This is a genomic window from Bacillus sp. 3G2 (assembly GCF_044324725.1).
GTDB lineage: Bacteria > Bacillota > Bacilli > Bacillales > Bacillaceae_G > Bacillus_A > Bacillus_A mobilis.
In genome coordinates this window covers 1,466,378-1,927,750 of sequence record NZ_CP172246.1, presented here as the reverse complement: position 1 = coordinate 1,927,750, position 461,373 = coordinate 1,466,378, and the positions used below count along the sequence as shown (strand labels likewise).

Below are 461,373 nucleotides of genomic sequence, written 5' to 3'. Positions count from 1 at the left end.
CGCTAAAACCTTTAACACTAGCATTTTAGCAAGCGGTGCGACTCCTAAAACACCGACACCATTTTCAGTCGCTGCAATTGTCCCCGCTACATGAGTACCGTGTCCGTTATTATCAAGGTACATATTCGGATCCCCTTCGTAATCTTTCGTGAAATTTCTTCCACCGATAATGCGATCCTTTAAATCTATATGATTCACATCACAACCTGTATCTAATACGGCAACAACAATATCTTTTCCTTTCGCACTCTTCTCCCATACTTGTGGAGCATGAATGAGTTGTACACCTGGTGGAATTTCATTTACTTGTTCAACCACCTTATCTACTGTAAAAGGAATCAATTGTATACCTTTTTGTTTATTCGCTGTACTACTATTCATCGTAATCCCTCCTGAAAATATATTATTTTCATTTCAGACCACTTTTGAAAAGGTTTAAATGTAACATTCGTTTTATTCGTTTCATTTTCCTTCCTTAAAAATGTTTCTCAATATAGCTTACTAATTTTATACTACTCTTTTATTAATCTCGTAATTTTTAGGCACCAAACATCCGATTGGTACAACCAATAACAAAAATAAAAGGACCCTTTTAATGGCCCTTTTATAGTTTTTAAAGAATGATATGAAATTTTAAAAATAAAATAAATTAAGACTAAGCTTCACTCTTATTTAAAAACTTCTCTATTTCTTTTATTAAATGTTTCGCTCCATCTATACTAACAGTAATGTTTCCATTTGCTAATGATATGTTTTGATCTGAAACATCACCTGTTATTTGACAAGCATTGTAAGGTTGATATTTTTGTAAAATGATTTTTTCTTCTTCTACGAAAATTTCAAGTGGTGATTTGATTTGGATTCCTAATACTTCTCGTAACTCTTTAGGAATAACAATTCGTCCTAATTCGTCTACTTTTCGAATAATTCCTGTTGCTTTCATATTACTCCCCCCTTACTTTCTATTATTTTTTCCACCTCGCTCTTTCCATTTTATCACTTTTTGGTAATACTTGTCTCTTTTTAGAAAATTTTGTACTCAAGTTAAAATAACACAATTAACGAATACGTAATCTCTCTTTCAATTGTTTTAAATAACGAGATCGTATTAGTAAGAAATATACAACTTGGATTCCTACGAAAATACTTAATACAATCGCATTTTCTTTAAATAATGAGTACTCAAACATCTGTCCCAGTGCCGTTAACGCTACTGCCCCATGTAATGTTGCAACACCTATTGGAACGAAGAATAAAAGTGCCAATCTGATTGTAACTACTTTCGATAATTCCCCGCTCGTTAAGCCTACTTTTCGAATCATTTCAAACAAACGAGTATCATCCTCCAAATCAGAAAACAAACGGAAGTAAAGGAAACTTCCTGCACATACGAAAAATACTATACCAATGAAGAAGCCTACAAATAAAATTGGTCCTGCGATTTGTAAACTTTGGTTTTGTTCGTACTCTTCTGCACTAAACGTTGCATGTTCTTCATAAGTCTTCATCTGATGCGTAAGTTCTTTACCAACTTCAATTTCATCTTTCGTTCCTTCTGTTTTGTACACATAATCTTTTTCCTCTTTAAAGCCATCTTGTAATGTATCATACTGATTTTTAGAGATTACATACACGTTACCTCGTAGTATTTTACTTAACGAAGAATTATTAACTTTTTTTACTTTTAAAGCTTCATTCGTGTTTGGTAACGTAATTTCTTTTCTTTCTTTCATCGGTGGTCCTGGTATATCGACTGATAAAAATAAAACTTCTTTATTTGCTACAGTTTGAAATGGTTCTCCTGTTAACTTCGCATATTTCTCATAATCTAATTCTTTTATGAAAATGGCACTTCTTAACGACTGCTCCTCCGTCTTTTTCGTTGAAATGTTTGTTTTAGAAGCTGCTATATTATGTTTCTTTAATCCTTCATCAATTATCTTCAAATGCTGTGATTCGTTACTATTACCTTGCTTAGAATGGTAATGAAACGCAATTGGTCTCTCCATTATCCCTTTCGTCATGGATGCGAAGCCAACTAATGTCCCTATTGCGGAAAATGCTACAGTAGAAATAATGGTTACAATAAAGAACATTCTTGCGTTATCTCTCATGCGATACGCTAAATCTGATAACGTAATAATATTAGTCTGTGTCCAATAGAAACGTTTACTTTTTTTACATAATCGAATAATAAAGACACTCAGCTGCTTGTACAACAAATACGTCCCAATAATAACTACCGTTGTAACAGGAATCATCATAATAAACACCATTGCTCCATGTGATAGAAGAGCTCCCACATAGCCAGCACTAAGCAATACTACTGCTAATATTGAAGAAATGATTGATGCTTTCGGTTCCGGTTTCGCCTCTGCTGATCCTCTAAACAATTTCATAATTTTATTTTTTCGAATCATTCCTGCACTAAACAATGAAATGATCATAAATAATATGAAAAACATAATACTCGTTACAACAATGGCTTTCATTGGTATGTAATAGACTAAGGAAATATCTAATTTTAATATCATGGGGGCTACAAATAATAATATTCCGGAAAATAACATTCCTGCTAGAATTCCAAAAATAATTGCCCCTATCCCAATCATAATATTTTCAAAAAAGATAAGACGCTTTAATTGATATTTTGTCATACCTAACATCATTAAAATTCCTAATTCACGCTTTCTCGTTTTTAAAAACATTCCCATCGAATATAAAATAAAGAAAAACGTAAATAAGTAAATAATGGACTGTGCAAAAGACATACTTACGAATACGTACCGGCCTAATTTTCCAGCACTTAATGCCGGATGAAACGCGAAAAATGAATACACAAAAAAGGCCATAATTGCAAATGCACTACTTAAAAAATATGCTGAGTATGTTCGTCTATTTCGCGTTACATTCCGGTATGCGAGTTCTCTAATGTTCATATTACTTCTCCGCCCTTCTACTAACTATGTTCTTATATTAGTAAAGTACAGAAATACCTTCCATCGATTCAAATGACAAAAACCTTACATTTTTGAAAGGTTTAAAAAATTGCTTATACGTAGTACTTTATTTATAATGACTACATTCATATTCATACACACATCCTATTGTATATTCGTTAGTTTTGCGAAATAATAAAGGATAGAAGTATGTACCAATATACATATAAACTTAATTACCGCTTTAATATGAATAGGAGGAAACATAATGACATTACAAGAACAGATTATGAAAGCACTACATGTTCAGCCTGTAATTGATCCGAAAGCAGAAATCCGTAAACGTGTAGATTTCTTAAAAGATTATGTAAAAAAAACAGGTGCAAAAGGATTTGTACTTGGCATTAGTGGCGGACAAGACTCTACATTAGCTGGACGTTTAGCTCAGCTTGCAGTGGAGGAAATTCGTAATGAAGGTGGTAACGCAACGTTTATCGCCGTGCGCCTTCCTTATAAAGTGCAAAAGGACGAAGATGATGCACAATTAGCATTACAATTTATTCAATCTGACCAATCTGTTGCATTTGATATTGCTTCAACAGTTGATGCTTTCTCAAATCAATATGAAAACGTATTAGGTGAATCATTAACAGATTTCAATAAAGGTAACGTGAAAGCACGTATCCGTATGGTTACGCAGTACGCAATCGGTGGTCAACAAGGATTACTTGTAATTGGAACTGATCACGCGGCAGAAGCTGTTACAGGATTCTTTACAAAATTCGGAGATGGTGGTGCAGACCTATTACCATTAACAGGATTAACAAAACGCCAAGGACGCGCTCTATTACAAGAATTAGGTGCAGACGAACGACTTTACTTAAAAATGCCAACAGCTGATTTATTAGATGAAAAACCAGGTCAAGCTGATGAAACAGAGTTAGGTATTACATATGATCAACTAGATGATTATTTAGAAGGTAAAGCCGTTTCAGCTGACGTAGCAGAAAAAATTGAAAAACGTTACGCAGTAAGCGAACATAAAAGACAAGTTCCAGCATCAATGTTTGATGATTGGTGGAAATAAAACATAAAAAAGAAGCTAATCTCATTAGCTTCTTTTTTATGTTAACGATACACCCCTACTCTTTTCTCTAGTAAGTCCTGTAAACAATCCTCATGTTGTTGATTAAACAATGGTGGCATTTTATTTAGCGGGAAAAATTTTAATTCCAACGTTTCATCACCGTCTACTTTTTGCTCTCCTCCGGCAATTGAGCATGAAAAGAATATTAAAATGGACTGGGCTTTGTCTCCATTTGGATACGCTTGAAAATATTTTGTATACACCCCGAGGAGTTCATTTATTTCTACATCATAGCCTGTTTCTTCTTTTATTTCTCGAATCGCAGTTTCTGCGGCAGATTCTCCGATTTCCATTGCACCGCCAGGAAATCCCCAAGCATTAAAATCACCTCTTTTTTGCAGTAAAACTTCTCCATATTCATTCCACACACAACCACCCGCAAAGTTTATGAGAACACAATCGTGTCCTACTTTTTCACGTAATTCTTTTATATAATTAGCCATCATCTTCCCCTTTTCATACCTCTTCTATCATTATTTCTTATCTTTTTCAAGCAATTCAATAATTCGCTCTAGCTTCTTATTCATATGAATTATATGTTGTTTTTTTGCAGCGCTGTTTTGCAATAACCTTCTAACAAACAAAGTAAATGATAGGAAAAACAAAACGATAAGTCCGATTACTAAACAAGTATATATCAATGTGAAAATATTACTTTCGAACAAATTCATTCAGATTCCACATCCTTCCTTTTATATTTTATCACACAATTCTGTTTTTTAAAGTGATGCATAATAAAAAGAGCACCTTTTACAGATGCTCTTTTCATCGCTTAATAGGTAAATGTAATTATCGCTAATGAATAATCTGCCATCGCACTATAAGGTGCTACTTGATAAGATACACGCTTTGCACCTTTTGGCCAATTGGTTTCATTTAACACTTTCTTTATATCTTGCATTGTTCCATCCATAGATTGCTTATATCGTACTTCTACCTTTTCTGGCTTAGAAGCGAATTGTTGCTGTAATTTTTGCTTAAATTCACTGTAATTGTCTGCCCCGTATTGTGCAGATAAGTATTTTAAGTTTGTTTCTTTTAACATTTGTTCATATGCAGCAGTCTTTGAGCTACCCGCTTTTATTTTGTTTGTTAATTCACCAAAGTAACTTGTAGTTGCTGCTGGATATTTACTACGATCCCATTCATGATCTTTACTTAATTGTTCATCAGACATATTAAAATATGAATATGTTACGCGCCCAGCTTTATCCGGTACTGGATCATCGAATGTTGTATCAAGATGATACCATTTGTTTTCAATGTTCACTATATTCCATGCGTGAGCTTGTCCATTCCCTGTACCTGTTACAATATGGTTTTGAATACCCGCTTCTTCTAGCAATTCATATGTTAATAACGTATATCCTTGGCAAACGGCCGAACGATTCGCTAATGCTTCATATGCTGTATACGCTTTATAAGACGTATCATAAGATACATGTTTTACAACGTAATCATGAATCGCTTTTACTTTCTCATGCTCATCCATTCCAGGTTTTACAATTGAACCGATAATTGCTTTTGCCTGCGATTTTACATATTGGGTTTGCTCTTTTGATTCACGATATTTCACTTGCAGTGTAAACGTATAGTTTCCTGGTAACCCTTTAATAGAATATTTAGTAGAGGCTACATTATATTTTACATACTCATCTGCATCTACAATTTTATTAAACTCGCCATACAATTGGTCCATAACATTTCTAGCATTTCTATCTTTCGTTTTATATGTGATTGTAATATTTTCTTCTCGATTATCAACCTGTTTTTTTAATTGTTTTCTGAAATCATTTAATAGCTTTGCATCTGATTGTGTTGTCGCTACAGTCGGATTCGTAGCTGCATAAGATACCGTTGACGCGTGTAAGCCTCCCATTACTATAGTTGAACAAAGCAGGGTAGCTGTCACATACTTACTTGTCTTTCCCATCTCATCACTCCTTACATTCTATAACTATACGAAAAAAGTATCGTATAGTTTCAGAGTATACAATACTTTTTCGTATAGGTCATATGAGATTATGCATATTTAACATTGTAAAAAGGCTGTTCTCTTTACAAGAACAACCTCCTTCATTAACAAGTTTGTAATACACAACATGTATTTTCAAAACGTCGATTTTTCAAGTCTTCATTTCCAATACAGAAATAAAGCATCCCTAAATCTCCCCACATCATATTACAATTTTTAGTATCTGAATCAATTTGGAGTAAAAGCGTCATTTGCTGCGGGTTTATGTCCATATATTGTCCAGTCTCGTGCAATACCTCATCTTGTACAGAGAATGGCTCACCAAACATTTGATGGTTATCGTAGTTGTCTGGAATTAGTTCTTCAAGCAATTGTAAGAATCGATCTGAATCAGCCTCATCTTCAATGAACAGCTCTGGCAATTTATATGTCAGTTCAAAAGTAGTTGCACACTGGCTATAATTCGTTTGGAATCCATCTGCTCTTTGTAATTGCTCTACAGGAACATCATAATAAAGTACACGTCCCGCTTCAGTTGGGTTCACATCTTCTTCAAAGTAATTTTCAATGCTAAAGAAATATAACATCCCCGTCTTAGGAAGATTATGATCCATACCAACATTTTGTAAATCATTTAAATTAAATTGAGCGATAAATTGTAATGGATTTCCTTTGTGCACTGGGTATTCAAATGAATCTGGTAAATCAGGAACGCCGCCCATTTTCGAACTACCTATCGCTACTGTTTCCGCCTGCTTTGGCACAATTTTCACACAAGGAAATACAGTATGAATAAGTTCCTCTTTCAAATGTGTCAGCCCATATTTATCAATTAATACTTCAATTTTATTTTTCATAAATTCTCCTTACATTTACATACTTATTTGTATCATCGCACAAAGATTATACTCCATTCTTTGTAAAAACGACAAGCCTTCAAAAAAACGGGCTCTTCCATCATACGCGAACAAGTTTAAAAAAGCATAGTATACATTGTTCCTACAAACACGATAGTTCATTATTTCTTCCAGTACATTTTCCCCTCGTTCATTTTTATTTTTAATTTAAGGAGGAATTCCACATGGGTTACGGATATAGTTGCGGCGGTTACGGTTACGGCGGTAGTTGTGGTGGATGTGGTTATGGAGGTTTCGCTTTATTAATCGTTTTATTTATCCTTCTAATCATCATCGGAGCTAGCTGTTGGGGCGGCTTTGTAGGCTGCTAGTAAATTTAAAAACTATTGTAAAAAAGCACGTACAATACGTGCTTTTTTGCCATTTCCAAATCTTTTATTCGAAAGGAAGTATGTTTAATGAAAATTGATGGTGTTTTTGAAGGAGGCGGTGTACGCGGAATTGCGCATGTAGGGGCAATTTGCGCGTTAGCTGAAAAAGGCTATGAATGGGAGCGTGTAGCTGGAACATCAGCTGGTTCCATTATCGCAGCGCTCCTAGCAGCAGGGTATTCTTGTTCAGAGTTAAAAACAATTATAACTGATATTGATTATAATAAATTTACGAAAAAAACCTTTATTGACAGAATCCCGTTTATCGGCAAAGGATTAAGTGCATGGACTACTCTTGGTATTTACTCTAATGTTTTTATAGAAGAATGGATTGAAGAATTACTTCGAAAAAAAGGAGTTCACTTATTTACTGATTTACCTGATTTAAATAAGCTTAAAATTATCGCTTCTGATATAAGTAATGGTAAAATGGTTGTCTTCCCCGATGATTTGCCAAACTACGGATTTTTAAATTATCGCTTCTCTATTGCTAAAGCTGTAAGAATGAGTAGTACAATCCCCTTCTTCTTTGAACCGGTAAAATGGAGAACCCCAAAATGGAAACAACCTTGTTATATGGTTGATGGAGGGATTTTAAGTAATTATCCTATTTGGATTTTCGACTCACCTACCTCTCCTCGCTGGCCGACTTTTGGGTTTCATTTCGTAAAAGATGAAATTCAAGCTGATCCAGCCCACTATAACGAGCCTATCTCGATGTTCAAAGGACTATTTAAAACTATGATGCAAGCCCATGATTTACGTCATTTAGATAAGGAATCAAAAGCAAGAACGATTACAATTCCGACTGGGTCCATTACAAGTACAAACTTCGATTTATCAAAGGAAGAAAAAGAGTGGCTTTACAATTCTGGCTATAACGCCGCAAATAAGTTTTTACAATCTTGGAACTTCAGACAATATATTGATGCATATAGAAATGGAAATCAGGACCGAACAACAAAACGGTATTTCCGTCAACTTGACTCATAATACTATTATTTTTCATATGAGAACACATAACACTTTCAAAAAAAATAAGCCTAGTAATATCATAGATTACTAGGCTTATTTACTTCCTACATAATTATTATACATTGCTTAAGGATACGTTAACCCTTCCGCTTCCTCCGCAGTAATAACAGTGTATCGATTTCCTGTTCGCAATCCTAACAATTCTGCTTTTTCAATTGCATCCTGCATCGTTTCTGCATAAGCAGCTAAATATTTTTCTCCATTAATAATTTGGCAAATTACATATTGTTTCATTACTTTCTCCTCTTACTTTTTCATTAATTTTGCAAGTTTTTTTATACCTATTTCAATTTCTTCTAACGTTGCGTATGAATAGGATAGACGCAAAAATTGGTTTGCACTTCTATCATACAAAGTACCTGGATTTAATAAAATCTTTTCTTTCAATGCTTTGTCAAATAAGCTACGGTTCAAAACGGATACATTCATATGTAACCAAATATAAAAACCACCTGACGGTTCATACCAAGTTGCTATATCATGACAATATTTCTTTAACATTTGTATCATAAAATCTCTGCGCTTTTTCAACTTAGTTCTTACAAACTGTAATTGTTCATCATATAACCCATCTGTAAACCATTCCGCTGCAATTTGTTGGGATATAGAACTTGAACCATAATCTGTTTGCATCTTTATGTCTGCCAATCTTTGAATGACTGGCTCTGATCCAACAATCCATCCAATTCTTAATCCTGGACTAATGACTTTAGACATACTCCCAATATGTAGTACAATCCCATTTTTATCATATGCTTTTAAAGGTTTTGAAACAGGCCCATCAAACCATAAGTCTTGATACACCGCGTCTTCTATAATAGGCAATCCAATTTCGTTACATATTTCCATCACTTCTATTCGTTTCTTTTCATTCATACTAAAGTTCGTCGGATTATGAAAAGACGGGATTGTATATAAAATAGATGCATTAAATTGCTTCTTATATTTCGTAATATATGATGCATGTAAACCATTCTCATCCATCGGTATACCAATTAAGCGCATTCCTGCTGATTGAAAAACATTAAGCGAATATAAATAAGATGGTTTTTCTAATAAGATAGATGCCCCTTTTGGAAGAAGTCCCATAGAAATAAGTTGCAAAGCTTGAATTGCTCCTGAAACAATTAATATAGAATCAGGAGTTACATATACACCATGTCCTTTTAAATAGTCCGCAATTTTCTTCCTTAAATAGAAATTACCTTTCGGTTCTTCATACCCAAGTATCATGCTCGACTTTAAAAGCTTATTCATAATATCTTTCATCTTTTTTTCAGGTAAAAGACTTGGCGCGAGCTCACCTGTTCCTAAACGAATTACATGAGGATAAAATTCAGCTTGATTAATCTCTTGAATAGCAGGAAGGTTCGGATAATGAAGCCCTGTTTCTACGTAAGACTGCCAATTAGGTGGCGGGGCGTAAGCTAAGGTATTCACATTATTATTTACAACAATTGTTCCTTTCCTGCCATTCCCTTCAATGTATCCCTTTGCCACTAGCTCATCAAAAGCCATTACAATTGTACTCCGGTTCACACCAAATGTATGTGCCAAATCTCTTTGTGAAGGTAATTTCGTTCCAACAGTCCATTCTCCATTAACGATTCTTTCTTTTATATACGTTTCTATTTGTTTATACAGAGGTGTCGCTATAGATATATTCGGTTTCCAAACGAATCTTTCCATCATATCACCTTATATTCTTTTTGGTTGGTAACCTCCCCAACCATATGGATGGATACAAATTTTCATTTCTTCTATACAATATACACTATCATAATAAATTTAAATAGGAGGTAATATGATGAGTGAAGCAATTATTCATGGTATCATTCTTGCATTTGGCCTTATCATTCCATTAGGTGTCCAAAATGTTTTCGTCTTTAACCAAGGTGCGAGCCAACCAAACATTTGGAGAGTAGCTCCTGTAGTATTAACTGCCTCTATATGTGATACGTTACTCATATTAATTGCGGTGCAGGGTGTCTCCCTTGTACTCCTTACTTTTTCTTGGCTAACTAACACGTTATATATAATTGGATTTTTCTTTCTCCTTTATATGGGCTTTGTTATTTGGAAAAGTAACCCTTCCAACGATATAAAACAAGAAAACAACATGCCATTAAAAAAGCAAATCCTTTTCGCTGCATCGGTTTCGTTATTAAATCCACATGCAATTTTAGATACAATCGGTGTAATTGGAACAAATTCTATTCAATACATAGGAAGTGAGAAATGGGCTTTCACACTGGCAACTATTATCGTTTCTTGGATTTGGTTTATAAGCTTAGCTTTAGCGGGGAAATTTCTAAAAAGAATAGACTCAACTGGAAAGACAATCGTATTATTAAATAAGTTTTCGGGTCTCATCATATGGGGTGTCGCACTTTATATGTTAACACAAGTGATTTATTCTTAATGAACGAAAGAGAATTGCATGATCTATAAAACATCGTGCAATTCCCTTACAAATTATGAAGTAGGTTCCGGTTTTTGTTTTACGTTCTTTGCATCTTTTGCTGGTTTAATCCAAATGATCGCTATAACAGCACCAATACCAGCGAATATACTTGTTAAATAAAACACTTCATGGTCAGCACCTTTCATGAAAAAAGAGTATAGAGGTGGTCCAGCTGCTACACCGATAAATCGCATGGAACTATAAAATGACGTAACTGTCCCCCTTTGCTCCTTTTCAATCCCTTGTGTAATTAAAGCATCTAAACATGGGAGTGCCATACCAATTCCGATTCCCATAACAACGAGACAAAGAAGTAATAAATAGATTCCTTTTATAAATAAAGGAATAATGACTGAAGCAGAAGCCATTAAAAATCCAATATAAATACACTTCTTCATCACATTTTGATTATCTCCAATTTTTTTACCGGCCATATATGAACTAAGTGAGAGTACAAGTAACGGAATAGCGAGTACACACCCTTTCCATATACCATGAATGTCATACTTTGATTCCAGTATAGTCGACAAATAAAAGAGAATTCCGAATAAAATAAGCATAATAATTGCACCTAATACAAAAATGGCAATCAACCATCTTCCCTTTTCTCGAAACGTAGAGAGAATAGATTTTATAAACTCTTTAAGTGGTGGTACTTCTCCTTCTTGTTTCTTTGCCTTTACTAGAACAAGTAATAAAACAATTGCTACTACACATAAAACTGGAATCGCCCAAAATGGTAAGAACCATACAATGGCAGCAAGAGCAGATCCTAAAATAGGGCTCAACACTTTTCCAAATGTATTGGATGTTTCAATGATTCCTAAACCTGTACTAACTTGTTTTTCATCTTTGTATAAATCACCAACACACGGTATAACAACTGGCATTGCACCAGCAGCACCAATACCTTGAATCGCTCTACCGATCAATATCCAAGTGTAGGGATTATCAACTTTCCAAGATACCCAACCAGTTATCGCTCCTCCTATAGCCGCAATTAGCAAACTCGGAACCATTACCATCTTTCGTCCCCATCTATCTGATAAATAACCAGCAATCGGTATAAGTAAAATGGCTACAATAGAATAAATTGTAATAATCATGGATACTTGAAACGATGAAATATGTAATTTCTTTTCGATAGTCGGTAGGATTGGAATGAGCATTGAATTTCCTAATGTCATAACAAGTGGAACTGATGCAAGCGCAATCAAACAACAGTTTTCTTTTTTTAACATGTTGGCTTCGGAACCCTTTCATCGTATATTTCTTACCATATAATAGCCCTGCTGGAACGCAATGTTTCATTCCACCAGGGCTATTACATCTTTACTACTTCCCATTTACAACAAAAGAAATTGGGGAAAATATAGTATTATTTCTATTCTTTGAATCCAATCCGCAATATATCCATACCAATTAATTGAAAAAAAAAGAAAGGAAGAATCCTTCCTTTCTCCTATAACCTTCTACAATTAGCGAGTATATCCGCCACCAAGTTGTTGTTCTGCCATCGCTACTAGACGTTTTGTAATTTCACCGCCTACAGAACCGTTTGCACGTGAAGAAGTGTCAGCTCCAAGTTGTACACCAAACTCTTGTGCAATTTCATATTTCATTTGATCTAAAGCTGCTTGTGCTCCATGTGATGCTAATTGATTAGAATTACGATTTCTAGCCATTACCAATCACCTCCTTATTTATATATAAATTGTGTTAAATTTTAATTTAAATACATGGTAATTTTTGGTTATTTATATTTTTAAAAAAAGAGTCTCTACAATGAGAGACTCTTACATCATTTTATATTAAGAAGTTACTACTTCTAAATTTCTATTTATTAATACTTTCATTTCTTCTTTTAATATATCTTTCGCATTATGCCCAAACCATTCGAGTGAAGCGAAATGGTCAGTATCTCTCACTTCCTGAATAATCTCATCATAATTTACGACACCTTCAAATAATGGAACCATACCAATTCGACTTCCCGCTGCTGCATATACATTATTAGGTTCAAACACATGTAAATAATCTGCTGACGATATATTCTTAAAATGGTAATGTTGTATCCACGGCTTTAGTCGATGGAAGCTGTCTATTGGATTTGCTCCCGACTCCCATATATGAAGAAAATCCAGGTTTATTTTCAGATTCGGATGATCTACTTCACCTAATAATTCCAAAGTAGAAGGCAACGTATCCGTTAACGTATTTGGATGTGTTTCTAAAAGTACATATATATTATGCTGAGCAAATACTTCACAAATGATGCGAATACGATTCACATATTCTTTTCTCTCCTGCTCTGAGAAAGCTCTGCTACCTTTTTGTCCAGCAAACGTACGAATTTTGTTCGTTTTAAACCAATCAGCTAGTATTGCAAGTTGTTCACATTTCTCTATCATTTTTTCAAAATCTGCCGATAATGATATGTCTAAGTAATCACTTATCATTGTAATTTCCAAGTTTTTATTCTTTAAACAATTCAATTCTCGTTCTGTCGTTTCATACTCTTGCATATACAAATTTCGTGCATGAGTCCCCCACAATTCAATTCCTTCAAAACCGTTGTCATACGCAAATTGAACAATATCAGTAAATGAAATTAATTGATGACGAAAGGAAATAGTACATAATGAATATTTCATAGGTTCTCACTCCCCTATCTTAAATTCAGTTAGATTTTTTTAATGCTAAGACAGACTCGTTTATTTTCATTTCTTTCCATAATAAAAACTGTCTCTCTAATTCAGCCTTTATTTGCAATTCAATTGTATTCATTTCATCAAGCTTTTCAACAATTGCTAATAACATACCCTTATTATTCATCATTGCCATTTTAATTGCACGATACTGTACATTTGTAAATCCTTGTACAATATCTTCTACCCGATCACACCAATAATCAAACTCTTGCTCCGAATATTGCAACGTTTCACGGAAGTACGCAAAGGCATGTTCATAACTATATTTACGAATTGCAAGTACTGGTATTTGTTTGACTGCCGCTACAAGACTAGAAAGCGAATACCCTTCTTCTTCATTTGCCATTTTTATAATTAAATTTTTCAGCTCCATAGTCAATTCATTATCGTTTCTTTTGAAAGTTTCTATGAAATAACTCGCTACCATTTCTTCTGTTGGCTCCTGAATTTCTTCTATATCAATGAAATACCCTCCGCCAAATGGGTTATCTCGAACAGAGTGAAGTACTTTTTCTCTTTCCATATTCCCTTCCCAGCGAAAATCAGGATCTAGCATGAACCATTCTTCTTCTTTCTCTGTCTTCGATATCATTAAATAATGCGGAAACGGTTTTTGATGGAATTTATTTTCCCTCTCAGGTAATAGAGACATATCAACCATTACAATGACATAGCGATTTTCTGGCTTGTTTTCTACTAATTGTAAAAACGTTTCTACATTGCTATCCTTATCTTTTGCATGATCATACCATTCGTTCACTTTTATGCCATACAACTTTTCATACCATAATAAATAATTATCGTGGTTAATATTTTCGGAGTGATACGATATAATGCCGCCTTCTGTTATATCAAAATCGCCGTCCCATAGTCCGAAATAAAAGGGACGAAAATCAATATCGCTACGCCTTTTTATAATTTCGCAAAAACAACTCACTAAACAGTGAACTTTAATTGAAGTCATATTCTCATCCACTTTCCTAAAGGTTAATTATTCACATTTACTTCTTATACCGGTTGTAACTCCTCCATAAAATCAAGCAAAGATCCTACAGTAAGAAACGCTTTTGGATCTACCTCATCCTCTGGAACGCATAGCTTTACATCCATTTCTATGTAAACTATGAGTTGTAATATCATTACCGAATCTATATATAAATCTTGGTTTAAACGCATCGTTTCTTCTAAATGCGTTACATTTTTTAGTTCCATTTTTTCTTTCATAATTTTCAACACTTCATTTTTTAATATTTCACGTCTCATGCTGTAACCTCTCCCATCTCTAGTAACTTTCTACTCACTTTTCCAGTTTTATTTTTCGGAATTTCAGTTACACTTTCAATCTCATGCGGAACTTTATAAGCTGGTAAATGCTGCATACACCATTCTCTTATTCGAACTGGATCAATATGAGAGATTACTTTCGCTTTAACTATTTCGCCCATCACAGGATGTTTCCCCCGATATACAATTGCCTCTTGAACCCCTGCTAGTCGAAGCATCGTTTCTTCTACCTCTATAGGAAAGACTTTTAATCCTGAAACGTTAATCACATCATCCATGCGCCCCATAAAATGAAGGCCTCGCTCCGTCTTATACCCCAAATCTTTCGTGAAAATTTCCTTATCGTTCATTTTCACTACGATTTCTTCAGGCATATTTTCATCTGAACCGATGCTTATACTCGCATGAGGTAGTGGCTTCCCTAAATCTAAATGGCTTTTCATATCATGACATATACTAATACAACCTGCTTCAGAACAACCATATTGCTGCATCATATATGTTGTCGTTTCTTTTAGTTTATAAAATAATGCTTCTGGCAAAGGTGCTCCAGATGTCATAATTTTATGAAACTGATACGTTCCTTGCGGGAAACTCCCCATAATATGTAACATAAGTGGTACTGCATATATGATATGTTTTTCTGTATGGCGAACGATATTTAATGCGAATTTAGGGTTTTTATTCGTAATGATGATAGGTTTGCTTCCCCGTGTAATTGCAGATAACGTACCACATATGAGTCCGTATGAATGCGAAACAGGAGCCATAACGATTGGTACTTCATCTACTTCACAGTTTAAAGTTTCATTATAAGCAGCAATTTCTGTATCCACTTCCGTCCATACTCTACGAATCAGTTTTGGCTCTCCCGTAGTTCCAGAACTATATTGCAATAAAGAAGCCTCTTCTACTAAAGAGTTCGCTACTTCTAATTTCGTAAAACCGCTATATTCTCCATATAAAATTCCAATACAATTTGCACGCTTTGCCATTTCAATAGCCGTTTCTTTTGGCGTATCTTCATGTATAAGTAATACTGAGGCTTTCTTTTCTTTTAAGAAAAACACAAGCGTAATAATATCGAATGGAGCTTTCAGACAAAGCGCAAATCTCTTTCCTTCTGCTTCTTGAAATTGCTCTATTTCCTCATAAACTTGTAACCTCAAATCAAAATCACTTTTGCTATACTCTTCTTTATTAACGATTAGCATAATTTCCCCCTGTAACAACTGAATTTTGTTTGTTTAATTGTCTTGCTCTATACAATGGATTTGGAACTTCATGAACGAGCGATTCCACATCCATATATAATCGACGCTTCGTTAATTGCTCAGCATAGAATGTAGGAGTGTATAGCTGAATACTTTCAAATCTATCTTTCAAGTGTAGATATTTCCTAAAATGATTTTCAATTTCTTCGACAACTATCTTCCAAAAACTTTCTTCTTTCCAAGAATATTCATCCGCAAGTACGAAAGCTAATTCTCCTGCATTAAATAAGAACAGTGCATCTAATACCATCTCTTGTAAACATTCAATACGACCCATTTCAAAGAAATCATTCATTTTTCCATTTGCATACGTTTTATGCATTTTAGTAAAGTCCGGACATTTAGTAACTTCTTTTAAGAATGGACGATAAAACTCAAGTCCTTCATGGAAATCCTTTAATGCAATACGGACAGGTAGCCCTTCTTTATGAACTAAAATCATATTTTGTCCGTGTGATTCTAATGCCACCCCATGCTCTACAACAAGATGTATAACTGGAATAATCGCTTTTTGAATCAGTAATCGTAGCCAATTTTCTATCCCATATTTGCTTAACCATGTATCAATAACTGGTGTGTCGCCTTTCTCTTTTGCATATAAACCGTTAAAAGGAACCGCATCCTCTTGCTCATCTAAATATTTATGTACGCTTTCACGCCAAATGCATCCTAATGAACCATATGTGGCTTTCTTATTCGTATCATACGTTACACTCGAAAATTCTTTTAACAAAATAATGCGCGATTCATCCCTTAAATAAGAATCCCGACATACGATATCACTTAACCAATTCGATATAACTGGTGCACTCACAACTGAATATGGTTTCAGCGTACGGAGTGTTGAAGTGTTAAGTATGTTCAGCGATAACTTTACATATGGCCTCTTTGGATACGTAACATTTCTTAACGTCCTCATCGATTGTTGCGCACAATAATCATCCGCTGATTGTCCTAAATAAATAATATTTTTATCCTGTATATGATCAACATAATTCGGAATAATAAAGTTTTCCCACTGCCACGGATGCACTGGAATGAATACATACTGTTCCGGATTACATCCTAAACTTCGAATATAATTCATATATTCTTCTATTTTCTGCTCACCAATTTCTACTTTTAAAGTATCACCGTATATCACTTCATTTTCATAACCTACAGCCGCATATTTCTTATGCGCTGCAATCCATATGAGTTTTATTGGCCTCATAAATTCATATCCATATTGAAAATTGTCACGATATTGAAATCCAATGCGTGCTTTATAGCTAGGATGATATGGATGACCGTCTATTAAATGGCTTTCAAAGTCATCGTACGATTTTTGAGTATATTCCACCTTATTATGTCTTTCATATTGTGCAATCGTATCTTTAAATATCGTTTGCTCTAATTCATGAATGAAAGAATCTAATTTCGTTTGTTCCACGTTAACAACTCGAAAAACTTCTTCCAAAAATTGCGAGACTGATTGTATTTCTTGTTGTTCCTCTTGAACTCTTACAATTAATGACTCTATAGAGATACGTCCAAATGTCATTCGTTCTCTTCCGTAACATTTATACGTGACACTTTTGTTGTCTTCATCAAGTCCTTGTATAAGAAAAAGAATTTGTTCTTCGTTTTCAATGCGAACTGGCGTAATGATCCCCTCATAAATTAACGACTCTACTAATTGACGTAACACCCTTCTTCGCACTGAAATGTAATCTTCTGATTGGAGCGCCTTCAAAATTTTCGTATGATACATGTCCACCGTTATTCCCCCCTCCACCTTACGAGAAATACCATTATTTGTATTACGTGAAATTTTAACGCTATTTATGAACGAACAGCCACTTCTCTAACGAGCGGATTCTGTACCTGTACGTAAATTGCTTGTTCTAATGGATTACTTAACTCATCGACATCAAAAAATCTCGTTAATAAATTTGCTTTACATGCCAACTTATCCTCTTCCAACAATTCTCTTAAAAAGGTAGAAGGTTCACGGTTATAAGGAAGGAACGATTCAAGTACAGATCTTAATTCAGAGAGAAGAATTTCCTCCTTAATTAATCCTGCTGTGCCAAAACCGTTAATGAGGCCAAACATATGATTGAAAATTAAATAGTAACGAAATCTTTCATCTACAATATAATCGTCATATAGATTTCCAGTACGTTCTCCAATACCAGTTAACTCCTTATTAAGCACTTCTTTCATTGAATTGCAGAAATAAAAACCTTGATTATCACGGAAATAATATTTGACCGGATAACCGTCCTTTAGCTGAACAACACTATTTTGCTGATGAGCTTCTAATGCAACACCATACCGTAAGTACATCCATACCATCGGCTTTAAAGAAATATTCATATATCGTCTGAACCACTCTAAACTGACTTCTTCGCAGCTTCTACTTTCTACATCTGCTAGTCGATGAATAATATTTGATAAACGAGTACGTTCTCCAGGTATAGCATCTTGAACTAGTCCAGCTATTAAAGTAACGTCATCTGCATGTTCGCTATAAAAAGGATTCTCTCGTATAATTACTTCAAATCCAGATTCTTCTGCCCCGTAATTTAATGTAATAAATGCTGGATCACAAATAAAATCAAAACCCGGAAATTTTTCTATCACTTCACCAATCCCTGTATTTAGCATTTCCTTTCCTTCCAGACCACTTTCTAGTTCCTTCAATTTATTAATGCGCATTGAATTTGTTACTTTTACTGGAAATGAAAACTTAAGCATATATTTTGAGTGGGGATGATATAACGTCCTAAGTGATGATGTTGCCATATAATACTTACCGGCCGGACCGATATATTCAAGTACTCCTTGATTTAACCAATCCTGTACGTAAGATTGGTGTAATAGCCATTCTGCCTGAAGCGGATGAATTGGAAGTAATGAATATTCATCTTCCTTACAATATTTCGATATAAATTCCTGACTCACCATCTCATCATTACATAACTCTTCTTTTAGAATTACTGTTGTAGAATCAAATAATAATGATTTTTCCTTTACTATACTTTTATGTGCCCTAAAATAATGAAGCTGACATTCTCCTTTTAATTCTGGAGAATACATTGCGCTTTTCCATTCCAAAATACCTTGTCTACTCTTTGGGGTTGGATGAGTTAAATGTCCAAATAATAATGATTGCTCCGCCTCTATAAAGGATGTATGGAAACCATATAATTTTGATGTTTCTTCTATCCGTTCCTTTAAAAAAACTTCAATATTTTGACAACTTTGAATGACACGGACCATAAGTTCAGCGGGATTTGTACCATCCCCATAATTCATAGACATTTCTTTTATTAAAAACGTAATAACAGTAACGTAATCTGCTTTTATAACATTCTTATTTTCTCCCATTTGATAATAAAATTGTTCTCCAAACAAATGGCGATCTGTTGCTGATTTATATATAACTTCTCCATACAAAGTAACGTTCTGCGCCGATAGCCGACAATATAAATATGTGGGGACTATATCTCTATTCAACGTATTACTGAAGATACTTTTCATTTTTTCATCCTCTGTAATCCATTCTCCACTCCCTGTTTCCCTTAAATAACAGTTTAAAAAACTTTGTAATGTTGCATGTTCTGCGATTTGTTTCGCATGCTGCATATTGGTCCTCCTCTTTATATTAAAGCTATCGAAATTTTATATAATAAACAACAATTGAATATCGTTATCAATTATGATTCTAATTGATAATGATATTCAATTCAATAGTATATTTCAGAATTTTTTTATCTAATTTAATTTTTCTTGTTTTCTCTCTTTTCTTTAATCTAGTTAAAAATACACGAAAAAAATACTCAATTTCAAACTACATACTTACTTTTTTCATTAGTAATCCCCTTCAAAATAGTTAAACAAAAGAGGTATACCTTAATTGGTATACCTCTTTCAAACAATAAGTTTACATAATAATATTATTTATATTTCTCCAACAATACGCTGTTTCTTCTATATTTAGTCTCTCTAAAAATTTCGTATCAATTTTTTCCGGATTATATTTTTCATAAAACTTTTTAGAAGGATTATTCGTAACAACCCATACTAAAAGTGATTGCATATCATTGTTTATACATTCCGATAAAAAACCTTGAAATAACTTTTGGCCTATTTTCATTCCTTGATACTCTTGTAAAAGGTAGATCGCATATAATTCCCCATCACAATTATATGCACCACTTCTTTCCACTCCTCCGTCAATGAACCCAATTATTGTTCTATCTAATGTCTCTGCTACAAATCTATATTGGTATTTATCTTCTTGCTGAAAAATGTTTTCCCATTGTTTTTCTCTTTGCTCATATGTTATATTTTCTAAAATTTCGTCAGCAAATATCCCTTTATACGTTGTTTTCCAGCTATCAACATGCACCTTTGCTATACCTGGTATATCATCTTTTATTGCTCTTCTAATATGTATTTCCATCATTTCTCCCCCTTGTTTACTCATCATTATATCAATTTATTCCCTTAAAAATCCAAATAAAAAAAGAGTGAATACACTTCACTCTTTTTTCACAATTATCTACTTTCCACTTCAACTGAGACTACTCGATCGATCTCTTTTAGGGAACTATATAACTCTGTTGTATATAAATCTTCTGGAGCTAAAATAACCATCTCCAGTTGCTGAAATGCTCCACTATCTATATCTTTAATTTTCACTCGTTTCACATGCATACCTAAATTTTTGATTTGCTTAAATATACCATCTAACTCATGATGCTCTTTTACAGTAATTTTTATAGATAAATCCTTTTGTCTTAATGAATACGGACCTGCGATTTTCACAAGTTGTGGAAGTACGTTAATTGCTAAAATAATTAAAATCATAGCAACCGTCGCTTGTAAATAAAATCCCGCCCCAATTGCTATACCTAAAGCTGAAGCAGCCCACACCATAGAAGCTGTCGTTAATCCGGAAATAACATCATTACTTCTTCGTAAAATAACACCTGCGCCAAGAAAACCAATACCACTCACAATTTGAGCAGCTAGACGCATTGGATCCATATTTGTATGCCCTGGAACAGAATATACATGTACGGCTTCAATTGAAACCATCGTAATTAAACAGCTTGCTACAGAAATAACCATACTTGTTTTCACACCAAGCGGTTTATTCTTTAGCTGCCTATCTATCCCGATGAATAATCCTAAAAAGAGTGCTAAACCTAATTTGAGTAAAAATTCATATGACATATTTCCATTCTCCTTACTTTACAATGTTTCCCTTGGAATAATTCACTATAACTCTTTTATGATATCAATTCCAGCCTTTTCTATTCATTTAACGTAAAAAGCCGAAAAAACATTTGTAACGATGTTTCTCCGGCTTTTTATTATGCTTAAGATTCTTCTTTATTTCTGATCTTTAATCTTAATCTCTGCATCTTTGTAGAATGCTAATTTACTGTCATTATACTCTTTTGTAAAATTGTTAAATTGCTCTTTTGATTTTTGTGCTTCCACAGTTGATTCATTAACAGCTTTAACTTTTTCACCAATCTCTTTTAATTTCGTTTCTTTTACTTTTAATTTTTCATACAGTTCTTTTTCAGTCGCTAACGCCTTCGTATAATTTTCATTCATCTTTTGGAATGCATCATAACGGTTTTTATACGACTCTTCTACTGCTTTCGCTTGTTTTTGTAACTTCTTATCTTCAAGCTTTTCTATATTTCCCTGCACAGATTTCGTTTCTTTCTGAGCTTTTTCTAGCATTTCTTTCTCAGTTTTTAATACTTTTTCACGGTCATCTACATTTGCAGTAGCTTGCTCTATCTTCTTCATAACAGCGTCATTATGATCTTTACCTTCTTGTAAAATTTGAGAATATAGCTCTTGACCTTCCTTCTCTAACTTCTCTAACTTCTTCGCTTCATCAACTAATGATTTTTCTTGTGTTGCCGCTGTTTCAAAAGCTGTATAAAGATTTTCTTCTGGTTTTTCACCGAAACAACCTGTCAATAATCCTACTGATAGTGCTCCAACTACTGCTACTTTTCCATACTTCAACGTTCATTCCTCCATTACATACGGTTATCATGCCAGAAATTCACTGGGAAGTGACTTTCTTCATGATAAGCTTCAAACTCATAACCCTTTTCTTTTAAGCCTTTTAAAATTGCTGGCACAGCAGCAACTGATTGTGGGTGAATGTCATGCATTAAAATAACTTCCTGTGGTTTTGTTGCATGTGTAATTACGTTTTGAGCAATTTGTGCTGCCGCTGCATCAACTTGCATTTTATTATATTTCCAATCTAATGAATCAATTGTCCAATCCCATACTTTAAAACCGCCCTCTACCACTTTATTTCGAAGACCTTCATTTAATCCAGGCATCGAACCGTATGGTGGACGTGTTAATTTAGGTGATTTTCCAATAATATTTGCGATTAAGCTTTGATCTTCTTTCATTTCATTTACATACTCGCCATTTTTATATAGCTTTGCAAAATTATGTGTCATACTATGCATACCTACATAATGACCTTCTGCATCTTCACGTTTCACTAAATCCGGAAATTCTTTTACATTCGCTCCAATTAAAAAGAACGTCGCCTTCGCATCATGCTGTTTTAACATATTTAACAATTCAGCCGTATATTTCCCTGGGCCATCATCAAATGTAAGATAAGCAACTTTTCTTTCTTTCCCATTAAAACGACTTGGTGCCGTTTTAATCATTTCTACTTTCGGTTGTTCACTTGCAAGCTGTACTACATTTTCTTGTTTTGCAACAGCCTTTGCTGGTGAAGTAATGGATTGAAACATGAAATACCCAATAGCTACTGCTGCAATCGCTATTAAAACGACTACTACTCGTTTAATTTTAAAAGCTTTTTCCATTCTATCTAATTCCTCTCCCTATTAATCTTATATATAAATCACCCAATATAATTATACATCTATTTATTTTATTACACTATATAAACAGACCTATACATATGTATTATAATGGGAGTTTTATCAAAATGGTTGTTCCTACTCCCTCTTTACTTATAAAACTAAGTGTACCTCCATGAAGCTCTACCATTTTTTTTACGATAGCTAAACCAAGACCAGCACCTGTAACATGGTTATTAATCTGGTAAAATGACTGTTCTATATATGGTAAATGCTCTTTAGCAATTCCAATCCCTTCGTCTTTCACCTTGATTACTGCTTGTCCTTCATTTTTAGTCGCTTCAATGTAAATTGTACCTTTTTCATGTGAATATTTAATAGCATTTTGAACAATATTCAAGAAAATTTGCTTTAGCCTATTTCGATCTCCCATCAATTCAATTCTTTCTATCGTATTCATAAATTGAATTTGTTTCTCTTCAGCGTTAGGAGTTAATTGCCAAATCGTCTCCTCTAGTATATCGTATATTTGCACCTTTTGTTTATATAAATTGAAATGATTTGATTGTAATCTTGAAAAATCTAGCAATTCTTCTACTAAATGAATCAATCGGTCTGTCTCACCTGATATAATTCCCATACCTTGCTTTATCTCTTCTTCGGTTAGATGATCTACCGTTTTTAACGTCTCACTCCAGCCTTTAATTCCAGTTAAAGGCGTTCGTATTTCATGAGAAATCGAAGCAATGAATTCATTTTTCATCTGTTCCGCTTTTTCTATTTTATTAGACATATGATTTAAACTATGTGCCAACTCACCTAATTCACCAGGATAATCCTCTTTAATTTTTTTCTTTAATGTACCTTCTGCAATTTGTGAAGAAGCATGAATAATAGATTCAATTGGTTTAACAAACGAATTCGCTAATCGTCTACTGATTAAGAATACAATTCCTGAAATAACAATACCTACAGAAATAGTAAACATAATGATTTCGATAATCTTTGCATTTACATTCGTTAAAACAGTCGTATATTTCAAAACACCGATCGTTTGTCCTTGATGAATAAGTGGACTAATCACTTCTAATTGTTTCACATTTTCTTTCGTAGTAGTCACTTGATGGTACATTTCTCCTTCTAGTAACGAATACGGAATAACTACTTTACCTTCTACCTTTTGTCCACTTGACGACTGTATAATCGTACCATGTCGATCAATTAATTGTAATTCAGTTCCTTCTAACTGAAAGCTCTCAATTATATCCCCGCTGTATTCTTGCAAACGAATAAAGTATAGTGAATTGTATTCAGAGAAAAATCGTGTACTTGTCTTCGCATGAGATTCTATATATTGCACAATACCATTATAATAATATCGATAAATGGAGACTGAAAATACGACTTCAAATAATACAAGCATAAGTATAATGACCGTCATAAAATATAAAGTCACTTTTCTTTTCATCTTATACTTTCCTTCCACACATATCCTTTTCCCCACACAGTAAGAATAAATTCAGGTTCTGATGGATTACATTCTATCTTTTGACGTAACCGCCTCATATTTACATCTACTACTTTCGTCTCACCTACATAATTCGTTCCCCAAATCATATTTAAAATCTCATCACGTGAAACCGGCTTTGAAGCCTGATTCATTAAATACTGTAATATCATATACTCTGTAGGGGTTAAATCAACTAATTGTCCACTTTTATATAATCTTTCTTCTATAACATTTAAAGAAAACGGGCCAGATATGATTGTATTTGCTTTTTCATCATGTACTTCTATTCTTCTTAATAACGATTGTATACGTGCAGTTAATTCCACTGGACTAAACGGCTTTGCGATATAATCATCTGCACCAATCCCTAATCCTTGTACCTTATCTTCATTTTGTACACGTGCGGTTAACAGAATAATACCGATTTTTTTATTTTCTTCTCGGATCGCTTTACAAACTTGAAAACCATCCATTCCTGGTAACATTACATCAAGCAATGCTACATCAACAGTATGTTCACATAAAATCTGTAACGCCTCTTCTCCCGTACTAGCTTCTAATACATAAAATCCAGCACGTTTCAAATTTAAGACGATAAAACTACGAATAGGCATTTCATCTTCTAAAACTAAAATTGTTGGCATAATTTCCACCTCCCTACTCTTGTTGATAATCCGCTAGCGGCTTTACATATGCTTTCACTTTTTCAAAATGTGGTTGTTTCGGTACGGCGTATACGTGAGAAGCCGTTTTCACTGCTGCCTCGTATCCCTTTATTTTCAACCATTCTCTCCGCTTAAATATATGGACTTCAAGCCATAGTTCATTTGTCGTTGTATCTATAAATTTTTGAACTTCTGATGCTTCTTGCTGGACTGGAACAGTTATTTTTCCAATTAATGCTTGCGGGATTTTGACAAAATAACCTTTCTCTATATTTACATATCTTTCTTCTATCGATTTAATTCCATCTTCACTCCACTGAATATAACGTTCAAACATCGTACTCTCTCCGTATGATGCCTCTTCCCAACCTTTTGGACGCACTGTACGAACAAATTCAATAATGCCGTCTTCATTTATATCTTTGCTTTCAACTACATAATCATTGAATAAATCTTCTTTTCCATCTATAGGTAGTGGATCATAATGACCCTTATCAAATTTTGCTACATATGTTATCCCTGAATGAGCGCCAACACCTGCATCAATTACAACTGCCTTTAGTGATTTAGAAATGCGGCCCATTTGTATTCTTTGGATGCTATTTATAAATGGATCGAATGACGCTTCAGATACAGTCTTAAATTGTTCCATGAACTCAACTGTCAATTTCTCATCCTTTTCATACGTAACAAGGCTTATATCTTTCAGTCCATTTTTATTTAGATCTTCTATGAATAACTTCGTATAACTTCGATTATATATTTCCTTCATATCTTCATTTTCTTCCGAAAAAACATACATAACATGTTCTAACGATTCACGACTTACAGAAATTCCGATTAGTAACTCCCGCTTCCCGTTTCCTGTAAAATCACCGACTTCAACGACATCTACATCTCCACCATCAAATCTATGTGTGGACTTTACTTTCCACCCATTTCCGGCTTCTTCATATACGGCTAAATATACGCTATGATCTTCATTCGGCAATTTATAAAATAAAATGGCTTCTTTTTTATTATCTTGTTTAAAATCCATTGACCAAATCATCTGTTTATCTTTATTAGACATTGGAGTAAGCAATCGATAATTAACAGGCAAATCTTTATCTACTTGCTCTTTTAGTTCATTAATCCATTTTTCATTGGCAGGAGCACCCATTAAACTTGTTGGGGCTTCAGTCATTTTACATCCAGTCAACATAAAAATGATTCCCATCATGCCTATCCATTTCTGCATATGATATCTTTCCTTATTACAGATTTTCATTATTTCTCTTTACTTTTTGCTTCTCCAATATTCTCATACATATGAGTATAATTTTTCTAAAATAAAAAATCGTTACAGAAAAGTTACAAAACCATTCCGATAAAAAAAGATTGGCGAAAGCCAATCTTTTTTTATTATTCGTTTCGAACTGGTTTTGGTGTTACACCTAAATGATCATTTAATTTTCTCGAAATATCTTTCACATTTTTTTCATTTGGAATGTAATAATAAATACCTCCGATACGTTTATCCGTACCTTCTACTTGCATTTTTTCCATTTCCAAATTAGACCCTGCCATATTTTTTGTAATCGCAAGCATATCATCGAAAGTTAAGTTCGTTTTCATATTTTTATCAACCGCATCAAGTAAAGAGCCCATTTTGCTAATAGATTGGACAGACATTGCTTTTTTTGCAATTGCTTCTATTACAAGTTGTTGTCTTTGGCCACGCATGGCATCACTGTCAATTTTACGTGTTCTTGCAAGTGCAAGTGCTTGTTCCCCATTTAAATGTTGGTAACCTTTCTCTAAATGAATCATACCCGCTTGGTCTTTACTATCTTGCTCTGTGAAAGTAACAGGTACATCAATATCAATACCACCAAGTGAATCGACAATTTGTACGAATGATTCAAAGTTAAACTTCACATAATAATCAACAGGAACATTTAAAAATCTTTCCACTGTATCTCGTGTACTTTCAACACCACCAAATACGTGTGCGTGTGTAATTTTATCTAATTTCTTTCTAGATGGAATATATACACGTGAATCACGCGGAATACTTACTAATTTTACTGATTTATCATCTTTATTAATTGTTGCTAATAAAAGTGCATCTGTTCGAACTGCTTCTCCGTATTGACTTTTTCGCATTTCACTACCATCTACACCCATAATTAAAATAGAGATGTTATCCTTTAAAGGCTCAACTTCTTTATCACGTTTTGATGATTTATCAATTTGTGCATACGCATCACTTACAACAGCTTTTGCTTTATTATATATTAATGATCCATATCCTACTCCTCCAAAAATAAGTAGGAAAAATGGAATTAAAATGAACCATTTTATTGACTTTCTTTTAGAACGTTTTTTATTGCTTCTCGTATTTTGTTCTAATTCAGAGCTCATCTTCATTCGCCTCTCTTTCTCTTTCCCTAGTATAATGTATGTCTAGCAATCTTCATATTGAATTTCCTTTCAAACACCTTACATTTTTGTAAGGTTACATGATAAATCCAATATGTATTCCATTTCACATTATACTCTCGTGCTTATTTTTGGCAAGTCACTATTTTTCAACTTCAAAAATTTGACGCTTCGTAACATCCGAAATTAAAGATTTATAAATTTATTCGTTTTGAACCCTTCAATTTTCACCTGAAAAATTAGTAATGCAACAATACATTTCATATTATCCCTCAAGCGGTGTATACATTGTTTTCTTCCCATGATTATAAATAACAGCGGATTTTGCTTTTAGTTTCGCCTTATCTATTTCTACCTCTTCATTTGAGAAATTCACAATAACTTTAATATCTTTTCCATATGAGGCAGATTGGACTAATTTATCTTCTGACAAATATGCAAAGTTCGTCATTTCTTCTTTTACTGCCTTTTCATGAACTTCATTCCAGACTTTCAGATGCTGCGTAATTTCTTGTTTATGCTTATTCCACTCTACTTCATCTAAATGGTATAACGGAGGAACATTATACAATAACTCATATAACATACGGTTTCCTACCTCATCTTTTACTTTCAAACTTCCCCATTCCCAGTGATGCGTTGTAATTACAGAATCGTTGTATACTAATTTATATAACGGTACCGAATATACTGGATTTAAATATACTTGTTTATATTCTTCTTTTAACGGTACTTGTTTTGCATATTTTTCTGGAACATTTTGATTCGGTGACCAATATCCGCCCACATAATACGGACTAGTTTTATTTTTCCTCATATCTTCATCGTCCCATTTAATAACCGGTGTTTCAATACCGTGAGCAAATGCAATCGTGCTACTTGCGAAGTCATTTCCACCTTCTGAACCAACTACCATACCTTTTTCTTGCGCAATATAATCCATTCGTTGCAACCTTGCTTTTAAATCTTGTTCTTGTGTTGTTATATGTTTGGCCGAATAGTCATCATAAATTTCACCTGTTGCATCACAATCAATAAACCATGAATTATATTTAGGTCCATTTTGTAATATATCGTTCATTCGCTCTTTTACACTAGGAAGAGATAAAGTTGGATTTAATTTTCGCCCTCTCCCTAAAAACCCTTGCACTTTTTCTCCATTTTTCTTCGTCACAGTTGCCTCTTCATATAACGATGGATCATGAAAAGAAGCTGTATTCCAATTTTTATCAGCCTTTTCGTGAATAGAATGGTACGAATCATACGGACCAACTAAATATCCCATTTTCTTAGCTTCTGTCACGAAATCAGGCTGCATATACCCTTGTTCCCAGTTCGGTAACCCAATCCACGCATTGTCTATTCCTGCTGCTTTCATTTCCTTTATAATATCCGTTCCATCTGCCTTACCCCATTTACTAACTTCTTCAACCGCATCGCCGAGCGCCGACTTTAATACATGCTTATTTAAGTTATATAACTCCATCTTCGATAACTGATCTACACCTTTGTTTAATAACTCACTAGCCTTCTGATCAACTTTTGGGAAAATATCCTCTTTATACAATTCCTTCATTGATAATACTTCATTTACATAACGCAAAATAACATTTTTTTGGTACTGATCAATGAAATTTTGTTTACTTACTTGCTCAAATACATTCAATTCGCCAGGCTCCGAACTATTCTTTTGAATAAGCTCTTTTATATGGCTAAACACTGGGCTATTTATTTGCTCTCTTATCTTTGGCCAATTTACGTTACTGTCAGACAAACCATTTTGATTCCAAAAATAAAAATGAGCCGCACCATAAAGTTTTTCAATCTCTTTATTTTTTCTAGCCTTTTCTTGTAATGTTTTAAATTCACCTTTTCCAGCAATATTATCCTTATACAGTTTAGCAATACTCACTGCATCATTATTTGTCACATATAATTGAAATCCATATGTTTTATTTTTATTTATGCTCGGGAATTCATGTATAAAATCAAATCCTATTTTCGGATCCGAATGAAATTTCAATTCATTATTAAACATATTGTTCGCAATATATACAATGGAATATTTCGAACCATTTAACGCAAAAAACTTCATAGAAAATGATTCAGCAAATGAATATGCATCATCCTTTAAAAACTTCTTCCAATTTTCATCATTACTCGGAATTTGCTTTCCTTCCCATAACGGAAGTGTATAATTTTCAGCTTGTACTTTCGGCCATGTGAAGCTTTCTGCACCAATTGATTCCACTTCAATATTTAAGTGATCTTTTTTCTTTTCTACATTCACTTTTACTTTTTGATCTGGGTATTCCCATGATGTGCGCCCGTTATCTTTTTTCACATTCGACACCTTCATTTTCGGTAACGGCTGTGACGCCTGTTCCTTTACACCATCATGTTCTACAGTTAACGTGAAAGTTTCTGGATTTACATCGTAAGTAAATTCTTTATACGTCGCTTTCTTTATTTTAGACTCTTGTACAGCATTATTACCTTTTACATCACACCCAACTAAAGTCGAAAATGACATAGTTGTAAGAAGACATATCGCTATCATTTTTTTCATCTTCTGCACCTCCACCACTGAATATACAGGGGCTTTGTTACAGGAATGTGGCAAAAAAATAGAACTAGCATAACGCTAGCTCTATTTTGAGTATTAAAAATAAGTGTGTATGGACAACAATAATTTGTTTAAAGTATATGTAGTACAATCCTCACTACTTATAAAAGCAAATAATTCATAGCTTTAACGTGCATTTCTTAACTAAAAAAATAAGTGTATATAATATAGCCTAAAACTAGCACTACAATTACTAGCGCTGTACCTTTCCAATTCATACCACCTGTCATATCAACTGGACTACCTGATTCAGCTCTGTTTAATCCATCCTTTAAAGAACCGGTAGGATTATTTTTCAATTCACTTTGCCTTATACGTTCTCTCTTTTCTTCTGGTGACTCTTTCTTCATACGATCACCTCCAAATGAATACACGCTTTACTAAATTATACATTATTACTTTTCTTTTATATGCCAACTGAAAAGATATTTACAACAAAAAAAGCTAGCAATGCTAGCTTTTTTATAGCCCTATATGTTCTTCTTTATTTACAGTAATTCCTCTATGATCGATTTCTAGCTCGCACACATTCATAGACGTAAATACTCTCGCTAATTGCTCACCAATTTCTTGTCGTTTATCATATGGCGTTAATATAAAAATGGATGGGCCTGCACCACTAAGCGCTGTGCCGTATGCTCCAAATTCTTTTGCACATTTACGAATAGATGGTAATAACGGGACCAGTTCTAAACGAAATGGCTCGTGAAAATGATCTCTTTCCATCATTTCTCCTACAACTTCCCACTTCTTTTGACAAAACGCAGCTACTAATACGTTGCTGATTGCACTAGCCTTAACTGCTTCATGAAACGGAAACACATCTGGTAATACAGATCGGCTTTCCTCCGTATTTAACTCTTCATTTGGAATAAGAGAGATTACACCTAATTCCTTACTTTCAATTCTTACAACCGAAACATTCTTTCCATCCAGTGCTCCGATTACAGTTCCTCCTAATATAGAAGCAGCAACATTATCAGGATGTCCTTCAAAATTTGTAGCAATTTGAACTTTTTGATCAGTTGTTAAGTTCAAATTGCCAAGTTGATTCGCAAGCTCTATCCCTGCTACAATGGCTGACGCACTACTTCCTAGCCCTCTTGTTAGTGGGATATTACTAGTAACTTCTATTATATGGGGTAATAAAGAAGGACTCACTTTACATGCCGTGCTAACGATTAAATTTTTATCGTCTGTCGGAATTGATTCTTCAAAGGAATGAATTACTTCCCATTTATCAGCTTTCTCTTTTACTACTACATCTAAATATAATGACAAAGCTATTCCTACTGAATCAAATCCAGGTCCAACATTCGCTGTACTAGCAGGAACACGAATACTTAATGGTATCACGACATAATCACCCCTTTTATATGCTCTTTAATTTGTCCTATATCATTTGAAACACTTGCAATATCTAATGTATTAGAAGAGATTGCGATATCAGGATCTTTCAACCCATTTCCAGTTAAAACCGCAACAACTGTCTCTCCTTTTTTGATTTTTCCAGATTGAACATGTTTAATAACGCCGGCTAATGAAGCATTTGATCCTGGCTCAGCGAAAACCCCTTCCGTTTTTGCTAATAATCTATACGCATGTAATATTTCTTCATCTGATACCATATCTATTTCACCGTGAGATTGCTTAGCAGCCTCTACTGCATATGACCAACTCGCTGGGTTACCGATGCGAATCGCTGTTGCAATTGTTTCAGGTTCTTCAATGACATGTCCTTTTACAATAGCAGCTGCTCCTTCCGCTTCAAACCCGTGAATTCTTGGCTTCTTATAGCCTTTTTCTTTCTCATATTCACAGAAACCTTTCCAGTACGCTGTAATATTTCCAGCATTTCCAACAGGAATCGCTAAAACATCTGGTGCACCTTGCAACTGGTCACAAATTTCAAATGCTGCTGTTTTTTGCCCTTCAATTCGATAAGGATTCACTGAGTTTACTAATGTAATCGGCTCTTCAGCAGCAATATTTCTTACAGCCTTAAGTGCATCATCAAAATTTCCTTCTATTGAAATAATTTCAGCTCCATAGGCGACTGCTTGCGCTAATTTTCCATGTGCAATCTTTCCTTCAGGGATTACGATTATACATTTCATTCCAAGGCGTGCCGCGTATGCTGCGGCCGATGCCGAAGTATTACCTGTTGATGCACAAATAATTGCCTCCGAACCTTCTTCTTTCGCCTTCGCAACAGCCATTACCATACCACGATCTTTAAAAGAACCTGTCGGATTCGCTCCTTCATACTTACCGTATAACTGAATTCCTAATTGTTTTGATATATTTAATAACGGAATAAGCGGTGTATTCCCTTCCATTAAGCTCACATCAGGTGTATTTTCATTCACCGGTAAATAAGAAGCATACTGTTTTAATAATCCTTTATACATATTGTTTTTCCTCCTCAATAATGTAATAACTGTTTATTTCACTTGCGACATCTTCTATCGCCCCTAGCACTCGTTCGAATTGATACTTTGAAGTTTGATGTGTCACAACAACGACTTCTGCAAGTTCACGATTTAAAGGTAATTGAATAACTTCTTTTAAACTTACAGAATAATTAACGAAACATTCTGTTATTTTTTGCAACATCCCAGGTTCATCTCGTAATGAAATACGTAAGAAATATTTCGAAACGACTTCTTCATCTCCTTGTAATTCATACGGTTCTGGTTCTTTTAACGCACTTTTATTTTTCGGAACTTGATTCATACTTTTTACGATTGAAATAATATCACTTACTACAGCAGAACCAGTCGGTAACTTCCCAGCTCCCGGGCCGTAAAACATTACTTCTCCTACCGCTTGACCGTGAACATATACTGCATTAAATTCATTATTTACATTCGATAATGGATGATGTCTTGGTAAAAGTGTCGGTTCTACACTTAAATGAATGGCTGATCCTTGTTTCTCTGCTTTCCCAATTAATTTCATAGTAAATCCTAACTTTTCAGCCATTTGTAAATCTTCTTTTTCGACCTTTCGAATCCCTCTTACTTGCACATCATCTAAAGAAACATTCATCGAAAAACCTAAGTTTGCAAGAATGGCTACCTTTCTCGCTGCATCTAGCCCATCTACATCCGCTGTTGGATCTGATTCTGCGAAACCTAATTTTTGTGCTTCTTGTAATGCCTCTTCATACGACCATCCATTTTGACTCATCTTTGTTAACATGTAATTTGTTGTGCCATTTACAATTCCCATTATTTTTTCAATTTGATCTGAAGCTAAACCGTCTGTTAAGCCTCTTAACACCGGAATACCGCCCGCTACACTTGCTTCATAACATAAATCACAATCATTATCGTTCGCCAGTTGAAGAAGCTCTGCACCGTATACAGCCATTAAATCTTTATTTGCTGTTACGACATGCTTCTTATTTCGTAAAGCCTTAACAATGTGCTGCTTCGCTTCTTCAATTCCGCCCATTACCTCTACTACAATATCAATATTTGAATCATTTAGAACTTCATCGACATGACTTGTTACTACGATTCCATCAATACAAACATCACGTTCTTTTTCTAAGTCACGTACAACGACTGTCTTTACCTTCACTTCATACCCTGTATCAAGTGCAATTTTTTTATAATGTTCTTTCAAAATATGGACAACACCACTTCCGACCGTACCTAAGCCTAACACCCCAACATTAATAACGTTATTCATCTTCTAATCTCCTCCTACAATTTTATTTTTTATCTTTATCAATCACCTTGCTCTGCTTTTTAATCATGCAGGTGGTGGTTATTTCCGTACGTACAAATCGTTTCATGTTACAGCACCTCCTTTCAAAGTAATAAAAAAACACACTCATCCCTAGGAAAGGGACGAATGTGTTTTCGTGGTTCCACCCTTGTTCCAATCCAGACGTATTTCCTTCTAGATTGCTCAAGTTCAGATAACGGCTGATTCCGTCAATAATTACTAGATTACTCGTTCACTATTGAAGTTCAAAGGTGGTAAAACCATTTCTCGTGTTAGGAAGCTCACACCCTTGGCTTCCCTCTCTGTAAACCGTAAAAATGATTTCATGTCCTTATCGTTACTTTTTCGTTCATGTTTATTTGTTAATTCATTATACTCGTATAAACAACAAAATCAATACCGTTTTTTAATTATTTTTAATTTTCAATCTTCATATCCATAAAAAAACACACTCATCCCTAGGAAAGGGACGAATGTGTTTTCGTGGTTCCACCCTTGTTCCAATCTAGACGTATTTCCTTCTAGATTGCTCAAGTTCAGATAACGGCTGATTCCGTCAATAATTACTAGATTACTCGTTCACTATTGAAGTTCAAAGGTGGTAAAATCATTTCTCGTGTTAGGAAGCTCACACCCTTGACTTCCCTCTCTGTAAACCGTAAAAATAATTTCGTGTCCTTATCGTTACTTTTTCGTTCATGTCTATTTGTTAACTTATTATAGTTATCAACTTTTCAAAAAGCAAGCCTATTTTTACTAACAATTTTCAAAATCATTTTTTATTGTATTTCAAAATAGCATTATGCAACTACCACTTGATTTACCTATTTAGTTATTTATCCAGTTTGTAAATCAACGATTCCTATATGAATATCCCATTCTAAAATGTGTACATATTCACCTTACAAAACTATATCTATAAAGTTTTTTCAATACAATCTTTTCGTATAACTTTCTTCTAAAGAACGTGCAACATCTTCTTCAGAAGTATTTACTTTCGCATGCTCCAGCAACATTTTTGCTGCTGAAGGTAACTCTTTTTTATGTAACCAAGATTCTGGATCCCACATCTTAGATCGGATAAAAGCTTTTGCGCAATGAATATAACACTCTTCTATTTCAACGACAATTCCAAGTAACGGATTGCGTCCATTCGCCTGCATTTCTTGCAATATCTCTTCATCGTTTGTAATATACGCTCGGCCGTTTATTCGGAGCGTCTCCCCAAGTCCAGGAATAAAAAATAGTAACCCTACGTATGGATTTGAAATAATGTTCAAAATGGAATCTATACGACGGTTACCTGGTCTTTCTGGAATGATAATTTTATTATTATTTAATACGTATACAAATCCAGGTGCGTCTCCTCTCGGTGAAGCATCACACTCTCCTAATTTATTTGCAGTAGATAATACTAGAAAAGGAGATTTAGACAGGAAATCTACGCAATGGTGGTCTAATGATGAAATAACTTTCTTTAACGCTCGCTCACTTGGTTGCCCCAATATTTTCCGTAATTCTTCCTCTGTTGAAATAATCGATTTTATTTCCGTACGCTCTATCCCCACTATTAACCACTCCTTTTTTCTTTATCTTCCCAAAATTCAATACAAATATTGTATAATAAAATTTGCAGAAAGGGGAATTAAAATGACAGAGTGGTTAACAATATTTGATCCTGAAAGAAATACACTTGGGAAGAAATTGCGTGATGAAGTGCATCGTGACGGTGATTGGCACGAAACATTTCATTGTTGGTTTGTAGAAAAAGATGCTGAAGATATGTTCTTATATTTCCAATTACGCTCTAAAAATAAAAAAGAAGCTCCATGTATATGGGATATTACTTCAGCCGGACATATTATGCACGATGAAGATGTACAAATTGGTGGTCTTCGTGAAATTGAAGAAGAATTGGGGCTTTCATTTCAAACGACTGATTTAGCATACAAAGGCATCTTTAAAATAGATTATGAAATTTCAAATCTTACAGATCGCGAGTTTTGTCATATGTATTTCCACAATGTCATCAATCCACTTCCATTTGCACCAGGGGAAGAAGTGGACGATGTGATGAAAGTACATGCAACCTCTTTTTTACAACTATTAAAAAAAGAGATTGCAACTTTAACGACTATTTCTGTTTTAAGCAATAAACCGATAACGATAACATTTGAAGATATTTATCCATATGATCTTGCATACTATGAATTTGTTATAGAGCAAGGAAAAGACTTACTAGAAAATAATAATTTATAAATAAGATAGGACTCCCATTTTAAAGTACTTAGGAGTCCTATTCTTAATAATGGATGATTGACAATACCCGACTAATTTAAACTCCACTTTATTTTCTCTCTTTCGATGTTTGGAACATACTTGGCAGCGTTACAAAACGTGCCCCTTTCGTTTTTAACTGCGGAATGATTTTGTCTAGTGCCTCTACAGATCCTTGTAAATGCCCGCCTGGCGTTGAATGCTGAAGTATGACACTGCCAGGAAATGAATTCCCTAACACATTATTTGTAATCGTATCAGCGCTTACTCCTTTCCAATCAACTGTATCAACACTCCACTGTACAATCATAAAATTTTGCTCTGTCGCCCACTTCAATTGATTTTCAAGTATTTCACCGTACGGCGGACGAATAAACTTCGGTGCATAACCAGCTAAACCATTTAATATTTCTTCTGTTTTTATAATTTGATTACGGTACTCAGCATTATTTACTTTCGCTAAATTTGGATGGCTATACGTATGATTACCAATTACATGCCCTTCATTCGCAATACGTTTTACTACATTCGGATACTTCTCTGCATTTTCACCAAGCAAGAAAAAAGTCGCTTTTACATTATGTTGTTTTAACTTATCTAAAATTTTTGGCGTAAATTCTAAATCTGGTCCATCATCAAATGTAAGAGCGACTTCCGCTTTATTGTATGGTCCGGAAAATGCGTACGCATATTTTTCGACCCACGAAAATGGTGTCCACGATCCACGATCATATGCTTTCATTTGCACTTCATAGTTTTGAGGGATATATGCGTATGGCAATGAGCTTATATAGTCTCCATAATAAAATGAGTGATATGGCATATAGGCGTACGAAACATCTCGTTCTAGTCCCCATTGATATGGAGCAAATATTTCTGGTGAATAAAAATAATACATCATAAAAACCTCCCTGAAATTTCATATGTAATTCATCTGCACTTTGTTAGGGAAATTCCTATTCATGAACAAAAATAAGACTGTCCGTAATTAGGACAGTCTTATTGCTTTATATTATTAATAAATCGATGTACTATCTTTCGGCAAAGCTTTCACATGTTTTAAATAGCTTGTCACTCTGTCATCATCACCTTGCGGGTATTGATATCCATATGTGTTAGCAATTTCGTTCGCCACTTCCCTAAATAATTTCCCCATGACAAAGAATGACTCCCATATGTTTTCATATTCAGCATCCGAATAGGTCAGTTTAAAATACTGCCAAATATCTTTTTCAATATATTGCTCGAAATGCTTCCCAAACTTTCCTGTATTAACTGTAAAGTCTGTTTTCATACCAATATGCCATTCTAGCAGTACGATGAACATATCTCGTACTGGACCATCAAGCATCCCTTTCGCATAAGAAAGTTCTTCTCTCCATAGTCCTTTCCCTACATTCGTACTACACCACCAAAATTCATTACAGCAATCTAAAAATTCTTTTTCTGTAGGCTTTTTTATTAAGTAGTCTTTATCGCTTGCTGGTGGAAATTCAACAATACAATTATCTTTATCGAGAAGCGGCTTACTTAAACTATCTTGTCCAACGAACTTATTTATCAAATCAAATGGAACGAGCGTTAAATCAATTCGATTTCCATCCATAAACTGCATTAAATACGGAAATTTCCCGTCTTCGTCTGCTGGAATTAATGACATTTCTTCTGGCATTTGTACAATCATTATTTCTCCAAATCTATGAATCCAATTATGATTAGACGTAAAAGATTGTATATCATGTACAACATACATAATATCGTAGTCTTGAAAACAATCTCTCTTCACATTTGAATTTACACGTGATCCATTCATGATAACTGCTCGGATTCTTTCATCCTCTTTTGCTGTATTTATAATTAAGTCTAACATTTCTTTTTCAGTTCTCATCTATTCCTAACCTCCAATTTTTATATAAACTTATATTTCCAAGTATATTGGAGGTCCACGAGGTAGCTGCGTTGTACAAGATACATGTTATAATTTTTGAAATTTCTTTTTCATCCCATTTACCTCCTCACATCACTCTTTTACGACTGCCATGACAAACCCATCGTATCCTTTACTTCCGACAGTTTGAAGCGCAGTAGTACTTACACGTGGCTCTGCAGCTATTAATTCATAGAAGCGACGTATCCCTTGTACGCGAGGATCGCTGCTAGTATTATTAATAATTTCTCCTTCACGTACTACGTTATCTCCAATAATTACAGTACCCGGGCGTGATAGTTTTAGTGCCCACTCAAAATAGGTAGGGTTATTTTGTTTATCAGCGTCTATGAAAATAAAATCAAATGGTTCATAATTTTCATTTTCGATTTGCCGTAAAGAATCTAAAGCTAATCCTAATCGTACTTCAATTTTATCATTCAAATTGGCACGTTCAATATTGTTACGTGCAATTTCTGCATGTTTTTCATTTGCTTCCAATGTAACAACTCGGCCTTCAGATGGCAAGCCCCTTGCAAGCCATATCGTGCTATATCCGCCTAGAGTACCAATTTCCAAAATGTTTCGAGCTCCTTGAATTTGTACTAATAGTTGCAAAAACTTCCCTTGCGTTGGCGATACATCATGTGCTGGTAAATTAGCTGCAGCGTTTGCTTGAAGAACTTCTTCTAATGTAGAATCTTTCGGTATTAATACATCACTCACATATTGATCAACAGCCGTCCATTTCTCAATCGTACTCATGTAAATACCATCCCTTTCGATACTTTTTTACTATTCAAATTTGATTATACCGAAAATTCTGTCTAATGAACAAAAATAAAGAAGGGACATCTACTCCATTACAGAATAAATATCCCTTCTTTTGTTTATACATTTATCCCTTACGGATTAGTAGACCAAAGTCCTGCTGATTTAATAAATGTACGTTTATTTAATTTCAGCTGCGCTACGATAAACTCTGCAATATCTTCTGCTTGCATTACTTTATCTGGGTTTCCGTCAGTTAATCCTAAATCTACAGCCATATCCGTTGCTACTGTACTTGGAGTTAAAGCTGTTACACGAATGTTATGTTTGCGAACTTCCATCGCTAACGATTCTGTTAAGCCAAGAACACCAAATTTAGAAGCACTATATGCACTTGTTACAGGTGCACCTTTTTGTCCTGCTGTAGATGAAATGTTAATGATATCACCGGATTGTTGTTCAATCATGCTTGGTAAAGCTGCACGAGTTGCATAGTATACACCCATTAAGTTTACTTGAATGATTTTTTCCCAATCAGCAACGTCTAATTCTAAAAACTTACCGAACTTAGAAATACCAGCGTTATTAATTAAAATATCGATAGATCCTAAACCGTTTTTTAACGTCTCAATCGCAGTAGTCACTTCTTCGTATGAAGAAACATCAGCAGTCGCAATAACAGCTTTTACGCCTTCTGCTTCTACTTCTTTCGCTACAGCTTTTAAGTTTTCTTCTGAACGAGCTAAAAGACCGACATTTACGCCCTCTTTCGCTAATGCGATCGCTACAGCACGACCAATCCCTCTACCTGCTCCTGTAATTAAAGCATTTTTGCCTTGTAATAATTCTGCCAAGTATAACACTCCTTAATCATCTCAGTTATGTATTATATTAAAATTGTATCTATGTTTATGTAAAAAGGCAATGATGCACTTTCATGTGCGTAGGTTACTTGTAGGTAACTATAGAAATTTTTCATTTATAATTCTCATGTTTTCCCATAATTCACGTAAAATAGAAATAAATCCCATATAGGAGGGTGTATGTGTATGAAAAGAAAAAAGTGGTTCTTGTCACTAACTGCAGTCGGACTATGCATCATACTTTTGGCTATGTACTTTATATTTGGTAATCCACTACATTATAAAGTAATAGAAAAAGATACTAACGAATATCTCCATACTATAAAAGGATATAAGCAAAAAGAAATACAAAGCATAACCGGAAAATATACTCCTCTTTATAATATCGGCTATTATGCAAAAGTCGTATATAAAGACGAACCTTATTTTACATACTCTTATACATACGATAATAATAAAAAAATAATACAAGACAATGGCATTCTAGGAAGACATACTGAGTCATTTGAAAATCTTCATTTAAACTGGTCATTGTTCGACCAATTAGTGGAAGGTATTCATACAAACTTGCAAAAAAGGGGATTAAGTGAAAATAAGGATTATTCTATACGATCCGTTCAATTCATTGATATAGATGATGATAAAAGTGGTGCAGAAGCGTACGTTGACTTCAAGAAAGATAAAGCATCAGATTACTCATACCGTATGAATAGCGAAGGGAGAGCTTATCAATATAGTTGCAGTAATGGGAAATGTATTTTTAAAGAGAAATAGTGTTAGAAGATTTTCCTCCTAACACTACTTTTCTTCATATTTAGGAATACAAACAATAAATTCTGTTCCATGCCCCTCTTCACTCTCGACTTTTATTTCTCCTTGATGAAGGTCGAGTACTTTTTTTACGATAGCCAAACCCAAGCCACTTCCTCCGTAAGCACGATTTCGTGAAGAATCTGCTTTATAAAAACGTTCAAAAATATGTTGTTTCTGTTTTTCAGATATACCAATTCCCGAATCGCGAATACGTACTTCCACTACTTTCTCATGTTCTTGTAACTGGATTGTAATTTTGCCACCACTTGAAGTAAATTTAATACTATTATGAATTAAATTAATCCAAACTTGACTCATACTTTCTTGGTCAGCGGTAATGTGTACTTTCTCTAAATTAAGTTCTAGCTCAATTTCTTTTTCAGCCCAGAGCGGTTCACTATTTAATACAATTTGCTTTAACTGTTGATCTAATCGATAAGTCACTCTTTCTGGTGTATACTCTTCCGACTCTAAAAGAGTTAGTTTCAGTAAATTTTGACTTAGTTTAGATAATCTCGTCGTTTCCGTTTCAATAATGGTAAGATAATGTTTTCTTTTTTCCTCGGAAAGATTATCGTCTTGTAGCGCTCTAGCGAATCCTTTTATAGAAGTTAATGGTGACTGGATTTCATGTGAAACATTCGATACAAATTCTTGACGCATTTTCTCCATCGCATTTAGTTCATCTGTCATATCATTTATACTTTTTACGAGTACACCAATTTCTCCATCATACTTTTCTTCATTTCGTATTTTTACAGAGAAGTCTCCTTTTGCAATTTTTTGTATCGGTTCAATAATAGTCCAAATCATCGCCTGTCGTTTTGGCCTCATTAATATCCCAAACAATGTCCAAATAAGAACAATAAATACAAAACCGACCATATCACTAATTAAAAAGGCAACAAACGAGGATACATGTATTTCAAGAGCATTCAATATACTAGTTGCTACATAAAATGCGATAGACCAAATTATAGTAAGAAAAGAAAAGAGTGCTATTATCGCTCCCGTTACTTTCAACATCTTCAACTTACTCATTTCTTTTCTTTTTCTCATTTACTTACCTCTAAGCGATACCCTAAGCCTCTTATCGTTTTAATACTAAACTTCGACTTCTCTTCTTGAAACTTCTCACGTAGCCGATTAATATGAACGTCTAGTGTACGTTCATTCCCTTCAAAATCATATCCCCATACATCTTCAATTAATTGCTCTCTCGAACAAGTTCTTCCTGCTTTAGAACCTAAAGTAAAGAGCAATTCGAATTCTTTTAGCGGTAATGTAACTGTTTGTTCTCCAACTGAAACTTCAAATGTTTTACGATTTAACAGTACATTTCCAACTTGAATCGATTGCGACACTGTAATTTGGTAACGTTTCAGTAGTGCCTTAACTCTCACTACTAGTTCTATCGGATCAAATGGTTTTACAAGATAATCATCCGTGCCAAGGTGAAATCCTTTTACTTTTTGAGATGTTTCCCCTTTCGCAGTTAGCATCAAAATCGGAATATCATAGTACTTCCTTAATTCAAAACACACATCAAATCCATCCATATTCGGCATCATGATATCAAGAATAACCATATCAACTTTTACTTCATCTATTTTCTGAAGTGCATCTAGTCCATCAATTGCCTCATATGTTTGAAAACCTTCTCGTTCTAAAAATACAGAAACAAGTTCTCTAATATGTGGATCATCATCCACTATTAAAATGTTAGGTATCAAAGAAACCATTTCCTTTCTAATTAGCATCCTTTATAAAGCGTTTAAAAATGAATAATCAGCGGAGTACATACCCCACTGATTATTCATTTTATAATGCACCTTCTTTAATTTTCAATTGTTGCGTTGCAAATTCGCGATACATATCATGTGAGTGTAATAATTCATCATGTGTACCGCTTCCTGTAAGATTCCCTTTTTCTATAAAAATAATTTTATCTGCATCCACAACAGTAGAAAGTCTATGTGCAATAACTAACGTTGTTCTGCCTTTCATTAAGTTATTTAATGCCTTTTGAACGACAGACTCAGATTTACTATCTAGACTGGAAGTTGCTTCATCTAACATAAGTATTTGTGGATTTCGAAGTAATGCTCGGGCAATGGCAATTCTTTGTCTTTGTCCTCCAGAAAGCTTCACACCACGTTCTCCAACTTCTGTTGCGTATCCGTTTGGCAAATCATGAATAAATGCATCAACATATGCCATTGCTGCTACTTTTTCAATTTCTTCATCTGTCACTTCGCCCTCAACACCGTAACAAATATTATCACGAATCGTTCCATCAATTAACGGACTATCTTGTGAAACGTAACCAATTTGACGTCGCCATGACTGTAGTGAATAATTCTTAATTGAGTCTTTTCCTAATTTAATAGCACCACTAGTTGGCTCGTAAAAACGTTCTAATAGTGAGAATAACGTCGTTTTTCCGCTACCACTTGGTCCTACGATTGCTGTTACTTTTCCTGATTCAATTGTGAAATCAATATTCTTTAAAACTTGCTCGTCTTCGTTATACTCGAAATGTACATTTTCAAGAACGATTGGCTGCTTAGCATTTGTAACCTTCACACCAGTTTCATGATCTTCTACTTCATATTCTAAAATTGTATTAATTCTTTCCGTTGCACCAATTGCCTTTTGGAATTGTGTAAAGAACATGGATAATTGACTCATCGGCATTATAATTTGAACTAAATATAAAATAAACGCTACTAGTTCTCCTGTTGTTAATGCACCACTAGAAACTCGCATTCCACCATATCCTACGATAATAACAAGCAATGCCATTAAAACAAACGACATAACTGGTGAAATTAACGCTTGCACTTTTCCCTCTTTCAAACCAAATTGCAATAGCTTTTCAATACCTTTATTTCCAGTTTCATATTCCTTTTTTTCTGTGTTCGAAGATTTCACTAAACGAATTTCTGATAACACTTGCGTTAATACACTAGTAAAAGAAGCCGTTTCATCTTGAAGTGCTTTTGAAATCTTATACATTTTTCGTCCCAGTGGAACTAAAATGAGTACTGATAATGGAATAACTGTTAAAAGTAAAAGCGTCATTTTCCAATCTAAAACAAATAATACAATTAATGATCCGACAATTGAAATACCACCTGTTAATAAGTTTGACAAGTGCTCAGAAATTAATGTTTTCACAACTCCTGTATCATTTGTCATACGGCTAATTGTATCGCCTGTTCTATTTTGATCATAATAAGTTACTGGTAATATAAGCACCTTTTTCCACAAGCGTTCTCTCAATCCAGCTACAATCTTCTGTCCAATATAATTTAATAAATATATAGATAATCCTGCGGCTATAGTTTGCATAATAAAGAATGCAACTAGCCCAACAATTTGTCCTGTACTTATTGACGAAAGTGAAAAATTATCTACTAACCCTTTCGTTAACATCGGTATAAATAAACTCGCTCCTGTAGAAAGCAAACTCATTAATAACGCAAAAGCAAGAATCCCTTTCGGAGGATTTGTATCTTGAATAAGGCGTAAAAACTGCCTCCAGCTCCCTTTTTTCTTCATCTCATTTCTAACTTCCATTCCTGTTCATCTCCTCGTGTTAAACCAAACTGTTCTTTCTAAAAATAGAATACAATACAAATGTAAACTGAATGTAAACACATTTTTTCTGTTTTTACAAAATATACATACAAACTCATCTTTACAACAAGTATAAACATCTGATATTATTACCAGGTACTTAATATTATTCTATGCGAATTATAGATAACCAATTTACAATACTATATAAATCTCCCGTTATTGAAAGGAGTATCCTTTTTGCAAACAAATATACATTCTGAAAAGGAAACAATCATTTTTATTCATGGCTTAGTCGGCAATCGTCGTGCCTTTAAAAAAGAGCATAAACGATTTTCAGCCACCTATAACATTATAACTTACGACTTATTAGGTCATGGCGATGATAAAGGTGCAGATATCGAATTTTCATTACAGCGCCTCGTAGATCAATTATTGAATTTATATGAAAAAGAAGGCGTTCAAAAAGCTCATATTTGCGCTCTAAGTTACGGCTGTTATATCTCTACAATTTTTGCACAAATGCATCCAGAAAAAGTATTGAGCATTTGTCACATTGGTGGACATTATAATAATCCATCCCTTTTATATAACGTATTTCAAAAATTTTGGGAGAAGCGAGGAGACGATTACTCTAAATGGCTCTCTCAATACGCAAATACCATTTTTCCAAGTGGCATACTAAAGGCAAATCCGTTCGCAGTCATTTCAAGAAATATTTATTACCGTTTCGGATTGCAATTACATTCATCAATTATTGCCCAATCATTACGGCATCGTTTAGAATTCGATTTAAAATCCAAATTAAAATCACTTCCCCACCCTATTCTATGGGTAATGGGTGAACATGATCATCTCTATAAATCTTGTCTTTTTGATTTGAAATCCATTCTTCCTAACGTTTTATATAAAGAAATACCGCTTGCAGGACATGCAGCAAACTTATTTCGTCCGAACTATTTCCATGACCTATACGCTCGATTTTTAAATGGGAAGTTACAATAAAAACTACTACATTCCCAGTCTATTCAACTATAAAAAGGCTTCCCAAGTTTCCCTGGAAAGCCTTTTCTCTATACAAAAAGTATATAAACTACTTTTTCTTAGTATGCTTTTGTGTAACCTAATAGGTGCTTGCTCCAGTAAGAGTTACTTACAGAACTAATACGTACACCAGTTGCATCTGTTTCTGCACTAATGAACTGACCGTTTCCTAAGTAAACGCCCATATGAGAAGGACCTGATTTATAAGTATTTTGGAAGTATACTAAATCACCTGGTTGTGGATTGCTAGTTTTTGTTTTAGAGCTCCAGTATCCAGCAACTGTTTGACGAGCGCCTTTATGACCAGTTTGATTTAATACGTAGTGAATGAATCCACTGCAATCAAAACCAGCAGGTGTTGTACCAGCAGTTCTGTATGGTGAACCATTTAAAGATCTAGCGAATCCAGCGATTGAAGATGTATCTCCACCTGTTGTTGGTTTTTGTACGTCTTTACCTGGTTGTTGAACGTTATTTGTAACGTTATTGTTATTGTTATTTGTAACGTTGTTTACTCCGCCTTTTACAAACTTAACGAAGTCTGCACTTACATAACCTGTGCGGCCGTTATGGTTAATTTTGTACCAACCATTTTCAGCGCCAGTAACGTTTAATACTTTACCTTGTGTTACGCCACCGATTACAGCGTTGTATGTAGCTGGGCCCGTACGTACTTTTAATGCACCAGTGTTAACAACATAAGAACCACCAGTTTGAACTGTAGTAGTATTGTTGTTTGTAGTTGGTTGTTTTGTTTCGTTAGATACAGCAGAACCACCTTTTGTTACGAAGTCTTTGCTTACGTATCCAGTTCCACCATTGAAATTGATTTTAAACCAATCTTGTACTTCTCCAACAACTTGTACTGTTTTACCTTTATTTACAGAGCCTAATACTGTATGAGATGCACTTGGGCCTGTACGTACGTTTAGTGAAGAAACGTTTACTGTGTAAGTACCAGTTCCTTGTTGAACAGTAGTTCCTGTTTTACCACCAGTCGTTACGAAGTCACCACTTACATAACCAGTTTGACCGTTTACAGTTACTTTGAACCAACCGTTTTCTTGTCCAATTACTTGTAGTACTTGACCTGATTTCACTTTAGAAATCACGTTATGTCCTGTACCAGCACCTGAACGAACATTTAATACATCAGCAGTTACTGTGTATTTTAAGTCAGATTTTGTTTCTACAGTTTTTGTTTCAGTTACAGTCGTTTGATTTTGAGTTTGATTTTGTCCATTAATTTCTTTTAGCGCCTCGTTTGAAACTTGTGCCTGAGCAGAATCCATACCTGGAACTGCAACACCCACTACTGAAGCTGCTGCTAAACCTGCAATTACTTTTTTCATAAGTTGTCTTTACTTCCTTTCCCTACTATCCTCTTAAAAAAACTTATAAACTTAATACATTACAATATTATCAAAGTAAAATATTCATTAAGTTCCATTTTTTAACAAGAGTTTTATTTTTCACACAGAGTTCATTTTAAACGAATGAAGTGAATTCTGTGTGAACTTCATGTGAACTTTATCATTAAACTTACTGTTTTTGCAATGCTTTTTTCAAATTCCATATGTATTTCATTGAAAATTCGACATTTCATTCATTATCTTAATATATTTTTCCTATCCACTCCGAAAAACTCTATTAATCTAATACAATGCAAAGAATGTATTCCTAGTAAAGTTCTTTCCATGAAGCATACTCTTATCATGACAAAAAATACTTTTTTTATCAATAGTATAATATTTTCAGAAAACTTTTTTTGATACTGTCTATCACTTTTAAAAGATTTGACGATTTGTAAGATTTAACTTCAAAAATTCTGTTCTAATTTGACGAAAATGTACATTCCACTCACTATTTTCCGCTACATATGGAATTTTCAGGATATTTATATTATCATATATATAGTGGCGTCTTAATCTATACATGTATTATCCACCCTATCCGGAAACCAATCGAACTTTTGCGGGTCGGTATTCTCCACGTATCATTGAATTTTGATATGGAAGTCTTATTATTAAAAAAGGAGGTATATTTATGAAAAACATAATAGATGATCCTACAAATAAAAATATAGAACTGTACTATGCTTTTTTTCAATTCGTTTCAATTATTACGTTACAAAAAATATCAACTATTGAAACACGTAAAAACGAATTAAAAAATCAGATGAAAAATTCCTATCAAAAAAATCCTTACTACTTATAAAAAGGTGAACAGATTATATTTCTGTTCACCTTTTATCGTTCCTACATTATTTATAAATTTTCACACGATTTTCTAAAGGTTGGTATTCTTTTTCACCTGCAGTTACCACCGGTTTACCAAACGGCATTTGCGCAGTAAGTTTCCAGTTTCCTGGAACTTCCCATTCTTTTCTCACTTCTTCATCAATTAATGGATTGTAATGCTGTAATGTAGCACCAAATCCTTCAATTTCTAAAGCCGTCCAAATTGCAAATTGTAACATTCCTGAGGATTGTTGAGACCAAACCGGAAAATTCTCTTTATATAAGGCAAAGTTTTCTTGCAGTTGTTCCACTACTTGACTATCTTCGAAGTATAGGACCGTTCCATAACCACTTTTAAATGCATTCATTTTTTCTTCAGTAGATGCAAAGTTATTTTCAGGTACAATTTTCCGTAACGTTTCTTTCGTAATATCCCATAACTTATCATGTTGTTCTCCAAGCAAGACGACAACGCGAGCACTCTGAGAGTTAAAAGCTGAAGGTGTATGTTTTACAGCATGATAAATCACTTCTTGAATTTTCTCATCAGAAACTACTTGCTCTTTACTAATCGCGTAAATAGATCTTCTGTCTTCAATTGCTGAGTAAAAATCTTTTGCCATCATAATTCCCTCCATTTTTCATTTGAGGCTTTTTCATATGTACACATCATATTCTGCCTCTTAAAACTTATCATTAATAAGTTTCTAACTTTAGACTATCAACAAACAATAATAAACTCAAATAATAACACTCACATTTTTCACCTTTTTATTTCCTAATTATAAAAATAAAAAGGCAATTTATGGTTACCTATAATAAGTAACAACAAATTACCTTTCTTAAATGTTGATCTAAGTCAATATTTTACTTAATTAACTAAGCCAAATGCATAAGACATTAGCTTATTCGTCTCTGTAAAACGCTTCGTTTTACCTTTCGTTCCCATTACAACTGTAATAATACGAGTATCGCCTTGTTTTGCTGTACCCGTAAAACAATACCCTGCGCTATCTGTAAACCCTGTTTTTAATCCGTCTATTCCTTCTATATATAAAGCTTTATTATTTTTGTTTAACATATCATTTGTACTTGTAACATTAATATTATTAAATGCTAACTGACTTTGACGTAAATGAGTCACTTCTAATATTTCTGGATAATCTTTTATAAGATGATACGCCAAGTTTGCTACATCAGCAGCTGTCATCTTCGTCTCACTTCCATCAGGTTCTTGTAGTCCTGACGCATTTGCAAATTTAGCATACTCCGACATTTTTAACTGCTTTGCTTTTTCATTCATAAGCTGAACGAAATCTTTCTCTGTTTTTGCCATATGTTCTGCTAAAGCTACAGCCGAATTATTTGCTGATTCAATCATTAATGCATGGTACAAATCTTTAACAGTTAATGTATCATTAACTTGGACTGGGATTCTCGCACCCTCTGTTTGTGCCGCTTTCGCACTCATTTTCACCGGATCTTCCCAGCGAACTTTCCCCTTATGTACATTTTCTAATAGTAGGTACGCTGTCATCATCTTAGACATACTTGCTGGCGCAAAAGCTTCATTTTCATTATGTTGATAAATAATATCTCCATTACTCGCATCGATAATCATAGCTGCTTTTGCATCAATTTCCGGTGGTATGTACTTTGGTGGCACTACTTTTTCAGTTAATCCTGTTTTAGGTAATTCTGCCACCTGTAAAGGTTGTCCTTCTACATTTGTTGCACTCTTTTGAGTTCCTTGGAATAAGAACCAACATATCCCTAAAATAATGACTACTAGGATCGTCAGCCTTCCCCATTTTAACCGCTTCATTTCAAAACTCCTTTAGCAAACCTTTTATACACTCACGTTTAACCATAACAATAATTACTTTATATCGTCAAGGTAAAAAGCATATTTATTCATCTCATACATTTATGTTATAATTAAATTACCGAAATATAAGAATATTAAATGTTATATTATCGTAATTTAACTATTTAATAGAAAGGATTCTTACGATGCTACTTCCAAAAACATTAAAATACGGTGACACAATCGGTATTTATTCGCCCTCTTCACCTGCAACCTATACTTCTCCAAAAAGATTTGAACGAGCGAAATCCTACTTACAACAGAAAGGATTTCACATATTAGAAGGTTCACTAACAGGTCGATATGATTATTATCGTTCTGGCAGTATACAAGAGCGTGCCGAGGAACTCAATGCTTTAATAAGAAATCCTAATGTATCTTGTATTATGTCAACAATTGGCGGTATGAATTCTAATTCCTTATTACCTTATATTGATTATAATACTTTTCAAAATAATCCAAAAATAATGATTGGCTATTCAGATGCAACAGCTTTATTGCTAGGCATTTATGCCAAAACAGGAATCCCTACATTTTACGGTCCTGCACTCATTCCCTCCTTTGGAGAATTTGAGCCCTTTGTAGATTATACATACAACTATTTTGCAGAAACATTACTACATGATCAAGTGCTTCCTTACAACATAAAACAGCCTTTATTTTGGTCAGATGAATTTATTAATTGGGAAATGAAGACGGAAGAAAAAGAACGTAGACATAATAGTTGGATTTCTGTAACGAATGGACAAGCTACTGGACGTATTATTGGTGGGAATTTAAATACAATAGAAGGTATTTGGGGTAGCCCTTATATGCCAAGCATTCAAGACGGCGATATTTTATTTATTGAGGATAGCTCCAAAAATGCAGCTACTATTGAAAGAAGCTTTTCATTCCTTAAAATTAACGGTGTATTTGATAAAGTTTCAGGTATACTTCTTGGAAAACACGAGCAATTTGATGATTGTGGTACAAATCGCAAACCGTACGAAATATTATTAGAAGTACTGCAAAACCAAAGCATTCCTTTACTTGCTGACTTTGATTGTTGTCATACCCATCCGATGATCACTATGCCGATAGGTCTTCAAGTGAACATGGATGCAACCAATAAAACAATACATATTTTAGAAAAATGGAAGATATAAAGGACGCTTATATTATAGGAAGAACATATTATAAACTTTTCCATTAGAAAACATAAAAAAGAATCCGTTCATCACGGATCCTTTTTTATTATTGTCCTAAATTTTGAACCTTGTCTTTCAATTCACGAACTTGATCTATCGTCTGCATAAGCTCAGAGTTTCTAAATTGCTCTACATCCACTTTGCCTTCTTCTACCTTTGTCATCGCCGTATCAATTAATGTATTTAACTTTTCGTTATATCCGACGATTTGCTGATGAAGATCTTTCGCTACATCCGGTGGGGTTAATTCATTAAATGCGGGTATATCTTGTTTAATTTCATTAAGCTTCGTTTCTAATTCTTTTCGAGCTTCGCTATCATTAACGGCCTTTTCAGCTAATGCTGGCGCATCACTTGCAAATGCACTTATTTCATTTACATAGTCTGTCGCTTTTTGAGCATAATCTATGGAGTTCTTTCCTTGCTCTACTAGTGAACATCCCATTAAACCAATTGATACTATACATACTAATAAAATTGATTTGATTTTCATTTTAGACTCCCTTCGTCATTATCCTTGTCTATAATCTTCTTTATCATAACTTCTAGCTAAATCACCTACAACCTTTTTCAAATAGCTATTTAACCGCTCACATGCCCTATTATCGTTACAACATCTATTTCTATATGTACACTAATAATATCTTCAATTATATCCATATATCCTTGTCCTATAGCTGCTCCATAGTGTAATGTAAGCCCCTTCTTTTCATACACTGACTTTGGCACTGAAAAAATAAATCTCCTCAAGTTTCTTTCATCAGCAGGCTCCATAATTAAAACAATTCCATCCTCTTCAAACATATACACTCGCCCTCCAACTTTACATTCACTATGGCTCAGTATTGCCTTTGTCAGCTAAATTTAAAACCAAAAAATAAGTTGCACATCGCTCTATAATTAAAATAAGAAGCATTAATTCTTTTTTTAAGGTTTAATGCTTCTTCAAAACTTTGATTTAACTGTCCATAATATCTATTATGCGAATTATTTCAATTCCCCTCAATTCTTCATTTCCGAACAATATAGAGTACATCAGTTTCAGATAAACCAAATTTCCTAGCACTTCTCATTCCTTGTTTTTCAGCTATGTTATACAATTCAACCTTAAATCCTACATTCATTAATCGTTGTATAAATCCTGATTGATTATAAATTCTTACATGTTCTTCATGACCAAAAGCTATTTTTCTCAATTTTGGCGTTAAAATTAATTCATTCTCTATAATAATATCTACATTCATTACGATTGGAGCTTGAATAATTCCCCATCCATTTGTTTTTAATACTCTATATAACTCTCTCATCGCTTTTTCATCATCTTGAACGTACTGTAATACATGACCACATAAAATCACATCAAATGTATCATTTTCATATGGAATTCTAGTAACATCAATTTCCTGCATTAATGGATCCTTTGGTTCAATATCTCCACATACATATGTAATATTTTTATACTGAGCAAACCAACTTCTTAACTTCGCTTCTGGTGCAATATGAAGCATAGTATCATTTCCACTTAATAAATTCGTTTCCATTTCAATATAAACACGATATAGTCTTTCACGGTCCATCGAATCACATACCGGACAAATCCCCGTATCTTTATTCCACATCTCAAATTTATATTTTGGAAAAGCATAATGTTCTGGCCAAGGAGAAAATTTTTCAAATTGTTGATTGCAAAATTGACAATAGCAGACTTCTTTCTCAAATATACGATTAACTAACTTATTTAGTTCCTTCTCTATCTTTTCATTATCAATTTGATTTAATTGACTATCTTTTACCACATCCTTAACTATTAACACCGCATTTTCCAAACAATGAGTTAAACATTCTTTATAATCTTGCTCACAATTTAAAAAACCACTATTATATGCATCTAGTATTAATTCAATCCATTCTTCAATTGTCTTTAATCTAAATTGCATTTGTTTTTGATTTTCCCCACTATGTTGTCTAAAATAACTAAGGGGTTCTTCTATATAAACTACTTTCCCTTTCCTCATCATATCTAGCCATGTTGCAATGTCATGAATAGCAGAGTAACCTTTCCCCTTAAAGCACCCAAAATCCCCTCCAAAAAATTTTCGATTAAACAGAACTGTTGTAGGCTCACCAACTACATTTTTTAAGTTTTTTAACATATAATCCCCTAATTCTTTCCCTTCAAAAAGTGTAGTTTCTTTGGCGATTTTCATATTCAATGTTGATGGTGATAATACTTTTCCATTCTCATCAATTAATTCACGATATGACGTCACAAACGAAATGTTTTCTAGACTAAAAAAATAGTTCATCATTCTTTTAATCTTTTCAGGATGAAATAAGTCTTCCTCTAATAAAAAGTTTATATAATCTCCATTTGCAAGTTCTATACACTTATTAAAGTTTTCTGCTTCTAATCGAGGTTTATTTTTAACATATGTAATACATTTATATTGATTTAAATATGGTTGGATCATCGCTTGAACTTCACCGTTTGTACTATCGTCAGAAATTATTATTTCAATATTTTCATATGTTTGATTCAAAGCACTTTTGAGAGCTAATTCCAAGTAATGAGGTTTATTATAGGCATGAATAAGTATACTAACTTTCGGTAAATGAGAGTTGTTATTCCGATACTGTTTTTTCTTTTCTATATTTATCCCCTTCCACTTAATCTGTCGGTAGTAGTCTAATGTATATAATATTGATGATGGAACTAATTTTTTTGCATAGTCTAGAAAATTAGTTATCGCTTTATATAACTCTTTTTCAGTAGATAAAAAACCATATTTTTCTCCAACTATAATACTATGTGAAAAATCCTCTACTCCATCCATAAGTTTATTAGATTCATTCAACTGTTGACCTGAATGTAATCGGAAGTAACTAAGTGTCTCTGCAATATATACTGCTTTTCCTTTACTTAATAAAGATAACCATGAGGCTATATCTACATTACATAGATACTTTCTCTTATCAAAAACCCCATACGGTTCTTGTAAATCATTTTTACGAAATAAAACTGTTGTCGGTTCTCCAATATAATTTTTTTGATCCACAATTACCCTATTTCCTAATTCTGTTCCCTCTATAATCGTATCCTCTTCAAATAAACGGACAGTTGAATAAATATGTCGTAGTTCTTTCCCTTTATCATCAATTACTTGACGATGAGATGTTACAAGCTTGATTTCATTATCTAAATCATAAAAAAAATACTTCATCATTTTTTCAATTTTATTCATATGAAATATATCATCATCCATTAAAAAATTTATATACTCACCTTTCGCTTCATTAAATAACATTAGCGCATTTTCAAATTGTCCGAGAGTTGACCTGTTTTTTATATAAATAATATTTGAATGATCACATAAGTATTTTTGTAAAACATTTTCTGTTTCGTCATTCGTGCTATCATCTCCAACAATAATTTCTATATTAGAATATGTCTGTTGTAATACACTACATAATGCTTTTTCAAAGTAGCCAGGACGATTATAAGTAGGAATTAATACACTTACTAACGGAATTCGCTCTATCGCCTCTTCACTTTTTTCAAAACGATTCCCCATCTTTTCCCTCCACCTTTTTGCATATTATTTATATACGCGACATACTATCACATTACTTAAACCGTATGAAACCTTTATACTTTTATGCAAGCCCATAACAAAATATCCTACTTTTCACTCGTAAATATACATATTCAATGATATAAGTATTTGATTAGCTGCTTTTGATTTCTATCTTAAGGCAAATAAAAAGAAACCTTAATTAGAGTGGGCTTCTCCATCCCTTCTAATTATCTCCCTCACCAACCTGATTTTTACGTACAGTTACTCTCCCGCCTAACTTCCTCACATCAGCCGGATCTTAAGATAGGAGTCTTACTTCCTGCAAATAGCGGGATAAATCTATACCTTCAAAAGAATATATATTTCTTAACAAAAAATAGCTGCACCATTAGGCGTAGCTATTTTACAATTATTACTTATTCAAACTATATTCCTTTATCTAACTCATAAAGCATACGATACTTCTCGTTTTCTCTCAGAAGTTGTTCATGACTACCTTGCATCACAATTTGACCACGATCAAGGAATATAACTTCATCTACATGTTCAATTCCTACAAGATGGTGTGTAATCCAAATTACTGTCTTTTCTTCCGTTGCAGAAAACATTGTTTCAATTAAAGATAGTTCTGTCTTTGGATCTAAGCCGATCGTAGGTTCATCAAGTACAATAATTGGAGCCTCTTGCATGAGCGTTCTAGCAAAAGCAACCCGTTGTCTTTCACCGCCAGAAAACCTTTTTCCCATTTCATGCATTTTTGTTTGCAATCCGTCCGGAAGAGAAGCTATATGCGAAGCTAATTGTGCTTTCTCTAAAGCTGTCCATATCTCTTCATCCGTAGCCTCTGGTTTACCAATTCGCACATTATTTCCAATTGTCGTATCGAATAAATGCGGTTTTTGATTCAATACAGAAATATATTTTGATAAAAGATTCGTATGAGCAGGTTCACTATTCAATAAAACTTCACCACGTAATGGGTTTAGCGCACCTGTTAACAATTTTAACAAAGTAGATTTTCCTGTTCCGCTTCTTCCTAAAATGGCTATTTTCTTTCCTGCCTTTATTTGCAGTGATACTTCTTTCAATACAAATTCATTACTATCTGGGTAACTATACGATACATTATTTAATTCAATGTCTATATGTTTTGATGCAACATAACCTTTATCCCCGCGTAATTCCTCTTCTTCCTGTATAACAGCATTATCTTCTATTTGATTTAGACGATGAGCAGATTCTACATATGATGGAATTCGATCGATAGCATCTGAAAGAGGAATAAGCGCGTTTGTAACTGATAACGTCATTAAGACGAAAGCCGCAATAACGGTAGGTGCAATCTGTTCACTTACCGCCTCATTTCCAGTCCATATGATCATTGAAATAACTACAATCCCCACTACTACTTGAATGATACTGTCCCGAATATGATTCCATCGTTTCATTCTTTTTTCCGTTTTTAACAACTGAGCATTTTGCTCTACATACTTATCAATGAATTCATCTTTTCTACCACTTGCTTGCCAATCAGATAATCCAAAAACAGCGTCTGTTAATTGTTGATACAAACGGCTTCTTCCTTGTTTTAAAGTAACATGATGTTGCTTCATTAACAGTAATGATACAAATGGAAGCAGAAAGACGATAATCGCTAGCATACATGCTGCAATAAGTGCAAACACTACGTCAAATGCTCCGATAACAAGTACGAATATGCTATATACAACTAATGCTAATATACTAGGAAATATTGTACGTAAATATAGGTTTTGTAAATGCTCTATATCTTCGGATAACACACCTAACATATCGCCCGTTTGAAATCGCGAACGGAAAAATAACGCCTGCGGTTCTACTATTCTATATAGTTTCGTTCTCATCTTTTCTAATATGCGCAGTACAACATCATGTCCAACTAAACGCTCTAAATAATGAAATACCGCTTGTCCTATACTAAACGCACGTGTTGCAACGATAGGAACATATACAACCATTACATTCTCTGGTCTAAGAGCAGATTTAGAGATTAAATAACCTGAAATAAAAAGTAACATCGCACCTGAACTAACTCCAAGAAGACCAAGGAATATAGTTAAAGTCATTCTACCTTTATTTTGCTGTATATAAGGTTTAATCCAGTTACTCATCTCTATCCCCTCTCTTTCCTGTGAAAATGTAATGCCTCATTCTTTAAAAGCTCTTCATATGTTCCACTTTCAATCATTTCCCCTTTATTTAAAATAAGAATATGATCCATCTGTTTCATCCAATGAAGACGATGTGTTGCAAGAAATACTAACTTACCTTCAAACAGACGTAACATCGCTTGTTTTATTTCAAATTCAGTTTCAATATCAAGATGTGCTGTAGGTTCGTCTAATAAAATAATTGGCTTTTTGCTTAAAAGTGCACGCGCCATAGCGACACGTTGTTCTTGTCCACCACTAAGCATACGTCCACCTTCTCCAATTCTTTCGTACATCCCGTTCGGAAGCGATGTTACGAGTGAACGAAGACCAACTTCATTAATAATTCTTTCCACTTCTTCATCAGTTGTATTTGTTTCATAAAAACAAATGTTATCTTTTAATGAAAGTGGGAAAATATAAGGTTGCTGCGGAATATAAGCAATATTCTTTTGCCACTCTTCACGAGTAGTCCCGTCAATTTCCACACCATTTACAATCATCTTTCCACCTGAAGGAGTTAAAAATCCTGCTAATACGTCGATTAATGTTGATTTTCCTGCTCCACTTTCACCAATTACACCTATAGCACCGGTGCCTTTCCAAGTAAAATCAATTCCCTCTAATATAGCTTTTTCAGATTCATCACTCTTTACTTTTACATCTTGTAATTTCAAGCTACTAGAGGAATTCCATATTAAATCTACATTTGATTCTTTCTTTCCTATTTCTTTTTGCTGCTGTAAAATCTCTTCTATTTGCTCCATTGCAAGTTGTCCATCTAACGTAGCATGATAATTCGCTCCAACTTGTTTAATCGGTAGAAAATATTCCGGAGCTAAAATTAAAATCGTAAGGGCTGGCAATAGTACAATTGTCCCATCTATTAAACGTATCCCTAATCCAACTGCCACAAATGCGATGGATAAACTCGTAAAGAAATCTAATGCAAAAGAAGAAAGAAAAGCAACTCGCAAAGTACGCATCGTTGCTTTTCTATACCTTTTACTTACTTTTTCAATCTTTCCTTCGTGCTGTTTACTTTTACCTAAATACTTTAATGTTTCTAACCCTTTTAACGTATCTACAAAATGATTAGAAAGTACTCGATATGACTCATATTGGCTATCCGCCATTTTCTGTGCTGCTAATCCTAGTAGGATCATAAATATAATTACGATAGGAATCGTTACAACTAAAATGATTCCAGACTCAATGTCTAACGTAAAAACATATAGTACAATGAGTCCCGGTACGATACTACTTCTAATCATTTTAGGAATTGTTAATTCAATATATGTTTTAAATTTCTCAATACCTTCAATCGATAAGGTAACCAGATGACCTGTTCCAGCAGTTTGAACATACCGTGGACCTAATGTGAAATACGCCTCTATTAATTGTTTTCGCAGTAACGATCCTGCTTTTTCAGCGAAACGTTCCACTAAGATTTGCGATATTCGCACTAGCATGTGACGTACTGCAAACATGATTCCAAAATAAACAGTTTCATTTAACACAGATTGCACTGTTTCTCCTTGAAATAAAAACGTAATAGCCCGCGCTAAAAACACTGTTTGCGCAATAATACTTATAGCTTCTAAAATGCTAATAATCGTTAACACTACATATAAAACTCGGCTACCAGGATACGACGGAAGTCCTCTTTTTCTTTTCATTAGTACTCCAAATCTTTATCTGACTTAACAGGTTGTCTAAACACATAGAAGCTCCATATTTGACTTCCCATAACAAATGGCAATATAGCAATTGAAAAATACGTCATCAGTTTTAGTGCATAATCACCTGATGCTGCATTATAAATTGTTAAATCGTATATTGACCCTAACGAGCTAATTAAGACACGTGGGAACATGCCGGCAAACACACTCGCACTTAGTAAAATGATTGTTAAACTCGTCATAACGAAAGCCCAACCATCTCTTCTTCTTTTATTTAATAATGTTGACACACATAATGCTACAAAAGCTCCGATTGGAACCATAATCCACTCTGTACCATGACCAGTGAATATATCTGTTTTCCATAACCCTACACCGGCAAAAATAAGAAGTGCTATAATTGCAAGCGGTGCAATTTTCAACGCAGCGATACGTGCACGTTCTCTTAACTTACCAGTTGTACGTATAGTAAGAAATTGCAATCCGTGAACAATACATAGCAGAAGGAACATAACTCCTCCAAGTAATGCAAATGGATGAAGTAATGGTAAGAAGCCACCTACAGCATTTTTCGTCTCATCAATTGGAATACCTACCATAAAGTTAGCAATGGCAACACCCCAAAGAATAGGCGGTAGCAAACTTCCTAAAAACATACCCCAATCCCAAAAACCTTTCCATTTATGATTATCTATTTTCGCACGGAATTTAAAGGAAACACCCCTAATAATTAAAGCAAGAAGCATAAATACAAACGGAATGTAAAACCCGCTAAATAAAGTTGCATACCAGTGCGGGAATGCCGCGAACATAGCTCCACCTGCACAAACAAGCCATACTTCATTCGCGTGCCAAAATGGACCAATTGTATTTAAGTAAATTCTTTTCTCTAAATCGTTTTCTCCTAAAAACCTTGAAACTATACCTACACCGAAATCGAAACCTTCAAGTACAAAGAAGCCTACAAATAAAACTGCAATAATGATAAACCATAACTCATTAAGAGATAACATACTCTTCCTCCTTATCAAATGGATCATGGCTTTGAGAATCCTGTTTCGTTTTCTTATTCTCATGTCCCTTAATGACACGAATGAATAAGTAAACAGTAATTCCACCTATAATTAAATATAGTGATGTGAAAGAAACTAAAGAGAATAATACTTCTCCGAACGTAACATTTGGAGATACAGCATCTTCCGTTTTCATAACACCGAAAACTACCCAAGGCTGACGTCCCATTTCAGTCATAATCCATCCTACTGTATTACCGATAAACGGTAGTGCAATTGCATACACCATTAATTTTAAATACCAAGTTTTTTCAGCTAATCGATCTTTTCTTGATAAGAACCATCCGTACGCTCCTAGAAGAAGCATAAATGTTCCACTCATTACCATCGCTCTAAAACTCCAGAACATAGTGTGTACTGGCGGTATATAATCTCCAGGCCCATATTTTTCTTCATATTGCTTTTGAATTTGATTCATCCCTTCTACTTGACCGCTAAATTTATCAAATGATAATAGACTTAGCATATAAGGGATTTGAATTTCAAACGAATTTTCTTGCTTCTCTGCATCAATTTTCGCAAATACTGTAAATGGCGCTGGATCCTCACTCGTATTCCATAACGCTTCAGCTGCTGCCATTTTCATTGGATGTGTCTTAATTAATTGTTGTGCTTGCGCATGACCGAAGAATAATACTAGCGCAGTTGTAAGTGTTCCAACAATGATAGAAATGCGGAACGATTTTTTAAACACTTCAGTTTCTTGAGCTTTCGTTATTTTCCATGCACTCACACCTGCAATAAAGAATGCACCAGTTGCAATCGCCGCTGTAATTGTATGCGGGAATTGTACCCATAATTGCGGGTTTTGAATAATCGCTAAGAAATCATTCATTTGTGCACGTCCATCTGCTGCCATTTCATACCCTACTGGCGATTGCATAAATGCACTTGCAGTTAAAATCCAAAATGCTGATAACATTGTTCCAATTGAAAGAAGCCAAATACATAAAAGGTGAATGCGCTTCGGTAATTTGTCCTCACCGAATACCCATAAACCTAAGAATGTAGACTCAATGAAAAATGCTAATAAACCTTCAATCGCAAGTGATGGACCAAACACATCACCTACGAAGCGTGAATATGTTGACCAGTTCATACCAAACTGGAATTCTTGTAGAATACCAGTTACTACACCTACCGCAAAGTTTACAAGGAATATTTGTGTCCAAAACTTCGTCATCTTCTTATAAATTTCTTGTCCCTTTACCACATATAACGTTTGCATTAATGCAATGATAAAAGCTAAACCAATAGACAGCGGAACAAAAAAGTAATGAAAAATCGTTGTTGATGCGAATTGTATTCGTGCCAATTCGAGCGTTTCCATACTACAATCACTTCCTTCATAATTTTTTATATCGTAATTTCGATTGAGTTGTATGAATGAAACAACTCAAATCTTAGAAATATAGAAAGATAAATTTGTATATGTACTTTTAGAAAATAGAAATTTTCAGTTTTCAAGATAATTACAAAAGAACTTTCTCATAAAATTTACCTTTTCACTATTTCAGTAGTGTTTTATCCGTTAATCGAATTGTATAATATACCTGCATAGTAAATTCAGCTGATTTTTGACGTATTATTGACATCATTTTGTCTGAAATATGTCTTTTGTAATTTTTTTGAATTAAATTTTTCTCATTACTAAAATGTATTTTTTTAATATAAGACTTACTTTCACATCAATAAAATAATCATTTCTCTCTTCATACGCTTGACTTTTCCGCAAAAAAATGTCCTCTGAACCAACAGATAAATCAGTTAGTTTTTTGTCAAGAGAAAAATGTATTTTTAAAATTCAAACACAAAATATTGTTATTCAAAAATAGGAAATACATTCCCTCTTTCTAGACTAAAAATTCATTTTTTTCATTTTTCCAAACTAAATTCATACATAAAAAAATACCGAGAATCGATTAGACTCTCGGTATTTTTTAAATTATTTTGCTGTATGTTTTCTAACAGCCGGTAAAATTTCAGTAGCAATTAATTCAATATTTTTCTCAATTTTATTAAGTGGTACACCACCAAAATCAATTTGTGCCATAAAACGTTGTTGACCAAACAATTCATATTGGTAAAGCATTTTTTCAATAATTTGTTGCGGGCTCCCAACCATTAATGCGTCACGGTAATCTACTGCATTTGTAAATTGTTGCTTCGGATACCCACCACCGCGCAGTGTAAGCATACCAGCATTAATATGAGGATAGTATTCATTAAATGCATCTTGTGAATTTTTTGCTGTATAAAATAAACTTGTTGTTGCAACTGGCAAACTTGCTGGATTAAATCCACTTTGCTCAGCTGCCTCACGGTAAGCATCTACTGATCCCTTAAAGTTAATAGCTGGACCACCTAGTGTTGTTATCATCATTGGTACACCCGCACGTCCTGCTTTAATCGCACTAGCTGGTGGGCCACCAACTGCACGCCAAATTGGTAAGTTATTATTTTTAGCCCTTGGAATAACCGATGCATGTGCAAGCGGCGCTCTGAACTGTCCGTTCCATGTTACATGTTCCTCTTTATTAATTTTTAATAAAAGATCCATTTTCTCTTCAAATAACTCTTCATAATTATTCACATCATAACCAAGTAAACTATATCCCCCAATACGAGATCCACGACCAGCTACGATTTCTGCACGTCCATTAGAAATTAAGTCAATTGTAGCAAAGTCCTCATATACTCGTACCGGATCAGATGTACTTATTATCGTTGCTGAACTTGCAATTTTTATATTTTTCGTAGCTTGTGCAATAGCTCCTAAAATAACTGTATGAGCTTGCGTTGTAAAATGCGTTTGATGACTTTCACCGACAGCAAATACATCAAGGCCAGCTTCATCCGCTAACTTAGCCGTTTCAATTAATTCATGAATTCTTTGTTCTGCACTAATTTTCTCTCCGTTATGAGGATTTAATACATGATCCCCAATTGAATATAATCCAAACTCCATTCCTTTACTTGTATCCATACGGTATTTTTCCATAATTGCTCTCTCCTTTAATGAAGTGTTTATTCGTTTCTCTTTTTAAAACGATTGTAAGTCACGTGTATATCCCTATTACCTACACCATCACTTGATTAGTCAATTGATGGTGTAAAAAAAATTACTCATGTGGTAATTCTTTTTTCTCACTATGCTTATGAACTTTCGTCATTAGCTCGTATAATATTTTTTGCTCTTCTTCATTTAATACATCATCAAAAAACGATGATTGAAATGCAAGTTGCTCTGGCAATGCTCTCTCTAAAGCTGCTTCCCCTTGCTCTGTAAGGCTAATTGTTTTCGTTTTCCAATCTTGTTTTCTTACAATATATCCTTCTTTTTCAAGACGAGTTAACATTCGAGAAATACCACCTTGTGTAACAGTTACCTTTTCAGCTAATTCCATTTGTGTTAGTGGTTGATACGTACGTATTTGCAAAAGTACATCAAATTGAGCTGTCGTTAAATCAAAACGTTTTAAAAACTCATTTGACATCTGATTACTTTGGTTCGTAAATCGTATTAAACGTAACCATATTAATGATCCTATCGTATTATCACGCATATTTGATCACTTCCTATCGTGAATCTCACTATCACTTTACTACGCAAGTGATAAAAAAGCAAGAGAAAAAGTGAAAAATATCTCATTAGAAAATAACGATAAGAAAGAATTCATATTCAAATGAATTCTTTCTTATCGTTATTCTTAACTTTCCATTTCATTCATTGCTATATTTAAAGCTGCCACCGCTTTTGGCCAGCCAACATAAAAAGCCATATGTGTTATTAATGCAATCATTTCATTTTCCATAATTCCATTTTGCTTTGCCAGGCGCAAATGAAATGGTAATTTTTCTGTCTGATTAAGACTAATTAATGCCGCCACTGTACATAAACTTCTTTCTCGTAATGTTAAAGTGTCATCCCGCCACACCTCTCCGAACAATATCTCTTCACTATAATGAGCAAATGCAGGTGCCTTTTCTCTCATTTTCTCTTGAATACAATATTCAATGGATTCATTCATCATTTCACTCCCCCTTCACTTTTACCAATTGTGCCAATCCTTGACCAAATGACCAATTTTCAGCAGATGTCTCATTTAGTGTAATAAAAATATCTGCACTTTTTATAACAGAACATTCAGAAACCTTCGAGGATATCGACTGATATAGATTCCTTTTCTGCTTTATCGTTCTTCCCGGTCCACATGTAATAGAAACATAAGTCATATTCTCTGTTCTCTTTTCTCCTCTTTCTAATAAATAATATGGATTATATAAAAAGTGATTTTGTTGATAAGGTAAAAACACTTGAAAAAAATCATTTTCAGGGATGTTAAAATGTGCAATTAATGAAAGATGAATACATTCACCTATCTTTTTCAACTCTTCTTCATTTAATATATTTTCATGATAATAACCGTTCACAAAAGGCATACATTTTCATTCCTTTTTCTTATTTTGGCATGTAACAAAACTCCATCATGAAATGTGTAAAATCTCATATATAGTTACATTATCCATTACATCTATTTCAGGCTTTTCATTATAAAAACTGAATTGACTATATCCCCATTTATCTGGATTATAAATGATTACATTTCCTAAACACTTTTCTATGTTTTGTACATTTTCATTCATAGTGCTTAATTGAGTCCCTCTCAGTGAATTACTTTGAGAAATACTCCCTGTATACTCAACAGCATATCTACTTTTTTTAAAATCATTACTTAGATTAACAACTAATGGAACACCTATATTTATTTGTTTCCATCCAAAAGATTGTAAAATATTATCGTAATACCCTTCAAATATAAATTTGTTCATTCCTTCATGGCCATTCCAAACATATAAAGGTGCATAACAGTTATAGAAATTCCCGTCCTTATCCGCCTCAGTAATTAAATAAGCTTTAAATTTTAGGTCTTGAAAACCATCCGTTTTATACCCATTATCCTTTACCCTTTTCTTAATAATCTCCATGTCATAATCTTTCGGCAAAATGACCTTATATTGCATTCCAATCATGTGTATCACTCACTTTCTATCTTATATACACAATGATAAACCGATGATTGACTAGCGTAAAATAGGTATAAATTATGTTTGATATCATTTATAATGATACCCTATAAGGGGCTGTGATAAATGGAAATAAATGATCTTATTATATTCAAAACTGTAGCTAGCGAAGGTTCTATTAGTAAAGCTGCGAAAGAGTTAGGTTATGTTCAACCGAACGTAACTGAGCGAATCAAAAAATTAGAACAAGAGTTAGAAACACCTTTACTACATAGAGATAACAAAGGCGTTTCCTTATTACCTTCTGGTGACATTTTATTAGACTACACGAATCAAATATTAACTCTAGTAGAAGAAGCGAAAGATAAAATTAAAACGAGTGGTTCTTCTTATATAATTGCGACGTCACAATCTATTTTGACTAATTATTTAAGTAAGCGCATTAAAGAAAATTTCAGGAATTATCAAATATATGTAGAAAATAGTAGTCATTTGCAAAAATTACTGCAGCAACAAAAAGTTGATATGGTCATCACTTATGAAGAGGATCCCGGTGCAGCTTTTAAAAAAGTATTTACTACTTCAATTTCTGTAGGCTTATTAAAAGCGAAAGAAACGCCTACCATTAACTATTCAAAAGAACTCTTCTTTGTTAGTAATGACAAAAGGTGCCCTTTTAGAAATAAGACAATACAATTTTTAAAAGAAAATAATTTATCTCAGCGTCAACTTCAACAATTAGATTCTTATTCGCTTATTGAAGAGTTTATTCATGACGGAAAAGGAATAGCCTTTTTACCGATTAAAAATGATACCTTGGTACCAATTGAAGATGTTCCAATTGAAAAATTAGCTGTTTATTTGTTTACAAATCAAAATTCTTTAAAACAAATCCCTGATGAACTATTTAATTAATAGAATTACTATGTTTACAGACTAACTAATTACATACGCCAATAAAAATCCCTCCTTTACGAATCTAAAAGAGGGATTTTCATATTCTATACAATTGATTTTTCACAGATTTTGCTCCACTTCTGCACTTTTCTCCTTCTTATTCCGTTTCATATTCTTCAAACTCTTTACCGTTCCAACTAATCCTTTCGGGAAAACTAGCAATACGATAATGTACAATAAACCAAGAATAATCGTCCATCGTTCAAAAATCGGATACGCTGTAGCTAGTTCTGATAAATAGTATTTCAGTGATTCAATAATGCCAGCTCCAGCAATTGCTCCAATTAACGTTCCAACGCCTCCAATCATCGTCATCAATAATGCATTTAATGTCATTTCAATTGAAAATACAGTTGTATTTACAAAGCGTAGTGTGATAACAAATAAACCACCACTAATCGCAGCTACTACTCCTGCCACAATACTAGCAATAATTTTATAATGAAGAACTTTATACCCTAGCGCTTCAACACGTTGCTCATTTTGTGAAATTGCCTTTAATACTTTTCCAATAGAAGATTTTGTGAAAAGACGTAACAGAATAAAAATGACAATTAAACATATAAGCGTTACATAATAAAACGTAAAACGGTCACGGAATAAATCTGGTACACCAAATGTAAAACCATCTCCTCCATGAGTAAGCCCACGCCATTTTTCAGCAAGTACGAAAAACAACTGTGAAATAGCAAGTGTTAACATTGCATAAAAATGACTTTTCAGCCGCAAAGAAAGCAAGCCGATTATATAACTAACAATTGCTGAAATGATAATTGCAACTACTAGCCCTATAAAAAAGTTCGTTATAGATACTCCTTGCCGATCAAATAAAAGCGCTACACCATATGCTCCTATCCCAAAGAACATACAATGACCGAACGATACAATTCCTGTATATCCAAGCAATACATCAAAACTCATTGCAAAAATAGCAAAGATGAAGATTTGAGTGAACAAAATTAACAAACTTCGTGAATCATTTACGAATGGAAATACACTTAAACAAATGAGCATAAATACTCCGAAGTATACTTTAATTCGATTTGATGTGTTGTTCACCATTTCACCCCTTTTCACCAACAAGTCCGTTTGGCTTTACTATTAAGAAAAATAGTAACATTAACATATTAATTGCAAGTGATAAATCCGGTATAAAATACGCTGTAAAAGCACCAGCTAATCCGACAATTAAAGAAGCGATTGCCGAACCTTGTACGCTTCCTAGCCCTCCAATAATTACTACTATAAAAGCTAAAATCGCATACTGCATACCCATCTCGGCAAAAATAACGCCTGAATAAGGTGCTAGTAGAAATCCTCCCAACGCTGCCATCCCTGCTCCTAATAAAAAGACGAAAGAAAATATCGCTTTTACGTTAATACCGAGCGCTTGAACCATCTCTTTATCCATTACACCTGCACGTATCATAAGACCTATCTTTGTTTTTTTGAGCAATAATAGTAAGGCAATGTAAATGATGATCCCAATTAAAATAACGAATAGACGATATTTAATTAATATAACGCCGTCAAATGTAAAGCTTCCTTGTAACCACAACGGTAATTTCGCACCAATTGGATTCGGTCCCCAAAATACTTTAATACATTCACTAAGTACAAGCATTCCTCCAAGCGTCACAAGAAGCTGGCGAACATGATTTCCATATACCGGTCTGATAAGGAACCTTTCTAAAATGAATCCAAGAAACATACCCATTGCAATTGCTCCAATTAACGCTAATACATAACTACCTGTCATATTAAATAGCCAAACTCCTGTAAATGCTCCCCACGCAAATAAACCACCATGTGCGAAGTTTAGAACGCTCATTAAACCGAAAATAAGTGAAAGACCTGATGCTAATAAAAAAATGAGCATCCCAGTTGAAATCCCATTTACAAATAAATTGATTAACACATCCATCCTTTTCACCCCGGATTCATGTTAAGAGATTCCTAAATATTTGTGACACATTTCCTTATCCTCTTTTAGTTCATGCATAAAACCGTTATGAACAATTTTTCCGTTATCCATAATATAAAAATAATCACCAATTTGACTAGCCATCATAAAATTTTGTTCAACGAGTAAAACTGTTGTTTTCTTCTTCATTTTCAAAATGGCTATCATTAATTTTTCTATCATAATGGGGGACAAGCCTTTACTCGGCTCATCAATAAGTAATAAACCATCACTATTTATAAATGCCCTTGAAATTGCTAGCATTTGCTTTTGCCCTCCGCTTAAGAGCCCACTTTTTTTGTGCCAAAACTGCTTTAAATCTGGAAATAATTCAAGCATCCACTCGATTTTCTCTTCTGCTTCTTCTCCCTTCCCTCTAGCAAGAGCGAATGTTTCTTCTACTGTCAGGTCGTGAAAAATGCCTTGATTTTCTGGTACATACCCTATTCCTTTCCTTGAAATTAAATGTGTAGATAATCCATTTACTTGTGTACTATCATAATAAATTTCACCATGTGCGATATGGTGAAAACCCATAACCGAACGTAATGTCGTAGTCTTCCCTGCCCCATTTCTTCCAAACAGTACAGTAATCGTTCCTTTCTCAACAGCAAGAGATACCCCTTGCAAAATATGAAACTGATCTAAGTACGTCTCTATATTATTCACTTGTAATAGTGCCACTATATAATCCCCCTAAATAAGCACTTTGTACACGCTCATCTTTCATAATTTCTTCGGGTAAACCTTCAGCCAATAACTCTCCATGGAACAAAACGATAAGATGGTCTGACAAACCTAGTACCATATCCATTTTGTGTTCAATCAGTACAATTGTACTCTCTGGATGTTTCTTAATATTTTCAATCACTTGTAAAATTGCCGGTACCTCCTCGACTGATATACCTGCCGTCGGCTCATCAAGTAGTAACACATCCGTTTTTAAAGCTAATAACATCGCAAGCTCTAACTTTCGTTTTTCTCCATGCGCTAAATCTTTCGCTAATACATGTTCTTTTTCCTGGAGTAATACCGTTTTTAAGAACCGTCTCGCCTCTCCTACTTGTTGTTTAAATTTTGCCGAACTCGGAAAAAAACTATAGTAATCTTGAACAAATGATTGAACACTTAAACGAACATTTTCAAGTACCGTTAACTCTGGGAATATATTTGTAAGCTGAAAGGAACGGCCAATTCCTAATCGAGTTCGATCTGAAATTGATAATTTTGTAATCTCTTGTCCTTTAAAATATACTTCACCCTTCGTTGGAGAAATTTGTCCACTTAGTAAATTAAATAACGTTGTCTTTCCTGCACCGTTTGGTCCAATAATGGAAATGAGCTTTCCTTTTTGTACTGTCAAATTCACATCCTTAATAACATGATGCTCGCCAAAAGATACACTAAGATTTTTCGTTTCAAGCAAATGTGTCACGAAATCCCTCCCTTTATAGCTTTAAGTATGAAAGAAATACGTATAAAGAGGGTATTCCCTCTTTATACAAAAACAACAGAAAATTCAGTCTATTTATTTTGAACTGGTGGTTCTGTCTCTTTCATCGTTAATTCTCGCTCTAATACTGGCACCGGATAGTCAACACCATCTTGCTTTTTCAATGTGATAGAATACAGTGTCTGCATCGCTTGGTGATCCTTTTCTCTAAACTTCATCTTTCCTTTCGGTGTCTCAAATTCCATTCCTTCCATTTTCTTAATCAGTGTATCTACATCTGTATCACCTTTTGTTTTCTTTAAAGCTTCTACAATAGAAATTGCCGCTGACATTCCACCTGCTGTAAATAAATCTGGCACCGCACCATTAAATCGTTTTTTATGTTCTTCCACTAACCAATCATTCACCTTATTTTTCGGGAGTGTATGATAATAAACAGAAAAACCTTGCATTCCTACTAACGCATCCATCGTTTTTAATGCCGGTATATCTGGTGCACCGGTAGAAATTTTAATACCTTGCGCTTCCACATTCATATCTTTCAACTGTTTCCAAGGTGAATTTGCACCTGCCCAAACGATAAATAAATAATCTGGTTTTGAGCTAATGATATTTTGAATATTAGCAGTGAAGTCAGTCGAATTTGTATCAGCATATTGCTCGTTTACAATATTTGCACCTAACTTCTTCGCTCCAACTTTAAATGCCGCAATTCCTTCACGGCCGTAAGCATTATCTTGTGCTAACGTTGCTATTTTTACATCTTTTTTAGCAATTGCTGCAGCACCAGCGACTGCATCTTGAGATGAATTTCTTCCTGTTCTAAAAATATATTTATTCCAGTTCTTACCGGTAATACTATCAGCTACCGCCGGTTCTACAACCATTATTTTTTCATATTCTTCAGCTAATGGTAAAACCGCTAATGTATCACTCGAACTAGACGATCCGACTAAAAAATCAACTTTCTCTTCTTCTAATAATTTCGTAGCTTTCTTCACCGCTACATCTGCTTTCGTTTCCGTATCTTCTACAACAAACTTAATCTTCTTCCCTTCCACTTTCCCAGTTCCACCCGTTGCATAGTCTAACCCTAATTCAAATCCGTTCATTGTTTGTTTTCCATACGATTCTAATGGACCTGTTAATGATGCAAGAACCCCTACCTTAATCGTCTTTTCATCCTCTGTACTTGTTTTCTTTCCTGAACAAGCGGCCGTTATTAATAACGAACCTAAAACACAACCAGTAGCCATCATTCTTAGCCATTTACGTTTTTTCATCGACATTGTGATCCTCCCCATACTTTTCTTTCTGATAGAGTCAAACACGCCAAAGTTATCCATCCGTAATTATGACTTTTTCTTTGAATCATACAAACAAATCTGTTAAAAAATTTAATGAAGTACCTTTACATTCGCCACCTCTTTCCAAATACCTCCATTTAACATATATTCATCTAGTATTTTTCACCACCTAATTACAGTCGCTGCCCACGTATACCCAGTCCCCGCACTAACTACTACTGCAATATCTCCAGGCTGTAATTTTCCCTGTTCATTTGCAAAGTGAAGACCAATGCAAGGATCAAGCGCTGACATATGTCCATAATGATCTAAATATACAACTTGTTCTTCTTCTAGCCCTAGTCCCTGTATCAATTCTATTAACATAGAACGTTTTGTATGCAGTGGTAACAATACTTTAATATCTTTAGGAGTAAATCCACTTTTTCTTAAAGCCTCCCTAATAACCTTGTCAAAATTAGGGATTGAAACCCGGTCTAGACGTTCTTTCATACTATTAGGATCTATTACATCAATATAATGTTGTCGATTCTCAACTGTATCATAGCTCGCAACCTGCTTTGATCCACCTGCTGGAATACGTACATCTTCATGAAATGAACCATCTGTTATAATCGCACTTCCTAATATTTCACCATTGCTAGCATCTTTTTTCACTAAGGCTGCGCTTCCACCATCAGCGAAATTAAACATAAAACGTGAGCGTGGATTATCATAATCTACAATTTGAGATTCTTTACATCCACCTACTAATAATATATTTTCAATTGAGTTATCGGAGTAAAGCATATCTTTTGCGACTTTGAGAGCAATAGGAAAGCAAGAACTAACATTCATAATTTCAAAAGCATAAGCATTTTTCAATCCAAGTTCATGCTGAATTTTTGGGGCACTTGACCATACGTGGTAATCTTTATGTGGACTGCCAAAATAAATGATCACATCAATAGATTGAGGATCTACTTGTAATAATATTGGCTTTGCAGCAGCAATAGCTAAATCTGATGCATGCATCATTTCATCTGCGACATGTTTTTCATATAAACCAAACTTTTCTATAATAATTTTCTCAGGGATACCTGTTTTCTTAGATAGATCTGCAGCCGTCTCTACGCCTTTTGGGAAGAAAACACCAGTCGTTTCAACCCCAATATTCATTAGACTACTCCCCCTTCTTTTGGCACCATCATAGTCGCTACACCTGTCAATACTAAATCTCCTTTTTGATTATGACATTCAGTTATCAATTTCAAAACTCTCTTTTCTTTCATAAATTCTTGCACTGTAGCCGTAGCTGTAATTGTATCTCCTATAAAAACTGGTGCTGTAAATTTAATAGTTTGTTCCATATAAACAGATCCTTTTCCAGGTAAATGAATCCCAAGCAACTGCGATAATAAACTAGAAGTTAGTAAACCATGTGCTATTCTTTGATTAAATCTAGTTTGTTTCGCATACTCATGATCAATATGAATCGGGTTAAAATCCCCACTCAAACCTGCAAATAATACAAAATCCGCTTCTGTAATTGTTTTACTACATGACGCCTGTTGACCAGTGCTATACAGTGTCATCTCTTCACCAACTTTTCAATTGATTTGCTAACTGTGCTTTTTGAATTTTACCAGTTGCATTTTTAGGCAATTCTGTCAGAAAAACAATTTCTTTCGGTATTTTATATTTTGCTAGAAATAAACGACAATGTTCAATGACTTCTTTTTCAGTTAATTCACTGCTACTCTTTTTCACAATAAAGGCGATTGGAATCTCTCCCCACTTTATATGTTGCCTCCCAACGACTGCTACCTCATAAACCTCCGAAATTTTATTAATGACCTGCTCTACTTCAAGTGGATAAATATTTTCACCACCGGAAATTATCATTTCTTTTTTTCTACCGACAATGTATACAAAACCATCTTCATCAACTTTAGCTAAATCTCCCGTATATAACCAACCATCTTGAATCGTTTCTTTTGTTGCATCTGGCTGATTCCAATACTCTTTCATTACATTCGGCCCTCTTATAAGTAACTCTCCCACTTCACCAATTTCAACCTTATTTTTATTTTCATCCATAAGTACATAATCACAAAACAAAACAGGTTTTCCAATTGAACCTACTTTACGTCTTGCATCTTCTTCTGAAAGCATAAATACGGTTGGTGATGTTTCAGTCATGCCAAAACCTTGACCAAATAAAAATCCTCTATCTATAAATTCTCTCATCAACTCTTCTGGACATGGAGCACCACCGTTATAAAACCAGCGAACTGATTGTAAATTTGTAGTTTCAAACTTTGGGCAATTCATTAATGCTTGATGAATTGTAGGTACTCCCATCACTACAGTCACTTTATGTTTTTCTATCATCGAAAGAGCTGTGGTTGGTTCAAATTTTCTTGGAATAATGATTACGCCACCTGCAAATAAAGTTGGAAATGCGAATAAACCAATCCCACCAATATGAAATAAAGGTAATAATACAATGGAGCGGTCATGAATAGTTAAGTCAATCGCAAATGTATTGTTAAGCGCATTCCAAAACATATTTTCTTGTGTAAGTACGGCTCCTTTCGGTTTTCCTGTCGTACCTGATGTATAACATATAATAAAGGATGCGCTTTCATTTATCTCTTCAAAGTTGTCACTTTTTCTATCTTCTATTTCTTTTAAACTTTTAATCGAAAGAACTCTTTGTACGTACGATACCTTATGCATTGACAGTGCCATATTTTGAAATGTTTCCTCTACAAATAAAACTGAAGTTCCACTATCTTTTAACTGAAATATAAGTTCATTTTCTGTTAACCGTATATTAAGTGGAACAGCAATACATTCTACTTTTGCTATAGCAAACAAAAGTACAATATATTCCAAGCTGTTCTGTGATAAAATAGCTATCCTTTCTCCTTTTTGCACATTTACCTCGTAAATTAAATATGCTGCTACTTTACTTACATACTCATGTAACTGTTTATATGTCATTTCCTCCTCTTCTGTAATAATGGCAATGCGATCTGGATGTATATAGGACCGTTTTTCAATCCAATAAGCAATGCCTTGCATATTTCCCCACTCCTTTATCTCTGTCTCAATCCTTCAAATATTAATGACATCGCTGCTTCAAATACATCTTCTGGAACATCTTTCTCTTCCCAATAACCCCATCGCATTCCTAGAAATTGCCCAATTGACATAAGACAATACGCAATTGTTTCTTTATCAAGTTGTTTAAACTCTCCCGCTTCCATACCAGCCGATAAACTTTTTAAAAACCCATTTGCGAGCTTTGCATAGTACCATCTATATAAGTTATCATCAACAACTACTGCCTGTTGTACAATGTTATATAGATTAGGTCGATCCTTCACCCACCGAAAAAAAGCCTGAAAACCTCTTCTTTGTGCCTCTTCATAACTTGATATTCCCTTCATTTCTTCTTTAATAATTAAGCGTAACTCACGGTTCAATCTGCGAATCAATTCATCAAATATATCTTTTTTAGATGGAAAGTAATTATAGAAAGTTCCGTGCGCTACCTTTGCTTCTTGTGTAATATTCACGATAGAAGCCTCGTAATATCCTTTATTACCAAACACCTCTTCTGCAGCACACAATAATTTCTCTCTCGTTTCTAATCCTTTTGTTGTTAAGTTTTTTACATCCATTATTATTTTTTCTGACACCTGAATCACCTCTTAGATTTGATTATAAATAAATTTCTGAATTTTACAATTATTATTGTTAGACAAAATCTGCAAGTGTTTTTCTACACACAAAAAGGCCTAACTTAAAAATAAGTTAGACCTTTAATCTTAATTAGAATTATTTTCTACTTTCTCTAACCCTTCAGCCAATTGTTTCTTATCTAGCCCTTCCCCTATTACTACCAAGTTCGTCGGAAAACCGAAGTCTTGTTCCAGTAAAGTCGGTACCCCGAACGAATACTGGAATAGGTGCGGGTATTTATCTCCATGGAATTTCACAAATCCTTTTACACGATAAATACTATCTGGTAAATTCGAAAGCCATTCATATAATTTGTCTTGATCAATCGATTTCGTAAACTGATACGTCATCGTTTGTATATGTAAATGCTGTTTGACATGTAGTGTCTCATGTTCCCCGTCATTCGTAAATTCAGCCTCTTCTATGTCTTCTAAAGATATATTACAATATTTTGTTTCAAACAATTTCGCATGATTATTTATCGCTTTCACTTCTTCAATTACTTTGTTCTTATCCGCATCTGTTAGTAAGTCTGATTTATTAATTAAAATGTGGCTACCAAACTTCAGTTGCTCATGTAATAATTGCTGAACGTTTGCACTTAATACACTTCGATTTAACCACCTTACTGCATCTAAAACGACTACAATTGATTTCACGTCTAAGAAAGGTGCTAAAATTGGTGATACACATGCATCTAACACTTCAATTGGATGCGCAACACCTGTCGTTTCTATATAAATGACATCTGGTCTTTCTTGCTGATATAACGAATGCAATTGTATTTCAAGCTCTTCTTTTAGCGTACAACAAATACATCCTTTCAGAAGCTCTCTTAAAACATTCTCTTTTCCAATAATATCGGTATCTACCGAGTATTCACCAATTTCATTCATTAATACTGCAACTTTTCTATTCTTCTTTTTCTCAGCTAACAATAAATTTTGTAATAATGTTGATTTTCCACTACCTAAAAAGCCAGCTAATATATGAATTTCTACTTTATTCATTTGATCGACCATCCATTTCTTTACTTCAAACGTATTCAAAGCGTAATAATTACGATTTATATTTATCATTTTATTAAAAGAATGACCATTTGTAAACATAACAGATTCATTGTTCGTTTACTTCATGTGCAACCCTAACTCCAGACTCTATTGCTCCTTGCATCCATCCATGCGTTAATGTCGTATGCTCTCCTGCAAAGTGTACTTTGCCAGCTTGCGGCGTAATATACGGAAATAACTCGAGCTCTTGACCTGGTTCGAAAGCCGTAAATGCGCCGCAAGAATACGGATTTTTACTCCAGCTAAAAGATGTTCCAGTAACAAATTCACTATAGACGATGTCACCGTATATTTCTGCTAAATTTTTTAATGCGTAACGAATACGATCTCTTTGAGGGAGACTATCCCACGTTAACGCCTCATCTGCCCACGTATAACTCGCTAAAACGATGGCTGCCCCTGGTGTATGAATGCCATAACTCGGATAATATGTAAATCGAATCGGTAAATCTGTAATAGATTTACCGCCGTATTGTCCCGCTTTCTCCCAAAATCTACTTTTAAACTCTATCGCAATTTTAGTTGCAGCAATATAATTTAACTCACGAATTGCTCGTCTTTTATAATAAGAGAATAAATGATATGGCTGAACTTCTACAAACCGTAACGCTGAAAATGGAATTGTAATAATAGCACTGTCGCCTGTTACGATAAATGGATGTAACGTTTGCTCATGACTTCCTTGCATCATTACTTTATTATCTTCCTGTATAATTTTTTCTACTTTATACGACATAAAAATAGTATCTTTTAACGCCGGTAAAAATGAATTCGGTAATGCATCCATTCCGCCCGTTATCTCGTAATATTTTGTCGTAGAGGTAAAAAATATCATTTCACGTAATACTTCAATTAAAGACATTCCCATATATGCTTCCATATCAAGAAGTACACCGATCATATCTATTGCTCCGTCTGAATAATACTCAATTAAAAATGAGCCTAGCGAATATGCTTTATACTTTTTTTCAACGATAATCCAATTTTTATTAGGATCTTTTTTTATAAAATTTAGTATTGGTTCTAATACTACTAACATTAACTCTTCTGCCGTTTTTCCTTTTTCGTTCTCTACAATTGGATATCCCAGTATACTTGGATTTTTTTCGAATATGCTCAATCTCGTTTTAATATTATTCGTATAAATAATATCTGAAGTGGTTTTATTTATAAACAAATTTAACGGTAATTTAAACTTACGAATGTAAGCTAAAGTTAACTCATGTGTTTCAGGAATCCGCATCGGCCCTGCATTAAAATATAAACCAGAGCTAAATGGTTCACGAATCGTATATATTCTTCCGCCTATTCGGTTATTCGCTTCTAGAATTGTTATATTATGACCTGCTTCTTTCAATAACGATGCTGCAACTAAGCCCGAAATCCCTGCACCAGCAATAATAATCTGCTTTGGATTCTTCGTTTTAACGAGCCCCACATTAATAATATGAAGCATTTTTTCCATCGTTAATGGCTGCATCATACCCTTTTCTCCTTCAATAAAGGATTTTATTGCAGTATATTCGGTTCACTTACGTACTATGTTTCATGCAAGAAATTGCACGGATACATTTTCAAATACTTGAATATCTTTTATAAAATGTAATAAACTAGATATGACTCTATAGAAGTAAGACGTATTATCTTACATAATAAAATCAATGAAATTGCGAGGAATTTTGAAATGAAAAAAGGTATTAACCGTGTTGTATTAGTAGGAACAGGAGCAGTTGGATGTAGTTACGCTTACTGCATGATTAACCAAGCTGTAGCTGAAGAATTTGTTTTAGTTGATGTAAACGAGGCAAAAGCTGAAGGAGAGGCAATGGATTTAAGTCATGCTGTTCCTTTTGCACCAGCTCCAACTAGAGTATGGAAAGGCAGCTACGAAGATTGTAAAGATGCTGATCTTGTAGTTATTACGGCTGGATTACCACAAAAACCAGGCGAAACACGTTTAGATTTAGTTGAGAAAAACGCGAAAATCTTTAAACAAATCGTTCGTAGTATTATGGATAGCGGATTTGATGGTATCTTCTTAATCGCAACTAACCCTGTCGATATTTTAACTTATGTAACTTGGAAAGAATCTGGTTTACCAAAAGAACGTGTAATCGGTTCTGGTACAACTCTTGATTCTGCTCGTTTCCGCTATATGTTAGGTGAGTATTTCGATATTGGTCCTCACAACATTCATGCTTATATTATCGGAGAACATGGTGATACGGAACTTCCTGTTTGGAGTCACGTATCCATTGGTATTCAAAAACTACAAACACTTCTTGATAAAGACAACACATACACGCAAGAAGATTTAGACAAAATCTTCATAAATGTTCGTGATGCAGCTTACCATATTATTGAGCGAAAAGGTGCAACTTACTATGGTATTGGTATGTCACTTTTACGTGTTACTAAGGCGATTTTAAACGACGAAAATAGTGTATTAACAGTATCAGCTTACTTAGAAGGTCAATACGGTCAAAAAGATGTTTATATCGGTGTACCTGCTGTTTTAAATCGCGGCGGTGTTCGTGAAATTTTAGAAGTGGAATTAAGTGAAGATGAAGAATTAAAATTCGATCACTCTGTTCAAGTATTGAAAGAAACAATGGCCCCTGTTCTTTAATCGTGTATTCAAAAAAGCAATCCAATTTATTTTGGATTGCTTTTTCATTGCTCGCTCATAGAAAACATCAGTTATTTTCTATTTTTTAATCGATTCCTCATTATTTACATTCAGTACATCTAATAAGAAGATGAAGATTGGTATACCAATAATAAGCCCCCATATTCCAAGGAAATGCTCTGAAAAGATGAGAATCATAAATGTATAAAAGATTGGTAAATTCGTTTTCGCAGACATGAACTTCGGGTTTAAAAAATAACTTTCAAGAGCATGGATTATTGTAATGAACACAAGTATGTATACAACGTACATAACTCCGCCTACGTTATAAGCAATAATACATAGCGGGAACAAGGAAATGATTACACCGGCAACAGGAATTAATCCTAGTAAGAAAATCATGACAGCTAATACGAGAAGCTGCGGAAATCCTAAAACGATTAATGCAATGACAGTAAGAATACAATTGACAATTGCAATTAAAAACTGCGCTTCAATTACTTTACCGAACGATCTTGCAAACCTTTCACCAAAATATGCAATCTCCTCATAAAAAACCTTCAAACTACTATCTTTAAATTTCGAAGTAAATGATATGATGCGTTCTTTTTCTAACAAGAAAAATAAACTTAAAATAAGAGAGAGTAGTATTTGCAAACTGACTTTTCCTATATTTGCAATCGATTGATATATGACATCTACACCTTGTTCTATATATTTTGATACTTCCATCCCATTAATTGTTGAAAGTGCATATTTAATGATCTCATTATCAGGTGGATTTTGAAAAAACAACCTAAACTGATAAATCAATTGGGAAATTTGTATCGTTAGCACAGGTAAGTATTTATATAATGTTGTGCCGATAAAAGTAACTAATATGATATACAAACATGCGATAACAATTTTCCGATTCACTTTCAATTTCTTTGAAATAAAACGTTGAAACCGATCCATTAAAAATGTCAGTATAAACGTAATTAATATTAAATTGATCATACTTTTTAATCCATATAATACAAGCGCTACTATTATTAAAACGAGAAACCGTTGGAACCCTCTACTTCGAAAGAAATTTTTCACTTCATTCATTAAGATTTAACCTCCCCCTTCAATGGATGGAAATTGAATATATTACATTTTATGAACTTCTATAGACAATCTTTCTTACTAATTGAGAAGAATCCTTTTTTTCTTTTAATAATGTTAGATTCTTTTTATATTAGCCGACCAACATAATTTAGTGGCGCTCTTTTTTCGGTTATCCTTTTACAATTTTGGTGATTTTCTATTTTTAGACTGTTTTTCATACGCATATCCAATATTGAACAGATCCTTTTCACCGAATTGCTTCCCGACAAACACTGCACCTACTGGCTCGCCATTGTTATCATATCCTGCTGGTACCGCTAATTCTGGATAGCCAGCTACAGCTGATAGAAGAATTTCTTCGTTGTTAATCATAACTAAAGCATCCAAACCTTTTTCTACTAAATACCTATCTAGCTCTTTTCTTGCATTTTCTTGACTCGTTTGCACTACTTTTTGAAACTCATCTTTCGTTATAGCAGATTTTTCAGATCCCTCAATTAATGTTTGTCCATATTTTATTCGTCTATTACTATCTTTTTTATTAAACGTTATAATCTCTTCTAGCGATTTTACCGGTACATTTTTTTGCTTTGAAAGATAATCGTTAACATTATGTTTGAACTCATATTCTAATGTTTGTAGATTATCTACACCCCCATCGTTTAACTGAATATCATCAGTCAAGATCGCACCTGCATCTTGAAGGTCTTTTCTAATCTTTTCTGCTACTTTTTTTCTATTCTCATCTTGTCTATCTATTGAAAATAGTACGCCTACTTTTTTCCCTTTCAATCCGTCTATTGATAAGTCCTTCGTATAATCGATTCTTTCTTTATCTTTCATTTTTTCTGTCATAGCATCTTTTTCATCATAACTTACCATTACGTTAAATAACGTTGCTGCATCCTTTACCGTCCTTGCCATCGGTCCTGCTGTATCAAGTGTTTCAGCTAATGGAATAATGCCTGATCTACTCACCATACCTAGTGATGGACGTAATCCAACTACTGATTGCTGCGTCGCTGGTGCTACAATTGATCCAGTCGTTTCCGTCCCGATTGCAAGTGGTACAAAATCTGCGGCAACTACTGTAGCAGATCCAGAACTTGATCCCGATGTATCAAACGTAATCGGACCGTACGGATTCAAATTTTGTCCTTTTTTCCCGCTATATCCGCTAGGCATTGTAAAGGATAAATAATTTGCCCACTCAGACATATTCGCTTTTCCTAAAACGAAAGCACCTTCTTCTTTCAACTTCTTCACGATCGTCGCATCTTCATCTGCAATCCAATCTTTTAACACATACGTGCCCGCACTTGTCGGCATCACCTTTTCCGTTTGTATATTATCTTTTACGATAACTGGCATGCCGTATAAGTTCGACTTCTTATTGAAAGATCTTTCTTTATCTAACTTTCGCGCTTCGTCCATTGCATTTGGGTTAATCTCTGTAACAGCATTTAATGATATTCCATTTTGGTCATGTTGCTGTATTCTAAAAAGGTACATACTCGTTAATTCTTCATATGATAATTTCCCATCATCAATCATTTTTTGAAGCTCATCTACAGTCGCATTTACGACTTCTTTTTCTTTTATCTTTATATTTTCTATGTTAATGCCTTTCAACTGATTATGTATCGGTTTTAACACTCTATCTTTATCATATACGATACGCTTCGGTTCCTTTGGAAAATAATTTTTATACATGTAATACCCTCCGGCACATGCCAACAGGACAATACCTCCAGCAATCGACAACGTTATCTTTACCCACTTTTTCATGTTGTTACCTCCACTCTAAAAGTTGCTAAATTGTATTGAAAAAGAGAGTTATCCTTATAACTCTCTCTAATTGAAATGCTACATGAAAAAATGAAGAATTTCAATTTCAATACTTCTTTTTTTGCATTTGCTTCGCTAATAATTCTTTCACCTGATTATATGTTAATCCTGAATTCTTATTTAAACGTTTTACTTCCTCAACATCAGTACCTACTACTGTATATTGTTTCTCATCATTCATTTTTCCACTTCCCTTTCTATTGCATTATTTCTAATATTTTTCCCCTAAACTCATATAAATTAATACAAATAAGGAAACTATACGAAATTCGATAGCTAAAGGAAATTCAGTTACATAAGAGGAAAAGATAAAAAAATGTCGAATGTATATATTTGTTGAATTTAAGGGTTTGGAGGGTACATTTTGAAAACATATGAGTTTAAACATAACATTCCAACATTGGAAGCGTATAAATATTTATGTGATTCTGTTGGATGGACTAATTATATGAATTTTGAAGTGGCGGAAACTTCACTGAAAAATTCTATTCACTGCATCACAGTAAATGATAACGAAAAAATTATCGGCATGGGTAGAATTGTCGGTGATGGATCTATCTATTTCTATATTCAAGATATAGTAGTTCATCCCGATTATCAGAAACATGGTATCGGGAAAGAAATCATGCATCGTTTAGTTACATACTTACATGAAAATGCCCCTGATAAAGCGTTTGTCGGTTTGTTTGCATCAGAAGGTAAAAAATCGTTCTATGAGAAATTTGATTTTAAAGATTACTCACCAAATATGACGGGAATGTTTACTGTCATTTCAAAAACATAAACATAATAGATTTTTAATTGTAAGGAAACACTTCGGTTCATATGAAGGAATTTGTTCTTGCAGTATGTGTTTATCTTTAACATTACATACGAAAGGAGAGTACATATATGGCTCATATGTACTCTCCTTTTATTTCACTCTTTACATATTAAATTTCTTAATAAAATTTCACTACATCTTCAGTAGGTAAAAATGTTCTTTCTCCTGGTTGTTCATTTGGCTCACCAAATGGCATTTGTCCTACTAAGCTCCACTCAGCTGGAATGTTCCAAGTTTCTTTCACTTCAGCATCTACAATTGGATTGTAGTGTTGCAGGGATGCGCCAATTCCTTCAGCTGCTAATAACATCCATACAGTATGTTGTAACATTGCATTTCCTTGATGAGACCAGAATGGGAACTGATCTTTATATAATGGTGCATTTTCTTGCATTTTTTCTACTGTTGCTTGATCTTCAAAGAATAACACAGTCCCAACACCTGTATGGAAACCTTTTAATCTTTCTACAGTCGCTTCAAAGTTTTCTGCTGGTACGCGGGCTCTTAGTGTTTCTTTAACAATATCCCAAAACTTTTCATGCTCTCCATCCATTAATACAACCATACGGCCACTTTGCATATTGAAAGATGTTGGTGCGTGTAAAGCTGTTTTTAAAACTTCTTCAATTCTTTCTTTCGTAATTGCATCGTTTTTTGTTACTTTACGAATAGAACGACGGTTCACGATTGCTTCTTTTAAGTTTGTTGTAGTTGCTGACATGTTAATTCCTCCAAATATTTGTTTTATAATTTATTTTGTTATTTCATAACAAGCGATTTAGCAATATCCATCTGTATTACACTGCATTCCTTCAAATGAATTTGTTTTTTCCTTTTCAATTTCTTTATCAATTACTCTTTGTAGCGTTTCTTTACTAGCAAGCCCTTGAATGACTTCATCTCCAATCATGACTGTTGGAACAGCCATAATATTCGCTTCATCATATGCGTGCTGAATCGCTTCTTGATGCTTTTTTTTATATTTTCGATTTACTAAAGCATCTTTAAATTCAGCTTCAGGAAGACCTACTTCTACCGCTAATTTTGTTAAAACATCAATATCTTCAATATTTTGCTCTTCTTGGAAAAATGCTGTGAATACACGGTGATGATACTCATTTCCAAGTCCACGTTCTTTCGCAAATTGACATCCTTCAAAAGCTAAATGTGTATATGGATGCGGAGAAACACGCGGCAAACGCATATCGATTCCTAACTTTTTCGCGGTTGGAAGAATGAAAGCGTCCCATGAACCTAATTTTTCCGGCTCATTCCATGGATCTATTTTTGAATATGGACTTGGACGTAATTCAAATGGCATCCATTCAATCTCTACATCATTCTCTTTCGCTACCTCATCTAATGGACCTTTTGCTAAAAAACAAAATGGACATATAAAATCTGAGTATACTTTCATTTTTACAGTCATAATTTTTACACCTTACCTTTATAGTTGTAATCGAATCAGTTACATTAATAACAAAAAAATATAAATATGATTTAAGCATTCATTTTCTCTTGCAAAGTTTCAAACAACTGCCCCATCGTAATATTTCTTAAAACTTCTTCCATCGCAGATTGCGCTTGTATTAATATAACTTCTAATACAGCTTGAATATTCGCTCCAATTGGACAATCTGGATTTGGTTTCTCGTGAATATGAAATAGCTTGTCTTCTTCGACTACATTTACTGCATGATACACATCCAACAATGTGATTTCATGTAAATTCTTTAATAATCCCGCACCACCTGGGCCGCGATTTACATATACAAATCCAGCTTGCTTCAAGTACGACATCATTTTACGAATGACTACTGGATTCGTATTTACACTTTCAGCCATATAGTCTGAAGTACAAAGTGAAGATGGATTGTTTTTCAAAATAGATAAAATATGAACAGCTATAGAAAAGCGGCTACTAATTTTCATCGTGATCACCACCTCGATGTAATCATTATAGTTACAACAAAAAGATAAGTCAATCCTTTTCATAAATTTTTTATAAGCAAATTAAAAAATGTCCCATTAAGATATATGGGACACCTCTTTTCATTCTCCAAATAGAACTTGAAATTCCTCAATAAATAGCTGCACAGCGATTGAAGAGTCCTTTAATGAAGGAACAGCTAAAGCAATTTCTCTCCATACTTGCGGCTCCAATTCTCTCGTTTGCACATTCTGTGGTAAATTCGTTAAAGATAATTCAGCTAATATTGCAATACCTAGCCCTTCTTGAATCATATTTAAAGCTGTAGTAACGGTCGATATTACATACTCAGCCCGAAGTGGTACATTGGCTTGTTTAAACATATCAATAATGGGTGGTTCGTATCCGCCCTTACATAATATGATCGGTTCATTCTCTAAATCACTAATTGTAATAGAGTCCTTCTTACAAAGAGGATGATCCTCTCTTAATATAGCAACCATTTTTCCCTTCGTTAACGGGACAATCTCCATCTCTTTATTAGGCAAAATAACAATTCCTATATCAACAATCCTTGATATTAACCAATCTTCAACTTCTTTAATTGTTCCTTCACAAAGAACGACCTCTAAGTTCGGATACTTCTCCTTAAAATGGTTTATCATTTTCGGTAAGAAATGTGCCGAAGCACTCGGAAAACTCCCAATTCGAATCGTCCCCACTTCGTGTCCTTTCTCCATCGCAACTTCTTGTTCAATCTTCTCTACACCGTTCAAAATCTCTCTAATATGTACAAGAATTCTGTTTCCTACATCCGTAACGATTAATCCTTTTCGTTTATCACGTATAAGAATCGTAACTCCTAACTCTGACTCAATACTTGAAATGGCATGACTTACAGCTGGCTGCGTCATATTTAACACCCGAGCAGCCTTCGTAAAACTACCTAACTCAACAGTTTTTATTAATACTTGCAGTTGTGTAATGGTCATAACTAATCACTTATACTCCTTATAAAAAAGATTCATTTTATTTATTACAGTCGATATCATATCATAGTGAAATGAATAACAACAAGGAGGTCTTACCGTGACACAGCTTTCTCGAACTAAGACGGCCATAATCCTTACCTTTCTCGTTTTCATGTGGGGAATCAATTGGCCTTTATCTAAGTTTGCTCTGCATTATACACCACCCGTTTTATTTGCAGGCGTTCGAACTTTAATTGGAGGATTCATTTTACTCCTTTTCGCATTACCGAAATACAAAGAGTTACACTTAAAAGAAACTTGGCATTTATACGTTATTTCTTCTTTACTTAACATCATTATATTTTACGGATTACAAACTGTTGGCCTTCAATATATGCCTGCTGGTTTATTTTCCGCCATTGTATTTCTACAACCTGTTTTACTCGGCATTTTCTCATGGATTTGGCTTGAAGAATCTATGTACGGCTTAAAAATTTTCGGCCTTGTTCTTGGATTTATTGGCGTAGGTGTTATTAGCTCTAGTAGTTTAACTGGACATATTTCTATTGTCGGAATCCTTCTCGCGTTAGGATGTGCGATTGGCTGGGCACTAGGTACAGTATTTATTAAGAAAACTGGTCACCGTGTGAATGCTATTTGGATGGTAACACTACAGCTTCTTATTGGCGGTTTTTGCTTAATTGGATTTGGATCAGAGTTTGAAAGCTGGTCTAGTATCGCTTGGAGTATACCGTTTGTTAGCGTACTACTCTTTATTTCATTCTTTGTTATTGCAATGGGCTGGCTTGCATACTTCACACTCGTTGGAGCTGGTGAAGCAAGTAAAGTTGGGGCTTATACATTCCTCATTCCACTAATCGCTATTATTGTAAGTTCAATTTTCTTACATGAGGCCATTACTATTAGCTTATTCATCGGACTATTATTTATTGTGGTGAGTATTTGTTTCGTAAACATAAAGCCGAAAACACTTGCTGTAAGACAGCAGGTTGAAGTGAAATAAATATGAGAAAGAGCCTACTGGTTGTAGGCTCTTTTTTATATCTTATTTTTTACGACGTACTACAAAAACACACGCACCTACTGACGATACAATCGCTAAAATAGATAAGACAATTGCTATTACTTGCATATTACTAGTACCTTCATTCTTTTCTACATTAGACACTTCACCATGTTCTCCTGTTAATGACGTACCTTTTGCAATTGTAGTAAGTGAATGTGGTTTTTCAGCTTTCTCATCGCCTGTCCATTCAACAATTTCACCGTCTTTATATTGTTGATATGCATCCCAAGCTATTTTTTGTTCTTTATCCGGATTTTTAGCGACGAAAGTAAATCGCTGGAACTGGCCGGGTAAAATCCCTTCTCCCGTTGCTTCCCACACTACAGTTTTAACTTTTCCAGCATTATCTTTCTGCTCTTCCACTTTCCATCCTGGCACGGGTTCGTACTGTTGAAACTCCACTCCAGACGGTATTTTCAGTGTAACTTTTGTCGTTGCTACATTCTTTTCAACCGGTACTTTTATCGTGTAAGTCTCCCAAGAATTAACGTCCGAAATCGCTGGTTTCACAGTGACGTGCGCACTAACCGGTAACGAAAAAATGCCCATCGCAATAATTGTTGCGATCATTGTTGTGCCAAATTTTTTTATACGTTTCATTTTCAATTTACTCCTTTTATTTATACCTTCTCTTTATCTGCCGCCTACTATAAATTTATAATCCGCATCAAAGCTATCAAGAGATTTTGTTAATCCGTGCACTTGTATATTCCAGTTTCCTGTCATGTTAATATACATACCTTCCGCTTCATATTCTCCTGGTGAAACGGCCGAAACTTTAAATGAGCCTTTTCCCATGTTCATATCCAATGATTGCGTAGTTAAAATAATTTGCTCCATATCGGTAACAGGTTGTCCGTTCTCATCCTTTAAAGTAATATGGAATGTATTTTGTCCTACTTTATTAGGACTTACATGTAAAGTAAGTTCATATCCATTATCTAATTGTTTACTCTCTGTAAAAGGTCCAGTAGGTGGCATCGGCGGTGTTTGTACGTTTGTCATAAAAGCTACGATTACGAAAATAATAATTCCTATGATAAACTCTACTTTCAGCGTAGCGCCTAATCCTTGCTTCGCTCTCATTTTCCCTTTCACATAATGAGCAATTCCCAATATCCCCATGAAAATGAATAAAAGTATTTTTGCTAATAAAGCTAATCCATACTTCGTATCAAATAACGAGTGGATTGTTGGAATAAAAAATGTACTGTTAAAAAGACCTGTTATTAAAATCACGATGACAGCACCTGTTGCCCACGGTGAAAAACGCTTAATCATATCCCAATACATACTCCACTTGTCATCCTCTTTACGTAAAAGAAGAATAATGGTTGATAGACCGCCAATCCATAATGAAGCTGCGAATAAATGTAGAAAGTCCATAACGACAGCAATTTCTTTAAACTTTAAACCATATGCGTGACTATTAAAGGCTTTCATAACCAGTATCCCAATAAACAATACTATCGGAATGCTCCATACTTTAAACGACGATAGCTTTTCACACTTCATCGCAAAATACGTAACGATTATAAGCAAACTAATAAGAGCCATTTGAGTGAGCCATACGTAACTAAAAACAGAGAGCTGTAATGTTTCTTTTAATAGTAAAGGATCGAATGCTTCTATCCATGAAACATCAGCATTTATTTTCGCTTGCAATGGTAGATTGAATAGTAAACTAATGAATATGCCAATTAATGAGATCCATATTATTTTTTTACTTCTTGATTGAACCGAGATTGCATTCCCTTTGTACATAATAAGATTAAAGAATAGCACTCCTATAAATAGTGAGAAACTTGTATATAGAACGCCACGTTCCATAATCATATCTATTTGCGGGACATATCCCATCTCTTCTACTTGTATATCGTCTGCTCCCGCTTCTGCTGATCCAATTCGGAATGGAATCACTCCTTGAATAGGATGACCGTCAGCTGAAATCACTTTCCACTGAATAGAGTAGAGTCCGTTTTTCAAATTTTCTTTTAACCCTGCTTCTAATAATTTTTTATTTTTCTTATCGATATGAGCATCTTTTAAATCTACTCTTGTACCTGATGTATCTCTTACAAACAATGTATTAAAATGCGAAACTTGTATATCCTCATCGAATTCAATCTTCACAACAGCTGGTGCTTTCTTCAACGTTTCATTTTCAGCAGGGTTGGATTTCACAATGTACGCATGAGCAGATGCACTTTTTGGTATCGATATAATAAGCACACATATAATGAATAGCCATGCCCCTAACCTTTTCATTACTTTCACAATCATTTCACTTCTTTCTTACTAATCGCTATACTTCCATTTCTTAAACTTCCCAAGTTCAATTCCCCAGCGAAATATTAACCTGATTAAATATAAATTGCTATATAGTATAACTCCTTATTTCTCTCTCACCTCTAAACTTCCAATAAAATAGTAACTACCTTCATAGATACAACTTACATTTTTAAAGTCGATTGTAATTATATCATAAAATATATTTATGTAAGTTCCTGAAGAAGAAAAGTTATCGTGAATCATTTGTGAAGAAAGTGTGAAATACATAAAGTGAAACTTTTATCAGTGGTTGTTTTTGTTCCCCCCTAATTATTAGCCCACGCCAGTCAGACCTTTATGGACGGGAAGCTCCCACCTAACTCTCTCATATTCGCAGACTTTTGAGGTGGTAGTCTTATCGCTCGCAAATAGCCGAAGAAACAAAAAAGGCATTACGTTATTACGCAACACCTTTTCTTAATACAATTCTTTTACTTCTCTTCCAGATAATCACCATAATCAATGCTCATTTCTTTTGTATCTGCTGGGTTAAGATAAAATAACCTTCTATCATGCTTATTAATGGGGAGTGTATGCTCTAATGCTCTAATACCTTGTTCTTTAAACATTTTATGTTTCTGCATATCCTATCCCTATTTTAAAATTTAGCTTTCTTTTTTAGGATTAACGCTAATTATTTCCAATAAATCTTTTACCCTTTTATCATATGTATGTTCGATTAGTGTTCTTCTAAATCCTTCCATCGCAATTTTATTTCTTTGTGCTGGATTTTCCAAATACCTTTCTGCTTTCTCTATAAAATCAACCGATGAAGTAAATGTCTCAATTTGCACCCCCGGAATATAGCACTTTTCCAAATCTGAACGAATATCCGTCATTTGAAAAGCACCTGTACTAGCTATTTCGAATGTACGATTATTAATGGAACAAGCATTTATTTTCACTCTATTTATATTAAATGTTACATCCTCTATCGATCGATGTATGTTCATGTTAATTTTACTTTTTTTATAATATTCCATACTATTTTTATAAACCAAAAATGGTAAAAGTATAATCTTATCCTTCAATAATTCATAGTTTTTTAGTCTATCCCAATTACATCCTATAATTAAGGTGTTTTTAGTCACTAAATACTCTGCAATTGAATCAATAAACGCTAGCCGATTATCAAAAGCAGTCCCTATGAAACTAATATCAAATAAATAATCCTCTTCCGTACGTATCGGCGTATATGCAGGAGGTTCTGCCGCTAAAGGCAAGTAATAAACATTATCGCAGCCTAAATCTTTATAAAAATCAATACATCCTGTATCTTGTGTAAAAACATAATCATAATCAAGCACTAAATTTTTTGTCACATCTGTAAAGTAAGGATCATCTGTAAGCCAGAGTGCAGTCGTAAAATTATATTGTTTTAACTCTTGAATTCCCTTACTTATTCCTTCTTCAAAACCATGGAATACAATAATGAGTGAGGGCTGTATCTTTAAAGCTGTTTTCACCAAATTTTTGTATGTTACCATCGTTACATTACCAATTGCTTTTTTCAAACTATTAAATATAGATTCCTCTAACACCGGAAAATATACAGAAGCACCAGATTTAACAAATAATACGTTAAAATTTTCAGCACTATATGAAATCGTCACAAATAGCCACGCTCCAATACCTGTAATTAACTTTTTATATTATATTACCTAAAAATATATAGTTGGCTACAAATTAGTCTCCCCTGTAACATATTGCCGCGGAAGAGGAGCATAATCAGCTCATTCTACATCTTTATATAAGATATGACTTTCTTATAAAATGTATAACTTTTTTGTCACCTCTCACAAATACATAAATAAAAAGGAGTTACATTATAATGTAACTCCTTTGCTTAAGATTGAACTTTATTTCTCTTCCGGATAATCACAATACTCAATGATTGTTCCCTCTGTATCCGCTGGGTTAAGATATATTAATCTTCTACCATGCTTATTAATTCGAAGTGTATGCTCTAACGTTCGAATACCTTGTTCTTTTAACTCTTCTAGAGCCACATCTAAATCATCGACACGATATGCAACGTGATGAACACCTTTACCTTTTTGCTTTATAAATCGAGCAATTGGTGAAGTCGTATTATTCGTCGGTGCAAGTAATTCAATTCTATCCCCATCCACTTCAAGAATGGCTACTTCGCTTTCCACACCAGGAGCTTCACTTACGTAACGATCTATTAAAGTTCCTAACAATACCTTTTCATAAAAACGTATCGTGCTATCTATATCTCGAACTGCGATGCCAATATGATCAATTGTTTTTTTCATTTTATTTCCCCTACTACTTTATTTTCTTTCATTATTAATAGTAACAAAAAAAGTTATAGAAACAAGTTCTATAACTTTTTTATTTAACCTATTTTCTTATTCGCACTAGCTGTTGGTTGAACTTCATTTTTTACTTTCACAATGCTAATGCCGTATCCGATTAGTCCACCAATAAGTGCTGGTAAAATCCAACCTAGCCCAACTTCGTGCATTGGAAGTAACTTAGTAAGAATCTCGTTCACTACTGCTAATTTCATACCAGCTGCATTTAATCCATCAAACATACTTACAATAAATGTTATTAACAAGCTACCTTGATACACTTCTGCTCGTCCTTTAAATAATGGATGAAGGAGTGTTAGGAAAATTAATACGATTGCTAATGGATAAATTGCGATTAATACTGGAACAGAAATTGCGATTAATTGTGTTAAACCTACATTCGCAACAACTGCACTGAACACTGATAATACAATTGCAATCTTTTTATATGAAACGCTTGGGAATAACTTATGGAAAAATGAAGAACAAGCTGAGACTAGTCCAACACTAGTAGTTAAACATGCCGCTATAACCATAATCCCTAATATAATTCCGCCGTATGACCCGAAATAATAGTTTGAAACTTTTGCTAATACTGCACCACCGTTATCTAAGTGGCCAAGTTTTGCAACACTTGAAGCTCCCATAAATGAAAGTGCTGAATAGATTATTGCTAAAATAGATGCAGCAATAAGTGTTGCTTTTGCACAAACAATCATAATATCTTTTTTCGTTTTTGCGCCCTTTTCTTTAATCGCATTTATGATGATGATACCAAATACGAATGATGCTAACGTATCCATTGTTAAGTAACCTTCTTGGAACCCTTTAAAGAACGCATGTGATTTATACGCCTCTGCAGGTGCTTGCATTTCTCCCATTGGATGAATAAAAGCAAATGCTACTAAAATTCCAATGAACGTTAATTTAATTGGCGTTAAGATTTTGCCTACAATATCGACAATTTTCGCGGGATTTAGCGAAAAAAAACAAGTAATGCTAAAGAATACAATTGTAAAAAGAATAAGTGCTGTAGAACTGAAACCTTCTGTCACGAATGGCTTAATACCAATTTCATAAGAAACGCTGCCTGTTCTCGGAATAGCGAATAACGGACCAATTGCTAAATATAAAACTGTCGTAAATACAATTCCGAATACTGGATGCACGCGGCTTGCTAACGATTGTAAATCCTCTTTGCCTGAAATACCAAATGCTAATACTCCTAGTAATGGTAACCCAACACCAGTTACTAAAAATCCAGCGTTAGCAATCCATACATTCTCTCCTGCCGATTGACCAAGCATTGCCGGGAATATTAAATTTCCTGCTCCAAAAAATAGTGCGAATAACATTAAACCAATAACTACTATGAACGAAAACGGTACTTTGTTCGTCATAATATAACCTCCATTCCAATCCTTTTATCTCATTTCCATTTTTAACTAATTGAATTTTCTGAATATTTAACTTAAGTATCAACTATTCTTGACCTCATTATAGTTTGAAATATAATATTTTGCAATACTATTTTCAAACTTTTCTTTTATTTTATAAATATACATTTTTTAACATAGAAATAGACTAAAAAACCAACATGGTCATCCATGTTGGTTTTTACATTTACTATCAATTAAAATTTCGCCGCTACTTTTTTAACGTTCTCTAAACCTTCTTCAACAATTTGTTGTGAACGATCTGGATATTGATTGTGTCCTTCAATTACAACCGTCTCTGGATTTGTAATTCCCCAGAACCCAAGTACATTCGTTACATAATTGACTGCCATTTCCATAGGAGCCATTTGTTCTGAAGAGTAATCTGAACCACGCGCACCTAACACAACGACTTTCTTATCACCAGCTAAACCTACTGGGCCATTTGCCGTATATTTAAATGTTTTTCCAGCTTGAGATAAATATGAAATATACGTAATTAATGGCGCTGGAACTGTGAAGTTCCATAGCGGGAACGCAAATACAACTTTATCAGCTTCTAAAAACTGATTTAAATACTGATCTACCGTTGCTACAGCCTTCTCTTCTTCTGCCGTTAACTCCATTCCTTGACTACGTTTATATCCACCTGAAATAGCGATATTTCCGTAATACGGAAGATCTAATGCAAATAAATCTAACTCCGTAATTTCTGTATTTGGGTTCGCTTCTTTATAAGCACTTACAAATGTTTCATACATTCTTGAACTAACTGCTTGCTCCGCTGGACGATCGTTTGCTTTTACAAATAATACTTTTGACATTGTTTTATTCCCCTCTACTTTTGTATTTTCTTCTTTTTTACCAAATAATGAGCTAAATAATCCCATTTTCTTCACCTAAGCTTTCTTGTCATATTCATTATTCATCATCATAAAAATTCTTATTCTAATAAAAAGTTCCAATTGATACCTTAAGTAAAAACACCTAAAACTTTTTGTTATTTAATTACCTTATGTAAGTGATTGTAATACACACTACTTACTTTAGTCAAGTAACTTTAAATAAAAAATAATATCTTGAATTAAAAATAAAAACCCACATACAATTTAAACACCATTGTAACTTCATTGTTTGTATAATGAATGTAGAGAGGGCAATTCATATTTAGAAAGGATTTATTCATGAGCACTATAGAAAAGATTCAAACTTTTATTATTCTTTTTGCTGTTACATGCGGCATCGTACTCGGACAATTTAATTTGATACATATGTATGCAGAGCACTTTATTGTCCCATTCTTATTTTTCATGCTGTATGGATTATTCCTCAGCATTCCATTGAAAGAAATAAAAAATGGATTCCGGAATTTAAAATTCGCTGGAACGAGCCTCACCATTAATTTTTTATGGACACCTTTACTAGCTTGGGGATTAGGAGCTCTATTTCTTTCAGATCATCCGGCACTTTGGGTTGGATTTATTATGTTAATGGTTACTCCATGTACAGATTGGTACTTAATCTTTACTGAAATAGCGAAAGGAAATGTAGCACTTTCTACTGCAATTTTGCCTGTAAATTTAATATTGCAAGTACTACTCCTTCCCATTTATTTATTTTTATTTGCTGGTGTCATGAAGACTGTAGCGGTTTCTGTTTTAGTAGAAAGTATAGTTATCGTCATCATCTTACCATTTGTACTTGCACACGCTACAAAGTTCATTATGAATAAACTGAAAAAAACTGAAACACTTGAGAATACACTCATTCCGTTTTTCAGCTCTGCTCAAATTATATTTTTAAGCTTAGCAATCGTAGCGATGTTTGCATCACAAGGTAAATATTTACTACAAAATATGAATGTCGTTTTACTATTACTCATTCCGGTTCTATTGTTCTTCATCATTAATTTTGTCCTAGGACAATTTATTGGGCGCATAATGCGTTTATCTTATAAAGATACAGTAAGTCTAAACTTAACAACATTAGCAAGAAACTCACCTGTTGCACTCGCTATCGCTGTAACAGCTTTTCCAGACGAACCTCTTATTGCACTTGCACTCGTTATTGGACCGTTAATTGAACTGCCAGTACTTGCTTGTGTTTCACAAATATTGTTGCTTATTAAGAAAAAAAAGCAATACACATAATAAAAAAGCGTCCTACTTTAGGACGTTTTTTTATTGCCGAGAAATTATAGAAGTAACGATAATTATCGGCTCTAAGGATTTTATACGTTTTAGACACGCTATATTAACAAAGCCTTTCTAATTAAACATTATAGGAAAAGTAAATATGACGAAAGCTGCCCAAAGTCCGTAGATTGGCAAATACTTCGTAACGGCGTCTTGAATAGCTGTCGGTCCTGATTTGTTTTGCAAGAAACGCATATAGGAAAACATAATCCAAATGAGATTTGCCCAAATCAGTATGTTTACGCCTAAAACAGCAAGTCTATTAGGTGTAATCCCGTAAGAAGAAAGTCTGAATACGATGGCTGACAATGCGACAGTGTCAATAATAAGCGCCAGAACAATTAAGGCAAAATTTATATAATCTGAAATGCTCTTTTTCTCATCTGAGTCACTCTCAACGATAGAAAATATGGTAACAGCCAATACACCAAGAAGTATTCCATTGAAGGCCATTAGGAAATTGCGGTCCAAGAATGGATTTTTCCCACTCCATATAACCGTTATAAGATAGATCAACAATGTAATCAGTACAAGTGGACTAAAAATTTTAGCTATATATGGTGTAATATTTTTAGCAAGTTTAAGGTTCATTGATACTAAATATGCAGCCACTACAGCTAGAGCGGCTGCTCCAAATAATACAACATTACTAAAATAGAATTCTCCTATATCCAAGTCAACGAAGCTAAATAACTTCATAGTGAATACTGCTAGTATCATTCCGCATACAGCCATGCTCGCGTAGAGAAGACCATATTCTAAATTAAATTTAATATACGCTAATCTTGTACTACCTTTTGAATATTCATTTCCCGTAAACGCAAGTCCCAATAAGACCCATAACAATATAGGAAGATGTAAATAAGCAAGAATACTGCTGTCTTTATAATTTAATGGCAACATATTAAGATACAATCCGGAAATTAGGAACAACGCCGCAAGGAAATAAATAATACTTTTTTTCGGAGTATTATTGTAAATAAAATAAGCAACAATAAAAGGAATTACACCAAAAGCTAGGTTAATTGGAGCAATTGCTCCCTGCTCGACAAAGTGGAAAATGATTCTGGTGCTTAACCCAGCTAAAATAGCTAACATACCCATGAATAAGAAACCTTTTTGAAACAGCGATATTTTTTCTGCATTTTCCGTTTCCTTGAAATGCATCCTTTCATACCAAGTAGCTAGAACCTGAGAATCAGGATTTTCATCCCATGCTTGTGAGAATGACTTTTTAAAAGCTTTTGGGTCTTTTCTATACATTCTCTCTAACTCATGAGGATTATCCATATTTTCAATAATCAAATTGTTAGTGTCCATACTTATACCTCCTCTAATTAAAAAAATATAGTTGTTACCTTTTCTATAAAAAGTACCACAATTATTTATTCTGTTTTTGATTTTAATATATTTTTTATCGTTTTACAATAAATATTTATTATTTAAGATGATATTTTTATTGCATATTTCCACAAACATCTGTATAAACTACTCTCAGTTTCTCTTAATTATTTTTTCCTCTTATATAAAGTAAATGGTAAAGATAATATAAACGCCCTATTTAAATACTATCTTTCAAATATTTTTTATCGTTAGCATATAAAATAAAAAAGCATGACATAAAATTGTCATGCTTTTTAAAACTTAACCTTTTATTAGTTAAAACCACTTAATTCTCAAACACAAAATTAATTTTATTATCTTTCCATTCTAACTTCGCATCAAATGTTTTCTCGCCCTTTGTAAAACCTTTAATTAAATCGGTCTTTTCACCTTTTAGGAGCTTTGTCATATTTTTTTGCGAAATTGTTTTACTTAATATCTTCTTTGAGATGGTAAAATCACATTGTGTCGTGTTGTAGTTAGAACAACCGTAAAACGTTGACTTATCAATCACATCGCCATCACACTTTTTGCAGCTACCTACCTTTTTACCTGTTGTAAATTTCGATCCTTTTCGCTCAATCGACTCAACATGTAATCCAGTGAAATCCCATTTCTCCGACATTTCCACTGCATCTTCAATAATTTTAGCTGATAGCTTTTTCGTTTGCTCCATAAATGTAGCTGGTGATGCTGTGCCTTCCCCGATTTCCGCAAGACGCTGCTCCCATTTCGCTGTCATTTCTGGTGAAGCTAGTATTTTGTCTCCGATTGCGGTAATTAATACTTTCCCTTTATCGGTTGCATACACTTGGTTCTTCTTCACATCTATATATTTACGGTCTTTCAGCATCGTAATAATTCCAGCGCGAGTTGCCTCCGTACCTAAACCCTCTGTTTTCTTTAACACTTTCTCAAGCTCTTCGTTCTCTAAATACTTACCTGCCGTTTTCATTAACGTAATAAGTTGTCCTTCTGTATAACGCTTCGGTGGCTGTGTTTTTCCTTCTTTCACTTTCACCTTTACAACTTTCCCTTGTTCACCTTCTGCGACAATTGGAAGAATTGTTTCGTCATCTTTATCATCTTGGAAAATAACTTTACGCCAACCTTCTTGAATTTGCTGTTTTCCTTTTGAAATGAATTCAGCACGTTCATCTACAAGAGTTGTAATCGTTGTGTAGTCAAAGATTGCTACTTCATAATGCGCCGCAATCAGTCTTCTTACGATCATATCGTAAATTTTCTTTTCATCACCTGATAGTTTGCTTGGGTTTGTAACTTGCTCTGTCGGAATAATAGCGTAGTGATCTGTAACTTTTTTTTCATTCACATAACGCTTATTATTCATAATCGATTCAATTGGTGCTGGCAATAACCCTTTATATTCATCAAACTGACTTAACTTCTGTAAAATATCAGGGAACGTCGCTGCTTCTCCTTGTGTAACATAGTTAGAATCCGAACGCGGATAAGAAACTATCCCTTTTTGATATAGTGCTTGTGTTATATCAAGCGTCTTTTTCGGTGAAAATTTAAAAGCTTTATTAGCTGTCGCTTGCAGTGCGGATAAATTAAATAAAAACGGCGGCTGAAACTCTTTACGCTCCGTTTTCATTTCTTTTACTACAGCCGGTTTCCCTTGGCAAAATGCCGCAATTTTATTTGCCATATCAGGGTCTTGTAAGCGGGACTCACTATCCTTCTCCCATTTCCCCTCATACTTCTTTCCTTCTATATTAAAGGTTGCAAACACTTCCCAAAATGGCTCAGACTTAAAGTTTTCTATTTCTTTTTCACGCTTTACAATTAATGCGAGTGTCGGTGTCTGTACACGTCCAGCGGAAAATACATCGTTCATTCCTTTTTTCTTTAGCAAAATACTAAAGACACGTGAAGCATTCATACCAACAACCCAGTCCGCACATGACCTTGTATACGCCTCATAGTACGTATTAATTGTATCTGCTTCATCTAGTAAATTTTTAAATCCCTGGTATATAGCTTGTTTCGTTAAAGATGAAATCCAAAGACGCTTCATCGGCTTTTGGACGTTGCAAAGGTTAATAATATTTCGTACAATCAATTCCCCTTCACGCCCGGCATCGCCCGCGTGAATAATTTCTGTTACCTGTGGATTATGTAACAGCTGTTTCACAACATTAAATTGCTTATACTTTGATTTTGTTACTTCAAATTGAAAACGCTCTGGAATCATCGGTAACGTATTAAGTGACCATTTTTTCCACTCTGCGTGATAATGCTCTGGATTACATAACTGCGTCAAATGACCAATTGCCCATGTACAGTACGCTCCATTTGGAAATAACTCATTCGCTTCTACTTCTAAATATCCATCTTTCCGGCGATATTTAAACTGTGAAACAAGAGCCAAACCTTGATCTGGTTTCTCGGCAATAATTAATTTCATTTTATAACTCCCTATCTGTATTCCAGTGTTACTTTCATTGTCTATCTGTTTAGAGACGATGATAAAACATCAATCTTATTTATCATTCGCCGGTTATCCCGGGTAATGGGATAACTATAATATTATACGCTTATTCTTTGTAGGTTCACAATAGAAACTCATTATATAAAAATTTCTTTCTCATGCTTATAGACCTCAAATACCGAGAGCCCTTTCCTTCATTACTGCTTACTTTTATTTTAAATCGTGCAGATAATTTGCAGATATAAATAAGCATAAGTACTCTCCATATGAACATATGATGAAATGAATGATAGAACAGGGAGGTATCATAATGTTCGCTTACACATTAGCCGCCTTAACACTTTGTTGTATCTCGATTCTTATTACATCATACATTTCTAAACGTAAGGGTACCCTAATGGAGTATATGGTATTTATTATGTCTTTTAGTATGAGTACGGGTTTAAGTATCGGTTTTTATTTAGGTATTCTTTTTAAAGGTGATTTACTACATTCTACTTTGCTTGCAATTTTGATTAGTGGTTGTATCGGTTTTTTAGTCGGTCTACGTTTTCACCTATATACCGCTTTAGAAGGAATGTTCTCTGGATTAATGGCAAGTATGATGGGAGCAATGATTACAGAAATGTTAAATGCTCAACAAGCCCATAGTATACTATTCATTAGCCTATTACTTACGATAACAATAACTATGTCATGTATGATTCAACTTTTATCAGAAACCTTTTCTACTTTTATCCAAAAGCGTTTTTTATTATTACTTTCAATTAGTGTAGTAATTATCGTTGCCGTATTCGTGACATTCCCAGATCATACTCCCCCACCTTCATCCGGGCATGATCAACATATACATTAACACTTGCAACGAAAATGAATAAGCAGCTATCCATAGGATAACTGCTTCATATTATTCTGGCTTATTAGGAATGTTTGGGTTGGGAACATAGTCAGATTTATAATCTGTATATTTCACTTCTGTTACCATCCCCGCTGAAGCATGGTGTAAATCATGACAGTGGAACATCCAATCACCCGGATTATCTGCTACAAAGGCTACTTCATATTCTTCATCTGGTTTTAGGTTCAACGTATCTTTCACAATTGGAGAACCTTCAATCGGTTTTCCATCTTTACTCAACACTTGGAAGAAGTGACCATGTAAATGCATTGGATGATCGTCCATTTTAGAACGATTTATCAATTTTACTTTTACTAAATCACCCTTTTTTACTGAAATCGGATCAATATCCGGAAATACCTTTCCGTTAATTGTATATACCATTTCATTTCCATTCATTTGCGTATTTAAGTCCATATTATATGTGGCAGTATACTGCTGATTTAACGTGAAACTACCTAATTTTTTAGCACCGTATTTCGTTATATCTAATTTCGGTAATTTTTCTTTTTCGTTTGCTTTTTCTTTCGTCCCTGTACTACCTTCATATTCAATAACTGCTTTCATTCCTTTTGCACCTTTATTTTCTGAATGGTCTTCAACATACCATTTCCCAGTATTGTTAGCAGTAAATTCAACATCATAACGTTCACCCGGTGCGATTGAAATGACTTGATCCTTTATAACTTTTGGATCGTTTATTGGTTGACCATCTGTCGCAATTACTTTTATATCATGACCGTGAACGTGTATATCATGTGATAGATAACCAGCATTAACGAGTCGAAAACGAACTTTATCTCCCTTATTCACTTTTAATGGTTCTACTAAATCCCCACTTTTACCATTGACTGTGAATAAATCATACATACTCATATCATGAACTTCCATCTTCATATTTCCATGGTCCATTCCTGCCATATTACTAGAGTCTTTTTTATCACTGCCCATGTCCATACCGGAATGATCCATAGCGTTCTTATCATCATTCTTTTTCTTATTTTCATTTTCCTTAAATTTATTATCTTTTTGCCCTTTTGTCATTTCTTTTAACTGTTTATTAATTTCTTCTTTATCTGTTATCCATTCATCTAGCATTAATGTGTAATCTTTATCATATTTTTCCTTTGTATCTTCTACAATGAGCGCTCCATATAAACCTCTATCTAATTGATTTACAGAATCTTGATGTGAATGATACCAATACGTTCCTGGTACGTTCGCCTCAAATTCATAGGTGAAACTTTTTCCTGATTCAACCGCATCTTGCGTCACGCCTGGAATTCCATCCATATTATTTGGGACAGGATATCCATGCCAATGAATAGATACTGGTGCAGATAATTCATTTTTTAATGTCACTTTAACCTTTTCACCTTTTTTCACCCTGATTTCTGGACCAGGAGATGAACCATTAAATGTCCAGACTGGAACAATAACACCGCTACTTAGCTTTTGTTTTTCTTCTTTCGCTACTAAAGTAACTTCTGGCCCTTCTACAACTTCCAGTGGTTTTGTAGCCGTTTCAGTCTGTGTTGTTTTTTTATCGTTCATATTTTTATGATCATTTGTTGTATTTGTGGTCGCAGAACATGCAGCAATTAAAGATATGACAGAGACTGTAACTGCTATTAACAAAAATCTCTTCATGGAAAATTCCTCCTTTTTCTTTTTCAAGATTATTATAGAAGACAATTTTCAAGAAAATATGGAGATATAAAATGTGCAAAATAAAAAGACGCCCAAAATTGAGCGCCTCTACTAATGATTATTTCGTAACAACTTCATCTTCTTTTACATATACATTATTTTCTCTCATAAACGCTTCAATCTCTTCAACTTCTCTAATAATATCTTTTGACAAGTTTTCATGTCCGTCTTTCGTTACAAGAATGTCATCTTCAATACGAATTCCAATTGATTCTTCTTCAATATAAAGACCAGGTTCAATTGTTATAACCATACCTTCTTCTAACACTCTCTCTTTATATGTTCCTACATCATGCGTATCTAAACCAAGGAAATGGCTGACACCGTGATAATAGTATTTTGATAACTCTTCGTCTTCCTGAATTAAACCAATTGCTTTACACTCTTCTGCTAGTACCTTTTTTGTATGCTCATTTAATGCAGCAAACTTTACTCCTGGCTTAATGAGTTTCGTTGTTTCTTTCAATGCTTTTAATACAATATTATACATTTGTTTTTGGCGACTAGAGAATGTTCCATTTGCCGGGAAAGTATAACTAATATCAGCATTATAGTAGTCTTTTTGAGCACCTAAATCTAGCAGTACTAAATCACCATTTTGAATTTGTGCATCATTATCTTCATAATGAAGAACTGTAGCATTTTTTCCACTTGCCAAAATTGTATTGAACGCATGATGCTTAATGCCAGATGATTTCAGTGTGAAATCAAACTGAGCTTCTAACTCATACTCCATCATGTCAGCTTTTGCATGCTTAAGTACGTTGTAAATACCCTCTTTCGTTACAGCAATCGCTTCTTTAATGATTTCAACTTCTTCTTCTGTTTTAAACACTCGTAATTCACAAATATTCGGATATACATTACCAATTAAAACGTGTGGATACTGTTCTCTTACATGTTTAGAAAATGCTAGCGTTTTTGTCTCCGTACCATTCCACTCACGACGCTCTAAATCTAAATATAGATGCTTCACATTTTCTGTAAAAAGTATATTTGACATTGTCTTTTCAAAGCTATCTAAATATACAACTTTCTTTATACCTGAAATTTTCTCTGCTTCTTCGTTAGAAACTGTTTTACCGACCCATTTTTCCATTACTGGATCTGATTTTTCAATGAAAAGTGTTTCTTCTACACTATTTCCAAACTTCTTCAACATGAAAATAACATTTGGTTCATCGATTCCTGTTACATAGTAAAAATTTCGATTCGGCACAAATTTATAATGTGCATCCGCTGACATATGAGGTGCTTGTCCCGCAAATAAAATAGTAATAGATTCGTCTGGTAATGTGTTTACTAATCGTTCTCTATTTTGAGCAAAAAATGTTGATTTCATAATAATCCCCCTAGCGTTCTATGTATGATTAAAAAACTAATTATCTAATCAATTTATTTTATTATTGTTACAATTTTTCGTCAATTAATAGTACTCATAGAAAAAGGAAAATCCCCCCTTACTAGTACCCCTCTAATCTACATTATGCATACAACTCCACAATTTCTTGACATTTATTCCATATACTTAAAATCTCATATATAGGAAAGGAGCCACAACTTTGAAACATTATGTAGCAACTGGGTTAGCAATTACTTCCTTATTCATAATTACTGGATGTTCTAGCAACACCGAAACAGCACCCGTGAAGAAAGAAACGGTGCAATCTGAGTCAAAAAATATAGAAACAGCAAATACGAGTCCGCAAGACTTCTATAAAGAAATTACATCTGGAAAAATCGAGCACATTCACGGAATTGGCTATGCAGGAAATATGCCTGGGGTTTCTATCGCCACTCATAGCGGGATAAAAGTTTATCATAATGGAAAATGGCTTGAAACTAAGACTGGATTACATGATTATATGGGATTTCAAGCAACGAAGAACGGATTCTTTTCCAGCGGTCATCCTGAACCAGGAGCAAATTTAAAAAACCCTTTAGGATTAATGAAAAGTTCTGATGGCGGTAATACCCTTGAAAAGCTAGCTTTTTACGGAGAATCTGATTTTCATAACCTTGCTGTCGGATATAATACGGAAGCAATTTATTTATACAATGAGCGTCCAAATTCTAAATTACAACAAGGTTTTTATTTTAGTACGAACAACGGACAAGATTGGAAAAATAGTAAGTTAAAAGGTCTTTCAAGTACGATTCATTCCTTTTCAGTACATCCGGATCAATCTAGTGTAGTCGCTGTAAGTGCTAAAGACGGTGTATATTTATCTACGGATTATGGAAATACGTTTGAATTATTCTCTAAATCACTTGAATCGACCGCAGTTACATTAAGTAATGAAGATGTTATTTACGCCCCTATCAATAAGCAAATCGTAATGAAGAAATCAATTGCAACAAATGAAGAGACAAACATACAAATTCCACTTTTAGATTCTAAAGATGCAATTATGTATATTTCACAAAACCCTCAAAATTCAGCTGAAATCGTATTTGCTACAATGAAAGCAAATGTGTTCCTTTCTACCGATGAGGGTAAAACGTGGAAACAGATTACTAAAGAGGGAACATTACAATTTAATTAGAAAGGTGAATATAACGTGTTTTCAATAATTAGTGAATGGAGCTATCAACTCATGTCTCCTTTAATAGGTGTCGCGAATGCTACGAAATCAGTACCTCTTTTATTTGCGTTTTTATTAGGCATTGTAGGTACACTTGCTCCTTGCCAATTAACAGGAAACATTAGCGCTATTACACTTTATGGCAATCAATCTTTACAAAAGAGATATGCATGGAAACATATACTGTTATTCATTTTAGGAAAAATAATAGCTTTTACGACACTTGGACTATTAGTATGGTTCTTAGGAAAAGAGATTCAGCAAATATTAACTTTGTATTTCCCATGGTTACGAAAAATGATCGGACCTTTATTAATTTTAATGGGGTTAATGTTAACAGGTATTATAAAAGGAAAAAATCTCTTCTCAATCAAATTTATAAAAAAACAAAATGAAGTTGGCTCATTTTTACTTGGATTCTTCTTTTCCTTAGCTTTCTGCCCAACTATGTTCGTTCTATTTTTTGGAACGTTAATCCCTCTATCTTTCTCATATAATTATGGTTACTTGTTTCCGACATTCTTTTCGGTAGGAACAGCTCTCCCTATCGTTATATTAATGTTCATCATCTCCTACCTTGGATTAAATGGGGCACTACTTAAAAAGAGCCGAAAAATAGGAAAAAACATTCAACGTATAGCCGGTGTCCTACTCATTTTAATCGGACTTTATGATACTGCTCTATATTGGTAATACATCCAAAAGGTAAGCTTCAGTAAAATGAGCTTACCTTTTAGATCATTTTATTTATTCATTTTTTCTTTTGTTGTAGTTGGCTTAGCAAATTCATAACAAACGCCAGAAACAGTGGATCATTCTCTTTTTTAGGTGACCACTGCATAATAAGTTGTCGTGGAATTCTAATTTCTATCGGTTGCACAATGAAATCATTAATAATTTGCTTATGTAGTCCTGATACTGGAACAATTGTTATACCGTTAACCTGTAAAGCAAGTGCTAATGCTGAACTAATGGTCTCTGATTCCATCACTTTATTAACTACTATTTCATTTTTCGTCAAATATGGTTCAAGTACTTCTTTACAACCAGAAAGCGGCATAATAAAAGGATAATTTTTCAACTCTTTAATAGTAAGATTAGGTGGAACAAACTTTGAAGAAACCATAACATACGGATCTTCACCAATGACATCATAATGAAATCCTTGTATTAAATTTTCTTTTATAGAAATAGAAAAATCTGCACTTCCAGAAGACAACCAATCTAAAACTTCCTGATAGCTTCCCTCTCGAACTGCAAGCACATACTGACTGTGATCAAAATTACCTAATTTGATACACTCAGCCAAACAATATACAGTAACTGAAGGATAAGTAGCTAATACAATCTTATACAAGTTATTATTCTTCAATTTTAAAGCTGTTTCTTCAAGATTTTCATACTCGATTAGAAGTCGATCTACACAAATTAAAAATTCTTTTCCATTTTCAGTTAAAACAGTTCCTTGTCTAGAGCGATCAAATAATGTGATAGCATATCGTTTTTCTAATTTGTTTATGATATGAGTTATAGCCGGCTGTGTCATATGTAATTCCTTAGCAGCTAAACTAATGCTGTTCAAACGAGCCACGTATTTAAAAACTTTAAAATCAAAAACGTTCATTCTGTTCTCCTTATATAAAAAATATTTATATCATCTATAAATAAGCTTCATTATATTTATCAACTCACTTCATATACACTAATTATACATCATCAATATTACGAAAAAATAAACATATAAACATTAGAGGAGTGTTGATTAAATGAGTACTTACGTTTTAGTACATGGGGCATGGCAAGGTGAATGGGCATGGGAATTAGTAAAACCTCAACTAGAGGCTTTAGGTCACACTGTTATTACACTAGACTTACCTGGAAACGGGAAAGATATGACTCCCTCCCAAAATATAACGTTGGATTCTTATGTTAATGCAGTAACAGCTACTATAAATCAACAAAATGAAAAAGTTATTCTTGTTGGACATAGTATGGGTGGAATTGTGACCACTCAAACCGCTGAACTTATACCAAATAAAATCGATAAATTAGTATATCTTTGTGCATTCTTACCACAAAATGGAGAAAGTCTTGGTAGTAAATTAAATGGAGAAACCGGACCACAATTCTCTATAAATGAGAATGAATTAACTGCAGAACTTATACCAGAGTTGATTGAACAAACATTTTTAAATGCTACAGAAGACGGTTCTATTAAAGAAGCATCTTTTAATCAAATGCGTCCTCAACCACTAGGACCGTTCCAACAAGAGCTAAAAATATCAGAAGAGAACTTTGGAACTGTAAATCGTATTTATATCGAAACAACTCTAGATAGAGCGATTCCGATTGATTTTCAGCGCCGAATGAATACAGAGACCCCTTGCACGAAAATAATTACTTTGGAAGCTGATCATTCACCATTCTTTTCTAAAGCGACAGAACTTGTTAATTGTTTAAATGAGTTAAGCTAAACTTCATTTAATGAAAATAGACACCCGCAGGTGTCTATTTTTTATGCTAACTAAGGATTGTATTTCCTTCTCTACATTTGCATACCCTTTTGCTTCATCTCCCACTTTTTATACAGTAGTACTGCACCAAATAAAAATACTCCCGCAACAAATGAAGCTACTGGTAACATCTTTATCATTTCATCTGGAAATACGAGCGGCAATAGTGGAAATGCATACGCTGCTGGAATACGTACTCCAACGATTTTTAATAAAATAAGCATTAATATCATATTTAATAAAGTGACTACAATCCATGAATCAATCGTAAAGTACAATAACGTTCCAACAGTTGCAGATGCAGTTAATACTAATATTTGTTTAAAAGCCATTTTTTCATTGTACATCGGCTTTTGAAGTGATTCATACACAACAACTAATATTGGTGGAATAACTGCTAATTGTTCATAACCAGTTATCCAACATAAACTGATCCATACGAAATTTAGTATTAGAAATACAATCATATATTTATACTGTATTTGCACTTTTCGCTCAATACCGTTGTTCAATTTAAATATAAGAACACCTATCATTAAAATAAATGTTAAAGCAAATACCGCGATAACAAATGACCATTCCGTCGCATTTGTTACTAATGGTAATAAACCTGTCGCAATTGATGGTGCTAAATTGGATTGAATTACACGTAAAAACAGCATCATGAATACAAGCGTTAAGCTTACTTTCCCTAAATAGGCTATATCCATTTGATTCACCATAAAACCTATCACAGCCGTTATTGACGGTGCAATAAAAATTTTATCAGGTTGTCTTAGCCACCCTGGCTCACGATATGCCCATAAAGCAACTGCCATCGCAGCTATTTCTGGCAAAATGACTTCCGGATCATTTAATAACACACCAGCTGTTACCATAGCTAAAATATATAAAATAGCAATCGTATATGAGATGATTGTTTCTTTCTTTGAAATTACTGCATTCATTATTACATACTCCTTTTTGCTTATTACTCTCATAAAGTAAAACAATACTTTATATACCCTACTAGGGTATTGTATATTAACATCTTTTCTATTTCAAGTATTTGTAGTTTTTTCATTATTTATCACCCCATACACTTACAAAACAAGGAATGTTTATAGGCATTGACACTTATTAAAAGATAGGTTACAATAACTATACATTAGTAAGTAACTAATGTAATTAAATCTAACTAGAGGTGAATCAAATGAAAAACATTTTATTCCGTATTAACGAATTATCAAAAAAAGAAAAAGCATCTGGATTAACAGTTGATGAAAAACAAGAACAACAAATATTGCGTCAAAACTATACAAAAACATTTCGTGGAAGCTTAGATTCCATTTTATTAAACACAAAAATTGTTGATCAACATGGTCTTAACGTTACACCAGCTGCATTACAAGATGCTCAAATACGTTTAAAATTAAGCAAATGAAATTAAAGCGAGAAAAACAATCGTATAAAACATAAAAAGAGCCGGAATTCCTATTTAGAAATTCCAGCTCTTTTTATTGTCTTTTCTAATTTAGCATATGAACGATACATCGCAATTCTCCACGATACAATCATCGCAAATGCGAGTAAGAAAAACATTCCGCTTAACTGTGCTAAATCAATTGATTGACTTAAATATGATTTTAACGCTACTCGTACAGCCAATAATCCGACTAAAATAAATATGAATGCTTTTGACGGTTTCATAAATATATGTTCGGCCCTTATTTCGAGCTTAGTTGTTTTAATTAGAAATATAGAGAAAATAAGTCCTACACTAATTGCCTCTACTATTTCTAACGATGTTAATCGAAACTCTGGTAAGAAGTACATCATTGCACCAGTACTCATAAAAATTGGCGGTAATATAATTTTCTTTTTCGTTACCGGTTTTTTCGCTGCTTTAAAGCGCAGAAACATGACACCAACGGCCATACAAACCGCTAAAATACTTGATAAAAGTGCTATCATACTCTCCCCACTCCTATCTATTTAACAGACTTTTTGAGCAAAATCATAAACCAAACGAGCCCGATACTTATAATAACATGACCTAATCCAGCCATATGGCTTAAACCGTTAAAGTCAGTTCCATTTACTTGTAGAAGACCTCTCCATAGCATTGTAGCAATAGTAAAAATCAATCCGACATTATAAACAACAAACCATGCACGAAAGCTCTTTGTCTCTTGTACATGAAACACTTTACATAAAGCTAAAGCAATTAAACAGAATACGAAACCGAGCACTAATACATGTGTATGCACTAATTGCAACATTGTGGATCCTTTAATTCCTTGTGCTTTCGTATACTCTCTTGCAAATACTCCTGATAATAAACCAATAATTAAGTAAATGAATGCCGCATTATATAATCTCTTCATTCTATTCCTCCTGTTGTAAACTTTCTATATTCGCTGCAATTATTTTAAGCAAAGTTTATGAACGGAATATGAACAAAATATTACATTCAATTTTTGAAAATAAAAAAACCATCCCACAATTCATAATTGCGGAATGGCTTTTCAACTTATTTTAAATCTTCTATCGAGAAAGCGCCTGGAAGTAATTGCTCAACAGTCACTTCTTTTTCGTCGCCTTTTACATTCGTTAGTAAAACTGGCATTTTCGGTTCACAGAATTCAGCTATCACTTGTCTACAAGCACCACATGGTGAAATCGGTCCATCCGTTTCGCCTGTAATAACTAAGTAACTAAAATCGCGCTCTCCTTCTGATACTGCTTTAAAGATCGCTGTTCTTTCTGCACAGTTACATAAACCGTAAGAAGCATTTTCTATATTACAACCAGTATAGATTTTACCTTCTTTCGTAACTAACGCTGCACCAACAGGAAATTTTGAATACGGAATATATGCTTTTGCTAACATCTTATTTGCTTCTTCAATATATTTTTTCTTATCCATATTATTTCCTCCTCAAAGTAAATGTGGTTATGATTAGTCAGTAATCACTGTGTGCACTAATTTAGGAGCCACTGCTGTTTCAGCGATAGAAATGTTCTCATAAATTTTTGCTTTTACATCTTCTACATTTTCACGATTTGCATAGATCGTTACGAATGGCTCGCCTTCTTTTACTGCATCGCCAACTTTTTTACGTAACATTAATCCTACTGCTAAATCGATTTCATCTTCTTTTGTCGCACGGCCAGCACCTAGTAACATAGCTGCAATACCAATCTCATCTGCAACAATGTTAGAAATAACACCTGAAGTTTTAGCAGGCACATCAATTACATACTTCGCCTGTGGCATTTTTTCTGGATTGTCTACAATTGAGCTATCTCCGCCTTGATTGCTTAAGAATTCTTTAAACTTCTCAGTTGCTTTTCCGTTTTTCATAACTTCAATTAGCATTTCACGAGCTTCTTCTAATGTATTTGCTTTTTTCGCAAGTACGACCATTTGACTTCCTAATACAAGTACTAATTCTGTTAAATCTTCTGGACCTTCACCTTTTAACGTATCAATCGCTTCTTTCACTTCTAGAGCATTACCAATCGCAAATCCAAGAGGTTGTGACATATCTGAAATAACAGCCATAGTTTGACGTCCTACATTATTTCCGATACGTACCATTGCATGTGCTAATTCTTTTGCATCTTCTTCTGTTTTCATAAATGCGCCAGCACCTGTTTTTACATCAAGTACGATCGCGTCAGCACCAGCTGCAATTTTTTTACTCATAATTGAACTTGCGATTAAAGGAATTGAGTTTACTGTTCCTGTTACATCGCGTAATGCATAAATCTTTTTATCGGCTGGTGTTAAGTTTCCTGTTTGTCCAATAACAGCAACTTTGTCACGGTTTACAATATCAATGAACTGCTCTTTCGTAATTTCAACGTGGAATCCTTCTACCGCTTCTAATTTATCAATCGTTCCGCCTGTATGTCCTAAACCACGACCAGACATTTTTGCTACCGGTACATCTAAAGCAGCTACTAATGGCCCTAGTACTAATGTTGTTGTATCACCAACACCGCCAGTTGAATGTTTGTCTACTTTAATTCCTTCAATTGCTGATAAGTCGATTGTTTCTCCAGACTCCACCATTGCCATCGTTAAATCTGCACGTTCACGATCTGTCATATCTTTAAAGAAGATTGCCATTGCAAGTGCACTCACTTGATAATCAGGAATACTTCCATCTGTATATCCATTAATAAAGAACTTGATTTCTTCAGTCGTTAATTCTTTGCCGTCACGTTTTTTTGCAATAATATCTACCATTCTCATTACAATCACCATTCCTTTTTATATGATATAAATCTATTAAAATAATAAGCCAACGATTGTTGCTGATAAGAAACTTACTAATGTTGCACCGAAAAGTAATTTCAAGCCGAATCTTGCGACTACATTCCCTTGCTTTTCATTTAGGCTCTTAACTGCCCCTGCAATAATTCCAATTGAAGAGAAGTTTGCAAATGAAACTAAGAATACCGATATAATCGCTGTCGTTCTGTCTGAGAAATTAAAGTTCCCTTGTGCTAAATCTGTCATAGCGACAAATTCATTTGATACTAATTTTGTTGCCATAATATTTCCGGCATTAACTGCTTCATGCCAAGGTACACCCATAATAAATGCAAATGGCGCAAATACATAACCAAGTATTTCTTGGAATGAGATACCGATTACACCTTTAAATACGGCATTAATGAATGCGATAAGAGCTACGAAACCAACTAGCATAGCTGCTACTGTAATCGCAACTTTAAATCCATCTATAATGTATTCCCCTAATACTTCAAAGAAAGTCTTTTTCTCTTCTTCTTGTACTTCTAACATATCTTCTTCTTCAGTAACTTCATACGGGTTAATGATAGAAGCGATAATAAAACCACCGAATAAGTTAAGAACTAAAGCGGTTACAACATATTGCGGTTTTAATAACACCATATATGATCCGACGATAGACATTGAAACGGTAGACATTGCAGATGCACATAATGTATACATTCTTTTCTCTGGCAATAACCCTAATTGTTTCTTAACTGAAATAAACACTTCAGATTGTCCTAAAATCGCAGATGCAACTGCATTATATGATTCTAGTTTCCCCATTCCATTTACTTTACTTAATGCTAGACCGATAGATTTCACAATAATAGGTAATACTTTAATGTGTTGCAAAATACCTATTAAAGCTGAGATAAATACGATTGGCATTAATACACTTAAAAAGAACGAGAACTCTTTTTGATTTACTAATCCACCAAATACGAAATTCACACCATCAGCGGCATATTTTAATAACTCTCCAAAACCATCTGCTATTCCGCTAATTAATATATTCCCTACACTTGTATTTAATAATAAAAACCCCAAAATAAATTGTAATATAACCATCGTTATGATTGGACGATATTTGACTTTCTTTCTATTATTACTAGCAAGCCAAGCGATACCTAAAATCAATACGAGGCCAAAAATACCAATTAAGTATTTCATAAGCCGTCTCCTCCCATTCGTATCCGCTTACATTTTTTTCAATTGTTAAAGCAATAGATACACTTTACTTTGTGTATCTATTGCTTTTGACTTCATTAATGATTAGTAGTTATCTGTAGCACCTTTTGCATCATTTAATACGATTGCAACACTAGCACTTGCTCCAACGCGAGAAGCTCCAGCAGCTACCATTTTGTCTGCATCTTCACGTGTACGAACGCCACCAGATGCTTTTACACCAACGTTTGGTCCTACTGTTTTACGCATTAATGCGATATCTTCAGCAGTTGCTCCGCCAGTTGAGAATCCAGTTGAAGTTTTTACGAAGTCAGCACCAGCTTTTACTGATAATTCACAAGCTCGTACTTTCTCTTCATCTGTTAATAGGCAAGTTTCAATGATTACTTTTACAAGAGCTTTTCCTTTTGCTGCTTGTACTACTTCATAAATATCTTTTTCAACGAACTCGTTATCGCCATCTTTTAAAGCACCTACGTTGATTACCATATCTACTTCAGTTGCACCTTTTGCGATAGCATCTTTTGTTTCGAAAGCTTTTGTTTCAGTAGTGCTTGCTCCTAATGGGAAACCGATTACAGTACAAACATCTACATCATGTCCAGCTAATTCTTCAGCAGCTAGCTTCACCCATGTAGGATTAATACAAACAGAAGCGAATTTATATTCCTTTGCTTCTTCGATTACTTTCATAACATCTTCTTTTGTAGTATTAGCTTTTAAAATTGTATGGTCAATTAACTTTGCAATATTCATTATCTTCACTCCTCATATCTTTTAACAACTTCATTCTAACTCTTAGCTGAACAAATGTAAATACACTTTTGAAATTTTGTTCATTCTTTTCCGAGAAGGAATTTATTAAGATAAATTGAAAATAGTGTAAAATTGTAATTAAAAGGATGTGATCCCCTTGTTAAAATCAAAATTCTTTATATTCACATTGCTAGTATGCACCTTACTATCCATATTTATTTTTCAAAAAAGGGATGTTATTTTCCAAGAAGGTAATCCCATTCCATTTGCTTTAGCTATGTCTAAACTGGCTATTCAAAATAAAGAGATGGTAGAAGTAAGTTCGATAGATGATCAATCGCCATACTTAGTAAAACGCGGAAAAATGGAACCTTTTATCAAAATGATGGAGCAAGATGGATGGAGTTTTGTAGACAGAGATGTTATGGCTAACTCTATAACCTTTGAAAAGGGAGATCAAATGAAGAGCGTTTCTTACAAATACTTTACAAGATACTACACCTTGATTTACTCATAGTAAAAATAAAAGGCTTTCTCAAAATTAACATCTTGAGAAAGCCTTTTATTTCTAATCTTTTTGATAATGTAACAATTCCTTCGCCGTATGCTGATCAATAATTAATACATTTGCATACCCGCCACGTAACGCACCATCAATTGATTTTATTTTTCTATTACCACCGGCAACTAAAATAGAGCGTTTCTTCAATTTTAATTCTTCTAACTCAATCCCAATTGTACGTTGATTAATTTCTTCACTACTAATATTTCCGTCTCCATCAAAGAAACGTGAACAAATGTCACCGACCGATTGTTTTTTGAGTAAACTTGTTTCATCCTTATCGAAATAGCCTAATCGGAATAATAGCGCTTCGTCTCGCACTGTCCCTACAGTGAAAATTGCAATATTCGCTTGTTTCCCCATTTCAATAATGTGATGAATATGTCGATCCTGCTCTACTAATTCCTTTGTCACTGCATTATCAAATATTACTGGTAGTGGTAAATTTCTTGGCGTCGTTTGAAAAGCATCTGCAAATAAAGCAATGGTCTCATTCGCATATGTGTTTACACTTGAATGACTAATACCACCTTTTAATTGGACAACCTCTACACCTTTTACATGTTGTGGTACGATTTTTCTAGCGATTTCATACATCGTCATTCCCCAGCTTACACCAACGATATCACCGTTTTTAACCGTCTTTTCCATATACTCAGCTGCATATTTACTAATATACTCTGTAATCGTTGCATATTCTGGCACTGGTGAAAATACGACATGTGCCTCTAGCAAGTTGTACTTTTCTTTCAGTAAATTTCCAACGTTATCTAAATCAGCAAATGGATCGGCTATACTAATTTGAACAAACCCTTTTTCTTTCGCGTACTTTAATAATCTAGAGATAGTCGGTCTTGAAATATTTAATTTGTTAGCAATTTCTTGCTGACTATAATCTGATTGATAATATAATCTTGCAACTTCAACACTTAATTGTTGTTTATCTTTATCCATAGTAACTCATTACATATCCTTTCCTGTATTTCCTTTTCGTTACAAGCATTATACAGCTTTATGCAAGAAATTTCGACTAATGAATTTTATCTCACTGCACTTCTACTACACTTAGTATTTAAAATGAAACTTTAATCAATGTTTTTTTATCCATCCCCTACTGGTTATCAGCCCGCCCGCATAATGTAAGATTTTTTCTTATAAAGCAAACCGGTCAAGTTATTGAGGAAGTCAGTTTTAAAGTTCAAATTAGATATATAAAATCAATATGAAGGTGTGAAATCAATTGTAAAATAGTAGTTTTGGAATAAATAAAAGAAATAATCAATAGTGATTATTTCTCTTTTCATATATATATTTATTTTTGGAAAAACAATCTAACTCCAAATACTAATAATACCGCGCCTGTAATACCCTCTATTGTACGGTTCACTCTTTCTTTTCTTAAAAAAGTTCTTAATTGACGTATGAGTGAGATATAAAGTAAATACCATATTGCTGTCAAAGTCGTAAATGTGACTCCTAATAAAAGAAATTGTAGGAAATGATTTTGATTACTTACAATAAATTGAGGTAAAAAACTAAGGAAAAATACAGCAGTTTTTGGGTTTAAAATTGCCGTAGTAAATCCTTGTCTAAAGCTTTTAATTGCCCCAATATCCTTAGATTCCATTTCTACTGAACCTGATATATCTTCTTTTTTATGTAAGGCACTTTTAATTGACTTTACAGCTAAGTAAATTAAATAAACTGCCCCAGCATATTTTATAAATGTAAATAACATAGCAAATTTCATTAAGATAGCAGAAAGTCCTAACGTAGCCATTATTGTATGAATCATCATTCCAGATATCGTTCCTAAAACAGTCTTTATCCCACCATTTTTACCATGCGAGATAGTATTTTTTGTAACTAGTGCAAAACCAGGACCAGGCATCATTATGATTAACATTGCTGTAAGGATAAATAATAGATAATTTTCCATGTTCTAGTATTTCCTTTCCAAATTTTAGTTTTGCTTACAGTATAGCCTTTTTCATTAAAACATTAAATACAAAAAGCTTAATCAGAAATTTATCTATCAAATTACAAGGCCAACTCTCACAAAAACAGGATAAAAAAATAAACAGCGGAACTAGTCCACTGTTTACTTCGCCACACCTTCATGTAATTTTTCTGTATAATCTTTTACATCTTTCCAGCTATCTTTCGCTGTATGTAAATCTTCTTTTATGAAGGTAAATTCTTCAGGGCTGATTCCTTTTACGTTTTGTAGTAAATTATTATATTTTGCCCCTACTGTATACCATTGATTTGATATATTTTGCAGTGCTGTAATTGCTGCATCAATTGTTTCAGTCATATTTGTTGTTTTATTTTTTACATCTGTCAATATTGCTACTTCTGCTTGTGCTCCAGAAATTCTATCCTTTAAATTGGTGATTTCTCGTTCTGCATTGGCGATATCTTTTTTCGCAATAGCAATCATCGGTCCGCCAGCAAGACATGTTATTAACGCTACGCAAAGTACGCCACCAGCAATGACCATATCATTACTCTTTTTGATTGAATCGTTATATGTATTAATTTGTTGTTCTAAAGCTGGAATACCAGCATTCGTACTTGCCAAAATCGAAGTTAGTTGATTTGTATCCTCTTTAAAGCTATTTGTGTCTTTCGCCATTCTATCGCGAAAGGCTTTCAAATCTTCTAATAATACATCTACCTCATTTTGATTCTTTACAATATCAGCATACAACTTTTCTAAATCCGCTTTTAACTTTACGCTATCCTTTTGATCAATCGCTATTAGCATGCTATTATAATACGTTTGAAAAGTATTATTGTAATTTATAATATTTTGATCTGTTTTCATAATTTGCGGCTTCATATAATTTAACCAATACGCCGCGTTAATTTTTGCATCTCTTTGATGCTGAACCATACTTCCTCTAAACTCACTATTAATAGAATTTATTTTACTTAAATCAGTCTCTTGCTGATTTTGAATTAATTTTGCATATGAATCCATTGCAAATATGCTCGATGTCGTTTGCGCCATTACATCTTGGAATCCAGCTGGTCCGAGAGAATAATTTTTCGCATTTTCTTGCAATGTTTTTACATTTGGTTCTGCTGCAAAAGGATGTAAAGGAAATGCGTTACTCGTTGCCACCCCAGCAATCATTAACGCTAAAAGACATTTTTTATAAAATCGTTTCTGCATTCTTTTCACCTATTTTCATTATAAGGGTATGAAAAACTCCTGCTCACAACTGAACAGGAGCTTCAAATCGTTCATCAATACGTAACGCTCTAACGATTCGTAATTGATTAAGCTTTTTTCGTATCTACTACTTTAATGTCTTCAGCATAAATCTTTTCTGCATAGTCTTTAATGTTTTTCCAGCTATCTTTCGCAATGTTTAAATCTTCTTTAATGAAAACAAGGTCGTTTGGACTAATTGAATCTACATTTTGAAGTAAAGAATTGTATTTTGATCCCATTGTGTACCATTGGTTTGAAATGTTTTGCAACGCTGTAATTGCAGTATCAATTGTATTTGTTAAATACTCCGTTTGTGTTTTAATGTTCGTTAAACCAGCTACTTCTAATTGAGCAGTTGTAACTTGTCCTGTTATTTTTTGAATTTCAGCTTGTGCATTATCAAGCTCTTTCTTCGCTAATACGATTCCAGCTGTACCACCGCCTACTGCTGCTGCACCACCTGCAATTAACGCGACTCCTAGCGGCGTTCCTGCACCTGTAGCAATGACTACTGCACCACCAATAATGGCAATTGGCCCTAGAGCTGTCGCAACTGATGAACCAATAATAATTGCATTATACTTACTAATCGCTTCATTATACGTTGTAATTTGATTTTGCAGAAGCGGGATTCCTGCATCTTGACTAGCTAAAATAGATGTAATTTGATTTGCGTCTCCCTTGAAGTTTTGCGTATCGGACGTCATTTTATTTCGGAATTTCTTCAAGTCATCTACTAACTGATCTACTTGCGCTTTATTTTCATTAATACTACTTGATAATCTAGTTAAACCTTTCGTAAGAGTCGCTTTATCTTTTGCATCTACCGCAGTAACTAAAGTATCGTAATAGTTTTGGAATTTCGTATTGTAATTAATGATATTTTGATTCGTTGAAATAAGCTGTGGTTTTAATACATCTAACCATTGCTTCGCATTTCCTCTAGCTGTATCTTGGTGCTGAATTACTTTCCCTTTTAAAGCCGCATCAACAGACGATACATTACCAAAGTTAACATTACCTTGTTTAATAATTGTTAAAGCGTACAGATCCATTACTAAAGCATTTGAACCTGTTCTTTCCATTGCATCTTTTAAGCCTTCTGGTCCTAATGAGTATTCTTCATAGTCATTATAAGCTTTTGCTACCGCATGAACTGGAGCTTGTTTCACTGTACTTTCAGCTGCATACGTATGGGCTGGCATCATGTTCCCTGCTGCAAATACTGCCATAAGTGCTGATAGAGCCATTACTTTATAAGGTTTTTTTGTCATTTTTCTTCTCTCCCTATATCGCTAATTATTTTTCTGCTTAATGTACTTCAACGTTTGTCACGTAATCTTCAAATTGATTCGTTTGTTTATTCATTTCATCACTTACTTTTTTTATTTGATTGAAATGTTTTTGAAGTAAACTACTATCTGTATATGTGCCTTCTTCGACATTTTTTTGAATTTGGATCATATTATTGTTTAGAACTTTCCAATCTGTTAATAACGTTTCTAAAGTTGTAATTTGACGATCGATTAGTTCTGTAAAGCTACTTACTTGATCTTCAACAAATGTAATTTGTGTTGCTTCTGCTTCAGTTTGTGATAACTTTTGAATAAGTGGTAGTAGCTCTTTTTGCTTTTGCTGAATGCGAAGAGCCGCTTCCCTCGTTTGACTATCTGCAGCATTTACAATTTCATTACTTAAAGTACCGATAGAAACGAAATCAATTGTTTTCGTTTGCGCAGTTTGATTTGTAATTGTAAATACTTGTTTACCGATATTAATAGAACCTTTAATAATTTCTTGAGGTCTATTCAAAATAGTAGTTAGTTCAGCTTGAATTTCCCCTTGAATTCTTTTAATATCTTCTCTTAACTTCACAATATCTCCACTTGATCCTTGTAGTGTTTTTATTGCTTCATCAGCTTTAATTGATAAGTTGCTACTATCTTTGTCTAATACCGTTTTAAATCGATTTAACTCTAATAAATCTTGCTCCATACTCTCTTGAATGCTTTGTACTTGCAGTTGTAATTTTCCATATGCATTTGTAAAATCTGCTTTGGCCTGCTCATCTTCATTTACGTTTCCTGCGAGTTCATAGAGCTTACTATAATAGCTATTAAATCTAGTACTATATCTCATCATCTCTTGATTTAAGTCGATTAGCTTCGGATTATATTCATCAATCCACTCTCTTACATTCGCCTTTGCAAACTTTTGATGATTCGTCAAACTACTCATCGCATTCACCTTAATGTCTGGCTGTTGTAAAATAACTAATCCATATGCTTGTATAAGCGGTGACTGTGATCCTAACATTCTAATTGAATTGGATAATGTATTTGGAGCAATTACATTTTGTGCATATACTGCTTTCACCTCTGTTTGCCCCTCCTTAGCGTAAGCGCTTACAGTAATGAAGCAACTCGTAGATACTGCTGTAACCAATAACCCTGTAATTAAAGTCTTTTTCACTTTAACTCCTCCTATGTATTAGCAACTATTACTATCGCATTTTATTATTCTATTTTCTTGCACATAATTTGAGATGGTTAAAATAGAGAACGTTCTCACCGCGATCCATGTATGAACCACCTCTCTCAACTTTTATTGCTACAGTACTTACTTATTGTTATAAAACATTTCATATGTGATTAGTTCGAATAACATTGTATAAAATTTCTATTTTATAGCCATTTCCACATTCACACAGTGAATATATTACATGAAAATATTATTCATTTTAAACTAAATAACGTACGTAAATATGAAATTTCGTTTTGTTTTCATATAAGTTTTGTACTGTAAGGTCATTTAAACACAGCTACTTATATAACGTAAAGAAGTATTTTCATCCCCTTTATTTTCAAGCTTTCATGTCCTTATTTCAAAATATAATCCTCTTCACTATTTCAATTGAAATATCCATATATCACAACAAAAAATCCTGCTTATCCATAGATATAAAAATTATATCAATATATCTTTTAGGCTCATATGCAATTATGCATAGCATATACACAAAAAGGATAGCTTCACTTTCATGAAGCTATCCTTAAAAAATCTTCTTACTTTTTCAAATGATATGGAACTGTCGTAATAACAACATTTCTTTTATAGAGTAAATACGCACGAATGAGTAAACTAGATTGATTATGAAGAATGTTATGCCAACCTTTTTTCGGAATGAACTGTGGTATAACGACAGTAACTCGGTAATTTGATTCACTCGCTTTATATTGCACTGTATCAATAAACTTTGTTAGCGGTTGAATAATACTTCTATAATGAGAATGCAAGGTAACAAGCCTAACTTCCGGTTGCCACTTCTTCCATTTCTCTTCGAATTTCTTCTCCTCTTCTCTGTCAAAAGCAACATATACAGCGATAACTTGATCGGCAGAAAGAGCCTTAGCATAATTCAATGAATTTTCTACTACATGAGTCATACCAGCTACCGGAACGACAATTACATTTCCCTTAATCGGAACAAGTGGCTCACAAGTTTTTAAACTTAGTTGGTCTCCCACTGCATCATAATGCTTCTTAATTCGGTGGAACAAGAAGATAATGACAGGTAAGAAAATAAGGATTGACCAAACTTGTGCGAATTTAGTTAAAAAGAACATACTCATTACGATAAAACTAATGACTGCTCCAATTAAATTGACCGTTAATCTCAAAGCCCATCCTTCAGGCTTTTCACGAAGCCATTTTAATACCATACCAGTTTGAGAAAGTGTAAATGGAATAAATACACCTACTGCATATAACGGAATTAAATGTTCTGTTTGCCCTTGGAAAGCTACAATTAAAATAATCGATGCGATTCCAAGTATAATAATACCGTTTGAATAACCTAGGCGATCTCCTCTAATCGTAAACATTCTCGGTATGAATTTGTCTTTTGCAAGATTAACTGCTAATAACGGAAATGCAGAATACCCTGTGTTAGCAGCAAGAATTAATATTAAAGCAGTTGTACCCTGTATGAAATAGTACATGAAATTACGCCCAAAAGTTTGTTCAGCAATTTGTGAAACAACTGTTACTTCTTTACTTGGAGAAATTCCGTAATAATAAGCTAAGAAAACAATTCCTGAAAATAAAACGGCAAGTAATGCACCCATTGCAAGCAATGTTTTCGCCGCATTGTTTGGTGCGGGATCTTTAAAGTTTGGAATTGCGTTTGAAATTGCTTCAACACCTGTTAAAGCAGAACTACCTGATGCAAATGCTCGTAACAGTAAGAATAAACTAACTCCCGCAACTGGTGTTCCAATTGGCGTGTGTAAAGTCGGTGACACGTGACCAGTTAAAATATTATAAATCCCCACCCCAATTAATATGAATAGTGCTAAAACGAATAAATAAACTGGATATGCTAAAACGGAAGCTGATTCCGTTACACCTCTTAAATTTAATATCGTAATCAATATAACAAATATAACTGCAATAATTACTTTATGTGCATGTAAGCTCGGAAAAGCAGACGTAATCGCATCTGTACCCGCAGATACACTTACTGCAACAGTTAAAATATAATCGACTAATAAAGATCCTCCAGCTATTAACCCTGGATTCATCCCTAAATTTTCTTTTGATACAACATACGCTCCTCCGCCGTGCGGGTAGGCGAAAATAATTTGTCGATAAGATAAAATAAGAGCAGTTAATAATACTAATACCCCAACAGCTATCGGAATGGAATACCAATAAGCTATTGCCCCTAGACCTGTTAATGCGATTAATATTTGCTCTGGTCCGTATGCGACCGATGACAATGCGTCAGAAGATAAAATGGCTAGTGCCTTCGTTTTATTAAGCTTTTGCTCTCCTAACTCAGTTGATTTTAACGGCCTTCCAATTAAAAACCTTTTGATTGATGAAACCACTGCTGTCCACTCTCCAATAATTTTGTACGAACTTTTCTGTTAGTTACAGCGAATAAACGATTTCTTCAGAAAACAAAAAATGTCTACAAGCCATAACGAAATAAACTTGTAGACATTATTTTTTTTGTCGCACAAGCTCCACCTTCCTTCTCAATATAACGCTTACGAGGTTAGCTGTCGGATTCGGGCCTATGAGTAGCCCTACCTTTTTCAAGGATTCACCCCATTGGATTACGTACTAATCCATAAGAACGGGTCCCCCGTACCATGCGGTTTCAGCGATTTAGAAAATTGAAACTGTGGATTATAATACTCCTTTATTTTCAAAATGTAAACAAAAATTTTTAAAAAGAAAAAATTTAAATGATTGCGCATAATCCGCCGGTAAATATACATAATGAATACTACAAAATCGATAAAGGAGACCCACATGTCTAAAGAAAAGAAGCCTATTTTTTCCGATTCCTATTTAGATGCGTTAGCAAATGAAATTAATCAATTATACAGTAAACGTGAACAGGAAATAAATTTGACAGATAGAACGAAAAGAAATAAATAAATTGTCATAAAAAAGAAAGCAATACACTTATATATTGCTTTCTTTTTTATTTTTTCATACATCCAATTGTATTGCTGATTTGTTAAAGGTCATTTCTTCATACACCTTTAAGTTTTGATATACCACACTCAATAATGGTGCTTCTATAGGAAATTGTTCTGCTGCACCTAGTAAGTATCCTTGTAAGTGCTTCCCTTCAATAGACGAACCTTTTTCCATATCCCGCTGCATTGATGACTTCATATCATACGAAATTTTATCAATTGTTTTCATATGTTCCTGGGCAATACCTTCCTTAACTGGTGCCCCTATATATTTCATAATTTGCACACATTCTTCAAATAAGTTTTGGATAAAATCGCGGCCACCTTCGCTTTCACGAATCGGGCCTATCGGTGCACGCATTAATGTTGTCACACCTGACATTACAGTGATGAATAAATATTTATGCCACATATCTTGTGTAATATTTTCACTCAAAACAAAACTAGATTTCGTACCTGCAAATGCTCTAGCGATATGCTGTATTCTCTCTGAATCTTGAGACTTCATTTCTCCAAACACAAGTCTATTGGCAGCGCTAGTTTGTACAATTTCTCCTTGATCGTTTAGCGTCGTCTCGATAAAGCATAAACCGCCAATCACTTTTTCCACGCCAAATTCTTTTTGTAATAGTGATACATGAGCAATGCCATTTAACAATGGAATAATCATAGTATTTTCACCTACAAACGGCTTCAAATCTTGAATTGCCTCGTTTAAGTGATACGCTTTTGTTGAGAATAAAATAACATCAAACGGAGAAGTTCGATCTTCTTTCGTTATTAATTTCGGTTGAAAGGAAAAATCCCCGTTCACACTACGAATAACAAGTCCCGTTCCCTCTAATTGCTGTTTTCTTTTACTGCGAACAAGAAACGTAACATCTTCCCCTTTTTCGACTAATCGGCCGCCAAAAAATCCTCCGACGCCACCCGCTCCTAATACTAAAATACGCATACAACATCCCCCTTTTCAAAATACAATTTTATAACATTTCGTATACATAACATTATACATGTCCCTCACTAAATAAGCAGAATTTTCATTCTTAATCAAGTATAAAACAGTGGTTATTTTCAAATGAATTTGGGCATGTTGTTTTTATAGCATATATGAAAGGAAACAAAGTAAATGGAGGCAATACAAACAATCGAGGAAAAAGATGTAACAACAGCTATATTTCAATTTATATTCCCGTTTTCTTTTAAAACTGGATATGAACAAAATATGTTCCCTTTCTTACAGAAAAATGATTTTCGACCTTTTCGACTTGATCATCTTGAAAATGAAAATACATACTACGGAAAGTTTCAAGTTTCACATCAAAATATGGAAGCATACTATCTTTCATTTACAAATAAAATACTCTTTCCTCACTCAGAGCATCAAAAAGGATTGCAGCGCTATTCTAAAGACCTTAACTTAACTGGACATTTAACAACAAATTTGATTTCCGTTCCATTCAAGATTCATTCTATTGACGTAACACTTTGCCCCTATGAGCTTGGCTTCTTAACAATTCGGACAGAAGTAGAAACCGCTCCAAACATGACATTATCAGAAGCAATTGAATTTGCCGCCCGCTTCCGTGTACTTGAAACTCAAAATGATACAAATGAAACTATCTGTATTGAATATAATGGCAAACAATATTCACAAGTAGAGAAGCTCATATTCGGCGATTTATTCCATGGCTTAACAGACTTCTTTGAGAAAAAGAGATTGCGGAGCTCTTACTTTCAAACATTCCCATTCTTTGAAGATCAACGAATGTATGTACAAACTTTATTATCCATAAATAAAGAGTCGGACCTTCATGTAGTTGATGTATACCGAGCTTCCAGTCTTTCCGGATTAACAGACGATGGTAAGCCCTATATTAGCGCAAATAATGTTCCTTATATTCAAGATTATTTAACAAAACATTCTTATCAAAGATGGGCTCCTAATCGATACTTTATTATGGAAGAACATATTTTCACATGTATAACAAACGAGGGTGAACACGAATTCTCTAAACTTGCTAGCCAGATGTACGGGGAGTTTTATTACGCCTTGTTATTGAATCTATTTCATAAAGTTGTTTTATTAAAAATGGCAAACGCTTATGCTGAACTAAATATTGAACAAGATACAAATGAAATAGAAAAATTAATTTATTCAATCAATTCATTCACAGCGAATTACTTTTCTTTAGAGCTAGTATCCCAATCACAGAGTGAAGATATTTTCTTCCGCTTAAGAAACCTATTTAACATTGAAGTACTATACTCAAATGCAAAACAAAATCTTGATAGTTTGTTTAAATATCAAGAAAACGTCGCCTCTAAAAAAGATAGCCTTTTACTATTAATTTTAACGCTCTACTCTGTAGTAGGCCAAATGTTAGGATTTACTATGATCGACCTTTTAAGAAACACCGACTCAAACAAAATATCGTCGCCACTTGAATTCTTCGCACTTTTAATAGCAATTAGCGGCATCGTCATTTCACTTATTTTAGGTGCGCAAAGTTTATACCAATGGAGTCAACAACATAAACGAAGAAAAGCATGGGTAAAACAAACTGTACTTTCTGCTGTGAAAGAGAAAAATGATAAGAAGTAAAGAAGGTTATTTTCAAATTACAAATACGTGGCAGGATTCAGTAAATGAAATTATTACCAGCGATTTTTAAGATATATCGGCGCAACTCGAAATATATCAGCGATTTTTATAATATATCGACTTACCGACAAAAACTGACAAAAGAAAAACTACATAGTAAAAAAGTACTCCAAACTAAAACTTGGAGTACTTTTTTATTACACTAATTCAGCTTACTTCCCTGCTTCGATTTTCTCTAATGCAGCAGCTACTTGCTCTTCCGTTAATTCATGTTGTATTACGTAGCGGTTACGTGGGCTTACACGACATTCATGAGAACATGCACGTAAATATTTCGCTTCGTTTTCTTCAGAACATAAAATTTTCTTATTACATTCTGGATTTGAACAGTTTACATAGCGCTCACAAGGTTCACCTGAGAAGTGGTCTTTACCAACGATAACATGTTCTTTTTGGTTTACTGGTACAGCGATACGCTCATCGAATACGTAACATTGTCCATCCCAAAGCTCGCCTTGTACTTCTGGGTCTTTACCGTACGTTACAATACCGCCGTGAAGTTGGCTTACATCTTCGTAACCTTCACGAACTAACCAACCAGAGAACTTCTCACAACGAATTCCGCCTGTACAATACGTTAAAATCTTTTTGCCTTCAAGTACTTCTTTATTTTCGCGAATCCAATCTGGTAATTCACGGAATGATTCAATATCAGGTTTGATTGCACCTTTGAAGTGACCTAGATCAAATTCATAATCATTTCGTGCATCAATGATAACTGTATCTTCTTGTTTCATTGCTTCATAAAAATCTTTTGGCTCTAAATACTTACCAGTAACTTCATGTGGGTTAATGTCGTCTTCTAGACGAAGTGTCACTAATTCTGGACGAGGACGTACGTGCATTTTCTTGAATGCATGCCCTTCTTCTTCATCTATTTTAAATACGATACCGTCAAAACGTGGATCGTTGTTCATTGCTTCCATGTATTTCTCAGTTTGCTCTACAGTACCAGAACAAGTTCCGTTAATTCCTTCTTTTGCTACAAGAATTCTACCTTTTAATTCAAGTGAATTACAAAATGCTAAATGCTCTGCCGCGAATTCTTCTGGGTTTTCAATTGTTGTGTACATGTAATATAGTAATACTCTATATGGTTTTGTAGTTGCCAATGTGTTTCTACCACCTATCTAATTTTTAAAATCATGTATAAGTTAACGTTCATATCAAAACATATATAATAAGAAAATGAATCCATTTTCTTCTCTTTATACTATTTTCTATCAGTTAACAAAAATAAAAAACAAGATTACACACCCAAACCCTGTGGTTATGTTGTAATCCCAATATATTATATATCATACAAATGCAATTCCATCAATTAATATGCTGTATTATCGGCTTTTTGTTCACATAAATTTCAAAAATAGCCCTTTAATTCATTATGTTTCCCCACGTCATCACACCATAAACTCCCAATTTTTCATTACACGACACCATCCATTGCAGCAAGGCATATAATTTGCACTAAGGAAACATTTATGTTCAAATAAAAATATCATCTAATACATCTAAATGTATTGAAATAAACAATAAGAATACTTACAATAATTTCATCAAGTTAACATTTCAAAGGGGAAAACTACTATGAATAAAGATATATCAAAAGATGAACAAGTCCCTTCTCAAAGTACAACTGTTCAATCAGCACACTTAGCTTTAAGTGGCGAAACGAAAGGCTGGAAAAGACTGTTACCGTTTTTAGGGCCCGCTTTTATCGCATCTGTAGCTTATATTGACCCTGGTAACTTTGCTACAAATATCGCAGCTGGTTCACAATATGGATATTTACTATTATGGGTTATATTCGCGTCTAACTTAATGGCAGTATTAATTCAAACTTTATCAGCTAAGTTAGGAATTGCTACGGGAAATAATTTACCTGAAATAGCTCGCGAGCACTTTCCAAAACCGGTGTCTATCGGTTTATGGATACAAGGTGAACTCGTTATTATGGCTACAGATTTAGCTGAATTTATCGGGGCTGCACTCGGATTGTATTTATTATTTGGAATTCCTATGTTACCAGCTGCTTTAATTACAGCAGTCGGATCATTTATTATTCTTGAGTTTCAACGCAGAGGATTTCGCCCACTAGAAGCTATTATTACAGGGATGATTTTTATTGTAGTAATAGCATTTGGGATTCAAGTTTTTTATGCAAAACCAGAATTAAGTCCCCTTCTTTCAGGACTATTGATTCCGAAATTCCAAGGTGTAGACAGTATATTACTTGCAGCAGGGATATTAGGCGCGACAGTTATGCCACATGCAATCTATTTACATTCTGCATTGACACAACGCCGCGTGGTTGGAACAACTGATGAACAAAAGAAAAAGATTTTCCGTTTCGAATTTATTGATATCATTATTGCAATGGTTATCGCTGGAGCAATTAATGCGAGTATGTTAATTGTTGCTGCTGCACTATTCTTTAAAAATGGCTTGCATGTTGAAGATCTTGATGTTGCTTTTAACCAGTTTAGTACGTTAGTCGGTCCTGTATCAGCTGCTTTATTTGGAATTGGGCTCTTATCAGCAGGACTATCTAGCTCTTCTGTCGGTACAATGTCAGGTGATATTATTATGCAAGGTTTCATTCGAATGCATATTCCGTTATATTTACGACGTTTTATTACAATGATTCCCCCATTAATAATTATCGCTTTAGGTGTAAATCCAACTTACGCTCTAGTCATGAGCCAAGTCGTCTTATCATTCGGTATTGCTTTTGCACTAGTACCACTTATTATGTTTACAAGCAATAAAAAAATTATGGGTGCGCTCGTTAATCACTGCATTACAACTTTTATCGCTTGGATCATTGCTGCACTTGTTATCATTTTAAATATTTTCTTGCTGTATCAAACATTTGTAGGGTAATGAAAAAAGGTATTCTAATAAAACTGGAATACCTTTTTTATTGCCACTTATGTATGTACCTCTTTTTGGCATTATCGCACCTTTCTCAGTTCGAAAGTAAAGTGGTAATCCTTCCGAAAAAAACATGCTCACCTTGGTTGGATCCTGCCTTTGATGATGAATATGTAAATGCGGCTCACTTGAACTTCCGGAGTTACCGACTTGGGCAAGAACCTCTCCTTCATTTACATGTTGTCCTTCCCTCACTTTAATTGATCCTTTTTTTAAATGGGCAAGAATTAAAAATGTCCCTGATTCATCTAGTCGTAAATAAATATGATTCCCCGCCATTGACTGAAAATCATCCTCTCCTGGAACTACATCTTTTTCATCATTATTGATAGATACAACTGTTCCAGAAGCTGGTGCCATTACTTTCGCTCCATATATTCCATAATCCCCTAAATTACTACTTTTCACTTCAGCAGGCGGAATAAGAATATCATATGCCCATCGTTCATTTGGTTTTATAACATGATAGTTCGTTTCTAATCGATCACCGCCCCAGCCCACTAATGCTCGTTCATTCAAAGGAAAGCGAACGACTGCTTTAGGACTCATAGATTGTACATCTGCTGGGTAAGCAAGTCCCCCTATATTAGCAAACCACCCTAAAGGCCAAGCTCCAATTATAGAGAAAAGAACGATGAAGATTAGTGCTCTATCTATTCGCTTTCTAAAAATGCCTTTCCACAAAAATAGTAATACTGATCCTATCAAAATAAAGATTGATACTAAGCTAAAGGCTTGTAACCCCCACCAAACAATGACTGATATAACACCATGGGATAAATAAACTACACTCCAACTTGTAATTAAAAACGCAACTAAAATTACTAATACATATTTCTTCCACATGTTGTATCCCCACCCTCATATCTTTGTTCTACATGATACGAAGTGAAAATTACGACATATAAAAGAAATACTTACGACTTTCTTACAATTCTTGATAATGCGGTAAAACGATGGTGAAAACAGTTTCTTTCTCGTTACTGCACACAGTGATATCCCCTTTATGAAGCTCTGCTATACTTCTCGCAATTGCAAGTCCCATTCCTTTTCCACCCGTATGAGAGCTACGTGATTTTTCACCACGATAAAACTTCTCAAAAACGTAAGGAAGGTTCTCATTCGGAATACATTGTCCAAAATTTTTAATTTCAATTTCAACATTCATGTCTCTTTTACAAATTTGAATCAAAATCTGTTTTCCGTCTTTCCCGTACATAATACTATTACTAATTACATTTTCGAACAGCCTCACCATAAGCGCTACATCCATTTCCACATGTAACTCCTTATCACCATTAATACAAAAGCTCATATCGGCATCATCTAGTTGTGGCACAAAACCAATCATGATTTGTTCAATGAACGCTTTCATATTTACTGCACTTTTATGTAATTCAATCTCCCTATAATTTATTTGACAATATTCTAATAAATCATCTACTTGATTTTTTAACTCATAACTTTTTCGCTTTAATATACTTACATACTGTTCACATTCTTCTCTATTTGAATGAAGCTGGTTTCCTAACAGGTCCGCGTAACCGATTAGAGATGTTACAGGTGTTCGTAAGTCATGGGAAATATTACTAATCATTTCACTTTTCATTTCCTGCGATTTTTTTTCATTTTCGATAGACTCTTTTAAACTTTTAGCCATTCTATTAACATTCGCTGCTAATTCACCAATCTCGTCATTTTTTGAAATAGGTATATGTATTTCCAAATTACCACTACTTATTTGCTTCACACTCTTGTTAATTTCAGATAATCTTTTCATCATTGTTTTTGTCATGAATGCAAAGTATATTGTAGTAAAAGTTAAAAAAGCTATTAAATATAAAAATGAATATTTTTTCTCTAATTCGGTAACTTGACCATATATATTTCCAATTAATATTTGAAACGTTATTATACTTACAGTGGCTAATAAGATGCTACATATGAATGCGATAAAAAACTTAGCTCTAATGCCTTGTAATGATTTAATCTTCAATTTTATATCCTACTCCCCAAACATTTTGAATAAACTTCGGCTCTTTTGGATTCTCTTCAATTTTATTTCTTAATCTTGCAATATGAACCATTACTGTATTATTACTTTCATAGGCCCTTTCTTTCCAAACGCTCTCATATATTTCTTCAATAGTAAATACACGATTTTTTGCAGCGGCCATTAAGTACAAAATATCATATTCAGTTCTCGTAAGATTGATTGTTTCTCTATATAACATTACTGTTCTAGACACTTCATCTATTTCTAAACCTCTAATATTTATTTTCTTTTCTATTTCTTGGACAGCATTTTGATTGAAATATGTATACCTTCTTAATTGAGCTTTCACTCTCGCTATAAATTCAATTGTACTAAACGGCTTCACAATATAATCATCTGCTCCAGTACTAAATCCTATTACCTTATCTACGTCCGATGATTTTGCGCTTAAAAACATAATTGGTAAACTATGTTTCTCTCTAATCCTTCTACACAATTCTATTCCATCCATTTGTGGCATCATAATATCCAAAATAGCAAGTTGAATTTTGTTATTATTTATTATTTCTAAAGCCTCTTCTCCATTATAAGCACTAAAAACTTTAAAACCTTCTTGCATTAAATTCACGTTCACAAATCGAACAATATCTTGATCATCATCTACAATTAAAATTGAATTTTTCTCCATATACAAACCTCTTTTTGAAATATATTCCACAATCAATTTTATCATAAATCAAAACCACACTTCCCTCTTGAATAATCTTTATTTTCAGATTACATTATATAATAACAACACATTCTAGTTTCAGAAGAAATGGAGTGAAAGCATGTTTCCTATATTGAAAACCGACCGACTCATTTTACGAGAACTTACCGAAGAAGATGCACCGGGTATTCTACAATGCTTTTCTAATACTGACGTACTGCGCTATTATGGCCAAAAACCATTACAGGATGTTGCTCAAGTGAAACAAGTCATTCATAACTTTAAGCTCAGTTATAATGCAAGAAGCGGAATAAAATGGGGAATTGAATTAAAGGACAAGAAAGAGCTCGTTGGAACCATTGGGTTTCATGATTGGTCTTCTGAACATAAACGAGCCAATATAAGTTATGCCTTTCTCCCTGAACACTGGGGAAAAGGATATGCGACGGAAGCTGTTTCTGAAGTTATATCATACGGTTTCCACACACTTCATTTAAAACGAATCGGAGCAATTGTCTTTCTTGAAAATGAAGCTTCCAATAAAGTGCTATTAAAATTAGGATTTGAAAAAGAAGGCGTTCTAAAAAATTATATGTATCAAGATGATATCCCATATGATACGAATTTTTATTCTTTATTAAAATCGGTTTAATAGAATGCATGCGTAAAAAACCTTACTTTTAAAAAGTAAGGTTTTTTGTATTTATTTATTTAGGATATAAGCATTCTTATAAGTATAAACACCACCAAATTGATGCTTCTCAATTCCTTTTACATAATCCTTTTGTACGTAAGCTGATCCCATTTGATAAAGTGGTGCGACCGCAGCATCCTCTAATAAAGTACGCTCGGCCTCTTGCAATGCTTCCCATCTTTTCTTCTGATCTAGTACTAGATCGCTTTTCGCTTTCTTTATTAATTCATCGTAGTGTCGATTAGAATAATTCATTTTGTTATTCTGATTATCCGTCGTAAAGAGTTCTAAATAACTAATTGGGTCTTTATAATCTGGTCCCCAATTTGCCATAGATATATCATAATCTCCTGTTTGTTCTAACTGTAATTTTTGCTTAAATGGCTGTTGTTTAATTTGTATCGTTAATCCTTGCAAATGCTTTTCTAAGTCACCTTTTATATATTCTGCCATACGTTTTGCATTATCTTGTTCATATGTTAAAAATTCGAGGTTTACTTCGTCTACTCCCAGTTCTTTTTTCGCTTCTGTCCAAATCTTTTTCGCATTTTGCAAATCATATGGAGAAAGATCTCCGTTTTCTTTTCTAAAATCTTTACCAGTCTCTTCATTTATATGACCAGCCGGTACAAGTCCGCTTGCAGACTTTGCCCCGTTATTAATAAAGTGAGTAACGAAATCTTCTTTATTTAACGCTAATGAAATAGATTGACGCACCTTTTTATTTGCTAACGCATTATTTTTCTCATTAAAACGTAGCATAGCCATTCCAGGTTCGCTCGACATATGTAATTCCTTATTCCCTTTATACTTATCTACAAATTGAGAATTAATAGGCACCCGGTCTAAATTACCAGCTTCGTATAAATTAACAGCTGTCATTGTATCCTTTACAATCTGAAAGTTTATCTCGTCTAATTTCACTTTCTTTTCATCCCAATATGTAGCATTCTTCTTTAATTGAAACTCTTGTTCATGCTTCCATTTCTCTAATACAAATGGCCCGTTATATATGAGATTACTAGGTTCCAATGCATAATTCTTTCCTTGCTCTTTCAAAAATGATTCATGCTGTGGTAAGTAAATAGGTAGTGCTAACAACTGTAAAAAATACGGAATTGGCTGTTCGAGTTCCACTTCTAACTTATAATCATTTATTGCTTTAACTCCAAGGTTATCAAGAGCCATTGTTCCTTTATTAATTTCTTTCGCATTTTTCACATGAAAGAGCATGTACGCATATTGAGACGCTGTTTCAGGGTTAATTGCACGTTTCCATGCAAACATAAAATCATTTGCTGTCACACTGTCTCCATTTGACCATTTTGCATCTTTACGCAAATCAAATGTATATTTTTTACCATCTTCACTTCTTTTAAACGATTTTGCTACTGCTGGAATAGGCTGATCTTGATCATCTAATACATACAAACCTTCAAATATGTTTTGCATAACATGTGCTGATGTACCATCCATCGTTTTCGCAGTATCAAGAGAAGGAATTTCTTCTGATACTGTTACATTTAATACTTGTTTTTTTGCCTCTGCGTCACTTTTATTCGCTTTATTATTACAAGCTGTTAATAATAAAGATGTAACAAGTGCCATTACCATTAAATGGCTCTTTTTTCGCTTCATGAGTTGTTCTCCTTAAGTATAAAATATTATAAAGCGTTATATATTATAGCAGAAATATGCACAGAAGGATGCGACATTCTTTTGAATATTTATTCGTACAAGAAAAAAGCTATCCTTTTAAAAAAGGATAGCTTTTCCTAAATAAAATTAAAACTAATTGTGGCCTCGATTTTATGAAGGAAATGTTCTTTCGGAACTAACTCTTCAACAGAAACTAATACACATTCGTCACAATGATTTTTAAAGCCCCCCTAAGAAATCTCTCCTTATTCTCTTTTTATCAGTGTTGACACATAAAAAGAAGTTCAGATAGAAAGTGGTATTTGACAAACCTTATACACTTAAGGTTTTTGTAAGGATCAAGTAAGAAAAACGAGAGCTTTGTTTCGTATAGTCAAAATATGAAGTGAAGGAAGAAAGAGAGATTAAGAGTTACCAGAGTTATTAAGACAAAATCAGTACGGTTGGTTTTAGATGAACATATCAATGGATTAGGCCTTTTTGCACCAGAACCATAATTACCATGCCTGTTTTTACCATCACATATTGGAGGTTAAAATATGAATAAAAAAAAGAAAATACAAAAAACAGTACTTTCCTTTACCCTGCTCTTTTCTTTTGGCATTTCATCTTTCCCGCTTACAACAGCTATTCACGCAAATACACATGCGAAACAATCTACAGAAAAGGAACGAGTCTCTTTAACAGAGCGTACATCGTTATTTTTTGAATATCTCCAGCAAGGTAAGTATGCAGAAGCACTTCAGTTGACGTCTGCTGCTTTTCAATCTAAGTTTACAGCAAACACATTACAAAATTGGTGGAAACAAAGTGACTGGAGCGGGATAAAAAGTATGGGAACCCCCGGGATAAAAGAACGAAACTTGGTCCATCAAACGGTGGAAATTCCAGGAACCACCCAAGGAGCTACCATACCGTTACTCCTTAAATTCACACCTGGTGGGAAAGTAGATGAAGTTGGGGTAAGGACGCCTCCAGAATCTTATATTATCCCACAGCCTAGCTACGATCAACCTGCTTCCTATAGAGAACGTGAAATCGTCATTGGAAGTTCTACCTATCCGTTACCTGCCACATTAACGGTTCCGAAACATAAACCTGGTGAAAAGGTACCCGTAGTTGTTCTTGTTCATGGTGCTGGCATCCATGATCGCGATAGTACATATCTGGGAACAAAAATCTTACGAGACATTGCGGTGGGCCTTTCGTCCAACGGAATTGCGGTGTTACGCTATGAAAAACGCACCTTTGAACACGCATTAAAGATGAGTGCAGAACCCGTTACGTTAGACCGTGATACTACAGATGATGCCATATATGCAGCAAAATCAGCAGCGCAGCAGGAAGGCATTGATCCAAATAATATTTTCATTCTCGGACATAGCCAAGGAGCTGGCACAATGCCGCGAATACTGAGCAAAGCGCCTTCCTCACTTGTTCGAGGAAGTATCTTACTCGCACCACCTGCACGCCCTTTGACTGACACTGCCATTGATGTGAGTCAATACCTTGGGGCGCCAAAGGAAGTAATCGATGAACTAAAAAGACAGTTCGCTTTTATCCTGGATCCTACTTTCGATCCTGACCATCCGCCAGCTGGCTACAATTTTCCATTTCCGTCTCCTCATTTTATGTATGATGTTACTAGGTGGCGTCCAGTTGAGGAGGCAAAATCACGAAAAGAGCCTTTGCTGATTCTGCAAGGGGCACGCGATTATCAAGTAACAGTAAAAGAAGATTATACAAAATGGCAGGAAGGACTTTCAAACCGCGGGAATGTTCAGTTCAAAGAATATCCGAAACTGAATCATTTCTTCACGGAGGGTGACGGGGAATTGAGTCTTCCAAGTGAGTACGAAATCCCTGCAAATGTTCCCGAGTACGTCATCCAGGACATTATTACATGGGTCAATGAGACAAAAAAATAAGAAAACATCAAAAGCTTTCTTGCAATCATTATTGCGTGAAGGCTTTTTTGAAACTAGTGATTTTATCTAAACCATTCTCTTCTGTTTTATTAATCAACACTCATAAAAAATTTCTCCTTTCCCTCTTTTTATCAGTGTTGACACATAGCACAGGGAAAGGTACAAAAACAGGCTGTGGAGAAAACCTTCTCCACAGCCTAAAAATATCTATCTTTGTAAACCTCGTTTATAACGACTTGCTTCAAATATAATACGCTCTTCATCTAACGTTTTACATTCGCCATTCCAAACGACACGTTTTCCGTTAATAATTACATCGCTTATATCTTTTCCACTAGCAGCATATACAAGGTGCGATAATACTTCATCTGCTGGTTGTAAATGCGGCTTATTAGATGGGTCAATCGTAATAAAATCAGCACATTTTCCAATCTCAAGTGATCCTGTTTGTTTCATGCCGATTACTTCAGCAGCTCCTTTAGTCGCAAGTGTAAGAGCAGTTCCAACCGGTAACGCTGTTGCATCTTGATGAATACCTTTTTGTAATAATGTTGCGATGCGCATTTCTTCAAACATATCTAAATTATTGTTAGATGCCACACTATCTGTTGCAATTCCTACCTTCATTCCTGCTTCTAGCATCGCTTTTACATTTGCTATACCAGAACCTAGTTTTAAATTACTATTCGGGTTATGTGCTACTCGAACATCATGTTCTGCTAAAAATGCACGCTCATTTTCATTTAATACTACACCATGCGCAATAACTGTTGGACGTTTAAACAACCCGCAACTTGCTGCATATTCTACTGGACGTTTTCCGTACTGTGCTTCAATATCACGTACTTCACGCTCTGTTTCCGAAAGGTGAATATGAACCATCGTTTGATTTTCTACTGCAATACGTGCGCATTCTTCTAATAGTTCTGTGGAACATGTATATGGACTATGCGGTGCAACCATCGTAGTTAACATACCACTTTCATTATAGTAACGCTTCACATATTTTTCAGCTTCTTCAACGGCTTTCTTTTCATCATCTTTCGTTCCGAAGCTAAATAAAGTTCTTGAAACAGCAGCTCGCATTCCACTCCTTGATACCGTTTCCATAATTGCATCTTGATCTACTCCAATTGGATTAAACATGTCAGAGAATGATGTTGTACCACTTTTCACCATTTCAAGTAATCCTAATTCCGTACTAGCAACCGCAAGTTCTGGCGTAAACTGACTTTCAAGTGGCCAAATTCTCGTCTCAAGCCATGGTTGTAATAACATATCATCGCCAATACCTCTTAAGAGACTCATTACAACGTGTGTATGTGTATTTACAAGCCCTGGTAATACCCACTTTCCTTTCATGTCAATTACTTCATCTACTGCAAAATCATTAGCGAATTCTCCGCTCTTTACATCTATAATTTGATCATTTTCTACAATGATATATCCATTTTCTATCACTTCGTTTTGTTCATTCATCGTTACGATTGTAGCGTTTACATAAGTTGTTTTCAAAAGTATTTCCCCTTTCAACTCTATGAAGTTCCCTTTAATAAGTTACCACCATTATAGTAACTTATTAAAGATTAAGAGTCAAAAGATAATTTCAATTCTTTTATTATCTTTTCCTTCAAAATGCTATATTGTTTTTCATTTGTATCTGCAAATGCTTCTTCCTGGTTTGATTCCACATCCAAATAGTTCAGGTTTTCATTGAATTGAGCCTCTGTAAAATCAAACCTATGTCGATCTATACAGTTATAAAAGTGCCACTCCTCTCCAACTTTTGTCTTTTTGATTTTCCCTCCGTATATATCTTGAACAACTAAAGCCGTTACACCACACTGTCCCTTTACTGGATTTTCACTTGTCCACTTTGAACTTGTTTCAATCGACCAAGATTTCATTAGTGCTTCATATATTCTTTTTGCCTTTACATTATTCATTTTCAGCTTCTCCTACTATTAATTGTTTTACACATCATATTTCAAAAGAGGCAGTAATCGATCCTCAAAAACCGTTGATGGTGTCTCTCCTATTAACTTCGCCCCCATCTTCAAGTAAAACCCTTTTGCATTCGGATCACTATCAATTGTAAAACTTTTTATTCCTAGTTCCTTTGCTTGCTCTATTACAAACTTCCACATTATCTTCCCATACCCCTTTCCTTTGTAACGAGGATGAATGTATAAGAAATCGAGAGCTTTATCGTTACGTAAAAATGAAAAAAAACCAATCTTCGTATTATCGTTTTCTAAAACATATACAAAATTATTTTTTATGTACTCATCGGTAATTGTTAAATCTTCCTTACAAGCAAGTATGAATGCTTCGCTATAGTTCCACGTTGCTTTTGAGTGTAGTGCGAGTTCACTTAATGCATTTGCTTCACTTACTAACGCTTTTCTTATCTTCATGATTCTTTTTCCTCACCTTCAATATGTAACCTATTAAAATGATTCGAAAAAACAATTAAAAAAACCTCTTATTTCCGTAAATAAGAGGTTACTTTTATAATTCTTCAGAATAGGTAACAAGGTATTAAAAGAAAAAGAACGCCATTCCTGAAAATTGGCGTTCTTTTTCTTTTAACCTTTATAGCATATTATTTTAAGAATCATTTTTACACTTCTAAACAGTTTCTACTACCTCTTCAAGCATTGTTCCATTTTTAGCATAATTCGTATGCCAAGAAAAAGCTTTTTCTAAAACATGAGGAGTTTGTCCACCTCTTGTTTGTGCTTCTTCGTAATAAGCTCTTAGCTGGTCACGATACATTGGATGTACGCAATTCTCAATAATTAGTTCCACTCTTTCTCTTGGCGCTAATCCTCTTAGGTCAGCATAGCCTTGTTCAGTGACAATAACATCTACATCATGTTCCGTATGATCTACATGAGAAACGAAAGGAACGATACTTGAAATGTTACCATCTTTTGCAATCGATTTCGTAACAAATATAGCTAGACGTGCATTTCTCGCAAAATCACCAGAACCACCAATACCATTCATCATCTTTGTACCTAAAACGTGAGTAGAGTTAACATTTCCGTATATATCTAATTCTAAAGCAGTATTAATTGAGATTAATCCAAGGCGGCGAATGATTTCAGGGTGATTAGAAATCTCTTGCGGGCGCATCATTAATTTGTCACGATATTTTTCAAAGTTAGAAAATACTTGTTGCATTTTCTCTTCAGAAAGCGTGATCGAGCAGCAGGAAGCAAAATTAACTTTCCCAGCGTCCATTAGATCAAAGACCGCATCTTGTAAAACTTCAGAATACACTTCTAAATCTTCAAACTCCGAATCTAGCATGCCGTGCAATACTGCATTAGCAACTGAACCAATTCCCGATTGTAACGGTGCTAAACTCTTTGTTAATCGGCCTACTTTAACTTCTTCTCGAAGGAACTCTATTAAATGTTGTGCCATAATGACAGTTTCTTCATCTGGAGGAACAATTGTCGATGGTGAATCCAGTTGATTCGTAAACACAATCCCCTTCACTTTTTCTGCATCAATCGGGATACCAATTGTTCCAATTCGATCATCCGTTTTTACGAGCGGAATTGGAAGTCTTTCCCCTTGTTTACCTGGTTCATATAAATCATGCAGCCCCTCTAGTTGTGTAGATTGAGCCATATTCATTTCAATAATAATGGACTTAGCATGTAAGGAAAAAGCTAAGGAATTTCCAATTGAAGTGGTTGGAATAATCATACCATCTTCAGTAATCGCAACCGCTTCCAAAATAGCGACATCTATATCCATAACGTCAGCACGGAGTAGCTCTGCTGTATGAGATAAGTGCTGATCCACAAATAAAAAATCTCCGTTATTAATTCCTTTTCGCATAGTCGCATCGGCTTGGAAAGGCAATCTTTTCCCTAAAATTCCTGCCTCAGCAAATAATTTATCTACATCCGAACCTAAAGAAGCCCCTGTATAAACATTTACTTTAAAAGATTTATCATTCTTCACTCGGTTCACCAGCGCAAACGGGACTGCTTTTACATCCCCAGCACGTGTAAATCCACTTAAACCTAAAGTCATTCCACTTTCAATCCATGATGCTGCCTCTTCAGGTGTAACTACTCGATCTTTGAAACGTTGATCCCTAATTCTATCTAAATTATTCTCCATATGTAATCCCTCTCTCAATGAATATTCATAATTATTTTACACATTAACACTATCAAAACAGGGTTTTTTGTACACAATGCCGAAAATTCAGATAAAACAGCAAATCTAGGTTCTAAAGCAGAAAAATTTAGAATCCTAGAAGCTTACGAAAATAGCTAGCGTATGACTGACTCACTGGTACCCTCTCTCCGTTATCCATAGAAAGTACAAAAGTAGAATGCGTATCAGGGTAAATCGCTTTAATATGATTAACATTTACAATAAAGGAACGGTGGCATCTAATAAAGGAATCTTTCGGCAACAAGTATTCGAATTCTTGTAGCGAGTACTTATGTGTTCCTGTTAACTCTTCTGAATTCACATACGTCTTTTTATCTTTAGCTTCTAAATACATGACCTTTGAGAAAGGAACCGGAACCCATCCGTCTGTTGTTTTTAAAGTAACGACTGACTTTCCATCCGTTAAAGCGGGATAAATTGCCGTCACGCACCCTTCAATCTTCCCATTATTTGAAAACGGTACGGCCATTCCATGATAAGGAATACCGAAAACGTCCCGGTTAATAAACTCAGAGGCTTTTTGCTTCGTTACCATTGCTTTATGAGCGATGGTCCCTTCCTTAATAGGATCCCCGGCGCTAATCTTTAAATCAATTCGTTTACTTGGCCGATAGTAAATATATTCTTTCGTATTCGAAACGGCAATTGATATTTCATCTGAAAATAATTCCCCAACTACATCTAGTAGTATACCTAACGTTTTATCTTCCATAGTATGAACACCTCATTTACTATTATACTACTATTATGAACGGGCAGCTGTTGCTTTTACATGTAGTGCAAGTTCACTTAATTCACTAGCTTTAATTACTATCAATTTTCTTACTTCCATAATTGTTTCTCTGCACCTTCAAAATATGAACTACAAAAGTATTGCCCCAAGCAATAAAAAACTCTTTATTTTTATAAACTTTAAATCAACTTGCTTCTTATATTACTTGCATTATAAAATAAAAAAGTATTCTAAAAAACATTTCATCTAGGAGGGATTGCCTATGCCGTTGGATTCCATTTCAGGTAACGAATATTCCAACATTTAAAGGAGTGCCTGAAATTTGTTAAACTCATATATCAATTCATTTTTATATAAAAATACAGAAAACTTCAATGGGACAATTTTAATAGCTCATAAAGAAGAGACTCTTTATAATCAGTCATTTGGAAAAGCTAATTATAATTGGGACATACCTAATACATCTACAACGAAGTTTCGTATTGGATCAATAACTAAAATCTTCACAGCAGTTTCAATTTTTATGCTTGTGGAAGAGGAAAAATTACAGCTACATGATACTTTAGATCAATTCATTCCCGATTTCCCAAAAGGAAATCAAATTATGATAAAGCATTTACTAAATCATACTGCTGGAGTCGGTAATATTACGGCTCAACATGACTTTTTATTGCAAGCTTGTCAACCTCGAACACCAGATGAACTAATACAATGGGTTATCGCATGTCCCTTTGAATCTAGCCCTGGTGAAAAATTCAATTATTCGAATTCAGGTTATATTATATTAGGAAAAATTATTGAAGTTATAAGCGGAATGTCTTATGAGGAATTTCTTAAAAAGAGAATTTTCTATCCACTCTCTATAATAAACACAGGCGTTGATTTGAATCATATGATTCAAAAACATAAAGCAACTGGTTATGAGTTACATCCAAACCATGGCCTACAGAACGCATCATTTATTCATATGTCTAATTCATATTCAGCCGGTGGATTAGTTTCTACAGCCGAAGATTTATATAGATTTGATAAGGCGCTAAAAGAAAATCGCTTATTATCAAGTAGAATGACATCTCGTATGCTTACTGCAGAATCTTACGGATATGGTTACGGTTGGAATATTGCTATGACTGAGAAAAATAATAAACTTATATTTCATCACGGAGGAATTAACGGCTTTACGTCCTCCTATTTACGATTAATTGACAAAGAGGCTACAATCATCATTTTAAGCAATGTATCCACACTATTAACATCGACTCTTGCTAACGAAATAGCTTCTTATATAGAAAATAATTTTTAAATCTATTATGATTTGAAAAACCGTTCAGCATTTTGAACGGTTTTTCAAACAATTTAGTTCACCTTAGCCCCATAACATCTTGCTACTGCAACTGCCTGCGCTACATCTAATTTTACATTTTTTAAATTAAAACTTGTAAAGTCAATTCTATCAACTATCGCTCCTTTTAAATTTGCACCGCTAAGTTTCGCCTTACCTAATTGTGCACCCGTTAAATCCGCTTCACGTAAATCTGCTTTTTCTAAATTACATTCATATAGGTCAGCTTCAATTAAACGTATACCTTTTAACATTTGTTTACTTAAGTTCGCAAACCTTAAATTCGTATATGACCAATCACCCGATATGATAGTTATTCCGTCTAAATTTGCTTCTTCAAAATCAGAGCCAGTCATTTTACATTCTTCAAACTTCGATACGAATAAATTCGCACCAACAAACTTACAATTCGCAAATGTAGTTCCTTTATGGATAGAAGCGTTAAAAAGAGCACCGGTAAAATCACATTCTATGAAATTACAATTTTTTGTAGAAACTTCCGATGCATCTATCCCTCTAAAACGGCATTTTATGAACGTACAATTTTTCAATTCCTCTTCTTTAATCAAAACATCTTGAAAATCTATTTCTACATATTCTTTATTTACAAATTCACTCATAACTACTCCTCCATCTCCTTAAAGAAACCTCACTTCAAAAAAGTGAGGTTTCTTCTCATACAATATGCTTATCTAACCAAGAAATCAAATCTTGAAATACTTCATCTTTATTTACTTCATGGAACATTTCATGTCTGCCATTTTCATATAAACGCAGCGTTACATCTTTCACTTCACATTTTTTATAGTTTTCATATACTTCTTTTACACCTTTCCCCATATCCCCAACAGGATCACGATCTCCTGAAAAAATATGTATTGGAAGGTTTTTCGGTGTTTTCTTGAACTCTTCTAGTTTATTTACTTCTAGTACACCAGAAAATAATTCTCGATAAAAACTCGTCGTACAAATGAATCCACATAACGGATCCGCAATATATTTATCAACTTGATTATTATCTGAAGATAACCAATCAAATTTTGTACGATTTGGTTTAAAATGTGTATTGAAGTTTCCGAAAGATAAAAAGTTTAACATCGGACTTTTCGTTTTTTCCCCGCGTAATTTCATCTCAATTGTCGCTACTTTATGACCGATACTTCCTAATAGCCCTGGATTTCCACCAGTTCCTGAAATAAGGAATCCATCATATAATTCACCTTTCAGTTGTACAGCACGTCTTGATAAAAAAGAACCCATACTATGGCCAAGTAAAAATAACGGGCATGTTTGCTCTTTTCTTATCGTTTCTGATACAAAAATGACATCAGACACAGCCTCATTCCAACCTACATTTGGTTTAAAATGACCATAATCTTCTTCTCTTTTCACAGTTTTCCCATGACCTTTATGATCATGTGCATAAACACCATACCCTGCTTTTAATAACGCAGCAATAAAGTCTGTATAAACACCTGCATGTTCTGTCATACCATGTGCAATTTGAATAATCCCTCGCGGATCTCTTTCTGGTAGCCACTTACGTAAATAAATTTCCGATCCATCCAATGCCGTAACGAAACTTTCCTGTACGTTCATTTCGTCAGCCCCCAACTCTATTATGTATATCAAAAAATGAATATCTATTCATTATTCTTATTATGTATTATATGCAATTGCCTTCATTATGACAAATGACTCACTTTTCCAATTAGCTCTTAAACTAATATATTGACGAACGAAAAATAAAATTATATAGTTACTTACATAAAGTAATTATTATATTTTGGGGAGGTTTCTATTATGATGCCATCATTATTTTTAGCACATGGATCACCGATGCTTGCTATTCAAGATACAGACTATACAAGTTTTTTAAAAACACTTGGAGAAACATATAAACCAAAAGCAATTGTTATTTTCACTGCTCACTGGGAAAGTGAAGTATTAACGATTTCTTCATCAGATAACGAATATGAAACAATTTATGATTTTGGAGGTTTTCCTCCTGAGTTATACGAAATCAAATATCGTGCGAAAGGTTCTTCTAACATTGCATCTATGTTAGAAACAAAATTTAAAAACAAAGGTATTCCAGTCCATCATAATATGACGAGAGGTTTAGATCATGGCTCATGGACACTCTTGCACCGCATGTATCCAGAAGCAAATATTCCTGTCGTCCAAATTTCAGTCAATCCATTCCTTCCTGCAAAAGAGCAATTTAAGATTGGAGAAGCGCTTAAAGGACTTGGACAAGAAGATGTTTTAATAATCGGTAGCGGTGTTACCGTTCATAACTTACGAGCTTTGAAATGGAATCAAACGACACCCGAACAATGGGCAATTGAATTTGATGATTGGATTATTAAACATATGCAGACTACTGATAAAGATGCATTATTTAATTGGGAGAACAACGCCCCTCATGCACAATTAGCAGTACCAAGAGCAGAGCATTTTGTTCCTCTATTTATCGCTATGGGAAGCGGTGAAAATAACGGTGAAATCATTCACCGCAGTTACGAGCTTGGTACCTTAAGCTATCTTTGTCTTCAATTTTAAAGAAAAGGATGAAGCAATCGTTGCTTCATCCTTTTCCTTTTTCATTCACTTAGTTAACTAACTTCCAAATGTCGTTTCTCTGATACCTCTTCGTTCTTATTATGAAAATAAACCCAAATGCACGCAATAAATAGTAATGATGAAGTAGAGAAGAAAACATATTGGAAGCCCGCATGTGCTGCAATTTGTCCACCAAGTACTGGTCCAATCATATTCCCTAGAAACTGAAACGATTGATTATATCCAAATATTCGTCCCGTTACATGGGTTGGTGTATGTTGTTTTAGTAGAGTTTGTACGGAAGGTAATAATCCTGCTTGTGCGATACCTAATAAAAATCGAAGAATTAATAGTTGCCAAGCTGAGGTTACAAATGCTTGCGGGATAAAAATAATTCCTGCACCAAACAACGCTACAACTAACGTTTTTTGAGGACCGATTTGATCTGATAATCTTCCTAGTCTTGGTGCTGCCAAAATAACCGCTAACCCTGTCGCTGACATAACTGCGCCTGCAATCATTTCAATATGAGCTGTTCCTGGGCCTTCTAAATTCTTTACATACAATGTAATAATAGGTTGAATTGACATGTTTGCAAGTTGAATAATAAATGTTGTTACAAACAAACTAATAATTAAATGCTTCGCTGGAACCATCGTCCATACTTTTTTCGTTTGTACTTTTTTTGCTTGAGCGGAGTGATTCTCTTCATGTAGGAAGAAAAAAACGATGAGAAAAGAAAGGAATAAAAAAGCTCCTGTAACAAGAAAAACATGGCGCATTCCAATTAACTCTGACAAATAACCACCAAGTAATGGGCCAAGTAAAGAACCGCTCACGCCACCTGTTGAAATTGTGGAGATTGCCCAACCTGAATGTTCTTTCGGAGTTTCTGCCGCAATAAATGTCATCGCCGTTGAAAGGAAACCAGATACTGCTCCCATCAAAAATCTTAGTGCGACTAGTTGATACACATCCGTTACAAATCCCATAAGCGTCATAATAATCGCCATACCAAGGCTCGCACGAATCAGCATCAATTTCCGTCCATGTATATCACCAAGTTTTCCCCATATTGGTGATACGATCGCACCCATTAAAAATGTTATACCAAATGCAAGTCCCGACCACTGTGCAATACTTGAAGTGCCAGTTACTCCTAATTCCTCAATATAAAAAGATAAAAAAGGAATTACTAAACTCATACCGGCTGCAGTGGTAAAACAACCTAGCCAACAAATCATCAAATTTCGTTTCCAGCTGGCCATTTTCACACCTTCTTTCTTTAGATACCCATTCTACACCCTTTCTTGTAAAAAGTTTAGTAATTTGCTTTATTTGTAATATCTACTACAAAACCCGCTATTTTCTAGTAAAAATCACTACATCTCTACATCTTTTTCATAAAAAAACCAACTCCCTATATGAAGTTGGTTACTTATTCTCTATCGGTATTAAACGAGCATTACAATTTCGCTCATAAAATTCAATCGGACCTGATTGTCCAATAATGGCATATTCATATCCATCTTGCTTCATACTATGTAAACAACGATGTAACAATTGCCTCCCTACACCTTTCACACGATTTTGCTTTGCTGTCCCCATTGGACCAAACAATCCTTTCTTTCCTCTCACTACATCATAACAAGCGAAACCTACTATCACTTCTTCTCTTTCTGCTATATAAATAGGTAAATTTTCTTTATATGTACGAAATCCATATTCTATTGAACGTAACCAACGTTCACCAAATTCCTCATTAACAAAACTTGCTAATTTTTCAAAATCAGAAAGGTTAGCCTTTCTAACAGTACAAGGTATATCTTCATAAGTAGGAACAAAACATTTTAGATCGACCGCTAAATCTCTTGGCTCAGCTATAATACGTAATATATCTTTTTGTATTTGTAGATTTTCAATAAACGTATCCGTGCGAAATAGTGCATACATCACATGCCCTTCATTTATTATTACTTGCTGAAAACGCTCCATACGTTTCTTCGCTATTTGTAAAATTTCTAGCACCTTATAAGATACCTTATATTGTCCTATTTTTTCATACTCTTGACCCGTCAAATCATCTTGTTTTCGTAATGAAAGTTTTTCTAAAAAATCCGTACCCACGTTACGAAACAAATACATTTACAACTCACTGCATACTCCCGTACTTTCTTTACACATACCGATAAACAGATGAACTGGTTGAATAATATTACTTTCTGCCTCTTCGGCAGCAATATTCAATATGTTATGAATGCGTTTTGTAAATTGAAATTCCTCCATATGTACCTTCATCTCCTATTACTTTACTATTAAACCGTAACCGTAAATAAGTGAAACAATTATACCAACTACCAATATACCTGGCAGTAAATTTGCCACCTTAATTTTAATAATACCTAGTAAATTTAATCCAATAGCGGCTATCATAATACCACCTGTAGCAGTCATTTCCACTATAAATTGATTCATTAATGTTTTCGGGACTAAACTATTAATTTGTGTTGCAAAAACCGCAATACCGCCTTCGTATAAAATAACTGGAATTGCTGAAAACACTACACCAATTCCTAAAGTTGTCGTTAATATAATAGAAATAAATCCATCGATAATCGCCTTTGTAAATAAAATATCATGATTTCCGCGAATCCCGCTGTCGAGTGCACCAAGTATCCCCATCGCACCAATGGCAAAAATTAAAGTAGCTGTTACAAAACCTTCTGATATGCTCCCTTTCCCTTTCGATCCAACTTTATTTTCTAGCCAATCTCCTAACTGTTTTAACTTTTCCTCTAATTGTAGCCATTCCCCGATGACGGTACCAATTACAAGACTTAGTATGACAACAAGAAAATTTTCACTTTTCAATGCCATTTGAAGTCCAAGCACAGTAACCGCTAAACCGATTGCATGCATAATTGTTCCCTTCATACTTTCTGGAATTCTACTAAATAATTTACCTAGTAAAGTACCAAATATAATACAAACCCCATTTACAACTGCTCCTAATATAACCATTTCTCATTCTTCACCCTTCGAATTCTTTATTTCTATATTTTGGTTTATTCATTGATTTACAGGTTATCTATATGTTAACTTAATATTGAGAATATTAACAAATGTTTTTCACTACATAAACCGCAACTTTTTGTAGTTATACAGTGAAACTTTAACTAGTGCGAGTTTTACTGCCTACAAATTGCGGTATAAACTCAAAAGGGAAGGTATTTATGAAAACTTTACTAAAACGATTTCTGTTAATAGCCTTTTGCATTACACCAATTGTTTTATTAGTTAACTACTCTTTTACTTCAAAAGCGAAAGACAAATCCGATTTGCAAAACAAATCTAGTAAAACCGTTTCAACAAGTGAAAAGAAAATAGAAGATCCGGAAATCACACTCACCTTCTCTGGTGATACAATGTTCGATTGGCAATTACGTCCTGTAATCGAAAAAAACGGGGCTGATTATCCATTCCAACATGTAAAAGAAGAAATAACAAAGGCTGATATTTCTTTCGTTAATTTAGAGTCAGCATTTACAACGAGAGAAAAGAAAGCTCCTGGACAACTTTTTTGGATTAAAAGTGATCCATCCACACTACAAGCGATAAAAAACACTGGATATGACATCGTAAATATCGGAAATAACCATACACTTGATTATGGGCAAGATGGATTATTAGACACGATTTCTCACGTAGAAAAATTAAAGTTCCCTTACATTGGAGCCGGAAAAAATGCAAAAGATGCATATACAGCACGTGAAATGACCGTAAAAGGGAAAAAGTTCAAATTTCTTTCCTTCGTTCGATTTATGCCTGATACGAATTGGGTAGCTGGTGACAATAAATCTGGTGTTGCGAACGGATATGATTTAAATCTCGTAACAAAAACAATTAAAGAACAAAAGCAAGATGCAGACTATTTAATCGTCTATATGCACTGGGGCGTTGAAAAATCAAATCGTCCGGTAGAATACCAAAAACAATATGTTCCTAAAATGGTTGAAGCAGGAGCTGACGCGATTGTCGGAAGTCACCCACATTGGCTTCAAGGATTTGAGTATTATAATAAAGTTCCTATCGCTTACTCATTAGGAAACTTTTTATTCCCAAGCTATGTGAGCGGGAAAAGCGCCGAAACTGGCGTATTAACTTTAACTTTTAAAGGAAAGGATGTCCAAATGTCATTCAATCCTTACATCATTCGCAACAACCAGATCTCCCCTGTAAATGAGGACGAAAAGAAAAAAGCTCTACAATATTTACAAACAATTTCAACTGACGTAGAAATTGATGATACAGGGAACATAAAAAACAAACGAAACTAGACACCGCAAGATTTATTTCTCTGTAACATACTTTACAGAATAGGTGATGAACATGCTGAAAGACTTATTAGAAAATGTAAGTTTGTTAGAGAATATTTATAAAATATCTATAGCCGTTCTACTTTTATGTTCATTTTTTTCTGTTAGACTTCTAAAAAAAATAAAACGTGAACGAAAGCTTACTACCTTTGAATTTACTATGTATGTAATCATTCGTATTGCGATATTCTTTTGGTTAACTAGCTTTATCCTTCTTGAATATGGAAAATATGTAGTTTAACTATAAAAAGATAGATACAAGTAGCTGTTCTGCTACTTGTATCTATCTTTTTTATTTCAATTACAACTGTATGCTAACCCTTTCCTTCTATTAAATAAGCAAATCAAACAAAACAGGATTTTTATTAAGCTCCATAAATTGAATATTATTTTCTTTAAAACGAGTAATTAATTGCTCATAATCCTCTTTATGTTTTAATTCTACGCCGACTAATGCTGGACCATTTTCTTTATTATGTTTCTTAATGTATTCAAAGCGAGTAATATCATCTTCTGGCCCTAATCCTTTATCCAGAAATTCTCTTAGCGCACCAGAACGCTGCGGGAATTCAATGATGAAGTAATGTTTTAGTCCTTCATAAATGAGCGAACGTTCTTTCATTTCTTGCATTCTATCAATATCATTATTTCCACCACTTAGCGTACATACAACTGTTTTACCTTTTATTTCATCTCTATATAAGTCAAGCGCTGCAATAGATAGTGCACCAGCAGGCTCAGCTACAATTGCATTTTTCTTATACAGTTCTAAAATCGTCGTACAAACTTTTCCCTCTGGTACTAAAACAATGTCATCAATTACATCTTTACAAGTTTCAAATGTTAACTTTCCTACCTTTTTAACAGCTGCCCCATCAACAAAACTATCTATTTTCTCTAATGCGACATTTTCATTTTGAAGAAAAGCCTCTTTCATAGATGCAGCTCCCATTGGCTCTACACCAATGACCTTTGTAGCAGGACTAACACCTTTAACATATGTACCAACACCTGATGCTAATCCACCACCGCCGATTGCTGTAAAAATAAAGTCAACCGATTTCTCCATATCATGCATAATTTCAACTGCCACTGTTCCTTGACCAGCAATAACATACGGATCATCAAACGGATGAACAAACGTCATTCTATTTTCCTCACAATAGCGCTGTGCTTCTTGGAACGAGCTATCAAATGTATCACCAACTAATACAATTTCCGCAAAATCACCACCGAAAAATTGTACTTGCGATACTTTTTGTTTAGGTGTCGTTGTTGGCATGAAGATTTTTGACGGAATCTTCAATAAATTACACGTATAAGCAACTCCTTGTGCATGATTGCCAGCACTTGCACAAACAACGCCGTTTTGTAATTGTTCTGCCGATAAACTTTGAATCAAATTGTACGCACCACGAATTTTGAAAGAGCGAATCAATTGTAAGTCTTCTCTTTTTACATAAACGTCACAATCATATTTCTCAGATAAAACTGTATCACGTTGTAACGGTGTTTTAATAACGATATCTTTCATGCAATTATGAGCCATTAAGATATCTTCAATTTTCACTCTCTCCTTTACCTTCTGCACCATTTCATATCATCCTTATCTCTTTTAAATTGGCTCAATCGAAATTCGGGATTTTTAGGACTGCACCTGTATTCGCCGATGTTACCATTTGTGCATAACGTCCAAGCCAGCCAGTTTTCACTTTCGGTTCTGGTCGTTTCCATTCTTTTTTACGCTGATCTAATTCTTCATCACTAACTCTTACTTCTAACAATCTCTCCTCAACATCGATACAAACGATATCCCCTTGTTTAAGAAGTGCAATCGTTCCGCCTGCAGCTGCTTCTGGTGAAATATGCCCTACCGAAATACCACGTGAAGCACCCGAGAAACGTCCATCCGTTAATAGCGCAACATCTGCACCTAATCCCATACCGGCAATGGCTGACGTTGGTGCCAACATTTCCGGCATACCAGGGCCGCCTCTTGGTCCTTCATAGCGAATAACAACTACATCTCCTTTCTTAACTTTTCCAAGCATAATGCCCGCCAGCGCCTCATCTTGTGAATTAAAAATAACACAAGGTCCTTCAAATCGTTTTACTTCGGTCGCTCCGCTTTTAATAACTGCCCCATCTTTCGCAAGGTTTCCTTTTAATATACGTAATCCCCCTTCTTCACTATGAGGGTTTTCGAGAGAATGAATCACTTCCTTATCTTTAATCTCTGCATGAGCAATATTTTCTCTTAACGTTTGCCCAGTAGCAGTAATACGATCTAAATGAAGCACACCTTCTTTTCGGCTCATCTCTTTCAAAATGGCACTAATCCCGCCCGCTCGATCAATATCTTCCATATGCCAATTGGAAGCAGGGCTTACTTTACATAAATGTGGTACACGTCTTGAAACGGCATCAATACGGTTCATATCATAATCTAATCCAGCCTCTTGCGCGAGCGCCAATGTGTGCAACACTGTATTTGTTGAACCGCCCATCGCCATATCAAGCGCGAACGCATCATCAATTGCTTCTTCCGTTACGATGTCTCTTGGTTTAATATCTTTTTCAATTAAAATCTTTAATTTCTCTGCTGCTTGTTTAATTAATTCTTCGCGTCTTGGGTCGATGGCTAAAATACTTCCGTTACCAGGCAGAGCTAAACCTAACACTTCACATAAACAGTTCATAGAGTTCGCTGTAAACATACCGGAACAAGAACCACAAGATGGACAGCCATGATCTTCAATATCCTTTAATTCTTCTTCTGAAATTTTACCAGATTGATAAGCTCCTACCCCTTCGAAAACAGAACTTAAATCAACAACGTCTCCTTTAGATGTTTTTCCAGCCGCCATCGGACCACCTGAAACAAATACAGTTGGAATGTTAATACGAAGTGCGGCCATCATCATACCAGGTGTGATTTTGTCACAGTTTGGAATACAAATCATGCCATCAAACCAATGTGCATTTACAACCGTTTCTACTGAATCTGCAATGATTTCACGACTCGGAAGCGAATAACGCATACCGATATGCCCCATCGCAATACCGTCATCTACTCCAATTGTATTAAATTCAAATGGAACCATACCTGCTGCACGCACCGCTTCTTTAACAAGTTTCCCAAACTCATTTAAGTGCTTATGACCTGGAATAATTTCAATAAAAGAATTACAGATAGCTATAAACGGTTTATCAAAATCTTCATCTTTCAAACCAGTTGCTTTTAATAAACTACGGTGCGGCGCTTTATCAAAACCTTTTTTAATCATGTCGCTTCTCATCTTGTCAAATCCCCTCTTACGTATTTTTCACTTACAATCACTTACTCTATTTCTTTACTAATTCTTTCGGTGCATGAATCCAGCTCATCATTTCACGAAGCTCTGCCCCTACTTTTTCTAACTGATGATTTTGCTCTGCTTTTTTCATCGCATTATATGTTGGACGCCCAGCTTGGTTTTCTAAAATCCATTTCTTCGCGAATTCACCTTGCTGAATTTCTGTAAGTACTCGTTTCATTTCTTTCTTCGTTTCATCTGTAACAATTCTCGATCCTGTTACATAATCTCCAAACTCAGCCGTATCTGAAATAGAATGGCGCATGTTCGTTAAACCACCTTCGTACATTAAATCAACAATTAACTTTAATTCATGTAAACATTCAAAGTATGCAATTTCAGGACGATATCCGCCTTCTGTCAATGTTTCAAAACCAGCTTTCACAAGTGCAGTTATCCCGCCGCAAAGCACTGCTTGCTCTCCAAATAAGTCTGTCTCCGTTTCTTCTTGGAATGTCGTTTCAATTACACCTGCACGTGTACAACCTACCCCTTTTGCATACGCAAGCGCTACACGTAATGCCGTGCCCGTAGCATCTTGATGTACTGCGACTAATGCCGGAACACCATTTCCTTCTTGGAATACACGGCGAACGAGATGACCTGGACTTTTTGGTGCGACCATCGCTACATCTACGTAACTTGGCGGTTTAATTTGTCCGAAGTGAATATTAAATCCATGTGAGAAAAGTAACATTTGCTCTTCACGGAGATTCTCTTCTACTTCTGCTTTATACACATGTGCTTGCTGTTCATCTGGCAATAACATTTGTACAACTTGCGCGGTTCGAACCGCTTCTGAAACAGACATTACTTCAAACCCATCTGCTTTTGCTACTTCAAAAGACTTACCATGGCGAACACCAACTACAACTTCCACACCAGAATCACGTAAATTTTGTGCCTGCGCATGACCTTGAGATCCATAGCCAATTACCGCAACTGTTTTCCCTTGTAATAACTCTAAATTTGCATCTTTCTCATAATACGTTTTCATATTCCATACACTCCTTATAATTTATCCCGCTTTAATGTGCAGTAAGACCCCCACCTCAAAATTCAGCGAAAGCAAAGAAGTTAGGTGGGGATCAACTGCCCATAAAAGTCCGATTGGTTCAACTAATAATCATTGGGGGAGTAAGAAAACCCCCAATGATTAAAGTTTCATTTTATTTACTTGCAGTACATCAATTAATTTTTTCAACTGACCAACAAGTAATGTCGCTTCATTTTCAGTACAAACTGCTGTGAGTTTCATTTCAGAAACGCCACTAGTATCTCTTTCGTTTAAATGTAAAGAAGAAATATAATAACCACGCCGAGCAAAAATTCCACTTATACGTAATAAAACGCTTGGCTCGTTATGAATAACGAGTGAAAAAGTATAACTCATTCTTCCCACCTCTTCATAATCATTTCGTTATTCCCTTTGTTTGGCGGAACCATCGGAAATACGTTTTCACCTTCTTCTACACAAAAATCAACTACGACAGGACCTTCATGAGCAATTGCTTCTAACATCACTTGTTTCGCCTCGGTTGAATTCGTCGCTCTTAATCCCTTCACTCCATAAGCTTCTGCCACTTTCACAAAATCTGGCGATCCGATTTTTGACTCTGATAAACGATTTTCATAAAACATTTCTTGCCATTGCCTGACCATCCCTAAAAATTTGTTATTTATAATAAATACTTTTACAGGAATATTATTTTCAGCAATTGTTTGTAGTTCTTGAATGTTCATTTGAAAAGAAGCATCGCCTGCAATACAAATGACGAGTTCTTCTTCTTTTGCAAGCTGGGCACCAATTGCTGCCGGGAAACCAAACCCCATCGTTCCTAGTCCGCCAGATGTTAGAAAAGTCCGTGGATTTTTCGCTTTATAAAAATGCGCAGCCCACATTTGATGCTGTCCTACTTCTGTCGTAACAATCGCTTCACCATTCGTTACTTCACTTACTAGGCTAATAACATGTTGTGGTTTTAACTCTCTCTCTTTTTGATTGTAGGAAAGAGGGTATTCAGCTTTCCATCCCTCGATTTTCGTAAGCCATTCTTTTGTTTGTGTACAAATTTTCATATGTAACAGCTTGTGTAACGCTTTTTTCACATCACCGACAACCGGATATTCCACAGTTACATTTTTATGAAACTCTGAAGAATCTATATCAATATGTACCTTTTTCGAATGCGGAGAAAAGAGTTCTAATTTTCCTGTTACACGATCATCAAAGCGAACACCTAAAGCAAGTAGTAGATCACATTCTGTTACTGCCATGTTTGCAGCATACGTTCCATGCATGCCGAGCATTCCTAAAAATAATGAATCTCCCGGCGGATATGCACCAAGTCCCATTAAAGTGGAAACGACAGGAATACGATTCTCCCTCGCAAATTTGATGAGTTCATCAGATCCACCCGAATGAATGACACCTCCTCCAATATAAAGAAGTGGGCGTTTAGCTTTTGAAATTTCTTTAGCCACCTCTCTAAGCTTTATACTGTCTGGCATAGGCTCTATTTTGTATCCTGGAATCTCAATTACTTCATTATAAAAATTTGTTACCTTTTCATTTTGAACATCTTTTGGAATATCAATTAATACTGGTCCTGGTCGCCCGCTTTCGGCTATGTAAAAAGCTTCTTGTACAATACGTGATAAATGATTCACATCACGAACTTGATAATTATGCTTCGTAACAGGTACTGTAATCCCGACAACATCCGCTTCTTGAAATCCGTCTTTTCCGATGAGAGGTGTTGCAACTTGCCCTGTAATGACAACTAAAGGAATCGAATCCATATAAGCATCCGCTAAGCCTGTAACTAAATTTGTCGCCCCTGGGCCAGAGGTAGCAAAGACTACCCCGACCTTTCCAGAAGCTCTCGCATATCCTTCTGCCGCATGAATGGCAGCTTGTTCATGACGAGTTAAAACGTGCTTCAAACCACTTCCGTATAACGCATCATACACTGGCAAAATCGCTCCGCCTGGATAACCGAAAACAGTCGTTACACCTAAATTCTTCAAGCATTGAATAACGTGTCCAGCTCCTGTCACTTCTTCACAATGCAATTTCTCACATGTTGTATACTGTTGCTCCATTTCAATTAACTCCTCTCCCTACCTACAGTAAGCTTTCCGCTAATCCTGGAACACGTACTCCTCTTTCTCTCGTTAACTTTTTAAATTCCTCTGTCAATTGTTTCGTTACACTTCCTGGCTTCCCATCTCCAATTTCTCTTGAATCAACTTTTACAACTGGAATTAATTCTGCTGCCGTTCCCGTTAAAAATACTTCATCTGCTACATATACGTCATGGCGAGTAAACGGTCTTTCCTCACACCGAATATTAAGTCGCTCACATAGCTCAATCACACTATTTCTCGTAATACCTTCTAGCGCTCCTAAATAAGAAGGAGGTGTTAACACTTTTCCATCTTTCACAACGAAAACATTATCTCCAGATCCTTCACAAACATATCCTTGTTGATTTAACATAAGTGCTTCTAGCACTCCAGCTTGTGCCGCTTCAATTTTTACAAGTACGTTATTTAAATAGTTCATTGACTTAATACGTGGGTCTAATGCATCTGGCGTATTACGTCTTGATGCAACAGATACAACGCTTAATCCATTATCGTAAAATTCCTGTGGGAATAACTTTAATTGTTCTGCAATGATAATAACGCTCGGTTTCACACAACTTCTCGGATCGAGCCCTAAGTCACCTTTTCCTCTTGAAACAATTAACCGAATGTAAGCATCTGCATACTCATTTTTTTGCAATGTTTGTAAAACTGCTTCTTCCATTTCTTCAACCGTCAGCGGGATTGTAAGTAAAATAGATTTTGCCGATTCATATAATCGTTTTACATGTTCTTTTAAACAAAATACATTTCCACCGTAACTACGAATCCCTTCAAATACACCGTCTCCGTATAAAAAACCGTGATCATATACTGAAACAACTGCCTTTTCTTTTTCTACAAATTCCCCATTCATATAAATGTACTGGTTTCCCATCTCACATCGCTCCTCTTTTTTTCTCTCTATTTTTGCAACCTATTTCTATATCGATTGCTGAGATGAGTATTTTTAACAGAATATTCAGTATATAAATCTTAAAAATATACTCGTCTCAACAATCGATTACATACATACTTGTAGCAATCCATTGCTGAGACGAGGGAATCGTGGTACCACTCAGCTTCCTTACACTTCTCACGAAATATAAGCTCTGCAAGTCCAATTAGACTTTTTGTTTTTCTATCGGAAACAACTCCGCTACTTTTTACTAGTTTTCAAAAGTAGTGCTCCGTGGTGATCTTCAATGATGAAATTGTTACTACCCTCACAGCTTGTAGGCAGCTCTCTGAAACAATTTTTATCATTTACTCTCCGCTTCTACGCATTCTCTTATTTTATTTTTAAAATAAAAACTCTCGCCTCAGCAATCAACTACTACAATTTAGTAGCTTTGATTGCTGAGGCGAGAGTTTCGCGGTACCACTCAGCTTCCTTATATTTCTCACGAAATATAAGCTTTGCAGGTCCAATTAGACCCCCGTCCTTTTACCGGAGACGATGCCGTCGCCCTCTACTCAGTTTCCCTTTCGCAAGCGATGCTCCGAGGTGATCTTCAATGATTCGATTGTTACTACTCTCACAGCCTAGGAGCAGCTCTCTGAAACGATCATAACCATCTACTTTCCTCTTCTTTGCATATGCAACATATGAAGTTAGAAAATTCTTAATTCACTTTTATTTGTTAAACGTATTATAGGACGTTGTTCTTTTCATTGTCAACATATTTTCAGAAAATATTTTTAATAATACATATATTTTCGAATCTTTTTTATTGCGCAATAAAACTTTTTGTATAATACTACATAAAACATATATATTTAGGAGGATTACAGCAATGTCCGAAAAAACATACGAACTCGCAACCTTTGCAGGCGGTTGCTTTTGGTGCATGGTAAAGCCATTTGATGAACTTCCTGGTATTCATAAAGTACTTTCTGGCTATGCAGGTGGTCATGTAGAAAACCCAACATATGAACAAGTAAAAGCTGGTACATCTGGTCATTTAGAAGTTGTACAAATTACATTCGACCCTTCTATTTTTCCATATGAAAAATTACTAGATTTATATTGGCCACAAATCGATCCAACTGATGATGGCGGACAATTCTTTGACCGTGGTCCATCTTATCGCACTGCTATTTTTTATCATACTGAAACGCAAAAAGAGCTTGCTGAAAAATCAAAACAAGCTCTTGCAGAAAGCGGTATGTTTAAAGACCCAATCGTAACTGAAATTCGCGCGGCTGCACCTTTTTATGAGGCTGAAGAATACCATCAACATTTCTATAAAAAGAACCCAGAGAAATATGCTATTGAGCAAAAGGAATCTGGGCGTGAAGACTTTATAAAAGAAAATTGGAAAAAATAATAATAAAAATGCATCGTACCTTTTAAGTACGATGCATTTTTATCTTTGAAAAAAGTACCATGCAATGATGAGAACAACCGCTGTTAATGTCCAAAGTGCTATCTCGTTTTTCACTCTACTCTTTTTCTTAGTCATTTCATCTCCCCCTAATAGCAATACAACATATTCAAGATTTCCTCTGTTGAATTGTCCACCTTATATACGTGAATACATCCTTACAAATTCTTATAACAAGACCACCAATAATTCCGATTGCAATTGAAATTACTAACATCTGTCCAAAACTAAGAGTAGTTGTGTATGTTAAGTAGATAACAATGCATACAAGTAAAGCATCCGGTAAAGAAAGCAAAAATTTTTTAAGCATTTCTTCAGCTCTCCTATGCTTTATTTATAAATTATATCTTCTACTTTGCTTTAAAAAGTTCCATTTTGACACTCATTTTACGAAAAAAATAAGAACCTCTTTTTAAAAGGGACTCTTATCTACATATCCTATTCCATAATTACTCCTTAAATAGAATTATATTACTAATGATTTATTGTAAATTAACTATTTGCCAGGCAATCGGATGTTACACCAGCTACTTACGTCGCATTGATCATATGTATTATCACCTACTGCTACCACCGTGCCGTCTGATTTCAGGCCGACCGTATGTGCACAACCCGCCGCTATCGCTACAATATCGTTCCAATCGCTTACATTACATTGGCCATACCCATTCGAACCTACTGCCGCCACAGTACCATCTGGTTTAAGAGCAATGGTATGCTTACTCCCTGCCGCTATTGCCACAATATCTTTCCAGCTGCTTACATCACATTGACCATGTTTATTATTCCCCACGGCCATCACTATGCCATCCGATTTCAAACCAACAGTATGAAGATAACCAGCTGCCAACGCCCCAATACCACTCCATTCGCTTACATTACATTGACCATATCGATTATTACCTACTGCCGTCACCGTTCCATCCAATTTAAGACCAACTGTATGCCAGTCACCCGCCGTAACCGCCACAATATCTCTCCAGCTGCTTATATTGCATTCTCCTTCTTTATTTCGCCCGGCCGCTATTACCGTGCCGTCTAGTTTAAGACCAATAGTACGACGCCATCCTGCCGCAACCGATACAATATTATGCCAGTCGTTCACATCACACTGATCATGCTTATTCCATCCCACCGCTTCCACAGTATTATCACATTTCAGAGCGATTGTATGAGCGTTACCGGTGTTCGTCGCCATATGAACATTGCCCGCAGCGACTGCTTCAATCTCATACCAGCCGCTTACTTTGCATTCTCCTTCTTTATTTCGCCCTACTGCTACTACCGTGCCATCTGATTTAAGAGCAACTGTATGCCCCCGACCTGCCGCTATCGTATCTTTAGGCCACCGTTTCACTTTTAACATCTCTTCTTTCAGTGAAATGTAATTCATGTTTTACCTCCTTGCATATAAGCAACTATGTCCAAATTGATATTTTTATCAAATTTCATTATAAATGGCATGAATTTTTTTATAAAATTACAGCTACAAAAGAAGCTTATTATTACTTCTTCAAAAAATAAAAACCTCCAGTTTAAATACTAGAGGTTCCTTTTTTATTTCTTCAATCGTTCAATAAAATCGTTCAATTTATCAAGTGATTTCATATTCTGATTACAAGCTACACCATCTTTGCAAATATAGTTTCCCTTTTTAACGAAAGTTCCTTGTACATCACCTTTAATTTCAACTAAAAACATTCCTACTTCTTCATGCCCATGACATAATGAACAAATGCTTTTTTTATTTAAACTTTGGAACGTACCTTGCAGACCAACAAACTTATTTTTATCATTTTTCGCTATAATAAACTTCCTGCTTGATCCTTTATCAATCCAGCTTAAATAAGATATTTCTTTCATATCTATTTCTTCCATATCAGGAAGTTTTAACTTTTTCGCTTTAGGAAATAGTTTTTTTAATGTTTGCGCTGTAACTTCCTGAAACGGAATGACATACGGATTTATTTTCATTAAAAACGATTCTGCATCTTCTCTATTTTGAACTGTTAATACCGTATCGATTAACTCTTTCTGCTCATCCGTTAAATTCTCAAATACATGTATTATCTTTTCAATCGCTAATGATTTTAACGCTTGAATGACACCTCTATCATTTGCCGTTGCGTGCCCATTTGCTAAAATATAAGCTTGTGATTTTATAAAATTGTATTGATCACTTCTAATAAAAGCTTCCATCTTTATCACTCCATACAAATTGTTTATCTAGTTTTATTGTATACAATGATTACGTTTTTTGATATGTAAAAAATAACTTAGAAACAAACATTACATACATCACTTATTCTCTACTGCTGGATTTCCTGACAAAAGAAGCCATCATCTGTTTTCCATTCCGCATATAACACGTCTTCAAATTTAGTAATTCCTTTTTGCTTTATTTGTTTATAAAGCCACCCTTCATCAAATCCCGCTTCCCTCAAATTATCTTTCACTACTTTCCCGTCACTGATTAATGAAATTGGTAAGTATACAGGCTTATGTTTTAAACTTAAATCATTTATAGTGGGAGATTCGTATTTACTTTTTTTCAGAACGCTTATGTTTCCGTTAGGTTCCAAAATCATATATTCAACTTCTCGGATTGAAAATATATCTTTTTGTTGCCTAAGCATTTGTTGCAGTTGATTAATATCCAAATGATTTGAACTTAATTGTTCCCGATCAATCTTTCCATTACGGATAATGATAGAAGGGGAGCCTTCAAAAAAACTTCTCGTCCCTCTAAATTTTTGTGTTATCACTTCTATTGAATAGATTAACACTACCCATACAAGTACTGCATATAAAATAGACCATACTTTTATTTCCGGATCATATATAGTATTTCCGACTAATTCTCCGAGAACAATGGCAGAAATAAAATCAAATGGCGTTAACTGAGATATTTGTGTTTTCCCTAATATTTTAGTAGCAATCAATAGCACAAAAAAACCAAAAAATAGTTCTATCGTTATTTGTCCTAAATGATTCATATATGCTCACCTTTCTGCTTTTACTCAAATGCTCTATATTCTAGTAAAAAAACGGCACATTTTTTCTATTATCTTGTCCATTTATACACAATATATCCCATACATACAAAGCAAAAAGAGTCTAGTTCAAAATAATATTTGAACTAGACTCTTTTATCTTCATTTAGAATACACTATCTTTTTAATCGTTTCTCCGGAAAGAAAATACTCTTCTGCAAGTTGATGAATAGCAATTCCACTTTTAAACGCTTCTTTAATGGCTTTGTTTCTTTCATCTAACTGTTTTCTTCCTCCAGATCGTGTCCCCCATTTATAATGTTTCGTTTCTTGTTTTGGAATGTAAATTGTTTCACCTTGTATATACTTTTGAATTTCAGTAATTAAACTCTCTGGTAAAACCGTCGCAGCTTTAACGTATTTCATTTCTGCTCGCCCCTTATTTTTTATGGTTCATTTCAATAAGGTGCAAAGCCAAATATAAAAATGATTCAAGCTCATTTAGGCGATTGTATATTACTTGTCTACCTCACGCAAAGTATCGCCATTTCCATACTTGGCTTTGCATGAGACGCTGCAGTGTCCGGCAATTGAATTATAATCGCCATGTAAACACCTCCTAATATACCTTTTTCATTACATTATATGATAAATTCCTTCTCCTTGCATCCACATCCTTTTTAAAGCATGAAATTACTTAGTTTGATATAATACTTTTTAGTCCAATCAAAAACTATAGTGAGGTTGCGTTATGAAGAAGAAAAAAATCATTACAATCGTTACAATATTCATTATTACTGTAGCTTTATTCGGAACATACAAATTGATGAATGCAAGAAGCTTTCAATTATTTGGAGACTTAACAAATCGAGTAGAAACAAATGAAAAGGTGATTGCTTTAACTTTTGATGATGGCCCTACTAACAATGTAAAACAAATATTACCGCTACTAGATACATACAATGCAAAAGCTACTTTCTTTTTAATCGGAAATGAATTAGAGAAAAACCTATCGTTAGGAGAAGATATCGTACAATCTGGACACCAAATTGGAAACCATACATATTCTCATAACAGAATGGTTTTTAAAACACCTTCTTTTATTAAAGAAGAAATAGAAAAAACGAATTCATTAATCCGCCAAACAGGATTTACAGGCGCAATCGATTTTAGACCACCTAACGGAAAAAAGCTAATTGGGCTGCCCTATTATTTAAATAAAAACAATATCGAAACAATTACATGGGACCTTGAACCTGATACCTTTTATAAGTCTGCTGCTGATAAAATTGAATATGTTACTAAAAACGTAAAACCAGGTTCTATCATTTTACTGCACTCTATGTATGATGAATCTAATGAAAATTTACAGACCATTGAAGGTATTTTAGATTCATTATCTAAGAAGGGCTATCAGTTCGTAACAGTAAACGAACTACAAAAAAGAACAAAGTAAGAAAGGTAGCGTATCATACAATGATACGCTACCTTTTTGTTTAAATAATGCCAAGTACATTTAAGAATACGATAATAATCGCAATTGGTGCGATGAAGCGAAGTAAGAATAACCATAATACGAATAATTTATAGCCTTTATTTTTACTTACACCAAGCTCTTTCATTAATACATCTTTCTTCATTTTTAAAGGAACAAAGATAGAAACTAATAAAACACCAAGTGGCATTAATACGTTACTAACTGCATAATCAGCTAAATCAAAGACTGTCTTTCCGAAAATCTTCAGATCACTTAATATACCGAATGATAGTGCTGATGGTACTCCAACAACGAAGATTAATAATCCAACGATTAATGCCATTTTTTCACGTTTCCCTTTACCTTTTGCAGTTAAAGATGCAACGCTAATTTCTAACATCGAAATTGCTGAAGTAATAGTCGCAAAGAAGAATAGTAATAAGAAAACGATGAAGAATAATTTTCCGAATGCCATTTTACTGAAAATAGCTGGCAGTACGATAAATAATAGTCCCGGCCCTTGAGATGGTTCCATTCCAAATGCGAACACAACTGGGAAAATCGCTAGTCCTGCAAGTAATGTAATAACTAATGTTAAAGCCACGATAGAAAATGCTGAACGCGGTAAACTTTCTTCTTTCGGTAAGTATGAGCTATATGTTACCATAACGGCTACACCGACAGATAGCGAGAAGAACGATTGCCCCATTGCATATAATATGACTTCTGATGTTACATGTGAGAAATCAGGTTGTAAGAAGAAACGAACTCCTTCTCCAGCACCATCTAACGTAAGTGCACGAACGATTAAAACAAAGAATAAAACGAATAGTGCTGGCATGAAATATTTATTTACTTTTTCAACACCATTTTGTACACCTTTACTTACGATAAAAATAGTAATAAGGATGAATAATAGCTGTGATCCAACTGCTAAATACGGATTGGAAATGATTTCACCAAACGTAGCTTCGTATGCTCCATTTCCTTCCCATAGTCTACCTGTAATTGCATTCCATAAGTATAATAAAATCCATCCGCCTACAACACTGTAGAAAGAAAGTAGTATGAAACAAGTTACAATTCCTAATTTCCCTAACCATGGCCATAGTGTTTTTGGTGCGATTTCTCTATACGCATCAACAGCCTCTTTTTGTGTACTTCTTCCAATTACGAATTCAGCTAATAATAGCGGTAAACCAATTAATAATGTGAAACCAATGAAAATAAGGAAGAACGCGCCGCCCCCTCCAATTCCGGCCATATACGGGAACTTCCAAATCGCTCCTAGACCAATCGCTGAACCTGCTGCAGCTAATACGAAACCTAATTTCGATGTCCATTGCTGTGAATTCATTTATTAATCTCCTCTCTATCTCTTTTTCTTTGTTACAATTCGGTATTTATATTGTTCTATCCATACTCTTTTCTAATACGTTCACTTCCTCCCTACTAATAAAAAACGCCCCTACGTAAATACGTAGGGACGACAAAAATATCGCGGTACCACCCTAGTTATGAAGATACAACAAAGTTAGGACCTAAATAAAAAAAGCCCCTACGCAAATACGTAGGGACGATAAATTATCGCGGTACCACCCTAGTTATGAAGCCACAACAAAGTTAGGACCTAAATAAAAAACGTCCCTACGTAAATACGTAGGGACGATAAATATCGCGGTACCACCCTAGTTGTGAAACAATCTTCACCACTTTATTTGATAACGGTATAAACTACCGTCTTTCATTTCCTCATAATGTGAGATTTATGAAAGATGCTCCAGGACGAACTTCATGAATAATCTATATACTGATTCACACCAACCATCAGCTCTCTGAAATAGGGAGATATTCACTACTATACCCTTTCATTGCCCAAATATTATTTTCCGAATTGATTACTATCATTTTTATCACACATTAAAAATAGTGTCAACTTATATTTTGAATTTTTATGAGTACTTTCTTTTATAAAATTCGAAATATGACTTTTAAATGAATAGTATTAGAACATTTATGGTTTATACTGTATTAACTTCGCTAACGGGTTTATAGTAGTATACGATGAATGCAAGACAGCACGAGTAGGAGGAAAGAATTTTGTCTACTTCAAAAGTTTTAAAAGGTACTGCTTTATTAAGTGGTGCAACAATGATTTCACGTATATTAGGTTTTATATATTTCTTCCCATTTCAACTATTAGTCGGAACACAAGGTGTCGCTTTATATGGATATGCATACTCTTGGTACGGTATTTTATTAAGCTTCTCAACAGCTGGTATTCCTATTGCCGTTTCCAAATTTGTTGCAAAGCATAATGCGCTTGGTGATTATAGTACAAGCAAAAAATTATACAACTCTAGCGTAAAATTAATGTTGTTTATGGGCTTTTTAGGATTTTTAACTTTATTTATCGGAGCACCGTACATATCGCAATTTATTATTCGCTCAAAAACGCCAGATCCACAATTTATCGCTGACGTAACACTTACGATGCGAGCATTAAGTTTCGCACTTATTATCGTACCAGCTATGAGTGTTACACGTGGTTATTTCCAAGGTTTTCAACATATGAAACCAAGTGCAGTTTCTCAAGTCGTAGAACAAATTGCGCGCGTTGTTTTCATTTTAGTTGGTAGTTTTATCGTCTCAAAACTATTAGGAGGTTCAGTCGCCTCTTCTGTTGCAGTTGCTACGTTTGGTGCTGTTATCGGGGCACTTGCCAGCGTTTCGATTTTAATGTTGTACTGGAAAAAATATAATAGATTAAAGCCTCCCGAAGGAGAATTAAAGTCCAGGGCATCGAATATCCCATTAAAAAATATTTATATAGAATTACTTCGATATGCAATCCCAATTGTATTTGTCGGCATTGCAATTCCGCTCTATACGTTAGTAGATCAATATACTGTAGCTGATGTCCTTAGAGCGATGGGAGAACCGTTAGAAACAGCGAATGCAGTGTTCGCTTATATAACGAACTATGCCCAAAAGTTAATTATGATTCCAGCTTCACTTGCAACTGGATTCTCATTAACGATTATTCCGGCAATAACGAAATCTTATACAAGCGGGAAACTAGAAGAATTACAAGAACAAATTGCAAAGATATTTCAAGTCTTGTTATTCTTCACTATCCCAGCTGCATTCGGTCTTGCTAGCATCGCTTACGATGCATTCCGTATGGTTTATGTAAATCCTGAAATTGCACTTGGTGGATCACAATATTTAATTTCATTTGCACCTTCAGCTATATTAAGTGCGATTTTCACAGTTTCAGCAGCTATTTTACAAGGAATCGATTATCAAAAAAAAACGATGATTGCTTTCTCAGTCGGTATTCTCGTTAAAGTTTTAGTAAATACACCGCTCTTACATTTATTTGGTGGACACGGTGCTGTAATTGGAACAATTCTTGGATACCTCGTTTCCAATGTTATTATGTTGTACTGCATCATTAAGTTTGCGAAATTTAAAATTGGCGAAACAGCAAAAACAGTACTCCTTATTACGATTTACTCCGCAGCAATGTCTGCTGTTGTAATTGCTTTAAAAGCTATTTTAAAATGGATTATCCCTGGACAATCTTATACCGAATCACTTCTCATTGTTGTTATATGTGGCGCTGCAGGAGGACTTGTTTACCTTTTATTCGTATTAACGAGCGGTCTTGCTTCACATATTCTCGGTGATAGGATTCAGCGATTACCCGTACTAGGTAAATTAGTCAAATAAAAAGAAGGGATGTAACGCATTGTTACGTCCCTTCTTTTTCACTTCGCATATTGAATATGTTTTTGTTGTTCCGCAATATGTAATTCTGGAGCATGTTGCTCTACTAAATGTAATAGCTCTGCGATTAACACTTCTAACTCCTGTACACTATACTCCGGTTTCCCTATTAACGTATTCGCCATACGCTCATATAAGTTTTCAGGCTTAATGCTCATTCGTTCCACATTATTCGGCATCCATTTAAACGCCGGGTGATGCACATACATTCTGTTTAAACCAAATAAGACTCCAAATATATTTCTTTGTACTTCACAAATAACATCATATAACATAAGCCAGTCTTTTCGTTTTAAAAGTGCCTCTCGATTATGCCAGCGATTGCTTAACCAAAGATTTTCTGAAATCATCTGTTCCGCAAGTTCTTCTGGATATGATACCACTCTATCTTTTAGTTCATTCACTTTCTCTTCTCCATACAAACTAACACCGTCATGAACGGATGATACGATACATTGTTTTTCATAACTTATATCATATTGATCCACCACATCCGAAATAACTTTCTCTACTGTTTCCGTTAAAAAGTTACTAATTTCTAATTTAATTCCCCCTTTTGTCAAATATGTTTCCGACCATTCTTCTTCCTCGTAAGGATGATATGACAAAATTGTTCCACCAATATGATGAATAGGCCCTTTACGATCCCCATCCTCTGGTGGTGCTGACCATAAAATATGTAATTCTATATCTGAATGTTCATCTTCTAACTTTCTAGCTACCGAACCCGCTAAAATAATAGCTTCGACCTTCGGATTTCTCCTATAAATCTCCGACATTTCTATTGCTCTCTCTTTTAATCCCACTTCATTTCCCCCTATAATTGCAGTACACAATTATCTTTTCATTTATCTATTTCGATATTATGCACTGCATTCCCTTTTCAATGCTCCACTAAATCATATTTCTACCCAATAACGCTGAATAATTTCCCCAGTGTGAGAAGAAACCACTTCATTTTCTAACACTCCGCCAACCTTTTGAATCGTTTTAGCCGAAGCAATATTAGCTTTATCGCAAGTTATTAACACTTTCTGCAACCCTAACTTTTGTGCTTCATCTAATGCGAGTTTCAATTGTTTTGTCGCGTAACCTTGGCGACGTTTATTAGGATGAACACTATATCCAATATGACCACTTTCCCGCAATAATTCTTGGTTTAATCGTTTTCTAATATTCACAAAACCTATAAGTTCCCCTTGTTCAACACTTAAAAATTGACTAGAAGGTACTCGATTACTTTGTAAGTTTTCTCCCAGTTCCTGTTTACTCACTTTTTCAAACCATTCATCAAGTGAATCAAAATTTTGTAAAGAACTACTACCATGTGGTTGTTCATCCGTATGTAAAAATACCTCTCGATACTCCATAATTTGTTCGCTATATTCATTTGTCGGTTTTAATAGTTTCATTGCGTTTCTCCTCTCTTAATAACCTATAACAACCCCCTTAATAGCGCCGTTTCACCATTAAGGGGGTTCTATCATTTTTATTCAAATAATCCCATACTCAAATAACGCTCACCTGTATCAGGTGCAATACATAAAACCTTTTTACCAGCGCCTAATCGTTTTGCTATCATAATCGCTGCGTAAACAGAAGCTCCAGAAGATGGTCCAACTAATAACCCCTCTTGTCTTGCTAAGTTTCTCATTGTCGTTAAAGCCTCTTCGTCTGCAATTTGAATAATTTCGTTATACACTTCTGTATTTAAATTTTTCGGGATAAATCCTGGACTTGTTCCTACTAACTTATGAGGACCTGGAACACCGCCTGATAAAACGGGAGATCCTTTCGGTTCTACTACTGCAATATATAAGTTTGGTAGTTTTTCTTTTAACGTTTCCCCAGTCCCTGTAATCGTCCCACCAGTTCCAGCTGTTGCTACAAATGCATCAAGCTCACCATCCATTTGTTCATAAATTTCAAGGGCCGTCGTATAACGATGAATATTTGGGTTAGCTGGATTTTCAAATTGTTGCGGAATAAAACTATTTGGTATTTGCTTTTGCAGTTCTAACGCCTTCGCAATTGCTCCTGGCATTCTTTGTTCTGCCGGTGTTAAAACTACTTCTGCTCCGTATGCTTTCAATAAATTTATACGCTCTTTTGACATATTGTCTGGCATAATTAAAATCGCTTTATACCCTTTCGCAGCTGCATTCATTGCTAAGCCTATTCCTGTATTTCCACTTGTCGGTTCAATAATTGTATCTCCTGGTTTGATAAGACCATTCTCTTCTGCAACATGCAATAAATTATAGGCAGCACGGTCTTTCACACTGCGTGACGGATTAAACATTTCTAGTTTTACATACACATCTGCTGCGTCTTCTGGAATAAATTTAGATAATCGGACGACAGGTGTATCTCCTATTAATTCTGTAACATTTTCACATAATTTCATAGTGCATCCCCTATTCTATCGTTTTCTTATCACTTGGTAATAACCAAGAAGTAAGTCCAATTAATGGTAGACAACTACATAGTAACATAATGAATTGTAGACTATATATGTCCGCCAATTTCCCAAGGACTACAGAACCTAAAGCGCCGAGTCCAAACGCAAGCCCTACAATTAATCCAGATACCATCCCTACTTTTCCAGGTACAAGCTCTTGCGCATAAACAACAATTACACTAAAACTACTTGAACTAATAAAACCAATACATAAAAATAGCGGTACGACCCACACGAGCGAAACGTGAGGTAATAAAAGCGCAAGTGGCGCCGAACCTAGCATTGAAAATACAATAATTGTTTTCTTTCCAAATCGATCTGCTAACGGTCCACCAAAGAAAGTTCCTAATACACCGGCAATCATAAATGCGAATACGAAATACTGGGCATTTTTTATAGACAAACCGTAATGCTCAATTAAGTAAAATTGATAAAAATTCCCGATACCAGCACCGTACCAAGAACGTACAAAAGTAAGAAAAACAAGAAGTATAATAACAAATTTAATATGTGTACTTACAATCGCATTTTCAGCCTCAAGCGCAGCCCTCTTCTTTCTTCTTACAGCACCCGTAGCTAATTCATTCCTATACCAATTTGATACGAATATTAATAATACAATTCCTACCGCTGCAAAAGCTGTAAAACCTAAAGAGCCAATTTGGCCGAGGGGAACGAAAATTAACGCTGTAAAAATAGGAGCTAGAGAATTCCCTGTATTTCCTCCCACTTGATAAATTGCTTGTGCTAAACCTCGTTTTGCCCCTGCCGCCATATAAGCAACACGAGCACCTTCTGGATGGAAGACTGCGGAACCTAATCCGATAAATAAAACAGAAATAATAACAATAATAAAGTTCGGTGCAAACGCCAGTCCAATCATCCCAAGCATACTCGAAAACATACCGAGCGGTAATAAAAATGGTGATGGCTTCTTATCCGAATACATACCAAAAACCGGCTGCATAATCGATGACGTCATATTTAATGCAAACGCAATCCATCCTACTTGCATATAGGATAAATTCATCGTTTTTTCCAAAATAGGAAACAACGCCGGCACAACTGCTTGCATCGAGTCATTTAAAAAATGACCGAAACTAATCGCAAATAGTATTCGATATATCGTCGGTGTTTCCATTGTATTTTTTTTCGAAACTGCCTGCATATATGAATCTCTCCTTCCTGTACAAAATATATATTTATTACAGTAGGTGTAATAAATTCTGACTTTTGAAACATTTCTATTCTATACTGGTTTCATTTCTTTTTCCAGAAATATCACTTCTTACATAATATATTTTTTCTATATGTTTTATCGGATTTATTTATAGAAATTTTCTATATTTTCTTTTATACTAGGACAGAGATGAAGGGAAGGATGACAACTATGAAGAAAAAAACTAAAGGAATCGTTGCGCTCTCAATCACATTATCTATGTTTTTAACAGCATGTGGCCAAAAACAAGAGGCAACAACTACCGGGGAAAAGAAAAAAGAATCTTCAAAACAAGTATTAAATATTGTAGAAGCTGGGGAAATTTCTACACTTGATTCGTCTATCGCAACCGATGGGTTTTCTTACGCTGCATTAAACAACGTAATGGAAGGATTATATATGCCTGGTCCTGACAATAAACCTGTTCCTGCGGCAGCTGAATCATACAAACTGAGCGAAGACGGAAAAACATATACATTTACATTACACGATTCAAAATGGTCAAATGGTGATCCAGTTACTGCTCATGATTTTGAATACGCATGGAAACGTGCCGTAAATCCAGAAACTGCTTCTGAATACGCACATATTATGTTCGATATTAAAAATGCAGAAAAAATAAATAAAAAAGAATTACCAATTGATTCATTTGGTGTAAAGGCGATTGATAATAAAACGCTTGAAGTACAGTTAGAACACCCTGTTCCATACTTTTTAGGGTTAATGGGATTTGCAACGTTTTATCCTCAAAACCAAAAGGTTGTAGAAGCGCAAGGGAAAAATTACGGGCTTGAAGCTGCAAATGTAGTGTATAACGGGCCGTTCCAATTAAGTGAATGGAAACATGATACAAGTTACAAAATGACGAAAAACCCGAACTACTGGGATAATAAAAATGTGAAGTTAAATGAAATAAATGTAAATATCGTAAAAGATACTTCCACAGCCGTTAATTTATTTGAAAGCAAACAAGTAGACCGAATTACGATTAATTCAGAGTTTGTTGATAAATATCAAAAAGATCCGAGCTTAAAGAAAATGGAACGTCCTTCTATGACATTTTTCCGATTTAGCCAAAAGAATCCTTTATTAGCAAACAAAAACGCTCGAAAAGCTATTTCGCTTGCTTTTGATAAACAAGGCATCGCAACAACAATTTTAAATAATGGTTCTATACCTGCGAATGCATTCGTTCCGAAAGGATTTGTAAAAGGACCTGATAATAAAGATTTTCGCAGTACGAGTAATGTAAAAGTAGAAACAAATGTGAAAGAAGCTAAAACACTATGGGAAACTGCGAAAAAAGAAACAAATTTACAAAACGCTTCTCTTTCAATCATAACAACTGATGAATCTAACGATAAGAAAATTAGTGAGTTTTTAAAAGGTGAACTGGAGAAAAATTTACCAGGATTAAAAATCACATTACAGCCTCTTCCAGTAAAAGCATTTTTAGACCGTGAAGGAAATGGTGACTATGACATCTCACTTTCTACATGGGGACCGGATTATCCTGATCCTACAACATTCTTAAATATGTTTGTCACTGACGGACCGTTTAATAAGATGAGTTATTCAAACAAAAAATACGACGAATTAATTGAGAAAACGAGCTCTACTTTAGCAACTGATTTACCAGCACGTTGGAAAGCGTTCCAAGATGCTGAGAAAATCTTACTTGAAGATGATGCAGCTATCGCTCCAATCTTCCAATCAGGACTTGTGTATTTAGAACGTCCAACAGTAAAAGGTGTTGTTGTTCGTCCATTTGCAGGAATTTATTCTTATAAGTGGGCCTCTATTACAGAATAAGAAAAAGGCGATCCTAAAACATATTAGGATCGCCTTTTTTATTAAATTGCAAAACGCTTATACTTTTCGTAATCACTCGTCTTACATTCTACTTCTAGTTTCGTACCTTCGTTTTCATAACTCGTAGATAGAACGTGCGCATGATTATTGAAATAAGAAACTACCTGTCCTTGATCATATGGAATTAACATTTCACACTTCGTATACTCTTTATAGATGTGTGAGCGAATCATTTTTACAAGTTCTTCAATTCCAACGTGTTTCTTCGCTGATAAATAAACACGGTCTTCTTGTACTTTCGGAATTTCAACATCTACCATATCTGATTTGTTATAAGCATAGATTGTTGGGATATTTTCTACTCCAATTTTCTTTAACGTTTCATTTGTAATATCAATTAACTGTTCATAATTTGGATTTGCGTAATCTACAACATGAATAAGTAAGTCTGCTTCCGCTACCTCTTCTAACGTTGAACGGAACGCTTTCACAAGGTGATGCGGTAATTTGCTTACAAATCCAACTGTATCTGTTAATAAAAATGATTTGTTATCTGGCAAATCAATATTTCGTACAGATGTTTCTAACGTCGCGAATAACATATCTTTTTCAAATACTTGTTTTTCTTCTGTACCATTATAAATTTCAAGCATCGCATTCATCGTCGTTGATTTTCCTGCGTTCGTATAACCAACTAACGCTACAACTGGTACTTCATTTTTCTTACGCTGCTTTCTTTGCGTTTGACGCTGGGCAACAAGTGCTTCTAGGTCTTTATTTAAAACTGAAATCTGTTCTTCAATTTTACGACGATCTAACTCTAATTTCTTCTCACCGACACCTTTATTTTTCGTACCAACTCCGCCGCTCTGTCTTCCTAACGATTCACGAAGCCCGATTAAACGAGGCATCATATACTGAAGATGCGCTACCTCAACTTGCAACTGCGCTTCTTTCGTTTTCGCACGTTGCGCAAAAATATCTAAAATTAATATGGTACGATCAATAACTTTGCAATCTAAATCCGCTTCTAAATTTCGAATTTGTGAAGGAGATAATTCGTCATTAAAGATTACCATATTCGCATCTACTTCATTTACATAGACTGCTACTTCTTCAATCTTTCCTTTTCCAATATAATGGGACGGATTTACTCGTTGTAAATTTTGCGTCACTTGCCCAATTACCTCTACATCACAAGCTTCTGCCAGATTCGTTAACTCTTCCATCGAATATGCAAAATCATCTTCATTACCTAAATTTACTCCAACTAAAACTGCTCTTTGTAATAATTCTTCCATATATTTATTCCTCCATTTCGATTACGTAAAATAAAAAACACAGGTCACTGCCTGTGTTTTCGTAAACGGATAAGGGTTCACCAAAGAAATAGAAGAAAGTTATACTTTCATCCTATCTCATAGTCATTAAGTCCCAAGATCATATACGCATCCATAATAAGTGTTCACCTATACGATCCCATTCTATTTATAAAGGCAAAACAAAAAGAGGGCGTATTCGTCCCTCCCTCTTTTTCACATATAAGCTTAATAAAGGGTTCCTTTAAAATAGGCAGACCAATCCCGTTCACTCTGTACACAGACAGAGGCTTTGAGCGCTATTCAATTATTGGCACAAAGTATTGAGACGTAATCTAATTAAGATCAAAGGAAGCCCCTCCGTTCATTTAAGTTACATAAAGTGTAGCATAAGTAATTCGCTTTCACAAGATTAAACCACCTATAGAAACAGAAAGAAAATCTTTATATATTTACTTTAATCGTCATTTTTTGCGCGTTCTTCTTACAACAAAAATCACAAGAACTACTATCAGTAACAGACCTATAGAAAGAGTAACAACTTGCCACCAGCTTAAACCGTTCAACATGCCACTTTTTACATCGACTTTCTTCGTCGGAACAGATTCTTTTGCAATTTGACTTAAAGCCACTTTGTCCGCCCCTGCCTCATCTAATCTCTTCGTTCTACTGCAACTATGTGTGTGTAATTGTTTTTCAGATCCTCTTTGAGAAGAATATACTAAGTACTCTCCTCCCTCTACAAAGTGAAACACACAATCCCCACCATTTGTATACACAATAATTTGCGAAGACGTTGTCCCTTTCCAAATTCCCTTCACTTCAAATAATACTTCAATCCCAACCCCTTCTTTCCTTCCAACCTCAATTACCTTCCCCTCAAATACTACATCGTTTTTTCGAAATGCATCTTCTGCTGATACGTTAATACAATCACAAGCATAAGATTTCCCTGGAAAAATAATAAGAATAAAGCTACAAATAATGACAACAGGCAATATATACAAAATTCTTTTCAAAGAGCCCAACTCTCTTCATTATCAATTTTAAAAACTTATCGTATATTATTTTTTACAACACTCGCCAAACTCCTTCATAGTAAGTTAAGCTTTTTCGTTTCAATACAATAAAAGTCTTTATTGACATTTTTATAACCTGATATTAGTATCAGGTTATAAAAACAAGTTAGGAGATGTTCCTATGCATTCTAAATCTCGTATTACTGCAATTGGTACTTATGTTCCAAATCAAATATTATCTAATAACGTTTTAGAGAAAATGATTGATACGAACGATGAATGGATTGTACAAAGAACAGGAATGAAGGAAAGACGAATCGCGAGCGAAGACGAATACTCTTCACACTTAGCCATTAAAGCAATTGAAAATTTATGTACAACTTTTAAAAAGAACTTAGAAGATATAGACTGTATCATCGTCGCTACAACAACCGCTGACTATGTTTTTCCGAGTGTCGCATGTCAAATACAACAATACTTCAGCATACCTCGTACAATTGCATTTGATTTAAATGCAACTTGCGCTGGTTTCACATATGGATTGCACGTTGGGAATAACTTGATTACTTCTGGATCACATGAAAAAGTACTAGTCGTAGCAACAGAGACATTATCTAAAGTTACTGATTACACCGATAGAACGACCTGCATTTTATTTGGCGATGGTGCTGGAGCTATTTTATTAGAAAGAGATGAAAACAAACCGAGCTTTATTGCTGCTCATATGGGAACAAATGGGCACGGTGGCATTCATCTATACCGAACAAACTTATCTACTACTATGAATGGTACACCACTGCAAACAAATGAAAAAATCGTTCAAAATGGGAGAGAAGTATATAAATGGGCAACTCGCATAGTACCAGCAGGCATAAAAGAACTATTACATACCGCAAATATGAAAATAAATGATATAGACTGGTTTATTCCTCATAGTGCTAACTTAAGAATGATTGAATCTATTTGTGAAAAATCTCAAATTCCAACACAAAAAACATTAACGAGCGTGGAATATATGGGGAATACGTCTTCCGTCTCTATTCCACTCGCTCTAGATTTAGCTAGAAAAGAACGAAAATTAAATAACGGAGACACACTTTTACTATACGGATTTGGCGGTGGTCTTACGCATTTAGGCCTTATTGTGGAGTGGGATTTAAACTAACATTTTTCTTTTATACAACTAACTACAAAAAAGCTGCATTCAAAGATTGGTTACCTCCCTTTGAACGCAGCTTTTATTATCTTAATTTTATTTATCCCGCTTTAATGGGCAGTAAGACCCCCACCTCAAAATTCAGCGAAAGCAACGAATTTAGGTGGTGGATCAACTGCCCATAAAAGTCCGATTGGTTCAACTAATAATTAGTGGGGGATGAAGAACCCCCCCCACTAATTAAAGTTTCACTTTACCTGTCCGAGCCCATACCACAACAGGAATAAGCATGAAAGCTAAAACTCCTCCAGCTAATGACAATGCCGCATAACTTGAATTCGCTACTACCATACCTGACATGGCTCCGCCTGAAGCTCCAGCTAGCGCAATAAACACATCTATTTTCCCTTGTGTTTTTGCACGTGTGGAAGGTATAGTTGCATCAACAATTTGAGCAGTACCACTTATTAAGCCGAGGTTCCATCCTAATCCAAGTAAAGACAAAGCAACGATTAATAGTATTAAAGAGTCGCTCGGCGCTAACGCAGCTATGACACCTGCTGCCAGTAAAATTACTCCGCCAGCTATACTCATCGTAGTTCTTCCAATTTTATCAATTAGCATTCCCGTAACGAGAGATGGAAGATACATTGCACCAACATGAAAACCAATCACAAGCCCTACTTCACTTAATCCATGACCGTGGTGTCCCATATGAACTGGCGTCATCGTCATAATCGCAACCATCACGACTTGCGTAAGTATCATTACGATAGCTCCAACAGTAATACCTCGTTTGTTTTCTGTCGCTTCTTCTATTACCACTTGCCCTTTATATGTATGTTCTTGTTTATATGTTTCTATCATATTTGCAATAAGTAACGGATCTGGACGAAGCATAACAAATAGGACAATACCCGCCAGTATAAATGCAGCTGCTGATAATATGAACGGACCAGCAAGTTCAGGAATTCCAATTGAATGAGCAAACCTTCCCATTACACCTACTAAATTTGGACCTGCGACTGCACCAAAAGTCGTCATTACCATCGTAATACTAATAGCAGTTGCTCTTTGCTTCTTATTCGCTAAATCCGTTCCAGCATAACGTGCTTGTAAATTCGTAGCTGTGCCCGCGCCATATATAAGTAAAGAAACTAGTAAAAGAATAATACTATTTGTTAAAGCTGCCACCACTACTCCAATAGCTCCTAGTCCACCTACTATAAAACCTCCTGCAAGCCCTATGCGGCGACCATGTTTTTGTGATAACTTCCCAACAAAGAAAGCTGCTACCGCAGATCCCATTGTAAACATAGCTGCCGGTAATCCTGCATATGCATCTGTCCCAAGCATTTGCTGTGAAAGAAGTGCACCTACTGTAATTCCAGCAGCTAATCCTGCTCCGCCGAACATTTGCGAAATACTTACGATTAGTAATGTTCGTTTATATAATCTTTGTTGTTCTTCTTCTGTATATATATGATTACTTATTGAAGCATCTGCTGTATCTATCATTTTCTCACCCTTTCTATAAAACTAATATCTCTTGTTAATGTACTATAGAACAACAAAATCCCCAAATTTAAAATACTAAAATTTATTTATACATGTAAAGAACCCCACGGTTTATATTTTCCCATTACCGAGGGGTTCCCAAAATTACAGGGTGGTTCTTCTTTATATTTCATATGTAAACTCTGTACTATTTTACAACTACATCTTCATTAGCTTCAAAATCCTCTGTCTTACCCTCTTTCATTTCATAATAATAAGAAGGTAATTCTATACCATGCTCTAAGAAATAATCCTCAATTAATGAAATAATCACTTTCAACGTTTTCAATCGAGCATATAATTTATCGTTACTCGCGATAATTTGCCATTTCGCATTTGGCTTATTTGTTTTTTCAAACATGTCTTCCATCGCTTCAACATACTCATCCCATTTTTCACGGTTGCGCCAATCTTCGTCTGTAATTTTCCATTTTTTCAAAGGGTTGTTCTCTCTATCTTTAAACCTCTTTAATTGTTCATCTTTACTAATATGATAGAAGAACTTTCCGACTATATAATGATCATCTGTTAATAGTTTTTCAAAATCATTAATCTCATCATATGCTCTCGACCACTCTTCCTTTATAGCAAAACCTTCAACACGCTCAACTAACACACGACCGTACCATGAGCGATCAAAAATAGTAATTTGCCCGTACTGAGGTAATTTCCGCCAGAAACGTTGCAAGTAATGGTACCGTTTTTCATGAGGTGCTGGTGCTCCAATTGGATTTACTTGGAACCCACGTGGATCAAGGTGTTCTGTCACTCGCTTAATCGCTCCGCCTTTTCCAGCCGCATCCCAGCCTTCCATAACGAGCATAACTGCGATTTTTTCTTCTTTTACTATTTGCTGTAATGCTAATAAGCGCCTTTGATATTTTTCAAGTTTCTTATTGTACTTAGATTTCGATTCAATTCTTTTCGTTACATCTACTTTAGCAAGATATCCATTTTCCATAAAACAAATCCCCCTTGTTGTATGACAATGTTATTTTAACATATTTTTGGGAATTATTTCATAATTATATTCCTTTTGACTTATACTTCAAATCGAAAACCGAAATGATAAATCACATCCGTAAATACTTTATAGTGCATCATTAAAGAATGTATATTCCCCTTAAATCCCAAAATAAAAACAACCATCACCTTCTACATAAACAAGATGATGGTTGTGTGAATTGAATAAAAAAGCTCTACACATGTTAACTATTCTCGATAAATACCTTCTAAGATTATAGATTATATATTCATTGACTTTTCCTCACATCGATTCAACGCTACATAACAAGCTCCATATACACCAGCATCATTATGTAATGATGCTAAAACGATTTTCACCTTATTTTGATAGATGTCCATTATTTTGTCATAGAACCTTTCTTGAATTTGTTTCAAAAATGGTTCACCTTGCTCTGTAATACCTCCCCCAATAATAATTAATTCGGGGTTAAATATATAAGTAATATTTACTAAACCAGCAACAACATACTGTAGAAACTGTTCATATACATTTTTCGCCAACCACTCTCCTCTGTACATACGTTCTATAATTTCTTCACCTGTGATTGTACCGATCTCTAGCCCTTGAATTTTGGATGCTTCTTTATACTGACGAATCAACGCCGAAGTCGATGCATATCTCTCATAACATCCCTCTCCGCCACAACTACATTTTTCTCCATTATGAACAATTATCATATGACCAAGCTCTCCTGCTAGCCCTTTCACTCCCTGAAGCATTTTGCCTTTTGCAATGATTCCACTACCAATCCCGGTTCCAAGTGTGATTAAAACAATATGTTCTTTCCCCCTCCCTGCTCCTTTCCACATTTCACCGAGGCAAGCTGAACGAACATCATTTTCAACTATCGCCACATACCCTGTCTCACTATAAATGTAATCTGCTATTTTTGTACCGCTATATCCCGAAATATTGGCAGAATACAGAACTTCCCCTTTGATATTATCGATAATCCCACACGATGATACACCTACAGAATGAATTTTATAGCTCTTTTCAAACTCATATATTACTTCACAAATACGATACAAAATTTCTTTCTTTTGATTTTGTACTGGTGTTGTTATTTTCCCTTGTTCATGTACTATTCCTTGTTCATCAATCATTGCATATTTTATAAAAGTTCCTCCAATATCAAAACAAGCAACGTACTTCCCCATATTTCTCCCCTTCCTACTTTTAGACAATTATAATTTCATTATAGAAATTATCTACATTTTTAAGCTGTATGCAACCTGTTATTTCCTCAGCTGCGTTAGCCATTCCACACGCCACTGAAAAACGAAGTGCATCCTTTATCCCATACCCCTTTGCGAGTGCTAACGTTATTCCTGCAACCATTGCGTCACCTGAGCCAACAGCATTGATAGTTTTTATTTCTGGAATAATTGCCCTTATGCTTTCATCTTTCGTAATAAGTATCGCTCCTTCTCTTCCAAGTGATAGCAAAACATACTGCACACCCCCCTCGCAGATTTTAGTTGCTTCCGCAATCATTTCTTCCTGTGACACACGTTTTTTTTGAAACAACTGGCAAATTTCTTGCCTGTTTGGTTTAATTAAAAATGGTTTTCCTTGTATGCCATGAAACAATGATTCTCCACTTGTATCTAATATGAATTTCTTACCATTTTCAGCTGCCTTTTGTGCCAACTTTTTATAAAATGAATTTGGAATACCCTTAGGTAAACTTCCCGATGCAACAATAAACTCAAAATCTTTTACTATTCTTTCATATTTTTTTATAAAAAGAGCTATTTCATCCTCCGAAATAGCTGGTCCTGCTTCTAATACTTCAGTAGCCGACGCAGATTTTTTTGTTATTAACGCTATACAATTGCGGGTTTCTTCTTTAACGGAAACAAATTCGTCAATAATTGATAAATCTTTCAATTTTTTTCTTATGAACTCACCATTACTACCACCAAGTAACCCAACTCCTGTTACTTCTTCTCCTAGTAAACGAAGTACTCTCGATACATTAATACCCTTCCCACCCGCAGTTTTTTCATAGTCTTTGGTGCGATGTACTTTGTTTAATTTTAATTCCCCTAATTCATATCGCATATCAACTGATGGATTCAATGTAATTGTCGCAATCATAAGAATTATCCCCTTACACACGATTGAAACTTTTGCACATCTTTATTTTATCTACAACAACCCGTTTCATCGCTATAATTGCATCTGAAAAATATTTACGCGGATCATTTTCTTCTGGATGAGAAAATAAATAATGACGTAATGCTGTTCCGAATGCAATTTTTAACTCTGTTGCGATATTCACTTTACAAATTCCTAAACGAATCGTTTCTTGCACTAAACTGTCCGATAATCCGGAGGCACCATGTAATACAAGGGGAATATCAACTTGCTTTCTAATATTTGTTAATCTTTGTAAATCTAATTTTGGTTTCCCTTTATATAGTCCATGTGCCGTTCCAATTGCAACTGCCAATGAGTCAATATTTGTACGTTCTACAAACTCTTTCGCTTGGTAAGGATCTGTATAAATTGAGTTTTCCACTACTATATCTTCTTCTATTCCTGATAATTGCCCTAACTCAGCCTCTACTGTTACTCCATATTGTTTTGCATATGCCGAAACTTCCTGAACAATCTGAATATTCCTTTCAAATGGATGATGCGATGCATCAATCATAACAGAGCTAACTCCTAAATCGATACAATTTTTAATATCACTTATATCTTCATGATGATCCAAATGTAGACTAATTGGTATATCATATCGCTTTCTCGCTGCTTCAATCATATGCAAAAGATATTCTTTCCCCATATATTTTATCGTACCTGGTGTAGCAGCAATAATAACAGGTGACCTAAGCTCTACTGCGGATTCAATTACTGCTTTTAAAGTTTCTAAATTATGAATATTAAAAGCTGGTACTGCATAGCCCTGTTCTTGTGCATTTCTCAGTATAAATTGAGTTGAAACAAGCATACTCTCAAATCCTTTCTTTTTTCTTTTTATATTTCATTTCTCCACCAACAACTGTTCCTATAAGATTTAAATCCTCTGTTAATATAAGAAAATCAGCTCTTTTCCCTGGTGCTATACTTCCAATTTCATTATCTACTCCAATACTTTTAGCAGGAATTAACGAGCCCATATGAACACATTCCCATAACGATGCACTCGTCCATTTCTCCATATTCTTTATCCCATCAATAAATCGAAGTGTACTTCCTGCTAAAGAACCCGCCTCTGTTCGGGCAATTCCTTCTTGCACTCGGACAACAAATTCTCCTAAATTATATGTGCCATCCCCTAATAAGCCCGCTCGCATACAGTCACTAACTAAACATGTTTTGTCGTATCCTTTACATTTATATAAAATATTCACTACACTTGGATGTACATGATGTCCATCTGTAATGATTTCACTATACGCGTGCTCGGTTGAAAGTGCCGCTCCAACAACACCAGGTTCACGGTGATGTAATCCTTTCATTCCATTAAACGTATGCACAAAAATCGTCGCTCCTGCTTGAATCGCACTCTGGCATATCTCATAGTTTGCATTCGTATGCCCAATTGCCACATGGATATTCTTTTCCACAGCATGATGTATACACGCAATAGCACCTCTTCTCTCAGGTGCCATTGCAATTTTTTTAATTGTCCCTTCTGATGCAACAATCCATTCCTCTAACATTTCAACGGTTGGATCAATAAAATATTTAGGGTTTTGTGCACCTTTATAGACCTCCGTAAAACAAGGCCCCTCAAGAAAAGATCCAATAATACTTGCCCCTTCCACTCCTCTTTTTTTTGCATGAGCTATATTTTTCAAAGCTCCCATTATATTTTCCGAAGAATCAGTTAATGTTGTAGGCAAAAAGCTCGTAACACCATTTTCCAATAACTTAATAGAGATATTGTTTAACGATTCATATGTGCTATCCATGACATCATGTCCCGCTACACCATGAATATGTGTATCAACAAATCCTGGAGAAATAATTCTACCTTCAAAATCCATTACTAACACTCCGTCTACTATTTCTTCAACATGTTTTAGAAAGTATCCATTTACAATATGTAAATATCCACTTTCACGAACACCATCTTCTAGTAGATATATAGATGCTTTGACGTAGTAGTTCATAAATTACTATTCCTTTCCTTTATAAGGATGTACTGTTACCCCTTGAACGATACGATTTACACTTCCACTTGGACAAGGGTTATCTGGAGTAATCCCTAATGCAATTGATTTATATAATGCTAAAATTTGTCCGTATAATATATAAATAAACGTAATATACATGTCATCTTTTAGATTTCGTCCTTCATTGCATAAAAACGTATTACAATGTCTCCTTGCTTCTTGATTATCTTGATGTGCTATAACAATCATTTCGCTCCTTTCTTTCTCTTGAAAAATCTCTTTTAATAAATCAAGATCATATTTTTTCGTATACTCATCATTAGATAAAAATAATACAACAACTGTATCCTTATCTAAAATTGATTTCGGTCCGTGCCTAAACCCAAGGGGGGTGTCAAACATAACTGGGATACGACCAGCAGTTAACTCTAGAAATTTTAAAGCAGCCTCTCGAGAAAGCCCTTCAAATACGCCTGATCCTAAAAATACAATTTTACGAAATTCCTTTTCTGCAATTCGTTGAATTTCCCGTTCTTGTTTTTTGATAACATCTTTTCCTATTCTTACAATATCCATAATGCTAGATTCTAAAAGATGGGGATGATTATAGTTACATAACATAAGTGCAGTTAACATCATAGAGGTAAAACTTCCTGTCATCGCGAACCCTTGATCATTTGCCTTCTGTGGCATATACATAACAAAAGCGTTCTCCTTATGTTGAAACTGCTTCGCTAAATTTCCTTCTTCATTACATGTTAAAATAATATGATAAACTGAATGAATAATTTGTTCTCCTAATTGCACTGCCGCTACACTTTCTGGACTATTTCCAGAGCGAGCAAAAGATACTAAAATTGTTGGGATGTCTGGCTGAAGATAGTAATAAGGACTTGAGACTATATTTGTTGTTGGAATACTTTCAATATGCATTTTCTTTAAATCTGTTATTCTTTTTATATATGGAACAATTGTGTCTCCAACAAAAGCGGATGTCCCTGCACCAGTGAAAATAACTCTCACTCGTTCATGCTTTCTTGAAATACTTGAAAAGAAACCTATAATTTCATGATGCTTGCTTTGAAAATTCAAATATACTTGCTCCCAAAGATCTGGCTGTTGTGCAATCTCTTTCGCTGTAAAACATGCTCCATATATTTCTCTTATTTCATCATTGGCATGTAATAACATTTGATAACCCCCTTAATATTAGTTCATATCTTATCACGTCATCATTACCAGTTGAATTACAATAAGTATAACCATACTTATTGTAATTCAACTGTGTAAGTAAATTTATCTCCTCTTGCAATGGTCTGTGTGTATTCGATTATATTTTCTTTCGCATATGCAATCCGTTCTAGAGATAAAGATGGTTCATTCTTTTCAACTTGTAGCCATGTTGCATGTTCTTTTTCTGCTGCAATCGCTTTGAAACTTTCCACTGCGCGCGTGATATGGACTTGATATTTTGTACGAAAAATCTCGTACATTGGTATTTCTTCTAATTCTTTCTTCGTTAAATATGGAAAGAACTTTACAGGAATATAAGATGTTTCAAATAGCATCGGTTCTTTATCAGCTAACCTTAGTCTTGTAATTTCATATACCTCTTCTTCATGATTAAGATTCATAATTTTCGATATTTTTTTATCGCAATGAATTATGGAAAATGATACAACTGTTGATGATGGAACCTTTCCAAATTTTTTCATTTCTTCTGTGAAACTATAAAAACGAACCAGGCTTTGATTAAATACACGAGGTGAGACAAAACTCCCTTTACCATGTTTTTTATAAATATATCCTTCTTTTTCCAGTTCTTGCATTGTCTGTCTTACTGTCGTTCTACTTACATCATGAATCTCACATAGCTCGCGTTCTGATGGAAGCTTATCATGTTCTTGTAAGTTCCCAGTTTCAATTTGCCCTACAATAATATCCATTAATTGGTAGTATAATGGTGTTCGATTATCTTTTGCAATCATGTTTTACTCCCTCACCTATAAAGTTGTTATAACCAGTTTATGGCTATTATATCGAATGAAAATAGGAATTACCATCACTTTCTCACATAGAAAGATAAGCTTATTCCAACTGTTAAAATTTACTTTAATCGTACATTTAATTTGTTCCTTTATATGCGCTCTTCTTATTTTGCTGGATTCATCGATTCTTGTAAGTCTGTCACATATTGCTTAAGATTTACTGTTTCACCCGTTATTCTTGATCTTTCAGCTGCAAAGGCAATTAAATGACTATTTGCCGAAATCATTGCAGACGTTAAACTTTCTGTTTTATTGTTTTTTACCTTTTCGATAAAATCAGTCATAATTGCATTATCTGCTCCCATATGTCCACCTTCTATTGTTTCTGGGTAAATCGTTTCAACCTCACCTGAAAAATATTTGACCTTCAATTCATTTAATACATCATGACCATGAATTTCACCATGTGTTCCCATAATTTTAAACGTACGGCAGCACTCTTTCGTAAATGCAGACATTGTAAAAGCAACTGTTACATCATTATCAAATAGCAAATTTACTACTTGATGATCTACAACATCATTGTCACAATGGTACACACAACGCCCATAAGGTCCTTTTTTTAGTGCCTCCAGTCTATTTTCAATGCTTGTATCAATAGAAACTACATTCGCTGGCCATTCATCTCTCTCGTGTAAATACCATTTTAAAGCAGAATATTGACAGTTTTCTTCAACTTCACAACCATCTGTACAACGTAACGTCGAACCCTTAGGTGCATGTTCGGATTTAAAGTGAGTCAAACTTCCAAAAGATGAAATCTTTTCACACTCTGCACCCACAAGCCATTGTAGCACATCCATATCATGACAACATTTTTGCAAAATCATTGAACTTGATTCAGATTTATTACGCCAATTCCCTCTTACAAAACTATGCGCTTGATGCCAATGACCAACATTTTCATTCCATTGAATTGAAACGATGTCCCCTATCTTCTTTTGATTAACAATTTCTTTTAAAGTCCTATAAAATGGTGCATACCTTAATACGTGACATACTGTTAATAATGCGTTATATCTCGTGGCAGCCTCTGCAATTTCCAATGTCTCTGTAGGGCTTGGTGACATTGGTTTTTCTAATAAAATTTTGTATCCTTTCTCAATCGCTTGCATAACAGGTTTATAATGAAACCGGTCGGGCGAACAAATAAGCAATACATCACAAAGCTTTTCTTTCGCTAATAACTCTTCCCATGTTTCAAATTGCATATCTTCCGAAACGCTATGCATTTCAGAGAATTTCCGTCTTTTTGCATTATCCAATTCTGCAACCGCAACAAAAGTTATCTCTGTTGGATGTTCTAACGCGTAAGAAGCATAAGCGTACATTCCACGACTTCCTGCCCCAATTAATGCCGCTGTAATCATTCATATCCTCTCCTATTCTATTATTCTTATTTTCCACCTGTAATTGTAATTCCTTCAATAAATTGTTTTTGTAAAAAAACAAACAATAACAACATTGGTAAAATCGCTAAAAATGATCCCGCCATTAGTACCGGATAGTTTGTTGCATATTGCCCTTGTAGTGAAGATAAACCAACTGACAATGTCATCATATCTGGTGAATTATTTACAATCATCGGCCACATCAATTCATTCCAAGACCAGAGTGTTGTAAATATACCAAGCGCAATTAAACCTGGTTTCGCAAGAGGCAGCATAACATACCAATAAATTTGGAAGTGATTGCAACCATCTAATCTTGCTGCTTCTTCTAGTTCCTTTGGAACGCCCATAAAAAACTGACGTAATAAAAAGGTACCAAATGCACTAAATAACCCAGGTACAATTACCGCTTGTAATGTATTCAACCAATCCAGTTTTACCATAATTAAATATTGTGGAAGCAAAAACACTTGAGCCGGAACCATTAGGACAGAAAGAGTTAGTAAAAACAGTACATTTCTACCTGGAAATTGTATTCTAGCAAAAGCATAAGCTGCTAATGAGCATAAAAACAACTGTCCGACCGTTCTAGCTATTGTAACAATTACAGTATTCATCATAAATTTAAAAAATGGTAATAAGTTGAATATTTCCGTATAGTTACTCCACATAAATTGAGATGGGATAATAACTGGTGAAACTTGAACAGATTCTGTATAAGTTTTTAGAGACGTTAATATCATCCAAATAAAAGGACCAATGGTTAATAAGGCACCTATGATAAGTATTGCATGAATCATAATTGTATTTTTATTGACTGAACCTACTCTTTTATTCATCATAATGCACCCACTTTTTCTGTAATATCATTTGAATCGCTGTAATGATTAATATAATAATTAATAATACAACTGCTATGGCTGCCGAATATCCTTTCTCATTTAAAATAAAGGCATTTTGATAAAATAAATAAACAATAGATTGTGTATTTTCAATTACATTACTTGTTCTACCGATCATCATAAAGATGAGATCGAATACTTGAAATGCTCCAATTAAAGACATAATCGTTACGAAGAAAATAACTGGCGATAAAAGTGGCAATGTAATCTTAAAGAAAATTGTAATTGGCCGGGCTCCATCCATAATTGCCGCTTCATAGTATGTTTTAGGGATGTTTTGGAGACCAGATAGAAAAATAACCATGTTATATCCTATCCCCCCCCAAATCGCAACTATAATAATTGAATATAATGCAATGTTAGGGTTGGTAAGCCAATTAGGACCATCAATTCCAAACCATGATAACATGTAATTGAGTAACCCATAGTCAGAATTATAGATCCATTTCCATACCATAGCGATTGCAGCAGGCATTGTAATAACAGGTAAAAAATATAATGTTCTATAAAGGGACTTCCCTTTAATGTTTTGATTTAATAGCACCGCTAATATGATGGATAAAAATATACCGATTGGAACAGTAAGCACGATATAAATAAATGTATTTTGAAAAGCCTTTCCTAAATCTTTATCAGTAAACATCTTTTTATAGTTTTCTAGTCCAATCCATTCATAGCTACCAAACGCATCCCACGCTGTAAAACTAAAATAAATATTTTGCACAATTGGCCACATATAAAAAATGAATAACCCTAACATAGTTGGGGCAATCATGACATATGCCCATATATAATCTAATTTCTTTTTCTTTTTATATTTTTTTTGTATATGTGTGTGTTTTTGCTCCACTACCTTTATTGATAGATCCTCCATCTCTTCACTCCTCCCATAATTTTTGATTTAAAGCAAGGAGAGGATCCCTCTCCTTATTTTTTAGAAAGAACTTCATTTGCTTTCTCTGTTAATTCTTTTGTTGCTTCTTCAACATTCAATTCTCCTCCCCATACCCTTTTTAATACTTTTGTTTCTTGCTCCCATAAAGCCCCTGTATTTTTCACACTCGGTAATGGGTAAGAATATTCAAGACCAGTGATATACGCTTGTAAATTTAAGTTTGGAACGGATTTAACCCACGCTTCTTGTGTTCCATTAAAAGCAGGAATGACTGTTCCAGTTTCTGCAAACACATCTGCTGCCTCTTTAGAACCTAAATATTTCACAAATTCCCAAGCTGCATCAGGATATTTTGTTTTCGCTGAGATGACATTTGCTAGACCATGAATCATAACAGCTCTTTCTTTCCCTTTTGGCATAACAGCAATATTTAAATCAGCATTTTTCTTATATTCTGGTACCATCCAAGGCCCATCAAAAATCATCGCTACTTTACCTGATAAAAACAAATCAGATGCTGTTGTCTCTGTCATTTGAGCAAATGTTGGTGATAATCCTTCTTTAATAAAACTAATGTTATAATTAAATGCTTCAATTGCTTGTGGTTTATTAAATCCTACTGTTTTTTTATCTTTAGAAAGAACATACCCTTTATTTTGGTAAATGAGATCATAATAACCACCTTGATTTCCCATTGCTGCTGCAAATCCCCAAACACCTTTTTCCTTTTTCGTCAATTGCTTTGCAGCTTCTTTCATTTTCTCCCAATCCCATGAATCATCTGGATATGCTACTCCAGCTTCATCAAATAATTTTTTGTTATACCAAAGTGCCGTTGTATCAAAATCTTTTGGAATACCGTAAGTTTTATTATCTACTGTATATAAATCAACTAAGGATTTTGGGTAATTTTCCAATTTATAATTATCTTTTTTCGCTTTATCATCCAAAGGCATCAATACTTTTCCCGAAGCGTATTTCACGACATTTGGTCCATTCATCCAAAATACATCCGGCAATGCATTTCCTGTTGCTGCCGTTTCAAGCTTCTGAAAGTACTGTCCGTACGCTGTTAATTCTATTTTCACTTTAATATTCGGATGTTTTTCATTAAACTGTTGAACCACTTTCTCCACTGCTGGTAGTTGTTTCTTATCCCAAAGTGCATACCGTAATTCTATCTTTTCATCTTTAGATGATGTGTTAACTTTTTCGCCACTGTTAGAACATCCTACTATTGCCAATAGCAATGATGACAAAAAGAAAATAAACCACTTTTTCATCCCTTTTCCTCCTCTAGAAACAATCATCTATATAACAAAATCTTTACTTATGTTTCTTGTAACTCACTGACAACAAATTAAACTAATATAATCAACTTTACAAAAGATTTGGAGCACCTTGTACATAAAGCGTTTACAAACGAATTTTATTCATTTATAAAAACAATGCTCTTCTCTCCCTTCCTATCAATTTTAGTAGACTTATGTCATTACCAGTTGAAGGAATAAACTATCATTGATATATTATTTATACATATACCAATTCAATCACGACATGATGTTGTCATTACCAGTTGTTATGAAGTATAACACTATCACTTTTTCCTCCGCAATATATTTTCTGAATTTTTTAAATTTTTATCACAAACCATGTCAATCCATTATCCCTATAGAATTTGTTATTAATAAATAATATAAAGATAAGGAGTGTTCATATGATTCAACAATTAAAAAGATATTACGATAAAGATATAAAAATTAATGAGGCCATACTTTCTGAAGAGTACAGTTGGTTTTTGATTGATGGGAATAGAGTAGGAATTCGTAAATCTCGCTTACATAAACAGGAGTGTCAATTACTTTCATCCCTCTTAACTCCCCTCCATGCTGACACATGCTATGAAACAGAAATAGAAAAGTATTGGTACGAAGCGTTATATCAGAGTAAAGATATTCAAATAACATCTGTACGCTTTTTACATTTCTTCGCAACGCATCCTATAACGGAACGAGAAGAATTTCATAATGCTTTACATTCAATACTTGGTTTTGATAATCCTACAATATGGGAAACTTCACAAACTGGAGTCCTCATCTTAACAGAAAATATATCTGAATATAGATTGCAAACAGCCCTTGAGACGCTGGAAACAGATTTTTTTATATCCTTATCCTTTTTTGTCGGCAGACACTACACCCAAACCAATAAAATTTCTCACTTGTATCAATGGGAACGAAATTTATTTTCTTATCTTTCTCCCTATCTATCAAAGAAAATTGCATACATTGAACAACTCCTTCCTTATCAATTAATGACCTTATTACCAAAAGAAAAGAGGGAAAAATATACAAATCATTTATTAGCACATGTTTTCAATGATAAAGAGCTAATAGAGAGTATTAAAGTATTCTTCCAATGTAATTTAAATGTATCACTTGCGGCCAAACAATTATATTTACACCGAAATACTTTACAGTATCGAATTGACAAATTTATTGAAAAAACAGGATTGAATATAAAAACATTTGAAGGTGCTGTGGCTGTTTATTTGGCTTTTCTTTCTTTGAACATCTCGTAATTTTGCATGAAAAAATTAATATTTTTTGTGCAACTTGCCAATTCACCTTACAATCAATAAACCTTATAATTCAGTTAATTATAAAATAGGGGTGATGTATAATGGCCGAACTCGTATTAGATCATATTTTCAAATTATATGATAATAAAACAACTGCTGTTTCTGATTTCAATTTACATATTCAAGATAAAGAATTTATTGTATTTGTTGGTCCTTCTGGTTGTGGAAAATCAACTACTCTACGTATGATTGCAGGTTTAGAAGATATTTCTAATGGCTCATTTTATATTGATGGTAAACTTATGAATGATGTCGCTCCAAAAGATCGTGACATTGCAATGGTATTTCAAAATTATGCACTATACCCACATATGTCTGTTTACGATAATATGGCGTTTGGTTTAAAATTACGAAAACTACCAAAAGATGAAATTAATCATCGCGTAACTGAGGCGGCAAAAATATTAGGTCTTGAAGATTATTTAAAGCGAAAACCAAAAGCATTATCGGGTGGGCAGCGACAGCGTGTTGCATTAGGAAGAGCTATCGTTCGTGACGCAAAAGTATTCTTAATGGACGAGCCTCTATCCAATTTAGATGCTAAATTACGTGTAAGTATGCGTTCAGAAATTTCTAAGCTTCATCGTCGTTTAAACACAACGACTATATATGTAACACATGACCAAACGGAAGCAATGACAATGGCATCACGCCTTGTTGTGATGAAAGATGGTATCATCCAACAAGTTGGTACGCCAAAAGAAGTCTATGATACTCCAGAGAATGTTTTTGTTGGCGGATTCATTGGTTCTCCGGCCATGAATTTTTTTACTGGAACATTAAAAGATAACTATTTTCATATAGAAAACATTCGTTTTAAAGTACCAGAAGGACAATTAAAAAAATTGCAGAAAAAGGGATACAACAAAAAAACACTTATACTCGGTATTCGTCCAGAAGACATTCACGATGAACCAATTGTCCTTCAATCTTCTCCCGATTCAACTGTCGAAATTAATATTGAAGTTGCTGAATTATTAGGTGCTGAGACTATGATACATGGAAAACTTGAAAATCAAAGTTTTGTCGCACGAATTAACGCTCGATCAGAACTGAAAGCTGGCGATAAGCTTTCAGTAGCCTTTAGTTTAACAAAAGCACATTTTTTTGATAGTGATACAGAAGTACGTATACGTAACAATTAAACAAGCTTAATTGGTTATTCTAAAGTCAGACGTACGAAAAAAGCTGTGTAGTATGGTCTCTACACAGCTTTTTCCTCCAATCCCCTAAATATATTGAATATACTATTTAACGTTCTAATGAGGGCATTCTGCTCTCAAACATTTTGATGTCACTCATTTTATTTTCTCATTATATTCGCAGGGCTAAGGAGTGATTGTCCGTGTACTTAAAAACAAATGAACGCGATTAGTATCACATAACATTGCGATACTAACCATATCAAACTCGTGACATATCCCTTCAACCAATACTTTGAAACACTCTTCTATAATCATTTATTTCGGAAAAATTAAACAAAAAACCTGAAGAAACTACCTATACTTTGGATACTTAAATTACCACGGACCTTACGATTTTTACTAGCATTCTGGATCCAGCTTCCCTTTCATTCTATGCCTAAAGGCGATCGGCTTTCTTGTTGGGAAAAAGCTGTACTAACACAAGTATAAGCGTAACAACTAAGATAATGACTCCTAATCCGATATTCACAAAACAAACTCTTACATTATATGGTATACCCTTTCACAAAAAGAAAATAATAATAAATAAATCCGTTACAGAATGGGAGCTCTCTAAAAATGAAACGAAAAATATTTTCTCTCTTTGCACTAATCTGTTTAGCACTACCAATACAAGCTAGTGCATACACATTTCAATCACTACCAATTGAATCAAATTCAAAACAGTGGTATATCGAAATTGATAAATCCCATAACGCAAACAAGCAAGCAGTGCGGCCAAAACAAGGTGTATACGATACATATCGTTTACTCGTAAAAAACATCGGTAATGATGTGTCAAACGTAGCTGTAGAAATAGTTGATAACACTCCTACTTCTAAAGCTGCTTTTAACCCTACTACATTACATAACAACGTTTCAAAAAGTCAGACAAGTTTAAACGCCATAGCATTCCCTTTAGACTTTAACAGTCATAATTTCAAAGTTGTCATCACTTGGGAAGAAAACAATTTCTCTTACAACGGTCATCCGGTAAATGAAGGGAAACAAATGAAACAAACATTTGTATTTAATGAAGAATAAGCCCTAATTTGATTAGGGCTTATTCTTTATTTATAAAACCAGATTGAATTGCTTCTGTTACCTCTTTTGTGATTTCCAGTTCTGTTGCTTCGGTGCTAATTTTCTTATGCCAAATATGTACGGAAGGCTTTTCGTTACAACGCTGTTTTAATAATACTAGTTGATTATATGTTAGCGTATTTTCTCTACGGGTAACGATATAGACTGTGAAATTTTTTGCTTCAAAGATCTTTTTCTGCAAAGTGTATTCTCTGTCCAATTCCTTTGCTACTATATCGTTCAAGTTTTCTATAATCATATAAGTTATTCTCCTTTCCCTTATATCATCAATCAAATCGTCGAATACTTGGTACACATAACGCTACTCCAATTGTTACAAGTACTAATATAGCTAGTGTTATAATCGTTATCTCGCCACCTATGACAGTAGCTAACCACCCTACAACCACATAACCTAGTGGCAATAAAGCAAATGAACCTAGCATATCAAGGCTTGCCACCCTTCCAAATGCTTCTTCTGGCACAAGCTCTTGTAAACTTGTTTCCCAAATGAGTCCAAATATCATCATACCGAACCCTTCAATTGCCATTAATCCAATTAATGCAGGTGCCCAAGCAATAAACGGCATTATTAAAAGCGCACAACCACTTATTAATACACCACCATAGGCAAGTAATCCCCGCTTATGCCACCGTTCCCTTCCGCCAAATATTAGCGCGGCAATTACAGCTCCAACACCAGAAGATGCCATTCCTAATCCATACACGTATGCTTCAAAATGATGATGAACATTAAATAACCATGGAATTAATACGACGATAATTCCTGCATAACAAATATTAATGAAAGAAAAAACTAAAATTGTAATCCATAGCCATGGATGATTTTTTAAAACGAAAACACCTTCCATAAACTCTTGTTTGTAATCGATTTGTCTCTTTTCAATGGGTTTTACTTTGTTAAACTTTATCTCTCTTAAAAATATTAAACATAAAAATGATAGCAAATATGTTACTGCATCCAGTCCAAATCCTATTCCGGCAGATGCAACTGAAACGATCAATCCTCCAAGAGCCGGTCCAATTAGTCGTATACCTTGATTACTCATTTGTGTTAATGCATTAGCTGCATTTCGAATTTCCGGTACAAATACTTTCGCTCTTACAGCCGCATATGCTGGCTGAAATATCCCTTCCATAAGCCCATATAATGCTACGAGTACATATAGAAGTGGAATTGTTAAGACATCCATAAATATAAGCGTTGCAAGTAATAGCATTAATGTGCAACGGATTATATCTGTAAATAACATTAATTTCACCCGATCAATTCGATCTACTACTAATCCAGCAAACGGTAACGCAAGAATATTAGGAAGCATATACATTGCCATTGTCATTCCCATTACAACTGTTGAACCAGTTAATGAATACACAACGACTGGCAAAATGACCATCGTTATAGAACTGCCTAACGTCGAAAGCAATTGCCCAATCCACAAAAATTTAAAATGTGGTGACGCTTTAACTGGCAATAACAATTTACCGACATAACCTACATGTTTCTCTGTTCGTATTTCTCCTTGCATACTTCTCTCCTCTTTTCAAATTAAGTTAACACTAAATATAAAACAAAAAATTCAATCTTCAATACTTTTAATTATATATGAAACTGTTAAATTATTGGTAAAAACATAAAAAAGGTGTTTTCATAAATGAAAACACCTTTTTTATTTATAATTTCAAGTTTTTCTTCAATGTCCAATACTTTTCTTGAGCATTTTCAAATGAAAATTCTACCCAGCCGTTTGGATCTTCACGATATACATTCACTTTCTTACCGTTTTCTAATTTTCCAACTTCATTTTGTGTAACATTTGGTACACTCTTAATTGGGTTGTTAAACGGGAATGGCACTTGATAGTAAGATCCTAACGATTGAACTGTAGCTTTTGCATCTTTTGCATAATCTTTATATGGAATTGCCTCGCCTAACGCCTCTACATTTAATGTTTTAGGGTTTTTCGGCAATGGTTTTACATTTTGATAATCTTTGTTATTATATGGCTTAATACGCTCCATAATATTAGCGATTTTTCCAGCCCATGCTTTATCTGTTGCATACTTATCATTTATATCAGGCAATGTATAACCTTTAAAATATTTAGCATCTGGCTCTAAGTAGTTTTTCCTTACATAATCAGCATTGTATGAAATACTTAATGCATAAGATGGTAAATATTTTGCATGTGCAAATGGATCCCAATCATATGCTCTTAAGCCAAATAAATTATGTTTACGATATGCAATTTCTGATTTACCGTATCCAGATTCTAAGATTGCATGTGCAGCTAAGTATAATGCATTCACACCATACTCATTTTGTGCTTGAATAAAATCTTTACCATTTCCAACAAGTGGACTGTCTGAATGATACTCTCCAATGAAATTATCAATATCTTGTGCTGTTACGTTAGATGGTAATGTTACATTTAAATTAATATACGATGGCTGTTCAACAGGAACATCCTTTTTAATTTGCATCGCTTTATATAATAACTGTGCATAGCTCTCACGTGTTAATACACCTGATGGGTCAAATCCTCCAAGGTTATTCCCTGCTGCTACACCATTGGATTGCAATGCACTAATTGCTTCTTTTGCCCACCAATGTGCTGCATCTATATCATTAAATGTATGTGGTGCTTTTACTTCTAGTTTAAATGCTTTTTGCAAAATAACAGACATCTCAGCACGAGTTAACGATTCTTTCGGTCTAAATGTTCCCTTACCATCACCCACGAAAATCCCCATATCTGTTAATGCCAAAATTTCTTTTTGGAACATCGTCGTTCCTGCACTAATATCAGCGTATGGATTTTTATAATCAGTTTTTGCTTCTGGTTTTAATGCACGATACATTAATGCTGCTACTTGCTCACGAGTTACAACATCTCCAAAGCCAAATTTACCATTATCGTACCCTGCAATAACCCCTTTTGACGTTAAATCAGTAATCGCTTCAAGTGCCCAATGATCTTTCGGAACGTCTGGAAATTCTTTTGTAGATGCAAACGAAGTTGCTGGAGCCATCACTACTTGAAGTGCGACTGTCACTGCTAACACATTAGAAATAACTTTTTTCATAATTTTTTTAACACGTTATGTATATGCTTGTCCCGTGTTAACTTGCCTCCCTTTATCGTATAATTTTCCCTATTAAACTAACAAACTCTTAATTGGTCAACAGTAAAAGTATACGTGATAAAAATAAACTAATCTACCATTATTTTATTCATAATCAGCATAATACGATATATCTTTTTATCCCGATATAAAATTACAAAAACTTACATAAAAAGCCCATCTCTATATAGACGATGGGCTCACCAATCAACATTGTTATTTCGTTAAACGAGATTTTGAAACATCAAAACCTTTCCACTCATAATAATCTAAAATACCCGCATAAATTGCCTCAGCAGCTATTTGTCTTCCAGATTCTGAAGCTAACTTCTCATAATCCGTGCTGTTATCTAAAAATGCTAGTTCCGTTAGTACTGCTGGCATCTCATTTTCTCTTAGTACATAAAAGTCTTCTGGTTTCACACCACGATCTCTTGTATCTAGAGCTTTAACTAATCGTTTTTGTATTTTATCCGCTAACATGTAACTATCTTTTTCACGCTCAGTTAATTCTTTCTTTTCAGATCCTTTATAATAAAAAGTTTCTGTTCCATGTCCATCATGTTTTTGAGAAGCATTTGCATGGATACTTACAAAAATATCTCCATTATGTTCTTTCGCGAAATCCACACGATTTTTAAGGTCTTCTCCTTGTTTTTCACCAAGACGAATATCTGTTTCACGTGTTAACATCACACGGAATGGAGTATGTTTCTCTATTAAACTTTGTAATCTTTTAGATGTATCTAATACAATATCACTCTCATGTAATCCTTGTGTTGCTTTCCCAGGATCTGTTCCTCCATGACCTGGATCAATAATAATCATCTGTTCTACTAAAGGGTTGCCTACTTTAAGTGAGTCAGCCTTTGCAATAAACTGTGCTGCTTCTGCTTTCGTTACAGTTTTATTAGGTAACCACTCTGTTTTATTTACACCTTGTGAAATATTTAATTCTACTAAAATGTTGGCCTTATCTTTCCCCCAACTATCATTCAAATCCGCAAATTTTGTTTGTAACGGTTGCTTTACTTTTGCATCTAATTTATATGCTTCAACAAGCATCGATGCCATTGAAACTCGGTCAATTTTCCCAGTTGGATCAAATACGCCTGGTCCTTTCCCTTTAACAACGCCAGCTTTTTCTACAGCTGCGATGAATGGAGTATACCATTCGTTTTGAGAATCACCGAAAGATGGTTTAGCATTTTTATCGATTGGTAAGTTTAAAATTTTAGCCATCATTGTAGCTGCTTCTGCACGAGTAATCTCTTTTCCAGGCTCGAACATTCCTTTCTCGTTACCTGTAACTGCGCCTTTTTCTGCTAAGTAGTTAATAGAAGCTTCTGACCAATCCCCTGCTGGAACATCTGGAAACGTTTTCGTTTGTGCGAAACTACTAGATGAATAAGATAATATACTAGCTGCAATTACTCCTGCTGCGATTATTCTATTTTTCATAGAATATATTCCCCTCTCAAGTACAATGTATTTATGTAACAAACTAATTATAGTTCTGAAAATTAGTAATAGTCAATTGCATTTTGTATAATTTTGTATTATTATTGTATTTTTTGTCATATATAACTATAGTTAAAAACTATAAGGTTTTATAAGAGGAGAGATTCGTATGAGCAACAATTGGAAAGATATAGAACACCGTATTTATACAATGTGTATGATTCAGCAAAATAACGAAGTACTGCTAATACAGCGCCCCGACCATCTAGGGTTCCCTGGTTATATCGCTCCTGGCGGTAAAGTAGATTTTCCAGAAAGCATCGTTCAAGCTGCTAAACGAGAAGTAAAAGAAGAAACTGGATTACTTGTTTCAAACTTAACTTTTAAGGGACTAGATGAATACGTAAATCCGAAAGAAAATGTTCGATATATGGTATTCAATTATTGGACAGACTCATTTGATGGTGAACTTCTTATGAACCCTCCTGAGGGCGAATTATTATGGGTGCCAATTGATGAAGCACTAAATCTTCCTATGCAAGATTGGTTTAAAGAGAGATTCCCATTATTTTTTGAAAAGGGTACGTTTGAAATTCAACGCGTTTGGGACCGAGACTTAGATAAACAAGTTGCTATGACAATTACACATACATAAAAAAGCTTGGAATCTCTCCAAGCTTTTCTTACTTCTCCTCTATTTTCTTAATCTCATAATCAATTTCTAAAAATTTAACTCCAAATATCCACATTCTATGATTAGCTTCTAGTATATGATCCGTGCGCTCTTTTATAATAAAAGTCTCTGCTAACGGTAAACGTATTGTAAAGAAACGAGTATGCAAATAAATCCCCTCATCTCCCTTACCATTGCTTCTCAGCTTACTAGTAATGATTAAAACATTGCTCTTATTATATAATTTCAAAATCCCTGTCATATTCGAATATGGTAAAGGTAATCCGATATTCATGTATGTCTCGTTCTTATATGTATGCTTTGAATAAAGAGCTACAAATATAGATTCTCCTACATCATTTTTTCTTAGCCAAGCCCTTACACCCTCTCTTCCATCCTTCTCATCTATTATCCCGACGATAGAGCCATGCATCGTTTCCCACTTGCCGCCCATTCCTAAATGTATTTGTCCTACACGTTTACTCATTTTCTCATAGAAAAATGCAAGCGGGCGGAACCAACGATTCCATTTAATATATGATTGCAACTCATACTCTATTGTATTTTCATAAAAGCGAATAACGCTTAAAGGAATCTTCGATATGTCAAATGCCTCACTATGAAAATCATTCATTTTATCAACTAAGCCTTTGTATTCTTTGCTTTCTATTAAATTTCTGTTATGTAAAAATGCTTCACCAACTGTCACATTCCCACTTAACCTGCTCATTGCTTTCCCATAATATTTATAATTTGGAGCACTCTTTTCAATCAACCAGCCGACAAATGCTGGTAATGCTACTCCAATTCCATTGACAACACCGTGAATCCAAACCATTTGAGCAATTGTAATCGTCAGTACATGTTTCAAATTCCCATACGAATATATAAGTGAAAACATAATTGTTACCATGAGTGTGCTAGACGATATGATCAGAAGAACCTTTGCACTGATAGCATTAAATTTCGTTCGCCAAACATACATCCCATAACCATAAATCGCACATAAATATAGGAACACTGCAAAAAATTCAAATACTCTTGAGTACGTAATTCCTATTGCAACTGTCATAGGTGAAATAACGATGATAAACATAATAGCATCATATACTTTACTTCTCTTTTCTCTTTTTCTCCCAATTAAACCAGCTGATAATGGCAATAGAAACGCTGAATAATGAAAGTGTGCAGCGGTAAGCAAAACAATGTCAGAACTAAAATGCATAATGGAAAGTTTTGCTACTGAAGCAACAAACCAGCAACCACCTAAAAACAAATACATAAACGCACTATCGATAGCCGTCTCTTCTAACGGTTTCCATCCTCTTTCTAGCAATCTACTTACACCAAATAATGCAACAATTCCTGTATATACAAACCAAAGTAACGCAAAGAAATAGTGATTTGTTACGAAAGCTAACGTTGCACTAATTGCTGCGATTGGATATAACAGCGATACCAGTTTATAAAAGAATACATATGATCCGTTTCTTGTTTTCTTATCAATGATGCAAAATGACATCGGTATAAATAACAAAATAGATAATAATATAATTGCTTCAACTGGGTTTATATTTGACCACTCACATATTAGAAAAATAATATAACAAGCAAGTCCAACTATTATATTTTTCATATTATTTATTTCCTCTCCACAAATATTCCCTTATATGAAAATAATGAACCAATTAACGGATTGCGTACTTGTACATGAATTCGAAAGCGTTGTAGTGTTTCATCATAACTTTCTACAATGTTGGCTTCTCCGTATAAAAACCTAGGTAACGGGACTTTCCTTCCAAACATGTAAAACCATTGTTTCTTTGAAGAAATATGCATTGCTCCCACCTCATCAATATGAAAATTCAATGTAGAAACAAGTATGTGCGGTTCTCCTTCTTTTTTCTCTAAATACGAAATTTCAGTCAAGCGAGCATCCCATTCTGTATGTATATCTGGTTTCTGCGTATATTTCTATAATTTTTCCATTTTTGTATTCATTTCTGCCGAAACATAAATAGGCTTTTTCCCCTTCATTCTTCCACCTCCAATGCTCTATGATTTTAATGTACATGTAAAAAATTTATTTTGCTACATTTTTCACAAACTCCCTCGTTAAAAGAAAGAATTTTTAAAATTTATACAAAACACTTGATTCCCCGAAAAATTTAAATTATTATAAAACAAATGTTACCAACAACTTTATAAATCAAACACTCTCGCCTAAAACGTGAGATAGAGGTTGCGATACTTATGATTATTCTAATGGAGACACAGAGATGTCTATGAAATTAGATGAAAGGAAGTATTGCCGAAATCGATAATTTTCTCTGCATTTATCGATTGGGGCTGTTTTCGAATAGAAACAGAACTGTCATATGTACAGAAGTGTATGTATGAAGAGCTATCTACAAAAAAGAGATATCATTTTTATGATATTCCTTTTTTGGCGGTTTTTTTATTAGCTCCGTTTTCTGTTTCCCTTTTCCTGTAACAGCACCATCCTCACTTATTTGAGATGGTGTTTTTTGTTTTTCTCTGGTAACTACAGGAATATTGGGATTTATATATGTCCTAATCTATTCTTAAAAATGGATGAAAGAAGGAATTCGTAATGGAAACGATTGTACAAAAATTTGGTGGCACTTCTGTCGGAAATGTTGAGCGTATTCAACATGTAGCAAATTTAATTATTGAAGAATATGAACGAGGACATAGTATCGTCTCTGTCGTTTCGGCAATGGGAAAGAGCACAGATGAACTTGTCGCACTTGCTAACGCGATTTCAGAAAATCCGAGTAAACGCGAAATGGATATGCTTCTATCTACAGGAGAACAAGTAACTATTTCATTATTAACGATGGCACTACAAGCAAAAGGTTATAACGCGATTTCATTAACAGGATGGCAAGCTGGTATTACGACAGAGTCTGTACATAGTAGTGCACGGATTACTGACATTCATACAGATCGAATTCAGTCTTATCTTACTGAAGGTACGATTGTTATTGTAGCTGGCTTCCAAGGAGTTAGTGAAAACCATGAAATTACAACGCTTGGACGCGGTGGCTCTGATACAACTGCTGTTGCATTAGCTGCTGCACTGAAAGCAAAAAAATGCGATATTTACACGGATGTGACCGGTGTTTACTCGACGGACCCACGAGTTGTAAAAAATGCTTATAAATTAGATGAAATTTCTTATGACGAAATGCTAGAGCTAGCAAATCTCGGTGCTGGTGTATTACACCCACGCGCTGTTGAATTTGCTAAAAATCATAATGTCATTTTAGAAGTTCGCTCAAGTATGGAACAAGAAAATGGAACAATTGTAAAAGGAGAATGTAACATGGAACAACAATCAATCGTTAAAGGTATTGCATTTGAAGATAATATTACACGCGTCACAATGAAAGGATTGGAACAAGGTGCACTTTCAACAGTTTTTTCTACATTAGCAGCGGCACATATTAATGTAGATATCATCATTCAAAGTATTACAAATGAAGGAACTGTTCACCTCTCCTTCTCAATCCATTCTAATGATTTAAAAGAAACATTAGAGGTATTAGAACAACATCAAGAAACATTACAATATGAATCTGTAGAATATGAAAATCATTTAGCAAAAGTATCAATTGTAGGATCTGGTATGGTCTCTAATCCCGGTGTTGCTGCGAATATGTTCACTACTTTAAAAGAAGAAGATATTCATATTAAAATGGTAAGTACATCAGAAATTAAAGTTTCTGTCGTTATTGACCGCCTTCATTTAGTAACAGGTGTCGAGGCGCTACATCAATCATTTATGGCGAAAATTGAGCCTTTAGTGCAGATGAGTTAATTTCCACTAGTAAAACTTAAAACAAATTATATGAATCTATTTCCTTCCTATATTAACAGAAATAGGATGGGAATATTTTGCGGAGAAGTCGAAGTTATATTATCGAATAGAAACTACATTATCAAATTCTAAAAATAATAGCATTCATGAAAGAAAGTTCACGCGCATTTCAATAGTAGAAGGTTTACGAAGTGTTGTTCGTTAATAAAATATTATATACTATACCCGAAAACACCTTGTCACACTTTCCTACACTGTGACAAGGTGTTTTTTGTTTAGAAGGACCTTTAGTATAATTATGAGGAGAATTAAATAATAAATTTCTACATATAAGGAGATAAAAACTATGGCAAACAACAAATTACTAAGAATGGACAATGTCAGCATCGTTGTAGAATCTCTTGATAACGCAATCTCTTTCTTCGAAGAGATTGGATTAAAACTAGAAGGACGCGCTACTGTCGAAGGTGAATGGGCTGGTCGCGTAACTGGACTCGGTTCTCAGTGCGTGGAAATTGCTATGATGGTAACCCCAGATGGCCATAGCCGCATTGAACTTTCGCGATTTCTCACACCACCTACTATTGCAGATCATCGGAAAGCTCCTGTAAATGCCCTCGGTTATTTACGCGTCATGTTCACCGTTGAAGACATTGACGAAATGGTATCTAGGCTTACTACTAAGCATGGTTCTCAGCTCGTTGGCGAAATAGTTCAGTACGAGAATTCGTATCGACTCTGCTACATTCGTGGAACGGAAGGCATTTTAATCGGTTTAGCGGAAGAACTCGGTAACAAATAAGTAATGTTTTACTGAATTAAAAATATTTGAAAGAACAAAAGAAAGAAACTATTGATAAAATCCACTGTAAACCATTCGTTTACACAATAAAAAAGAGAGAATAACCCTTTGAGTTATTCTCTCTCTTCTATTAAAACAGATGAATGTTTTCTTTTTTACAAGCTTCACGTAAATCGTCAGGCCATACAGAAGATTGAACTTCACCGATATGTGCTTTTCGTAAGAAGTACATGCACATTCTTGATTGTCCAATACCACCGCCAATTGTTAATGGTAGTACGTCTTCTAAAATACCTTTATGGAAATCGTACTCACGTTTGAAATCTTCACCGGTTTTCGTTAATTGCTCATCAAGTGATTTGCTATCAACACGAATTCCCATTGATGATAATTCGAATGAAGATTGTAATACTGGGTGCCAAAATAAAATGTCACCGTTTAATTTCCAATCATCATAATCAGCTGCGCGCCCATCATGCTTTTCACCTGAACGAAGTGCATCACCAATTCCGATAATGAAGACTGCACCGTGTTCTTTTGCAATTGCATGTTCACGATCTTTCGGTATTAATTCTGGATATTTATCTTCTAGTTCTTGGGAAGTGATGAAAACAATTTCTTCTGGTAAATACTTCCCAAGGAACGGATACTTTTCAAATAAGTGGTCTTCTAAATCTTTGAATATTCCATAAATTGTTTGTACTGTTTTTTGTAAGTAATCTACAGTACGCCATTCTTTTTGAACGATTTTTTCCCAATCCCATTGGTCAACATAAATGGAATGTGTTGCATCAAGTTCTTCATCACGACGAATCGCGTTCATGTTTGTATATAAACCTTCACCAGCTTCATATCCATATTCATGTAATGCGAATCTTTTCCACTTCGCTAGCGAGTGAACAATTTCTAATTCTTCTCCTGAATGTAACATATCAAATTCAATTGGACGTTCTACACCGTTTAGATGATCGTTTAATCCTGATTTTTTCGTTACGAATAATGGTGCAGATACGCGGAATAGTTCAAGGCGTTTTGCTAATTGATCCTCAAAAAATGTTTTAACTTCCTTAATTGCGATTTGAGTCTCTCTTACTGTCATTAATGATTGATACATGGTGGTTTCCTCCTAAAATGTTTGGATGTTGTGAAAAGAAGCCAACAAAAAAAGCCCTTCTTTCCCAAAAAACTGGGACGAAAGACTTTGGTTCCGCGGTACCACCCAAATTAGCAACAGAGGTTGCTCACTTATACAGTACGGAGATGAAATATCTCGATACTGTTCTTCTTGTAACGGCGAAGTTCCCGGCTAAGTCTACTTTCCTGTAAAGGATTTCGGTTAGCAACTCCAGGAGGTTCTTCATAATAGGCTTCGTATCAGGCTCACACCACCCCTGACTCGCTTAGACTACATCCTACTACTACTCGTCCTTTCATAGTCGTTTTGTTGTCACATCTCTGAAACATTTTATTAATGATTATTCTATACAAAAAATAAAGAAAGTCAACAAAAATTTAAAAATATTTTTCAATTCTTTATTTTACGGCTTTATTGATTGTTTTCAATATAACATCTTCACTTCTTTTGCCTTGTCAATCCAAAAAACGTTTCACTAACCGAAACTAACATATACACAACAAGTAATGTAATCGTTCGAAATATAGAATCCGCAGTATTTCGTATTATTTTCATTTTCTTTGTAATTCCTTTCAGTTTACGTGCAAATTCATGTTATACTATAGCATTCAAGCAGTTAATTTTTACTTAAAGCAATCATAGTCATTTATAAAGAGTATGTTCTAAATCATTGACTATTATCAAATAAGATTTTTATATAACGGAGTGATCATATGAGTAAAACGAAAGCAAAACCGAAAAAAGGTGTAGGACAAGGTACAGGAAGTAAAGGATGGAATCGTTGGCAATCAAGTGCAAAGAAAAAGGCAGCTGCCAAGCCATATAAAAGTAAAGGGAATAAAAAGTAATTTCTGTTTTATCTCTTTACTTTGTTCAAAACAAATTATAATTATTACACTAAAAAAGCTATGCTCTCATACATATGAAAGCATAGCTTTTTTATTAAATCATTAAAATATCTCGTATTTCTTCCTCCGTGATTGATGATAATTTCTCTTCTCCCGGCTCAATCACTTCAGCGATTAAATTTTTCTTACTTTCTTGCAGTTCATGCATTTTTTCCTCAATTGTTCCGTGAGCCACTAATTTAATAACTTGTACCGTATTTTTTTGTCCCATTCGATATGCTCTATCTGCTGCTTGTTGTTCAACAGCTGGATTCCACCATAAATCGTACAATATAACCGTATCAGCACCCGTTAAGTTAAGACCTGTACCACCAGCTTTTAAAGAAATGAGAAATAGATCTCCTTCCCCTTCGTTAAAGCGGTCACATAGCTCTACACGCTCTTGCGAAGGTGTATTTCCGTCTAAATAAAAGTATGGAATCGCTTGACGATTTAGCTCACGACCAATAATGGACAGCATCTTCGTAAATTGAGAAAAGATTAAAATTCTCTTACCAGTACTTCTACATTCCTCAAGTATCTCTAACAGTTGTTCAAATTTAGCTGAGCTCCCCTTGTAATCATCAACGAATAAAGCGGGATGATTACAAATTTGTCGCAATCTCGTTAAGCCAGCTAAAATTCTAATTTTATTTTTACGTAACGTATCCTTGTCTAAATGTTTTAACGTTTCTTCCCTTAATTTCGCTAAATAAGCAGCATATAGTCTCTTTTGATCTGGTAATAACTCCGATGACTGTAAGTGCTCTATTTTATCTGGAAGCTCCTGTAATACATCTTCTTTTAGTCGTCTTAATACGAAAGGTTTTACGCGCTTTGCTATATCTTCTCGCCTTAAATCACCGAATTCTTTTCTTCCTGGCAATAATTCGGGAAATACGACATGGAAAATAGACCATAGCTCTTCTAATGAATTTTCGACAGGCGTTCCCGTTAGTCCGAAACGATGCTCAGCTTGAATTGTTTTCACTGCTCTTGCAGTTTGCGTTGTAGGATTTTTAAAAGCCTGTGCTTCATCAAGAAATAGTGTATGAAATGGTCTCGCATATGATCTTATATCTCTTCTCAGTAATGGATATGACGTAATGACGACATCAAATTCCGCTACGTCCTTTAAAATTTTTCGTCGTTCTGTTTGATTTCCATCTGCAATAACCGCTCTAATATGCGGGGCGAATTTTTTCAATTCACTAAACCAATTGTAGACGAGCGAGGACGGTGAAACGACTAATATAGGTAGCTTCTTCTCCTGAATTTCAGGCAAAACAGAATCTATAAAAGCAATACTTTGTAGCGTTTTTCCAAGTCCCATATCGTCTGCTAAAATACCGCCAAAACGATAATAGGCAAGTGTTTTCATCCACTCGAATCCGTATACTTGATACTCTCTCATTACAGCATGTAAAGTTTGCGGTACTGTAAACTTTAATTTTTTCGGGTTTTGAATGCTTTCAACTAAATCTTGAACAGACTCATCTAAACTTAAAACATGACCTTCGTGAAGTCCGTTCATCCACTTTACACTCCGAATAAGCGGAACATTCACTTCTTCCCCATGTAAAAATTCTTTTCGAATACCTGATTCTTTTACAAACTGATTAATTTCATTAAACTCTTTGCTCTCTAGTGATAATAAAGAACCATTCGCTAATCGATAATATTTGCGTTTCTCTTCAAGAGCCACTAATACACCTTTAATTTCTGCTTCCGGTATTCCTTTTATATCAAAACGAAATGATAACCAATCAATTCGTTCTTTTCTTCTTACCCTAATAAGAGGTGCTGTATCCCCTTTATGAATGCGTAATTTGATTGCTGTTGTCGCGTAAATATCAACTAAGCCTTTTAACGTTGGAACGACATGATATAAAAAGTTATACTCCGCTTCTTCATTATGCATAAAGTAACCACCTTCTGTTTTCGCGAAGGCACTTTCACTCATAATGTCTAAAATCTCTTTTTCCTTTTTCTCATCACGATTAAAAACAGATGGTTGCCCATCTTCTTCTAGCGGATTGATCACGACGTTTCCATAATGGAATTCAAGACCTGCTAACAAACGATTTTTCACTCGATCCAAATACAATTTTGCTTTTAAAGACGGCGTTTCAACACGATCTGATATGACTTCATCAATGCGCACCGTTCCAAGTTTCATTAATCCAGGCACAACCTTCGCTACGAAATGTTCCATCTTACTTTCAGGAATATAGAACTGATTGCTATTTGAGCGACTCATCATTTTTTGCAATTCAATAAGCCGCATACAATCTTCCATAAGTAAATCATATAATTTCCCATCGTAAAGAGCATTGTTATACATTTCCATAACTTGAACACGATTTAGTCCACCTATATGAAGTGTGAACCCACCATTATTGCCTTTCGTAAACTCAAAATGTAATGGCAATAAACCGTTTGACATTTGCAAGCCATGAAACAGTTGCTCATTTTGTTTCAGCTGTACATACTCCACTTTAGAAAGTGAAGAGAGCATTTCTTTCCACGAAGCTGGTGGTATGAATATCATACTTTCATCTTGTTTCGCATGTACTTCTAACGCATCTTCATACATTTTTTCATTATGATACATTTTAATCAGCTGCTGAATAACCGCATCCGTTTCTTTCCTGAAGCTATGTACATCTGGTGTGTATGTAAATTCATTGGAACAATGAAAAGCCTCTCTTTTCTCCACTTTAGAAAGAAATTCTCTAATATGCTTTATAAAATATGTTTTCGCAAGTTTTAACTGAATTCCAAGAAGGGCCCCACCGCTTTTCGTCGCTACTGGTGAACATATAAACGCAACATCTAATATTTCACGTGTATCAAACCGATGTTGTTTACTTTTTGGCCTCAGTGGTTTATCTGCAAACAACTGAAACATCCCGTTTGTTAATTGATCATTTCCGCTCAGATTTTCATTACTAGCAGAGACCATACCGCCCGTTTGTTGGTTATAATTTATTTGTATTAGTACGGCTGCAACATGTTGACAGTACGTTTGAAAAGACGCTAATGAAGGGCAACTACATCTTGCAACTACATCACCTTTTTGAGCTTTTTCTACTGTAACATGAAAATCTTCATTCCCTTTTACCGTCGCCTCACAAATTCCCTTCGTTTCATCATAATGATTCACAATTACTTTTTTTGATTTATAGTAAGCTTCGCCTCTTTTATAGGAGGTCTCTCCACATACTTCTTTAATAATCGATTTATTTAATGTAAAACTCATTGTTTTGACACTTCCTTAATGTAAAACCATTTTCTCTTACTTAACATTTTACATGCTCGACGAGAAAATATAAAATGTTGATTGAACAAAAAAAGATGCTTATTTATAAGCACCTTCTTCACTCTATCTCCATCAACCGTTTCGCCTCAAAATACAACACTTGAATAAATTTCTTCGTATTAATTCGTATATGGCCAGAAGTCGCTATTTCATCCTTTGTCATTTCTGTCATCCGTTTTCTCACTACAGTGAAATCAAAAAACTTTGGGGCATAGCTTTCAAATTTTGGATTTGAAAAGTCTGTTAGTCCGAGTGAAGCTAAATGATTCAATGATTGATAAATCGCTCTTCTTACACGTTGTTCAGATGCTTTTCTCTCTTTATCTATATCTGCATCCGAAGCTATATGATCTACTTTTTTTAATGTGATTTGGTGAAAAATATCTTTTAACGCAGGAAATCCAAATTCAAATGTTTGCGCCTTTTCTTGTCCGTATAAATATTCCAGCATACTAAGTAAATCTTTACTTCCGTTCTCGCCCGCAATACCGAGTTCTGCTAGTAAAAAGCGTCCTGAATCCGATATCTTTTTTCCTTCATGCACTGTTTCACTACGCATTTGCGGATTTTCCCACTGAAACACATTATTTAATGATTTTTGAATGTCATATATAGAACGTTCCAAACGAATACGCTCCATCACTTTTCGTACAACAGATACTACTTCTATTTTGTTTAGTGGTTTCGTAATATAATATTCCACACCCAGTGTATATGCCTCACCAATGAGCTGTTTCGATTCAACTTGGGAAATCATAATAATTTTTCCATTGAATGACGGCGCTATATCGCGAACTGTTTCAATGCCATCTCTCATCGGCATGAGTAAATCAATAAATAAAATATCCACTTTTTTATAATTTAGCTGTTCTACTTCTACAAAAGCTCCATCTTCCGATTCTCCAATTACTTCCCCAAGATCGCCATCCTCAATAATTTGTGAAAGCATTGAACGGAAAACTTCATCATCATCTACGATATAATAAAACAAACCTATTCTCCTTCCCGCTTTAAACTGCACTCCGGTAAACAAACGATAAACTTACATCCTTTTTCAGTTTCATTATCTTCTAACCTTACTTCTCCGCCGAGCTCTGTTACCATTTCGTGTATGTAAGAAAGTCCAATTCCTGTTGACGGTGTTCCTGTTTGATCATACTTGGACGTAAACCCGGGCTTAAATACTAATTTTTTATACTTTTGTGCAATACCAGGGCCATCGTCAATTACTTCAAATATTACATGTTGATCTCGTTTATATAATTTAATATGAATGAGACCTTTATCTACAATTGCTTCAACTGCATTCGCAACTAAGTTATTAAAGATTGATAGCACTGTATACACGTGATACGCAGCGTGTTCACCTTCTATATGTTTAGAAAAACGTATATCTTTCTCTAGCATTTCAGCATATTTCTCATTTATTCTTACAATCATTTCTGTAAGCTCATGACCTTCTACATACTCCGCCACATTTTTATCTAATAGCAGTTTAGATAATCCTGCAAAAATCCTTTGATTATCCTTTTTTATTTCATGTACTTCTCCTGCTATTTTCAATGCTGTTTTACTGCTAGAATCATTTTTCTCCTGTAAATTTCGATATAGTTGATATGCTTCTTGTGTAATCAATTCTGCATTTTGTAACGTTTTCTTCAAATGAACTGATTCTACATATAAATTTGAAAGGTGCATGAACATTTTTTCATTTTCTTTTCGAACTTGCGATTCTTTTAATTTCGTTTCATATAAAATCATCATATTTAAAAAGCCTAGTGCAAAGAAACTACGGAAAATAGCAATAATGATAAGTTTATTCACTTCAGAAACTGTTATCGTTGTACCGAGCACGACCATATGATAAATCGCTAGTTCTGACATACTTGCGATAATTTCAATTGTAATTCCAAGGCATCCAATAACGATTGGTTTCTGATGAAACTTATTTACCCTACAAAGTGAAAAAAGGCTTCCATAAATAAAATAATAAAAGAACACAGGATAGCGCAAATAAAATGATTCCGTCATATGAAATGACCCTTGCATGATCCAGTCAAGACATACGCGGAATAAAACGACACATATTCCGACAAGAATACCTGCAGCTGCTGCTGGTATTCTTCTTAAAAAAAGCAATAAAAAGAAGAAAAGCGGCGTCCCAAAGCTAACGCGAAACGTATCGTTAAAAGGGTGAAAATTAAGCTCTCCAGCAATCGGAACAACAACCATTAATATAATTAAAAGAGATATATCTTTCTTCCATAACTGATTCCAATTCAAAGGTGCCACTTCCTATACTTTTTTTCAGTAGTAAAAGTGAAAGCCCGCTTATTTTTATAAACGGGCTTTATTTCTATATTCTAACCTTTTCTACCGCTTTTATTTGGCGATACTCTGGCTCCCAGATTGCTTCTTTCACTGCAATCTTGATATCATTATCACTTAAGTTCTCTCTAGCAACACCTTCTGCAACAGCAACTTTCGCTACTTCAATTGCAACCATTTCCGAGATATTACGTAACTCTTCAACTTCTGGTAAAATAGGTGCTCCTGGCTGACTTGTATCTACCATGCTTGCAACTGCTTCAGCAGCTGCTGCAAACATTCCATCCGTCATGACGCTTGCACGTACAACAATTGTTCCAAGACCAAGCCCTGGGAAAATAAGTGCATTATTTGATTGTCCAATCACATACGTTACACCGTTGTATGTAACTGGTTCAAACGGACTTCCTGTCGCAACTAATGCTCTTCCTTCTGTCCACTCGATTAAATCAGCTGGTTTTGCTTCAGCAAGTGGCGTTGGATTCGACATTGGTAAAATAATTGGTCTTTCTACGTGAGAAGCCATTTCTTTAATAATCTCTTCTTTAAATGCGCCTGCAACCGTTGATGTACCGATTAAAATTGTTGGTTTTACATGCTTCACAACTTCAGCAAGTCCGATCACATCATTTTGTTTCCACTCACTTACTTCCGCTTCTTTTCGTGCATACGGCGTTTGGAAATCAAGAAGATCTTCCATATTATCTGTAACTAACCCGTTACGATCAATACACCAGAAACGCTTATATGATTCTTCTTCTGATACGCCTACGCGGACCATTGCATCTCTAACTTGATCTGCGATACCGATTCCAGCTGTCCCAGCACCAAACACAACAACGCGGTGTTCACTTAACGGTACACCTGAAGCTTTCACTGCCGATAATACAGCAGCAAGGGAAACTGCACCTGTACCTTGAATATCATCATTAAATGTACAAATATCATGACGATATTTATCTAAAATTTTTCGTGCATTTCGAGAACTAAAGTCTTCCCAATGTAATAGTGCTTTCGGGAATTGCTTATTTACCGCTTGTACAAACGTATCAATAAACTCATCGTAAGCTTCACCAGTTATACGAGGGTGACGATTTCCAATATAAAATGGATTATTTAATAGTTCTTCACGATTTGTACCTACGTCTAGAATTACTGGTAATACACGACTAGGATCGATTCCAACCGCGGCCGTATAAACAGCTAATTTTCCGATTGCGATGTTAATACCACCAACGCCCCAGTCACCAATTCCAAGTATGCCTTCTCCATCTGTTACAACGACTAAATCAATGTTTTCAGCTGTTGCACCGATATTAGCGAATGCTTCTTCAATACCTGACGGATCGTTAATTGATAAATACACACCACGTGGTTTACGATATTCATGACTATATCTTTGAATTGCTACACCAACAGTTGGTGTATATACAATCGGTAACATTTCACGTAAATGATTTGTTAATATACGATAAAATAATACTTCATTTCGATCATGCAACGCTGTTAAGTATACATTCTTTAATAAATCATCCGGCTGAGAACAAAATTGCTCGTATGCTCGGCGTGCCTGTTCTTCTAATGTTAAAACTGCTGGCGGTAATAACCCTTTTAAACCTAATTCTTCTCTCTCTTCTTGCGTGAAAGCGACCCCTTTATTTAAAAGTGGTGTTGATAATACTTCTACTCCTCTTAATGTCGTTTCTAATGAACCATTAGAAGCTACTGTAAACTTACTCATAACATCCCTACCTCTATTCATATATAGCATTTCTATATTGTAAACAAAAAAGAGGGGCTTGTCCCCCCTCTTCTTTTAATTTTTCTTTAAAAGAGTTGCTCCTGCAATCCCTGGGTGTGTCATTTCGAATGGATCTAGAATTAACTCTAAGTCTTCTTGTGACAATACACCATTTTTCACACAAAGTTCTCGAACGGATTGCCCTGTCGCGATTGCTTCTTTCGCAACGCGAGCTGCTGCTTCATAACCGATATGAGGGTTCACGGCTGTAATAATTCCTACACTCTTCTCAACATACTCTTTTAAGCGATCTTCATTCGCTTCAATTCCTTTTAAGCAATTATCTGTAAAGGCACGGAAACCGTTATTCATAATGCTAATAGATTGAAGTAAGTTGAATACAAGTACTGGTTCCATAACGTTTAATTCTAGTTGTCCTGCTTCTGAAGCAAGGCAAATTGTATGGTCGTTACCAATTACTTGGAACGCAATTTGGTTAATTACTTCTGGCATAACAGGATTTACTTTCCCTGGCATAATTGATGAACCTGGTTGACGAGCTGGTAGCATAATTTCCGCTAAACCAACGCGTGGACCTGATGCCATTAAGCGAAGGTCATTTGCAATTTTAGACATATTCATCATACAAACTTTAAGTGCTGCTGATACTTCTGTGTATGCATCCGTATTTTGCGTTGCATCTACTAAGTCTTCTGCACCAACAAGTGGTAATTCACTAATTGCAGCTAAATGTTTTACAACTGCTTCAATATATTCTGGATCTGCATTTAAGCCTGTACCAACTGCAGTTGCTCCCATATTTACTTCATACAGATGTTGACGTGATTGCTTGATACGTTTCATATCACGTTCAAGTACGCGAGAATACGCTTTAAATTCTTGTCCAAGGCGAATTGGCACAGCGTCTTGTAAATGTGTACGACCCATTTTAATAACATGATCGAACTGTTCTGCTTTTAATTCAAATACATCGTGCATATAACCCATCGTTTGTAATAAACCTTCTAATGCGTTTAATGTTGCAATATGAATCGCCGTTGGGAATGCATCGTTTGTTGATTGCGCCATGTTTACATGACTATTTGGACTAATATAATGATAGTCTCCCTTTTCCATTCCTAATAATTCAAGAGCACGATTGGCCATGACTTCATTTGCATTCATGTTCATTGAAGTACCTGCTCCGCCTTGGATTGGATCTACGATGAAATGATCATGCCATTTTCCATCAAGAATTTCTTGAGCGGCTTCTGCGATCGCGCCGCCCTTGTTCAATTCCAATCTTCCTACATCTGTATTAGCAAGCGCTGCAGCTTTCTTTACAATTGCGAATGCTTTAATTAAACCTTCATGGATTTTATATCCTGTAATTGGGAAGTTTTCAACTGCACGCATTGTTTGTACGCCGTAGTATGCATAGTTAGGTACTTCTTTTTCACCTAAAAAATCTTTTTCAATTCGAACACCATTTTTAACTTCAGTTAATGTTGCCATGATTATTCACTCCTTAACGATTTCTTATGCTGCTTTTGTTTCTTTGACTGTTTCTACATATTGTTTTGCTTTCTCATCATCGAATTCGCCTTCCCACTTCGACATAACAATGGCCGCTAATGCATTTCCTAATACATTGACAGATGAGCGAATCATATCTAAAATGCGGTCAATTCCCGCAATTAACGCGATACCTTCTAGTGGTAACCCCATTGAACCTAACGTTGCTAATACAACAACGAATGATGCACCTGGAACTCCCGCCATACCCTTGGATGTTAACATGAGAACGAATAATAACGTTATTTGCTCTGTCAGTGACATGTGCACACCGTACATTTGTGCAACAAACAATGCCGCTAACGCTTGATAAATAGCCGATCCAGTCAAGTTAAATGTATAACCTGTCGGAATTACGAAAGAGGCAACTGCCTTTGGACAACCGAACTCTTCCATTTTTCTCATTATATTAGGTAAAACAGCTTCTGAACTTGCTGTCGTAAATGAAAGAATAAGTTCTTCTTTTAAAATTTTCATTAATGTAAAAATGTTTACGCCAACCATTCGTGCATTAATACCTAATACAATCACAACGAATAGTATAACAGTTACGTATACAGCTAGCACTAGTTTTCCTAAAGGAAGTAGTGTTGCTACACCAAATTTTGCAACCGTAACCGCAATTAATGCGAATACACCAAATGGTGCAAATTTCATAACTTGATTTGTAACCCAAAACATCGCCTCAAGTACACCTTCAAAGAAGTTAAAGACAGGCTTTCCTTTTTCTCCAATTGCCGCAACTCCTAAACCGAATAATACGGAGAAGAAAATAATCGGTAATAAGTCACCTTGTGTAATAGACTCAAATATATTTTTCGGTACAATATGAACAATCGTCTCAGCGAATCCTTTCTTCTCTGTAGCATCTGCCGTTTGTTTATAAGAAGAAATATCACTTTGCTGTAAATTACTCATATCAACGCCAGTACCTGGTTGGAATATATTTGCCGCAAGTAATCCCATTAAGATAGCAATCGTCGTAATGATTTCGAAATAAAGAATCGTCTTCCCGCCCAGTTTCCCAAGCTTCTTCATATCTCCTACACCAGCTACCGCAACAATTAATGCTGAAATAACAATTGGTACTACAATCATTTTAATTAAGTGAATAAATATATCCCCAATTGGTGTGATATAAGAAATCGCCGTTTTATTACCATAGAAGATTGCCCCTACTACAATCCCTAGAACAAGTGCAACAAAAATTTGTGTTGCCAATCCGAATTTTTTCATTTATGTTCATCCCCTTTATGCGAACGCTTTCATTTCGTATTTATAAAAGCTTACACAAACATCATATAGGCGAACCTACAAAACCATACAAAAACCTACAAGTTCGTCACAAAAAATTCGAAAATTTTTCTTTTCTTTTTCATTGACACCTTTTCCTGAAAAAGAAATAAAATATACTTGATAAGTAATCAGATTGTTTCGTATAATCAAAAAGATATATACTTACAACAAATCAAAATGAAAAGGAGTGGATGGTATGAAAAATTATGTACAAAACTTCGTCCTATCTTCTTCTTTTCTTTTTCATTTTCTTAAAAAGGAACAAAGGCATTTGCCTTTGTTCCTTTTTTATTGTGATCTATATAGGGGGAATTGTTATGAAGCCATACAAAAGAGTCTTAATTAAATTAAGCGGCGGCGCACTTGCTGATCAATCCGGAAATAGCTTTAACTCCAAACGATTAGAACATATCGCAAACGAAATTATATCCATTATTGACTTAGATATCGAAGTATCCATTGTCATCGGCGGCGGTAACATTTTCAGAGGTCATCTAGCTGAAGAATGGGGAATTGATCGTGTAGAAGCTGATAATATCGGTACATTAGGCACAATCATTAACAGCTTAATGCTTCGCGGCGTTTTAACAAGTAAAACAGATAGAGAAGTACGCGTTATGACTTCCATCCCGTTTAATGCGGTAGCAGAACCTTATATTCGTCTCAGAGCAGTACATCATTTAGATAACGGTTATGTTGTCATTTTTGGCGGTGGTAACGGGCAACCGTTCGTTACGACAGATTATCCAAGTGTTCAAAGAGCCATTGAAATGAATAGTGACGCAATATTAGTCGCAAAACAAGGAGTAGATGGCGTCTTTACTAGTGATCCAAAACATAATAAATCAGCGAAAATGTACAAAAAACTAAACTATAACGATATTGTTAGGCAAAACATTCAAGTCATGGATCAAGCCGCTTTATTACTTGCCCGTGATTATAATTTACCCGCACACGTCTTTAACTTTGATGAGCCTGGTGTAATGAAAAGAATTTGCTTAGGTGAGCATGTGGGGACATTGATTAATGATGATGCTTCATTGCTTGTGCATGAAAACTAATTATTTCTCATTAAAAAAGGTGTCTATAAAAGACACCTTTTTCATTAACCTTTATAAATAGAAATCAACCATCCCCCCCAACTTTTCCTTGCAACGCTCCCAAAACGATAACTTCTCAAAAAACTCTTTCGTCATCTCTTTCGAATCACGAAAATCTTCTGTTAACGCTTTATTCACTTCTGAAACGATAGTTCCACCATGAATATACAAATTCATCTCATCATTTATATAGAAACTTCGTGCCGTTATGTTCGTTGTGCCGATAACAGTTAGTTCATTATCAATCAGCATTAACTTTCCATGGAACATACCTTTTTTATAACCATATACCGTAATCCCGTTATTAACAGCTTGACGAATATAAGGATACGCTGCCTCTTTAATAAGAGGAATATCTGGTTTATATGACCATAGTATTTTTACTGTAACACCACGTTTTTGCGCTTCAATTAAAGCATTCATCAGTTCTTTATTTTTCGCTATAAAGTAAGGCGTTGTAATGACAATTGAATGCCTCGCCTGAGTTATTAACTCTATATATTTTTCAACGACGTAATGTCCATTGTAGCTAACCATCGTATGTAATGTATTCCCTTTACTCGCTTTATTCGTACTTCTTTTTATATGTTCTTTCGTATCTCGTTTCCAATCTAAAGCGAATTGCTCTTCTAAATCTTTTGCTCCTTCTCCTTTAAGACGCACATGATAGTCACGCCAATATCCAAATCGCTTATCTTTTCCTAAGTACTCATCTCCCATATTAAAGCCACCCGTATAGCCAATCTCCCCATCAATCGTCGTAATACGGCGATGATTACGATGGTGAAGCGAATAAAATCCGAATGGTAATTCAGGTTTTCTACTATATGTAAAATGTACACCACTTTCCCGCAATTCATTTACCATCTTTCTTTCAAATGATAAATCATTAATGCAATCAACGGATAAATAAACGTTTACACCTTCTTTTGCCTTCTCTTTTAATAAGTTTAAAAAAGTATGGCTACTTTTATCATCAGACAAAATAAAAAAGTACGTGTAAATAGATTGTTTCGCTTCTTTTATATCCGTAAATAACTGTTTATAAAATGACTTCCCTTCTACAAATAATTGAAAGTCACTATGATGTGGTGCATACTCTGTCGGCATGTTTTTCCCGACTTCCATTTTCCTTCCAATCGTAACGTCAATATGCATACAAATTAATATAAAAATAACAATCGCAATAATAATAGAAGTAACTCGCAATATTTTTTTAATCATTTTGATTTCCTTCCGCTCAAATTACTTTCTACTCCGTAGTGTTTCATTTAAATATGTTTTCATACGAAATGTATTTCTTAATTTTTAATCGATGTTAAACAGGTAAAGGAGAGGAGAATATGAGAAAAGGAAAAACCCCTATTGTTTTTATCCCAGGGGTTTTCGGTTCTATGAGTAATATTATTATTCCAGGTACCGGTAATTGGGGCTTTGGACTTTCTGAGTTTGTTTATGAGCCGTTCATCATGATGTTAGAAAGTATGGGGTACAAACGAAATAAAGACTTGTTCATTTGTTTTTATGACTGGCGGCAGCGCATCGTTTTTTCTACACAAAAATATTTATTACAAACGATTGCCTATGCGAAAAAAATTACAGGTTGCGATAAATTAAATCTAATTTGTCATAGTATGGGCGGGCTTCTTGGACGTACTTACGTTCAAAGTGACGAATATAAAAATGATGTGAACCAGCTTATTATACTCTGTACACCAAACGCTGGATCTCCGGCAAATTATAGTTATTGGACTGGAGGTAGTCTTCCTGTCCATGCCTCTTCTAAAATAAATATCGTTCATTTTTATATGGAACAATACATTCACTATTTAAGCACCTTATATAACATGAACACAGTTGAGGCGATACATCTTTACTTTCCAGGATTACAAGATGTTATTCCGTGTAAAGATTACGGAAATTATTTATTTATAAGATCTGGCTCTTCGATTGCATTTCTTCCTTATAATAAGATGAAAACGAAAAACCCTTTCCTCGATACATTAAATGAAAATAGATTTATGATACAAAAAAGAAATATTGAAACTACACTCATTGCCGGAGATGGAGAGGAAACCATTCAATATTTACAAGTCGTCCCTTCACATTCCAAACTGAAATGGACAGACGGCAAAGTCGTAGGTGATATACTTACAAAACATGGTGATGGTAACGCTGTTCTACATAGCGTTTTTCTTCTAGAGGGAAATAAATATGTTGTGCATGCTTCACATAACGAAGTGCTCTATAAAAGCATTCCTATATTACAAAAGATACTCTAACTTACGAACAAAAAAGGTGCGGCATGAAGCCACACCTTTTTATATTTAAACAAAGTTTCTCGCATCATTATTTCTTCCAAACTTATAAATAGCAATTAAGAAGAATGCAATTGCAAAGGCGAATAAAATTAAAATGTTTAAATACAACTCAGAGAATGGAATTCCTTGTTGTAGTTTTGATACTGTGTCTAATAGCCATCTCTGCGGAAGAAAATCAGCTACTTTTTGTACCGCTTTCGGCATAATGTCATACGGAAAATAACATCCAGCCAATAAACATGTCGGTACAATAATCATATTTTGCAGTGCATTTGCTGATGCTGAGTTTTTCGAAAAAGCGATAAGGACTAACGATATTCCAATCGCTATTAAAGCAAATAGCATGAGTACACCAATCATCACGATGAAAGGCATATTGATATTTATATGAAAAACATTCGTTAGGAATAAGATTGTAATTAGAATTTGTACTGTTAATAGCATCATATTTACCCCGACATTAGATAATATGAACTTCTTCCCATCTATCGGTGTTGATATGAGTCTAAAATACGTTCTATTCTCTTTTTCTTTTAAAATCTGACCAGATAAGTTCGCTGCTGAAAACAACATAAACATAATAAGGTAACCCATCGTTTGGTTTGTCATATCTTTATTTTTCGAAGTATCTTCTAGCGTTTCAGTTTTCATTTTAAATGCACTTTTTTGATACCCAGCGTACATAGTATCAAATGTACTTTGATCTGTTCCTGCTACTTTACTAATGGCTGCTACATTATCAATATAGTTATATAAATATGATTTTATAAATCCTGTTACTTGATCACCTTTAATCGATGAAATTTCAATATGATCTGGTTTCCCTTCTCGAACACTTTTGGAAAAACCAGAATCTAATGTAATAACTCCATCAAGTTTTTTGGAAGCGAGTTTATCTTCTACTTCAGATTCTTTAATTTTACTTACCTTTACATGATTTAATCCTTCTAAAAATTTCACCGTATCATTTGCTATAGATTGATTTTCTTTATTTATAACCCCGATATTTAACGTCCCTTGCCCCACATTCCCATACAATGAGAAGGAGATTAGCGTTCCGATTATCGGCAAACTAATAATAATGAATAACCCTTTTTTATTTTTCAAAAGTACAGATAACGTTTTTTGTATGAGCCATAAAATATCTTTCATACTATAGCCCCTCCCGTCTACGTAATGCAATAATTGCTATTAATAAAAATAGTGCCGAAATGCCAAGATTTAAACATATTACCGGCATTGCTGCTCCTACATCATTTGCATAAATAATTTTCATAACAGCTGTGTTTACCCACGTTAATGGTGATAAATTCGTAACGAAATTTTCTTCTATTACGAAATATGCACCACCAAAAATAGAAGCTAATTGCACTACTACCATAATAATTGCCCTTGATGCTTCCGGTGTTTTTGTAATATATCCGATTCCTAAACCGAAGCTAATTGCTAGGAAGACTTGTGTTAATAAAATAATAAATATGATTCCAAGATGTTCGCCCCAATTCGCTTGAAAAACAAATTTACTAAATAACATAACGAGTAATATGCACAGGGCATTTGCTACTAGGCTACCAAGTACTTTTCCAATGAATATTTCAGCCTTACTTATAGGTGCAGCAATGAGACGATCTCCTGTTTTACGTATTCGTTCTCCTCGAATTAAAGAACTTGCTCCCATTGCAGCATATAGTGCAATCATCGTTGTCATTACAACCGCATAGTAATCCATAGAACCTGGTTTTTTCGCAGCTTGTAAAGATGTTTCTTTTATATAATCATTATGATTTCCATTTGAAATAACTGCGCTCACCTTACTAGGATCAACTTTTGCAACTTCGGCCGCTACATTGTATTTATCAACAAATGTTGTAAGCATGCCTTCCACAATACTTCCCTCAATACTACTTTTGTCACTTCCGTAAAATTTTGCACCATCTTTATTTAACTCTACATAAGCAGCATATTTATTTTGCTTCACTTCTTCTTTCCCATCTATACTGCCGGAAGCTTTTTTAAAATGAATACCCGATTTATCGACTTCTTTCGTAAATGCTGCAAACGCTTGAGAAAGTGTGCTACTCGCTTCATCTTTATATAGTACTTGTATATCCTTAATCGATTGACTATCACTATTAAATGCATTCGTTAACGCTGTTCCTAATACAAGCATAAGCACAATCGGAAATGCTAACATAAAAACTAAAGTTCTTACGTCTCTGAAATCTCTTTTAATATGCATAACTGCAATATTGAAGATGTTCAATTGATGAACCTCCCTTTACCTTTTCTTCATTTACATTTTATTTATCTCGTAAGTTTCTTCCAGTCAACGTAAGGAATACTGTTTCTAAATTTGGAGCCTGTTCCTCTAACGAGCGGATTTCAATGTCATGATTAATGAAGTGTTGAATAATTTTATTTAAATTGTTTACTCCTGCATCCGAGTTTACTTTGATTACGTTCTCTTCAATTTGAACAACTTTCACACCGTTTATCTCTTTTAACTGTTCTACATCTAAATTTTCCACTGACTTCACTTCAACCCAAATATCTTTCGTATCAGTAATAATCGCTTTTAACTGTTCTTTCGTACCTTCTGCAATTACTTTACCGTGATCTACAATTGCTATTTTCGTACAAATCTCTTCTACTTCTTCCATGTAGTGGCTCGTGTAAATAATGGTACTCCCCATTTCATTTAATTTTCGAACAGACTGGAGAATATAGTTTCTTGACTGTGGATCAATTCCCACTGTCGGCTCATCCATAATAATTAACTTCGGTCTATGAGCGATCGCACAAGCGATATTCAGTCTTCGTTTCATCCCGCCAGAAAAGTTTTTCGGGTAACTTTTATGTTTATCACTAAGCCCTACAAACTGAAGTGCTTCCTCTACTCTTGCTTTTAGCTCAGCACCTCTTAACCCGTACAATCCAGCAAAGAATTTCACATTTTCATAGGCAGTTAACTCTTCATAAATCGCAATATCTTGCGGAACGATACCGATATTCATCTTCGCAAATCGATTATGTTTCTTTATATTTTTTCCTAATATGCTAATTTCACCTTCATTACTTCTTAACAACCCAGCAATCATATTTATCGTTGTACTTTTACCAGCACCATTTGATCCTAAAAAGCCAAATATCTCTCCTTCTTTAATAGATAACGACATATTATCTACCGCGATGAAATCACCAAATTTTTTCGTTAAATTTTTAATTTCTAATGTATTCATCATTTCACCCCTATTTCGGTTTCTCTGCTATTATTATAAACAAAAAAAATGAACCCGCTCAGTGCAGAAGTTCATTCTTTTCACATGAGATTATTCACTTTTTTCATATGAGATGATTCATCTTCGTCCCATTCTCTTATATCGGCAACAGCATTGTTACTGAAAAACCACTTGTTCCATCTACAATAATTTTCCCGTTTACTGACGCTGTTCGCTCCTCCATCCCCATAATCCCGAGACCTTTCTTAACGAGAGTTTCACCTTTTCCGTTATCCTTCACTTGTACTTTCACCACCTTATTAAGTACATGAATATCGATTGAAATGACTGTTGCATTAGCATATTTCATCGCGTTCGTTAGTGCCTCCATAACATTTTCACCGATAATCTTCCACTGAATCGGTGAAATCATATCTAAATTCCCTTTATATACGAAAGGAATATTTATATCATGCTTACCGGCAAATTCCTCTATGAATAATTTCATACGATGAATGCCAATCTGCTCAGTTGGTGGCTTCATATTTTTTAATGTAACTCGAATACTTTCAATTCCATCTTTTGAAATATGAATTGCATTTTGTAATAGCTCGGCGGATTTTTCTTTATCTATCCCCATTAATCTCTTTGCTGCTTCCATTTGAATTAACGCCCCTGTCATCGAGTGGCCAATTTTATCATGAATTTCTTGAGAGAGCCGGTTTCTCTCTTCTAACTTAAATGTGTACTCTGATTGCTTTATGTACTCTTTATTTTCATGTAAGCTTTTCGTCAGCCGCTGCATATCTTTTCGCATCTTATCATTTTGTGATTCAAGCTTTAACACACGCGATATATACCGTTCTGCCATAGTTAATACAATGAAAGAAAATGAAACAATTAATCCATATGTCATTCGGATACTTTCATCTGTAAAAATAATAGGAATCATCATAATGATAAAGAGCTGCCATTTCTTCTCTATATAACGAAATATAATTTCATATAAGTTCAATGGTAAAAACAAAATAAAAAACGGATGAACCTTCCATGCAAATAACATAACTACGCCAATTGACACAGAAGTTAATATGTTTTTGTACGTATCTTTTTTAAATATAGAAATTAGCACGTTTACAGAAAGATATAAAAGCAAAGTCAGTATAATCCATGGTAAGTTCACAACGTTTAAATAAATGTAACTAAACACAATATATATAAAAACAATTAATTTACTTACAATTAACCAAAATTCCATATCACTAATCTACTTTCCCTGTTAAGTAATAAATCGCAATTTGTGTGCGATGTTCTAGTCCAGTTTTCCCTAAAACCGATGTAATATAATTTGCAATCGTTCCTTCTGATATGAAAAGTTGCTTTGAAATTTCTTTATTCGAGAAACCTTTCGCAATTAATGCGATAATACTAAGCTCTCGTTCTGTAAAAAGACTCTTATCTATTTTATATTCTTCCTCTTTGCTTTCCATTAAATTGCACTTAATTTTATCAAGCACTACATCTTGCATAACAGTTTGACCGTTATATACTCCTTTTATTGCATCACGAATACGCTCTGGATCATTATTTTTTAATAAATAACCTTTCGCCCCGTTTTTTACTGCGTCCAAAATATATTCATCATCATCAAACGTCGTTAAAATTAGCGGTTTCGTTTTCGTCTCTTCACAAATGAACTTCGTCGCCTCTACCCCGTTCATATTTGGCATACGAACATCTAAAAGAGCGATATCAACGTCATTCTTTTTGCAATAGTCCACTGCTTCTTTCCCATCATTTACTGTATCTACCACTTCAAACTCTTCATATGTATTTAAAATAATTTTCATGCCTTCTCTAATAAAAGAATTATCATCTGCTATTAATATTTTAATTTTCATGTTTGTTAGTATGGACCTTCCCCTACTAACATTCACATCCTTTCTTCCCGTGACATTTCCTACTTGCTCATTATATACTTCTCTTTACCATTTTTTCACACCTTTTTTCATATAGCCTCCTTTCTAAAAATATATTATTCTTTTTTTACAACATGTGTAGGGTGACCGGGCATTTCTTACGTCTATATAATAGAATGCGTCAAAAAGGAGGGAGAGACCCATTGAAGAAAAACAATTAATTGAAAAAGCACAGCAAGGAAGCGAACATGCTTTTCGTATCCTAGTGCAAACATATCGTCATTATATTTTCCAAGTTATCTTTTCTATTTTAAGACATGAAGAAGATGCGAAAGATGTTACACAAGAAGTATTCGTAAAAATCCATAGCTCTCTCCCAAATTATCAATTTCGCGGATTAAAAACGTGGATGGCGCGTATTGCCACCAATCACGCGATTGATTATAAGAGAAAAAAAGCCAGAGAAAACGAAGAACTCTCCTTATGTAAAGAAACTGAAGAAAATATAAAATCCTCTCATAATATTGAGGCTTTATTATTGACGAAAGAGCAAAAATTATTCATTGCTCAAAAACTGAGAGAACTTCCCGAAAATTACCGTGACGTCGTTCTCGCACATTACTTAGAGGAAAAAAGTTATCAAGAAATTGCTTTACAGGAAAACATCGAAGTGAAAACAGTCGAAATGAAACTGTATCGGGCAAGAAAATGGATTAAAAAACATTGGAAGGAGGAAGAGTTTCTATGACGCATTATTCAAAAGAAGATTGGCACAATTATACTTTAGATACTATAGCAAGCAATGAACGTGAATCTATGGAAGAACACCTTTATGAATGTGATCATTGTTTAGCACTTTATATAGAAAGTATTGATGTTCAACATGAAAACCTTCCAATGATAAATGATGATTCATTTACGAACGAAGTTATGACACAAATTGATTTTGAAACGCTACAACCTAATGAAAATATAAAAACAAACTCGCTAAAACGCACGATTATTCACTACATAATTGCAACCGCGGCTACAATTATTTTTATGGTAAGTGGTCTATTCCAATATATTTTCACAGCGACATCAAATTTCGAGAAATCTTCCAAAGAAAATGAGACTTCCATCTCACAACAAATTGTAAACAAATCGGTAGACACATCAAAAAAGGACGGAGGTTCAAAGCATGAATAAAAATCCCTTTTTAGCACTTGTATTAGGGCTAATTCCTGGGCTTGGACATTTATATTTAAAGAAATTTGGACGGTTTATTTTATATAGCGGAGGGGCTTTATTACTATTTATTGCTACAGCAGGTATTACAGTTCTCTACGGAGATCATAGAATTATTTTTCTTCTCCTATTTTTATTTGTAGCTTTATGGACAATCAATTTAATTGACTTAGTCATTACCCTTATAAATCAATCACAAAAACAAGGTGCAGAAAAAAATCTAGAAACTACTAAAGAAAGCGAAAGATTTTATATTATTCTCCTATCCATCATCCCTGGACTTGGACATTTCCAATTAGGACTTATGCAACGTGGTCTTACATTTTTAGTTGCATGTACGGGCCTAGGTAGCATGATTGTATTTGTTACCTTACTAACTCATCAAGAAGGGTTCCTTATTTTCCTTATTACGCTACCTGTTTTATGGATTTATAACTTCTTCGATGTTGTTCAACAACTACAGAAAAAAGAACGTGGCGAGCAATTAGTTGACCATACTATCTTTGAAGATTTTGAGGAGCACCGTGAACAAGGAAAGAAAAGTAAAACATTCGCTTCTATTTTAGCGATGTTCCCTGGAGCGGGACATATGTATTTAGGCTTACAACGCCGCGGCCTTCAGCTTATGGCAGCCTTTTTACTTTCAATCTATTTACTTGACTTGTTAAGACTTTCTGCGTTTTTATTTTTAGTTCCAATTATTTGGTTCTATAGCTTTTTTGACGCTTTACAACAAACTGCAAAGTATGGAAAAGAACGTGTACATGACGAACCTATCATTGATTATTTTATCAATCATCAAAGATGGATCGGTATCGGGTTAATTACACTCGGTGGTTATTATTTATTAGATCAAACACTCCTTCCTATTTTGAATGATTACTTTGCAACTATATTTAACATTCATCTTAGCGAGCTATATTATCGCTATTTCCAAACATCTATCGTTGCACTCCTCTTAATTGGTGGCGGCTTTAAATTGTTACTTGGAAATAAAGAAAACAAAGGTGGTACAAAAGAATGAGAACATGGCGCGTTGGAACATTTTCAATGGGGCTTTCTATTATTTCATTAGGTTGCTTCTTACTATTTTCAGTTATAAAAGGTACTGAGGTATTAGATTCCTTAACAGCATGGTGGCCTGTTTTACTTATTATACTTGGCGTGGAAATTTTACTATATCTTCTATTTTCTAAGAAGGAACAACCCTTTATTAAATATGATATTTTTAGTATTTTCTTTATCGGCGTTTTAGGAAGCGTTGGAATTGCTTTTTACTGTTTATTATCAACTGGATTACTAGATGAAGTTCGTCATTCTATTAATACGACTCGCCAAACGAGTAATATTCCAAGTGGACAACTTGATATACCTGAATCTATCAAAAAAATTGTAGTGGATGCAGGACATCAGCCTCTATCGATAGAGGGAAATCATACAAATCAAATCCATCTTTTGGGAACTTATGAAATGACGACGAAAGCAAATGAAAAACTCAAATTAAAACAAGATGATTTCCTTTCAGTTCAAACGGCTGGAGAAACGATGTATATCACTTTAAAATCATTACCTGTCCAGCATACGTTATTTAATTCAGCACCACAGGTGAAACCAACGCTTGTTCTTCCGCAAAATAAAAATGTGGAAATCCGTGCTTCAAATAACGAACTATCTCTTTATCCAGGCCAATTACAAAACAATTGGTTTGTACAAGAAAGCTCAAGAGTGTCTGTCCATCTTGCAAAAGAGAGTGATGTATCTTTAACAGCAGTAACGAATCAAAAAGAAACACAGGGAAGCACACCTTGGGAACAAGTAGAAGATTTAACGAAAAAAGAAAATACTTCTTCAGAAGAGCATCCAGAATTAAACAACCAAGAACATTGGTATAAAAATTCAATTAAAACCGGAAATGGCACGTACAAGTTAAATATTGAGAAAGCTTATAATTTAAATATGAGCGTTATTGAAAAATAAGAAAAACCTTCCGCAATTGCGGAAGGTTTTTCTTATATAATCGCTTTAATTCCTTCTAACACTAATCCAATCATAAACCCGCAAACAGCCCCGTTTACTCGAATCCACTGCAAATCTTTACCGACGTTGTTTTCAATCATTTCAATTAACGTTTTGTCATCTAACTTATCAAGATTTTCTTGTACAAGCTTTCCGATTTTCGAATGATTCTTTTCCACAAGTGTGACAACTTGTTTTTGTAACCACTCTTCTATTTTTTGAACAGTTTGTTCATCTTCTTTTATTTTATTCATTTGTGTTTGTAAAAATGGAATAACATATTTATCAGCAAATTCTTCATTATTTACAAAAGTAACTGCTCTTTGTTGTACTTGCTCCAGCATCTCTTTAATTTTGTCAGTAGCATCCCAATTGGCAATCCATTTTTCTTTCCAATTTTCTAATTCTTGTAGTAACGCTTCATTTTCTTTTACATTTATAATTTCTTGGCGAATTTTCGATAATATAAGTTGTCTTGTGCTATTATCCGCATCTTGTAAGCTGTTAATATTACTAATAATAAACTTCTGCAAAATGCCGCCAATTTTATCTTCATCTACAATATTCATAAACGATTTCAAAGTAAACTGTAAAAATCCATCTACTTTTATGTTTTCCATCGCCTTCATGCCTAAGCTTCCGAGCTGATAACGCGCTTCATCTTGCGCTGTCCAATCTTTCACTTTTACTAATATGTAATCAAGTGTCTTTTCATCATATTCTTGCACAACTAATTGATCAACAAGTACTTGTAATATGTTACTTGTATTAATGGTGTGCAAATATGTTTTTAATTCTTTTTCAATAATAACAGCTAATTTTTCTGTATCAATTGTTACAATCGCCTTCTCCGCAATCGTTACAATCCCCTTTTTCACAGCGTCAGACTGTATTTCTCTCTCAGCAATTTGCAGTACCATTTGTGCTAGCTGCATTTCTTTTACTTTATTCGTAATACTTTCTTTCGTTAGCCACTCATTTTCTAACGTATGAATGAGCCCTTTCGTTACTCGTTTACGATTTTTAGGTAATAACGCTGTATGCGGAATTGGAATCCCCATCGGATGACGGAATAATGCTGTAACTGCGAACCAATCCGCAAGTCCGCCAACTAACCCAGCTTCAAATCCCCCTTGTATAATCTCTCCAGCTACCGTTCCTTGAAACGGGATAGAAGCGGCAAAGCCTACTCCCATAACCCCAAGCGAAATACCCGCTATATATTTAGTCTGTAATGACATCGTATACACATCCTCTTATTATGTAAAATAAAGCTTTTTGTTATATTTATTTGATATTAGTTCTTTATATCTATACTATAATGAACTAATGCGAAAATAACAAAGAATTTATAATAATACATATGTCATATAAATAAAAAATGAGGCCACAATTAGCCTCATTTTTCTAATATTGTTAATGCCTCACCTGTTTTATAATATCCATTCATCACATCTTCTGGAACCATACTACCACCAGTTCCCCACACAATATGAGTACCTTTCTTCATCTTCTCTGTTAACTGTTGTTTTTGTAAATACTCATCTTCTTTACACACTTTCACTGGTCCTATCATACCGGCTAACGCAGAAGGCTCTAAATAAATATTTTCCGTATCAGCTAGTTCTTTTAACAATCTATACAACTCTTCATCACTTACTGTGTAATTTCCACTCAAAAATGGTTCCATCTTTTTACCGACAAATCCAGATGGTCTTCCTACCGCTAGTCCGTCCGCGTCTGTTACATTATCAATCCCGATATCTTGAACAGCAATTTTATCATGAAGTCCTGTCATTAAACCGAGTAACATGCATGGAGAGTGCGTAGGCTCCGCAAAGAAGCAGTGCACATTATCTTTATACAATAACTTTAAACCAAATGCGACTCCTCCAGGTCCGCCTCCTACTCCGCACGGAAGATAAACGAATAAAGGATGCTCTTCATCTACTACAATCTCTAACTCTTCTAATTGTTTTTGTAGACGCGATGCTGCTACTGCGTATCCTAAAAATAAATCATGGGAGTTTTCATCATCTACAAAATAACAGCTAGGATCTGCCTCTGCTTGCTGACGCCCCTCTTCTACTGCTTTACTATAATCAGCTTCATACTCAATAACGTTTACACCTTTACTTCTTAATAAATCTTTTTTCCATTCTTTTGCGTCTGCTGACATATGAACAGTTACATTAAAACCTAGTTTCGCACTCATAATCCCAATACTTAGCCCTAAATTACCTGTAGAACCTACCGCAATTGAGTATTTTGCAAAAAACTCTCTACATGTATCACTATCTAAAATAGAATAATCATCATTTTCTGTTAACATTCCATGCTGCAAAGCTAATTGCTCAGCATGTTTCAGCACTTCATAAATGCCACCTCTAGCTTTAATTGATCCTGATATTGGAAGCAAGCTATCACACTTTAATAACAATTCTCCTAATATAGGTTGCCCGTAATTTTTCTCTAAAGACCTTTTCATAGAAAGTATCTTCACTAAAGGTGATTCTATAATGCCGCCCATTTCTTGCGTTTCTGGAAAAACTTTCGCAATATATGGTGCAAAACGCTTTAACCTCTCTTCGGCATCTTTTACATTATCTTCATTCAATGGAGAATCTTTTATTGCCGTTTCATACTTTTCCATGTTCGGATTCAGCCAAAACACTTCTTCTGTTGCGATTAATTTATTTATTAGTGGATATTCCTCTTTTAAATTTTCTATTCCCTTCATTTCTCTTCCTCCTCATAACCTTGTAGCTTACGATTCAATAAATTATAATTAAATTAATTTTAATATAGTTTAACACAAATTATTCACTTAAGTTAATTTTAATTTAATTTATTTAAATATAATTTAATAATAATTAAGGAGCCTTTCATTATGGAAAATATAGATATTGGTAAAAAGATTGAAAAGCAAAGAAAAGAAAAAGGTTTAACTAGTAAAGAACTCGCAACGATGGCAGGTATAACACCCTCTATGTTAAGTCAAATTGAGCGTGGGTCTGCTAACCCTTCTATCCAAACATTAAAAGTACTCGCAAAAGTGTTAGATGTTCCAACATTTAGCTTTTTACTTGAAGATACAAATACAGACGATTTAATTGTACGTTCTCATAAACGAAAAAAAATGATTATCGATAATTTATCATATGAATTGTTATCACCTGATTTCACAGGAAATTTAGCAACAGCAATTATGACTGTTCCGCCGAATACAGCTTCATCTGAAAATGTACTAGAACATAAAGGGGAAGAACTAGCATTTGTATTAGACGGAACAATTACATTGTATTTAAACGAAGAGGAGTACACTTTAGAAAAGGGTGATAGCGTAAAAATACCCGCTTATTTAAAACATAAATGGGGAAATCAGTTCGAGAAAAATGCAATTGTTTTATTTTCTGTTACTCCTCCGATTTTTTAATATAGGTAATAAAAATAGCCACGTGCGGATTCCTCCGTACATGGCTATTTTTATCTTTTCGGCACCAACAAAATTCCTAAACTAATAATAAAAAAGCTCATTATTTGCTGTATTGATAAACCAAATAAAACCGAATTTTGTTCACTTATAAGCGAAATAATGATATGAGCAAACCCCTCAACTATTAGAAAAACACTTATATTCTTTCCATTTCCGAGTCTTTCATTTTTCATCCATAACAAGCCCAGTATACAAAGGCCAAGGATGATTTCATATACGAAAATGGGATGATATAAAAATTTAGATTCATATATTTTCACACCCCAAGGCAGTGTCGTTTGTACACCTATTTTGTGGTGGAATAGAAAATAAAAAATAATACTCATACATAGCCCAATAGGCAATGCATCAAGTAAAATACAAAGCGAAAATTGCTCCTTTTTACTTTTCCAAACAATGTATACACCCGCAATTACACAGCCTGCTATAATATGCTTCATACTTCCTATAGCTAATAATGCTTGCAATGGCGATTTAAAAGCCCATACTGGATTTATAATTGCCGGTGCAAATTTCCATACAAATACAATGATTAGAAAAGCATTTGTTACTGCATCCATCATTTTTTCATATGGTACACTTTCGTTCTTCATCTTTCGTTTCATCAACATAAATCCAAATAGACTTCCAATTATAAGAGATACAGGTTGTAACCTCATGATCCACTCCATCAATACAAAATCCCCTTAACTCTCAATTAATTTTTTAAATTTCTCTTCTAATTGATCTGGAGGTAATACACCTCGTACTTGCTCTACGATAATCCCATCTTTATTAACAAAAAATGTCGTTGGTAACGAAAATACTTTATAATCTAATCCAGCTACTCCGTCCATATCTAGTAAAACAGGAAACTTAAATCCGTGACGATCTGCAAATGCGCTCGCTTCTTGTACTGGATCTCCAATTGTCGCATTTACCGCAAAAATTTCAACATCCTTTTTATATTTATCATACAAATGAACTAAGTCAGGTGCCTCCATTTCACATGGGCCACACCATGATGCCCAAAAATTAATAAGATATGGTTTTCCTTTTGCATCATTTAACGAATGCAGCTTCCCGTCTAATCCTTTTAATGTTATGTTTGGCGCTTTAAACCCTACTTGTGGTAATACTTCTGTTTCTTGTAACTCCGCTTGTTTTGCTTTTCTTTCTTTTTCTTCTTTTTTTGTATTATAAAAGTTCACTCCGGCCCAAATTAGTGCCCCGGCTAGTATAATCGCAATTAGTTTCTTCACTTTTCTTCCTCCTCATTATTAAAAACCTGTAAATCCACCGAATAGGCGAATAAAGAATGCTGTAATTTTCGTCATTTGATTTGTATACAGTAAAATACCTGTTATAATCATCATTCCTCCGCCAATTTTCATCATGACATTGGCATATGTAACAATCCATTTTACCTTCCCAATAAAAAATGCCATTACGAAAAACGGAACCGCAAACCCAAGAGTATACGCTGTAATATAAAGAAGTGCACCTTCAGGATTCGTCGCCCCAAGCATGAGTACAGCTGAAAATATCGGTCCAACACATGGCGTCCAACCCGCTGCATATGTCATACCGACTAAAATCGAGCGAATATATCCAGTCGATTTACTTCTATACTGTACCTTTTTCTCTGCCATAAGCCACTTAGGCTGAAACAAACCTGTCATAAACAGCCCCATCAAAACAATGAAAATCCCGCCAATTTGTTGAATCAATTTTTGATTAGATGAAAATGTTATTCCAATCCAACTTACCGATAAACCTAACGCATAAAATATAACCGAAAATCCGATCATAAAAAATACGGTATGCATAATCGCTGATTTTTGCATCATTCCACGATTATCTTTTAAATCTTGAATAGAGACACCTGTAATATATGATAAATAAGATGGATATAGCGGTAAAGAACACGGTGATATAAATGACAATACCCCTGCCCCAGCTACAAGCCAAATTGTTAAATCTGCTGCATTCATTTTATTCCCCCTAAACACACTACAATGAGTAGTGTTAATCTTTAAAAAAAGAGGCTATATGCACTCTCCGACAATAAGTACAATCGATATACAGAATAAAGCTAATGTTACATATAGCGAATTCGTATGTAATGGAATATTAAGCTTTACGACTTTTTCATTTAACACTTGCTCGATTCGTAAATTTATTGCCGTTTTTGCAAATGAAGCTGTCACACATCGATTTTCGATTGTCTTTATTTTAATTATTTTTAATAATGCGCTACCTAACTCGAATTTAGACTTCATTTTTCGCATTGCGTATTTATCTGCCGCTAACTCCTGATACACATGATAGCGTTGCAATAGCCCTTTTAATATCGGGATGTATATCATTCCTTCTGCTAATAACGTAAAACAAAATAATTTTAACGGATCTCGATTCTTTTGATGATATTCTTCATGAAAAATAATTGCATCCATTTCTTCATCTGAAAATGTTTGAAGCATCCCCTCTGAAATGACAACTTTCGGACGAAATAATCCAATCGTAAATGCCGCAACTTCCGAAGTCGGCAATATATATATTTGTTTTCCTTTTCGAATGAAAGGGATAAGTACTTTTTGTAATTTTTTACTATAGAAAAATTGTCGCCAAATTCTTTTGCAAACTATGAGTACAGTAAGTACTAGTAATCCAGCAATTATAATACGAATGAGCGATAATTCTTTCATATGTTGTTCTAACTGGAACAAGCAAAACTTTGAAAGAAAGAACGCCTTATTTTGAAACAGAAATGGATATGTAACGTAATACACTAACATACTGAAAAAGAGGGTACTAACAATTACTGCTAACAATACGATTTTACGCATTTGCCATTTCATTTCATTGATCCTCTTTTTTTAACTGATTCAATTTGTCTTCTAATTTTTTTATTAAAGTCGAATCAGCCTGCTCTAACTCATCAAGCATATGATTTACAACTAAATCTCCAAATTCCCCCATCAATTCCTGTGTCATTTTCTTCGTTTGATTGGATAAGAATTCTTCTTTTGTTTGCACAGCACGATATATGCCACTTCTTTTCACAGTCTGTTTTTCTAAGTGAAATTTCTCTACTAACCTGTTCATAACTGTCATGACCGTATTAAAATTCACAGGTGATTCTTCACTTAATTTCTGCTGCACTTCTTTAATCGTAATACCCTCGGTAGACCAGACAATCTCCATAATTTTCGCTTCAAGCGGTCCAAAGAAATGATTTAATCCTTGCTCATTTAACTTATAGTTTTGAGTAAACATAGTATGACTCCTTTCACACTACGAATTGTAGTATAAATTAAATGAAAGGTCAAACACGAATGATATGCACTAAAATTCACTATCTATAAATCAGTACCCCGTCCTATTCATCGTAAACCTAATTTCTCTCCAAATGTATCAAAGAGATACTGCTCTAATATTTGCACACTAAACTTCTCATTACGTCCAAGTGCAAATAATTCCCGATCTTTCGCTACAATCGTATCTAACGGAATAACGACATTATCCACTATTTTTGTAATTTCAATGATGTTACTTTTTACATTTACCTCTGTTTTAAATTCAATGTTTTCTAATACGATATGCGAGCGTCTTCCTGATGCCAAAAAAGTAAAGTTAGGATTTTTATAAATGCCAATTTCACTCTCTAATGGGTATAAATACTGAAAAATGATATCTCTATGTCCATCTTTTATTATTTTTTCATCCTTCTCATCATCTAAGTATTCTTTCACCTTCGTTGTAAATTCAAATCGAAAATCCACTTTTTTCACGCTCCCTCTTTGTATTTTTATATTAAATAAATATATTGAAATAATTTTACCATATTGTAATACAAGTTCCTATTAAAAGTAAAAACTCATTTGTAAAATCTCTATTATTTCCGATTCTTTTTTTAAGTATAAGCACTAATTCAATATGAATTCATGCTTTGTTATATCTATTTAAACATATTGTTTCCATATTTTGAAACAATAGTATGAAGTATTATATATCGATAAAGTGAAACTTTTATCAGCCCTCGCCACCTTTACTATTCCGATATACTGAAACTACATTTTCTACTTATTCCTTACATAGAGAAGGAATGTAAGTCTCTTCTATCGAATTTTTATATAACGAAAATGATTAGGTGGTGCTTTACTATGAAATTAGCTGTCATTGGTGGCGGTGACTTACAAGATTCAAATCACTCGCCTATTAATGAGCGACTTATAGCATTAACAAATAAACAGTATCCAAAAGTGTTATTCATTCCTACAGCAAGTCATGATGATGAAAGCTATATAAAACTATTTTTAGATACGTTCGAAAAACAATTACACTGTGAAGTACAAATTTTACGTACTATAGCCGATACACCTTCTAAATATGAAATAGACGAAATGATTCAATCAGCTGATTTAATTTATCTCGGTGGCGGGAACTATATTCAAATGATTACAAAATGGAAAGAACATAAGCTCGATGAAAAATTACTATTGGCTCTGCAGCAAGGAACGCTCATTGCAGGGTGTAGTGCTGGGGCTATGTGTTGGTTCACATCTAGTATCCGATCAGATTATGAAGGTTCTGGTTATTTAGAGAGCAACGGCTGGGGAATTGTGAACAAAAGGTTTTGTCCACATTATAATCAATTAAATAGAATGAACGCCTTTCATTCCTTTTTACAAAATCATCAAGGTAATATAGAAGGCATTGCATTAGAGGATAATTGCGCCTTATATATTACAGAAGAATCTTTTGAAATTATCGGTGAACCTGAAAAAGCGTGGGAGTTTTATATAAGTGATAACAAACTCATTAGACAACATTTTGATATCACTTTAAAAAGCTATTTATAAAGTGATACTTTAATCAGTGGGGGTTTTGTTCATCCCCCACTGATGATTATCAGCCCTCACCAATCGGGCATTTACGGGCAGTTGATCTCCCACCTAACTTCTTTGCTCCAGCCAAATTTTGAGGTGGGAGTCTTACTGGCCGGCGAATAGCGGGATAAACCTATACTCACAAAAAATGTCCCTAAGTATAATAACTTAGGGACATTTGCATGACTTAGCTCACTAATCGTGTAATTCGTTTCTTCTGCCATGAAAGCTTATAATATGCATACTGTAAAATTAAGCTGACAATAAATGCTGCTGGGTACCCGATCCATATCCCTTCTATACCAAGACTTGTATGATAAGAAAGGTAATACGCTACAGGTACTTCAACAAGCCAAATTGATACAACGCCGATAACAGTTGGCCATAATACTGTACCACTTGCTCGCATTGTCGCACTAATAATTTGCGCATGACCGAAAATTAAATAGCTCCATAATGTGATCATAACGAGGCTGTGAGCAATATCAATTGTAGTTTGACTCGTTAAAAATAGTGATAATATGTCTCTTGAGAACAAGTAAATAAGAGATATTAGCACACCACCGATGACATAGTTCATAATAATTCCGGCCTTCACAACTTTCTGCAATCGATCAAATTGATTTGCACCAATTGATTGTGCTGCAAAAATAGAAACTGTAATACCGAGGCTAACTGCTGGCATTTGTACATAACTTGCAACCTGATTCACGACGCCATATGCTGCTGTTGCATCCGAACCGTAACGATTTACAAACGCGATGACCGCAATTTCAGATAGTGAAACTAATATCATATTAATACTCGCCGGAATACCGAGTCGTAGCAATAGCTTCAATAACTCCCCATCCATGCGAAGATATTTCCTTACCGTACTATCTAATTGTAGTGGGTGATTTTTCTTCTTTAAATACACCAACATGACAATAAACGTAATAACTGTAGATATAACAGAAGCATACGCTGCTCCATACACATCTAATTTCGGAGCTCCTAACCATCCAAAAATAAGAATTGGTAATAAGATCATATTTAGTGCTGTACTTACAATTAAAAAGTAAAATGGCGTTTTAGAATCTCCTGTACCTCTCATAAATGTTGTATATGCAAAATATAAAAATAATACTGGCATCGATATAAATAATATACGTGCATAATGTACACTTATTTCAATAATATTTTCTGGCGTTCCCATAAGGCGCATAATATCCATTGCAAAAATACTGCCTACTATCGCCAACACAACTCCAATAATAAATGTAAATGTCAGCGTCGTACCAACGATAGCTTTTAAACGATCTTCGTTTTTAGCGCCAAACGCCTGACCAATTAAAATAGAACTACCTGAACCAATACCAATTACAAATGAAACGAGTAAGAAAAATAGAGGGAAGAATGCTGATATGGCTGCTAAATCATTAACTCCAAGCCATCTTCCTACTACTACCATACCGAATAATTGTCCAATCGATTGTAATACATTACTTAATAGTAACGGTACTAAAAACATGGACATCGACTTCCAAATCGGTTTACTCTCACTTTCTAACTTATGTGACTCCGCACCTTCTTTATTGTTATCTGTAGGTGGTTTCAAATTTCATTTCTCCTTTTATTAAAAATCTATTTTTCAACTTCTATCTCTTTGTATAGTTGTTATAATAATGTGCTTCTATTCATTTTCTTTTCCGTATGATTATAACTTCACCCAATATTGGCTTCCATCAGCTGTTCTATCTAAAAACCCATATTCGATTAAATATCTTCTTAACGTTACAAAATCCGGATATATACTTTCTATGACAGTATTTACTTCTTTCTCAGTGTACTTTTTATTACTATCAAACTTCGTCACTAAATGGCGTAATATAATTAATTTACGCTTTTGCTTTTTCGGAAATTTAGAAAGCGGTCCATCTAATCCTTCTGTAAAATGTGCTTTTAATACTTCATCATTTTCTTCTTCCGTAATATTGTAGCGATCATCTACCATCGTCGCTGTTCTATGAATAGGTACAAATTTCGTTTGTACTTTTGATTTTTCTTCTGACAGTTCCATTAAAGCTAAAAACACTTTCGCTTGCTTCATTTTCTCTCGAAGTGTAAATCGATGATTGCGAATGGTTGAAGTACTTCCACCATCCATCTCTTTTACAATCTCTTTATCATTCAGCCCCATATGGAAAAACTGAACCATTTTCTTTTGCAAATCAGTTAAACCAGTATACTTCTTATCAAGATTTAATAAATAATCAAACATAGACGTATGTTCATTTTGCACATGCAATTGTACAAACTTCTCAGCTTCATACAAAACTTGATTATCTTGATAAATTACGCCCTTAATAAACGCCTCTCCACAAGCTAAACAAATATATTCCTCTGCTTCCGCGTCAAATACATACCCTTTCTTCAATTCTTCTACCGAAGCATCCCAAAACTTCTCTGAAATATCACTCACACTAAACACTCCTTTGAAATGTTTATCTAAAAATAAACATTTTCCAATAACGTTTACTATTACTTCATCATCTTAACATAAAACAAACAAACACTTCAACGCTTCGTTTACCCATTTTGTAAACTTTTATAAAAACATCTATTAAAAGGGTTTGGTACAACGAAAAGCGAATGTATTTATATAAATTCATTCAATAGGATGTGAAATAGAACATGACTATTCCTCAAGACCCTTGGTTTACTGTAATGCAGATTGCACAAAATACATATGCAATTAGTGAATATGGACATTGGGAGAAAGTACATTCCTTCTTACTTATAGGCGATACTGCTGCAATTCTTATCGATACAGGACTAGGTATCGATAATATGAAACGTATAACAGACCAACTAACAAACTTACCCATTACAGTTGTCACAACACACGTCCATTGGGATCATATCGGTAGCCACGCACAATATGAAGAAATCTATGTACATGCTTTAGAAGAAGATTGGCTCATTAACGGCATAAAAGGACTCCCTATTACTCAAATTAGGCACGACATCGCTCGTGACATTACTTTACCTACACCTAAAACATTTCAACCTGAAACATTCGAGCCATTCCAAGGGACACCAACAAAATTACTACAAGATGGAGATATGATTGATATTGGAAATAGGAAAATTCAAATTATACATACCCCAGGTCACTCACCAGGACATATTTGCCTATACGATTATGAAACTGCGTTTTTATTCACAGGAGATTTGCTTTATGAAGGCACAATTTTTGCGTTTTATCCAACGACTAATCCTGTAGACTTCGTCCAGTCTCTACGCAAAATTACAAATTTCTCACCTATTAATCAAATTTACGGTTCACATCATACTCTTGGTCTCCCGCCTACTATACTGAAAGAAGTAAAATGCGCTATTCAATATTTGAGTGATAACAACCTCATTCAACACGGCACTGGTACTCACTCATTCCAAAACTTCAGTATTCAATTTTAACTACAAAAAAGGTATTTCCGTATACGGAAATACCTTTTATCCATTATATATTCTATTTACAACCTCGACTAAAGCTTTACTTACCTGTACGAATATATGCTTTCGGTTTCCACCCTCAACAAATTTATTAGCACAACTACCCATAATCATCATACAACTAATTATGACTAATGCTAACTTTCTATTTTTGCAAGTCACTTTATACCTCTCCACTATTGCAAAATTCCATTTAAATTTATCCCATCAGAAAATTTTACATGAATAATAAAACGTGTGAATATGCAATTCTGCATATTCACACGTTTTATTAAGATGTTGTGATTTAATTTAATTAGAGTACACGTATACCGAGGTGACTAACTTGAAATTTAAAGCGAAAAAAAATCCATTTCACGTCATTTTCATTACATTATTTATCAGTATTTTTCTCGTTTCACTATTCTTCCAAAATGAAAGTTCTATTTTTTTTACTCTCATGATGCTTTTAAATATCGTGAACCTTTCTTCATTCTATTTTTCTCACTACAATGTAACGGAAGCATCCCTTGTTGTAAAACATGGTTTTGTATTTCATACTGAAATTCCATTTGAAGATATTCGTCACGTTAAATTCTCTGGCAAAACACTTCGCTCAGAGAATTGGACTAGGCAGCAATTAGAAATCCATTACAATTTATTTGACTCTGTGACAACTTTCGTACCTCAAGAAGAAAAAAAATTCATTGCACTCTTAAAAGAAAACTGTCCACAAATGAAAGTATTGAATAGTCCCGCTAACAAATAATATATTTTGGCAATTGCAGTAATACAAACAGAAAACATACAAATATATATATCAAAAAAGCCAAGATTCTAAACTAAGAATCTTGGCTTTTTTATTACTCTTTCGGAGCAATCATTTTTTTCGGATCGACAATTTCATCAAATTGTTCTTCTGTTAGTAGTCCAGATTGCAATGCTGCCTCTTTTAACGTTAACCCCTCTTTATGAGCATGCTTCGCAATTTTCGCTGCATTTTCATATCCGATATGCGGGTTTAATGCTGTAACGAGCATTAATGAACGATTCACATTCTCTTTAATTACTTCTTCATCTGCTTCAATACCCACTGCACAATTATCATTAAATGAAACAATTGCATCAGCTAATAAGTGAGCAGATTGTAAGAAGTTATATGCAATAACAGGTTTAAATACGTTTAACTCAAAATTACCTTGACTCGCAGCAAATCCGATTGTTGTATCATTTCCCATCACTTGCGCTACAACCATCGTTAACGCCTCACTTTGCGTTGGATTTACTTTCCCTGGCATAATAGAGCTTCCTGGCTCATTTGCCGGAATAATAATTTCGCCTAGACCACTACGTGGACCGCTCGCCAGCCAGCGCACATCGTTAGCAATCTTCATTAAATCAGCTGCTAATGCTTTTAACGCACCATGCGTATATACAACTTCATCATGGCTCGTTAATGCATGGAACTTATTTGGTGCAGAAATAAATTGCTTACCTGTAAATTGGCTTATTTCCTCTGACACCATCTCACCAAATTTAGGATGAGCATTAATACCTGTTCCAACTGCAGTACCACCAATTGCAAGCTCTTTCATATATGTATTGCTCTCTGCAATCATACGCTCTGTTTTTTCAAGCATACGATGCCATCCGCTAATTTCTTGTCCTAATGTTAAAGGCGTTGCATCTTGTAAGTGTGTACGACCAATTTTTATAATATGTTCAAATGCAGTTACTTTTTCTGCTAACGTTTCTTTTAATTTCGTAATTGCTGGCAATACGTGATTTTCTACTGCAATTACACATGCTACATGAAGCGCTGTCGGAAATGTGTCATTTGAACTTTGAGACATGTTCACATCATCATTCGGATGAATATGTACGTCAGATCCCTTCTCTTTCAAAATTTGATTCCCACGATTTGCAATTACTTCATTCACATTCATATTTGACTGTGTACCACTACCCGTTTGCCATACGACAAGTGGAAAATGTTCATTCCATTTCCCTGCAATCACTTCGTCAGCTGCTGCCACAATTGCTTCTGCTTTTTCTTCTGATAGTTTTCCTAATTTTTGATTGCTAAGTGCTGCACTCTTTTTTAAAATCGCAAACGCTTTTACAATTTCAAGCGGCATTTGCTCTGTTCCAATCGGGAAGTTTTCTTTACTACGTTGCGTTTGTGCTGCCCATAATTTATCAGCTGGAACTTTTATTTCTCCTATTGTATCTCTTTCAATTCTGTACTCCATTTTTTCATCCCCTTGAAAATAAAATACCTACATCTCTTATAATAACAGACTTCCCCTTAAATGATAAGAATTCTCACTCATATATGTAAATATTCTATATTTATTTTTAAAAATTCCTCTTGACCTAAACTTAAGTTTAGGCTGTATCCTTTCCTTTGTAACCTACTATAACACTACTGGAGGAATTCAATATGAAAAAATATGCTTTCATAACAGGTGCAAATAAAGGAATTGGATATGAACTTGTTCGTCAATTAGCAGAAAAAGATTATCACGTATTTTTAGGTGCTCGTAATAAACAACTTGGACAACAAGCTGTAGAATCTTTACATGTATCAAACGTTTCCTATATTCAAATAGATATTTCAAGTTCACAATCCATTCAAGAAGCAATCAAAAAAATTCATGAAACGACTGGCCACTTAGATTTATTAATCAATAACGCAGGCATAGCACTAGACTTCCATACGCTACCTAGTGAATTAAATATTGAAACTTTACGTCAAGGATTTGAAGTTAACTTTTTTGGAACATTCCAAATGGTGCAAGCCTTTTTACCATTATTAAAGAAATCAAGCAACAGTAAAATTATCAATGTAACAACTGACATGGCTTCCTTAACAATGTTTGCTAATGGTGAAACACATCCAATTAATGCGTTAGGATATAATTCTTCAAAAACAGCTATTAATGCTTTAACATTAGCTTTTAGTAAAGAATTTAGTACTAACGGTCCAGAAATTTTCGGAGTAACTCCGGGTTTTACAACTACTGACCTTAATGGTAATTCCCCAGGTGGCCATACGACTAATGAAAGTGCTAAAATTATTATTAAATATGCATTAAGTGAAACAAACTATAATGGTAAAATACTAAATAAAGATGGCATTATAACTTGGTAGTAAAAGGATGAATTCTATGTTTTATACGATCGGTCAAGTCGCTAAAATGCAACACTTAACTATTTCTCAAATACGTTATTACGATAAACAAGGACTGTTTCCTTTTCTTCAAAGAAATGAAAAAGGCGATCGAGTTTTTGACGAAGAAGCACTGAAATATTTAGAAATGATTTTATGTTTAAAAAACACCGGTATGCCCATTCAAAAAATAAAACAATTTATCGACTGGTCTATGGAGGGAGAATCTACAATCCTTAGGCGGTTGAAATTAATGAAACAACAAGAGACCAATGTCTTACAACTCATTCAAGACACTGAAAACAACTTAAAAAAGATACAACAAAAAATCGCTAAATATGAGGATGAGATAACTTCTTCAACTCCTATTACAAAATAAAAAATCACCTTCTACATGTTGTAGAAGGTGATTTTTTATTTTATGATACTTGCTTTCCTTTTTCAACGTCATCTACATACCAGATGAATTTGCCTGTATATCCGTAAATAACCGCCAAAATTAATGATACAAAGCTTAACCACATAAACGGAACGTATGAGAACGTTGCTACACCTAAAATACCAGCCATAAAAATACCATTATCCGACCATGGAACCATACCTGAAGTTAACGTTCCACCTACTTCTGAGTTACGTGCCAATACACGTCGGTCTATTTTTAATTTATCATAGCTATCTTCCATAATTTTCGGTGTTAAAATTAGTGATACGTACATCGCACAACCAAATATATTCGCTAAGAATGCCACGATTAATGTAGATAATGTTACATTACCTGCAGAATTTAATTTCTTCTCGAATTTTGATACGATTACTTTTAAAACACCTAGTTTTTCAAGTAATCCACCAAATCCTAAACCAAAAATAATAACGGCCACTGAGCCAAGCATACCGTTAATTCCACCACGGTTTAATAACTTGTCAACAAATTCAACACCAGATTGAATTGAGAATCCGTTATACGCTGTTCCAATCGCCTCTCCAAAGTTCATGCCTTGGAAAAGAGTTGCCCAAATTGCACCAATTAAAGCTCCCATTGCAATTGTTGGCATCGATGGTTTCTTCATCGCTAATAGTGCGATAACAATGACCGCCGGAACAAGCATCCATATTTTAATATCAAATTCCTTTAATAAAGCTTCTTTTAAAAACTCTACTCGATTCAAATCTACATTATCGCCGCCATACATCCAACCAGCAACAGTAAACATAATGCTAGTAATAATATAAGCCGGAACATCTAATACGAGCATAGCTCGAACGTGAGCAATAACATCTACTTTCGCCATAGACGCTGCAAGAACTGTACTATCAGAAAGTGGTGATAATTTATCGCCAAAATAAGCTCCCGAAAGAACTGCACCAGCAACAAGCGGAAGTGGTAATCCAAGTCCCTCACCAATTGCCATCATAGCAATACCTGCTGTTCCTACTGTTCCCCATGATGTTCCTGTCGCGATAGAAGTTATCGAACAAATAATTAATGTTGCCAGTAAAAATATGCTAGGGTGTATAAACTCTAATCCATAATAGATTAATGTTGGGACAACGCCACCAGCAATCCATGTTCCAATTAAAGCACCTACTGCAACTAAAATCAGTATTGCTTCTAATCCGTTAGAAATCCCTTTCGTAATTGCATCTTGCAATTCTTGATAACGAAATCCTAATCTTAATCCAAGCGCAATTACTAAAAACCATGAAATAAATAGCGCTAATTGAATTGGGAGATCAAAAATCGTTTGGAAGGAAAAGACAACAGCAAGAAATAGTAATAAAAGAACTATGATTTCTAGCATCGATGGTAATCTTACACTTTTCATTTTTTTCTCTCCTTACAAGTCGATAACATGACGTATGTCGTCTTACATGTATGTAATATACAATTAGCGAAGACAAAACAAAATTTTCATATTATTTCGATTTATTTTTCCAGTATAATATATTGGACACCTTTTCTATTGTAAAAGTAGATGTTACTTTTCGCAATGGAAAATATAAAAAATGTTACATTTTTTATATAGAACAATCCAAAAATAGCCTTTTTAATATTTGCCACAACAAAACTTTTTACTATTCCCCATCTTTTAAGGACTACCATTTTTCCCCACGCAAAAAAAGCACACATCATTAAAATGATGCATGCTCCACTTTTATTTATACATATTTTGTATCTCTTCTTTATTTTTTAGTATTTCCACAAACTTATCGCTACAACCTTTCGGAAACAACACTCCGAGTCCATATGAATGCTCAAACTGAAAATGAGGGTACTTCGCTTTGACCTCATCCCAAAATTTATACACGCCGAAGTCTCGACCTTTCACCTCAATATCATGAAATAAAACAATACCGTTATTCGCAAGTTTCGGTAACCATGTTTTATAATCATGAGAAACTGCTTCATACGTATGATAACCATCAATATGCAACAAATTTATCGTTCCATCTTGAAACTGATCCACCGCCTCGTCAAAAGTAGATCGAATTAAATTCCCTATTTGAGGATAACTCATGTCCGTATATTTACTCACTATTTGAAAAACACCTTCTCCATATGGACCTGTATGCTCATCCCCTTCCCAAGTATCTACAGCAAAGCATTTTGTAGATAATCCTCCATCTTTTACCCCTTGGCAAAAACTGAAAAAAGAAGCTCCTAAATGTGTACCTAACTCAACTAATATTTCTGGCTTTTCAAATCTTACTAAATCATAAGCAAAGTTTAAATGTCCCACCCACGCAGAATTCATTCGAATATATGGACTATATTGATCAAATCCAAATGTTGGTTTATGAGTAACCCAGCTCATCACATTTCTCCTTCTACACATATTTTTAACAAACCAAATTACTCTTATCTTTATTTTTTTATCTTCTTGATTATGATTTAATTTTATAATTTCGCCTCGTTTTATTTAACCTACTCACTTATATCGTAAAGATAACTGGAACTACTAAAATCCCCATCTCACAAAACAGAAATTTCAGTTTATTTTTTATGCATTTCGTGATATATTGCATATTGTATTCAAAACTTATTTTTAGAGAAAGGAAATAAAACTATATGGATCCAAATCGTTTAAAAGGAATCATTATGGTTGTTATTGGTGCTTGTTTATGGGGATTATCCGGGACAGCTGCACAACAACTTTTCCAAAATGAGCACATTTCTACTGAATGGTTAGTTACAATTCGATTGCTTATATCCGGCATTATCTTGCTCATTATTTCGTCATTCGGAACGAGAAAAAAAGAAATATTCGGCATATGGAAACAAAAATCTGATGCTATTAAAATGATTTTGTTTGGCCTATTCGGTATGCTTGCTGTACAGTACACGTATTTTGCCTCTATTAAAGAAGGAAATGCCGCCGTCGCAACATTATTACAATATTTAGCTCCTATATTCATCACTGTATACTTACTTTTCAAATGGAACGTTCGTCCATCAAAAATCGATTTTATTTCAATTGCCCTTTCATTAGTAGGAACTTTTCTCTTACTAACAAACGGATCTGTTCATAACTTGGCTGTTTCTACACCAGCTATTATTTGGGGGATTTTATCTGGATTATCTCTTGCTTTTTATAGTTTATATTCAAAGGGATTACTAGAAAGATGGTCTTCCTCTGTTATCGTTGGATGGGGCATGATTATTGGGGGAATTGGTGTAACAATTCTACACTTTATTTCTACAAAAGAATTCATTATATTATCAACTATGAAATATGTAAAACTAAGTGCCCTACCGCTTATCACATTTGTCGTCATTTTCGGAACACTTATTGCATTTTATTTATACTTAGACAGCATACGATACTTGACTCCGAAAGAAACGACATTATTCGGATGTACAGAACCACTCGCAGCTATTATTTCTTCTGTACTTATATTACACGTACCGTTTCAATCTTTTCAGTTATTAGGGGCTCTTTGTGTCATTGTAATGGTACTTATCTTAAGCCAAAAACCAGATGAAGGGAAACCCGAATTAAAGCTTGTTCATGAGAAAAAGGAAAATATACAATGAAAGGATTGAATTCACTATGCCTATCCCTCAAAATTATAAAAAACAAGGAAGAGTTTCGGCAAAATCACTCGTTTTAAACCAACTACAAGATTGGATTATTGAAGGGGTACTGCAGCCTGATGAAAAAATTAATGATGGGGAATTGGCTGAAGCACTAGGGGTAAGCAGAACCCCCGTAAGAGAAGCACTTCAAATATTAGAACTTTCTGGATTAGTGGAAATGGTACCTGGTCAAAAAACAAAAATTGCTCCTATTAAATTAGACGACATTCCTATCATTTATGAAACGATGGCTGGTCTTCACTCTATTATAGGAAAGCAAGCACTTCAAAACATTACAGACGCTGATTTGAAACTCCTTTCTGAAATAAATGATGATTTTCAGCGTTCTATAGAGAACAAAAACGCAAAACAAGCTTTACAACTAGATATACAATTTCACAATACAATTTCTTCTATTGCTAAAAACCAATATATTGAACCATTTCTAGAAAATATGCAACTTCACGTTTTACGTCTTGAATACTTGTTTTTCCAAAACTTCGTTCCAGCAAGTCAATCTATTGAAGAACATCACTCTATTATTCAAGCACTGCAAAAGCAGGACGAAAAACAAATGGAACAAATGATGTCCCAAAACTGGCTCCGTCCAATGAAAGAAATATCAAAAATAATTTCTATGAAATAATAATAGAGCTGGTTACACAAAATCGTAACCAGCTCACCTTTTATTAATCTATATAGCTATGCCTGAATATCTGCATAATCTTCCATATCTTCGTACTCTTTTTCCAATTCCTCTAAAGACAGCTCGTATAATTGTCGGTCGCGAATTTTAAACACACCTGCTCCAATTAACTCATCGATTAAATGCCTCTTACGATTTTCAACAGCAAAACGGAGTTGACTACTCATCTTTTAAAAAACTCCTTTCTACGAACATTGAAAATGATAATCTTTATCAATTACCACTTTTGATTATAAAAGATGACTCTTTATAAGTAAAGTAATTTCATGAAATATTTACCTTACAAAGTATTTGTGGCCACATTATATATATGTATGCCATGCAAAAAATGTTATGACACATTTTCTTACCCTTTTTCTTTCATACTTTGCAAGTTGTCTCACCATGATTAAATGCACCATCTATTTCTACTTGAATGGTGACATGTTCTACATGAAACTTTTCCTTTAATACATCCGTAGCCTCTTTTAATACACTTTGCGTTTCATTATCTTTAATAATCAAATGGCAAGTTAATACTTGAAAATCAGATGTGACAGACCATATATGCAAATCATGAACTTCTTTTACAACCGTAATATTTAATAATGTACTTTTTACCGCTTCTACATTTATGTGCTGTGGTGCACCTTCCATTAATATATGGACCGTATCACGTGTTACACGCCATCCACTAATAATGACTAAAATAGACACAAGAATACTAGCAATCGCATCTGCAGCAGTCCATCCGAAAAATTTAATACATAGCGCTGCAATAATTGCTCCGACTGATCCTAATAGATCGCCTAATACGTGTAAGAAAGCACTTCTTAAATTCAAATTGCCCTTCACATCTCCGCCTCTCATTAATATCCAAGCCGATAAAATATTAATAAGTAGACCAAGTATGGCAATAATGAGCATCCCATTACTAGCAATCTCAACCGGTTCTTTAAAACGGCGTATTGCTTCAATAAAAATGTATACTGAAATGACAATAAGAACGACACCGTTACATAATGCTGCTAACATTTCGACTCGCTTGTACCCATATGTTTTCGCAGCTGTTGCTGTTTTTTCTCCAAGCTTAAACGCAAGTAAACTTAAAGCTAAAGATACCGCATCACTTAACATATGCCCCGCGTCAGATAGTAGTGCTAAACTATTTGTTACAAATCCTCCAATTACTTCAGCAATCATAAAACTTGTTGTTAGTACGAAAGCAATTAGTAACGCCTTTTTATTGTTAGAATGACCGTGATCATGTGAATGTCCCATACGAATGCTCCTTTAAGTGCAATATCTGTATGTTAGTATGAAACAAACTCCCCATCTTTATCCCGAATTAATGCCCGATTGGTGAAGGCTCATAATCAGTGACGTTGCCCCACACACTGATTAAAGTTTCACTTTACCCCATTTCCTCTGTATACACATTTCGCTACTTTTCAAACAAGTCCTTTTTCTCAAATAAAAACAAGACTACTTCTTTTTTATTTTCATATTGTTTACTAAAGAAAGAATTTTTAAGGAGGGGACGAAATTGAAAAGACTGTTTCTCTGTATGGAGCGTGAACTTATTGTTGTAAAAGAACGATATGGCAACTATGAAGCATCCTATCACTTACAAAATATGCAACCTACCTGTATTGCAGTTGATCCATTCCAACAAAACCGTGTATATTGCGGAACATTTGGAAGAGGTTTATGGTTAAGTGACGATGGCGGGGGTTCATGGAGGCCGATTGGAGATTCATATCGTTACTTTGATTTTCCAAATGAAGATGGTATTTTACATTCTTCAATCACTTCCATTACGATAAGCCCTAATGAACAAATTAACGGCTATGGCGTCGTTTATGTCGGCACAGAACCGAGCGCTTTATTCCGTTCAGAAAATGGTGGTGAAACGTGGACGGAACTTAAAAATATGAAATCGTTATTATCTTCTTATACGTGGGCTTTTCCACCTAGACCTTTCACCCATCACGTTCGCTGGATTACAGTAGACCCAAACACTCCAAATACAATCCATGTTTCAATTGAAGCAGGTGCTGTTATTCAAAGTAATGATAGAGGGCATACATGGATGGATAAAAAATTCGGTGCTCCTATCGATGCTCATCAATTGCTTATGCATCCTGACGCTCCAAATCGCCTTTATGCATCATGTGGTGACGGATTTATGGGCGGACCTGATCGCGCATACCTCGAAAGTTATAACAGTGGAAACAGCTGGATCTCATGCAGCGAAGGACTTGAACATCATTATTTATACAGCATGGCTATCGATCCAGCTGATTGTGATACAATTCTCGTTTCTGCCGCACCAAGCGCTGACCTCGCTCATCACCGTATTCCTTATGAATCTTATATTTATCGTAAAACGAAAGATACTCCGTTCCAACAAGTACAGCAAGGTCTACCATCAGCAATCGGTACAGTCATTTCAATGTTTGCGACAAATCCAGCAGAACCACATACGTTTTACACTTTAAATAACAATGGCGTGTTTCAATCCACTGATAGCGGCGAATCGTGGGAACAACTAAATATTCCTTGGAAAGATGAATATAAAACGCAACATCCTCATGCGTTACTCGTAACTAGTTCTTAACGAAAAGGGACTGCCTAATGGTTTTAGGCAGTCTCTCTTCTATTTCTTTAAATCAATTACAATATCATCTAGAACAATATCTTTACTCTTCGCTTCTTTTTTCGGTACTTCAATTTTCTTCTCTTTTCCATTCACATACTCTACTCCACCATGATTTTCAGGTGTATGAACTCGCAAGTGCACACGAGGTGTAACGATAAGCTTTGTTGCATTTTCGTTTAACTTTTGGAATGTAGCACTCCAACTACTTTTATGCGGTTCGGCTACTGTACTAGTTCCGCCATTTCCTTCACCAGCATATTTATTTCCGAGATCATCTTTTATTTCTAATTCCACATCAGCGCTATCCCATATACTTCGTAATGCCTTAGATTCTTCCTGATTGAAAAAAACGATAAAGGACATCGGGGTTACTTCCATTTTTTCTATGTTTACTTTTATTAATTCATTTTCAGAAACCCTATTAACCTTTACTTCCTTACTATCCATTGCTTTTAAACTAAGTGCGAAATTCCAGTTTCCCTTTATTGTATTACCTTCATAATCCAACTCAATTGCTTCTATATCCCACCAAACATTTGCTACATCTAGCCTTTCACTACCATGACCACTCATCGTAGTCATACCTACATATTTTCCCTCTCCAACTTTTGTAACGTTCGAACTACCTCCTCCGCCATTAAAGCCCATAACTTGCGGACTTCCAAATGGGAACGGTTTCTCTCCTAAGTCTTTATCACTCTCAATAGAATATGTGATTGTAATTGTTCTACCATCGAACACAGCATCATTAATTGTAACTTTAACCCCATTACTCTCTCTCGTCATATTTAATTCAGTCGAAAACTCTTTATAATTTTCATATAACCCTGTTCTACCATTATCTAAAAATCGGAATATGTCACCTACAATTGGTAATCCCCCGGCATACGTAGGAAATCCAATGCCCAGTGTTGCAACTGATAATCCTACTAAAATAGATGCAGCAGCAACACCTTTTTTCCAACTTTTCATCTTTTTCTTCGTACGTATCGACTGTTTTACATTCCGTTTTACTTTTTCTTTTTCAATTTCAGAAGTCTCAATTTCTTCAAGTTCTTTTTCATCTATATCAATATCATTTAATAGTTCATAAATGTCTTTCATATGGCACTACCTCCAAAACTAATATTCGTAGCATTTTGTTGTAGTTTCTTTTTCCCACGGTACACGCGATTATCGATCGCTGCCCGAGTTAACCCTAACTTGTCTCCTATTTCTTCTGTCTTCATACCGAGAAGATATTTCATAATGAACAACTTTTGATCTAACGGTTCTAATTGATTAATAAGCTTCAATAACTCTTCCCTATCTTCCATAACGATTAATTCATCTTCAGCTGACTTTTTCGTACTAATATGAAACTCATCTGAAATAATTTCTACTTTTTTAGTCGCTTTCCGGTAATAATCAATCGCCTTAAATTTCGCAATCGCCGCAATCCATTTTTTAAAGTCACTTGGCTCTCCATGAAATTTATTTGCGTTATTCCAAATGGAAAGAAATATATCGTTTACACATTCCTCTATGAGTCCATCATTTTGAACTGGAAGTAGAACTTTGTGCGTGATTCCTTTTATGAGCGGTAAGTATGTATCGACAACAAATTCTAGCGCATCTTCTTTTTGCCGTTTTAGCCTTTTTATAAAATTTTTCTCATTTGATTTCATGTAGCGATTCCCCTTATTTTTTTGTAAAAGCTTTTACACCCTATATAACGTCTTACAAAAAATTTTCTCTCATCTTTTTTTATTTTTTGTATGTTATGGAATACTTCCCCTAAGACATTGTCTCACATAACTATGTATTACAAGAAAATTTTCTCAAGTCTACCCTTTAATTCATGTAGTACACTATTTATGTAGTAACTTTTTAATTTGATGTACATTTTATTTCATTAATCTACTTTTCAACATTTTAAATTAGGAGATGAGATGTGTATGTGTGGAATTACAGGTTGGGTAGATTGGAAGGAAGATCTTTCACATCAACATGTTATTTTAGAAAAGATGGCAAATCGTATTCAGCATCGTGGTCCTGATGCTGAAGGATTTTGGTTTTCACCTCGTGCGGCCTTTGCACATCGGCGTTTAATTGTTATTGATCCAGAAGGTGGGACACAGCCGAAGACATTTCGTGCTGGTGATTATACGTATGCTCTTACTTATAATGGAGAAATTTATAATTTCCGTGAACTAAGAGAACAACTTCGAAAATGTGGTCATGCATTTGAAACGCATTCAGATACAGAAGTGTTACTACATGCTTATTTAGAATGGAAAGAAGATTGCGTACAACATTTAAACGGAATTTTCGCTTTCGCCTTATGGGATGATCAGAAGCAACAATTGTTTTTAGCACGTGATCATTTAGGCGTAAAGCCACTCTTTTATACTGAAAGAAATGACAGCATTATTTTCGGATCTGAAATAAAAGCGCTATTGGCTCATCCATCTGTTCCTGCTGAAATTGATTCGGATGGCATAAACGAAATATTTGGATTAGGCTTATTTCGAACTCCAGGATGTGGCGTCTTTAAACATATTCAAGAAGTGCGTGCTGGACATTCTATAACGTTTACACGTGATAAAAAAGTAGTTAAGAAGTATTGGAATTTAGAAAGTAAGGTTCATACAGACTGTACTGAAGATACATCATCACATATTTTATCTATTTTACAAGATACAGTAAAAAGACAATTAATTGCGGATGTTCCTCTCGTCTGTATGTTATCAGGAGGATTAGATTCTAGCGGGATTACTGCACTAGCAGGAAAAGAATTTGCTGCTGAAAATAAAACACTTCATACGTATTCCGTTGACTTTGTAAATAGCGCAAAAGATTTCGAGCTGACATTTGCTCGCACTGGTTTAGACGCTCCTTGGGTAAAACGCGTTTCTGAACATGTAGGGACATCGCATCATGACATTATTGTGAATGCTGAAGAATTAGCAAATCACTTATTCGTTCCCCTTCGCGCAAAAGATTTACCGAGTGCCGGCGAAATGGAAACTTCACTATATTTACTATTTTGCGAAATGAAAAAAGATGCAACTGTAGCTTTATCTGGAGAATCTGCTGATGAAGTATTCGGTGGGTATCCTTGGTTTCACCAAGAAGAACTACTATATGTAGATAAGTTTCCGTGGCTAACAAATTGGAAGAATACTTCTCCTCTTCTACTAAATGAAGTAAATAACCAATGCAACCTAGAAAACTATATTTATGCACGATTCCAAGAAGCGATACTTGAAGTACCTACTCTTGAAGGCGAAAGTAAAAAATCCGCAAAACAACGTCAAATGTTTTATTTATTTTTAACGAGATTTCTCCCGTTCTTACTTGATCGTAAAGACCGTATGAGCATGGCTGTAGGGTTTGAAGTTCGTGTACCGTTTTGCGATTATCGATTAGTTGAATATTTATGGAACGTTCCTTTCAACATAAAAAGCATTGATAATATTGAAAAAGGCATTTTACGTAGAGCACTGCAACCTGCTTTACCTGATGATGTACGTAATAGAAGAAAAAGTGCTTATCCAACTTCACAAGATCCACATTATCTGCAAACAATCCGTCATTTATCACTCGACATGTGCAATAATAAAAACAATCCTATTTTCTCACTTATTAATCATTCTACATTACTTGCCATTGCCGATGAAAGCAATAAAGAAATTAACAATTTTGAAGCAAGAAGTGCTATGGAATACATGCTTCAAGTAAATGAATGGTTAAAAACGTATCACATCCATATCGCTTAACAAAAAGGAGTTCAAGGATAAAAAACCTTGAACTCCTTTTATATTAATTAGCGCATCGTTTATTTTCAGTATCAATAGACCATCCAATAATAGTGGCACAATCTCTACCTTTCCACTGCAGTACATTTGTTAATACTGGTTCAATCTGTAAGCAACTTCCGTCGTGCAATATTTCTACTAATGATTGATCATCATCAAACCTTTGTTTATCACATTCTAAAATACCGTCCGTTGCCATTACAATATGATTCATTCCTTTTTCTAATCCTCTTACACCTGACGTAAAGCAAGGTGTATTTGCCGCAAAAATATTTTTCCTACCGATATATTCGTAATTCTTCCGTTTATTTAATCGCCCTTTACCATTCTTCGTTTTCTCAGAATGGAATAAATATGCGAAACAATCACCAACTGATAGCCAATATAAAAATTCGCCTTTTCGTAAACAAATTAAGCATGCAAGTTCCTCATCATCTTGATCACATTTTTCAATAAACAATTCATCTGTAAATAACGCTAATAAGTACATATGTGTATGATGAAAAGCTAAGTGTATCGGGTAGGAAAATAACTCTTTTAGTTTCTCTTTTCTTTCTGAAATTGCTTCTATTATATAATCAATATTTTTTGTTTTATGGTGTGTATCAAAAATCATAACAAATTCAAATTGTAATTCAGGATCCCACCAAGCAAGTACCGCATCTCCTCGTTCATATGCATCACTTTCTTGATTTCCCCCATATACGCCGACTGAAAGAGGACCACATTTTTCAACATGTATTTCATCTACATACATCTGTTCATGACTCATCCATTTGAATGTATTCACAGCTATCATCCTCTCTCTTGCTAAATGTATACCTTTACACATAGATTACCTTATATTTCAATAAAAATAAACTTTTTCAACATTTTTTATCCAAATAAAAGGATTTTATTTCTAAAGTAACGAATATATCTTACTATACGATATAAAAATAGGGGGATTTATCATTATGAAAGACATCAATCAACATTGGGAGAGTATTTATTATCACTTACGATACGAATATGAAGACAATCTTTCCCATCAAGCTATTCGTATTTTACAAATCGTTTCTCGTGAGAAAGATATAACAATTGGAAAAGTCGCTACTGAGCTTAGTCTCTCTCATAACACAGCATCTGAACACGTAAAGCGCCTTATTCAAAAAGGATTTATTATAAAAGAAAGAAACAAACAAGATGAAAGAGTTGTAAACCTTACATTAACGATAGAAGGTATTGAAGGATTAGAAAAGCATACTTTACTAGATAAAGAAAAGATAAAAATATTAGAATCTCAGTTATCAAAAGAAGAACAACAATTAATTGAAAAAGCCTTTTCGTTATTAGCGAAGGAGGCAAAATATGCATTTCCTCGTTAAAGTAATCGTTTCGGCACTTATTATCGGCGTTATTACTGAAGTCGCTAAACATTACAGTACGATAGGCGGCTTTATTGCTGCCCTTCCACTCGTTAGTTTACTAAGTCTATTTTGGATTTCTTTTGAAGGCGGGAACAAACAAGAATTAAGTCAATTTGCGATAGGCGTATTATATGGATTTCCTGCATCCGCACTACTATTATTTATCGTCTATATTGGTCTAAAAAACTCTTTTTCACTTAGTACATCTGTCCTGTTTGGTATAGGTGTTTGGTGCACTGTTTTTGCTTGTCAAAAATTATTTCAAGCTTAGTTAGGAGGGTTTATTATTTATAAACTTGTAGAGGTATTGGGGCAAACTATAGAAGTATATATAAGAGGATGTAGTAAACAAACTGTAGTCATTCAAACCGGAATGACTTGTTCATTTTATGATTGGCTTCCTATTATAGAAAAGCTTTCACAGCACTTTACAGTCGTTTCATATCATCGCCCTGGTTACGGAAAAAGTGAACTAGGGAATTATTCACGTACTACGTTACAAGTAACAAAAGAACTTCATTTGTTGCTACAAAAATTGGATATTCACGAGCCAATCATTCTAATCGGTCATTCCTATGGCGGCTTATGCGCACAACATTTTGCGATGCTACATGAAGATAAGCTGGAGGCACTTATTTTAGTTGATTCTACTTCCATGAGCTTACACCGACTAGATGAACTTTATTTACCAATTTCTGATCAAACTGATTCTGATGATATGTGGCTTCAAAAATATAATACATATTCCAAAATGGATGTAGACATGCTTTATAATGAACTAAAACCTATGCTAGCCAATCAATCAAGACAGCAAATTGAATTTTCTACCTCTCCTTCATTATATAAAGCGACTGCTTCTGAACTATCGGAATGGAAAAACTGCGCTCTTTCACTAAAAGAGCTATATAAAAGATTAGAAATACCATTAATCGTTATCGGTAGAGACCCTCAATATTCTATTACTCAGTTGACTGAGGGCAGCATGCCAAAAGAGGAAGCCATACAACTTGAAACAATGTGGCAAGAATTGATTCATGAACAATTACAACTCTCCATACATAGCCAATATATACTTGCTGAACATGCTGGTCACGGAATAGAAAATGATCGACCAGATATTATCACTGAAGCGGTTCACTCCCTAAAAATAAAAAAAGGAAGCAACTAAAGCTGCTTCCTTACTTATCTATTCATAATCTTCTTCATCATCGATTTCTTCGTAATACGAATTCCCATTACTTAAATAAATAGGGCCATTCGCAACGTCAATACGTAATACCCATGCCCATGGCACAGCTAAACGCTTATGTATTGCTCGCCAAAAGCTCATTGATTTTCTTTCGTACTCCTGGAACTCCTGAAGTAACTCTTTGTAGGAGGAACCGTCTAACTGAATATTTGCTTCTAGCAAACGAGAATGGGCATAGTACTGCAGCTCAAGTTCAGCAGCAATTTCCATTTCTTCTTCCGTTGCCATACCAATAATTGTTCCATCTGCTGGTGCAATTTCATATACGTTGTGAACTTCAATAAGCCCTTCTTTCTCTTTCTCAAACATGTAAACAGCCTCCTTTAACACATAATTTTTATGTTACAAAGTCATACTTCTACAATAACTTCTCTCTTTCCTCTTTTTTTGATAAACTTTTACAAATTATTTATCTGATGACCCGTATTCTCTACCCTTTCGGCAGAAACTAAATCTTCATTATGAAAATTCAACTTAAATATATCGGGCATACGAATTGTTTTCCAAAATTGAAAATCATATTTTGAATCAAAATAATTCATGAGTAATACCATAATATTCCCATGAGTTCCTATTACAATATTCTTATCTTCATATTTTTTTAATATATTTTGCATACATATTACAGCACGCCTTTGCGCTACATCATTCGATTCTCCGCCTTCGTGTGCAAAATCCCAATCTTCCCACACCTTTTGGACCGCATCATTAAAATCTGTTACTGGCTCTTTACTTAATAACCTTTCTCGTAAATCTTCTTCTATTTGTATCGATACATTATATGTATTTGCAATTCCTTGTACCGTTTGAATCGCCCTTTTATAAGGACTAGAAATCACAACATCAATATGCTTATCTTTTAATAAGCGTGTTACATTCTCTACATCTAAGTACCCTTTTTCAGATAAGGGACGTACCCTTTCGTCTTTTGTATATATAGAGTGAGCATGGCGAACAAAATATATTGTCGTCATTCATTCATCCCCCTTTTCTGTTTCTATCCAAATTCAATACATTACCATCAAATCCCTTTACCTTTATAATAAGCGCTGTCAAATTTGAATGTTGATTTTCATATTAATAAAAGGGAAACACCTCTATGGTATTTCCCTCATTTAAAATAGACTACATTCAATTAAATACTCTATCAATTTTATTTCTGTCGTATTCTAATATCCAATCATTATATGTATGATAAATATCTCTAATTGTATTAGGAGAGGTAGCTAATACATCACAACCCCTATCATCATAAACGTGAAATATAGTATTCTTGTTAATATTTATGAAATACACCCTATGAAAAATACGCGGTTTTATTCCCATATCTTGATTACAAATTGCTTTTAGCATAGGAATGTATTTCAAGTCTGAAACTTTACATTTCAAAGTATATCTATGAGTTTTATCTACCCCGTCTTCATCGTCTTCTGGAAAAATATAAGGGATTGTATTTTTCTGTAACTTAAACAAATCGGACTTCTCTTTTACATACTTAGAAAAGATATTCAATTTGTGTTTGAAAATTTCACCGTCTGCATAGTCATTTACATCCACTACGATATAAATATCATCTTCTGTTGCATGTAAAGACTGAAATAAAGTAATCGATCTATTATAAACGCCTTCTAAATATGGGCAATTTTCGTAAATGTTATTGCAATCATAGTTCACACCTAATCTAAAGCGAATACCAATATCCCCATTATAAAATAGAGGTGGTCTAAGTTCTAAATTTGGAAACGTTTCAAGCATATACTCATTCAACCTCATTTCAACACCTACCTTTAATAGCATCTTGTTTACATAATAAAATTATTCCGTTATAATTTATTTTTGAATTCCTCACTTGTTATAATATCTCGAATAAAATAGTCTACATTATTTCTCAGTTTTTGATATGCAACTTGATCTTCTATATCGTTAAACATAATGACAACTTCTACCTTATTCCCCTTCTTATCTGTACTATACAAACTTTTTGTCAATACGAATGCGGTAGAACCACCTTTTTGACCAGCATATTCGAACTTACTATTTTTAACTGTTCCTTTGAAAATGTTCTCGATTTCTTCTTGCATTGATTTTGGAAAATACTTTCTACTATATTATAATTATAACGAATTTAATTACAAAATTATACAAAACAGAGTAACTCTTCCTAAAAAAAGAAAGAGTTACTCTATTTCACATGATGTTATTTGTCCATTTAACGTAACGACTATATTTGAATCGTCACTTTCTTTAACATCTTTTAGACGATTGAGTTTAGGTGGACCAATTACAACTGATTCCTTAATTGGCGAAAGGTCCTTCTCTAATTTTTCTGCACTTACACCGTATGCAGCTTGAAATACTTCTGGCGGTGTTAATCTAAGTATGTCTGACCCTTCTGCTGTTTCAAACTGATCGTTATTGAAGAACAAATGTAATTGCACTTCTTCTGTTACCGCTGTGATCCAATGCCACCATCCCATTGGAATAAAGACAGTTTGCCCCGCTTTCACATGATAATTTTGCAATTGATTCGTTTCGGGATTTAAGATAGATGTAACTGCTTCTCCTGATACAACAACATCCAATTCCCACCCATTCGGATGCCAATGCGGTTCTCGCATATGCCCTTTTGTCATAAATAAATCAACAAATGCTCCACCTATCATCGCTGGTAACTGCGTTGACGTAACTTCATATGCAACGTTTTTCTCATCCCTTTTAAAAAAGATATTTTTTCTCGAATCAAAGAAAAGATTTGGAGTTCCTGAGCTTTTCTTTAAGTTTTTATTATCTGGAACATAACCTGAACTACTCATTTTATCCCTCTTTTCCACTCCGGACATTTCTACTTGCACACTGTATCGTATGGAAAAAATGTATGAATGTGCCTATCATTCACATAACAAAAAAACATGCCTTCATGATGAGAGCATGTTTTGTGATATTCTTCACATTGTTTAGTTAAAAAATAAACTTTTTACTTACCATGATGTAACATTAAATCACTAAGTTCTTCTTCAATGTGATTTAATTTCGCAACGCTTTCTTTCCATTTATGAATATAACGTGAAACCCCAACGAAAAATAAAACGATAATTGTAGAAAGAATAATACCATACACGATTGTTACAGTACTCATAGTTACACTTCCTTATAATTAGTAATGTGGTTATTAGTTATGTTTTTATTATAAACCTTTTTCTTTTAAAATACTTCGATTTCAACTTTTTGTAACAAAATTGATTTTTCTAATAATAGTACATAACATTATAATGCTAGAAGAAATCTCTTTCAGATTCCTTCTAGCGTTATCATTAACAAAACTAAAACTCTCATTTATAATCCTTTTACTTTACACCGACTGAAACCGTTTCTGGCAATGTGCTACCACCATCAATGACAATGTGTGTACCTGTTATGTAGCTTGATTCATCGGATGCTAAAAAACCTGCTAACTGACCTACTTCTTCAATTTTCCCTAAACGTCCTAAAGGAACACCTGAAGCAATTCCATCGATTACATTACTCGGCTCATTTGGATCAGATTCATTTGCTATTTGCTCTGCCATTGGTGTCATAATGTAACCTGGGCAAATTGCATTTACAGTAATATGATGTTTTGCCACTTCACGTGCTAACGCTTTCGTAAATCCCCAAATTGCTGCCTTCGTCGTTGCATATGCAGTTTCACCTTCATCAGCAACCAACGTTCCTGTTACAGAAGACATATTCACAATCTTCCCGTAATTTTTCTCAATCATATATGGCAATACCGCTTTAGAAAAATTCCATACCCCATTAATATTTACTTGAAATTGAAAATCACGCATTTCATCTGACATATCTAAAAAATTTGCAAGTCGAATAACACCGGCGTTATTTACTAACACATCAATCTTTCCGTACTTCTCATATGCATCTTTCGCTACTTCTTTTACAGCATCCATATCAGCTACGTCGACTACATAACTTGCAGCATCTAACCCTTTACTTACAATATTTTTGGCTGTCTCATGAACTGTCTCTGAAATATCAACAAGTAATACTTTCGCCCCTAGCTCTGCAAATACATGAGCAATTCCAGCTCCGTTCCCCATCGCAGCTCCTGTAACAAAAGCGACCTTACCATCTAATTTCCCCATTTGATAACCCCCTTATAATAAATAAAAAAACCTTTACATTTTTATCATACCAAATATTCCCTTGTATTCTTTGCACACCTCCATTTGTTAAAAAATGTTCATAAAAAGGAAAAATTTTCACAAATTATACAAAACTTCACCATATGTACTATTACCATATGAGTTATATTATTTAATAGGAAAAAGGGGATGATATACTATGACGACTTGGTTTATTGTTATGTTAGTTGTATTTGGAGCATTTAAAATTATCGTTTCGAGCCTTCCTAACACTGTTATTGAATCCATTATTAGCAAGTACGAAACACATCCACAACTTGAAGAAGAGAATGCGACTGTTACAATCAATGGAAATAACTTAGAAGGCGAACAGAAATCCAAAATTATTCATGATTTTAACGAAGGATTATTTTTAGATCGCTATTATGCACCACCATACAATGAGGGCACACCTTTAATTATCAATGCAAAACGTGGAAAAAAAGATTTTGTCTTTTATATTTATTGTCATGAAGAGCATGTTGATGTTGTAAAGCAATATAAAAAGAAGGTAGTTGCTTATAGTTTACGCTCTAAAAACCTTCAAAATAATGATATGTTCGTGTCAGCTGATTTAGCTTAATACTCATATATTAGAAAAAGGAATCCATGGCATATGGATTCCTTTTTTACTACTCACTGAAAAATAAGCTCTGTCTTCAAACTATCTTTCGGTAACAACCATCCTTTTTGTTCTACACTCTTCATTAATAATTCTCTTTGTTTTGTTGCAATACTTTCCTCACTCGTTTTAAACTACATTTCTATTACGAAATCATCTTCTATTTTCCCTGTATTACTTAGTGGCCAAACTTCAATATTCGTTTTTATATTTTCAAACTCCCCTGTATACCGTTTCATTAATACAGGACCGTAAATACGAGAGTTCGTGAGCATTTCTTCTCCCCAATTCGTATACAACCATTTGTTCATTTTTCCTGGTAACTTTTCTATTAACATGTTTTGAGCGGCTCGTTTGTTTGGTAAATCAAGTACTTCATATCCTTTAGCGCTGTAACTTTTTTTATTTGAAATACTTAACGTTTTCTTCTCAAAACCCCAATCTACTTCTGCCTCATAACTAACAGTTTTACTATCAAATCCATCGTTTTTAGCTACTTCTAGTGCATCTTGAATTACACCATTTTGAATAGGATATCTTTTTTTATATGTTAGTTCAAAATCTTTACTGAATTCTTTCTTTCGAATTCTCGCAAACCAACCTTCACTACTTAAATTTTTATTCGCTGTATCTAAAAATTGCACTTGTATTCTTTCATAATTTGTACCAGCCTGGAAATATTCTAGTACCTCTTCGTTCATCTCTTTGCTATAACCTAATACTTGTTCTGGCTTTAATAATAATTTCACTTCAAAACTAGGTTTCATCGGACTGGCGGCAAAGCCTTCCTTAACGTTATAAAGGAAACAACAACAGAAAATGCTTGCGAATACAAATACCTTTTTCATATACCAATCCCCTTTACATTTTAAATAACTTCTATACATTCCATTGCAAGTGAATACACATTTTCATACCCTGCCGTGCTAAGCTTTTCCTGCAATCGATCCGTATCCTCTTTCAAAGCGTGTACTAACACCGTATGTTTTGGTAATAGTGTATTTAACATTGTCTTAACGTCACTTATACTTTGATGAACTTTATAAGGTACTCGTTTCACCCTACACCCTTTACCTACACGTTCTTTCAAAACTTTTTCTGCAAAACTTCCTTTAGCAATATGCCCAGTAAAGATAATCGAATTTCGTTCTTCATGCCGAAGTTGTTCATAATATAACTGAGCTCGTTTCGTTTGCATATTCGCATTACTCATGACAACTATTCCATAACTATTTTGCGTTCCGATGTCATGATCCATAACGATTATGTTTCTTTTTAAGCTCTCCATAATCCCTTCAAGTTCTTTATTATTTTTGAGCCAATCTTTATATACGAACATCTCTTCAAAACCATCCAAAATTTCTCGATCTACTATAATGGGCAGTTCTTTATATTTTTCATATAAATACAATACAATATCTTGTGCCCTACCAAGCGGTGGCAATGGTAGTAATGCTATTCCTTTCTTTTGCGCAACTCGTTCAATTTCTGCACACAGTTCGTTTACTCGTTCATGTTGCGAAACATCGTCAGTATGATAAGCAGCATCTACGATTGCAACTTTTATCCCCCCGCGCAACTTATCAGGTAAATTAGCTCGTAGTATATTAGACTCTGCTGAATAATCGCCAGAATAAAATACATATGTATGACTCATATCCACTAAAAACCAAACAGCCCCTAATACATGACCACTATATCCCCACTGAAACCGTAATGTAGGAGTAATCTGTATCCATTCATTCGGATTACTAATCTCATCAATACAAACATAATTTAAATCTTTAACATTTTGGTCGTTATAAGGTACATTCCACCCTTGCGCTAAATTGTAGTTTCTCCATTTTTCATAATAAGCGGGAAGTTGCTCCATCGTATAACGAGTCGTCCAAATTTTTTTCTTATATCCATACTTTGCCAATAAAGGTAATCCCATCGTATGATCTTCATGAATATGTGATAAAAATACTGCATCTAAAAATGGTACAACTTCCCTCTCTATTTTTGGATAACTATCCTCATATGACCGATTAATACCACAGTCAAATACTATTTTCGTCTCTTTATTTTTTACGAAGTAGCAGGAACGACCATATTCTCCCGCTCCTCCCCATACTTCTACCCTCATCATGCTACCCCTTTTCGCTTTTGCTCCATATGTTGCAGAAGTAATAAACATACTGTTGTAAGTCCAACTGAAACGACCGCCATCGCCATTCCAATAGATACTTCTCCTTGTTCAAATTGAGCGAAAATAAATGTTGCTGACGTTTCTACTGATGGAGGGAGTACGATAAGCGATGCTACTAACTCTCTTATCGAGATTGTAAATGTCATCGCCCATCCGGCAAGAATGCCCGGGATAATAAGAGGTAATATTATTTTTCTAAAAATATAAATATAATTCCCAGAAAAAATACTTCCTGCCTGTACTAGAGAATCATCAATTTGCCCGAGCGATGCTTTTACATACTGCACCGTATAAGGTAAAAAAAGAACGACGTACGTTACGATAACCATGACTGGTGTATTGTAAATTGACAGGGGCATATAGGGTGAATTCCAAAATAAAATAAGCCCTACAACCATCACGATTCCTGGTACCATATTCGGTAACATACCGCACATATCAAGCCATTTTTCAGAGGACTTTTTCCCCTTTCGAATCATAAGCGCCAAAAACACTCCAATGATTACAGCAATAATCGCTGTTATAAGTGAAAAAAGAAAACTGTTCCATAAAGCTTCTAATCCTGGAGATCCAATCGTAAATAATGCTTCATAATGGCTCGTTGTAAAGTTGTTTAACTGTAAGCCGCCGCCTCTTAATTTCGATAATGAAGCAATCAGTATAGAAAAATACGGGATTCCAATTGATACGATTAATAAACCAATTACATAAGTCCATGCTACAACCCGTGTAAATATAGACAATGTATACCTTTTAGATTTCACACCTTTTCCACTAACCATTGCATATGAGTACTTTCGATTCAATACATTTTGCATATACCAAATGAGCATACATGCACTAAGTAATAAAGAAGATAATGCTGTTGCACTACTAAAATCAATCGGCCAACTCGAAATAAATTTATGAATCTCTGATGTTAATACATGAAATCCTATTCTTCGTCCGAATGTAGCTGGTGTTCCAAATTCAGCAATCGTCTTCACAAAAATAAGTAAAGCACCCATTACATAGCTTGATACTAATAGCGGCAATATTATTTTTCGTAAACGATAGAAAAATTTTCCACCATGAACTGCTGCAGCTTCTTCTTTACTACTTCCAATTTGAAGTAACGTGTTTTTCAACATGAAGTATAAGAATGGAAATAAATGCAGACTCATTATTAAAACCATACCTCCTAAACTAAAAAACGAAGATGAAATCGTCTTTAGCATCGGAAAAAACTGCTCGAAATAGCCGTTCGGCTGCATGAACAAAATCCAGCCCATCGATCCAATATACGGCGGAGTCATAAATGGAATCATAAAAACAATATCCAGCTTACTATACTTTCCAACATCTGTTTTGCTCATAATAAAGGCTAATGGAAATGCAAATATGGTCGCTCCTATTACTACGAGTACACCTAAAAGCATCGAGTTTAGAAAAATCCCCGCTAATCCACCACTCTGCATCACTTCAAAAGGCTTTAAAAAGTTCCAACTACTATTTTCATATACACTAGAAAATAAAATGAGAAAAAGCGGAACGACGATTAACATCGCCACAAGTAACAGCGCTACCGTCATTCCAATTTTCCTTACTGATACGAATCGATTTACCATGTAATCACCATCTTATTGAAATACTTTCTTAAATTGTTTTCCTATTTCATCTTGTTCTTTCTCAACTGTTTTCCAATCAATATGTAATACTGGAATCTCTTCTACATTCGGTCTATTTTCAGCTTTTATATCTGTTCTGCCCGGTAATAAATACGCTTTAGAAACTTGTTTTTGCACATCATCTGATAATAAATAATCAATAAACTCTTTTGCACCTTCTACATTTTTACTATCCTTCATAATCCCTGCTGCTCGTGGGCTAATAACTGTTCCGCTTTTTGGATAAACAATATCAACCGGCTCACCCTTTGCTTTTGCACTGTACGTCATATAATCAACACCAGCAATGACCATGTCTTTCGCACCTGTTACCACTGGATCTAACGCTTCTTGATTTGCCCCTGCTACTGTAACTTCATTTTTCTTAAGCTGTTCAAATAAATTCCATCCATCTTTTCCATTCTTTTTCACATATCCTGTTACAAAGTCTAGAGCTGAACCCGAAAGTGCTGGATCTGGAAGATTCACTTTTCCTTTCCATTCCCCTTTCGTTATATCACTCCAATCTTCAGGAGCTGTTTTCACATTTTTTGTGTTATACACAATTCCTAACGCTGAAGCGCTATATCCGAAATAATGTCCTTTATCGTCCGACCATTCAGAACGAAGCTTATCAGCTTGTTTTGCTTCTTTATAAGCTAACGTTTGCCCTTCCTTTTTTAATCCTTCCATCGCTGGTAATGATGCAAGTACAACTACATCAACGACTGGATTTTTCTTTTCAGCTTCCATTCTCGCTAAAATCTTACCTGTTGTTCCTTGAAACATTTCTACTTTTATACCTGTTTTCTTTTCAAAGTCCTTTTGAATCTTTTCTGCTAATCCTTTTGGTCCTGCACTATATACAACAATTTTCTTTTCATTCGTAGCTTTACTCTTTGCATCTGCATTGCCTGTCTTTGAACTACACCCTGTTACTACAGCCGAAAATAATAAAGTACATACAAATAAAGACTTAAGCGAACTGAATTTCTTCATACGATTCTCCCCCTATATGATGAATACATTTTTTTGGCACATATAACGATACTGGCTTACCGATGCTGAATTTACTATTGTGATAAGCTGTCCATATTCCGAGTGCCCCCATGTTTACTTTCATTTCATACCGTTCTCCTACATATGTAACGTGCTGAATTTCACCTGTATACATTTCACACACTTCATTTTTCGTCCAGCTCACATGCTCTGGACGAACCATTTGTTTCCCCTCTACAAGCCAATTTGCCTTACCAACAAATTTTGCAACAAATTCATGAGATGGCTTCACATAAATGTCTTCTGGTGTTCCTTTTTGTAATACTTCCCCTTGTTTCATAACAATAATTTGATCTGACATTGACATCGCTTCTGTTTGATCGTGCGTGACATACAATGCCGTTAAACCGATTGAATGAACGATATCCATAAGCTCTAATCGCATTTCTTCTCGCAAAATTGCATCGAGTGCACTCAGCGGTTCATCAAACAAAATAAAATGTGGTTTTGTTGCAATCGCTCTTGCAAATGCGACACGTTGCTGCTGTCCACCAGAGAGTTCATGCGGATACCTTTTCTCCATCCCTTGCAGGCGAACTCGCTTTATTGCATCTTCTACTTTTTCCCGTAATTGATTCGTTTGCTTTGTAGCCCTTAAACCAAATGCAACATTTTCAAATACTGTCATATGCGGCCATAAAGCAAAATCTTGAAATACCATACCGATATTCCGTTCATGAGGAGATGTTTTGATTTTTTTTGTAGCAGAATACATGCATTTATCTCCAAAATATATTTCACCTTGATCTGGCTCTTCAAGTCCTGCAATCATTCTAAGTAAAGTCGTCTTCCCGCATCCCGAAGGTCCTAAAAGTGTGGTGAATTCACCTTGTTTCATGACAATTTGTAACGGTTTTAACGCCTGCGTTTTTCCAAACCTCTTTTCTAATCCATAAATTTTAATATCCATCGTTTCACCTCTCTCCCCTCACTCTTAACCTGCTTTCATTCTATCTGGAGGATTTATACTGAATGTTAATGTACTGTAAAGATTAAATTAAAAAACTTCTAATAAACTATTTATTTCTATAGATTTTTTCTATAGTTAAAATAAAAAAGGCGGCAACTCATAATGAATCTCTTAAAATTAGAAATTGTAGTGCTTATTAAGAAATATAAAAAACTTACGATAGTTGCAGAAAAACTTGGTGTTAAACAACCTACTATTACATTCCATATAAAAAGCTTACAAGAAGAACTCGGTGTGCCTTTATTTGAATTACGTTCTGGAAGATATTTCTTAACAGAGGCTGGTGAGGCATTGCATCATTATGCTTGTAAAATAGATGCACTTATGAAAGAAGCTAGGCGGGTCACGCAAGAGTTTAAAGATTTTAATAAAGGCGCTATAACAATTGGTGCTAGTTATGTACCAGCAACTTACCTTTTACCAGAAATTATTCACCAATTTCAATGCGAATTTCCAAATATAAAAATAACACTTATGGTAAAAACAGCTCCTGAAATTCGGACGATGCTACAAAATCATGAAATTGATCTCGGTGTAATTTCTGCAGCACCGTTTGATGAATCACTTTTAAAAGAAACAAAAATAATGCCAGATACACTTGTTCTTGCTTTCTCCAAAGAACATCATTTTTCAAAAAAAGAAAATGTATCATTACAAGATATTGAAAAGGAACGTATACTATTGCATCGTAATCCATCTACAACGAGAGATTTACTTACGCAATGGATGTTAGCTCATAACATTATATTCCAATCAGAAATTGAATTAGATTCATTAGAAACGATGAAACAAATTTTAAAATACGGCAATGGAGTTGCTTTTATTTCTAAACTCGCTATTGAACAAGAAGTACACCGAAATGAACTATGCTACATGCCCATCCCTAGATTTGAATTTCAACGTAACATTTATACGATTCATCATGAGGACAGGTGGAATTCTAAAATTATTTCTTTTTTACTACATAGCATCACTTCTTATGCAGCAAAAAATTAAAAGGCTATCGTTATACACGACAGCCTTTTAAAATATTACTCTATTTATTTTTCTTAGCTTCAATTTTTGCTTGTGCCTCTTCAGCCTTATCTAATGCTTCTGAAACTTTCTTCTCTTTTTCTTTTACATCATCGATACTGTCGACAGCTTTAATGAGTTTATCGATTCCTTCTTCTTCTACTTTTCTCCGTTTTGCCACTCTTTCATTTACTTTCTTTTCCACATCTTTTGCTTTTTGAAGCATATCCTCAGCATTTGATGTTACAGCTTTTTCAAGTGCATCGTCTTTTTTCTTTTGTAGCACTTCATTTGCAATATCTTTCGTTTCTAAATACTTACCATCTTTTAATGCTGTCGCACCGCGATCCAATAACTGCGCGACTTCTTTATATGCCTTCGCTTCATTTCCTGTTTTCTCTTTTTCCGCTTTTTCAAACCACATAATCGCATCACTATATTTTTCATTTTTCAATGATTGCATACCAGTTTCAATATACGTGTCATAATTGCTGCATCCAGCCATTACAACTAACAGAAAAAGCATAACAAAACTTAATTTTTTCATGATGTTTTCTCCTTTTCTTTGTCTGCTCACTATACTGTAACACACATGAAAAAGAGTTTCAAAAACTAAAATACTAATTTAGTCATTTTTATAATGATAAGTCAAATTTTTATATTTTCTTATTTTTAAACCGACACATCCACTTGTTTTTTTTCCATATGTTGCTTTACCCCAACTAATACAACTAACAATAAACCTCCGCCTAATGTCATCATAACAATGCTTGTTGGCAACATATCTAATAATAATCCATATACAATCATACCAAGTGGTGCGATTGCAGTAGCAATTGTTTCAAGTAGGCCAAACACACGCCCTAAATAGCTCGGATCTGTCGTTTTTTGCATATGTACTTGCATCGGAATATTTACAATCATAATTGAAATACCCGTTAACATCATAAAAGCAATATAGTAAATAAAACTTGCCACTTTGGGAATGGTAACTAACAATGGGAAAACTGTACATAAACTTAAACCCGCAAATAAAAACAGTCCAGTATAAATAGAACGAAACGGATTCTTCACTTCTTTACGCACTGATAAAGCAATCGCACCCATTAGCATCCCGACTGCTAACATTCCCTCTACAGTACCGAGTTGCTTTGAAGATAGATGCAATGTATGGACGATAATATATGGAAGTGCTACGGTTAGCCCACATGCAAAAAAGTTTACCCACAGCGCTATTTTCATTAAACCATATATTTCATGCTGTCGTTTTACATATGAAAATCCTTCTTTTATACTCGTCAAGAAACGCTCTTTACTCTCAGCCACTTCTTTTTTGTACAAATCAAATACGATAAATAATTGCAAAATAACTGCTAAAAAGAACGTAATACTATTTAACAAAAAGAACGACTTAATGGAAAAGAAACCAAATACAACTCCGCCAATAATCGGCCCTAATATATTTGATAAAGAAGCTGCTGTTTGATTTAAAGCACTCGCTTTTTGAATACGCCCTTCATCTACTAAACTCGGAATAGACGAGGTTAATGCAACAGAATAAAAACTTGCACAAATTGATAATAATGCTGCTGAAACATAAATAAAAAGAAGTGATGGTCCAAATATAGTAGCAAGAATAAACATAATAAGCATCGTTAAGCTACTTAATAAATCAGTGCCAATGACAAGCCATTTTCGATTCACACGGTCAGCTACAGCACCCGCAATTGGACCGCAAATCATCCTTGGAAGTGATCCGCAAACGAGCGTAATTGCAAAACCCATCCCTGAACCAGTTGTCTTTAAAACGTATAACCCCATCGCAAATGTATAAATTCCTGCCCCTAATAAAGACGTCATCTTTCCAATCATCATTAAAATAATATTTCTCGTTGCAATCTTCATTCTTGTATCATGTTGTCCTATACTTACATCTCCCATAATGACTCTCTCCCCTTAAAAGTTAAATTGTGTTAAACTTATTATATAATCGACTTTCCAATTTTTACAACAAAAAGTTAAATACAATTTAACTTTTACAATGATAAAGGAGCAATAACATGGCAACCCTCGGTGAAAAAATTAAAGCGCTACGTAAAGAAAAAAAACTTACACAAACCGAGCTGGCAGGTTCGGAACTTACAAAAAGTATGCTTAGTCAAATTGAAAATGGAAAAGCTACACCTTCCATGAAAACATTACAATATATCGCTGAAAAACTAGAATGTGAAGCGAGTTTTTTACTAGAAGAAGATGATGGAGAAATTGCAGAACTCATTACAAAAATGGAGCAACTCATAAAGGAAAATAAATGTGATGAAGTGTATAAGACCCTACTACCTATCGTTCAAAAAGAGCTCCCTTCTACTTTAAATACGGCTCGTATATACAAACAATTCGTAACTGCCGCAGTAATTATAAAAGATTACAACATTGAATCTTACGTAGAAAAAGCTGTTTCTATTTTTGAAAAATATAAGTTATACCGCGACAGTACGGAAACAAAATTAAAATTATCTTTTGCAATATTCACACGTAAAAAGTATGCAGAATGTTTACAACTTATATCTAATATTAGAAATGATTATGAAGAGAAACATTTAGAAATGGATCTTATTATACATATTGATTTATGTTTATATGAAGCCATCATATTACTAGCATGTGGCGATTATGAAAAATGTGAAGAAACGATATTAGAGACACTCGCGTTTTCAAAAAAACATCAAGTGTATTATAAAACAGATGTATTTTACCGGATTTTATCTTATCAAAAAGTCATTACAGTCGATAAAGAACAATATTTATATTACATAAAAAAATCTGAGCAATTTGCCATTTTTACAGAAGACACTCTATCCATTGCGATGATCGATATTTTAAAAGCTTACTACTACAACACGATTACTAATAAATATACAATCGCATTAAAACATGTAGAACAATTTCGAGAAAAACTAAAAGATCAGCCAATTTTTCAAGACGACGGATTGTATTATCTTGAAAAAGGAAAAGCTTTATACGGATTAAAACGTTACGAAGAAGCTTTACAAGCATTGCAACGTGCTATTATACCCGATTATATGAACCATCCGCTTGATCAATCGTGGCTTACAACAGCAGGTGCATATCGTGCACTTTGTTACGTCAAACTGAATGATAAAAAAAGAGCTCTTGAAGAAGCAACAAAAGCAAATGAAATGATACAATCGTATCCAGATTCTATTTTCTCTGCATTTATTAAAGAAACATTACAAATAATACAAAAATTTTAAAAATGTCTCGAAATGGTATATTATTCCTCCTTTTTTGCAAAGATAATAATGATGGGAGGAATATAAATGAATATACAACGCGCAAAAGAGCTCTCCGAGTCATCTGAAGAAGCCAATGTCAGTTTTCAAGGCATGCCTGTTATGATTCAACACGTCGATGAAAGCAACGAAACCGCCCGCATATATGAAGTAACAAATCCAAAACGCGAATTAACTGTTCCAGTTAATAGCTTAGAGGAAATATAAAAAATGCCACTTCGATTTTGAAGTGGCATTTTTCTTATGAAACACAGATGCCACTATCATTTCTCCATCTTATAATAAAGAGATGTAAATTTTATACTCTTATTCTATATTTTATGATATTGTATAATTTGGAAATGGTTAAATCTTTATAAATAAATATCTCATACTTATAAATCTTTCATTTCCCACTTTATGCATGAAGGAGGAATTTTATGAACCTTTCTATATACGAAGGTTTAGGTATTATTTTTTTCATAATCATTATTACATACGCTCTCGCTCACAAATATTTATGGTCAAAGAAACTGCTCATTATTCTATTTCTCGTTAGTAATGCCATTTATCTTATTTGGCGAACTTTTTATTCGTTACCAACTATTAACCTTATAAGTATTATTGCCGGTATTATATTGTTACTTACAGAGTGGGCTGGGTATTTACAATCTATCGTTTTTAGCATTATTTCATGGAAACCGTATAAACGGAAAGAAGTACCGTTATCTACTTTAGAGGAATTGCCTACTGTCGACATTTTTATCGCGACTTACAATGAACCACTCGATTTATTAAAACGAACGGTCGCTGGTTGTACAATGATTACTTATCCGAAAGAGTTACTCAATATTTACATTTGTGATGATGGCAGGCGGGAAAGTGTTAAAACTCTTGCTAGTGAATTTTCTGTTCACTATATTACTCGTACTGAAAACAATCATGCAAAAGCAGGAAACTTAAATCATGCCATGACTCATTCAACAGGTGATATTATCGTTACAATGGATGCTGATATGGTACCAAGAGCTAACTTTTTAGAACGAACGATTGGTTATTTTTCTAAAAATAATGTTGTATTTGTTCAAGCACCACAAGTGTTTTATAATGCTGATCCATTCCAATATAATTTATTTTTTGAAGATAACATCGCCAATGAACAAGATTTCTTTATGCGTCAATTAGAGGAAGGGAAAGATCGATTTAATGCTACGATGTATGTTGGTAGTAATGCTCTATTTCGCCGTACTGCGCTAGAAGAAATTGGAGGATTTGCAACTGGAGTTATTACTGAGGATATGGCAACTGGTATGCTCCTACAAGCGAACAAATGGGAAACTGTATTTGTCAATGAAACATTAGCAGTTGGATTATCCCCAGAAACTTTTAGCGATTTATTAAAACAGCGGGATCGCTGGTGCCGAGGGAATATTCAAGTCGTGAAAAAATGGAATCCTTTCACTATAAAAGGATTGTCTATTATGCAACGGATTTTATATGCAGACGGAATCCATTATTGGTTTTTCGGCATTTATAAAATGGTCTTTTTACTAGCACCACTATTATTTTTAGTATTTGATATTTATAGTTTAGAAATTAACTTTATGCAATTATTTATGTTTTGGGCTCCCGCCTTTTTAACGTCACAGCTTATTTTTAAAGCTGTTTCTAATAAAAAACGAACAACTACGTGGAGTCACGTATATGAAGTAGCTATGGCTCCTTATATGGGATTTGCTATTTTATCAGAAACTTTCTTACGGAAAAAGTTTCAATTTCATGTAACGAGAAAAGGGGTACAAAATAATACGAGGCATTTTTTATGGATTGCAAGTGTCCCTCACCTCGTGTTACTCATATTAACAATTATTGCTCTTATTCGGGCAACACTTATGCTCTTATATCCTGAGCAATATCATATTGAAAGAGAAAGCTTATATATTAATATTTTCTGGGTACTATACAACGGAATAGCTATTGTCACTTCATTGTTTATAGCGTTTGAAAGACCGCGTTTCCGAAACTCCGAACGATTTTTTGTTAATTTATCAGGTACTTTATATGCAGAAGATATGACCATTTCTTGCCGCGTTCTTGATATTAGTGAAACTGGTGCACGTTTTGAATTAGATTCATCCATTCCATTTGAAATTTTATCAAGCCTATCTTCCTATACATTATCTTTTGGAGAGGTAGAAAAGATTAGTAGTACGAAAAAATGGATCCGGAGACAAGAAAATTCTGTGCAAGTTGGCGTGTCATTTGATGATATATCCCATGAGCAATATTGTAAACTCATTCTTCATCTATTTAGTAAACCTGTTAATGACCGGGTGGAAAAGGTGTACGATAAGGCATTTCTTACACTAGCAATTGCATCTTTCATAAAAAACACAAAGAAATCACCAAGGCAATTTCGCAGGCAACATATACGTGAAGAACTTATGGCTCCTGGAACATTGCATATGAATGGGATGCCGATTGAAGCAACCATTATCGACTATAGTACAGGTGGGTGCCAAGTACAAATAAACACCCCACTCGCCATTGACCAAATTATACAAGTAACAATGAATGAACGTAATATTCAAAAGAAAAAAGCTCAAGTATGTTGGATTCAAAAAAAAGGGCGAAAAATATATGCTGGATTAAAATTTACAGCGTAAAAAAGAAAAGAAGCCTCGTGCTTCTTTTCTTTTTTTATATGCTAAACTATTTATTAAAAGGGGGAATTTGAATGAAGAACACATCACAAAAAGCAAGTCATTACTATGCAGTTATCTTCACTTCTAATTTATCAAATGATACAACAGACTATAATGCCGTTGCTGAAAAAATGGAGGAACTTGCAAAGCAGCAACCTGGATTTCTAGGTGTAGAAAGTGCACGAGATCATTCAGGACTCGGAATCACAATTTCTTATTGGGAATCACTCGAAGCGATTGATAATTGGAAACAAAACGCCTTACATAAAGAAGCGAAAAAAAGAGGCCGTGAGCAATGGTATGAAAACTTCCATCTGCGTATATGCCTTGTTGAGAAAGAATTCAAGTTTCATAGAGGTACATTGTAGCGATGAAGAAAAAATTAGCTCTCGTTGTTGTTCATGAAATATATGGTGTGAACGACCATATGCATCACGTTATCCACCACTTCACTTCATCTCATATAGATGTATTCTGCCCTAATCTTCTACAATCGCAACCTGCATTTCACTATAGTGATGAAGAAAAAGCATATCATTTTTTTATAAATCACATTGGATTTGATAATGGAAAAAAGCAAATTGAAGAATTCATTACTCGTCTCTCTAGTCGTTACACACATATTGGACTTATTGGCTTTAGTGTTGGCGCTACCATCTCATGGCTATGTAGTAACAATCCGAAAATAGATTTTATTATTGGATGTTACGGTTCCCGTATACGTGACTATATTCATATGAAACCAACATGTGCTACCCTACTTATTTTCCCTGAAAAAGAAGCTAGTTTTTCCGTATCCTCTTTCATTCAATCGTTGCAGCAACAAAAGAATCCTTTACTAGAAATACAACAACTACACGGTGAACATGGATTTCTAAATCCGTACACTGAACAATATAGCGAGAACTCTACAAAACAGGCATACAATGTAATAAATGCATTTCTTGCAAGAACAATCTGATAAAGGAGATGTAAATGACACTTACATTACTCTTACTTCTTTTCATATTCATTGCCTTTTTCGCAGCGCTAACTATCATTTTTATAACCGTAAAAAAAGGGGAGTTTTTCAAACGCCCCCACTTACAATCTATTATCGTTTGTATTTTATTTTTTACAAATTGGATCTTATATGTAACAACTTTTTATACGTTACTTCCTGAGAAAGTTAGCGAATTCATATTCCTGCCCATTTGGTTTTTTCTTTGTATTTTAGGTTGTATCGTTTTCTGGCGCGAATGGAGAAACAATCGTATGTTCTCAATATGTATCGGTTTTCTTTCTTTTATTAGTTTTCTATTTGGGTTATTGTTGTTAATTCTTTCAGGGATGTAATTGTTGTAAAGAGGATAACATACCTCTTTACAACAATTTTTTTCGTTCCATGACGAAAGGGATTGTTAAATATAATGCATAAGCAATAACCATCCAAATGGTAAATGATATGATTTGCTGTGAGGAGAATTGTGAGAATAGATTAGAAGAATTATATAAGATGTAAGAATCTAAAATTAAACCAATTGCTGTACCACATATACCTAACTTAATAACTGCATATTTCGTAGTATCTAGTTTTTTGTATAACCACATTACAAAGTATAAAGCTATAGCTGTTCCTAATTCCAGAAACGTCAATTGTAGAAAAAATCTATTTGAAGTGTATTCTAATAAAACGGAAGAACCGAAAATAATGAAAAATGCTGAGGCAAAAAACCAAACGCCCATCGAAAATAAAATAGTGAGCCAAAATCTATTATTCACTGACATTACCTCCTTTTTGTAGCACTGTAAGCTTTTCCAAGAGCATATATAAATCACCATATACTTTGTCCGTAGAAAAAGATGGATTAAATAATGCTTGCAATGCCAATCCGTCAATTAACGCATTACATAAAACGCTCCATGTTTCAGTTGAAATTTGAGATGTCATTGTATCTCCTATTTTTTTATTTAACACTCCTTTTAATTTTTGATTTTCATAATGTAACAATCCACCAATTTTATCTTTCATCGCATCATTTTTTAATCCACTAGCTACTAATTGAAAAAACAAATGATGATACATTGAATCTTTCACACATCTACTTTCCGCAGACTGTAAAGCCTTCTCTAACTGTACATCCTTTCCTATTTGTTCCCATGACGCTTTACAAAACGATTCAGTTACTTCAAGTAATAATTGATCCTTCGTTTTAAAATGATAATATACGGTACCTTGTGTAACTTGAGTACTCTCTGCAACTGCTTTTAATGTCAACTTTTCCATCCCGTTCTCTGCAATAATTGCTTTTGCTGCTTCTAGTAACTTCTCTTTATTAACAACATTCGGTTTTGCCACTTCTACGACCTCCTTTAAGTTAGTTAGATAACTAACTTAAATTATACAGAAAAATCAGATAAAACAAAAGGAAGAAAAGCCAACAATCAACTTTTCTTCCTTCTATGTTTACCTTTAGCTTTCACTGTCACTGATTCACAAGGTGTGTAATATATTTGAGGTGTCGCCTTATCTACAAACATCATAAACGTAATGAAGCCGATAATAAAGAAAATAAACAACGTTAACAAAATTGCTCCTATCGTTAAAAGTATCATAACACCACCCCTATATCGTTCATGTTATTACACTTTTCGCTATTATATGAGCGTAATCCTTTTTAGAAAAAGAAACGTAACAAAATAATCACAATCACTCCCGTTAATACTGTACCTAATAAACTACGAGTATATATCGCTACAAGAAATGTTGGAATTGCTGTGATAAGATAATCCCACTGCATCGTCTCATGCATAAATAATACTTGTGCTAAAAGTGCTGCTAATATCGCAATTGGTATGTAATTTAACCATTTTAAACCCCAGTCTGGAATTTGTAGTTTACTAAATACGAGTAGAGGTAAAATACGTGGCACGAGTGTGACAGCTCCAGCTGCTAGTAAAAGTAATAGTACGTCCAATCTCATTTCCATTTTTCAATCACAACTCCAATCGTCGCAGCTAGTAATGTTGCGATAATAACCGCTATACTATCTGGCATAAATAAGTGTGAAACGTATGCGATTATAATCGCTACAATTGCTACGGTAAGATGAATTGCTAGTTTTGGTTTACTACTTATGAGCTGAAGTACAAATAGCCCGATAAACATTGCTGGTAATGCATAATCCATCCCGTACGTATGCGGATCAGGTATCCACTCACCAAACAGCCCGCCAATAATGGTAGCAAGAATCCAATTTAAATAGGCTGTTACATTTAACCCCATCATCCACCTGTCGCCTACATATCCTTTTTGCGCTGCGTGTTGCACTGCAACGCCGAACGTTTCATCTGTAATTTGAGAACCGATCATTACGTTTTTTAATAGAGGCAGTTTCGCAAAGTACGGTGCAAGGGCCGCACTCATTAAAAGGTGGCGTAAATTAACAAAAAAGACGGTGAAAATGATTGCTGAAGCAGGAGCACCGGCTGCATACATACCAGCTAATATAAATTGGGCAGAACCTGCATAAATTAAAGTGGACATAAACGCAATTTCAATGATGGAGAAACCTGCTGTTTTTGCAATTACACCAGCTGCTATACCGATGCTCAAATAACCAAATACAGTCGGTAAACAATCTTTTACTCCTTGCTGAAATGTATCATCGCTCTGCAAAGCTACATGTGCCTGAGCTTTACTCATCCGTATCATCCTCCATTCCCTTCATCGTTCGTTTTCCTGTTACGACATGAACTAAATCTATATTTTCACGCCATAACGTATCTAACTTATCCGCTCCAAATTCCTTCGTGATTTCTTCAATCATAATATCGTGCCGCACATACTCTGTAGCAACGAGAACTAGCGCTGGATCATACGTTGTAACGGCCCATGAATTGCTATCATTTGAGAAGTTGGCAATTAATACTTCCTCTCCATCACGAGCAATAACAGTTAAATGACCACCCATTCTCTTTTCTACAACGTGGGGCGTCATATAATTATGGTGAAACGTCGCACCTATTTTTGTATTTGGAGCACCAAATAAGATTGAAAATATATGTACACCTTCCTCTTCCTTTTGATGAATATATGGTTCAATTTCATGCACTTGATCTTCCCATACAGAAATCCATAACTCTTCCTTCGCCCTATTAATTATATTGCATATTTCTTTTACAACACGATCATTTGAGCGAATATGCGAAATTACATCTATTTGTCGCTCTTGTTCTAAACCATTTAATTTCTCGTCTAAAAATTCAAAGGACTTTTCAAAATCTTTTCGCATTCGATTCATTAACTCCGTAGCTGGTATTGGTACATATTTCACTGGTTCAGTAGGAACGATATGCACCGCTCCTTTATCCATCAATTTACCGAGCACTTCATAAATCATCGAACGAGGTACCCCTGTTTGTTTACTCACTTCATACCCTGTTACTGGGGAATGTTTTAGTAGTCCAATATATGCTTTACATTCATACTGAGAAAAACCTAACTTTTGTAATTCCTTTATAATTTCATCCATCGGTAATCCCTCTCATTCTATATAACTCTCATTTCAAAACGATACATATATATTAGTAGTTATTAGTATACCTACTAATATAGAAAAACAGACACACAAAGTCAATTGATAATTCTGAAATTTTAACCACAAATAAAAAGCCTTCTTATGAAAGGCTTTTAGTATATACTATTTCACTTATTTTAGCTGCAACGTATTTGATAAATTCTCCTCCAAATGTTCCCGTAAAGTAGAACCTGTATACTCTTTCCTAAATACACCAGCCTTCACGAATAAAGGAATCACTTTACTAAAGAATAGATCTAGTGATTTTTGAGGTCCTCCTGGAATGGCGATAAATCCATCTAACGCTCCTGCCTCAAACCTATCTATAACTTGTTTCGCAACGTCTTGCGCTGTACCAACCGCAACCCAATGAGCCGAGCCAACAACTTCTGGTCGTTCTAGTATTTGTTCGACAGTTGGTTCATTTTTAATAATGTAGTTGCGTAATAATTCAGCGTGTGTTTTACTGCGAACAGTTTGATCACGGCTTGGCAACATCTCTTCCGTAATTTTACTTTCTAGCGGAATCCCTCTCGCATTTAGTCCGAGAACCATTTCGAGTAACGAGTATCTCTTCTCTTTTGTTAGATGTTGATGTGCTTGCCTATGCATTTCTAACGCTTCTTCATATGTATCGCCAATAAAGAAATATAATCCAGGTAATACGCGTATATCATCTTGCTTTCGGCCATGCTGTTCTGCTCTTCTTCTTAAATCTTGACGCAGTTCTATCCCTGACTCTACATCCGGCGTTGCAGCAAAAATTGCATCCGCAACAGAAGCAGCGAAATTCCGCCCTGACTCTGAAGCACCAGCTTGAAATAATGGCATTTCTCCTACAATGTGCTGCGGAATATTAAGTGGACCTTTCACCTTAAAGTATTCACCATTATGCTCAATAGGCTTTACCATCTCTCTAATCATATCAGGGTTATCTACTTTCAATACTTCATTAGGATGACTTCCCCAAAGTTTTCTTACTAACGCTGTACATTCTGCCGCTTTCGCATATCGCTGCTCTGATGATGGCATCCCTTCCTCACCAAAGTTTTCAGCACCATCAATGGATGTAACAATATTCCACCCTACTCGGCCGTTACTAATCCAGTGTAAAGATTGTAATTGCCTCGCTAATATATATGGTGGGTAAAACGAAGTTGAAGCAGTCGTAACGACTCCAATTTTTTCCGTTGCATAAGCAATAGCCGTAAACAGTAACGTCGGATCTAAAATGACATTTCCCTTAGTACGAGCAATTAAATCTGGGTGCGCCACTAAATAATCTGCTTTAAAAACAAAATCTAACTTCGATTTTTCTGCTCGTTTCGCTAACTCTACTTGTTCATCAATTCCCGAATCAAATACACACTCTTCCTCTTTCTTTCTCGAAATTAAACATAATCCAATGCAAAGTTGATTTTTTGTAGACATATACACACCATCCCCTTGTTTTTAATTCACTTCGTTAAACAAATGTTGCTATCATTATGAGATTCCATTCTTATGAAAATAGATAAAATGATATTGATAATCATTATCATTTTATGATGTAACTGTAATAAATGCAATAAAAAAAGACTCCCACTAATGGAAGTCTCCTATCTCAATATTTCATTTGCTTCTTTTTCATAAATTTTATCAAATGAAGTCATAACGCGTTGTGACGCTGAAATCATTTTTTGATCTGTCATAAGATCAGCCATCTCTTTCGTCATATCTACATTTGAATTTTCTAGCATATGATTTTTTATTGTCCCTACTCCGTTCGGTAAATCAGCAATGTTTCCTTCTGCTAGTGTAAAACTTTTGTTCTCTCTTTGTACAAGACGATTATTCGCATCTGCACCTACTGTTTTTGTTTGCAAGCGGGCAATATTATTTTGTGTTACTGCATCATATAACGTACCGTCTGCTTGTACAGCTACTTTTGCTCCTTCTGGAATACGAATACGTTCATTATTCTCTCCCATTACGAAAGCGCCTGAAGTTGTTTGTAAATAACGATCACTATTTAATGTAAAACTACCGTCTCTCGTTAAAAACGTTTCATTATTTTTAGATGTAACGAAAAACGAAGCTGTGCCAGCAGTTCCATCATCTAAAAAGAAATCTGTATCACTATTTGTCATTTGTATATTTCCTTGTACTAAGTTCACATGTGTTGCGGCTGGAACTACAGCGTAATCGACCGAACCGATATTTGTCACAGCCCCATCTCCGCGGCGATATGTGTCTTGTACATCAAATACTTTAGAAGTCATATTTTCTGCTTTAAATCCTGTCGTTTGAGCATTTGCAACGTTATTCGAATGAACATTAATACGCTGCATGTAATTCATCATCCCCATAGAACCTATATAAAGACCGTTCATACTCGTTTGAATAAGGCGGTTGCCTTATTCTTCACCTCTTTTCTATGATGTTTGCAACATTTGTTTCGCTAAATGTTCAGCTGTAGCGATATGTATATGTTGCTTCACGTCTTGTCCGTCTGTCATTAATACAATTGGAGCCGATGATACTGCGGGAATTTTCAACAATTCACCACTACTTGCTGTTTCATCAAATTTCGTAAATACGATACCATCAATATGAATATCTTTAAAATTCGTAATGATTTCAATCATATCTTTACTTTTCATCGAAGCTGATAACGTTAAGCAAATATAATCTGGCTCTACTTGTCCCATCGTTTCAATCATTTCTTCTACTGTTTCTGACGCACGATAATTTTTTCCGGCTGTATCAATTAAAATATAATCGACGCGCGCTTCTTCTTTAAAATACGTAAGCGCTCTTGTCATTGCAGCTTCATCACGTACAGCGATTACTTCAAATCCAATTGTCTTTACGTAATCTTGCAGCTGCTGCACTGTCCCAATGCGAGAATGGTCTGTCGTAATGAAACCAACCGTTTTTTTCTTACCGTGAAACTGCCACGCCATTTTCGCAAGTGTCGTCGTTTTTCCAACACCAGTTGGACCAATTAATGCTATTGTTTGTACTTCTTTTTCAAAAACGTTTTCCGTGCTGAAATGAGATCTCATATCTTCTAGTATATATCCGATCACTTCTTCTTCTGTAATCATCGTCGCATTCTCAAACTTTACTTTTAACTTTTCAGCATATGCATGAATGAAGTATTGTTCTACATCGTTTTGTTCTAGCATACGAATTACCTTTTGAATAATAAACGGTACAGATTCTTGGTTTTCTTTTTTTACAACCACTTCTTCTTTCTTGACCGGAACAACTTTTTTCACAGCTTTTTGCTTTTTCGTTACTTTCGTTTCTTCCGTCTGTTTCACAACGACGATACCTTTTTCAAACAGCTTTAATAGTTTTTCTTTCTTTCTTGCCCATTCTTCACTATTTCCTGTTTGCATCGCTGCGTATGACATAGGAGTCGTCACGTTTTCTAAATTGTGCAGTACCGATTGAATTCCGTTCGCCTTCACAATTTGTTCTGAAGGATCATTCACAACGTCCATTAATTGTTCATGAAATTGAGCTGTACCTTCATTCACTTCTTCCTGTTTATCCTCTGGAAAAGCAACTAACATTTCATAATTCTTTTTCCAAAAAAACGGGATATTTCGTTTTACACTTTCATCGACAACGTAATAATAATCTGTACCATATTGGTCAAATAACTTTCGATACAATTCATTTTTCGAAGCTGCTTTTATTCGCATTAACGCTTCTTTCTTTTCTGTACTTTCCATTACTTCACCCCCTACTATTCAATATAGGCAATTTGATCTACAACAATTTCTGGTGCTAATTCGCTAATACAAAGTACTTGCGCTTCTACTTGATAACGCTCAAGAAGTCTTACAATCGCAAACCTGAAATCTTTTCTACGCGTTAATAATACTGGTTCTCTTCCCATTAATCGGGCTTGTTTAAATACGCGTTGTACTTGCTCAACGACTCGCGTTTCTAAATCTAAATCCCAATTTAATAAATAACCTTGGTAAGAATTGTTCACAACATCCGCATCTAGCTCGATTGAATCTGAGAAGAGCGCCGCGTAAATTTTACCGTCAGGATTTTTCGCATTTTCACAAATAACTTTTGAAATACATTCACGGACGAATGACGTTACACCGTCCACGTGGTTTTGATAAATTTCTTTTCCGTCAATAATACCTTCAATAATGGTTGGCAAATCACGAATAGAAATGCCTTCTTTTAAAAGTTGTTTAATAACATTTTGAACGAGTGATAAGTCGATTTCTTTCTTCTTAATCTCTTCTAATAAAACGCCATTATCATTCTCAAGTGAGTTAATTAAGTCTTTTACATGTTGACGCTGAATTAACTCATGAAGATTACGTCTAACGACAACATCTAAATGCGTAATTAATATGCTAAGTGGCTCTAATACTTGATAGCCTTTCATCTGCGCATCTTGTACCATATGCTCTAAAATCCAATATCCATCTTCACCGAAAATTGGATCTTTCGCTGGTTCTGCATCTAAATCGGCCATTACATTCGGTGTTTTCAGTGCTAATAAGTAACCTGATTTTAAAACACCTTCAGCTGCCTTCGCACCTTTAATACGAATAATGTAACGTCCACGTGGTCTAAAACTCGTATTATCTTTAAAGTTAATGCCAGGAACGTTAATACCAAGGTCGGTAATAATGGACTTCCTCATAAGAACAACTTTATCACGAGCTGTTTCCCCGTTAATCTTCTGCTTTACAAGTGCTGCTAAATCTAAACCGAGCTCTACAATAATTGGATATTTATCTGTAAATACTCCGAATGAATCTTCCACTTGTTGCAGTTGCTCATCTTCGCCTTGAATCATTTCTAATTCTTTTTGAAGCTCATCTTCTTTTTCTTTCTTTATTCGGTTTTTATTGCGAATTCCTAAGAAGATAATTGTTCCACCAACGAGTGCGAATGGTAGAAATGGTAGCGGAGTAAAAATACCCATCGCTATAAATAAACCACCAAGCGCATATACAACAACTTCATGTGCTAATAACTCTTTAAAGATACCTTCTGTCACTGTATCCGCTGAACCATCAAATACACGTGTTACGATAATACCAGTTGAAATCGCAAGCATTAACGAACCAATTTGGTTTACAATTCCGTCACCGACAGTTAACTGTGTATAGTGAATAGCTGCGTCAGCAAAGCTCATGCCCTGCTGCATCATGCCGACAATTAAACCGAAAATAATGTTTACGAATAAAATGACAATCCCGAAAATAACGTCCCCTTTAATGAACTTCCCGGCACCATCCATCGCTCCGTAAAACTCTGTTTCCATATTTAACTTTTTTCGTTTTGCCTGTGCATCTTTTTCAGTAATAATACGCTGGTTTAAATCAGCATCGATCGACATTTGTTTCCCCGGTAAAGAATCAAGTGTAAAACGAGCTGCAACTTCAGCTGTACGAGACGCACCGTTTGCAACGATAAACTGGAATATGATTAATACTATGAAAATAACGATACCAATTAATAAGTTCCCGCCAATTACGAACTGGCCGAACTCTTCAATAACATGCCCAGCATTTCCGTCTGTCAAAATCGCTCGCGTCGTCGATACGTTAATCGATACGCGGAAAATCCCGATTAATAACAACATCGTCGGAAATGACTTTAATTCATCCCACTCGTTAATACTTGTTGCTCGCATATAAATAAGCACTGACATACTTAGTAGAAAAACGATAACGATATCAAGTATAAATGGTGGAAGTGGAATTAAGAGCGCCACTACGAATGACGCTGCTAAAAAGATAGAAAAATAGGTTCTTGCAGAATCTATCTTAAACACAAGAGATCTCCTCCAACCGCGCTATTATACTTCAAGTTCATTCGTTTGAATTAAATAGCGCATAACTTCAATTACAGCTACGTATAAATCTTCTGGAATCGTCTCATCTTCCTCGACTTGATAATATAAAGAACGAGCAAGCGGACGGTTTTCCACCATTGGTATTTCTTGTTCGCGGGCAAGCGTTCGTATATATAATGCGAGCTCATCTTCCCCTTTTGCAACGACAATTGGCGCCGCATCAACCTGTTTATTGTAACGAAGTACGACCGAAATATGAGTCGGGTTGTTTACAATAAATGTTGCACCATCCATTTTCTTCGCAATTGTCCCTTGCAAGATCGCGTGCATAAAGTTTTTTCGTTTCCCCTTCACTTGCGGGTCCCCTTCATTATCTTTATGCTCTTGTTTTACTTCTTCTTTTTTCATCTTAATATCTTGTTCGTACTCCCATTTTTGATAAATAAAATCAATAATAGATAGAACGATTAATATAATTAAAATAGCTAAAAAGATAAATTTAATTTGCCTAATAATTTCAGTAAGTGACGCAGTCCAGTTAAATCCAATCATACTCACGATCTTCTCTAAATTCTTTTTAAAGAGAACGTAAGCAACGTAACCGATTAGTCCCATATAAAACAGTGATTTCAAAATATCTACTAAACTTTTACGACTAAACAATCTTGTAAAATAGTTTTTTGGGTTAATACGCGACGCTTTTGGCTTAATGACTTTAGAAGAAAATAAGAAACCGACTTGAATCATATAATTGAATAAATGAAAAGCGTATACGAGTATTAATATAGGCGCTGATACTTTTAATAATAAAATTCCCATTAAATAAAAATACTCTGTCGAATCTGTATTTTTTCCAATTTGATCAAACAGCACCGCTACAGAGTTTGCAATCTCAAACCCTAGCCAATCTCCGAAAAAGTAAACGACAACTGCTAATACAAGAATGGAAAATAAATTATTTAAATCTTTACTCCGGGCAATATTCCCTTCTTCACGCGATTTCTTACGCTTCTGCGGGGTGGCCTTTTCTGTTTTATTATCCTTTGCCATGCGCGTCCCCCTACTTCGTTAAGAAAAAGTTAAATAGTTTCGTATATTCTTCAAGCAATACATCCGTCATATTTTTAAACACATAACCGAGCATCGGTACACTCATCGCAATAAACAAAATACCACATGTAATTTTAATTACGAATGCATTCATAAAAATATTTAATTGAGGTGCATTTTTTGCGATTAATATAAGAACAAAGTTAATGATGAATAAACTTCCCATAAGCGGCAGAGCAATTTCAACCGCTGATGTGATCGCAAATAATAACGTTGCGAGTAGACTATCTAAAAAACTAGTCGTCAGCAATTTTGAAATCGCCTCTGTATATTGAAACGACTTTAAAATCGTGGCAACGAAATAATTAATACCGCCAAGTGAAATAAAAATAATGAGAAAAAATATATCAAAAATGGTTGAAAGTAAAGTAGACTGTGAACCTGCATTTACATCAAACAAACTTGCCTGTGATAAACCGATATCAAAGTCTAAAATATGCCCTGCCATTTTTGGAATATTCCACAGCATTTCTACAATTTTTGAAAGTGATAATCCAATTACAATTTGCGTACCTGCATAAGCTGCCACGTCCCAAGTTGTCTTTATGTGAGAGACATCAACTTGATCGGCAACTGTGATTGAAAGAGCAAGTCCAACTGTAACCTTTGCCATCGCTGGAATGGATCGACCTGAGAAAAACGGTAAAAAATATAAAAATGAAGTAATGCGGCAAAACGCAAAAAACGTCGCCGCCCATAATTCCATATTCATTTCAGTTCACCTATCTTAGTACGAACGCAATAGCGATGGGATTTTATCAAATAAATCTAAAATAAGCGTCGTTAACTCTTGAAACATCCACGGACCTAAAATGATAATAACGAGTACAATACTCGCCATTTTCGGTAAAAACGTCAGCGTCTGTTCTTGAATTTGCATCATCGCCATAATGACAGCGATAATAATAACGACAATCATACTAACGCCGGCAACCGGCATTAAAATCATAACCCCTTTATAAAAAAAGGTTTGAAAAATATCTATAATTGGTGACGTATTCATTTATATGACTCCTATCACATAGCATCAAACGCTTCAGGCGACCGTTTTAAACATAATGTCGACGATTTTTGTATATCCACCTAAATATACGAAAACGAGTATTTTAAATGGTAAACTTAAAATCATCGGCGGTACCATCATCATCCCGAGGTACATTAAAAGTGTACTAATAATTAAATCTATAAATACAAACGCTAAATAAATGAACATCCCTGTTAACAATCCTTTTTGAATTTGCGTTAACGTAAAGGATGGTACGAGCGTAAATAGGGAAAGATCTTTCAAATCTTTCGGCAACTCTTCTCCGCGCACTTTCAGCATCATTTTTAAATCATGCTTATACGTATGCTTTGACATATACTCTTTCATAATCGGAGCTGTCGTCTCCGCAGCTTGACTTACTGTTATTTTCTCTTTCGTCATCGGATCCCACACATCGCTCTTTAGCTGCCCAAGTACAGGCTGCATCGTAAAGAGTGATAAAAATAATGCAAGTCCAACAAGTACTTGGTTCGGTGGTAAATTCATTACCCCAAGTCCTTGACGTGTAATCCCAAGAACGATCATAAAATAAGTAAAATGTGTAAATAATAGAACGATAGAAGAAGATAATGATAAAAGGGTAACGAGCGCAAATAATTGTACACTTGAATTACTCGTAAACTCTTTTCCATTTTCGAAATTAATAAAACCGTTCGGGGCCGCATACGCTGGATTTACAAAAACAATTGAAAAAACGATAGAAAATACGAAAATAACGGCTAATAATGATAACTGTTTCTTTATTCTCATGATGGATCCTCTACTTTTTTCGTTTCACTCTTCACCGCGTCTTCTAGCGCTTGTTGAAACTGATTTCCTGTTCCTGTTAATTGCACAGATTGTACACCGTTATTACTAATAACAGTGAACACTTGCTTACCATCCACTTCAAATAAAAAGGCACTCGTTTGATGATTTAAATACACGCCGTCTTTCACTTGAATATGGCCATTTTCACCTTGTTTAAAAAACTGCTGCTTGCGCGTCTTTTTCGTCATATAATATGCACCGTAGCCGAGCGCACCAAACAGTAAAACGACTTGAAATAAGGTCGTCATATACGACATATGACTCCTCCTCTACTCTTTATCTTGCATTTGACTTTGCGCTTTCATAAGCGCAGCTTGCTTCTTATCGGCTTCAATTTCAGAAATGATAATACCAAACTTCTCGTCCATTACGATCGCTTCACCGATGCCGACTTTCATATTACTTAAATACACATCTACTTTATGTCCTAGGTTTTTCTCTACTTCCAGAACATCGCCAACTTTTAACTGTTTCACATCACCAAGCGTAATAGATGACTTTCCAAGCTTTACACCAAGTTCAATCGAAATATCTGAAACGGTATCAATATGTGCTTTACCCGCTTCATTTCGCTTTCCTGCAAAATCTTCTAATCCCATTAATGACACAGGAGATACTTCATGCTTCATATGGATCCTCCTACTCTACAAAACTTTTAAATAAGAGCGCCTTACGCGTTCCATCTTTTCCAATAAAACAATTAAATTTATGCTTTCCATCTACATAACCAAGTAATTCATCTGAAACTTTCGTATGAAGCGGAATAATATCGCCTTCTTCAATTTGTTCAATCTCACCCATTGTCATCTTCTGCTCCCCAATTGCAACGTGAACAGGTTTATACACTTGATTTACTTTCACTTCCACTTCAGACGTATACTTCTTACGTTTATCCGAAGAATGTTCGACAATATTTTCAGACGTTAACTTATCCATAATTTCTTCAACAGATAAGAACGGAATACCGATACGCACCGTCGTATTCCAAAAATCTGTTTTCATATTTACGTTCAGTAATGAAATGATATCACTTGCTGTCGTAATTTTTAATGCATTCGGGTCTGTCTCCGTCGTTACAAATTTCGGTTCAATCGCAACAACGCTTTCAAATGATTGCTCTAAATTTTTGCAAAGGAGCATAAAAATATTATCCAGTGTTAAAAACTCAAATGCGGTAAGTGGTCTGCGCATCGTAAAGTTACGCTTACTATCTCCACCAAGCCAACATTCATGAATATAAATAACGAACGCTAAATCAATCTCAATAACAATTTCTCCAAGCTCCGGAAGGCCAAGATCAATAACGCAATATAAATAGTAATCTTTCGGCATTTTCTCCACATACTCACTCGTAAACGGAACTTGCTCAACCGTTGAAGGCTCAAGCTCAATTGGAATACGCATACGCGCTGCCAACGTCTGTGACGTCTGTTTACCAAATGTAGAAGCAATCGCTTGCAAGCTACGTAAATGCTCAACACCGAACTTTTCCGGTCTATTAAAATCATACTCTTGAAATTTCTCTTGCTTCCCTGCTTCTTGTGCGAAAGCTGGCATTTCCTCGCCTTCATTTACCGCCTTCAGCAGGGCATCAATTTGCTCTTGGCTTAATTTTTCGCCACTCATGACAATCCCCTTCCCTACCTTTTCAATTCAACGATTTCAACGTACATCTTCCCGTTTTTCGTCAAAATCTTTCCGGTTCCAATCTCTTCATTCTCAAGCATAAGACGCACCGTATTTTTCGTTGAATTTTCAAGACGATACAATGTACCTTTCGTAATATGAAGCAAATCTTCAATTTTCTTTTTCGTATTTCCGATTTCAAAATAAATTGTTAACGGAATATCATCTTGTAATTTCAAATCTAGCCAACTCCCATATCATGTTCACGAAAATTTCATGTTCTCTCTATATATGAAACTTCTTATTTTGAAACGTCGATATTTAATATTTTTTTAATATATCCTTGCGTTTCTTTAAATGGCGGTACGCCTCCGTACTTTCTCACATTACCAGGACCTGCATTATAAGATGCAAGCGCTAATACAAGATCGCCGTTATTTTTCTTCAAATAACCGCTTAACTCTTTCACACCGCCTTCAATACTTTCAGCTGGTGAAAATGGATTTTTTATACCCATCTCTTTCACATTCGCTGGCATAAGCTGCATAAGACCCATCGCACCTGCATGTGACACCGTTTTCGGATTAAAATCAGATTCTACTTCAATCATTTTTTGAATTAACGTTTTCGGAATTCCGTATGTACGGCTAGTTCGATCAATAATATCCTCATACTTTCCTTCATTGGAAGAACGTATTTTTTGAATATTATACTTCTTCGTTAATTCCCACGTATCAGCAGCTTCATTTTTCGTTTCTGGGAAACGTCGTTCAAACTCTTTTTGTGCGACTTGCACTTCATCTACGTTCTTCGTTTCAGCCTTTTCTTCAGGCTTACTCGCTTCCTCTACTTTATTAATAGATTGTTCCGGTTTATTTACGACCGTTTCTATTTTTGTAGATTGTACCGGCTGACTCATATCCTCTACCTTTGCCGGCTGCGTAGTATCCTTCGTCTCCTTCGCAGGGTCACTCTGCAACTTCTCTTGAAAACGACTACTAACGAATGCTTGTGGACTACTTAGCTTTTGCTGAATTTGTCCTTTCCTATATGCAAGCACTTCTTTTACTATATTTCCAACTAACATAATATCACCTTTTCGGTAAACAAAGATAATCTAATATTAGAGTTTTTTTTTAAAGTTTGCAATAATCCTTTTAATAATATTGTAATAAAAAAATGAATATATTGTTAAACTGTTATTTTTTTATATTTATTAATTCGAATTTTTAGTTGACACCCGCTATGACAGGGATTACAATAAATCTCGAAATTGATTTTTTCGCATATTACCGTTTTTCAATTTGCAGAAAAGTCAATATAAAAAAATGGGGGTTCTTAACATGAGAATTAATACAAACATTAATAGCATGCGTACGCAAGAGTACATGCGCCAAAACCAAGCTAAAATGAGCAACTCTATGGACCGTTTATCAAGCGGTAAACGTATCAACAACGCTTCTGACGATGCAGCAGGTCTTGCAATCGCAACTCGTATGCGTGCACGTGAAAGCGGATTAGGTGTTGCAGCTAATAACACACAAGACGGTATTTCTTTAATCCGTACAGCTGACTCAGCAATGAACTCAGTATCTAACATCTTACTTCGTATGCGTGACCTTGCTAACCAATCTGCAAACGGCACAAATACAGATAAAAACCAAGGCGCACTTGACAAAGAGTTCGCTGCATTAAAAGAACAAATTGATTACATCTCTAAAAACACAGAATTCAATGATAAAAAATTATTAGACGGCAGCAACAAAGCTATCGCAATTCAAACATTAGATTCTGAAGATAAAGGTAAACAAATCGAGATTAAGTTATCTGATTCTTCTACTGCTGCACTAAAAATCAATAACTTAAGCATCGCTGCTAATGGACTTGGTATCGGTTCTGGCAACGCGTTAGTTGGTGTTGCTGATAAAACTGCTGCTAATAACTCTGCCAAAGCCCTAAGAGAATTAACAGGATTAACAGGTAGTGGTGAAACAACAGGTGATAGAACTACTGCAGTCGGCACTTTTAAAACTAAATTTGATGAAGTTAAAGCTGGTATGAATTCTGAAGATGTTAAAAACATTGAAGCTGCAATTAAAAAATTCGAAGAGCCTACTAGTGGTAATACTCTAGAAAATGCTAAAGCTATTGGCGAGGCATTTAAAGCTGCTGCAGCTCCACTCCAAACAGATGAAATTACTGCTGCAGGCGACAAATCAACAGCTCTATCTAACTTGACTACTACCGCTGATGCTCAAGCTAGAAAAACTGCAATGGATCAGTTCTCTGCTGCTTTTAATGAAGTAAAAGGTGGTATGAATAAAAGCGATGTAGCAAAAATCGAATCTGCTATTGATAACTTCAATAAAATGGATGGATCTGGAAATACACTTGAAGCTGCTCGTGCAATCGGAGATGCATTTAAAGCTGCTACTACTGACGGACCAACTTCAACAGCAAACGATGCTAATGCAGCAATTAAAGCAATCGATGCAGCACTAGAAACAATTGCATCTAACCGTGCAACTATGGGTGCTACATTAAACCGTCTTGACTTTAACGTAAACAACCTAAAGAGCCAAGCATCAAGCATGGCATCTGCTGCTTCTCAAGTAGAAGACGCTGACATGGCAAAAGAAATGTCTGAAATGACTAAGTTCAAAATCTTGAACGAAGCTGGCATCAGCATGCTTTCTCAAGCAAACCAAACTCCACAAATGGTTTCTAAATTATTACAATAATCCATTTGAGTGAGCTCTATGAATAAACCTCTCTGCTTGCGGAGAGGTTTATTTTTTCTATATAGACAGATTATTTATAAAAGCTGTTTTTTTATGTGGAAGAGAATATCCACGATATGTAGAAACGGTCAATGCTTATCTTGATCCCCTCTTATGTTAAAACACAAATAACAATAAGCATAAGCCCTTTATCCTTCCATGATCGTTTATTAGATTTAGAGTTATCGACTATATCAATCTATAAGGAGTGTCTATTATGCGTATTGGTACGAATGTTTTAAGTATGAATGCTAGGCAGTCGTTGTATGAAAATGAGAAGCGTATGAATGTGGCGATGGAACATTTGGCGACTGGTAAGAAATTAAATAACGCTTCTGATAATCCTGCCAATGTTGCAATTGTGACTCGTATGCATGCGAGAGCAAGTGGTATGCGCGTGGCGATTCGTAATAATGAGGATGCGCTATCAATGCTTCGGACAGCGGAAGCTGCTCTTCAAACTGTGACGAATATTTTACAGCGCATGCGTGATTTAGCTGTTCAATCTGCTAATGGTACAAATTCAAATAAAAACCGTGATTCACTAAATAAAGAGTTTCAATCTTTAACAGAACAAATTGGCTATATTGATGAGACGACTGAGTTTAATGATTTATCCGTGTTCGACGGTCAAAACCGTCCTGTTACATTAGATGATATTGGTCATACAGTAAATATAACAAAACATATTCCTCCTTCCCCTACACAACATGACATCAAGATTTCAACAGAACAAGAAGCAAGAGCGGCGATCCGTAAAATTGAAGAGGCTTTACAAAATGTATCACTTCATCGTGCTGATCTTGGGGCTATGATGAACCGTTTACAGTTTAATATTGAAAATTTAAATAGCCAAAGTATGGCCCTAACAGATGCCGCCTCTCGAATTGAAGATGCAGATATGGCGCAGGAAATGAGCGATTTTTTAAAGTTTAAATTGTTAACTGAAGTTGCACTTAGTATGGTTTCACAAGCAAATCAAATTCCGCAAATGGTTTCCAAGTTACTACAATCTTAAAAAATCATCTTCCTTCTATGAAACGATTCCATACAAAACAAAAGGGAAATACATATAAACTATGTATCTCCCTTTTATTTTGTACCCAAATTTTATTACTGCGTTACAGTCATAACCTGCCCACTACGATCAATCATAATTTTCATTTTACCGTCTTGTGCATTATATAACCCTAATTTATGCAAATCTTGTTTACATTCTTTTACGAAGAAAGGTAATGTGCGAATTTGATCAATATCAGAGCTTGTAATGAAATGAATTAAATGATGCGTCATTTCTTTTATATCATGAACAAGCTCTTCCTTTTCTCGCTTTAGTCTTTCATTTTCAGCTCGTAATACATGTAACTCGCCTTCAAGTCCACGGGCATTCTTTTCATCTTTTGAACGCTCTGCAGCCATGCTAGAAAGTTTATAGATTCCTTCCATGAACTGATGTAGTTCATGCTCTTTTCTTTCACTACACTGGCTAATCGTTTCAAAATTATCAACAATGCCAGATATAACTGTTACAAGATTTTTTTCACTCTCTGTATTTTCAACTTCTTTTCTTAATTCTTTCTTGTTTTCTATTTTCATCTCAACAATTGGTTCTTTTACAGGCGTATATTTTCGCTTTCGTCCTGGTTTTTGTTTTTCAATATTTTCAAACGGTATTTCACATTTTTTTAATTTGTAATACGTATTTTGTAATTGACTTGCTGTTTTTGGAAAAAGATTTAGTTCTTTTTTACTAACGTATTTTGAAATATTAATAATGTTTAAACCGTGACGTTGGGAAAATTGATACACTTCATACAATAACTCTAGCTCAGACTTTAGCCATGTAATTGTTGATCTTTCATACGCCCGCATCCCACCATTTTTTTCTATATCTATTTGAAATAATACCATTCTATTATGTAAATCAACTAGTTCTTCATATTTTACTTGGAATTGTTTTTCTATTTTTTTAAATTCCTCTTCTAGTTGCACATCGTTCATTTTATTATTTGACATGTTTTGTAAAAGACTTAATACATTGATTGCTGTGTGGTGATACATAATCTGTGTCACTCCCCCTCATCCTTTCACAATTCTCATCTGACTCCCATGTCTTCTCAGAAAATAGCAATTTTTACATATCCATATTATAACATTTCAAAATTGTCTGTCAAATAATAAACATACAAAAATGTATAGAAAGTATAGAAATAGAAAAAAGGATTTTTCAATTAATATGTATAATTGCATATTAATCACATTTAATTATATTATATGGTATTTCGGATATATTTTCACCGAAAAAGTTTGCGTTACCACGAAATATTACTAAAATAATCCAAAGATACGTTTTTTTATATTTTCAAATCAAAAATCTTCAATTAACGATTTTTCATACATACAACCTCAAACACTCCAAAAACATTCCATCTTTCCACCTATACAGAGTATAAAATACTAAAAAGGAACTAACCAATACTACACATGGCTAGTTCCCTTCTCTCCACTAGAAGAATAGAGTTGTAAATAGTGTCTGCAAATCCTCACTTCTTCTACTTACCTAAAACCACTCCATATCTCTGGTCTCACATGGTACGGCGCTCCATTAGGCACTAACCGCGCCACACATGGCTAGTTTCTCTATTCCTAATAAATAGAAAAACATGATATATCAGCTTTTTAAAAAACCTCTTGGCGGCTCACTTTTCCTCTGTACCTAAAACAACTCCATACTTCTGGTCTTACATCGCATAGAGATCTATTAGGCACTGACCGCTACCACACACAGCTAGAGCTTCTATTCCAGCAAAAGAAATGCTTTTAAATCTCTTTTACAACACTAACTTATCTACTAAGCCAATTAACTCTTGAATATCTGGCTTACTTACTTGAGCATTCGCCCCCACAGCTTCGCCTTTATGGAATAATTCATTCGTAATTAGTGAAGAGAAAATAACGACTGGTAAACGATTCATTATTTCACCATCTTTAATTACTTTCGTTAAATGGTGTCCATCCATTTTCGGCATTTCAATATCCGTAATGAGCAAATGAATATGTTCAAACATTTTTTCTCCTTGCTCTTTCGCTAGCTTTTCAATTTGCGCCAATGCTTCTGCACCATTGCTGAAGAAGTTCATTTTCGTATATCCAGCTGATGATAATGTTTCTTCTAATATTTGACGAAGCATCGCTGAATCTTCCGCAATATAAATCACTTTTTCAGCTCGATCTGTTTTTTGTTCTAATTTTGAAAGGGATTTATTATCATAACCAGTTCCGCTAATTTCACATACAATTTTCTCGTAATCTAATAGTAAGATGATTTTTCCATCTAGTTTTACAATACCAGATGTCGTTTCTTCTAGTCCCATAGACAATGAAGCTGGTTCATCAATTTGCTCCCAAGAAATACGTTGAATACGATGCACTTCATCCACGCGGAAAATCACTTTCATTTGGTTTAACTCTGAAATGATAAATTTCGTTTGATCAAGTGGCTTTGTCGATTTTAAATTAAGAGCCGTTGCTAAATTAATAACAGGTAAAATTTCACCACGTACTTGAACAACACCTTCAACTGCATGATGAGATTCTGGCACAGTTGTAACAGGGAATGGATTAATGATTTCACGTACTTTCATTACGTTAATACTAAATAGATTTTCACCAACAGTATATGTAACAATCTCTAATTCATTTGTTCCGCTTTCTAATAAAATACTTTGTGCTTGTGACATAAAGGTGTCGCTCCCCTTCCATTAATTCCGTATATCTAATTATTAAGCTTTATTAAACCGAAAAAGTCAACTACCTATATAAAAAATATAGATAGTCGAACGATTTATTTTAAAAGACGCTTAATCTTGTATAAACGAAGCAAGTGCCTCTAATAACACTTCTTGTGCTCCTACAATTTCTGTCGGCATTGCTTCCCACTTTTTCGAAAGCTCCGTTTCGATTCGTATTCTTAACTCCGAATCCATTTCTTCTAGCACATATTCTTTCGTCGCTTTATCAACATCAAGTAGCGCGAGTGCATATAATTCTGGATCATTTATTTTTTTAAATAATTGTTTCAATATAGATGGTGCTATATGTTTTAATTTTTCAATATGAATTTCCTTATCCGAAAATAGTAACTCATATTGAATAAATGTAACATTTTCTTTAATCACTTTAAAATAGCAATTATTTTTTTTATCATTTACAAAGTAACCGTTCGGATCTGCAATAATACTCTCTACTTTACGAATTAAATCCGGCAAACTACTGGCCGCCATAACAGTCCGCTGCTCAACCTCACTCGGCGAAATGAATGTAACGCGATACTTATTTTGCGCCATCCTCCTCACCTCTCCTTTTATAGAAATCTATCGTCACAAATAAACTTATTAGTCCATCTAACACGCTAAGACCACACGTATTATTCATACTACACTTCACTTAAATCTTCTTAAACTAGCCTAGTAACTCTCCATATCTCTGGTCTTAAACAACGGTCGAGCACCCACATAAGCACTAACCGCCACCACACACCGCCAGGTCCTCTCTCAAAACCTAAAAAAGGGCTTTTAAAAGCTTTTTAAGAGCTTTTCAATAACTCGATGTTATTGAACCAAAATGCAATCTGCTGATCCGTTATCCCTGATAGTGTAATAAAAAACTCACGGCACTTCATCTCGTCCTTAAACAGTTGATACTTCCATTCTCCTTCGCTACCAACACTTACGAAATAAAACTCATGAATACGGCCAATAATTGATTGCTTTTCACCAAATGAATATGCAGGTACTTGCTTAATTTCAAATTGATCAGGTAAATATATATGCTCTTCTCGTTCCATTTTTAACACTTGCTCAGCAAGTTCACGTTTATTTTCGAAAAAAGGCAATTGTAAAATTCGCTCTTGTCTTGTCATACGAATAGAAAACCCTTTCTACTACATTACAAATTTTCTTTATTATATATTATCGAATTAAGTTTACAACTTCATTTAATACTTCATCTGAAACTTTAATTACTTTCGCATTTCCTTGGAATCCACGTTGATAAAGCATTAAATCAACAAATTCTACAGATAAATCTACGTTTGAACTTTCTTTTGCTGACCCTCGTACATTCCCTGCACCATTCTCACCAGCAACACCTATTCCTGGAATACCCGCTGATGGTGTTGCAACGTAATTTCCATTCCCTGTTTTCATTAATCCACCTGAATTCGGGAATGTAGCTACAGCTAGTTGTCCTACAACTTTCATACTACCATCCGAATATTTCATCATAACGAAACCACCGTCAGAAATAGAATAGTCATTTGCAATTGCAGCTGGACGCCCCGTTACTTCTGTTGTAGAAAGAGTTTTCCCTGTCGGATAATTTGTTAAACCACTTAAATCCAGTTTCAATCCCTTTCCAAAAGGAATATCAATCGTTCCACCTTTAGTAATTTCACCAGTTACTGGATCTTTTTGTACAGGTTCATCTGTTTGCTTTAAATTCCCTAATGCATCAAATATAAGCGGTTTATTGTCCGGCATGCCTTCAATAGGCTTAAATTCTTTGTCGTTTTTAGAATCATTTCTTACAGAAACTGAATATGTATATTCACCTGCCAACGGCTTTTCAACTTCTTTACCATCTGTCTTTTGCTTAATATTTACACGTAACGTTAACGAGTTCCCTTCCGCATCAAAAACTGTGAATTCGTGAGATAATGCATTTTGGTTTCTCGGAAGGTTTCCGCTTATTGTCGCTTTATCTGTTTGAATCCCACCAACAGCTGATCCCATTGGAATATGAATTGGGCTTGGTCGTGAAGAAAAATCTACTTCTTGTGTTCCGGTTTTTACACCATAACCTAGTACATACTGTCCACCTGTATTTGTAACATAGCTATCTTTCGATACACCGAAAGACCCTTTTCTCGTATACTCTACATTTCCACCGTTACGATCACCAACTAAAAACAAACCGTTTCCTTCTATCGCTGTCTCCATCTTATCACTAGTTAAAGTAATAGAACCATCACTAAAATCTGTAGATGTCCCACTGAACTTTACACCGTTACCAATACTCTTTGGATTCGTGCCAGCATAAGCACCATCACCACGTGAACCAACCGTATTATTATATAGTAAATCATCAAAAATAGCCTTTTGCTTTTTATATCCAACTGTTTGTGCATTTGCAATATTATTTGAAGTAACACTTAATGCATTTTGTGCTGCATTCATCCCTGTAATACTTGTATATAACGCTTTAATCATAACCTTTGTACACTCCTTTTATTAATCTGGCTTAACCTCTTCATTTTTTTCTATCTCATCTTTCTTCTCATCTTCCGGATTAGTTTCTGTTATTGGTTTATCAGAAACCCTTTCTATGAAACGAAGTGAGACAACTTGATTATCAACAATAAGTTGCACATCGTTATTTTCAGCAAGTCGAACTGTTTCCACTTGACCAGTCACTTGCTTTCCATTATTGCTTACACCTCTAACGTACTTTCCTAAAAACTTCATCCCTCCATCAAGAGCCGTCGAATACATCGTTGATTGCAGTTTATCTACTGCTTTCGTCATATTCTGTACTTGCTCCATAAGCGATAGCTGTGCTGTTTGGTTCATCATTTGGTTCATATCCATCGCATTAAACGGGTCTTGATGTTGAAAGCTTGCTAAGAAAAGTTTCAGAAAATCGTCTTTATCCATAATACCGGGTGTTTTTTGAGTACTTGCTGATACTCCGTTTGCTTGTTGAGCTGTCGACTGTGCACCAGTAACAGATGCGTTTTTTGTTTGTGCTCCTGCTTGTAACGGAATATGATTTGTACTCGTTGTATTTAATCCAACTGTTGGCACACTTTATTCCTCCAATAATCCCGCAAATTCTTTTGCATGTTGTTTTTCATGTTTCGTACTTGCTAATTTTTGTTTTTGTCTTTGCTCTTGTTCTCGCTGTTCTTTTCGATTTTCATCTTTATCTGAATAGCTAATTTGAATATTAATTTCTTTTTCTTTTAACTTCAGTCTCAATTCATCAAAAATGATTTCAACACGTTTTTTCGCATCATGTTTTTCCATTTCTACGTGAACATCAATTTGATCTCCATGTTTTTTCATAAACACCGTTAATGTACCAAGTTTTTCTGGATTCAACTGAAATAAAACACGCTCTTGTTTCACTACAAATTTTTGCAACGCTTCTACTTGTGCTTCCATTTTCTTTCCTAAGTCAGGTAACGTAACTTTCTCAGCGCCACTATTTGATTTTCCTATTTGATCCGTACCCGTTGCTTTATTTAGTAACTCCGCACCCGTTGAACTCGAATCGTTTAACACATCACCTTCCGGCAACTCTATCTTTACATCATCGCCCTCAGCTTTTGGAAGATCTACATCTAAGTCTTTGGCATCTTCTTGTTTCTTTGCAATATTACAAGTTTCTGTTTCTACAATTTTTAATGCTTGCATCGTTTGCTCTGGCATCTTCATTTTGTCTAATGCCATTTGCATTGTATCTTCTAAACATATAGCATTTTTGATATTCATATTTGAAAGAAGTTCTTGTAATTGTTGTAATTCTGCTGCTGGTAATTCGTTAAGTTTTATATTTCCATATTCTTTATACAGCTCTTGTATTTTTTGTATGTATTGATATAACAATTCTGGTTGCACACGTAATTGCTCAATTGCAACCATTTGCTCAGATACAGCTAATAACAACTGTTCTGTCTCTTTTTTTTCTTCTTTCTTTACAATTGGCTCTTCTTTCGTTACTGATTGTTTAGAAAGAATATATTCTTTTTTTTCTTCTTTTGGTGCTTCTTCTCGTTTCATTTTCTCCGTTTTCGGCTGCTTTTTATTTTCCATTCTCATCGTACGATCGAATGAAGAATCTTCACTTTTTGATTGTACTTCTAGCCCTTTTTCTTTTTGCGGAGGTAAACTTTGTTGCACCGGTAATACAGACTGTATCACTATATTCACCTCATCCATTCATACACATTTTCAAATCAAGAAGCATTTTTTCTTCCTGCTTTTCTCGTACTTTAGCAAGCTTTCTACAACCTTCTTGATACATCTCATCAATGACACGTTCTTTTTCTTTTACCTGTTCTAAAAGGCTTTCATTTTTTTGAATAAAATCTTCCGTTTTTTTAATTTTCCGATTCCATTCTTCTATTCTTTCAGGTGAAAACGTATGTGACGAAAGCATACCAGCCATTATACGCTGCCCAGTTTGTACGACTTTACTACGCGATTTTACAACATATAAATCATATTCTTTTTTTTGTTCTATTTTTCTTTTTTCGGCTGTTAATTCATACACTTCTTTCAAAATCTGTTCTTTTTCTTGATTTATTTGCAATTTTATCGTGTCGTACTGCTGCTTATCCACCTGTTTTCATAGCCCCTTCCTATTATAACGTTCTCTTTTTCTATTATATAGTTTTTTTCCAAAAAAATCTGTGAAATATTAAAAAACAAAAAAATAAGACCTCTTAGGCAGAGGTCTTATACGATATAGTGCATCGCTTCAACAATATCATCAAATGGGAAACTATCAGATCGACCTTGTTTTAAAAACGTATTTATACCTTCTACTTTATTTTTACATTCAAAAACATAAGCATTTTCTGCATTTTCTTGAATCGTCCCTAATTTAAAATACAATTCATTTTCTTTATAAACAGATAAGATTTTTCTCATTTCATTTGCAAGTTGCCAATGGTTAGATGACACGATTTCTTCCATAATCCTACTTACTGAATCTAATACTGAAATTGCAGGATAATGACTAAGTGTTGCAAGCTCACGTTTTAATACAATATGCCCATCTAAAATACCACGTGCTAAATCTGGTACAGGTCCGTTTAAATCATCCCCATCGACGAGTACTGTATATATACCTGTTATGGATCCCTTTTGTGTTTTCCCAGAGCGCTCTAATAGCTTCTTCATATAACTTTCCATTAAGAGTGTTTTACCACCGATCGGCAACTCTTTAACGGCAATATCAACACTTCTACGCGCGTCAGCAAAACGAGTAACAGAGTCCATCATAAGTAGTACGTTATTACCTTGATCACGGAAATATTCAGCAATAGATGTCGCAAGCTTCGCTGCACGAAGTTGCATTAGGTGACTTTCATCTGACGTCGCTACAACTACGACGCTTTTTCGCATTCCTTCTTCACCTAATTCTTTTCGAATAAAGTCTTTTACTTCTCGGCCACGTTCTCCTACTAAACTAATAACATTTATATCAGCTTTTGCGTTTTTCGCAATCATTCCGAGTAAAGTAGATTTACCAACACCAGAACCTGCAAAAATACCAATCTTTTGACCGATGCCAATTGTTAGCATAGAATCAATTGATTTGATTCCCGTCTCAAATACATCGGTAATTTCTTCACGTTCAAATGCATGAATAGGCGGGGCATCTAGTTTTATTTTTTGTAGTGGAATGTTTTCAGCGTTCTCATTTAACACTTCACCATTTGCGCTTAACACTTTTCCGAGTAAATGATTCCCACGAGGTACAACAACATCTTCTGAAACTAGTGTAACTGAATCTCCGTAACATACTTTTTCTGTCTGTTCAAATGGGAGTAACATATTGTTTTCTTTTTCAATCGCAATCACTTCACATAAAACATTATGTTCTCCAACGAAACAAACATCTCCAATTTTCGCCTTTGGCCCTTTCGCTACAAAAAACTGTTCTTGTACACTATGAACTTTACCGACTTTCGTATAAAACGGTGTTTCAATAAATGTATTCCATTTTTGGCCTTCATTCATTAATAGTCGATTCATACATTTTGCTCCTCAAATAACTTCTCTTCTTCCCATTTCTGGCGAAGTTTCGCAAATATAGGTGCAAATTTAAATTCAAAGAACTCTTTCTCTTCTTCTAGAACAAATTCACCGAACTGTAAGGAGAAATCATATTTCCATTCTACTAATTGTAGTAGCCAATACTCTTTCGTATTTTCCTTTTCTTCTTGAATGCGTTCAAACGTTTCTGGGTGTACGGTAATGATTAATTTTTCAAACGAAGTAGGCAACGTTTGAACGATACCAGTTAAAATGGGTAACACATCAAGCAATCGCGAATCTACTGCTTGATTCACGATTTTTTCTGCTAGATGAAAAGATTGATTCCATAATAACTCTGTCCATTCATATGCTGTTTCTTGTTGTTCTTTTTGAAACTGCATATGTGCCGATTCTATCTCTTTCATTTGCTGCTGAACATGCATTTGGAATTGTTCTTGATCATGTAATAACTGCTGACGCTCTCGTTCTAACATTTGTTGTTCTTGCCTTAGCTGAGTCATTTCCATATGTAACGATTGTTGCTGCGCAAGAAGTTCTTCATGATCTACTTGGATTTCTTCTTCTACGTGAGCTACTATTGGTTTTGGAAATTGTAATTCATACGTTTCTTCAGAAAAAGAAACAGAATTCTTCGGAATTCTGTTTTTAAATAAGGACATCATCTTCACCTCTTTGAACGATAATTCTTCCTTCCTTCTCTAGCTTTTTCACTGTGCCTGTAATCGTTTGCTGTGCCTTTTCAGCATCCGTCATCTTAAGCGGTCCTAAGCCATCTAATTCTTCTAGAATCATCTCTTTACGGTTTGAAGACATACATGTAAATAATTTCTCTTTAATTTCTTCTTTTGCAATTTTAAGTGCTTTCGCAATAACACCGTTATCTGTAATTTCTTCTAATACACGACGAAGTGCAAGATCTTCAAGTCCGAGTAAGTCTTCAAATACAAACATGTTTTCTTTAATTTTCTCAGATAACTCATAATCCATTTCATCCAGCTTTTGAAAGACTGTTTTTTCAACACCTCGTGAAACATTATTTAAAATGTTTACTATTGTTTTCAAGCCATCCGTTTTATTAATTGCATTAAATGCCATATTATTTAATTTTGATTTTAATAAATCCCCAATTTGATTTATTAATTCACCATCAACTTGCTCTAGCTTCGCAATCCCCATTACCGTTTCTACTCGCTTATGATCTGGTAATCTCTCAATTAATTGAGAAGCAAGCTGCGGTTTAATATAAGAAGCGATAATTGCAATTGTTTGTGGTGACTCATCATTAAGTACAGTAAGAAGCGGTTCTAAATCTGTAAGTGAATTTAAGAATTCAAACGGATTATCTTTGTTATACCAAAGATCTTCCAATAATTTTTCTAGTTCGTCTTCTGGCATGTTTTTAAATATGCGACGAATATATTCTTTATCTGGAGTCACTAGGTTCAATTCTTTTACATTTAATTCATACAAGAATTCCCCTAGTACATTTTCTAACGTTTCCGGTTTATATACACGAAACTTCGCGATTTCACGAAGTAATACTTCTTTTTCCTCAGCTGTCATATATTCAATGACTTTTGCTGCCACCCCTTCTTCTAATGTACGAATAAGGATGGCAGCTTTTTCTTTGGAGGAGATTTCATCTAACATCGTTGTTCCTCCCTTACTGTCCATTTAACCATTTTTTAATTACTTTTGCAGTTCCTTCTACATGTTCTTTCGTAGCATCATGCACTTGTTCATCTAACGTTGGTTCTTTCGGTTCTTCTGGTTCTGGTTTTGGCTCTGGTACTATTTTTTCTTCAGGAATTTCCATGATACTTTCATTACTTGCAGCAATTTCCTCTTCTGCTAAGTATTCTTCATATTCCTCTTCTTCTTTCTTTCTCTTACGTCTTGCTAATAAGAACCATACTAGACCACCAATCGCTAATAAACCAGCTGGAATTCCACCAAATAACCACCAGTTTATACCGCTTTCTTCTGGTTCTTTCTTTTTCTCCTCTTTCGGCTGATCAAACTGAACAGTTACAACGTTAACTTGACCGTTTGTAAAGTTCCCATTTGGATCAGCTTGAAGCCCAGCTGCTGTACCGATTGCTTCTTTGAAAGTAGTCATATCCATTTTTCGTTTTACTAACGTATCATTGTCTACCCATACTACAACATTTGTTTTCGTTAATTCTGGGTGTTTCTTAATCGTTTCAACTGTTTTATCTATTTCATAGTTTTCAATTTTGTTACCATTTTTATTATCATAGACGATTTTACCATTTTGATTATTGTTCGTACCGTAGTTTGGTACTTCGCCGTTTGCTGTAATACCAGCGCCTTGTTTCGTCTCTGCTCCTTCTTGTGCAGTAGAGCTTTCTTCTTGCTCTTGCTTACTACGAAGTACACCTTTATCACCATATTTTTCTGACTGGCGTGTAACTTCATCATAGTTTACAGACACTTTCGTATTCACTTTATATTCATTCGGTTTAAACATCGTCATTAATGTTGCATCAATATCTTGCTTTAATTTACCTTCAATTTGTTGCTGCATCTCTACTTCTTTTTCATAAGAAGAGGAACTAGTAGAATGTGCTTCATCTGCTCCTTTTGAGATAATACCTTTTTTACTATCAATCACACTTACTTCTTCTGCTTTCACGCCAGGAACTGCTGCACTAATCATTTGCTGTATACCCGCAACCTGATCTGCCGTTAATAATTGGCCACGCTTCACACCAACCGTAATCGCCGCTGTCCCTTTTGCTTTTTCTTCATCAAAAATTGTCTCTTTTTCAGGTAATGTAATTTGAACATTCGCCGTTTCAACTGTCGCAAAGTTCCTTACAATATCTTGTTCCAATTGCTTTTTCGTACCGACAATTTGCTTCATTTTTTTATCTTGCTCACTTGAACCGAGCGAGCTTTCTAATAAAATTTCCTCACCGCTTTTAGAATTAAACGGTAAGCCCATCCCATTCATTTCTTTTCGAACCCATGGAGCATCATTTTTTTGCACACGAATCGATCCATCGGCCGCTAACTGATAATCGACACCTAACTTTGATAATTCTGCTGTAATCTCTTGCTTATCTGCATCATTTAAATTTTGATATACAACAACATATTTATCTGGCAAGGTGAAGTATAAAAGTGCTCCTGTTACAATCGCTAAAAGCGCAGCACCGATTACTAACTTATGCCACGTTTTTAATGATTGGATAACATTTTTTATCTTTTCCATTTAAACACACCCGTCCACTTTCCTAAATTTGCATATTAATTAGTGACTTATAATTTTCAATAAGATTATCACGTACGAGGGCAGCCGTTTTCATTTGAGACTCAGCCTTCTTCTGCTGAATTAAAACGTCATGCGTTTCTCCTACCCCTTTAGTTAGTAAATCATATACTGCTGTTTGCGCATTGTTTTGTGTTTGATTCATATCTTCCAATAAATCGATAAACTTTTTCCCTTCAACTACTGATGTTTGAGAATTTTTCGGTGCACCAATTGACTGAATTGATTCAAATGGCTGCGTATTTAGCATTGGTTGGATTTTCATATTACTATATTCCCCCTTATCCTCGGCCGATTTCTAAATCTTTATCAAGCATTTTTTTATTCGCATTTAATACACTTGTATTTGCTTCGTACATTTTTTGGGCAACCATTACATTCGTCATTTCAGCAGTCACATCAATATTTGGATAACGTACATATCCTTCTTCATTTGCATGCGGATGTGTTGGATCATACACTAAGTTTTCAGTTTTATCTGCTTCAATACTTTTTATTTTTACCCCATTAGTAGGAGACCCATCTAACATATTTGCAAAACTATTGTTTGATTCTAGCACTACACTACGACGCTCATATAAATTCGCCCCCGGAGCAGCCGTTGTATTTGCATTTACAATATTGTTAGAAGTAACTTCCATCCACTTTCTTGCTGTCGTTAGCCCTGAGCCACTTGCATTAATTGCCTGAAACATCGTTGTCTCTCCTTCTACTTTTAACGTCCGCGTGCCGCTTGGTTAATTGCATATTGTGTATTAATTGCGTTTATTGAAATACCGTATAACTGATTTGCTTTCATTAAATCTAGCATTTCTGTCGTTACATCCACACTATTTCCATCTTTATTCGTTTGCATTGATTTTGTTTGAATCTTTGCATATGTATTTTTCATATTCACTGTCGGTAAGTGCATTTCATTCGTTTGATATAAATCCGGATTACTCTTTAAGTCCGCAGCATTGTTCTTATATAATGCACTACTTTTATTCATTTGCTCAGCAAATGTTACATCTTGTGCTTTATAGCCGGGTGTATTCGCATTTGCAATATTACTAGAAACAGTATTTCGTTTCGTCACTAAATAATTCATATAATGGCCTACATCACTCACTAAATCTGGCATATTCCACACCCTTTCTTTTCTAATTTCATGATCCACTGATGGAAGTTTCATTTCATTATTTATTTTCTTATATGTGTTTATTAAAATATTAACAATCATGTACCCTTACATATTTTATTCCATTTTTTCATTGTTGTCTTTAGAAAAATACAAAAATATAAAAAAGAATACAAAAAAACTGTATACACGTAATAATCTATGCAACATTTCAATATATAATCTACAAACTAAAGTTCATTTTCACATTATTTAGATTACTACTTTTTTCATTACAGTCATAAAATGAAACCTCAATCAGCGGAAGTCTATACTTAAACAAAGGAATGGATCCCCTCTTAAAAGGGGAATCCGTTTCTAGACTCTATCATTAAAATTTACCGTAAAATGAATTAGCTTTCATACGTCCATCATTTGTCATAATCATTTCTTCTAAAATCTTTTGCTTATCTCGAATATGCTGTGCCGCCTTAATAATGAATGGGCTTACTTCTGCAGCAACTTGCGCACGCGTTTCCTCATCCAATGTCATCATCCAACGATTTAACATCTCACTCTTCTCAGCAAACTCTCCATCTGACACTTGCAATTCACCGATTTCATTAAAACAGCCGACAAACGTCCGATAAATATCATTGTTCATTTTCCAGTGCTCCGCGGTAACCGTCTATTAAATCTTGTAACACTTTCACAATCGCATCCATGTCTTTTGCTTCACGTGTTACTTTCATTGTTTGAATTTGAATGCTAATCCAATCGTATAAGCCATATAAACTATCATATAAATCTTTCGTAATTTCAGGATTTAATTGAAGCTTTAATTCTTCAAAAATACGTTCTAACTTTTCAAGAAGTGCATCTCCTTCTTGTAGTTTAAAAGTATGTAAAAGCTCTTCTAAATTACGAAACTCTACAATACATCTTTCATAAATAAAAATTGTATTTTTAATCGGATTACTCGTCATAATATCATTTTGCATATAACGTTGCCATGCTTGCATACGATCACTTCCTCAACTTTCATTAATCATCACTTTTTTGTTTTGTCATTGCTTTAATTGTTTTTAATTGGCTATCAAGAGCCGCTAATGTACTCTCTAGCTTTTGATACTTCTTCACAATTTCATCTTGCTTTTGCAAGTTTTGCGTCTCAATATCTTTAATCTTTTTATCTAAATCACTTACACGTGAATCAATGTTTTTTACTCGTTCTCCAACTACACCTTTATCACCAAATAACTTATCAAGTGGCTCTTCCATCATTTTTCCTAAACCGTTAGAACTAAAGAAAAATTGCTTCGCTGCATCCGGTTTTTCTTTTAACGCTTTCGTTAATGCTTCGTCATTAACTTCCATCGTTCCATCTTGCTTTAATTGAATACCAAATGAGAATAAGTAATTGCCATCTTGTGAAAATGTTACAACATTGTTCATAGCTTGACGCACACTTTGCATAATAGCTTGTCCTTGGAAGGCCCCACCTTTACCAGCAAAGATATCTACTGTAGAAACAGCTTTATTATAATCTGCAACCATCTTTTTAATAATATTTGATGCGTCTGTTACGTTCGAGTCACTTACTGTGAATTTTAGATCTATGCCTTTTACTTTTGGTTCTGTTGTTGTACCTGCATCTGGTGTTCCTTCTACTTTCGGCTCAGTTACTTTCAATAATTCAATTTTCACACCGGGAAGGGCTTCAATGGTATTGCTCGGACTTGTACCATCAATACCATTAATAGTATATTTTGCATCCAACGCTTCGTTAATAGTATTTAATTTCATTTCCGTGGCAAGTGGATCTGTTCCTTCCACTTTCGAATAAAACAAATCTGTAAGTACATTAGGTGGTGTCTTCTCTAATTTAATTTCATTCGTTGCCCCTTCTTTTTTCGAGGTCATGAAAATTTTATTTCCAAGTGTATAAGCTGATACACCATAATCTCCATCATTAATTTTGTTAATTAAATCTTTATATGTCATATCAGTTGTTACTTTTAGTTCTTTATCACCTAGTTTTAATGTTTCATCTTTAGGAAGCTTTGCATTTATATCTTTAATTTCATTTGAAGCTATTTGATGACGCTGTGCAAGCTGTGTAATTGTCATATTGAAAGTGCCGGCAATCGCACCACCATCAGCTTTTACATTAATATAACCGTCTTGTGATGTTGTTACCTTTTTCTCATTCCCTTTAAAAGCCGCTAAGTTTTTAAAAGTTTGTGTGAAAGAGCTAAATTCTGATTTTAAACTTGTATATAATAGTTTATCTTGTGAAAGTTGGTTCTTTTCATTAGCATAAGGCGTCTTTCGCATTTCTAACGCTTGCATTTCTAATTCTACAAAGTTAGATGTATCGATCATATTATTTCCGAGGTTCCATATTTGTTGTCTACCACCGATACCAGTTAATGTTCCTGCCATAATTTCTCACTCCTTATAGATTACATGTAGTCTAAAATACTCGTTTTACTCATCGTACTAACAGCTTTTAACGTAGCTTCATACGTTGCGTTTATATAAGCTAAATCAGAAATTGCTACCGCTAAGTCAACATCTTCAATTTCTTTACGGTTTTCTTGAAGCGCTAAGTTTTGCTCGCTTAAAATTGTTTTAAACGTCTCCATTGTGTTCATTGTCGAACCAACTTCAGTTGTGCGATTAATGATGCCATCTAAGTTCTTCTTATTTTCTCCTAATAACGGCTGTAATGCTTTTTGGTCACCGTTTTGCATCGCTTCACTTATTTGTTTTAACGTTTTTATAACAGGGGATAATAATGCTTCGCCGTTACGAAATGCTTTTAATTCATAACCGTCATTTAGTTGCCAGTTCACATCATTTTGTCCACCTTGATACGTACCATCTTCTGTAAATGGTTGTTTCTCTGTACTATCACCACCGAAAATATAACGACCTTGCTCTTTCGTATTCGCTAAATATACAACTTGTTTTAAAATTTGATCTATCTCTGCACCGATGGCCTTCAATTCTTTTTCACTATTCGTTCCATTTAACGCCTGAACTGTTAATTGATCTGCTCTCGTTAAAGATTTGAAAACACCTTGTAAAGTATTTTCAGTTTGTGTTAATACATTTTTCGAATCCGCTAAATCTTTTTGCATTTGTTCAATATTCGCCAATGAATGTTGAATCGCAAATGACTTACTTGCTGCAAGTGGATCTTCACTCATAAAAAGGTTTTTCTTCCCTGAAGTTACTTGATTTCGATGGTATTGTTGTTGCACATTCAAATCCATTAACTGATTTTTTGCCCAGCTTGCATTTTGAAATGTAGATACTCTCATTTCTATCTCCTCCTTTATCTATTTCAAATTAATTTAAAGAAGAAACCAGAATTATTTCCGGCTCTCCGCTTACCTAACTTATTCCTCTACCGCACCGTATCTCTGGTCTCACACCGATAGGTCCTCTATTAGGCACTGACCGCTTCTATCCGCTGCTGGCCCTCTCTTCAAACATAAAAGAAAAGACCTTCGTTTTTATCCCTCATTATCTAATAATCGAAAATAGACTATCAAACACTTCATTCATCGTAGAAATTGCTTTAGAGTTTGCAACGAAATATTTTTGGAAGGCCATTAAATTGACCATTTCCTCTTCCATATTAACGCCTTCAACACCCATCTTTTCTTGCTGAATCCCCTCTAATAAATCCCCATGAATTTTTTGATATGCATTCACTGCACTTTTATCAGATGCAATACCAACTACGAATTGGTCTAATGCTTGTTTATAAGAAAGACCTTCTTTATAATTTCCATCTGTAATTGCTGCTAGTTTATTTGCTGTTTCAGCTGATATTTTCATTTTCGAAACATCTTTTGCAAATTCCGGGTTTAATTTCATACCTTTCGCTTGATCTCCAACGAAGAACTCTTTCCCCATTACTGTGTTCACTTCATTCTTTACAGAACCCATTAATTCTTCAAGGTTTTTCTTATAACTAGCAATCTTCGCTTTCGTATCGATCGCTGATTGGATTGCTCCACTAGTTAAAGGAATTTCCGAACCGTAAATTTCAGCAGTCATTGGCTCTTTTTCTTTATTTAATTGAAGTGGATATGTATCTTGTCCATTTACTGTTAAAACACCATTCATTCTAACACTCGCGATATTAGGATTCATAGATTCATAAGACACTTCTATATTTGCATACTTAGACATTTCTGTAATGATACGATCACGTTCATCCAAAAGTTGATTTGGTACTTGTGTACCTGCTTGTCCAATTTTTTTATTCGCTTCCGCTAAACTAGCAGCAAGACGATTAAATTCATTGACATGCGCTCCAATATCTTCTGTCGTTTGTGCTTCTGCTGTATCTAAGCTTTTCGCCAGACGATTTACTTGACTTGTAAACTTCCCAGTTTCAGAAATTAATGTATCGTAGTAATTTGGTTGTTCTGGATTCTTTGCAACTTCACGAAAGGCATTGAAGAAGCCATCCATTAAACTAGATAATGAATTCTTTCCTGTCGTTCCAGCCATAGACTCTACACGTGATAAAGTCGAATTCATGTAGTTGTAGTAAGAGAGCTGAGATAATTGATCGTTAAACTGTTTCGTCTTCACTTCATCTGTAATACGGTCAACACCTAGCGTTTGTACACCGTAACCTATTTTTTGTTCCGGTGAATAGCCATGACTTGCTCCAGCCGATCCGTAATTCACCATTTGACGCACATAACCAGGCGTATGAATGTTTGATAAATTTTGTTTCGTCGTTTGTAATCCCATTTGTGCCGCTAACAAACCTGATAGTGGCGTATTATAATCAGATAGTCTCATAATGTTTCACTTCCCCTTTACAATAGTTCGTTCATAAAGATTTGTGAATTATTGTTTCGCTCTAAATTATATTCAGAAACGGAATCCACAATACTTTCTGTAGTTTTTAATAGTACGTTTAAGTAATATTGATTTTTCAAAAGAATCATTTTTACATTCTCTTCTAATTCCGTTACATTTTTTTGTAATTTTTCCATTTTTTCAATTTCTTCATGAGAAAAATACGAAAATAACGCACTTACGCGAAATGATTCTACGCCCTGTTCTTTACAAAACTGAACAACCATTTCTTCAAATGAACTTGATAACTTTTTTAAACCATCAATGTACTGCAATTGCTCTACTTGTAACTTTTGAACTGCATTTACATTTTTATGTTTTAAATTCTCATATATTTGTTCTCCGAGCGTTTGAATATTTTCATACGCTTTTTGAATAATAACGAGCTTTTCATATAATTGTATGTACATATAGCTTCCTTCCCTTTTACAAGACTAAATTTACAATTAAACCGTGGATTTCTCCAATCTGATTTAACATTTCTAAATGTCCCGTTTTCGTATTAATTAAATTCATAACATCTTCTAGCTCATTTAATCCCATTTCCGCCTGTTTTACAATCGTCATTTTCTGTGAATATCCGTAACGCGGATGACGAGACATGACATCTTTATATTGCAATACATTATCTACGTAAAAATTCAAAAATGATTTTACTGTATTTTTGTATTCCATTACATTATCAAGCGTTAATTCCATTTCAATTTTCTCTTTAATTTCTCCAATGTTATCGACAAATGCTTCCATTTGTTCTAGCAATTTATCTTTTTTCGGATCTGCATGCAAATTATCCGAAAATGCAAGTCCTGTCCTGACATTTGCTTCTTTCGGCATTTGAGTAGCAGGCGGTATATGCGATAAAATTGGATTATGCGAGATCGAACGCAGCATATATATCACCTATTTATTTTTTTATTTCTTCCTAAACTTAATCGTAAAATCCAGTTATTTATAATTATACTCTGAACACTAATATTTTGCAGTTATTTTTTATAAAAGATATGTTACAATTTAGCATGAGGTGGCACAAATCTATGAATATTTTTCTTTGTGGTTCAAATCAATTAACAGCATTAGATCAAGAAGAAATAAAAAAATTTTTAACTGACTATGCTCACAAACATAAAATTTACATATTATGTTATAAATCTATCGAAAATGAGATTCTTCGTTTTTTCATCGAAAACGAAAGACTCGCTCAAAATTTATGCCTTTACACGCTACAGCCGTTACAATCATTAACAGATGAATTTCAAGAGGTCGTTGATTACTTAAAAAGACACGGAGCCGAGTATGTCGCTTTTGATCATCCTTCCGACTCCATTTACCGATCGGATTATATGTTTTTTGTAAAACAAATAATTGAAGATACCGATTTAGTTCTCTGTTTTTATAATGGGGACAAGCATACATCTGTCATTCCCGTTGACGTTGCAAAAGATGCAGGAATTGATGCTGTTATTTATGATTTACCTGGTTTACATGAAAAACAGATGAAGAAAAACTTTGAACAAAAAATCCGTATGATGTAAAGGGGGAGGCACAATATCGTTATTGTGCCTATTATAAATATGATAATTGAACAAGATTATGATCATTTTATCGCGAGTTTTAAACAACAATTTAATATGGATATCGCTTCATATAAACAAGATAGAATGCGTCGTAGAATCGATGCTTTTATTTCGAGAAAAGGTTTTGAGAACTACACTAATTTTTTAAGTAATTTACGTACCGATCAAAATTTATTTTTAAGTTTTATTGATTATATTACAATTAACGTTTCAGAATTTTTTAGAAATAAAGAACGTTGGCAAACGTTAGAGACGAAAGCACTACCAAAATTACTTGAACAAAATAACGGAAAATTAAAGGTATGGAGTGCCGCATGCGCTGCCGGTGAAGAACCATATACACTCTCTTTAATTTTATCGAAGCATCTAGCTCCATTTCGTTTTGAAATACAAGCAACAGATCTTGATTTTCACATTTTAGAAACTGCAAAACGCGGTCAATATACAGAACGTTCTTTAAAAGAATTACCTACCGATTTGAAAGAACGTCATTTCACAAAAGAGAATGATATATATTCATTACATCAAAACATTAAGCAAAACGTTACGTTCAAACAACATGACCTGTTAATGCAGTCGTTCGATACAAATTACGATTTAATCATTTGTCGCAACGTAATGATATATTTTACTGAAGAAGCAAGAGTAAAACTTTATGAAAAGTTTAGTCGTGCTTTACGAAAAGGCGGCGTACTATTTGTTGGTAGTACCGAACAAATTTTAACACCTGAACGTTATAATCTTCAGAGATTTGATACATTCTTCTACGAAAAAATATAAAAGAGGTCGTCACAATGTAAAGTGACGACCTTTTTATATAACTCGAATTAAAATAATAGCAACAATCCATACAAAGAGAAAAAGAAACGTCATAGACCATTTATGTTCTTGCATCGTTTGTTTCAGGGCCTGTGATAATTGTGTCATATTCATTTCTGCGAGCGCTCTCCATACACTCACATCCCGCTCTTTAGCAGTGCGATCTGTAACGCTAATTAAAATAGTTTCGTTAGACAATTTCGTTATGTAAGCAGTAATAACCGTTACCATTAAATTTATATTTCCTTCTGAAGAATCGCTTTCCACTCTAGAAAGGAGTGCACTTACATCTAATAACGGAATATGTACCTTTCTACCAAATGATAGTTGTACTTCTGCGAAATCATACGTTCCATCTAACAAAGGAAGCTCTTTTATATGCGCCTGCTTAACAAGCCCTTGTAAACTTCTCATTACTTGTTCAAATACTTTTTCTGTTTGCTTCCCTTCTCCAGATAACGTATGCAACTTTTTAAAGAGTTGCAGTACTGTATCCATCTCTTTAGAAAGCATTTCCTTCATAACCTTTCCATCACCTAAACTCGCAAGTAAAATCCCTATTTCATTATTTTTCGAAATAATCTTAGACTGTCCAGTAAACACTAGATTACTATGCTTTCGTTCTTTCTGAATTTCATGTTCCGAAATAGCTGCAGGCTGTTTTAATGGTTGTAGCGTCTTATCTTCAATTGTTGTACGTTTAATTTCCATTTAAGCGCCTCCACTACTATGAAATAATTAGCCCCATTCTTTATTACTCTTTAAAACTAAAAATAGTACGAATAAACCTGACATGATGGCAAATACATTAGAAGCTTGTATTCCCTGTTCACTTTTAGCTTCTTTCTTATCTTCTGGCTTTTCTTTTTTTTCTTTCTTTTTCGAAATGACTTGATTGTTATTATCTTTATCTTTTTGTGCCTTCGCTTTATTTACTTCCTTATTGTCTGTGAAAGGCTCTTTTATAACATAAGTAATTTTTTCTTTCTCTTTCAATGGTTCTTTTATAAGATCGTTTACTTTCTCTTCTTTTTTCGGAATTTGAACAACTGGCGGTTTTTCTTCCAGAAGCGGGATTTCTACTTTTGAGTCTTCCTGCTTCTCAGTTTCTTTCTTATCTTCTAATTTATCTTCATTCTCTCGTTCTTCTATCTTTTTATCATCTTCTGGTTTTTGCTCCAAAACAGAAACGATATACTCACTTGCCTCAACCAGTTTATTGCCGGCCGCATCCACTATCTCTACAACTAGTTCGTATGTGCCAATTGGCAACGTATCCGTTATTTCAAATACTTTTTGCCAATCCATATCGCGCTTATTGTAATCTAATAAAAATGTAATCTCTTTATTTTCTTTCCCTTTTAATGTCACACGAACTTCTTTCACAACTGATTCTACGTCTGTCGCCTTCACTCGTACACGTATAGAATCGCCTTGTTTCCGTTCAATTACGTTTCCCTTCGTCTCATCAATCGTAACTTTATGTAACTTCGGTAACTCTTTATCTAGCGTTGGCATTTCATTATTTATATGAATGAGCGGGACTTTCACTTCATTTTCTACAAGCTCTTCTTTCTCATTTTCTTTGTAACTTTGAACGAGCTGAAGATTCCAATCACCTTGCAAATCAAAAGTCTCGACCTTGTATTTAGCAATCCATCGCTTCGTTTCCTCTTCATACTTAAACGATAGCATTCTTTCTTGTTCATACTGATCGCCGTTTTTTGGCAAGCGCAAAATACCTTTTATACTTTGAACATTTTGCTCTTTCGGCTCTACAATAACCCGCACTTCTTCGCCAACTTTTAATTCCGGCTTATTTACTGTAATAACCCCTTGATCCGTCTCTATCTTTTTTTCGACCTCTTGTTCATTTGTTACTTCTTGTCGTTCCTCTTTACCTTGATTCACTTGCTCTGACTGCTCTTGAACTTCTTTGTTTTCTTCTTGTACATTCATTTCATTTAGTTTTTGATCTGGCTCAATTTGTTCTTCCGCCTGACTTTGCAGAGGGAAGAACAGACACACATTTATGAATAACCAGCTCATTAGAAAAAACTTTACGTTTTTCATCTACTAGCTCAAACTCCTATTTCAACGACTTATAGCGATTTCGTCACTTTTACTCCGAAAAATCCATCTACATTTACAAGTTCACCATACGCCACCAATACATCATTTACATAAATACGAATTGGCTCGTCAATATCCTCATCTAACACAACTGCTTCATTCTCTTGTAAACTTAAAATATCTTGAATTGTTTTCACTGTGCTTCCAAATACAAATTTCACATTCATTTCTACATTTTGTAGGATGGATGTGTCCATATATACTGGTTCCATTTGTTTTACTTCTTTAAATTCAATAGGTTGCACAACAGGTTCTACAATTTTTTCTTCTTCAATCTCTTCTGTAACAATCTCTTCTTCCTCTTCCATCATTGGATATAGAAGTCTTCTTACCATTTCTTTCGCTTCTGAAATCGGTAAAATTTGATACATTTTCGATTGAAGCAGGTCGCCAATTTCAAGGTTGAACGTAATTTGGACGAGTTCGTCCACTTTCATTGACTCTCCCAAATATTCCATTTCTTCTTTCAACGTTACGAATTTAACATTTGGCGGTGTCATGTCCATTTTTTCTTGAAACATTTCTGACATCGCCGTCGCAGCATGCCCCATCATTTGGTTCATAATTTCTTTAATACCGCTCAGTTCTAATTCACTAAGCTCCTTCTCTGGATCAACTTCCCCTGTTCCCATCATCATTAAATCTACCATTGTTAAAGCGACATCTTTCGTAAATACGAATACATTCTCATTCTTTAGTCCTTCAACAAAATCAACATTTAAAATAACAAACGGGACTGGTACTCCGTCATAATGACGAACATTGATTGATTCTACATTGGGCGTACTAATTGTAACTGGCTGATTTAATAGTGTTGACAATACTGTTGAAGCGGAACCAATTGAAATATTTGCAATTTCACCAAGAACATCTTTCTCTTCTTGTGTTAAATGCTCTTTTTCAACTTGTTCTTCTACAATCTCAGTTTCCACTACTTCCGCTGGCTCGTCTTGCTCTTCTACGTCACCAGATAATTGCATTAATTTATTTACCATTCGTTTCGCATGTTCAACTGAAACAATTTGCACAAGTTTAGAATTTACAAGATTATCTATCTTTAAATCAAACGATACTTTAACAATCGTTTGATTCCCATCGATTTCAGAGAGTTTCTCCATTTCTTCTGATAACTTTACAACTTTAATTGTCGGCGGAGACATATCTACTGTATCTTGGAAGAATTCAGACATAGATGTAGCTGCGAACCCCATCATTTGATTCATCGCTTCTTGTACAGCACTTAGCTCTAATTCACCAAGTTCTTTTCCTTCTTCCACTTCACCTGTTCCCATCATCATTAAATCAGCAATGGATAATGCAACATCTTGCTTAAGAACAAGAAGGTTTTCCATATCTAATCCTTTTGTAAAATGAATGTTTAATACAACGTGTGGAACTTCGACGTCGCTTGAATCATATAAATCTACCAATTCTATACGAGGAGCAGTAATGCTTACTTGCCTATTTAAGATTGTTGATAATACAGTCGAAGCTGAACCAAATGATATATTTGCAATTTCGCCAAGAATATCGCATTCTTGAGGCGTTAAATGCTCATTTTCTTTTTCTAGCACAATTGTGCTCGTATCCCCTTTTATGTGTTGCTCAGGCATTTTCTCTGCCTCCTCATTTCTGTTTTTCTATCAAATGATATAAACTCTCATTTTATTTTAACAAAATTATTATATAAAACGTTAATATGTATTTATTCCCACTTTTAGATTAGTAACGATTAACCAAAAAGCTCCCCAATTGTATACAAGTGGGGAGCTTTCCTTCATTCCTATTATAAACCTTCTGGGTTTAAAATGAGGACCACTCGTCCATCACCGAGAATTGTCGCACCAGAGAAATAGTTCGAACTCTCTGCAAAGAAGTCACCTAATGACTTTAGGACTATTTCTCTTTGACCGATAATTGTGTTTACAATAAGTCCATAGCTGCGATGTGTATTACGAACAATTAACACAGGAACCATTTGACCATCATATGACGCAAACGCCTCATCTACTGTTTTCTCACCAAATACAGTACTTAAATGCTTCACTTCAATAATTTGATTACGGTAATTTAACACATCTTTTCCTTGTAAAGATTGGATGTCTTCTCTCTTAATCCGAATTGCTTCAACAATATTACCAAGAGGGAAAGCATAACGTTTATCATTCGTTTGAACAAGCATAGATTGAATAATGGACAACGTTAATGGCAGTTCAATTCTAAATATACTACCTTTTCCTTCTTCAGAATCAATAATTAAATGTCCACCTAAACTATGGATCGTATGTTTCACTACATCTAATCCAACGCCACGACCAGAAAGGTCGGATACAACTTCAGCTGTACTAAATCCTGGTTGGAAGATCAAATCAAATACTTCACGATCCGTTAATTTATTTGCCTCAGATTCTGTTACAACACCATTTTTAATCGCTTTTTCTAATACTTTCCCTTTATGAATACCATTTCCATCATCCGTAATTTGAATAACGACATGATTTCCACTATGAAACGCTTCTAATTTAATCGTACCTGTCTCATTTTTACCTGCATCACGACGTTGTTCAACAGTCTCAACACCGTGATCAATTGCATTACGAATTAAATGAACGAGTGGATCACCGATTTCATCAATAACAATTTTATCAACTTCTGTGTCTTCACCTGTAATTTGTAAATCGATTTTCTTCCCTAAATCTTTCGCTAACATACGTACCATACGTGGGAAACGATTGAATACCGTTTCAATTGGTACCATACGCATGTTTAGTAGTACATTTTGAATATCTTTTGAAATGTCTCCTAATCGATTTAAATGCTCAATTAATTCCTTGTTTTGAATTGCTTGTGCCAATTCATCTATACGACCACGCTCAATTACACTTTCTTCAAACATATTCATTAATCTTTCAATTTTTTCTAATTGAACACGTATGGAACGATTTTCTACTTTACCATTTTTTGTTTTCGCAGCACTTTTAGCAGGTGTAGCATTAGCAGATTGCTTCGATACTTCTTTAGTTGATTCCACATGCGTAGCCGCTTGTAAATCTTCCTGCATAGCTTCTTGTGTACCCAATTCTTTCGAGACTACTTCTTTTAATGTATGTCCTTGCTTCACTTCTACTTTCTCAATTTCAGAAACATGAAGCACTACTTGTTTTAATTCTTCTTCACTTTGATCAGTATCCATAAATACTGTGAACTCAAACCCGAAAGCATCTGCTTCAATTTCCTCAATACTTGGAACTGTTTTTTGTACATTACCTACATTTTGCAGTGCTTCAATACACATAATTGCACGTACTGCTTTTAAAATAGCTTGTTGCTCAACAGTTATATGCACTTCATGTGAAACTGCATCATTATTTATAGGTTCTTGCTCAATATATTCCGCAGGAGTTTCTACATTGCCATTCAATAATGCTTCTAATTTCTGCTTAGTTGTAATGACATCAATATTGCCCATTCCGCCTTGTTGCACATCTGCAACCATCTTCTCCAAATTATCAATGCACTCAAAAATCACATCAATAATCTCTGCATTTACAACTATATTCCCATGACGAATTTCATCTAAAACGTTTTCCATTTTATGCGTTAAATCCGCCATTTCCGTAAATTCCATACTCGCTGACATACCTTTAAATGTATGGGCTGAGCGGAATATTTCTCCCACAACATCCATATCAGTGGGATTTTGTTCTAAAGTTAGCACATTTTCATTTAGCGATTGTAAATGTTCTTCTGATTCCTCAAAAAATATATTTAATAGATCTGTTTGCATTTTCATCCCCTACCTGTCTAACAAACATTTCATTTATGTATAACAATTTAGTGTTTTAAAGCAAGAAAAAAGGGGGCCACACGCATATCCGTTATCAATGTTTAGATTCCTTGTGGCACCCCTTCTATATTAGCTGTTTGCTACTTTTGTCAAAGCTTCAATTACGCGATCCGCTTGGAATGGCTTTACAATAAAGTCTTTTGCTCCACCCTTAATTGCATCTAATACCATACCTTGTTGTCCCATTGCAGAACAAATAACAACTTTTGCATTTGAATCAATTTTAATAATTTCTTTTAACGCTTCAAGTCCGTCCATTTCTGGCATAGTAATATCTAATGTTACAATATCCGGTTGAAGTTCTTTAAACTTCTGAATTGCTTCTACTCCATTCTCTGCTTCACCAATAATTTCAAATTCAGAATTACTTTTTAATAAGTTTTTAATCATCGTTCGCATAAACATCGCATCGTCTACAACTAAAATTTTATGTGCCATTCTTTTTAATTCTCTCCTTCTATGTATAAATATATCTTAATATTTCACCTTATCATTCTCACTCATTATACAAAATAAAATGATAAAATTTAATATTTTTTTAAAAGAATTTTCGTATTTTTATTATTTATTATCAAAATAACAATATACTATTCTTTTATATAAATGACAACGCGACGGTTTTTTTCCCAATTTTGTGGTGAATCATTAGGTACTACTGGCTTGGTATCTGCATATCCTACCGCAGCTAGCCTTTTATCATCCACATTATACACTTCAATTAAGTGATGAATCATATTTGCTGCTCGTGCGGAAGATAATTCCCAGTTTGAAGGGAATTTGTCGTTATGAATCGGTCTACTGTCTGTATGTCCTTCTACAACAATGGGGTTTGGTACGGATTGGAAAAATCCAACTAATTGGCTTATTATCTCTTTCGCCTCCGGTTTAACGTTCGCGTCACCCGTATCGAATATTAAATTATCTACTATAACGACGCTTACCCCTGTATCCTCACGATATACATTCACTTGACTAATACCGTTATTATCTACATATGCTTTTAATTTCTTATATAATTCATCCATTCTTTTTTTCGAGACCATTTTTTCATCATTTTTTTCATGCGAAATATCTGGTATTGTATTTTCCATTACTTTCGCATCTACTTGCTCCACGTCACTAAACTTTTCAAGCATCTTTGACAATTTTACTGCATCCTGCTTTGATGTAGCAACTAGTAATACAAAGAAAGTTAATAATAACATCGTTAAATCTGTAAAAGTCGTCATCCAACGAGGCGATCCCTTTTGCGGTCGTTTCATCATAACCATACCACTCCTTGAAATATTAGGCTGCTCGTTTTACTTTTTTTATCTTTGTTTCGTATACATATGTATCGAGTTTCAACTTTAATTTAGAAGGAATTTGTCCACGATACAATTCTGAAATTGCTTCAATAACAAACTTCTTCTCTGTATATAAATCTTCAATACCACGATACACTTTTTCAGCAAGAGGGATTGCAATCATATTTGCAAGTACTGACCCATACAATGTCGTTAACATCGCAACTGCCATCCCTGTACCAATTTGCGATGTGTCTTGCAAGTTTTGAAGCATAATGATAAGACCGATTAAAGTTCCTATCATGCCCCAAGCTGGAGCAAAGTCGCCAATTTTATCTAGTAATGCTGCCCCTTTTCTTAACTCATACACTTCCGTTTCAACATCTTTCATTAACACTTCTTTTAATTCATCTTCATCGTAACCACTTAACATTAATCGAATTCCTTTTTGAATAAAAGGGTTGTCTACTTGCTCTCCATCAACTTCTAAAGAAAGCAATCCGTGTTTTTTAGACTTTTTCGAAAAATCAACAAACAAATCCGTTAACTGTTCTAAATTTTCTTCTCTTCTATGTAAAACAGTAAAAATACTTTTCGTATATTTTTTTATTTCTCCAAATCGATATGCCACAACAATTGTCGCTGTAGTTCCCCCTATGACAATTAAAATAGATGAAACATCTAAAAAGTTTTTAAAAGCTTTTATTCCGCCGCCGCCAATCATAATTGCCGCTATTACTATGGCAAAACCTACTATAATGCCAACTGGGCTAGAAATGTCAAACTTCCTTTTTTTTCTTTCTGGTCTAGCAAATCCTTGATTTTCTTCTCCCATATTCCTGCCCTTTCCTTTTCATTTTTATAAAACATTTTTTTATTTTAATAATGCGTTTTCACATATAATGTTTATTATACGCTTATCATCTATTTATCGCAATATACTCATAAAATTGACACATTTCATTTCCATATTAGAATTATAGTATGGAAATATGAGGAGGATCACGATGGAACATAACATTTTACAAGTCATTGCACTAGCAGAAAAACTAAAATATGAAATGCGACATAGCTGGCTTTCTAACGGACGTCAAGAAAGCGTTGCTGAACATACGTGGCGCATGTCTCTAATGGCCATTTTAGTTGAGCCTTATTTAGATCAAAAAGTAAATATTGAAAAATTACTTAAAATGGTTATTATTCACGACCTAGTCGAAGCTGAAGCTGGTGATATTCCTGCTTTTGATACAATGAATAGTCATGAATTACAATTACAAAAACAAAAAAATGAGCAAGAAGCCATTTTAAATATTAAACGAACATTAGAAGGTTCTCTCGGTGAGGAATTATATGATTTATGGATGGAGTTTGAAGCGAAAGAAACGTACGAAGCAAAAGTAGCTAATGCACTTGATAAGCTTGAGGTGAAAATTCAACATAACGAAGCTGATATTGATACGTGGCTACCAATTGAGCATAAAATGACATTCCAAGTGGCAAAGCATACAAACTTTGATTCTTTCCTATCTAAATTACAAAAAATGATTGAACAAGATGGAGAAAAGAAATTACTCGCTGCCGGCATTGACGTGGAAGCTTGCAAACGATAATGAAAAGACACTCAATTTGAGTGTCTTATTTCATTATCGTTGATACAGCCTGCTTATAAATCAGTTGTTGTTTTCCATCAACTAACATTAAAATAGTAAATTTATCTATCGCAACAACTTCTCCTACTATTCTAACGCCACTCTTTAAAAATATTGTAACAATACTTTTTTCTTCTTTTATTTGCTTATATAACTCTTCTTGTAAATGTTCCAAATACTGTTCTCTCCTTTTTGTGAAATATCTTAATATAAAAAACTATAAATTATTTATTTATGTACTTTATCTTTTACAATCATAAACTTATTAATAAGTATATCTAAATCTCGGCTAAATAACAAAACTTTATCATGTTCCAATCCATGCCTGGCAACAAGTTGAATTAGCTCTTTCTTTTTGTTTTCTATTTTATTGTGTAATTGTCCCATCTCCATCTCTTTACTAAAACTCCCTTTTCCCATAATATTACTTGTAAAATTATAGTACAAATCCTCTCATAAAAAAATATAAAAATGGTTTTTTTTACAATTTTTATATTTTTTATGAACAAATCGCAAATTATATAACAATTCATTCACATATCACTAGCCCAACATACAATCAAAATAACCATACAGGCGTTTGTCTAATTACAAAAGAGACTGGCTCCTTTTCCATACAAAAAACATATTGTATATAGTAGTCCATGAATTATATAGATTAATTTACTCAAAAGGAGGAAAACATATGAGCTATGGTGGAAGTTGCGCTGGTTTCGGCGGTGGATTTGCTTTGCTTATCGTACTATTCATCCTTCTAATCATCATCGGATGTAGCTGTTGGGGTGGCGGCGGATACGGATACTAATATATCCTATCCTTAACAAATGAACGAAAAACTATACGAAAACAGCTCATATTTGAGCTGTTTTTTCATACTTTCGTATGAAGTGTTATCCCTCTTTTTTGTGATTTCAACTAATAAAAAGACGTTTACTATGAAATAAGAAATACTTTACTAAGGAGGATTACAATGATTAAAGGTCTTTACGAAGCACATTTACCTGTCCGTAACTTAGAGATATCAATATCTTTTTATGAATCACTTGGACTGAAATTATATAAAAGAGGAGATGATATTGCTTTCTTTTGGATTAAAGAAAATGAAAGTTGGCTCGGCCTTTGGGAAGGCACAGAATACAAAGTTAATTATCATCCCTCTTTACGACACATCGCCTTTCAAGTAAGCTTACATGATTTAGAAAATGCGATTCATTGGCTAAATCAAAAAGGCATTTCAGCACGAAAAGATTTTGGAATGGAACCAATTGAACCGATTGTTTTTCCAGAATTAGCGCATGCCGCCGTATACTTTAACGATCCTGACGGAAATAGTTTAGAATTGATTGCACAATTACCTGTTGGACTTCCTACAGAAGAGAAAGTGTATTTAAGCAAATGGAAAAAACAAATTCAAGCAGCATCATTACATAAGGATTAAGCTTTTATGTCAGTTTCTTATGGCACACTTCTGAAAACAAATAAAAACTTCAAAAGGCTATTTTATGGTCAAACATTAAGTGTACTTGGAGATTGGTTTCATACTGTTGCTTTATTAACATTCGTCTATAGCATAACGGAATCTCCATTTATGATAGCACTCACTTTTATAAGTAAAGGATTACCTCAACTTCTGCTTAGTCCTTTCATAGGCGGGATTGTAGATTGTTTTTCTAAAAAGAAGATTCTGATTTTTACCGATATTTTACGAGGCATGATCGTCCTCACTTACTTATTTGCACTATATAAAATTGAGATTATTTTCATTTCTAATATATGTTTAGCTATACTTTCTTGTTTATTTGAACCAGCTAAACAAGCAACCCTAAAAAATATCGTACACCAAAATCATTTCGTAACTGCTAACTCTCTTTCTAGTACAATAAATGGTTTTATGTCTATTATGGGGGCTTCTTTAGGCGGAATCATTGCACAATCTTTACATATTGAGTTCGCTTTTTTAATCAACAGCCTGTCATACTTTATTTCAGCCTATTTTATTTATAATATGAGTGTCCCTTCTCATGATACTTGTAATAAGAAAAAAGCATTTTTTACTGATATAAAAGATGGTTATACATACATATTACAAACAAAAATTATTTTAACCTTAATTCTTGTCGGCATTTCTTGGGGCATTATCGGCGGTGCTTATCAGCTACTTCTAACGATCTATGCCGAAAAGATTTTCCACACGAACATTGGAATTTTATATACGGTTCAAGGGGCTGGGCTTATGATAGGAAGCCTTCTCGTTAATTTTTACATATCCAGCAATAAAGAAAAAATGAAAAAAGCATTTGGTTGGGCCTACTTCCTACAAGGCTTTTTCTTTCTTGGATTCATTCTATCCAATCAACTTATTTTCGGTATCATTACATTACTCTGTATGCGTATAGCAGGAGGAATCATCGTTCCACTTGATACGACATTACTTCAAACTTACACGCACGAAAATATGATTGGTAAAGTTTTTTCCTTTCATTACTCAATTTATGGTTCACTCATACAGTTATCTATGTTCATTACAGGATGGCTATTAGAAATCCTTTCTCCTCAAATAATTGGTAGTTTTCTAGCTACATGTTGTATTTTTGTTAGTTTTATATGGCTTTACCTATTTTATCGCGGGAAACTTAGTGAAGAATCTACTATTACTTAATAGCATGTTTATGTACATGCTATTTTTATTTATGTCGAAATACAGAGGAAAAAGGCGATTTATTTTCCTTACGTTCTAATTTTTTAGAATGTACAATAAATTTAGATTATAAGAAAGGAGATGTCGTAATGTTTGACGATAGACTTACTATTTCAGCTGAGCAGCAGAAGCTCATTTCCAATGCAACTCGTATTCAAATTCTTCATCTTTTAAAAGACGAAGCACTCACTGCAAAGCAATTAGCTACTAAACTAAATAAAACTGCTGGTAGCGTACATTATCACGTTCAAATTTTATATGATGGAGGATTACTTGAATTAGTAGACACGAAGGAAAAACGAGGAATTATCGAAAAATATTATAAAGCAAAAGCTGCTCATTTCTATATTGAAGAAAGCGGCACAGAAGGAACGAATACAGGGAGTCATATTGTATCGCATCTATTTTTAACTCCGGAAGAATTACAACAGCTTACTTGGGAAATTACTCAAGTTTTATTACGCTGGGAAAACAAAACCGCTCGTCAATCAAACTCCGAAGAGGAATACGCTATTTCCTGCAAGATTAAAAAACAATGAAAGAAAGGTCCAGCTGCTCATGAAAAATAAATTATTATTATTGTCGGGAACAGGAATTTCTCGTTTAGGTGATTTTATGTATCTCATCGCCCTAAACGTAATGGTGTTAAATAGCACAAACTCCCCTGCTGCTGTAGCAGGGTTATGGATTGTAGGTCCAATTGCGACCGTTGTTACAAAAATATGGTCTGGTAGCATAGTAGATCGATTAAACAAACGGTCTATTATGCTCATCACAGATATAATTCGGGCAGCTCTCATTGGCTGTATTCCACTATTTGATTCTATTTGGGCCATTTATATTTTTATCTTTTTAACTCGCATCGCTACATCATTTTTCGATCCAGCATCATTTTCTTATAGAACAATGCTCATACGAGCTGAAGAACGCGCTCAATTCAATGCTTGGAATAACTTTTGTACAAGTGGGGCTTTTATTATCGGTCCAGCCCTTGCTGGAATACTTCTCACCACGTACTCAGCATCCTTTGTGATTTACTGCAACTCACTTTCCTTTCTACTTTCTACTATTCTCATTTATTTCTTACCAAACATTACAATACAAACAAAGCAAAACGAAGAGGTTGCAAATACTTTCGTACAAACATTACGAAGTGATTGGAAACAAGTTTTTTCATTCGCTCGAACTGAAACTTACATCATTCTCATATTCGTTTTATTTCAAGCCACTATGCTTGTTTCTATGGCGCTCGATTCACAAGAAGTTGTATTCACAAAACAAGTACTGTTTTTATCCGACATGGAATATAGCATGCTTGTTAGTATAACTGGTGCTGCATATATTTTTGGTTCATTTCTTGTTTCTCTCTTTGCTAAACGATTACCGATTCAACATTGTATCGGATTCGGTATGATTTTTACAGCAATAGGTTATGTAATTTTCGCCTTTTCAAATTCATTTATAGTCGCGGCAGGCGGTTTCATTTTACTTGGCATTTCTTCATCATTTGCTGGTACTGGCTTTATAACATTTTATCAAAATAACATTCCTGTACATATGATAGGACGTATCGATAGCGTGTTTGATTCCATAAAAAATTTCATCCAAATCTTTTTCGTTTTAGCAATTGGGGCATCCGCACAATTTCTTTCCGTTCAAATTACTGTAATCATTAGTTCATTACTCATTCTTCTCCTTTCCTGCTTATTAGCAATCCGGGTAATGACGCCTTCACGAGAAAAATATTTTAAGGCTACGGGGTCATCATTAGAATATTAAATGCATCATACAAAGCGGCTATTTAGCCGCTTTTTTCCCGTTTTAAAGGACAGTAAGCCCCACTGATTTAAGTTTCACTTTATGTTAAAATATGTATTGGATTTGATTATGTAGGAGGGTTATTTTGGAGATTATATTCACTTTCATATGTATTATATTAGTAGCTTCTATTTTACAAACAAGTACCGGTTTTGGCTTTTCTATTATGGCAACACCTTTCTTACTCATGTTATTTCTACCACAAGAAGCTATACAAATAAATATCATTTTATCATTAATTATTTCCATATCACTTATTTGGAAAATAAGAATGGACATTGATTTTATTCTACTGAAAAGATTAATTTTCGGTAGTATAGTTGGTGTACCTTTTGGTATTTTAATCTTCACCTCTATTAACATCAACACTTTTAAATTAGCAATTAGCGTCCTGCTCTTACTATTAACGTTGATGCTAATATGCAACGTTAAGATTAAATCAACAAAATCTAGAGATTTCATAGTTGGCGGATTATCTGGTCTTTTAACGACAAGTATCGGTATGCCAGGTCCTCCCCTGTTACTTTATTTTACAGGAACTGATACGAAAAAGGAGAAGTTACGAGCAACTACATTAGCCTTTTATCTGTTTATATATTTCATTAGTCTACTAACTCAAATACTCTTCACTGGGACAAACAAAACAATTTGGGAATCCAGTTTTTATGCTATTCCAATCGTATTTCTAGGTTTGTATATAGGTCAAATTATTTTCAAATGGCTTAATCAACGGATTTTTAAAATATTTACGTACATCCTTTTAAGTTGTACGGGTATGTATCTTCTTATTGAGAGTTTACGTTTGTTATAAGTAAGCTTTTCAAGATAATAGATGCTTTAGATTGTACAAGAACATATAGGCTTAAACGATAAAAAGCGGCTATTATGCCGCTTTTTATTTTCACCTAAACTAACGTTTCATCACAAACCGCTGTTACATTTTTAAAGTATTGCAAGTTCTCCTTCACTTCAGCTTCATTAAATAAATTGAGCTGCTTCATTATTTCAGCAGCAAATTCAACGTACGCAGATCCTACCGCTGTTATAATTTTTCCATCAACGGTTATATCTTTATTTTGTTTATATTCCCATTCATGTAAATGCGCTAATTGTTTTTCATCTGGTGTTAATGATGTTGAGAATTTCTTCTTATTAAGTACTCCTGCTGCATGTAGTAAAGATGTCCCTGCACAAATACCCGCTATCCATTTATTTTGCTTATGTAATTCGTTCACGATAGATAACAACTTTTCATTTTCTAAATGGTCAAAAATATGTCCTCCTGGTACGATAAGCACTTCATAGTCCGCTACTTCAATAAGCTCGATAGAAACATGTGGTTGACACAAAAAAACACCTTCTCCTTTAACTGTTTTGCCGTCTATTGTTGCTGTTATTATTTCGAATTCCTTACTTATTAAAAATAAACTCGCTATATTCACTTCAAATTCTGCAAATCCATCAAATAAAAAGATTAATGCTTTTTTCATATTATCTCCTCCCCCTATACTTATTCGAAGACAATCCTATTTCTCCTCCAAAAAAGGCAGACCTGCATACAGGACTGCCTTTTTACTCATTTCTTATTAAATCCTTTTTCACTTAAAAATTCTTTCATATGCATTCTTTTTTCTTTAGACATAAACGAACTCATTGATTCCGTCCATGTTACGTTTTTCTTATTTGATGATCTTTCTTTATAATACGAACTCATCGTTTCATCGTATTCGTTTAATAATTCATCATATTTCTTTTCATCATATCCATTTTCATGAAGGATTGCTGCTACTGGTAAACGTGGTTTCACTCCATGTTCTTCATCTGGTACACCAACTGTCATTCCGAATACAGGATATACTTTATCCGGTAAATGAAGCAATTCACTTACTTCTCTCGGATTATTACGAATACCACCAATATAACAAATACCGTATCCTAACGACTCTGCTGCTAACACTAAGTTTTGCGCGAAAAGCGAAGCATCTACCGTTGCAACGATAAAGTCTTCTACTCCTTCATGCTTTATCTCTGTACCATGTTTTTCACATGCCATTTCTAGTCGCTTTAAATCCGCACAACAAACAAAGAATGCTGCGCAGTCTTTCACGTGACGATTTCCGGATAACTCTGCTAGTTTAGCCTTTAGGTCTTGATCTGTTACATATATAACAGAATACGCCTGTACAAAATGCGAGGAAGCGGCATGCTGCGCAGCTTGTACCATTCTGTCTACTACATCTTTCGGAATTGATTCTTCTTTATATTTACGAACTGAAACGTGTTGCTCCATTTTATGTATAATCTCATTCATGAAAAACACTCCTTTTTTCTCTTCATAATGAAAAATTAACATATCTTTTTCAATATTCACAACTTATAAGCACAAAAAGAGCAATTCTTTTTGAATTGCTCTTTTTAAAACGTCTATTAATACGGTAAATGAAATTATATCAGCGATAATTTAAATATATCGGCGATTTTTCAGATATATCAACGATTCCTTGCACTATATCAACGATTTTTCGAATATATCGACTTACCGACAAATAACGACAAACTCACATCGAATTATTCCTTATTTTACTACGCTGTTTTCAAAACTTTAATACCTTTTACGATATTCCAAATGAAGTAATAAATCCCTACAAGAATGAACACCGCATATGTGATCATCATGCCAATTCCAGCACCATCAGATTGATTGAAGCTTAAGCCATATATGCCGGATACTGCTAAGCCACCAAATAAAATCGCATACGGGAAAATATGTGACCAAAATGCTTTTTTCGCGTGGTATTTCACTTCATCCTCCGCAACGAAGTACACAATAATTGGCAGTAAAAATGGTGCAAAAAAGATACTAAAGTAACATAGTGAAGATAATATATTATTTCCTTTCATCCGATTCACCTCTATTGTTTTTGTTATCTTCATTATGTCAGGAATCCATTCTAGAAACTATCGCTTTACCTTTCACAAACATGACATATTTGTAAGATTTCCATCAAAAATAATCCCACCTAGATTTCCAGGCGGGATTACTTTCTCTATATTCGATTCATAAACCAATATTGCGTAATGGCTAAATACTCTCGTATATTCGATGGAATGACAATTCGCTTCGGTGTTTCGGCCGGAAGACCTTCTAATTGTAACCGTTGTTTTGCTGCTATTTTTTTCGCTCTGAACATATGGAAATCGTTTGTTACAATCATTCCTTTTTTCATATTGTCGGGAATTAACGGTTTTGAGAATTTAATATTCTCATCTGTACTCGTTGATTTATCTTCCATTATTATGCGATCTTCTGCAATTTTTAGTTTCATTAATCCATTTTTCATTGCTAATGCTTCTGAAATATCTTCCCCTTTTCCTTTCCCTCCAGACACAATAGCAATTGTTTTCTCATGTGATTGTAAATATTCAGCTGCTTTATCAATACGATATTGCAATGAGTACGACGGTTTCGTTCCGTTTACTTTCGAGCCCAATACAATTATATAATCCGCATCGTAGGTAGCATTCATTTGCCCATGCTTATAAATGTTATATTGTAAAAATCCCGCATAAACGGCGCAAACCATTATAATTCCTATCATATACTTAATTATTTTCTTCTTTTTCATATCAATATACTCCTAAGTTCTTTGCTTCTTTCATGATAATATCCATTTATTTGTTTGTATACAGACAAATTCCAATTTACCCTAATTTATCCTCCGGAAAGTAATATTTATATTTCTTTTGGGAACAGTAAGTACAACTTTGCACGAAGGAGTGTCCCTATTGCTTCTCTTTTTATGTAACGTATCTTTCTTTTTCATCTTATTTTTACTATCACTTAAAATGCTCGGGAAATCAGCTTTAGCACAACTAACGCCTCATGATTTTGGTGCTATTATCTTTTTATCTTATTTAGCTTTTCAGGCCATACCAGTCTCTGGTGCTTTGCAAGCTTTTCTCGGTATGGTCGTTATTACATGTTTGCATTTGCTTCTTACAAAATTAAGTTTGCTAAACAAACTTAATCGTTTCATTCTCGGACATCCTATCATTTTAATTAAACATGGTGACATTATTTTTGAGAACTTACAAAAAAGTAGATATCCAATTGCTGAACTACTTTCTAACCTTCGTGTCGCAGGATATCCAAGTGTTCACGAAATTGAATACGCTATTTTAGAAGCAAACGGAGCCATTAGTATTTTACCAAAGCGTGAGCTTGTACCATTAACTCCAAAAGATTTGAACATAGATGTTACGTATGCCGGATTACCAATTGCCCTTATCGTTGATTCGCAAATTCAATACGATAACTTAAAGTTAATTCATAAGGACGAAGAATGGTTATATAAAGAATTAAAAGAAAAGGGCATCACTAATATTAAAAGCGTTGCTTTCGCGTCTGTTCAAGAAACAGATGGATCTTTTGCGATTAGTTTAAAAGCATAAAAAAGTCCCCTTACTTGCTCAAGGGGACTTTCTTCATTATATCGCTTCTTCCTCTCCCGCCATATTTAATGGAACAGGATGCTTCATACGATTCATCGTAAATACGATAATCGCTGTCAATACTTCAGCTACTGGCATAACGAGCCAAATTCCATTTATCCCAAATAATTTTGGCATAATCCATAATAATGGAATAATAAATAGTAACCCTCGGCTCATTATAATCAGCACTGATTTTGTTGTTTGTCGCACGGATTGGAAGTACTCTCCATACACAATGTTATAGCCTAAAAATACATATTGGATAAAGAACAAGCTAATACCCGTTAATGTTAACTCCAACAACTCTGGAGATTGGACATCAAATAGACCAATAATATATTTCCCGAAGAATAATCCGACAATTATTGCAATACCACCGAGTACTACCGCAATTTTTACAGCGAACTTTAACCCTTCACGCAATCTCTCTGATAAATTTGCGCCGTAATGGAAACTAGCGATCGGTTGTAATGCTGCTCCAACACCGAAGAATAGTAGTAATGTCATCGCATGAATACTATTTACCATCGCATAAGAAGCGACTCCTACTTCTCCAGCATATTGAACGAATGCGATATTAAAACCAATCGTTACAATCGCTACTGTACTTTCTGCTGTAAAGCTCGGGAAACCGATAATCATAATTTGTTTAACTGTATCCCATTCAAAATGGAATTTCGTCCACTTTAAAATACTACTTTTTCTAAAGAAGTGCGTTAATAATACAAGAAAACCAATCGCTGCCGAAAGAATAGTCGCTGAAGCAGCACCTGTTACGCCCCATCCAAAGATAAAAATAAAGATATAGTCAAACACTATATTTAATACAGCCGTTACAACTAGACCTGCCATCGCTAAATTAGGATTTCCATCATTTCGTATAAATGTACTTAAAATATTTTCTAACACGTATATCATTCCAAACGTTAATAATACGTGTAAATAATCTAACGCATACGGTAAAATCACTTCGTTTGCACCGAATAAGTATGCTAAATCTTCTATTCTCCATAAGCAAATCGCTGCTAACACACCTACGATCATTACTGCTACCGTCATAGATTGCGTAAAAATAGACCTTGCTCTTTCTATTTTATTTTCACCTAATGCAATGGAATATAAAGTTGCCCCGCCCATTCCAATCCATAATGAAATAGAGAAGAAAATTGAAAAGGCTGGAATAGCCACGTTTACTCCTGCTAAACCGTTTGCTCCAACTCCTCTACTAATCATAACCGCATCAATCACGATATTAACTGACATTAATACCATCCCTAGAACGGCTGGTATTAAATACGAAATAAATAAACTTTTTATCGGTTTTTCTCTTAATTTTTCTGTTGCTTCCATACTATTATGCTCCTTTTTTCAACGCTCTTTCCTTAGTTTAAACCTTCAAGTAACTTGAAGGTCAATAGAGAATTAAAAAATAGGTAACTTAATTATCGTGTTTCATGCCAATTTGTAATGATACGAGTCCTATAGCTTCTTGCTTTGTTTTTTCAAGATAGGAATTTGAATTTCAGTTACTTGCTCCTCTGGATTGTCTGTTACAGACCAATCAATTAATGCAATCTCAATCGCATCTCCACTTACTTCGTATCCTTCTTGATCAATATATTTCATTAATTTCTTATATGTCTCATCCGTTTCTTCATATGAGCCGTGATGATATACACAGGCAAACATACCTTCTTTAATTTCATCTGAGCTATGTACTTGAAAAGGCATGTAATCTAAAAGAATGAAAACACTACTATATGCTTGAAACTCATTTTGCATTAATCCTTTTTTCGCAACTGTTACACCGATATCTCCTGAAAATAAGCTATCATCCATTTGCCTCATATTTTTTTGCAACGAATGGATGTAGTACTCAAACATATCATCCGTCGTATTTGGAGCAACCGCAATTGCTGTAATTTTTCGCTGAGGGATTTTTTTAATTACCATTTGTTCAGCTTCTGCTTTTGTTGCTTCCTTAATTAAATGAATTCTATGCTCCATTTTCGCCAAAGCATACTCAATTTCTCTTTGTTTTTTCAACATCATTTCTTGTTGCTTCTCCAGTAAATTGAGTGCGTATGCTGGATTTCTTTCATCAATATATTTCTTAATTTCCTTTAATGGAATATTTAATTGGCGTAAAAACTTAATCGTATCTAATAGTGAAAATTGATCGATTGTGTAATAACGATAATTGGTTTGCGGATCTACAGTAGACGGATGAAAAATACCTTTTTCATCATAATAACGTAATGTAGATTCCGCTATATTATGCATTTTTGCCATTTCTCCAATTGTAAAACGTTTATTTAATAACATATTCCCTTCTCCAATTCATAAAAAATGTCGCCTTGTTTCTTCTTATTATATAGCAATTCCCTACACACCTAAATCGAATCCTATCATGAAAATCTGCTATTTTTTCATTGATTTTTCATACATTTTATTATATATTAATTACAGGTTCAAATTACGAGTTCAAAAGAACTCGTAATCAGACCCTTTGTTTAATGGGTTTTACATATTTTCATTAGGCAAATTCCGAGAAATCGTATGATAAAAATAAAAATGATGAGGAGAGGATCCGATGGATTTCGAATTTTTCTTTCAAATTGCACTTATTTTATTAAGTACAAAGCTCGCTGGTGATCTTAGTGTTAGATTAGGTCAACCTTCTGTACTAGGTAAATTAATTGTCGGTATCGTTATCGGTCCAGCTATATTAGGTTGGATTGAAAATTCAGAGCTTCTAACACAATTAAGTAATGTCGGTGTTATTCTTTTAATGTTTATGGCAGGACTTGAAACAGACTTAGAGGAATTAAATGCAAATCGTAATTCTTCTTTAGCAGTTGCACTTGGAGGTATCCTTCTTCCATTCATAGGTGGTTACGTTTCTGGTCTTGTTATCGGTATGGAACAAGGAAATGCTGTATTTTTAGGATTACTTCTATGTGCGACAAGTGTTAGTATTTCCGTACAAACACTTCGCGATTTAGGAAAGATGAAAACACGTGAAAGTACAACTATGCTAGGCGCAGCTGTATTTGATGATATTCTTGTCGTTATTTTATTAGCATTTGCAATGAGCTTCTTAGGTACAGATGATGTTAACTTAACAATGATTATCTTGAAGAAAGTTGTATTCTTCGCTTCTATTATTTTAATCGGATGGAAAGGTGTTCCTGCGATTATGCGCTGGTTATCACCACTACGCGTATCTGAGTCTATCGTGAGCGCGGCTCTTATCATCTGTTTCTCATTCGCATATTTCGGCGAATTATTAGGAATTGCTGGTATTATCGGTGCTTTCGCAGCTGGTATCGCGATTTCTCAAACGAACTACAAACATGAAGTAGAAAAGAAAGTAGAACCAATCGCTTACGCTATGTTCGTTCCAGTATTCTTCGTTAGTATCGGTATGAATATTACATTTGACGGTATTGGCAATCAAATTTGGTTCATCCTAGCATTAACAGTAATCGCTGTATTAACGAAACTAATTGGTTGTGGATTAGGTGCACGAATGACTGGATTTGACGCTAAGTCTTCTGCCATTATCGGTTCTGGAATGGTTTCTCGTGGTGAAGTTGCACTTATCATCGCTGGAACAGGACTTTCTTCAGGTCTACTAGCACAAGATTACTTTACAGCTATCGTTATTGTCGTTATTTTAACTACAATGATTACACCACCAATGTTAAAATACACTTTTGGTGCAAAAGATAAAGCAATGAAAGCAAGTAAATAAGCTTTCTAAAATGAAAAGGAGATTGCTATCTTATAAGATAGCAATCTCCTTTTCATTTTATCTTTAAACAATCTCGTTCTTTTTTAACCATCTTTCAAACATAATTCGTGCTTCTTCATCGTCAATATCATCACTAAATGAATACACCATAATGCCGTAATCATCCGTATATTCACCCAGTTTCATTTTCTCCACTTTCTTATAAAAATCGTCTACCTCATAATGCGGAATATAAGCATCCCAAACTGGTTCATTTATTCTTTTGTACGCCGTCACTTCTAAATCATATCCATCTTCATAATATCCGATGTGATAATGTTGATTAGGATCATATTTCTTCATAATAAATTCCCCTCCCTTTGAAAATTTATCATATTTCACATAATAAACAAAAGCGAGCTGTATATTACAGCTCGCTCGATTCATTAAATACGTTCCATCGCTGTCTTCAACGTTCCAACAACAAAAGCAATTTCTTCACTTGAAATAACAAGCGGTGGTGCTAATGTTAAGACGTTATTATATCCTGCTGTTGTCATGCCGTTTCGTCCAATAATTAAACCTTTTTCTTTACAAGCATTTACAACACTTGCAATTTTGTCGTTATCAATTGGCTCTTTCGTCTCTTTATCATTTACTAGTTCGATTCCAACTAGTAGACCTTTCCCTCTAATATTCCCAACAAGTGGATGTTCTCCAATTTCTTCTTTTAATTGCTCTAATAAAAGCGAACCCATTTGTGCAGATCGCTCAATTAAATTTTCATTTTCCATAATCTCTAAGTTTTTAAGTGCTAATGCACAAGCCGCTGGATTTCCACCAAATGTATTAATATGACGGAAGAATTCATATTCTCCCTTCCCTTTAAATGCTTCATATATTTCTTTTTTCACAGCTGTCGCTGATAACGGTAAATATGCGCTCGTAATCCCTTTTGCCATCGTAATAATATCTGGCTTCACATCATAATTCATAAATCCAAATGCCTTACCTGTACGCCCAAAACCGCAAATTACTTCATCGCTAATGAGTAGTGCACCGTGTTTTTGACACGTCTCATGAACGGCTTTCATATAGTCTTGTGGCGGCATTAAAATGCCTCCGCCCGTAATAATTGGTTCCATAATAAAAGCTGCAATCGTTTCACTTAATTCCCATGTCATAACACGATCTACTTCTTTTACACATTCTATATCATAAATGTCCTCTGCTTCTATTCCAGGCATACGATAACAATCTGGCGGTGTTACATGTAAAAATCCTGAAGCAAATGGCTCATATTGATATCTACGCTGCGCTTGTCCCGTCGCTGCCATCGTAGCCATTGTATTTCCATGATACCCACGGTAACGTGACATAAATTTATAACGATGTGGTTCACCTTTTTGCGCATAGTATTGCCTTGCTATTTTAAAAGCTGTTTCGTTCGCTTCCGAACCACTATTAGAGAAGAAAATAACATACTCTCCTCCAAGCCACTCATTTAATTTTTCAGCAAGCTTTATAGCCGGTTCATGCGATTGTGACATCGGAAAGTATGATAATGTTTGTAATTGTTTATAAGCCGCCTCTGCAAGCTCTTCTCTGCCGTATCCACTATTCACACACCAAAGACCACTCATACCATCTAAATACCTTTTCCCTTGTATATCTTCAACCCAGCACCCTTCTGCTTTTGCCCCTACCATTGTACTATTTGGACTAAAGGGACGCATTCCGTGCCAAACATATTGCTCATCTTTTGCTAACAATTCATCAGTCTGTTTCGTTTTCATCATTTCTTCCACCTTCCATAACAACTTATTTTTCACAAAAGCTGCGCTGGTGCCATGATGATTTAATTTTCTCCCTGCTTATTTTCATTCCACAAAATTAAGACAAAATCCTACTTACACTACAGTAATATTTACAAGAAAAAAAGAGCTTTTCTTATATATCGAAAAGCCCTTCTCTTTTTAATGGGATGATGCATCACTAATACCATGGCCAGTATTAGATTTCACAAGAATCTCATCAAATTTCGCAGCATCTTCTTTCTTACTAGATAACACGGTTCCTAAATATGCTGCAAGGAATCCAAGCGGAATTGAAATAATTCCAGGTGTCGTATATGGGAAAATCGCTTCCCCAACAAATATAGCTTTTCCAGCTACAGGGTTCCAAACATTAGGACTTAACGCTACGAGAACAATTGCTGATACAAGGCCAACAATCATACCAGAGATAGCACCTGTCGTATTAAAGCGCTTCCAATATATTGTGAATAATATAACTGGTAGATTTGCACTCGCTGCAACTGCAAATGCTAATGAAACTAAAAATGCTACATTCAATGTTTGAGCAAATAACGCTAGTATAATGGATAATACCGCTACTCCAATAGATGCATAGCGGGCCATTGAAACTTGCTCTTTTTCCGTTGATTTCCCTTTGCGAATGATTTCATTATAAAAATCATGTGCAAATGCTGATGCGGCTGTTAATACAAGTCCCGCCACTACAGCCAAGATCGTTGCAAATGCAATTGCTGATACGAAAGCAAATAAGAAATCTCCACCTAACGCTTTCGCTAATAAAGGTGCTGCCATATTACCAGCAGGATTCGCTTTAATAATCGCCTCATTCCCTACAAATGCCGCTGCCCCAAACCCTAAGAAAATTGTCATAATATAAAATGCGCCAATTAACCACGTAGCGTATACAACAGATTGACGTGCTGTTTTTGCATCACGTACTGTAAAAAAGCGAACAAGAATATGTGGTAATCCGGCAGTACCAAGGACTAGTCCTAAATTTAAAGAAAGTGTATCCAGACCATCTTTATACTTTACTCCTGGGTTTAAAAATGAATCTTTTAATGGCGTAGCTGTTTTCATTTGAGCGAACATTTCAGTCACACTAAAATTAAATTTTGAGAAAACGATAACAGAAATAATAAATGTACCAGCCATAAGTAATACAGCCTTAACAATTTGTACCCAGCTCGTCGCAGTCATTCCGCCAAATATAACGTACACTGTCATTAATGTGCCAACGATTAAAACGGATGTCGTATATTCGATCCCTAATAATAATTTAATAAGTGCACCAGCCCCAACTAATTGTGCAATCATATAAAAAATTGAAATCGTCATTGTATTAAGCGCTGCAACTCCGCGAACTTTTTTCGCATCAAAACGCGCCGCAATCATATCTGCTAGCGTGTATTTCCCTAAATTTCGAAGTGGCTCTGCAACTAAGTATAATACAACTAAGTAAGCAACTAAGAAACCGATACTATAAAAGAACCCATCAAACCCAGTTAACGCGATCGCTCCGGCTATACCAAGAAAAGACGCAGCAGACATATAATCTCCCGCAATGGCCAGACCATTTTGCCAGCCAGTTAATCCTCCTCCAGCTGTATAAAACTCACTCGCATTTTTCGTTTTCTTCGATGCAAAATAAGTTATGACGAGTGTACCAAGAACGATGATTAAAAATAGTGCAAATGCGGTTACATTCAAAGTCAGCCCCTCCCTTTTTGCATATCTTGTAGAATGTTTTGCGAGATTTTATCAAAGGATTCCGCTTTTTTGCTATAAATCATACATAATGACCACGTCATGATAAATTGTGCAAATGCAAACACCCATGCCCACGTAACATCCCCAAATGCTGGTGTATTTAGCACCTTTGAATACGATGTTAAAATAGGTAATGCAATAAAAAAACTTAAAAAGAAAATACTCATTGGAACGATAAACTTCTTTTTCGTATTTAATAGCAATTGAAATTCTTCTGACTGAACGACCTCTGTATAATTCACCTCATTTTGTAACTTACGTGCTGACGTATCATCTCGTTTCATTATCCAATCCCCTCTCTTACTAAAAATACAATTCCCCCTTGCATACCTAAAGACTAAATTTTATAAATATTCAGAAACTTATTTTCATTTTAGACAATCCATACATTCCTGCAAAGATTTTTCGATAGACATTTTTCGGCATTTTCCCCTAAGTTTTTAATATACTTTTTCAGCATAAAATTTGCGTACTGTAATCTCATACTAGTCAAAATTTGAGGCTCATTAAAACCAAATAAAAAAGTAGTGCTTATCGCACTACTTCTGTCTTTTTCTCTTTTTCTAAATTACGAGCTGTTTCGCTTAATTCAACGTCTTTTCCATCTTTAAGCGTTCCAAATATGAAATCGAATACTGGATTTGAAACACCAAACCAAAACTTTTCATTTTTATAATGGTGTAATATGTGCTGTTTTTTTAGCCAGCGCCCAAACTTTGTGAACGGACGAATTGGCTTATGTGCGATATAATGTTTCCATTCATAAACGAGAAGCATGATAATCATTCCGATTCCAAATGAAAGTGTAATAGTAACACTTTTTGTTATAGCGTATGATATAAGTAAATATATAGTAAAGCTAGGTATACTAAACCATACAGGCAAGAATAATAGTTTTAAATCATCTGGATATACGTGATGATCATAATGTAATCTTCTTAACATTTTTAATAAAAATACGTTTTTTGGTGGCTTTAAGTGAAATAAAAATCGATGTGTCATATATTCATTAAGCGTATAAAAAACAATCCCAAACAAACACGCTAACATACCGATCCATGTGAATAATTGCATTTTTAAAATAATGATGAAAATAAATAAAATACTATACATAATAACGATATCATGTTGTAAAAAGAACTCTTTCCCCACTCTCTTCATCTTCCTTCCCCCTTTTCCAAAAAAACAGCCGCAACATATCGTTACGACTATTTCTATTATTTTATTCTTATTCTATTCACTTTACAAATTTGCCTGTTGCTCTATTGTCGAGAAAAAATTGTTCGATCCAAATATATTTTGCTTTGGGATAATATGTTCCACCGCAAACACTGTTACTTCTCCTCTTTGTACCTCTCCAATAATGAGCCCAAATATTTCATGATTTACTGCAAACGTCGGTTGCTTTGTTTGTAGTAATCTTGCTGCATTATGAAATACCGCTTCATATAGTGGATTCCTATCAGTAATTTCTTTTCGGATTTTTGGTGCTAGCGTAATAATAATTTCTTTTCCGTCAATAGTGGTTCGATACATAAAAATCTCCCCTTCAATCTTATGTGAACAACTGTAAAGCTTTGTATGCAAAATGGATAGAATATCCTACTAAAATAATACCTGCTCCGGCTGTTATATAGCCAAGTGCTTTTTGCTTTAATAACGTCCTGCCAAAATGGACAGAAAAAGCGATATTTAAATTCCATAAAATAATGCCAACGATAATACAAAGACTGTACAAAAAGGCTTCTTGTTTCGTTACTTTCGTAAGCAATGAGCTAAGTGTACTTCCGTATATACCAAACCAAAAAACAAGATTTAATGGATTGGATATCGCAATTAAAAAACCTGCCATAAACGATTGTTTAAGGCCACCTACCTCTTCCTTTTTATATTCCATATTCGTATGGGAAATTCCTTGTTTTACACTTTGAAATCCTAAATAAAATAATAAGAAAAACCCTGTGCAATACATAAAAGCTTGTACATATGTATACATAAACACAGAAGATAAACCGAAATAAATGAGAAGCATAAACAAAATATCTGCAGTCATTCCACCAATTCCAACAACCCACGCATGCCAAAAACCTCGTTCAATTCCTCGTTTTAACATTTCAATATTAATCGGACCTACCGGCGCAGCTAATGAAATACCTAATACAATTTGTTGTATAATCGCTCCAAACATCGCTCTATCCTTTCTACTTCCTTTACTATTAAGTAATGATGTAATGATTAAAAATAGACTAGCTTTCATCAAAATATTTACTACTAAAATACCCTTTTTTATCCAAAATATGCAAAAGAGCCATCCGGATGATGGCTCTTACTTTTCTAACTTATGAAGAAAAGGACATTTTCCTTTTATCGGCTCTACATCGTCTCCTATGAAGTATTGTTTCCACTCCCGATGATCTGGATCACCATAATGACTAATGTTAGGATGCTTCGGCAGCTGATCCCACTTTTCAACTCGATCTCGGACCGTTTGTCTTGAATATGCTCCTTTAGGACGATCCCCTTCTAATCCATCAAAGATGGTGCGTGGTTGAAACCCAATAACGAGAGAATTTCCTAAATGCCTAGTTTTTCTTTGTTTATAAGCTGGCGCATTTCCAAATGCGAATATCGGTTCACCACTAAATGAAAATTCCCATAAGTAATGGTCTGGGTCTTCAGGAATTTGCTTCGGCCATGTCTGATCATCGTTTTCATGTAAATATTGTAGTACTTTCCAAAAGTAATCACGATAATATTCCAGTGATTGGTCCTCACATTCCGGTTCCACAAAAAGAAAAAATCCTCTTCTTACAATTGGTCGCTCTTTCATTAACTCTAAAAAAGATAACATTGTATGTGGCAAATGACTCCAATCATTATGAGAGAGAAATGAATAACGAAGTTCATTCTTTTTCAAAGCTGTTAAGCCGAAATAGCACGGGAAAGTTGGTTCTAGCACGACACTCGAAAAATTTTGAAATTCTTTTGTAACCCAATTTGGTATGTCAGTTCTCGTTCTCATTCCTTCATTATCTAATAAATAAGACTCATTCATTCTTTCTTTCACCTCATTATGTATAGCATTCAATTAAGAATATTACATACTCGGCCTGTCCTATACCTATTTAAAAATCTGGCTGAAAAATTATTTAAAAATACAAAAAAATAAAATCGCTTACTTGACTAAATTCTACCAATTCGTGTATATTTAAATTAATCATTTAGCAGAATATTCAAGATTATAGCATTTTTAGTTTATATTATCTTTCAAATGAATTTCACTAAATGAAAAAAAGCAAATGTTTTTAGGGGGAATTGTAACATGCAAGGAAAAGTAAAATGGTTTAACAACGAAAAAGGTTTTGGATTTATCGAAATGGAAGGCGCTGACGATGTATTCGTACATTTCTCTGCTATTCAAGGTGACGGCTATAAAGCTTTAGAAGAAGGCCAAGAAGTATCTTTCGATATCACTGAAGGAAACCGCGGACCTCAAGCTGCTAACGTAGTAAAACTTTAATCCAACATATAACAGGAGGTTACCTTATTCGGTAACCTCCTTTGTTATTCCTTTGTATATTTCCGTTTTACAGAGCAAAAACTATGTGAAATGCGCAATATACAAAGGAGGAAGTAATAATGGGATCAGAAGTAAATGATTTTGAAGAAGTGAAATTCCGTGTAGAAACAGCACAAAAAATGGTAGGATCAGCGACAATTTCAATGGATCCAGATACATTAGAGCATGCTACTACTGCTGTAGAAGCCGCTCGCTCTCAGCTTGAAATTATGAAATCTGTGGCAACAGATTTAGATGAGCCATTCTTAATGAATGAAGAAAAAAAATTAAGCAAATGCGAGCATCAACTAAACGAAGCTAGACACTAAAAAACATCCAGAGAACTTTCTCTGGATGTTTTTTCATGACAACTGTTCTCCATACTTCTTCAATGTTTCTCCAACTGTACATTGCCTGATACAAAAGGAATGAGCATAATACTTACTATTTGTCTTTCGATTATGTTCTCGCAGAAAACACCCTTCACAATACGTTTCTAATAAGTCATTTACCTCTGTAATGAGTTGCTTTTTATCCACCTTTGCACCTCTCTATTCGGTTATTTCTTTATGACTATCAATGACGGTTCCTTCTAATGCTTGCGTAGCTAATTGATGCGCTTCTTTATTTTGTTTTCTAGATATCGGTTCACATACAAGCTTTAACTTCATTTGCTTCGCTTTTTGTTCAATTTGATCTAAGTAATGATTTAAATGCTCATCATAACAAGGCCATTCTCCAGCCAATTGCTGCAGTACAACTTGCGAATCACCGCGAAGTGTAACTGCTTCATACTTAATTCCTAATTCCTCGAGTATTTTCATACCATATAGTAATGATGCATATTCCGCTTCATTATTATCATATATACCTTCTATATATGCATTACGGCGAATTCGGTATTGTTTATTCCCTTTTTTATAGTATACACATATACCTACCCCAGCTTCTTTCGTCTGTACATCATAACCACCATCAAAATAAACGAGTATTTCTTGTAGCTCTTCCTCCACTTGTTTACTCAGCTTTTTCATTTCCTTTAATGACCATTCTGCATCCATTTCATCATAAAATGATAGTTCTTTCACTCTTCCTGTTTTCTCGAAATCCTCTGCAAATTGCAGTACATTTTCTATGTTCATATAATCTGTCGTTAATTCCGTCTGCAAACCGTGCTTCGTTTTATACAACCAATGAATTTTATATTTCATACTAGATTCCCCTTATATAAGACTTCTTTTATGTAACCAGCTAATGAAAGCCTCACTTTATTTTATTATATTTTATCAAGAGTCACAGTATTATATTCAATATGATTACACATAAAAAGAGCTATCCCTTTAGGAATAGCTCTTTCATCTATTACATAAATCTTTCAAATTGTACTCGTTTATTAATCCAGTACATTACAGGCATACCAATCGCCATGACAACAAATTCACCGATGGCACATGTTAACCAAGTCAACATAAATGGTAAATCAAATGCAAGATGAAGCTCAATTGCAATCATAAACATTGTAATTGTAAAAATAACTGTATTAAAAATCATACGAGCCCAAACACCTTTAATAAATCGCATAGAAATAATCGTTGCAACTAATGCAAGAATAGATTGCCCTACTCCAAATACTAAATCGTAAGCGATCATTGGTGAGAAAAAGAGATTTGTTAAAAATACACCTAATACAATTCCGTAAATTGCTTTCTTATTAAATACAACAAGATGATTAAACATCTCTGAAATACGAAACTGTACATTTGTAAAGCCAAATGGCTGAATAAGCATAGAAACAGCAATATATAATGCCGCTAAAATACCATTACCGACTAATGTTCTAATATTCATGACAAAATCTCCTTAGTTTTTTTACGTGGGATGGTTTCGAACCACGTTATTCGCTTTTTAAGCAACAAGATTATATTCTACGCAATACACTCCCTTTCGTCAATAGATTCCTATCATTAACTACCTTTTTTCTTTTAGACAACGTATAATAAAACATATGAAAGTTTTAGGAGGTTTCACTTCATGACAGCAACAATTCAAAATGAAAAAGTGATCGTTTCCATTTCTGACAAAGGTGCAGAATTACAAAGCGTTCGCTTAAAAGAAGATAACACTGAATATTTATGGCAAGGCGATTCTACTTATTGGGGGCGCCGCGCACCAATTTTATTCCCAATTGTCGGCCGATTAGTAGATAATACATACTACGTAGATGGTAAACCATATTCTTTAACACAACACGGCTTTGCTCGTGATCTTACATTCTCTGTAAAAGAACAAAGTGAAACGAAAATCACTTATATTGTAACTAGTAATGAAGAAACATTAAAAAAATACCCATACGAATTCGAATTACTCGTTTCTTATGAGCTGGACGGACAAATCGTTCATGTAACATATGAAGTAAATAACCCTACTTCAAAAGAGATGTTCTTCTCAATCGGAGCACATCCTGGTTTCAACTTCCCCTTATTAGAGGGCGAATCATTTACAGATTATCATTTATCATTTAATGGTTCTGAACGCTTAGAAACAAGCGTATTAGAAGGACCTTACCTTTCAAGTAAAAAGCAATTAATCGCTGAAAATACGCATGAATTACCACTTACATACGATTTATTCAAAAATGATGCACTTATTTTTGAAAATATGAATACGGATGAAATCTCTATCCGTTCTCATAAACATAATAAATTTGTAAAAGTAGAATTTGACGGATTCCCATTTGTCGGCGTATGGACACCAGGCGAGAATGCACCTTTCTTATGTATTGAACCTTGGTACGGAATTGCCGATGAAGTAACTCCAGCAAAAGATTTCAAGGAAAAAAAAGGAATTCAATCTTTACAAGCGAATGAAACATTTACATGTCGTTATAGTATTACAATCGGCTAAGTTACTCTATCCCCTACTTAAAAGGAAACATATAAGTAGGGGATCATCTTATCATTTGGAGGTTTCTCATTTTGATTGAAGTATATATTGATGGTGCATCAAAAGGAAATCCTGGTCCTTCTGGTGCAGGCGTATTTATTAAAGGGGTGCAACCAGCTGTACAATTATCATTGCCCCTTGGGACAATGTCCAATCATGAAGCAGAATACCACGCTTTACTTGCTGCATTAAAATATTGCACGGAGCATAATTATAACATTGTCTCTTTTCGTACAGATTCGCAACTTGTCGAGCGAGCTGTTGAAAAAGAATACGCAAAAAATAAAGTGTTTGCACCGCTATTAGAGGAAGCACTGCAGTACATAAAAAGTTTCGATCTCTTTTTTATTAAGTGGATTCCAAGTAGTCAAAATAAAGTAGCTGATGAATTAGCTAGAAAAGCTATCTTACAAAATTAACGGGGGTATGAGTGTGAAAAAAGATTGGATTGCTCCTCTTGCTTTATTATTTGTCTCTTTTATTTGGGGAGCTACATTTGTTGTCGTTCAAAATGCTATGTCTTTCGTTGGCCCATTTACTTTTAACGGTATTCGCTTTTTATTCGCTGGAATTATTTTATTATTCGTTCAAATGATTTTCGCAAAAAAAACTTCAAAACAAGATATAAAACAGAGTAGCTTCGCTGGATTAATTGTTGGATTCTTTTTATGTGTTGGCTATGTATTACAAACTTTCGGCTTACTTTATACAACGTCTTCAAAAGCAGGTTTCTTAACAGGGCTTAGTATCGTTATGGTGCCCATTTTGTCTTTTATCTTTTTAAAACAAAAAGCTAACATTTTTATCGTACTTGGTATTGCTGTAGCAACAGCAGGTTTATACTTATTAACGGCTGGTGATTCTTTTCAATTAAACATTGGAGATATACTCGTTCTCGGTTGTGCAGTTGCTTTCGCTGCTCATATTCTCGTTAACGGCTTCTTTTCTAAGAAAATATCACCTTTATTGTTAAGCACGTCGCAAGTATTAGCTGTCGGCATGTTTTCTTCTATTTGCGCCTTTTTGTTTGAAGATTGGGAAAAATTATTTTCAGTAGCACTATGGACGAATTCTTCCTTTTTATTTGCTCTATTTCTAACTTCCCTATTTGCAACATCCATTGCTTTTTTCATTCAAACATCAGCACAAAAACATACGTCTCCAACAAGAGTAGCAATCATTTTCGCGATGGAGCCCGTTTTTGCTGCCTTAACAGGCGTTCTCGTGGCAAACGAACAACTTTCTATTTCTGCTATTATCGGATGCTTATGTATTTTTCTAGGCATGATTTTTGTTGAATTACCTTCCAAAACAAAAAAAGAAGCGCAGGCTGCATGAAGTTACGCTTGTAACTTCCGCATAAAAGCCTTTGCGCTTTTTTTATCTGTAATTTCTTCTTCTTTCAATCGTTCTAATAACGCAACAAAATAACTTCCATCAAACTGTAATTGATGTTTAATTGTCGCTTCTATTGCTGCGTTCACAATTCCATCAGATGCACCCGTATATCCTTGTCCGAACATAATAAATCCTTGTGCTTCCTCTGATAATTTAAATCCTTTCGTATGTAAGAATGAAAGATAATCTTCTACTGTTTGCATGTTATTCCCACCTACTCAAAAATTCTCCATCTCCTATCATACATGTTTTTACACGCTATGAGAATGAAATTTCTTTGACAACTTTGTAAATCTATCGTCTACTTCATAGACAATAGAGGATTTCCCTACAAGATGAATGAATATGTATAGGGGCACTTATTTCATATTAAAGGGGAGACACGATGAAACAAGCACTATTAATTATCGATGCGCAGCAAGAATTAATGGATGGAAATGAAAAAGAAAATGAAGTTTTTCGTAAAACCGAGTTATTATCTACACTAAATACAGCCGTACAGAAAGCGATAGATTCAAATGTCCTTATTGTTTTCGTAAGGGATATCGATGTTGCTTCTGGCAGCGGAGAAGGGTTTGAAGTACATAATCAAATTCAAGTACCTAACTCTGCAATCCTTATTAATAAAGCAGCAACAAACGCATTCTATGGCACTTCTTTACTCGAACTTTTGAAAAAAGAAAAAATTAATCATATCGTTATCGGTGGATGTAAAACAGAACATTGCATCGACACCGCTGTTAGAACAGCTACTGTACAAGGATTTGACGTTACATTAATTGAAAACGGTCATTCCACAACTGACTCTAACGTATTATCTGCTGAGCAAATCATTGGTCATCATAATAAAATTCTACACGGTCATTATAATGTTGATCATTTTTCAGTTGTTAGAGATGTCGAGGAAGACCTTTTTCAACCTATTCATGATCAATATCGTGATTAAGTTGGCTATAAAAAAGAATCCTTTTCACGAAAGGATTCTTTTTTCACCCAAAAACTTGTGCTGCAATGCTATACAGTTCATTACTCCTTTTTAATAATTTATCGCTATTTTTCATCATAATTGGTGGTGTATGAACCTTTTGAAAACCAGTAATCTCTAATTCTTTCATGAAACCATTCTTTCCTTTTGGTACATCCATTCTTAATTTACCATTATGCTCTCTTGCTAAATGATGAACAATTCGCATTGCCATCGCATCATTTTTCGCAACGACTGGTCCTATTATTTTATTTTCTGATGTTTGTATACTTAAACCGTAACCTAATACATTTTGTTCCTTGTCCTTTACAACAATGCACTGTTCACTTTGTATCATTCTTTTCGTTAAAAACTCTTCTCTATTTGTTCCAAACGCATTTTCATCTAATTTTATTATTTCTTCTAAATCACACTCTTCATACTTCACCATATAATCTTCATTTCCCACACAATAATCATTCACATTGTACGAGCTACATATGTATTTAGAAACATAGCTTACTACTCTAAACCCTAATTTTTCATATAGAGGCTTTCCTTCATCCGTAGCAATAAGCATAATGGGAGTTTGAACCGATACGCTCTTAATGCATGCATCCGTTATAGCCTTTCCAATCCCTCTCCCCTTATAATTCGGATGTACAATGACCATTCCGATAGACGCTAATTTCTCCCCATATAATATTATTGCCGCGCTAGCAATTAGTTTCTCCCTCTCATTCCACACACCATATACAATACCTGAATCAAAAATAGTCTCAATTTCTTCTCTGTTATAATCCCACCCAATATAAGAAGATAATGCTACAATATCGCCTATTTGTTCTTCCCTAAGACATTCCACCTTAATTTCCAATTCAAGCATACTTCATCCCCTTATCTAGACATTTAAATCATTATTATCAAATCAACTTGTACATGTTTCACTTTATCTGTCACAAACATATCCTATTTTGACCAAGACTATATTGTAAATGAGGTGACAACATGCCCATTACGAATCGATTTTCTACCACCACGAACGGCGCACTCGCTATTACAGGAAATACTTTAGGCTTAAGTAAAATTAGTAATCTAAACCGTGCTGGTACAATCGGGGCAATTGGTGCATTCGCAACTACGAATACCGCTTTACAAGTAACTACTTTTCCTGCGGGTACAACATTAAACTATACACAAAATAGTTCTACCGCTATTTTAAATATCCCTGCTGGTAGTACTATTCTTTATGCAGAACTTGTTTGGGGTGGGAACTACTTATCTCGTGATCAAAATATTACGAGTGTATTAGGAAACCCTGTTTCTTTTGCAACACCTGTGTCAACATACTCAATTACCCCTTCAACCGTTACAGCTTCTAATCAAACATTCGTTTCTGGATCTGTCACATTTGGATTCTATACGCGTTCCGCAGATGTAACATCCCTCGTTCAAGCTGGAGGATCTGGCTCTTATACAACCGGCTCTGTCCCTGGACTTGTTGATCCTTTAGATGCTTCTAACGGAGCTATCAATTCTTCTGGATGGACGCTCATTGTCGCTTATCAAAACGGTTCCTTACCCGCAAGAAATTTAACAATTTACGTAGCTGGTAACCGTGTATCTGTAGAAACTGGTAGTGCAGATGTATCTGTCTCAGGGTTTTTAACACCTGCTGGAGGACCTGTAAGCGGGAGATTATTTATAAGTTCTACTGAAGGGGATGCTGATTTAACTGGGGATCAAGCATTATTTGGACCGAATTTCAGTTCATTAAATGCCTTATCTGGGCCAAATAATGCTGTAAATAATTTCTTCGGTTCTCAAGTGAATAACGCTGCCGGAAATTTAGATACAACTGGGACATTTGGAACACGAAATCAAAGTGCTTCTACAAGTACAAATATCTCCGCTGGAAGGCAAGGCTGGGACATTACTTCTATTGATATTTCTCCTTATTTAACAAATTCCCAAGTCTCCGCCGCAATCCGTTTAACAACTAACGGAGATGCATATATGTTAAATACAGTCGGATTACAAATTAATATAAACTCGCCTAACATACAAGCAACGAAAAGCGTGAATAAAAGCGTAGCTGCAATTGGAGATGTTCTCACTTATACCGTTACTATCCCTAATACCGGGCTTCTTCCCGCCAATAACGTTATTTTTATAGACAGTCTTCCTAACGGTACCTCCTTTATACCTGGCACTGTAACGATAGATAACGTACCTCAAACAAATGCAAATCCCGCTGCTGGTATATCTCTTGGAACAATTAATAATAGCGCTTCTCGTACAGTAACTTTCCAAGCAACTGTCGTTTCTCTTCCAAGCCAAAACCCTATCTCTAACACTGCTAATATTACATTTCAATATACACCAATTGCCGGTGGAACGACTTTTAATGGTCTTGCAACAAGCAACTCTGCAGGAACACAAATTAACCTCGCAGATATTAATGGGACAAAATCAGTTAACAAAATCTTTACCGATATTGGCGAAACGTTAACTTATAGTATCGCCTTAGCTAATATAGGAAATATCGCCGCAACGAACGTTTTATATACAGATCCGATTCCTAGCGGGACTACTTTCATTCCAGGAAGTGTAACTGTTAACGGAGTTACTCAAGCTGGTGCAAATCCCGCTAATGGTATATCCGTCGGAACTATTACTGCTAATTCTACGACTACTGTTTCATTCCAAGTATTCGTTCCTTCTATCCCGCAAACAAACCCAATATTAAATAGTGGTACAACAACTTATCAATACATTCCTGTGCCAAATCAGCCGGCAGTAAGTGGGACTGATACGACCAACATCGTATCTACTCAAGTGAATAACGCTACTGTAACTATGGCAAAAGTAGTAGATAAAAATTTTGCAGATATTGGTGATACATTAACTTACACCGTTTCCTTTACAGCTACAGGTAATACGAATGCGAACAACGTTATTTTTACAGATGTCATTCCTACCGGAACAACTTTTGTCCTTAACAGTTTAACAATAGATGGCACGACACAAGTGGGTGCAAATCCCGCTAACGGTGTGAACATTGGATTGATCCCAACTGGCTCAACAAAAACTGTTTCATTTCAAGTAGTAGTAAACACAATACCCGCGTCAAATGTCGTATCTAATGGTTCAAGTGCTTCTTATCAATATACCGTCAATCCTAGCCAATCACCAATTACAAAAAATATTTCTTCTAATCTCGTTTCCACTCAAATTAACAATGCGAATTTAACATTAACAAAATCAACAAATAAACAATTTGCTACAATTGGCGAAACAATTAGTTATACAATTCTTATTACAAACAGTGGAAATACAGCTGCAACTAACGTTCAACTAACAGATCCACTTCCAAATGGAACGATATTGACTCCTAGTACTGTAACACTAAACGGAGTTTTGCAAAATGTAGATTCTCTCATTGCTTTACCCATTGGCACAATTCCTGGCGGTGCCACTGTTACTCTTTCTTTCCAAGTAACAGTCATCAATATTACCACCCAAAATCCTATCATTAATAATGCTTTCGCTTCTTATTTATATACTGTAAATCCCAGTCTGCCACCAACTTCAAAAACAGCAAATTCTAATTCAGTTACATCAACAATTAGACTAGCAAATCTTCATGCTACTAAGTCTGTAGATAAAACATTTGCGGAAGTTGGAGATGTATTAACTTATACCTTTGCTCTTACAAACGATGGAAATGTTGCGGCGAACAATGTAGTACTATCCGATTCAATTGCGAATGGTACTGCCTTTATACCGAACAGTGTCATAGTTAACGGCATTACTCAGCCAGGCATTACACCAACTAGCATTACTATTGGTAGTATTAATGCCGGTACTACAATCACAGCTTCATTCCAAGTATTAATAACTAGCATACCAAATCCAAATCCTATTTCAAATAGCGCTTCTATTGCCTATAACTTTATTGTGGATCCAAATGCTTCCCCTGTAAGTAAGAACACAACTTCAACCACTACATTTACTCAAGTGAATGACGCAAATGTCATTTCAGACAAAGCAGTGGATCGAGCGTTTGCTACCGTAGGAGATATATTAACTTATACCGTTACTTTGACGAATGCAGGAAGTGTTTCCGCTGATAGTCCTACTTTCGTTGATACGAATCCTGACGGTACTACCTTTATCCCAAACACTTTCCTTATTAATGGTGTACTCCAAAATAACGCCGATCCAAATGTCGGTGTTCCGTTACCTTCCATTCCTGCTAACGGCTCACTTACCGTCTCTTATCAAGTAACTGTCACCTCTTTACCCACACAAAACCCAACAATAAATTCATCTAGTACACAGTATAGCTTTATTTTAAATCCGGGCGACCCACCAACTATAGAAACATCTTTAAGTAACACTGTAAGTACACAAATCAACTTAGCAAATGTAGTTATTGTCAAACAGGTAGATTTAACTATTGCAGATGTTGGGCAACCGATCACATACACAATTGCCCTAGCTAACCCTGGAAATACTCCAGCAAATAATGTAGTCGTTACCGATATACTCCCTCCTGGCACAACTCTCGTACCAAATAGTACTTTTATAGGCGGCGCTTTACAGCTAGGTGCGGATCCAAGTGTCGGTCTTCAAGTCGGTACAATTCCAGCAGGCGGCATTACAACAATTGTTTTCCAAATTAGTACAAATAGTTTACCTTCACCAAACCCAGTTCAAAACAGTGCTGCACTTCAATATAGCTTTATCGCAGATCCAAATTTACCTACTGTTGTTAGAAATGCTACTAGTAATTTAGTAACGACACAAATTAATACCGCTAATATTGTTGCTACGAAACTAACGAGCACAAATTTCGCTGATGTTGGTGATGTCATAACTTATGCAACAGTTTTAAGTAATAATGGCAATATACCTGCCTCCAATGTAACGTTTACAGATATCATTCCAGCTGGTACTATCTTCCTTCCTAACACTGTAACGATTAACGGTGTTCCTATAGCAAATGCAAATCCTGCTAACGGCATTCTTATTGGTACGATAGGAGCAAATTCATCACGTACTGTTGCATTCCAAGTTTTTATACCAACTATCCCTGCTGTAAATCCGATTACAAATCAATCAGGCACTACATTCCAATACACGTACGATCCATCCAAGCCAGCCGTCATGCAGATGGTGGCATCTAACACTGTACAGACAACTATTAATAACGCCTCTATTACCGCTACAAAATCTGCAGATAAACAGTTCGCTAACGTAAATGACATTATTACGTACACAACTACTTTAACGAATAACGGAAACACACTTGCGTCAAATGTAATATTTACAGATGTAATCCCAAGTGGCACATCGTTTATTCCTAATAGTGTAACAGTAAATAGGAATACACTCCCTAATGTAAATCCAGCAAGTGGCATAGTAATCGATCCAATAAACCCTAATGCAAATACGACCATCTCGTTCCAAGTGCAAGTAAATTCCATCCCGAATCCGAATCCAATCCCTAATCAAAGTAATACAGCTTACCAATATGTCGTAAATCCTAACTTACCTCCAGTATCCTCTAATGCGTTAAGTAACTTAATAACAACTCAAATTAACAATGCTACTATTCTCGCTACGAAATCAGTGAATACACCGAATGCTGCAATTGGAGATATCGTTACTTATACGATTGCAGTTACGAACACAGGAAATATCCCTGCTAGTGCAACTGTTTTAACGGATGGACTTGGTGCAGGCGCATCCTTTGTCCAAAATTCCGTAACTATCAATAATGTTCCTCAGCCAGGATTAGACCCATCACTTGGTATTCACTTAGCAGATATTTCACCTGGAGATACTGTATTCATTACTTTTCAAGCACAAATTTTAGCTATACCACCTAGTGGCACATTAACAAATAATGCTCTTGTAAATTATGAATATACCGTGAATCCAAACCAATCACCTGCTGTTGGTAGTACAATTACGAATACGACGGTTACTCCAATTATTGATGCTACTCTATCTATAAATAAAACTGTCAATTCAACATTCTCTACTATCGGAGATACACTTACTTTCACTTCTACCATTATTAATTCCGGCAACACTACCGCAAACAATGTTATTTTTACAGATTTAATTCCAAATGGTACGACGTTTATTCCAAATAGTTTTACAGTAAATGGAACAACCATCCCTAATGCAAATCCACAAAACGGTATCAATATCGGTAACATAAATTCAAATGCATCATTTATACTCAGCTTTCAAGTAAACATTACAACTCTTCCAAACCCTAATCCAATTCCGAACAAATCATCGCTTCAATATAGCTTTATTGTTGATATAAATGAACCGCCTGTTTCACGAACCGTTAAATCCAACAAAACTTTTACACAAGTAAATACTGCCTCCGTTATCGCAACAAAAACTGCGAGCAGTGCATTTTCCGCTGTTGGAGATACAATTACGTATACAACTACGCTCACTAATAGCGGAAATACTACCGCAAACACACCTGTTTTTATCGATATATTACCACCTGAACTTTCATTCGTGCCTGATAGCGTACAAATTAATACGATCCCACAACTTGGATTTAGACCAGATAACGGGATTTCTTTAGACACCATTCCAGTTGGAGGAACGACAACGATTAGTTTTCAAGCGATCGTTGGTTCAATACCTGCTACAAATCCAACGTTGAATCAATCTAGCACGACATATTCTATCATTGTGGATCCTACCCAGCCGCCAGTTACAGAAACAGCTACAAGTAATCCAACTTTAGTGCAAATTAATGAAGCAATCATCCAAGCAACAAAAAGTGTGGATCGTCTATTTTCTGATATCGCACCTGGAAATTCATTTTTAACGTATACAGTTTTATTAGATAATATAGGAAACTCAACTGCTACGAATATCATTTTTACAGATCCGATTCCAAATAATACAGTATTTATAGAGGATAGCGTTCGAGTAGGTGGGGTTTTATTACCTGGAGTAAATCCAGCGAATGGGATACCCATTGGGGATATTATTGCAGGAGATTTTATAAACGTTACCTTCCGTGTGCAAGTAGTTAGTATCCCAAATCCTATTTTTACAATCGGACCCGGAGGACCAAACTCACCGGTTGTAAACGGCGCTTCTATTAATTATCAATTTATGACAGGACCTAATTTACCATTTGTTTCACGAAGTACGTCATCTAATTCTGTTTCGACACAAATAAATGCTGGGGAAATTGCACTCGTTAAATCTGTAGATAAAGCTTTCGCAACAATTGGCGATACCATTTCTTATACAATCACATTAAGTAACCCTGGAAATGTCACTTCACAAAATATAATTTTCACGGATCTTTTGCCTGATGGAACGACATTTATATCTGGCACTCTTGTAAATGATTCTGGTGCGCAGCAAATTGGAAATCCCGGGAACGGGATTCAGATTGGAAATATAAACCCAAGCGGAATGTCCATTATTACTATTAACGCACTTGTCATAAACATTCCAAGTATAAATCCAATCTCTAATTCCAGTTCTGTACAATTTCAGCATATTGTCGATCCAAGTCAACCAGTTATCACTCAAACCGCTTCATCTAATACCGTTACTACAACAATAAATAGCGCTATATTAACTACCACAAAAAGTGCTGATAAATCCATTATTTCTGTCGGAGATAAAGTTACGTATACAACTACGATTACAAATACTGGGAATAAACCAGCAACGAATATTACTTTCACAAGCGCTATTCCAGCTAACACTACATTTATACCAAATTCGGTCACAATCAATGGCGTTCAGCAACTTGGTGCACAGCCAGCACTTGGAGTAACTATACCAAATATCGCTCCTGGTGCAACAGTAACTGTTACTTTTCAAGTAAATGTTATTTCTGTGCCCCCTTCAAGTTCGATTATGGGTAACGATACAATTTTATACTCTTATACTGTTGATCCTAGCGCAGCTCCTGCTACTACTTCTACTTCAACGAATATCGTTACAAACCCTGTACTAGATGCTATGATAACAATGGTAAAATCGGTCGATCAAACACTTGTAACACTAGGTGATACGATAACCTATACGACACTATTAACAAATAACGGTAATACAAACGCGACGAATATTACGTTCACTGACCTTATTCCAGACGGCACAACGTTCGTTTCGGATAGTGTCACAATAAATGGTATCACACAACTCGGCCTTAACCCTAATACAGGTATTACTATTGGGTCAATTGCTCCTAACAGCTCAATAGCAATAGCATTTCAAGTTACCGCTACTTCTACACCAGCCCAAAATCCTATTGCCAATTCCGCTACTGCTTCCTACACATTCATCGCTGATCCAAATGCACCTATTGTTTCAAGAACCACTACTTCAAATATAGCGTTCACTACCATTAATACAGCTACCATTCTTTCATCAAAACAAGTTGATAAATCATTTAGTCATATCGGAGACACACTCACTTATACTGTTACTTTAACAAACAACGGAAATTCATCTGCACAAAATGTTATATTCACAGATACTGCGCCGAGCGGAACTACATTTATTGCAAACTCATTTTCTATTAATGGCATTCCTCAAAGCGGTGCGGACCCATCGAACGGTGTAAATATTGGCCCTATAACAGCTGAGAATACAGTAAATGTTTCGTTCCAAGTAACTGTTACCTCTTTACCAACACAAAACCCCGCTGTAAATTTCTCATCAACATCGTATCAATTAGTCTCGCCGCCTGATGCAGAAACTTCAATTAGTAATCCTGTTTCAACGCAAATGAAAGAAGCTATATTATCCATGACGAAAAATGAAAATGTATCCTTTGCAGATATCGGGCAAACTGTTTTTTACACTACTTCTATTTCAAATATAGGAAATACGGATGCTACTAATATAGTATTCACAGATGCATTACCAAGCGGACTCACATTCGTTCCTAACACATTAACAGTCGATGGCGTTTTACAACCGAATGCGAATCCGAATACAGGTGTAGCACTTGCAACACTTCCACCAAATGAAATATATAGTATCGTCTTTCAAGTTACGGTGAACAGCATCCCACCTAGTAATCCAGCACCAAATACAGCATCCACGACTTATGCGTTTACTGTGGACCCAGGGAATCCGCCAGTATCGAGTGCAGCTACTTCCAACACGACACTTCTTCAAATAAACAACGCAAATATTATTAGTACAAAAATAGCAGATCTTACTTTTGCGGATGTTGGTAATACAATAACATTTACACTTAACCTTCCTAATACCGGGAATACGACCGCTACAGATGTAACCATTATTGATATTCTTAATAGCAATCTCACTTTCGTTCCGAATAGTTTCACAGTTAACGGGCAAGCCATTCCAAACGCTGATTTATCTACTGGTGTAAATATCGGTTCCATTCCTGGTGGTAATACAGCAATCGTTACTTTCCAAGCAACAGTTGCTACACTTCCAACACTTGACCCCATTTCTAACGCTGCTTCTACCACATATCATTATGTCGTTGATCCTAGCCAGCCACCTATTACAACCTCCAATCAATCTAATACAACGACAACACAAATTAATAGCGCTATCCTTACCGCACAAAAAAATTCAAATGTGGCAACAGTGGATATCGGGCAAGATATTGTCTACACCGTTACAATAACAAATAGCGGAAATGTTAGTGCGACGAATGTTATTTTTACCGACCTGATTCCAGATGGAACTTCCTTTGAACCGAATAGCTTTACAATTAACGGAACTAGCATCCAAAATGCAAATATCATTACAGGTGTTCCAATTGGTGATATTGCGCCAAATCAATCTGTCATTGTGGCATTTCATATTAATGCTAATGAAATCCCGCCTATAAATCCAATTACCAATCAAGCTAGCGTTAGCTTTCAACATATCGTTAATCCAAAAAATCCTCCAGTTTCAAAAAATATCACTTCTAATAACGTTACAACAAAAATTGAAAGTGCTATTTTAACTACTATTAAAATAGGAGATAAATCTTTTGCAACGATTGGTGATACGATTACGTATACAACGACCATTACGAATATAGGAAATATTTCCGCTAACAATGTTATCTTCTCAGACCCTTTACCAACATGGACACAATTTGTTGCAGGATCAGTTATTGTTGATGGCACTCCATTACCTTCCGCTTCTATTATTAATGGCGTTGGTATAAATACAATCACTCCAAATCAAATGGTAACAATCGTATTCCAAGTTCAAATCGTAAGCAATCCAACAACATTCACAACAGAACTCCAAAACTTAGGATTTGTAAACTTCCAATATAACGTAGGAAATACATTACAAGCTCAGCCTGGCAATGTGGAAACGAACGTCTTCGTTACTTCTATTAATTCAGCAACGCTTTCAGCTGTAAAAACTGCTAATACAGCCTTTGCGAATATCGGAGACACGATCACTTATACAGTTTTACTTCAAAATAGCGGCAATACAAACGCTACGAATGTAAATTTCTCAGATTCGATTCCAGTAGGAACGACTTTTGTTGAAAATAGTTTCACTGTAAATGGAAGTACCATCCCAGGTGCAAATCCAAATAACGGAGTGAATATCGGAACTGTGAATACTGGTAGTTCCTCAACCGTTACGTTCCAAGTCATCGTTACATCTACTCCACCTTCGAACCCAATTACAAACGTTGCATCTATTCAATACGAATTTATAGTTGATCCGACTTCTCCCCCTGTTACAGGTACAATAACTTCTAATAGTGCTTCCACACAAATTAATAACGCGACTGTTACAACTGTTTTAGAAGCAAATCGATCAATTGTATCTATCGGAGATATCATTACGTATACAGCAACATTAACGAATACTGGAAACTTCCCTGCTAATTCTGTATTACTCATTAATGGAGTCCCTGGAGGGGCATTATTTGTTCCAAATAGTGTTATGCTTAACGGGATTTCACTTCCAGATGCAAGTCCAACTCTCGGTATTCCAGTTGGTATTATCGCACCAGGTGATTCTGCTACGATTACATTCCAATTTCTTGCAAGTTCTATTCCGCCGCAAGGAGCGATTATAAATCAAGCACTTACAAGTTACACGTATATTGTTGACCCAAGTCAACCTCCAGTTACAGCAACTTCTTCATCTAATACGGTTAGTACAACTGTCGTTGATGCATCGCTATCTGTAATTAAAAATACAGATTCCCTCATACAGTCTACTAACGGTACTATCACTTACACTGTAGTCGTTCAAAATAACGGGAATACAACTGCAAATACAGTTACTTTAACAGATTTGGTCCCAGAAGGAACTGCGTTTATTCCGAATAGCGTGACTATTAATACCGTTTCAGTTCCAGGTGCCGATCCAAACGTAGGGATACCATTAAACTCCATTGCACCGTCAGAAATCGTCACCGTCATATTCCAAGTGATCGTTCAATCCATTCCAAGTGTGAATCCAATTTCTAATATAGCCCGTATTGACTATACTTTTATCGCCGATCCAACTGCTCCTATCATCTCTCGAACCATTACTTCTAATCCAGCTTTCACACAAATTTCGGATGCGAATGTGCTTTCTTTAAAAGCAGTCAATGCACAACAAGCAACAACAGGGGATATTTTGACCTATACGATAACAGTAGAAAATACCGGAAATATTCCAGCTACTAATCTCATATTTTCAGATACGATTCCAGAAGGTACTACATTCATAGAAAATAGTTTTACACTTAACGGAACAGCTATACTTGGTGCAAATCCGAATGCAGGTGTTACTTTGCCTAACCTAGCAGCAAACGCTACTCACCTTATTTCGTTCCAAATTCTTATTAACGATCCATTCTCACAACAATCGATTACAAATCAGTCTAATACAACATATACAATTCAACCAGACCCAGGGCAACCGCCTATTACTGAAACATCTACAAGTAATATTGTCATTACAAATTTCGTGCAAGCACAATTAACAATCACAAAAACGTCCAATCCAATAACTGTAGATATTGGCGGAACTATACTTTATATTTCTGAAGTGAAAAATACCGGAAATGTTGACGCAATAAATATTACTTTTACAGATTCTATTCCAGCTGGGGCTACATTCGTTCCAGACAGTGTCACAATTAACGGTGTACTTCAGCCTGGTACAAATCCAGAAAACGGAATACCAATTGGAACGATTCCACCAAACAGTTCCAAAACAATACTATTTCAAGTACAAACAAATAATCCACCAACTGAAACCGAAATTGTAAATCAATCATCTGCAAATTACCAATATGTAAGTATTTCTACAGCTCCACCAGTGAATCGCTCTGCAAATTCTAATATCGTTACAACATCACTTCAAAATGCAAATATTATTTCTGTTAAACAGGCGAATGTTACTTTCGTATCCATCGGGCAAAATATCACTTACACAAATACACTACAAAATATAGGAACTATTCCAGCTAACAATACTGTGTTCATTGACAATATTCCAGAGGGTACTATATTCATTGAAGATAGCTTATCAATAAACAATGTAATGCAGCCTGGTGCGAACCCTGAAAACGGAGTAACTCTCGGCACGATACAACCAGATGAAACAGTCACTATTTCATTTGAAGTACAACTTACAAGTATCCCTTCCAGCAACACAGTCATTAACATTTCAGACACTTCGTATGAATACCAAATTGACCCTAGTTCTCCTATTATTCAGCGTAGATCGTTATCAAATGCAGTAAATACTGAAGTTCGGACAGCAAATGTTAATGCAATTAAATCCGCCAATAGATCCATTACACGCATCGGTCAAATCATCACGTATACAGTCGCCGTTACAAACGCTGGTACAGTACCTATTACAAATACTCTCCTAATTGACGCAATTGCCGCTGGCACCACATTCGTTCCAAATAGCATCCTTGTAGATGGCATACCAAGACCTAATGAAAATCCAAGTACCGGTATCAATCTTGATATCATTCTTCCAAACAATACGATTATTGTTACGTTCCAAGTAAATGTAACTTCTATACCATCACAAAATAATATTAATAATATCGCTGTCATTCACTATGAATATCAACCGGAACAAAGCGCACCACCAATTTCAGAAACGACCTCTTCCAATACTACAAATATACAATTTATTGATGTTATTCTTATCGCTACAAAATCCGCTAATAAAGTATTAGCAAATATTGATGAAACCGTTGAATATACAGTATTCATTCAAAATAACGGATCCACTGCAACTAACTCCATCTTTTTTACAGATACTATAGAAGATGGCACAGTATTTATTCCGGGAAGTGTAACAGTTAACAATACTGTACTTCCTGCAGCAGATCCAAATATCGGATTTTCCATTCCTAATATTGCGTCAGGGCAAGCGACTACAATAATGTTTCAAGTTTCCGTTACGAATTTACCAGCTGTAAATCCAACGCCTAATACTGCAAACATCGTCTACGACTTTATTTTCAATCCTGACTTTGCACCAATTCAAAAATCTACTACTTCCAATACTACTTTCGTTCAAATTAACGACGCTGATATCGTTTCACTGAAAACTGTTGATTTAACTTCTGTAACGATTGGTGACATTTTAACTTATACAACAACTTTAACGAATATAGGAAACACAGATGCTATTGCTGTTGTATTTACAGACAATATACCTGATGGAACAACCTTTATAGTCGGTAGCGTTTTAGTAAATCATATTCCTCAACTTAACGCGAACCCAAGTGCCGATATACTTGTAGGAACGATTGCCCCTAACGCTTCTATCCCAGTCACGTTTTCCGTTACTGTGGTATCTCTTCCAGCTAGCAGTCGTATCCAAAACCAATCAACTTCTCGTTATACAATTAGTGGCGAAGAACAAATATCGACTAGTAATATTACCTTCACTGAAGTTATTTCAGCTAATGTAATTGCAGCAAAAACAACGCCTATCCAATATGCCAATCTACAAACGATTATCCCTTACACAATTTCCATCACAAACAATGGGAATATACAAGTAGAAAACATTATTGTTACAGATATCATCCCATCAAATACGAACTTTATAGAGAATAGTGTTATTGTAAATGGAACTGCGCGCCCAAATGACAATCCACTTAACGGGATACAAATTGATAACATTCCGCCTAATACAACAGCAACTGTTCTATTCCAAGTACGGGTTACTTCGATTCCGCAAACAAATCCAATCTCTAACACGAGTACAATTGAATACCAATACACGATACCAAACCAGCCGCCTATTACCGAAACTCTTCTTTCATCAGCTGCCGTAACAGCAATTCATCATGCAAATTTAAATAGTAATAAAGCTGTTGACCTTGCATTTGCAACAGTCGGTGACACGTTAACTTATACAATTACACTCAATCAAACTGGTAATGTTGCAGCAAATAATGTAACCATTCAAGATATGATTCCTCAAGGTACTACGTTTGTAGAGAATAGCGTTGTTGTAAACGGAGAAACTCTTCCGGGAGTTAATCCAGTAAGTGGTATACCAATTAATACTATAACTGTCGGCGGAAATGCTATCGCTTCATTCCAAGTAACCGTGACTTCTATCCCAACTCCAAATGAACTGACCAACCAAGCCATTACTACCTTTAACTATATAGTCAACCCAAATAACGTACCTGTCACAAATACAACTACAACAAATACCGTCACAACAACTGTCCAAAATGATAATGTCGTTGCCATAAAGTCTGTTAATGTCACACATGCATTACCTAGTCAAACTGTAACGTATACAATTACGATTACGAATAATGGTAATGTGATTATTGAAGATATCCTTGCCATAGACACCGCACCAGTAGATACTACCTTCGTTACGGGCAGCGTTACGATTAATGGAATCAATCAGCCTAATGAAAATCCGGAAAATGGTATTATATTAGGAAGCCTTGCTCCTAGTGCATCTACTATCATTACTTTCCAAGTAACAATATCTCCTACAACTCATCAACCGGCAATAAATAACGATGCTTCTGTTTCCTATACTGTTACCATCGATCCGAATGAACCCCCTATTACCATTACAAAGCAAACAAATGTCGTTACAACAACAGTAGTCGATCCTATGGTTCGTATTAACAAAACAACCGACACATCTATTGCCGTTATAGGTGATATGATTACATTCACATTAGAGGTATTGAACCATTCCCCTATTCCTACAATAAGTACTTCTATTTTAGATACCATTCCAACTGGTACAACATTTATAGAAAACAGCGTAACAATTAACGGTACTCCAGTTCCAAATGTCCGTCCAGACACTGGTATGAATATCGGTGCTTTACCAGCTGATTCAGTAGCAACGATAACATTTAAAGTTCTCGTCACTTCTATTCCTTCAAACAGTACAATTATCAATTCTGCTTCCGTCACAGCCGCATTCCAATTGACACCGCAGGACCCAATTATTACTTTTATTGTTAATTCAAATATCGTTCGTATACCAGTTCAATTTGTAACTGCCACAGTAGTGAAAGATGCATCCGTCAGCTCAGCTTATTTAAACCAATATTTTAATTATACGGTGCGTATTACGAATACTTCTGACATTTCACTTTCAAAAGTTTCTTTACAAGATACCATTCCAGCAGGTTTACAATTTATGGACGGTACTGTCTTTATTAACAGCGAACGCTCTCCACTAGCAAATCCGAATATCGGTTTCCTAGTCGCTACTAATTTAGAACCAAACGAAACAATTATCGTGTTATTCACAGTACAAGTGATAAGCCCGCCTATTAATAATGAATTTAAAAACACGGCGAATATTTCATTACAACTTCAAGTTTCACCTACCGACCCACCAATTACAGTAACCGTTACAAGCAACGAAAATATCGTCACCTTTATTTCAGAAAATCCAGATGAAACACTTCCAAATTTAAATTGCTTCTTTAACGGGGAACGTTTTATACACATTACTCCTCGAAATATACGAAATTACTTTTGGGCTTGGATTTGGTGGAAGTAGTAAAAAAGAAAAAGCTTGTAGTTTAGATACAATCCAAACTACAAGCTTTTTTCATATGCAAAATTATCATACTCAATTACTAGCAACTCTATATGCTACATGTCGTTTCTCAATTCTTTCTTCAATTTCTTTCATATTTTCTTTATTATTTAATAGTGATTGTTTATTTTCAATTAATAATTGTTTAAAAGATTTTCTCACTTTTTTTCTCATTTTCATTTTCCTCCTTGGGGGATGGTTTATATAAAAGATAAAGTATTATCTGGTTGCCCTTATAATAATTGATTGTTGTGAATTCTATTTGAACTTCATATGAAAATTCCGTTTATTTTCTGACAACTTTGTGAACACGCAAAAAAAAGAAAGACCGATTCATTTTACTTATAATCGGTCTTTCTAGTATTTATAGCATATTGATTAATATTTCAGGTCTTCCCCAATTCATTTCTTCACAAACGAATCTAAGCTTTTCTTCATCCATTGTGTGTAATCCTTCTTCTAATGAACATAAAATTGGAACTTCACAATGAATTTGTGCCAATTGTAATGAAATATTTAAGTTCTCTAAATCACTTTCAATCTTTGTACGCTGTGCTTTCGTTAATGATGCTACATTTTCTAGTACAGTTGCTACTGTTCCGTGCTCTTGAATCAGTTTATACGCTGTCTTTTCGCCGATACCTTTTACACCTGGGTAATTATCACTCGTATCTCCCATGAACGCTTTCGCATGCACGATTTGCCAAGGCTCCACACCTTTTTCTTCCATGATTTTCTCTGGTGTATAATATTCGTAATTTCCGATACCTTTGCGCAAGAGCATAACTGTAACATTCTTATCAACGAGCTGAAGTAAATCCGTATCGCCTGTTAAAATATATACTTCTGCTTCATTGCAGTATTGTTTTGCAAGCGTACCGATACAATCATCCGCTTCATACCCTTTCATACCGATAACTGGAATAGACAATTTCGCAGTCATTTCTTGTACTAAATCAAATTGCGGAATTAATTCTTCAGGTGGCGCTGCACGATTCGCTTTATAATTTGAGAACGATTCTGTTCTAAATGTCGTACTACCCATATCCCAGCATGTTACGATATGTGTCGGTTCAATTGCTTGCATAGCTGTTAATAAATGTTTCATATAACCATGAATCCCGTTTGTAGGGGTACCATCTTGTCGTTTCATAAATTGTCCGTAGACACTTGTTGCGTAAAAAGCACGAAATAGTAGTGCCATACCATCAACTAATAATACTTTTTTCATAATCCCTCTCCTACTACAAAAAATAATAACCCCACGTCATCACGTAAGGTTATATAAATAGATTACCATTCTACGTTTTTTCAACTTTGTCTATTATACATTGTTTTTGTATATTTAGCATCATTTACACATTAAGACATTCTACTACAACAAGTATGAAGAATTCCTGAATACGTATTTTTCCCAGTCGAAACAACTACAGCCTTTGCATTTCCGCCAACAATATACGTCCCTTTGAAACATACGTTTTCAAGTTCAAGTGGATTATAGTCTTTCATTCGTTTTAAAGGAATAAATCTTTTGCGCTCAAGGTGATAGCAGCTTTCAAATTTCTCAATATTTGTATCTTTTCCTGTTAGCACAGATTCATTTACTAATAAATCATTCGCGTAAATGATACGTACATCCGCTGGCACTATATCACCTTCTGAAAGAAAAATCATATCACCAGGAACAAGCTCTTGTACTGGCAAATTCATCATTTTCAATTCACCGTTTAACCCTGTTACACTAGAACATTCTACTCGAGACACGGTAATTTTCTCACATTGTGATCCATCACGCACATGTTGTTTTGAAAAACCTGGAATCATTCCACTTAGCTTCATCATTACTTCCGCAATACGCGCTCTTTTTGAAGTTAATTCATTTCGGCCGTATACTTGAATACGTTTTTGTGCCTCTTTCATAGATAATCCGTCTCGTGTTGTTTTAAAATATGCAAATACAGATTTTACATCTCTTGTTGCGATTTCAATTAATAAATCTTTATTTTTTTGAAGCATTGTTTGTTCTTTCATTGATTTTTTACTTAATTTATATGACGTGTTACCCACAGTTTTGTTTGCATATAACATATTATCGTCTCCTCCTGTACAACATAGGAAGAAACGCTTTGTTTCTCAATTTATCCACTTTACCTTAACAGTGTCTAGCGCTTAAACATGCATATAAACGCTACATTATGATAAATATAGAGGGAGGAACAAGTCGTTTCCTGCCTACATCATATATTTTTGATTTGAAGTATATGGGTAACGGAACCGAGTCAGAATTTGACATGCTCCTCACCTCCTCGTTTAATTTTATAGTTTATACTATGAAATTACTCATAGCTTTGTAACAAAAAGACCCTTACTCCGAAAAGAGTAAAGGTCATGACATACACAAATAAACGATTCCTAATACAATTAGAAATCTACGGACCTCTCCCTCGCCGAGTTTTAGCACTGTATAGCATAGGTACATTACCAGCTACGTTAAGAAAAACCTTAATTCGATCATTCCTGTTGACCCATTGGCGTCTCTCGACATTTTTGGGCAGTAGCATTTCTCTATACAGGAGCCTCACCTAACAGAGACTTATTTTTTATTACATAGAAAATGTTACTCTTATTTAAAATAGATGTCAACAGTAGCCTACAATTTTTTCAAAAGGTATGGCAAACTAACATATATAAAAATAAAAAACTTTACGTTTGAACGTAAAGTTTTTAATAAGTTATACAACCTGCAATTACAATCCCAATGGAAAGTGATAAAAACATAAGAAACAGACCGACTGCTTGATTATCTTCTTCAAGACTTTTGTTTATATTAAAGCGTGGTGTAAGCCATTCAGCTAAATAATAAACAATAATTTGAGCCAAAATACCAACTGCTCCCCACGAAACCATATCAAGAAGTGAAATGGAATTAGCTGCTGTCGAATATAAAACAATAGCTAACCCAAGTAATCGTCCTCCAAGTACATAGCTTACCGCCTTATTTCCTTGAGCCATTAACTTAAATTCTTTTACTTTCGTTGTCACTTCCATCAGGAAAAGACCAATGCATAAAAGTCCCAGTGTTACTGCTAAATATAACAAAAAATTAATCATATACTTTCCTCCTTTTTATCCCTACCGGTAAATAATACGATTCATTCCCCGTAATTTTTTCCCCGGCGCGAATACCGATACTACTCGCTTTTCCAGCAATTAAAAACGAACCAAACACATACGACAGTTGCTCCATCCCTTTTTCTGTTTCCAAGGATACGACTGGAAGTTCTATATATTTTTGAAATATCGGCAGTGACGCTTTATACGTTTGGTGTGCATTTTGCATCATAATATTTTCGTCCTTATCTCGAACGGTAATTGTGTCCCCTTCCCTACCAAATGAAGGTTTTTGAACGAAAGAACCTTTTCCTACAAATACATCTCGTTCTAAATATGTAGGTAACATATATTCTTTAATCCACTGCTGTTCCTCATTTGTATAAAAGGCCTCTTCTTCTGCTAATCCCCAAATTAGACACTGAATTGATTTGGGCTGAAGTAAAAATGCTGACAAAGGATTTATTATAAAAAGCTTTCCGGCTTTTACAAGTTGCAACAGTTCCACACCTACCAAGTCTCCTGTATAAGGATCTTGATCCTCAATTAAATCTTCTATCGGATATGTTTGACGATATAAAACATTAATCTTTACTCCATCACTATCCACTAAAGCAACTTTTGTAATTCTAAGTTCTGACATTGGCACTACTTTATTTTCAACATGGCATAACTGACTCAAATACATAGTCGTATTCCAATCCTCAATATGTTCATGATGTGCTGTAAAAACAACATTTGGGTTATCTATTCCCTTTGTCGCTTCCATAACGGCTTTTGTAACACCAGAAGATAGCAATCGTTCTTGATCCAAGTTTGGATTATCGTAGCCTAGTTTTTCGCAAACTTTTCCATTCATATGAAAGCATTCCATAATAAAAGTTGGCGTATCACTATTAAACTCAAGCATTTTAATTTGGTTATCATCAGTTAAAACAAAATCAAATCGTGAAATAACAGATTCAGGATATAATCCCTTCATTCTAATGAACGTTAAGCTCGCAGGAGGAAAACCAAGTTCAAAAAGCTGTTCGTCACTTAAATTACGCAAAAGCCTAGCAGTCTTAAAAAATATTTTCCCCATTCGTTCAGTTGCTACTTGTAATTGTTTCATAGTCTCATTTGTTATAGAGAAAACATGAAACAAACTATACTCACATTCATATAAATCCGACCAGAAATTCGGATATTTCGAATAAAACTCTTTTCGTTCACTTATGTATTGCGACATATGTTAGCCCCCAAATCCACCCTTTGAACCACTTCCAATTCCACCTTTAAATTCCGCAGATGATTGATACGACTTAAACGCCGATGAATTTTTAAAAGCGGATTTATTTTGATAGTATCTCCCACCATAGAAATAATGCCCACGATAACTTGAACTACTATCATCACACTGCCATACCCCAAGTTCATCATCCCAATCCCAATCTGAACAACTAGTATCATTCGGTTTTGAGGGAAGATCTTGTGCGCAGCCAAATAAGGTGCCAGTCATTAAAGACGTTACGACACCACCTACTAGCCATTTCGTTTTTGTCACCTTCGCACTCCCCTTTTTAAATTCTATTTCTATTATATAGGATGGCATGATAAAGTAGAAGAAAAAGGAAGAAGAGGGATAAAATGCACTTAGAATATCGACTTAATGATGAAACGAAAGGGTATCCTGCTTTATGGAACTACGCAAATATTTCTAATTCTGAAATCATCGCACGCATGACTTGTGAATATTTTATAAAAGATAAAAATACATATGTTGTTACTGCAACTTCAGTAGATCCAGACGGAACAGCAGTTATATATATTCAACAAGAAACCTTTTCTAACGACCCTTCAGATCCTACTTACTTCCACATCGGTTTTGAAATTAGAGAGCTAAAGGATACGAGTTCAAACTTGATTGAAAGTAAAGATGTATGGAACTATGAAGAAATTTTACCATCTCTTCATTCAGATATTATATATATTAAGCGCGACGGCATGCATATGGAGTTCACTTTAGATTCAAGAGAGATTGATGAAGACAGAAAGTGCTATATTTATTATGGAAACTTCACAGGTGAATCGAGTTAAAGTGAAACTTTAATCAGCCCTCACCAATCGGACTTTTATGGGCAGCCCGCCCCCCACTTAACTTCTTTGCTTTCGCTGAATTTTGAGGTGAGGGTCTTACTGCCCATTAAAGCGGGATAACATAAATATATGTATGCAACAAAAAAACCTTACGTATAAAACGTAAGGTTTTTATTTAGCCCCACATATGCCGTTCTCTCTAGATGTCCATAAACCTGCTCTCACAGGTGGATGCTCTCACAAATGTTTGTAACTTCCTTCTTAAAAAGATGGCATGTTAGCTACATTTAAATATTGAACTTCCATATTAAACTTATTGGTTTAAGACATACATAAGCTACGTACACCGTAGGAATTTTATATAATGTTAGTTGAAATAAGACCCCCGCACGTGCCGCTCCTCGTAAATGTCCAAAAACCCGCTACTCGCAGGTGGATGCCCTCACAGTTACCGTACATCTTCCTCCCCTAGGAAGGCTTGATGATGGTCGCTAAATATTGAGCTTCCGTATAACTAACATCGGTTTTAGACATAAATAAGTTACGTACACCGCAGGATGTATTATTTACTTGTCGTTATATTATCACATTGTTTCCAATGTGTAAAATACAAAGTTTTTCGAGCAATTTCTTGCTTGTGACCTTATTTTAATACAAATTATTTTTGCATGCAAGTGATTAATCTTCTTCTTTTGCAATTTGATTTTCTGGGTAAGAAATCCAATCACTCCAGCTACCTGCATACAATTTAACATTTGGGAATCCTGCTAATTTCAATGCAAGAATATTTGGACATGCTGTAACACCAGAACCACAATATACAATTGTTTCCTTATCTTTCGAAAGATTTCGGAATCGTTCTTGTTGCTGAGCTTCATTCTTAAATTGTCCTGATTGGACAATTCCATCCTTCCAAAAATAGTTTACTGCTGTTGGAATATGTCCCGCTTTTGGATCCACAAGTTCCTCTACACCAGCATACCGTTTTGGTTCTCTAGAATCAATTAACGTAACATTTGCACCTGCATGAATATTCTCTCTCACCGTTTCCATCGTTACAAGCATATGCTCTTGTACATTTGCTTTGAATGCTTTTCGTTTCGCAACAGGAATTTCCGTTGTTATCGGTAGTCCATTCTCTTTCCAAGCTGGAAATCCGCCATCTAATATATATACTTTCTCATGTCCTACATAGTTTAATAACCACCAGAGACGAGAAGCATTTGCACCTGCTTGACTATCATATGCAATTACTGTCGTATGTTCATCAATACCAGCTTGCGAAAGCTTGTCTGCAAACGCCTCAATATTCGGCAATGGATGGCGACCACCATGTTCTGTTACAGGACTTGATAAATCTAAATTTAAATCAAAATATAACGCATGAAGAATATGTTCTTCCTCATACTTTTCTCTACCCCAATTAGGATTCGCTAAATCAAAACGACAATCGATTATACGGACATTCTCATCTTCTATATGCTCACGTAACCATTCGACTGTAACTATCATCTTTAACGACCTTCTTTCTCTTGCAAACGACTTACATACTCCATAACCATTTCTTCTGTAACATATTTACGCTGCAAGGTAACACCATTTTTTGCAAGATCATTAATTTGCTTTGTTACAACATTAATGACATCAACCGAAAATTCTTTCCCATTTGACGCAAGAGATACGGCTGCTTCAATAGCTGCTTCACGCTGCGCATCTAATTGCAAACATGCTTTTACACTTTCATTTTGTTTACGAGAATGTGCTGTAATTGCTTTATGTACTTCCATCTTCTCTTCCCCCTAAATAAGTTATACGTTCTGATTCAATTCCATTGCAAGCCGAATCATATCACGGCATACAATCCCATTTTCAATAATCTCTTCTTCATAATGCTTCGAAAAGTAATCAAAATCAATAGAAAAAATACGAAATCCACATTTTTGATATAAAGCAAGTTGTGAAACACTAGAATTGCCTGTACCAACTTCAAGTTTTGACATACCATATCCTTTAGCAGTTTCTATGGCATGACTTATTAGCTTCTTCCCAATACCTTTTCCTTGCAAATGCTCTACAACCGCAATATTCATAATCTCCATCGTCTTCGGCCTTGTTTCCAAAAGAACATATACACCGATAACACGCTCCTCTTGCTTAGCTACATATGTTAAGCCTCTTTGTACATATGCATCAATTTGCCCCTCACTTGGATCAGCAAGCAATAATAAAGGTTTCGGTATAGCTTCTTTCGCAATACACTCTATTACTACACTCATAAAAAATTCCCCTTTCTCTATTGTTCTAATCCCTCCTTGTCTACCATAAGTAATAGAAAGGAGGGATTCACCATGGACAACAATGAGAAAAAGTGCAACGTCATCTCTATTGATGGAAAGAAGAAGAAAAGCGACTCGTATTCCTATCCAAAATTAGTAGTAGAAAACAAAACTTATGAATTTTCTTCATTCGTCTTATGCGGTGAAACACCAGACGGCAGACGACTCGTTCTTACTCATATGATTTCTACCGATGAATTTGCTGGGTTCGTCAAATCTTTAGATACAGTACTGCAAAAGAAAATTGAACGAATCTTTTTCTCATAACGACTAGATCACATAAATTTCTTTTTCAATCTCCACTAACTTCTTTCGCAATTGTTCTTTACTTTGTTCATATAGTGATACATCAATCGTTTCAGCCAATGCAAATAATATACTTTCATAGTAGTTCATCACATCTTGCTGCATCACTTTTTGGAATAAGTTCCATTTCATATCCCATTCTTGCTCATAATGATGAACAAATAAATCTTTTTCATCAGCTACATAGTTTGATACGAAAGGCTCTAATACAACTTTAGCCTCTTCTTGCATGAAAGCTTTATCATTTTTTTCAAAAAAGCTTTTTTCATTTTTAAAATGTGCCAATGCTTTTTTGAAATCTTTTATTTCAACTGAAGGGAACGGTTCTTTATGTGTAATATCTTTATATTCATAATCCACTGTTCCACTCATAGAAATTGATTCATTTTCTACTTTACAGTTCACCACAATTTCATTCTTTGCACGTTTCATCGCTTCATCTATCCATTTTTCAAGGCGTAATGATGTCGCACGCATTTCTTGTAATAAATCATGCTGAATAAATGCTACTAATTCCATAACGCACTGTTGCAACTGCACTTTCACATTTCCATCCGTTCGCAGCGATGCTGGATTAATAAATTCAGTAAACACATCGTTATAGCGTAGGAATAGACGCTGTTGCACGTAATACAGCAATTCTTTCACTTCATTTTGCATCGCCTGCTCTTCAGCAAGCACACTATATGATGAAATAATATGAAGTAGTTGATCACGCTCTGCTTCATATTTTTTCGTTTGCTTCTCTTTCTCTTCATTCCCCTGCTTTGCACCATTTATCATATTTACTAAAAGCTGATCTGCTCCTTGCAATGCACCATATAAAGCATGAACAGATACGAGCATTAAATCTCTCATCATAAAGGATGTAAATGATTCCTCGAACTTCGCAATCCCAGAGTTTTGTAATATACCGTACTTTTCTTTTTCAATATTCTTTCCTTGCTTCTCTTCAAGCGCACATAAACTTGAAATTGCGAATAAACGTGGATTTCTAATACCGTATTGCAGTAGCTGGTCTGCGATATACCCTTTTACCATTTCAAGTTCTTCTTCAGACTCTGCTAAATCGGCCGCATTAATTAAGAAGAACATTTTATCAAGAGCAAACGTATCCTTTACACGACCAAGCTGGATTAAGAATTCACGGTCGGCACGAGAGAACACATGATTATAATACGTTACAAATAAAATAGCATCCGCGTTTTTAATATACTGGAACGCAACGTCCGTATGGCGGGCGTTAATAGAATCCGCTCCAGGTGTGTCTACAAGCGCTACTCCTTGCCTTGTTAAAGCACAATCATAATACAGCTCCATGTACTCAACAAAACATGATTTTTCTTCATTCGCTACATAATCAGAAAACTCTTCTAATGTAACTTGTACTTGCTCTCCTAAATGAGCAGAAACCGTATCATACCCTTTTTGTACCGCTCGTAAAAAGCTAAATGTTGTTTTTTGCTTCCCAGTTGGTGAAGGATATTTCATAACTTTATCAATTTGTGCTAACGCTTCATCTAACGTAGTAATCTCATAATGAAACAGCTTATAAACAGCTTTCATATCTTCTAATAGAGCTTGCTTTGATTTAAATTGAACGATTACTGTTCCGTGTGGTTTTTCCTCTGTAACTGGCAAAATTTGATTGATCGTTGCCGTCGTCGGATTTGGTGACACAGGAAGTACCTTCTCACCAAGCAATGCATTGGCAAATGATGATTTCCCAGCACTAAAAGCTCCGAATAACGCTACTGTAAATTGTTTCGTTTCCACACGACGCCTTTTTTCTATTACCTCTTGCTGTACGTGTTTCAGCGCTGGCAATGGCTCTAATATCGTTTCAGCTTTCTTCACTTTCTCTAATATACGCTGAATATTTAAAGCTGCCGTTCCTTTTATCTCTTCCTCACGGGCCATTACGTTACTGTTTACGCTTTCCTGTTCTTGTAGTGTGAATTTCTCACTAACGATTTGTGTTTTACTTTGCAATATTTCCTCTATTTGCAATCCTTCTGGTGTAGCAATACGCTCGTGCCAAACATTTTGCAAATAACTTTCATATGTCTCCAAATTGTTACTGTATTGTAATTTCGTTTCTTTTGCCGTTTGCAACATCGTATATTTTTCTATCTCTTCTTCAATACGAGTAACTTCTTCCTTCACTTTTCGCTTTAAAACAACTGCACTTTTATCAAAAATTTGCTGTGCTTTTGTAAAATAACGTTTCTTCAGTTCATTCGCTACATCCGCTGTATAAAGAAGTAAGTAATCACCTGTGAAACCTGCTCCTTGTTTAATGACTTCAGCCAACATTTCTGGTCCGAAAGCTATTTCTAAAGCATATATGTCTTTCCCAATTTCCTCTGTAAACAATCCTTCTTCTTTTAAGAAGGTAACAATAAATTCTTTCACATGGAAATCAAGTTGCGTTTCAACAATCTTTTGTAAGGCAGAATAAAAAGCATCTAAACGTCTCTGTTTTTCTTGCTCCGTCTTTCCTTTCGCAAATAGCAAACCGACCTTAAACTTAGTTAATTTTGTTTCTAAATACGCATTTGCCAATTCTCTCATTTCAAATGGCATTAAATACGCGTTATCTAATATAGCTTGTAAGCCTTTTATAAATTCGTTTCTCACATGCGATTCTTTACTAGCTTCGCGATATTTAGTTTCCGTTAGCTCTTCTTTCTTTTCCACTATATCTAAAATGGAAAGCGGTGATGCTAACTCTTCCTCATATTTCAAAAGAGCTTTTTCATTTTCAGAAAGAATAAACGAGAAATGTTCCCCCATTAAATATTCTGTTTCTCGCTCCATTCCATCTCTTACATACTGCTCTTTTTCTTTCATAATAGAAGTAATTAATGTTTCTAAGCTTCCAATTTCATTATGTGCATGGTTCATCATTCGTAATGAAGTATAATACACTCCATCTACTTCAATATCCCAGTTAGAGAACGATTGTTTTACACTATCTTTATAATCCTCAAACGATAATTCATTTTCTTTATGTTTATCTATTTGATTTACAACGAGATAAACCGTTTTATTACGTTGTTTCAATTCTTTAACAAATTGTAAATTCACTTCCGATTGGACGTGATTATAATCCATCATATAAAAAATTACGTCTGCTAGATGCAGCGTTGATTCTGTCGCTAGTTGGTGGGCATCATCTGTTGAATCAATCCCTGGTGTATCAACTAACATAACACCCTCAGGAATTGGCGCATCATTCCGATAAATGTGAACACCAATTACCTCATCACCGTCTTTACAAATTTGTTTTAATTCTTCAGCTGAATATGCACCGTCATACTCGTACTGTTCTCCAGATTTAACCGTTACAACAACACGATCCATCCCTTTTTCAATTTTGACAACGTTGGCGCTTGTCGGAATTGGACTTGTCGGTAACAACTGTGCTTTATATAGATGATTCATCATCGTTGATTTCCCTGCAGAGAAGTGACCGCAGAACGCAATCATAAGCTGCTCTTGCTTATATTTTTGAATCACCTCAAACAACTTTAAACTATTCTCTGCATCGCCGTGTTTTTGCCACTCTTCATAAAAACAAACAAGTTTTTTCATACCGTTTGTCTGTACTATGTTTGTCATCCCCTTGTTCCCCTTTATCCAAGATGTATATACTTTTCCTCGCTATTGGCGAGCTCATAATCAACGGGACATACATCCTCTCATTGATTACAGTTTCACTTTACTATCATACTAAATTTTCAGCATATTCTCATTAAAAATAAAAAATCCCTTTCATTCTTTTTACAAATGAAAGGGATTTTATGTCATATCACTCATTTTGCTGTTCCTACTCCATTTAAAACATACTTTGCAATAACTGCATATACAGCGACTGTACCTGCTACTAATGCATATACCATACTCATGCACCAACCTTTTTTTGATAATGATTATCACTTTTAAATACATTTTATCATTAAAGAGAATCATTATCAACACTTTTCATAAAGAAAGCCCCTTATAAGAAGGAGCTTCACTGCCTGTTTTGAAGAAGGTTAAAACTTGTTGTGCACTCTTATTATATCTCATCTTACATAACTTAATAGTTAAAAAAAATGGAAATCTACCCTATACCCTCCATCTTACATTTTGTATAATAAAAGGGAATTACTTAACAAGGAGGAAAATAATGACACAAAATATTACACAAGGCGAGAGGATACACTCCATCGATATTATTAGAGGAATAGCTGTACTAGGTATTTTTCTTGTTAATTGGCCGGTTATTGCCGGAGTTGACTCACGTGATATTACAGGAATTTACGAAGGGATAGACAGCTACATCCGCCTATTTTACGATATGTTTATTCAAACAAAGTTTTATACTATCTTTTCGTTTTTATTTGGCCTAGGCTTTTACATTTTTATGACTCGTGCTGAAGCGAAAACCGATCGTCCAAAAACTTTATTTGTTCGTCGCTTACTTATTTTATTATTATTTGGTTTCTTACATTACGTTCTTTTATGGGACGGAGACATTTTACATAGTTATGCAATCGCTGGATTTTTCTTATTTTTATTTTATAAGAGCAAACCACGTACTATTTTAATATGGTCAATTGTACTATTAAGTTTCATGCAATTGTTCACATTATTAGGTTCTCTTCTCATGCTATTAGTGCCGATAGATGAACTAGGTCTTTCCACCGCAATTATGCCGTTAGAAAATTGGAGCTTACAAATTACAGACAGATTCCATTCTTTCTATTCTGAAGCAATAAGTAACAGCCTTATTATGCTCCCTGAAACACTAGGATTGTTTTTACTAGGATTATATGCTGGTAAAAAAGACATTTTCCGCCGTGCTAAAGAATTAGATCCAAAGCTTAGAAAATGGCAAATCATTATGTTCATTTTAACATTACCGATGTGGTTTATTATGATTTATTTCTTTATGAACAATCAACCATACACACCATTTTCACTTATGGGTATTACGATGATAAGTGGAAAAACATTATTCATATTCTACATTGTCACGCTTATGCGTTTATTACAAAAAGAAAAATGGCAAACATTATTACGTCCATTCCAATACGTTGGTCGAATGGCGTTAACAAATTACATCTCACATACAATTGTAACGTTACTTGTATTCGGACTATTGTTCAAAAATGATTATCTTGCTCCATTATGGGTAGGACCACTATTCTGCATCGGTTTCTATACGTTGCAAATCTTTATTAGCCGCTGGTGGCTGTCACGTTATCAATACGGGCCACTTGAGTACATTTGGCGTCTTGGTACTTACGGGAAAATGATGCCACTTAAAAAGAAAAGCAAGGTCTCATAACGAGACCTTGCTTTTTTTACGCTTCTCTTACTGCACTTTGCATCGACACTGGCTCTTCTTTTACTTTCACTTTACGCTGCGGCACCATATTAAATACGATATTTAAAAGTACTGCTGACGCACTTCCAAGTACAATTCCGTTATCTGTTAAAATACGAATACTTTCTGGAAGTTGCGAGAATAATGTAGGAACAACTGTAACTCCAAGTCCAATTCCGACAGAGCATGCAACGATTAATAAATTTTCTTGTCTTCCAAAATCAACACTACTTAACATTTTAATACCATATGCCATTACCATACCGAACATTGCTAACATCGCACCACCAAGTACTGATTTCGGGATAATAGTTGTAATAGCTGCGATTTTTGGAATGAAGCCAAGAACGATTAACATACCACCACAAGTATAAATAATAACGCGATTTCTTACTCCAGTTAATTGAACAAGTCCTACGTTTTGAGAGTATGTTGTATATGGGAACGCGTTGAAAATACCACCTAATACCATCGCTAATCCTTCTGCGCGATAGCCTTTTGTTAATTCTTTTTCACCGATCTTTTTATTGCAAATATCAGATAATGCAAAGTAAACACCTGTTGCTTCTACAATCCCTACGCAAGCAACTAAGATCATCGTAATAATTGGCGTCAATTCAAATGTTGGTGTACCGAAGTAAAATGGCTGAATACCATGGAACCAATCAGCCTCTCCAACCGCTTGCAAACTTACTTTCCCCATAAATGCTGCAACGATTGTGCCAAACAATAGACCTAGTAAAATAGAGATCGAACGGATAAATCCGTCAAAGAAACGATACATAATGATGATAAATAGTAACACACCAAATGCTAATGCTAAATTTTCAAGACTACCGAAATCCTTGCTTCCTACTCCTCCAGCCATATCATTAATTGCTGCTGGAACAAGTGTAACTCCAATTACGGTAACGACAGATCCTGTTACAACTGGTGGAAACAGTTTTACAAGCTTTCCAAATAATTTCGCAAAAATAACAACGAATAACCCGGCAGCAATAATTGCTCCATAAATAGAAGACACACCGTATTGTTTTCCGATTGCAATCATCGGCCCAACCGCTGTAAATGTACAACCAAGTACAACTGGAAGTCCAATACCGAAAAAGCGATTTGATAATGCTTGTAAAATTGTCGCTACGCCGCACATTAATAAATCAATTGAGACTAAATATGTTAACTCTTTTTGATTTAAACCAAGTCCACCGCCAACAATAAGCGGAACGATAATTGCGCCAGCATACATAGCAAGCATATGCTGCATACCAAGCGATGCGATTTTAAATGGATGTTGCTTCATCGCTTATTTCACCTCCGCAGTTTCATGCTGTACAAATGTAACTGCGTTGTTATCAAGTGATGCAATTTCTGCTAGTGACTCAACACGAACTCCTTGTTCACGCAGCTTCTTTCCTCCATCTTGAAATGCTTTTTCAATAACAATACCAATACCTGCAATACTTGCTCCTGCTTGCTCTACTAAACTCATTAAACCTAAAGCAGCCTGACCATTTGCTAAAAAATCATCGATAATTAAAACACGATCAGTTTCATCGATATGATTTCGAGATAATGAAATTTCATTCGTTTCTTGTTTCGTAAATGAGTATACGTTTGCAACGTACATATTATCTTGTAACGTTAACGATTTACGTTTTCTTGCAAAGATTACTTTTACACCAAGCTCTAATGCAGCCATAACTGCTGGTGCAATGCCTGAAGATTCAATCGTCACGATTTTTGTAATATTCTCTTCTTTAAAACGTTTAGCAAATTCTTTTCCGATCTCTTGCATAAGTACTGGGTCAATTTGATGATTTAAAAATGCATCTACCTTTAATACGTCACCAGATAAAACCTTTCCTTCGTTCAAAATCTTTTCTTGTAATACTTTCATGTTTGTTCCCCCTCTTATGCAATAAAAAACTCCAAAAGCCGCCACCACTCGTTACAAGTGAGAGACGCGCTTTTGGAGTTTCGCAAAAAAAGAATGCTAAACAAGCAAATATATTCGTCCTCACTCATAGTCAAAGTATTTACGGTACTTCGGTAGAAACTTGCAGGCCATATCCCCGCGATTATATGAGTGTAGCTAACTATTTATTTTATAGAAGGATTATAACGCACTTTTTAATTTTTGGAAAGCATTTATTAAAAAAACACGTACAAATTTTATAAAAACAATATTTTCGTTCGAGTTTTGCAAACTCTTACATTTCTTATTAAAGCTTCGTTAAAATGATTGGACCATCTTTCGTAATCGCAATTGTATGCTCATATTGAGCTGATAATTTACTATCCATCGTTCTTGCAGTCCATCCATTTAAATCTACTTTAGAATAGCGCATACCTACATTTACAATGGGCTCAATTGTAATTACCATTCCTTCTTGTAGCTCAGGTCCTTGTCCTTGTTTACCAAAATGAAAAATTGCTGGTTCTTCATGAATCTCTTTACCGATCCCGTGTCCTGTAAAGTCTCTTGCAACAGAAAAGCCTTCATTTGCTACATAACTTTCAATTGCATAGCCAATGTCCCCTACATGATTACCGATTACTGCCTGGTCAATCCCTTTATACAAAGCATTCTCAGCTACTACTAATAACCTTTCCGCTTCATCAGAAACTTTTCCAACTCTATACGTCCAAGCAGAATCTGAAAGACCACCATTTAAGTTTACTACCATATCAATTGTTACAATATCGCCCTCAATTAAAGGACTATCGGCCGGAAACCCATGACACATTTCATCGTTTACAGCTGCACATATCGCATATGGATACCCGTTGTAACCTTTCTGCTGAGATGTTGCACCATGCTTTTCTAAATATGCTTCAACAAACATATCAATTTCTTTGGTCGTAATACCTGGTTTCATCATTTTCGCAATTTCCCTATGACATGAAGCTAGTAATTTCCCAGATTCGTGCATCAAATCTATTTCATTTTTCGTTTTAATTGTAACCACGCTACCTCTCCTTGCTAAACTACTATTTGCTACTAAAGTTCAATCATACACATCCTCTGTCAAAATTTCAAAACTCCCAATTACAACACGTACAAAAATATGTATCATATATTTTTAAAGTAAAATAAAAAACTGAAAATCCCCTCTGTTTTTTAGTTATTTTTACATATATAACTCATTCTCAAAAACTCAAAACAACTTCCATTCGTCTTCTGGACAAACGTACCAACCGCTTTAAATCCTGCTCTTTTATACACTGTAATCGCTCTCTCATTAAATGTCGCTACTGATAACGTTATATAATTACAACTATATTGTTCTTTACTAAAAGCTAGTCCAGCGTTTATGAACTGTAATCCTAATCCATTTCCAGTTATATCAGGTTTCATTCCAAGACCTATATCAACCGCTCCATCATTTATTTTACAAACAGTAAAAAAACCAATTAAAGCGCCATTTTCCTTCACAGAAAATGTATGATCTCCTCTACTGTCTTCCGCTAAAAACTCAGCTAAATCTCCTTCATCTGCCTCTATATCGTAAAAAGAATATTTCCCTTCATAATGCCAATTATATGCAATTTCTTCTGCTTCTTCTTGCGTCATTACTGTAAATGTATAAATCATTCTTCTATCCCCTTTTAAAAAAGAGCTGCAATTAAGCAGCTCTTTTTTATAACTCATAAATTTCTTTATACTTCGCTTCTAAATAATCCGCTAAGTAGTTTGCATTTAACCCTTCACCTGTCACATCTTTTAAAATTTCAAGTGGCTTTTTCGTTTTTCCGTATTGGTGAATATTTTCTGTTAACCATTCACGAATTGGCGTTACGTTTCCTTCTTCTAATAATGCATCAAAGTTCGGAATGTCTTTTAACATTCTTTGCTTAAATTGCGCTGCATACATATAACCAAGCGCATAAGATGGGAAGTATCCAAATGAACCACCAGCCCAGTGAACATCTTGCAATACACCTTGTGCATTGTTTTCCGGACGAATTCCTAAATATGCTTCCATCTTATCATTCCAAGCCGCTGGCAAATCTTTCACTTGTAATGTACCATCAAATAATTCTTTCTCAAGTTCATAACGAACCATAACGTGAAGCGGATACGTAAGCTCATCTGCTTCTATACGAATGAATGATGGCTTCGATTCGTTAATTGCATCATAAAACTCGTCTACTGATATATCATTGAATTGGCCATCGCTATACTCTTTTAATAAATCATAATTTTTCTTCCAGAATGATTTATTACGACCGATAAAGTTCTCAAAGAATAATGATTGTGACTCATGAATACCCATAGATGTTCCACTACATAGCGGTGTACCTTCAAATTTCTCTGCAATATTCTGCTCATATACAGCATGACCACATTCATGAATTGTTCCAAACACAGCCATACGGAAGTCTTTTTCGTCATAGCGTGTCGTAATACGAACATCCCCTCTATTTAATGTAATCTCGAATGGATGTACCGTTTCATCAAGACGACCTGCTTCAAAGTCATAATTTAATTGCTTTAATAGCTCTAATGTAAAGTTTTTTTGTTTTTCTTTTGAAAAATGTTCTGATAAAGCACTTGTCTTTAGTCTCTTTTGTGACTCCGATATTTCTTTTACGAGCGGAACGATACGCTCACGAAGCTGACCAAATACATGATCTAACACTTCTACTGTAATACCTGGCTCATACATATCTAATAATGTATTATATTTATATGTTTCGTAACCCCAATATGTAATGAATTTCTTTTTATATTCAACTATTTGTTCTAAATACGGACGGAACATTTCGAAATCAGATTTTTCGCGAGCCTCTTCCCACACACTTTCCGCTTTTGCTTCTAATTTCACATACGCTTCATATTCTGCTTGTGGAATTTTTTTATTTCTATCATATTCTTTACGACATTCTTCAACCATTTTCTTCGTCGTTTCAGAAAGTTTATCTTCACGTATTAAAGCTTCAAGTTCTGTTAAATAGTTCCCCATCTCATCTGAAGTCGACATTACAAATACTTCTGATGAAAGCATACCAATTACTTCTGAACGCTGGTCTACACCTTTTTTAGGCGCACCTGTTCTTAAATCCCAAAACATTAAGCTTAATGCTTCTCCATAATTTTGTATCTTCTTCACATATGTTAAAAATTGTTTTTCTACTTCATATGTAGCTACTGTCATCGTATAAAACCTCCCTTTTCTACCTCAAACTTAATTCGACATGGAAATCTAAATTCCTTTTATAATAGAAAAAAAGCTTGGCAAGCGCCAAGCTTTCTCCTTATAATTCTTTACCTTCTACTGGTAGTACGTTTTTCACCGCTTCTATCACTTTCTCATCTTCTGTATCAGATAAGAAGATTGATATAGCACCTTTATCGTCGCTCGTACGAATTAAACGTCCAATCCCTTGACGAAGACGTAAAATCATATATGGTACATCTACATCCCAGAATGGATCATTTACATGTTTACGCTTCGCTTCAAACACAGGATCGTTTGGAGGGAATGGTAATGACCAAATGATAACATGTGATAATGATGAACCAGGAATATCTAAACCTTCCCATAAATGAACGGCACAAAGTACAGTCTCTTCTTCATTTTGGAAACGAGAAACGAGCTGACTAATTTCTTGATCCCCTTCATATAGGAACGGAACGGACATTTGTTCTTTACTTACATATTCTTTAAACGCTGCAAGTTCTTGTGTTGTACGGAATAATACAAGTGTACGTCCATTTGTTTTCTGTATATTTTCAAGTGTATATTGACACTTTCTTTCCCATTCATTTTCTTTCGTATGGGATAGTAAGTTTACTGCCATTTGCTCCTCATAATCAAACGGTGAAGCAACCGAGAATGACAAGTAATCTTTTACTCCTAAGCTATTTGCTGTAAATGCGAATGAATCGTTATTAGATAATGTAGCAGAAGAGAAAATATACGGGATTTTCTTCGAGAATACTTTCTCTTGTAATACTTCTTCAACTGCACGTGGCATAATCACTAACGTGAAGGCTCCATCACCTTCTTCACCCCATGTAATTACATTTTTCTCGTGCATGAACAGACGAAGTGAATGTTCTAATACATCTAAATGTTCATCAACGATATTTAAGTCATACGTGTTTACTGTATGCATTTCACTTTCAAATACTAATGCATCACCGACTTCACCAATTTTCGCATAAAGTCGCTTCGCTTCAGCAGTTACTTTTTCTGTCACAGTAATTTCTAAACGATCAGAACCGGCAATTTCTTTTTTATTTTCTTGTAACACATCAAAGAATCGCTCTGTTTGCCAAATTGTTTCTTCTACTAAATGCGCAAACTCTTCACGAATATCGTTTTGCAACAATCTTGTTAAAAGTTGCTCCATCATCGTTTGCTTTAAACGATACGTTAAAGCTTTTTGAGCTGCATATTCTACAAGATGTCCTTCATCGAATACAACGCAGCTACTTTCTGGTAATAACGGAATTTGCCCTTCACGTTTACGTGCATCATACGTCCAAATATGATCCATATAGAAATCTTGAGAACAAATAATTAAATCTGCTGCTTTACGATAATGTTCACGAGAAAGAGTTTGACCACAACGATGACGAGAATCACAAGTGAAACAATCTTGGAAGTAATCCCAATTTACTTTTGACCATTCCTCATCATTTAAAAGAGGAAATTCTTTTCTGTCACCGTAGTGAGTAAAGTTTTGCATCGTACCATGATCAAATACAAACTGCGGTAATTCGTAGTATACATCTTCAATTACTTCTGGAGCTCGTCCACTCATAACATCTTCAAGTTTACGTAAGCATAAATAATTATCCATTGATTTCGCAAGTCTAACATCAACAGATAGTCCTAATGCTTCAGATAACTTAGCAATGTCCCCTTCTTCTTTCACAAGCTGCTCAATTAACGTTTCATCAGCACAAGCGATAATAGCTGGTTTTCCAGTATAACGCGCATAGCAAATTGCATATAGAAGATATACAATTGTTTTCCCTGTTCCTACACCCGCTTCTGCGAACATTACTTTCTTTTCTTGGAAAGCACGTTCTAATTGAAACGCCATAAAAATTTGTTCATCACGCTCTTCAAAACCTTTTTCCGGAAGGATGTCGTAAAACACATCTCCAATCCACTCATTCAACTTATCATAAAAATTATCTTGTTTCCCTACTTCAAATGGTAATCTCTTCTCAGTAAACATCCTTAGCCTCCAACCAAAAAGTTTTTCTATAAAAAGATATAGCAACTGCTACTCATATGTGTGCAGCCACTTTCCCCTGTTGCCATACATAGAAATACACGAAAAAAAATTTTCCTTTCGAAAAAGGAAAATTTTCTTCTATATTAATGACTTTAAATACCGTTTATCAATCGCTGTTTCATGCGAAAGAGCTGACAAATATTCTTCTTGTGCTTTTTGTATTTCATCTACAATCACACCTTGACTATCCACTTCTTTTCCGAGCTCGTCATACGTACGGTGAATAGCTTTTTGAATCATTGATAATTGGAAACTATCCATACCACTTCCTCCTTTACGCACTACATAATAGCCAGTATATGCGCGCTGAAGGAGTTTTATACTATGAGTTACGCGGTGGGCGTTTTCCGAAGTATTGGTAGTAATCTGTACGGATAAATCCATTAAACAGTTTACGTTTCTTCGATGCATCTTTTCCGTAACATTTTTCAAATGCTTCGTAGCTTGTTAATACATACGCTGACCATGTGTCTAATGGGCGGAATACTTGTCCCATTTCTTTGTACAATTGTTCAACGAGTGCTTTTTCACTTAAACGTTCTCCGTATGGAGGATTCGTTACAACATAGCCATAATCCTCTTTTGTCGTGAAATCTTTTACTTGCATTTGTTTAAATGTGATTAAATCACCTAAACCTACTTCTTCAGCATTATCTTGAGCAACTCGGATCATACGATGATCGATATCTGATCCAATGATTTGAAGTGGTTGATTGTAATTCGCTAAATCTTCAGCTTCTTGACGAGCTTCACGCCAGTTTTGTTTACCAACCCAGCCCCACTCATCTGATGCGAAACCACGGTTAAATCCTGGTGCGATATTTTGTCCAATTAATGCTGCTTCAATCGGAATTGTACCTGATCCACAGAAAGGATCCACGAAAGGACGATCTGGCTTCCAGTTTGTTAACTTAATTAAAGACGCAGCCAATGTTTCTTTTAATGGCGCTTCCCCTTGATCCATACGATATCCACGTTTATGAAGTCCAACACCACTTGCATCAATTGTTAACGTTGCAATATCCTTGAGCATTGCGATCTCAATACGGAATAACGGACCATCTTCTTCAAACCAAGTTGTACGTTTATATGTTGTTTTTAATTTTTCAACGACAGCTTTTTTAACGATACGTTGGCAATCCGAAACACTGAACAACTCAGATTTTAATGATTTACCAATTACTGGGAACTCTCCATTCTCTGGAATATAATCTCCCCAGTTTAATGCTTTCGTTTTTTCAAACAGCTCATCAAATGTTGTCGCTTTGAATTCGCCAACTTTAATTTTCACACGGTCCGCAGTACGTAACCATAAGTTCGTGCGACAAATCGCCTTTTCATCTGCTTCAAATGTTACTTTGCTGTTTTCCACTTGGCATTCATAACCAAGATCACGAACTTCTCGGGCAACTAATGCTTCAATACCCATTGCCGCTGTTGCGATTAAAGTAACTTTTCCCATTTGCATTCACCTCTTATGTATAGTCAAACAATAATTAATAGCAATTTGTCCTATTAATCATTACATTTTACGAAAATTTTTCTCATTAACCATTTTAACTCATAATTTATAACTTCATACAAATAAAAAGCCCTCCTCTAACAAAGGAGAGCTGAGTTATTTCATAGTTGGTTCATAACGTTCTGTAAGCCATGTTCTGTTCCTTTGTACTGCAAACGGCCCACGCCTCGTACTCCGGTGGCAATCATCTATCTACAGGTTATACAACCTGTCCTTTCCCATCGTTCATTTCCTTGGAAAAGATTCCCCTACCATTATTTGGGTTTCTCGCTCGTGGGGTTTACCTCGTTCCACTCCTATCATTTCTTCAAGGACTTCGTCACTGTGGCACTTTAAAGGTAGTCAAACCATATCCGAAAGGACTTAGGTTTTTTCCCTGCCGTTAAACCAGCCTTACAGCCAGAATACCCTAGCTTATGAATTGGCTAGGCACGAACACTACAGCCATCTCAGGCCGTGCGAGCATGGACTTTCCTCTACAACGTTGGCGTTGCAGCGATTACCCAAACGTTATGACATCCATTAGTATAGTGGAAACAAAAAGATTTTGCAATGTTTTTTTCTATGTAAAATGCTTTAACCTTTTTACCACTAGAAATTATTCGTATAACTTACTTCCAAATACAGCTTTTTCTAAATTAGATAGACGTTTCAAAATGTCCGTATTCGTGTTGTTATAAACAGGTTGTGCAACTGGTGTTTGTACAACTGGTTGTTGTGGCACTTGCGTTGCTACTAGTTTTTGTTCCTCTAATTCGCGCTTTAAACGAGCATTTTGTTGCTTTAATTGGTCAAACTCCTTGTGGAAAGCTTCATAGTCTTTAATGATCATATCAAGAAACTTGTCTACTTCTTCTTGTTGATAACCTCTCATGCCTGTTTTAAATTCTTTTTCTAAAATATCTTTCGCCGTTAATTTAATTTTATCCGAAATCATTTTCTTCACCTCAAATTTTTGCCAAAACTTTCATTACCTAAATTTTTTCAGAAACAATGCCTTTTGTCAATCATATATACGAGTACTATATTACATATTACTCAGCATTATTCCACTGTTCCTCTTCTATTATATCTTGTAAATCGGAAAAAAGAATAAAATAACTGTGATAATTTTCTATTTCTCCTTTTTTCTTTGCTGCCTCTACAATATATTTAGGACTTCCTGGTTTTTCTTCATCATATACAGCTAAAAGTGCATCACTTTTTTCAATAAAAAATTGATTTTTTAATTTAAATTGCTCTGGGCTTTCGTACTTCCGTTTCGTAATACTATCAATATGGTCTGCTTGAGAGAGAATATATTCGTAATATTCACGGTTATCTTCCTTCCAGCCTTCTTCCTGTTCTAAAAACGGAGTAAATACCGCTAATTTTAAATCTGGATATTCTACTTGAATGTCAAAAACAACTTCAGCAGCCCATAATTCGACCCCTAACTGCCCACTTATTATCACCCATTCCAAACCTTCTTCTACAAAAGTAGTTAATTTTCGGTGCAATGCTTTTTTTATACATTCCACCCCTGGATGATCATTTTTAAATATACCAAGTTCAAATGGCTTATATCCCGTTACAGCAATAACTTTCATATCAACACTCCAATTACAAAAAAAGAACTAGCATTTCGCTAGTTCTAACATATCATTTACTTTTTAAATATTCCACCAACGTTTGGTCCAATATTCGGACCTACTGGTGATACATTGTTTGGTAAAAATGGTGATACATTTGGCCCTACCGGTGATACATTATTCGGTAAGAATGGTGATACATTTGGTCCTGGACCAAATGGAGATATTTGATGTCCAAAATGTCCATGGTGCCCATGACCACATGGTCCACATCCGCCGCCAAATCCTGGATCAACTGGGTCTACAACATTTACATTCGAATTTGTTTGTGGGAAGAAGTTTTGGTTTTTAATTTGTTGATGGTGTACATGTGTTGTATGCGTCGGGAAAATGTGTGGCACCACCGTTGTTGAAAAAGAATGTGTTACACACTGTTTCGTCGGATGAATGACAGGAGCAGTTGTACAAATAGGTCCTACAGGCTTATGCCCTCCAAAACAAGGATGACAATGATGCATAGTTTTTCTCTCCTCTCTCGTTAAAAAAAATCTGATTACACTTTACAATATGAGAAAAGAGGGAAAGCCGTTTGTTATATATACCCATTTATTACAAGGAAATTTGTCTAGTCCCCACTTCCTATATAATGTTTTTTATAGACAATCCTTCAAAATTACTTACCAAAAAAACCTCCAACTTGTTTTACAATACCTGTCACTTGATTCATCGCATTCATCATTTGTCCAGCTGTATTCATCATTTTATTTACATCATAGTTACCATCTGATGTTTTAAATTGGGAAACAAAACTAGAAAACTGACTCGGTTGCTGTTGTTGTTTTTGTTTATTCTGCGTCGGGTACGGCTGTTTTGGTGGATAAAACATCGCTTGCTGATTTCCATAGGGAGATGGCGGTGGCATATAGTATTGCGAATTCATATAAGGTTGCTGCTGTTGATCCATATAGGGCTGCTGTTGTGGATTCATATAGGGTTGCTGCTGTTGTTGCGGTTGGTTCATAAACGACACTTCAAATGGCTGGTAATAATTTTGATTTCCATAATGAGGCTCGAAAGGATACATATTATACCGTAAATATGTATCCGTATTATATTGGTACATATTTTGCTGTGCATATGGATTAGATTGCTGATATACGTTAGATTGTTGAAACATGCATTCTCTCCTCCTTCACATAAGTTTCTACATATATAATATGTACTTGTAAAATAATTTGTGTGACGGAGTATCTGTCTATTTTTGTCGGAAGTTTAAATTTTTAAAAAATTAAAAAAGAAAACCCTTCCATGCTATGATAATAAAGAAGAAGATTCTCATGGGGGAGGAATCAACATGGTATTAGGGGATTTAAAACAAGCGTTTTCTCAAAAAAAGGGGTATTACACAGAGAATGTAAATGAATTGTTAGACTTTGCGAGACATTGGTATCTCGAAGGAAAAATATGCATTTCAGATTACCGAACATTAATAAAAGAATTAGAAATAAACGGTGCAACAAAACCTACAACTATGACAGAAGCATAAAAAAACAAGAGGGATTCCCCTCTTGTTACTTACATTGCTCAATTATATTTTGCAAAGTATACGAAATGGCTTGATGTGTTTCAAAGAATCGCTTACCTTTACCTTTATTTACAAAACATTGCAATACATTTGTCTGTAAATTATCGTACACTTGATCAATTTGCTGTACATGTATATACTTCGGTTTTTCTTCCTTAATCCATTTATAAGCTAATTCTTTCCACACTTTTAATTCCTCATCTACCATATCTACAAATGGTTTCATATCCTTATAAAAATCGTATTCAATCATTTCTCTTTTTTTCACATTCGCTTCATTATTATACTCCATGAGTTTTTCTGAAGATTGTATTAATACTTCATACTTCATTTTATTCCCACCTTATTATGCACTCACTACGACGTTTTGAAATGCCTTCACCCAATTCCCTTTTTCTTCGTGATGCACTAATTTATTTTCCATATGTTCAATATGCATTTCTGTTATTTCTATCTTATTGCATATTTTTTCACTCTTATCCTTCAATGCATGATTCATTCTAATCCCTATATTCATTTCCAGCAAATCGAGAGAACTTAACATTTGATCCATTGTTTTCATTACATCTTCCTTCTGAACCATCGCCATATACAAAACGCCCCCTTCTTTGCTTTTCCTTTGTCATGTAATTTCGCCGAATGATTCCTCACTCCTGCTCACATGACAAAACTAGTTGTTATTCGTCAAAGAAATCATTTTGTATGTCATTGATAGAAATGGTAACAATACAAAAAGGAGGTGTATGAAAATGGCAAAGAACAAAAACGAAAAAAAGAAAAAACAAAACAAACAAAATAAACCCGAGACTGGCAATCCAAAGTTAGATGGTCCAAACTTCCCTGCTACATAAAGTGAAACTTTAGCACTTTTACAAAAAGCTAATTTCTGAAGCATCCTTAATCTCTTATGTTCATTACGTTTTGAGATTAAATTTTTCGCACACATGGCAGGATTACTTCACATTAAGAAGTCCCGTCTTCATAAATGAAGACGGGACTTCTTTTCTATTATATCACGAACTCACCCATCCTTTTAACAAAACGATTTACAATGGAAGCAACATAGATTTGCTCCCTCTTTCTTTTATACCATTCTGTTATATCAACTTCCCCCTTATACTCTTCCAGTAAAAACAACTCATTTATTTCCGTATCTCTACAAAACCAATCTCCCATGCTTATTTCCTTATGTGCAACAACAGGATAAACCTCTCTAAGGGCTGGCGTACAAGATTTTCTAACTTCTCTTACAAAACATTCATAGTCTGCTCTTGATCCTGTGTGTATAGTTTGCAATGCAAACCTATGGAATAAACTTTTATAATTCGGATGAAACAGTAAATCCGCTAATTTCTTCCCTAGTTCTATACGCTTTTGTAACGTTTCAAATTGATATACTGAAAACCCATACATCCCCCCTTCAACGGTTGGAAAAATAACAGCACTCATATGAAGCATTTCTTGCAATTTAAAAAATGCAGTATGAAATACATGTTTTTTAAAATAGGTATTCTCAATAACTGGTTTTTGAATTTTATTTTGCTCATTTATAATAAGCGCTGTCATGAGCCTACTTCTATCTTTTTTCTCCCAAAAATAAATCCATTCTTTTTCCATAAAAATTGATACGTTGAAATATTGTAACAAGTGGAATAGCGGTACTTGTCTCCTCTTACTTTCTTCGTATAACAATAGCTGAGGGAATGCATCTAAAAAAATAATCCAATTCGCTTCTTCATAAGTCAGAAACAAATGTTTTTTTACTGTTTGAGGTAAAACAGTAGCATAATACCTCCCTTTTAAATCAGTCATATTCCATCCCGCATTTCTTGAGACCATACTTGCTAAAAAAGCCCACCTAATTTCATCATTTCTTACATAATATTCTTGATAGGACTGTGTTCGAGAAATGTTGTCCATATTAGCTATTTCTATTTCCCTCTTAATGTTGTAAACGATTGCTTTCTCTTCTTCTGAACAAACCATATTTTTACGATATTGTTCAATTTTTTCATAATCATTCCATGTAAACATGAGCTAGTCATCATACCTTTCTTCAAAAAGGTCACATCTTTTTTCATTTTTTGTTATAATCACCTTTGTAAGTAATTCTTAACAAGTTGGGAGTGGACACACTATGACCATTCGTTACCCAAATGGAAAACGGTACAATCAAGCTTCACAACCTCATAAAACACCAATTAAAAAACATACTTATAGTAATAGAGGTATGTCCCTTGAAGAGGAATTAAATGAAACAAATGAATATTACTTAACCCATAATATTGCATGTGTACATAAAAAACCTACACCTCTTCAAATTGTAAAAGTAGATTACCCCGCTCGAAGTGCTGCAGTGGTAAAAGAAGCGTATTTTAAACAACCTTCTACAACAGATTACAACGGTGTATATAAAGGGAAATACATCGATTTTGAAGCGAAAGAAACAAAAAATAAAACCAGCTTTCCACTTCAAAACTTCCACCTTCATCAAATTGAACATATGAAGCAAGTAATCGCTCATAATGGGATTGCATTTGTTATTATTAAATTTACACTTTTTGATGAACTTTATTTATTAGATGCAAAACATATTATTGCATTTTGGAATCGTCAAAATACTGGTGGACGAAAATCGATTACGAAAGAAGAAATAGAAGAGCATGGATCTTTATTATCATGCGGTTATCACCCTCGGATTGATTATATCCGTGTACTAGACACGGTTTATTTTTCGTGATAGAGTCATCACTAAGGCTCTTTTTTCGACTTTTGGGGGAGAGAATGAAAGGTAGGAGAAAGTATAATGTCAGATAATTATCGTTCTCGTACAGAACGAAATCATGTAAAAAATCAAAAGCAAGAAACAAATAAAGAGAAAAAACCAAAGAAAAAAGGCTCCTTTTTTAAAAAATTCCTTATAGGTTGTCTACTTCTTGGTATCGTTGGTCTTATAGCTAGCGTTTCCGCTTTCTTTGTTATGGTGAAGGACGCTCCAAAATTAGACAAATCAAAACTTGTCAATCCTTTATCAACAAAGTTTCTTGATAAGAATGGGAATTTTTTCTATGAATACGGTGCTGAAAAACGAACCCACGTTACGTATGATCAAATTCCAAAGGTAGTTGAAAGTGCATTCCTTGCAACTGAGGATTCACGTTTCTATGATCATAATGGAATTGATTTTAAACGAACTACAAAAGCAGTTATGGAAAATGTCACTGGAGGATTCGGATCTCAAGGTGGTAGTACGATTACACAACAAGTAGTCAAAAACTATTTTCTAACGATGGACAAAACTGCAAAGAGAAAAGTACAAGAATGGTACCTATCTTACAAATTAGAGCAACAATACTCTAAGCATGAGATTTTAGAAATGTACTTAAATAAGATTAACTTAGGTAACCGCTCGTATGGTATTGCAACAGCAGCCAAAAAATATTATGACAAAGATTTAAAAGACTTACAGTTACATGAAGCTGCAATGCTTGCAGGTTTACCCCAAGGTCCTAATATTTATGATCCAACAAAACCAGATAACGTTGAACGAGCTACACAACGTCGTAACGTCGTATTATCATTAATGAATCGACATGGTTATATAACAAAAGATGAAATGGATAACGCAATGAAAATCTCTGTAACTGAGGGTCTTCAACCATCTTCAGAAGTAACAGAGATGAAGTATCAAGCATTTTTAGATGCTGTTGTAAAAGAAGTTGAAAAAGAATATCCGGATGTAAATATCGGTTCAGATGGTTTAACAATCCATACAACACTTGATCAAGATGCTCAAGATTATGCTGAAAAAATTATGGATGGTAATCTTATTAAGTATCCGAACGATCAATTCCAAGGTTCATTCGTATTTATGGATACACAATCTGGAGAAGTTCGAGCAATTGGAGCTGGGCGTAAAGAAAGTAAGTCTACTTTCAAAGGTCATAATATGGCCACTGATTTAAAACGCCAAGTCGGTTCAACAATGAAACCAATTTTCGACTATGGTCCAGCAATTGAGAATTTACAATGGTCTACATACCATCAATTAAATGACTCAGAGTACACGTATTCCAATGGGAAAAAAATACGAAATGCAACAAATAGTTATAAAGGTGACGTTTCACTACGTGAAGCTTTGAAAAAATCATTAAACATTCCGGCTTTAAAGACAGCCCAAGCGGTTGGCCTTCCTAAGTCACAAGCGTTTGCTGAAGGTTTGGGTATGACATTTAAAGACGGCAAAACATATGAATCAACAGCAATTGGTAGTAACGATAGTTCACCATTACAAGTAGCGGGGGCATATGCAGCCTTTGGTAACGGTGGGAACTACAATAAACCGCACTTCGTAAAAGAAGTTATCTTCCCAGATGGGAAAAAGAAAAGTTTTAAACCGAAAGAACAACGTGCGATGCAAGACTATACAGCTTACATGGTCACTGACGTTCTTCGTGACGTAGTAAAACCTGGTTCTGGCGGTACTGGTCCAACAGCATACGTTTCAGGTGTTGATGTTGCCGGTAAAACAGGAACACAAAACTTTGATGCAGACGTTATAAAAGAATATGGTATTCCAGCTGATGCAAACAGAGATAGCTGGTTCGCTGGATATACACCGCAATATACAATGGCAGTATGGACTGGTTACGAAAAAAATGGCCCAGAAAACTACATTAGTGATCGTTATACTAGAATTGCACAACAAATGTTCCAAGTAATGATGAGCAAATTCGCTACAGATAAATCTCGTTTCGAACGCCCTTCTTCTGTACAAGAATTATATGGTGAATTGTACGTAAAAGGTGCTAAGAAAGATGCGGTTAAACAAATTAAAGTAGATGCACCTAGTGGTCTTAATGTCGCTTTCGATGGTGCTAGCACAGTTACACTAAACTGGTCTGGACCAGCAGAAGTTGATGCGTATGCAGCAAGCTATAAAGCGACTGACGGTTCAAGTGGTAGCCTATCAATAAGTGGTACAACAGCTACTCTTGGTGGTATTAAACCAGGCGTTACTTACAGCTTCTCTGTAGTAGCGAAAAAAGGTAATGGAACAAGCCCTGCAGTTGGTGCATCCTTCACTGCACCTGGCGGAACTCCAGACCCGAAAAAAGCTGAAGACGACGCTAAGAAGAAGGCTGACGAAGAAGCTCAGAAAAAAGCTGCTGAGGACGCACAGAAAAAAGCTAATGAAGATAAACTAAAACAAGAAGAAGCTCAGAAAAAAGCTGCTGAAGAGCAGCGTAAACAACAAGAGCAACAAGAACAACAACGTAAACAACAAGAAGAAGCTCAGAAAAAGGCTGCTGAAGAAGAAGCTGCTAAAAAGAAAGCTGAAGAAGAAGCTGCTAGAAAGAAAGCTGAAGAAGAGGCTGCTAGAAAAAAAGCTGAAGAAGAACAACACAAACAACAAGAACAACAACAAAACACCGGAGGAGATACACCCCACGCAGACGGAAATGTTGTTACAACAGAGTCTTAATACAAAAAAAGAAGTCCTTTCTCTTAACGAGAAAAGGACTTCTTTTTTGTTATCATATTCTTTACGTATAGCTTTTCAATTTCAATATACAACTGCGCTAACTGAATATAGGAATGATAATTATTCGGTTTCCTTATAATGAACGAATATCGCTCCATAAAATTAACTGGTTGTACTTCCAATTTACTCGTATAAGCTTCCATTTCGTTCAAACTATGAACAGGTTGCTCATTTAACCAATATACAGTCGATAACAAATGTGCGGCAAAAAGAATCATTGGACCTTCAGCTTCTTGCTTATTTCTGTTTCGAAATAGTGTAGCAATGTCTTCATGCTTACTTTTCCATACGTTCAACAGTACAGGAATACTATTTTCAATTTCTTTCCACGGCTCATCTTGCCTTTCCATATCATATATAAAGTAAGTATTTTGTATGATTTCTTCAAAAGATTGTTCTGTATGATACGCAATCGAATCCATACTTTCTTTAAAAAATGGTAAGCATCGAAATTCTTTCGGTATTTCTATCACTCGCTCCATCCTTTATTTCCCCTTCATTCGCTTCTTTCCTTCACGACATACTTCTAGTAAGCGGCACTCTTCACATTGTGGTCGCTGTGCTTTACAGTGATAACGTCCAAAGAAAATCATACGGTGATGTGTAACGCTCCATTCATCCATCGGAATTTTCTTCATTAATGTCTTTTCTACTTCTAACACCGAATCTTTCCATCTACAAATCGCTAATCGTTTACTCACTCTCTCTACATGCGTATCAACAGCAATTGCCGGAATACCATACGCTACCGAAACAACTACATTTGCTGTTTTTCTCCCTACTCCTGGTAACTTCGTCAGCTCGTCACGATCTTCTGGAACTTTTCCATCATAATCATCCAGCAACATTCGGCACAATTTTTGAATGTTTTTTGCTTTATTTCTATACAACCCAATAGAACGTATATCTTGTTGTAACTCTTCTAGGGAAACACTTAAATAATCTTCTGGTGTTTTATATTTTTGAAATAAATTTTTCGTCACTTTATTTACAAGTGCATCTGTACATTGTGCAGATAATGCCACCGCAATTACTAATTCAAACGGATTATCATGAATTAATTCACAATGTGCTTCTGGATACATATCCGCCATTGTATCTAAACAATAGCGAATTTGCGTTTTATTTAACATATACTTCCTCCTACATTACTGCTCCAACCAATTATAAAAAGGCACTTTCCCAGTAAATTTCGTCTCTTGTTTTGTCGTTTGCTGCGTTCGTTGCTGATTTGCTCTAAATTTTCGTCCTTGGTTTTGGGCTTGATCTACTGTTTTAATACCATTCTTTTTCCACTCAAATAAAATACGATCAATATATCGGAAATTAAGCTTACCACTCATTACAGCTTCCCTGAGGGCCGCTTGAATTAAATTCGGATGATGTTGATCTTGATCCTCCCACATCCCCAACGTTTCACATTCAAACGGAGAAAGTGGTCTTCCAAATTCTTTTTCAAATACTGTATATAAATTTACTTGCAGTTGTTTTATTTCTTTTTGTTCTTCCTCTACTGATTCATTCATTAAGAAATGCAATATTTTTTCCCATAGCGGTTGTAAAGAATAACTTTCACACATCATCGCTTCTGATTTTTGTCCACCTTCTAGTGATAAAAAACCTTTTTGAATCAATGCCTGAATGACTTCCATACATTTCATTTCAGTAATCGTCATCCGTTCTGAAATCTCTGACGGAGTCGGAAACGAATTGCCCGATTCTAAAAATGTGTGTACATGAAGTACAACCATAAATTCCATTTCATTTAACCCTAATTTTTTATAATGCATCATAAGTAATTTTGGAATTGCAATGCTTCCCTGCTCAAACCACTGTAACATCATTTTCTTTTTCATCACCAAACACCTCGCTCTCTAGTATAACACACCTTTCGCTATTTCTTTTTGCCACAATTCGTCAAAAAAACCTCCCTATTATGTAGGAAGGTTTTTTGTATTGCGTTAATAAAATATACAATTAAGCTTGCACTTTACTTTTCATAAACGTATGAATGCGTTCTAATGCTTCCTCTACTTGTTCAAGAGATGTCGCATATGATAAACGAACGTTATTTGGAGCACCAAATCCTGTACCTGGTACAAGAGCCACTTTTTCCTCTTCTAATAGAGCTTTTGCCCAATCATCAACATTTTCATATCCTGATAAAGCTACAGCTTCTTTTACATTAGGGAATAAGTAAAATGCACCTTGTGGTTTAATGCAAGTAAAGCCAGGGATTTGAATTAATTTATCATAAATAATGTTTAATCTCTCTTCAAATGCTTGACGCATTGTTTCTACAGGTTGTTGTGAGCCTGCATATGCCGCGATTGCGCCGTATTGAGCGATTGAAGTAGGGTTTGACGTACTATGACTCGCTAAGTTCGTCATCGCTTTAATAAGCTGCTTATTTCCTGCTGCATATCCAATACGCCATCCTGTCATAGAATGAGATTTAGATACACCATTAATAATAAGTGTTTGTTCTTTTAATGCATTAGAAAGCTGGGCAACCGAAGTATATTCTGCTCCACCATAAATTAATTTTTCATAAATCTCATCTGAAACGATTAAAATATCATGCTCTAAACATACTTCTCCAAGCTGTTGTAATTCCTCTTTGCTGTAAATCATTCCTGTTGGATTGCTCGGTGAATTAATAATAACTGCTTTCGTTTTCTCTGTAATTGCCTCACGCAGCTGCTTCGCTGTAATTTTGTATTCATTGTCTTCCAGACCTTCTACATAAACTGACTTACCACCAGCAAGCTTTACTTGCTCAGGGTAACTTACCCAATAAGGAGTTGGGATGATAACTTCATCTCCTTCATCAAGTAATACTTGGAATAATGTATATAATGCATGCTTTGCACCGTTACATACAATAATTTCAGATGGATCATACGCAATTCCTTGATCACGTGTAAACTTTTTCACAATTTCTTGTTTTAACGCTTGTAATCCACCTGTTGGTGTATACTTCGTATGTCCTTCTAACATTGCTTTATGTGCAGCATCCATAATATGTTCTGGCGTATTAAAGTCAGGTTCTCCTGCCCCTAATCCAATTACATCATGACCTTCTGCTTTTAATGCTTGTGCCTTTGCTGTAATTTCTAAAGTTGCAGATGGTGTTAAAGCAGCTACTCGCTTTGCTAATTTCATTTGTAGTTCCCCCTACATCTATTTTTCAATGCTGTAGTGACCAGCATAATCCCCATTTTGAAACTCTAAATAATAATACGTATAACGATCTTCCTGATCAATATATGTAATTTCCCACAACGGAATATCGTTTTGAGCACCTAATTTTACTTTTATAATTTCTTTTGGCTTTGGCTTCGGCTCATCGCCTTTTCCTGTAGCTTGTTCAGCCAACTTTTGCAAAGCTTCTTTTTCAGGAATACCTTCACTCTTTTTCTTCACAAGGACATTCCCTTTTTTATTCGGCACCCAAACAATAATTTGTTCTCCTTTTTCGTCTACACCTTGTACGACTGTATATGAAGAATTTCCGTTATAATAATCAACAGATTTTACTTTTGTAAGCTTTGCCTTTTCTTTTGCAATTTCTACAGATTTTGCCTCTTTAGGGATTTTCTTTTCCATTGCTTTATTATAAACATACGCCCCATATATTCCGCTAGCAACGATTACGATAACGATTGCAAAGATCCACTTTTTCATTGTATCACTACGTTCTGTAAATCGTAAATACAGCTGTTTCTTTGTCTTTTTCGTCTAATGCTAATCCGAACATGAGGTCCTGCTCTTTTAACGTACGATTCAAACTATCAACGACTTTATACAAGTCAGACGAATATTTAAGACGCGTCGTTGATAGGACTTCGATTTTCTTATCCATGAAAAAACTCCTCCGTTACACAAAAATTTCTAATTATAGAAGAACGCAATGCGGTTACAATAAGAGTACATTCTTTACAACCCCTGCTTCATCACCCATCTATTATAGCAGGACATGTACTGCAAAAAAAGGTTTCAAGTCGAAAACCAATACATTTTGTATACAAGAAGTAAGAAAAATAAAATTCCTCCTACCCACATTTTTTACGCCTGAAGTTTAAATGTACTTCAGGCGTATTTTTCTTCCAATTTTATTCAGTTGACCGTTCCTTTAATTGTTCTAACAATGCTTCTAAAGGACCTTCATAAAGCGGGACAGTTGGGATTGATTGTAAAAAACGTTTTCCATAAGAAGCGCTTGTCAAACGACGATCTAATACAAATACCGTTCCGGTATCTGTACTTGTTCTAATCAGACGACCAAAGCCTTGTTTGAAACGCAAGATTGCTTGCGGGAGCGCTAACTTAGCGAATACGTCTTCTCCTTGATTTTTTAACCACTCTCCTTTTGCTTCCATCATCGGTTGATGAGGAGGCGTAAAAGGAAGCCGGACAATAACAAGACAACTAAGGGCATCTCCAGGTATATCTATCCCTTCCCAAAAACTACTTGTTCCTAACAAAATCGATTTGTCGAACTCTTGAAATTTACGAATGAGACGACTTCGGCTCTTATTATTCACACTTTGCGTTAATAATAAATAACCTTCTAATTCCTCATCATTTTTCAAATTCGTATACGCTTCTTTCAACATTTCATACGAAGTGAATAAAACGAGCATTCTACCTTTTGTAGCTTTCGCTATTTTTGCAATATGTGCCGACACAGATTCAATATATTCTTCATTACTTGCTTGCTTAATAAACGGCACATCTGTTGAAACCATTAATTTCATTTGTTCTTCAAAACGGAATGGTGACGGGACCTGTAATGTATTTGGAGCAAAATCATGTAAACCTAGCTCCTCTTTTATATAATCAAATGAAGCATTTACCGTTAACGTTGCTGATGTAAAAATAACACTCTTTTTTTGTGTTAAAAATTCATCCGCAAATCTTTCACCAATATGAACAGGCTGTGCATATAAAACCGTTGAATGAATTGTTCCCTTCGTTTCAGTCTCCATCCATGTCACGTATGAATTTTTTTCTAAAATGAGCAATTGTAAAGATTGTTCCATCTTTCTCAACAACTCAATTAAATGCATAAATTCACCTGTAACAACATGCATCTCCCATTCTAATTTACTTTGCAATATGTCAACTTGCTTCTCAAGTGTAGTCAACAATTTTCTTACATCGTATACAAAACGATTTGTTAACTCGGTAATGCTATCCCATAACTTACCTTTCTCTACTTCCGTGTTATATCGATAAATGAGTGGCATATTGCTTATCCCTTGTTCCTGCTTTGTTTGCTTAAAGATAAAAGCACGTAACATTTGGAATAGCTCATCCGCATCAAATTTCAATTCCTTCAAACTATGACTCACCATACGGAAAGTTGAACGAGAGGCTTGCTCTGATTTTTTCATCATTTTATATACTTTAGAAAGTACATCATCTGTTTCTAGCGTACCAAGTCGAGATAAAACTAGCTGGAAATACATACAGGAGAACTGTTCACCTAATGTTCTACTCGCCGCTTCCTCAATATGATGAGCTTCATCAAAGATAATATGTTCACATGAAGCAAAAAGTGGTTCTTCACTTGAAAAATCTTGAAATAATAACGCATGATTTGTAATAACAATATCTGCAAATAATGCTTTATTCTTTGCTCTTTGATAAAAACAACGACTATACCAGTTGCTTTGCATTCCGCCTGGACTATGTACATCACTACAAATACGGTTCCAAAGTAACTTTCCGCCCTCAGGAATATTTAACTCATCCCGATCACCAGTTTCTGTTTGCAATAACCACACTAAAATTTTTGCCTTTGTGAGCGCCATATCATAATTTTTCTCTTCCTCTTGCAAAGCATATTCAAATTTATGTAGACAAAGATAATGCTTTCTTCCTTTCAAAAGAGCTACTTCAAATGAAAATGGCATTATTTTCTGTAATAATGGAATTTCTTTTTCTAATATTTGTTGTTGCAATTGTACTGTGTGGGTACTAATGATGACAGGTTCTTCTTTTTTCGTTGCAAAATAAATACTTGGAAGTAAATATGCAAGAGTCTTTCCTGTTCCTGTTCCTGCCTCAATTAGTGAAAATCTAGAATCTCTTAGTGCTGTATATATTTCCTTCATCATAATCTGTTGGCTTTCTCTTTTTTCAAACTTTGGCATATTCAATTCAAGTTTATCGATTGTCTTATGCAAGAAAGCATCAAATTTAGATGAACATGTTTCACTGAGATTTAAAGAATAATTACGCTTTCGAAGCGCAATATTTCGATACACTTCATATCCCTCTGCTACTTTTTTACCATGCATCATTTTATTTAAAATATTTTCAGAAAGTACATCCGCTATATCACTTTGAAAAACATCACTCAATTCATAGAGCGATTGCAAGGTGACAAGTGGTAACTTTTCAATTTCATTTAAAAATTGTAAAAATAATTCCGCTGTTGCAAGAGCATCACTATCCGCACGATGCGGTTGATCGTGCTCTAGTTCATGTTGTTTAGCTAAATCACGTAATTTATAACTATCAGCCATCGGCAAAAGAATTTGCGCCAACTCAACTGTATCAACTTTCGGACAATGTACTTCTGTATATCCAGCCTGCCTTAATTCTTCCGTTAAAAAATTCCAATCAAAGTGAACGTTATGTGCAACGAAAGCTGCACCTTGTAATAGCTCAACAACCATCGGGGCTACATCTTGAAATAACGGGGCTTGCTTAACCATACTCTCATCAATCCCTGTTAGTTCTGTAATAAATGGCGGAATCTCTCTCTTCGGATTAATAAAAGATGAGAAAATCTCTAATATCTCTCCATCTTCCACTACAACAGCTGCAATTTGGGTAATTTTATCCTTCCCATCCTTCCAGGAGTTCCCTGTCGTCTCTAAATCCACAACGACATAACGCTTACTCATATATGTAACACCTCAATTTCTTACCTATCAAACACAAAATTATATAATGTTACTATACCACGTTTTATCTCATCTTAATGAAAAGATGCACAAAAAAGCTATCTCTGTAATAGAGATAGCCTTCTTACTTATAATATCGTACCCGCTTTTTCAGCACCTAACATTTCAATAATTTGATTCTCATCGTCTAATACTGCAATTTTCGGCGCTTGTTTATGAATATTTTCTTCTGTCACTAAACCGTAGCAAATGATAATAACTTTATCCCCTGGCTGTACAAGCCTTGCAGCTGCACCATTTAAACAAACAACACCGCTACCACGTTCGCCCTTAATAACATATGTCTCTAATCGAGCACCATTATTATTATTTACGATTTGTACTTTTTCATTTTCTACAATATTTACTGCATCCATTAAATCTTCATCAATTGTAATACTACCTACATAGTTTAAATTTGCTTCTGTTACTGTTGCGCGATGTAACTTCGCTCTCATCATTGTGCGAAACATAGTTGCTCCCCCTTATTTAACCGTTACTGTTATATTGTCAATTAATCGTACATTCTCAAATTTAACTGCAATTGCTAAAATGATTCGTTCTTCAATTTTATCCATTACTTGTAGTGAAGGATAAGCATATAAATCAGCATAATCTACAGTGCCTTTCGTATACGTCTCAATATACTCTTTCACAAGAGTTGTAATGATTTCTGCATTCCGTTCGCCTGCTTCAATTTTTTCTTTCGCTATACATAGACTGCGGTATAATTGAGGAGCCTCTTCACGCTCTTCTTGTGATAAATACACGTTCCGAGAACTTTTCGCTAATCCATCTTCTTCCCTTACAATATCCACTGGTACGATCGTAACCGGAATATTAAAATCAGCAACAAATCCTTCAATGACAGCAACTTGCTGTGCATCTTTCATACCGAAATAAGCACGCGTTGGCAATGTAATATTAAACAGTTTCATTAGTACAGTCGCAACTCCAGCAAAGTGACCAGGTCTTTGTTTGCCACATAATACATCGGTACGCTTCACAACTGCTACTGTTGTCGTTTGTTCTGCTGGATACATTTCTTCTACGCTCGGATAAAATAAATAATCTACACCGTTTTCTTTTGCTACATTTTCATCTCTATCAATATCACGAGGGTATCGATCTAAATCTTCATTCGGTCCAAACTGTAGCGGATTGACAAACACGCTTAAAACTACAATTTCATTTTCTGCTCTTGCTTTACGTAATAAAGTCGCATGACCTTCATGTAAATAACCCATCGTTGGAACAAAACCAATACTTTTTCCACTTGTACGAAGTTCGTTTGTAATTTGCTGCATCTCTTGCACTGTAGTTACGATTTTCATTATTGTTTTCCTCCGTATAAGGCTAAGCATTCTTCCTCTTTCATTGTGAATGAATGTTTTTCTTCTGGAAATTGCCCTGTCTTTACTTCCGTAACGTATTGTGAAATCCCTCGCACAATCTCCTCTTGAACAGACGTATATTGCTTCACAAATTTCGGAACACGATTTACTCCGTATGAGATAAGATCATGATAAACTAGTACTTGCCCATCTACTTTTTTCCCTGCTCCAATTCCAATCGTTGGAATTGTTAGTTGCTTCGAAATTAATTCCGCTAACTGCATTGGCACACATTCTAACACAAGCGCTATCGCACCAGCTTCCTCACATCTCTTCGCATCTTCTATTAATTTTTTTGCACTTTCAGCATCTTTTCCTTGTACTTTATACCCACCTAGTACTCCTACAGATTGAGGAGTTAAGCCTAAGTGCGCCACGACAGGAATTCCCGCGTTCGTCAAGTAATGAATCGTTGATACTACTTCCCCTGCACCTTCTACCTTCAGTGCATGAGCACCACTCTCTTGAACGATGCGGCGTGCATTCTCCATCGTATCTTGAGGCGACACATGATACGACATAAATGGCATATCAGTTACAATAAACGTCTCTTTCGCTCCTCGGCGTACAGCTTTCGTATGATGAATCATATCCTCTACTGTTACAGGTACTGTTGAATCGTATCCGAGCACCACCATCCCAAGGGAATCTCCAACTAGAATCATATCAACTTCAGCTTCTTCTGCTAATTTAGCAGATGGATAATCATACGCCGTTAGCATCGTAATCGGCTCACCTTGCTCTTTCATCTTCAAAAAATCTGTTTTTGTTTTCAAAAACTACTCCTCCTTTATGCAGGAGAGAGGAGATGGCCGAAATCATATAAAAAACCCCTCTGGCCATAAAAGGGCAGAAGGGTTGTGTGTTAGTCGGCATTATTCATCCCTCTGTCCCAGTCCATTATTGGATCAAGGCAGAATCCAAGTTATTATTTTTTCGGATTGCTTCGAATCATGGTGCAGTTCGCTCTGATACTGCCCACATTCGAACTAATTATAGCAAACTCCAAAAAGGAATTACTACATTTTTTCGAAAAAATAATTTTTTATTCTCATTACGGTATGTGAAATTTTTTATAAATAACTCAATCATAGAAAGGCAAACCTTTGTTTAAGCCCCGTATAACTCTTAAACTAATGATGCAGGTTAATGGAAGAACATACTTAACAAAAGGAGAATTGCGAATGTCTATGAACAAATGGTTATTTCGATTCACCGTTCTGCCTGTGACGATTGCAGGGATGATAACTTTTAGCTCCTTCCATGCATTTGCCTCAGTTAACGTCGTAACACAACCTATCGATTCAACGAAAGTAATTGAAGTTGAATTAAACGATGATTACTTTCAGCCAAACGTCATCACGATTCCAATTGAAGAGTCAACAACATTGTTATTAAAAAACAAAGGTAAGAATGAACACACCTTTACAGTGAAAAAACTTGGCATTGACGTCGTAGTCGAGTCAGGAAAAGAAAGAAATATTACCGTGAAACCTAAAAATACTGGTACATATGAATTAATATGCCGGTACCATCTTCTTAAAGGAATGGAAGGCAAAGTAATCGTCAAATAAAAAGAAGTTCCAAAAAGGAACTTCTTTTACTTAATTTCGATATCCGCAGAATGAATGTGATGTACTTTCCCTTCATGATCCTCCAGAAGTAATACACCATCCTCTGTAATTCCTTTTGCTACCCCTATAATTGTCTCTCTCATCGTTCGAGCGGTAATTTCTTTCCCGATGCTAACAGCGTAACTTTCCCAAAGAATTTTAATAACAGAGAAACCATTTTGTAAATACTCTTCATATAATTTTTCCAGTTGTAAAAAGATTTGTTGCATAAGCTCTGCACGAACAATTGGCTTACCGGACTCAATCGCTAAAGAAGTAGCAATATGCTGAATTTCCTCATCAAAATGTTCTTGCCTTTGATTCGCATTAATACCAATACCCATAATGACAGCATTAATTTTATCAGGATCCGCCTGCATTTCTGTTAATATACCTACAGCCTTTTTACCTTGAATTAAAATATCATTTGGCCATTTTATTCCTACGTTTACACCCGTGCACTTTTCAATTGCCTGTGCAACGCTAACAGCCGCTAACAAAGTCAGTTGTGGTGCATGATGAACCGGGATTGATGGACGTAAAATAATACTCATCCAAATTCCTGTTCCTTTTGGTGAATACCATTTCCTACTTAAACGACCTCTGCCCGATGTTTGTTCTTCTGCCACAACAATGGTTCCTTCTTCTGCACCTTCATAAGCAAGCTTTGCTGCAATGTGCTGCGTAGATTCAACAGATTCTTCAAAATATACCGTTCTACCAATATGTTTCGTTTGTAACCCTAACTGAATTTCATTAGCAGTTACTTTGTCTGGCTTACCCGCAATGCGATAACCTAATCGACGCACAGCTTCAAGTTCATATCCCTCATTCCGAAGGTCCTCCATATGTTTCCACACAGCGGTTCTTGAACAACCAAGTTTATCACTAATCGTTTGGCCAGATACAAACGCGCCATCCGCTTCTGAAAAAACTTGCAATAACTGCTTTCTTATAGTAGATTGCATTCTTGCAGCCACTCCCTTATACACTCTTTCTCATTAACTACGTTTCCTTGTACAATTGCTTCCTCAATTTTTTGAATCATTTCAGCAACCCATGGACCGGGCTTTTTATTTGCCCAGTTTAATAAATCATTCCCAGTCACATTCATTTCTTGGCGACTCTTGATTGGCAATGCTTCAAACAACGTTTGTACTCGTTTAACAGATGTATGATCATAGTTTTCAATCATCGCTTCATATACTCTTTCTGCCATTTCAGCGATATGTAGTCCCGTTTTATAAAGAAGGACTGTATCCCAATCCTTCTCCTTTCTCGTACGAATTGTTAATAAAACTGCGACGATATCTTTTATTTTTTTATTCGAAAACTTCCATTGACGTAAAAAGACAGATGGATGCTCTTCTCCGATACAATATAAGAAGAATGCCCATGCCTCAATATCCGTTTCAAAAGAATCCCAGTTATACTGCGTAGCTTTTAATAATCTCTCTTCTGACATTTGTAAATATGGCAGATGAGAAAATAGTTTCGTTTCTACTAATTCTTGCAAGCCCTTCACGCAATACGTACCAGTTAACAGTTTCTCAAATTCCACTGTAATTCGCTCAATTGCAATATGTTCCAGTAAATGTCCATATGTTTCAATTGCTTGTTTCGTTTTCATTTCTAAAGAAAAACCTAACGTACTTACGAAACGAATACCACGCATCATTCGCAGGGCATCTTCTTGAAAACGATCCACAGCATTGCCAACTGTCACAATTTCTCTCTTTTGAATCGCTTTCTGTCCAGCAAATAAATCAACCATTTCGCCTTCTTCTGTCATCGCAATTGCATTCATTGTGAAATCACGACGTTTTAAATCCTCTTCTAATGAACGAACAAATTGAACACTACTAGGTCTTCGAAAATCTTCATATTCACTCTCTGTTCGAAAAGTGGTTACCTCATAAGGTTCACCATTTTCTACCACAATTACAGTTCCATGCTCAAGACCAACAGGAACATGTCTTGGAAATATAGCCATCACTTCTTCTGGTAAAGCAGATGTCGCAATATCAATATCTCCAATCGGCCTATCGATAATAAGATCTCGTACGCTTCCACCGACAAAGTAGGCCTCATGTCCTTGTTGCTTTAAAGTCTCAATAATAGAACTAGCTTTTTTAAATCTTTTCATTTTTGTCATCCCTTAGTACATCATAGTAAATCGTTTCATATTGTGAGACGATTTTTTCAGAGCGAAACTGCTCGTAAACACTTGCTCTTGCTCGCTCTCCCATATTACGGTGATGTTCTTCATCCTTTAATAGCTGAATGGCTTGATTTGCCACTCCTGCTGGATTGCCAACTTCACATAAATATCCTGTTTCACCATGTTGAATGACTTCTGGAATACCTCCAACCCTTGTTCCGATACAAGGTACACCACACGCCATCGCTTCTAATAAAACAAGACCAAAACTCTCCTTCTCTGATAGAAGCAACATTAAATCACTCATCGCAAGTAGCTCTGCAACATTATCTTGCTTCCCTAAGAATAAGACGCGATCTTCAATATGTAGATTTTTCACTAACTGTAAAATCGTGCAAAATTCTGGTCCATCTCCAACAAGAAGCAACTTCGCATCTACTTCTGTAACAATTTTAGCAAATGCCTGAACAACATCTTGCACACGTTTCACTTTACGGAAATTTGAAATGTGAATGAGTATCTTTTCACTCTCACTTATACCGTATTCTTTCTTTAATTGAGACATATCACGCTTGAAATATACACGCTCGTCTATAAAGTTATATACCGTTTGAATGTTTTTATTTGGTTTTACAAGCTCATGTGTTTCGCTAATCAATGAATGCGAGACAGCCGTCACAACATCAGATTGCTCAATACCAAAACGAATTAAATTATTTAACGAAGGGTCGGAACCTAACACAGTAATATCTGTTCCATGTAAGGTTGTAACAATTTTAATACGCTCTCCAATCATTTGTTTTGCTAAATAAGCACAAATTGCATGTGGTATTGCGTAATGCACATGTAAAATGTCTAAGTTTTCTCTTTGTGCAACCTCTGCCATTTTACTCGCTAACGCCAAATCGTATGGTGGATATTGAAATACAGAGTATTGACTTACCGTCACTTCATGAAAATAAATGTTTGGATACACTTTGTTTAACCGGAATGGTAAACCCGATGTAATAAAATGAATTTCATGCCCGCGTTCCGCTAATTGCTTTCCTAATTCTGTTCCAACAACTCCAGAACCACCTACAGAAGGATAACATGTAATACCTATTTTTAATTTCATTTACATCCCCCTATTAAATCAGCATGTAATAAAACCGGTTTCTTACTCATAAATCCCTCGGCATATAAAACTCCTACTTCTTTTCCAAACATTTTCTCACGAGCAACCACAGTTTCAACATAACCTTCTGTTAACGGCGTTTTCACACCATCGCTCCCTGTTGAAAACTGACTTTCATATGCTTCTAATGCTTCCACTTTTATAGAAAGGTACTCACTTATATCTATACAAAAATTCGGTTTATGAAAACCATTAATCATATAATGATAAAAAGACTCTACACGATGTGGTGGAACCTCTGGCATATATTTACGAATTCCCGCTGAAAAAATAGCTTCTTCCACAAGTTTTGCACAATTTGCATGATCTGGATGACGATCTTCATAATACGGTGCAAAAACTAGTTTTGGTCTATATGTACGAATCACCTTTACAATTTCACGTATATACTCTTCTTTCATATACAAACCACGGTCTGGCATCGCTAAATTCAGTCTCGTTTTTACTCCCATTATACGAGCTGCCGCCTTTGCTTCTTCTTTTCTCAACTCTATCGTTCCATTAGAAGAAAGATCAGCTTCTGTTAAATCACAAATACCTACTTCATACCCTTGTTTCGTATATTTAGCAATGGTACCAGCCATGCCGATTTCAACATCATCGGCATGAGCACCAAACGCTAATATATGTAATCCACTCATAATTGTTCCCCTCATTTTCTTAACTTGCGGTAATCTAAATCTCCTCGCTCTAATGCGTGCATTAACATTTCAGCACTTGCCATATTCGTTGCAAGTGGAATCGCATATACATCACATAGACGAAGCAATGCATTTACATCTGGTTCATGCGGCTGAGCAGTTAGTGGATCCCGGAAAAAAATCACCATATCCATATCATTTTTTGCAATCATTGCACCAATTTCTTGATCGCCACCAAGAGGACCCGATTGAAATCTTGTTACAACTAAACCGGTCGCTTCCATAATACGAAGTCCTGTCGTTCCTGTTGCAAATAATTCATGTTGTTCAAAAATTGGTTTATATGCGTATGCAAACGAAACCATGTCATTTTTCTTTTTGTCATGTGCGATTAAGGCAATTTTCATCCGTTGTCTCCCCTTTAGTCGATAATATTTTCTAAACCGTACACAAGATGATCTAGATTCATTACTGTATCAATTGATAGTTTTACACCCGACATAAATGATTCACGATTGAATGAATCATGACGAACCGTTAACATTTGTCCATTTCCACCAAACATTACTTCTTGATGTGCAATAAGTCCTGGTAAACGTACACTATGAATGTGAATGCCGTCTACATTTGCACCACGAGCTCCTTCTAATTGCTCTACTTCATTTGGATGACCTTGCTGCTTTGATTCACGGTTTTGACGAATTAATTCTACTGTTTTTACCGCTGTACCAGATGGTGCATCTAACTTTTGATCATGATGCAATTCAATTACTTCAACATCTTGGAAATACTTCGCTGCCATTTGTGAGAATTTCATCATAAGAACTGCACCAATTGCAAAGTTTGGAGCGATAATAGTTCCTACTTCTTTTTCTTTCGCATTCTCTGTTAATTGCTTTAGTTCTTCTTCTGTAAATCCAGTTGTACCAATAACAGAACGAAGTCCACGCTCAACTGCAAGTGTAACGTGTTGTTTCCCAACTTCTGGCGTTGTTAAATCTAATAACACATCAGCTTCTACTTCATCTAAACAAGTATGTAAATCTCCGTAAATAGGTGTATCTAACGCTGGCATGCCCGGTAAATCAGAGATTTTCTCTCCGCCATGCTTATAATCCACTGCTGCTACTAAATTAAAATGTTTCGTTCTTTCCATAAGAAGGACCGCTTCATGTCCCATACGTCCTCTTGGTCCAGCGATAATTACTTTAATTTCTTTCATTATTCTTTCTCTCCCTCATCAATACGTGTCCAGCGATCTTTATCGCGAGTATTAAATTTATTCATTACAATTTTATGTGCTGTTTCTAAATCAATATTTAAACTATTTGCCATACAAATCATAACAAATAATACATCTCCAAGCTCTTCTTCAATACTACGTTCTGTTTCAGTTGTTTTCTTCGGTTTCTCACCATAATAATGATTAACCTCTCTTGCAAGCTCCCCCATTTCTTCCGTTAAACGAGCCATCATTGCAAGTGGACTGAAATAACCTTCTTTAAACTGACCAATATATGCATCTACTTCTTTCTGCATATCCTTCATCGTTTTCGCTTCCATATAATTCACCTCTAATCCTTCCTCTTTCATGTTAGCCAATTCATCGCGATTTGACAAATATTATTCCCCGCCAAACACCTATTTGCGACCCTTTTTTGGATAGACTATAATGAAGTGAAACTTTCTTTTGCGGTTTTTGCAAAAGATTAGCCCGAACCAATCGTTTTTTTATAGCCTGCACTATTTTTACTAACAACTAGAAATTACTTATCATTATGTTTTACCGTATCAGCGGAGCAATGCAATCTACATAATTAGGGGGATTTCTATATGACATCAAATTTGAAGATTCGAAATATCATTTTTATTTTAATCGGTTCCGCTATTTTTTCTTTCGGTATTGTGAATATCAATATTGAAAATCATCTTGCAGAAGGTGGATTTACCGGCATTACACTATTATTGTATTTTCTATTTAAGTTTGATCCTTCTTACTCAAACTTAATTTTAAATATTCCTATATTTTTCATTGGTTGGAAGTTACTTGGAAGAACAACATTTATCTATACACTAATCGGCACCTTTAGCGTATCTTTATTTCTATGGATTTTTCAGCGTTACGAAGTTCTCAACTTACATTTAAACTTACAAAATGATATGACACTCGCGGCTCTATTCGCCGGGGCATTTATCGGTATCGGTCTTGGAATAATATTTAAATACGGCGGAACTACCGGCGGTGTAGATATTATCGCGAGACTCGCTCATAAATACGTTGGCTGGAGTATGGGGAAAACGATGTTTATGTTTGATGCTATCGTCATTATCGTCTCGATTCTTACCTATTTATCATACCGCGAGGGCATGTATACGTTAGTTGCTGTTTTTATCGGTGCGAAAGTCATTGATTTTATGCAAGAAGGTGCCTATGCAGCAAAAGGAGCTACTATTATCTCAGATAAAAATGATGAAATTGCTGCCAAAATTTTATCTGAGATGGAACGTGGAGCTACTTTTTTAAAAGCTGTTGGCTCGTATACAAAAGTGGAACGGAACGTATTATATTGCGTTGTTGCTAAAAATGAAATCGTGAAATTAAAAAATATTATTACTTCTGTAGATCCTCATGCCTTTGTTGCTGTAAGTGATGTACATGATGTAGTTGGTGAAGGTTTTACATTAGATGAAAATAAAAATCCGTTACATACATAAATGCAACTAGAAAAGCTCTCTAGCTTTTCTAGTTTTTTATTACATATTTTTTAAGTTTCTCTAAATCCTCATAAATAAGTTCCAATAAACTCCGATTATAAAAAATGGAGGCAGGATGAAAAGTCGGGAAAATATGATACTCTTTCTCTGACCATGTAAACTCTGCACTTTGCATGTCCTTTAATTTTTGAATAGGCTGTTTTAATAATTGTCCGTGCACATCTGTGATTTTTGCATTTTTTCCTGTTAAACGTTGAAGACCGATATTTCCAAGCGTAACGATAAGCTTCGGGTTTATTTTCTCTAATTCATAATCTAACAAAGGTGCATGGGCAAGTATTTCTCCTTGATTTGGCGTTCTATTATACTTTTTCTGTATGATTTCACCATTTCGCTCTTTTTTCTCTCGCCACTTATAAGGTCTACTCCGAACTGTGCTCGTAATATATACTTCTTCCCTGGTAACGTGAATCCGTTCTAAAAACTCCATTAACTGTTTTCCCGCTCTCCCGCTAAATGGAATCCCATTATGAATTTCTGTTTCACCAGGCGCTTCTCCTAGCAACATAAATTTTGGATTTTCAGGACCTTGTCCACTTAAAAAGCCTTCTAACTGATAAAGAGCACTACGTTCTTTCACTTGTTTTACTAAATGGCTTGGATATTTCATTTCCCTCACCACCTTTCCGCATTACTTCTATTATTTCTATTTACAATACATTATATAATTCAATCCACAAAACAAAAAAAGACTATCAAATGATAGTCTTTAGTCGTCGCTACGCTGCATACCAGTATACATTAATACGAGACGTAATAATTCAAATACCGCTACAGCTGCAGCTGCTACATATGTTAATGCTGCCGCATTTAATACTTTACGAGCTTGGCCATATTCATCTGTTGATACGATACCTAACGCTTCAATTTGTTGCATTGCACGCTTTGATGCATCAAACTCAACTGGTAATGTAACGAGTTGGAACACAACACCTGCTGCCATTAAAATAATTCCTAATAACAATAGTTTTGACATTGTCGCAAATATACCAATCATAATAAATACCCATGATATATTCGATCCAAAATTCGCCACAGGCACTAACGAATGACGAATACGCATAAAGTTATAATCTTTTGCATCTTGAATTGCGTGTCCTACTTCGTGTGCTGCAACTGCTGTACCAGCAACTGAATGACCGTAATAGTTATCTGTTGATAATCGAACTGTTTTGGCAGTTGGATCATAATGGTCTGATAAATGACCTGGTGTTTCTTCTACAGCTACGTTGTATAATCCATTTTCATCTAAAATTTTTCGAGCCACTTCCGCTCCTGTCATACCTGATGTTGAATAAACTTGTGAATACTTGCTATAAGCACTACGTACTCTTGACTGTGCATACAACGGTATGATCATTATGATCGCGAAGTAAATTAAATAAAACATCATGAACCTCCATTGAAGTTTTAATTATAGTACTTCTCATTCTATTTTCTTCTGCCATCATTGTCAATGAATAAACCTTACAATCCGTATCTTTATTTATTGTATTATCTATTTTTAGAGTGTACATTACTTTTTCTTTTTTCTCTCTCTCCTTTATACTTTCTCCACCCAACATAAGTTAATGTGAATAAAATAAGACCTCCAGTAATTGTCATAAACCAAATGAGCGAGGGTGCAATTTCATCTTTTTTTACTGTGTGAAATATTTTTTGCAAATCCCCTTTAATGATTCCTAATTGCATTTGCCCACCTTTCGTTTTTAACATAACGTTACGAAATTCATCCAAATAAGATAAATGGGCATTTACACGCTGCACTTCGTTGTCTGGCAAAGCAATCATTAAGCTTGGATAAATAATATTAAATTCATGTAAAAATGTGTTTAACGTTTGTTGAAACTGTCCCGTATCTTCTTTTTTCATCGCTTTTTCCATTTGAGAAAAGGCACCCATTACTTTTGTTTCTCTTTCCATCCAAAGTGGTTGATATTTCGACACTTGCGCATCAACAGCGAGCTGCAGGGCTAACACATTATCAATTTTAACTTGTTTACTTGAATCTGTTTCCGCGAGAGATTGTTTCGCCCTGTCGTAAGCTAAAGAAATAACTCTAACTTGATCTGGTGTTACTTCTTGCTTCTGTTCATTTCCCTTTATGACAAACTGCTCCGAGAAATGTTGTAATACTTGTACTGCTCTTTCATCTTCATTACGCTTCACTAATTGTAATGAGTCGTCTAACAACCCTGTTAGTTCACTCCACTCTTCAGCATATATACGTAACGGAAACATTATAATTAGAAATGCTATCAATCCAATTAATGTTCTCTTCATCACGGTCCCCCCTATAACTACTAGTACAAAATATGTTAATTTGGACAAGAATAGAACAGAACTGAACCGAAAAATATATTATCGTTTTACAAACAAAAAAATTCTCTTTAAGCAGAGAATTTTTCCTTTGAAACCCTTTTCTTTTTTACGAAATATCTATACAAGCTATAACAAAGCATGCTGCCACATAAAATAAATAATAAAATAGCACACGCTGCATGCATAAAGAATTCTTCTGGTAGCATTAATATAATCGGATCCGTTTCAATATCAAACATCCAATAATCATTACTGAATAAAAGCTTATGGAATAACACAAAACTTTTTTCAAAATTAATAGCGATTGGTAGCATCAGCGCGATTGGAAAAATAATTGTTAAAATTGATCCGTGCAGTAAAAACTTTTCATTTTTCTTTTTTAATAAATAAATCCCGCCTATTATAGCAATCATAATTGTCGCATACATCACATATTGAATCTTTACTAAAATATTTTTAACATCTACAAAATGAATACGGCCATTTGTAGACATATCTAATGTTGGCAACTGCAATGCCCCGTCATAAAACGGCGATAAATATGTGATAAGCACATCATAATTTCTTTTAATATCATCCTTCGTCATATCCGCTAAATCTGGAATGTTTAAAAAATCAATTTCAAAATAATACAGCCATTTTCCGTATACAACCGCCGTTGTTGCGAGTGCAAATATAGAAAATGCTATGCTGTATGAAACAGCTATCGTAATCAATCGATCCCATATTTTTGTACCACTCTTATTTTTCTTCATTTTCTCCCCCTACGTATTCTAACTATCATAAAGAAAACTGTTTTCGGTTCTCACGCAAGCAAGAATAATATGTAATACATAGTGTAGCGATGCTTAGCCAGAACGTAAAATAACCAATTTTTTCTACAAACAAATGCATAATTCCATATCTCGGCATTTGCCAAAATAAATAATCAATTGCATCATTATGTAATGTCCATATAGCTGCTACCGCAAAATGCCATTTTTTTATACGGTAAAACGGTGCATATAACAATCCTTGTACTGCCATCGCAAAATGCGAAAGCATTAACATATACCCCATAACACCAATAGGACCTTTTACATAGATCATAATTGCATTTACAACAACAGCCCATATACCATACTTTATTAAAGTAACAATCGCTAGCGCCTCTATTAATCCCCAATTTCTCTTTATTAAAAAAGCAATTAAAACAAAGACAAAAAAGAGACTCGCCATCGGGCTATCAGGTACAAACGGCCAAAATATAGGTGAAGTTTCTTTTAATTGATTTCCATACCATATAAATCCGTATATTGTACCTAATATGTTAACAACTAATAAAAATAATAATACAGAGCGTTGTCTTAACATTGCATACAAGTAAACCAAGCTGTATGTCCAACACCTTTCAAACAAAGTCATTCTTTCCTCAAACTCTACTCTATTATATAGTAAACTTTCTTTCATCAAAATAAAAAGCTGACTACAATTTTTTGTAGTCAGCTTTTTATTATTTTTTATTATACTTTGCAACGAATTCCGAAAGTTTCTTCAGTTCCTCATCTGTACCTTTAAATACACCTTTAGGCATTGAACCTTTTCCTTCTTTCGCAATTTTAGCAATTTCTTCTGGCTTTAAAGTTAAGTTTTGCAGTGCAGGCGCTGCTGCCCCGCCCTGTAAATTGTCACCGTGACATGTTAAACAAGTATTTTTTTGCATTAATTTATAGCCGTCATCATTTTTATCAACTGGTGCTGTTTTTACAATTGCTCCTTGTTTTTTTGCAGCTTCCCAGTCGTGGTGCGCTACAGATTCCCAAGTTAAAAAGATAATCGATGCAATTGCTAAAAGCATAAATCCAGTTGCTACAGGACGCTTTAACGGGCGTCTTTCTGGTCCTCGATCAAGAAATGGAGCTAACAGTAATGCGCCAAACGCAATCCCTGGCATAATAAACGCTCCAATTACAGTGAATGAACCAGAAGCATAAGAATACTTTAATAACTGATACAAGAATAAGAAATACCAATCTGGAAGTGGTATATATCCGGCATCAGTTGGATCCGCCATTCTCTCAAGTGGTGACGGATGCGCCACTGTTAAACATAAATAACCGATTAAAAAAACTGCACCAACCATCCATTCTTTTAACAAGAAGTTCGGCCAAAACGCTTCTGTTTTTCCTGGGTATTCAGAATAGTCTTTTGGAATATTTGGTTTCCGAGCTACTGGTACCCGAGAATCTCCTACAAACTTCATCCCTTTGCCGCGATGCATAATCTCCCTCCTTTAGTTCTTTCCCCTTTTATTTAGCAATCTCTTATAGCGGACCGGAAATACCTTGTTTGCGAATCATGATGAAGTGGAAGGCCATTAAACCTAGAAGTGCTGCTGGTAAGAAGAAGACGTGAATAGCAAAGAAGCGAGTTAATGTTTGAGCGCCAACAATTTCGGAATGACCAGCGAGTAATGTTTTAATATAAGGACCAATGAGCGGCGTTTGCTCTGCAATTTGAATCCCTACTTTCGTAGCAAATAATGCTTTCATATCCCACGGTAATAAATATCCGGTAAAACCAAGACCTAACATAACAAAGAAAATAAGAACACCAACAATCCAGTTTAGCTCACGAGGCTTTTTATACGCACCCTGGAAGAAAACTCTAAGTGTATGTAAAAACATCATTACAATGACGAGACTAGCACCCCAGTGGTGCATACCACGAACAATTTGCCCGTATGCAACTTCATTTTGTAAATAATAAACCGATTCCCAAGCATTTTTAATATCAGGCACATAATACATCGTCAAAAACATTCCAGATAAAATTTGAATTACAGTAACAAAAAAGGTCAGTCCTCCAAAGCAATAAACGAATGCAGAAAAGTGATGTGCCGGGTTTACATGTTCAGGTACTTCATGATCAGCAATATCACGCCATATCGGTGTAATATCTAACCTTTCATCTACCCAATCATAAATTTTATTTAGCATCTACTTTGCACCCCCTCTTGGCTTCGCTTTTCCTAAATACAGCGTTCCATCTTTCACTTTAGACTCGTATACATCAAGTGGAGCAAGGGGCGGTGTGCCTTTAATGTTCATCCCGTCTTTTGTGTAACGGCCCCCGTGGCATGGACAAAAGAATTGATTCGGATGTGCTTTGTCCGAATTCCAGTTCACTGTACATCCTAAATGTTTACATACCGGAGAGAACGCAACAATGTCTCCGCTTTCATCTTTATGAACCCAAGCTGATTTTGGCTCTTCGGACTTGTACCAACCATCAACCTGCTTCACCTTAAAGTCGAAACGTTTCGGCTCTGTTGTAATATCCTTTACTTGTGCAACAGCAACCATATCCGTTCCCGCTTCTTTTCTTAACACCGGATCAAGCGCAAATCGCGTCATCGGCATTAAAATACCCGCTGCCATAAAGCCTCCTACCCCTGTAAGGGTGTAATTTAAAAACTGTCTTCTTGACACACGATGTTCTTTCTCGCTCACGAAAATTTCCCCCCTCTATCAGAAATTGTCCCCTCGTGATAAATTATATAAAAAATAAAAACTAGGACACTATCATGATATAATACGCTCATGCACAGGTCAATATCATACTACTCATAATAATAAGAACTTTCTGTTTATTATTACTTTCCCCATTTTCCTTCTAGCATTACCATTATATTTTTTATATGCGCATGAATAACTTCTCTTTTCGCTTGATCACTAAATTGTTCTAACGCTAATGAAGGGAACCAAAATAAATCTCCTTGTAATTCTTGCATATCTTCTTTCCATGAAAAATCACTTGTAACATAAGCAATATGCTTAAAACCTTGCTCTTGTAAATGATTTGTCCATTCTTGCAAACGACCTTTTTCATTTTTTTGGCTTTCTACTAAATACGTAAATGATGGTAGTAAAAGCACTCGTCCTTTATATTCTCTTTCCAGCTCCATACTCAACAATTCGATAAATTCACCTTGTTCTACTACCATTTTCATTTCTTTCGCTGCCGAAATTGATAATAGAGGTATAACACCTGTATCTACATACTCTCTTGCTTGCTCAAACTGTTCCACATCTTTTACAATCCATTTCAAATTTCTTCCCTCCCCTCATCTACAAATGACAGAACTTTCACTTTATATATATTAAACCATACTAAAAGAGGTAAAAAAAGAAAAACTACCTATATTAAGGTAGTTTTTCTTAAAAAGTCTGAAATTTGTAAAATTTTATGAATCCAAATGAATTCTATAGCATCTTTAACTCAGCTGTTAACCTATGAAACGCTTCCTGATCTTGCTTATCTAGCGCTTCATCAATTTGTTTCAAAAGACGTTCTCTTCTAAAAGAAAATACACTTTCTTCTAAAAATCTTTCTGCAAGTAAACGGTCTTTTTCATTTACTTCAATATGCTTTGGTAAATACGGGTTTTCTTCTAATACAGCTACATAATTGGCATTTTGAAATGATGATTTAAAATTGAGTTGAATATAAATATCCTCATCTCGATTTAAACGAATATCATGAAACGATTTTTCAGCATCCGTTGTCATAACATTTTGTTTAAAAAAGTGAAACGGTGTATCTTTTACACAATTCGCGGACATCACTAAGCCACGCGGACAATATTTTGCATGCTCTACGAAGTGGACTTTATGCATCAATTGGTCGTGACTCATTAAATAATTCAAAATCCATACACATTCACGCTGTTTCAGTTGATAATTATTCAAAAACCATTTTACAAAATCCTTCTTCTCGTTTACAGAAACAGGGGTATTCATAGCAATTAAGTCCCTCCTCTGTCTTTCTCTTTTCTTTTTAGATTCAAGAAGCGGCATTCAGTTTCCTTCCAACTTATGAAAAATCCTCTAAATTATATAACAATTCTTCAATATGAATTTGTGTCGGGTCTAGTTGTATTAACTGAGTAAATACTTCTTTCGCCTCTTTTCGCATACCTTCTTCCAATAAGAAATAACCGTACTCTTCCAAGAAGTCTGGATGATTCTTAAAAGAAGTATATGCACTTTCATAGTGTTTTAATGCATCCGAATACATTTCTAATTGTTTTTTTGCAAACGCAAGATCCCAAAGTAGTTGTGTATCTGGTTCTCCGCTATCAATCGCACGCTCTACAACCGCAATTAGCTCTTCATATTTTTCTTGTTCTTTTAAAATATAAGCATATTTCAATATTGCACCTAAATGTCCTGGATCTAACTCAAGCGCTTTTTGAAGCACTTCCTCTGCTTCCGCTATTTTTCCTAATTTCGCCGCAATGTTCGCTAATTCTACATAAAATGGTACAGAAAGCTCATCTACTTTAATTCCTTCTTGAAGTGTTTCATAGCTTTCTTGAAGCATTCCTTCTTTTTCATAGCTTTTCGCTAAATACATGTAAAGCGATGCATACTCCGGATCTAATTCTTTTAATTCTTGCCAAGCACCAATGGCTCTTTGGTATTCTTCACCTTGATATAATGTGAAGGCATATCCAAATAATGAGTGGATATCTTTTTGTTCCTCTAAACCTGCTTCATAATAAGAAATCGCTTCTTCCCAATTCCCAATCGCACTTAACGTTTCTGCGAGGCGAAGTGCAATGACAACACCACCCATTACTTTATGTTCCGCTAATAGCGCCTCATAATAAGTGATTGCCTTTTGTTCTTCCCCTTTACTACTATATAACTCTGCTAATCCAAACGTAATAACAGGCTCATCAGGCATCATTTCTTTCGCCTTTAGTAGTTTTTGTTCTGCTACATCATCGAAACCTTGCATTTGGAATAAATCCGCAACAAGTAATAACGATTGAACATATAAATCATCATTTTCTGGAATATCATGAAGCACTTCAATTGCTTCATCCTCTTTGTCTAGATCAATATATAATTCTGCTAAAAATACAGTGAATTCACTTTCTTCCGGGTACAATAAACGCAAATCTTCTGTAATTGCTAATGCTTCATCCGTAAATCCAAGTGTATGATAATAGCGAGCGATATCATATTTCTCTTCATCATTCGCAGTTTTTAATTGTTCTTTTAATAATTGTAATCCTTTTTCCGCTTCACCATTTTCAATATATGAAACAGCTTGTTCAAAATTTTGCATAAACGTCTCCTTTAATTCTAACAAATATTATTTTCTGTTCATTTATCATAAGCAACTAGGTGTAAGAACGCAACCTTTAGAATGAGCATACTTCTTCTTGTACTTTCACTGATAACGATTCGAATATGACACCGATACCGCATTACTACTTTCTATTGTACCGTTTTCTTTCATTACCGTGCAAATAACTTCCGATACGATAAACTTAACTAAATCTATACAATTCAATCAAATTTATACAAGTTAGTGCTTCATCGTGTTCTCGCAACCCCGAAGGGACGAGGGGTATAACACTCCACACGAGGCAGTATCGTTACCTCCTATTATCAAGCATTTATTTTACCCATCTTGATAAATTTATCGACGCATTTACATCCCTATCGTGATGGCTATTGCACCCAACACAGTCCCATTCACGAATCTTTAAACTCCACTGTCCTTCTGGTTGAACTGAATGGTCGTATTTAACTCCGCAACATGAGCAAATCTTGCTTGAGGCGAACCATTTATCAGCTTTTACATACGCAATGCCATACTTCTCGCACTTGTATGATAAACATTGAAAGAAGAAGTTTAATTTTTGAAATGAAAATGCTTTCGATAGTTTTTTGTTTTTTAACAGGTTTGAGATAGGTAAGTCTTCCACAACAATCCTCATTGGTTTGGTTTTCACCAATTTAGCTGTTGCTTGATGGATATGGTTATTTCGGATATTTATAATTTTCCTAGATAACCGCAGGTGCTCCGTTTTCGCTTTTTCATATCCGGCAGACTGAATTTTTACACCTTTTTTAAATCTCCTAGACATATCTCTTTGCGCTGACTTTTTCCTTCTCAAAAGTTTTTTAACCTTAGCATCTTTGTTTATATTTCGTTCTTTCATACCATTAGAAGCTACAAACAGCTCTTTTAAACCAACATCCACACCAATCGACTCATTGGTTAGTTCTTGGGATTCAAAATCTTCTTGGAATCCTACACTAATCCACCAGTGACGACCGTCAAATGTAACTCTTGGATTGGATGGTTTTTTATTTCTTGGTAGTTGTTGGCTTGTTTTCACTTCTCCGATAGACTGAATATGAACTACCTTCTTTCCTATAGCCAGTCTTTCATAATTGGCATAAAATCCTTGGATTACATCTTTTTTGGATTTATAAGAAGTGTGAGAACCATTTTTGTACTTTTTGAACGAATTTTTTCTCGCCGTATCAAAATCTTTTGAAGCCTGTTTAGGAACTTGTGCATTGATGTCTTTTAACCACTCATATTTCTTTCGCTTCTTGATCTTTGTAAATCGTTTCTGTAAAGCTAACTGTGAAACAGATTTTCCAAATAGCTTATAGTATCTATCACTCATTCTTTTACAATAGTTATAAGCGAATCTTGCAGCACCAGCATGGTTTCTAAGCACTTTTTCTTGTTCAGGCGTTGGAATCAGTCTAACTTTCTTCGCCAATATCATCAGAAGCCTACTCCTTTACTGTGCGATTATTCGAGCACTCACCTTTCAGATAATGAAAGATTGGTTCTTCTGAATAATAGCGTGTTCCACCAGCATTCTCCTAAGACGACTAGGATACAAACCTGTTAATTCCGATACTTGACTAACTCGTGAAAATTTCATTATTATTCTCACCACATTGAATCCAATATAGCGCATACGTTCGATATATTCAATGAAGTTTGATAGATTCAATAAAATTTATCTCGTTTAACTAAGGGCGCAATTCCTTAGCCAGTTCTCTTATGAACTTCTCATGTTTTCACATGAGCGCAGACTATATGTTTATCTACTTAGAGATAGAGGATTTTTCCACCACCATAGGCTTGTGATGTACTCTCGTCAGTTATACGAGATAGCCGCCTCGAACCCTCTTATCCATTTTGACTTAGATGATTCGAGGCGGAAGACCCATTATTCTAATGTTTAGGATTTAACCGTGCACGGAACTATTTAAATAAAAAGACTCCTATAATAGGAGCCTTCGCACACTCTTAAGAGTATGTTTCTTCTTTCTTTACTTGCTCTTTTACAAGCTCTGTCAATAATTCTATAATTTCATCATTTTCTTCTTTCAAACCGACAGTAATACGAATACCATCATGTATACCAAATGCAGCACCAGAACGAACAATGTAGCCTTTCTTCATTAATCGTTCGAAAGCCTCATTACCAGGAATACCGAGCTTTAAGAAAATGAAATTTGTTTGAGATGGATAATAGAATACATTATATTCCTTACAAAATGCGTAATATTGATTTAATCCTTCTTCATTCTTTTTCACACATTCTTGTAAAAATGCTTGATCTTCTAATGCAGCGAGTGCTACAGCCTGCGCTACAGTCGATGTATTAAATGGTAGCCTTGCTACTTCTAGCTGCCCGATTAACTTCGCATTACCAACCGCATACCCGATACGGAATGCAGCTAAACCATATGCTTTTGAGAACGTACGTAAAACCATCAGATTTTCATACTTTTCAAGAAGTGGTAATGTTTGCGGATAGTCTTCTGCTCCCGCATATTCATAGTATGCTTCGTCCATAATAACGAGCGCTGACTTAGGAACTGATTCTAGAAATGAAAGTAAGTTTTGTTTCTCTACATATGTACCTGTCGGATTATTCGGGTTACAAATCCATACAATCTTTGTTTTATCATCTACTTGCTGTAACATCGCATCTAAATCATGAACGCCATCTTTTAGTGGTACTTCACGAACTTCTGCTCCTTCAATAACAGCATGGTGATGGTATTGCGAGAATGTTGGATTCGCCATTACAACATTTGTTCCTTCTTGTAGTAATGCACGGCTAATCATTTGAATAACTTCATCTAATCCACTACCAAATAATAGTTGTTCTGCTTTGACACCTAACTGCTCTGCTACTTTTATCCGAAGTTCAAATGCATATCCATCTGGATAAAGAGCATATTGACTCGCTAAAGAAGTTAATGCTTCTGTTACGCGTGCTGAGCAACCGAATGGATTTTCGTTGGATGCTAATTTCACAATTTTTGATAATCCATATTCCCTTTTTACTTCTTCAATGTTTTTCCCAGGTACATATGCTCTCAAAGTTAACAATTGCTCTTTCACTCTCATTTTTCTTCCCCCAGTCATTTTATTCAATTCGATTACAATACGGTTGTAATCCCACACTGTAATCGTTTATCTTAACCGCCACTATTACGAGAATACCTCTAAACAAGCACTTCACACTTCTTAAGCCATATCCTTTTGAAATGCCTCTAACGCAATATGAACAGTCTCATCTGGAATAGATACGACATTCACTACCCCATATTCCTGCATTAGCACCATATGAATTGCTCCAGCATTCGCTTTCTTATCCTGCTTCATCAATTGAACAAGGCGCTCTACATTCAAATCACTTGGCATTTTTGGATATCCGTACTTCAAGAACCACTGCTTCATCTCTTCATAAGAAAGATCAACCTTGTACACTTGCTCACTTAAAAACAAGGCAAATAACATACCGACCGCTACTCCGTCACCGTGAGTAATATTTCCATATCCTAGTTCTTTTTCAAGAGCATGGCCTAACGTATGTCCAAAGTTCAAATGAGCGCGTACACCTTTTTCTGTTTCATCTTGCGCTACAATATTTGCCTTTACAGGAATTGCCTTCGTTAATATATGGATTAACTTCTCATCACGAAGATCCGCTAATGTTTGCACTTCTTCTTTTAACCAATGATACAGCTTTACATCACCAATAAGAGCATGTTTTATCACTTCTGCATAACCTGAACGCCACTCTTTTTCAGGAAGAGACTGTAAAAACGGCGTATGATATACAACTCCTTCTGGTTGATGGAATGCACCTATCATATTTTTACCTAACGGATGATTGATCGCTACTTTCCCACCTACTGCACTATCGTGAGCTAATAAAGTCGTTGGAACTTGAATAAAGCGAATTCCACGCATAAACGACGCAGCAACAAAACCAGCTAAATCTCCAATCATCCCGCCTCCAAGTGCAATAATTAAAGAATTTCTATCTAATTTATTTTCAAGAGCTGACGTATGAGCCGCATAGAAGTTTTCAAAAGACTTCTCTTTCTCGCCACTCGGTACAACGAATGAAAATACATTCTGCTCTATTTGCAATGCATCTATAACTTTCTGTAAATGGAAAGATGCAACAACTTCATCTGAAATGATCATAACGTTTGATACAGATGGCTGCATATTTTGAACGATTGTTTTCAAATGTGACAATGATTCTTTTCCTACGTGTACATCATATTCTTTTGATTTCGTTTGAATATGTATGTTTCCCATTAAAATCCCCTCGCATATTCATTATGTTTCTCAATATTTTCACGAATAAGGTCCATACGATCTAATCCGAATTGTTCTATTAAAGCTGTCGCTAATTCCCAAGCTACAACCGCTTCTGCAACGACACTAGCTGCTGGAACAGCGCAACTATCAGAACGCTCAATGCTCGCTGTAAAAGGCTCTTTCGTATCAATATCTACACTTTGAAGAGGTTTATATAGTGTAGGTATCGGTTTCATCACACCGCGCACAACAATTGGCATTCCAGTTGTCATACCACCTTCTAATCCACCTGCATTATTTGTTCTTCGTGTATATCCATGCTCCTCATTCCACAGAATTTCATCATGAACTTCACTTCCCGGTCTATGCGCTGCTTCAAAACCCATTCCAATCTCAACACCTTTGAAGGCATTAATGCTCATAATTGCAGCTGCTAATTTTGCATCCAGTTTTCGGTCATAATGCACATAGCTACCAACCCCAATTGGCATTCCTTCCACAATCACTTCAACGATTCCACCGATTGAATCACCATTTGCTTTCGCATCATCAATTGCTTTCATCATTTTGTTACCTGCATCTTCATCTAAGCAACGTACAGGTGATGATTCTGTAATACTTTTTAATTCTTCAATTGACCGATACTTAATTTCCTTAGCCTGTACACCGCCAATTTCAATTACATGACCAGCCACTGTAATACCAAGTTCTGCTAATACTTTTTTAGCAACCGCACCAGCAGCAACACGCACTGTCGTTTCGCGTGCTGAAGAACGTTCTAGTACATTTCTCATATCTCTATGTCCATATTTAATCGCACCATTTAAATCAGCATGTCCAGGTCTTGGCTTTGTTACTTTTCTTTTCATTTCTTTTTCTTCTTGTTCCGTTAAAGGCTCTGCGCCCATAATTTTTGTCCAATGTGCAAAATCACGATTTTCAACAACCAGTGCAATTGGAGAACCTAATGTCTCTCCATGCCTAACACCACTTACAATTTGCACTTGATCTGTTTCAATTTGCATGCGTCTACCACGCCCATAACCCTTTTGCCTTCTAGCTAGTTCTTCATTTATATCATCTGCTACTAAAGGTAGACCTGCTGGTACACCTTCTATAATCGTTGTAAGTTGTGGACCATGAGATTCACCAGCTGTAATATATCGCATACGTTATTCCTCTTTTCGTATATGTATTTATCTCGCTATATTAAGCAATAATATTATCCTTCATTACTCTAAAAATATGAAAGAAATTATATAATACATCAGCCATTCGTTTATTCTCCGATAAGCCTTTTACTTTACATATCAATATATCATAACCGCTCTAACTTCGTAACTAAATGAAATAAAAAAAGTGCAAGAAGAATACCCCTATTCTCCTTGCACTTTCTACTATTATCACAGTGATTAAAGCGTTTACAAATTATTTCAAAATAATTAGTAAATCCATTCATTCATTAATTTTGAGTAGTCAACTAATTCTTCTTCTTTAAAGAAAATAGCAATCTCGCGCTCTGCACTTTCTAACGAATCAGAACCATGGATAATATTTTTCGCAACAGTTACACCGAAATCTCCACGAATTGTTCCAGGAGCTGCTTCATGTGGTCTTGTTTTACCCATCATGTTACGAGCTGTATCTACTACACCTTCACCTTGCCATACCATTGCGAATACAGGGCCAGATGTAATAAAGTCTACTAATTCACCAAAGAAAGGTTTTTCTGTGTGCTCAGCATAGTGTTGTCCAGCAATTTCCGGAGTTACTTGCATTAATTTTGCACCAACTAATTGAAAGCCCTTCTTCTCAAAACGAGCTACGATTTCCCCAATGAAGGCACGTTGTACACCGTCTGGTTTTACCATTAGAAATGTTTTTTCCATAAAAAATCTCTCCACTTCTGAATTATGTATGTAATTGTATATCCCCACACACATATTAACACCCTTATCACAATTGTGCAATAGTTTTGAAATAGAGAGATTATTTTATTTTTTAGAAAAAACACTAAAATTTTCGTTTTCCAATATACTTTGCTACATTTTGTAATGCATACTTCGCTTGTCCACGTGGGAGTGGTTTTATAATTTCTAATGCTTTATGTAAATAACGTTCACTAAATGCAAATGCTTTATCAATAGCGGCACTATTCTTTACAGCCTCAATAATTTCTTTCATTTCATCCGCTGTTGTATTTTCATGTACAGATGTGATTTTTTTGCGAAGTATCGGATCTTCCATAGCGTATAGAGCAGGAAGCGTAATATTTCCTTGTAACAAATCACCACCAGCAGGTTTGCCCAGTTTCTCTTCTGTGGAAACGAAATCTAAAATGTCATCAATAATTTGATACGACATCCCTACGAAATATCCGTACCAAAACAGACGACTTACCGTATCACGATTAGCACCAGCAGCAATTGCTCCTAGTTGGCAACTCGCAGCAATTAATAATGCTGTTTTTCGCTTTATTCTTCTTAAATACGTTCTTAAATTTTGGTCATAATTGTATTTATCTTTAATTTGTTCAATTTCACCTTTACACACTTCTAAAATGGTATGCGATAGCGCCTGATGCGCCTCTGGAATTTCGATATTTGTTATACATTCAAGAGACTTAGCAAATAGATAGTCCCCTGTATACATTGCAATACGATCTCCCCATTTCGCATTCACAGTCGCACTACCACGTCGTAAAAAAGCAGCATCAATAACATCATCATGAACAAGAGAAGCCATATGAATAAGTTCTAATGCAACAGCTACATGCTTAATTGCATCTAACTTATAGTCTCCAAACTTTCCCGCAAGCAACACAAATACAGGACGAATTCGCTTCCCACCAGCTTCAATAAGTTGTAATGCCGCCTCTTCTACTAATGGCTGTTCAGAAGCAACTGTCTTTTTTAATTCTTTTTCTATTACATTAATATCCGATCGTAAAAAAGAGTACATAAGTTGTAACTTCATATTGTTCACCTTAACCTAAAACTTCTTTTTTCTATTTTGATTCTGGTTTCATACCTAAATGCATCGCTGCTACCCCAAAAGTAAAAGGCTTCACTTGTACACGTTCAAGTCCAGCTTTTTCAAACATATTAGCCAATTCTTTCATACCTGGGAATGTACTAGCAGATTCTTGCAGCCATGAATATTCTTTATAACTTTTCGCAAATAACTTTCCAAATAACGGCATGATATATTTAAAGTATAAAATATATCCTTGTCGAAAACCAATCATTGTTGGTTGAGATGTTTCTAAACAAATTACTTTTCCACCTGGTTTTACTACACGCGTCATTTCTTTTAATACGTGCAAATAATCCGGTACGTTACGCAAACCAAATCCAATCGTTACATAATCAAATGTGTTATCTTCAAATGGAAGTTCCATTGCATTCCCGTGAAGTAGTTCTACTTGTTTTAATTGTAACGCCTCGACCTTTTGTTTACCGACAGATAACATATTTTCACTGAAGTCTAAACCAACAACTTTGCCCTGTTCACCTACTGCTCCAGCTAGCGCAATTGTCCAGTCCGCTGTCCCGCAGCAAACATCAAGTGCTTTACTACCTGGTTTTACATCCATAATGCGCATCGTCTCTTTACGCCACGCTTTATGTCTTTGAAAACTAATTACAGAATTCATCACATCGTATTTATCAGAGATTTTCTCAAATACATCATGTACTCTTTCTTCTTTTGATTGTTGCATGCTCGTACCTTCTTCCAATGTAAAATTGCTTATGTCTTCGATTTATCTCTTAACACAGAGTTTATTTCGCTTATATCTGTGTGGTTTTCCAAAAATTGATTTTCTTTCTTTCTGAGTTCCATCATCCATCCATTAATAACTGTTTCTACCTCCGCTTGATCCTTCATAATCCCTTGAACAGCTTGAAAAACAGGTGAATGTTGTTTTTCAGCATGCAGTTCACATTCTTTTTGAAGACGGTTTTTTCCTAGTACATACGTTATAAATGGCTTCCAATGCAATAAATGAAAATGATCACATGTTTTTTGCAAGAGTGCAGACTCGATCGTAACTACACTTTCCATTATGTCATCCATCGTTTCATGCGCTTTTTGATATAACATTATTTTGTGTTCATTAATTTCTTTAATTCCTTCAGCAAGCGCACGAATTAAAACAATATCACGATTCATAGACAATAAGTAATAATATAACCCGCTATAGTAATCACCAGCAAGTACTGTTAGCTGACGACGTTTATGCGATTCATTTGCTTCTTCCCCTGCTTTATTTGATACTCTTTCATGTGTATCAAGTGCAATTTGCACAAGCATAATCGTTACTACATAATGCTCAATTTGTTCTATATGTAAATTTGCACTTTTTAAAGCACCATATAACAATGCTATTTTCTCTTCATCAATAAATGGTTCTTCAATATAGTTTATAAAATAAGGATGGCGTAATTTCTCCATCAATTTCTCTCTTATACCCGCATACCCTCCGTAGATGTCACACACAAAAATCACCCTTGTTTTCTAATTCATAAAACTTATTATAACACATACATACTATTTTCTATAACCAAAACTTGGCTACTCTTTCCAAACTTCCACCGAACGAAATAACATCTTCCATTCTTTTTAGTAGTCTTTCTATTCTCACTCTGCCTTGCTAAAACTATATCATTTATTTACATAAAAAAAAAAGAAAAGCAGTTTCCTACTTTTCTTTACTTCGATTTAATAAAAGATAAAATTTCACTACGTGCTGCAGCATCATTTTCTAGCACACCACGTACTGCTGTTGTTACTGTTTTCGCGCCTGGCTTTTTCACACCGCGCATCGTCATGCACATATGTTCCGCTTCTACTACTACCATTACACCATGCGGCTCTAGTACTTCCATAATAGAGTTCGCTACTGTTGATGTAATACGTTCTTGCAGTTGTGGACGACGTGCAATTGTATCTACAGTACGAGCTAATTTACTTAACCCTGTCACTTTTCCGCCTTGCGGAATATATGCAACGTGAGCAACTCCATAGAATGGAACTAAATGATGCTCACACATCGAATAAAACGGTATATCTTTTACTAGTACAAGCTCCTCGTGATCTTCTCCGAACACTTTATGCAAATGTTCTTTCGGATCTTCATGCATTCCCGCGAACACTTCTGCGTACATTTTTGCAACACGCTTTGGTGTATCAAGCACTCCCTCACGATTTGGGTCATCTCCGATCGCCTCTAAAATAAGGCGTACTGCATGTTCAATTTGTTCTAAATTAACTTTTGCCATCCGCTAGCCCTCCCGAAAACCTAAAAGTGATACGAACACATTCTAGCATATTTATGTTTTTAAAAGCAAAAAGAAGAGTTCCCAAAAAGGAAACTCTTCTTCCCTGTTAATATGTAAGGATTATTTAACCGCATCTTTTAACGCTTTACCAGGTTTGAATGCAGGTACTTTACTTGCAGCGATTTCAATCTCCTCACCTGTTTGTGGGTTACGACCTTTACGAGCCGCACGCTCACGAACTTCGAAGTTACCGAATCCGATCAGTTGTACTTTATCACCTTGTTTTAAAGCTTCTAAGATAGAATCAAAAACAGCGTCTACTGCTTTTGTTGCGTCCTTTTTAGAAAGGGAACTTGCTTCTGCAACAGCATTGATTAAATCTGTCTTGTTCATGCCATTCACCTCCTCCCAAAGATAAGACTGTATAATGATCATAAAATGAGTCTTACTTTCATTTGTAGGCAATTTTTGCAAATTCTATACTACAAAGATGTAGATAAATCATTATCAACGCCTATATTATACGATTCTCCTTTATAATTCAATATTTTTAAGGAAATTGTTACTCTTAAAATGTGAAAATCTGATGAAACTTGACAATTTACAACAATATATTAGATAATGACTGTTTATTTTTCTATTTCTATACGTGAAAATCAAAAAAATCCCTCTACGATGAGAGGGATTTTTTCTTATAATATAATCGCAATTAATCCGCCAGATCCTTCATTAATAATTCTTTCTAGCGTTTCTTTTAATTTATATCTCGCATTTTCTGGCATTAAAGATAGTTTCGCTTGAATGCCTTCTCGAACAATAGAGCTAAGCGAACGTCCGAATATATCAGAATTCCAAATTGATAATGGATCATCTTCAAAATCCTGCATTAAATAACGAACTAATTCTTCACTTTGCTTTTCAGTACCAATGATTGGCTCAAACGTTGACTCCACATCTACTTTAATCATATGAATAGATGGCGCTACAGCTTTTAATTTCACACCAAACCTTGAACCGTGACGAATAATTTCTGGCTCATCTAAGCTCATGTCAGCTAGCGCAGGCGCTGCTACACCATATCCTGTTTGCTTTACCATACGCAGGGCATCCGCTACTTGATCGTATTCTACCTTCGCATGAGATAAATCGAGCATAAGCTTCAATAAATGATCTTTCCCTCTAATTTCCACTCCTACTACTTCTTTTAAAATTTGATCATATAATTCATCTGGTGCATATAAATCAATCTCTGCTACGCCTTGCCCCATATCAATGCCAGCTAGGCTCGCTCGATCAATAAATTCATACTGACTAAACTGCCAAACGACGCGGTCCACATCACGAAGACGTTTTATATCCTTTACAGTCTCTTGAACAGCTTCTTGATAGCTTTGGCGTAACCAATGCCCTTCATTTAGCACCATCACCCAGCTCGGAAGGTTAACATTCACTTCTAAAACCGGGAACTCAAATAACGCTTCTCGAAGCACATTATACACATCTGTTTCCCTTAAACTCTCTACACTCATCGCAATGACTGGGATATCATATTCTTCAGATAAACTTTGGCGCAATTGCTCTGTATCTGGATGATACGGCTGTACAGTGTTGATGATCATAATGAAAGGTTTTCCGACTTCTTTTAACTCATTTACTACGCGTTCTTCTGCCTCTATATAATCTCTTCTTGGAATTTCACCAATCGTTCCATCTGTTGTAATTACAACACCAATCGTTGAGTGCTCTTGAATTACTTTACGTGTGCCGATTTCTGCAGCTTCATGGAATGGAATAGGCTCTTCATACCAAGGAGTATTAATCATGCGCGGGCCATTCTCATCTTCATAGCCTTTTGCTCCTGGAACCGTATATCCGACGCAATCTACTAATCGAATATTTACTTCAAGACCTTCATCTACTTCGATAGAAACCGCTTGGTTTGGAACAAACTTCGGTTCCGTCGTCATGATTGTACGACCAGCAGCACTTTGAGGCAGTTCATCCTGCGCCCTTTGACGGTCAGACTCATTCTCAATATTAGGAATAACTACAAGTTCCATAAATTTTTTAATGAATGTTGATTTCCCTGTTCGAACAGCTCCTACAACTCCAAAATAAATATCACCGCCTGTGCGTTCCGCAATATCTTTAAAAATATCTACCTTTTCCAAGTGATTCCCTCCCTCAATATTTTTGGGAATAATTCCACGTTTATAGTCAACTAATACCTTCTCTAACGTTGCCTATAATATCTGATATAATATAATGGTATTCTAGAAGTTCGGACAATATATCATATAATTTTGTCCAATTTCATATGACTATTAAAAAATACCTTTTGTTTGCATCGCAAGTTGTGTAACATAAAAAACCTTTCTTCTAGAACTTATTCACTAAAAGAAAGGTTCATGACTTATGATTTTAAAAAAATTGGTTCTCCATTCTTTACCGTATACGGTAAAGAATACGCTGGTACAAATGGAGAATCGTTCGAAAGTATATTCCGAATATCTTCCCCCTCCTTAAATTGACCTTCATTTTTTTTCAACGCTTCATATAAGTCGATTCGATAATCAACATAAATTTCTCCCTTTTCATTGATTACAAAAGGAAGCCCCTTACCAGAATATGGACTTGTCACTTGTGGCACATCTTTATATCCTAGTTTTTTGAAATCTAATTCATACACACCATCTGAAATTACCTTTTTAAAAGGTGGATATTGATGTTCATCCCGATACATCCTAAGCTTTAATGCTAATTCCTGGATTTGTTCAGCCATCCTAACATCAATTAACTTTACTGTCGGGTTTGTTTCAGCGTCTATTAATACGTATTGGTACACTCCTCCACTTTCATACGCATTTCCCGGCGCTTCTTGTATGTAACGCGGCGCAATCTTTTGAAAATCGATTGGATACTTTTGATAAATAGGCGTACTCATATCCCGCGTCTTAATTGGCAATATCCCATCATTTTGCTCCTTAAATGTCGCTACCGCTTTTTGAACAACCTGTAGTTGATCTTCATAAGGAACAGCATTTTGTCTCATATTTTCTTTCGGATACAGACACCCTGTTAAAAGGCTCATACAACAAAATATTAAAATAATATGGACTTTTTTCACTAGCAATCACCTTTTCATACTAATATAACTTGCTCCGTATGTAGCATTTTCGAGACCATCCCCTTTACTGCTGTACAGGTCCACTAAATACAACAAGAAAAATAACAATTCCTGACACAATCATAAGGGTGTACGCTACTAATGCTGTAATCCCTTTCAAAAATTTATTCTTTATTTTGTATCTACTTAATAAAATAAAACTTACTGCAAAAAACATAAATCCAATTGCCCCTAAAGCAAACCACATTTTTAAAAGCCCTTCTGACATATACACACCCCTTTTTATTAATCTATTTTTATACTATTTTAACAAATTAAAATCTTTAAACAAATACAAAAAGAATATTTTACTACAAATTACGAATATATAACTTTAATCAACAGGTTTTTTCGCATCTTCCACTAATCTAGATAAAAATAAAACCGAAGCGAGTGTATCTCTCGCTTCGGTTGACCAAATATGCCCAAAACAGCTCTATTCCCATACTTTCATGGCTATCATATGCAATCTACAAACTCTTTGTTTCTCATATATTTTATTTTTTAAACATTTTGCTTAACGAACCAAAATCAGCGGGCATATTATTGTTAATGATCGCTTTTACAATTTGATCCTCTTGTTCTTTCGGCACTTCACGTCCTGCCATAAGAGCCACTTGATGAATCAATTGACGAAGCACAGTCTCATCACGTAAATTCGCGTTTTGCACAGATGATGCTAATTTAAAAATATCTTCTTTATTCACTTTCGCTTCTTTTTCAATGTTATTAAAAATATTATTATCCATTCTTTTCACCCTCTCCTCAAGTTACTCTTCATCCTATGCAAAAATAAAAAAATGGTGAAAATACCCAAAAAAATAAAAAGCGACAGAAGTACAAATGTACTTCTGTCGCTTTTCTTTAAAGTAAGTCTGGTATAGCTTCCACTTCATGTTTTCGAACACGCCCCATCAATGAGCCTACTGCATCTTTCACATTATTCCCATTGAATAGCACATCATATAAAGCAGCTGTAATCGGCATTTCAACTTCCATTTTCTCAGCTAATTCGTGAGCAGCTTTCGTTGTTCTCACACCTTCTACAACCATACCCATACTTTCTAACACTTCTTCTAAAGAGTGCCCTTTTCCAAGCATATTTCCAGCGCGCCAATTTCGGCTATGAACGCTTGTACAAGTTACGATTAAGTCTCCCATTCCAGTTAGACCAGCAAACGTTAACGGATTTCCGCCCATTTTTCTACCTAAACGAGCAATCTCTGTTAAACCACGTGTCATTAATGCTGCTTTCGCATTATCACCTAATCCAAGACCATCAGTTATTCCCGCAGCTAATGCGATAATATTTTTTAACGCACCACCAAGCTCAACTCCAACGATATCTGGATTTGTGTATACACGGAAGTAGCTATTCATAAACAAGTCTTGTACTTCCTCAGCCGCTTCCATACGCTTTGCTGCAGACGTAACCGTCGTCTCTTGACGTAAACCGACTTCTTCAGCATGACTCGGTCCAGACAGCACAACAACGTCTTTAATCAAGTTCTCCGGAATTTCTTCCTCAATCACTTCCGAAATACGTTTTGACGTACCAGGTTCAATTCCTTTACTTGCATGAACCCAAGTAATCGGACCCGCTACATATTTCTTCATATCTTGCAATACTTCTCTATACGCTTTCGTTGGCACTACAAGAAGTACTACATTTACATCTACTAATGCTTCTTCTAAAGAAGAGTAGGCTACGATTGTGCTTGGCAATGTAATTCCTGGAAGGTATCGACTATTCTCATGTTTCGTATTAATCTCATCCATAAGTTCAGATCGATTGCCCCAAATTCGTACATCATGTCCATTGTCAGCCAATACCATCGCTAACGCTGTTCCCCAGCTACCTGCTCCTACTACTGTGATTTTTGTCATAAAATCACATCCTCTCCATTAGTCTCTTGCTCTAGCGATAATGTGAATCGGCGTTCCTACAAAACCGAACGCTTCACGTAAACGATTCTTTAAGAAGCGCTCATATGAGAAGTGCATTAACTCTGTATCGTTTACAAATATAACAAATGTTGGTGGTTTTACCGCAACCTGTGTCGCATAGAAGATTTTCAGACGGCTACCATTATGAGTTGGCGTTGGATTCATCGCTACCGCATCCATAATTACATCATTTAATACGTTCGTTTGAATACGAATGCTATGGCTTTCATTTACTTCATTAATAACTGGTAATAATGTTTGTGTACGTTTTTTCGTTTTTGCAGATAAGAATACAATCGGTGCGTACTCCAAAAATTGGAAATGAGCACGGATGTTTTCTTCAAATGCTTTCATTGTTTTTTCATCTTTTTTCACTGCATCCCATTTGTTTACGACGATAATAACAGCACGTCCTGAATCATGAGCATATCCAGCAATTTTTTTATCCTGTTCAATAATTCCTTCTTCTCCGTCTAAAACGACTAAAACAACGTCAGAACGTTCAATCGCTCTAAGTGCACGAAGTACACTATACTTTTCTGTGCTTTCGTATACTTTCCCTTTTTTACGCATACCAGCTGTATCGATGATTACATAATCTTGACCATCTTTACTATATGGCGTATCAACAGCATCACGTGTCGTTCCCGCTATATTACTTACAATTACACGTTCTTGACCAAGAAGTGCATTTACAAGTGATGATTTCCCTACATTTGGACGTCCAATTAAAGAGAAACGGATTGTTTCATCGTCGTACGCTTCTTCTTCAATCTTTGGAAAATGATTTGCAGCTTCATCTAACAAATCACCAAGTCCTAAACCGTGTGTACCTGAAATCGGGAATGGCTCGCCAAATCCTAATGCATAAAAATCATAAATATCACTACGCATTTCTGGATTATCAACCTTATTTACCGCAAGTACAATTGGTTTTTTAGAACGATATAAAATTTTAGCAACTTCTTCATCTGCTGCAGTTACACCATCGCGACCATTCGTCATAAAAATGATAACATCTGCTTCATCAATCGCTACTTCCGCTTGTTGACGAATTTGTGTCAAGAACGGCTCGTCTCCTATATCAATTCCACCTGTGTCAATAATGTTAAACTCATGATTTAACCATTCTCCCGCACTATAAATACGGTCTCGCGTTATACCTGGTATATCTTCTACGATTGAAACTCTTTCTCCAACAATTCTATTGAAAATAGTAGATTTTCCTACGTTCGGGCGGCCTACTATTGCTATTACTGGTTTCGGCATATACTTTCATCCTTTCAACTTGCTTCTGTTTATTATGTAAAAAACCCTTCTTTGTGCAAGAAGGGATTTGCATTCCAGAATATTTCTCAACGTATCAAAACACCTCACATTATAACACACGTTGCTAATGTTTCACAATAATATATACATTCTCTTGTAAGCGATGCGCAATACCATCTAAAATTGCCTCTAAATTATTTGCAACAAATTCTAATTCCTCTGTCGATTCACAAGTAAACAAAGGGGCACCACCAGCAAATTTCTCCGGCGCTGTTGTAATAACTGCGAGAATTACACTTTCTAACATCATCCCTTATCTCCCCTTCCTTTCGGGGCTTCCGATGACATATGAACAGCACTTTCTAACGTCGGCACATTTCCTATGACACCTATCGCTTTCTCTGCATCTTGATCTTGTGGCAAGACAAAGATTCCAACCCTACCATCTTCTAAATCACGCTTTGCTAACGGCACAAGCGCCGGCGTACCAGAATCTCTATAAATCCCTAAAGCGACAGAAACATCATGTAAAATAGCTTGTCGTTGTCCTAAGTTTGAGATTGTCACCATCGCATCAATTGATTTCGGCCTTAAAATAAAGCCCATTCCATACTTCATAATTTCCTCTTGCCTCGCTGGCAATCCAATATTCATAATGTAAATATTATCAATATACAGCCCCGCTCCTTCAAAACGAAGTGGAACATGCTCGATATCAACAAGATCATGTAACCTTTTGCCCGACATTAATTTTTTTGCGATAATAAATGCGATGATAGCCATAATTACTCCAGCAATCCATGAACGGAACCCTATATATGCAAACGTCGTTGCAAACGACGTTAACATCGCCAAATAGTTCCGACTTTCAAAAACTAATGCAATCCCTTCAATATATGTATTTCCACGCGGTACGAGCTCATATCCATCTAATTGTTGAAGTGTATTTCTTTCCATATTACGCACATCACGAAACTGTGTTGCTGCCAATGTAAGAAACGTAATAGCAGAAAAATCTTTTTTCAAAATTGACGGAATCGCAATTGCTCCTAAAGCCGCTGCAATTAACCCCATCGCAACGTGAATAATTTTCCCGTGGAGTCTCGTCGGATATTGACGCGTATCTGTTCGGAGCATTAGCACTCTCGTTACTGTCCCCGCTATTACGCCGCATAAAATGGCCGGTGTATATTCAGTCATGTATTACCCTCGCCTTTCTTTTACGTGTTTTCCCTTTGAACTGTTCCATATATACTGATGCTTTTGCAATCCAAAACAACATTGCCATAAACAATGTAGAAACGGCGACGATATCAAAAAACGCTAAGCTACCGTAATCGTAAGGGAAGTGTAGTTTTCGAAAAATAAGTGTCACAAACAATTCTCCCTGTAACATTCCTACATAAAGAGAACATAATCGTAATATGCGATCTTCGTGTAATAAAACCGATGCATACACAAGAGCACTACTTAACAAAAACAACCTGTCCACCACAATCCAAATTGGATCATATACTTCTAACAAATGAAAACTTGTATATAACATTGCAATAATAAGCGCCGAAAGTAAGGTATATAATTTTTTCCAAATAGAATAGAGCGTGATTCCTATAAAAGCAACAATACAAAGCAAAAGTGCATTTACTGATACCGTGAATGAAGCAATCGTTACATGCAACGGAGAGCAAATAATAAAAATCAATATACAGGTGCTTAGCTTCCACCGAATAGAATCCTTTTTCATAAAAAAAGTTACGACAATCCACCCTATCCAAGCTATAAAATAAAAAGTACTCCCTTCCATCATTTCACCTCCTATGTTTTCCATTATGGGAACTTTTTATGAAAGTTAATCCACTTTCTTCGCGCATAGTTTTTTCATATAACAGCAACACTTTTAATAAGGAGGTGCTATTCATTATGGGTAAAGATCGTCAAGAACGAAAACTAAGAGAATCACGCCGCGTTGAATCTGATCGTGACCAATCACTACAATATCCAGGTGCAACTGGACTAGATACACCAGAGCAAGCTCGCAAGCAGAATCAGCACTAATGAATACAAAAAGACGGTTTCGATATTGTACGAAACCGTCTTTTACATTTTATTTATATCGAAATAATATTTCATATATAAATCTTTCTAGGTTTATTTTTACCTCCACTTATTTCCTTTGACAAAATCAAACCATCCCCAATCATTCAGCCTTACAATATCTACATTTTCCAGCCTCTATTTCAGTCGCAATTTTCACAAACCAATGTTTATATACATAATAATAATTTTATTTTTTATTTTGATAGAATATTAATTCATTCCTCACTTTACATTACTAAAAAGAACAGAAAACAAAAAAATCAACCAAACGGTTGATTTTTTATCTTCTACTATAATGCGTCGTATCAATACCACGCTGCGTTAACCAATGATATGTTTCGCCCTTTACAACAAGAGGTACAGCCTGTAACTCTTCTATCGTCTTCGCACCAAGAGCTGTCATAATAAATTTCAAATCTGTATGTAAAAGATCTATTTCATCCACTAACTTCTCAATACCATCTTGCATTAAAATACGTAAAAAGTAACCAGCAAACGCAGTTGTATTCGCCCCTAATGCGATTGCTTTCGCTACGTCAAGCGCTGTTTGTATACCCCCAGATGCAATAAAAGAGAGGTTATTATTTGTAGAGGTTGCTTCAATAATCGAGGTAGCTGTTTGTATGCCCCAGTTATTAAAATAAGAAAGCATTCGCTTTCTTCTTTCATTTTCAACAGCAGCAAAATTCGTACCACCTTGTCCCCCAATATCAATTGCCGTTACACCTACGCTCGCTAACTGTTGTACCGTTTCCTTACTCATCCCAAATCCAACTTCTTTTACAATGACAGGGACTTTACTATTTAAAACAATTTTCTCAATGCGCTGAAGTACACCAGTAAAGTCACGGTCTCCTTCCGGCATTGTTAACTCTTGTATGACATTTAAATGAATTTGCAATGCATTCGCTTCAATCATATCAACGGCACGCTCTGCCTGTTCGATAGTTGCCTCACTACCTAAATTAGCAAAGAAAATACCATTTGGGTTTACTTTTCTAATAATCTTATAAGAAGCAGCCTCACTTTCATCTTTTAACGCCGCCATTTGCGAACCTACAGCCATAGCAAGGTTATGATGTTTCGCTACATATGCTAATTGCTCATTAATATGTAACGTTTTCTCTCCTCCACCACCAGTCATCGCATTGATAAAAATCGGCGAACTTAGTGAAAGTTCGCCGATTTTTGTTTCACATGTTATTGTGTCATAACTTGAATTTGGCAACCCTTGATGCACAAAATCAATATCATGAAAGCCATGCGTACGAGACTGACCAGTAGAAAGAGCGTATTCAATATGATCTAATTTACGTTTTGCCCTTACCACTTGTACCCCTCTTTATTTCTTTAATTTTTTCAGTTGTTCACCAATAATATCACTTAATTGGAAAGTAGCAGAATCAGCATTTGGCTCATACTGACTGTAATCTTCAATTACATTATTTTCCTCAAGCGCTTCTTTTATACTTAAAGAAATACGTTTCTCTGCTACATGGACTTCAAGCACTTTCACTTTTACTTCTTGTCCCATTTCCAAAACTTCACTTGGATTTTTCACGTGACGATTTGCAATTTGAGATACGTGCACAAGACCTTCAACGCCAGGTAAAACCTCAACGAATGCACCGAATGTAACAAGACGTTTTACTACGCCCTCACGAATATCTCCAGCTTTTAGTTCGCCAGCCACATTTTCCCAAGGTCCTGGTTGAGCTGCTTTAATTGATAAAGAAATACGTTGTGTATCCGCATCAACAGATAACACCTTTACCTTTACCTTTTGCCCTTGCTCTAATACTTCAGAAGGTTGCTCTACACGTTCGTGTGAAATTTGTGAAATATGAACTAAACCGTCCACACCACCAACATTTACGAAAGCACCAAAATCAGTTAATCGTTGTACTGTTCCTTCAACAACGTCTCCTTCTTTTAATGAAGAGATTGCTTCTTTTTTCTTAGAATCTAGTTCTAATTCTACCACTGCTTTATGCGAAAGGATTACACGATTTTTTTCGCGGTCTAATTCAACAATTTTCACGGCTAATGTTTTGCCTTTATAGTCAGTAAAATCTTCTACATAATGTACTTCTACAAGTGAAGCTGGAATAAAACCACGAACACCAAGGTCCACAACTAATCCACCATTCACGATATCTTTTACAGTCACATCAAATACATGACCAGAAGTAAATTTCTCTTGTAATTCTACCCACGCTTTTTCTGCATCAACAGCACGTTTAGATAAGACAAGATCATTCTCTTCTAATTTAATAACCTTTAATTCTAGTGTTTGATCTAATTCTACTACATCGCTTGCTTTTTCAATATGAACGTTAGCTAATTCACTAATTGGAATTACGCCATCTGTTTTGTATCCAACATTTACAAGCACTTGTTTCTCTTCAACCTTCGTTACAGAACCTGTAACAACGTCACCAACTTGTAATTCTTTTGAATCCATAACTTCTTCATTCATTTTCTCTACCATGGAAATACCTCCCTACAGAATTGACAAAGCATTTTTTATGTATATACGAAATGAAAACAAAGGTTTTCATTTGCATGTTTAAGAATTTATCATCACATACTCAGTTTTCATACATTTCACTAGAAAATATATTAAACCTATATAAATAGTATACAGCAAAATCATCTTGAAGAAAGTATGTTTTGAAATATAATAGCGAATATATTCTGAAAGTTTTATCTCTCTTTTACTAACTTCTTACAAATCCGATCATTTGTCAAGGAAAGAGGTTCACAATTCACGTATCCTTTACATTTCTATACAAACAAAAAAAGAAAGAGGCTATCCCCTTTCTTTATTTCGCAAACACTCCTGAAACAATACTCATAATTTTTTGGACAACTTCTTCAATTGATAAAGAAGTTGTATCTAATTCCAATGCATCATCAGCTTTTTTTAGAGGAGAAACTTCGCGTTCTGAATCTAATTTATCACGCTGAGCAATTTCTTCTTTTAACTGCTCTAAATTAGAATCGAAACCTTTATTCATATTTTCTAAATGTCTTCTTTCTGCTCTTTCTTCAACAGAAGCAAGCATAAAGATCTTCACTTCAGCATCCGGTAACACATGTGTACCAATATCACGGCCATCCATTACAACGCCGCCTTTTTCCGCTAACTCTTGTTGACGACGTACCATTTCTTCTCGAACAAGACGATGTTTTGCCACAATAGATACTCGATTCGTCACATCAGGTGTACGAATTACTTCAGAAACATCTTGTCCATTTAAAAATACAAGTTGTGTATTTTCACCTTGCTGAAACTCAATATTCACATTTTTTACAACTTCCATTAACTGCTCTTCATTTTCAATGTCCACTTTTTGCTCAAGGGCTGCATATGTAATCGCACGATACATTGCGCCTGTATCAATATAAACGTAAGAAAGTTTCTTCGCCACTACTTTCGCAACTGTACTTTTTCCAGCAGCTGCTGGACCATCTATAGCAATTGAAATTCGTTTATCCATTGTAACACCTCATTTTTTCACTTATAAAACAAAACGAAAAGCAGGTATTCTCCTGCTTCTTCTCATTTGCTTCACGTCATTAAATCCTCAATTATTGTAGCATAATCCTTCATAGAAGAAAATGAAAACTACCTATTCACCTGTAAGGTTTCTACTTTGTTTTTTACCATGACACCTTCATAATAAACAATTTTAGATAAATATTTCACTGATGACTTATGTATAAATAACAATTGCACAACCGAAAGACAAATGAATTGTATTACTAATATACGAATAATAATTTGCTCCACCTTTTTCAACGTAATTGCTCCCTCCTATCCTATATTTACACTTTCCGTTTCGTGGTTTTACACATCGTACATATAGCAGCTAACTTTATTGTCATTTTCGAGGCATACTTTTATACATTTCCATTGTCGAATTTACTCAAAACATGTTATGTTCTAAATGTATTTTTTTACTTGAAAGGGGTATAAGCATTGAAAAGAATCCTAGTTTTACACACAGGTGGAACAATTGCAATGGAGGAAGATAAAGAAACTGGGGTCGTACAACCAGGTGAAAAAAATCCTCTTTTAAAATTTATTCCTGATTTAGAAGGCGATGTTGATTTAATCGTTGAAGACGTGTTCCATCTACCATCTCCTCATATGACACCGAGCGAAATGTTACAATTACAAGTCATCATCGATGAAAGAGTAAAACAAGACAACATTCATGGCGTAGTCATTACGCATGGTACGGATACATTAGAAGAAACAGCCTATTTCTTAGATTTAACAGTTCAAGCAACGATTCCAATCGTTGTAACAGGCGCAATGCGTTCTAGTAATGAATTAGGTGCTGATGGTCTATATAACTTCTTATCGGCTGTAAAAGTCGCTAGCTGTAGTGAAGCAGCTAAAAAAGGTGTTCTAGTCGTATTAAACGACGAAATTCATTGCGCTACAAATGTAACGAAAACACATACAAGTAACGTGGCAACATTCCAGAGTCCACAGTATGGACCAATTGGTATGGTAACAAAGCGCGGCGTTGTATTCCATCACGCTTTAGTACATCATGAAACATATTCAGTAAATAAAGTTTCTAAAAACGTAGTTGTTCTAAAAGCATACGCTGGTATGGACGATACATTGTTAGCAGCAATTGAAAACCTTCCAGTAGACGGGATTGTTATTGAAGCACTTGGACAAGGTAATTTACCTCCAAGAACACTTCCTAGTCTAGAACGATTAATAAACAAAGGAATTCCTGTCGTATTAGTTTCTCGTTGTTTCAACGGCATCGTTCAAGATGTATATTCATATGAAGGTGGCGGCAAGCAATTAAAAGATATGGGTATTGTATTCACATACGGTTTAAATGCTCAAAAAGCACGCATTAAATTATTAGTTGCATTAGAGAATACAACTTCTCATGAATCAATCCAAAATATGTTTATGCACGATTAAAGAAGAAGCTGTCGAAATTTATTTCGACAGCTTCTTCTTACATTTCTCTCGTTGCAATGGTTTGCGCAATCGCATCCCCATGAAATCGACCGTTCTCAATAAATATTTCATTTGCATTATTTCCAGCAGCAATTACACCTGCAATGAAAATATTTTCAGCGTTCGTTTCCATTGTATCTTCTGTATAAATCGGCCGTCCTGTTTCCTCATCAATCCGAACACCCATCTTCGTTAAGAAACTATGATCAGGATGGTAACCAGTCATCGCAAATACAAAATCATTTTGGATTGTATATGCCTCATCATCAACTGTAAACGTTAATGTATGTTCAGTAACTTCTTTCACGTGAGCCCCGAAATGCATTTGAACTGTGCCGCTTCGTACTAATGCCTCAAACTCCGGCAAAATCCAAGGCTTAATGCTCGGAGAGTACTCACTTCCGCGATATAAAACTGTTACACGCGCACCGGCTTTAACAAGTTCTAACGCCGCATCTACACTTGAGTTTTTCCCACCTATAACTACTACATCTCGATCAAAATAAGGATGTCCCTCTTTAAAATAGTGAGCTACTTTCTTCAATTCCTCACCTGGAACATTCATATAATTTGGATTGTCATAATATCCAGTTGCTACAACAATATATTTCGCTATATATATTTCTTTACTTCCGTCACGCTTTGTCGTTTCAACTTGAAACACTTCTCCATCCTTTTGAACTTTCTCCACTCGTTCAAAAGCATTTACACGTACAGATTTACGCTTTACTACTTCACGATAATACGCAAGCGCTTGATTTCGAACAGGCTTACGATTTTCTGTAATAAAAGCTACATCACCAATTTCTAATTTTTCACTAGAAGAGAAAAATGTTTGATGTGTTGGATAATTATAAATCGCATTTACAATGTTTCCTTTTTCAATCACTAACGGGTTTATTCCTACCTTTTTCAACGAAATTGCTGCTGCTAATCCGCACGGACCGCCTCCAATTATTATAGCTGTTTCTTTCTGCATGCTCAGCTCACTCCTAGTCTTCTACCAATACGCTATTTATAAAAACAAGAAAAAACCTACTTACAGCAGTAGGCACCTATCTTTATTGTATTCATTTTTCATATATTTGTCATCTAAACGAAACGTACATCCGATAGACATCTGCTAAAAACTGCTGAAATTTAATACCTTGTTTCCCTAATACATTTTCAGGATCAATCTTCCTAGCTGGGTCAAGTGTTTTATGTGATACGATATCTTTTTTCGGATTCAAGCCGAAGTTTTGACATAAATACGCATGATACCACGTAAAACGGGTATATGCTTCCCAAAAGTTAACATCACCGCCATAACAAAGTTCCACTCCAATGGCAGCCTTATTGGCATCATAACCATATAAGTCATTATCTGTCGGCACACCATATCGAACATGATAGGCTACTTCATTTATAGGAACAATTTCCAATATTGTTTTATCATCTATAAATGTATGTGCCGAAGCTTTCGGTTGTATTTCATTAAAGTAATCCCGATTCCCTATCGCATTGCTACCAGGGTTCCCCGTATCATGACTTACAATAAATCTTACTTTAGAAAGAGGAATTCCCGGTCGTGAACTTCCATACCCAATATAGTTACGCTCTATAGGAAACATCGCCATTACTACCAACTCCCACTTCAGAAGATTACCTTACTTCTTTATATATGTATTCGGTAGCAATGTCCTTATCGCATATTTCTTACGCGAAGAGAAAACCGAAAATATTTGATGTGAATACCATAAATAATAAAATACTTACAGCAACTCCATAAAAACCGTAAAACCAAACACAATCTTCTTTCGTATCTAAACCGAAAAATTTATTTACTGATTGTAATAATGTGCCACGCTTACTTTGTTTGTTTCTTAATACTTCCACTCGTTCTACAACATCTGCTGGCATCATAAATCTTTGGTCTACTGTCATTTTCATCATTTATCTCTCCTTAAAATCATTTCCGTTTTGTTTATCTAAGGAAAGTATAGCACGTTTGTTCGTGTAGAACAAGCGTTCTTTTTTATTTTTATTTTATTTTTCAACAAACCAATTAATAATTACCAATATAACAGCGATAATTGGTCCTACTATAACCGCACCAAATATTAAAAACAGCAGTCCTTCCCCGAACACCCGAACGATACTTGTTTTTGGGGCTTTCGTCGTTCTCGCGAGTTCTCCCTCTAACTTTTTAACTTTTTCTTCTAATTGTTCTACTCGTTCCATCATTTCATTTTCCATATACACCACCTCATTCTTATACTTCAACAAAAAAACGTGATTCCCTCGAAAGGAATCACGTTTTCTCATAATATAATATTATACCCAACCTCTGAAGCGACTTGCTTCAGCCATTTTACGAACACCAACCATATACGCCGCTAAGCGCATGTTCACTTTACGAACTTGTGCTGTTTCATAAATAGAATCGAATGATCTTACCATTACTTTTTCTAAACGTTGTTCTACTTCTTCTTCAGTCCAGTAGTAACCTTGGTTATTTTGTACCCACTCAAAGTAAGATACTGTTACACCACCAGCACTTGCTAATACGTCCGGAACAAGTAAAATGCCGCGATCTGTTAAAATTTTAGTTGCTTCTAATGTTGTTGGACCATTTGCAGCTTCAACAACGATTTTCGCTTTAATATTGTTAGCATTTTCTTCTGTAATTTGGTTCTCAATTGCAGCTGGAACTAAAATGTCGCAATCAAGTTCTAACAATTCTTTGTTTGAAATTGTATTATTAAATAGTTTTGTTACTGTACCGAAGCTATCACGACGGTCCAATAAATAATCAATATCTAATCCGTTTGGATCATGCAATGCACCGTAAGCATCCGAGATTGCAATAACTTTCGCGCCTGCATCATGCATAAATTTAGCTAAGAAGCTTCCAGCATTACCGAATCCTTGAACAACAACGCGTGCACCTTTAATATCAATGTCGCGTTTTTTTGCAGCTTCACGAATACAAATTGTTACACCTTTCGCTGTTGCTGTTTCACGTCCATGTGATCCACCTAATACAAGTGGCTTACCTGTAATAAATCCTGGTGAATTAAATTCATCGATACGGCTATACTCATCCATCATCCATGCCATAATCTGAGAGTTTGTGAATACATCTGGAGCTGGAATGTCTTTTGTCGGTCCTACGATTTGGCTAATTGCTCGTACATAACCGCGGCTTAATCTTTCTAACTCACGGAATGACATTTCACGTGGGTCACAAATAATTCCACCTTTACCTCCACCGTATGGTAAATCAACAATACCACACTTTAAACTCATCCAGATTGAAAGTGCTTTCACTTCATTTTCTGTTACATTCGGATGGAAGCGAATTCCACCTTTCGTTGGACCAACAGCATCATTATGTTGTGCACGATATCCTGTAAATATTTTAACAGTCCCGTCATCCATACGAACTGGTATTTTCACTGTCATCATACGAATTGGTTCTTTTAATAATTCATATACTTCGTTTGGATAACCCAATTTTTCTAATGCTTCACTAATAACAATTTGTGTCGAATTCAATAATTCAAAATGTTGTTCCCTTTGTTGTTGTGTTTTTGTTTGAGTTCCCTTTTCGGCTACCATAGTAAGTAAACCCCCTGTAATTTCACTTGTTTAGTAAACCTTCATTGCCTAGTATACACCGTTAAATTTGGAATGCAATAGAAAACGCTAACAAATATATACAAACTATTTTCTGTTGCAAGCGTTTTCACTATCATTATAGTCCTTTTATCACTTTTAGAAAAGTAAAATACTTAAATATTTAAATATTTTTTGTTTTACTTATATACAACACCTTAAGAAGATATTTTTAAGCAAAAAACGCCCCAGTATTTGTGATTCCCACTTTACCATTGATCGTTTTGACATTTTCAGACCAATATTTTAGATTTTTCCAAATAAAAAACAAAACCTTAGCTTTGTTATATTAGCTAAGGTTTTGTTTTTTCACAAAGTAATTGTGTATTTGTTCAATTGCTTGAGAAGCCATTAATTCTTTACCATACTCCATTAGACGATAAATAGTTGCTGTAGACGGATTACCATATTCCGCTAAAATAGCTATAAAATCTGCCTTCAGTAATTGAACTTGCTCCTCTTCTTCCATCCAAAGATAGAAACGACCATCCCACGTATATAGTTTTCCGCCAGTTACATCAAGGTTATATAAACGATTCGACAGGTTAATTACATCATCTAGTGTAGCAAACTCATAAAGTATATGCTCGCTTTCATCTAGAGTCACTTGCATTTCAATAAACTCGTCACGGAACTCATCATCTGTATCCACATCTTGATGTTCTTTCGTTACAATTACGACCATTCCTTGCGCTTGTAGAGAAAATACTTCAACTGCAATCGGACCATCCGCTTCAAATCCTAGTTCCTTATTTGCTTCCTGCATCATATCACGAAATAATTGCTGTACTTTCGGTGCATTTCTCCACAAATCTTCTTTCGTTAATCCTCGTTCAGATAAATCATCAAATGTTAAGAAAATTTTTATCTTATTGTAATTTAATCGTTCCAGCCTCATCTCATACCCTCCCTACGTAACCAATGAATATAATTTTTATTATATGAAATAGAAAATAGATGGTTCTTTTCGAACAACTATTCTAACATTTTTAACCAATCATCCCATTCTTCTTTCGTATCACCGATTAGGCGTGTTTGAATGTTCAACTGATCTCGAGCACCTATTTCTCCTATAAACCCAACCGAAAGGTTCTCATTTTTTTCTTGCAACAAATCCATGTCGTCCATCACGTTCTTAAGTTCTCGTCCGTCAGCAAAAGAGACTACTACATATGTAGGTTGTATTTGCTCAGCAGCTAACAAAATACCATCTTCCGCTAAGCTTGACCTAATATATATCACCTCATATCCCTTTAAGCGTAAATACGTTGAGAAAACAAACCCTTTCAACATATTATTTTCTAACACGACAACTTTGTGTATAGAAGAAAATGATGATGCATTATGATATACCATTCCTAGTCGAGTTTGTAAAAATGATACGACATATTGAAATTGCATCAATGTAACTTCATTATTATTTTTTAACATTAACAATTTATTTGACACTTGAAGAACAATACTTGCTATAACTTTTTCTGTTGCATAAATACTAAAAGCCTCGTTTAACAATGCAGAAGTTGTAATTTCATCAAATTTTAACAAAGCTTGTAGTAAGTCGTCCACTAAAACAACTTCTCTATCGGAATGTATTTCTTTTTGAACACTACGCTGCAAACGATTCCCCTCTAATAATTGAACTGCTTGTCCAATCATCATGCCGGAAGAAACCTTGTCCATTAACCATTTCAAAATTTCAATATGCTCTTCTGTATATAATCGATGTCCCGCATGATTCCGCTTTGGGGCAATAATTTGATATCGTCTCTCCCATGCACGAAGCGTACTCGGCTGAATTCCAATTATATTCGAAACAGCTTTTATGTTATATTTCCCGTTTAGAGTTGGCATCATTTCCCTCCGCATAACGTAATAATATGTGTTTGAGCAGGTGCTCGGAAGCGAAGTGGAATCAACGTTGTTCCATATCCATTACTAACAAAAAGAGTCATATTTGAATGATTATATACGCCACCTTTTAAATGTTTTTTAGATGGGAATAATCGAATCTGTCCCCCATGTGTATGTCCACTTAAAACAAGTGAAATTTGTTCTTCTCCAGACATTTTACTTATGATATCAGGGTTATGGCTAATTAATATGCGAAAACCATCTTCTTTGCAATCAGCCAACGCCAAATCTAAACGATCACGTTTCAAACCAACATCATCTACACCAAGTAAACAAATTTTTTCTCCTCGTTCAGACTCAAATACAACTCTTGTATTATCTAAAACTTTCACATTATTTTCTAATAACAAAGCATCTAATTCATGATATTCAATCTCATAATCATTATTTCCCCATACAAAATATACAGGAGCTATCGCTCTTAACTTTTGTATATTCGCAGAGATTTTTGATAAAGGGACGCCCCTTTCCGCTAAATCACCGCCAATAATTACAAGGTCTACTTTTCCTTTTACTTGTTCAATTAACGAACTTGAAATGACCCTTCTATGAATATCAGAAATAAAAAACACTTTTACTTCTTGAAAACTTTTCGGAAATTCTTCAAATATTAAAGTATGTTCTAACACAGTATTACGCATCGCTTCTGTATACATTACAAGAAGAAATATAATACCAATACATATGAGAGTACTTAATAAGATAATCCATATCATATATTTTTTACTCCCCTCCTCATAAAGAGAATCCTCAATTTTTATAGTAGGTATGTTACTAGCTATCCTGCTTTGCGGAATTATCTTTTATCGGAATTTTTAATTCTTGACCTATATTCACTTCATCTTCTTGTAAATCATTATACTTTTTAATCACTTCGATCCCAGTTTCATCTGAAAAATATTGCTTCGCTATACTTTCTAAAGTTTCTCCCTCTTTCACCGTATGCGTTACTACTTTCTCAGATGGTGCCCCGGATTCAGATTTAGCTGAATCAAAGAAAATGACCTCAAACGCACTTTTCCCAGCGTTATTACCATCACTTTTCACCTGAATATATTTATCTGTATACCATAAGATACTAATTGGTAGTAATATGAATAGAAATGTTAAAACTCGGACGAAAATATGATTCATTTTAAACTTTTCTTTTTTCTCTTTATTTCTATGAATTTCACTACGCGGCGGTAAACTTTCTTTTTCTTCCACTCGCTCAACTTCTAATTCCTCTTCAAAATCAGGAATTCGTTTTCTCATGTTGTTCACCACCACCTTCCATTTATTTTCTTAATTGGAGTCCCATTATAAAATCAACAAGAAAGTGTGCAAAGATTGTTATAAACAAATTTCCTGTCCATTGAAATACATAACCAAAGACAAAACTAATGAAACAGACGAAACAAAACAAAAATGGCTTTTTTATATACCGAATATGTAACACTGCAAATACTAAACTCGCTATTACAATTCCAAAGTGCGTCTGCACTACACCTCTAAATAGAAATTCTTCTGCAAAACCGATAATGAACGTAATAACGAGTAGATGCATAACTGACATTCCTTGAAACATTCTATCGTTAATACCACCATCATCAAACCAAGACTCTGGAAATACTCGCATTGCAACATAATCTAATAACACAATACCAATTGCTAATAAGCCACCTATTATAAGTATAGACACCGGTTCCCATTTCCACAGACTATACACCGATTTTATATCTCGGAATAATATATATGCTAGTAAACAACCGATACCGATAATAATGAACTGTGTGATATACAGGTTCAGCCTTATTTCTTTCGGACTCATATCTTCAATATTATGCCTTTGAATGTTCATCATTCCCCCATCTTTTCTAGACCGAAAAGCTTTTGTAACTCTGTTTCCCAATTATAGTCGAAATCCGATTGTTGCGCTTGTCTTTTTTTATAGTCTGTTTTTGTAATACCACAATAGTCACAACAATTTTTTAACTCGTTCTCTTTTCTATAACCGAACTGTTGCAGCAAATATTCACGTCTACACCCTTTCACTTGTATCCATGATTTCATGTTTTCTAGCTCACTATATTTATTACGCAGCCTTATTTCTACTTCAGCTATTAATCTGTTCTTAATTTCATCTGACAAGCTCTCTAATTTTAATTTTCGCTGTTGTATGATTCCAAGCTGCTCAAGATGATAGCGGGTGAAACGCCAATATTGTTCATTAAATCTTGCTGCATTATAACAAATTTCTTCTACCTCTTCTATTGGTAATTCTTTCGTTTGAAACATTCTTTCTTGTAGTAAAGAAAATAAAAATTGTATTTGCGACTGACTTGGCAATTCATCTTCAATTATTGAAATTGGCAAATCGTGATCTAACGGACTACATAGTAAGATAGCTATACTCGGTTCACCATCTCTTCCCGCTCTTCCGATTTCTTGTAAATAGGAAGCTATATTAGTCGGATAATGGAAATGAATAATATAGCTCGTATTCGACTTATTTACTCCCATACCAAAAGCACTTGTACATATTACAAGCTGCAACTGGTCATTCATAAACTGCTGTTGAATTAACATACGCTCTTCATGTTCCATACCACCATGATAAAAAGCGACACCAGTCACGCCTTTTCCTCTTAAATATTCCGTTAAGCGTTCTGTCCATGCTCTGCTTGAACAATATACAATCCCTGGCCCCTGTAAATACCTCACCTGGTCCAAAAGCGCTTCTTTCTTCTCTTCTATCGTCTCCACAAATTGTACTTCCATTGCAATATTTGGGCGATCAATAGAGTATACATGCTGCGTCACTTTCTTCAAATCTAAACTCTCCGCTATATCTCGTAGCACATCTTTCGTCGCTGTTGCCGTTAATGCTAGCACCGTAGGAGACCCAATATTCTCAATGACCACATTTAGTTTTTTATAGTCCGGTCTAAAATCATAACCCCATTGTGAAATACAATGAGCCTCATCCACAACAAATAATGAAATATGAACTTTCTTCAATTCTCTTATTAACACTTCCGACTGCAGCATCTCTGGTGAAACAAAAATAAATTTATATGAAGCTAATTTTTTCATCGCTTCTCTTTTTTCATGTAATGTCCGAAAACTATTAAATGCTATTACTCGGTTTTTCACAACATATTTTAATTGTGTAACCTGATCTTCCATCAAAGATAGTAATGGTGATACAACAAGTACTGTTCCTTCTTGCATTAGCCCTGGAAGTTGATAGCACATAGACTTCCCTCTTCCAGTCGGGAGCATTGCTATAACATCTTTTCCTTCTAATAAATCTGCAATTACCCCTTTTTGCCCTGGTCGAAATTCAGAATATCCAAACCATCTATATAAATATTCCTCAAGCTTCATTTATACCCTCCATCCGCGCCAATACAAGACGGACCTCAAAATAAGAAATCCCCTCTCCAACCGCTTGTTTCAACTCACGCAACTTACGTGTTTGTAATGCTTCAATTACTTTTGTTACTTTATCTATTTTATCTTTTTCCATAAACATCTCGATTGAAAACTCTTTTTCCCGCAACGCAATTTCAACAAAATGATCTTCTATCGTTGCAACCTTTAAATTTCTAATTGTCGCTATTTCTTCTAAAGAACGTCCTTGTCTCCAAAAATTATATGTTTTTTTCGTAGATAAACTAAATAATTCAGCTCTCTCATTTGGATAAGATATAATTTCCGCTAACAGCGGAAATTCATTTTCTTTATCGCGAACTTCTTGTATAAAGAAGTGAATTGTACCCCAAAATAAAAAATACACCCGAAATATATCTTGTTTCGTAATTTCCGCTAATTGCTGCAATGTACAACCGATACGTTCATATCCTGTTAATCGATATGTTACAATTGTCGCTTCTACCATATCACCTTTGCCTAAAAGATTATGTATTTCTTTCCATAACCTTTTCGCCAATTCACTTCTCTTATACGGTATACCTGTTAAAAAGCGTTTCACCCACACCGTTATTTCTGTATCTTGTTGAATAGGAATAAACTTCGTATTATTCTGTTGTAAATTAGATATAGTTTGAATAATTAATGATACTCTTTTCCAAAATGTTTCACCTAATTCTCCATAGTGCAAACCATGTAAATGCGCGGGAAAAGCATACACTTCCTCCCATGTTTGCAACTGCATTTTACCTTTAGATGTTAACAAATATGTATTTTCATGTATTTCTTGAATTAAATCTGCTTGCAACAACTTTGCAACTTCACGATCATAATCTGTTCTATTTAACGATTTATATATTCCAAACAAAAAAGAAATTCGGAACATATTTCCATCTTGTAACGTTTGTGAAGATCGTTTTCCTTTTAATAAATAATAAATAGAAGAAACGGTCCTTTCACCATTCAATTGTTTTAAACAATACAATACAGTATATTGTAGTTGCATTACCGCTTCCACCTTTCAATCTAACTTAGTTACTTTTTAACATGATTGCACGATTAAACTTATCATATCGGCACTATGTACTTGTATATAGTATATTGTACCAAACGAAATAACATTTACGTATTTTGAAAATCTTGTGACATAATGCAAAAATTAGTTGACACTCTAATTGATAAGGATTATCATTATAATTTTATGTTGAAAAGTTTTAAAAACCGTTTTACAATAAGGTTATAATTTTTATGGCGAGCTTTTCACATACATATTATCAGGAGGGAAAAAAGATGGCAAAATATACAATCGTTGATAAAGATACTTGTATCGCATGTGGTGCTTGCGGCGCTGCTGCACCAGACATTTATGATTATGATGATGAAGGTATTGCATTTGTAACGTTAGACGATAACCAAGGTATCGTTGAAATTCCAGATGTATTAATTGAAGATATGATGGATGCATTCGAAGGTTGTCCAACTGACTCAATTAAAGTTGCTGACGAATCATTCGACGGCGACTCTTTAAAATTCGAATAGTTTTTTATTAACTTCAAAAAATATCCCTCATTAATATGAGGGATATTTTTTGTTTTCTATTTTCATTCTATTTAATAAAAAACCATTAGTAGTTCCATACTACTAATGGTTTTATTTTATATTTTATGCATTTTTCATTTTTGCAAACACCCATACTTTCAGGCGTGAAAATAACGCTACAAATACAATTGTCACAACAATTCCTTTAATCAAATTAAATGGTAAGATTGCCGTTACAACCGTTGTTCTTATAGCCTCGCTAGACATAGCTGGTGAATTTAAAAACCAAGTGTACGCTGGGAATATAATGATGTAATTTAATACACTCATGATGAGCGCCATTGTAATTGTCCCTAGCATTAATCCTGTCGTTAAACTCTTAACAGTACGATACTTTCTAAATAAGAAAGCTGCCGGTCCAATAAATAAACATCCTGCAATAAAGTTAGCGATTTCTCCAACTGGTACTCCCGTTAAACTCCCTTGAATCCCGTAATGTAAAATATTCTTTATCGCCTCTACAATTATCCCTGCAACTGGCCCAAAAATAATTGCAGCAATTAAAGCTGGTACATCACTAAAATCAATTTTTAAAAATGGCGGAAGCCCTGGAAACGGGAAATCCAACATCATCAGTAAATATGCAATACTACTTAGCATCGCTACACTCACCATCTGCACTACACTGTTTTTTTGTTTCATCTTTCTCTCTCCTTTTCCATCGATCATCTCATGGAAAGTGGAAAGGTTCTGCTATGCCTACTTTTTCATAGAACGAAAAAACCCTTTGTGTTTTACACAAAGGGAGAATTTAAGGCACATCAAACAGACGTTCAAATCCATATCTTTTTTGAACGCTTGAACCTCCATCTTCTCCCATCCAGACTATACTGTCGGCTTTGGAATCACACCAAATCCTGCCTTAACGGCTCGCGGGCTTAGAACAAAATCACATATAGTTCATCACCGCCGGTCGGGATTTTCACCCTGCCCCGAAGATAGACCGATATTCTATTTTCCATTTCATTATACAACAACATGATCGTGTTGTGAACAAAAAAAGTGTAACTTATTAAAAATAAGTTATTAATTTTATATAACCGAAACCAATCACTATATTTTACAATACACCCCATATTTTTTAGTATTAGGCATTTCTCCTATGAATCCACTAGTCATATATAGTTAAAAGTGATAAGATGTTGAATTGTTAAGATAAGAACATTTTCTGGATTATGGAGGAAATGTCATGAAGAAAGAAAAGAGACACTCTATTCGAGAAGCAATGAAAAAAAACTTAAGAAAAGAATACTTTTACTTAAAAAAAGAATTACTTTTCCACTGTCCAATTGATTTAGGCACATTCTCAAGCGAGACATACTATGCTGCTTTCGATGAAGATGGCATCAGTATTTATCAGTATGATAAAAAAACAGAGAGTAAATTAAAATTGTGTGAGCGTCATCCGTGGAAGAGTTGGAATAAAGTGAAGATTGATCACTACTTGACAACTTCACAATTTATTTTTCAAGGGGAGCGAAACTGGATATTATCCCTTTTCCAAAAAGGAAAAGAAGCTCAAAAAATAATTGAAGAGCATACATCTTTACAAACTGAAGTTGTTTCCCGCTCTTTCTTAAAAAAACTTCCAGGGTTCCGTTCTAATGCACCGTTGAATAAATACATCGGCAGCATTTGCTACACTGCACTTATTGCATTTTTATTAAAATGGATGATTCCATTTCAAGCACCACAAATTGCCCTGTACTCCATTTCAATCGGTTGTATGCTTCTTGGTCTACTTTGTTTGACAATCGGTTTAATTGAACCGACAATTGTACTGTTTCGGACAAACGAAAAAACAAGAACAAAAGTATTTTACTTATATAGCTACTTAGCTATTTCTGGATTTATATGTGTCTTTATTTTTTGGTAAAAGAAGAGCTAGTTAAACTAGCTCTTCTTTACTTTACGTATAATTGTTGATTTGGATAAATCCGATCTTGCTGCAGTCCATTTTTTTCTTTAACTTCCTTAACTGACATACTAAATTTCCTTGCAATACTAACTAAAGTGTCCCCTTTTTGAACGACATATAAGGATGAGGAAACGACTTCATTTCTCTGTTCATGTAAAACAAGCAATGGATTCATCGCATTCTTTTTCGCCATCGTCCATCTTCCTTGATGAACTTCTAAATGTAAGTGTGCACCTCTCGATTCTCCTGTATTTCCTACTTCTCCAATAATTTCTCCTTTTGAAATATAATCCCCTTGAACTACATATCTCTTATTTAAATGTGCATATACAGCCTCATATTCTCCATGTTTAATAAATACAACGTTTCCATAACTACTTGAATAATAAGACTTTGTTACCTTACCATCTTGAATAGCTGCCACAGGCGCGCCAATCGGTGCCGCTATATCTATACCGTAGTGTTTTCCGTGCCTTGTCCCAAAATAATCACTTATCTGTCCTTCAACAGGCCATGTCCATTGGTTTCCCTCTGCGTACACATGTAATTGAGATAAAAACAGTACTGTCAATAACATGACGCCACATTTTAACACTTTCATATACATCCTCCGTTTTCTAATCAACACCATACCTTCTCTATTTTGGTATATTACAGAAAAAAGTATACAAAAAAAGAAAGTGAATCACTCCACTTCCTTCTCTTTTTTATCACGAAAAACGATTGCACTGCGATTATACTCCACGTCTTTTACTTGTAATCGAGCATTTATTACTCTAGCTACCGCAAACAAATAATCCGATAGTCTATTTACATACTTTAGAACAACTTCATTTGTTTCCCCTTCTTTTTGCAAGGACACAACACATCGTTCTGCTCGCCTTACAACTGTACGTGCCATATGAATAGCAGCTGCCGCTTCGCTTCCACCTGGTAAAATAAAACGCTCTAACGGCGGTGCTTCTTCTATATACAAATCAATCCTTCTTTCTAAGCTTTCGACCATTTCAATCGTTACTTTATAAGGAATTTTCCTCTCTACTACCGCCAAATCTCCCCCACAATCAAATAGTTCATGTTGAATATTTTCAAGTTCATTGTAAATTTCTCCAAAAGACCCGCCTTGTAGCTTCGTCATTGCATATCCAATATGAGAATTCGCCTCATCTATCGTGCCATATGCTTCAACTCTGATATTATCTTTATCCACTCTGCCGCCTATTACACTTGTTGTACCTTTATCTCCAGTTTTCGTATATAATTTCATCGCTTCACGACACCCCTCTTATTATTCTTCATTCGACTAAGATAGAAAAAAGTTCTACTATTATTTATTTAATTGATTTTACAAAAAAATAAAAAACAGTAGAACTTTATTTATTATCAACTTTAAAAACGCATATCTAAATTATACGATTCGGCAAATATACAGAGAATGTAGTTCCCTCTCCAACAACACTTGAAACAGCAATTTTGCCATCATGGCCTTGTACAATATTTTTTGCAATCGCAAGCCCAAGTCCTGTTCCAACTTTTTTCCCACGTGTTCTTGCTTTATCAGCTTTGTAGAAACGATCGAATAAAAATGGAATATCTTCTTCTGGAATGCCAGCACCCGAATCTTGTACTTCAAAAATAAGGCCATTATTTTTCGTATCAATTACAAGTGTTACATGTCCACCTGCATTCGTATGACGAATTGCGTTATCAATTAAATTCGTCAATACTTGTTCCATACGATCTGCATCAAACGGGTATTGCTCAATTGGATTTTGGAAATCAACCGTTAATGCGACTTCTTTATCCTTTGCAATTCCTTGGAATTTACGACCTATTTTTTCAACGAAAGGATGAATATCAACTTCACCTATATGTAACTCTACATTACCACTTTCCATACGCGCTAAATCTAATAATTCATTTACAAGTTTACCTAAACGAACAGATTCATCATAAATGATTTGAACAAACTCATTAATTTCTTCTTTCGTTTGCACAATATCATCTAAAATCGCTTCACTATATCCTTGAAGCATTACCATCGGTGTACGGAGTTCATGTGATACGTTCGCAATAAAGTCTTGACGCATTTTCTCAAGACGACGTTCTTCCGTCATATCACGCAATACAGCTACCGCCCCGCGAATTTTCGTTTGGTTGTAAAGCGGCGTCATAAGAACTACATAGTTCCCTTTTTGTAAGTTAATTTCAACCACTTGTTGTTGTTCACTTTCTACAACGAGATGGAATAGTTCAACAAGTTCAGAAGGTAGCTTTTTACTTAGCTCTATTTCTTTTTCTTCTTGCCAAACTTGTAAGAAATGTTCAGCCGGTGGATTGATTACAACGACTTCACCTTCTTGATTTAACGTAATAACCCCATCTGCCATACTACTTAAAATACTAGCTAACTGCTCTTTTTCTTGCTGCAGAGCATTCATATTAAACTTCAACTGTTTTCCCATTTGATTTAAGGCCGTTGCAAGCTCACCAATCTCGTCCTGAGACACCATAGGAGCTTTCGCATCAAACTTCCCACGCGCCACCTCAAAAGCAACCTCACGCATTTTACGGAGTGGTGCTGTAATTCGAGTAGATAAGAAGAATGCAAAGAAAGTTGTTAATATAATCGCAATCCCTGCTGATAAGAATATAAAATCAGTCGTTCTCTCCATACCTTGTATCGGAACTTTTAAAGATTCGTATACGAACACTGCACTTTGATTTTTCGACTGCACTGGTTTTCCGACAATCATAATATCATTTTCAGTGTTTTTATTCTTTCTACTATTAGAGGCTTTTCTAATGTTATTCTTAATTTCTTTTTTGTCTGTAAAAACAGCCGCTAATTCTTTATCTTCTTTTAAATCATCCATTGTAAGAGTGACTAACCCTTCTTGTTTCGGCGAAGAAGAGATTTCTTTACCATCTTCTACAATAATGATCCTTGAAAGTGGATCAGAGAATTTGTACGCGATATTCTCAATCGTTTTTACATCGGCACCTTCTTCAATTAACTCTGAAACACTTGTTGCAACTTTTTGAAGCCTAGCTTCACTCATATCAACATAATATGTTCTAAAAAACTGTGAAAGTAAAATCGCAACAAATCCAAGCACAAACGAAACGAGAAGTAATATGGTCATCCATAACTTCCCTACTACACTTCTCCAAAGCATCAGTCGTTCACAACCTCAAACTTGTAACCTACGCCCCAAACGGTAACAATCATCTTCGCAGCATCTGGTGATTTTTTGCTTAACTTCTCACGTAAACGCTTTACATGCGTATCAACTGTACGTAAATCTCCGAAGAATTCATATTGCCATACTTCTTTTAGCAATTGCTCACGATCAAATACTTTATCAGGCGCTTTCGCTAAGAATAATAGTAATTCGTACTCTTTCGGTGTTAAGTTCACTTCATTACCATCTGCTGTAACACGGTGTGCATCATTATCAATTGTTAAATGAGGGAACACAGTAACATCTTTTGTCGTTGTATCTTGTGTAAAGAATGTTGTTGGTACAGAACGTCGTAAGACCGCTTTCACACGAAGCACTACTTCACGTGGGCTAAATGGTTTCACAATATAATCATCAGTTCCTACCTCAAACCCTTGTACTCGATTTACCTCTTCACCCTTTGCTGTCAGCATAATAATTGGCGTCGCTTTCTTCTCACGAACCCCTTTACACACTTCAATACCATCTTTACCAGGCATCATAAGATCTAATAGAATCAAATCGTAATCATTTTGTAACGCCATTTCTAAAGCTGTATCGCCATTGTCTGCTTCTTCAATTGTGTATTGTTCTCTTTCTAAATACATTTTCAACAAACGACGAATACGATCCTCATCGTCTACAATTAAAATTCTTGATTCATTTTCCATTTCTACCCGTTGCGTATTTTTACCACAACGGTTTACACCTACCCTTCTACACTAGTATGTTGCGCTATTCTCGTTTATTTAAGCAATCTTCTAAATGTTTCACTTCCCATATTATGCTTCACAAGAATAATAAAGTTTGTTCAATTTTTTTCCAAAACTATGTATTTTTTTTGAACAGTATATAATGTCCTCGACATCATTTTACAAAATCAACCGCTACTTTGTCATGTTTTTCTCAAAAAAGAAGAAAAGTTGACAAAAATAAAATAGGAAAGTGACATTCACTCTCCTATTTTATTTCTCTATGCGTATGAATGTAAACCCGCGATAATTAAGTTTACTACAATAAAGTTAAACATAATGATCGCAAAACCAATTACCGCTAACCATGCTGACTTCTCTCCATGCCACCCTTTTGATAAACGTAAATGTAATACCGCCGCATAAAAGAGCCAAGTAATAAGTGCCCAAACTTCTTTTGGATCCCAGCCCCAAAAACGTGTCCACGCTATTTGTGCCCAAATCATCGCAAAAATTAATGCACCTAATGTGAAAACTGGGAATCCAATTGCAATAGATCGATATCCAATTTCATCTAGTAAATCACTATTCGTATTCTTTACTAACGGCTGAAGCGCCGCTGATACTCGTTTCCGTAAAACAAGTCTTAATACGATATAAAGCAAAGTTCCGACTAACACAGACCAAATTACTGTATTTAATTTTTTTGCATTTACAATCGCTGGAACTTCAACTGTCGGCTCGAATTTATTTTCTGTCAATAACTTTCCTTCGTGTGGTCCCACTAAAGCCGGAAGATTGTACTTCATTTCAACTTGTTGTTCATTTTTATCAATCCATTGAAATTTCGCTTCATATTTCATACTAGAAAATACCGTTGTTACTCCAATAAATCCAACTGTACAAACAAGTGTGAACACGACCGCTTCTAACCAAAATGTACGTTTCGTTCTTTTTGATTGATCTACATTTTTCAATAAATACATAACACCCGTAATAAAACTAATCGCTAAGATTGCTTGTCCTGCTGCTGCAGTCGTCACGTGAATATGTAACCAATTACTTTTTAAAGATGGAATAAGCGGAGATATTTCCCGCGGAAACATACTCGCATAGGCAATTAATAAAAGCGCAACTGGTAACGCGAATAGTCCGATTATACTTACGCGATACATAAAATACATGACAATAAATGCTCCGACAAGCATCATGCCGAAAAACGTACCGAATTCAAAAAAGTTACTAACCGGTGCATGTCCTGATGCAATCCATCTCGTAACAAAATATACTGTTTGTGCAATAAACCCTAAAATTGTAATCGTTATTCCTATATTTGCCCATTTATGACCTTTTTCTTTAATTGCTCCCCCGAAAAATAAAGTTGCAATTAAATATAAAATAAATGCGGTAAAGAGAAAGTTACTACTTATTTGCACCATATCGTTTCCCCACCTTAACTAATTTTTTTATCCACTACTTTATCGCTTGGCTGCGGAATTGCTGTACCTTCTAGTACTCTTTCAATATCTTTCTTTAAACCGAACCAATTTTTATTCGTATGTCCTGCAATCCACCATTCATCATTAACGCGTTGTATCCAAATACGACGATGATTCCAATACATCCCTTGAATGACACCAACCATAAATATAAATCCTCCAATACCGAGTATCCAAAGCGTTAAATCTTTCCTTACAGTAAGTGCTGTTGCATTTTGCATTTCCACACCGGCAAACGACATTTTATATTTATTATTTCCATCAGGTTCTATATTTTGCTGAATACCAACAAAACTCACTTCACCATCTGGTGTTTCAGGCGTAAACATTTTAAACACAAATGCAGGGTTGTTTGGTAATTTCGTTTTCGTATTTGGTCTTCCACTCTCATCAAAATAAAAATCAGGGAAATAGCTTAATAGTTCTAAAGAATAACCGTTTCCTAAATCATATTTTTCTGTAGGGTTCGTTAAATCAACTTTGATCGGTCCCCACTTTTGATTATTTTCTTTGTTTTGCAGGTTAAAGGACATACTTTTAAATTCATTTTCTTTATAATCCAATTGATAAACAGCGAACTGATCAAATTTCATTGGCTCATTTACTCGAATTTCCACTTCTTTTACTTTTTCTAATTTCGGTTTTTCTCCTGCTATATTTTCGCCGACCGCTTTATACAATACAGCATTCGTTTGGAAGTTTTTCGCAATCATTTTATCGCCTACACGATCAATCGCTTCATCAAAAACTTCCTTGTCCTTACTTTTATCATAAACTTCCTTTATAAACTTCTCATTTTTTAAGTAGTATTGCCCATCTGTTCCTGGTATTTCTTTCGTTTCACCATCACGTAACCAAAGGGCTTCGTCTACGTACATACTCGGTAAAAAACGGAGCATTGCACCGAATAAAAAGATAATGAGACCGATATGATTCACATATGGACCCCAGCGTGAAAACCGTCCCTTTTCAGCTAAAATGTTACCGTCTTCCACTTTCACATTATAGTTCGTTTTCTTTAAATTGCTTTGGACTCTTTCCAAATCACCATCTTGCGGTGTACCAGTGCCGTATAATCTTTGTCTCTTTAAAAAGCTAGGGTGTCTTTTCACCCCTTGCTTCTTTAAAGCTTTATAAAGTGGAATGACACGGTCTAAGCTACATATCACAAGTGAAATACCAATTGAAGCAATTAAAATCATATACCACCATGAACCGTATAAATTATTAAATCCTAATTGATAGTATAATTGCCCTAAAAATCCGTATTCTTGCTTATAATATTCAGCTGGTGCAATTCCTGGAGTTATGTACATTTCTTGTGGAAAAATAGTTCCTATCGCTGATGCAGCTAAAGTGATTACAATGAGCCATACACCTACTTTTACAGAAGAGAAAAAGCTCCAAATTTTATCGACTATCGTTTTTGTTTGCGTGAGAGATCTCCGAGCACTCCCCTCATAGCGCATATCCAATAGTTTTATATTTTCATTGCTTTCAAATGGTTTCCCACATGCTTCACAAAAAACAGTTCCTATCGGATTAACGTGTCCACATTCACACTTAATTTCTTTCAACACTCTCACCGCCCCTGTATCTATATGTACTATTGTATATTCTACCCTCAAGTTACCGCAATACTCAGAATTTTTAAATCGAAGACGCTATAGGTAAGCGCCTCGTATGTAAAGGCTTTCTTTATTACGGAGTAATTTTCTTTAAATATCCTTCTAACTGTTCTTTCGTTTGTTCACCTATAATTTTCTCCACTACTTTTCCATCTTTATCAATCAAGAAGCTTGTCGGTAATGGTCCTACGCTATATGTCCCTATGATTTTTGTTCCTTTATCAATAGCGACTGGGAATTTCAAATCATATTGTTTCACAAAGTTCTTAACAGCAATTTCTGTTTCATCTGCATCTAACGCAATAATTTCAACGCCTTTTTCTTTATACTTTGGATATAATTCATTCATATAAGGCATTTCTTTTTCACACGGTTTACACCAAGTGCCCCAAAAGTTTAAAAATACACCTTTTCCCTTTAAATCTTTCAGTTCAATTTTCTTTCCTTCTAAATCTGTCACAACAAAGTTAGGTGCTTCTTTTCCGATTTGCATTTTCTCCTTATCAGCAAAGAACCCTTGATAAAGTGTAAATCCTACAGCACCGCTTAAAATGATCAGAATAATAACGCGAAATAATAAGCGATTTTTCTTCATATTGTCTCCCCTCTCTTCGACGAGTGATAAATATATGTATGTTTTAATAAATCACCAGCGGAACATTCCACTGGTGAAAGTTTCACACTATCGATTAGCGCGGCTTTGTAGAAGCCAATGCACGTAATTGTTTCACCTCATGTGGTGACAATTCTCTCGCATCACCAGGGCGCAAGCTACCCACTTCTAAAAAGGCGTAGCGTTCACGCTTTAGTTTCACTACTTTACAATCTAGCGCTTCAAACATGCGGCGTACTTGACGATTACGTCCTTCATGAATCGTTAATTGTACAATCGCAGTCTCTTTACGCTTGTCCCAAGAAATAATTTTCACTTGTGCTGGTGCTGTTTTTCCATCTTCTAATGCAACACCTCGTTCTAACATGCGAATTTTCTCACCTGTTAATGGCCCTTTAATTTTTGCAACATACGTTTTTTCAACTTTATATCTCGGATGCATTAATACATTTGCAAATTCCCCATCATTTGTCATTAATAATACGCCAGATGTATCATAATCTAAGCGGCCGATTGGGAATAAACGTTGTCTAATTTCAGGGAAAAAGTCTGTTACAACACTTCTTCCTTTATCATCTGATACACTTGAAATTACGCCAGTTGGTTTATATAGTAAAAAATAAACAGGTTCTTCTTTTTCAAGAGGGATGTTATTTACTTCTACTTTATCTTGAGGAGTGACTTTCGTTCCTAACTCCTTCACTATTTTTCCATTTACTTTCACTTTTCCTTGCTGAATTAATTCCTCAGCCTTTCTTCTCGATGCAATACCTGCTTGCGCAATCACTTTTTGTAATCGTTCCATTTCTTTTTTTCACCTCGAATTTATCTTACCTTACATTAGAAAGACTTGGCAACCGCATACACTTGACGCTTTTCGCTTCATCTTACTTAAACAACATAGCGATGATAATAAACATATAAAGGCCAAATCATGTTTTTACCTTTTATTATTGTCCATATTCTTCATATTGCTCACAATAAAAGTTCATCATTTTGTCAAAAACACCGCATAAAAAAACCACTATTAAGCAACACCTTAATAGTGGTCGTATACGTATTATAAGCGAAATAGCGTAAAAAATGAATAGCCTTACTTAAACATTAAAGAAACAAACACAATTGAACAAATAATTCCGATTAAATCGGCAAAAAGTCCTACTTTTAATGCATCTCCCATTTTTCTAATTCCAACAGCTCCGAAGTATACTGTTAAAATATAAAAAGTCGTATCTGTACTTCCTTGCATCGTAGAAGCCAATCTTCCAATAAACGAGTCTGGCCCATAAGTGGCAATTAAATCGGTCGTAATACTTAAACCAGCAGAGCCTGAAATAGGGCGTATAAGTGCTAGTGGAACAATTTCTGCTGGGACATGAATTAAATCTAACATCGGTTTCATTACTGATATCATTGCATCTAATGCACCTGAAGCTCGAAATATTGAAATAGATACAAGCATCCCAACCATAAATGGTAAAATGGAGATTGCAATTTGAATTCCTTCTTTTCCTCCCTCAACGAACGATTCATAGGTTGGCACTTTCTTTATCGTGCCATATAAAAGGATAAAACCAATTACACAAGGGATTACCCATAATGATATCGTATTGACAATACTCATTTCTTCCGCCCCTTCCTACTCCTTCTTCGGTAAAAATAGCGGTCAATCCAAATCGCTCCGATCATAGAGAGTACTTGTGCAATGAATGTTACCCCTACAATTTCAGTAGGATTCGCTGATTCATACGTCATTCGAATCGAAATGACAGTAGTAGGAATTAAAGTAATCGCTGATGTATTTAACGCGAGAAACGTTACCATAGAACGGCTCGCCGAATCCTTCCCTCCATTTAATTCTTTCAATTGTTCCATTGCTTTAATACCAAGAGGGGTCGCTGCATTCCCTAATCCAAAAAAGTTTGCCATCATATTCGATAAAATAAATCCCATTGACGGATGATCTTTCGGTATTTCTGGAAATAATCTTTTTACGATCGGCATAAAAAGTGACACTAACTTTTTTAACAACCCTGCTTCCTCTGCAATTTTCATTAAACCAAGCCAAAATACTAAAACACTAATGAGTCCTATACAAATTGTTACTGCGTCTTTTGCTCCGTCAAATACAGCTTTATTTATTGCTTCCATCGTTCCATTTATCATGGCATATACAATCCCTATGACTGCCATCGCTACCCATACGAGATTAACCATCGCTCCCAACACCTATCATATGAGAAAAAATTTCTTTCACATTATTCCAGTACATTCCCGTTGTAGCTACTAACTTTCGTTTACTATAAAATAAATTCCGTTCTCCAACTTTCTCATTGCCAACATAAATTTCTGTCTTCCCAACCTTTACGCCATCCTTAAGTTTTGCACTTTTATCGAGTTCAACTTTTAATACGACATCCTTTCTTTCTTGCTCAGTTAATGGCACCGCAAAACTATTTTTCGTATAAACATGATTGGCATATTTCTTTTCAGTTATTTCAGCAAGAGCTCCTTGTCCTACAACGTTCGTTTGCTTGAAACGTTCAAAACCTTTATCAAATAAATTCATATGATCATCCCAATCGCTAGAAGCGCTCAAAGTTACGACAATTAGATCTAGTCCATCTTTTGATGCTGTTGTAACAAGTGTCCGTCCCGCTTTCTTCGTAAAACCGGTTTTTCCTCCTGTCGCAAATTCATAATAAGATGTCACGAGTTTATGTTTGTTTTTCCATGGATAATCCCACGAATCTGATTTATACGTTTTTGTCCCAAAAATCTTCTTAAAGGTTTCATTCCCCATTGCATACTTCGTTAAAAGTGCCATATCATAGGCTGACGAATAATGGGAGCCATCTCCATCCAAACCATGTGGGTTTGAAAAGTGAGTATCTTTCATTCCAATTTGTTTCGCCTTTTCATTCATTAAATATACGAACCCTTCTATACTCCCTCCTACATTTTCAGCAATTACTTGTGCTGCATCATTACCAGATCTAAGCATGAGTCCGTATACTAAATCCTCTAACTTCACTTTCTGTCCAGGTTTTAAATAAATTGCTGATCCTTCTACTCTCACTGCTTCATTACTAACTGGTACCATTTCTTTCATTTTTCCTGATTCAGCAGCTAACAACGCTGTCATAATTTTTGTTA

Annotated in this window: 459 protein-coding genes, 3 other RNA genes, 5 pseudogenes, 6 riboswitches and 6 other annotated features (2 of these 479 only partly in view); of the genes and pseudogenes, 101 read left to right on the top strand and 366 right to left on the bottom strand. The window is 35.0% G+C overall.

Annotated features, from left to right (window positions below):
• The 3 genes from ACHZK0_RS09845 to ACHZK0_RS09835 all read right to left on the bottom strand — a co-directional run.
• Positions 1 to 381: the start of a serine protease gene (locus ACHZK0_RS09845; protein WP_270606299.1), read on the bottom strand. The gene continues 570 nt to the left of window position 1, outside the view; only the first 381 of its 951 coding nucleotides appear in the window; it begins with the start codon at positions 379 to 381; its stop codon lies beyond the left edge, outside the window.
• A 274-nt stretch (positions 382 to 655) separates the two neighbouring features.
• A complete protein-coding gene (locus ACHZK0_RS09840; protein ID WP_000648284.1) occupies positions 656 to 943 on the bottom strand; it encodes an AbrB/MazE/SpoVT family DNA-binding domain-containing protein in 288 nt (95 codons plus the stop codon).
• Between the two features lie 115 nt (positions 944 to 1,058).
• Positions 1,059 to 2,939, bottom strand: coding sequence for an ABC transporter permease (locus ACHZK0_RS09835; RefSeq protein WP_377920970.1), 1,881 nt, complete (start codon positions 2,937 to 2,939; stop codon positions 1,059 to 1,061).
• A 268-nt stretch (positions 2,940 to 3,207) separates the two neighbouring features.
• On the opposite strand from ACHZK0_RS09835, the gene nadE reads away from it, so the two are divergent.
• Entirely contained in the window at positions 3,208 to 4,026 is an 819-nt protein-coding gene (gene nadE, locus ACHZK0_RS09830) for an ammonia-dependent NAD(+) synthetase (protein ID WP_395761487.1), read from the top strand.
• A 41-nt stretch (positions 4,027 to 4,067) separates the two neighbouring features.
• Here nadE and ACHZK0_RS09825 read toward each other — a convergent pair whose 3' ends face one another.
• The 4 genes from ACHZK0_RS09825 to ACHZK0_RS09810 all read right to left on the bottom strand — a co-directional run bounded on the left by ACHZK0_RS09825 (position 4,068) and on the right by ACHZK0_RS09810 (position 6,918).
• Entirely contained in the window at positions 4,068 to 4,529 is a 462-nt protein-coding gene (locus tag ACHZK0_RS09825) for an NUDIX hydrolase (protein WP_262741882.1), read from the bottom strand.
• A gap of 30 nt (positions 4,530 to 4,559) precedes the next feature.
• Positions 4,560 to 4,757 carry a DUF4083 domain-containing protein gene (locus tag ACHZK0_RS09820; RefSeq protein ID WP_262741881.1) on the bottom strand — a complete coding sequence of 66 codons (198 nt, stop codon included), beginning with the start codon at positions 4,755 to 4,757 and terminating at the stop codon, positions 4,560 to 4,562.
• A gap of 101 nt (positions 4,758 to 4,858) precedes the next feature.
• The gene (locus ACHZK0_RS09815) at positions 4,859 to 6,019 is read right to left on the bottom strand and encodes a transglutaminase domain-containing protein (protein WP_395761486.1); all 1,161 of its coding nucleotides are present in this window, start codon (positions 6,017 to 6,019) and stop codon (positions 4,859 to 4,861) included.
• 146 nt (positions 6,020 to 6,165) lie between these two features.
• Positions 6,166 to 6,918: a YwqG family protein gene (locus tag ACHZK0_RS09810; protein WP_270606297.1), complete on the bottom strand. Its 753-nt coding sequence runs from the start codon at positions 6,916 to 6,918 to the stop codon at positions 6,166 to 6,168.
• 224 nt (positions 6,919 to 7,142) lie between these two features.
• Here ACHZK0_RS09810 and ACHZK0_RS09805 point away from each other — a divergent pair, with 224 nt between their 5' ends.
• Both ACHZK0_RS09805 and ACHZK0_RS09800 read left to right on the top strand, forming a co-directional pair.
• A complete protein-coding gene (locus ACHZK0_RS09805; protein ID WP_000540425.1) occupies positions 7,143 to 7,289 on the top strand; it encodes a YjcZ family sporulation protein in 147 nt (48 codons plus the stop codon).
• Between the two features lie 87 nt (positions 7,290 to 7,376).
• Positions 7,377 to 8,342: a patatin-like phospholipase family protein gene (locus tag ACHZK0_RS09800; protein ID WP_262741879.1), complete on the top strand. Its 966-nt coding sequence runs from the start codon at positions 7,377 to 7,379 to the stop codon at positions 8,340 to 8,342.
• Positions 8,343 to 8,450: 108 nt separating this feature from the next.
• Here the strand turns inward: ACHZK0_RS09800 and ACHZK0_RS09795 are convergent, their stop codons facing one another.
• Entirely contained in the window at positions 8,451 to 8,618 is a 168-nt protein-coding gene (locus ACHZK0_RS09795; protein ID WP_061676491.1) for a DUF3933 family protein, read from the bottom strand.
• A 12-nt stretch (positions 8,619 to 8,630) separates the two neighbouring features.
• Positions 8,631 to 10,073 (bottom strand): PLP-dependent aminotransferase family protein, encoded by a 1,443-nt coding sequence (locus tag ACHZK0_RS09790; RefSeq protein ID WP_270606295.1) that lies wholly within the window; start codon positions 10,071 to 10,073, stop codon positions 8,631 to 8,633.
• Positions 10,074 to 10,191: 118 nt separating this feature from the next.
• Between ACHZK0_RS09790 and ACHZK0_RS09785 the strand changes: the two genes are divergently transcribed.
• Positions 10,192 to 10,806: a LysE/ArgO family amino acid transporter gene (locus tag ACHZK0_RS09785; RefSeq protein WP_395761485.1), complete on the top strand. Its 615-nt coding sequence runs from the start codon at positions 10,192 to 10,194 to the stop codon at positions 10,804 to 10,806.
• Between the two features lie 53 nt (positions 10,807 to 10,859).
• On the opposite strand, the gene ACHZK0_RS09780 is transcribed toward ACHZK0_RS09785, so the two are convergent.
• The 22 genes from ACHZK0_RS09780 to ACHZK0_RS09675 all read right to left on the bottom strand — a co-directional run bounded on the left by ACHZK0_RS09780 (position 10,860) and on the right by ACHZK0_RS09675 (position 35,526).
• The gene (locus ACHZK0_RS09780) at positions 10,860 to 12,089 is read right to left on the bottom strand and encodes an MFS transporter (protein ID WP_262741876.1); all 1,230 of its coding nucleotides are present in this window, start codon (positions 12,087 to 12,089) and stop codon (positions 10,860 to 10,862) included.
• 237 nt (positions 12,090 to 12,326) lie between these two features.
• On the bottom strand, positions 12,327 to 12,533 hold the full coding sequence (locus ACHZK0_RS09775) for an alpha/beta-type small acid-soluble spore protein (RefSeq protein WP_000113545.1): 207 nt from the start codon (positions 12,531 to 12,533) through the stop codon (positions 12,327 to 12,329).
• Between the two features lie 126 nt (positions 12,534 to 12,659).
• On the bottom strand, positions 12,660 to 13,502 hold the full coding sequence (locus tag ACHZK0_RS09770) for a sugar phosphate isomerase/epimerase family protein (RefSeq protein ID WP_395761484.1): 843 nt from the start codon (positions 13,500 to 13,502) through the stop codon (positions 12,660 to 12,662).
• Between the two features lie 25 nt (positions 13,503 to 13,527).
• Positions 13,528 to 14,523, bottom strand: coding sequence for a petrobactin biosynthesis protein AsbE (gene asbE / locus ACHZK0_RS09765; RefSeq protein ID WP_270606294.1), 996 nt, complete (start codon positions 14,521 to 14,523; stop codon positions 13,528 to 13,530).
• 44 nt (positions 14,524 to 14,567) lie between these two features.
• Entirely contained in the window at positions 14,568 to 14,822 is a 255-nt protein-coding gene (gene asbD, locus ACHZK0_RS09760; RefSeq protein ID WP_262741872.1) for a petrobactin biosynthesis protein AsbD, read from the bottom strand.
• Entirely contained in the window at positions 14,819 to 16,057 is a 1,239-nt protein-coding gene (locus ACHZK0_RS09755) for an AMP-binding protein (protein WP_395761483.1), read from the bottom strand. Before ACHZK0_RS09755 ends, asbD begins: the two co-directional genes overlap by 4 nt.
• Positions 16,044 to 17,882: an IucA/IucC family protein gene (locus ACHZK0_RS09750; RefSeq protein ID WP_262741905.1), complete on the bottom strand. Its 1,839-nt coding sequence runs from the start codon at positions 17,880 to 17,882 to the stop codon at positions 16,044 to 16,046. The genes ACHZK0_RS09755 and ACHZK0_RS09750 overlap by 14 nt, the downstream gene beginning before the upstream one ends.
• A gap of 59 nt (positions 17,883 to 17,941) precedes the next feature.
• The gene (locus ACHZK0_RS09745; RefSeq protein WP_270341099.1) at positions 17,942 to 19,750 is read right to left on the bottom strand and encodes an IucA/IucC family protein; all 1,809 of its coding nucleotides are present in this window, start codon (positions 19,748 to 19,750) and stop codon (positions 17,942 to 17,944) included.
• Between the two features lie 298 nt (positions 19,751 to 20,048).
• Positions 20,049 to 20,570 (bottom strand): GNAT family N-acetyltransferase, encoded by a 522-nt coding sequence (locus ACHZK0_RS09740; protein ID WP_262742449.1) that lies wholly within the window; start codon positions 20,568 to 20,570, stop codon positions 20,049 to 20,051.
• 95 nt (positions 20,571 to 20,665) lie between these two features.
• Positions 20,666 to 21,346: an MgtC/SapB family protein gene (locus ACHZK0_RS09735; protein ID WP_000119503.1), complete on the bottom strand. Its 681-nt coding sequence runs from the start codon at positions 21,344 to 21,346 to the stop codon at positions 20,666 to 20,668.
• A gap of 159 nt (positions 21,347 to 21,505) precedes the next feature.
• Entirely contained in the window at positions 21,506 to 22,162 is a 657-nt protein-coding gene (locus tag ACHZK0_RS09730; protein ID WP_061680438.1) for a YkyA family protein, read from the bottom strand.
• 14 nt (positions 22,163 to 22,176) lie between these two features.
• On the bottom strand, positions 22,177 to 22,998 hold the full coding sequence (locus ACHZK0_RS09725; RefSeq protein ID WP_262742413.1) for a peptidoglycan-N-acetylglucosamine deacetylase: 822 nt from the start codon (positions 22,996 to 22,998) through the stop codon (positions 22,177 to 22,179).
• Between the two features lie 103 nt (positions 22,999 to 23,101).
• A complete protein-coding gene (locus ACHZK0_RS09720) occupies positions 23,102 to 24,463 on the bottom strand; it encodes a sensor histidine kinase (RefSeq protein ID WP_270341090.1) in 1,362 nt (453 codons plus the stop codon).
• Positions 24,460 to 25,149 (bottom strand): response regulator transcription factor, encoded by a 690-nt coding sequence (locus tag ACHZK0_RS09715; RefSeq protein WP_262742415.1) that lies wholly within the window; start codon positions 25,147 to 25,149, stop codon positions 24,460 to 24,462. Before ACHZK0_RS09715 ends, ACHZK0_RS09720 begins: the two co-directional genes overlap by 4 nt.
• Before the next feature lie 13 nt (positions 25,150 to 25,162).
• On the bottom strand, positions 25,163 to 26,410 hold the full coding sequence (locus ACHZK0_RS09710; protein WP_395761482.1) for a hypothetical protein: 1,248 nt from the start codon (positions 26,408 to 26,410) through the stop codon (positions 25,163 to 25,165).
• A gap of 164 nt (positions 26,411 to 26,574) precedes the next feature.
• On the bottom strand, positions 26,575 to 27,576 hold the full coding sequence (locus ACHZK0_RS09705) for an LCP family protein (protein WP_262742417.1): 1,002 nt from the start codon (positions 27,574 to 27,576) through the stop codon (positions 26,575 to 26,577).
• Between the two features lie 283 nt (positions 27,577 to 27,859).
• Positions 27,860 to 30,163, bottom strand: a complete 2,304-nt coding sequence (locus ACHZK0_RS09700) for a glycoside hydrolase (RefSeq protein ID WP_270341083.1) — start codon at positions 30,161 to 30,163, stop codon at positions 27,860 to 27,862.
• 197 nt (positions 30,164 to 30,360) lie between these two features.
• Positions 30,361 to 30,570 carry a DUF6366 family protein gene (locus ACHZK0_RS09695; protein ID WP_061676877.1) on the bottom strand — a complete coding sequence of 70 codons (210 nt, stop codon included), beginning with the start codon at positions 30,568 to 30,570 and terminating at the stop codon, positions 30,361 to 30,363.
• 112 nt (positions 30,571 to 30,682) lie between these two features.
• Positions 30,683 to 31,576, bottom strand: coding sequence for a homoserine kinase (thrB, locus tag ACHZK0_RS09690; RefSeq protein ID WP_262742420.1), 894 nt, complete (start codon positions 31,574 to 31,576; stop codon positions 30,683 to 30,685).
• Positions 31,573 to 32,631 (bottom strand): threonine synthase, encoded by a 1,059-nt coding sequence (gene thrC / locus ACHZK0_RS09685; RefSeq protein ID WP_262742422.1) that lies wholly within the window; start codon positions 32,629 to 32,631, stop codon positions 31,573 to 31,575. Before thrC ends, thrB begins: the two co-directional genes overlap by 4 nt.
• Positions 32,624 to 33,919, bottom strand: coding sequence for a homoserine dehydrogenase (locus tag ACHZK0_RS09680; RefSeq protein ID WP_063261823.1), 1,296 nt, complete (start codon positions 33,917 to 33,919; stop codon positions 32,624 to 32,626). The genes thrC and ACHZK0_RS09680 overlap by 8 nt, the downstream gene beginning before the upstream one ends.
• A gap of 154 nt (positions 33,920 to 34,073) precedes the next feature.
• Positions 34,074 to 34,305, bottom strand: a binding site (T-box leader).
• A gap of 115 nt (positions 34,306 to 34,420) precedes the next feature.
• Positions 34,421 to 34,652 (bottom strand) — a binding site (T-box leader).
• 235 nt (positions 34,653 to 34,887) lie between these two features.
• Positions 34,888 to 35,526 (bottom strand): pyridoxamine 5'-phosphate oxidase family protein, encoded by a 639-nt coding sequence (locus tag ACHZK0_RS09675; protein WP_063261822.1) that lies wholly within the window; start codon positions 35,524 to 35,526, stop codon positions 34,888 to 34,890.
• An 82-nt stretch (positions 35,527 to 35,608) separates the two neighbouring features.
• Between ACHZK0_RS09675 and ACHZK0_RS09670 the strand changes: the two genes are divergently transcribed.
• Positions 35,609 to 36,217: an NUDIX hydrolase gene (locus ACHZK0_RS09670; protein ID WP_262742424.1), complete on the top strand. Its 609-nt coding sequence runs from the start codon at positions 35,609 to 35,611 to the stop codon at positions 36,215 to 36,217.
• 88 nt (positions 36,218 to 36,305) lie between these two features.
• Here ACHZK0_RS09670 and ACHZK0_RS09665 read toward each other — a convergent pair whose 3' ends face one another.
• From ACHZK0_RS09665 to ACHZK0_RS09650, 4 genes are all read right to left on the bottom strand, one after another.
• Entirely contained in the window at positions 36,306 to 37,133 is an 828-nt protein-coding gene (locus ACHZK0_RS09665; RefSeq protein WP_262742451.1) for a peptidoglycan-N-acetylglucosamine deacetylase, read from the bottom strand.
• 117 nt (positions 37,134 to 37,250) lie between these two features.
• On the bottom strand, positions 37,251 to 38,123 hold the full coding sequence (locus ACHZK0_RS09660) for an aminoglycoside 6-adenylyltransferase (protein WP_262742426.1): 873 nt from the start codon (positions 38,121 to 38,123) through the stop codon (positions 37,251 to 37,253).
• Positions 38,124 to 38,255: 132 nt separating this feature from the next.
• Positions 38,256 to 38,927 (bottom strand): O-methyltransferase, encoded by a 672-nt coding sequence (locus ACHZK0_RS09655; RefSeq protein ID WP_262742427.1) that lies wholly within the window; start codon positions 38,925 to 38,927, stop codon positions 38,256 to 38,258.
• 140 nt (positions 38,928 to 39,067) lie between these two features.
• Positions 39,068 to 39,787 (bottom strand): 3-ketoacyl-ACP reductase, encoded by a 720-nt coding sequence (locus ACHZK0_RS09650; protein WP_000818985.1) that lies wholly within the window; start codon positions 39,785 to 39,787, stop codon positions 39,068 to 39,070.
• 195 nt (positions 39,788 to 39,982) lie between these two features.
• On the opposite strand from ACHZK0_RS09650, the gene ACHZK0_RS09645 reads away from it, so the two are divergent.
• On the top strand, positions 39,983 to 40,570 hold the full coding sequence (locus tag ACHZK0_RS09645; protein ID WP_262742429.1) for a DUF3139 domain-containing protein: 588 nt from the start codon (positions 39,983 to 39,985) through the stop codon (positions 40,568 to 40,570).
• A gap of 24 nt (positions 40,571 to 40,594) precedes the next feature.
• Here the strand turns inward: ACHZK0_RS09645 and hitS are convergent, their stop codons facing one another.
• The 3 genes from hitS to ACHZK0_RS09630 all read right to left on the bottom strand — a co-directional run bounded on the left by hitS (position 40,595) and on the right by ACHZK0_RS09630 (position 44,191).
• Positions 40,595 to 41,668 (bottom strand): envelope stress sensor histidine kinase HitS, encoded by a 1,074-nt coding sequence (gene hitS, locus ACHZK0_RS09640; RefSeq protein ID WP_262742431.1) that lies wholly within the window; start codon positions 41,666 to 41,668, stop codon positions 40,595 to 40,597.
• Entirely contained in the window at positions 41,665 to 42,342 is a 678-nt protein-coding gene (hitR, locus tag ACHZK0_RS09635) for an envelope stress response regulator transcription factor HitR (RefSeq protein WP_060633118.1), read from the bottom strand. The genes hitS and hitR overlap by 4 nt, the downstream gene beginning before the upstream one ends.
• Before the next feature lie 88 nt (positions 42,343 to 42,430).
• Positions 42,431 to 44,191, bottom strand: a complete 1,761-nt coding sequence (locus ACHZK0_RS09630) for an ABC transporter ATP-binding protein (RefSeq protein WP_262742433.1) — start codon at positions 44,189 to 44,191, stop codon at positions 42,431 to 42,433.
• A 240-nt stretch (positions 44,192 to 44,431) separates the two neighbouring features.
• On the opposite strand from ACHZK0_RS09630, the gene ACHZK0_RS09625 reads away from it, so the two are divergent.
• The gene (locus ACHZK0_RS09625; protein ID WP_262742435.1) at positions 44,432 to 45,196 is read left to right on the top strand and encodes an alpha/beta fold hydrolase; all 765 of its coding nucleotides are present in this window, start codon (positions 44,432 to 44,434) and stop codon (positions 45,194 to 45,196) included.
• A 98-nt stretch (positions 45,197 to 45,294) separates the two neighbouring features.
• Here the strand turns inward: ACHZK0_RS09625 and entFM are convergent, their stop codons facing one another.
• Positions 45,295 to 46,587 carry an enterotoxin EntFM gene (gene entFM / locus ACHZK0_RS09620; protein ID WP_262742436.1) on the bottom strand — a complete coding sequence of 431 codons (1,293 nt, stop codon included), beginning with the start codon at positions 46,585 to 46,587 and terminating at the stop codon, positions 45,295 to 45,297.
• Between the two features lie 435 nt (positions 46,588 to 47,022).
• Positions 47,023 to 47,172 (bottom strand): hypothetical protein, encoded by a 150-nt coding sequence (locus ACHZK0_RS09615; protein WP_262742437.1) that lies wholly within the window; start codon positions 47,170 to 47,172, stop codon positions 47,023 to 47,025.
• A 109-nt stretch (positions 47,173 to 47,281) separates the two neighbouring features.
• On the opposite strand from ACHZK0_RS09615, the gene ACHZK0_RS09610 reads away from it, so the two are divergent.
• The gene (locus tag ACHZK0_RS09610) at positions 47,282 to 47,452 is read left to right on the top strand and encodes a hypothetical protein (RefSeq protein ID WP_061676863.1); all 171 of its coding nucleotides are present in this window, start codon (positions 47,282 to 47,284) and stop codon (positions 47,450 to 47,452) included.
• A 46-nt stretch (positions 47,453 to 47,498) separates the two neighbouring features.
• On the opposite strand, the gene ACHZK0_RS09605 is transcribed toward ACHZK0_RS09610, so the two are convergent.
• Together ACHZK0_RS09605 and ACHZK0_RS09600 are read right to left on the bottom strand one after the other, a co-directional pair.
• Positions 47,499 to 48,113 (bottom strand): nitroreductase family protein, encoded by a 615-nt coding sequence (locus ACHZK0_RS09605; protein WP_262742439.1) that lies wholly within the window; start codon positions 48,111 to 48,113, stop codon positions 47,499 to 47,501.
• A gap of 233 nt (positions 48,114 to 48,346) precedes the next feature.
• Positions 48,347 to 49,300: a D-alanyl-D-alanine carboxypeptidase family protein gene (locus tag ACHZK0_RS09600; protein ID WP_262742441.1), complete on the bottom strand. Its 954-nt coding sequence runs from the start codon at positions 49,298 to 49,300 to the stop codon at positions 48,347 to 48,349.
• Between the two features lie 188 nt (positions 49,301 to 49,488).
• Between ACHZK0_RS09600 and ACHZK0_RS09595 the strand changes: the two genes are divergently transcribed.
• On the top strand, positions 49,489 to 50,490 hold the full coding sequence (locus ACHZK0_RS09595) for a S66 family peptidase (RefSeq protein ID WP_262742443.1): 1,002 nt from the start codon (positions 49,489 to 49,491) through the stop codon (positions 50,488 to 50,490).
• A gap of 88 nt (positions 50,491 to 50,578) precedes the next feature.
• Here ACHZK0_RS09595 and ACHZK0_RS09590 read toward each other — a convergent pair whose 3' ends face one another.
• The 12 genes from ACHZK0_RS09590 to ACHZK0_RS09535 form a co-directional block, all read right to left on the bottom strand.
• Complete coding sequence (locus ACHZK0_RS09590) at positions 50,579 to 51,025, bottom strand: DUF6376 family protein (protein ID WP_262742445.1); 447 nt, start codon at positions 51,023 to 51,025, stop codon at positions 50,579 to 50,581.
• 89 nt (positions 51,026 to 51,114) lie between these two features.
• Positions 51,115 to 51,336 carry a hypothetical protein gene (locus ACHZK0_RS09585; RefSeq protein WP_000461288.1) on the bottom strand — a complete coding sequence of 74 codons (222 nt, stop codon included), beginning with the start codon at positions 51,334 to 51,336 and terminating at the stop codon, positions 51,115 to 51,117.
• A gap of 206 nt (positions 51,337 to 51,542) precedes the next feature.
• Positions 51,543 to 54,104, bottom strand: a complete 2,562-nt coding sequence (locus tag ACHZK0_RS09580) for a glycosyltransferase (protein ID WP_395761481.1) — start codon at positions 54,102 to 54,104, stop codon at positions 51,543 to 51,545.
• A 428-nt stretch (positions 54,105 to 54,532) separates the two neighbouring features.
• Positions 54,533 to 56,257, bottom strand: coding sequence for a thiol reductant ABC exporter subunit CydC (gene cydC / locus ACHZK0_RS09575; RefSeq protein WP_395761480.1), 1,725 nt, complete (start codon positions 56,255 to 56,257; stop codon positions 54,533 to 54,535).
• 2 nt (positions 56,258 to 56,259) lie between these two features.
• Positions 56,260 to 57,975 carry a thiol reductant ABC exporter subunit CydD gene (gene cydD / locus ACHZK0_RS09570; protein WP_395761479.1) on the bottom strand — a complete coding sequence of 572 codons (1,716 nt, stop codon included), beginning with the start codon at positions 57,973 to 57,975 and terminating at the stop codon, positions 56,260 to 56,262.
• Positions 57,975 to 58,991 carry a cytochrome d ubiquinol oxidase subunit II gene (cydB, locus tag ACHZK0_RS09565; protein WP_097864451.1) on the bottom strand — a complete coding sequence of 339 codons (1,017 nt, stop codon included), beginning with the start codon at positions 58,989 to 58,991 and terminating at the stop codon, positions 57,975 to 57,977. The genes cydD and cydB overlap by 1 nt, the downstream gene beginning before the upstream one ends.
• Positions 58,978 to 60,381 carry a cytochrome ubiquinol oxidase subunit I gene (gene cydA / locus ACHZK0_RS09560; protein WP_262743464.1) on the bottom strand — a complete coding sequence of 468 codons (1,404 nt, stop codon included), beginning with the start codon at positions 60,379 to 60,381 and terminating at the stop codon, positions 58,978 to 58,980. Before cydA ends, cydB begins: the two co-directional genes overlap by 14 nt.
• Positions 60,382 to 60,996: 615 nt before the next feature.
• Positions 60,997 to 62,052 (bottom strand): LLM class flavin-dependent oxidoreductase, encoded by a 1,056-nt coding sequence (locus ACHZK0_RS09555; protein WP_262743298.1) that lies wholly within the window; start codon positions 62,050 to 62,052, stop codon positions 60,997 to 60,999.
• Positions 62,053 to 62,173: 121 nt separating this feature from the next.
• Positions 62,174 to 62,617, bottom strand: a complete 444-nt coding sequence (locus ACHZK0_RS09550) for a MarR family winged helix-turn-helix transcriptional regulator (protein ID WP_001205521.1) — start codon at positions 62,615 to 62,617, stop codon at positions 62,174 to 62,176.
• A 144-nt stretch (positions 62,618 to 62,761) separates the two neighbouring features.
• Positions 62,762 to 63,085, bottom strand: coding sequence for a carboxymuconolactone decarboxylase family protein (locus ACHZK0_RS09545; protein ID WP_270343327.1), 324 nt, complete (start codon positions 63,083 to 63,085; stop codon positions 62,762 to 62,764).
• Position 63,086: 1 nt separating this feature from the next.
• On the bottom strand, positions 63,087 to 63,494 hold the full coding sequence (locus ACHZK0_RS09540; RefSeq protein ID WP_395761478.1) for a tautomerase family protein: 408 nt from the start codon (positions 63,492 to 63,494) through the stop codon (positions 63,087 to 63,089).
• A 45-nt stretch (positions 63,495 to 63,539) separates the two neighbouring features.
• The gene (locus tag ACHZK0_RS09535) at positions 63,540 to 64,085 is read right to left on the bottom strand and encodes a DUF4865 family protein (RefSeq protein WP_262743301.1); all 546 of its coding nucleotides are present in this window, start codon (positions 64,083 to 64,085) and stop codon (positions 63,540 to 63,542) included.
• Positions 64,086 to 64,205: 120 nt separating this feature from the next.
• Between ACHZK0_RS09535 and ACHZK0_RS09530 the strand changes: the two genes are divergently transcribed.
• A complete protein-coding gene (locus tag ACHZK0_RS09530) occupies positions 64,206 to 64,994 on the top strand; it encodes a LysR family transcriptional regulator (protein ID WP_395761477.1) in 789 nt (262 codons plus the stop codon).
• A gap of 102 nt (positions 64,995 to 65,096) precedes the next feature.
• Here ACHZK0_RS09530 and ACHZK0_RS09525 read toward each other — a convergent pair whose 3' ends face one another.
• From ACHZK0_RS09525 to ACHZK0_RS09475, 11 genes are all read right to left on the bottom strand, one after another.
• Positions 65,097 to 66,050, bottom strand: coding sequence for a branched-chain amino acid ABC transporter permease (locus ACHZK0_RS09525; protein ID WP_270343363.1), 954 nt, complete (start codon positions 66,048 to 66,050; stop codon positions 65,097 to 65,099).
• A gap of 49 nt (positions 66,051 to 66,099) precedes the next feature.
• On the bottom strand, positions 66,100 to 66,960 hold the full coding sequence (locus ACHZK0_RS09520) for a branched-chain amino acid ABC transporter permease (RefSeq protein WP_088096046.1): 861 nt from the start codon (positions 66,958 to 66,960) through the stop codon (positions 66,100 to 66,102).
• 21 nt (positions 66,961 to 66,981) lie between these two features.
• Positions 66,982 to 67,683 (bottom strand): ABC transporter ATP-binding protein, encoded by a 702-nt coding sequence (locus ACHZK0_RS09515; protein ID WP_064476363.1) that lies wholly within the window; start codon positions 67,681 to 67,683, stop codon positions 66,982 to 66,984.
• Positions 67,661 to 68,434, bottom strand: a complete 774-nt coding sequence (locus ACHZK0_RS09510; RefSeq protein WP_046197658.1) for an ABC transporter ATP-binding protein — start codon at positions 68,432 to 68,434, stop codon at positions 67,661 to 67,663. Before ACHZK0_RS09510 ends, ACHZK0_RS09515 begins: the two co-directional genes overlap by 23 nt.
• Positions 68,435 to 68,523: 89 nt before the next feature.
• A complete protein-coding gene (locus ACHZK0_RS09505) occupies positions 68,524 to 69,741 on the bottom strand; it encodes a substrate-binding domain-containing protein (RefSeq protein WP_262743303.1) in 1,218 nt (405 codons plus the stop codon).
• A 180-nt stretch (positions 69,742 to 69,921) separates the two neighbouring features.
• Positions 69,922 to 70,917: a 3-oxoacyl-ACP synthase gene (locus ACHZK0_RS09500; RefSeq protein WP_262743304.1), complete on the bottom strand. Its 996-nt coding sequence runs from the start codon at positions 70,915 to 70,917 to the stop codon at positions 69,922 to 69,924.
• On the bottom strand, positions 70,917 to 71,333 hold the full coding sequence (locus ACHZK0_RS09495; protein WP_270343332.1) for a MaoC family dehydratase: 417 nt from the start codon (positions 71,331 to 71,333) through the stop codon (positions 70,917 to 70,919). The genes ACHZK0_RS09500 and ACHZK0_RS09495 overlap by 1 nt, the downstream gene beginning before the upstream one ends.
• 4 nt (positions 71,334 to 71,337) lie before the next feature.
• Positions 71,338 to 72,828 carry an o-succinylbenzoate--CoA ligase gene (locus ACHZK0_RS09490; protein ID WP_262743306.1) on the bottom strand — a complete coding sequence of 497 codons (1,491 nt, stop codon included), beginning with the start codon at positions 72,826 to 72,828 and terminating at the stop codon, positions 71,338 to 71,340.
• A gap of 14 nt (positions 72,829 to 72,842) precedes the next feature.
• Entirely contained in the window at positions 72,843 to 73,448 is a 606-nt protein-coding gene (locus ACHZK0_RS09485; protein WP_140384314.1) for a TetR/AcrR family transcriptional regulator, read from the bottom strand.
• A 129-nt stretch (positions 73,449 to 73,577) separates the two neighbouring features.
• Positions 73,578 to 74,501, bottom strand: coding sequence for a CobW family GTP-binding protein (locus tag ACHZK0_RS09480; protein ID WP_262743191.1), 924 nt, complete (start codon positions 74,499 to 74,501; stop codon positions 73,578 to 73,580).
• A 106-nt stretch (positions 74,502 to 74,607) separates the two neighbouring features.
• Entirely contained in the window at positions 74,608 to 76,044 is a 1,437-nt protein-coding gene (locus tag ACHZK0_RS09475; protein ID WP_270606914.1) for a flavin monoamine oxidase family protein, read from the bottom strand.
• Between the two features lie 201 nt (positions 76,045 to 76,245).
• Between ACHZK0_RS09475 and ACHZK0_RS09470 the strand changes: the two genes are divergently transcribed.
• Positions 76,246 to 77,190, top strand: coding sequence for an L-lactate dehydrogenase (locus ACHZK0_RS09470; protein WP_262743189.1), 945 nt, complete (start codon positions 76,246 to 76,248; stop codon positions 77,188 to 77,190).
• A gap of 78 nt (positions 77,191 to 77,268) precedes the next feature.
• Here the strand turns inward: ACHZK0_RS09470 and ACHZK0_RS09465 are convergent, their stop codons facing one another.
• From ACHZK0_RS09465 to ACHZK0_RS09455, 3 genes are all read right to left on the bottom strand, one after another.
• On the bottom strand, positions 77,269 to 78,282 hold the full coding sequence (locus ACHZK0_RS09465) for an AI-2E family transporter (protein ID WP_098586559.1): 1,014 nt from the start codon (positions 78,280 to 78,282) through the stop codon (positions 77,269 to 77,271).
• A 177-nt stretch (positions 78,283 to 78,459) separates the two neighbouring features.
• Positions 78,460 to 80,070 carry an amidase family protein gene (locus tag ACHZK0_RS09460; protein ID WP_395761476.1) on the bottom strand — a complete coding sequence of 537 codons (1,611 nt, stop codon included), beginning with the start codon at positions 80,068 to 80,070 and terminating at the stop codon, positions 78,460 to 78,462.
• A gap of 106 nt (positions 80,071 to 80,176) precedes the next feature.
• Positions 80,177 to 80,311, bottom strand: coding sequence for a hypothetical protein (locus ACHZK0_RS09455; protein WP_097864462.1), 135 nt, complete (start codon positions 80,309 to 80,311; stop codon positions 80,177 to 80,179).
• A 183-nt stretch (positions 80,312 to 80,494) separates the two neighbouring features.
• On the opposite strand from ACHZK0_RS09455, the gene ACHZK0_RS09450 reads away from it, so the two are divergent.
• Complete coding sequence (locus ACHZK0_RS09450; protein ID WP_395761475.1) at positions 80,495 to 80,914, top strand: GNAT family N-acetyltransferase; 420 nt, start codon at positions 80,495 to 80,497, stop codon at positions 80,912 to 80,914.
• A gap of 157 nt (positions 80,915 to 81,071) precedes the next feature.
• On the opposite strand, the gene ACHZK0_RS09445 is transcribed toward ACHZK0_RS09450, so the two are convergent.
• The 4 genes from ACHZK0_RS09445 to ACHZK0_RS09430 form a co-directional block, all read right to left on the bottom strand.
• Positions 81,072 to 81,674, bottom strand: a complete 603-nt coding sequence (locus ACHZK0_RS09445) for a nitroreductase family protein (RefSeq protein WP_001277029.1) — start codon at positions 81,672 to 81,674, stop codon at positions 81,072 to 81,074.
• Positions 81,675 to 81,731: 57 nt separating this feature from the next.
• Positions 81,732 to 82,382 (bottom strand): DsbA family oxidoreductase, encoded by a 651-nt coding sequence (locus ACHZK0_RS09440; protein ID WP_061676839.1) that lies wholly within the window; start codon positions 82,380 to 82,382, stop codon positions 81,732 to 81,734.
• A 71-nt stretch (positions 82,383 to 82,453) separates the two neighbouring features.
• Positions 82,454 to 82,885 carry an Rrf2 family transcriptional regulator gene (locus ACHZK0_RS09435; RefSeq protein ID WP_270343339.1) on the bottom strand — a complete coding sequence of 144 codons (432 nt, stop codon included), beginning with the start codon at positions 82,883 to 82,885 and terminating at the stop codon, positions 82,454 to 82,456.
• 120 nt (positions 82,886 to 83,005) lie between these two features.
• A complete protein-coding gene (locus tag ACHZK0_RS09430; protein ID WP_270343340.1) occupies positions 83,006 to 83,875 on the bottom strand; it encodes a LysR family transcriptional regulator in 870 nt (289 codons plus the stop codon).
• 97 nt (positions 83,876 to 83,972) lie between these two features.
• Between ACHZK0_RS09430 and ACHZK0_RS09425 the strand changes: the two genes are divergently transcribed.
• Complete coding sequence (locus ACHZK0_RS09425; RefSeq protein ID WP_098374603.1) at positions 83,973 to 84,878, top strand: DMT family transporter; 906 nt, start codon at positions 83,973 to 83,975, stop codon at positions 84,876 to 84,878.
• Between the two features lie 42 nt (positions 84,879 to 84,920).
• Here ACHZK0_RS09425 and ACHZK0_RS09420 read toward each other — a convergent pair whose 3' ends face one another.
• The 7 genes and pseudogenes from ACHZK0_RS09420 to ACHZK0_RS09390 form a co-directional block, all read right to left on the bottom strand.
• Positions 84,921 to 85,541 (bottom strand): YcnI family protein, encoded by a 621-nt coding sequence (locus ACHZK0_RS09420; protein WP_262743183.1) that lies wholly within the window; start codon positions 85,539 to 85,541, stop codon positions 84,921 to 84,923.
• A 33-nt stretch (positions 85,542 to 85,574) separates the two neighbouring features.
• The gene (locus tag ACHZK0_RS09415) at positions 85,575 to 87,224 is read right to left on the bottom strand and encodes a copper resistance CopC/CopD family protein (RefSeq protein WP_262743182.1); all 1,650 of its coding nucleotides are present in this window, start codon (positions 87,222 to 87,224) and stop codon (positions 85,575 to 85,577) included.
• Positions 87,225 to 87,703: 479 nt separating this feature from the next.
• Positions 87,704 to 87,835: pseudogene (locus ACHZK0_RS09410) on the bottom strand (glyoxalase); the annotation flags it as partial.
• 42 nt (positions 87,836 to 87,877) lie between these two features.
• Positions 87,878 to 88,885, bottom strand: a complete 1,008-nt coding sequence (locus ACHZK0_RS09405) for a CgeB family protein (RefSeq protein WP_098374604.1) — start codon at positions 88,883 to 88,885, stop codon at positions 87,878 to 87,880.
• A gap of 246 nt (positions 88,886 to 89,131) precedes the next feature.
• Positions 89,132 to 89,551 carry a VOC family protein gene (locus tag ACHZK0_RS09400; RefSeq protein ID WP_000750833.1) on the bottom strand — a complete coding sequence of 140 codons (420 nt, stop codon included), beginning with the start codon at positions 89,549 to 89,551 and terminating at the stop codon, positions 89,132 to 89,134.
• A gap of 83 nt (positions 89,552 to 89,634) precedes the next feature.
• Positions 89,635 to 90,993 carry a branched-chain amino acid transport system II carrier protein gene (brnQ, locus tag ACHZK0_RS09395; RefSeq protein ID WP_262743481.1) on the bottom strand — a complete coding sequence of 453 codons (1,359 nt, stop codon included), beginning with the start codon at positions 90,991 to 90,993 and terminating at the stop codon, positions 89,635 to 89,637.
• A 233-nt stretch (positions 90,994 to 91,226) separates the two neighbouring features.
• Positions 91,227 to 91,919, bottom strand: coding sequence for an FMN-dependent NADH-azoreductase (locus tag ACHZK0_RS09390; protein ID WP_088063037.1), 693 nt, complete (start codon positions 91,917 to 91,919; stop codon positions 91,227 to 91,229).
• 294 nt (positions 91,920 to 92,213) lie between these two features.
• Between ACHZK0_RS09390 and ACHZK0_RS09385 the strand changes: the two genes are divergently transcribed.
• Entirely contained in the window at positions 92,214 to 93,179 is a 966-nt protein-coding gene (locus ACHZK0_RS09385) for an arsenic resistance protein (RefSeq protein WP_270343357.1), read from the top strand.
• Positions 93,180 to 93,296: 117 nt separating this feature from the next.
• Here ACHZK0_RS09385 and ACHZK0_RS09380 read toward each other — a convergent pair whose 3' ends face one another.
• Positions 93,297 to 94,544, bottom strand: a complete 1,248-nt coding sequence (locus tag ACHZK0_RS09380; protein WP_270343359.1) for a DUF4153 domain-containing protein — start codon at positions 94,542 to 94,544, stop codon at positions 93,297 to 93,299.
• 349 nt (positions 94,545 to 94,893) lie between these two features.
• Positions 94,894 to 97,038 carry a DNA topoisomerase III gene (topB, locus tag ACHZK0_RS09375; RefSeq protein WP_063260205.1) on the bottom strand — a complete coding sequence of 715 codons (2,145 nt, stop codon included), beginning with the start codon at positions 97,036 to 97,038 and terminating at the stop codon, positions 94,894 to 94,896.
• A 334-nt stretch (positions 97,039 to 97,372) separates the two neighbouring features.
• Here topB and ACHZK0_RS09370 point away from each other — a divergent pair, with 334 nt between their 5' ends.
• Positions 97,373 to 97,918, top strand: coding sequence for a hypothetical protein (locus ACHZK0_RS09370; RefSeq protein ID WP_395761474.1), 546 nt, complete (start codon positions 97,373 to 97,375; stop codon positions 97,916 to 97,918).
• Positions 97,919 to 97,969: 51 nt separating this feature from the next.
• Here the strand turns inward: ACHZK0_RS09370 and ACHZK0_RS09365 are convergent, their stop codons facing one another.
• Both ACHZK0_RS09365 and ACHZK0_RS09360 read right to left on the bottom strand, forming a co-directional pair.
• Positions 97,970 to 99,610: a multicopper oxidase family protein gene (locus ACHZK0_RS09365; RefSeq protein WP_395761473.1), complete on the bottom strand. Its 1,641-nt coding sequence runs from the start codon at positions 99,608 to 99,610 to the stop codon at positions 97,970 to 97,972.
• A 118-nt stretch (positions 99,611 to 99,728) separates the two neighbouring features.
• Positions 99,729 to 101,012 carry an aminopeptidase P family protein gene (locus tag ACHZK0_RS09360; protein WP_270606919.1) on the bottom strand — a complete coding sequence of 428 codons (1,284 nt, stop codon included), beginning with the start codon at positions 101,010 to 101,012 and terminating at the stop codon, positions 99,729 to 99,731.
• Positions 101,013 to 101,232: 220 nt separating this feature from the next.
• On the opposite strand from ACHZK0_RS09360, the gene ACHZK0_RS09355 reads away from it, so the two are divergent.
• The gene (locus ACHZK0_RS09355) at positions 101,233 to 102,216 is read left to right on the top strand and encodes a F510_1955 family glycosylhydrolase (protein WP_270606920.1); all 984 of its coding nucleotides are present in this window, start codon (positions 101,233 to 101,235) and stop codon (positions 102,214 to 102,216) included.
• Positions 102,217 to 102,231: 15 nt separating this feature from the next.
• Positions 102,232 to 102,948, top strand: a complete 717-nt coding sequence (locus tag ACHZK0_RS09350; RefSeq protein WP_220389043.1) for a sulfite exporter TauE/SafE family protein — start codon at positions 102,232 to 102,234, stop codon at positions 102,946 to 102,948.
• Between the two features lie 58 nt (positions 102,949 to 103,006).
• Here ACHZK0_RS09350 and ACHZK0_RS09345 read toward each other — a convergent pair whose 3' ends face one another.
• Entirely contained in the window at positions 103,007 to 103,879 is an 873-nt protein-coding gene (locus tag ACHZK0_RS09345) for a LysR family transcriptional regulator (RefSeq protein ID WP_001100318.1), read from the bottom strand.
• Positions 103,880 to 104,021: 142 nt separating this feature from the next.
• On the opposite strand from ACHZK0_RS09345, the gene ACHZK0_RS09340 reads away from it, so the two are divergent.
• On the top strand, positions 104,022 to 104,729 hold the full coding sequence (locus tag ACHZK0_RS09340; protein ID WP_262740824.1) for an alpha/beta fold hydrolase: 708 nt from the start codon (positions 104,022 to 104,024) through the stop codon (positions 104,727 to 104,729).
• Positions 104,730 to 104,800: 71 nt separating this feature from the next.
• On the opposite strand, the gene ACHZK0_RS09335 is transcribed toward ACHZK0_RS09340, so the two are convergent.
• Positions 104,801 to 105,715 (bottom strand): hypothetical protein, encoded by a 915-nt coding sequence (locus ACHZK0_RS09335; protein WP_262740823.1) that lies wholly within the window; start codon positions 105,713 to 105,715, stop codon positions 104,801 to 104,803.
• 245 nt (positions 105,716 to 105,960) lie between these two features.
• Here ACHZK0_RS09335 and ACHZK0_RS09330 point away from each other — a divergent pair, with 245 nt between their 5' ends.
• Positions 105,961 to 106,191 carry a DUF896 domain-containing protein gene (locus ACHZK0_RS09330; RefSeq protein ID WP_064476400.1) on the top strand — a complete coding sequence of 77 codons (231 nt, stop codon included), beginning with the start codon at positions 105,961 to 105,963 and terminating at the stop codon, positions 106,189 to 106,191.
• A 50-nt stretch (positions 106,192 to 106,241) separates the two neighbouring features.
• On the opposite strand, the gene ACHZK0_RS09325 is transcribed toward ACHZK0_RS09330, so the two are convergent.
• The 6 genes from ACHZK0_RS09325 to deoC form a co-directional block, all read right to left on the bottom strand.
• Entirely contained in the window at positions 106,242 to 106,721 is a 480-nt protein-coding gene (locus tag ACHZK0_RS09325) for a CcdC family protein (protein WP_262740822.1), read from the bottom strand.
• Between the two features lie 17 nt (positions 106,722 to 106,738).
• On the bottom strand, positions 106,739 to 107,134 hold the full coding sequence (locus ACHZK0_RS09320) for a DUF2871 domain-containing protein (RefSeq protein ID WP_071721767.1): 396 nt from the start codon (positions 107,132 to 107,134) through the stop codon (positions 106,739 to 106,741).
• Between the two features lie 146 nt (positions 107,135 to 107,280).
• Positions 107,281 to 107,676 carry a cytidine deaminase gene (locus ACHZK0_RS09315; RefSeq protein WP_000358522.1) on the bottom strand — a complete coding sequence of 132 codons (396 nt, stop codon included), beginning with the start codon at positions 107,674 to 107,676 and terminating at the stop codon, positions 107,281 to 107,283.
• A 33-nt stretch (positions 107,677 to 107,709) separates the two neighbouring features.
• Complete coding sequence (locus tag ACHZK0_RS09310) at positions 107,710 to 109,011, bottom strand: pyrimidine-nucleoside phosphorylase (protein WP_001983022.1); 1,302 nt, start codon at positions 109,009 to 109,011, stop codon at positions 107,710 to 107,712.
• Between the two features lie 36 nt (positions 109,012 to 109,047).
• Entirely contained in the window at positions 109,048 to 110,229 is a 1,182-nt protein-coding gene (locus ACHZK0_RS09305; protein WP_000876173.1) for a NupC/NupG family nucleoside CNT transporter, read from the bottom strand.
• A 102-nt stretch (positions 110,230 to 110,331) separates the two neighbouring features.
• Positions 110,332 to 111,003: a deoxyribose-phosphate aldolase gene (deoC, locus tag ACHZK0_RS09300; protein ID WP_001017444.1), complete on the bottom strand. Its 672-nt coding sequence runs from the start codon at positions 111,001 to 111,003 to the stop codon at positions 110,332 to 110,334.
• A 157-nt stretch (positions 111,004 to 111,160) separates the two neighbouring features.
• Here deoC and ACHZK0_RS09295 point away from each other — a divergent pair, with 157 nt between their 5' ends.
• Positions 111,161 to 111,520, top strand: a complete 360-nt coding sequence (locus ACHZK0_RS09295) for a hypothetical protein (protein WP_262740821.1) — start codon at positions 111,161 to 111,163, stop codon at positions 111,518 to 111,520.
• Positions 111,521 to 111,571: 51 nt separating this feature from the next.
• Here the strand turns inward: ACHZK0_RS09295 and ACHZK0_RS09290 are convergent, their stop codons facing one another.
• The 6 genes from ACHZK0_RS09290 to ACHZK0_RS09265 form a co-directional block, all read right to left on the bottom strand.
• The gene (locus ACHZK0_RS09290; protein ID WP_071721768.1) at positions 111,572 to 112,519 is read right to left on the bottom strand and encodes a sugar-binding transcriptional regulator; all 948 of its coding nucleotides are present in this window, start codon (positions 112,517 to 112,519) and stop codon (positions 111,572 to 111,574) included.
• Positions 112,520 to 112,877: 358 nt separating this feature from the next.
• Positions 112,878 to 113,504 (bottom strand): LysE family translocator, encoded by a 627-nt coding sequence (locus tag ACHZK0_RS09285; RefSeq protein WP_098870971.1) that lies wholly within the window; start codon positions 113,502 to 113,504, stop codon positions 112,878 to 112,880.
• Between the two features lie 162 nt (positions 113,505 to 113,666).
• Positions 113,667 to 114,746: a non-hemolytic enterotoxin NHE subunit C gene (gene nheC / locus ACHZK0_RS09280; RefSeq protein WP_270340553.1), complete on the bottom strand. Its 1,080-nt coding sequence runs from the start codon at positions 114,744 to 114,746 to the stop codon at positions 113,667 to 113,669.
• A gap of 107 nt (positions 114,747 to 114,853) precedes the next feature.
• Entirely contained in the window at positions 114,854 to 116,062 is a 1,209-nt protein-coding gene (gene nheB, locus ACHZK0_RS09275) for a non-hemolytic enterotoxin NHE subunit B (protein WP_262740819.1), read from the bottom strand.
• Positions 116,063 to 116,099: 37 nt separating this feature from the next.
• Positions 116,100 to 117,260 carry a non-hemolytic enterotoxin NHE subunit A gene (gene nheA / locus ACHZK0_RS09270; RefSeq protein ID WP_395761472.1) on the bottom strand — a complete coding sequence of 387 codons (1,161 nt, stop codon included), beginning with the start codon at positions 117,258 to 117,260 and terminating at the stop codon, positions 116,100 to 116,102.
• A 593-nt stretch (positions 117,261 to 117,853) separates the two neighbouring features.
• Positions 117,854 to 119,680 (bottom strand): APC family permease, encoded by a 1,827-nt coding sequence (locus ACHZK0_RS09265; RefSeq protein WP_262740817.1) that lies wholly within the window; start codon positions 119,678 to 119,680, stop codon positions 117,854 to 117,856.
• A gap of 144 nt (positions 119,681 to 119,824) precedes the next feature.
• Positions 119,825 to 119,971, bottom strand: a riboswitch (cyclic di-AMP (ydaO/yuaA leader).
• Positions 119,972 to 120,110: 139 nt separating this feature from the next.
• On the opposite strand from ACHZK0_RS09265, the gene ACHZK0_RS09260 reads away from it, so the two are divergent.
• Positions 120,111 to 120,239 (top strand): hypothetical protein, encoded by a 129-nt coding sequence (locus ACHZK0_RS09260; RefSeq protein WP_255446740.1) that lies wholly within the window; start codon positions 120,111 to 120,113, stop codon positions 120,237 to 120,239.
• Between the two features lie 54 nt (positions 120,240 to 120,293).
• On the opposite strand, the gene panE is transcribed toward ACHZK0_RS09260, so the two are convergent.
• Positions 120,294 to 121,238, bottom strand: a complete 945-nt coding sequence (panE, locus tag ACHZK0_RS09255; RefSeq protein ID WP_262740816.1) for a 2-dehydropantoate 2-reductase — start codon at positions 121,236 to 121,238, stop codon at positions 120,294 to 120,296.
• Between the two features lie 174 nt (positions 121,239 to 121,412).
• Here panE and ACHZK0_RS09250 point away from each other — a divergent pair, with 174 nt between their 5' ends.
• A complete protein-coding gene (locus tag ACHZK0_RS09250; RefSeq protein WP_270340559.1) occupies positions 121,413 to 122,888 on the top strand; it encodes a hypothetical protein in 1,476 nt (491 codons plus the stop codon).
• 212 nt (positions 122,889 to 123,100) lie between these two features.
• Here the strand turns inward: ACHZK0_RS09250 and ACHZK0_RS09245 are convergent, their stop codons facing one another.
• Positions 123,101 to 124,060, bottom strand: coding sequence for a rhodanese-related sulfurtransferase (locus ACHZK0_RS09245; protein WP_087955672.1), 960 nt, complete (start codon positions 124,058 to 124,060; stop codon positions 123,101 to 123,103).
• A 475-nt stretch (positions 124,061 to 124,535) separates the two neighbouring features.
• Between ACHZK0_RS09245 and ACHZK0_RS09240 the strand changes: the two genes are divergently transcribed.
• A complete protein-coding gene (locus ACHZK0_RS09240; protein WP_395761471.1) occupies positions 124,536 to 125,831 on the top strand; it encodes an Nramp family divalent metal transporter in 1,296 nt (431 codons plus the stop codon).
• Here ACHZK0_RS09240 and ACHZK0_RS09235 read toward each other — a convergent pair.
• The 3 genes from ACHZK0_RS09235 to ACHZK0_RS09225 form a co-directional block, all read right to left on the bottom strand.
• A complete protein-coding gene (locus ACHZK0_RS09235; RefSeq protein WP_395761470.1) occupies positions 125,793 to 126,728 on the bottom strand; it encodes a M23 family metallopeptidase in 936 nt (311 codons plus the stop codon). The two genes, ACHZK0_RS09240 and ACHZK0_RS09235, sit on opposite strands and share 39 nt — an antisense overlap.
• 82 nt (positions 126,729 to 126,810) lie before the next feature.
• On the bottom strand, positions 126,811 to 127,878 hold the full coding sequence (locus tag ACHZK0_RS09230) for a sensor histidine kinase (protein ID WP_395761469.1): 1,068 nt from the start codon (positions 127,876 to 127,878) through the stop codon (positions 126,811 to 126,813).
• Positions 127,868 to 128,566 carry a response regulator transcription factor gene (locus ACHZK0_RS09225; RefSeq protein ID WP_262740811.1) on the bottom strand — a complete coding sequence of 233 codons (699 nt, stop codon included), beginning with the start codon at positions 128,564 to 128,566 and terminating at the stop codon, positions 127,868 to 127,870. Before ACHZK0_RS09225 ends, ACHZK0_RS09230 begins: the two co-directional genes overlap by 11 nt.
• A gap of 142 nt (positions 128,567 to 128,708) precedes the next feature.
• Between ACHZK0_RS09225 and ACHZK0_RS09220 the strand changes: the two genes are divergently transcribed.
• Complete coding sequence (locus ACHZK0_RS09220) at positions 128,709 to 129,239, top strand: GNAT family N-acetyltransferase (RefSeq protein ID WP_262740810.1); 531 nt, start codon at positions 128,709 to 128,711, stop codon at positions 129,237 to 129,239.
• A 51-nt stretch (positions 129,240 to 129,290) separates the two neighbouring features.
• Here the strand turns inward: ACHZK0_RS09220 and ACHZK0_RS09215 are convergent, their stop codons facing one another.
• Positions 129,291 to 130,919, bottom strand: a complete 1,629-nt coding sequence (locus ACHZK0_RS09215) for a peptide ABC transporter substrate-binding protein (protein WP_395761468.1) — start codon at positions 130,917 to 130,919, stop codon at positions 129,291 to 129,293.
• 560 nt (positions 130,920 to 131,479) lie between these two features.
• Here ACHZK0_RS09215 and ACHZK0_RS09210 point away from each other — a divergent pair.
• On the top strand, positions 131,480 to 132,868 hold the full coding sequence (locus ACHZK0_RS09210; RefSeq protein WP_395761467.1) for an alpha/beta fold hydrolase: 1,389 nt from the start codon (positions 131,480 to 131,482) through the stop codon (positions 132,866 to 132,868).
• A gap of 207 nt (positions 132,869 to 133,075) precedes the next feature.
• Here the strand turns inward: ACHZK0_RS09210 and ACHZK0_RS09205 are convergent, their stop codons facing one another.
• From ACHZK0_RS09205 to ACHZK0_RS09185, 5 genes are all read right to left on the bottom strand, one after another.
• Complete coding sequence (locus ACHZK0_RS09205; RefSeq protein ID WP_262740807.1) at positions 133,076 to 134,401, bottom strand: bifunctional S-methyl-5'-thioadenosine deaminase/S-adenosylhomocysteine deaminase; 1,326 nt, start codon at positions 134,399 to 134,401, stop codon at positions 133,076 to 133,078.
• Positions 134,402 to 134,454: 53 nt separating this feature from the next.
• Positions 134,455 to 134,814, bottom strand: a complete 360-nt coding sequence (locus tag ACHZK0_RS09200) for a hypothetical protein (protein ID WP_395761466.1) — start codon at positions 134,812 to 134,814, stop codon at positions 134,455 to 134,457.
• Positions 134,815 to 134,841: 27 nt separating this feature from the next.
• Positions 134,842 to 135,285: a GNAT family N-acetyltransferase gene (locus ACHZK0_RS09195; protein ID WP_262740805.1), complete on the bottom strand. Its 444-nt coding sequence runs from the start codon at positions 135,283 to 135,285 to the stop codon at positions 134,842 to 134,844.
• A gap of 214 nt (positions 135,286 to 135,499) precedes the next feature.
• Positions 135,500 to 137,014, bottom strand: coding sequence for an acetyl-CoA hydrolase/transferase family protein (locus ACHZK0_RS09190; protein ID WP_262740804.1), 1,515 nt, complete (start codon positions 137,012 to 137,014; stop codon positions 135,500 to 135,502).
• Positions 137,015 to 137,141: 127 nt separating this feature from the next.
• A complete protein-coding gene (locus ACHZK0_RS09185) occupies positions 137,142 to 137,786 on the bottom strand; it encodes a LytTR family DNA-binding domain-containing protein (RefSeq protein WP_000389701.1) in 645 nt (214 codons plus the stop codon).
• Between the two features lie 343 nt (positions 137,787 to 138,129).
• Between ACHZK0_RS09185 and ACHZK0_RS09180 the strand changes: the two genes are divergently transcribed.
• On the top strand, positions 138,130 to 139,110 hold the full coding sequence (locus ACHZK0_RS09180; RefSeq protein ID WP_270606588.1) for a serine hydrolase domain-containing protein: 981 nt from the start codon (positions 138,130 to 138,132) through the stop codon (positions 139,108 to 139,110).
• 53 nt (positions 139,111 to 139,163) lie between these two features.
• Here the strand turns inward: ACHZK0_RS09180 and ACHZK0_RS09175 are convergent, their stop codons facing one another.
• The gene (locus ACHZK0_RS09175; RefSeq protein ID WP_262740801.1) at positions 139,164 to 139,769 is read right to left on the bottom strand and encodes a pentapeptide repeat-containing protein; all 606 of its coding nucleotides are present in this window, start codon (positions 139,767 to 139,769) and stop codon (positions 139,164 to 139,166) included.
• 55 nt (positions 139,770 to 139,824) lie between these two features.
• Positions 139,825 to 140,748, bottom strand: a complete 924-nt coding sequence (locus ACHZK0_RS09170) for an alpha/beta hydrolase (protein WP_262740800.1) — start codon at positions 140,746 to 140,748, stop codon at positions 139,825 to 139,827.
• A 204-nt stretch (positions 140,749 to 140,952) separates the two neighbouring features.
• Between ACHZK0_RS09170 and ACHZK0_RS09165 the strand changes: the two genes are divergently transcribed.
• Entirely contained in the window at positions 140,953 to 141,714 is a 762-nt protein-coding gene (locus tag ACHZK0_RS09165) for a DODA-type extradiol aromatic ring-opening family dioxygenase (protein ID WP_262740799.1), read from the top strand.
• A 53-nt stretch (positions 141,715 to 141,767) separates the two neighbouring features.
• Here ACHZK0_RS09165 and ACHZK0_RS09160 read toward each other — a convergent pair whose 3' ends face one another.
• From ACHZK0_RS09160 to ACHZK0_RS09150, 3 genes and pseudogenes are all read right to left on the bottom strand, one after another.
• Entirely contained in the window at positions 141,768 to 142,982 is a 1,215-nt protein-coding gene (locus ACHZK0_RS09160) for a multidrug efflux MFS transporter (protein ID WP_395761465.1), read from the bottom strand.
• A gap of 166 nt (positions 142,983 to 143,148) precedes the next feature.
• Positions 143,149 to 144,000, bottom strand: a pseudogene (locus ACHZK0_RS09155) (GNAT family N-acetyltransferase).
• A gap of 18 nt (positions 144,001 to 144,018) precedes the next feature.
• Positions 144,019 to 144,735, bottom strand: coding sequence for a DUF554 domain-containing protein (locus ACHZK0_RS09150; RefSeq protein ID WP_262740796.1), 717 nt, complete (start codon positions 144,733 to 144,735; stop codon positions 144,019 to 144,021).
• A gap of 212 nt (positions 144,736 to 144,947) precedes the next feature.
• Between ACHZK0_RS09150 and ACHZK0_RS09145 the strand changes: the two genes are divergently transcribed.
• Positions 144,948 to 146,051: a CapA family protein gene (locus ACHZK0_RS09145; protein ID WP_262740795.1), complete on the top strand. Its 1,104-nt coding sequence runs from the start codon at positions 144,948 to 144,950 to the stop codon at positions 146,049 to 146,051.
• Positions 146,052 to 146,103: 52 nt separating this feature from the next.
• Complete coding sequence (locus tag ACHZK0_RS09140) at positions 146,104 to 146,331, top strand: hypothetical protein (protein ID WP_073517977.1); 228 nt, start codon at positions 146,104 to 146,106, stop codon at positions 146,329 to 146,331.
• Positions 146,332 to 146,421: 90 nt separating this feature from the next.
• Here the strand turns inward: ACHZK0_RS09140 and ilvA are convergent, their stop codons facing one another.
• The 6 genes from ilvA to ilvE all read right to left on the bottom strand — a co-directional run bounded on the left by ilvA (position 146,422) and on the right by ilvE (position 153,473).
• Complete coding sequence (ilvA, locus tag ACHZK0_RS09135) at positions 146,422 to 147,684, bottom strand: threonine ammonia-lyase IlvA (RefSeq protein ID WP_262740794.1); 1,263 nt, start codon at positions 147,682 to 147,684, stop codon at positions 146,422 to 146,424.
• A 31-nt stretch (positions 147,685 to 147,715) separates the two neighbouring features.
• Positions 147,716 to 149,389 (bottom strand): dihydroxy-acid dehydratase, encoded by a 1,674-nt coding sequence (gene ilvD, locus ACHZK0_RS09130; protein WP_063263766.1) that lies wholly within the window; start codon positions 149,387 to 149,389, stop codon positions 147,716 to 147,718.
• A gap of 46 nt (positions 149,390 to 149,435) precedes the next feature.
• Positions 149,436 to 150,443, bottom strand: coding sequence for a ketol-acid reductoisomerase (ilvC, locus tag ACHZK0_RS09125; protein WP_262740792.1), 1,008 nt, complete (start codon positions 150,441 to 150,443; stop codon positions 149,436 to 149,438).
• Positions 150,444 to 150,602: 159 nt separating this feature from the next.
• Positions 150,603 to 150,839: an ACT domain-containing protein gene (locus tag ACHZK0_RS09120; protein ID WP_395761464.1), complete on the bottom strand. Its 237-nt coding sequence runs from the start codon at positions 150,837 to 150,839 to the stop codon at positions 150,603 to 150,605.
• Positions 150,836 to 152,551: an acetolactate synthase large subunit gene (gene ilvB / locus ACHZK0_RS09115; RefSeq protein ID WP_395761463.1), complete on the bottom strand. Its 1,716-nt coding sequence runs from the start codon at positions 152,549 to 152,551 to the stop codon at positions 150,836 to 150,838. The genes ACHZK0_RS09120 and ilvB overlap by 4 nt, the downstream gene beginning before the upstream one ends.
• A gap of 22 nt (positions 152,552 to 152,573) precedes the next feature.
• Positions 152,574 to 153,473, bottom strand: a complete 900-nt coding sequence (ilvE, locus tag ACHZK0_RS09110; RefSeq protein WP_000528140.1) for a branched-chain-amino-acid transaminase — start codon at positions 153,471 to 153,473, stop codon at positions 152,574 to 152,576.
• A gap of 152 nt (positions 153,474 to 153,625) precedes the next feature.
• Positions 153,626 to 153,866, bottom strand: a binding site (T-box leader).
• 66 nt (positions 153,867 to 153,932) lie between these two features.
• Positions 153,933 to 154,178, bottom strand: a binding site (T-box leader).
• A 193-nt stretch (positions 154,179 to 154,371) separates the two neighbouring features.
• Between ilvE and msrA the strand changes: the two genes are divergently transcribed.
• Positions 154,372 to 154,905: a peptide-methionine (S)-S-oxide reductase MsrA gene (gene msrA / locus ACHZK0_RS09105; RefSeq protein ID WP_262740788.1), complete on the top strand. Its 534-nt coding sequence runs from the start codon at positions 154,372 to 154,374 to the stop codon at positions 154,903 to 154,905.
• A 166-nt stretch (positions 154,906 to 155,071) separates the two neighbouring features.
• On the opposite strand, the gene ACHZK0_RS09100 is transcribed toward msrA, so the two are convergent.
• From ACHZK0_RS09100 to ACHZK0_RS09080, 5 genes are all read right to left on the bottom strand, one after another.
• Positions 155,072 to 155,272, bottom strand: a complete 201-nt coding sequence (locus tag ACHZK0_RS09100) for a hypothetical protein (protein WP_395761462.1) — start codon at positions 155,270 to 155,272, stop codon at positions 155,072 to 155,074.
• A gap of 186 nt (positions 155,273 to 155,458) precedes the next feature.
• The gene (locus tag ACHZK0_RS09095; protein WP_262740785.1) at positions 155,459 to 156,355 is read right to left on the bottom strand and encodes an RCC1 domain-containing protein; all 897 of its coding nucleotides are present in this window, start codon (positions 156,353 to 156,355) and stop codon (positions 155,459 to 155,461) included.
• A 164-nt stretch (positions 156,356 to 156,519) separates the two neighbouring features.
• Positions 156,520 to 157,161, bottom strand: coding sequence for a FusB/FusC family EF-G-binding protein (locus tag ACHZK0_RS09090; RefSeq protein WP_270606595.1), 642 nt, complete (start codon positions 157,159 to 157,161; stop codon positions 156,520 to 156,522).
• Between the two features lie 110 nt (positions 157,162 to 157,271).
• The gene (locus ACHZK0_RS09085) at positions 157,272 to 157,958 is read right to left on the bottom strand and encodes a DUF421 domain-containing protein (protein WP_395761461.1); all 687 of its coding nucleotides are present in this window, start codon (positions 157,956 to 157,958) and stop codon (positions 157,272 to 157,274) included.
• A 159-nt stretch (positions 157,959 to 158,117) separates the two neighbouring features.
• Complete coding sequence (locus ACHZK0_RS09080) at positions 158,118 to 158,381, bottom strand: CD3324 family protein (RefSeq protein ID WP_000878308.1); 264 nt, start codon at positions 158,379 to 158,381, stop codon at positions 158,118 to 158,120.
• 325 nt (positions 158,382 to 158,706) lie between these two features.
• Here ACHZK0_RS09080 and ACHZK0_RS09075 point away from each other — a divergent pair, with 325 nt between their 5' ends.
• Positions 158,707 to 159,411, top strand: a complete 705-nt coding sequence (locus ACHZK0_RS09075) for a polysaccharide deacetylase family protein (protein ID WP_270606598.1) — start codon at positions 158,707 to 158,709, stop codon at positions 159,409 to 159,411.
• A gap of 40 nt (positions 159,412 to 159,451) precedes the next feature.
• On the opposite strand, the gene ACHZK0_RS09070 is transcribed toward ACHZK0_RS09075, so the two are convergent.
• Positions 159,452 to 160,789, bottom strand: a complete 1,338-nt coding sequence (locus tag ACHZK0_RS09070; RefSeq protein WP_001088183.1) for a sodium-dependent transporter — start codon at positions 160,787 to 160,789, stop codon at positions 159,452 to 159,454.
• A 301-nt stretch (positions 160,790 to 161,090) separates the two neighbouring features.
• Positions 161,091 to 161,313, bottom strand: a binding site (T-box leader).
• A 219-nt stretch (positions 161,314 to 161,532) separates the two neighbouring features.
• Between ACHZK0_RS09070 and ACHZK0_RS09065 the strand changes: the two genes are divergently transcribed.
• On the top strand, positions 161,533 to 163,167 hold the full coding sequence (locus tag ACHZK0_RS09065) for a putative polysaccharide biosynthesis protein (RefSeq protein WP_395761460.1): 1,635 nt from the start codon (positions 161,533 to 161,535) through the stop codon (positions 163,165 to 163,167).
• Between the two features lie 38 nt (positions 163,168 to 163,205).
• Here the strand turns inward: ACHZK0_RS09065 and ACHZK0_RS09060 are convergent, their stop codons facing one another.
• The 4 genes from ACHZK0_RS09060 to ACHZK0_RS09045 all read right to left on the bottom strand — a co-directional run bounded on the left by ACHZK0_RS09060 (position 163,206) and on the right by ACHZK0_RS09045 (position 166,853).
• Positions 163,206 to 164,030: a DUF4037 domain-containing protein gene (locus tag ACHZK0_RS09060; RefSeq protein ID WP_262740780.1), complete on the bottom strand. Its 825-nt coding sequence runs from the start codon at positions 164,028 to 164,030 to the stop codon at positions 163,206 to 163,208.
• Between the two features lie 93 nt (positions 164,031 to 164,123).
• Positions 164,124 to 164,636 (bottom strand): GNAT family N-acetyltransferase, encoded by a 513-nt coding sequence (locus tag ACHZK0_RS09055; protein WP_262740779.1) that lies wholly within the window; start codon positions 164,634 to 164,636, stop codon positions 164,124 to 164,126.
• Positions 164,637 to 164,713: 77 nt separating this feature from the next.
• Positions 164,714 to 165,631 carry a cysteine synthase A gene (gene cysK / locus ACHZK0_RS09050; RefSeq protein ID WP_000762271.1) on the bottom strand — a complete coding sequence of 306 codons (918 nt, stop codon included), beginning with the start codon at positions 165,629 to 165,631 and terminating at the stop codon, positions 164,714 to 164,716.
• Positions 165,632 to 165,641: 10 nt separating this feature from the next.
• Positions 165,642 to 166,853: an MFS transporter gene (locus ACHZK0_RS09045; protein WP_001149401.1), complete on the bottom strand. Its 1,212-nt coding sequence runs from the start codon at positions 166,851 to 166,853 to the stop codon at positions 165,642 to 165,644.
• Positions 166,854 to 167,075: 222 nt separating this feature from the next.
• On the opposite strand from ACHZK0_RS09045, the gene ACHZK0_RS09040 reads away from it, so the two are divergent.
• On the top strand, positions 167,076 to 168,716 hold the full coding sequence (locus ACHZK0_RS09040; protein ID WP_262740778.1) for a peptide ABC transporter substrate-binding protein: 1,641 nt from the start codon (positions 167,076 to 167,078) through the stop codon (positions 168,714 to 168,716).
• 41 nt (positions 168,717 to 168,757) lie between these two features.
• Here ACHZK0_RS09040 and hflX read toward each other — a convergent pair whose 3' ends face one another.
• Both hflX and ACHZK0_RS09030 read right to left on the bottom strand, forming a co-directional pair.
• Positions 168,758 to 170,017 (bottom strand): GTPase HflX, encoded by a 1,260-nt coding sequence (gene hflX, locus ACHZK0_RS09035; RefSeq protein ID WP_262740776.1) that lies wholly within the window; start codon positions 170,015 to 170,017, stop codon positions 168,758 to 168,760.
• A gap of 482 nt (positions 170,018 to 170,499) precedes the next feature.
• Positions 170,500 to 171,054 carry a cobalamin biosynthesis protein CbiN gene (locus ACHZK0_RS09030; RefSeq protein ID WP_395761459.1) on the bottom strand — a complete coding sequence of 185 codons (555 nt, stop codon included), beginning with the start codon at positions 171,052 to 171,054 and terminating at the stop codon, positions 170,500 to 170,502.
• A 181-nt stretch (positions 171,055 to 171,235) separates the two neighbouring features.
• Here ACHZK0_RS09030 and ACHZK0_RS09025 point away from each other — a divergent pair, with 181 nt between their 5' ends.
• Positions 171,236 to 172,219, top strand: a complete 984-nt coding sequence (locus ACHZK0_RS09025; protein WP_395761458.1) for a ketoacyl-ACP synthase III — start codon at positions 171,236 to 171,238, stop codon at positions 172,217 to 172,219.
• A 231-nt stretch (positions 172,220 to 172,450) separates the two neighbouring features.
• Here the strand turns inward: ACHZK0_RS09025 and ACHZK0_RS09020 are convergent, their stop codons facing one another.
• From ACHZK0_RS09020 to ACHZK0_RS08965, 12 genes are all read right to left on the bottom strand, one after another.
• The gene (locus ACHZK0_RS09020) at positions 172,451 to 173,728 is read right to left on the bottom strand and encodes an MFS transporter (protein ID WP_395761457.1); all 1,278 of its coding nucleotides are present in this window, start codon (positions 173,726 to 173,728) and stop codon (positions 172,451 to 172,453) included.
• Positions 173,729 to 173,915: 187 nt separating this feature from the next.
• Positions 173,916 to 174,728 carry a polyphosphate kinase 2 family protein gene (locus tag ACHZK0_RS09015; protein ID WP_395761456.1) on the bottom strand — a complete coding sequence of 271 codons (813 nt, stop codon included), beginning with the start codon at positions 174,726 to 174,728 and terminating at the stop codon, positions 173,916 to 173,918.
• Positions 174,729 to 175,012: 284 nt separating this feature from the next.
• A complete protein-coding gene (locus ACHZK0_RS09010; RefSeq protein ID WP_395761455.1) occupies positions 175,013 to 175,954 on the bottom strand; it encodes an ROK family protein in 942 nt (313 codons plus the stop codon).
• Between the two features lie 19 nt (positions 175,955 to 175,973).
• Complete coding sequence (gene pfkB / locus ACHZK0_RS09005; RefSeq protein ID WP_395761454.1) at positions 175,974 to 176,897, bottom strand: 1-phosphofructokinase; 924 nt, start codon at positions 176,895 to 176,897, stop codon at positions 175,974 to 175,976.
• A 13-nt stretch (positions 176,898 to 176,910) separates the two neighbouring features.
• Positions 176,911 to 177,756 (bottom strand): tagatose-bisphosphate aldolase subunit GatY, encoded by an 846-nt coding sequence (locus ACHZK0_RS09000; RefSeq protein WP_270340600.1) that lies wholly within the window; start codon positions 177,754 to 177,756, stop codon positions 176,911 to 176,913.
• A gap of 4 nt (positions 177,757 to 177,760) precedes the next feature.
• Positions 177,761 to 178,924, bottom strand: coding sequence for an N-acetylglucosamine-6-phosphate deacetylase (gene nagA, locus ACHZK0_RS08995; protein WP_395761453.1), 1,164 nt, complete (start codon positions 178,922 to 178,924; stop codon positions 177,761 to 177,763).
• A 6-nt stretch (positions 178,925 to 178,930) separates the two neighbouring features.
• Positions 178,931 to 180,118 carry an SIS domain-containing protein gene (locus ACHZK0_RS08990; RefSeq protein ID WP_262740768.1) on the bottom strand — a complete coding sequence of 396 codons (1,188 nt, stop codon included), beginning with the start codon at positions 180,116 to 180,118 and terminating at the stop codon, positions 178,931 to 178,933.
• A gap of 77 nt (positions 180,119 to 180,195) precedes the next feature.
• Positions 180,196 to 180,915 (bottom strand): GntR family transcriptional regulator, encoded by a 720-nt coding sequence (locus tag ACHZK0_RS08985; protein ID WP_262740767.1) that lies wholly within the window; start codon positions 180,913 to 180,915, stop codon positions 180,196 to 180,198.
• 164 nt (positions 180,916 to 181,079) lie between these two features.
• Positions 181,080 to 182,345: a Gfo/Idh/MocA family protein gene (locus tag ACHZK0_RS08980; protein ID WP_097817680.1), complete on the bottom strand. Its 1,266-nt coding sequence runs from the start codon at positions 182,343 to 182,345 to the stop codon at positions 181,080 to 181,082.
• Between the two features lie 26 nt (positions 182,346 to 182,371).
• Positions 182,372 to 183,205 carry a carbohydrate ABC transporter permease gene (locus ACHZK0_RS08975; protein WP_395761702.1) on the bottom strand — a complete coding sequence of 278 codons (834 nt, stop codon included), beginning with the start codon at positions 183,203 to 183,205 and terminating at the stop codon, positions 182,372 to 182,374.
• Complete coding sequence (locus ACHZK0_RS08970; RefSeq protein ID WP_262740766.1) at positions 183,198 to 184,142, bottom strand: carbohydrate ABC transporter permease; 945 nt, start codon at positions 184,140 to 184,142, stop codon at positions 183,198 to 183,200. Before ACHZK0_RS08970 ends, ACHZK0_RS08975 begins: the two co-directional genes overlap by 8 nt.
• A 53-nt stretch (positions 184,143 to 184,195) precedes the next feature.
• Positions 184,196 to 185,446: an ABC transporter substrate-binding protein gene (locus ACHZK0_RS08965; RefSeq protein WP_262740765.1), complete on the bottom strand. Its 1,251-nt coding sequence runs from the start codon at positions 185,444 to 185,446 to the stop codon at positions 184,196 to 184,198.
• Positions 185,447 to 185,880: 434 nt separating this feature from the next.
• Here ACHZK0_RS08965 and ACHZK0_RS08960 point away from each other — a divergent pair, with 434 nt between their 5' ends.
• From ACHZK0_RS08960 to ACHZK0_RS08950, 3 genes are all read left to right on the top strand, one after another.
• Positions 185,881 to 186,744, top strand: coding sequence for a PucR family transcriptional regulator (locus tag ACHZK0_RS08960; protein ID WP_270340603.1), 864 nt, complete (start codon positions 185,881 to 185,883; stop codon positions 186,742 to 186,744).
• Positions 186,745 to 186,845: 101 nt separating this feature from the next.
• Positions 186,846 to 187,949: an ABC transporter ATP-binding protein gene (locus ACHZK0_RS08955; RefSeq protein WP_226638640.1), complete on the top strand. Its 1,104-nt coding sequence runs from the start codon at positions 186,846 to 186,848 to the stop codon at positions 187,947 to 187,949.
• 618 nt (positions 187,950 to 188,567) lie between these two features.
• Positions 188,568 to 189,032 carry a hypothetical protein gene (locus tag ACHZK0_RS08950; protein WP_262740763.1) on the top strand — a complete coding sequence of 155 codons (465 nt, stop codon included), beginning with the start codon at positions 188,568 to 188,570 and terminating at the stop codon, positions 189,030 to 189,032.
• Positions 189,033 to 189,051: 19 nt separating this feature from the next.
• Here ACHZK0_RS08950 and ACHZK0_RS08945 read toward each other — a convergent pair whose 3' ends face one another.
• From ACHZK0_RS08945 to ACHZK0_RS08930, 4 genes are all read right to left on the bottom strand, one after another.
• The gene (locus tag ACHZK0_RS08945) at positions 189,052 to 189,330 is read right to left on the bottom strand and encodes a hypothetical protein (protein ID WP_395761452.1); all 279 of its coding nucleotides are present in this window, start codon (positions 189,328 to 189,330) and stop codon (positions 189,052 to 189,054) included.
• Positions 189,331 to 189,358: 28 nt separating this feature from the next.
• On the bottom strand, positions 189,359 to 190,621 hold the full coding sequence (locus ACHZK0_RS08940) for an MFS transporter (RefSeq protein WP_262740761.1): 1,263 nt from the start codon (positions 190,619 to 190,621) through the stop codon (positions 189,359 to 189,361).
• Positions 190,622 to 190,766: 145 nt separating this feature from the next.
• On the bottom strand, positions 190,767 to 192,179 hold the full coding sequence (locus tag ACHZK0_RS08935) for an S-layer homology domain-containing protein (RefSeq protein ID WP_262740760.1): 1,413 nt from the start codon (positions 192,177 to 192,179) through the stop codon (positions 190,767 to 190,769).
• Positions 192,180 to 192,434: 255 nt separating this feature from the next.
• The gene (locus ACHZK0_RS08930; protein WP_270340607.1) at positions 192,435 to 193,679 is read right to left on the bottom strand and encodes an N-acetylmuramoyl-L-alanine amidase; all 1,245 of its coding nucleotides are present in this window, start codon (positions 193,677 to 193,679) and stop codon (positions 192,435 to 192,437) included.
• A gap of 169 nt (positions 193,680 to 193,848) precedes the next feature.
• On the opposite strand from ACHZK0_RS08930, the gene ACHZK0_RS08925 reads away from it, so the two are divergent.
• Complete coding sequence (locus ACHZK0_RS08925; RefSeq protein WP_395761451.1) at positions 193,849 to 194,334, top strand: 8-oxo-dGTP diphosphatase; 486 nt, start codon at positions 193,849 to 193,851, stop codon at positions 194,332 to 194,334.
• A 28-nt stretch (positions 194,335 to 194,362) separates the two neighbouring features.
• On the opposite strand, the gene ACHZK0_RS08920 is transcribed toward ACHZK0_RS08925, so the two are convergent.
• Positions 194,363 to 195,988: a YndJ family protein gene (locus tag ACHZK0_RS08920; RefSeq protein ID WP_395761450.1), complete on the bottom strand. Its 1,626-nt coding sequence runs from the start codon at positions 195,986 to 195,988 to the stop codon at positions 194,363 to 194,365.
• A gap of 5 nt (positions 195,989 to 195,993) precedes the next feature.
• A pseudogene (locus ACHZK0_RS08915) lies at positions 195,994 to 196,248 on the bottom strand (DUF4166 domain-containing protein); the annotation flags it as partial.
• Between the two features lie 332 nt (positions 196,249 to 196,580).
• Positions 196,581 to 196,767, top strand: a riboswitch (Lysine riboswitch).
• Between the two features lie 199 nt (positions 196,768 to 196,966).
• Between ACHZK0_RS08915 and ACHZK0_RS08910 the strand changes: the two are divergent.
• Positions 196,967 to 198,196, top strand: a complete 1,230-nt coding sequence (locus ACHZK0_RS08910; RefSeq protein WP_395761449.1) for an aspartate kinase — start codon at positions 196,967 to 196,969, stop codon at positions 198,194 to 198,196.
• 346 nt (positions 198,197 to 198,542) lie between these two features.
• Positions 198,543 to 198,998, top strand: a complete 456-nt coding sequence (locus tag ACHZK0_RS08905; RefSeq protein ID WP_377922436.1) for a VOC family protein — start codon at positions 198,543 to 198,545, stop codon at positions 198,996 to 198,998.
• A 130-nt stretch (positions 198,999 to 199,128) separates the two neighbouring features.
• Here ACHZK0_RS08905 and asnA read toward each other — a convergent pair whose 3' ends face one another.
• The gene (gene asnA, locus ACHZK0_RS08900) at positions 199,129 to 200,112 is read right to left on the bottom strand and encodes an aspartate--ammonia ligase (RefSeq protein ID WP_395761448.1); all 984 of its coding nucleotides are present in this window, start codon (positions 200,110 to 200,112) and stop codon (positions 199,129 to 199,131) included.
• Positions 200,113 to 200,182: 70 nt separating this feature from the next.
• Positions 200,183 to 200,441: a binding site (T-box leader), on the bottom strand.
• A 405-nt stretch (positions 200,442 to 200,846) separates the two neighbouring features.
• Here asnA and ACHZK0_RS08895 point away from each other — a divergent pair.
• A complete protein-coding gene (locus tag ACHZK0_RS08895) occupies positions 200,847 to 200,981 on the top strand; it encodes a DUF3934 family protein (RefSeq protein ID WP_061657016.1) in 135 nt (44 codons plus the stop codon).
• Positions 200,982 to 201,075: 94 nt separating this feature from the next.
• Here ACHZK0_RS08895 and ACHZK0_RS08890 read toward each other — a convergent pair whose 3' ends face one another.
• From ACHZK0_RS08890 to ACHZK0_RS08865, 6 genes are all read right to left on the bottom strand, one after another.
• Positions 201,076 to 204,282, bottom strand: coding sequence for an SNF2 helicase associated domain-containing protein (locus ACHZK0_RS08890; protein ID WP_395761447.1), 3,207 nt, complete (start codon positions 204,280 to 204,282; stop codon positions 201,076 to 201,078).
• 118 nt (positions 204,283 to 204,400) lie between these two features.
• Positions 204,401 to 205,333: a response regulator gene (locus ACHZK0_RS08885; protein WP_262740754.1), complete on the bottom strand. Its 933-nt coding sequence runs from the start codon at positions 205,331 to 205,333 to the stop codon at positions 204,401 to 204,403.
• Positions 205,334 to 205,335: 2 nt separating this feature from the next.
• Complete coding sequence (locus ACHZK0_RS08880) at positions 205,336 to 206,634, bottom strand: sensor histidine kinase (protein WP_262740753.1); 1,299 nt, start codon at positions 206,632 to 206,634, stop codon at positions 205,336 to 205,338.
• 64 nt (positions 206,635 to 206,698) lie between these two features.
• Positions 206,699 to 208,411 (bottom strand): oxaloacetate-decarboxylating malate dehydrogenase, encoded by a 1,713-nt coding sequence (gene malS / locus ACHZK0_RS08875; protein ID WP_262740752.1) that lies wholly within the window; start codon positions 208,409 to 208,411, stop codon positions 206,699 to 206,701.
• A gap of 75 nt (positions 208,412 to 208,486) precedes the next feature.
• Positions 208,487 to 209,926 (bottom strand): aspartate ammonia-lyase, encoded by a 1,440-nt coding sequence (aspA, locus tag ACHZK0_RS08870; RefSeq protein ID WP_061676611.1) that lies wholly within the window; start codon positions 209,924 to 209,926, stop codon positions 208,487 to 208,489.
• Positions 209,927 to 209,950: 24 nt separating this feature from the next.
• Complete coding sequence (locus tag ACHZK0_RS08865) at positions 209,951 to 211,222, bottom strand: cation:dicarboxylate symporter family transporter (RefSeq protein WP_097817700.1); 1,272 nt, start codon at positions 211,220 to 211,222, stop codon at positions 209,951 to 209,953.
• A 377-nt stretch (positions 211,223 to 211,599) separates the two neighbouring features.
• Between ACHZK0_RS08865 and pyrH the strand changes: the two genes are divergently transcribed.
• On the top strand, positions 211,600 to 212,343 hold the full coding sequence (pyrH, locus tag ACHZK0_RS08860) for a UMP kinase (RefSeq protein ID WP_262740751.1): 744 nt from the start codon (positions 211,600 to 211,602) through the stop codon (positions 212,341 to 212,343).
• Between the two features lie 51 nt (positions 212,344 to 212,394).
• On the opposite strand, the gene cls is transcribed toward pyrH, so the two are convergent.
• Positions 212,395 to 213,606 carry a cardiolipin synthase gene (gene cls / locus ACHZK0_RS08855; protein WP_262740750.1) on the bottom strand — a complete coding sequence of 404 codons (1,212 nt, stop codon included), beginning with the start codon at positions 213,604 to 213,606 and terminating at the stop codon, positions 212,395 to 212,397.
• Between the two features lie 119 nt (positions 213,607 to 213,725).
• Between cls and ACHZK0_RS08850 the strand changes: the two genes are divergently transcribed.
• Positions 213,726 to 214,664, top strand: coding sequence for an esterase/lipase family protein (locus ACHZK0_RS08850; RefSeq protein WP_262740749.1), 939 nt, complete (start codon positions 213,726 to 213,728; stop codon positions 214,662 to 214,664).
• Positions 214,665 to 214,709: 45 nt separating this feature from the next.
• Here ACHZK0_RS08850 and ACHZK0_RS08845 read toward each other — a convergent pair whose 3' ends face one another.
• The 5 genes from ACHZK0_RS08845 to ACHZK0_RS08825 all read right to left on the bottom strand — a co-directional run bounded on the left by ACHZK0_RS08845 (position 214,710) and on the right by ACHZK0_RS08825 (position 219,822).
• A complete protein-coding gene (locus ACHZK0_RS08845) occupies positions 214,710 to 215,855 on the bottom strand; it encodes an ABC transporter permease (protein WP_395761446.1) in 1,146 nt (381 codons plus the stop codon).
• A 1-nt stretch (position 215,856) separates the two neighbouring features.
• Positions 215,857 to 216,966 (bottom strand): ABC transporter permease, encoded by a 1,110-nt coding sequence (locus ACHZK0_RS08840; RefSeq protein WP_395761445.1) that lies wholly within the window; start codon positions 216,964 to 216,966, stop codon positions 215,857 to 215,859.
• 37 nt (positions 216,967 to 217,003) lie between these two features.
• Positions 217,004 to 217,942, bottom strand: coding sequence for an ABC transporter ATP-binding protein (locus ACHZK0_RS08835; protein ID WP_262740746.1), 939 nt, complete (start codon positions 217,940 to 217,942; stop codon positions 217,004 to 217,006).
• Between the two features lie 136 nt (positions 217,943 to 218,078).
• Positions 218,079 to 219,179, bottom strand: a complete 1,101-nt coding sequence (locus tag ACHZK0_RS08830; RefSeq protein WP_395761444.1) for a sensor histidine kinase — start codon at positions 219,177 to 219,179, stop codon at positions 218,079 to 218,081.
• Between the two features lie 4 nt (positions 219,180 to 219,183).
• Positions 219,184 to 219,822, bottom strand: coding sequence for a response regulator transcription factor (locus ACHZK0_RS08825; protein WP_262740833.1), 639 nt, complete (start codon positions 219,820 to 219,822; stop codon positions 219,184 to 219,186).
• A 283-nt stretch (positions 219,823 to 220,105) separates the two neighbouring features.
• Here ACHZK0_RS08825 and ACHZK0_RS08820 point away from each other — a divergent pair, with 283 nt between their 5' ends.
• From ACHZK0_RS08820 to exsE, 4 genes are read left to right on the top strand one after another with little or no spacing between them, the layout of a single operon-like run.
• A complete protein-coding gene (locus tag ACHZK0_RS08820; protein ID WP_316251351.1) occupies positions 220,106 to 220,588 on the top strand; it encodes an RNA polymerase sigma factor in 483 nt (160 codons plus the stop codon).
• A complete protein-coding gene (locus tag ACHZK0_RS08815) occupies positions 220,585 to 221,028 on the top strand; it encodes a hypothetical protein (RefSeq protein ID WP_262740744.1) in 444 nt (147 codons plus the stop codon). Before ACHZK0_RS08820 ends, ACHZK0_RS08815 begins: the two co-directional genes overlap by 4 nt.
• A complete protein-coding gene (locus ACHZK0_RS08810; RefSeq protein WP_395761443.1) occupies positions 221,021 to 222,091 on the top strand; it encodes a hypothetical protein in 1,071 nt (356 codons plus the stop codon). The genes ACHZK0_RS08815 and ACHZK0_RS08810 overlap by 8 nt, the downstream gene beginning before the upstream one ends.
• Positions 222,088 to 223,044: an exosporium protein ExsE gene (gene exsE, locus ACHZK0_RS08805; protein WP_262740742.1), complete on the top strand. Its 957-nt coding sequence runs from the start codon at positions 222,088 to 222,090 to the stop codon at positions 223,042 to 223,044. The genes ACHZK0_RS08810 and exsE overlap by 4 nt, the downstream gene beginning before the upstream one ends.
• Positions 223,045 to 223,076: 32 nt before the next feature.
• On the opposite strand, the gene ACHZK0_RS08800 is transcribed toward exsE, so the two are convergent.
• Entirely contained in the window at positions 223,077 to 224,324 is a 1,248-nt protein-coding gene (locus ACHZK0_RS08800; protein ID WP_270340618.1) for a DUF445 domain-containing protein, read from the bottom strand.
• Positions 224,325 to 224,482: 158 nt separating this feature from the next.
• Positions 224,483 to 225,823 carry a D-serine ammonia-lyase gene (locus ACHZK0_RS08795; RefSeq protein ID WP_270340619.1) on the bottom strand — a complete coding sequence of 447 codons (1,341 nt, stop codon included), beginning with the start codon at positions 225,821 to 225,823 and terminating at the stop codon, positions 224,483 to 224,485.
• 150 nt (positions 225,824 to 225,973) lie between these two features.
• Here ACHZK0_RS08795 and ACHZK0_RS08790 point away from each other — a divergent pair, with 150 nt between their 5' ends.
• Positions 225,974 to 226,519, top strand: a complete 546-nt coding sequence (locus tag ACHZK0_RS08790; RefSeq protein WP_395761442.1) for a helix-turn-helix domain-containing protein — start codon at positions 225,974 to 225,976, stop codon at positions 226,517 to 226,519.
• Positions 226,520 to 226,569: 50 nt separating this feature from the next.
• Here ACHZK0_RS08790 and ACHZK0_RS08785 read toward each other — a convergent pair whose 3' ends face one another.
• The 6 genes from ACHZK0_RS08785 to ACHZK0_RS08760 all read right to left on the bottom strand — a co-directional run bounded on the left by ACHZK0_RS08785 (position 226,570) and on the right by ACHZK0_RS08760 (position 230,343).
• Positions 226,570 to 227,250, bottom strand: coding sequence for a prolipoprotein diacylglyceryl transferase family protein (locus ACHZK0_RS08785; RefSeq protein WP_395761701.1), 681 nt, complete (start codon positions 227,248 to 227,250; stop codon positions 226,570 to 226,572).
• 15 nt (positions 227,251 to 227,265) lie between these two features.
• Positions 227,266 to 227,820: a TlpA family protein disulfide reductase gene (locus ACHZK0_RS08780; RefSeq protein WP_000733167.1), complete on the bottom strand. Its 555-nt coding sequence runs from the start codon at positions 227,818 to 227,820 to the stop codon at positions 227,266 to 227,268.
• An 18-nt stretch (positions 227,821 to 227,838) separates the two neighbouring features.
• Positions 227,839 to 228,552, bottom strand: coding sequence for a cytochrome c-type biogenesis protein CcdA (gene ccdA, locus ACHZK0_RS08775; RefSeq protein ID WP_061676592.1), 714 nt, complete (start codon positions 228,550 to 228,552; stop codon positions 227,839 to 227,841).
• 54 nt (positions 228,553 to 228,606) lie between these two features.
• The gene (locus ACHZK0_RS08770) at positions 228,607 to 229,419 is read right to left on the bottom strand and encodes a M56 family metallopeptidase (protein ID WP_270340620.1); all 813 of its coding nucleotides are present in this window, start codon (positions 229,417 to 229,419) and stop codon (positions 228,607 to 228,609) included.
• 1 nt (position 229,420) lies between these two features.
• Complete coding sequence (locus ACHZK0_RS08765; RefSeq protein ID WP_262741660.1) at positions 229,421 to 229,837, bottom strand: BlaI/MecI/CopY family transcriptional regulator; 417 nt, start codon at positions 229,835 to 229,837, stop codon at positions 229,421 to 229,423.
• 107 nt (positions 229,838 to 229,944) lie between these two features.
• Complete coding sequence (locus tag ACHZK0_RS08760) at positions 229,945 to 230,343, bottom strand: DUF3942 family protein (RefSeq protein ID WP_048561514.1); 399 nt, start codon at positions 230,341 to 230,343, stop codon at positions 229,945 to 229,947.
• 381 nt (positions 230,344 to 230,724) lie between these two features.
• Between ACHZK0_RS08760 and ACHZK0_RS08755 the strand changes: the two genes are divergently transcribed.
• Positions 230,725 to 231,423, top strand: a complete 699-nt coding sequence (locus ACHZK0_RS08755) for a peptidase E (RefSeq protein ID WP_270340621.1) — start codon at positions 230,725 to 230,727, stop codon at positions 231,421 to 231,423.
• Between the two features lie 214 nt (positions 231,424 to 231,637).
• Here the strand turns inward: ACHZK0_RS08755 and ACHZK0_RS08750 are convergent, their stop codons facing one another.
• Both ACHZK0_RS08750 and ACHZK0_RS08745 read right to left on the bottom strand, forming a co-directional pair.
• Positions 231,638 to 233,047 (bottom strand): MATE family efflux transporter, encoded by a 1,410-nt coding sequence (locus tag ACHZK0_RS08750; protein WP_063263638.1) that lies wholly within the window; start codon positions 233,045 to 233,047, stop codon positions 231,638 to 231,640.
• Positions 233,048 to 233,146: 99 nt separating this feature from the next.
• The gene (locus ACHZK0_RS08745) at positions 233,147 to 233,911 is read right to left on the bottom strand and encodes a DUF2087 domain-containing protein (RefSeq protein WP_262741657.1); all 765 of its coding nucleotides are present in this window, start codon (positions 233,909 to 233,911) and stop codon (positions 233,147 to 233,149) included.
• 212 nt (positions 233,912 to 234,123) lie between these two features.
• Between ACHZK0_RS08745 and ACHZK0_RS08740 the strand changes: the two genes are divergently transcribed.
• Together ACHZK0_RS08740 and ACHZK0_RS08735 are read left to right on the top strand one after the other, a co-directional pair.
• On the top strand, positions 234,124 to 234,909 hold the full coding sequence (locus ACHZK0_RS08740) for an MBL fold metallo-hydrolase (RefSeq protein ID WP_262741656.1): 786 nt from the start codon (positions 234,124 to 234,126) through the stop codon (positions 234,907 to 234,909).
• Between the two features lie 361 nt (positions 234,910 to 235,270).
• The gene (locus ACHZK0_RS08735) at positions 235,271 to 235,693 is read left to right on the top strand and encodes a PH domain-containing protein (protein WP_395761441.1); all 423 of its coding nucleotides are present in this window, start codon (positions 235,271 to 235,273) and stop codon (positions 235,691 to 235,693) included.
• Between the two features lie 94 nt (positions 235,694 to 235,787).
• Here ACHZK0_RS08735 and fumC read toward each other — a convergent pair whose 3' ends face one another.
• Positions 235,788 to 237,176, bottom strand: a complete 1,389-nt coding sequence (gene fumC / locus ACHZK0_RS08730; protein ID WP_073517897.1) for a class II fumarate hydratase — start codon at positions 237,174 to 237,176, stop codon at positions 235,788 to 235,790.
• A gap of 191 nt (positions 237,177 to 237,367) precedes the next feature.
• Between fumC and ACHZK0_RS08725 the strand changes: the two genes are divergently transcribed.
• On the top strand, positions 237,368 to 238,078 hold the full coding sequence (locus ACHZK0_RS08725; RefSeq protein WP_242242985.1) for an SDR family NAD(P)-dependent oxidoreductase: 711 nt from the start codon (positions 237,368 to 237,370) through the stop codon (positions 238,076 to 238,078).
• A 16-nt stretch (positions 238,079 to 238,094) separates the two neighbouring features.
• Positions 238,095 to 238,475, top strand: a complete 381-nt coding sequence (locus ACHZK0_RS08720) for a MerR family transcriptional regulator (RefSeq protein ID WP_242242986.1) — start codon at positions 238,095 to 238,097, stop codon at positions 238,473 to 238,475.
• A 40-nt stretch (positions 238,476 to 238,515) separates the two neighbouring features.
• Here ACHZK0_RS08720 and nhaC read toward each other — a convergent pair whose 3' ends face one another.
• Both nhaC and ACHZK0_RS08710 read right to left on the bottom strand, forming a co-directional pair.
• Entirely contained in the window at positions 238,516 to 239,919 is a 1,404-nt protein-coding gene (gene nhaC, locus ACHZK0_RS08715; RefSeq protein ID WP_061680595.1) for a Na+/H+ antiporter NhaC, read from the bottom strand.
• A 330-nt stretch (positions 239,920 to 240,249) separates the two neighbouring features.
• On the bottom strand, positions 240,250 to 240,909 hold the full coding sequence (locus ACHZK0_RS08710; protein ID WP_262741653.1) for a class I SAM-dependent methyltransferase: 660 nt from the start codon (positions 240,907 to 240,909) through the stop codon (positions 240,250 to 240,252).
• Positions 240,910 to 241,163: 254 nt separating this feature from the next.
• Between ACHZK0_RS08710 and ACHZK0_RS08705 the strand changes: the two genes are divergently transcribed.
• Positions 241,164 to 242,129, top strand: coding sequence for a DMT family transporter (locus tag ACHZK0_RS08705; RefSeq protein WP_375809386.1), 966 nt, complete (start codon positions 241,164 to 241,166; stop codon positions 242,127 to 242,129).
• Between the two features lie 16 nt (positions 242,130 to 242,145).
• Positions 242,146 to 242,817 (top strand): GntR family transcriptional regulator, encoded by a 672-nt coding sequence (locus ACHZK0_RS08700; RefSeq protein ID WP_375809384.1) that lies wholly within the window; start codon positions 242,146 to 242,148, stop codon positions 242,815 to 242,817.
• Between the two features lie 56 nt (positions 242,818 to 242,873).
• Here the strand turns inward: ACHZK0_RS08700 and fbpA are convergent, their stop codons facing one another.
• The gene (gene fbpA / locus ACHZK0_RS08695; RefSeq protein WP_000098301.1) at positions 242,874 to 243,044 is read right to left on the bottom strand and encodes a Fur-regulated basic protein FbpA; all 171 of its coding nucleotides are present in this window, start codon (positions 243,042 to 243,044) and stop codon (positions 242,874 to 242,876) included.
• 193 nt (positions 243,045 to 243,237) lie between these two features.
• Positions 243,238 to 244,137: a cation diffusion facilitator family transporter gene (locus ACHZK0_RS08690; protein WP_377920086.1), complete on the bottom strand. Its 900-nt coding sequence runs from the start codon at positions 244,135 to 244,137 to the stop codon at positions 243,238 to 243,240.
• 265 nt (positions 244,138 to 244,402) lie between these two features.
• Between ACHZK0_RS08690 and ACHZK0_RS08685 the strand changes: the two genes are divergently transcribed.
• Entirely contained in the window at positions 244,403 to 245,476 is a 1,074-nt protein-coding gene (locus tag ACHZK0_RS08685; RefSeq protein ID WP_395761440.1) for a glycosyl hydrolase, read from the top strand.
• 39 nt (positions 245,477 to 245,515) lie between these two features.
• Here ACHZK0_RS08685 and ACHZK0_RS08680 read toward each other — a convergent pair whose 3' ends face one another.
• Together ACHZK0_RS08680 and ACHZK0_RS08675 are read right to left on the bottom strand one after the other, a co-directional pair.
• The gene (locus ACHZK0_RS08680) at positions 245,516 to 246,622 is read right to left on the bottom strand and encodes a DUF4179 domain-containing protein (protein ID WP_395761439.1); all 1,107 of its coding nucleotides are present in this window, start codon (positions 246,620 to 246,622) and stop codon (positions 245,516 to 245,518) included.
• On the bottom strand, positions 246,619 to 247,185 hold the full coding sequence (locus ACHZK0_RS08675) for a sigma-70 family RNA polymerase sigma factor (protein ID WP_395761438.1): 567 nt from the start codon (positions 247,183 to 247,185) through the stop codon (positions 246,619 to 246,621). The genes ACHZK0_RS08680 and ACHZK0_RS08675 overlap by 4 nt, the downstream gene beginning before the upstream one ends.
• A 270-nt stretch (positions 247,186 to 247,455) precedes the next feature.
• Between ACHZK0_RS08675 and asnB the strand changes: the two genes are divergently transcribed.
• Positions 247,456 to 249,279, top strand: a complete 1,824-nt coding sequence (asnB, locus tag ACHZK0_RS08670) for an asparagine synthase (glutamine-hydrolyzing) (protein ID WP_395761437.1) — start codon at positions 247,456 to 247,458, stop codon at positions 249,277 to 249,279.
• Positions 249,280 to 249,322: 43 nt separating this feature from the next.
• Here asnB and ACHZK0_RS08665 read toward each other — a convergent pair whose 3' ends face one another.
• Positions 249,323 to 250,150: a protein phosphatase 2C domain-containing protein gene (locus ACHZK0_RS08665; protein WP_063263650.1), complete on the bottom strand. Its 828-nt coding sequence runs from the start codon at positions 250,148 to 250,150 to the stop codon at positions 249,323 to 249,325.
• 124 nt (positions 250,151 to 250,274) lie between these two features.
• Between ACHZK0_RS08665 and ACHZK0_RS08660 the strand changes: the two genes are divergently transcribed.
• Genes ACHZK0_RS08660 through ACHZK0_RS08650 form a run of 3 tightly spaced genes read left to right on the top strand, consistent with a single transcriptional unit; the run spans position 250,275 to position 251,895 of the window.
• Entirely contained in the window at positions 250,275 to 250,685 is a 411-nt protein-coding gene (locus tag ACHZK0_RS08660) for a MarR family winged helix-turn-helix transcriptional regulator (protein ID WP_098613265.1), read from the top strand.
• Entirely contained in the window at positions 250,669 to 250,998 is a 330-nt protein-coding gene (locus ACHZK0_RS08655; RefSeq protein ID WP_395761436.1) for a DUF3147 family protein, read from the top strand. Before ACHZK0_RS08660 ends, ACHZK0_RS08655 begins: the two co-directional genes overlap by 17 nt.
• 36 nt (positions 250,999 to 251,034) lie before the next feature.
• Complete coding sequence (locus tag ACHZK0_RS08650; RefSeq protein WP_395761435.1) at positions 251,035 to 251,895, top strand: alpha/beta fold hydrolase; 861 nt, start codon at positions 251,035 to 251,037, stop codon at positions 251,893 to 251,895.
• A gap of 18 nt (positions 251,896 to 251,913) precedes the next feature.
• On the opposite strand, the gene ACHZK0_RS08645 is transcribed toward ACHZK0_RS08650, so the two are convergent.
• From ACHZK0_RS08645 to ucpA, 7 genes and pseudogenes are all read right to left on the bottom strand, one after another.
• A complete protein-coding gene (locus tag ACHZK0_RS08645; protein ID WP_395761434.1) occupies positions 251,914 to 252,285 on the bottom strand; it encodes a hypothetical protein in 372 nt (123 codons plus the stop codon).
• A gap of 89 nt (positions 252,286 to 252,374) precedes the next feature.
• On the bottom strand, positions 252,375 to 252,950 hold the full coding sequence (locus ACHZK0_RS08640) for a histidine phosphatase family protein (protein WP_395761433.1): 576 nt from the start codon (positions 252,948 to 252,950) through the stop codon (positions 252,375 to 252,377).
• 157 nt (positions 252,951 to 253,107) lie between these two features.
• Positions 253,108 to 253,749, bottom strand: coding sequence for a DUF3885 domain-containing protein (locus tag ACHZK0_RS08635; protein ID WP_395761432.1), 642 nt, complete (start codon positions 253,747 to 253,749; stop codon positions 253,108 to 253,110).
• Positions 253,750 to 253,799: 50 nt separating this feature from the next.
• Positions 253,800 to 254,081: pseudogene (locus tag ACHZK0_RS08630) on the bottom strand (D-alanyl-D-alanine carboxypeptidase); the annotation flags it as partial.
• Between the two features lie 72 nt (positions 254,082 to 254,153).
• Positions 254,154 to 254,789, bottom strand: a complete 636-nt coding sequence (locus ACHZK0_RS08625; protein ID WP_395761431.1) for a cupin domain-containing protein — start codon at positions 254,787 to 254,789, stop codon at positions 254,154 to 254,156.
• Between the two features lie 161 nt (positions 254,790 to 254,950).
• Positions 254,951 to 255,112: a peptidase gene (locus ACHZK0_RS08620; RefSeq protein ID WP_070141635.1), complete on the bottom strand. Its 162-nt coding sequence runs from the start codon at positions 255,110 to 255,112 to the stop codon at positions 254,951 to 254,953.
• Positions 255,113 to 255,320: 208 nt separating this feature from the next.
• The gene (gene ucpA / locus ACHZK0_RS08615; protein WP_262741642.1) at positions 255,321 to 256,115 is read right to left on the bottom strand and encodes an SDR family oxidoreductase UcpA; all 795 of its coding nucleotides are present in this window, start codon (positions 256,113 to 256,115) and stop codon (positions 255,321 to 255,323) included.
• A gap of 199 nt (positions 256,116 to 256,314) precedes the next feature.
• Here ucpA and ACHZK0_RS08610 point away from each other — a divergent pair, with 199 nt between their 5' ends.
• On the top strand, positions 256,315 to 256,737 hold the full coding sequence (locus tag ACHZK0_RS08610) for a YfmQ family protein (RefSeq protein WP_375809359.1): 423 nt from the start codon (positions 256,315 to 256,317) through the stop codon (positions 256,735 to 256,737).
• 53 nt (positions 256,738 to 256,790) lie between these two features.
• On the opposite strand, the pseudogene ACHZK0_RS08605 reads toward ACHZK0_RS08610, so the two are convergent.
• The 5 genes and pseudogenes from ACHZK0_RS08605 to ACHZK0_RS08585 form a co-directional block, all read right to left on the bottom strand.
• Positions 256,791 to 257,624 (bottom strand): annotated as a pseudogene (locus ACHZK0_RS08605) (hypothetical protein).
• A 20-nt stretch (positions 257,625 to 257,644) separates the two neighbouring features.
• The gene (locus ACHZK0_RS08600) at positions 257,645 to 258,907 is read right to left on the bottom strand and encodes an MBL fold metallo-hydrolase (protein ID WP_395761430.1); all 1,263 of its coding nucleotides are present in this window, start codon (positions 258,905 to 258,907) and stop codon (positions 257,645 to 257,647) included.
• Positions 258,904 to 260,574: an ABC transporter permease gene (locus ACHZK0_RS08595; protein ID WP_395761429.1), complete on the bottom strand. Its 1,671-nt coding sequence runs from the start codon at positions 260,572 to 260,574 to the stop codon at positions 258,904 to 258,906. The genes ACHZK0_RS08600 and ACHZK0_RS08595 overlap by 4 nt, the downstream gene beginning before the upstream one ends.
• A gap of 12 nt (positions 260,575 to 260,586) precedes the next feature.
• Positions 260,587 to 261,612 (bottom strand): ABC transporter substrate-binding protein, encoded by a 1,026-nt coding sequence (locus ACHZK0_RS08590; RefSeq protein ID WP_375809351.1) that lies wholly within the window; start codon positions 261,610 to 261,612, stop codon positions 260,587 to 260,589.
• Positions 261,590 to 262,582, bottom strand: coding sequence for an ABC transporter ATP-binding protein (locus tag ACHZK0_RS08585; RefSeq protein ID WP_395761428.1), 993 nt, complete (start codon positions 262,580 to 262,582; stop codon positions 261,590 to 261,592). Before ACHZK0_RS08585 ends, ACHZK0_RS08590 begins: the two co-directional genes overlap by 23 nt.
• A 162-nt stretch (positions 262,583 to 262,744) precedes the next feature.
• On the opposite strand from ACHZK0_RS08585, the gene ACHZK0_RS08580 reads away from it, so the two are divergent.
• The gene (locus tag ACHZK0_RS08580; protein WP_395761427.1) at positions 262,745 to 263,638 is read left to right on the top strand and encodes a LysR substrate-binding domain-containing protein; all 894 of its coding nucleotides are present in this window, start codon (positions 262,745 to 262,747) and stop codon (positions 263,636 to 263,638) included.
• A 40-nt stretch (positions 263,639 to 263,678) separates the two neighbouring features.
• On the opposite strand, the gene ACHZK0_RS08575 is transcribed toward ACHZK0_RS08580, so the two are convergent.
• Positions 263,679 to 264,203: a DUF4398 domain-containing protein gene (locus tag ACHZK0_RS08575; protein WP_063263660.1), complete on the bottom strand. Its 525-nt coding sequence runs from the start codon at positions 264,201 to 264,203 to the stop codon at positions 263,679 to 263,681.
• Positions 264,204 to 264,328: 125 nt separating this feature from the next.
• Positions 264,329 to 265,597, bottom strand: coding sequence for an MFS transporter (locus tag ACHZK0_RS08570; RefSeq protein ID WP_262741635.1), 1,269 nt, complete (start codon positions 265,595 to 265,597; stop codon positions 264,329 to 264,331).
• 119 nt (positions 265,598 to 265,716) lie between these two features.
• Between ACHZK0_RS08570 and ACHZK0_RS08565 the strand changes: the two genes are divergently transcribed.
• The 6 genes from ACHZK0_RS08565 (at position 265,717) to ACHZK0_RS08540 (ending at position 270,989) form a co-directional block, all read left to right on the top strand.
• Positions 265,717 to 266,931: a helix-turn-helix domain-containing protein gene (locus ACHZK0_RS08565; RefSeq protein ID WP_377920063.1), complete on the top strand. Its 1,215-nt coding sequence runs from the start codon at positions 265,717 to 265,719 to the stop codon at positions 266,929 to 266,931.
• A gap of 66 nt (positions 266,932 to 266,997) precedes the next feature.
• On the top strand, positions 266,998 to 267,177 hold the full coding sequence (locus ACHZK0_RS08560; protein WP_001025736.1) for an H-type small acid-soluble spore protein: 180 nt from the start codon (positions 266,998 to 267,000) through the stop codon (positions 267,175 to 267,177).
• 212 nt (positions 267,178 to 267,389) lie between these two features.
• Entirely contained in the window at positions 267,390 to 269,615 is a 2,226-nt protein-coding gene (locus ACHZK0_RS08555) for a glycosyltransferase (protein WP_377920061.1), read from the top strand.
• Positions 269,616 to 269,686: 71 nt separating this feature from the next.
• Positions 269,687 to 270,022 (top strand): antibiotic biosynthesis monooxygenase family protein, encoded by a 336-nt coding sequence (locus ACHZK0_RS08550; protein ID WP_377920059.1) that lies wholly within the window; start codon positions 269,687 to 269,689, stop codon positions 270,020 to 270,022.
• 2 nt (positions 270,023 to 270,024) lie between these two features.
• Positions 270,025 to 270,615 carry a dienelactone hydrolase family protein gene (locus ACHZK0_RS08545; protein ID WP_377920058.1) on the top strand — a complete coding sequence of 197 codons (591 nt, stop codon included), beginning with the start codon at positions 270,025 to 270,027 and terminating at the stop codon, positions 270,613 to 270,615.
• A gap of 14 nt (positions 270,616 to 270,629) precedes the next feature.
• Complete coding sequence (locus tag ACHZK0_RS08540; RefSeq protein WP_377920056.1) at positions 270,630 to 270,989, top strand: hypothetical protein; 360 nt, start codon at positions 270,630 to 270,632, stop codon at positions 270,987 to 270,989.
• Between the two features lie 27 nt (positions 270,990 to 271,016).
• On the opposite strand, the gene ACHZK0_RS08535 is transcribed toward ACHZK0_RS08540, so the two are convergent.
• From ACHZK0_RS08535 to ACHZK0_RS08445, 19 genes are all read right to left on the bottom strand, one after another.
• Entirely contained in the window at positions 271,017 to 271,415 is a 399-nt protein-coding gene (locus ACHZK0_RS08535) for a DUF5367 family protein (protein WP_262741628.1), read from the bottom strand.
• Positions 271,408 to 271,992 carry a TetR/AcrR family transcriptional regulator gene (locus ACHZK0_RS08530; RefSeq protein WP_262741627.1) on the bottom strand — a complete coding sequence of 195 codons (585 nt, stop codon included), beginning with the start codon at positions 271,990 to 271,992 and terminating at the stop codon, positions 271,408 to 271,410. Before ACHZK0_RS08530 ends, ACHZK0_RS08535 begins: the two co-directional genes overlap by 8 nt.
• Before the next feature lie 86 nt (positions 271,993 to 272,078).
• Positions 272,079 to 272,249 (bottom strand): DUF3951 domain-containing protein, encoded by a 171-nt coding sequence (locus tag ACHZK0_RS08525; protein ID WP_064476524.1) that lies wholly within the window; start codon positions 272,247 to 272,249, stop codon positions 272,079 to 272,081.
• A gap of 62 nt (positions 272,250 to 272,311) precedes the next feature.
• Positions 272,312 to 272,623, bottom strand: a complete 312-nt coding sequence (locus ACHZK0_RS08520; protein WP_395761426.1) for an AzlD domain-containing protein — start codon at positions 272,621 to 272,623, stop codon at positions 272,312 to 272,314.
• A complete protein-coding gene (locus ACHZK0_RS08515) occupies positions 272,614 to 273,339 on the bottom strand; it encodes an AzlC family ABC transporter permease (protein ID WP_088023560.1) in 726 nt (241 codons plus the stop codon). The genes ACHZK0_RS08520 and ACHZK0_RS08515 overlap by 10 nt, the downstream gene beginning before the upstream one ends.
• Positions 273,332 to 274,168 carry a TrmB family transcriptional regulator gene (locus ACHZK0_RS08510; protein WP_395761425.1) on the bottom strand — a complete coding sequence of 279 codons (837 nt, stop codon included), beginning with the start codon at positions 274,166 to 274,168 and terminating at the stop codon, positions 273,332 to 273,334. Before ACHZK0_RS08510 ends, ACHZK0_RS08515 begins: the two co-directional genes overlap by 8 nt.
• 177 nt (positions 274,169 to 274,345) lie before the next feature.
• Positions 274,346 to 275,644, bottom strand: a complete 1,299-nt coding sequence (locus ACHZK0_RS08505; protein ID WP_395761424.1) for an NtaA/DmoA family FMN-dependent monooxygenase — start codon at positions 275,642 to 275,644, stop codon at positions 274,346 to 274,348.
• Positions 275,645 to 275,811: 167 nt separating this feature from the next.
• The gene (locus ACHZK0_RS08500; protein ID WP_262741624.1) at positions 275,812 to 276,585 is read right to left on the bottom strand and encodes a flagellar basal-body rod protein FlgG; all 774 of its coding nucleotides are present in this window, start codon (positions 276,583 to 276,585) and stop codon (positions 275,812 to 275,814) included.
• 42 nt (positions 276,586 to 276,627) lie between these two features.
• A complete protein-coding gene (gene flhF / locus ACHZK0_RS08495) occupies positions 276,628 to 277,938 on the bottom strand; it encodes a flagellar biosynthesis protein FlhF (RefSeq protein ID WP_395761423.1) in 1,311 nt (436 codons plus the stop codon).
• A gap of 14 nt (positions 277,939 to 277,952) precedes the next feature.
• Positions 277,953 to 280,019, bottom strand: coding sequence for a flagellar biosynthesis protein FlhA (flhA, locus tag ACHZK0_RS08490; protein WP_000472554.1), 2,067 nt, complete (start codon positions 280,017 to 280,019; stop codon positions 277,953 to 277,955).
• Positions 280,020 to 280,043: 24 nt separating this feature from the next.
• Positions 280,044 to 281,090 (bottom strand): flagellar type III secretion system protein FlhB, encoded by a 1,047-nt coding sequence (gene flhB, locus ACHZK0_RS08485; protein WP_001030092.1) that lies wholly within the window; start codon positions 281,088 to 281,090, stop codon positions 280,044 to 280,046.
• A 10-nt stretch (positions 281,091 to 281,100) separates the two neighbouring features.
• The gene (locus tag ACHZK0_RS08480; protein WP_001055715.1) at positions 281,101 to 281,862 is read right to left on the bottom strand and encodes a flagellar biosynthetic protein FliR; all 762 of its coding nucleotides are present in this window, start codon (positions 281,860 to 281,862) and stop codon (positions 281,101 to 281,103) included.
• A 15-nt stretch (positions 281,863 to 281,877) separates the two neighbouring features.
• On the bottom strand, positions 281,878 to 282,153 hold the full coding sequence (locus ACHZK0_RS08475) for a flagellar biosynthetic protein FliQ (RefSeq protein WP_001098085.1): 276 nt from the start codon (positions 282,151 to 282,153) through the stop codon (positions 281,878 to 281,880).
• A gap of 33 nt (positions 282,154 to 282,186) precedes the next feature.
• Positions 282,187 to 282,945, bottom strand: coding sequence for a flagellar type III secretion system pore protein FliP (locus tag ACHZK0_RS08470; RefSeq protein WP_001220587.1), 759 nt, complete (start codon positions 282,943 to 282,945; stop codon positions 282,187 to 282,189).
• Positions 282,942 to 283,262 carry a hypothetical protein gene (locus ACHZK0_RS08465; protein WP_000121176.1) on the bottom strand — a complete coding sequence of 107 codons (321 nt, stop codon included), beginning with the start codon at positions 283,260 to 283,262 and terminating at the stop codon, positions 282,942 to 282,944. The genes ACHZK0_RS08470 and ACHZK0_RS08465 overlap by 4 nt, the downstream gene beginning before the upstream one ends.
• 12 nt (positions 283,263 to 283,274) lie before the next feature.
• Positions 283,275 to 283,634, bottom strand: a complete 360-nt coding sequence (fliN, locus tag ACHZK0_RS08460; RefSeq protein ID WP_000680010.1) for a flagellar motor switch protein FliN — start codon at positions 283,632 to 283,634, stop codon at positions 283,275 to 283,277.
• Positions 283,635 to 283,644: 10 nt separating this feature from the next.
• Entirely contained in the window at positions 283,645 to 284,631 is a 987-nt protein-coding gene (gene fliM / locus ACHZK0_RS08455) for a flagellar motor switch protein FliM (RefSeq protein WP_064459929.1), read from the bottom strand.
• A 14-nt stretch (positions 284,632 to 284,645) separates the two neighbouring features.
• Positions 284,646 to 284,870: a flagellar motor switch protein FliN gene (locus tag ACHZK0_RS08450; RefSeq protein WP_000775712.1), complete on the bottom strand. Its 225-nt coding sequence runs from the start codon at positions 284,868 to 284,870 to the stop codon at positions 284,646 to 284,648.
• A 62-nt stretch (positions 284,871 to 284,932) separates the two neighbouring features.
• The gene (locus ACHZK0_RS08445; RefSeq protein ID WP_395761422.1) at positions 284,933 to 285,718 is read right to left on the bottom strand and encodes a transglycosylase SLT domain-containing protein; all 786 of its coding nucleotides are present in this window, start codon (positions 285,716 to 285,718) and stop codon (positions 284,933 to 284,935) included.
• 256 nt (positions 285,719 to 285,974) lie between these two features.
• Here ACHZK0_RS08445 and ACHZK0_RS08440 point away from each other — a divergent pair, with 256 nt between their 5' ends.
• Together ACHZK0_RS08440 and ACHZK0_RS08435 are read left to right on the top strand one after the other, a co-directional pair.
• Positions 285,975 to 287,372: a flagellin gene (locus tag ACHZK0_RS08440; RefSeq protein WP_395761421.1), complete on the top strand. Its 1,398-nt coding sequence runs from the start codon at positions 285,975 to 285,977 to the stop codon at positions 287,370 to 287,372.
• A gap of 256 nt (positions 287,373 to 287,628) precedes the next feature.
• A complete protein-coding gene (locus ACHZK0_RS08435; protein WP_395761420.1) occupies positions 287,629 to 288,429 on the top strand; it encodes a flagellin in 801 nt (266 codons plus the stop codon).
• Positions 288,430 to 288,524: 95 nt separating this feature from the next.
• Here the strand turns inward: ACHZK0_RS08435 and ACHZK0_RS08430 are convergent, their stop codons facing one another.
• The 22 genes from ACHZK0_RS08430 to ACHZK0_RS08325 all read right to left on the bottom strand — a co-directional run bounded on the left by ACHZK0_RS08430 (position 288,525) and on the right by ACHZK0_RS08325 (position 307,437).
• Positions 288,525 to 289,472 (bottom strand): DNA-binding domain-containing protein, encoded by a 948-nt coding sequence (locus tag ACHZK0_RS08430; RefSeq protein ID WP_395761700.1) that lies wholly within the window; start codon positions 289,470 to 289,472, stop codon positions 288,525 to 288,527.
• A 770-nt stretch (positions 289,473 to 290,242) separates the two neighbouring features.
• Positions 290,243 to 291,151, bottom strand: coding sequence for a chemotaxis protein (locus ACHZK0_RS08425; RefSeq protein ID WP_061680553.1), 909 nt, complete (start codon positions 291,149 to 291,151; stop codon positions 290,243 to 290,245).
• A gap of 120 nt (positions 291,152 to 291,271) precedes the next feature.
• Positions 291,272 to 291,757 carry a LysR family transcriptional regulator gene (locus ACHZK0_RS08420; RefSeq protein WP_395761419.1) on the bottom strand — a complete coding sequence of 162 codons (486 nt, stop codon included), beginning with the start codon at positions 291,755 to 291,757 and terminating at the stop codon, positions 291,272 to 291,274.
• A gap of 239 nt (positions 291,758 to 291,996) precedes the next feature.
• Entirely contained in the window at positions 291,997 to 292,332 is a 336-nt protein-coding gene (locus tag ACHZK0_RS08415) for a DUF3964 family protein (protein ID WP_000198173.1), read from the bottom strand.
• A gap of 49 nt (positions 292,333 to 292,381) precedes the next feature.
• The gene (gene flgE / locus ACHZK0_RS08410; RefSeq protein ID WP_270340656.1) at positions 292,382 to 293,680 is read right to left on the bottom strand and encodes a flagellar hook protein FlgE; all 1,299 of its coding nucleotides are present in this window, start codon (positions 293,678 to 293,680) and stop codon (positions 292,382 to 292,384) included.
• A gap of 21 nt (positions 293,681 to 293,701) precedes the next feature.
• The gene (locus ACHZK0_RS08405) at positions 293,702 to 294,274 is read right to left on the bottom strand and encodes a flagellar hook assembly protein FlgD (RefSeq protein ID WP_270340657.1); all 573 of its coding nucleotides are present in this window, start codon (positions 294,272 to 294,274) and stop codon (positions 293,702 to 293,704) included.
• 3 nt (positions 294,275 to 294,277) lie between these two features.
• Positions 294,278 to 295,393: a flagellar hook-length control protein FliK gene (locus tag ACHZK0_RS08400; RefSeq protein ID WP_395761418.1), complete on the bottom strand. Its 1,116-nt coding sequence runs from the start codon at positions 295,391 to 295,393 to the stop codon at positions 294,278 to 294,280.
• A gap of 10 nt (positions 295,394 to 295,403) precedes the next feature.
• The gene (locus ACHZK0_RS08395) at positions 295,404 to 295,814 is read right to left on the bottom strand and encodes a cytoplasmic protein (protein ID WP_070168636.1); all 411 of its coding nucleotides are present in this window, start codon (positions 295,812 to 295,814) and stop codon (positions 295,404 to 295,406) included.
• 116 nt (positions 295,815 to 295,930) lie between these two features.
• Entirely contained in the window at positions 295,931 to 297,235 is a 1,305-nt protein-coding gene (gene fliI, locus ACHZK0_RS08390; RefSeq protein ID WP_395761417.1) for a flagellar protein export ATPase FliI, read from the bottom strand.
• Positions 297,232 to 297,918: a FliH/SctL family protein gene (locus ACHZK0_RS08385; protein ID WP_395761416.1), complete on the bottom strand. Its 687-nt coding sequence runs from the start codon at positions 297,916 to 297,918 to the stop codon at positions 297,232 to 297,234. Before ACHZK0_RS08385 ends, fliI begins: the two co-directional genes overlap by 4 nt.
• Positions 297,905 to 298,909 carry a flagellar motor switch protein FliG gene (locus ACHZK0_RS08380; RefSeq protein ID WP_000883361.1) on the bottom strand — a complete coding sequence of 335 codons (1,005 nt, stop codon included), beginning with the start codon at positions 298,907 to 298,909 and terminating at the stop codon, positions 297,905 to 297,907. Before ACHZK0_RS08380 ends, ACHZK0_RS08385 begins: the two co-directional genes overlap by 14 nt.
• Positions 298,910 to 298,922: 13 nt before the next feature.
• The gene (locus ACHZK0_RS08375; RefSeq protein WP_270340661.1) at positions 298,923 to 300,497 is read right to left on the bottom strand and encodes a flagellar M-ring protein FliF C-terminal domain-containing protein; all 1,575 of its coding nucleotides are present in this window, start codon (positions 300,495 to 300,497) and stop codon (positions 298,923 to 298,925) included.
• A 22-nt stretch (positions 300,498 to 300,519) separates the two neighbouring features.
• Complete coding sequence (gene fliE, locus ACHZK0_RS08370; RefSeq protein WP_395761415.1) at positions 300,520 to 300,819, bottom strand: flagellar hook-basal body complex protein FliE; 300 nt, start codon at positions 300,817 to 300,819, stop codon at positions 300,520 to 300,522.
• A 16-nt stretch (positions 300,820 to 300,835) separates the two neighbouring features.
• Positions 300,836 to 301,249 carry a flagellar basal body rod protein FlgC gene (gene flgC, locus ACHZK0_RS08365; protein ID WP_042511534.1) on the bottom strand — a complete coding sequence of 138 codons (414 nt, stop codon included), beginning with the start codon at positions 301,247 to 301,249 and terminating at the stop codon, positions 300,836 to 300,838.
• Between the two features lie 20 nt (positions 301,250 to 301,269).
• The gene (gene flgB / locus ACHZK0_RS08360; protein WP_270340681.1) at positions 301,270 to 301,728 is read right to left on the bottom strand and encodes a flagellar basal body rod protein FlgB; all 459 of its coding nucleotides are present in this window, start codon (positions 301,726 to 301,728) and stop codon (positions 301,270 to 301,272) included.
• 316 nt (positions 301,729 to 302,044) lie between these two features.
• Positions 302,045 to 302,317: a hypothetical protein gene (locus tag ACHZK0_RS08355; protein ID WP_001058080.1), complete on the bottom strand. Its 273-nt coding sequence runs from the start codon at positions 302,315 to 302,317 to the stop codon at positions 302,045 to 302,047.
• Positions 302,307 to 302,675 carry a flagellar export chaperone FliS gene (fliS, locus tag ACHZK0_RS08350; RefSeq protein ID WP_001149518.1) on the bottom strand — a complete coding sequence of 123 codons (369 nt, stop codon included), beginning with the start codon at positions 302,673 to 302,675 and terminating at the stop codon, positions 302,307 to 302,309. Before fliS ends, ACHZK0_RS08355 begins: the two co-directional genes overlap by 11 nt.
• Before the next feature lie 22 nt (positions 302,676 to 302,697).
• Positions 302,698 to 304,098 (bottom strand): flagellar hook-associated protein 2, encoded by a 1,401-nt coding sequence (locus ACHZK0_RS08345; RefSeq protein ID WP_395761414.1) that lies wholly within the window; start codon positions 304,096 to 304,098, stop codon positions 302,698 to 302,700.
• A gap of 20 nt (positions 304,099 to 304,118) precedes the next feature.
• Positions 304,119 to 304,982, bottom strand: coding sequence for a flagellar hook-associated protein 3 (locus tag ACHZK0_RS08340; RefSeq protein ID WP_270340663.1), 864 nt, complete (start codon positions 304,980 to 304,982; stop codon positions 304,119 to 304,121).
• A 205-nt stretch (positions 304,983 to 305,187) separates the two neighbouring features.
• Complete coding sequence (gene flgK, locus ACHZK0_RS08335; RefSeq protein WP_395761413.1) at positions 305,188 to 306,486, bottom strand: flagellar hook-associated protein FlgK; 1,299 nt, start codon at positions 306,484 to 306,486, stop codon at positions 305,188 to 305,190.
• A 17-nt stretch (positions 306,487 to 306,503) separates the two neighbouring features.
• On the bottom strand, positions 306,504 to 306,956 hold the full coding sequence (locus ACHZK0_RS08330; RefSeq protein WP_395761412.1) for a hypothetical protein: 453 nt from the start codon (positions 306,954 to 306,956) through the stop codon (positions 306,504 to 306,506).
• A gap of 16 nt (positions 306,957 to 306,972) precedes the next feature.
• On the bottom strand, positions 306,973 to 307,437 hold the full coding sequence (locus ACHZK0_RS08325; protein WP_000946323.1) for a YaaR family protein: 465 nt from the start codon (positions 307,435 to 307,437) through the stop codon (positions 306,973 to 306,975).
• A 143-nt stretch (positions 307,438 to 307,580) separates the two neighbouring features.
• Between ACHZK0_RS08325 and ACHZK0_RS08320 the strand changes: the two genes are divergently transcribed.
• Complete coding sequence (locus tag ACHZK0_RS08320; RefSeq protein ID WP_061680540.1) at positions 307,581 to 308,078, top strand: hypothetical protein; 498 nt, start codon at positions 307,581 to 307,583, stop codon at positions 308,076 to 308,078.
• Positions 308,079 to 308,117: 39 nt separating this feature from the next.
• Positions 308,118 to 308,900 carry a protein-glutamate O-methyltransferase CheR gene (cheR, locus tag ACHZK0_RS08315; RefSeq protein WP_061680539.1) on the top strand — a complete coding sequence of 261 codons (783 nt, stop codon included), beginning with the start codon at positions 308,118 to 308,120 and terminating at the stop codon, positions 308,898 to 308,900.
• Positions 308,901 to 308,933: 33 nt separating this feature from the next.
• Here cheR and ACHZK0_RS08310 read toward each other — a convergent pair whose 3' ends face one another.
• From ACHZK0_RS08310 to ACHZK0_RS08280, 7 genes are all read right to left on the bottom strand, one after another.
• On the bottom strand, positions 308,934 to 309,650 hold the full coding sequence (locus ACHZK0_RS08310) for a hypothetical protein (protein WP_270340666.1): 717 nt from the start codon (positions 309,648 to 309,650) through the stop codon (positions 308,934 to 308,936).
• 27 nt (positions 309,651 to 309,677) lie between these two features.
• On the bottom strand, positions 309,678 to 311,012 hold the full coding sequence (locus ACHZK0_RS08305; RefSeq protein ID WP_262742067.1) for a transglycosylase: 1,335 nt from the start codon (positions 311,010 to 311,012) through the stop codon (positions 309,678 to 309,680).
• A gap of 29 nt (positions 311,013 to 311,041) precedes the next feature.
• Positions 311,042 to 312,685 carry a flagellar motor switch protein gene (locus tag ACHZK0_RS08300; protein WP_395761411.1) on the bottom strand — a complete coding sequence of 548 codons (1,644 nt, stop codon included), beginning with the start codon at positions 312,683 to 312,685 and terminating at the stop codon, positions 311,042 to 311,044.
• 173 nt (positions 312,686 to 312,858) lie between these two features.
• On the bottom strand, positions 312,859 to 314,859 hold the full coding sequence (locus ACHZK0_RS08295; protein WP_262742063.1) for a chemotaxis protein CheA: 2,001 nt from the start codon (positions 314,857 to 314,859) through the stop codon (positions 312,859 to 312,861).
• A gap of 129 nt (positions 314,860 to 314,988) precedes the next feature.
• Complete coding sequence (locus ACHZK0_RS08290) at positions 314,989 to 315,357, bottom strand: response regulator (RefSeq protein WP_262742061.1); 369 nt, start codon at positions 315,355 to 315,357, stop codon at positions 314,989 to 314,991.
• Positions 315,358 to 315,506: 149 nt separating this feature from the next.
• Positions 315,507 to 316,184: an OmpA family protein gene (locus ACHZK0_RS08285; RefSeq protein WP_000977943.1), complete on the bottom strand. Its 678-nt coding sequence runs from the start codon at positions 316,182 to 316,184 to the stop codon at positions 315,507 to 315,509.
• A 22-nt stretch (positions 316,185 to 316,206) separates the two neighbouring features.
• Positions 316,207 to 317,040, bottom strand: a complete 834-nt coding sequence (locus ACHZK0_RS08280) for a flagellar motor protein MotP (protein WP_262742058.1) — start codon at positions 317,038 to 317,040, stop codon at positions 316,207 to 316,209.
• A 172-nt stretch (positions 317,041 to 317,212) separates the two neighbouring features.
• Between ACHZK0_RS08280 and ACHZK0_RS08275 the strand changes: the two genes are divergently transcribed.
• Positions 317,213 to 317,815, top strand: coding sequence for an HD domain-containing protein (locus tag ACHZK0_RS08275; protein WP_262742056.1), 603 nt, complete (start codon positions 317,213 to 317,215; stop codon positions 317,813 to 317,815).
• A gap of 25 nt (positions 317,816 to 317,840) precedes the next feature.
• Here the strand turns inward: ACHZK0_RS08275 and hfq are convergent, their stop codons facing one another.
• Together hfq and ACHZK0_RS08265 are read right to left on the bottom strand one after the other, a co-directional pair.
• Positions 317,841 to 318,029 carry an RNA chaperone Hfq gene (gene hfq, locus ACHZK0_RS08270; protein ID WP_262742054.1) on the bottom strand — a complete coding sequence of 63 codons (189 nt, stop codon included), beginning with the start codon at positions 318,027 to 318,029 and terminating at the stop codon, positions 317,841 to 317,843.
• A 53-nt stretch (positions 318,030 to 318,082) separates the two neighbouring features.
• A complete protein-coding gene (locus tag ACHZK0_RS08265) occupies positions 318,083 to 318,301 on the bottom strand; it encodes an aspartyl-phosphate phosphatase Spo0E family protein (protein WP_132131563.1) in 219 nt (72 codons plus the stop codon).
• A gap of 238 nt (positions 318,302 to 318,539) precedes the next feature.
• On the opposite strand from ACHZK0_RS08265, the gene ACHZK0_RS08260 reads away from it, so the two are divergent.
• The 6 genes from ACHZK0_RS08260 (at position 318,540) to ACHZK0_RS08235 (ending at position 323,181) form a co-directional block, all read left to right on the top strand.
• The gene (locus ACHZK0_RS08260; RefSeq protein WP_000120179.1) at positions 318,540 to 318,659 is read left to right on the top strand and encodes a YjcZ family sporulation protein; all 120 of its coding nucleotides are present in this window, start codon (positions 318,540 to 318,542) and stop codon (positions 318,657 to 318,659) included.
• A 165-nt stretch (positions 318,660 to 318,824) separates the two neighbouring features.
• Complete coding sequence (locus ACHZK0_RS08255) at positions 318,825 to 319,292, top strand: VOC family protein (protein WP_395761410.1); 468 nt, start codon at positions 318,825 to 318,827, stop codon at positions 319,290 to 319,292.
• A 6-nt stretch (positions 319,293 to 319,298) separates the two neighbouring features.
• Complete coding sequence (locus ACHZK0_RS08250; RefSeq protein ID WP_395761409.1) at positions 319,299 to 320,513, top strand: MFS transporter; 1,215 nt, start codon at positions 319,299 to 319,301, stop codon at positions 320,511 to 320,513.
• 128 nt (positions 320,514 to 320,641) lie between these two features.
• Entirely contained in the window at positions 320,642 to 321,091 is a 450-nt protein-coding gene (locus tag ACHZK0_RS08245; protein ID WP_262742049.1) for an ArsR/SmtB family transcription factor, read from the top strand.
• A 19-nt stretch (positions 321,092 to 321,110) separates the two neighbouring features.
• Entirely contained in the window at positions 321,111 to 322,331 is a 1,221-nt protein-coding gene (locus ACHZK0_RS08240; RefSeq protein ID WP_395761408.1) for an MFS transporter, read from the top strand.
• A gap of 124 nt (positions 322,332 to 322,455) precedes the next feature.
• The gene (locus tag ACHZK0_RS08235) at positions 322,456 to 323,181 is read left to right on the top strand and encodes a sulfite exporter TauE/SafE family protein (protein WP_270340672.1); all 726 of its coding nucleotides are present in this window, start codon (positions 322,456 to 322,458) and stop codon (positions 323,179 to 323,181) included.
• A gap of 94 nt (positions 323,182 to 323,275) precedes the next feature.
• On the opposite strand, the gene ACHZK0_RS08230 is transcribed toward ACHZK0_RS08235, so the two are convergent.
• The 4 genes from ACHZK0_RS08230 to ACHZK0_RS08215 all read right to left on the bottom strand — a co-directional run bounded on the left by ACHZK0_RS08230 (position 323,276) and on the right by ACHZK0_RS08215 (position 325,996).
• Positions 323,276 to 323,860 carry a DJ-1/PfpI family protein gene (locus ACHZK0_RS08230; RefSeq protein WP_395761407.1) on the bottom strand — a complete coding sequence of 195 codons (585 nt, stop codon included), beginning with the start codon at positions 323,858 to 323,860 and terminating at the stop codon, positions 323,276 to 323,278.
• Positions 323,861 to 323,946: 86 nt separating this feature from the next.
• Positions 323,947 to 324,681, bottom strand: coding sequence for an oxygen-insensitive NADPH nitroreductase (gene nfsA / locus ACHZK0_RS08225; protein WP_395761406.1), 735 nt, complete (start codon positions 324,679 to 324,681; stop codon positions 323,947 to 323,949).
• A gap of 272 nt (positions 324,682 to 324,953) precedes the next feature.
• On the bottom strand, positions 324,954 to 325,271 hold the full coding sequence (locus ACHZK0_RS08220; RefSeq protein WP_000678044.1) for a DUF4870 domain-containing protein: 318 nt from the start codon (positions 325,269 to 325,271) through the stop codon (positions 324,954 to 324,956).
• 146 nt (positions 325,272 to 325,417) lie between these two features.
• Positions 325,418 to 325,996 carry a YdcF family protein gene (locus tag ACHZK0_RS08215; RefSeq protein ID WP_395761405.1) on the bottom strand — a complete coding sequence of 193 codons (579 nt, stop codon included), beginning with the start codon at positions 325,994 to 325,996 and terminating at the stop codon, positions 325,418 to 325,420.
• A 160-nt stretch (positions 325,997 to 326,156) separates the two neighbouring features.
• Here ACHZK0_RS08215 and ACHZK0_RS08210 point away from each other — a divergent pair, with 160 nt between their 5' ends.
• The gene (locus ACHZK0_RS08210; RefSeq protein ID WP_061680522.1) at positions 326,157 to 326,822 is read left to right on the top strand and encodes a DUF421 domain-containing protein; all 666 of its coding nucleotides are present in this window, start codon (positions 326,157 to 326,159) and stop codon (positions 326,820 to 326,822) included.
• A gap of 36 nt (positions 326,823 to 326,858) precedes the next feature.
• On the opposite strand, the gene ACHZK0_RS08205 is transcribed toward ACHZK0_RS08210, so the two are convergent.
• Together ACHZK0_RS08205 and ACHZK0_RS08200 are read right to left on the bottom strand one after the other, a co-directional pair.
• Complete coding sequence (locus ACHZK0_RS08205; protein ID WP_262742037.1) at positions 326,859 to 328,214, bottom strand: MATE family efflux transporter; 1,356 nt, start codon at positions 328,212 to 328,214, stop codon at positions 326,859 to 326,861.
• A 129-nt stretch (positions 328,215 to 328,343) separates the two neighbouring features.
• Complete coding sequence (locus ACHZK0_RS08200) at positions 328,344 to 329,189, bottom strand: MerR family transcriptional regulator (RefSeq protein WP_262742036.1); 846 nt, start codon at positions 329,187 to 329,189, stop codon at positions 328,344 to 328,346.
• Positions 329,190 to 329,457: 268 nt separating this feature from the next.
• On the opposite strand from ACHZK0_RS08200, the gene ACHZK0_RS08195 reads away from it, so the two are divergent.
• Positions 329,458 to 330,621, top strand: coding sequence for a cation:proton antiporter (locus tag ACHZK0_RS08195; protein WP_061680520.1), 1,164 nt, complete (start codon positions 329,458 to 329,460; stop codon positions 330,619 to 330,621).
• A gap of 63 nt (positions 330,622 to 330,684) precedes the next feature.
• Here ACHZK0_RS08195 and ACHZK0_RS08190 read toward each other — a convergent pair whose 3' ends face one another.
• The 8 genes from ACHZK0_RS08190 to ACHZK0_RS08155 form a co-directional block, all read right to left on the bottom strand.
• The gene (locus tag ACHZK0_RS08190; RefSeq protein WP_262742034.1) at positions 330,685 to 331,047 is read right to left on the bottom strand and encodes a DUF3986 family protein; all 363 of its coding nucleotides are present in this window, start codon (positions 331,045 to 331,047) and stop codon (positions 330,685 to 330,687) included.
• Complete coding sequence (locus tag ACHZK0_RS08185) at positions 331,047 to 332,396, bottom strand: aspartate aminotransferase family protein (protein ID WP_395761699.1); 1,350 nt, start codon at positions 332,394 to 332,396, stop codon at positions 331,047 to 331,049. Before ACHZK0_RS08185 ends, ACHZK0_RS08190 begins: the two co-directional genes overlap by 1 nt.
• Before the next feature lie 180 nt (positions 332,397 to 332,576).
• Positions 332,577 to 334,127, bottom strand: coding sequence for a cation acetate symporter (locus ACHZK0_RS08180; RefSeq protein WP_001103251.1), 1,551 nt, complete (start codon positions 334,125 to 334,127; stop codon positions 332,577 to 332,579).
• 2 nt (positions 334,128 to 334,129) lie between these two features.
• Positions 334,130 to 334,471 (bottom strand): DUF485 domain-containing protein, encoded by a 342-nt coding sequence (locus ACHZK0_RS08175; protein WP_000817376.1) that lies wholly within the window; start codon positions 334,469 to 334,471, stop codon positions 334,130 to 334,132.
• Between the two features lie 247 nt (positions 334,472 to 334,718).
• Positions 334,719 to 335,348, bottom strand: coding sequence for a sterol desaturase family protein (locus ACHZK0_RS08170; protein WP_061680516.1), 630 nt, complete (start codon positions 335,346 to 335,348; stop codon positions 334,719 to 334,721).
• Positions 335,349 to 335,429: 81 nt separating this feature from the next.
• On the bottom strand, positions 335,430 to 335,723 hold the full coding sequence (locus ACHZK0_RS08165; protein WP_000286363.1) for a hypothetical protein: 294 nt from the start codon (positions 335,721 to 335,723) through the stop codon (positions 335,430 to 335,432).
• A 19-nt stretch (positions 335,724 to 335,742) separates the two neighbouring features.
• Positions 335,743 to 336,375 (bottom strand): LysE family transporter, encoded by a 633-nt coding sequence (locus ACHZK0_RS08160; protein WP_000466561.1) that lies wholly within the window; start codon positions 336,373 to 336,375, stop codon positions 335,743 to 335,745.
• A gap of 138 nt (positions 336,376 to 336,513) precedes the next feature.
• A complete protein-coding gene (locus tag ACHZK0_RS08155) occupies positions 336,514 to 337,242 on the bottom strand; it encodes a YqcI/YcgG family protein (protein WP_270606223.1) in 729 nt (242 codons plus the stop codon).
• Between the two features lie 267 nt (positions 337,243 to 337,509).
• Here ACHZK0_RS08155 and cspB point away from each other — a divergent pair, with 267 nt between their 5' ends.
• Entirely contained in the window at positions 337,510 to 337,707 is a 198-nt protein-coding gene (cspB, locus tag ACHZK0_RS08150; RefSeq protein ID WP_001161731.1) for a cold shock-like protein CspB, read from the top strand.
• A gap of 119 nt (positions 337,708 to 337,826) precedes the next feature.
• Complete coding sequence (locus ACHZK0_RS08145; RefSeq protein WP_000534395.1) at positions 337,827 to 338,075, top strand: DUF2564 family protein; 249 nt, start codon at positions 337,827 to 337,829, stop codon at positions 338,073 to 338,075.
• A 33-nt stretch (positions 338,076 to 338,108) separates the two neighbouring features.
• Here ACHZK0_RS08145 and ACHZK0_RS08140 read toward each other — a convergent pair whose 3' ends face one another.
• From ACHZK0_RS08140 to ACHZK0_RS08130, 3 genes are all read right to left on the bottom strand, one after another.
• A complete protein-coding gene (locus ACHZK0_RS08140; protein ID WP_000358801.1) occupies positions 338,109 to 338,285 on the bottom strand; it encodes a zinc-finger domain-containing protein in 177 nt (58 codons plus the stop codon).
• 12 nt (positions 338,286 to 338,297) lie between these two features.
• Entirely contained in the window at positions 338,298 to 338,957 is a 660-nt protein-coding gene (locus tag ACHZK0_RS08135) for a ribonuclease H family protein (RefSeq protein WP_395761404.1), read from the bottom strand.
• Between the two features lie 151 nt (positions 338,958 to 339,108).
• A complete protein-coding gene (locus ACHZK0_RS08130) occupies positions 339,109 to 339,594 on the bottom strand; it encodes a QueT transporter family protein (RefSeq protein ID WP_001026467.1) in 486 nt (161 codons plus the stop codon).
• A gap of 6 nt (positions 339,595 to 339,600) precedes the next feature.
• Positions 339,601 to 339,645: riboswitch (PreQ1 riboswitch) on the bottom strand.
• Positions 339,646 to 339,777: 132 nt separating this feature from the next.
• Between ACHZK0_RS08130 and ACHZK0_RS08125 the strand changes: the two genes are divergently transcribed.
• From ACHZK0_RS08125 to ACHZK0_RS08115, 3 genes are all read left to right on the top strand, one after another.
• Positions 339,778 to 340,650, top strand: a complete 873-nt coding sequence (locus ACHZK0_RS08125; RefSeq protein ID WP_061680514.1) for an aldose 1-epimerase family protein — start codon at positions 339,778 to 339,780, stop codon at positions 340,648 to 340,650.
• 71 nt (positions 340,651 to 340,721) lie between these two features.
• Positions 340,722 to 341,108, top strand: coding sequence for a reverse transcriptase-like protein (locus ACHZK0_RS08120; RefSeq protein ID WP_061680513.1), 387 nt, complete (start codon positions 340,722 to 340,724; stop codon positions 341,106 to 341,108).
• 13 nt (positions 341,109 to 341,121) lie between these two features.
• Positions 341,122 to 342,027 (top strand): DMT family transporter, encoded by a 906-nt coding sequence (locus ACHZK0_RS08115; RefSeq protein ID WP_395761403.1) that lies wholly within the window; start codon positions 341,122 to 341,124, stop codon positions 342,025 to 342,027.
• Positions 342,028 to 342,029: 2 nt separating this feature from the next.
• Here ACHZK0_RS08115 and ACHZK0_RS08110 read toward each other — a convergent pair whose 3' ends face one another.
• Entirely contained in the window at positions 342,030 to 342,290 is a 261-nt protein-coding gene (locus ACHZK0_RS08110; RefSeq protein WP_001195212.1) for a DUF6123 family protein, read from the bottom strand.
• Between the two features lie 182 nt (positions 342,291 to 342,472).
• Here ACHZK0_RS08110 and ACHZK0_RS08105 point away from each other — a divergent pair, with 182 nt between their 5' ends.
• The gene (locus tag ACHZK0_RS08105; RefSeq protein WP_270606220.1) at positions 342,473 to 343,033 is read left to right on the top strand and encodes a cysteine hydrolase family protein; all 561 of its coding nucleotides are present in this window, start codon (positions 342,473 to 342,475) and stop codon (positions 343,031 to 343,033) included.
• A 43-nt stretch (positions 343,034 to 343,076) separates the two neighbouring features.
• Here the strand turns inward: ACHZK0_RS08105 and ACHZK0_RS08100 are convergent, their stop codons facing one another.
• Entirely contained in the window at positions 343,077 to 343,937 is an 861-nt protein-coding gene (locus ACHZK0_RS08100) for a GNAT family N-acetyltransferase (protein WP_395761402.1), read from the bottom strand.
• Positions 343,938 to 344,059: 122 nt separating this feature from the next.
• Here ACHZK0_RS08100 and ACHZK0_RS08095 point away from each other — a divergent pair, with 122 nt between their 5' ends.
• Positions 344,060 to 359,092, top strand: a complete 15,033-nt coding sequence (locus ACHZK0_RS08095; RefSeq protein ID WP_395761401.1) for a DUF7507 domain-containing protein — start codon at positions 344,060 to 344,062, stop codon at positions 359,090 to 359,092.
• A 72-nt stretch (positions 359,093 to 359,164) separates the two neighbouring features.
• On the opposite strand, the gene ACHZK0_RS08090 is transcribed toward ACHZK0_RS08095, so the two are convergent.
• The 6 genes from ACHZK0_RS08090 to ACHZK0_RS08065 form a co-directional block, all read right to left on the bottom strand.
• Positions 359,165 to 359,305, bottom strand: a complete 141-nt coding sequence (locus ACHZK0_RS08090) for an FbpB family small basic protein (protein ID WP_001228045.1) — start codon at positions 359,303 to 359,305, stop codon at positions 359,165 to 359,167.
• A gap of 190 nt (positions 359,306 to 359,495) precedes the next feature.
• Positions 359,496 to 360,362, bottom strand: a complete 867-nt coding sequence (locus ACHZK0_RS08085; RefSeq protein WP_262740682.1) for a 5'-3' exonuclease — start codon at positions 360,360 to 360,362, stop codon at positions 359,496 to 359,498.
• A 131-nt stretch (positions 360,363 to 360,493) separates the two neighbouring features.
• Entirely contained in the window at positions 360,494 to 361,219 is a 726-nt protein-coding gene (locus tag ACHZK0_RS08080) for a cation-transporting P-type ATPase (protein ID WP_063263214.1), read from the bottom strand.
• A gap of 345 nt (positions 361,220 to 361,564) precedes the next feature.
• Positions 361,565 to 361,728: riboswitch (M-box (ykoK) riboswitch) on the bottom strand.
• A 127-nt stretch (positions 361,729 to 361,855) separates the two neighbouring features.
• Positions 361,856 to 362,242: a DUF350 domain-containing protein gene (locus tag ACHZK0_RS08075; protein ID WP_000606861.1), complete on the bottom strand. Its 387-nt coding sequence runs from the start codon at positions 362,240 to 362,242 to the stop codon at positions 361,856 to 361,858.
• Positions 362,235 to 363,473, bottom strand: coding sequence for a glutathionylspermidine synthase family protein (locus ACHZK0_RS08070; protein WP_395761400.1), 1,239 nt, complete (start codon positions 363,471 to 363,473; stop codon positions 362,235 to 362,237). Before ACHZK0_RS08070 ends, ACHZK0_RS08075 begins: the two co-directional genes overlap by 8 nt.
• A gap of 3 nt (positions 363,474 to 363,476) precedes the next feature.
• On the bottom strand, positions 363,477 to 363,788 hold the full coding sequence (locus ACHZK0_RS08065) for a hypothetical protein (protein WP_270606217.1): 312 nt from the start codon (positions 363,786 to 363,788) through the stop codon (positions 363,477 to 363,479).
• 83 nt (positions 363,789 to 363,871) lie between these two features.
• Between ACHZK0_RS08065 and ACHZK0_RS08060 the strand changes: the two genes are divergently transcribed.
• Positions 363,872 to 364,321 carry a hypothetical protein gene (locus ACHZK0_RS08060; protein ID WP_262740684.1) on the top strand — a complete coding sequence of 150 codons (450 nt, stop codon included), beginning with the start codon at positions 363,872 to 363,874 and terminating at the stop codon, positions 364,319 to 364,321.
• Between the two features lie 174 nt (positions 364,322 to 364,495).
• Here ACHZK0_RS08060 and ssrS (ACHZK0_RS08055) read toward each other — a convergent pair.
• The 5 genes from ssrS (ACHZK0_RS08055) to ACHZK0_RS08035 all read right to left on the bottom strand — a co-directional run bounded on the left by ssrS (ACHZK0_RS08055) (position 364,496) and on the right by ACHZK0_RS08035 (position 366,597).
• A non-coding RNA gene (gene ssrS / locus ACHZK0_RS08055) (6S RNA) lies at positions 364,496 to 364,679 on the bottom strand.
• A 21-nt stretch (positions 364,680 to 364,700) separates the two neighbouring features.
• A non-coding RNA gene (gene ssrS, locus ACHZK0_RS08050) (6S RNA) lies at positions 364,701 to 364,883 on the bottom strand.
• 116 nt (positions 364,884 to 364,999) lie between these two features.
• Positions 365,000 to 365,833, bottom strand: coding sequence for a sulfurtransferase (locus ACHZK0_RS08045; protein ID WP_270343454.1), 834 nt, complete (start codon positions 365,831 to 365,833; stop codon positions 365,000 to 365,002).
• A 2-nt stretch (positions 365,834 to 365,835) separates the two neighbouring features.
• The gene (locus ACHZK0_RS08040) at positions 365,836 to 366,108 is read right to left on the bottom strand and encodes a YpbS family protein (RefSeq protein WP_000451820.1); all 273 of its coding nucleotides are present in this window, start codon (positions 366,106 to 366,108) and stop codon (positions 365,836 to 365,838) included.
• A gap of 21 nt (positions 366,109 to 366,129) precedes the next feature.
• The gene (locus ACHZK0_RS08035) at positions 366,130 to 366,597 is read right to left on the bottom strand and encodes a GNAT family N-acetyltransferase (RefSeq protein ID WP_262740686.1); all 468 of its coding nucleotides are present in this window, start codon (positions 366,595 to 366,597) and stop codon (positions 366,130 to 366,132) included.
• Between the two features lie 72 nt (positions 366,598 to 366,669).
• Here ACHZK0_RS08035 and ACHZK0_RS08030 point away from each other — a divergent pair, with 72 nt between their 5' ends.
• Complete coding sequence (locus tag ACHZK0_RS08030) at positions 366,670 to 366,924, top strand: DUF3931 domain-containing protein (protein ID WP_000369735.1); 255 nt, start codon at positions 366,670 to 366,672, stop codon at positions 366,922 to 366,924.
• Positions 366,925 to 366,927: 3 nt separating this feature from the next.
• Here ACHZK0_RS08030 and ACHZK0_RS08025 read toward each other — a convergent pair whose 3' ends face one another.
• Positions 366,928 to 370,587, bottom strand: coding sequence for a dynamin family protein (locus tag ACHZK0_RS08025; protein ID WP_262740687.1), 3,660 nt, complete (start codon positions 370,585 to 370,587; stop codon positions 366,928 to 366,930).
• Between the two features lie 550 nt (positions 370,588 to 371,137).
• Between ACHZK0_RS08025 and ACHZK0_RS08020 the strand changes: the two genes are divergently transcribed.
• Complete coding sequence (locus tag ACHZK0_RS08020) at positions 371,138 to 372,301, top strand: DUF418 domain-containing protein (protein ID WP_270343463.1); 1,164 nt, start codon at positions 371,138 to 371,140, stop codon at positions 372,299 to 372,301.
• Positions 372,302 to 372,317: 16 nt separating this feature from the next.
• Here the strand turns inward: ACHZK0_RS08020 and pbuX are convergent, their stop codons facing one another.
• The 13 genes from pbuX to ACHZK0_RS07955 form a co-directional block, all read right to left on the bottom strand.
• Positions 372,318 to 373,640 carry a xanthine permease PbuX gene (pbuX, locus tag ACHZK0_RS08015; RefSeq protein ID WP_000809227.1) on the bottom strand — a complete coding sequence of 441 codons (1,323 nt, stop codon included), beginning with the start codon at positions 373,638 to 373,640 and terminating at the stop codon, positions 372,318 to 372,320.
• 3 nt (positions 373,641 to 373,643) lie between these two features.
• The gene (locus ACHZK0_RS08010; RefSeq protein WP_262740689.1) at positions 373,644 to 374,237 is read right to left on the bottom strand and encodes a xanthine phosphoribosyltransferase; all 594 of its coding nucleotides are present in this window, start codon (positions 374,235 to 374,237) and stop codon (positions 373,644 to 373,646) included.
• 107 nt (positions 374,238 to 374,344) lie between these two features.
• Positions 374,345 to 374,446: riboswitch (purine riboswitch) on the bottom strand.
• 116 nt (positions 374,447 to 374,562) lie between these two features.
• The gene (locus ACHZK0_RS08005) at positions 374,563 to 375,309 is read right to left on the bottom strand and encodes a type I methionyl aminopeptidase (RefSeq protein WP_270606212.1); all 747 of its coding nucleotides are present in this window, start codon (positions 375,307 to 375,309) and stop codon (positions 374,563 to 374,565) included.
• A gap of 152 nt (positions 375,310 to 375,461) precedes the next feature.
• Positions 375,462 to 375,935, bottom strand: a complete 474-nt coding sequence (locus ACHZK0_RS08000; RefSeq protein WP_270606211.1) for a GNAT family N-acetyltransferase — start codon at positions 375,933 to 375,935, stop codon at positions 375,462 to 375,464.
• Positions 375,936 to 375,981: 46 nt separating this feature from the next.
• Complete coding sequence (gene ypwA, locus ACHZK0_RS07995) at positions 375,982 to 377,499, bottom strand: carboxypeptidase (RefSeq protein WP_270606210.1); 1,518 nt, start codon at positions 377,497 to 377,499, stop codon at positions 375,982 to 375,984.
• A 100-nt stretch (positions 377,500 to 377,599) separates the two neighbouring features.
• Complete coding sequence (locus tag ACHZK0_RS07990) at positions 377,600 to 379,537, bottom strand: ATP-dependent DNA helicase (RefSeq protein WP_000493698.1); 1,938 nt, start codon at positions 379,535 to 379,537, stop codon at positions 377,600 to 377,602.
• A 138-nt stretch (positions 379,538 to 379,675) separates the two neighbouring features.
• Positions 379,676 to 379,858 carry a DUF3921 domain-containing protein gene (locus ACHZK0_RS07985; protein WP_000376898.1) on the bottom strand — a complete coding sequence of 61 codons (183 nt, stop codon included), beginning with the start codon at positions 379,856 to 379,858 and terminating at the stop codon, positions 379,676 to 379,678.
• Positions 379,859 to 379,919: 61 nt separating this feature from the next.
• Positions 379,920 to 381,059, bottom strand: a complete 1,140-nt coding sequence (locus tag ACHZK0_RS07980) for a THUMP domain-containing class I SAM-dependent RNA methyltransferase (RefSeq protein ID WP_000521229.1) — start codon at positions 381,057 to 381,059, stop codon at positions 379,920 to 379,922.
• Between the two features lie 180 nt (positions 381,060 to 381,239).
• Positions 381,240 to 381,630, bottom strand: an RNA gene (gene rnpB / locus ACHZK0_RS07975) — RNase P RNA component class B.
• An 87-nt stretch (positions 381,631 to 381,717) separates the two neighbouring features.
• Positions 381,718 to 382,056, bottom strand: coding sequence for a cell division regulator GpsB (gene gpsB / locus ACHZK0_RS07970; protein WP_000622425.1), 339 nt, complete (start codon positions 382,054 to 382,056; stop codon positions 381,718 to 381,720).
• 97 nt (positions 382,057 to 382,153) lie between these two features.
• Positions 382,154 to 382,708 carry a DUF1273 domain-containing protein gene (locus ACHZK0_RS07965; RefSeq protein WP_097817814.1) on the bottom strand — a complete coding sequence of 185 codons (555 nt, stop codon included), beginning with the start codon at positions 382,706 to 382,708 and terminating at the stop codon, positions 382,154 to 382,156.
• Positions 382,709 to 382,764: 56 nt separating this feature from the next.
• On the bottom strand, positions 382,765 to 383,208 hold the full coding sequence (locus tag ACHZK0_RS07960; RefSeq protein WP_262740693.1) for a spore coat protein: 444 nt from the start codon (positions 383,206 to 383,208) through the stop codon (positions 382,765 to 382,767).
• Between the two features lie 155 nt (positions 383,209 to 383,363).
• On the bottom strand, positions 383,364 to 383,867 hold the full coding sequence (locus tag ACHZK0_RS07955; protein ID WP_097864598.1) for a YppG family protein: 504 nt from the start codon (positions 383,865 to 383,867) through the stop codon (positions 383,364 to 383,366).
• A 177-nt stretch (positions 383,868 to 384,044) separates the two neighbouring features.
• On the opposite strand from ACHZK0_RS07955, the gene ACHZK0_RS07950 reads away from it, so the two are divergent.
• Positions 384,045 to 384,236 (top strand): YppF family protein, encoded by a 192-nt coding sequence (locus tag ACHZK0_RS07950; protein WP_000242661.1) that lies wholly within the window; start codon positions 384,045 to 384,047, stop codon positions 384,234 to 384,236.
• 25 nt (positions 384,237 to 384,261) lie between these two features.
• Here the strand turns inward: ACHZK0_RS07950 and ACHZK0_RS07945 are convergent, their stop codons facing one another.
• Complete coding sequence (locus ACHZK0_RS07945) at positions 384,262 to 384,606, bottom strand: YppE family protein (protein ID WP_395761399.1); 345 nt, start codon at positions 384,604 to 384,606, stop codon at positions 384,262 to 384,264.
• A gap of 15 nt (positions 384,607 to 384,621) precedes the next feature.
• A complete protein-coding gene (locus tag ACHZK0_RS07940) occupies positions 384,622 to 384,864 on the bottom strand; it encodes a hypothetical protein (protein ID WP_001252039.1) in 243 nt (80 codons plus the stop codon).
• Positions 384,865 to 384,949: 85 nt separating this feature from the next.
• Between ACHZK0_RS07940 and ACHZK0_RS07935 the strand changes: the two genes are divergently transcribed.
• Complete coding sequence (locus ACHZK0_RS07935; protein WP_097817817.1) at positions 384,950 to 385,126, top strand: phage portal protein; 177 nt, start codon at positions 384,950 to 384,952, stop codon at positions 385,124 to 385,126.
• A gap of 157 nt (positions 385,127 to 385,283) precedes the next feature.
• On the opposite strand, the gene ACHZK0_RS07930 is transcribed toward ACHZK0_RS07935, so the two are convergent.
• Positions 385,284 to 386,309, bottom strand: a complete 1,026-nt coding sequence (locus ACHZK0_RS07930; protein WP_395761398.1) for a DUF2515 domain-containing protein — start codon at positions 386,307 to 386,309, stop codon at positions 385,284 to 385,286.
• A 103-nt stretch (positions 386,310 to 386,412) separates the two neighbouring features.
• On the opposite strand from ACHZK0_RS07930, the gene recU reads away from it, so the two are divergent.
• Together recU and ACHZK0_RS07920 are read left to right on the top strand one after the other, a co-directional pair.
• Positions 386,413 to 387,015 carry a Holliday junction resolvase RecU gene (gene recU / locus ACHZK0_RS07925; RefSeq protein WP_000155592.1) on the top strand — a complete coding sequence of 201 codons (603 nt, stop codon included), beginning with the start codon at positions 386,413 to 386,415 and terminating at the stop codon, positions 387,013 to 387,015.
• Positions 387,016 to 387,081: 66 nt separating this feature from the next.
• Positions 387,082 to 389,760: a PBP1A family penicillin-binding protein gene (locus ACHZK0_RS07920; protein WP_395761397.1), complete on the top strand. Its 2,679-nt coding sequence runs from the start codon at positions 387,082 to 387,084 to the stop codon at positions 389,758 to 389,760.
• Positions 389,761 to 389,783: 23 nt separating this feature from the next.
• On the opposite strand, the gene ACHZK0_RS07915 is transcribed toward ACHZK0_RS07920, so the two are convergent.
• The 10 genes from ACHZK0_RS07915 to panB form a co-directional block, all read right to left on the bottom strand.
• Positions 389,784 to 390,302, bottom strand: a complete 519-nt coding sequence (locus ACHZK0_RS07915; protein WP_395761396.1) for a YpoC family protein — start codon at positions 390,300 to 390,302, stop codon at positions 389,784 to 389,786.
• 3 nt (positions 390,303 to 390,305) lie between these two features.
• Entirely contained in the window at positions 390,306 to 390,953 is a 648-nt protein-coding gene (nth, locus tag ACHZK0_RS07910) for an endonuclease III (protein ID WP_097817821.1), read from the bottom strand.
• 15 nt (positions 390,954 to 390,968) lie between these two features.
• Positions 390,969 to 391,676, bottom strand: coding sequence for a DNA replication protein DnaD (gene dnaD / locus ACHZK0_RS07905; protein WP_071721963.1), 708 nt, complete (start codon positions 391,674 to 391,676; stop codon positions 390,969 to 390,971).
• A 121-nt stretch (positions 391,677 to 391,797) separates the two neighbouring features.
• Positions 391,798 to 392,985, bottom strand: coding sequence for an aspartate transaminase AspB (gene aspB, locus ACHZK0_RS07900; protein ID WP_395761395.1), 1,188 nt, complete (start codon positions 392,983 to 392,985; stop codon positions 391,798 to 391,800).
• An 18-nt stretch (positions 392,986 to 393,003) separates the two neighbouring features.
• Positions 393,004 to 393,507, bottom strand: coding sequence for a DUF5590 domain-containing protein (locus ACHZK0_RS07895; protein WP_262740698.1), 504 nt, complete (start codon positions 393,505 to 393,507; stop codon positions 393,004 to 393,006).
• Between the two features lie 7 nt (positions 393,508 to 393,514).
• Positions 393,515 to 393,685, bottom strand: coding sequence for a YpmA family protein (locus ACHZK0_RS07890; protein ID WP_061679511.1), 171 nt, complete (start codon positions 393,683 to 393,685; stop codon positions 393,515 to 393,517).
• A gap of 250 nt (positions 393,686 to 393,935) precedes the next feature.
• Complete coding sequence (gene dinG, locus ACHZK0_RS07885) at positions 393,936 to 396,740, bottom strand: ATP-dependent DNA helicase DinG (RefSeq protein WP_395761394.1); 2,805 nt, start codon at positions 396,738 to 396,740, stop codon at positions 393,936 to 393,938.
• A gap of 128 nt (positions 396,741 to 396,868) precedes the next feature.
• Positions 396,869 to 397,252, bottom strand: coding sequence for an aspartate 1-decarboxylase (gene panD / locus ACHZK0_RS07880; protein ID WP_395761393.1), 384 nt, complete (start codon positions 397,250 to 397,252; stop codon positions 396,869 to 396,871).
• 12 nt (positions 397,253 to 397,264) lie between these two features.
• Positions 397,265 to 398,113 carry a pantoate--beta-alanine ligase gene (gene panC / locus ACHZK0_RS07875; protein ID WP_262740700.1) on the bottom strand — a complete coding sequence of 283 codons (849 nt, stop codon included), beginning with the start codon at positions 398,111 to 398,113 and terminating at the stop codon, positions 397,265 to 397,267.
• Positions 398,113 to 398,949 carry a 3-methyl-2-oxobutanoate hydroxymethyltransferase gene (gene panB, locus ACHZK0_RS07870; RefSeq protein ID WP_262740701.1) on the bottom strand — a complete coding sequence of 279 codons (837 nt, stop codon included), beginning with the start codon at positions 398,947 to 398,949 and terminating at the stop codon, positions 398,113 to 398,115. Before panB ends, panC begins: the two co-directional genes overlap by 1 nt.
• Positions 398,950 to 399,357: 408 nt before the next feature.
• On the opposite strand from panB, the gene ACHZK0_RS07865 reads away from it, so the two are divergent.
• Entirely contained in the window at positions 399,358 to 399,747 is a 390-nt protein-coding gene (locus ACHZK0_RS07865) for a cupredoxin domain-containing protein (protein WP_262740702.1), read from the top strand.
• Positions 399,748 to 399,773: 26 nt separating this feature from the next.
• Here the strand turns inward: ACHZK0_RS07865 and ACHZK0_RS07860 are convergent, their stop codons facing one another.
• The 7 genes from ACHZK0_RS07860 to ACHZK0_RS07830 are packed head-to-tail and all read right to left on the bottom strand — an operon-like array spanning position 399,774 to position 405,328.
• Positions 399,774 to 400,754, bottom strand: coding sequence for a biotin--[acetyl-CoA-carboxylase] ligase (locus ACHZK0_RS07860; protein ID WP_395761392.1), 981 nt, complete (start codon positions 400,752 to 400,754; stop codon positions 399,774 to 399,776).
• On the bottom strand, positions 400,739 to 401,932 hold the full coding sequence (locus ACHZK0_RS07855; protein ID WP_270343493.1) for a CCA tRNA nucleotidyltransferase: 1,194 nt from the start codon (positions 401,930 to 401,932) through the stop codon (positions 400,739 to 400,741). The genes ACHZK0_RS07860 and ACHZK0_RS07855 overlap by 16 nt, the downstream gene beginning before the upstream one ends.
• A complete protein-coding gene (gene bshA, locus ACHZK0_RS07850) occupies positions 401,919 to 403,064 on the bottom strand; it encodes an N-acetyl-alpha-D-glucosaminyl L-malate synthase BshA (protein WP_270343495.1) in 1,146 nt (381 codons plus the stop codon). The genes ACHZK0_RS07855 and bshA overlap by 14 nt, the downstream gene beginning before the upstream one ends.
• Positions 403,061 to 403,765, bottom strand: coding sequence for a bacillithiol biosynthesis deacetylase BshB1 (gene bshB1 / locus ACHZK0_RS07845; RefSeq protein ID WP_395761391.1), 705 nt, complete (start codon positions 403,763 to 403,765; stop codon positions 403,061 to 403,063). The genes bshA and bshB1 overlap by 4 nt, the downstream gene beginning before the upstream one ends.
• Before the next feature lie 11 nt (positions 403,766 to 403,776).
• Complete coding sequence (locus ACHZK0_RS07840) at positions 403,777 to 404,172, bottom strand: methylglyoxal synthase (RefSeq protein ID WP_000684763.1); 396 nt, start codon at positions 404,170 to 404,172, stop codon at positions 403,777 to 403,779.
• A 14-nt stretch (positions 404,173 to 404,186) separates the two neighbouring features.
• Entirely contained in the window at positions 404,187 to 404,987 is an 801-nt protein-coding gene (dapB, locus tag ACHZK0_RS07835) for a dihydrodipicolinate reductase (protein ID WP_262740705.1), read from the bottom strand.
• Positions 404,987 to 405,328, bottom strand: coding sequence for a nucleotide pyrophosphohydrolase (locus ACHZK0_RS07830; RefSeq protein ID WP_262740737.1), 342 nt, complete (start codon positions 405,326 to 405,328; stop codon positions 404,987 to 404,989). Before ACHZK0_RS07830 ends, dapB begins: the two co-directional genes overlap by 1 nt.
• A gap of 270 nt (positions 405,329 to 405,598) precedes the next feature.
• On the opposite strand from ACHZK0_RS07830, the gene ACHZK0_RS07825 reads away from it, so the two are divergent.
• The gene (locus tag ACHZK0_RS07825) at positions 405,599 to 406,480 is read left to right on the top strand and encodes a YitT family protein (RefSeq protein ID WP_000203305.1); all 882 of its coding nucleotides are present in this window, start codon (positions 405,599 to 405,601) and stop codon (positions 406,478 to 406,480) included.
• A 28-nt stretch (positions 406,481 to 406,508) separates the two neighbouring features.
• Here the strand turns inward: ACHZK0_RS07825 and ACHZK0_RS07820 are convergent, their stop codons facing one another.
• From ACHZK0_RS07820 to ACHZK0_RS07675, 30 genes are all read right to left on the bottom strand, one after another.
• Positions 406,509 to 407,150, bottom strand: a complete 642-nt coding sequence (locus ACHZK0_RS07820) for a uracil-DNA glycosylase (RefSeq protein ID WP_395761390.1) — start codon at positions 407,148 to 407,150, stop codon at positions 406,509 to 406,511.
• A gap of 99 nt (positions 407,151 to 407,249) precedes the next feature.
• The gene (locus tag ACHZK0_RS07815) at positions 407,250 to 407,933 is read right to left on the bottom strand and encodes a zinc metallopeptidase (protein WP_073517780.1); all 684 of its coding nucleotides are present in this window, start codon (positions 407,931 to 407,933) and stop codon (positions 407,250 to 407,252) included.
• Positions 407,934 to 408,034: 101 nt separating this feature from the next.
• Positions 408,035 to 408,823 carry a sporulation protein YpjB gene (gene ypjB / locus ACHZK0_RS07810; RefSeq protein ID WP_395761389.1) on the bottom strand — a complete coding sequence of 263 codons (789 nt, stop codon included), beginning with the start codon at positions 408,821 to 408,823 and terminating at the stop codon, positions 408,035 to 408,037.
• A 107-nt stretch (positions 408,824 to 408,930) separates the two neighbouring features.
• Positions 408,931 to 409,617, bottom strand: coding sequence for a TIGR01906 family membrane protein (locus tag ACHZK0_RS07805; protein ID WP_270343497.1), 687 nt, complete (start codon positions 409,615 to 409,617; stop codon positions 408,931 to 408,933).
• Positions 409,618 to 409,642: 25 nt separating this feature from the next.
• Positions 409,643 to 410,266 carry a DUF1405 domain-containing protein gene (locus ACHZK0_RS07800; RefSeq protein ID WP_262740709.1) on the bottom strand — a complete coding sequence of 208 codons (624 nt, stop codon included), beginning with the start codon at positions 410,264 to 410,266 and terminating at the stop codon, positions 409,643 to 409,645.
• 88 nt (positions 410,267 to 410,354) lie between these two features.
• On the bottom strand, positions 410,355 to 411,122 hold the full coding sequence (qcrC, locus tag ACHZK0_RS07795) for a menaquinol-cytochrome c reductase cytochrome b/c subunit (protein ID WP_000554603.1): 768 nt from the start codon (positions 411,120 to 411,122) through the stop codon (positions 410,355 to 410,357).
• A 43-nt stretch (positions 411,123 to 411,165) separates the two neighbouring features.
• Positions 411,166 to 411,840 (bottom strand): menaquinol-cytochrome c reductase cytochrome b subunit, encoded by a 675-nt coding sequence (qcrB, locus tag ACHZK0_RS07790; RefSeq protein WP_000932700.1) that lies wholly within the window; start codon positions 411,838 to 411,840, stop codon positions 411,166 to 411,168.
• Positions 411,841 to 412,353, bottom strand: coding sequence for a menaquinol-cytochrome c reductase iron-sulfur subunit (gene qcrA, locus ACHZK0_RS07785; RefSeq protein ID WP_001290420.1), 513 nt, complete (start codon positions 412,351 to 412,353; stop codon positions 411,841 to 411,843).
• A gap of 143 nt (positions 412,354 to 412,496) precedes the next feature.
• Positions 412,497 to 412,952, bottom strand: a complete 456-nt coding sequence (locus ACHZK0_RS07780; protein WP_262740710.1) for a YpiF family protein — start codon at positions 412,950 to 412,952, stop codon at positions 412,497 to 412,499.
• Between the two features lie 154 nt (positions 412,953 to 413,106).
• Complete coding sequence (locus tag ACHZK0_RS07775) at positions 413,107 to 413,643, bottom strand: ReoY family proteolytic degradation factor (protein WP_001095929.1); 537 nt, start codon at positions 413,641 to 413,643, stop codon at positions 413,107 to 413,109.
• Positions 413,644 to 413,716: 73 nt separating this feature from the next.
• Complete coding sequence (locus ACHZK0_RS07770; protein WP_270343503.1) at positions 413,717 to 414,979, bottom strand: tetratricopeptide repeat protein; 1,263 nt, start codon at positions 414,977 to 414,979, stop codon at positions 413,717 to 413,719.
• A gap of 334 nt (positions 414,980 to 415,313) precedes the next feature.
• Positions 415,314 to 416,444, bottom strand: coding sequence for an RNA-guided endonuclease InsQ/TnpB family protein (locus tag ACHZK0_RS07765; RefSeq protein WP_395761388.1), 1,131 nt, complete (start codon positions 416,442 to 416,444; stop codon positions 415,314 to 415,316).
• Positions 416,445 to 416,977: 533 nt separating this feature from the next.
• Entirely contained in the window at positions 416,978 to 418,090 is a 1,113-nt protein-coding gene (hisC, locus tag ACHZK0_RS07760) for a histidinol-phosphate transaminase (protein WP_262740712.1), read from the bottom strand.
• Positions 418,091 to 418,210: 120 nt separating this feature from the next.
• Entirely contained in the window at positions 418,211 to 419,296 is a 1,086-nt protein-coding gene (gene aroB / locus ACHZK0_RS07755) for a 3-dehydroquinate synthase (RefSeq protein ID WP_262740713.1), read from the bottom strand.
• Positions 419,296 to 420,468, bottom strand: a complete 1,173-nt coding sequence (aroC, locus tag ACHZK0_RS07750; RefSeq protein WP_270342137.1) for a chorismate synthase — start codon at positions 420,466 to 420,468, stop codon at positions 419,296 to 419,298. Before aroC ends, aroB begins: the two co-directional genes overlap by 1 nt.
• Before the next feature lie 273 nt (positions 420,469 to 420,741).
• Entirely contained in the window at positions 420,742 to 421,188 is a 447-nt protein-coding gene (gene ndk, locus ACHZK0_RS07745; RefSeq protein WP_000415885.1) for a nucleoside-diphosphate kinase, read from the bottom strand.
• A gap of 124 nt (positions 421,189 to 421,312) precedes the next feature.
• Positions 421,313 to 422,275 carry a heptaprenyl diphosphate synthase component II gene (gene hepT / locus ACHZK0_RS07740; RefSeq protein ID WP_000776085.1) on the bottom strand — a complete coding sequence of 321 codons (963 nt, stop codon included), beginning with the start codon at positions 422,273 to 422,275 and terminating at the stop codon, positions 421,313 to 421,315.
• Between the two features lie 31 nt (positions 422,276 to 422,306).
• Positions 422,307 to 423,020, bottom strand: a complete 714-nt coding sequence (menG, locus tag ACHZK0_RS07735) for a 2-heptaprenyl-1,4-naphthoquinone methyltransferase (protein ID WP_262740715.1) — start codon at positions 423,018 to 423,020, stop codon at positions 422,307 to 422,309.
• A 29-nt stretch (positions 423,021 to 423,049) separates the two neighbouring features.
• Positions 423,050 to 423,799, bottom strand: coding sequence for a heptaprenyl diphosphate synthase component 1 (locus tag ACHZK0_RS07730; protein WP_262740716.1), 750 nt, complete (start codon positions 423,797 to 423,799; stop codon positions 423,050 to 423,052).
• A gap of 212 nt (positions 423,800 to 424,011) precedes the next feature.
• Positions 424,012 to 424,581, bottom strand: coding sequence for a GTP cyclohydrolase I FolE (gene folE, locus ACHZK0_RS07725; RefSeq protein ID WP_001151477.1), 570 nt, complete (start codon positions 424,579 to 424,581; stop codon positions 424,012 to 424,014).
• A 120-nt stretch (positions 424,582 to 424,701) separates the two neighbouring features.
• A complete protein-coding gene (locus tag ACHZK0_RS07720; protein ID WP_001043860.1) occupies positions 424,702 to 424,974 on the bottom strand; it encodes an HU family DNA-binding protein in 273 nt (90 codons plus the stop codon).
• A 299-nt stretch (positions 424,975 to 425,273) separates the two neighbouring features.
• A complete protein-coding gene (gene spoIVA / locus ACHZK0_RS07715) occupies positions 425,274 to 426,752 on the bottom strand; it encodes a stage IV sporulation protein A (protein ID WP_000416522.1) in 1,479 nt (492 codons plus the stop codon).
• Between the two features lie 242 nt (positions 426,753 to 426,994).
• Positions 426,995 to 427,708 carry a hypothetical protein gene (locus ACHZK0_RS07710; RefSeq protein ID WP_395761387.1) on the bottom strand — a complete coding sequence of 238 codons (714 nt, stop codon included), beginning with the start codon at positions 427,706 to 427,708 and terminating at the stop codon, positions 426,995 to 426,997.
• A 64-nt stretch (positions 427,709 to 427,772) separates the two neighbouring features.
• Complete coding sequence (locus tag ACHZK0_RS07705) at positions 427,773 to 427,976, bottom strand: DUF2768 domain-containing protein (RefSeq protein ID WP_001289002.1); 204 nt, start codon at positions 427,974 to 427,976, stop codon at positions 427,773 to 427,775.
• Between the two features lie 268 nt (positions 427,977 to 428,244).
• Positions 428,245 to 428,496, bottom strand: a complete 252-nt coding sequence (locus tag ACHZK0_RS07700; RefSeq protein WP_000369753.1) for a stage VI sporulation protein F — start codon at positions 428,494 to 428,496, stop codon at positions 428,245 to 428,247.
• 115 nt (positions 428,497 to 428,611) lie between these two features.
• Positions 428,612 to 429,634 (bottom strand): NAD(P)H-dependent glycerol-3-phosphate dehydrogenase, encoded by a 1,023-nt coding sequence (locus tag ACHZK0_RS07695; RefSeq protein ID WP_000161774.1) that lies wholly within the window; start codon positions 429,632 to 429,634, stop codon positions 428,612 to 428,614.
• A gap of 18 nt (positions 429,635 to 429,652) precedes the next feature.
• Entirely contained in the window at positions 429,653 to 430,963 is a 1,311-nt protein-coding gene (gene der, locus ACHZK0_RS07690; protein WP_001125888.1) for a ribosome biogenesis GTPase Der, read from the bottom strand.
• 124 nt (positions 430,964 to 431,087) lie between these two features.
• Positions 431,088 to 431,273, bottom strand: coding sequence for a capping complex subunit for YIEGIA (locus tag ACHZK0_RS07685; RefSeq protein ID WP_061677809.1), 186 nt, complete (start codon positions 431,271 to 431,273; stop codon positions 431,088 to 431,090).
• Positions 431,270 to 432,163 carry a YIEGIA family protein gene (locus tag ACHZK0_RS07680; protein ID WP_061677810.1) on the bottom strand — a complete coding sequence of 298 codons (894 nt, stop codon included), beginning with the start codon at positions 432,161 to 432,163 and terminating at the stop codon, positions 431,270 to 431,272. The genes ACHZK0_RS07685 and ACHZK0_RS07680 overlap by 4 nt, the downstream gene beginning before the upstream one ends.
• Entirely contained in the window at positions 432,156 to 432,767 is a 612-nt protein-coding gene (locus ACHZK0_RS07675) for a hypothetical protein (RefSeq protein WP_262740738.1), read from the bottom strand. The genes ACHZK0_RS07680 and ACHZK0_RS07675 overlap by 8 nt, the downstream gene beginning before the upstream one ends.
• A gap of 116 nt (positions 432,768 to 432,883) precedes the next feature.
• On the opposite strand from ACHZK0_RS07675, the gene ACHZK0_RS07670 reads away from it, so the two are divergent.
• Positions 432,884 to 433,018: a YpzI family protein gene (locus ACHZK0_RS07670; RefSeq protein WP_000513900.1), complete on the top strand. Its 135-nt coding sequence runs from the start codon at positions 432,884 to 432,886 to the stop codon at positions 433,016 to 433,018.
• A 322-nt stretch (positions 433,019 to 433,340) separates the two neighbouring features.
• Here the strand turns inward: ACHZK0_RS07670 and ACHZK0_RS07665 are convergent, their stop codons facing one another.
• The 4 genes from ACHZK0_RS07665 to ACHZK0_RS07650 all read right to left on the bottom strand — a co-directional run bounded on the left by ACHZK0_RS07665 (position 433,341) and on the right by ACHZK0_RS07650 (position 436,865).
• Positions 433,341 to 434,390 (bottom strand): type 2 isopentenyl-diphosphate Delta-isomerase, encoded by a 1,050-nt coding sequence (locus tag ACHZK0_RS07665; RefSeq protein ID WP_395761386.1) that lies wholly within the window; start codon positions 434,388 to 434,390, stop codon positions 433,341 to 433,343.
• 12 nt (positions 434,391 to 434,402) lie between these two features.
• Entirely contained in the window at positions 434,403 to 435,551 is a 1,149-nt protein-coding gene (gene rpsA, locus ACHZK0_RS07660; protein ID WP_132131521.1) for a 30S ribosomal protein S1, read from the bottom strand.
• Positions 435,552 to 435,885: 334 nt separating this feature from the next.
• Positions 435,886 to 436,563 (bottom strand): (d)CMP kinase, encoded by a 678-nt coding sequence (gene cmk / locus ACHZK0_RS07655; RefSeq protein ID WP_000361261.1) that lies wholly within the window; start codon positions 436,561 to 436,563, stop codon positions 435,886 to 435,888.
• Positions 436,564 to 436,691: 128 nt separating this feature from the next.
• The gene (locus ACHZK0_RS07650; RefSeq protein WP_088029087.1) at positions 436,692 to 436,865 is read right to left on the bottom strand and encodes a YpfB family protein; all 174 of its coding nucleotides are present in this window, start codon (positions 436,863 to 436,865) and stop codon (positions 436,692 to 436,694) included.
• 180 nt (positions 436,866 to 437,045) lie between these two features.
• Here ACHZK0_RS07650 and ansA point away from each other — a divergent pair, with 180 nt between their 5' ends.
• Positions 437,046 to 438,020 (top strand): asparaginase, encoded by a 975-nt coding sequence (ansA, locus tag ACHZK0_RS07645; RefSeq protein WP_073517762.1) that lies wholly within the window; start codon positions 437,046 to 437,048, stop codon positions 438,018 to 438,020.
• Positions 438,021 to 438,057: 37 nt separating this feature from the next.
• On the opposite strand, the gene ACHZK0_RS07640 is transcribed toward ansA, so the two are convergent.
• The 12 genes from ACHZK0_RS07640 to ACHZK0_RS07585 form a co-directional block, all read right to left on the bottom strand.
• A complete protein-coding gene (locus ACHZK0_RS07640) occupies positions 438,058 to 439,038 on the bottom strand; it encodes a YpdA family putative bacillithiol disulfide reductase (protein WP_270606086.1) in 981 nt (326 codons plus the stop codon).
• Positions 439,039 to 439,147: 109 nt separating this feature from the next.
• Positions 439,148 to 439,678 (bottom strand): N-acetylmuramoyl-L-alanine amidase family protein, encoded by a 531-nt coding sequence (locus tag ACHZK0_RS07635; RefSeq protein WP_001240648.1) that lies wholly within the window; start codon positions 439,676 to 439,678, stop codon positions 439,148 to 439,150.
• A gap of 79 nt (positions 439,679 to 439,757) precedes the next feature.
• Complete coding sequence (locus ACHZK0_RS07630; protein WP_262740719.1) at positions 439,758 to 439,994, bottom strand: DUF3961 domain-containing protein; 237 nt, start codon at positions 439,992 to 439,994, stop codon at positions 439,758 to 439,760.
• Between the two features lie 93 nt (positions 439,995 to 440,087).
• Positions 440,088 to 440,297 carry a hypothetical protein gene (locus tag ACHZK0_RS07625; protein ID WP_262740720.1) on the bottom strand — a complete coding sequence of 70 codons (210 nt, stop codon included), beginning with the start codon at positions 440,295 to 440,297 and terminating at the stop codon, positions 440,088 to 440,090.
• A 78-nt stretch (positions 440,298 to 440,375) separates the two neighbouring features.
• The gene (gene gudB / locus ACHZK0_RS07620) at positions 440,376 to 441,662 is read right to left on the bottom strand and encodes an NAD-specific glutamate dehydrogenase (RefSeq protein ID WP_000225171.1); all 1,287 of its coding nucleotides are present in this window, start codon (positions 441,660 to 441,662) and stop codon (positions 440,376 to 440,378) included.
• Positions 441,663 to 442,008: 346 nt separating this feature from the next.
• Positions 442,009 to 442,617: a genetic competence negative regulator gene (locus tag ACHZK0_RS07615; RefSeq protein ID WP_001235391.1), complete on the bottom strand. Its 609-nt coding sequence runs from the start codon at positions 442,615 to 442,617 to the stop codon at positions 442,009 to 442,011.
• 77 nt (positions 442,618 to 442,694) lie between these two features.
• Positions 442,695 to 443,570 (bottom strand): MerR family transcriptional regulator, encoded by an 876-nt coding sequence (locus ACHZK0_RS07610; RefSeq protein ID WP_262740721.1) that lies wholly within the window; start codon positions 443,568 to 443,570, stop codon positions 442,695 to 442,697.
• Positions 443,570 to 444,346: a metallophosphoesterase gene (locus tag ACHZK0_RS07605; protein ID WP_270342148.1), complete on the bottom strand. Its 777-nt coding sequence runs from the start codon at positions 444,344 to 444,346 to the stop codon at positions 443,570 to 443,572. Before ACHZK0_RS07605 ends, ACHZK0_RS07610 begins: the two co-directional genes overlap by 1 nt.
• 58 nt (positions 444,347 to 444,404) lie before the next feature.
• Complete coding sequence (locus ACHZK0_RS07600; RefSeq protein ID WP_061677818.1) at positions 444,405 to 444,884, bottom strand: LysM peptidoglycan-binding domain-containing protein; 480 nt, start codon at positions 444,882 to 444,884, stop codon at positions 444,405 to 444,407.
• Positions 444,885 to 444,906: 22 nt separating this feature from the next.
• Positions 444,907 to 445,470: a CPBP family intramembrane glutamic endopeptidase gene (locus ACHZK0_RS07595; protein WP_073517756.1), complete on the bottom strand. Its 564-nt coding sequence runs from the start codon at positions 445,468 to 445,470 to the stop codon at positions 444,907 to 444,909.
• Positions 445,470 to 446,999 carry a RecQ family ATP-dependent DNA helicase gene (locus tag ACHZK0_RS07590; RefSeq protein ID WP_262740723.1) on the bottom strand — a complete coding sequence of 510 codons (1,530 nt, stop codon included), beginning with the start codon at positions 446,997 to 446,999 and terminating at the stop codon, positions 445,470 to 445,472. Before ACHZK0_RS07590 ends, ACHZK0_RS07595 begins: the two co-directional genes overlap by 1 nt.
• Positions 446,989 to 448,050, bottom strand: coding sequence for a helix-turn-helix domain-containing protein (locus ACHZK0_RS07585; RefSeq protein WP_395761385.1), 1,062 nt, complete (start codon positions 448,048 to 448,050; stop codon positions 446,989 to 446,991). The genes ACHZK0_RS07590 and ACHZK0_RS07585 overlap by 11 nt, the downstream gene beginning before the upstream one ends.
• Before the next feature lie 284 nt (positions 448,051 to 448,334).
• On the opposite strand from ACHZK0_RS07585, the gene ACHZK0_RS07580 reads away from it, so the two are divergent.
• Entirely contained in the window at positions 448,335 to 448,583 is a 249-nt protein-coding gene (locus ACHZK0_RS07580; RefSeq protein WP_001151994.1) for a ferredoxin, read from the top strand.
• A gap of 123 nt (positions 448,584 to 448,706) precedes the next feature.
• On the opposite strand, the gene ACHZK0_RS07575 is transcribed toward ACHZK0_RS07580, so the two are convergent.
• Positions 448,707 to 449,285, bottom strand: coding sequence for an ECF transporter S component (locus ACHZK0_RS07575; RefSeq protein ID WP_000810851.1), 579 nt, complete (start codon positions 449,283 to 449,285; stop codon positions 448,707 to 448,709).
• Between the two features lie 162 nt (positions 449,286 to 449,447).
• Positions 449,448 to 449,587, bottom strand: a riboswitch (FMN riboswitch).
• Between the two features lie 245 nt (positions 449,588 to 449,832).
• Here ACHZK0_RS07575 and ACHZK0_RS07570 point away from each other — a divergent pair.
• Positions 449,833 to 450,519, top strand: a complete 687-nt coding sequence (locus tag ACHZK0_RS07570) for a hypothetical protein (RefSeq protein ID WP_061677822.1) — start codon at positions 449,833 to 449,835, stop codon at positions 450,517 to 450,519.
• Positions 450,520 to 450,547: 28 nt separating this feature from the next.
• Here the strand turns inward: ACHZK0_RS07570 and ACHZK0_RS07565 are convergent, their stop codons facing one another.
• The 11 genes from ACHZK0_RS07565 to dacB all read right to left on the bottom strand — a co-directional run.
• The gene (locus ACHZK0_RS07565) at positions 450,548 to 451,162 is read right to left on the bottom strand and encodes a peptidoglycan DD-metalloendopeptidase family protein (RefSeq protein WP_262740725.1); all 615 of its coding nucleotides are present in this window, start codon (positions 451,160 to 451,162) and stop codon (positions 450,548 to 450,550) included.
• Between the two features lie 84 nt (positions 451,163 to 451,246).
• The gene (locus tag ACHZK0_RS07560; protein ID WP_262740726.1) at positions 451,247 to 451,828 is read right to left on the bottom strand and encodes a cob(I)yrinic acid a,c-diamide adenosyltransferase; all 582 of its coding nucleotides are present in this window, start codon (positions 451,826 to 451,828) and stop codon (positions 451,247 to 451,249) included.
• 136 nt (positions 451,829 to 451,964) lie between these two features.
• Positions 451,965 to 453,740 (bottom strand): sensor histidine kinase ResE, encoded by a 1,776-nt coding sequence (gene resE / locus ACHZK0_RS07555; protein ID WP_080492755.1) that lies wholly within the window; start codon positions 453,738 to 453,740, stop codon positions 451,965 to 451,967.
• Entirely contained in the window at positions 453,740 to 454,456 is a 717-nt protein-coding gene (gene resD / locus ACHZK0_RS07550; RefSeq protein WP_000426862.1) for a DNA-binding response regulator ResD, read from the bottom strand. Before resD ends, resE begins: the two co-directional genes overlap by 1 nt.
• 302 nt (positions 454,457 to 454,758) lie before the next feature.
• The gene (gene resC, locus ACHZK0_RS07545) at positions 454,759 to 455,916 is read right to left on the bottom strand and encodes a cytochrome c biogenesis protein ResC (RefSeq protein ID WP_242241383.1); all 1,158 of its coding nucleotides are present in this window, start codon (positions 455,914 to 455,916) and stop codon (positions 454,759 to 454,761) included.
• Positions 455,917 to 455,930: 14 nt separating this feature from the next.
• Positions 455,931 to 457,556, bottom strand: coding sequence for a cytochrome c biogenesis protein ResB (gene resB, locus ACHZK0_RS07540; protein ID WP_395761384.1), 1,626 nt, complete (start codon positions 457,554 to 457,556; stop codon positions 455,931 to 455,933).
• A gap of 121 nt (positions 457,557 to 457,677) precedes the next feature.
• Positions 457,678 to 458,199 carry a thiol-disulfide oxidoreductase ResA gene (gene resA, locus ACHZK0_RS07535; protein WP_262740728.1) on the bottom strand — a complete coding sequence of 174 codons (522 nt, stop codon included), beginning with the start codon at positions 458,197 to 458,199 and terminating at the stop codon, positions 457,678 to 457,680.
• A gap of 94 nt (positions 458,200 to 458,293) precedes the next feature.
• Positions 458,294 to 459,022 (bottom strand): 23S rRNA pseudouridine(2605) synthase RluB, encoded by a 729-nt coding sequence (rluB, locus tag ACHZK0_RS07530; RefSeq protein ID WP_000440552.1) that lies wholly within the window; start codon positions 459,020 to 459,022, stop codon positions 458,294 to 458,296.
• Positions 459,023 to 459,310: 288 nt separating this feature from the next.
• Positions 459,311 to 459,841, bottom strand: coding sequence for a spore maturation protein SpmB (spmB, locus tag ACHZK0_RS07525; protein WP_000029511.1), 531 nt, complete (start codon positions 459,839 to 459,841; stop codon positions 459,311 to 459,313).
• Positions 459,838 to 460,434: a spore maturation protein SpmA gene (gene spmA, locus ACHZK0_RS07520; RefSeq protein ID WP_000247806.1), complete on the bottom strand. Its 597-nt coding sequence runs from the start codon at positions 460,432 to 460,434 to the stop codon at positions 459,838 to 459,840. The genes spmB and spmA overlap by 4 nt, the downstream gene beginning before the upstream one ends.
• On the bottom strand, positions 460,427 to 461,373 hold the 3' portion of the coding sequence (gene dacB, locus ACHZK0_RS07515; RefSeq protein ID WP_061677827.1) for a D-alanyl-D-alanine carboxypeptidase DacB. The gene runs 178 nt beyond the window's last position; only the last 947 of its 1,125 coding nucleotides appear in the window; its start codon lies beyond the right edge, outside the window; it ends in the stop codon at positions 460,427 to 460,429. The genes spmA and dacB overlap by 8 nt, the downstream gene beginning before the upstream one ends.

What these genes read in the sequence shown, in the direction of transcription:
- ACHZK0_RS09840 (WP_000648284.1), bottom strand. Translation starts at nt 943, where the DNA reads ATGAAAGCAACAGGAATTATTCGAAAAGTAGACGAATTAGGACGAATT.
- ACHZK0_RS09835 (WP_377920970.1), bottom strand. Translation starts at nt 2,939, where the DNA reads ATGAACATTAGAGAACTCGCATACCGGAATGTAACGCGAAATAGACGA.
- nadE (WP_395761487.1), top strand. Translation starts at nt 3,208, where the DNA reads ATGACATTACAAGAACAGATTATGAAAGCACTACATGTTCAGCCTGTA.
- ACHZK0_RS09825 (WP_262741882.1), bottom strand. Translation starts at nt 4,529, where the DNA reads ATGGCTAATTATATAAAAGAATTACGTGAAAAAGTAGGACACGATTGT.
- ACHZK0_RS09820 (WP_262741881.1), bottom strand. Translation starts at nt 4,757, where the DNA reads ATGAATTTGTTCGAAAGTAATATTTTCACATTGATATATACTTGTTTA.
- ACHZK0_RS09815 (WP_395761486.1), bottom strand. Translation starts at nt 6,019, where the DNA reads ATGGGAAAGACAAGTAAGTATGTGACAGCTACCCTGCTTTGTTCAACT.
- ACHZK0_RS09810 (WP_270606297.1), bottom strand. Translation starts at nt 6,918, where the DNA reads ATGAAAAATAAAATTGAAGTATTAATTGATAAATATGGGCTGACACAT.
- ACHZK0_RS09805 (WP_000540425.1), top strand. Translation starts at nt 7,143, where the DNA reads ATGGGTTACGGATATAGTTGCGGCGGTTACGGTTACGGCGGTAGTTGT.
- ACHZK0_RS09800 (WP_262741879.1), top strand. Translation starts at nt 7,377, where the DNA reads ATGAAAATTGATGGTGTTTTTGAAGGAGGCGGTGTACGCGGAATTGCG.
- ACHZK0_RS09795 (WP_061676491.1), bottom strand. Translation starts at nt 8,618, where the DNA reads ATGAAACAATATGTAATTTGCCAAATTATTAATGGAGAAAAATATTTA.
- ACHZK0_RS09790 (WP_270606295.1), bottom strand. Translation starts at nt 10,073, where the DNA reads ATGGAAAGATTCGTTTGGAAACCGAATATATCTATAGCGACACCTCTG.
- ACHZK0_RS09785 (WP_395761485.1), top strand. Translation starts at nt 10,192, where the DNA reads ATGAGTGAAGCAATTATTCATGGTATCATTCTTGCATTTGGCCTTATC.
- ACHZK0_RS09780 (WP_262741876.1), bottom strand. Translation starts at nt 12,089, where the DNA reads ATGTTAAAAAAAGAAAACTGTTGTTTGATTGCGCTTGCATCAGTTCCA.
- ACHZK0_RS09775 (WP_000113545.1), bottom strand. Translation starts at nt 12,533, where the DNA reads ATGGCTAGAAATCGTAATTCTAATCAATTAGCATCACATGGAGCACAA.
- ACHZK0_RS09770 (WP_395761484.1), bottom strand. Translation starts at nt 13,502, where the DNA reads ATGAAATATTCATTATGTACTATTTCCTTTCGTCATCAATTAATTTCA.
- asbE (WP_270606294.1), bottom strand. Translation starts at nt 14,523, where the DNA reads ATGACTTCAATTAAAGTTCACTGTTTAGTGAGTTGTTTTTGCGAAATT.
- asbD (WP_262741872.1), bottom strand. Translation starts at nt 14,822, where the DNA reads ATGAGACGTGAAATATTAAAAAATGAAGTGTTGAAAATTATGAAAGAA.
- ACHZK0_RS09755 (WP_395761483.1), bottom strand. Translation starts at nt 16,057, where the DNA reads ATGCTAATCGTTAATAAAGAAGAGTATAGCAAAAGTGATTTTGATTTG.
- ACHZK0_RS09745 (WP_270341099.1), bottom strand. Translation starts at nt 19,750, where the DNA reads ATGCAGCATGCGAAACAAATCGCAGAACATGCAACATTACAAAGTTTT.
- ACHZK0_RS09740 (WP_262742449.1), bottom strand. Translation starts at nt 20,570, where the DNA reads ATGGAAATACATATTAGAAGAGCAATAAAAGATGATATACCAGGTATA.
- ACHZK0_RS09735 (WP_000119503.1), bottom strand. Translation starts at nt 21,346, where the DNA reads ATGTCATATGAATTTTTACTCAAATTAGGTTTAGCACTCTTTTTAGGA.
- ACHZK0_RS09725 (WP_262742413.1), bottom strand. Translation starts at nt 22,998, where the DNA reads ATGGAAAAAGCTTTTAAAATTAAACGAGTAGTAGTCGTTTTAATAGCG.
- ACHZK0_RS09720 (WP_270341090.1), bottom strand. Translation starts at nt 24,463, where the DNA reads ATGAAAAGAAAAGTGACTTTATATTTTATGACGGTCATTATACTTATG.
- ACHZK0_RS09715 (WP_262742415.1), bottom strand. Translation starts at nt 25,149, where the DNA reads ATGCCAACAATTTTAGTTTTAGAAGATGAAATGCCTATTCGTAGTTTT.
- ACHZK0_RS09710 (WP_395761482.1), bottom strand. Translation starts at nt 26,410, where the DNA reads ATGCAGAAATGGATAGGCATGATGGGAATCATTTTTATGTTGACTGGA.
- ACHZK0_RS09705 (WP_262742417.1), bottom strand. Translation starts at nt 27,576, where the DNA reads ATGAGCTCTGAATTAGAACAAAATACGAGAAGCAATAAAAAACGTTCT.
- ACHZK0_RS09700 (WP_270341083.1), bottom strand. Translation starts at nt 30,163, where the DNA reads ATGAAAAAAATGATAGCGATATGTCTTCTTACAACTATGTCATTTTCG.
- ACHZK0_RS09695 (WP_061676877.1), bottom strand. Translation starts at nt 30,570, where the DNA reads ATGAAGAAAGAGTCACCAGAAGAAAAGAGAGAACGTATAAGGCAAAGT.
- thrC (WP_262742422.1), bottom strand. Translation starts at nt 32,631, where the DNA reads ATGTATAAAGGATTATTAAAACAGTATGCTTCTTATTTACCGGTGAAT.
- ACHZK0_RS09680 (WP_063261823.1), bottom strand. Translation starts at nt 33,919, where the DNA reads ATGAATAACGTTATTAATGTTGGGGTGTTAGGCTTAGGTACGGTCGGA.
- ACHZK0_RS09670 (WP_262742424.1), top strand. Translation starts at nt 35,609, where the DNA reads ATGACAGAGTGGTTAACAATATTTGATCCTGAAAGAAATACACTTGGG.
- ACHZK0_RS09665 (WP_262742451.1), bottom strand. Translation starts at nt 37,133, where the DNA reads ATGTATTATTTTTATTCACCAGAAATATTTGCTCCATATCAATGGGGA.
- ACHZK0_RS09660 (WP_262742426.1), bottom strand. Translation starts at nt 38,123, where the DNA reads ATGAGAACTGAAAAAGAAATGTTAGACTTAATTATAAATACAGCAAAA.
- ACHZK0_RS09655 (WP_262742427.1), bottom strand. Translation starts at nt 38,927, where the DNA reads ATGAGTACGATTGAGAAATGGACGGCTGTTGATCAATATGTGAGTGAT.
- ACHZK0_RS09645 (WP_262742429.1), top strand. Translation starts at nt 39,983, where the DNA reads ATGAAAAGAAAAAAGTGGTTCTTGTCACTAACTGCAGTCGGACTATGC.
- hitS (WP_262742431.1), bottom strand. Translation starts at nt 41,668, where the DNA reads ATGAGAAAAAGAAAAGAAATGAGTAAGTTGAAGATGTTGAAAGTAACG.
- ACHZK0_RS09630 (WP_262742433.1), bottom strand. Translation starts at nt 44,191, where the DNA reads ATGGAAGTTAGAAATGAGATGAAGAAAAAAGGGAGCTGGAGGCAGTTT.
- entFM (WP_262742436.1), bottom strand. Translation starts at nt 46,587, where the DNA reads ATGAAAAAAGTAATTGCAGGTTTAGCAGCAGCTTCAGTAGTGGGTGTT.
- ACHZK0_RS09615 (WP_262742437.1), bottom strand. Translation starts at nt 47,172, where the DNA reads ATGTATAGATTAAGACGCCACTATATATATGATAATATAAATATCCTG.
- ACHZK0_RS09610 (WP_061676863.1), top strand. Translation starts at nt 47,282, where the DNA reads ATGAAAAACATAATAGATGATCCTACAAATAAAAATATAGAACTGTAC.
- ACHZK0_RS09605 (WP_262742439.1), bottom strand. Translation starts at nt 48,113, where the DNA reads ATGGAGGGAATTATGATGGCAAAAGATTTTTACTCAGCAATTGAAGAC.
- ACHZK0_RS09600 (WP_262742441.1), bottom strand. Translation starts at nt 49,300, where the DNA reads ATGAAGCGGTTAAAATGGGGAAGGCTGACGATCCTAGTAGTCATTATT.
- ACHZK0_RS09595 (WP_262742443.1), top strand. Translation starts at nt 49,489, where the DNA reads ATGCTACTTCCAAAAACATTAAAATACGGTGACACAATCGGTATTTAT.
- ACHZK0_RS09590 (WP_262742445.1), bottom strand. Translation starts at nt 51,025, where the DNA reads ATGAAAATCAAATCAATTTTATTAGTATGTATAGTATCAATTGGTTTA.
- ACHZK0_RS09585 (WP_000461288.1), bottom strand. Translation starts at nt 51,336, where the DNA reads ATGTTTGAAGAGGATGGAATTGTTTTAATTATGGAGCCTGCTGATGAA.
- ACHZK0_RS09580 (WP_395761481.1), bottom strand. Translation starts at nt 54,104, where the DNA reads ATGGGGAATCGTTTTGAAAAAAGTGAAGAGGCGATAGAGCGAATTCCG.
- cydC (WP_395761480.1), bottom strand. Translation starts at nt 56,257, where the DNA reads ATGAGTAACTGGATTAAACCTTATATACAGCAAAATAAAGGTAGAATG.
- cydD (WP_395761479.1), bottom strand. Translation starts at nt 57,975, where the DNA reads ATGAAAAGAAAAAGAGGACTTCCGTCGTATCCTGGTAGCCGAGTTTTA.
- cydB (WP_097864451.1), bottom strand. Translation starts at nt 58,991, where the DNA reads ATGTTATCTCTTAATGAGTTATGGTTTATCATTATTGCAGTTTTATTT.
- cydA (WP_262743464.1), bottom strand. Translation starts at nt 60,381, where the DNA reads ATGGAAACGCTCGAATTGGCACGAATACAATTCGCATCAACAACGATT.
- ACHZK0_RS09555 (WP_262743298.1), bottom strand. Translation starts at nt 62,052, where the DNA reads ATGGAAAAATACCGTATGGATACAAGTAAAGGAATGGAGTTTGGATTA.
- ACHZK0_RS09550 (WP_001205521.1), bottom strand. Translation starts at nt 62,617, where the DNA reads ATGCGTGATAATACGATAGGATCATTAATATGGTTACGTTTAATACGA.
- ACHZK0_RS09545 (WP_270343327.1), bottom strand. Translation starts at nt 63,085, where the DNA reads ATGATGAATGAATCCATTGAATATTGTATTCAAGAGAAAATGAGAGAA.
- ACHZK0_RS09540 (WP_395761478.1), bottom strand. Translation starts at nt 63,494, where the DNA reads ATGCCTTTTGTGAACGGTTATTATCATGAAAATATATTAAATGAAGAA.
- ACHZK0_RS09535 (WP_262743301.1), bottom strand. Translation starts at nt 64,085, where the DNA reads ATGATTGGAATGCAATATAAGGTCATTTTGCCGAAAGATTATGACATG.
- ACHZK0_RS09530 (WP_395761477.1), top strand. Translation starts at nt 64,206, where the DNA reads ATGGAAATAAATGATCTTATTATATTCAAAACTGTAGCTAGCGAAGGT.
- ACHZK0_RS09525 (WP_270343363.1), bottom strand. Translation starts at nt 66,050, where the DNA reads ATGCTCATTTGTTTAAGTGTATTTCCATTCGTAAATGATTCACGAAGT.
- ACHZK0_RS09520 (WP_088096046.1), bottom strand. Translation starts at nt 66,960, where the DNA reads ATGGATGTGTTAATCAATTTATTTGTAAATGGGATTTCAACTGGGATG.
- ACHZK0_RS09505 (WP_262743303.1), bottom strand. Translation starts at nt 69,741, where the DNA reads ATGTCGATGAAAAAACGTAAATGGCTAAGAATGATGGCTACTGGTTGT.
- ACHZK0_RS09500 (WP_262743304.1), bottom strand. Translation starts at nt 70,917, where the DNA reads ATGAATATTGGGGTTGAAACGACTGGTGTTTTCTTCCCAAAAGGCGTA.
- ACHZK0_RS09495 (WP_270343332.1), bottom strand. Translation starts at nt 71,333, where the DNA reads ATGACACTGTATAGCACTGGTCAACAGGCGTCATGTAGTAAAACAATT.
- ACHZK0_RS09490 (WP_262743306.1), bottom strand. Translation starts at nt 72,828, where the DNA reads ATGCAAGGCATTGCTTATTGGATTGAAAAACGGTCCTATATACATCCA.
- ACHZK0_RS09480 (WP_262743191.1), bottom strand. Translation starts at nt 74,501, where the DNA reads ATGAATAAAGTAGAAATTCATATATTAGCTGGCTTTTTAGGTAGTGGA.
- ACHZK0_RS09475 (WP_270606914.1), bottom strand. Translation starts at nt 76,044, where the DNA reads ATGATGCAGCCATTAACGATGGAAAAAATGCTTCATATTATTAATGTG.
- ACHZK0_RS09470 (WP_262743189.1), top strand. Translation starts at nt 76,246, where the DNA reads ATGAAAAAAGGTATTAACCGTGTTGTATTAGTAGGAACAGGAGCAGTT.
- ACHZK0_RS09465 (WP_098586559.1), bottom strand. Translation starts at nt 78,282, where the DNA reads ATGAATGAAGTGAAAAATTTCTTTCGAAGTAGAGGGTTCCAACGGTTT.
- ACHZK0_RS09460 (WP_395761476.1), bottom strand. Translation starts at nt 80,070, where the DNA reads ATGAAAAAGTGGGTAAAGATAACGTTGTCGATTGCTGGAGGTATTGTC.
- ACHZK0_RS09455 (WP_097864462.1), bottom strand. Translation starts at nt 80,311, where the DNA reads ATGAATGATGAGAAACAATATACAGTAGTAGGTACTGATGTTGAGGAA.
- ACHZK0_RS09445 (WP_001277029.1), bottom strand. Translation starts at nt 81,674, where the DNA reads ATGTCAGCAACTACAACAAACTTAAAAGAAGCAATCGTGAACCGTCGT.
- ACHZK0_RS09440 (WP_061676839.1), bottom strand. Translation starts at nt 82,382, where the DNA reads ATGACTGTAAAAATGAAAGTATACTCAGATTTTATATGTCCATTTTGT.
- ACHZK0_RS09435 (WP_270343339.1), bottom strand. Translation starts at nt 82,885, where the DNA reads ATGAAAATTAGTAGCCGCTTTTCTATAGCTGTTCATATTTTATCTATT.
- ACHZK0_RS09430 (WP_270343340.1), bottom strand. Translation starts at nt 83,875, where the DNA reads ATGACCATTACACAACTGCAAGTATTAATAAAAACTGTTGAGTTAGGT.
- ACHZK0_RS09420 (WP_262743183.1), bottom strand. Translation starts at nt 85,541, where the DNA reads ATGAAACGTATAAAAAAATTTGGCACAACAATGATCGCAACAATTATT.
- ACHZK0_RS09415 (WP_262743182.1), bottom strand. Translation starts at nt 87,224, where the DNA reads ATGATTGTGAAAGTAATGAAAAGGTTAGGGGCATGGCTATTCATTATA.
- ACHZK0_RS09400 (WP_000750833.1), bottom strand. Translation starts at nt 89,551, where the DNA reads ATGAAAAAAACAATTGATCATATTGGCATCGCAGTTCGAGATATAGAT.
- brnQ (WP_262743481.1), bottom strand. Translation starts at nt 90,993, where the DNA reads ATGACGAACAAAGTACCGTTTTCGTTCATAGTAGTTATTGGTTTAATG.
- ACHZK0_RS09390 (WP_088063037.1), bottom strand. Translation starts at nt 91,919, where the DNA reads ATGGGATTATTTAGCTCATTATTTGGTAAAAAAGAAGAAAATACAAAA.
- ACHZK0_RS09385 (WP_270343357.1), top strand. Translation starts at nt 92,214, where the DNA reads ATGAGCACTATAGAAAAGATTCAAACTTTTATTATTCTTTTTGCTGTT.
- ACHZK0_RS09380 (WP_270343359.1), bottom strand. Translation starts at nt 94,544, where the DNA reads ATGGACACTAACAATTTGATTATTGAAAATATGGATAATCCTCATGAG.
- topB (WP_063260205.1), bottom strand. Translation starts at nt 97,038, where the DNA reads ATGAAATTAATTATTGCCGAGAAACCAGATCAAGGTTTGGCTCTTGTT.
- ACHZK0_RS09370 (WP_395761474.1), top strand. Translation starts at nt 97,373, where the DNA reads ATGTTCGCTTACACATTAGCCGCCTTAACACTTTGTTGTATCTCGATT.
- ACHZK0_RS09365 (WP_395761473.1), bottom strand. Translation starts at nt 99,610, where the DNA reads ATGAAGAGATTTTTGTTAATAGCAGTTACAGTCTCTGTCATATCTTTA.
- ACHZK0_RS09360 (WP_270606919.1), bottom strand. Translation starts at nt 101,012, where the DNA reads ATGAAATCAACATTTTTTGCTCAAAATAGAGAACGATTAGTAAACACA.
- ACHZK0_RS09345 (WP_001100318.1), bottom strand. Translation starts at nt 103,879, where the DNA reads ATGAACGTTTTTGATTTTAAAGTTTTTAAATACGTGGCTCGTTTGAAC.
- ACHZK0_RS09340 (WP_262740824.1), top strand. Translation starts at nt 104,022, where the DNA reads ATGAGTACTTACGTTTTAGTACATGGGGCATGGCAAGGTGAATGGGCA.
- ACHZK0_RS09335 (WP_262740823.1), bottom strand. Translation starts at nt 105,715, where the DNA reads ATGAATGCAGTAATTTCAAAGAAAGAAACAATCATCTCATATACGATT.
- ACHZK0_RS09330 (WP_064476400.1), top strand. Translation starts at nt 105,961, where the DNA reads ATGAAAAACATTTTATTCCGTATTAACGAATTATCAAAAAAAGAAAAA.
- ACHZK0_RS09325 (WP_262740822.1), bottom strand. Translation starts at nt 106,721, where the DNA reads ATGATAGCACTTTTATCAAGTATTTTAGCGGTTTGTATGGCCGTTGGT.
- ACHZK0_RS09320 (WP_071721767.1), bottom strand. Translation starts at nt 107,134, where the DNA reads ATGAAGAGATTATATAATGCGGCATTCATTTACTTAATTATTGGTTTA.
- ACHZK0_RS09315 (WP_000358522.1), bottom strand. Translation starts at nt 107,676, where the DNA reads ATGGATAAGAAAAAATATATTGAAGAAGCAAATAAGATGTTAGCAAAA.
- ACHZK0_RS09310 (WP_001983022.1), bottom strand. Translation starts at nt 109,011, where the DNA reads ATGAGAATGGTAGATATTATTGCAAAAAAACGTGACGGCAAAGAATTA.
- ACHZK0_RS09305 (WP_000876173.1), bottom strand. Translation starts at nt 110,229, where the DNA reads ATGAAATACTTAATTGGTATTTTTGGCCTCGTATTGATTTTAGGTATC.
- deoC (WP_001017444.1), bottom strand. Translation starts at nt 111,003, where the DNA reads ATGAATATTGCAAAGTTAATTGACCATACAATTTTAAAAGCTAATACT.
- ACHZK0_RS09290 (WP_071721768.1), bottom strand. Translation starts at nt 112,519, where the DNA reads ATGGATAAAGATAAACAACAATTAAGTGTTGAAGTTGCAAGATTATAT.
- ACHZK0_RS09285 (WP_098870971.1), bottom strand. Translation starts at nt 113,504, where the DNA reads ATGGAAAATTATCTATTATTTATCCTTACAGCAATGTTAATCATAATG.
- nheC (WP_270340553.1), bottom strand. Translation starts at nt 114,746, where the DNA reads ATGCAGAAACGATTTTATAAAAAATGTCTTTTAGCGTTAATGATTGCT.
- nheB (WP_262740819.1), bottom strand. Translation starts at nt 116,062, where the DNA reads ATGACAAAAAAACCTTATAAAGTAATGGCTCTATCAGCACTTATGGCA.
- ACHZK0_RS09260 (WP_255446740.1), top strand. Translation starts at nt 120,111, where the DNA reads ATGTCTAAAGAAAAGAAGCCTATTTTTTCCGATTCCTATTTAGATGCG.
- panE (WP_262740816.1), bottom strand. Translation starts at nt 121,238, where the DNA reads ATGCGTATTTTAGTATTAGGAGCGGGTGGCGTCGGAGGATTTTTTGGC.
- ACHZK0_RS09250 (WP_270340559.1), top strand. Translation starts at nt 121,413, where the DNA reads ATGGAGGCAATACAAACAATCGAGGAAAAAGATGTAACAACAGCTATA.
- ACHZK0_RS09240 (WP_395761471.1), top strand. Translation starts at nt 124,536, where the DNA reads ATGAATAAAGATATATCAAAAGATGAACAAGTCCCTTCTCAAAGTACA.
- ACHZK0_RS09235 (WP_395761470.1), bottom strand. Translation starts at nt 126,728, where the DNA reads ATGTGGAAGAAATATGTATTAGTAATTTTAGTTGCGTTTTTAATTACA.
- ACHZK0_RS09225 (WP_262740811.1), bottom strand. Translation starts at nt 128,566, where the DNA reads ATGGAGAAAAATTCAATTTTAATTGTAGATGATGATCAAGATATTGTT.
- ACHZK0_RS09220 (WP_262740810.1), top strand. Translation starts at nt 128,709, where the DNA reads ATGTTTCCTATATTGAAAACCGACCGACTCATTTTACGAGAACTTACC.
- ACHZK0_RS09215 (WP_395761468.1), bottom strand. Translation starts at nt 130,919, where the DNA reads ATGAAGCGAAAAAAGAGCCATTTAATGGTAATGGCACTTGTTACATCT.
- ACHZK0_RS09210 (WP_395761467.1), top strand. Translation starts at nt 131,480, where the DNA reads ATGAATAAAAAAAAGAAAATACAAAAAACAGTACTTTCCTTTACCCTG.
- ACHZK0_RS09200 (WP_395761466.1), bottom strand. Translation starts at nt 134,814, where the DNA reads ATGAATAATGTAAAGGCAAAAAGAATATATGAAGCACTAATGAAATCT.
- ACHZK0_RS09195 (WP_262740805.1), bottom strand. Translation starts at nt 135,285, where the DNA reads ATGAAGATAAGAAAAGCGTTAGTAAGTGAAGCAAATGCATTAAGTGAA.
- ACHZK0_RS09190 (WP_262740804.1), bottom strand. Translation starts at nt 137,014, where the DNA reads ATGGAGAATAATTTAGATAGAATTAGGGATCAACGTTTCAAAGATCGA.
- ACHZK0_RS09185 (WP_000389701.1), bottom strand. Translation starts at nt 137,786, where the DNA reads ATGGAAGATAAAACGTTAGGTATACTACTAGATGTAGTTGGGGAATTA.
- ACHZK0_RS09175 (WP_262740801.1), bottom strand. Translation starts at nt 139,769, where the DNA reads ATGAGTGAATTTGTAAATAAAGAATATGTAGAAATAGATTTTCAAGAT.
- ACHZK0_RS09170 (WP_262740800.1), bottom strand. Translation starts at nt 140,748, where the DNA reads ATGAACGTACAGGAAAGTTTCGTTACGGCATTGGATGGATCGGAAATT.
- ACHZK0_RS09165 (WP_262740799.1), top strand. Translation starts at nt 140,953, where the DNA reads ATGATGCCATCATTATTTTTAGCACATGGATCACCGATGCTTGCTATT.
- ACHZK0_RS09160 (WP_395761465.1), bottom strand. Translation starts at nt 142,982, where the DNA reads ATGGCCAGCTGGAAACGAAATTTGATGATTTGTTGGCTAGGTTGTTTT.
- ACHZK0_RS09150 (WP_262740796.1), bottom strand. Translation starts at nt 144,735, where the DNA reads ATGGTTATATTAGGAGCAGTTGTAAATGGGGTTTGTATTATATTTGGT.
- ACHZK0_RS09145 (WP_262740795.1), top strand. Translation starts at nt 144,948, where the DNA reads ATGAAAACTTTACTAAAACGATTTCTGTTAATAGCCTTTTGCATTACA.
- ACHZK0_RS09140 (WP_073517977.1), top strand. Translation starts at nt 146,104, where the DNA reads ATGCTGAAAGACTTATTAGAAAATGTAAGTTTGTTAGAGAATATTTAT.
- ilvA (WP_262740794.1), bottom strand. Translation starts at nt 147,684, where the DNA reads ATGGTGCAGAAGGTAAAGGAGAGAGTGAAAATTGAAGATATCTTAATG.
- ilvD (WP_063263766.1), bottom strand. Translation starts at nt 149,389, where the DNA reads ATGAGAAGCGACATGATTAAAAAAGGTTTTGATAAAGCGCCGCACCGT.
- ilvC (WP_262740792.1), bottom strand. Translation starts at nt 150,443, where the DNA reads ATGAAAACGTATTATGAGAAAGATGCAAATTTAGAGTTATTACAAGGG.
- ACHZK0_RS09120 (WP_395761464.1), bottom strand. Translation starts at nt 150,839, where the DNA reads ATGAGTTATACTTTTTCACTCGTTATTCATAACGAGCCAAGCGTTTTA.
- ilvB (WP_395761463.1), bottom strand. Translation starts at nt 152,551, where the DNA reads ATGGAGCAACAGTATACAACATGTGAGAAATTGCATTGTGAAGAAGTG.
- ilvE (WP_000528140.1), bottom strand. Translation starts at nt 153,473, where the DNA reads ATGGGAAACCAGTACATTTATATGAATGGGGAATTTGTAGAAAAAGAA.
- msrA (WP_262740788.1), top strand. Translation starts at nt 154,372, where the DNA reads ATGTCCGAAAAAACATACGAACTCGCAACCTTTGCAGGCGGTTGCTTT.
- ACHZK0_RS09100 (WP_395761462.1), bottom strand. Translation starts at nt 155,272, where the DNA reads ATGCTTAAAAAATTTTTGCTTTCTTTACCGGATGCTTTACTTGTATGC.
- ACHZK0_RS09095 (WP_262740785.1), bottom strand. Translation starts at nt 156,355, where the DNA reads ATGAATTACATTTCACTGAAAGAAGAGATGTTAAAAGTGAAACGGTGG.
- ACHZK0_RS09090 (WP_270606595.1), bottom strand. Translation starts at nt 157,161, where the DNA reads ATGGAAGCTTTTATTAGAAGTGATCAATACAATTTTATAAAATCACAA.
- ACHZK0_RS09085 (WP_395761461.1), bottom strand. Translation starts at nt 157,958, where the DNA reads ATGAATCATTTAGGACAAATAACGATAGAACTATTTTTTGGTTTTTTT.
- ACHZK0_RS09080 (WP_000878308.1), bottom strand. Translation starts at nt 158,381, where the DNA reads ATGAAATACGTTAAAGCTGCGACGGTTTTACCAGAGAGTTTAATTACT.
- ACHZK0_RS09075 (WP_270606598.1), top strand. Translation starts at nt 158,707, where the DNA reads ATGAAGAAGAAAAAAATCATTACAATCGTTACAATATTCATTATTACT.
- ACHZK0_RS09070 (WP_001088183.1), bottom strand. Translation starts at nt 160,789, where the DNA reads ATGAATTCACAGCAATGGACATCGAAATTAGGTTTCGTATTAGCTGCA.
- ACHZK0_RS09055 (WP_262740779.1), bottom strand. Translation starts at nt 164,636, where the DNA reads ATGAAACTATTAAAACCGACAAATGAATATAGCGAACAAATTATGGAG.
- cysK (WP_000762271.1), bottom strand. Translation starts at nt 165,631, where the DNA reads ATGAAATTATGTGAAAATGTTACAGAATTAATAGGAGATACACCTGTC.
- ACHZK0_RS09045 (WP_001149401.1), bottom strand. Translation starts at nt 166,853, where the DNA reads ATGCAGGCAGTTTCGAAAAAAAATACAATGGAAACACCGACGATATAT.
- ACHZK0_RS09040 (WP_262740778.1), top strand. Translation starts at nt 167,076, where the DNA reads ATGAAGAAAAAAACTAAAGGAATCGTTGCGCTCTCAATCACATTATCT.
- hflX (WP_262740776.1), bottom strand. Translation starts at nt 170,017, where the DNA reads ATGGAAGAATTATTACAAAGAGCAGTTTTAGTTGGAGTAAATTTAGGT.
- ACHZK0_RS09025 (WP_395761458.1), top strand. Translation starts at nt 171,236, where the DNA reads ATGCATTCTAAATCTCGTATTACTGCAATTGGTACTTATGTTCCAAAT.
- ACHZK0_RS09020 (WP_395761457.1), bottom strand. Translation starts at nt 173,728, where the DNA reads ATGATAGATACAGCAGATGCTTCAATAAGTAATCATATATATACAGAA.
- ACHZK0_RS09015 (WP_395761456.1), bottom strand. Translation starts at nt 174,728, where the DNA reads ATGGAAAATGGATATCTTGCTAAAGTAGATGTAACGAAAAGAATTGAA.
- ACHZK0_RS09010 (WP_395761455.1), bottom strand. Translation starts at nt 175,954, where the DNA reads ATGGGGAAGTACGTTGCTTGTTTTGATATTGGAGGAACTTTTATAAAA.
- pfkB (WP_395761454.1), bottom strand. Translation starts at nt 176,897, where the DNA reads ATGATTGCGACAATTACATTGAATCCATCAGTTGATATGCGATATGAA.
- ACHZK0_RS09000 (WP_270340600.1), bottom strand. Translation starts at nt 177,756, where the DNA reads ATGCTTGTTTCAACTCAATTTATACTGAGAAATGCACAAGAACAGGGC.
- nagA (WP_395761453.1), bottom strand. Translation starts at nt 178,924, where the DNA reads ATGAACTACTACGTCAAAGCATCTATATATCTACTAGAAGATGGTGTT.
- ACHZK0_RS08990 (WP_262740768.1), bottom strand. Translation starts at nt 180,118, where the DNA reads ATGTTATTACATGCCAATGATGAAATAAGAGAAATATATGGAGCATGT.
- ACHZK0_RS08985 (WP_262740767.1), bottom strand. Translation starts at nt 180,915, where the DNA reads ATGATTGCAAAAGATAATCGAACACCATTATACTACCAATTAATGGAT.
- ACHZK0_RS08980 (WP_097817680.1), bottom strand. Translation starts at nt 182,345, where the DNA reads ATGATTACAGCGGCATTAATTGGGGCAGGAAGTCGTGGAATGTACGCT.
- ACHZK0_RS08975 (WP_395761702.1), bottom strand. Translation starts at nt 183,205, where the DNA reads ATGAATAAAAGAGTAGGTTCAGTCAATAAAAATACAATTATGATTCAT.
- ACHZK0_RS08970 (WP_262740766.1), bottom strand. Translation starts at nt 184,142, where the DNA reads ATGGAGGATCTATCAATAAAGGTAGTGGAGCAAAAACACACACATATA.
- ACHZK0_RS08965 (WP_262740765.1), bottom strand. Translation starts at nt 185,446, where the DNA reads ATGAAAAAGTGGTTTATTTTCTTTTTGTCATCATTGCTATTGGCAATA.
- ACHZK0_RS08960 (WP_270340603.1), top strand. Translation starts at nt 185,881, where the DNA reads ATGATTCAACAATTAAAAAGATATTACGATAAAGATATAAAAATTAAT.
- ACHZK0_RS08955 (WP_226638640.1), top strand. Translation starts at nt 186,846, where the DNA reads ATGGCCGAACTCGTATTAGATCATATTTTCAAATTATATGATAATAAA.
- ACHZK0_RS08950 (WP_262740763.1), top strand. Translation starts at nt 188,568, where the DNA reads ATGAAACGAAAAATATTTTCTCTCTTTGCACTAATCTGTTTAGCACTA.
- ACHZK0_RS08945 (WP_395761452.1), bottom strand. Translation starts at nt 189,330, where the DNA reads ATGATTATAGAAAACTTGAACGATATAGTAGCAAAGGAATTGGACAGA.
- ACHZK0_RS08940 (WP_262740761.1), bottom strand. Translation starts at nt 190,621, where the DNA reads ATGCAAGGAGAAATACGAACAGAGAAACATGTAGGTTATGTCGGTAAA.
- ACHZK0_RS08935 (WP_262740760.1), bottom strand. Translation starts at nt 192,179, where the DNA reads ATGAAAAAAGTTATTTCTAATGTGTTAGCAGTGACAGTCGCACTTCAA.
- ACHZK0_RS08930 (WP_270340607.1), bottom strand. Translation starts at nt 193,679, where the DNA reads ATGAAAAATAGAATAATCGCAGCAGGAGTAATTGCAGCTAGTATATTA.
- ACHZK0_RS08925 (WP_395761451.1), top strand. Translation starts at nt 193,849, where the DNA reads ATGAGCAACAATTGGAAAGATATAGAACACCGTATTTATACAATGTGT.
- ACHZK0_RS08920 (WP_395761450.1), bottom strand. Translation starts at nt 195,988, where the DNA reads ATGAAAAATATAATAGTTGGACTTGCTTGTTATATTATTTTTCTAATA.
- ACHZK0_RS08910 (WP_395761449.1), top strand. Translation starts at nt 196,967, where the DNA reads ATGGAAACGATTGTACAAAAATTTGGTGGCACTTCTGTCGGAAATGTT.
- ACHZK0_RS08905 (WP_377922436.1), top strand. Translation starts at nt 198,543, where the DNA reads ATGGCAAACAACAAATTACTAAGAATGGACAATGTCAGCATCGTTGTA.
- asnA (WP_395761448.1), bottom strand. Translation starts at nt 200,112, where the DNA reads ATGTATCAATCATTAATGACAGTAAGAGAGACTCAAATCGCAATTAAG.
- ACHZK0_RS08895 (WP_061657016.1), top strand. Translation starts at nt 200,847, where the DNA reads ATGAGTAAAACGAAAGCAAAACCGAAAAAAGGTGTAGGACAAGGTACA.
- ACHZK0_RS08890 (WP_395761447.1), bottom strand. Translation starts at nt 204,282, where the DNA reads ATGAGTTTTACATTAAATAAATCGATTATTAAAGAAGTATGTGGAGAG.
- malS (WP_262740752.1), bottom strand. Translation starts at nt 208,411, where the DNA reads ATGAGTAAGTTTACAGTAGCTTCTAATGGTTCATTAGAAACGACATTA.
- aspA (WP_061676611.1), bottom strand. Translation starts at nt 209,926, where the DNA reads ATGGCAACATTAACTGAAGTTAAAAATGGTGTTCGAATTGAAAAAGAT.
- ACHZK0_RS08865 (WP_097817700.1), bottom strand. Translation starts at nt 211,222, where the DNA reads ATGAAAAAATTCGGATTGGCAACACAAATTTTTGTTGCACTTGTTCTA.
- pyrH (WP_262740751.1), top strand. Translation starts at nt 211,600, where the DNA reads ATGAAGCCATACAAAAGAGTCTTAATTAAATTAAGCGGCGGCGCACTT.
- cls (WP_262740750.1), bottom strand. Translation starts at nt 213,606, where the DNA reads ATGATTAAAAAAATATTGCGAGTTACTTCTATTATTATTGCGATTGTT.
- ACHZK0_RS08850 (WP_262740749.1), top strand. Translation starts at nt 213,726, where the DNA reads ATGAGAAAAGGAAAAACCCCTATTGTTTTTATCCCAGGGGTTTTCGGT.
- ACHZK0_RS08845 (WP_395761446.1), bottom strand. Translation starts at nt 215,855, where the DNA reads ATGAAAGATATTTTATGGCTCATACAAAAAACGTTATCTGTACTTTTG.
- ACHZK0_RS08835 (WP_262740746.1), bottom strand. Translation starts at nt 217,942, where the DNA reads ATGAATACATTAGAAATTAAAAATTTAACGAAAAAATTTGGTGATTTC.
- ACHZK0_RS08830 (WP_395761444.1), bottom strand. Translation starts at nt 219,179, where the DNA reads ATGGAATTTTGGTTAATTGTAAGTAAATTAATTGTTTTTATATATATT.
- ACHZK0_RS08825 (WP_262740833.1), bottom strand. Translation starts at nt 219,822, where the DNA reads ATGAAAATTAAAATATTAATAGCAGATGATAATTCTTTTATTAGAGAA.
- ACHZK0_RS08815 (WP_262740744.1), top strand. Translation starts at nt 220,585, where the DNA reads ATGACGCATTATTCAAAAGAAGATTGGCACAATTATACTTTAGATACT.
- ACHZK0_RS08810 (WP_395761443.1), top strand. Translation starts at nt 221,021, where the DNA reads ATGAATAAAAATCCCTTTTTAGCACTTGTATTAGGGCTAATTCCTGGG.
- exsE (WP_262740742.1), top strand. Translation starts at nt 222,088, where the DNA reads ATGAGAACATGGCGCGTTGGAACATTTTCAATGGGGCTTTCTATTATT.
- ACHZK0_RS08800 (WP_270340618.1), bottom strand. Translation starts at nt 224,324, where the DNA reads ATGTCATTACAGACTAAATATATAGCGGGTATTTCGCTTGGGGTTATG.
- ACHZK0_RS08795 (WP_270340619.1), bottom strand. Translation starts at nt 225,823, where the DNA reads ATGAAGGGAATAGAAAATTTAAAAGAGGAATATCCACTAATAAATAAA.
- ACHZK0_RS08790 (WP_395761442.1), top strand. Translation starts at nt 225,974, where the DNA reads ATGGAAAATATAGATATTGGTAAAAAGATTGAAAAGCAAAGAAAAGAA.
- ACHZK0_RS08785 (WP_395761701.1), bottom strand. Translation starts at nt 227,250, where the DNA reads ATGGAGTGGATCATGAGGTTACAACCTGTATCTCTTATAATTGGAAGT.
- ccdA (WP_061676592.1), bottom strand. Translation starts at nt 228,552, where the DNA reads ATGAATGCAGCAGATTTAACAATTTGGCTTGTAGCTGGGGCAGGGGTA.
- ACHZK0_RS08770 (WP_270340620.1), bottom strand. Translation starts at nt 229,419, where the DNA reads ATGAAATGGCAAATGCGTAAAATCGTATTGTTAGCAGTAATTGTTAGT.
- ACHZK0_RS08765 (WP_262741660.1), bottom strand. Translation starts at nt 229,837, where the DNA reads ATGTTTACTCAAAACTATAAGTTAAATGAGCAAGGATTAAATCATTTC.
- ACHZK0_RS08755 (WP_270340621.1), top strand. Translation starts at nt 230,725, where the DNA reads ATGAAATTAGCTGTCATTGGTGGCGGTGACTTACAAGATTCAAATCAC.
- ACHZK0_RS08740 (WP_262741656.1), top strand. Translation starts at nt 234,124, where the DNA reads ATGACTATTCCTCAAGACCCTTGGTTTACTGTAATGCAGATTGCACAA.
- fumC (WP_073517897.1), bottom strand. Translation starts at nt 237,176, where the DNA reads ATGGAGTACAGAATTGAAAGAGATACAATAGGAGAAATAAAAGTTCCA.
- ACHZK0_RS08725 (WP_242242985.1), top strand. Translation starts at nt 237,368, where the DNA reads ATGAAAAAATATGCTTTCATAACAGGTGCAAATAAAGGAATTGGATAT.
- ACHZK0_RS08720 (WP_242242986.1), top strand. Translation starts at nt 238,095, where the DNA reads ATGTTTTATACGATCGGTCAAGTCGCTAAAATGCAACACTTAACTATT.
- nhaC (WP_061680595.1), bottom strand. Translation starts at nt 239,919, where the DNA reads ATGAAAAGTGTAAGATTACCATCGATGCTAGAAATCATAGTTCTTTTA.
- ACHZK0_RS08710 (WP_262741653.1), bottom strand. Translation starts at nt 240,909, where the DNA reads ATGAGCTGGGTTACTCATAAACCAACATTTGGATTTGATCAATATAGT.
- ACHZK0_RS08705 (WP_375809386.1), top strand. Translation starts at nt 241,164, where the DNA reads ATGGATCCAAATCGTTTAAAAGGAATCATTATGGTTGTTATTGGTGCT.
- ACHZK0_RS08700 (WP_375809384.1), top strand. Translation starts at nt 242,146, where the DNA reads ATGCCTATCCCTCAAAATTATAAAAAACAAGGAAGAGTTTCGGCAAAA.
- fbpA (WP_000098301.1), bottom strand. Translation starts at nt 243,044, where the DNA reads ATGAGTAGTCAACTCCGTTTTGCTGTTGAAAATCGTAAGAGGCATTTA.
- ACHZK0_RS08690 (WP_377920086.1), bottom strand. Translation starts at nt 244,137, where the DNA reads ATGGGACATTCACATGATCACGGTCATTCTAACAATAAAAAGGCGTTA.
- ACHZK0_RS08680 (WP_395761439.1), bottom strand. Translation starts at nt 246,622, where the DNA reads ATGAAAGACATTTATGAACTATTAAATGATATTGATATAGATGAAAAA.
- ACHZK0_RS08675 (WP_395761438.1), bottom strand. Translation starts at nt 247,185, where the DNA reads ATGAAATCAAATGAGAAAAATTTTATAAAAAGGCTAAAACGGCAAAAA.
- asnB (WP_395761437.1), top strand. Translation starts at nt 247,456, where the DNA reads ATGTGTGGAATTACAGGTTGGGTAGATTGGAAGGAAGATCTTTCACAT.
- ACHZK0_RS08665 (WP_063263650.1), bottom strand. Translation starts at nt 250,150, where the DNA reads ATGTGTAAAGGTATACATTTAGCAAGAGAGAGGATGATAGCTGTGAAT.
- ACHZK0_RS08660 (WP_098613265.1), top strand. Translation starts at nt 250,275, where the DNA reads ATGAAAGACATCAATCAACATTGGGAGAGTATTTATTATCACTTACGA.
- ACHZK0_RS08655 (WP_395761436.1), top strand. Translation starts at nt 250,669, where the DNA reads ATGCATTTCCTCGTTAAAGTAATCGTTTCGGCACTTATTATCGGCGTT.
- ACHZK0_RS08645 (WP_395761434.1), bottom strand. Translation starts at nt 252,285, where the DNA reads ATGTTTGAGAAAGAGAAAGAAGGGCTTATTGAAGTTCACAACGTATAT.
- ACHZK0_RS08640 (WP_395761433.1), bottom strand. Translation starts at nt 252,950, where the DNA reads ATGACGACAATATATTTTGTTCGCCATGCTCACTCTATATATACAAAA.
- ACHZK0_RS08635 (WP_395761432.1), bottom strand. Translation starts at nt 253,749, where the DNA reads ATGAGGTTGAATGAGTATATGCTTGAAACGTTTCCAAATTTAGAACTT.
- ACHZK0_RS08625 (WP_395761431.1), bottom strand. Translation starts at nt 254,789, where the DNA reads ATGAGTAGTTCAGGTTATGTTCCAGATAATAAAAACTTAAAGAAAAGC.
- ACHZK0_RS08620 (WP_070141635.1), bottom strand. Translation starts at nt 255,112, where the DNA reads ATGAGTACTGTAACAATCGTGTATGGTATTATTCTTTCTACAATTATC.
- ucpA (WP_262741642.1), bottom strand. Translation starts at nt 256,115, where the DNA reads ATGGGGAAATTAGATGGTAAGGTCGCTTTTGTTACAGGAGCTGCGATG.
- ACHZK0_RS08610 (WP_375809359.1), top strand. Translation starts at nt 256,315, where the DNA reads ATGACGACTTGGTTTATTGTTATGTTAGTTGTATTTGGAGCATTTAAA.
- ACHZK0_RS08600 (WP_395761430.1), bottom strand. Translation starts at nt 258,907, where the DNA reads ATGATGAGGGTAGAAGTATGGGGAGGAGCGGGAGAATATGGTCGTTCC.
- ACHZK0_RS08595 (WP_395761429.1), bottom strand. Translation starts at nt 260,574, where the DNA reads ATGGTAAATCGATTCGTATCAGTAAGGAAAATTGGAATGACGGTAGCG.
- ACHZK0_RS08590 (WP_375809351.1), bottom strand. Translation starts at nt 261,612, where the DNA reads ATGAAGAAATTCAGTTCGCTTAAGTCTTTATTTGTATGTACTTTATTA.
- ACHZK0_RS08585 (WP_395761428.1), bottom strand. Translation starts at nt 262,582, where the DNA reads ATGGATATTAAAATTTATGGATTAGAAAAGAGGTTTGGAAAAACGCAG.
- ACHZK0_RS08580 (WP_395761427.1), top strand. Translation starts at nt 262,745, where the DNA reads ATGAATCTCTTAAAATTAGAAATTGTAGTGCTTATTAAGAAATATAAA.
- ACHZK0_RS08575 (WP_063263660.1), bottom strand. Translation starts at nt 264,203, where the DNA reads ATGAAAAAATTAAGTTTTGTTATGCTTTTTCTGTTAGTTGTAATGGCT.
- ACHZK0_RS08570 (WP_262741635.1), bottom strand. Translation starts at nt 265,597, where the DNA reads ATGGGAGATGTAAGTATAGGACAACATGATACAAGAATGAAGATTGCA.
- ACHZK0_RS08565 (WP_377920063.1), top strand. Translation starts at nt 265,717, where the DNA reads ATGGCAACCCTCGGTGAAAAAATTAAAGCGCTACGTAAAGAAAAAAAA.
- ACHZK0_RS08560 (WP_001025736.1), top strand. Translation starts at nt 266,998, where the DNA reads ATGAATATACAACGCGCAAAAGAGCTCTCCGAGTCATCTGAAGAAGCC.
- ACHZK0_RS08555 (WP_377920061.1), top strand. Translation starts at nt 267,390, where the DNA reads ATGAACCTTTCTATATACGAAGGTTTAGGTATTATTTTTTTCATAATC.
- ACHZK0_RS08550 (WP_377920059.1), top strand. Translation starts at nt 269,687, where the DNA reads ATGAAGAACACATCACAAAAAGCAAGTCATTACTATGCAGTTATCTTC.
- ACHZK0_RS08545 (WP_377920058.1), top strand. Translation starts at nt 270,025, where the DNA reads ATGAAGAAAAAATTAGCTCTCGTTGTTGTTCATGAAATATATGGTGTG.
- ACHZK0_RS08540 (WP_377920056.1), top strand. Translation starts at nt 270,630, where the DNA reads ATGACACTTACATTACTCTTACTTCTTTTCATATTCATTGCCTTTTTC.
- ACHZK0_RS08525 (WP_064476524.1), bottom strand. Translation starts at nt 272,249, where the DNA reads ATGATACTTTTAACGATAGGAGCAATTTTGTTAACGTTGTTTATTTTC.
- ACHZK0_RS08520 (WP_395761426.1), bottom strand. Translation starts at nt 272,623, where the DNA reads ATGGAAATGAGATTGGACGTACTATTACTTTTACTAGCAGCTGGAGCT.
- ACHZK0_RS08515 (WP_088023560.1), bottom strand. Translation starts at nt 273,339, where the DNA reads ATGAGTAAAGCTCAGGCACATGTAGCTTTGCAGAGCGATGATACATTT.
- ACHZK0_RS08510 (WP_395761425.1), bottom strand. Translation starts at nt 274,168, where the DNA reads ATGGATGAAATTATAAAGGAATTACAAAAGTTAGGTTTTTCTCAGTAT.
- ACHZK0_RS08505 (WP_395761424.1), bottom strand. Translation starts at nt 275,644, where the DNA reads ATGTCTACAAAAAATCAACTTTGCATTGGATTATGTTTAATTTCGAGA.
- ACHZK0_RS08500 (WP_262741624.1), bottom strand. Translation starts at nt 276,585, where the DNA reads ATGAACGGTCTTTATATAGGTTCTATGGGGATGATGAATTACATGCAG.
- flhF (WP_395761423.1), bottom strand. Translation starts at nt 277,938, where the DNA reads ATGGAAAGTACAGAAAAGAAAGAAGCGTTAATGCGAATAAAAGCAGCT.
- flhB (WP_001030092.1), bottom strand. Translation starts at nt 281,090, where the DNA reads ATGGCAAAGGATAATAAAACAGAAAAGGCCACCCCGCAGAAGCGTAAG.
- ACHZK0_RS08480 (WP_001055715.1), bottom strand. Translation starts at nt 281,862, where the DNA reads ATGAATATGGAATTATGGGCGGCGACGTTTTTTGCGTTTTGCCGCATT.
- ACHZK0_RS08475 (WP_001098085.1), bottom strand. Translation starts at nt 282,153, where the DNA reads ATGAATACGTCACCAATTATAGATATTTTTCAAACCTTTTTTTATAAA.
- ACHZK0_RS08470 (WP_001220587.1), bottom strand. Translation starts at nt 282,945, where the DNA reads ATGAGAATAAAGAAACAGTTATCATTATTAGCCGTTATTTTCGTATTT.
- ACHZK0_RS08465 (WP_000121176.1), bottom strand. Translation starts at nt 283,262, where the DNA reads ATGTCGTATATGACGACCTTATTTCAAGTCGTTTTACTGTTTGGTGCG.
- fliN (WP_000680010.1), bottom strand. Translation starts at nt 283,634, where the DNA reads ATGAAGCATGAAGTATCTCCTGTGTCATTAATGGGATTAGAAGATTTT.
- fliM (WP_064459929.1), bottom strand. Translation starts at nt 284,631, where the DNA reads ATGAGTGGCGAAAAATTAAGCCAAGAGCAAATTGATGCCCTGCTGAAG.
- ACHZK0_RS08445 (WP_395761422.1), bottom strand. Translation starts at nt 285,718, where the DNA reads ATGTTAGTTGGAAATATAGTAAAAGAAGTGCTTGCATATAGGAAAGGA.
- ACHZK0_RS08440 (WP_395761421.1), top strand. Translation starts at nt 285,975, where the DNA reads ATGAGAATTAATACAAACATTAATAGCATGCGTACGCAAGAGTACATG.
- ACHZK0_RS08435 (WP_395761420.1), top strand. Translation starts at nt 287,629, where the DNA reads ATGCGTATTGGTACGAATGTTTTAAGTATGAATGCTAGGCAGTCGTTG.
- ACHZK0_RS08430 (WP_395761700.1), bottom strand. Translation starts at nt 289,472, where the DNA reads ATGTATCACCACACAGCAATCAATGTATTAAGTCTTTTACAAAACATG.
- ACHZK0_RS08425 (WP_061680553.1), bottom strand. Translation starts at nt 291,151, where the DNA reads ATGTCACAAGCACAAAGTATTTTATTAGAAAGCGGAACAAATGAATTA.
- ACHZK0_RS08420 (WP_395761419.1), bottom strand. Translation starts at nt 291,757, where the DNA reads ATGGCGCAAAATAAGTATCGCGTTACATTCATTTCGCCGAGTGAGGTT.
- ACHZK0_RS08415 (WP_000198173.1), bottom strand. Translation starts at nt 292,332, where the DNA reads ATGACAAGACAAGAGCGAATTTTACAATTGCCTTTTTTCGAAAATAAA.
- flgE (WP_270340656.1), bottom strand. Translation starts at nt 293,680, where the DNA reads ATGATTAAAGCGTTATATACAAGTATTACAGGGATGAATGCAGCACAA.
- fliI (WP_395761417.1), bottom strand. Translation starts at nt 297,235, where the DNA reads ATGAATCGACTATTAATGAATGAAGGCCAAAAATGGAATACATTTATT.
- ACHZK0_RS08385 (WP_395761416.1), bottom strand. Translation starts at nt 297,918, where the DNA reads ATGTCCTTATTTAAAAACAGAATTCCGAAGAATTCTGTTTCTTTTTCT.
- ACHZK0_RS08380 (WP_000883361.1), bottom strand. Translation starts at nt 298,909, where the DNA reads ATGTTAGATGAAATCTCCTCCAAAGAAAAAGCTGCCATCCTTATTCGT.
- ACHZK0_RS08375 (WP_270340661.1), bottom strand. Translation starts at nt 300,497, where the DNA reads ATGGAAAAGATAAAAAATGTTATCCAATCATTAAAAACGTGGCATAAG.
- fliE (WP_395761415.1), bottom strand. Translation starts at nt 300,819, where the DNA reads ATGAAAATCCAACCAATGCTAAATACGCAGCCATTTGAATCAATTCAG.
- flgC (WP_042511534.1), bottom strand. Translation starts at nt 301,249, where the DNA reads ATGTTTCAGGCAATTAATGCAAGTGGCTCAGGGCTAACGACAGCAAGA.
- flgB (WP_270340681.1), bottom strand. Translation starts at nt 301,728, where the DNA reads ATGAAACTTCCATCAGTGGATCATGAAATTAGAAAAGAAAGGGTGTGG.
- ACHZK0_RS08355 (WP_001058080.1), bottom strand. Translation starts at nt 302,317, where the DNA reads ATGAACAATGATATTTATCGGACGTTTGTCGGCTGTTTTAATGAAATC.
- fliS (WP_001149518.1), bottom strand. Translation starts at nt 302,675, where the DNA reads ATGCAAGCATGGCAACGTTATATGCAAAATGATATTATGACGAGTAAT.
- ACHZK0_RS08345 (WP_395761414.1), bottom strand. Translation starts at nt 304,098, where the DNA reads ATGGCAGGAACATTAACTGGTATCGGTGGTAGACAACAAATATGGAAC.
- ACHZK0_RS08340 (WP_270340663.1), bottom strand. Translation starts at nt 304,982, where the DNA reads ATGAGAGTATCTACATTTCAAAATGCAAGCTGGGCAAAAAATCAGTTA.
- flgK (WP_395761413.1), bottom strand. Translation starts at nt 306,486, where the DNA reads ATGAGACTATCTGATTATAATACGCCACTATCAGGTTTGTTAGCGGCA.
- ACHZK0_RS08330 (WP_395761412.1), bottom strand. Translation starts at nt 306,956, where the DNA reads ATGTACATACAATTATATGAAAAGCTCGTTATTATTCAAAAAGCGTAT.
- ACHZK0_RS08325 (WP_000946323.1), bottom strand. Translation starts at nt 307,437, where the DNA reads ATGCTGCGTTCGATCTCGCATAATCCAATTTTATCGCATATACCGCCT.
- ACHZK0_RS08320 (WP_061680540.1), top strand. Translation starts at nt 307,581, where the DNA reads ATGAATATTTTTCTTTGTGGTTCAAATCAATTAACAGCATTAGATCAA.
- cheR (WP_061680539.1), top strand. Translation starts at nt 308,118, where the DNA reads ATGATAATTGAACAAGATTATGATCATTTTATCGCGAGTTTTAAACAA.
- ACHZK0_RS08310 (WP_270340666.1), bottom strand. Translation starts at nt 309,650, where the DNA reads ATGGAAATTAAACGTACAACAATTGAAGATAAGACGCTACAACCATTA.
- ACHZK0_RS08305 (WP_262742067.1), bottom strand. Translation starts at nt 311,012, where the DNA reads ATGAAAAACGTAAAGTTTTTTCTAATGAGCTGGTTATTCATAAATGTG.
- ACHZK0_RS08300 (WP_395761411.1), bottom strand. Translation starts at nt 312,685, where the DNA reads ATGCCTGAGCAACACATAAAAGGGGATACGAGCACAATTGTGCTAGAA.
- ACHZK0_RS08295 (WP_262742063.1), bottom strand. Translation starts at nt 314,859, where the DNA reads ATGCAAACAGATCTATTAAATATATTTTTTGAGGAATCAGAAGAACAT.
- ACHZK0_RS08290 (WP_262742061.1), bottom strand. Translation starts at nt 315,357, where the DNA reads ATGGCACATAAAATTTTAGTTGTAGACGATGCGATGTTTATGCGAACG.
- ACHZK0_RS08285 (WP_000977943.1), bottom strand. Translation starts at nt 316,184, where the DNA reads ATGATGAAACGACCGCAAAAGGGATCGCCTCGTTGGATGACGACTTTT.
- ACHZK0_RS08280 (WP_262742058.1), bottom strand. Translation starts at nt 317,040, where the DNA reads ATGGGAGAAGAAAATCAAGGATTTGCTAGACCAGAAAGAAAAAAAAGG.
- ACHZK0_RS08275 (WP_262742056.1), top strand. Translation starts at nt 317,213, where the DNA reads ATGGAACATAACATTTTACAAGTCATTGCACTAGCAGAAAAACTAAAA.
- ACHZK0_RS08260 (WP_000120179.1), top strand. Translation starts at nt 318,540, where the DNA reads ATGAGCTATGGTGGAAGTTGCGCTGGTTTCGGCGGTGGATTTGCTTTG.
- ACHZK0_RS08255 (WP_395761410.1), top strand. Translation starts at nt 318,825, where the DNA reads ATGATTAAAGGTCTTTACGAAGCACATTTACCTGTCCGTAACTTAGAG.
- ACHZK0_RS08250 (WP_395761409.1), top strand. Translation starts at nt 319,299, where the DNA reads ATGTCAGTTTCTTATGGCACACTTCTGAAAACAAATAAAAACTTCAAA.
- ACHZK0_RS08245 (WP_262742049.1), top strand. Translation starts at nt 320,642, where the DNA reads ATGTTTGACGATAGACTTACTATTTCAGCTGAGCAGCAGAAGCTCATT.
- ACHZK0_RS08240 (WP_395761408.1), top strand. Translation starts at nt 321,111, where the DNA reads ATGAAAAATAAATTATTATTATTGTCGGGAACAGGAATTTCTCGTTTA.
- ACHZK0_RS08230 (WP_395761407.1), bottom strand. Translation starts at nt 323,860, where the DNA reads ATGAAAAAAGCATTAATCTTTTTATTTGATGGATTTGCAGAATTTGAA.
- nfsA (WP_395761406.1), bottom strand. Translation starts at nt 324,681, where the DNA reads ATGAATGAGATTATACATAAAATGGAGCAACACGTTTCAGTTCGTAAA.
- ACHZK0_RS08220 (WP_000678044.1), bottom strand. Translation starts at nt 325,271, where the DNA reads ATGAAAGGAAATAATATATTATCTTCACTATGTTACTTTAGTATCTTT.
- ACHZK0_RS08215 (WP_395761405.1), bottom strand. Translation starts at nt 325,996, where the DNA reads ATGAAAAAGAAGAAAATAATTAAGTATATGATAGGAATTATAATGGTT.
- ACHZK0_RS08205 (WP_262742037.1), bottom strand. Translation starts at nt 328,214, where the DNA reads ATGGAAGCAACAGAAAAATTAAGAGAAAAACCGATAAAAAGTTTATTT.
- ACHZK0_RS08200 (WP_262742036.1), bottom strand. Translation starts at nt 329,189, where the DNA reads ATGTTATTAAATAAACGTTTTACAATTGGAGAAATGGCAAAAATGCAT.
- ACHZK0_RS08195 (WP_061680520.1), top strand. Translation starts at nt 329,458, where the DNA reads ATGGATTTCGAATTTTTCTTTCAAATTGCACTTATTTTATTAAGTACA.
- ACHZK0_RS08190 (WP_262742034.1), bottom strand. Translation starts at nt 331,047, where the DNA reads ATGAATCGAGCGAGCTGTAATATACAGCTCGCTTTTGTTTATTATGTG.
- ACHZK0_RS08185 (WP_395761699.1), bottom strand. Translation starts at nt 332,396, where the DNA reads ATGAAAACGAAACAGACTGATGAATTGTTAGCAAAAGATGAGCAATAT.
- ACHZK0_RS08175 (WP_000817376.1), bottom strand. Translation starts at nt 334,471, where the DNA reads ATGAAACGAGATGATACGTCAGCACGTAAGTTACAAAATGAGGTGAAT.
- ACHZK0_RS08170 (WP_061680516.1), bottom strand. Translation starts at nt 335,348, where the DNA reads ATGAAGAGAGTGGGGAAAGAGTTCTTTTTACAACATGATATCGTTATT.
- ACHZK0_RS08165 (WP_000286363.1), bottom strand. Translation starts at nt 335,723, where the DNA reads ATGTATCGAACCACTATTGACGGAAAAGAAATTATTATTACGCTAGCA.
- ACHZK0_RS08160 (WP_000466561.1), bottom strand. Translation starts at nt 336,375, where the DNA reads ATGTTTGGAGCGATTATACAACAAATTGTATTAGGTATTTCATTAGCT.
- ACHZK0_RS08155 (WP_270606223.1), bottom strand. Translation starts at nt 337,242, where the DNA reads ATGAATGAGTCTTATTTATTAGATAATGAAGGAATGAGAACGAGAACT.
- cspB (WP_001161731.1), top strand. Translation starts at nt 337,510, where the DNA reads ATGCAAGGAAAAGTAAAATGGTTTAACAACGAAAAAGGTTTTGGATTT.
- ACHZK0_RS08145 (WP_000534395.1), top strand. Translation starts at nt 337,827, where the DNA reads ATGGGATCAGAAGTAAATGATTTTGAAGAAGTGAAATTCCGTGTAGAA.
- ACHZK0_RS08135 (WP_395761404.1), bottom strand. Translation starts at nt 338,957, where the DNA reads ATGAAATATAAAATTCATTGGTTGTATAAAACGAAGCACGGTTTGCAG.
- ACHZK0_RS08130 (WP_001026467.1), bottom strand. Translation starts at nt 339,594, where the DNA reads ATGAATATTAGAACATTAGTCGGTAATGGTATTTTAGCGGCATTATAT.
- ACHZK0_RS08125 (WP_061680514.1), top strand. Translation starts at nt 339,778, where the DNA reads ATGACAGCAACAATTCAAAATGAAAAAGTGATCGTTTCCATTTCTGAC.
- ACHZK0_RS08110 (WP_001195212.1), bottom strand. Translation starts at nt 342,290, where the DNA reads ATGCAAACAGTAGAAGATTATCTTTCATTCTTACATACGAAAGGATTT.
- ACHZK0_RS08105 (WP_270606220.1), top strand. Translation starts at nt 342,473, where the DNA reads ATGAAACAAGCACTATTAATTATCGATGCGCAGCAAGAATTAATGGAT.
- ACHZK0_RS08100 (WP_395761402.1), bottom strand. Translation starts at nt 343,937, where the DNA reads ATGCTTGAATTGGAAATTAAGGTGGAATGTCTTAGGGAAGAACAAATA.
- ACHZK0_RS08095 (WP_395761401.1), top strand. Translation starts at nt 344,060, where the DNA reads ATGCCCATTACGAATCGATTTTCTACCACCACGAACGGCGCACTCGCT.
- ACHZK0_RS08090 (WP_001228045.1), bottom strand. Translation starts at nt 359,305, where the DNA reads ATGAGAAAAAAAGTGAGAAAATCTTTTAAACAATTATTAATTGAAAAT.
- ACHZK0_RS08085 (WP_262740682.1), bottom strand. Translation starts at nt 360,362, where the DNA reads ATGAAAAAAGTATTATTAGTTGATGGTATGGCACTACTATTTCGTGCT.
- ACHZK0_RS08080 (WP_063263214.1), bottom strand. Translation starts at nt 361,219, where the DNA reads ATGTTATATGCAAACAAAACTGTGGGTAACACGTCATATAAATTAAGT.
- ACHZK0_RS08075 (WP_000606861.1), bottom strand. Translation starts at nt 362,242, where the DNA reads ATGATTAATTTTTTGTTATATTTAGCAGTAACACTGGGACTTTTATGC.
- ACHZK0_RS08070 (WP_395761400.1), bottom strand. Translation starts at nt 363,473, where the DNA reads ATGTCGCAATACATAAGTGAACGAAAAGAGTTTTATTCGAAATATCCG.
- ACHZK0_RS08060 (WP_262740684.1), top strand. Translation starts at nt 363,872, where the DNA reads ATGCACTTAGAATATCGACTTAATGATGAAACGAAAGGGTATCCTGCT.
- ACHZK0_RS08045 (WP_270343454.1), bottom strand. Translation starts at nt 365,833, where the DNA reads ATGATAGTTACAGTCGAATGGTTACGTGAGCATATAGAAGATGAGAAT.
- ACHZK0_RS08040 (WP_000451820.1), bottom strand. Translation starts at nt 366,108, where the DNA reads ATGGAAGTACATAAAGCAATTACAGCACATTCTCGTAAACAAAATGAA.
- ACHZK0_RS08035 (WP_262740686.1), bottom strand. Translation starts at nt 366,597, where the DNA reads ATGAGTGTAGTAATAGAGTGTATTGCGAAAGAAGCTATACCGAAACCT.
- ACHZK0_RS08030 (WP_000369735.1), top strand. Translation starts at nt 366,670, where the DNA reads ATGGACAACAATGAGAAAAAGTGCAACGTCATCTCTATTGATGGAAAG.
- ACHZK0_RS08025 (WP_262740687.1), bottom strand. Translation starts at nt 370,587, where the DNA reads ATGACAAACATAGTACAGACAAACGGTATGAAAAAACTTGTTTGTTTT.
- ACHZK0_RS08020 (WP_270343463.1), top strand. Translation starts at nt 371,138, where the DNA reads ATGACACAAAATATTACACAAGGCGAGAGGATACACTCCATCGATATT.
- pbuX (WP_000809227.1), bottom strand. Translation starts at nt 373,640, where the DNA reads ATGAAGCAACATCCATTTAAAATCGCATCGCTTGGTATGCAGCATATG.
- ACHZK0_RS08010 (WP_262740689.1), bottom strand. Translation starts at nt 374,237, where the DNA reads ATGAAAGTATTACAAGAAAAGATTTTGAACGAAGGAAAGGTTTTATCT.
- ACHZK0_RS08000 (WP_270606211.1), bottom strand. Translation starts at nt 375,935, where the DNA reads ATGATTTATACATTTACAGTAATGACGCAAGAAGAAGCAGAAGAAATT.
- ypwA (WP_270606210.1), bottom strand. Translation starts at nt 377,499, where the DNA reads ATGACAGTAGCTACATATGAAGTAGAAAAACAATTTTTAACATATGTG.
- ACHZK0_RS07990 (WP_000493698.1), bottom strand. Translation starts at nt 379,537, where the DNA reads ATGTTTACTGAGAAGAGATTACCATTTGAAGTAGGGAAACAAGATAAT.
- ACHZK0_RS07985 (WP_000376898.1), bottom strand. Translation starts at nt 379,858, where the DNA reads ATGGATAGTTTCCAATTATCAATGATTCAAAAAGCTATTCACCGTACG.
- ACHZK0_RS07980 (WP_000521229.1), bottom strand. Translation starts at nt 381,059, where the DNA reads ATGGGAAAAGTTACTTTAATCGCAACAGCGGCAATGGGTATTGAAGCA.
- gpsB (WP_000622425.1), bottom strand. Translation starts at nt 382,056, where the DNA reads ATGATTTCGGATAAAATTAAATTAACGGCGAAAGATATTTTAGAAAAA.
- ACHZK0_RS07965 (WP_097817814.1), bottom strand. Translation starts at nt 382,708, where the DNA reads ATGAAAGTTATTGCTGTAACGGGATATAAGCCATTTGAACTTGGTATA.
- ACHZK0_RS07960 (WP_262740693.1), bottom strand. Translation starts at nt 383,208, where the DNA reads ATGCATCATTGTCATCCTTGTTTTGGAGGGCATAAGCCTGTAGGACCT.
- ACHZK0_RS07955 (WP_097864598.1), bottom strand. Translation starts at nt 383,867, where the DNA reads ATGTTTCAACAATCTAACGTATATCAGCAATCTAATCCATATGCACAG.
- ACHZK0_RS07950 (WP_000242661.1), top strand. Translation starts at nt 384,045, where the DNA reads ATGGTATTAGGGGATTTAAAACAAGCGTTTTCTCAAAAAAAGGGGTAT.
- ACHZK0_RS07945 (WP_395761399.1), bottom strand. Translation starts at nt 384,606, where the DNA reads ATGAAGTATGAAGTATTAATACAATCTTCAGAAAAACTCATGGAGTAT.
- ACHZK0_RS07940 (WP_001252039.1), bottom strand. Translation starts at nt 384,864, where the DNA reads ATGGCGATGGTTCAGAAGGAAGATGTAATGAAAACAATGGATCAAATG.
- ACHZK0_RS07930 (WP_395761398.1), bottom strand. Translation starts at nt 386,309, where the DNA reads ATGTTTACATGGAATGATTATGAAAAAATTGAACAATATCGTAAAAAT.
- recU (WP_000155592.1), top strand. Translation starts at nt 386,413, where the DNA reads ATGACCATTCGTTACCCAAATGGAAAACGGTACAATCAAGCTTCACAA.
- ACHZK0_RS07920 (WP_395761397.1), top strand. Translation starts at nt 387,082, where the DNA reads ATGTCAGATAATTATCGTTCTCGTACAGAACGAAATCATGTAAAAAAT.
- ACHZK0_RS07915 (WP_395761396.1), bottom strand. Translation starts at nt 390,302, where the DNA reads ATGGAGCGAGTGATAGAAATACCGAAAGAATTTCGATGCTTACCATTT.
- nth (WP_097817821.1), bottom strand. Translation starts at nt 390,953, where the DNA reads ATGTTAAATAAAACGCAAATTCGCTATTGTTTAGATACAATGGCGGAT.
- dnaD (WP_071721963.1), bottom strand. Translation starts at nt 391,676, where the DNA reads ATGAAAAAGAAAATGATGTTACAGTGGTTTGAGCAGGGAAGCATTGCA.
- aspB (WP_395761395.1), bottom strand. Translation starts at nt 392,985, where the DNA reads ATGAAATTAGCAAAGCGAGTAGCTGCTTTAACACCATCTGCAACTTTA.
- ACHZK0_RS07895 (WP_262740698.1), bottom strand. Translation starts at nt 393,507, where the DNA reads ATGAAAAAGTGGATCTTTGCAATCGTTATCGTAATCGTTGCTAGCGGA.
- ACHZK0_RS07890 (WP_061679511.1), bottom strand. Translation starts at nt 393,685, where the DNA reads ATGGATAAGAAAATCGAAGTCCTATCAACGACGCGTCTTAAATATTCG.
- dinG (WP_395761394.1), bottom strand. Translation starts at nt 396,740, where the DNA reads ATGAGTAAGCGTTATGTCGTTGTGGATTTAGAGACGACAGGGAACTCC.
- panD (WP_395761393.1), bottom strand. Translation starts at nt 397,252, where the DNA reads ATGTTTCGCACAATGATGAGAGCGAAGTTACATCGCGCAACAGTAACA.
- panC (WP_262740700.1), bottom strand. Translation starts at nt 398,113, where the DNA reads ATGAAAATCGTAACTACAGTGCAAGAGATGCAGCAAATTACAAACGAA.
- ACHZK0_RS07865 (WP_262740702.1), top strand. Translation starts at nt 399,358, where the DNA reads ATGTCTATGAACAAATGGTTATTTCGATTCACCGTTCTGCCTGTGACG.
- ACHZK0_RS07860 (WP_395761392.1), bottom strand. Translation starts at nt 400,754, where the DNA reads ATGCAATCTACTATAAGAAAGCAGTTATTGCAAGTTTTTTCAGAAGCG.
- ACHZK0_RS07855 (WP_270343493.1), bottom strand. Translation starts at nt 401,932, where the DNA reads ATGAAAAGATTTAAAAAAGCTAGTTCTATTATTGAGACTTTAAAGCAA.
- bshA (WP_270343495.1), bottom strand. Translation starts at nt 403,064, where the DNA reads ATGAAATTAAAAATAGGTATTACATGTTATCCTTCTGTAGGTGGTTCT.
- bshB1 (WP_395761391.1), bottom strand. Translation starts at nt 403,765, where the DNA reads ATGAGTGGATTACATATATTAGCGTTTGGTGCTCATGCCGATGATGTT.
- ACHZK0_RS07840 (WP_000684763.1), bottom strand. Translation starts at nt 404,172, where the DNA reads ATGAAAATTGCCTTAATCGCACATGACAAAAAGAAAAATGACATGGTT.
- dapB (WP_262740705.1), bottom strand. Translation starts at nt 404,987, where the DNA reads ATGAAAGAAATTAAAGTAATTATCGCTGGACCAAGAGGACGTATGGGA.
- ACHZK0_RS07830 (WP_262740737.1), bottom strand. Translation starts at nt 405,328, where the DNA reads ATGGAAGCGAAAACGATGAAGGATATGCAGAAAGAAGTAGATGCATAT.
- ACHZK0_RS07825 (WP_000203305.1), top strand. Translation starts at nt 405,599, where the DNA reads ATGACATCAAATTTGAAGATTCGAAATATCATTTTTATTTTAATCGGT.
- ACHZK0_RS07820 (WP_395761390.1), bottom strand. Translation starts at nt 407,150, where the DNA reads ATGAAATATCCAAGCCATTTAGTAAAACAAGTGAAAGAACGTAGTGCT.
- ACHZK0_RS07815 (WP_073517780.1), bottom strand. Translation starts at nt 407,933, where the DNA reads ATGATGTTTTATTTAATTTACTTCGCGATCATAATGATCATACCGTTG.
- ypjB (WP_395761389.1), bottom strand. Translation starts at nt 408,823, where the DNA reads ATGAAGAGAACATTAATTGGATTGATAGCATTTCTAATTATAATGTTT.
- ACHZK0_RS07805 (WP_270343497.1), bottom strand. Translation starts at nt 409,617, where the DNA reads ATGAAGAAAAATAAGAGTGGTACAAAAATATGGGATCGATTGATTACG.
- ACHZK0_RS07800 (WP_262740709.1), bottom strand. Translation starts at nt 410,266, where the DNA reads ATGACTTTGTTTGAAAGGTGTTGGACATACAGCTTGGTTTACTTGTAT.
- qcrC (WP_000554603.1), bottom strand. Translation starts at nt 411,122, where the DNA reads ATGCATCGCGGCAAAGGGATGAAGTTTGTAGGAGATTCTCGGGTACCA.
- qcrB (WP_000932700.1), bottom strand. Translation starts at nt 411,840, where the DNA reads ATGCTAAATAAAATTTATGATTGGGTAGATGAAAGGTTAGATATTACA.
- ACHZK0_RS07775 (WP_001095929.1), bottom strand. Translation starts at nt 413,643, where the DNA reads ATGAATACCCCTGTTTCTGTAAACGAGAAGAAGGATTTTGTAAAATGG.
- ACHZK0_RS07770 (WP_270343503.1), bottom strand. Translation starts at nt 414,979, where the DNA reads ATGCAAAATTTTGAACAAGCTGTTTCATATATTGAAAATGGTGAAGCG.
- ACHZK0_RS07765 (WP_395761388.1), bottom strand. Translation starts at nt 416,444, where the DNA reads ATGATATTGGCGAAGAAAGTTAGACTGATTCCAACGCCTGAACAAGAA.
- hisC (WP_262740712.1), bottom strand. Translation starts at nt 418,090, where the DNA reads ATGAGAGTGAAAGAGCAATTGTTAACTTTGAGAGCATATGTACCTGGG.
- aroB (WP_262740713.1), bottom strand. Translation starts at nt 419,296, where the DNA reads ATGGGAAACATACATATTCAAACGAAATCAAAAGAATATGATGTACAC.
- aroC (WP_270342137.1), bottom strand. Translation starts at nt 420,468, where the DNA reads ATGCGATATATTACAGCTGGTGAATCTCATGGTCCACAACTTACAACG.
- ndk (WP_000415885.1), bottom strand. Translation starts at nt 421,188, where the DNA reads ATGGAAAAAACATTTCTAATGGTAAAACCAGACGGTGTACAACGTGCC.
- hepT (WP_000776085.1), bottom strand. Translation starts at nt 422,275, where the DNA reads ATGAAGTTACAACTTATGTACTCTTTTTTACGATCGGATATTAATGTA.
- menG (WP_262740715.1), bottom strand. Translation starts at nt 423,020, where the DNA reads ATGCAACAATCAAAAGAAGAAAGAGTACATGATGTATTTGAGAAAATC.
- folE (WP_001151477.1), bottom strand. Translation starts at nt 424,581, where the DNA reads ATGGCAAAAGTTAATTTAGAACAAATTGAACATGCAGTACGCCTTATT.
- ACHZK0_RS07720 (WP_001043860.1), bottom strand. Translation starts at nt 424,974, where the DNA reads ATGAACAAGACAGATTTAATCAATGCTGTTGCAGAAGCAAGTTCCCTT.
- ACHZK0_RS07705 (WP_001289002.1), bottom strand. Translation starts at nt 427,976, where the DNA reads ATGTCAGAAGGGCTTTTAAAAATGTGGTTTGCTTTAGGGGCAATTGGA.
- ACHZK0_RS07700 (WP_000369753.1), bottom strand. Translation starts at nt 428,496, where the DNA reads ATGGATAATAATATTTTTAATAACATTGAAAAAGAAGCGAAAGTGAAT.
- ACHZK0_RS07695 (WP_000161774.1), bottom strand. Translation starts at nt 429,634, where the DNA reads ATGACAAAAATCACAGTAGTAGGAGCAGGTAGCTGGGGAACAGCGTTA.
- der (WP_001125888.1), bottom strand. Translation starts at nt 430,963, where the DNA reads ATGCCGAAACCAGTAATAGCAATAGTAGGCCGCCCGAACGTAGGAAAA.
- ACHZK0_RS07685 (WP_061677809.1), bottom strand. Translation starts at nt 431,273, where the DNA reads ATGATGTTAGAAAGTGTAATTCTCGCAGTTATTACAACAGCGCCGGAG.
- ACHZK0_RS07680 (WP_061677810.1), bottom strand. Translation starts at nt 432,163, where the DNA reads ATGACTGAATATACACCGGCCATTTTATGCGGCGTAATAGCGGGGACA.
- ACHZK0_RS07675 (WP_262740738.1), bottom strand. Translation starts at nt 432,767, where the DNA reads ATGGAAGGGAGTACTTTTTATTTTATAGCTTGGATAGGGTGGATTGTC.
- ACHZK0_RS07670 (WP_000513900.1), top strand. Translation starts at nt 432,884, where the DNA reads ATGGGTAAAGATCGTCAAGAACGAAAACTAAGAGAATCACGCCGCGTT.
- rpsA (WP_132131521.1), bottom strand. Translation starts at nt 435,551, where the DNA reads ATGGTAGAGAAAATGAATGAAGAAGTTATGGATTCAAAAGAATTACAA.
- cmk (WP_000361261.1), bottom strand. Translation starts at nt 436,563, where the DNA reads ATGGATAAACGAATTTCAATTGCTATAGATGGTCCAGCAGCTGCTGGA.
- ACHZK0_RS07640 (WP_270606086.1), bottom strand. Translation starts at nt 439,038, where the DNA reads ATGCAGAAAGAAACAGCTATAATAATTGGAGGCGGTCCGTGCGGATTA.
- ACHZK0_RS07635 (WP_001240648.1), bottom strand. Translation starts at nt 439,678, where the DNA reads ATGGCGATGTTTCCTATAGAGCGTAACTATATTGGGTATGGAAGTTCA.
- ACHZK0_RS07630 (WP_262740719.1), bottom strand. Translation starts at nt 439,994, where the DNA reads ATGATGAAAATGACAGTAGACCAAAGATTTATGATGCCAGCAGATGTT.
- ACHZK0_RS07625 (WP_262740720.1), bottom strand. Translation starts at nt 440,297, where the DNA reads ATGGAAAATGAAATGATGGAACGAGTAGAACAATTAGAAGAAAAAGTT.
- gudB (WP_000225171.1), bottom strand. Translation starts at nt 441,662, where the DNA reads ATGGTAGCCGAAAAGGGAACTCAAACAAAAACACAACAACAAAGGGAA.
- ACHZK0_RS07615 (WP_001235391.1), bottom strand. Translation starts at nt 442,617, where the DNA reads ATGAGGCTGGAACGATTAAATTACAATAAGATAAAAATTTTCTTAACA.
- ACHZK0_RS07610 (WP_262740721.1), bottom strand. Translation starts at nt 443,570, where the DNA reads ATGCCAACTCTAAACGGGAAATATAACATAAAAGCTGTTTCGAATATA.
- ACHZK0_RS07605 (WP_270342148.1), bottom strand. Translation starts at nt 444,346, where the DNA reads ATGATATGGATTATCTTATTAAGTACTCTCATATGTATTGGTATTATA.
- ACHZK0_RS07600 (WP_061677818.1), bottom strand. Translation starts at nt 444,884, where the DNA reads ATGAGAAAACGAATTCCTGATTTTGAAGAGGAATTAGAAGTTGAGCGA.
- ACHZK0_RS07595 (WP_073517756.1), bottom strand. Translation starts at nt 445,470, where the DNA reads ATGAACATTCAAAGGCATAATATTGAAGATATGAGTCCGAAAGAAATA.
- ACHZK0_RS07590 (WP_262740723.1), bottom strand. Translation starts at nt 446,999, where the DNA reads ATGAAGCTTGAGGAATATTTATATAGATGGTTTGGATATTCTGAATTT.
- ACHZK0_RS07585 (WP_395761385.1), bottom strand. Translation starts at nt 448,050, where the DNA reads ATGCAACTACAATATACTGTATTGTATTGTTTAAAACAATTGAATGGT.
- ACHZK0_RS07580 (WP_001151994.1), top strand. Translation starts at nt 448,335, where the DNA reads ATGGCAAAATATACAATCGTTGATAAAGATACTTGTATCGCATGTGGT.
- ACHZK0_RS07575 (WP_000810851.1), bottom strand. Translation starts at nt 449,285, where the DNA reads ATGAAACAAAAAAACAGTGTAGTGCAGATGGTGAGTGTAGCGATGCTA.
- ACHZK0_RS07570 (WP_061677822.1), top strand. Translation starts at nt 449,833, where the DNA reads ATGAAGAAAGAAAAGAGACACTCTATTCGAGAAGCAATGAAAAAAAAC.
- ACHZK0_RS07565 (WP_262740725.1), bottom strand. Translation starts at nt 451,162, where the DNA reads ATGAAAGTGTTAAAATGTGGCGTCATGTTATTGACAGTACTGTTTTTA.
- ACHZK0_RS07560 (WP_262740726.1), bottom strand. Translation starts at nt 451,828, where the DNA reads ATGAAATTATATACGAAAACTGGAGATAAAGGTACAACAAGTGTAATA.
- resE (WP_080492755.1), bottom strand. Translation starts at nt 453,740, where the DNA reads ATGCTTTGGAGAAGTGTAGTAGGGAAGTTATGGATGACCATATTACTT.
- resD (WP_000426862.1), bottom strand. Translation starts at nt 454,456, where the DNA reads ATGGAAAATGAATCAAGAATTTTAATTGTAGACGATGAGGATCGTATT.
- resC (WP_242241383.1), bottom strand. Translation starts at nt 455,916, where the DNA reads ATGGTGCAAATAAGTAGTAACTTTCTCTTTACCGCATTTATTTTATAT.
- resA (WP_262740728.1), bottom strand. Translation starts at nt 458,199, where the DNA reads ATGAAGAAAAATCGCTTATTATTTCGCGTTATTATTCTGATCATTTTA.
- rluB (WP_000440552.1), bottom strand. Translation starts at nt 459,022, where the DNA reads ATGGAACGATTACAAAAAGTGATTGCGCAAGCAGGTATTGCATCGAGA.
- spmB (WP_000029511.1), bottom strand. Translation starts at nt 459,841, where the DNA reads ATGAGTATTGTCAATACGATATCATTATGGGTAATCCCTTGTGTAATT.
- spmA (WP_000247806.1), bottom strand. Translation starts at nt 460,434, where the DNA reads ATGGTTAATCTCGTATGGGTAGCGATGGCAGTCATAGGGATTGTATAT.